Consider the following 368217-nt stretch of genomic DNA (forward strand, 5'->3'; position numbering starts at 1 on the left):
CACGTGTTACTCACCCGTCCGCCGCTAACGTCATAGAAGCAAGCTTCTAATCAGTTCGCTCGACTTGCATGTATTAGGCACGCCGCCAGCGTTCATCCTGAGCCAGGATCAAACTCTCCGAAGAAATGTTTGATTGCTCATATAAAATAAAAAAATTAACGTTGACGTTTACTATTTCGTTCAGTTTTCAAAGAACTCTTGTCTTAAAGCGACTCCTATATAATAACACTTTCTAAGAATCGTTGTCAACACTTTTATATAACTTTTTTTAAAAACTACTAAAAAACTCATATGTGTTTTGCTGACTTTTTATATATTACCAAAATAAAAAAACTATGGCAAGGTTTTTTTATACAAAAAAGCCCCTGTTTTTTCAGGGGCTTTTTTTATTCTTCTGTTTCTTCAGCTTCAATTACTATATCTGCCTCTTCATTTTCATCTAATTCATCTAATACTTCGTCTTCATCTTCTGAAGTCTGTACTTTTGCAACCGTTGAAACAAACTCTTCATCTCCTAAACGAATGACTTTGACACCTTGTGTGTTACGGCCCATTTGTGAAATATCTGAAACAGAAACACGGATAAGAACGCCGCTTACTGTGATAAGCATAATATCTTCTTCTTGAGATACGCATTTCAGTGCGACAACATCACCATTTTTATCAGTGATATTACATGTTCTTAAACCTTTACCGCCTCTTGTTTGTACACGATATTCCTCAATCGGTGTACGTTTTCCGTAACCATTTTTCGTGATGATCAAGATATCCGATTGTTCTTCGAGAATTTCCATACCGATTACTTCATCTTCTGAATCGAGAGTGATACCTTTGACTCCAGTAGCTGTACGTCCCATTGAACGAACATCATTTTCATTAAAACGAATTAACATACCCTTCTTCGTTCCAATAACCATATCGCGCTTACCATCTGTCAATTTAACAGAAATTAATTCATCTTCTTCTCTTAAATTCAAGGCAATAAGTCCGCTATTTCGAATGTTCTCAAAAGAAGATAAAGGCGTACGCTTAGAAATTCCTTGTTTCGTAGTAAAGAATAGATACCAATCGTCTACAAATTCATCGACGCGAATGATGGCATTTACCCACTCACCTTTGTCTACTTCTAACAAGTTAATAATAGGTATCCCTTTAGCCGTTCTTCCGTACTCTGGAATTTCGTATCCTTTTGTCCGGTAGACTTTTCCCTTATTTGTAAAGAAGAGAATCGTATCATGAGTAGATGTTGTTAGAAGATGTTCAACGAAATCATTTTCGTTTGTATTCATTCCTTGAATACCTCTTCCGCCTCTTCGCTGACTCTTATACGTAGAAACAGGCAAACGTTTAATATAGCCGTTGTGCGTTAAACTAATAACAATATCTTGGCGAGGAATCAGATCCTCGTCTTCGATAATTTCAGCTCCTCCACTTACGATTTCCGTTCGACGGCCGTCATTGAATCTTTCTTTTACTTCTATTAGTTCTTCTCTAATAATTTCTAATACTTTTTCTTCATCTGCTAAAATAGCTTTTAATTCAGCAATTAGCGCTAATAAAGATTGATATTCCGCTTCAATCTTCTCTCGCTCTAATCCCGTTAAACGCTGTAGACGCATATCCAAAATAGCTTGCGCTTGTTTTTCAGATAACGAAAACTGCGTCATTAATCCTTCACGTGCAATATCTGTTGTTTGAGAACCTCTAATTAAAGCAATAACAGCATCTAAATTATCGAGAGCAATCTTTAAACCTTCTAAAATATGCGCACGTGCTTCTGCTTTTCGAAGTTCAAATTCAGTACGACGGCGAATAACCACTACTTGGTGGTCTAAGTAGTACTGTAGACATTGCTTCAAGTTCAATACTTTTGGCTGTCCATCTACTAATGCAAGGGTATTAATACCAAAACTTGTTTGAAGAGATGTCTGCTTATATAAGTTGTTCAATAAAACATTTGCATTTGCATCACGTCTTACTTCAATAACAATACGCATACCCGAACGGTCAGACTCATCTCGTAAGTCCGTAATTCCATCAATCTTCTTATCACGAGCTAGCTCGGCAATTTTTTCAATCAGCTTTGCTTTATTTACTTGGTATGGAAGTTCATGAACAATAATGGTTTGTTTACCATTGTTTTGTTCTTCAATTTCTACTTTTGCGCGAACAATAATAGAACCTTTTCCAGTTTCATAAGCTTTGCGAATTCCGCTGCGGCCAAGAATTTGTCCTGCTGTTGGGAAATCCGGTCCTGGAATAATCTCCATTAACTCTGCAATTGTTATATCAGGGTCTTGACTTACAGCTAAAACGCCGTCAATGACTTCTCCTAACTGATGCGGAGGAATATTTGTCGCCATACCTACCGCAATTCCGGCTGAACCGTTTACAAGTAAATTTGGAAATCTAGCAGGCAATACAATTGGTTCACGCTCAGAACCGTCATAGTTGTCTTGGTAATCAATTGTATCTTTATTGATGTCACGTAACAGTTCCATCGAAACTTTTGACATTCTTGCTTCTGTATAACGCATAGCTGCTGCTGCATCTCCATCAACAGATCCAAAGTTTCCATGACCGTCAATTAGCATATAACGATAGCTAAAATCTTGTGCCATACGAACCATTGTTTCATATACAGCTGAGTCACCGTGTGGGTGATACTTACCAATTACTTCTCCTACGATACGAGCTGATTTTTTATATGGCTTATCCGACCCCATACCTAAATCATTCATTGCATATAAAATACGACGGTGCACAGGCTTAAGTCCGTCTCTTACATCTGGTAAAGCACGCGATACAATTACGCTCATTGCATAATCTAAAAAGGAAGCGCGCATTTCTTGACTAATATTTACTTCTCTTATTTGAGAGTTTGGTTTATCTGACATCGATAAGAACCTCCTTCGCGAAGTTCAGTATAGTAATTCATATATATGTAAACGCAGGATAGAACCTATCTCTATCCTGACGTTTATATACCCTTTATAAAAAATATAAAGGGTATTACCGTTCATTTAAATATCAAGATTTTTCACGTACTGAGCATTTTCTTCAATGAAATTACGGCGTGGTTCTACTTTATCGCCCATTAAAATTTCAAACGTCTCATCAGCTTCAATTGCATCTTGCAAATTCACCTGAAGAAGGGTACGGAATTCTGGATCCATTGTTGTTTCCCATAATTGTTCAGGATTCATCTCTCCTAAACCTTTGTAACGTTGAAGGTTTGGTTTTGCGCCTTCAGGGAAAGAAGCTAATACCTCTTCTAATTGACGATCGTTGTACGCGTACTCAACTTTTTTACCTTGTGAAACTTTGTAAAGAGGCGGCTGAGCAATGTACACATATCCATGCTCAATAATCTGTCTCATGTAGCGATAGAAGAACGTTAGAAGAAGCGTACGAATATGAGCGCCATCTACGTCTGCATCTGTCATAATCACAATTTTATGGTAGCGAGCTTTCGAAATATCAAAATCGTCACCAATCCCTGTTCCTAGAGCGGTAATGATTGTACGAATTTCGTTATTAGATAAAATTTTATCTAAACGCGCTTTCTCTACGTTGATAATTTTACCACGTAAAGGCAAAATAGCTTGGAAATGACGGCTTCTTCCCTGCTTAGCTGAACCTCCGGCAGAGTCGCCCTCTACTACATAGAGTTCACTAATAGAAGGATCTTTTGATGAACAATCTGCTAATTTACCCGGTAAGTTTGAAATTTCAAGCGCGCTTTTACGTCTTGTAAGCTCACGAGCTTTTTTAGCTGCCATTCTTGCTCTTGCAGCCATTAAGCCTTTTTCAATTACCTTTTTCGCTACAATAGGGTTCTCTAGCAAGTAAGTTTCTAAATGCTCTGCAAACACAGAGTCAGTAATTGTTCTTGCTTCACTATTTCCCAGCTTTGTTTTCGTTTGCCCTTCGAACTGCGGATCTGGGTGCTTAATAGAGATGATAGCTGTAATTCCTTCACGAACATCTTCACCCGTTAGATTAGCGTCACTGTCTTTGAATACGCTATTTTTACGTGCATAGTCGTTAATTACACGTGTTAATGCTGTTTTAAATCCTGCTTCGTGCGTTCCACCTTCATATGTGTGAATATTGTTTGCAAAAGAATATAAATTGCTTGTATAGCTATCGTTATATTGAATAGCAATTTCTACAGAAATGTTGTCTCGATTACCTTCAATATAGATCGGCTCTTCGTGAATTACTTCTTTCGAACGATTTAAGTGTTCAACGTAAGACTTAATTCCGCCTTCATAGTGATATTCACGTCTTTTATCTTCTTCACGTTTGTCTTCAATCGTAATTTTAATGCCGCGATTTAAGAAAGCTAACTCACGCAGACGATTAGCTAACGTATCAAAATCGTATTCAAGCGTTTCTGTAAAAATTTCACTGTCTGGATGGAATTGAATAACAGTACCTGTTTTATCTGTTTCTCCAACTACTTTTAAGTCAGCGGCCGGTACACCTCGTTCGTATTTTTGATAATGAACTTTACCGTCACGATGTACGTGTACTTCCAAAGAGGTAGAAAGTGCATTAACAACTGAGGCACCTACACCGTGCAACCCACCAGATACTTTATAGCCTCCGCCGCCAAATTTACCTCCGGCATGAAGAACCGTTAAGATAACTTCAACGGCAGGTCTGCCCATTTTTTCTTGAATACCAACCGGAATTCCACGACCGTTATCTTTGACTGTAATACTATTATCCTTTTCGATAATAACATTAATTTCATCGCAATAGCCGGCCAGCGCTTCATCAATACTATTATCTACAATTTCCCATACAAGATGATGTAAACCTTTTGCGCTCGTCGATCCAATATACATCCCCGGACGTTTACGAACAGCTTCTAATCCTTCTAATACTTGTATCTGATCAGCTTCATATGCTTGTACTTCTTTTTGTTCCATCGTCAAATGTATCACCTACACTTTTTTTTAACAGCAAACTGCTGTATTTATCATTTTGTATTATGTTTTTCAAATATTATGTGGAAATAATACGGAGCCTTTAATGTATGTGCAATTTGTTTACTTATGCACAAAATTTTCATAATCGAGGGTACGAGTTGAAATATATAGACTTAAAACTATAATGATATCATATTTCAGTTAGATTGCCTTGCGAAAAGTTTTTAAACAGATCAATTGCTATTTGACCTTTTGAATTTGGCCAGCTTCTACATGATATGTAGCGGCTTTTTCTAAGGTCTCGTGATGAATTCCTTCGATGCTCGTTGTCGTTACAAACGTCTGAACTTTTCCTTGAATGGTATTTAGCAAGTGTGATTGACGAAAATCATCTAATTCAGACAATACGTCATCTAAAAGCAAGATTGGATATTCACCTACTTCTTGATGAATTAACTCAATTTCAGCAAGCTTTAACGATAAAGCAGTCGTCCGCTGTTGCCCTTGTGAACCAAATGTTTGAACGTCTTTTTCATTAACGTAGAAAAGAAGATCATCACGGTGTGGTCCTGCTAAGGTGACACCTCTATCAATTTCTCTACTTTTTATTTTATCAAACTTTTGATGATATGCTTCTAACATTTTCGACAAATCTGCATCTTCTGATACATCAATTGAATTCTTATACTCAATTTTTAATGTTTCTAAGTCTCGACTGATCCCTTTATGAATAGGCTCTGCCCACTGTTGAAGTAACTGTAAAAACTCAAAACGTTTTTTTAAGATTTTCGCCGCCATTTCACTTAACTGTAACGTAAGTACGTCTAAAAGTGAAAGATCCGTTTGTTTTTTTGTCTGCAGCTGCTTCAAATATTGATTTCTTTGCTGCAAAATCTTTTGATACCTGCTTAAATCATGCATGTAAACAGGCGAAACTTGACCAATTTCCATATCGATAAATTTGCGCCTTACTTGCGGACTCCCTTTAACTAGGTTTAAATCCTCCGGAGCAAACATGACAGTATTAATTGATCCTATATATTGACTGAGCTTTTTCTGCTCAATGTGATTATATTTTGCTTTTTTTCCTTTTGTTGAGATGACTAAATCCAGTGTAACAGGACCTCTATTCTTTTCTACAATGCCCGATAGCTTTGCATACTCACATTCCCATTTAATTAATTCTTTATCGTTGGATGTACGATGAGATTTAGCCATAGATAATACGAAGATCGATTCCATCACGTTTGTTTTACCCTGTGCGTTTTCACCCAAAATGACGTTTACTTTATTTTCAAAGGGAATCGTTGTCTTCGTATAGTTCCGGTAATTTGTTAAGGTAATTTCTTTAATATACAAACGTTTCACCAACTTTAAGTAATAACAACAAATGATCCTGCAGCCGGTATATCCACTTCGTCATTTGCATATAATTTACGTCCGCGGCGCTCTTCTAGCTCCCCGTTCACATATACTTCGTGCTCACTTAAAAACCATTTTACCATTCCACCTGTTTGAATGACGTCTGCTAGTTTTAAAAACTGGCCAAGCGTAATGTATTCAGTTGAAATTTTAACCTCTGTTTTCATGCGACTCTCTCACTTTCTAATGATGTATCTCTATTTTACTAAATAATTCTCCTTGAGAAAAGAAAGCTACTAGTACGGCATGCTAGTAGCTTTCTGGGATTTAATATGTTCGCACTGGTAAAATCAGCTGCAACATTGAATCATCCTCTAATGTTCGAATGACAAATGGACGCATCGCACCAGTGAAGTTAATTTTAATATCTGTTCCTTCAAGCGCTTTTAATGCGTCTAACATATATTTTGCGCTAAAAGAAATTTTTAATTCTTCTCCTGAGATAGACTGACTTTGTACCTCTTCAATTACTTTTCCGATTTCAGGAGAGTTAGAAGAAATTTCAACAATTCCTTCATCCAGCGTAGATAGTTTTACCACGTTGTTTCTTCCTTCTCGAGCTAATAAAGAAGCGCGGTCAATCGATTGTAAGAATTCTTTTACGTTCAATATAACATCCGTTTTACTATCAGCCGGGATTAATCTTGATGTATCAGGATAATTTCCGTCCAATAATCTTGAGAAAAATAGTAAATGTTTTGTTTTGAATAATACTTGATTTTCCGTGATAACAATGTCTACCAATTCATGAGAATCATCAAGGATCTTACTGAATTCACTTAAACTTTTACCTGGAATAACCACATTATACGTTGCTTCATTGCCAGTTTCAATGGTCGCTTTTCGCAAAGCTAGACGGTGGCTATCAGTAGCAATACACGTTAATTCCCTGCCATCGACTTTCCAGTTTACACCTGTCAAGATAGGTCGTGTTTCTGAGGTGGACACTGCAAAGACAGTTTGTCGAATCATGTTTTTTAATAAGTCTGTTGGTAATCTAAACATGTTATTTTCTTCAATCTGTGGCAAATGTGGATACTCTTCTGCATCTAAACCATTTAAGTTAAATTCAGCTTTCCCTGAACGAATAATTGTTAAAAAGTGACTTTGGACATCTAATTCTACAATGTCTTTAGGAAGCTTTTTGACGATTTCACTAAAGAAACGAGCTGGGAGAACAACGCTTCCTGGTTTTTGGATATCAACAATCTCTTTTCCTTCTTCTTCGTTTGGAATAAACGATTCAATAGAGATATCTGAATCACTTCCAGTTAAGGTAACACCTTCTTCAGTAGCTACAATTTTAATCCCCGTTAGAATTGGAATCGTCGTTCTAGAAGATACAGCTTTCATAACGTCTTGAACGCTTTGAACTAGATAATCTTTCTGTATGATAAATTTCATAATAATTAATCCTCCTTAAAAGTAGGTTTAAAAGCTTATTATTTATTATATTTTAAGATAGTAGTAGTAATAGGGGCTGTGGAAATGTGGATAACCCCTAAAAACGTGAGAACACAGCCTATCCACATGTGGACAGACTGTGTACAATCCTAACTCACTTATTCACAAAATACAAGTAAAAAAAGCCTATATTTTTAGTGATTCACTTATTTCTTTAATTTGTTTTTGTAGGTCAGTATCTGTTTGAACAAGTTTCGAGATTTTTTCATGAGCATGGATGACTGTAGTATGGTCTCGCCCGCCAAACTCTTCTCCAATTTTAGGCAGCGAAAAATCTGTTAGTTCGCGAGAAAGGTACATGGCAATTTGTCTAGGAAACGCTACTGACTTTGTACGTTTCTTCGCTTTGAAATCATCTAATTTTATATTAAATTCTTGTCCAACAATCTGTTGGATGTCTTGAATTGTAATAACCCTCGGTTTTGAACTAGGAATGATATCTTTTAATGCTTCTGCTGCTAAATCAGCGTTTATATCTTTATTAATTAGTGAAGAATAAGCTACTACACGAATAAGTGCTCCTTCTAATTCTCTGATATTTGAATCAATCTGATTGGCGATGTAAAGCATAACTTCATTTGGAATAACTAAGCCGTCCGCTTTTGCTTTTTTACGCAAAATAGCAATTCGTGTTTCCAAATCTGGTGGTGTGATGTCTGTAATAAGGCCCCATTCAAAGCGAGAGCGAAGTCGATCTTCAAGTGTAGGAATTTCTTTCGGCGGTCGATCACTTGAGATGACAATCTGCTTGCTTTCTTCGTGAAGCGTATTAAACGTATGGAAAAATTCTTCTTGTGTCTGCTCTTTACCTGCTAAGAATTGAATATCATCAATCAGTAAAACATCTACATTGCGGTATTTGTTGCGGAATTCTACTGCTTTATTATCACGAATAGAGTTAATAAACTCATTTGTGAATTTTTCAGATGATAAGTACACCACTTTAGCGGCAGGATTATGATCTAACACATAATGGCCTATTGCGTGCATTAAATGTGTTTTACCTAATCCTACTCCCCCGTAAATAAAAAGCGGATTATACGCTTTAGCTGGCGCTTCTGCTACTGCTAAAGAAGCTGCATGCGCAAACCGATTTCCAGATCCGATAACAAATGTATCAAAGGTATACTTCGAATTTAACATGCTTTGAGGAAATTCTGCTCCTTCGTCTTTATTGACTTTCTTTTTAGGAGTTTGAATATCGAATTCTTCCTCGGCCTGGTTAGGAGGAATAATAAACTTCACATCTAACTCTTCCCCTGTAAGATCGTAAAGTGTTTCGGCAATTAAATTAGAGTACCTAGATTCTAACCAGTCCCGTGCAAAATCATTAGGAGCAGTAATAATAAGCGTGTCTCCTTGTAAAGCATGAGCTTTGGTCGATTTGAGCCAGGTTTCAAAACTAGGTTTGCTTAATTTTTTTTCAATTTGTTCTAAAGCTCTGTTCCATAAATCATGAATGTTTTCCAACGAGCAATCCCTCCTTTTTCTAGCTTTTATGCGCTTTGTACAACTCTTGTACAACATGTACAAAACCTTATGCATAAAAAATTTATATTTATACAATTGCTATTATGTGGGTAAATATATATTATAGAAGAAAGTCGACTATTCGACAGATTCCACATGGTGTGGATAACTTTATACAGTGATAGTGGAAATGATGTCCACAAGTTGTCCACAGTTTGTGGATAAAAACCAACTGTGGAAAAGTAATTAAGAGTGAAAACAAAAATATAATATCAAAGAATTCGGCATGATGCAATGAATTTTCGAAACTTATCCACAATCACTACACCTTGTGGAGAAAAGTTTTCCACAACACAAGATAGTGTGTATGAGTTGTCGATAAGAAATGGAAAAGTAGAAAAATGTCGAAAAAACTTATCCACAAAGGTTTGAGAGAAGAATTTGAATAAAAAAGAGGCTTTTTATAACATTTATTGTTGCAGTTTTGTTCAGTAACCATGCGATCGCAGCTGGTAGAGAAAGAAAAAGAGAAGAAAAGGAAAAATTTTTTCTTTAATAAATCAATGAATTTTATTGATTAGGTATAGACAATTGGGTTATAAAGATATTAGAATGAAGAAGATTGAGTAAAACAGATAATGAAACCAAGAGATTGAAAATTTTATTTTTTAAATAACATTGACATCTTCTTAGTCTTTTCATTATAATTGCAAGGACTGTCTTTTTCAGTTATTCCTCGAGGAGGTGTTTATAGATGAAAAGAACTTACCAACCAAACAAACGTAAGCACAGTAAAGTACACGGTTTCCGCGCTCGTATGAGCTCAGCGAATGGACGTAAAGTTTTAGCTCGTCGTCGTCGTAAAGGAAGAAAAGTATTATCAGCATAATAGACCACTGACGCCAGTGGTCTTTTTTCGCTTTATAAAGCTAAAATCACCTCTGTTCCTGTAGGGACTACATAAAAGCATGACCTGAAAAAGGGCAGGAGTTGTTAAAAATGAAAAAAAGATATCGTATAAAAAAGAATGATGAATTTCAAACAGTTTTTAAAAAGGGCAAGTCCGTGGCCAATCGCCAATTTGTCTTGTATGTTCTAGACAAACCGGATCAAGAACATTTCCGCGTAGGATTCTCCGTTGGCAAAAAGATTGGAAATGCCGTGACTCGTAATCGAGTTAAGCGCCTTGCTAAACAAATTATGTTTGAATTCACACCGTATTTAAAGCAAGACAAAGATTATATTGTAATTGCAAGGCAGCCTGCTGCAACAATGAGCTATGAAGAAATTAAAAGCAGCTTGCAGCATGTCTTTAAGCGAGGCAAATTACTTACACATAGACAAAACGATTAATAAACAATAGAAGAAAAGCCTTTAATAGCTGTTGTTTTTCTACCGCATCCTTATATAATGGATTTTGACGCACTTTCACAATTGAAAGGTGAACATGTAGAAGGAGGAAAAACAGGTGAAGAAGAAGTTGTTTTTAGGGATAACGCTTATCTTTCTATTAACTGTTTTAGCGGGGTGTACGGAAATTAACCAACCTATTACAGATGATAGTAAAGGTTTTTGGAATGAGTATGTTGTGTATCCGCTATCATTAGTCATTACGTATCTGGCGGAGGTATTTAAAAGCTATGGAGTTGCGATCATCGTTGTCACAATCCTGATTCGCTTACTTATTCTACCGCTTATGATTAAACAGATGAGAAACACGAAAGCAATGCAGATGCTTCAGCCCGAAATGCAGAAGTTAAAGGAGAAGTACAGTTCAAAAGATGCCCAGACGCAGCAGCAATTGCAGAAAGAAACGATGGCATTATTCCAAACTTACGGAGTAAATCCTTTAGCTGGGTGCTTCCCAATTCTAATTCAAATGCCCATTCTTATTGGGATTTTCCACGCGATTACACGAACGTCAGAAATCGCAAACAACAGCTTTTTATGGTTTGATTTAGGTGCGCGTGATCCGCTATTCATCTTACCAATTGTCGCAGGCATCACAACGTTTATTCAGCAAAAGATGATGATGGCCGGAAATGCAAATCAAAATCCTCAAATGGCTATGATGCTTTGGGTTATGCCAATCATGATTGTGGTTTTTGCAATCAATTTTCCAGCCGCCTTATCTCTTTATTGGGTAGTGGGAAATCTATTTATGATTATTCAAACCTACTTCATTAAAGGGCCAGACTTAAAACAAGCGAATATTGAAGGGGTTAAAAAATGAACGAAATCACAATTACGGCCCAAACGATTGAAGCTGCTGTTCAAGAAGCATTAGATGCTTTAGAAGTAGAGCGAAATCAAACAAATGTAGAAATAATTGAACCAGGCAAAAAAGGATTTTTAGGAATCTTTAAGGGAAAACCCGCAGTTGTAAAGGTTACAAAAATAGTTGACCCTGTAGAGGAAGCGGTTCATTTTATTACAAATGTTAGCCGTGAAATGGGGATTTCGATTCATACGAACGTCAAAAAAACCTCGAGAAACTGCATAATTGAGATTAGTAGCGATTCAGCGGGAATGTTGATTGGAAAACATGGACAAACCCTAAATGCGCTCCAGCTTCTCACACAATTGGTAGCTAATCGATACAGTCAGCAATTTTTAAATGTTGTATTAAATCCAGAAGGCTACCGAGAAAAACGAAAAGAAATGGTCGAAAAACTGGCATTAAAAATAGCTAATCAGGCGATCAAAACGAATCGATCTGTTCAACTAGAACCAATGCCTTCTCATGAAAGAAAAATGATTCACCAAGCGTTAGCTAAAAATTCTTTAGTTGAGACACAATCCGTTGGCAAAGAACCCAAAAGAAGCATTTTGGTTCAGCCAGTTGCCAAAAAGCACTAGCAAAATAAGCTAGTGCTTTTTTATGTGCTTATTTTATCGATCTAGCGTTCAAAAAAATCAAGATGCATACGTTGTTATTCACATGTGGATAAGTTAAAATAGTACATACTGCCTGTTTTTCTTACTGTGCATAACAGAAGAACGTTAGAGATGTTCCAAATCGGTGAATTGTGGTATTCTATTTATTTGGTTCATACAAATCACGGGCCTTAAAATAGATGTTTTTGTTCGTGTAAAATTGTTAACGATGATAGTATATAACATCGTTTAAAATAAAAGGTTTATAAAATGAAATGAGGTGAAGTTGGTGCTAGATTTTGATACAATTGCGGCCATTTCTACACCAATGGGAGAAGGAGCTATTGCCATCGTCCGCCTGAGTGGTGAAGAAGCAATTACGATTGCAGATCGTATCTTTAAAAGCGTTTCGAATAAACGATTAACAGAAGTAGCTTCTCATACCATTCACTACGGTCATATCGTAGATCCCAAGAAGGAGCAAGTCGTTGAAGAAGTGATGCTTTCCATTATGAAAGGTCCCAAGACATTTACCAGAGAAGACATTATTGAAATTAACTGTCACGGAGGAATTGTATCCGTTAATCGTGTGCTGCAGTTAGTTATTGCAAATGGTGCCCGTTTAGCTGAGCCGGGTGAGTTTACAAAACGAGCATTTTTAAATGGTCGAGTAGACTTATCACAAGCAGAAGCTGTAATGGATTTAATTCGTGCCAAAACAGATAAAGCGATGAATATGGCGATTGGCCAAATGGAAGGGCGTTTGTCCAAGCTAGTACGTCATTTACGGCAGGAAATTCTCGAAACACTTGCCCACGTAGAAGTGAACATTGACTACCCAGAATATGACGATGTAGAGGAAATGACTCACCAAGTGTTAATCGAAAAAGCTTCAAATGTACGCCAGGAAATTGATAAGCTTCTTCAAACCTCTCATCAAGGGAAAATTTTAAGAGAAGGATTAGCTACGGTTATTATTGGACGTCCTAATGTAGGGAAATCTTCTCTTCTAAATAGTTTAGTGCAAGATGCAAAGGCCATTGTCACAGACATTCCTGGAACGACGCGAGATGTAATTGAAGAGTACGTTAATGTGCGAGGAGTTCCTCTACGATTAGTTGATACAGCTGGAATTCGTGAAACAGAAGATATTGTAGAACGAATTGGTGTGGAACGCTCCCGTCAGTATTTGAAAGAAGCAGATTTAATTTTGCTTGTGTTGAATTTCAATGAAGAACTAACGGACGAAGATAAAAAGCTATTTGAAGCTGTAAAAGGCATGGACGTTATCGTGATTGTGAATAAAACAGATCTTGAGCAAAAAATTAATCTAGATGAAGTGCAGCAATTTGCTGGTGATCATCCAGTAGTGACGACTTCGCTTCTTCAAGAACAAGGAGTAGATCAGCTTGAAGAAGCAATCGCAGCTCTTTTCTTTGGAGGAACAATTGAATCTCAAGATTTAACGTATTTATCTAATACGAGACATATTGCGCTTTTAACGCAAGCAAGAGGAGCTATCGATGAGGCCATCACAGGCATTGAAAGTGGTGTTCCAATCGATATTGTCCAAATTGATTTAACAAGAACGTGGGAACTATTAGGTGAAATTATTGGTGATGCTGTTCACGAAAGCTTAATTGATCAGTTGTTCTCTCAATTCTGTTTAGGAAAATAGATTATTAAAGGAGGCTACTATTATGCAATATGAAGGCGGACAATATGATGTTATTGTCATTGGAGCAGGTCATGCAGGTTGTGAAGCGGCACTTGCTTCTGCGCGTATGGGTGCTAAAACGTTAACGTTGACCATCAACTTAGACATGGTTGCGTTTATGCCCTGTAACCCTTCTGTAGGCGGTCCTGCAAAAGGTATTGTCGTGCGTGAAATTGATGCTCTTGGCGGAGAAATGGGTAGAAATATCGATAAAACTCATATTCAAATGAGAATGTTAAATACAGGAAAAGGTCCGGCTGTTCGAGCACTTAGAGCTCAAGCGGATAAATTTGCTTATCAGCATGAAATGAAAAAAACGTTAGAAAATGAAGAAAATCTAACGCTTATGCAAGGCATGGTAGAACAGTTAATCGTAGAAGACGGTGTATGTACGGGCGTTGTCACTCAAACGGGAGCTGTGTATAAAGCAAAAACAGTTGTTATTACGACAGGAACATTCTTACGCGGAGAAATTATTTTAGGTGAACTAAAATATTCAAGCGGTCCTAATAATCAACAACCGGCTATTAAGCTTTCTGAACACTTAGAGGAGTTAGGACTGGACATGGTCCGTTTTAAAACAGGAACTCCACCTCGTGTTAATAGCTCAACTATTGATTACAGCAAAACGGAGATTCAGCCTGGGGATGATGTGCCTCGTGCTTTCTCATATGAAACAACACAGTACATTACAGATCAATTGCCTTGCTGGTTAACATATACAAGTGAACAAACTCATCAAATTATTGATGACAACCTCCACTTATCTCCTATGTATTCTGGGATGATTAAAGGTACTGGACCGCGCTACTGTCCATCTATTGAAGATAAGGTTGTGCGCTTTAATGATAAACCACGCCACCAAATTTTCTTAGAGCCAGAAGGACGAAATACGCAAGAAGTATATGTTCAAGGGCTATCAACAAGTCTTCCTGAGCACGTACAGCGTCAAATGCTTGCGACAATTCCTGGTCTTGAAAAAGTCCAAATGATGCGTGCGGGCTATGCTATTGAATATGATGCGATTGTTCCGACTCAGTTATGGCCAACGCTTGAAACGAAGAAAATTAAAAATCTTTATACGGCTGGACAAATTAACGGAACATCTGGTTATGAAGAAGCTGCAGGCCAAGGTCTTCTTGCTGGAATTAACGCGGGAAGAAGAGCGCTGGAACAAGAAGAAGTCATCTTAGGACGTTCTGATGCTTACATCGGTGTATTGGTGGATGATTTAGTAACAAAAGGAACAAATGAACCGTATCGTCTGCTAACATCCCGTGCAGAATATCGTTTATTGCTTCGTCACGATAACGCTGATTTACGCCTTACTGAAATTGGTCGTGAACTGGGATTAATCAGCGATGAGCGCTATGCTAAATTTGAACAAAAGAAAGCGGAAATCGAGCAAGAGAAGAAACGTCTTTTCTCCTTTATTATTAAGCCGAATGAAGCTGTTCAGCAACTGATTAAAGAAGCTGGCGGCAGCGAATTAAAAGATGGCATTCGTGCGACAGATTTACTTCGTCGTCCTGAAATGACGTATACTCATATTCATCAATTAGCACCAGCTGATGAGACGGTAGATCCTGAAGTAGCTGAACAAGTAGAAATTCAGGTGAAATACGAAGGGTATATTCAGAAATCACTTCAACAAGTTGAACGCTTGAAGAAGTTAGAAAACAAAAAGATTCCTGATTATATCGATTATGATGCAATTAATGGTTTAGCTACAGAAGCACGACAAAAATTAAACCAAGTGCGTCCGCTAACGGTAGCGCAAGCTTCACGTATTTCTGGAGTCAACCCAGCTGATATTTCAATCTTACTTGTTTATATTGAACAAGGACGCATCGCTAAAGTATCAAATGATTAAAATTCTTAGGCGCGAAGAAAGGGAAACTCAATGAATATTCAACAGTTTCAACAGCTATTAGAAGAAAAGGGAATTTCTCTTTCTTCTAAACAGCTGAATCAATTTGAAAAGTATTATCAAGTTTTAGTGGAATGGAACGAAAAAATGAATTTAACTGCTATCACTGATCACGGTGAAGTGTATGAAAAGCATTTTTACGATTCTATTTCAGCTGCTTTTTTTCAAGACTTTACAGAAATTGAATCCATGTGTGATGTAGGTGCAGGAGCGGGATTCCCAAGTATTCCGATCAAAATTTGCTTCCCGCATTTGCATGTAACAATCGTTGATTCGTTACAAAAGCGTATTACGTTTTTAACGCACCTTGTAAATGAGCTTGAACTAGACAATGTCACATTATGTCACGATCGAGCTGAAACATTTGGTAAAAAAGAAACCATTCGTGAATCATTTGATCTTGTAACGGCAAGAGCTGTGGCACGTATCTCGGTTCTTAATGAATTCTGTTTACCGCTTGTTAAAGAACAAGGACGCTTTTTAGCAATGAAAGGCGCTTCTGCCCCTGAGGAATTAAAAAATGGAGAAAAATCATTTCAAGTATTAGGTGGAAAAGTGAAGTCGATTGAACATTTCCAATTGCCTTTGGAGCAAAGTGAACGTTACATTATTTTAATAGACAAAATAAAGAAAACGCCTAAAAAATATCCTAGAAAACCTGGTACCCCAGTTAAGCTTCCATTAGAGTAGGCGGTAAATAGATAGAGAAGAAAATGTTTCATATGAAACATTTTCTTCTCTATATTTTCTGTTTAGAAAGCAGGATATGATTAAAAAACATCGAATTAGTTTAAGGCGGGATTTTCCTGAAGGTGGTGTGGGACTATGAAATCTGCTTTTTCACGTTTTTTTAATTTAAAAGAAAAAGATGAGGATGTTCATGTAGAGATTGAAACTGTCCAAGATGAAAATGTCGAAAAAGTTTTAAGAGATGAAGTAAAACAAATTAGGGTTTCAAGTATTATTCCGAATCGTTATCAGCCGCGTACTGTGTTTAATGAAGCAAAAATTGAAGAGCTAGCTCTTACTATTCATACACACGGTATTATTCAACCTATTGTGGTTCGACCGACTGAGGGTGAAGAATATGAATTGATTGCTGGAGAACGTCGATGGAGAGCTGTACAAAGCTTAGGATGGGATACGGTTCCTGCAATTGTGAAATATTTTAACGATACAGAAACGGCCTCTGTGGCTTTAATAGAAAACTTACAACGTGAAGAGCTAACGGCTGTCGAAGAAGCACTAGCCTACGCAAAGTTAATTGAGTTACATAATCTTACCCAAGAGGCATTAGCTCAACGTTTAGGAAAAGGCCAATCCACAATTGCAAACAAGCTTCGTTTGTTAAAGCTTCCTGTTGAAATACAAGAAGCAATCAAACAAAAATTGATTACAGAGCGACATGCTAGAGCGCTCATTCCCCTCAAAAATCAAGAAAAACAACTTCAAGTATTAGCTGAGATTATTGAAAAACAATTAAATGTAAAACAAACGGAAGATCGAGTAGTTAAATTGTTAGAAACGCAGGTTAAAAAGCCAAAAGCACAAAGAAAAGCGTTTAGTAAAGATACGCGTATCGCAATGAATACAATTCGTCAATCGTTAACAATGGTTAGTGACAGCGGTATTTCATTAAACACGGAAGAAGAAGAGTTTGATGAATATTTTCAGTTTACTATTAAGATTCCGAAAAAATAAAGAAATAGCCCTCATCTTTTTTTGATGAGGCTTTTTTATCAAAGTTTTTCGTCAGAAAATTCAATGAACAATCAAACTGTCTGGACAAATGGGATGGAAATGAAAGTAGGTGACAACATGGGGAAAATTGTGGCAGTTGCGAATCAGAAAGGCGGAGTTGGAAAAACAACAACCGCTGTCAATTTAGGAGCTTGTTTAGCTGAACAAGGAAAAAAGGTTCTACTTGTAGACGGAGATCCACAGGGTAACGCTACCAGTGGAGTTGGCATAGATAAAGCAGATGTAGATGAATGTATTTATAATGTAGTAGTGGAAGATATGGAAGCCAAAAACGTTGTGCGTTCAACGGCGGTTGAAAATTTATCAATCATTCCCGCGACCATTCAATTAGCTGGTGCAGAAATTGAATTAGTGTCGACTATTTCACGTGAAGTTCGACTTAAGAGAGCTTTAGAAACGGTGAAAGATCACTTTGATTATGTTATTATTGATTGTCCCCCTTCTCTTGGTTTACTTACATTAAATGCGTTAACTGCGGCTGATTCTGTTTTAATACCTGTACAGTGTGAATATTACGCGCTTGAAGGATTAAGTCAATTGCTAAATACCGTTAGATTAGTCCAAAAACATTTGAATAATCAACTGCGTATCGAAGGTGTATTACTGACTATGCTCGACGCACGCACAAATTTAGGACTGCAGGTCACAGCAGAAGTGAAGAAATACTTTCAGGATCGCGTTTATCAAACGATTATTCCTCGAAATGTTCGTTTGAGCGAAGCGCCTAGTCATGGTGAACCAATTATCTTATATGATGCAAGATCTAGAGGGGCCGCAGTTTATACGGAACTTGCAAAGGAAGTGATTTATAATGGCGAAAGGATTAGGGAAAGGAATTAATGCCTTATTTTCAGGCTTAGATGCACAGGCTGATGATTCAATTCAGGAAGTTGCTATTCACGAACTCAGACCCAACCCCTATCAACCACGTAAAACGTTTAATAAGGAAGCAATTAATGAGTTAAAGCAATCCATTTTACATCATGGCATCTTACAGCCTATTGTAGCTCGCAAAAGCATTAAAGGCTATGAAATCTTAGCGGGTGAAAGACGATTTAGAGCTGCTAAAGAAGCCGACCTTGCTACTGTTCCTGTCATTATAAAAGACTTTTCAGAAAAGCAAATGATGGAACTAGCTTTGTTGGAGAATTTACAGCGTGAAGACTTGACGCCAATTGAAGAAGCAACCGCTTATCAATTGCTTATGGATAAGCTCGATATGACACAGGAGCAACTTGCTACACGACTAGGAAAAAGCCGACCTCATATTGCTAACTATGTTCGCCTCTTGCAACTGCCTGAGGAAATTCAAGCCCTCATTTCTACTAATGAATTGTCTATGGGACATGGGCGTACACTAGTCGGTTTAAAAAATAAAGCTCTTCTACCTAAAGTAGTCGAAAAAATACGCAAGGAACAATTGAATGTCAGACAGCTAGAGGCTTATATTGCCCACTTAAATAAAGCCGTTCCACGTGAAACATCAAAAACTAAAAAAGATAAAGATTTATTTATAAAACAAAGTGAAACACAGCTCCGTGAGCGTTTTGGTACCTCCGTTCACATTACACAAAGCAAGAAAAAAGGAAAAATTGAAATCGAGTTTTTCTCTAAAGAAGATTTAAACCGTCTTCTTGAATTATTTAATGATCTTTCTCAGACCAATAAATCTTCTGTATAAAAAAAGGTTGTCCTAGTTTTAGGACAGCCTTTTTTATTGTTTATAGTGTCTTACAGTTTGGTAAACCGGAGAAGCATTAAACGCTTTCTCTCGTTCGTTGTGCGCAGTCTCAATGCTTTGCGCAATTAAATCGGCAATGCACATAACGAGATGAAGCCTCGTATTTTGCAAGACGAAAAACTCCATAAATCCGCTCACGTTGACAACCCCTGTTATATGAATATCCCCGACTGGCGGCAATTCCTTATTAACTCCTGCTCCTGGTTTAACGGGTCCTATTCCAAGTGATGCAGAGCCTACGCTTTTCATCCGACCCAAACAAGCATCAATTCCAATAATAAAAGGATTCGGGAAAAGCTTTTGGATATGTTTTAACGTTTCTTTCAAATTAACAGCATGAACAGGCTCTTCTAACGTTCCAAAAATATGAAAAGATGAAATCTTTTTTTCATTCAGTTTCGTTCCGACTAATGGACCCAATGAGTCCCCAGTTGAACGGTCCGTTCCAATACATACAAAAACAATTGGTCTGTCTTTCTGCGTTGGAAGTAAAGATAGTAACTGTGTACTCAGCTTCTTTGTAGCAGATTCTTCATCATGAAATACGCGGGTTGAATGTTGTGTCTTCTCAAAGAAGGGAGATTTTAAATTCATAGGGTCCACTCCTTATACATAATAGTAACAGTATACGAAGATTTTGAAGATTCTATACATATATTTCATGGATTGGGGGAAAATCGATGTGGAGAGCAGGATGTAAATGGATATTCTTAATTATGGGAACCATGATAGGCGCTGGATATGCTTCAGGGAGAGAGCTATGGCAGTTTTTTGGCGAAGAAAGCGGACTTGCTATTTTTCTATTTTCTATTATTTTTGCGATTTCTTGCAATGTGATTATGCAAATCAGCTATCGCTACCGAACCAATCAATTTTACCCAGTGCTAATTGAATTAATAGGAAAGAAATGGGCTGCAGCCTATGATGTTTTAATCGTTTTTTATTTGTTTACTACAACGGTGATTATGATCGCGGGCGGTGGGGCGACATTGGAAATGTGGCATGTTCCTTACTGGTGGGGAATTGGCGCTCTTAGTGCATTTATCGTCTTTGTTTTTTCAAGAGGATTAAATGGGCTTCTTTCTATCAATTCCGTCGTTATGCCAATCTTAATGATTGGACTAGCTGGCGTACTTCTTACGTTTGTTTTGCGTCATCCTGGAGTAACTGATTGGCATCTTCAGCATAATTGGCCTGCTGCTTTTACCTTTACGGCATTAAATATTCTTCCTCTTGTCGCGGTATTATCTACAATTGGACAGGAAATTAAAAGCAAAAAAGAGATTTATATTGCAAGTGTTGGCAGTGGCTTTTTATTAGGAGGGCTCTCCTTTATTTATAATGAATCACTTATTCAAGTTTCAGGCCTTCTTTCTTCTTATGAAATTCCATTATTCGCTATTCTTAAAGACTTTCCTTATACGATGCTGTTTTTAATGAGCATTGTTTTGCTCATTGCAATTTATACAACAGCCGTGTCGGGAATCTTAGGACTGACCGCACGTTTTCATACTGAAAAGGTACAATCTCTTTGGAAACTGGCAGCCTGCTGGCTACTTTTAATGATCCCCTTTACAAAGTTAGGTTTTTCTACTTTGATTGCCGTTTTGTATCCAATGTATGGAATCGTCAATTTGTTTTTAGTAACAGCCGTTCTATTGTATCCATTTCGAAATCGCTACAAAAGTTCATAGAAACTTGCTACAATAGATTAAAACTTTCTCGTATGTAGATTATGTTACGATAGGAGCTACATGTAGTATGAATTCGTTGAAGTCAGTTTTTAAGAACGTGTTTGAGCCATTTTTTCAAGAAGAAACGTGGGCACATATTGGAGAAGGATTTATAAAAATTCTGTTGATTCTGCTTATTTCCATGTTTTTAATTCGGATTGGAAAGAAAGCGTTAAATAAATTTGTAGAGGTTCGCACAAATAGTCCTCTGCGTATTTCTGAGCGACGAGAAGCTACGATGGTCCGTTTGCTTCAGAATATTTTTTCTTATGCTATTTATTTCGTTGCGGGAGTTATGATTTTAGAAACATTATCGGTAGATGTTCGTGGATTGCTAGCGGGGGCTGGAATTGTAGGGCTTGCGGTAGGGTTTGGTGCTCAAAACTTAGTGAAAGACATCATCACGGGATTTTTTATTATCTTTGAAGATCAGTTCTCCGTTGGCGATTATGTTCGAGTAGGAACATTTGAGGGAACCGTAGAAGAAATTGGTTTGCGAACCACAAAGATTAAGAGTTGGACAGGCGAAATTAATATTTTGCCCAATGGCAGTATTGTGGAGGTCACTAATTTTTCTTTACATAACAGCGTAGCTTTCGTTGATGTAAGCATTTCTTATGAAGAAAACATACAAAAAGCAGAACAAGTGATTTTAGAACTGTTAGAAGAATTGCCAAGTCGCTATGAAGATATGGTTAAAACTCCTGAATTGCTGGGGGTTCAAAATATCCATGCAACTGAAGTAACAATGAGGATTACAAGCGAAGTAAAACCAATGAGACATTTCCATATTTCTCGTATGATTCGTAAAGAAGTGCGTACAAGGCTAAATGAACATGGCATTGAAGTTCCATTTCCTCGTATGGTTATGTATAATCGTACAGAAGAAGCACAGCATTCGTCGACGTTGAAAGGGAAATAAGGAGGAGAGAGCTGATGACGGAAAAAGAATTTGGTTTAAATGACGTTGTGGAAATGAAAAAACCTCATCCTTGCGGTACAAATGAATGGAAAATCATTCGAATGGGAATGGATATCCGTATTAAATGTGAAGGCTGCGGCCATAGCGTAATGATTCCAAGACGTGATTTTGCACGTAAAATGAAAAAAATTCTTGTAAAGCATGAGGAATAACCTCATGCATTTTCTATGTTTATGCCTTATACTGTAAGGTGGGACAAAATGAAGCACCTTAACGCGATGCGACTAAAGGTTCTTTATCAAACTTGTATTTCAAAAGTTGACTCACTATAATTGTGACAGGTTAACTTGTTTCGGATATATAAAGAGGAGTGAATAAATATATGGCTTTAACAGCTGGAATTGTTGGTCTTCCTAACGTTGGAAAATCAACATTATTTAATGCAATTACACAAGCGGGCGCAGAATCTGCGAACTACCCTTTCTGTACGATTGATCCTAACGTGGGTATTGTAGAAGTGCCCGATCATCGTCTTCAAAAACTTACAGAGCTTGTAAAACCTAAAAAAACAATTCCAACAGCATTTGAATTCACAGATATCGCTGGAATCGTAAAGGGTGCTAGTAAAGGTGAAGGACTGGGAAATAAATTCTTATCTCATATTCGAGAAGTAGATGCAATTTGTCACGTTGTGCGTTGTTTTGAAGATGAGAACATTACGCACGTTTCAGGAAAAGTAGATCCTATTTCAGATATTGAAACAATTAATTTAGAGTTAATTTTAGCAGATTTAGAAACGGTAGAGAAGCGTATTGGCCGTGTTCAAAAAATGGCTAAACAAAAAGATAAAGAAGCAATGTATGAATACGAAATTCTAGAGAAACTAAAGAATGCATTTGAAAGTGACCAGCCAGCTCGTGCTGTTTCATTTACAGAAGAACAAATGAAATTAGTAAAACAATTTCATTTGCTAACGATCAAACCTATTCTTTATGTAGCAAACGTTTCTGAAGATGAAGTAGCCGATGCATCTGCTAACGAATATGTAGCAAAAGTGCGTGAGTATGCGGCAAGTGAAGGTGCAGAAGTAATTGTTGTTTGCGCACGCATTGAATCTGAAATTGCTGAACTTGAAGGAGAAGAAAAAGCAATGTTCCTTGAAGAACTAGGCATTGAACAGTCAGGTCTAGATCAGCTTGTACGTGCAGCGTACGATTTACTTGGATTAGCTACGTACTTTACTGCTGGTGAGCAAGAAGTACGCGCGTGGACGTTTACACAAGGTATGAAAGCTCCTGAGTGTGCAGGTATTATTCATACAGATTTTGAACGTGGATTTATTCGTGCAGAAACGGTATCATACGAGGACTTATTGACTGCTAGAACAATGGGAGCGGCTCGTGAAGCTGGAAAAGTACGTTTAGAAGGAAAAGAATACATCGTAAAAGACGGAGACGTTATGCATTTCCGCTTTAACGTATAAGATTAAAAGCCGAAAGAAGATATTTTCTTTCGGCTTTTTTCTTTGGCGAAAATATGAGCGTATATTTACGAAACAGCCGGCAATGCGTATTGCTTTGCCTATGGTAGTGTGCTATAATTTTAATTCGTGAGTAATATTTTATTGCTCCTTGCCCGTTTCGGGCCGTTAGACCAAAAGGAGGTGACAGTGATGAGAAAGTATGAAGTAATGTACATCATCCGTCCAAGCATTGATGACGAAGCAAAGAAAGCATTAGTTGAGCGCTTCAACGGCGTATTAACTGATAATGGTGCTGAAATCGCAAATGTTAAAGAATGGGGTAAACGTCGTTTAGCATACGAAATCAATGATTTCCGTGACGGTTACTACATGATTCTTGACGTGGCGGCTACTTCAGAAGCAGTTTCTGAATTTGATCGTCTTGCGAAAATCAACGAAGACATTATCCGTCATATCGTTGTTAAACAAGAAGCATAATTAAACGTTTAAATAAATGGGTTTTATTTCCTTAAGGAGTGGTTCTGATGATGAATCGCGTAATTCTCGTAGGACGCTTAACCAAAGATCCTGAATTACGTTATACCCCGAGTGGAGCAGCGGTTGCAACATTCACTTTAGCGGTAAACCGCACATTTACAAATCAGCAAGGTGAACGTGAAGCTGACTTCATCAATTGTGTTGTATGGCGTCGTCAGGCTGAAAATGCAGCGAATTTCCTTAAAAAAGGAAGTTTAGCTGGTGTTGATGGTCGACTACAATCTCGCAGTTACGAAGGACAAGACGGTCGTCGCGTATACGTAACAGAAGTTGTAGCAGAAAGTGTGCAATTTTTAGAGCCGAAAAGTGGCGGTGGGGATACGCAACGCAGTAACTTTGCTAACACTGGAGGATCTGGACAAGGCTCTCCATTTGGAGATAATCAGAACCGTAACTCAGGTAATCAAGGTTATACTCGCGTTGATGATGATCCATTTGCAAATAATGGCGAGACAATTGACATTTCAGATGACGATTTACCGTTTTAATTCGCAGTAGATTATCCGGAGTATAAAATTTTATAGAAACTTTTAAGCGGAAGGAGGCGTATCAAAATGGCAGGTGGACGTAAAGGTGGACGCAACAGACGTCGTAAAGTTTGTTTCTTCACAGCAAACGGCATCACTCACATCGATTACAAAGATGTAGATATGCTTAAAAAATTCGTTTCAGAGCGTGGTAAAATTTTACCTCGTCGTGTAACTGGAACAAGCGCTAAATACCAACGTAAATTAACGATCGCTATCAAACGCGCTCGTCAAATGGCATTATTACCATATGTTTCTGGTGAATAATGAACGGTATAAAAAGAGGCAGTAAGGGAATCCTTACTGCCTCTTTTTACATTACATAGGTGCTCTTTTGCCAAATAGTTGCTTCTTATGAATTGAATCGATAAAATAAATAATAGTCTATATCAACGAGGTGAAGTTGTGAAAGGAATTCGATATATTACAGAAGGAGCAGCTCTTTTAGCGCTGTTTGTGGCGCTGTTGTTAGCGTCTCTCTATATACCTCTTTTGGGAGTGATTTTGGCTTTCGTATTAGGTGTACCCTTTATCGTTTTTACTATGAGACATGGATTTGGAAAAGCTGTTCTCTTTTTTATCGTAGCTGTTTTACTGACTATTTTGTTTGGAACGTTAAAAGCATTACCTATTACCTTTATATTTGGGATAGGGGGAACAATGATAGGTGTGCTTTATGCTAAAAAGCAGTCAAGGTATATTACTTTATTAGGAGGTACCACTGCCTTCGCATTTGGATTTTTATTATGGTTTGTCTTAACTATCTCGTTATTACATATAAATCTATCAGCAGATCAATGGGCCACTACAGTGAATGAGTCTATCGATCGAAGTGTAAAGTTATCGGAAAGCTTAGGTCAGAGTGTAAGTCAGCAGCAAATTGAAAGAACAAAAGACTCTATTTCCATGTTAAAATATATAATTCCTACATTTTTGGTAGTCGTAAGTGCAGTATTTTCACTAATTACTCAGGCTATAGCTGCACCCATATTAAAACGGTTAGGTCATGAAGTAGAAAAATTTCCCCCTATTCGTACATTAAAATTACCTAAAAGTGTTCTTTGGTATTATTTAATTGCATTGGTACTGACTTTTCCTATGTTTAATTTTGAACACGGATCTTTCATGTATATTGTAATTTTAAATATGCTTGCACTGTTACAAATATTAGTAGTTGTTCAAGGGATCTCTTTTATTTTCTATTTCTCACATCAAAAAGGGTATACCAAAGCAATTCCAATTGTTGTAACAATTTTAGCATTAATTATTCCAATTATCCTTCAAATTGTGCGTATCTTAGGTATAATTGATTTAGGATTTAATTTAAGAAAACAATTAGACACAAAAAAGTAGATATTGTGGAACTTAAAAAAGTAGGAGCTGAAATGGATGCCTGTCTTTACAAAAAAGAACGTCATTCGCTATCCATTTTACTCATTGTATAGTATAGCCCTGATTTTAGTAGGTATCGTGACCTATCATAATTGGATCATAGGAATGATAGGCTTTATATTACTACTAGCCTGTCTTTTTCTATACATGAGAATGGAGCGAATGCTGTCCGATGAGTTTGAAACCTATATTTCAATGCTGTCTCATCGGCTGAAAAAAGTAGGCGAAGAGGCATTAATGGAAATGCCGATTGGGATTATGTTATTTAATGATGAATATCAAATTGAATGGACAAATCCTTTTCTAGCATCTTGTCTGGGTGAAGACACACTAGTGGGAAGATCATTATACGATGTAGCCGAAAGTATTATTCCACTGATCAAACAAGAAGTGGAAACAGAAGTTGTTACGTTACATGATCGGAAATTCAAAGTGGTGATTAAACGAGACGAGCGCTTACTGTACTTCTTTGATATTACAGAGCAAATGGAAATCGAAAAATTGTATGAAGAAGAACGAACAAGTTTAGGAATTATCTTTTTAGATAATTATGATGAACTAACGCAAGGAATGGATGATCAAGTTAAAAGTAACTTGAATAGCCACGTAACTTCTATGTTAAATAATTGGGCTCAAGAATACGGTATCTTTATTAAACGTACGTCTTCTGAGAAATTTATTGCGATTATGAATGAACAAATCTTAATTCATTTAGAGCGAAGTAAATTTTCTATCTTAGACCAAGTTCGAGAAGAGACGTCTAAACAAAATATACCGCTTACATTGAGCATTGGTATCGGAGCTGGCGCTGCTGATTTACCTGAACTAGGTACTTTGGCTCAATCTAGCTTGGATTTAGCCTTAGGTCGGGGTGGAGATCAAGTAGCGATTAAACAGCCGAATGGAAAAGTAAAATTCTTTGGGGGCAAGACAAACCCAATGGAAAAACGGACGCGCGTGCGTGCAAGAGTTATTTCTCACGCGTTAAAAGAGCTCATTACAGAGAGTGGAAAAGTGATTATCATGGGTCATAAGTATCCGGATATGGATGCTGTAGGAGCTGCTATTGGGATATTAAAAGTAGCGCAAGTAAATCAGAAAGACGGTTTTATCGTATTAGATCCTGATCATATCGATACAGGTGTTCAGCGAATGCTAGAAGAGATTAAAAAGAAAGAAGGCCTGTGGGAACGATTTATTACGCCTGAAGAAGCCTTAAATCTTGTGAGTGATGATACTCTTTTAGTAGTAGTAGATACGCATAAGCCGTCGCTCGTTATTGAAGAAAGATTATTAAATCGTATTGAAAATGTCGTGGTCATTGATCACCATAGACGAGGAGAAGACTTTATCGAAGATCCTCTTCTTGTCTATATGGAGCCATATGCTTCCTCAACAGCAGAACTCGTTACTGAGCTTCTTGAATACCAGCCAAAACGATTTAAAATTGATATGCTAGAAGCAACAGCACTTTTAGCCGGTATTATTGTCGATACAAAAAGCTTTACATTACGCACGGGATCTCGTACGTTTGATGCAGCGTCCTTTTTACGTTCTCAAGGCGCAGATACGGTTCTTGTTCAAAAGTTTTTAAAAGAAGATATCACGCAATATGTACAGCGAGCGCGCTTTATTGAACATGCAGAGATTTATACAGCAGGTATCGCCATTTCACGAGCCGAACCAAACAAAATGTATGATCAAGTGTTAATTGCGCAAGCTGCGGATACGCTGCTTTCAATCAGCGGAGTGGTTGCTTCGTTTGTTATTTCTAAGCGACGGGATAATCTAATTGGCATTAGTGCTAGATCGCTTGGAGATATCAATGTACAAGTTATTATGGAGAGTCTCCAAGGCGGAGGCCACTTAACGAATGCTGCTACTCAGCTTCAAGACATTAGTTTGGATGAAGCTGAAGAACGGCTTAAACAAGCAATTGATGAGTACTTAGATGGAGGTAAAAAATCATGAAAGTAATTTTCTTAAAAGATGTAAAAGGAAAAGGCAAAAAAGGTGAAGTAAAAAATGTTTCAGACGGTTATGCACATAACTTCTTATTAAAAAATGGTTATGCTGTTGAAGCTACAGGCGGTAATGTAAAAGTATTAGAAGCACAAAAAAATAGAGAGCAAAAAGATGCAGCTGCAGAACTTCAAGCAAACAAAGAGTTAAAAGCAACTCTTGAAGAACTAACAGTTGAATTAAAAGCAAAATCTGGTGAAGGTGGCCGTTTATTCGGTTCTATCACAAGCAAACAAATTGCTGAAGAATTAAAGAAAAAGCACAACATTAAAGTAGATAAGCGTAAAATTGAATTAAACGATGCAATTCGCGCATTAGGCTACACAAATGTACCGGTTAAATTACATCCGGAAGTAACCGCTACTGTAAAGGTACACGTGACTGAACAAAAATAAACGCACGATTGAGAAATAAGTAAATAATATAAAGGGTTGGCGCGGACTTGTATTTGTTCGCGCCAACATTTATGATGAAAGAAAATACTGAAAGAATATAAGAGGGGCATAGAAATATGAGTGATCTTTTTGCTGATCGTCTTCCGCCTCAGAATATTGAAGCAGAGCAAGCGCTATTAGGGGCCATTTTCTTAGAGCCTTCTTCTTTAACCTTAGCATCTGAACTGCTAATACCTGAAGATTTTTATCGGGCATCGCATCAGAAAATCTTTACATGTATGCTGAAACTTTCTGACCAAGGTGAACCGGTTGATTTGGTGACGGTAACGTCTGAATTAGCTGACCAAAAAATCCTAGAAGAAGTTGGCGGCGTATCGTATTTAAGTGATTTAGCTAACTCTGTTCCAACGGCTGCAAACGTAGAGTATTACGGTAAAATCGTAGAAGAAAAGTCGATTTTACGCCGTTTAATTCGTACTGCAACGCATATTGCTTCAGAAGGATATGCAAGGGAAGACGAAGTAGAAGTTTTATTAAATGAAGCGGAAAAAAACATTTTAGAAGTAGCACAGCGTAAAAACAGCGGTGTGTTTCAAAATATCAAAGATGTACTTGTACAAACGTACGATGATATCGAAGTTCTTCACAATCGAAAAGGTGACATTACAGGTATCCCAACCGGGTTTAGTGATTTAGATAGAATGACAGCAGGGTTCCAGCGAAATGATTTAATCATTGTAGCGGCCCGCCCATCGGTAGGTAAAACGGCCTTTGCCTTAAATATTGCGCAAAACGTTGCAACGAAAACGGATGAGAACGTAGCAATCTTCAGTTTAGAGATGGGTGCTCAGCAGCTTGTTATGAGGATGCTGTGTGCCGAAGGAAATATTGATGCACAAAGACTGCGTACAGGCTCGCTTACAGCTGATGACTGGGGAAAGCTCACTATGGCAATGGGGTCTTTGTCCAATGCAGGGATTTATATTGATGATACACCGGGTATTCGAGTAGGTGAAATTCGTTCTAAGTGTCGTCGCTTGAAACAAGAAGGCGGACTTGGGATGATTTTAATTGACTACTTACAGCTTATTCAAGGAAATGGACGAAGCGGAGAAAACCGACAGCAGGAAGTATCTGAAATTTCTCGTGCGTTAAAAGCTTTAGCTCGTGAATTAGAAGTTCCTGTTATCGCCTTATCACAGCTTTCCCGTGGAGTAGAGCAGAGACAAGATAAGCGACCAATGATGTCTGATATCCGTGAATCCGGAAGTATTGAGCAGGATGCCGATATCGTAGCTTTCTTATATCGTGAAGACTATTATGAAAAAGATACAGAAAATCAAAATATTATCGAGATTATTATAGCCAAGCAGCGTAACGGTCCAGTTGGAACCGTACAGCTTGCCTTCGTAAAAGAATACAATAAATTCGTTAATCTCGAGCGGCGCTTTGATGACGCAGGAGTGCCGCCTGGTGCATAAAACCTCTCAATATGAGAGGTTTTATTTTATTGTTATCGCATTCGTTCCGCAAAATACGATATATTTGTAATAACTTTTATTAAATCGTTCGGATTTAATTGACTTTAGCGTGATAAATTGATACACTTATCCATGGTTAAATTATGTCGTAGTGAGCTGTTGCTTACTAAGCGGAGGTGCTTAAGATATGTCTTCAGTCGTTGTAGTAGGAACACAATGGGGAGATGAAGGAAAAGGGAAGATTACAGACTTCCTATCAGAAAATGCAGAAGTGATTGCACGTTACCAAGGTGGGAACAATGCAGGTCACACAATTAAGTTTAATGGTGAAACTTATAAGTTACATTTAATTCCTTCAGGTATTTTTTATAATGACAAAACGTGTGTAATTGGAAACGGTATGGTTGTCGATCCAAAAGCGCTTGTTCAAGAATTAAAATACTTACATGATCGCGGTGTAACAACAGAAAACTTACGTATTAGTAACCGAGCTCATGTGATTCTTCCATATCATTTAAAATTAGATGAAGTTGAAGAAGAACGTAAAGGTGAAAATAAGATTGGTACAACGAAAAAAGGTATTGGACCAGCTTATATGGATAAAGCAGCACGTGTTGGTATTCGAATTGCCGATTTACTAGACCGTGAAGTATTTGAAGCAAAATTAACACAAAACTTAGCTGAAAAGAATCGCCTTCTTGAAAAAATGTATGAAGTAGAAGGCTTTACATTAGAAGAAATTTTAGATGAGTACTATGAGTATGGTCAACAAGTGGCAAAATATGTTGTTGATACATCAGTAGTATTAAATGATGCGTTAGACGAAGGACGTCGTGTACTATTTGAAGGCGCACAAGGTGTTATGTTAGATATCGATCAAGGAACATATCCATTTGTTACATCTTCAAACCCGGTAGCGGGTGGAGTAACAATTGGTTCTGGTGTAGGTCCATCTAAAATCAAACACGTTGTAGGTGTATCAAAAGCGTATACAACTCGTGTTGGTGACGGTCCTTTCCCAACTGAATTAACAAACGAAATTGGTGATCAAATCCGTGAAGTAGGACGTGAATACGGTACAACAACTGGTCGTCCTCGCCGTGTAGGTTGGTTTGACAGTGTAGTTGTACGTCATGCTCGTCGCGTTAGCGGAATCACAGACTTATCTTTAAACTCAATTGATGTATTAACAGGAATTGAGACGTTAAAGATTTGTGTAGCTTACCGTTACAAAGGGGAAATTATGGAAGAATTCCCTGCTAGCTTAAAAACACTTGCAGAATGCGAACCTGTATATGAAGAGCTTCCAGGTTGGACAGAAGATATTACGGGTGTGAAAACATTAGATGAGTTACCTAATAATGCTCGCCACTACTTAGAGCGCGTGTCTCAATTAACAGGTATTCCTTTATCTATTTTCTCTGTAGGTCCAGATCGTACACAAACAAATGTATTACGTGGTGTATATAGCTAAATAAAAAAGGTTAGCTCCTCGTGAGCTAACCTTTTTTTATTTATAATTGGCGCTTTGTTAACAAGATTTTTAAAAAAAGCTCAATAATAAAAAGAAAGTTTTAAAAAAACTATTGCATTTATATAAAACATCATGTTATTATAATAAACGTCGCTAAGAGATATAACATGAGCCATTAGCTCAGTTGGTAGAGCATCTGACTTTTAATCAGAGGGTCGAAGGTTCGAGTCCTTCATGGCTCACTTTTGTTACAACGTGGCCCGTTGGTCAAGCGGTTAAGACACCGCCCTTTCACGGCGGTAACACGGGTTCGAATCCCGTACGGGTCATTTTTAATATTTTTAATACATAGCACATAGACTGAGGTCCCGTGGTGTAGCGGTTAACATGCCTGCCTGTCACGCAGGAGATCGCGGGTTCGATTCCCGTCGGGACCGCCATTTTGGCTCGGTAGCTCAGTTGGTAGAGCAAAGGACTGAAAATCCTTGTGTCGGCGGTTCGATTCCGTCCCGAGCCATCAAAAAGCATGACTTTATTTAAAGTCATGCTTTTTTCTTTTATTTACATTTAAAAGAAAACGTTATTTGCTTTGTATCTCTTTTGTGGTAATATATTACTTTTGTATTTAGAGATGGTTGAAAATCATATATCTTCATGTATAGTAGAGGATGAACTTGTGACGTTTCAAGGGTTATCAAGTATAATAAAACTACGGTATTCAAACAGTATGAATACTATCTTTTATATTTTGCTTCAACTAATAAAGGAGAACGATGATCATGGATAAACGTATTTTAGTCGTAGATGACGAAAAGCCGATTGCAGATATTTTAAAGTTTAATTTGCAAAAAGAAGGTTACGAAGTATTTTGTGCTTACGATGGCGTAGAAGCACTTGAAAAAGTGGAAGAAGTACAGCCTGAAATGATTTTATTAGATATTATGCTTCCTCAGAAAGATGGAATGGAAGTTTGCCGAGAAGTGCGCAAAAAATATGATATGCCAATTATCATGTTAACAGCAAAAGACTCTGAAATTGACAAAGTTTTAGGTCTAGAATTAGGTGCAGATGATTATGTAACTAAGCCGTTCAGTACGCGTGAATTATTAGCACGTGTAAAAGCTAATTTACGTAGACATCAGCAGGTAGCTGTTCCAACAGAAGAAAGCGAAACGAATGAAATTACAATTGGAGCGCTTGTTATTCACCCAGATGCCTATATCGTGTCTAAGCGTGGAGAAACGATTGAACTCACTCATCGTGAATTTGAGCTGCTGCATTATTTAGCGAAGCACATTGGACAAGTCATGACGCGTGAACACTTGCTGCAAACCGTATGGGGTTATGACTATTTTGGTGATGTGCGTACGGTAGATGTAACAGTTCGAAGATTACGTGAAAAAATTGAAGATAATCCGAGCCATCCAATGTGGATTGTAACAAGACGTGGAGTAGGCTATTATTTACGCAGCCCAGAGCAGGAGTAATTTTAGATGAAGAAAGTAAGGCTCCTGCAATCTATTCATTTAAAGTTTGTATTGATTTATGTGCTGCTCATTTTAATTGCGATGCAAATTATTGGGGTCTATTTTGCAAGACAATTAGAAAAAGAATTAGTTAACAACTTTCGAACGTCTCTTCAAGAGCGGACAGACTTGCTGACGTATAATATTGGACAAGAAATGGTGAAAAATCGTGATGATGATTCACCCACTCTTGAGGAAGACTTAAAGACTATTTTACGAGATTTTGCTTCAAGACCCAATTTAGCTTCAAATGATATGAATGACATCTCTGAAGTAAGAGTCATTGATCAAAATAGAAGAATTATTGCTACATCGAACTCAAATCCTCAACAGATCATAGGTAAAAAGACAAATGATTTAGCGATTACAAATGCATTGTTAGCAGGAACGAACTCTGATAATGTATTTGTTGATCAAAGCGGACAGCGAATCAGAGTTATGATACAGCCTATTCGTTTACAGGATAAAGTAGGTGCCAGTCAATCAAATTCAACTAATAAAAATGGAAAAGTTCAGTCTAGCGAAGAAATCTTAGGTGCTATTTACTTAACAGCTTCTATGGAGCCTGTTTATGATCAAATGAGTAATATCAATCAGATCTTTAAGGCAGGTACGGTGATTGCTCTTTTTATTACAGCTATTTTAGGCGTGTTTTTAGCTCAGACGATTACTCGTCCAATGTCTGAAATGAGAAAACAAGCACTTGAGATGGCCAAAGGGAATTTCACGAGAAAAGCTAAGGTATACGGGTATGATGAAATTGGTCAGCTAGCTCTCACATTCAACAACTTAACAAGAAAGCTTCAAGAAGCACAGGCAACTACAGAAGGAGAGCGCCGTAAGCTTAGTTCGGTATTAGCTCATATGACGGACGGCGTTATTGCGACGGATCGAAAGGGAAGAGTAATTTTAATTAATGATCCAGCCGCAGCTATGCTAAATGTTTCACGTGAAACGGTTTTGTCTGATCCAGTTGTTTCCCTATTAGATCTTGAAGAAACGCATACGTTTGAAAGTTTGCTCGCTAATCAAGAGTCATTAATTTTGGACTTTAGTACAAAATCGGATCCCTTTATTTTACGAGCTACCATTTCCGCTATTCAAAAAGAGACAGGCTTTATTAACGGGATTATCATTGTCCTGCATGACATTACAGAGCAGGAGAAAATTGATCAAGATCGCCGAGAATTTGTAGCGAATGTTTCACATGAATTGCGTACGCCGTTAACAACGATGCGCAGTTATTTAGATGCACTTGCAGATGGAGCTTGGCAAGATAAGGACTTAGCTCCGACGTTTTTAAATGTGACACAAACGGAAACAGAACGAATGATTCGTCTCGTTAACGACTTGCTTCAATTATCTAAGCTAGATAGCCAAGACTATCGATTTAGCCGTGACCCAATCAATTTTGTGAAGTTCTATCATTACATCATTGATCGCTTTGAAATGACAATTGAACAAGGTATTTCGTTCGTGCGCGACTTGCCAAATGAAGCAATCTATGTCGCTATCGATCAAGATAAAATTACACAAGTATTAGATAACATTATTTCCAATGCAATAAAATATTCACCTGAAGGCGGAACCATTACATTTTCAATTGCTCAGCATACACATGAAATTGTTGTGAGCATTAAAGACCAAGGTATGGGAATTCCAAAATCAAATTTAGCTAAAATTTTCGAACGCTTCTATCGTGTAGATAAAGCACGAACGCGTAAATTAGGCGGAACAGGATTAGGGCTTGCTATTGCCAAGGAAATTATTGAAGCACACGATGGACGCATTTGGGCAGATAGTCAGGAAGGAAAAGGAACAACGATTTACTTTACTCTTCCGATTGAAAGTGAGAATGATGACGAATGGGAATGAGATATGAACATATCAAAACGGCCATCTTAGTTGTTCTCGTCGCTTCCAGTTTAATTATGACGTATCATATATGGACGTATCAGCCTTCTTATAAGGTCATTTCAAAAAATCAACATTTGCAGGAAGTTGAAGTGAGTTCAAAAAGTAAAATAGAAGATCATATTCTTCCAACAGAAGTCCTCTATCATCGAAACGATAATCACTACATGTCTCACGATGAAGATGATGTAAACAAATGGGTAAATGAAATGAAAAAGTGGAAATTTTCGAATGTGACGGACGTTTCGGATGCTATTTCGCCTGATGGATTTTTAAATTATGTCCATGGAAGTAATTCTATTGAAGTGTTGTATCCAGACGCGCTCCCTTTGAAAACATTTCAACAGCTTTTTTCATTTTCTCAAACGTCTTTGCCTAATCAAACATTTGACCGTGTACTCATTAAAATTAAGCGTACACCTTCCTTTTTCGTGAGCGTATATCTTGTGAATTATGAGCAAAAAAAGATTTATTCGGTTACAGTCAAGAATTTGGCCAAAGATGATATCAAAGAATTAGAAGATAAAATGAAACGTACGTATGCCCCGAGCCTTGTATATAAAGAAAACAAAAACCGATATATCTTCCTTCCGGAAAACAATATTACGATGAATAGTGAAGTCTACTATACGAGCATGAGGCATTTAGATATTGAAAAATATAAAGAAGCGCTTTTTAACAACCCGGACTATGCACGGAAAGAAACGTCTACAAACCGAGATGTCTACACCGAAGGTACAAAAGTGATTAATGTCAATACGAAGACAGATGTGATGGAATATGTGAATCTTGTAAATTCCACGACCGAGGTAATGGAAGATTATAATTTAATAAATCGTAGCTTTAGCTTCGTTAATGACCACGGTGGCTGGACAGAATCTAATTACCGATTCAACAGCTGGAATCGTATTACAAAAGAAATTAGCTATCGTTATTATAAAGATAACTATCCAGTGTACAGCAATCAGGGAATGACTGAAATATATCAGAGATGGGGAAATGCGGAGATTTTAAATTACCGTCGTCCTCTTTATCGTTTTGTAAGAGTACAGGATTCGAGTGTAGAAAAGCTGCAGTCATCTCAAAAGGTTATTCAATTAATTGAAAAACACCAAAACTTTGACCCGAATCTGTTAAAAGATATTTCAATAGGCTATCAGCTAGAAGAAGTGTCACAGCAGCCGAAAACCGGTGAAAAGACGGTTGAGTTTAATTCTAATTCTGTCAAACTCGTTCCTTCCTGGTTCTATTATTATAATAGCAAATGGTATCGAATTGCACCGCCGACCGAAGGAGGCGATAACGATGGATTGGAATAGAACAAAAACCATCTTTATTTTCACTTTCTTGATTCTTAATATTTACTTAGGCTATCAGATATTTAAAACTCATCAAGAAGATCAGTACTCTCTATTTGTAGAGTCGAGTGTTGAAGAACAATTAACGAGTGAAGGCATTGAATATAAACATTTACCTACAGATGTGAAAGAAGCTTCATCGTTAAATGCTAAAAGCAAACTGTTTAAAGATGAAGACTTAAAAAAGCTCAAAGAACAAAAAGCAGCGCTGCTTGAGGAAAAAACAATTCGGAGCGTATTAGACAAACCTTTTTCAGTGCCTGAAAAAAATACAAAAGCAAAGCTAAGTCAATTTCTAAAACGATATGTGCTCTCTGGTGAGGATTATGAGCTATGGAATGTTAATAAAGAGAAAAAAACAGTTACATTCTTTCAACAATATAAGAAGCACAAAATCTATGATAATGAAAACGGCATGATCATTGCTCATTTAAATGATAAAGGCGAAATTGTTTCATATGAACAAACGATGTTAGGTTCTGTGAAAACGTTGGATGATGAGCAGGATGTTTTGTCTCCTTTAAAAGCATTGGAAAATTTGTTTTTGAAGGATGAATTGAAAAAGAAAGATAAAGTGACAGACGTAGAGTTTGGATACTATACGTTTGATCTGCCGCTATTAAATTCTCAAGTTTTAGCACCAACTTGGCACATTGTTGTAAATGGAGATACGAGTTATTTTGTAAATGCCTTTGAAGGGCAGATCATTAAAAAAGGAAATAAATAAGTATTTGGAGTGAGATAAATGAGCCTGCATTTCAGCGTGCTAGCGAGTGGGAGCACAGGAAATGCGATTTTAGTAAGTGATGGAGAACATTCCTTACTAGTTGATGCAGGGCTGAGCGGAAAACAAATGGAAGCTCTCTTTCAACAAGTAAATCGCAATATCCCGGATTTATCAGGAATTTTAGTGACTCACGAACATAGTGACCATATTAAAGGACTAGGTGTTCTGGCACGTAAATATAAGCTCCCTATTTTCGCAAATGAAAAAACGTGGAACGCAATGGATGGCTTGATCGGCAACATTGATACGGAACAGAAGTTTCACTTTGAAATTGGCCAAACGAAATCGTTTGGTCAATTGGAAGTGGAGTCTTTTGGCGTTTCGCATGATGCTGCAGAGCCTATGTTTTATGTCTTTCATCAAGGGTCTAAAAAATTAACCCTTATTACAGATACCGGCTATGTAAGTGACCGCATGAAAGGTACGATTAAAAATAGCGATATGTACGTATTTGAAAGCAATCACGATGTTGAAATGCTGAGAATGGGGCGCTACCCTTGGAGCATTAAAAGACGAATTCTAAGCGACGTGGGACATGTGTCAAATGAAGATGCGGCGCTTGCGATGGCAGATGTGATTGGAGATCAAACCAAACGCATTTACTTAGCGCATTTGAGTCAAGACAATAACATGAAGGAAATTGCCCGTATGTCGGTTGCGCAAGTGTTACAACAAAAAGACATCAATGTAGAAGACAATATTCTTCTATGTGATACAGATCCAAAAAGACCAACTGATATTGTTTATGTATAGTCTCTAGAAAGGAAGCGAAAAATAACTTCATTTAGTACGTGAATGCAGACATTCACGATGATAAATGAAGGGTTCGGTGATAGTGTGGAACATTATGATGAAGGCCAAGAGCCAAATAGTCGGCCGCCTAAACGCCGCAGAGGATATTTCGCTTCTGCTCTGATTGGAGCTATTATAGGTGCACTTATTGTACTGCTTCTTATGCCAGCCTTGGTGAGAAACGGGATTTTGCCAGATGGATGGGTAACTGATGAAAATGGAGATGAACAAACAGGATCTACCATACAAAAGTCAGTATCTCTTGACGTCACTACGGCCGTCACAAAAGCTGTTTCTGAAGCAAACGCAGCAGTTGTAGGAGTTGTAAACATCCAGAACTCCGAAAGCTTTTGGAATGATGAACGAACTGATGTCGGGACGGGCTCAGGTGTTATTTACAAAAAGCAAGGTAATAAAGCTTATATTGTGACAAACTATCATGTCATTAAAGGCGCTAATGAAATTGAAGTGAGCTTCAGTAACGGTACAAGGGTATCAGCTAAAATTCTTGGCAGCGATGATTTAATGGACTTAGCGGTTCTTGAAATTGATGCAGGTCACGTGACAAAAGTGGCTACCTTTGGAAATTCTGATAAGCTTAAAGCTGGTGAACCAGTGATTGCTATTGGAAATCCACTAGGCCTTCAATTTTCTGGATCTGTTACACAAGGAGTTGTCTCAGGTGTTAACCGTGTCATTCCTCAAGATTTAAATGGCGATGGAAATCCTGATTGGCAATCAGAAGTTATTCAAACAGATGCCGCCATTAACCCTGGTAATAGCGGGGGTGCTCTTGTTAATATTGATGGTGAATTAATAGGCATTAATTCCATGAAAATTGCTCAAGAAGCAGTAGAAGGCATTGGTCTTGCAATTCCAATTAATATGGCTAGACCCATTATTAATGACTTAGAGCGATATGGCGAAGTCAGACGTCCGTATCTTGGAGTTAGTACACTATCATTAAGTGAGGTATCAGGGTATCATTTAAAAGAAACCCTTAAGTTACCACATGATGTAGTAAACGGAGTCGCTGTTCTAAAAGTCGAGCCAGGGTCGCCAGCCGCTAAAGCCGGGTTGAAGGAATATGATGTGATTGTTGAGTTAGATCACAGCAAAGTAAGGGATATTGCGACACTTCGCAAACACCTCTATATTGAAAAAGAAATTGGCGATAAAATGAATGTAACGTTCTATCGGGATGGCAAAAAGAAATCCACAGAAGTAAAATTAACGCGACAAATGAAGTAAAAGAAAAGTTATCCACAGGGGATAAACTCCTGTGGTTTTTTAATGAAAAGAATAGAGAAAGGAAGGTAAATACATGAAGATATATTGCTGTTTAGAACACACAGAACTAGCGCTGGATATAATGGTAGATGAGATTGAGCTAGCGCCGGTTTTTGAAAAAATAGAAAATTTCACTGACAAAAAAAGCTGTGAATATTGTGACAATGAAGCTGCATACGTAGTAGGGAACTAACATTCCTATACAAAATGTGGATATAACATGTGGATATGTGGATAATATCTGTGGATAAGAGATAAAGGAGAGGAGAACAGCCTGTGAATATCTCTATTATAACCATTGGGAAGTTAAAAGAAAAATACTTAAAACAAGGCATTGAAGAATATTTAAAGCGTTTATCAAGCTATGCAAAAGTAGAAATTATTGAGCTTGCAGATGAAAAAGCGCCAGAAAACTTAAGTGAATCTGAAATGGAACAAGTGAAACAAAAAGAAGGAGAGCGCATCTTAGCGAAAATCTCAGACGATACTCACGTTATCGCATTAGCTATTAACGGAAAACAAAAATCTTCGGAGGAACTCGCAAAAGAAATTGATTCATTAGCTACCTACGGAAAAAGTAAAGTAGCGTTTATCATTGGTGGATCGCTTGGGTTAAGCAGCCAAGTAATGAAACGTTCAAACGCAGCCCTTTCTTTTTCAAAGATGACGTTTCCTCATCAGCTTATGCGCCTAGTATTGGTAGAACAGATTTACCGAGCTTTTCGTATTATTCGAAATGAACCTTATCATAAATAGAGTGTGTGGATATTTTCCATTAAAAGCTGAGACAGAAGGAAATGTAAAACCTTCTGTCTCAGCTTTTATAATATGTGGATAAATAGCACACGTCTATAAAAAAGAGAGAAAAGAACAAAAGGCTCTTCTCTCCAATAAAATGTTAGAATAATTCGGTTTAAGCAAACCAGCCTTTACTTAAGAAACAGAAAATCCTTCGTCTTCTTTCACTCCAGCTCTGTCTTTAAACTCATCAAGTAACGCACGCACTTCGTCAGTTGTTTCTGTACTCATGAGTAGATTTCTTAATTCACTTGCGCCGCGGAATCCGCGAACGTAAATTTTGAAAAAGCGTCGAAGCGGTTTGAAAGGGCGCGGCTCTAGCTCTTCAGAATACTTGTCATGAAGGTCTAGCTGCAGGCGAAGAAGTTCTAATAGCTCTTCGCTTGTGTGCTCTTTCTTTTCTTTTTCAAAAGCGAACGGATTATGGAAAATTCCGCGTCCAATCATGATTCCATCAACGCCGTACTTCTCAGCAAGCTCAAGACCTTTCTGGCGGTCAGGAATATCACCGTTAATTGTCAGAAGCGTATGAGGTGCTACTTCGTCACGAAGCTTCTTGATCTCTGGAATTAGCTCCCAGTGTGCGTCCACGTCGCTCATTTCTTTTTTCGTACGAAGGTGAATAGAAAGGTTCACGATATCCTGTTCTAGAATGTGCTTCAACCAGTCGTACCATTCGTCAACTTGCGTATAGCCAAGACGAGTCTTTACGCTTACTGGAAGTCCTCCAGCTTTGGCTGCCTGGATGATCTCTGCCGCAGTATCTGGGCGACGGATCAGACCAGAACCTTTTCCGTTTCCTGCAACATTCTGTACAGGACAGCCCATATTAATATCAATGCCACGAAAGCCCATTTCGGCCATGCCAATACTCATTTGACGGAAGTATTCAGGTTTATCTCCCCAAATATGCGCAACGATTGGCTGTTCATCATCTGTAAACGTCAAACGTCCTTTTACGCTATCTTTTCCTTTCGGATGGCAGTAGCTTTCCGTATTCGTAAACTCTGTAAAAAATACGTCAGGTCGTGCTGCTTCAGTCACAACATGGCGAAAAACGACATCCGTCACAGCTTCCATCGGTGCCAAAATAAAAAACGGACGCGGCAACTCATGCCAAAAATTATCTTTCATCTTATATCTAAACCCTTTCTTTTAGGGGAAACATATTCCCAAAATTAAAAAGTGTAATTGCTTCTGTCAGGTTGAAGGCTAGTATAAACTTCAACCAATATATACTTTAATGGTATGGAACGAAAAGTGCAAGGGAACGAGACATTTTGTTTGGCTGGAAATACTTATTGAAACGAATTTTGTATCTAGTATTAGTGGGGCATAGGCAATTAAGGATGAGCCAGAAGGAATGTACCTGACACCTACGAATAGATATGCTAATGCGTTTAGGATTAGGGGCTTTCTTTAAGAATATTATGAATGATTCACCATATTTAAGATTACAGTAAACGGTTTTATAAATAACTTCTGCTATATAAAAACCACGTCTGTCACAGCACGACAGACGTGGTTTCATTAAGTATTAATGCTTTTTATAAGGAGCGCCGTCCTTAGAAGGCAGTCCAGAAATGTATCCGATACCACCTGTTTCTTGAATGCCGATGCTTTTTTTCATCGCATTGATCAGCTCTTCTTTATCAACAGCGGTAATATTTTTGTCGCTGATGTCCTCGCCTGGGTGCTGATAGTTGCTTAGTACATAAAGAGAAGCATTGTATTTGTTAAGCTGTTGTTAAGAACGTTGAACATTTATATGACATGTTTAACTAGAAATTATTCAGCTATCTTTCAGAATTTGTTCAGATAGCATTCAGCTGGGCTTCATAGTGAATTCATGTTCCGCTCTTACAATAAGCACATAGCTAAAGGCGACAAGAAGCACTTTGGCTCGTACAGCAAAAGTGAAAGGTATTTTAGCAGAAAAAACGTTACTCCAATAGCGCTATTTGATAAATGACCGCTGCTAAAACCTTTAGCTTGTGCTGTAAATACATTGGAAATTACGTGGAGGTATAATCATGATTGGAAAAGTATTAGCAGGAAAAGCAGTAGTAGCAAAAGCCGTGGGAGGTGCCACAATTGGAACAGCTATCGCTCTTGGTTCAATGACAAGCGCATTTGCTTCAGACGGCCAGCACATTACTTCAACAAAAGCGTCGGCTCATACCGAAGCGGCAACATATACGCAAGCTCAAGCAAAAACAATTGCCTTAAAGAACTGCGGAGGAACGGTTCAATCGGTTTCTTTTGAAAATAATGCCTATACGTTTTTAATTCACGGACAAGATAATCAAGATCATCACGTAAAAGTAAATGCACACAGCGGAAAAGTGGTAAAGGTTGAAAAACTATCTTTTTCTCGAAGTGAGGCACAAGCAGTAGCGTTGAAAAACTGTGGAGGCACAGTTAAGTCAGTAGGCTTCAATGATGGAGTATATACGTTCTTAATTCATGGAAAAGATAGCCGCGAACATCACGTGAAAGTGAACGCACAAAGTGGAAAAGTAATTCAAATTCAAAGCGCTGCATTTACAAAAACACAGATTCAAACGATCGCATTAAAAAATTGCAGCGGAACGATTCAGTCTAGTTCATATGCAAATGATGTATACACATTTTTAATTCACGGAAAAGATAACAAGGATCACCATGTGAAAATAAATGCTGAAACAGGAAAAGTAATCAAAGTCGAAGCGGTAAAGTTTACGCAAGAACAAGCTAAACAAGCTGCTCTTCAACAGCACAAAGGAACGGTTCAATCTGTTTCATTCAGTGAACAAGCATACACGTTTGTTATCAAAGGAACAGACAATGTAAAGCATACTGTAAAAATCAGCCCTCAAACAGGAAAAGTATGCTGATTTGATAAAAAAGACGATTGCTGTGAAGCAATCGTCTTTTTTAAGTTAATGGCAATACGATTTCAAAAGAGGTCCCTACATTCAATTTGCTTTCTACACGTATTTTTCCCCCATGCAACTCTATAATAGATGCGCTAATGGCCAAGCCTAAGCCCGCTCCTCCATATGCTCGAGAGCGTGAAGCATCAGCTTTGTAAAATCGTTCAAATAAATGAGGAAGGTGCTCTTGAGGAATGCCGTGACCGTTATCTTGTATTGTTAATGAAAGTTCTTTCTCATTTGTTTTTCCTATCACTTGAATAACTCCAGTATGTCGGTTTGTATGCTGTACTGCATTAGAAAATAAGTTTAAAATAACTTGTTTAAATTGATCTTTGTTAATGTCTGACGATAAGCGGCTTGGGAAGTCGAATAAAACTTTTCTGTTCCCAGCCAATAGCATTAATTGAGGTTTCATATCTAAAATTAATTCATCTAGAAAACAGCTTTCTTTTTGAAACGACGGAAGTTGATCAAGCTGAGCAAGAAGCAGAAGATCCTGAATAAGTTTGCGCAGTCTTTTGGACTCCCCATACATGCTTTTTAATGCGTTGTTTAACTGCCCGGGATTACTGCTAGCCCCTCTTAATAAAACTTCTAAAAAGCCATGAATAGATGTAAGCGGCGTTCGCAGTTCATGCGAAGCATCCGCAACAAAACGTCGCATTTGTTCTTTGGCTTCTGTTTCTGCTTTAAATGCTTCTTCAAGACGCTCAAGCATTTCATTAATAGAAAGAGAAAGGCTGTCCATTTCGATTTGTCCTTGATTAACAGGCAAGCGGTCATGTAAGCTTCCGGCATTAATATGCTCTACTTTTTTAGTAATAGTAAACAAAGGGATTAACGTCTGCTTTAAAACAGAAGAAAAAACAAAAAAAGCAATGGTCATTGCAGTAAGTGAAAGCATTAAAAAGATTATCATTTGTCTGATTAACAGGTCTCTTAGTGATTCTGTTGGAGTATCGATTTGAATAACTCCCTGTATTTCTCCATCAAAGACAATGGGTTTTAAAACAATGACTTGCTCTTGATGACCATCGATTTTTTTTATGATGCTCATCGTGTTGTCCGGCTGTTTGATATTTTTTATTACTTGTTTATATGTAGATGCAGAAAGCTTAGGAAAGTAAGAATGATGTGGATCCTTAGCCAACCTTAAAAAGGTAATCTTTTGATTAATAAAGGTGATATTAACACCCGGGAAATAAACCATGGGTCTTGATGATTGTTTTACATTCTGGCTTGTTTCAATATCATGCTTCCACACATCATCAGGAATCAAATGAATTTGATCCTCGATGCTTCTAATTTTATTTGTGTAGATAAATTGCTTCATGAACACGTATTGAAACACGCCTATCAGTATCAGTAAACTCAAAATAACAAGCAAACTTCTGAATAAGAGCTGAAGGCGAAGAGAGTTCAGCGGAAAGAACCCTTTGTGCTTCATGAAATATCAATCCGATACCCTACACCGCGAAGCGTTCGAATAACGGTTCGGCTATGGTCTTGTAATTTTTCTCTCAGTGATCGAATGTATACTTCTACAATGTTTTCTTCTCCTCCAAAATCATATCCCCACACCCGATCTAAAATGGTGGATTTACTTAGTACAAGACCATGATTAATGACCAAGAATTTTAACAATGCATATTCAGTAGGAGATAAATCAAGTATATGATTAAGGTATTTAATTTCTTTTCGGCGGTCATCAATTTTAAATGGACCGATTGATACTTCATCTAATAAATTAGGAAATTGATTGCGCATTCTAGCTTGAATACGTGCAAGAAGTTCTTCAAAACTGAAGGGTTTAACCATATAATCATCCGCTCCAATAGTCAGCCCCTTTACTCGGTCATCTACTTGATCTTTTGCTGTTAGCATGATGACGGCTATATTCCCCATTTTTTTTAACAAACGGCATACTTCAAATCCATCCATTCCGGGAAGCATAACATCCACAATAGCGATATGAGGCTTGAATTCTTTGGCTATATTAATTCCTTCAATCCCGTCTTGTGCAGCTTTAATATCAAATCCTTCATTTGTTAAACCTAAAGATAAAAACTGTAAAATAGTTGGTTCGTCATCTATAAGTAAAACTTTAATTCCTTTTAGTTGTTCCATCATGGTGAAAACTCCTTTGCTCCTCTACTTTCTATTATGCTTTTTTATCTGAAACAGCACTGAATAATAGCTGAAAGCAAGCTGAAAAATAGTAGCTATTCTTATATCTTCAGCTAACTTTAAGCTTCTATTCGTCTTATTCTCAGAAATCTTTTGCATAATGGACGGCGTACTAGATAAAACACCATAAATTAGATAGAAAGTCTAATGGTGAAAGAGGAGGAAATTTAAGGATGATTAAATGGACAAAAATATTGTCTACATCTGCTTTAGGAACTGCAATTGCATTTGGCTCCATTACAACGAGTCACGCTGCAGAAATGAAGACAGCGAAGGCAGGAACAATTGAACATGTGAGTATCTCCCAAGCGCAGGCAAAAGGCATTGCTCTGCAAGATTGCAAAGGGACAGTCACATCTACGGAATTTAAGCAGGAATCAAGCGTTTATGTGATTACAATTGTAACGAATAACCTTGAGCAAAGAATCGTAGAAGTAAGTGCAAGCACTGGAAAAGTAGTGAAGAAACAAGAAGTGAAGTTATGGACACAAAATCAAGTGAAAGAATCCGTTTCTAAGCAGTATAAAGGTGCGATTCAATCTATTACATTTAATAAAGAAACGCGTGAATATAAGATTATTGTAGTAGATGGAAAAGTAGAATATACGTTAACTGTGGATGGACTTACAGGAAAAGTCATTCATGAGAATAAAAAAGAGTTGCAACCAATTTCGGAGCAAAAAATAAAAGAAGCAGCCGCTAAACAATACAGTGGTTACGTATATAGTCTTGAGTTTAAAGAAGCCAATAATCAGTATGTTGCAGTGATTCTTAAAGATAGCACTCAATATACAGTAACGTTAGATGCTTTGACAGGAAAAGTAGTTAATACCTCTAAGCAAGCAGTGAAGCTATTAACGAGACAAGATGCAAAAGATCTTGCATTGGCTACATATGCAGGTAACGTGAGAATGGTAGAATACGACCAAAACGCAGCGATTTTTACAGTAAAAGTAATCAAAGATAATACGGAGTATACAGTCACAATCGATGCTGTTTCGGGTAAAATCACACATATAAAACAAGATAAACTTCAGCCATTAACTGAAAATGCTGTAAAAGCTCTTGCTTTAAAACATCAAGAAGGAAAAGTAGAGCACGTTGAGCTTACAACAGAGAACTCAATAACTGTATACGTAGTAACGGTAATAAACGGAAGCAAGCAGCAGAAGCTTAAGTTCGATGCTTATACGGGACAAGAGTGCTCATAACTTTTCATCTTAAAACATACATTTTATTTTTCATTCATATCAAGCAGAGGATGCTTCAAGGCACCCTCTGCTTTTCTATTTGTAACTAGAAACATTACCGGTTATCTATGTTAAGATAAATGTAGATTATTCTCGTAAAATGGATAGAACTAGAATGAACTAAATTAAATAGATAGGGTGTACACATGAGAAAAGAAGTACAAGTTATAGCCAAAGAAGCTTTTATTAAAAAAGTGAACAAGAGTTATCCACTCATTGAAAAAGATGCGCTTATTGATGGTCATAAACTGCAAGAAGAAGGCGTTATTATTAACTTAGTGACTCCGAAGAATCAATTTTTAGCCAAAGGATATTATGGAAAACAAAATAAAGGCTACGGATGGATTCTTACGAAGAACAAAAGTGAGAAAATTGATGCGGCATTTTTTGCACGAAAAATTCAGCAGGCTATTGCATCTCGTCACGATTTTTATGCGTCTGAAGATACAACTGCTTTTCGCGTATTTAATAGTGAAGGTGACGGAATTGGCGGCTTGATTATTGATTATTATGACGGATATTACGTCACGAGTTGGTATAGTGAAGGAATTTATCAATTCAAAGACTACGTCATTGAAGCCTTAAAATCTGCGCCTAACTTTAAAGGGCTGTACCAAAAAAAACGTTTTAACGTAAAAGGGCAGTATATTGAAGAAGATGATTTTGTAGCAGGAGATAAAGGTGAATTCCCTTTAATTGTTAAAGAAAATGGTATCCGTTTTGCTGTTCACTTAAATGATGGAGCGATGGTTGGGGTCTTTTTAGATCAGCGAGACGTCCGTAAAACGATTCGAGATAAATATGCAAAAGGAAAGAACGTGCTAAATATGTTTTCGTATACGGGCGCATTTTCAGTGGCGGCCGCTCTTGGAGGAGCTACTAAAACAACAAGTGTCGATTTAGCCAATCGTAGCTTGGCAAAAACAATTGAGCAATTTAGTGTAAATGGAATTGATCATGAGGCACAAGACATTATTGTAGAAGATGTTTTCAAGTATTTTAAATATGCAGTCAAGAAGAACATGACGTTCGATCTTGTGGTGTTAGATCCGCCGAGCTTTGCTAAGTCGAAGAAGCATACGTTTAGCGCAGCAAAAGACTACAAAGATTTATTAAAAGAAGCCATTGCCCTTACAAAGCCAAATGGTGTCATTGTGGCATCTACGAACGCAAGTAATTTTGATATGAAAAAATTCCATTCGTTTATTGAAAAAGCTTTTAACGAAAAGGGGGAACGTTACAAAATGATGGAGCAGTTCTCTCTTCCAGCTGATTTTAAAACAATAAAAGAATTTAAGTCAGGTAATTATCTAAAAGTCGTGTTTATTCAAAAAGTAAATCGCTAAATACAAGGCTGCATGATAAACTCATGCAGTTTTATTTATTGTGACTAAAATAACGTTTACAAGCTATTTTGAAGTGAAGAAAATGAAGGTGAAAGATAAATATTGTCAATATGTATGATAAAATGATAAAGGAACTATGCTCAACACTTCACAATTTTACAATATCATCCTTATGAAACGTATTTTTACAATTATTTTATTTTAAATGGGACAAGTATTGTGTACGAAGCGGAAAGAGCATACTACTACTATTATTTAAAAACATGAAAGGAGAAAGATTATGGCTGAAACAACAAAAAAGCCTGCTGGCGAAGTAAAATTTATTCCTTTATTAATTTGTCTGGCAATCGGACTTATTTTATGGTTTATTACACCTCCTTCCGGACTTGATGTGAAGGCTTGGCACTTATTCGCTATTTTTGTGGCTACTATCGTAGGGCTTATCATTAAACCATTGCCATTAGGCAGTGTAGCTATTTTATCTTTAACCATTATTGTATTAACTAATACATTAACACTTGAACAATCGCTCAGCGGTTTTCAAAATACGACGATTTGGTTAATCGTTATTGCATTCTTTATTTCTAGAGGTTTTATTAAGACTGGTCTAGGAACAAGGGTTGCCTATATCTTTGTTCGGTTGTTCGGTAAAAAGACGTTGGGATTATCTTATTCTCTTATCGTAAGCGACTTGCTTTTATCACCTGCAATGCCGTCTAATACAGCACGAGCTGGAGGGATTATTCTTCCAATCATTCGTTCCTTATCTGAAACATATGGCTCAAGAACTGGAGACGGTACGGAGCGTAGAGTTGGTGCTTTCTTAACAAAAGTATCGTTTCAAGGAGATATGATTACATCCGCTATGTTCGTAACGGCAATGGCGGCCAATCCTCTTGCTGTTAAAATGACAGAACAAATTACAGGGAAGACTATTTCATGGGTTGGCTGGGCAGCGGCTGCAATCGTACCTGGAATTATTAGTTTAATTGTTATTCCGCTTGTTATTTATAAGCTGTATCCCCCAGAATTAAAAGAAACACCGGAAGCATCTGAAATTGCAGTAAAAAAACTAAATGAGATGGGTCCACTAAAGAAAGAAGAATGGTATATGATCGGCGTATTTTTACTTCTTCTTGTGCTGTGGATTTTTGGCGCTAATTTAAATATTAATGCAACAACGACTGCTTTTATTGGTCTATGTACGCTGCTTTTAACGCAAGTATTAAGCTGGTCAGACATAAAAAAAGAACAGGGAGCATGGGATACATTAGTCTGGTTTGCTGTTTTGGTTATGATGGCAACCTTCTTAAATGATCTAGGCATGATCCCTTGGTTTAGTGATTTGATGAAAGGCACTGTTAGTCATATGTCTTGGATGACGGCATTGATTGTACTAGCTATTGCGTATTTTTATTCTCACTACTTTTTTGCGAGTAACACGGCTCATGTCAGCGCTATGTACGCAGCATTTTTATCTGTCATCGTGGCCGCTGGTGCGCCTCCGTTACTGTCAGCATTAATTTTAGCGTTCTTTAGCAATTTATTCGGCTGTTTAACTCACTACGGCAGTGGACCGGCACCGGTGTTCTTCGGTAGTGGATATGTAACACAGCAAAAGTGGTGGTCGCTCGGTTTTTTAATTTCAATTATTCATATTATCATTTGGATTGGAATTGGCGGCTTGTGGTGGAAACTGCTAGGTCTATGGTAAAAAAACAGTGGCGCAGGCCACTGTTTTTTTATGCTTCCGCCCAAACGGATACAGAGCCGCCATTTACAGGGAACTGTCCGTAGCCGTCTTCTTCAATCACAACTTGATCTTCTCTATTATTTGTGAAGTCAATCCACGTTTGTCCACTTCGGTGTTCGCCGACGAACATTCTCTTTTCGCCATCTTCGCCGTTTGAAATCACCACAGCACATCCAGACTTCTCAAATTCTTCTACACCATGCCTTACCCATCCAATGGTATTAGGGTGATCAAAATAATCGTCTTGCTGTCCGTATGCTTTGTCATAGCGTACGTGCAAGAGAGCAGAAATATCTTTTTCTTTTCCCTCAATTGGATGCTCTCCGCCTATCCCAAAATAGTCTCCGTAAAACACACAAGGATAGCCATCTTCACGAAGTAAAATTAGAGCGTAAGCACTTTGTTTGAACCAATCTTCTACCCAAGATTCTAAAGATTCATTTGGCTGAGAGTCATGGTTATCTACAAATGTGACAACATTCAAAGGATGAGTCTTGACCAATGTATCATCAAAAATCGTGGTTAAATCAAAATCTCTTCCTTGCTGAGAGGCTTCATGCAGTTTGTAATGCAGCGATACGTCAAACAAATCAATTTGATAATCAATAACGTCTAAAAATTCCTGACAGGCTGTTAACTCTGGATTCCAAAACTCTCCCACAAAATAAAATGGCTTTTCTTGAGAAGAGGACAATTCGTGAGCAAACTCCTTAATAAAATCATGGTTAATATGTTTAATGGCGTCTAATCGGTAACCGTCGCACTGCAGGGTGTCCGCTAACCATTTTCCCCATTTGATCATTTCTTCTCGAACTTCAGGGTGATCGTAATCAATATTCGCAAACATTAAATAATCGTAGTTGCCAAACTCTTGATCGACATTTTCGTTCCAGCTTTTGTTTTCCCCGGCAATACGAAAAACACCTTCTTTTCCGTTTTTATCATCGTAATCAGTGCCATTAAAATGATTAAAGTTCCATTTGAAAGAAGAATATTGATCGCCACGCCCTTCAAATGTAAACTTTGTCCACCCTTCAATTTCAAAGGGTTCAGAAATCTCTTCTGTTCGGTTCATGGGGTCTACTTCAATGACGTGGAACGTTTCCTTTTCATCCGCTGCAGCTTTATGATTCATCACAATATCAACATAGACATTAATTCCGTGATTATGACAGGCATCAATTGCTTCATGCAGCTCTTGCTTGGTTCCATATTTTGTACGAACGGTTCCTTTTTGATCAAACTCGCCAAGATCATATAAGTCGTAAACGCCGTAGCCATTATCCTCTGATGAAACACCTTTTGTAACCGGGGGAATCCACACGGAATCAATTCCTTGTTCTTTTAGTTGAGGAGCGAGCTCTTTGAGGCGTTTCCAATGCTCGCCGTCAGCTGGCACATGCCATTCGAAAAATTGCATAATTGTATGATTCCGTTCCAAGTTAAATCATCCTCCTTTTAAATAAAAAGATATAATCGCTCACGGATAGTTCTTTAGAATCAAATGAGGAATTGATTATATTTTTTCTTTTAACGTTCCTGTTATCCCTATTCCTTAAACCTTTTTCAACATATGAAGCTTAAGAAAATCTTAAGATTTTCCCTTCTTTTTTCTTAAGGAATGCAGTTTACAATAAAACCCATAGACGAAATGACCCATGATATACTTTTGAAAGGAGTGTGAGAAATCAATGAACGAATATGTGGTTTTAGTTGTAGACAGACCAAGTGAAACTAACGTTTAAAAATGTAAGTAAAGATGAGCTGTTTGAACGTTTTAAAAGAGGGGACACCTCAAGAAAAACTGATGGCTCAGGACTTGGGTTAGCTATTGCTAAGTCTATTATTGATCTACATGGAGGAGAATTGAACATTGAAATTGACGGAGATTTATTTAAGGTAACGATCACCCTCTAATGTGAGTGAATATAAACATGTATACCTATTAAAAAAAGAGAAGCAACCTCATTATGCTGTTTGCTTCTCTTTTTTTAGTGTTCTTAATTTTATTCCGCAACCGCAAAGCGTACTGTGCTTTAGTACTTTTATTTCTCTATAACACTGATTACATCTTGTTTCTTGACCAATCATTCCTTCATCCCTTCCTCTTTTTACAAGAATTTAAATAAGTATCCATAAAATACGGATACTTATTTAGTGATAAAATATAAAACTAATTGAGAATAAACAAAAATATATAATGAGAAAAATAACTATATTTTTTCATTTAGAAAACAGATAAATTTATTTTACTTGCTGTGGAACAGACAATCCTAAACCGTCTGCAATGCGTTTTCCATACTCTGGATCCGCTTTGTAGAAGTGTTGAATTTGGCGCAGTTTAATTTCTTCTTTTTCTACAGGCTTCATAGCCTCAACGATGTTTGCAACTAGGCGTGTACGCTCGTCTTTGCTTAGAAGGCGGTATAAATCACCTGCTTGCGTGTAATGGTCGTTATGATCATATGCAACACTATCGGCAACTCCTGAAACAGGGTATGCGGCCTGTTTGTTTTCATGAGATTCTGTCGGGCCGCCAAAGCTGTTTGGCTCGTAGTAAGCAGAGCGGCCGCCGTTATCGTCAAAGCGCATTTGACCATCACGCTGATAGTTATTTACTTCGCTGCGCGGGCGATTAATCGGTAGCGCTTGATGATTAGCACCGACGCGGTAGCGATGTGCGTCGCTGTATGCGAATAGTCGACCTTGCAGCATTTTATCAGATGATACGTCAATTCCCGGCACAAGCGTTCCAGGTGAGAATGTAGCTTGCTCCACTTCTGCAAAATAATTTTCTGGATTGCGGTTCAAGACCATGCGACCTACTTCAATTAGCGGATAGTCTTTTTGTGACCATACCTTTGTTACATCAAACGGATCAAAGCGATACGTATCAGCATCTTCTAATGGCATAATCTGAACGTACAGCTTCCATGAAGGAAAATCACCTTTTTCAATAGCATTAAATAAATCTTCTGTATGATAATCTGGGTTTTCACCAGCTAGCTTTGCGGCTACGTCTGGAGCCAGGTTTTTCACGCCTTGCTCTGTTTTAAAGTGATACTTCACCCAAACGCCATCTCCTTCGGCGTTAACCCACTTAAATGTATGGCTGCCGAATCCATGCATATGACGCAAAGTTGCCGGGATACCGCGGTCAGACATCAAAATAGAAACTTGATGCAAAGATTCAGGAGACAAAGACCAGAAATCCCAAACAGCCGTCGGATTTTTTAAATGCGTACGTGGATCGCGTTTTTGTGTATGAATAAAGTCAGGAAATTTAATCGCATCTCGGATGAAAAATACAGGTGTATTATTTCCCACTAAGTCGTAGTTTCCTTCTTCTGTATAAAATTTAACAGCAAATCCGCGAGGGTCGCGAACAGTATCTGCTGAGCCGTTTTCGCCAGCTACTGTTGAAAAGCGAACAAATAGAGGTGTACGTTTTCCTACTTCAGAAAGGAAAGCTGCTTTTGTATAGGTTGAAACATCGTTTGTCACTTCGAAATACCCGTGGGCGCCGGCGCCTTTTGCGTGTACTACGCGTTCAGGAACACGTTCTCGGTTAAAATGGGCTAATTTCTCTAAAAGGTGAACATCTTGAATTAAAGTAGGGCCGCGTGAACCAGCGGTCATTGAATTTTGATTATCTCCAACCGGAGCTCCCCAACTAGTCGTTAGGTTATTCTTGTTTGTTGTCATCTTAGAACCACCTCTTATTTGAATTTTATTATGTTAGAAACAATAATAACATTTTTAAATAAAAAATCAATACTATTTTATAATTATTATAATTTAACTTGGTGATTTTGAGATGTAGTTAGTGGAGGTATACGCATGTGAAGTGTACGAACTATTTTAAAAATTTTCTGTATAGTATATTTAGTTTAATAATAAAAATGCCTGATGTGCAATTATTTTGACCGGCTATTACTACATCAAAAACACGCTTGCTTATATAAGCAAGCGTGTTAATTTTATATATGTTGTGATAAGTTTGCTTTCGCTGCTAGCTCAGCTTGAGGCGTGCGCCAAAGCTGTGTCCATTTTTGAATCGCAGCAATCATAATAATGAGACCGAGTATAAGCATGATGATAGAAAGAGTCGCATTTAATATGCTGTAACCTGCCGCAGCTTCATTTAAATACACATTCTTAACCATCCAATAACCCGCATAGTTAACCGTTACGTAAAGGTAGGCTAGTGGAATAAGGCAAGTAAGCATATAGGAGCGTTTATCTGCAATTCTAAGAATAACGGTTGCTCCAATAATTAAACCAATGGAGGCCATTAACTGATTCGATACGCCGAACAGCGCCCAAACAGAGCCAATATCTCCTGAAAACAATAAGTACCCCCACATAAAACAGGCTAGGGCACTTGCAAAAATTGACCCGGGAAGCCAGTCTACTCGCTTCAACGGCTTATAAAATTCCCCGAAAAAGTCTTGAATTAAATAGCGGGAAACACGTGTGCCAGCGTCGATAGCAGTTAAAATAAACACTGCTTCAAACATAATGACGAATTGGAAAAAATAAGAAGATAGGTGACTGAACCAAGGAATTTCCGTGAAGATATACGTCATTCCTACAGCCAGTGTAACAGCGCCGCCTGTACGGCCTTCTAAGTTTAGACCAATCTCTTGGCTAAGCTGAGGAAGAGCTGTTACGTTCATGCCAAGCGTTTTGAACACTTCAGGTGTAGAGTTGATTGCAAAATAGTCTCCAGGATGTAAAGCTGTTGCTGCAATTAATGCCATAATTCCTACTAAACATTCGACTAACATGGCGCCGAAGCCTACAACTTTAATGTCACTCCAACGGTCGAGCATCTTAGGTGTTGTTCCTGAACCAACAAATGCATGGAAGCCGGAAATAGCACCGCAGGCGATCGTAATGGAAATGAACGGCCACACAGGTCCTGCTAAAATAGGGCCACCCCCGTGAATAAATTCAGTAACTGCAGGAAATGGAATTGCCGGGTTTACGAAAAACACGCCTACAATCAGCGCGATAAAGACACCAATTTTCATAAAGCTGCTTAAGTAATCTCGAGGTGCTAAAAGCAGCCAAACGGGCAAGGCCGCTGCGAAAAATGCATAAACGGGAAGAATAATTGAAAGTGTTTTAATATCTAGCGTTAAAAAACCTCCTAAAGCTGTTTCTTGAATATAAGGACCGCTAAATACGGCGATTAAAATTAAAATGAAGCCGACGGTAGAAGCCGCTTTTAAATTACCGGTTTTTTTGTGGTAAATACCTACTCCCATTGCGATCGGAATCGTAATTCCAACAGCGAATGTACCCCAAGGATTTTTCTCAAGTGCGTGTAACACGACCATAGATAAACCGGCCATTGTAATGGTAATGATAAAAAGCATAGCTAAACCTGTACAAAAACCAGCGACGGGTCCCAGCTCTTTTTTAGCCACTTCTGAAAGCGACTGGCCCTTTTGGCGCATAGATGCAAATAACACAACTGCATCGTGAACGGCTCCCCCGATTACAGCTCCTATTAAAAGCCAGAGTAGTCCGGGCAAATAGCCAAACTGAGCTGCTAAAATAGGTCCAACAAGCGGACCCGCAGCTGCAATAGCTGCAAAGTGATGACCAAATGTTACCCATCGGTTGGTTGGCACATAATCTTTTCCATCTTCAAGCTCATGTGCTGGCGTTTTTTGCGCATCGTTTAGTTTCAAGACCTTAACAGCCATGAATGTTCCATATAGCCGATATGCAATCATTAAAATACAGATAGATCCAATAACAATCGTAACCGCATTCATTACAAATCCCCCTATTCCTTAGTTGTCTGATGTTTGTACTACTACACAACGTTATGTAATTGTGTATTCCCCTTACAACTTTCATTATAAAAGAAGAAAGCGCTTTTATCACCAGTTTTTCCCTTAATTATTTAAAAAATTAGAAAGTTCAAATTCTATTTGAAAAACTATAAGACTTTTCATATAATCTCTGCTATAATTTTTAAAAAAATTAGTACGCATTTAGGTGTTTTTAGTTAGGGAGATGAAAAGAGTGAACCATCGTCAAGAGTTACAAAATAGCAAGCGTATTGTAGTCAAAGTAGGGACATCAACGTTGACCTATGATAATGGAGATATTAACTTAGCACGCATTGAAAAACTAGCGCGTGTTTTATCTGATTTAATGAATGCAGGAAAAGAAGTTGTGCTTGTTACATCAGGTGCCGTTCAAGTGGGAGTAAAAAAGCTCAAGTTAAAAGAAAAGCCAAATTCTATTCGAGAAAAACAAGCAGCAGCTTCTGTCGGGCAATGTGAGCTTATGCATATCTATAGTAAATTCTTTGGTGAGTACAGTCACATTGTTGGTCAAGTTCTGTTAACGAAAGATGTAATTGAAGATGAACATGTGCGCAATAATGTTGTCAACACGTTTGAAAAATTAATTGAAGACAAAGTCATTCCTATTGTGAATGAGAACGATACGGTTGCAATCGATGAGATTGAAAATATCGTGCGTTTTGGAGATAATGATAATTTATCTGCCATTGTTTCGGTTTTGATTCACGCAGATTTACTCGTTATTCTATCTGATATTGACGGTTTCTTTGATTCAGATCCCACAAAAAACCCTAACTCTAAATTAATGAAAGTAATAGATGGCATTACACCGGAACTTGAGAATTTTGCTGGAGATAGCGGAACTGATGTTGGAACAGGCGGGATGGTCACAAAGCTTACCGCTGCTAAAACAGCTACAAGTGCAGGCGTGAGCTTAATCTTAGCAAATGGTAAAGAGCCAAGTATTCTGCGAGATATTATTGAAGGCCAAGAAATTGGAACGTTATTCTTAAAACAAGCCGAAGGAGTAATGAAATGAGTGAATTGCAGCTTAAAGGAAAGCAGGCAAAAGAAGCCTCTTATTTCTTAGGAAATGTAACGAGCGAACAAAAACAGCAAGCGCTTTATAAAATGGCGGCTGCTTTATTGGATCAACAAGAAGCGATTTTAAAAGCAAATGAATTAGACGTAGAAAAAGCCGTTCAAAAAGGCACATCAAAAGCGATGTTAGATCGCCTATCTTTAAATGAAGAGCGGATTCATGGAATGGCAGACGGCCTGCGCCAAGTAGCTGCGCTTGCGGATCCAGTAGGAGAAGTGCTGTCTATGGCGAAGCGACCAAATGGCTTACAAATTGGACAGCAGCGTGTACCTATTGGTGTCATAGGGATTATTTATGAAGCGCGTCCAAATGTTACATGTGATGCAGCAGGTTTATGCTTAAAAGCAGGAAATGCGGTTATTTTGCGCGGAGGCAGCGAGGCGTTTTATTCGAATCAAGCGATTGTTTCTGTATTATCTCAAGCTGCGGCAAGTGCAGGGTTGCCTGAGCACAGCGTACAGCTTATTGAAGATACGTCGAGAGAAACAGCACTGGAGTTAATGAAACTAAATAAATATATCGATGTATTAATTCCTCGAGGCGGTGCTGGTTTAATTGAAGCAGTGGTAAAAAATGCAACGGTTCCTGTTATTGAGACAGGAACGGGGAACTGCCACATTTATGTTGATGAAGAATATGACCGTGACATGGCGGCCAATATTGTCATTAATGCAAAAACGTCTCGTCCAGCGGTGTGTAACTCAGCCGAAAAGCTGATTATTCATGAACGAGCGGCCCGTGAATTTTTGCCTATTATTGTTCAAGCGCTACGAGAGAAAGATGTAGAAGTACGCGGTGATGAACGTGCGCTAACAATCGTTCCAGATCTTGTTCCAGCAGGGGATGAGGATTGGAAGAAAGAATATTTAGATTTCATCATGGCGGTTAAAATCGTAGATGACATTGATGAAGCGATTTCTCACATTAATGTTCACAGTTCACATCACTCTGAAGCGATTGTAACAACAAATTATGCTCATGCTCAGCGTTTTTTACAGCGCGTTAATTCAGCCGCTGTTTATGTGAATGCTTCGACGAGGTTTACGGACGGAGAAGAGTTTGGTTTCGGGGCAGAAATCGGAATTAGTACACAAAAGCTTCATGCACGTGGACCAATGGGATTAAGGGAATTAACAACATTAAAATATATTATTTACGGAGATGGACAAATTCGATAAAAAAGAAGCCTGAGGCATATGCTCAGGCTTCTTTTATTTCCATATATGTTCAATTTCTTCAAGTGACTTTCCTTTTGTTTCTGGCACCCACTTCCATATAAACAAAAATGAAGCGATACACATAGCCATAAAGGATAAAAATGTGAAAGATCCTCCAGCTTTGTTCCAAAGAATAGGAAAAAACTGAGACACAAACCAATTAGCTATCCACAAGAAAAAGGTGGAAATAGACATTGCATAGCCTCTCGCGTGATTAGGAAAAATTTCAGAAATCACAACCCATACAACGGGTCCCATAGAAATATTAAAAAGAAATAAATAAAAAACAATAAGTAAACTAGTAGTCAAGCCTTCAGTACCCTGTGAATGAAATCCAAAGGAAACGAGAAGCTGCGTAACGGCCATACCAGCTGTGCCAATAAGTAATAAAGCTTTGCGGCCAATCCGGTCGATAAGCCATATGGAACAAAGAACGCCTAAAAAGGCAGCTACACCAATCATAGACGTAACAAGGAGCGATAAATCTCCTCTAGCTCCAGCTGCCTCAAAAACTTGCGGTGCGTAATAAATAATGGCATTGATTCCGACAAGCTGTTGAAATGCTGCAAGTAGAATACCAATAAGCAACGCTTTTCGAAGACTTGTCTCTTTAAAAAGCGAAAGAGAAGCCGGTTGATTTTCTTTTAACGATTGCTCAATATGATACAGCTCTTGGCGTGCAATGTGTGTACCATTGATTTTAATTAAAATGTCCATAGCTTCTAAAGTGCGGTTTGCTTTTACCAGCCACCTCGGACTTTCAGGAACAGGAGAAAGGATAAGAAGAAGTAAAAGAGCAGGAATGCCAGAAGCACCGATAATGTAGCGCCATCCTGTGGAATTCTGCCAAGCGTCTTCTCCAATAGATAAAATGTAGTCATTTACAAAATAGACAGAAACAATCCCAACGGCAACAGCAAATTGATAAAGAGAGCCTAAGCGGCCGCGCATGTGAGGAGGGGCTATTTCAGAAATATAGGTAATAGAAAGAACAGAAGCCATGCCAATGCCTAGTCCTCCAATAATTCGAGAAATAATCACAAAAGAGATGGATGAAGATAGCGCTTGCATAATTGCGGATACGATAAATAAAGAAGCTGCTAAAAGTAAGATGCTTTTTCTGCCGAATCGATCACTCAGTTTTCCTGAGGCAAGTACCCCAACAGCACCACCGAGCAGCAGACTAGATACAACAAAACCTACCATCGTTGGACTAAGCTTAAAATGAACTTCCATCAACCCAATAGCTCCTGAAATGACGGCTGTATCATAGCCATACAGTAACCCTCCAAAAGCAGCTGCACATGAAATGAAAATAACAAAAAATAGATTTCCTTTTTGCTCCTTATACTCGTCAGAAGTTACTTTTACTATCCCCATATAAATTCCTCCTTTGAATCGCAATCACTATTTTAATTAAAAAACGTTACACGTAAAACGTTTTCACAAAAGATGTTTTTATGTTAAACTAAAAATTGTAAATAATCAAACTATTTTTTAACTTTTATATGAATTATGTACGTTCTGTTATCAATCAATAGGGAAGAAAAAATAGGGGGGAAGAGAAATATGGCGTTTATGCAATGTGATTTTTTTTCAGAAGTATTGCAAATCAGTACCTCAATGAACGTTCTAATACCGCAGCAAACAAAATCTCAAATTGGTTTACAAACTAATACAAGAAGTGATAAACACCCTACGCTTTATTTATTACACGGTCTTTCTGATGATCATACGATATGGATGAGAAGAACTTCGATTGAACGCTACGCATCAGAATTAGGACTTGCAGTTGTAATGCCAAATGTAGATCGGAGCTTTTATAGAGATATGGCTTATGGAAAGAAGTATTGGACGTTTGTAACAGAAGAACTCCCTCAATTGGCTAGATCATTCTTTCCGTTATCGGAAAAAAGAGAAGATAATTTTGTAGCTGGTCTTTCTATGGGAGGGTACGGCGCTTTAAAATGGGCGCTTCGCAAACCACATCAATTTTCTGCAGCCGCCAGTTTATCAGGAGTGATGGACGTTGAAGGGCTTGGAGAGCGAGGAGAAGTTCAGTTTTTAGATTATCCTTTGATTTTTGGCATGCCGCCTGTTATTAGACCTGAGGATGATCTTTTCTGGCTGCTTGAAAATCGCCGGCGCTATGGAGAAGTGACTCCGCGTATTTATCAATGCTGTGGAACGGAAGATTTTTTATATGAGGAAAATAAACGTTTTTCCGAGCGATGTAAGCAAGAGCCTATTTGTTTTACATATGAAGAAGGAAAAGGAAGTCACGACTGGGCATATTGGGATCAAAAAATTCAAGATGTGTTAAAGTGGCTGTTTAGTGAAAAGTAGGGAAGGTAGTTTTCGGTGGTTCCGACTTCTAGTAGTATAATAAAGAAAAATGTTTACTTGGTCGATAGACTAAAAGGAAATGGGAGTCGGTACGAATGGGGAGAAAAAAAGTCACGATTACAGAAGTAGCAAAAGAAGCGGGTGTTTCATTAGCTACGGTATCAAGAATCTTCAACAATAAAGACGGTAAAATTAAAATCAGTGAAAAAACAAAACAAAAAGTACTCGAAGCTGCAGCGTATTTAGGGTATCAGACGAATCCATTTGCGGCAGCTCTGCGTGCTCAAAAAACAGGGATTATCGGGATATTAATTAGAGATTTAAAAGATCCGTTTTTAATTGAACTATTAAAAAAGGTACAGCAACAAGTCCAAAGTCGAGGGATGGATGTTCTTATTGGACATACGGATTACCAAGAAACAACGGCTGAGCGTCAATTAAATGTTATGATGAACCATTGGTTTGATGGGGTCATTTTATTAGACTATGTATCGGCTCAGCATCCGTTTGTAGACGTATTAAAACAATATCAAACGCCTTACGTTTCTCTTACAGGAGACGACTCTTCTGCACTTTGGCCGATTGTACATGTAGATGATGCGGTAGGAATGCAATTAGCTGTTGCTCACTTAACGGACCTTGGTCATAAGAATATAGGGTTCGTTGGAAAAGCTGTAAGCGGGGTCGAGCACCGTCTGTCTCTTTTTCATCAGTATGTACCGTCAGCAAACGCAAAGTTTGTAAAAGAAGATATGAATAACTCAGATGAACTATATCAGTTTATAAATGAACTAGCTCATCATTCAGAGCCACCAACTGCGCTTATTTGTGCCACGGATTACATTGCTCTGAAAGTGATCCACTGTGCGTGGCAAAACGGGCTTCACGTTCCAGCAGATTTATCTGTTATAGGGTTTGATGATATTACAGAAGCTAGTGAAGCGCATCCTCCATTAACAACCATTCGTCAACCGATGGAAAAAATGGCTGAAAAAGCAGTAAACCTCTTACTTCAGCAAATTCAGGATCAGCAAGAAATAGATCAGGTACAGTATAAAATGGCACCTGTATTAGTAGAGCGTAAGACCACAAAACGTATGAATTGATAAGGAATGTATATACTATTCCTGAAAGTGTGAGACAAAAAGTCCACACTTTTTTGCATTAACCATTGCGTCTACTTCTCTCTTTCTTATACACTGTATGCTGTAGGGGAAAAAACCAAGCTTTAATATGTTTGGAGCGATTTGATGACACAACAAAAATTAGATAAATATGAAATTATGGACGTTAGCTTACTAGCAGGTAAAATTATGTTAGAAAGCGGAGCAGAAACGTATCGAGTAGAAGACACAATGATGCGGATTGCAGCGTCTTACGGTATAAAAAAATCCCACAGCTATGTGACGCCAACAGGGATTATGTTTTCACTGGAAACGAAAGAACCGACGAAAACGAAGTTAATTCGTATTTCTGAACGAACGACAGATTTAAAAAAAGTAACCATGGTAAATAGCGTCTCAAGAACAATTAGCCAAGGAAACATTTCCCTGGAGGAAGCGTATGAAATGCTACAAGAAATTGAAGCAACGAACGTAGCTTTTCCACTATGGGTTCAACTTGTAGCTGCATCCATTTCTAGCGGATGCTTTTTAATCATGTTTCAAGGTCTATGGACGGACTTTATTCCAGCTATGTTTTCAGGGGGACTAGGATTTTTAACCGTGGTGTATTTCCACCGTCTTATTCCGATTCGCTTTTTTGCTGAGTTTACCGCTTCGTTAGTTATTGGACTTTTATCAGCTCTTTTAGTCGCTTCAGGACTGGGCACACAAATTGATAAAATTATTATTGGATCCGTTATGCCTCTCGTTCCTGGCTTATCCATTACCAATGCAGTGCGAGATTTAATGGCGGGACATTTACTGTCTGGATTATCAAAAGGAGCAGAAGCGTTTCTGACGGCATTCGCTATTGGTGCAGGTATTGCCATTGTATTTACGCTTCTATAGAAGGGAGGCATCATATGCATATCGTAGAGCAGATAATTACAAGTTTTATTGCTTCGGCAGCGTTTGGGATCATTTTTAATGTTCCACGTGAATCATTATTAAAAAGTGGCTTTGTCGGAATGGTTGGCTGGCTCATTTACTATTTGCTGACGTTCTATGGCGTAGATGAAATTCCAAGCACCGTTGTATCGGCCTTCTTTATTGCTATTATTAGTCAAATTTACGCAAAAATTTATCGCACGCCGATCATTATTTTCACCGTAGCAGGTATTATTCCGCTAGTTCCAGGAGGAACAGCATACGATGCCATGCGTAACTTTGTAGAAAATAACTATAATGAAGCGATTAGTCTTGCAGCGAAAGCCTTTATGATTTCAGGTTCAATTGCCATTGGTATTGTATTTTCTGAAGTCATTAACCAAATCATTCGTCAATCTAAATTAAATGCCAAAGCAAAATATCGACCGTAGAGAAGCAAGCTCAAATCAGAGCGTGCTTTTTTTATGAAAAAATAAAGAGGTCCTTCACTTTTTTGTCACAAGAAAGTCACGTTTTAGTCTAAAAACGTTCAAAAAATGTACGTGCACAGCTAAGAAAATAGACTATACTATGTAAATAGAAAGAGAGAAATTACATATATATGTGAAACATTGAGCATATTTCTCGAATTGTTATGCTCAATGTTTCACAATGTAAGTAAAAGATGCTCAGTAATGAGCAAAGTATCTATGGAAATGATGAATGTTCTTATATATGAAAGGGGAAAGAAGATGGATACAGTCATACTATCACGTATTCAATTTGCATCAACGACGCTGTTTCATTTTATCTTTGTACCGCTGTCTATAGGCCTTGTCTTTTTAGTAGCGATCATGGAAACGATGTACGTAGTAAAAAAAGATGAACAGTATAAAAAGATGGCAAAGTTTTGGGGGCACTTATTCCTGATTAACTTTGCTGTCGGAGTCGTAACAGGTATTTTACAAGAATTTCAGTTTGGCATGAACTGGTCAGAGTACTCACGGTTTGTAGGAGATGTATTCGGTGCGCCGCTTGCTATTGAAGCACTGCTAGCGTTTTTTATGGAGTCCACTTTCCTCGGACTGTGGATTTTCGGGTGGGATCGTTTGTCTAAATGGCTGCACTGTCTATGTATTTGGCTTGTTAGTCTAGGTACTATTTTTTCAGCGTTCTTTATTTTAACGGCTAATTCTTTTATGCAGCATCCGGTCGGAATGGAGCTAAATAATGGCCGTTTAGAAATGAATGACTTCTTTAAATTGTTAACAAACGGTCAGCTTTGGGTTGAATTCCCTCATACAATTTTAGGTTCGTTTGCAACAGGCGCCTTTTTTATTACGGGTGTCAGTGCCGTTATGCTCTTAAAGAAAAAACATTTGGCTTTTGCCAAAAAATCATTTCAAGTTGCTATCATTGTAGGGTTAGTTTCAGGTGTAGGAATTGCGCTATCTGGGCATGAACAGGCTGGATACTTAGTTAAAACACAGCCGATGAAAATGGCCGCAAGTGAAGGATTATGGGAAAACAGCGGAAGTCCAGGAGCCTGGACGGTAACAGCAAATATTCAACCTGATGAAAAGAAAAATACAAGTGAAATCAAAATACCTTATTTATTAAGCTTCTTATCATACGGGAAGTTTTCAGGTTCCGTTCCTGGAATGAACGAGCTGCAGGAGCAGTATACGGCGAAATATGGAGAAGGAAATTATATTCCACCCGTTCGGACAACGTTTTGGAGTTTCCGCATTATGGCTGGTCTAGGTGGCGTATTATGTGCATTAGGCATTTGGGGCACGCACTTGCTTTCTCGTAAAAAACTTCAAGAAAGCAAACTATTTTTACGTATTATGACGATTGCCATTGCCTTTCCGTTCCTTGGAAGCTCGGCAGGTTGGATTATGACAGAGATTGGCCGTCAGCCTTGGGTTGTATTTGGCTATATGAAAACCGAAGATGCCGTGTCTCCTGGTGTAACAGCAGGTGAATTGTTGTTCTCTATCGTTTCGTTTTCGTTTTTTTATTTAATTTTAGCTGTGATTATGGTGTTCTTGTTTGTTAAAGAAATTAAAAAAGGTCCAGATCATGATCACGAAGAACATACAAAAGTAGTATCAACTGATCCGTTTACAAAGGAGGGATACAATGTTTTCTCTTAATGAATTCTGGTATTTGCTAGTATCCGTTCTGTTTGTTGGTTTTATCTTCTTAGAAGGCTTTGATTTTGGTATTGGAATGGTGTCTCGTTTTTTAGGAAGAAACGACTTAGAGCGACGAGCTTTTATTAATACAATCGGTCCTTTTTGGGATGCAAATGAAGTTTGGCTAATTTCAGCAATTGGTGCTATGTTTGCCGCTTTTCCAAACTGGTATGCAACGCTATTAAGCGGGTCATATGTTCTTTTTGTTCTTCTTTTGCTTTCGCTTATCGGCCGCGGTGTAGCATTTGAATTTCGAGGAAAAGTTGAAAAACAGGCGTGGAAAAATGCGTGGGATTGGGTTATATTCTTTGGAAGTCTTTTTCCACCGCTCATTTTTGGCATCTTATTTTCAGCGCTAATGAAAGGACTGCCTGTTGAGAGCGACATGCAAATGAATGCCGGATTTTCGGATATTGTTAACCTATATACCATAACAGGCGGCGTGACATTAACAATGCTTTGCTTATGGCACGGCCTCATTTTTGCGACTATCCGTACGATGGACAACATTAGAGATCGTTCACGAAAAGTCGCTATGAAGCTTTTGCCTGTGAATGCCTTGCTGCTTCTTATTTTTTCAGGCCTGACGTTTTTTGAAACAGATTTATTCAGTAATCATAGCCGCTTGATGCTATATACATTTTTTATCGGTATTTTCGTGTATTTACTAGCAGGGTTTTTCCTTACACGTAAAAAAGATGGATGGGCATTTGCTATGTCTGGCTTAATTTTGATTTTATCAATTTCCTCTATATTTGCAGGGTTGTTTCCAACCGTGTTGGTTAGTTCAATCAATGAAAGCTATAGTTTAACCATTCATAATGCAGCATCAGGGAATTATTCCTTAAAAATTATGTCTTATGCAGCTATTGCGTTACTGCCTTTTGTGTTAGGTTATCAAATTTGGAGCTACTACGTTTTTAGAAAACGTGTAGATCATAAGGAGCATATGGAGTACTAATGGGTAGAGGTTTAATGGTTTACAACGGAATAAAAATGGTTCTTGCCATGTTAATAGGGCTTATTACTATTCAAAGTGTAGCCATTATTTTTCAAGCTAAGTGGCTTGCCGAAGTAATTACCGCCCTTTTTCATGGTGAAAGTTTAACTTCGCAGACAAAAACAATCGCATTGTTTTTGTCTACCTTTATTGTTCGTCAGATCATAAGTTTTATAGTGAAAAAAACAGCATATCAATTTGGAGTCAAAACGATTCAGGAACTTCGTTTGACGGTAATGAAAAGCATTTTTGCATTAGGACCGCGCTTTGCCAAAAATGAAGGGACAGGAAACTTAGTGACGCTCATCACAACAGGCCTACAGAAGCTTCGTGCTTATCTCGAGCTGTTTTTACCTAAACTGGCCGCCATTAGCGTTACACCTTGGCTAGTGCTCGCTTTCGTTTGGTATCATGATCGGCTTTCAGGCATTATTTTACTTGTGACCATGCCAATTTTAATTTTATTTATGATTTTGCTTGGACTGGCTGCACAGAAAAAAATAGATAGTCAATGGGAGACATATCATGTGCTGTCCAATCATTTTGTAGATTCGCTTCGAGGGTTAGAAACCTTAACATTTCTCGGGAAAAGTAAGGTACATGCTGAAACGATTGAAAGAGTGAGTGACCGTTATCGAAAAGCGACAATGGGGACGCTCCGAATTGCTTTTTTATCTACGTTTGCTCTTGATTTCTTTACGATGTTATCTGTAGCCATCGTGGCTGTTATGCTTGGTTTGCGGCTGGTGAATGGTTCGATGACATTAGAGCCTGCACTTATGATTTTATTGCTGGCGCCTGAATACTTCCTAGCGATACGAGAAGTCGGAAACGATTACCATGCAACATTGGACGGAAAAGAATCTGGAGATGCATTAATCAATATTGTGAAGCAGGCTGAAAAACCGTCGGCTAAAAAAGAAGATGTTCCTAGTTGGACTGAAAGCAGTGAACTTCAATTACGTCATATCACCGTAAAATATGACGAAAAGCATCCACCTTCTCTTGAAGATGTGTCACTGCATGTTAAAGGAATTAAGAAAATTGGGATCATAGGAAAAAGCGGAGCTGGAAAATCGACGCTTATTGATATACTAAGTGGATTTGTACAATTTACAGAAGGCTCTGCTGAAGTAAACGGCATGCCAATCGATTTACGCTCAGACGCTTGGCAACAGCAGATTACGTATATTCCTCAGCATCCATTTATTTTTAATGGAACAGTGAAAGAAAATATTGAATTTTATCAGGATAGAGGCGGCTCATATGATTATGAAGATGCTTTAACGAAAGCAGGACTTTTATCTACGATTCAACAGATGCCTAATAAGGAAAATGAAATGATAGGGGATGGAGGACGGCAGCTTAGCGGCGGCCAAGCTCAAAGAATTGCCCTAGCTCGAGCATTTCTAAGCGACCGCCCTATTATTATGCTTGATGAACCAACAGCACAAGTGGATATTGAAACGGAGTATGAATTAAAGCAAGATATTTTAACGATGTTCCAAGAGAAGTTATTTATTTTAGCTACGCACCGTCTGCATTGGATGAAAGACATGGACCTAATTGTTGTAATAGAGGACGGAAAGGTTGCAGAAATCGGTAATTATCAAGAACTGATTCAAAAAAAAGGAGCTTACTATCAATTTTTACATGAAGAGGAGGAGGTATGATGAAATATAAAAGTTGGATATGGCCCTACTTTAAAACATATAAATCTCGTATCTTTTCTATCTTAGTACTAAGCTTGTTAACGATTGGTTCTGCTTGCGCGCTAATGTTCACATCAGGTTATTTGATTTCAGCTTCTTCCTTACAGCCAGAAACGATTTTATTGGTGTACGTTCCAATTGTACTTGTGCGTACATTTGGTTTAAGCCGAGCAACCTTTCGTTATGCGGAGCGTCTTGTCAGTCACGATTTTATTCTTCATATTTTAGCTAAAATGCGTACGCGTCTTTATCATTTGATTGAACCGTTAATTGCTACATCTCGCTATCGAACAGGAGATGTTTTAGGAGTTCTGGCTGAAGATATTGAAAGTTTACAAGACTTGTTCTTACGTACCATTCTACCAACAATCTCAGCTGTTATTTTATATGTTATTTCTATTGTAGCTTTAGGATTCTTTAGCCTAAAGTTTGCATGTTTGATTGCCATCTATTTATTTTTATTAGTAATAGTGATGCCGCTTTTTTCCCTTTGGCATATGAAGGCGGCCAATCAGCGATATAAGTCGAGCAAAGCACAGTTATATGCCAAGGTTACAGACGGTTTTTTAGGAGTTGCTGATTGGGTGTTAAGCGGGCAGCAACTGTCATTTTTTCATTCGTATAACAAAACAGAAGATGAGTTAGATGGCATGGATCGCAAGCTTAAATTATGGACGTATTACCGAGAGTTAATTGGCCAAGTTATTGTAGCAGCTTTAATTGTCACAATGATTTGGTTTGGGGCGTCTCTTTTTGTAGATAAAGAGCTTGCAGGTGTGTTTATTGCTGCTTTTATTTTAGTAGTATTTCCTTTATCTGAAGCGCTGCTTCCAGTATCTAATGCAGTAGAAAAGATTCCTCAGTTTGAGGAATCTTTAAATAGAGTGCAGGAAATGGAAAAGAACTGGGCAGATATGAACGAAAAGAAAAAACACACTCTTTCTTTACCGTATAAAGGTTCATGGAGCTCGGTTACCTTAAAAGTCGAACATGTAAGCTTTCGCTATAGTAATCATGAAGGCTCAGTAATTCATGACCTTTCATTTCAAGTCGAACAAGGAAAAAAAATTGCGATTCTTGGCAAGAGTGGAGCTGGAAAATCGACTCTCTTAAAGTTGCTGCAAGGCTCCTTATTGCCTACAGAAGGTACAGTTCAACTAAACGGTCAGTCTGTGGCTGAAGTTCGTGAAGATGTATCAAAACTCATTTCTGTATTAAATCAAAATCCTTATTTATTTAATACAAGCGTAGCAAACAATTTATTACTAGCTAACGAAGAGGCCACAAAAGAAGAGGTAATTGAGGCAATGAAGCAAGTGAATATGCACTACCTTGTGGAAGGTTTGCACCAAGGATATCAAACGTCGATGCTCGAAACAGGTCAGCGCTTCTCGGGAGGAGAACGTCAGCGGATTGCGTTAGCACGTGTTCTGCTTCAGCATACGCCAATTGTCATGCTGGATGAGCCAACTGCAGGGTTGGATACCGTGACTGAAAAGCGTTTGTTATCCACCATCTTTGAAACTCTTCACGACAAAACCTTAATTTGGGTTACGCACCATTTAGTTGGGATGGAAAAGATGGATGAAATCTTATTCTTACAAGATGGAAAGGCAGCAATTCGCGGAACGCATGAAGAATTACTTGCTACGAACAGTCACTATCAAAAGCTATATGAATTGGATCATCCAGCAAAAAGCCTTTAGCAGAAGCTAAAGGCTTTTTATTATTTTATAATAAAGTGAAATTCGACAAACACGAGTAAAATATGTGTCGAACTAAGGAAAACAGTTTGGATTCAAAGAGGGGGGTATGCGTTTAGCTTTTTTGAAAAAGTGGTAAAACAAGGTAGTGTTTGTTTCTTCCTGTATAACATCGGTTTATTTTAGGGAAAATATATACACATTATGCGAACGAGAGAAGGAAGATACAATGGAACCCATGCTTATACATATCACGCTTGTAGTGGGACTAGGAGTTCTATCTCAGTGGCTGGCTTGGAGATTTAAGCTACCAGCAATTGTCGTGATGTCGATTATCGGACTGCTAACAGGCCCTATTTTAGGTTTAATTGATCCTAAAGCACAATTTGCTCAGCTTTTTGATCCTTTTGTATCTATTGCTGTAGCTGTTATTTTATTTGAAGGCAGCTTGAACTTAGACATGAGAGAGGTAAGGGGAATCGAAAAGCCCGTGTTTCGCATTGTGACACTGGGAGCCATGCTAGCTTGGATTTTAGGCTCTTTAGCTGCTCATTATATAGCGGATTTATCATGGGCGGTAGCAATTGTTATCGGAGGGCTTTTTATTGTGACGGGTCCAACCGTGATTTTACCTCTTTTACGACAAGCTAAATTAAAACCAAAACCAGCAGCGATTTTAAAATGGGAAGGTATTATTGTCGATCCATTTGGTGCATTGCTGGCCGTTTTTTCGTTTGAAATTGTTCAATTTTTAGTGCTGAGAGAAGTGACTGGAAAAACAATTCTCTTTTTCTTCGTGGCCTCTATTATTGCTGTTTTAATAGGGTGGATCCTTGGCCGCGGAATAGGGTGGATGTTTCAAAAGGGTCATATTCCAGAGTACTTAAAATCTCCGGTCGTATTTATTATCGTTATTGCCTGCTTTACAGTAGCTGATGAAATTAAGCATGAAACAGGTCTTCTAGCAGTAACAGCGATGGGGATTACGCTTGCTAATATGCATATTTCATCTATTAGTGATATGCGACACTTTAAAGAGAACATTTCGGTTTTATTGACTTCTACTATTTTTATCATGTTAACGGCTGGACTGACGATGAAGACCATTACTGAAATTTTTCATTGGAATATTATTTTGTTTGTTTTACTTATGCTGTTTATTGTCAGACCTGTCTCCATCTTTTTGTCAACAGTAGGGACAGATTTATCTATAAAAGAAAAAATCCTGATTGGCTGGATTGCCCCGCGCGGAATTGTGGCGTTAACGGTCTCTAGCTACTTTGCGAAAGTACTAATTGATGAAGGTTTTAAAGATGCTTCCATCCTAACAACGCTGACATTTGCTTTAGTGTTTGCTACGGTTTGTGCACACGGTTTTTCCCTTTCATGGCTAGCTAAAAAGCTTGATTTATCGATTGGAGAAGAACCTGGTATTTTGCTTGTAGGAAGCAATGATTTTACGGTTGCCTTTGCTTCAAAGTTAAAAAAGCTGGGCTATCCAGTATTAGTTGCTGATTCTTCGTGGGAGCGGTTAAGAGTTGCGCGCAGAGCACAAGTAGATGTTTATCACGGAGAAGTTCTAGCTGAGCAAACGGAATATCATCTAGACTTAACTCCTTATGAATACGTGATTGCTGCAACTGAGTTAGATGCATATAATGCGCTTGTTTGTACTGCTTTTCTTCAAGATATGGGACGGAACAATGTTTTTCAATTGAGCATTCGTCACCAAGAAGATTCAAGAGAAGATGTCGATGAAATTATGCATACAGTAAGAGGACGTCTGCTCTTTAAGAAAGGAATTACGTGGGAGTTTCTGCATCATAAAATGGAGCATGGATATACGATTTACAATACAAAAATTACGGATGAATATACGTATGAAACATATCTTGAGGAGAAAAGCGATGATTCTCTTTTACTAGCAGTGAGTACGCAAGGAAAGGCACTAAGTTTTTTTGCTCATGATCAGGAAATAAACGTTAATGCGGGTGATACGGTGTTAAGCCTTCAGCCATTAAAAAGATAAAAAAACAGGCCTTCAATGGCCTGTTTTTTTACGCTTGTCTTTGTTTAAAATGAATGACGAACAGATAAGCAGCAGCTGCTGCAAAATAGATAGTAACGGCTGGTGCTGTAAAGACATGCCCAGCTACAAAAGCAATTCCAAGAGCTAATACAATTGCTGTACTATACATCATAAAGCTTTCATCAAGAAGCTGTGATGGCTCTTTAAATAATCGAACCAATACGGTTAAACCAACTACTAGAAGTGGAAGAATCCATAGTAAAAATCCGATGATACCTAAAGAGAAAAACAGATCATAAAAATCCATTTCAATCATCTTTGGCGGAAGCTGTTTTGTATAGTCACCAGAAAAGCCCATACCTATCATTTTTCGTGCAATAGGTGCTTTTGCATACTGTTCCTTAATATGAGCTAAAAATTGCTCACGGCTGCTTAGAATCAGATTTTGAACATCTTTGTCATCTAGATTTGATTCCTTTTGTTTTTTCTTTTTCGCCGGCTTTTCTTTTTCTTTCTTTTCCGGCTTTTCTTGTTTTGTTTTCTCTTTTTTAGCCTCTAACATATCGATGTGCGCATATGTGTTTTTATAAGCTGGAGAAATCGGAGTAGTTGCTCCGGTTACAATTAAAAGCAGAATTGAGATCACTAAGTTGGCTTTAATTAAGCTGCGTTTATTCGTAAATAATTTTGCAAATAAGACAACTGTTGCTACAACTAAAGAAAGAATAACGGCACCTAAGCCCACTTTCGTTCCAAGCATGATGGACGAAACGGCTAACAAGATAAAAGGAATCCAGTAATAAGCTTTTGAAAACGAACGTACTTTATCCAAAGCTAAAAGCAGTGTGAGAGGAAGCAAAATAGCAATGGTTGCTCCTAGCTCATTCGCTGCATAAAACCAGGCTTTAAATCCGATTTTATTATACTGATAACTCTCTAGTGCTGTACCTGTTAGCATTGTACCGATAAAAACAATACTGATGATGAGTGAAGCAGTCAATAAGTTTTTACTCAGTATTCTTTTTACATCCACAGATGATCGATAATGTGAAAACATCACAATCATTCCAAGTAATGTAACGTTCATATAAACAACTTTATTGAAAAATTTAATTTCTTGCCCAATATAATAAGGATCTTTCCATTGATGATTTAAGTAGATATTGAGTCCAAGAAAGAGTGCAAAAACAATAAGGTAGATAATCGAATATCTAGCCCATTTTGATTTTTTGGCAAACACTAAAAGTAGGACACCTGCAAAAATCATATATAGAAAGCGAATAACAACCCCAATTGAGAGACCACTATCCATGTTCAAAACCATGTACGTCGTTAGCATATCAATAATTGGCTGAATTGAAATAAAACCAACGAACAGAAAAAATAACCAGTATGTGTTCTTCATATAGTACTCTCCTGTTTTACGTGAATTAACGTTTTCTTTTAACTAAAAGCATAACACCTTCTACTCTGCATAATAGCGTCGACATTAAGTATACTAAACCACCTGCAATACAGACAATACCAAATCGCAAGATAACATGTAATGAATTCAAAAAGGCGATGTCCTTTAAGAAGAACATGACGATAGCAACAGGTACGGAAGCTAAAAGAATTTTTCCTGTTTCTTTCACTAGATATCCGTAGTGGAAGTGATTAATTTGTTTTGCCAGCATAACGAATACGATGGCCGTGTAGAAAAAGGCAACCACTGACATGGAAAGTGCTAATCCTTGGTATCCCATAAATTTAGTGAAAATGATGTTAAAGATGATATTTAACACAATGGATAATAAGCCTGCTCTCATAATAAGATAACCTTTTTGAAGAGAATAAAAGCCCTTTGCAACGACAGCTTGCAGCGAATAGAAAAACACGGAACCTAGGTAATAATAAGATACATCCGTTGTTTTTAACGTTGATTGTGCGTCAAATGCACCGCGCTGGTAAGCAATCATTACAATGTCTTTCATATAAAAGATCATAATAACAATTGTCGGAATCAGCAGCATCAGCATAAACGTGATCCCTTTTTCAATTCCCAATTTAAAGCGTTCTTCATCTTTTTCAGAAATGGCTCTTGCAATCAGCGGATAAATAATGGTTGCGACTGTGACCCCGAATATTGCCTGGGGAATACTTACAAGCCTGAAGGCGTAATTTAAGTATGAAATAACACCTTCACCAAAGGAACCAGCAAAGAAGAAGTTTACAGTTAAATTAATTTGACCGACCATAATTGTCACACCAACAGGGATGAATACTTTGTAAAAAGCCACAACTTCATCACGGTCAATTTTTTGCTTCCATAACAGCAGATGCTGCGGTTTAAAATAGACAACTTTAATTAAGAAAGAAGCAATTGTTCCTACAAAATAGCCAAGGGCAATTGCATAGCCGCCCATAACTGAATGTAATAGAATCGTACTTAAAATTGTAAATAGTACAACAACCGTTTGAGAAAACACGGAGAAAGAATATTGACTTCTTGCATCAAATACACCTTCGTATACAGCGTTCACTCCAACTAGTGAAAGAGATAAAAAATACATAACGCCCGTATAAATTCCTAGTTCAATTGCTGCTTTGGAAAAATTAGAATACGAAGCAGGAAAGTAAAAGAAAGCGGCAATTGATCCGAGAACCGAAATAATGAAACAAATAAGAAAGGTTGATTTAACAATATTAGTTAAATGAACCTTTCCTTTATTTTCTTTTTCATAACGTAAATAACTAGGAATAAACGCATCCTTCATCCCCGTTAGCATAAATAAAATAAAAGCGTTTGGAATAATCATTGCTGCGTTGTATGAATCGACAATATAACTTGTTCCAAAATAGTTAGCAATAACTAAATCACGAATCATACTAGAAAATTTCAAAAATAATGTTGATATGAGCAGTAAAATGCTCGCAAATTTTAAGTTTTTCATGTGAAACTCCTACCTTTTCAAGTTATCTCATCAACTATTAGCAATAAAGAAGCATCCGACAATTAGAAGAATACAGCCGATAACTTGTTTTGTTGTAACTTTTTCTTTAATTAAAAAGTAACCGAATGTTAATGTCCAGATATACGTAATAGACGTGAGCGGAAATACAATAGAATAAGGTAACAGCGTTAAAACATACACATTAAGCAGAGCTGCCGCCCCGTAAAAAAGACCGCCACCCACAAAGCAAATAAGCGCTAGCTTTATCTTTTTTTTATTTAAATACGTAGAAATATACTTGAAAAAGACAGCTCCAACTGAACCTAAAAGGGTCATAATAATTAAAAGTGGAATACTATTCATCTTGGCCACCTACTAGAATTACACCTACGATAATAATAAGAGTACCGACCAGCTTCATAGGGCTAACGGCTTCATTTAATAGAAAGAAACCAAGAGCAATGCTAATTACGTATCCTAGGCTTAAAAATGGATGAAGCAAGGAAACTCTTTCAAATTTAAAAGCGGCAATCATAAAAACCGCTCCTAATCCATAAAGGAAAAAACCAATAATTAAATTTAAGTTAAATGAAGCTTCGGACAACTTCCAAAAAAGTTGTCCAACAGCTGTAAACAGGGAAGCCACGATAATGAGTGTGATTCCTAGCTTTTTGTTGTAATTGCTCTCCATCAGGAGGTCACATCCTTTTCTTTCTGATCAAATCGGATAAAAGGAAGACCAATAAAGAAGAAAGACACAAATACGCTTGCTAATAAATATCGAAAATCTTGAGCCGGCAATGCTGCAAGAACAGAAAGCGTGTTAAGAGCCCAAGGAATGATGATAATAAGTGACGTAATTCCTCTTCGAATCACTAGCATTAATGAAAATAATAAAATGACACAGTGATAAAAAGCTGGTTTCCATAAGAACGTAAAAACAGGATGCTTAAAAATAGCTAAGTAAGCGTTGGCTGTATTTGTGATAAGTGAATTAATTACTTTATTTTCTAATCCCAAATCATTCCCATGATAAATTGTTGTTACATAGGTATCTGTATATCCATCTTTAAAGGGATTGATTTGCCATATTAAAGCCGTTTGTTTGAGAAAACCTTCCGTTGCTAGGTAAGGATTTTTGATGACAATGCTAGCATAGTTCTTAAAGTAAAGACCTAAATCATTAAAAATAAATTCGCGGTCGTAGTATTTCCACGTGAATTTAATTGGATCACTTTTGTATGGATTATATTTTTCTTTCCACAATTCAATAGGGAGCACTTTATTAAAATATTCGCGCTCTTCTTTTGACATATCCCCATCATTTGAAATGATGTTGGCAATTTGTTGAGTTGGAATAGACAAAGCTTCATTTGGATCTGAAGGTTTTACATCAAGCCACGTGAACACAGGGCCTGTAACAATCTTTTGTAAAATAAAGACGACTAAGAAAATCGTGACAAGAGGTTTCCAGTTTTTTCTGAATAAGACGATCATTAAAAGGAAAGTCAAAACAAATACAGGAAAACCATTATGTCTAAAGAAAGCTACTCCAAATGCAGAGAGTAAAAGTAAGAAAAAGCTCGCTTTACTTTTAATCCAAGCACCTTTTGACAAATAGATTTTTGCAATGTTAACCGTAAAAAACAGCAGAAAAGCACTGTATAAAATATCTTTCCAAATAATAATTGAAAAGATTAAAAAGCTTGGAATAATGACAATAATAGCTGTTAAAAGTCCAATCATAACAGGATGTGCTTTGCGTTTAATGAAAAAGTCAAACGTATAGGCGTATATGCTTACTACAACAACAATTTGCGTGAACGCTACAATTCCTGGGTTATCCCATATTTTTGTCAGCAGCATAATCAGCCACGTAATCATAATAGGGTGCCAATCGTTAAATTCTCCGTTATGTGCCTGTCTCCACTGTGCTAATGAATCGGGAGTCATGGCCGCTGGGAAAAAGGCGAACCAGTAATATAGACTAACAGCTAAAATAAGAATCGTAACGATTCCTAGGTAACGCTTTGGGTGTGCAAATGTATAGTGAAAATCCTTTATCTGTTTGATAGCGCTGAGTACAGCGGCCGTCAGCAGCATTGCCAATAAAGTGCGACTGATTGCATACAAAACGAGTAAAAAAATAGTTGAGCTCGTCATATGTAAGTTATCTAAAAGTGAAAACTGTACGATAAACGAAAAAACAATCAGCAATAGCCATTCTATCGTTTTAAATGAAGCATAAGCTCTATTTTTATAAATAAAAATAGAGCTTATGATGGTAAATACAAGTGCAGCAAAAAGGGAAAGATAGTGAACACCGTCTGGATTACCAATACTTAAACCGATAAGAATAATTAAAGCTGTTACTGTAAGCAGCAAAATACTTTTTTTATTCTTCATCATTGTTATTCTCCTACTTGTTCAATCTGTTCAATTTTTTTATTTAGTTCTAATTCATATTGCTTGCGATTTAATGAAGCAATTGTATCTAGAATTAATCCACAGACGAAAGATAAAACACCTAACACCATCAATCCAGTTGCTAAGATAGATGAGGGTACTTTGGTAATAAAGCCTGTATCAAAAAATTCATAAAGTACCGGAGCACCAACAGCTAATCCTGCGACAATAAACAACACTGTCCAAATGGAGAAGAACTGAAGCGGCTTGTACTCTTTAAATAACGTGAAAATCATTCGTAACACTTTAAATCCGTCAGAGAACGTATTAAGTTTCGATTCGCTGCCTTCAGGTCGATCGCGATAATCGATCGCAATTTCTTTTAGGTGGAACCGTTTATCTAACGCGTGAAGACTCATTTCTGTTTCAACTTCAAACCCTGGGCTCATCACAGGAATGGATTTTACAAATAATTTATCGTATGCACGGTAACCTGTCATGATATCTTTAATATTACTTTTGTACAGGCGGTTAATTAAAGAACGTACTAAGTTGTTACCAAAATTATGGAAAGCACGTTTGTTTTCTTCGAAATACGTTCCGTTTGATAAACGATCTCCAATGACCATGTTAGCTTCTCGATTTCTAATAGGCTCAATTAGTTGATGAACAAACTCTGCAGGATACGTATCATCACCATCTACCATGACATAACAATCTGCATCGATTTCTTGAAACATCGAACGTACAACGTTTCCTTTTCCTTGCTTGAATTCTTTCTTGACGATTGCGCCGTGTTCAAGTGCAATTTCACTTGTACGATCTTTTGAATTGTTGTCGTACACATAAATATCTGCACTAGGCAGTTCGCGTTTGAAATCGTCAATTACTTTTCCAATTGTTACTTCCTCGTTATAACAAGGAATTAAAACTGCGACTTTCATTTTTCCACCTCATCAAAAAAAATTGTTGGTAATATATTAGAAACTTTATTCAAATCGTATTCTCTTGCAGTTTCAATAGATGCAAGGGACATACGAATTTTTTCCTCATCACTAAGGTTTATAAATGAACGAATTTGGAAAACAAGCTCGTCAATGTCTCCTTTTTCGAAAAATAACCCATTCTTTCCATGTTGAATGTAATCTTGTAACCCGCCTACTTTACTTCCTATTACAGAAGCACCACATGCCATAGCCTCTAAACCTACCAGTCCTAAACTCTCAGCCTTACTAGGGAAGACAAAGGCATCAATAGCATTATATACATGCACCAGTTCAGGCTGTGGTAAGGCAGGTAAGTGAGTAACTTTAGAGTGAAGATTTAATTTAGCCATCATGGCTTTGAACTTCTCCTCTTCTACACCGCTCCCAACATAAAGATAGTGATAAGAGGTAGGTGTTTCATTTTCTAGTAACGAAATAGCCTGTAAAAAGTATTCCCAACCTTTTCCTGAATCTATTCGACTAACGCAACCAATTACTTTTTGATCCGTGTTTAGGTTAAGTTTCTTTTTTGCTTCCTCTTTATTGTGGTAGGAATAAAAAATTTCAGGGTCAACTCCTCCGCTAGGAAACACATAAATTGAGTTGGTTAGGTTGTACTTGTTCTTGATTAACTCTTTATAAGCTATAGAAGGAGAGATGATTTTATTTGATAGCTGTAATAGTTGTTCGACATTAGATTCGAATTGATTATCATTTGGGTCTTTTGGAACGACGTCTGATCCATGAATATTAGTAATAACTTTAATATTTTTTCTGAATTTCTTTAAAATTAAAATAGGCAGCGCATTATGAGATGCATAATGTACGTAAAGATAGTCGTAGTTTTTTGTTAAGCCCGTCACAATGACATTAGCATAATGAGAAGCATAGCTAAAAAGCTTGCTTAATTTGCTTGTCTTTTTTTGCATGACAATTTTATCAACTTGAATATCATGTTGAACTAAAATTTTTTCAGTGTTTTGAACAAATACACCATAGCTTGGGAATTGTTCAGAAGGATACATATTTGAAATCAACAAAATTTTCATGATTGTTTCACACCTATTTTTCTTTATTAGTTTATGATAATGACAACGGGTGTTCATTTAAATAGAGCCTACATGTATCATCTTACTATTAAGTTGAGCGATTTCATTGATAAACATGCAAAAATGGGTTGCATATCGCCAACATCACAATATTATAGCACACCTACTTTTTAAAATGCGAAAGTTTATCGGACACTTCTAAAACGATAGATAAAGCAGTAAAGAAGATGATTTTCACATAATCATAATCACAAGAAAAAAGCGAACGCTATTCGTTCGCTTTATGTCACTTATTTCACTTCAACGCTTACCCCAAAATGGTCGGAAACAACGGGATAATGTATGCCGTTAAAAACCACAGTCGATGACTGAATATCCTGCGCATGACTCGATAGAATTAAATCAAGGCGCAGCGCACGTTCATTATCATCCCATCCAGCAATGTTACCTTTAACTGTAATACCGCTATCTTTTTTGTTCGATAGAGTATACGTATCATAGAGGCCTTGGCTCAACAGGTAGTCGTAACCTTCATTTCGTCTATGAGCGTCATTATTAAAGTCTCCAAGTAGGAAAAACGGGTTATCTTTGTGTACATGAGCTAGCAGCGTATCAACTTGCTGCTTGAATGGCTCTTCCTCGTCATCCCACCAGCCAAGATGGCAAGAATAAAACGTAAAGAGCTCTTTTTCATATTCGATTGTTGCTCCAACAATTCTTCTCGTTTTCCAATAGTCAATATTTGACGTTTGTGAAACAAAAAATGAATGTTCTTCAATAACCGGGTGTTTTGTTAAAATGGCAATTCCTTCTTCATATACTTCATAGCCTATATGAGATAAATCCCATACCAATTGATAGTCTTCACCTTGTTTACCCAGTTCTTTTGCTAAAAGCCAAGCGTAATTATCGCTACGAATGTAGTCATGTACATAAGGAGCGTCTATTCTTTGGCTTACTTCCTGTAAAGCAATGACATCGTATTTTTCTTTTTTAATTACTTCAGCTAGACAAGATAACTTGTCTAGCTGATTTTCCTCTTGCCAAGAGTGGCAATTTAACGTTAATAGCTTCATTATGTTAAGCTCCTAACAAATCTTGAATGTCGGATTTCAAAACATCCGCTTTAGGTCCATAAATAGCTTGTACCCCTTTATCTTTCAAGATTAAACCAAGGGCCCCGTTTTGTTTCCACTCACTTTCTCCTGCAACGGCATTTATATCTTTTACCGTTACACGTAAGCGAGTCATACAAGCATCAACGTCTTCAATATTGTTTTCTCCGCCAAGCAGTCCAATAATGACAGGGGCAAGCGAATCATTTTTCACCTGCTTGCTGCTTGTTGCAGTTGTTTCTTCATCGATATAGTTTCCGTTACGTCCCGGCGTTGGGAAGTTAAAACGTTTGATTAAGAAGTTTGCCACTCCAAAGTTTAAGCCAAAGAATACAAGGCAGGCGATAACAAAGTTCATTAAGTCAGCCCATAGTCCAGCTTTGATAATCATCGGTGTACGTGTTAATAGTTCAATTACGCCAAATGAGTGTACGCGGACATGAACAATATCAACAATGGCAAAAGCCAGTCCTGTCATAATTGCGTATACGACATATAGAAGAGGCGCAGCGAACATGAACATAAATTCAATTGGTTCTGTTACGCCTGTTAAAAAAACAGCTAGTCCAGCTGAAAAAAACATTGAACGATATTTCGAACGTTTGTCAGGATCTACGTTACGATACATTGCTAAAGCGATTCCAATTAATGACGCACAAGATAAAATCATCTGTCCTACTTTAAATCGTGCAGGTGTAACGTCATGCAATAACTGCTTGTAGCTTTCCATATCTCCTGCAGCGCGGAAGTTATTTAAGTCTGCAATCCAAGCAAGCCACAAAGGATCTTGACCGGCAACAGTGGAGCCTGCTCCAGAACCCGTTAAAATTTTGTAAGTACCACCTAGCTCTGTGTAGTTCATAGGAACTGTCAGCATATGATGAAGACCAAATGGAAGAAGCAAACGCTCTAATGCTCCGAAAATAAATGGTGCTAGAATAGGGGCTGTATCTCTAGATGTTGCAATCCACTGTCCAAAACTGTTTAGCGAACCTTGGATGAACGGCCATACAATGGATAAAAGCAGTGCTGTTACAACTGAACCACCGATGACCACAAATGGCACGAAGCGCTTGCCATTAAAAAACGAAAGAGCTTCAGGCAATTTATCATAGTTGTAATATTTGTTGAATAAATTCGCGCCTAAGAAACCAGCGATAATTCCTACGAACACTCCCATGTTAAGAGCGGGAGATCCTAAAATAGATGTGAAGTAGTCTTTTACAACTAATTCTTGTCCAAACAGTGATTGAACCGTTGCTTTTGAATCTGAGAGCATTTCTGCTTTAACTCCGAAAATGGCTCCTGTAATTCGATTAATAAGAATGAATGCAATAAGTGCAGCAAATGCGCCGCCAGCACGTTCTTTTGCCCAAGACCCCCCGATGGCAACAGCGAACAAGATATGAAGATTTGTAATAATACCCCAGCCTATATCTTCCATCACTCGTGCAATTGTTTGTACAGCAGTGATGTCTCCCCCAGTCATTGCAACTAGTTTTCCAAGTGAAATCATAATACCAGCTGCGGGCATAACCGCTACTACTACTAATAAAGCCTTACCAAACTTCTGCCAAAAATCAAATGAAAAGAACTTTTTCATAGTTTTTCCCCTTCCCTCATGTATGGGTTTTCATTTTATTTTTTGATAAACTATATTTTCAAGCTAGTGCAACCGTTTGCATAACCTTATTGTAATAAAAGGGCTTTCATAATGCAATACTGTAATTTCTCTTTTTTAAAAATTTATTCATGTATTATAAATGATGAAAAAATTTTTATGATAAAGTGAACAATATTAACGGTATTTTAACATGATGGAATGTAATAAAAGCATTCAAGTAATGGCATAAAGACAAGTACAGAGGAGGATAATATGAAAAAAGAAGGGTTACAAGCTATTATTTTTGATTTAGACGGTGTTATTGCAGATACGGTACATTTATATTATAGAGCCAATAAAAAAGTAGCAGATCAACTTAACGTTTCGTTTTCTACAGAACTGAATCAGCAGCTGCAGGGAATCAGCCGAGTGAAAACTGTAGAGCTCATTGCTGCACATGGCAATGTACATCTGACAGTGGAAAAAAAAGAACAGCTTGCTTATGAAAAGAATAAGCATTATCAAGCATTAATAAGGGAAATGACAAAGGATAATTTACTTCCAGGAATTAAATTGTTGTTAGAGGATTGTAAAAAACAAGGCATTAAAATGGGAATTGCTTCTTCAAGTTCAAATGCAAATACTGTAGTAGATGCGCTAGGAATACGCTCTTTTTTTGATTGTATTGTGGATGTGAGAAAAATAAAGAAGGGAAAACCAGCTCCAGAAATATTTTTGACAGCTGCCGATCAATTAAAAGTAAAACCCTATGCATGTGTGGCGATAGAAGATGGAGAGGCCGGTATAAAAGCTATTAATCAAACCGATATGGTTTCTATCGGCGTTGGTGAGCATCTGAAGGAAGGGGATGTAAATTTTCACGTATATTCAACAGCTGATTTGCATTTAAAGACGATCAAAGAGGTTTTCGAAAAAGCAAGAAAAGGAACAGAGTATAACAGCACGTATACAAAAAATTAGTAAATCTTTTACATGCAAGTAGCAAAGCGCAAAAAAAACATATGCTAGAATAAAATAAGAGAGCAAAGATACATAGGAAGGGGTACATCATGATTAAATGTATTGCGATCGATATGGATGGAACGTTAGTAAATAGTGAACAAGTTGTAAGTAAAGAAAATGCCCAAGCGATTAAGACAGCTCAAAAGGCAGGGGTGGAAGTTGTTGTTGCTACGGGACGGTCTTATGAGGAAGCCCGTTATGTTTTAGAAGAAGCAGGACTTCATACATATTTAATTTGTGCAAACGGAGCAGAGCTTCGAAATCCACAAGGAGAAAAACAATATTCAGTAGGCATGACGATGGAATCGATTCGCGAAGTAGAGGATATTTTTAAAAAGTTTCACTTGTACTTTGAAGTCTATACAAGTGAAGGTACGTATTCAAATGACTATGAAAAAGCTTTGTCGGTGTTAATGGATATTTATTTAAGTGCTAGCTTAAAAGATAATTATGAAAAATCGTTAGAAGCGGCAAAAGAGCGTTTTAACAGTGGCAGAGTAAAGCTTATTGACGAGTATGAAGCGTTGTTCCAAGATCCAAACAAGGACATTTATAAGCTGCTTGCTTTCTCTTTTGATGAAGATAAGTTAGAACAGGCAAAAATGGAGCTTGTGAAGTTAGATTCTATTGCAGTCAGTGCATCTGGTAAAGAAAATATTGAAATAAATGATGAAAATGCTCAAAAAGGAATTGCGGTTACATCATTTGTTCAAGAGCGCCATATTTCTTTAGAAGAAACGATGGCCATTGGAGACAATTATAACGATGTATCGATGTTTCAGCGAGTTGGACGTGCTGTAGCGATGGGAAATGCACCTCAAGAAATTAAAGAGTTTGCCCATATAGTAACAGGAACAAATGACGAGCACGGCGTAGCTCAAGCCATCTTAAATGCGCTTGAAACAGTCAAACAATAAGCAAAATAGAAAAGCATGCCTTTAGGCATGCTTTTAATTTGTTACTTTCTCTTTTTTACGACGGTATGCACCGTGGTTTGTTGGTCCAACATATTGATTTAAAGCAAATGAATGACGAATTGCTTCTGTAATAAATTCTTTTGCTGTATAAATAGCTTGTTTGACGTCACTGCCTTTTGCCAATTCAGCAGCAATCGCAGCTGAGTATGTGCATCCAGCACCGTGCGTAAATGTCGTTTCAATACGCTCAGACTCTAAGATCTCAAACGTCTTTCCATCATAAAGCAAATCGATTGCTTTTTCGTGCGCTAATTTACTTCCGCCTTTAATCAATACATATTTGGCACCAAGATCAAAAATTTTGACGGCTGCTTCTTTCATTTTATCCACCGTTTTGATAGGACCAAGTCCGCTTAATTGACTAGCTTCAAATAAGTTAGGCGTTACGACTGTTGCTTTTGGAACTAGTACATCACGCAAGCTGACAGTTGTTTCCGGGTGAAGCGCTTCGTCCTCTCCTTTACATACCATCACAGGATCTACTACAACATTTTTTAAATCATACTCTTCAATTGTTTTTGCGGCTAGTTCAATAATTTCCACTGAGCCAAGCATACCAGTTTTTAGAGCTTGTACGCCTACGCCTTTTACAATTGTTTTCAACTGCTGTTCAACAGTTGAAACTTCTTGTGGAAATACGTTATGAGACCAGCTATTATCGGGATCCATTGTTACAATTGTTGTCAAAGCTGTCATTCCGTAAACGCCAAGTTCTTGGAATGTTTTTAAATCCGCTTGAATGCCAGCTCCGCCGCTGCTATCAGAACCAGCAATGGTTAATGCTTTATTCATTGTCATAAAAAATCCTCCCGTATTTTAAGTTCATAGAGAAAATAGAGTAAAGCTTCCACCGGTCGGGTTTTAGTTGCCCAATGTGTTTTAGATAACTTTCTTCCATTCACTTTTTCTTCTATTTTATCGCTTTTAATGGAGATATTCAATTTCTAAAAACTGTATGAATCCTTAGTGTAATTTAGAATTATCATGACTGACTGTGAAGTATGCGTCAAATGAAAGTTAACGAATGATATGAAATGCAAGGTAGTCTGAACGTTTAACGTACATGAACTTAACGTAACCACCTTCACAAGTAATCGTAAGGTAAAAAGCCTTTTATTAAAAGGCTTTTTACCTTATTGTACAAGCACTCTTTCTTTTAATGAATAAAATAAATAGAAACTCAAGAAAGGGTGATTCACATAAAAAAACATTATAATCATGACAGTTATAAAGATGGTTCGTATTCTTTCGATAAATCACAATTTCATATGAAATCGAATTTAATAAACGATAACTTCAAAACTGTTAAGACAGGTACTTTAAATGTTTGTATAATCGTATTACCAGGAGCTAAAGTTGATAGAAACTCCAAAGATAATCAGTCTACAGTTCCTAATCGTGTAAAAAGAGACATAGCGGCTGCTAATAGGATATGGAAACAATATGAGAAAAATCAATTAATCCAAGGTGTTACATTTACTATTACACGTTCATTTGTTTTTTTGGAAAACATCAGTGGCATTGTTAGTAATGCGGAAAATTTTCCAGTTGGAGGAGCTAGTCATCTTACAATGGTACAAGCAATGCTTAAAACTGGCCGAAAAGTTTGTCAAAACGCTGATGTATATGTATTTTATATGAATGGAAATAGATTCGGGCCTATTAATTTTGACTATTCATCTACTCTTGCTGTCACTTATAACTCTTTTCCGCTTATTATTATGACAAATGCAAGTACAGATGAGTATCTCCTCGCCCATGAATTAGGTCATTTTATGTTTATTACGAATCGGTTTAACGAGACAGATGATCCAGAACCTTTTCATGAACTAGATGGAAATCATAATAGAATGCCTAGTAACCTTATGTTTCCTACTCCTGAATTCTGGCCAATAGTACCAGAGATTACCAGCGAACAGATACACAAAGCTTTAAATAGTCGTGTTTTTTACAGCTAATTGCTGTTCATTCAAAATAAAAACGCCCTTAACAGAGGGTTAAGGGCGTTTTTCACTGTCTATTAGATAGAAGCTAATTCTTTTTCAAGAGCTACGTCTACTGATACATAATCGTAACCTAAATCATGTGCAACTGCTTCGTACGTAATGGCTCCGTTTGCAACGTTCACTCCTAATTTTAACGCTTCGTTTTGAGCGATTGCTTTGTGAACACCTTTAGAAGCAATTTGAAGTGCGTAAGGCACCGTTACATTTGTTAAAGCAATCGTTGATGTGCGAGGAACTGCTCCCGGCATGTTCGCAACTGCATAGTGTACAACACCGTGCTTTTCATAAGTCGGCTGATCATGTGTTGTAATGTGGTCGATTGTTTCAACGATACCACCTTGATCAATTGCTACGTCAACAATAACAGAACCTGGCTTCATTGTTTTAACCATTTCTTCTGTTACTAGTTTTGGAGCTTTTGCACCTGGGATTAATACTGCGCCAATCACTAAATCTGACTCTGCCACTGCATCGGCAATGTTATAAGGATTTGACACTAGCGTATTGATTTGGTTGCCAAAGATATCGTCTAATTGACGTAGGCGTTCAGGACTTAAATCAATAATTGTTACATCAGCACCAAGTCCGATTGCAATTTTCGCAGCATTTGTACCAACACCGCCGCCTCCGATAATCGTTACTTTCCCGCGGCTAACTCCGGGAACACCCGCTAATAAAATTCCTTTTCCACCGTTTGATTTTTGAAGGAATTGTGCACCGATCTGAGCAGCCATACGTCCTGCTACTTCACTCATAGGTGTTAATAGAGGCAATGTACGATTTACTGCTACTGTTTCATAAGCAATGGCTGTTACGCCGCTATCTTTTAAGGCCTTTGCAAGTGCTGGTTCAGCTGCTAAGTGAAGGTAGGTGAATAAGATAAGACCTGGTCTAAAATAGCCGTATTCACTTGCTAATGGTTCTTTTACTTTCATGACCATTTCAGCTTGTGCCCAAACGTCAGCTGCTGTCTCAACAATTTCAGCTCCAGCTTTTACATAATCTTCGTTTGTGAAGTTACTTCCAATACCCGCTTCATTTTCAATTAATACACGATGACCTGTACCAACAAATGATGCTACGCCTGCTGGTGTAATCGCTACTCGGTTTTCGTTGTTTTTGATTTCTTTTGGTACGCCAATAATCATGATTAATTTCCCCCTTGGTCGTTTGTGTACCTTTAGTATAAAGAAAGTTTTGTGAAATTTCTTTGTCTAGAAAGAAGAATTGAAGAAGTGGTTTTTGTTTAAACACACAAATGTAACCGCTTACTTATCGGAATTTTTAATTTTTATGTAAGGTCATCTAACATCATTAAGGGGATAAAAAATAAAAAAAGAGCTATTCGTTTATCGGAAAATAAATGAATAGCTAAATGTTAAAAGATGTGACATTCTTTGTTATTTTTTATGTTTCATTAACTTAATATCAATATAAAGAGTCATTTTTTGATTAACGTCTTTTAAGTTAATATCACCAATCTCTGAAATTCGCTTTAATCGATAGCTAAGTGTATTCATATGCACATTTAATTCTTTTGCTGCTTCGTTGATGTTGTTATCATTATTTAAAAACACTTCGAGAGTCTCCACCAAGTTACTATTATGACGAAGATCGTAATCGGTTAGCTTCTTTAAAGAATGGTTTTCAAATTGATCTTGTACGCGCTTTTCTAAAATAACATCAAGAAATTGATAAATACCTAATTCTTGATAGTTAATAATCTCTTTCGTTTCTTCTGGAAACTTACTTTTCATATCTAACACGTTCAAGGCTTCTTTATAACTTTTTTCGATATGGTCGTGCGATGAATAAATACTGCTGCAGCTGGCTTTAATTTGAGTAACATCAAAGCGTTCATACATATTGCCTCTAAAATAGTCTACAAAATCTCGCTGTTCATTAAGAGGATTTTCAACAGCATCTAAAGAAAGCAGTAAGATTAAATCATTGCAATCAATTGTATAAAGAACGATTTTCAAGCGGTGCATCGTTTTTAACATATACGAGATTTGGCGTTCAGCTTCCGGTGTAATATCTTCTTGGAAGCGGAAGATAGCAATGGAAAATGTTGATGGAGCCGTAATTTGGGCTTCATAAAACGCTTCTGTAATTTCTTGGCGAGATTTAATGTGTCCCGTTAATAGTTTCCAAAAAAATTCCTGTGAACGTTCTTCTCGTTTATATTTTCGAATTTGAAGCTGTAGCAATTTGTTTTTTAATACATTCGCAGCTTTTTTTAATAGTTCTACTTCTTCATCGCCTAAGGCTCTCTCAATTTCAACAGCCCAAATGAATCCTAAAACTTCTTCATTTTTCCAGATGGTAATAGCTATGCGATCTCCGAGCCCGATTTCATGAATATTTTTCACACGCACAGGTTCATTTGTCTCAAGTAGTTTGGGAATAATGCCTTCTTTCCATAAGTTGTTGATGACTTTTTCCGGAACTCTTCTTCCAATAATCGTGGCAATACGCGCTTGGTCCGTTCTTTCGTCATGAGTGCTATAAGCTAATAAGCGATGATTGGCATCCTCAATCGTAATAGGGCAGTGTAATACTTCGCTAATGCGATCAGCGAATTCTTCAAGCGTATCAAAATTTTCTTTGAACGGATCTTTGATAGGTTTCGTCATATATAAAATCCCTCTTCATAAAACAAAATAAGTACTAGTGCAGCTTTTTTAGCTGCAGTGAATATAGTGAAACGGTAACAACCGTGTTGATCATCAATTCATTGAAATGATTAACTGCTTAATATTTTAACAAAAGTAATTGTTTAAGAAAATGTTAAAATGCGTCTAACGGTAGTTAAGAAGGTACGGATGATTAGTAACTGCATTCATTTCACTTATTTTATCGAAATTTTCTTCAAAATAATCAATGTTCGGCGAGCATGATTCTTTTCAAATGTGTATAATAAAACGTATGATTATGGTTATATCAAACTTGAATCTGTAACTTTCTTTATGATATGTTCAGTTACGATTAGGTTGACCAATTCATATTACACATGAAGGGAAGAATTTAACATGGCAAAACAACAAATCGGTGTTATCGGTTTAGCGGTTATGGGGAAAAACTTGGCGCTAAACATTGAGAGCAGAGGCTATTCTGTTTCAGTTTATAACCGCTCTCCTGAAAAGACAGAAGAGTTTCTAAAAACAGAAGCAGAAGGTAAAAATTTTGCAGGTACATACAGTGTGGAAGAGTTTATTAATTCTCTTGAAAAACCGCGTAAAATTTTATTAATGGTTAAAGCTGGTGCTGCTACAGATGCAACAATTGATTCGTTAAAACCATATTTAGAAAAAGGCGACATTTTAATCGATGGCGGAAACACATTCTTCCAGGATACAATTCGTCGTAACAAAGAGCTAGAAGAATTAGGTATCCATTTCATCGGTACAGGCGTATCCGGCGGAGAAGAAGGCGCATTAAAAGGACCTTCAATCATGCCTGGCGGACAAAAAGAAGCATATGAACTTGTAAAACCAATCTTAACAGCTATTTCAGCGAAAGTTGAAGGCGATGATTGCTGCACATACATTGGACCAAATGGTGCAGGTCACTACGTAAAAATGGTTCATAACGGCATCGAGTATGGCGATATGCAATTAATTTGTGAAGCATACTTCATTATGAAAAACGTATTAGGCTTAGAAACAGATGAATTACATGAAGTATTTGCTGAATGGAATAAAGGTGAGCTAGATAGCTATTTGATTGAAATCACTGCTGATATCTTTACGAAAAAAGATGAAGAAACAGGTAAAGCACTTGTAGACGTTATTTTAGATACTGCAGGTCAAAAGGGTACAGGTAAATGGACAAGCCAAAGTGCGCTTGATTTAGGTGTACCACTACCAATCATTACGGAATCTGTATTTGCGCGCTTTATTTCAGCTATGAAAGAAGAACGTGTAAAAGCAAGCAAAGTATTGAGCGGTCCAAATGCAGCTGCATTTGAAGGCGATAAAACCGAATTAGTAGAAGCAATTCGTAAAGCATTGTACATGAGTAAAATTTGTTCATATGCGCAAGGGTTTGCCCAAATGAAAGCAGCTTCTGAAGAATATGACTGGAATTTACAGTACGGTGATATTGCAATGATCTTCCGTGGTGGTTGTATCATCCGTGCACAATTCTTACAAAAAATTAAAGAAGCTTACGATCGCGATGCAGATCTAACAAACTTATTGTTAGACCCATACTTCAAGGATATCGTAGAAGGCTATCAGTCGGCTCTTCGTGAAGTTATCTCGATTGCGGTTAAACAAGGTATTCCTGTACCAAGTTTCTCAAGTGCATTAGCTTACTATGACAGCTACCGTACAGAAACGCTACCAGCGAACCTTTTACAAGCACAACGTGACTACTTCGGAGCTCACACATATCAACGTGTTGATAAAGAGGGCGTATTCCATACTGAGTGGTTAAAATAAAAAACAAGAAAAGCAGCTGTATACTACAGCTGCTTTTTTTATTTACTCTTTAGGTGAGAAGTTGTCTTCTCCGACTGGCCACCAGTGGAAACCGTCTTCAGCAAGCAATGCGTCTGATTCTTTTGGTCCCATTGAACCTGATTCGTAGTTCGGGAAGTTTTGTGCTTTTTTGCTTTCCCATGCTTCTGAAATGGTATCAACAAACTTCCAAGAAAGGGCTACTTCATCCCAGTGAGTAAAGTTCGTTGCATCTCCAAGCATGCAATCATAAATAAGGCGTTCATAAGCTTCCGGTGTATTCATTTTATCTCCACAGTTATTGCAATAGTTCAAGTTAATTGGTGTGGATGATGTTGCACCTGGCGTTTTACGTGCGTTTAAGTGAAGCGTAATGCCTTCTTCCGGTTGGATATGAATGACAAGCAAGTTTGGATGAATTTCTTTGTCTTTATTGAAGTATAGGTTCATTGGTAAGTCTTTGAACTGTACAACAATTGTCGTTGCTTTTTCTTTCATGCGTTTGCCTGTACGGATATAAATCGGTACGCCAGCCCATCTAAAGTTATCAATCATAAGCTTACCAGATACAAATGTAGCGGTATTAGACTCAGGATCAACCGAGTTTCCTTCGCGATAGCCGATAACTTCTTCTCCTTCAAGTACACCTTTGCCGTATTGGCCTCGTACAAAATAATCATCTACTTCATCTACTGATAAAGAGCGAAGGGCACGTAATACTTTTACTTTTTCACTGCGAATTTCTTCCGGTGTTAATTTAATCGGCGGTTCCATTGCAAGCAAGGCAACCATTTGAAGCATATGGTTTTGTACCATATCTCGAAGGGCACCTGAAGATTCATAGTAACGGCCGCGGTCTTCTACACCAAGCGTCTCGCTAGACGTAATTTGGATGTTTGAAATGTATTGGTTGTTCCACATCGGTTCAAACAGAGCATTTGCAAATCGGATAACTTCGATATTTTGCACCATTTCTTTACCGAGGTAGTGATCAATACGATAAATTTGATCTTCCTTAAATGCATGGCGAATTTGTTCATTTAATTCTTTAGCAGAAGGATAATCATGGCCAAACGGCTTTTCAATGACTAAGCGACTCCAACCTTCTGTTTGTGTTAAGCCTTCATTTTTTAAATTCGAAGCAATTGTTCCGAAAAATTCAGGTGCCATTGCTAGATAGAAAATACGATTTCCAGGCACGTTGTATTGCTCATCAAGGCTTTCTGTTAGGCTTTTTAATTCTTGATAAGAAGCGACATCTGTTACGTCAAACGGTTGGTAATAAAAATGTGAAGCAAACTTTTCAATGTCAGCGTCACTGTTTTTGAAACTGCTCACTGATTTTTTTACATTTTCGCGTAATTCGTCATTAGTCCAAGGTCTTCTTGCGACACCAACAACAGCGAAATCTTCCGATAGTTTGTTCGCTTTATATAAGCGGAAAATAGAGGGGAATAACTTACGTTTTGCTAAATCACCTGTAGCGCCAAAAATTACGATAATGGATTTTGGTTGTACATTTGTCATTACTTCTAGGACCTCACTTTGTCGTAGTTACGTTCAATTTTTTTCCGCTTTAACAGACAACACTTAAATGAAATCTGGGGATTCATTGCCCGTTAAACTCGGCCTTTATAAACAAACGAATGATTGCTTGTTTACCCTTTTCCTTTATGTATAGAACTACTAATAAATTGTAACGATTTTAAAGGGTTAACGCAAATAGATTAAAACAATTTGTAGTTATTATTCCATGTTTTTAATAAGTTTAAAAGTATTTTGTTTCGAATACTGAGAAAAAGCTACCGTTATTTTAACAGTAGCTTTTCTCATTTATTTATATTGATACAGGGAACCGATAGATTTTTTTGTTGAAAATGGTAGGTCAGGGCTATCGGCGATGATAAAAATAGGACAGTGCATTAAAAGTGGATGTTTTTCGAAAAAAGAAGCATCAGCGTGATAGATGGACGATAGAATAACAGGGAGCTGTTCTAAAAAGTGAAGGTAGCGTGTAATGGTTTCATCCTTTGATGTATACGCACCGATGTAGTAATACATAGTAAGAGAATAAAAACCTTTATCGAAGACGAAGGATGCTAAATATTCGTTCCGCTCTTTTTGCATATGATCGTAGGCAAATTCAATGCCGATTTGAATGGAAGGAACAGAAGTGTGTTGACCTGGGAAAACAGTGTATTTTCTTGGTATCATCGGTTCAACGGGTGTAACGCCCAGGCTATAGGTTACGTCTATTTGGTGGGGATTGCTGATTATCATATGGAATCCCTCCTTTAATATAAAAATACACTCTTTATAAGTGTATACAAAGTTTCATTGAACATGACAATATTAAATTATGCCCAGGCTCTCAGCCTATTTAAATCAAGCAACGTTTGAGCAGGGGGCAGAGTTTACGATAAAATAACAAAAAAGATTATTATGAGGTGATAAGCAATGTGTATTTTAAAAAACGACTGGGCTCCTTTATTAGAAAAAGAATTTCAAAAAGACTATTACATACAGCTTCGAGAATTTTTAGTGGATGAATATAATCACCACACCATTTACCCTAATAAATATGATATTTTTAACGCTTTACACTATACGGATTATAAAAATGTAAAAGTTGTCATATTGGGACAAGATCCTTATCATGGACCAAATCAAGCACATGGACTGAGCTTCTCTGTTCAACCAGGAGTAAAAACACCGCCTTCTTTAGTGAATATTTACAAAGAGCTGAAAAATGAAATGGATTATCACATTCCGAATAACGGTTATTTAGTCAAATGGGCAGAACAAGGTGTTCTTTTACTTAACACTGTTTTAACGGTTAGAAGAGGAGAAGCGAACTCTCATAAAGGAAAAGGGTGGGAACAGCTGACGGACCGCATTATTGAATTAGTGGCACAAAAAGAGGAACCAGTCGTGTTTTTGCTGTGGGGCAAACATGCACAAGCTAAAAAAGAGCTCATTCATCATTCGCACCATTTAATTTTGGAAAGCCCGCACCCTAGCCCATTTTCAGCTAATCGAGGCTTTTTTGGCAATAATCACTTTCAACGAGCAAATGAGTTTTTGCTTGAACACGGACGTCCATCCATTGATTGGCAAATTGACGATGTATAAAAGTGAGCATTTCATGAAGATTAGCTTCAGACATAGCCTCCTATTTCATCTTTTGATAAAATAGCTGTATAAAGTCATATTGAATGTAAGATGAGGTGTCTACATGGATATAAAAATGGCGCAGCTCCTTGATAAAATTAGTACAGAAGTACAAAAAGCAAAGCACCATTCGAATAGTACGAACGTTCGAGATCAATTGGTTGCAATAAAAGCACTGTGTGAGCTTGCATTAGATCAAAATGAAGAAGTTCCAGTATCGAAACCTGTCTCGGTTTCAAAACCTGTTATAATGTCTACACCTGAAATTGTGCAATCGCCTGAGATTATGCAACAACAGATTATTCAGTCATCCAAACCTAATTTTGAGGGAACGAAATTGAAATCAGATGATGCAAACGGCGATAGTTTGTTTGATTTCTAAAGTGAGGAGAAAAAAATGAAATTATTTTTAATAATTGGTGCAATCAATGCGATGTTAGCGGTTGGTCTTGGTGCTTTTGGAGCACACGGGTTAGAAGGCAAAATCTCTGCGAAGTATTTAGAGGTATGGAAAACGGGAGTGCAGTACCAAATGTTCCATGCGATGGGGCTGTTTGTCATTGCATTTCTATTAAGCAAATTCCCTCAGTCTTCGTTGTTAACAGCTTCAGGTTGGATTATGTTCGCAGGGATTGTGCTGTTTTCGGGCAGTCTCTATGTATTAAGTACATCTGGCATTAAAGTTCTTGGTGCGATTACTCCGCTAGGTGGAGTTGCCTTTATTGTGGCCTGGATTTTAATTGTTGTTGCAGCTATAAAATGGCTATAAAAAAACCCCTTTTCAGGGGTTTTTTTAACGAGGAGAATAATTGCTCAACTGCTGGCCTCCACCGCCAAACGGATAATTATATTTGATGGGACCCTCAAAAGTGACGTAATCGAGATAAACCATAAGCAGTAAATAACGAGTGCCAGTTTGTGGATCACTTAAAATGATATGATCGCGTCCGGCTGCTTCAATTTCCCCTCTAAAGACCTTCGCGTTCCACTGCGTATTATTTTCAAACGTCATATATACAGTCGCTATTTTTCCTCGATTTAAACGTAAAATATTTTCAATATATGATTCTTCAATTGGCAGTTGATTTGGGTCTTGCGGGGCACCGCTGCCTCCAGAAGAGGTAGGGGGTGGCCCTCCTTGGCTTTGCCCTTGAACCTGCTGGCCTCCTTGGCTTTGCCCTTGAACCTGCTGGCCGCCTGGCTGGGGCTGAGGCTGAGGCATATAATAAGGATAGTTTGGACTCATATACGGATTTTGCATATATTGCTGTTGCGGTTGATTAGACTTTGGTTTTTTCATAGGAACCTCCTTCAAACAAAAAGAAATTAGTAAACTCCTGGACAATCAGCTTGAGTTGGTGCAAAGAAACAGTGAGATTTAAATCGTCCTGTGTTATTTTGGTTATACCACTGAGCAGGACAGTTGCCACTGGGCTTGAAAAACCACAGTGAGTTTTCCGCGGGGTTAAAACGTTCCCCTCTTAATACACGGCGTGCAAGTGAAATTTCAGACTGGCGGGCACGCTGATAAAAGTAGCCTTTTTGAGTCGCTTCAAATCCGCCTGGGTTTTGAAACACCATCTGACGAATGGTTCTTATATTTCTAAAATCCAAACAGGGAGCTTTAGCACGATTCACGCCTACATTTCCTACCAGTAACATCCCTTGTTTTCCTTCACTTTCAGCTTCAGCTCGAATGAGTCTGGCTAGGAGCTTAACATCTTCTTCGTTGTGTGCAACGACTGCCATTATCCCACCTCGCTTACTTGTGACACTGTTGTATATATATGGTCCTGTAAGTGCGAATATGCCATGGGAAAATAAAAAACCTGTTTCCACTTGGAAACAGGTTTTTTATAGATAAAGCTCATTGGTATTCATTGTTCTCGATGTTACAAAAGAGATAAACGCTTTCGCGGCTTAGTTTAAACGTGTAAAAAGCGTGCAATAGCTTCCTCTTTTAATAAATTTCCGACAAAGAAGCTACCAAATTCACCGTAACGAGCACTTACTTCGTCAAAACGCATTTCGTACACTAATTTTTTAAATTGAAGTACGTCATCTGCAAAAAGAGTAACGCCCCACTCGTAATCATCAAAACCAACAGAACCCGTAATGATTTGCTTTACTTTTCCAGCGTATTGACGTCCAATCATTCCATGGCTGCGCATTAAGCTGCGTCGTTCTTCCATAGGAAGCATGTACCAATTGTCATTTCCTTGACGGCGTTTATCCATTGGATAAAAGCAAACATGACCAGCCTTTGGTAAAGTTGGATATAGTCTAGCTTGTATTTGAGGATTTTCATAAGGATCCTCACCGGCAGGTAAGTAGTTGCTTAATTCAACTACTGATACGTATGAATAAGTAGGAATGGTAAACTCAGCAAGCTTTGTTTTATTAAATTCTGTCTCAATTTCATTTAGTTCTTCCATAGTAGGACGAACAAGCATTAGCATAAAATCTGCTTTTTGGCCGACAATGGTATATAAAGCATGACTGCCTTGCTGCTCAGCTTCAGTTCCTTTCCATTTCTCAATCAATCCTAAAAATTCATGGATAGCCGCTTGACGATCGTCGCTTGATAACTGCTTCCAAGCGCCCCAATCGATTGAACGGAAATCATGAAGTGCATACCAACCGTCTAATGTTTGTGCTGCTTCTGCCATTTCGTTTCACTCCTATTGTCCCATTATGATAAATTCCAATTCTACTATATCATAGTTTGTCCGAAGACCTGGAATGAAAAACCTGTGATTTTGTGACTAAACTTTAAACAATTGTCACAAAGTAAAAACAGGTTTTATTTTAAGTGTTAGCGGAAAATTAAGAATTAAAAGACTTTTTCGTAATCATGGATTCTTGAAGGACATGCCTTTGATTTTTAAAAAAAGTGGAGTATCCTATTATGAGAAAAGTTTTTTACATATCGAGGAGGATTTACTTTGAGTGATTTATTTACAGGTTTAAAACAAAAAGTATCAGCTAGCGATGTATCAATCGTATTCCCAGAGGGATTAGATGAGCGCGTATTAGGTGCTGTTTCTCGTTTAGCTGCCGACAATATCTTAAAGCCTATCGTTGTTGGAAACAAAGACGCTGTAGCATCAAAAGCAGCAGAACTAAACGTAAAATTAGACGGTGTTGAGGTTTTGGATCCTCAAAGCTACTCTGAATTTGATGAAATGGTTGCAGCATTTGTTGAGCGTCGTAAAGGCAAGGCAACAGAAGAAGATGCTCGCAAAATTTTATTAGATGAAAATTATTTTGGCACAATGCTTGTTCATATGAACAAAGCGGACGGTCTTGTAAGCGGAGCTGCTCATTCTACAGCAGACACAGTACGACCTGCTCTACAAATTATCAAAACAAGACAAGGTGTCAAGAAAACATCTGGCGTCTTTATCATGGTTCGTGGCGATCAGAAATACGTATTTGCTGACTGTGCAATCAATATTTCACCTGACAGCCAAGATTTAGCTGAAATTGCAATTGAAAGTGCTCGTACAGCTGAAATGTTCGATATTGATCCTCGTGTTGCTATGCTAAGCTTCTCAACAAAAGGATCAGCAAAATCTCCGGAAACAGAAAAGGTAGCAAACGCAGTAGAAATTGCAAAAGAATTAGCACCAAGTGTAACATTAGACGGTGAATTCCAATTTGACGCAGCATTTGTTCCTTCTGTAGCTGAAAAGAAAGCACCAGGTTCGGTCATCAAAGGAGATGCAAATGTATTTGTATTCCCAAGCCTTGAAGCAGGTAACATTGGTTACAAAATTGCACAGCGCTTAGGAAACTTCGAAGCAGTAGGTCCAATCTTACAAGGTCTAAACAAACCGGTAAACGATCTATCTCGCGGTTGTAACGAAGAAGATGTGTACAAGCTTGCTTTAATCACAGCAGCTCAAGCACTTTAATAAAAAAACTCCGTCCTAGGGCGGAGTTTTTTATGTGGCTAATGAACCCAATGCTTTTTCGTTGCGGTCATACATGCGCTGCAGCTGCGTCTCAAACAGCTCTTGTTCGGTAGCATTTAAAGGCAAATTTACAAGAGAAGAGCTCATGCTATTCAGTGTTTGCAATAAAAGCAGCATGACATCAGAAACGGTTAAATCAATCTGTAATAGCTCAGATAGAGAGGCCATTGTATGAGGCTCGATATCTGGGTATGAAAATTTAGTTTCCGTGTTTTGGAGACCTTTTTTGTAAAACTCTTGAATGAGAGAAGCACGTTTAGAACCGCTTCCTTTAACGCATAAGTAAATTTGTACAGCCACTCCGCCGCGAACGCGTCGCTGTGAAATGCCTGCAAACTTTTGATTACGAATGCTTAAATCAAAGCTGCCGGGACAATAAGAGCCTACGATTTCCTTCGCTTCAATTGCGGTCCCGTAAGATGCAAACATGGCCTTAATCAAATCAAACATGGCTTCATATCCACGATCAATATCAATTCCTTTTTCTGCATCAGGAAAAATTAAAGAAATGTTTAGAACATCTTGATCAAGTACGACAGCAAGGCCCCCTGAATTGCGGACGATGGTTTTATATCCTTGTTCATGTAAATAAGCTGCACCTTCAGCCAAGTGAGGGAGCTTTGTATCTTGGATGCCTAATACAATCGTATCGTGATGCACCCATGAGCGCATGACAGCTGGAGATTCGCCTCTTCCAACGGTTGTACAAAGCGTGTCATCGATGGCAAAAGAATGACGGGCATCAAAATGAGGACCTAGACTTGATTGATCAATAATACGCCAAGCGGGTTGTGCTAAAAGCTTCAAACTATTCTGCTGCATATCTCAAACCCCTTTATAAACAGTAAACGAACATATTATAGCATAAAGGCGTCGTGTCATTGGCTGTAAAATAGAAAAAGAAGAAAGAAGAGCCAAGTTTGACATCTCTCTTTCTTCGTTCATGTAGCTTATTCAGCCATTTTCTCAAGATTTCCGTTACGATCCATTTTAAACGTAGTAGAAGAACGCTCTTCTTCATCAAATAGAGCTAACTTTCGCGCACGGTTCATGATTTGCATTAATGTTTCATAGTCTTCTTGAATAGTAGTAGCATTCACTTCGAGATGTTTGATTTGTTTTTCCAGCTCTGTGTTTTTCTTAGCTAACTCCGCATTTTCTTGCATCAAGCGTTTGTTTTCGCTTTGCAATGCATGTAAATTGCTCGCTTGATTTGGCATTGTTTGCAAAAAGCGAATAACGTCAGCCATTGAAAGCTCTTCACTGCTGCTTTTTTCTACTTGTGTTTCAGATAAGCTATATGTTGCTGTAGGTGCAGACATCATTTGTTCCACATGCTCTACAGATGCTGGTGGCGTATATAATAATTTCTTTTTGCCTTGTTCTTGTCCAAGTGCACGCATGCGCTGTTTTCGCTGTTTTTTAGCTAGCTGCAGTGCTTTTTCATACTGATGGCGTACCACAGCATTCCATCTGAATCCACATGCTGCTGAAGTGCGATTTAATTCATCTCCAACTTCTTCAAACGCATTCAGCTGCGTACTTCCTTCGCGGACATGGCGCAATACTGTTTCAGCTAATAATAAGTCGTTTTCTTCTGTCCAAGCATCTTGTCTATCTTTCACTTTGTTCACTCCTCTATTTTCCATGACTCATAGTAATCATGTTTTGTAGTATCATCATGTACAAAAAATCCATACTTTATACCATTTCTTCTAGAAGTATGATAGATTTTGCTTCCTTCTTTAACTTGCATCGGACTTCAAATAGGGGTAAAATACCCCTTAGACAAAATGATGAACCAATTTTGAAAGGATTGTGTCAACATGGCAAATGAATTTAGAATTTGTGATGATTGTCAGGCAACAAACGTCAAAACGTTGTTACCTCGACTTAAAAAAATAGATGAACAAGCTGAAGTACAAATCGGTTGCCAGTCTTACTGTGGACCGGGACGTAAAAAGTCATTTGCATTTGTAAATAACCGTCCTGTAGCAGCGCCAACAGAGGATGAATTAATCGAGAAGATTGAGAAAAAAGTAAAAAAATAGATAGTGAAACAATAAATAGCTGCTTTTCTGCTACTTATTTGTCGAACGAGCTTCTTACAAACAGAATCGTTTTGTTTGTTAGGTAAATCACCTTGGTTGCTTGACAAGGTGATTTTTTATTCTGAATAGGAAAATAGGAAGTGAGTGTCGAAAAATTATAGCAACAACAAAGTGAAGATAGAGAGGTATGTAAATGACATATCCTAATGAAAAACTCAATGAAGAAAAAGTATTTAAAGATCCTGTTCACCGCTATATCCATGTAAGAGATCGTGTTATTTGGGAGCTAATTGGTACCGCCGAATTTCAAAGGCTGCGTCGTATTAGACAGCTAGGAACGACATACTTAACGTTTCATGGGGCTGAGCACAGCCGTTTTAGTCATTCCTTAGGTGTTTATGAAATTGTGCGCCGTATTATTGATGACGGTTTTCAAGGACGCCCTGAATGGAATGAAGATGAGCGTCTTCTTTGTCTTTGTGCTGCTTTACTGCACGATTTAGGCCACGGTCCGTTTTCTCATTCGTTTGAGAAGGTCTTCCACTTAGATCATGAAGAATTTACGCAAGCCATTATCGTAGGTGACACGGAGGTAAATCAAGTGTTGACGAAAGTAGGAAAGGATTTTCCTAAAAAAGTGGCCGAAGTAATCGCGAAAACATATGAAAATAAGCTTGTCGTTAGTTTAATTTCCAGTCAAATTGATGCGGATCGCATGGATTATTTGCAGCGTGATGCGTATTACACAGGAGTAAGCTACGGTCACTTTGATATGGAACGAATTCTTCGTGTTATGCGTCCTCGGGAAGACCAAGCTGTGATTAAACACAGCGGTATGCATGCGGTTGAAGATTATATTATGAGCCGCTATCAAATGTACTGGCAAGTGTATTTCCATCCTGTTACGAGAAGTGCTGAAGTTATTTTGACAAAAATTTTACATCGCGCGAAAGAGCTCCATTATCATTACTATGAGTTCAAGCAGGAGCCGACTCATTTTTATTCGATTTTTGAAGAAGAAATATCGCTAAAAGAGTATTTGAAATTAGATGAATCTGTTATTTTATTCTATTTTCAAGCTTGGGAAGAAGAAGAGGATGAAATTTTATCTGATCTATGCCGAAGATTTATGAATCGTCAGCTTTTTAAATACATTGAGTTTAATCCAAATTCACAAATGAAAATGTGGATGGAGCTTACAACACTATTTAAAAAAGCGGGCATTAACCCAGATTATTATTTAGTTGTCGATTCTTCAAGCGACTTACCATACGATTTTTATCGACCGGGTGAAGAAGAAGAGCGCTTGCCGATTCATCTGTTGATGCCAAATAATGAAGTGCGTGAATTATCACGTCAGTCGGAGATTGTTGAAGCAATTTCAGGGAAAAAAAGAACCGATCATAAATTATATTTTCCACAAGATCTCATTGATCAATTGTCGTCTAAGCGAAAAGTTAAAGATCAGATTATAAACTTACTAAAAGGAGATCAGAGTTAAATAGTATAGGAGTTGAAGGGGCTGTGTTAAACGATCACGCAAAGATTGTGAAAGTATTTTCCGCGGCGGGAGAAGTTGTTGGCAGAAAAAAGTTACAAAAGATGATATTTATCGGAAAAAAACTGAAGTTTCCTTTTTATGAAAAGTATAATTTTCATTTTTTTGGACCCTATTCTGAGGAATTAACGCTTCGAATTGAAGAGCTGTGTAACTTGGGCTTTTTAAGTGAAATTAAAGAGAAAAAAGGCGGATACATGCAGTATCGCTACGGATTAACAGAAGCGGGAGAAGGATTTTTAAGTCACTATGACTTAGAGCTTCCTCACTTGCAGGAATGTATGAAGGATATGAACGAACAAAGCTCTAAATTTTTGGAGCTCGTCTCTACGATTTTATATTTTGATAATTTACCTAAAGAAGAAGTAAAAGAAAAAGTTTTTACGCTAAAGCGTAAGCAAAACTATACAGAAAAAGACATTGCAGAAGCATACGAATATATTGAAAAGCTCCAGGCAACGCTGTCTGTACATTAAAAAAATGCCATAGGTCGACTCCGACTCCTATGGCATCTTTTTTATGTAGGCGTTATTGATCGCTCATGCGCTTGCCCGCTACAGCGTAATGGTTTTTAGACATTTCTTCAATGATAATGGATACTTTTTCAGGTGCTGCACCTGTTGTTTCTACAACGGCATCCGTTACTTTTTCAACAAGAGCTCTTTTTTGATCATCTGTACGGCCCTCAAGCATCTTAACAGTCACAACTGGCATAATGTATACACTCCTTTTTGGTCAGTATATGATTAGTGTACCCGTTTTCTGAATAAAATGACAGTATGAGATAGTGATGGAGGACATAATCTGTAGTATACTTTTTATAATAACATCGATGTAGAAAAACACGTGTAGTTAAAGAGAGCCCACATTAGACCTTCAAGGGCATATTCAAGACGCCTTGTATTCTTCTTATCGTAAAAACGATTCATCTAGTAGATGTGATGTGTAGAAATTATTTTAAAATAAAGGAGATAAAGAGTGGAACATTTTTTAGCTTTTTCATTGCAAGACCTTCCTTACGTGGTGATGACGCTTATTGTTGCATTCACACTGCATGAGTTTGCACATGCGTATGTAGCTTATTTATTTGGAGACCACACGGCTAAAAAGCAAGGAAGGCTAACGCTTTCTCCGCTGGCTCATTTAGATCCATTTGGAACGCTTTTGTTAATTATCGCAGGTTTTGGATGGGCGAAGCCGGTTCCTGTTAATCGCTATTTCTTTAAAAAGCCTCGTTTAGCTGGTATTCTAGTATCGATAGCGGGACCGTTTAGCAACTTGGTGTTGGCATTTATCGGCTTGCTTATTTATTATTTGATGAGCAATGCCGCAGTGGACAACGATGCGCTTTATCGTTTTTTTACATTATTTATTCAAATAAACCTAACGCTAGGTGTATTTAACTTGTTGCCTTTTCCGCCTTTAGACGGATACCGCGTGATTGAAGACCTCGTTCCGCCGTCTACGCGAGCCAAAATGACGAAGTATGAATCTTGGGGTATTTTTGTATTTTTGATTCTTGTGATTACACCCCTGGATCGAATTGTGATCTGGCCGCTTCTAAACGGAGCAGCAACGTTTGTTATGAATATCTTTCAGCAGATATTAGCACCACTGATTTAATGAATAGAGGAGGCTTACTATGACTCAGCCAAAAAAGAAAAGTATAGGATTTAATATCATAAAAGACGATTCAACCGACGGCCACGGCGGTTACGGGGTTGGAGCGTTAAGTTTAGAAAACATTTCACCCGTTTTTGTTTGTCCGAGCGATGAAGAAGTATTTGTGGATATCGGTGCGATGCATGCAAGAAGTGTAGTGGAAAAAGGAATTAAGTTCTTACCGAATAAAGACGAGGTGCCAAACGGCAAGTTATATTGGCTTGTGTGGGTAACGATTGATCGCAAGCAAGAAGGATCTTACTACGCAGGTATGACAGCATGTGAAATGACCGTGGATCGTGAAATTCGCCGCGGATATAAGTCACTTCCTGAACATGTGAACAAAATGGATAAATCCTTAAAACGACGCATTATGGTAGAAGAAATGGATAACAAGTCTAAGGCTTTGCTTCGTGAGTTTTTGAAGTCTCATAATGAAGAAATCTGGACGTTATCTAATGATGACTTAAAAGAAGCGCTTCAAACATCGTAATACTAAGAAAAAAAGCTTAAGGCCTTGGCCTTAAGCTTTTTTTAATCAAACCATTTTGGTAACCAATGAAACTTTTTATCTTCTGCTTCATGCTCTTTTTTCTTCGTTTTTGCTGCGTGATCGATGTGGTCGGTACAATATGTTTTTGGCTGTGTTCCAGTTAAATAATAAGCTTTATATTGAACAGGGCATGATTTGGAGGCTAACTTTCCATTTTGAGGATTAATGTTCGCACTAATTAATCCGTTTGGTGCTTTAAATTTTTCTTTTTTCTTCCCTTTTAAAGCATCTTCCATAAATAGTGCCCACATCTTTTTGGCGTATCCTTTTTCAGCTACATCATCCATTGTTCTTCCTTGATCATATCCAACCCAAACCCCTGAAACGAGCTGTGGAGAGTAGCCAACCATCCAGCTGTCCGTGGAGGTTGTGCCGGATTTTCCAGCATAAGGACGAGATACGTATTTAGAAATAGGCTTTCCTGTGACTGTTGTATAGCCATTTAGCTTTTGATTAAACATGCCTGTCATTAGGTGCGTAGTAAGGAAAGCATAGCGCTTATCAATTACTTGTTTCCGTTCAGAAGGAGCTTGATAGACGACTTCTCCGTCATGGGTTTCAATTCGTTTAATAAAAGTTGGACGAATTTCTTTTCCACCATTAGCGAAGATACCATACGCATTAACCATATCAATGACTTTGACAGGCGAAGTTCCAAGAGCTAAAGATGGAACTTTCTTTAAAGGTGACGATATTCCAAGTGTTTTGGACGTTTCGATCAAGCGATTTTCTCCAATGAACAAATGCGTTTTTACTGCATAAATATTGTCCGAAAGCGCGATGGCTTGAGCCATTGTAATAGGAGCTTCTGCATAATAATTGTGATAGTTACTAGGCGTGTATGTCGAAACTCCATCTTCTAATTTGAACGTCGTTTCTTCACTTTTCATTGGAGTTGATTCAGTAAAACCGTCTTTTAATGCCGCATAGTATAAAAATGGCTTCATCGTTGAGCCAGGCTGTCTTATTGCTTGAGTAGCGCGATTAAACGGGCTCTTTTCGTAATCTCTTCCACCAATAAGAGCTTTCACTTGTCCATTTTTAGGATTCATGGCGACAAATGCACTTTGTACATCTGAAGAGCTGCTGATAACATCCTTCATTTTTTCTTCTGCCGTTCGCTGCATCTTTTCGTCCAGCGTTGTATAAACGCGAAGTCCATTTGTATAAATCATGGTTTCATCAATGCCTAAATCTTGCTTTAATTCTGCTAGCGCTGCATCCATAAAGTAAGAAGCGTCTTCTTTGTTAGGATCTTTTTCGGCAGGCTTCGCAAATGCTAGAGGTGTTACAAGCGCTTTTGTTGCTTGTTTCGCTGTAATAATTCCATCCTCTTTCATTAGAGATAAAATGATGTTTTGTCGTTTCTTTGCATTTTCTTGATGAATAAGAGGGGAGTAGTAGCTAGGGCCTTTTGGAATACCTGCTAACATACTTGCTTCACTTAACGTCAAATTTTTGGCGTGCTTATCAAAATACAGCCTCGCTGCCGCTTCGATTCCGTAAGCTCCATGGCCGTAGTAAATCGTATTCATGTAGCCTTCTAGAATTTGGTCTTTGCTATAATTCATTTCTAACCGGATCGTATACAGCGCTTCTTGAAGCTTTCGAGTCCACGTTTTGTCGTGCTCTAGAAACAAGTTGCGTGCGTATTGCTGAGTAATGGTACTCGCACCTTGTACTTTTCCCATAGCTTTTATATCAGCTAAAATTGCTCCGGCAATTCGATGCATATCAAAGCCGTGATGCTCATAGAAGCGCTTATCTTCAACGGCTAAAGTCGCATCTTTTACGTAAGGTGAAATTTGATTAAGTGAAACCCAGTAGCGCTTTTGTCCATTGTGAACTTCATCAAGAACTTTACCGTTTGCTGAGTAGAAAACAGCTGTTTGAGAAACGTTTAGCGGAGGGGGGCCAGCGATTTTGGCGTAGAGAAAGATACTTATGTAGGCAAACAACAATAAAGCCCCCGCTAATATACCAAGGACGAGAAGAATTCGGAAGATGCGTCTTGCCTTTTTTAAATGTTCGGTTAATACCGTTTCCATTTCCATTCACCACCAATATGTGTCACTATGCACCGTACATGTTATTTTCAAAACAACAAAATTCTATTAAAAGAGCGGTGCAAGTAGATTCTAAAGCTTGTATCTATCATCAGTATGAAATAGAAAAGGTAGTTTTAAACCTCCATTGCTAAAAATTTTACTTGCTTTTTTGCTGAATTCATCTATACTTTTTTCATGTTTGTATAAATTATGTTAGGGTAATCTATGCATAGGTTAATTCTCAAAATAGAAGGGAAGAGTTTGAAATGGAATTATGGTTCACAGAAAAGCAAACAAAGAACTTTGGTATTACAGCTAAAATTAATCGCACTTTACATACAGAGCAAACGGAGTTTCAAAAATTAGACATGGTTGAAACAGAAGAGTTTGGTAACATGCTCCTACTTGACGGTATGGTTATGACAACAGAAAAAGATGAGTTCGTTTATCATGAAATGGTTGCGCATGTACCGTTATTTACGCATCCAAATCCAGAAAACGTACTAGTTGTAGGTGGAGGAGACGGAGGCGTAATCCGTGAAATCTTGAAACACCCAAGCGTAAAAAAAGCGACGTTAGTTGATATCGATGGGAAAGTTATTGAGTACTCAAAAAAATTCTTACCTTCAATTGCCGGCAAACTAGAAGATCCTCGTGTTGATGTACAAGTAGACGATGGATTTATGCATATCGCTAAAAGTGAGAACGAATACGACGTCATTTTAGTAGATTCAACAGAGCCGGTAGGTCCAGCTGTAAATTTATTTACAAAAGGATTCTATGCAGGTATCTCCAAAGCACTTAAAGAAGATGGTATCTTTGTTGCTCAATCGGACAACCCTTGGTTCACGCCAGAGCTTATCTCAAATGTTCAGCGTGATGTAAGAGAAATCTTCCCGATTACACGTCTATACGTAGCAAATATTCCAACATACCCAAGCGGTTTATGGACATTTACAATGGGCTCAAAGAAACATGATCCATTAGAAGTAAGCGAAGATCGTTTCTTCGATATTGATACAAAGTATTACACAAAAGAATTGCACAAAGCGGCATTTGCTTTACCTAAATTTGTGCAAGATCTTATTAAATAAGTTATCACATACAAGTGAGATGCCAGAGGTTTAAGGCTGGCATCTTTTCTATGAGTAATGAAGGAGGAACAAAATATGCGTTTTGATGAAGCTTATTCAGGTAATGTATTTATCGGCAGTCACCCTGTTTTTGAAGAAAGTGAAGCGGTTCTTTACGGAATGCCAATGGACTGGACAGTTAGCTATCGTCCAGGTTCACGATTTGGCCCAACTCGTATTCGTGAAGTATCAATTGGATTAGAAGAATACAGCCCTTATTTAGATCGAGAGCTAGAGGAAGTAAAATATTTTGATGCAGGAGATATTCCACTTCCATTTGGGAATCCTCAGCGCAGCTTGAATATGATTGAAGAGTATATTGATCAGCTTTTAGCAGCCGACAAGTTCCCATTAGGTATGGGCGGAGAGCATTTGGTTTCTTGGCCTGTTATGAAAGCTATGTATAAAAAATATCCTGATTTGGCCATTATTCATATGGATGCTCACACAGACCTTCGTGAAGAGTATGAAGGAGAACCACTTTCTCATTCCACTCCAATTCGTAAAGTTGCAGAACTAATAGGACCGGAGAATGTTTATTCATTTGGTATTCGTTCAGGAATGAAAGAAGAATTTCAATGGGCAAAAGAAAACGGCATGCATATTTCAAAGTTCGAAGTTCTAGAGCCGTTAAAAGAGATTCTACCAACACTTGCAGGTCGTCCTGTTTATGTAACAATTGATATCGATGTATTAGATCCAGCGCACGCTCCTGGTACAGGAACAGTAGATGCAGGCGGTATTACATCAAAAGAGCTTTTAGCTTCTATTCATGCAATTGCTAAATCAGATCTTCGCATTGTCGGAGGAGATTTAGTAGAAGTAGCTCCAATTTATGATCCGTCTGAACAAACAGCTAATACAGCAAGCAAGCTTATTCGCGAAATGATCTTAGGCTGGGTGCAAAAGAAATAAATAAAGTGAAAAGGCGGCCGCTTGTGGCCGCCTTTTTTGTTTGAAATATGTGAGTACGTGACACACAGTGAAAAGAGGAATTCTCGGCGTATCTAGCATATTTCCTTTGAAGTATTATTGAATTCTTTCTTTAGAATGTTTATACTATTTAAGTTATAACGTATTCATTCTAATAAGGAAGTGTCTTTTGTGAGTAACGCTTCAGAAGTCAAAAAACCCATTGAAGTTAAAATCGTGACAGATATCCGTGATAGTCACCAAAAAGAGACAACATCGGTAAATGCAAAAGGTATGTATTATGAAAAAGGATCGAAAATTTATCTTACATACACAGAGCACCAAGAGGAAATCGGAGATATTAGAACAATGGTAAAAATTAGCGAAGATGAAGTATCAATTAACCGAACCGGTGCTGTTCAAATGAAGCAATCGTTTCGTAAAAAGGTACAGATCGAAGGAACTTATATAAGCCCTTATGGACGTATGGATTTACTAACATTCGCTCATAACATTGAATATAAACAAATGACTCAAAAGGGTCGATTATTTTTAACGTATGATCTAGAAGTACAGGGTCAGCCTACCGGGAAATATGCGTTAACCATTACATTCAAGGAGGAGAAAAAATGAACATCGTCGAACAAGTGCAGCAAAAATTAAAAGCTGAAATTCAAGATGCTGTGGTCAAAGCAGGACTTGCTGAAAAAGCAGAACTTCCAGAAGTTCTATTAGAAACCCCAAAAGATAAAACACATGGTGATTATTCTACCAATATGGCTATGCAGCTAGCTCGTATTGCCAAAAAAGCACCGCGTGCTATCGCTGAAGAGCTTGTAGCAAACTTCGATAAATCAAAAGCATCTATCGAGAAAATTGACATTGCAGGCCCTGGATTCATCAACTTTTATATGAATAACTCTTATTTAACAGAGCTTATCCCAACGATTGTAAAAGCTGGTGAAGCGTACGGTCAAACAAACGTAGGGAATGGACAAAAAGTACAGGTTGAGTTTGTTTCAGCTAATCCGACAGGGGATTTACATTTAGGACATGCCCGCGGTGCTGCAGTTGGAGACTCATTATGTAATGTTCTTGAAAAAGCAGGTTACGATGTGTCCCGTGAATACTATATCAATGATGCTGGTAACCAAATTAATAACCTGGCTTATTCAGTAGAAGCACGTTACATGCAGGCTCTTGGTTTAGAGAAAGAAATGCCTGCAGACGGCTATCATGGTGCTGACATTATAAACATCGGAAAAGAGCTAGCAAAAGAGCACGGAGACAAGTATGTAAACGCCTCTGAAGAAGAGCGTTTTGAATTCTTCCGTCAATACGGATTAGATTATGAGTTAGCTAAATTAAAGCGTGATCTTGAACAGTTCCGTGTGAAATTTGACGTATGGTATTCTGAAACGTCCCTTTATAAAAATGATAAAATCTCAGTTGCACTTGAAACGTTGAAAAAACAAGGCCACGTATATGAAGAAGAAGGTGCTACGTGGTTCCGTTCTACAACATTTGGTGATGATAAAGACCGTGTGTTAATTAAAAATGACGGTTCATTTACGTACTTAACGCCAGATATTGCTTATCACCAGGACAAAATTCAACGCGGATTTGACAAGCTAATTAATATTTGGGGAGCCGATCACCATGGATATATTCCTCGTATGAAAGCGGCGATTCAAGCGCTTGGTTATGAAAAAGATACGCTTGAAGTAGAAATTATTCAAATGGTTCAACTGTATCAAAATGGCGAAAAAATGAAGATGAGTAAACGTACAGGCAAAGCTGTAACAATGCGTGATCTAGTAGAAGAGGTAGGCCTTGATGCAACTCGTTACTTCTTTGCGATGAGAAGTGCGGATACACATTTAGACTTTGATTTAGATTTAGCTGTTTCTCAATCTAATGAAAATCCTGTATACTATGCACAATATGCTCATGCTCGTATTTGCAGTATTCTTCGTCAAGGTGAAGAGATGGGGATTCAATCAACATCTGGCGCTGACCTTTCATTAATTAGTGCAGAGAAAGAAATGGAACTGCTGAAGAAAATCGGAGAGTTCCCTCAGGCCGTAGCGGAAGCAGCAACAAAACGTATTCCGCACCGCATTACGAACTATGTATTTGATCTCGCTTCTACGTTCCATAGCTTCTATAATGCAGAAAAAGTATTAGACAGCGATAATGTAGAAACAAGTAAAGCGCGTATTGAACTAGTGAAAGCTGTTCAAGTAACGCTTCAAAACTCTTTAAAACTAATTGGTGTTTCAGCACCTGAAAAAATGTAACAAAAAAAGAGCCTCTTGGCTCTTTTTTATTTAAAAACAAGCGTAGCACCTCCCGTGCGCTTCACTCCTCTCATTGATGCTAAATCTTCCACTAATTTTAGCAACGCTTTATCTTTTAACTTTGCTTCAATCATTACGTCAAAATCTTGTCCGATATCCTTAGCAATTTGCAAAAAAGGTGCGATAAAATCAGTTGAAACATAATCAGAGTGGCTTCTAAATTCTTTTTCAGATTTAGGAGAAGAGATATGTACTTTTGGTTTTAACCCGATATGTTTCCACGTGTCAAAGATACGAGGGAGCAATAGCTCAAGAGGTTCTTCTCCTTCATTTGCTTTGTGGTGGTGATAATCAAAGAGGAGAGGGAATTTCTCTTTTTCGCATACAGCTAATGTTTCTTCAGTTGTGTATGTTTTATCGTCGTTTTCAAGAGTCATGCGCTTTTTAATGATAGGCGGCAGCGTTTGAATGTTTTCATGAAATCGACCGATCGCTTTTTCTTTATTGCCATAAGCTCCTCCTACATGAATATTAATAAGAGCTTGATCCGCTACTCCCATCGCTTCAAGCATTCTATAGTGATAATCCATATCTTTTACCGCATTTTCTGTAATGGGTTTTTTATCGCTTGTAAATAACGTGAACTGATTGGGGTGAAAACTCACGCGCAGCTGATGGTTCCGTATCAATTCTCCTATCTCTGACCAGTCGTCTTGGAACGCATCAATGTAATTCCAATCTACTTCAGGATGAGTAGCTAAAGGGACAAGAGAAGATGACAATCGATACAGCATAATTTCATGGGCAATATTAAAATGCAAAGCGCGCTTAGTATGATTCAAATTTTGTTTTGTAACGTGATGAAGCTTATCCAGCCCCTCATTTTTTTTCATTTTTCCCCATCTAGTAAACGTGAGGGTTTTAGCAGGTGAGCAGTCCCAAAGCGACAGGGCATGTGATACATAGCCAAATCTAATTTTCATTATAAATCTTCCTCTTTTCGTTCATTAAAGTAACGGAGAAATAAAGGTTGCAAATCCTTGCTTTAGTTTTTCACTCCATTTTCGGTTTTTGACATCTTCTAAAGACAAAATTGGGCATTCTCCCATACAAGCTTTAAAGCTGTTCTTTACCTCTTCAATATATGTTGCATCATAGATTAAACAGTTGATTTCAGCATTTAAGAACAAGCTTCTTTTATCAAAATTAGCCGTTCCTACATCGCATATAACATTGTCTGCAATTAATACTTTTGCATGGTAAAAACCGTAATAATATTGATAAATCATACAACCTGCTTGAAGTAATGTGGGAAGATAGGCAAATGCAGCATGATGAACAAGCGGTTGATCTGCACGCATTGGAATTAAAATATGAACTTGTACTCCTCGTGCACGAGCTTGCAGTAAAGCATTCATCAAAGGTTCACTTGGAATAAAATAAGGAGTGCCTATGTACAATTCCCTATTGGCTTGGTTGATAATCGATAAAAAGCTTTCTTCAAGTGAAAAACCTTCAGTCGACTGTAGTTGAATGACATAGTCTCCTTCAGAGGTTGGCGGAAAGTATCTTTCCACTTTACGCAGGTCTAAGCCGGTAGCAGCATACCAGTCGCTCAACAGCTGCATGTGAAGATCTTGTATGCCTTCACCTTCCATACGCAGGTGGTAATCTTTCCACACCCCAAGCTTAGCGTCGAGTCCTAAATATTCTCTTCCGATATTAAAACCGCCAATGTAGCCAACTTTCCCATCAATAATGGCCATTTTACGGTGATTGCGTGCGTTGAGTGTATAAAACAAATAAGGCCACCGAAGCGTTCGACTGTAAGCAAAATGAACACCTTGCTTCTTTAAGAATGCAATTTTGTTTTTCTTGATTTTATAGCTTCCTACACGGTCTACCAATAATCTGACTTCAATATTTTGCTGTGCTTTTTGGATTAATAAATCTAAAAATTCTTGGCTAATTTCATCATTTTGTACGATATAAAATGATAAATGGATAAATGAAGAGGCATTTTCTATTTCGTGAAATAAATCTTTATACAAGACATTCCCGTCTGCGAATAAAAAAAGAGAAGCACGGCGCTTTGGAAATGTATTTTCAGCCTGAGAAAATACTTTCTTTCCAACGCCAAGGTCAATTGCAAGCCAAGCAATAAAAATAATAAAAAGTAAAATCACAACCATGCCGCTCATCATGTCACCTCTTTTCCCGATGTAAATACATTTTATGTTGTTCTTAGTGTCACCTTGTTTAAATAGAATATGAACAAAAGAACGAAAAGATATTGACTGAATGCTCATTCATTATATACAATGAAAATAGATATATTATCAGAAAATTTAGTCGTCAGGAGGAAAGAAAGGTAACGAACTATTCAAGGAGGGGACGAGATGACAGGGTTGCTGTGGGTGAATTTTCTCTTTTTTATTATTGTAACCGCTTACGCTGTTTCTTTGTTTGTATATTTAATTCGCACACGCATTGAGTATATTCAATTAGGAAAAAAAGTTGAATTTGATCAGCGGTTAAAAGAAAGGCTGCAAAAAATTTGGGTGAACGTGTTTGGACAAAAGAAACTGTTAAAAGATAAAAAAAGTGGAATTATACACGTCATGTTTTTTTATGGGTTTATTTTAGTTCAGTTCGGCGCGTTAGACTTCATTATAAAAGGTTTGCTTCCAGGTAAACATTTGCCGCTTGGACCTTTATATCCCGGCTTTACATTTTTTCAAGAAATTGTGACGTTTTTGATTTTAGTAGCAGTTGTCTGGGCTTTTCATCGTCGCTATGTAGAAAAGCTTGTGCGTTTAAAAAGAGGGTTTAAATCTGGTTTAGTGCTGATTTTTATTGGAGCACTTATGCTGTCAGTGCTTGTTGGAAACGGCATGTCAATCATCTGGCATAATCATGAACCAGCGTGGACAGAGCCGATTGCGTCATCTATTGCCATCTTGTTTAAGGGAATCAATCATACTGCCGCTATCTCCATTTTTTATGTTTCATGGTGGATTCACTTAGCCGTGTTATTGACGTTTTTAGTATATGTTCCTCAATCAAAACATGCTCATTTACTGGCTGGACCGGCTAATGTATTTTTTAACCGTGTTTCTAAGCCAGGTAAGCTTGAAAAGATTGATTTTGAAGATGAGACGCAGGAGACGTTTGGAGTTGGAAAGATTGAAGAGTTTACACAGCATCAGCTCATTGATTTATATGCCTGTGTGGAATGCGGTCGATGTACGAATATGTGTCCGGCAACGGGTACAGGAAAAATTTTGTCTCCAATGGATTTAATTTTGAAGATGCGCGATCACTTAACAGAAAAAGGAGCGGTTGTGACTTCTAAGGCTCCTTGGGTTCCTACGTATGCATTCTCCAAAACAAAAGGAAATCAGCTGGCGATGATGGCGGCCAGCCAAAGTGGAGCAGAGGCTGCAGCAACAGCGGAATATAATCCCGCTTTAATTGGAGATGTCATTACGGAAGAAGAGATTTGGGCATGTACAACGTGCCGAAACTGTGAAGATCAATGTCCCGTAATGAACGAGCATGTAGATAAAATCATAGATTTACGACGTTTTTTAGTATTAACCGAAGGAAAGATGGACGCGGATGCTCAGCGTGCCATGACTAATATTGAGCGTCAAGGAAACCCTTGGGGGTTAAACCGAAAAGAGCGTGAAGAATGGCGACATGCAAGAGAAGATGTTCACATTCCGACTGTTAAAGAAGTAAGTAAAGCCGGTGAAACGTTTGAGTATTTGTTCTGGGTAGGTTCGATGGGATCTTATGACAACCGTAGCCAAAAGATCGCTCTATCGTTTGCAAAGCTTCTCAATGAAGCGGGTGTTTCATTTGCGATTTTAGGAAATAAAGAAAAAAATTCTGGTGATACGCCGCGCAGATTGGGCAATGAATTTTTATTCCAAGAATTGGCTTCTAAAAACATTGCTGAATTTAAAAAAAATGAAATCAAAAAAATTGTTACGATTGATCCACATGCTTATAACATCTTCAAAAATGAATATCCAGATTTCGGTTTTGAAGGAGAAGTGTATCATCACACAGAATTATTAGCTATGTTAGTAAAAGAGGGTAAGGTGTCTCCAAAACATGCGGTCAACGAAAAAATTACCTTCCATGATTCCTGCTATTTAGGAAGATATAACGAAGTATACAGTCCACCGAGAGAAATTTTGAAAGCGATTCCAGGTGTTAGTTTGATTGAAATGGATCGCAATCGTGAAAATGGTATGTGCTGTGGAGCAGGAGGAGGGTTAATGTGGACGGAAGAAACGACCGGACAGCGTATTAACGTAGCGCGCACGGAACAAGCCTTAGCCGTTAATCCAAGCATTATCAGTTCAGGTTGTCCGTACTGCTTAACCATGCTAAGTGACGGAACAAAAGCAAAAGAAGTAGAAGAAATGGTTCATACGTATGACGTAGCAGAACTGCTTGAAAAGTCAATTTGTGGTGACGTGCAAGAACAGGTTTCATAAAGGAGAAGTAGAGATGGTATTCATCTCTACTTTTTACAGAAAGGAAATTGAGCAAGCGTTCAATCGGCAAGGACAAAGATCAAGAAAAAGAGGAGGAAACACTAGTGGGGAAAACAGTCATTGTGAGTGCAGTTCGAACACCTTTTGGAAAATTAGGAGGCAGTATAAGTGGACTAAAAGCAGCAGAACTAGGCGGGAAAGCGATTCAAGCAGTATCAAAGGGGCGTACAGAAATTGATTCTGTTATTATGGGATGCGTGCTGCAAGGGGGCCAAGGACAACTGCCTTCTAGGCAAGCCATGCATTATGCAGGTTTACCGTGGCAAGTAGAGACAGAAACCATTAATAAAGTTTGTGCATCAGGCATGCGCAGTATTACAACTGCCGATCAGCTGATTCGATTAGGAGAAGCAAAAACAATCATTGCGGGTGGGATGGAGTCAATGAGCAACGCACCGTATCTTCTTCCAAAAGCAAGGTGGGGGTTCCGTATGGGAGATAGTGTTGTGACGGATCTAATGGTTCATGACGGTTTGACATGCAGCTTTACAGGGGTTCAAATGGGTACGTATGGAAACGAAATAGCTTCTGAAATGAATATTTCCCGAGAAAAGCAGGATGAATGGGCACTTCGCAGTCATCAGTTAGCAGTAGAATCAGAAGAGAAAGGGAGATGGGATGCAGAAAGAATTTCAGTTGATATTCCGTCTAAAAAAGGAGCGATAACGGTTCAAAAAGATGAAGGACCAAGAAAAGATACGTCGTTAGAAAAACTCTCTTCTCTTCGGCCTGTATTTGGTCACAGCGGAACCATTACAGCAGGAAATGCACCTAGCGTAAATGACGGAGCAGCTGCGCTCATGCTAATGGATGAAGATGTGGCAAAAGCAAATGGCTATGAGCCGTTGGCTACGATTGTAAATCATACTTCTCTCGCAATGGAGCCAAGGGAATTTCCGAAAACGCCTGGGTTTGCTATTAATAAGCTGCTGCAAAAAACAAATAAGACAGTAGACGATATTGCGCTGTTTGAAATCAATGAAGCTTTTTCAGCAGTAGCGTTGATGAGTATGGAGATTGCAGGGATCCCGGCTGAAAAAGTAAATGTGAACGGCGGGGCCGTGGCACTTGGACATCCGATTGGAGCAAGCGGCGCCCGTATTGTTGTAACGCTCATTCACGAATTAAGACGACGAGGCGGCGGACTGGGCATTGCTTCTATTTGCAGCGGCGGCGGCCAAGGTGATGCCATCATGGTAGAAGTGTGAAAGGGGGATACAAACTTGAATATTGAAACAGTTATGGTTATTGGAGCAGGTCAGATGGGAGCAGGCATTGCGCAAGTATTTGCTGCGAGCGGATATCAAGTTTATTTGTATGACGTTGATCAAAGAAACACACAAAAAGGAATAGAAGGTATTGATAAACGACTGAAAAAGCAGGTGAGAAAAGGTTCTCTCTCAGATAAGCAATATGAAGAAATTATGGAGAGCCTTCACCTGGCGAATGAAATAACAGCAGCACAAAAAGCAGATTTAATCGTCGAAGCGGTTGTGGAAAAGATGGAGGTCAAACAAGCCATTTTTGCTGAGTTGGATTCGTTAGCCCCGAGTCATACTATTTTAGCAACCAACACGTCTTCGCTTCCTATTACTGAGATTGCAGCCGTGACCACTCGACCTGAAAAAGTAATTGGAATGCACTTTATGAATCCTGTTCCAGTGATGAAGCTCGTTGAAATTATTAGAGGGCTAGCTACTACCGATGAAGTGTATCAAGCAGTCTATGAAACAACGAAAAAATTAAATAAAACCCCGGTGGAAGTTCATGATTTTCCAGGGTTTGTTTCAAATCGAATTTTAATGCCAATGATTAACGAAGCTGTGTTTACGCTCTATGAAGGTGTAGCAAACGAAGAGGATATTGATCAAGTGATGAAACTAGGAATGAACCATCCAATGGGACCTTTGACATTAGCAGATTTCATCGGCCTCGATACATGTTTGTTTATTATGGAAACGCTTCATAAAGGGTTTGGTGATGACAAATATCGTCCTTGTCCATTGCTTAGGAAATATGTAAAGGCAGGGTGGCTTGGTCGAAAAACAGGAAAAGGATTTTTTACGTACGAAACATAAAGGAGTGGCGAAATGATCTTTTTTACGTCTGAACAACGCATGATTAAAAAGATGGTAGCTGATTTTAGTGAAAAAGAAGTCGCTGCGGCTGTACCAAACATGGAAAAGGGCGAATTTCCTCGAGGTTTATTAAAGCAGATGGCTGATTTTGGCTTGATGGGCATTCCCGTTCCTCAAACATACGGAGGGGGAGGACTGGACTTTGTTTCGTACATGATTGCAATTCACGAAATATCAAAGGTAAGTCCAGCCCTCGGTGTCATTTTGTCTGTTCATACTTCTGTAGGTACGAATCCTATTGTCGTATTTGGGACGGAAGATCAAAAACAAAAGTATGTAAAAAAACTGGCGACAGGTGAATATTTAGGTGCCTTTTGTTTAACAGAACCTAGTGCAGGGTCTGATGCTGCAAGCTTAAAAACAAAAGCAGAACGAAAAGGAGACCACTATCTTTTAAATGGATCAAAGCTTTTCATTACAAACGGCGGAGAAGCGGATACGTATATTGTATTTGCTAAAACGAATCCCGAACGCGGGTCGAGAGGGATGAGCGCTTTTATCGTTGAAAAGACGATGGAGGGATTTTTAGTAGGAAAGGATGAACATAAGATGGGCCTTCACGGTTCCCGCACGGTTCAACTGCACTTTGAAAATATGCAGGTGCCTGTAGAAAATCGTCTCGGAGAAGAAGGTGAAGGATTTCGAATTGCTATGGCTAATTTAAATGCCGGAAGAATTGGTATTGCTGCTCAGGCGGTAGGAATTGCTGAAGGTGCGTTAACGGCAGCTAAAAACTATGCAAATGAACGATATCAATTTGGAAAACCGATTTTATCTCAGCAGGGAATTGCCTTTAAGCTTGCTGATATGGAAACCGCTGTTGAATCAGCGAAGCTTTTAATGTACAGAGCCGCTTTTTTATATGATCAAAAACTTCCTTGCAAAAAAGAAGCATCAATGGCGAAATTATTTGCTTCCCAGACGGCTATGAATGTAGCGATTGATGGGATTCAAGTTTTAGGGGGATATGGTTATATGAAAGATTATCCAGTTGAGAGGTATTTTCGTGACGCTAAAGTGTGCGAAATTTACGAAGGTACAAGCGAAATTCAGCGCATCGTCATTAGCAGTCAATTATAGGGGGAATAATCATGTTTTTTAAACTTTCAGAAGAACACGAAATGATTCGAAAAATGGTGCGAGACTTTGCCAAAAACGAAGTGGCTCCGACAGCTGCAGAACGAGATGAAGAAGAGCGTTTTGACAGGGGAATCTTTACGCAAATGGCTGATCTAGGATTAACAGGTATTCCATGGCCGGAGCAATACGGAGGAATTGGCAGTGACTATCTAGCTTATTGCATTGCCGTTGAAGAACTGTCTAGAGTATGTGCATCAACAGGCGTTACTTTGTCAGCTCATACTTCTCTTGCCGGCTGGCCAATCTATACATTCGGAACAGAAGAGCAGAAACAAAAATATTTGAAGCCTATGGCAACAGGAGAGAAAATAGGCGCTTATGGGTTAACCGAACCGAGTGCTGGCTCCGACGCAGGAGGAATGAGAACGCTCGCTGTAAAGGACGGAGAAGATTATATTTTAAATGGCTCTAAAATTTTTATTACAAACGGCGGAGAAGCGGATATTTACGTCGTATTTGCACGAATGGACCCCAACGAAAAACGCACGAGCGCTTTTATTATTGAAAAAGACATGCCGGGATTTTCAGTTGGTAAAAAAGAAAAAAAACTGGGCATTCGCTCTTCACCTACAACAGAAATTATTTTTGAAGATTGCCGCGTTCCAAAAGAAAATTTGCTAGGAAATGAAGGAGAAGGATTTAAAGTTGCGATGATGACACTAGATGGCGGCCGAAATGGCATTGCAGCGCAGGCTGTAGGAATTGCTCAAGGGGCGTTAGATGCGGCGGTGGCTTATGCAAAGGAACGTCAGCAATTTGGTAAGCCAATTATTTCTCAGCAAGGAATTGCTTTTAAGTTAGCCGACATGGCCACGAGTATAGAAGCTGCAAGACTGTTAACCTATCAAGCTGCTTGGCTGGAGTCTCAAGGGCTGCCATACGGCAAAGAATCAGCCATGTCAAAATTATATGCTGGGGATACAGCAATGAAAGTAACGACAGAAGCTGTTCAAGTATTTGGAGGGTACGGTTATACAAAAGATTATCCAGTAGAACGTTTTATGAGAGATGCAAAAATCACGCAGATTTATGAAGGAACACAAGAAATTCAGCGTCTCGTCATTTCTAGGTATCTTGCTAAATAAAACACTTGTTGTAAGAGAGGTGAAAAAATGAAAAAGAGAGAAGTTCTCACATCCATTAAAGATGAAAAGCTGATTGTAGAGCGTCGTAATCAAATGATTAAAGGGGCCGTCACGCTGTTTAAGGAAAAAGGTTTTCACCGAACAACAACAAGAGAAATTGCCAAAGCCGCTGGGTTCAGTATCGGTACACTTTACGAATATATTCAATCTAAAGAAGATGTTTTATATCTTGTATGTGACAACATTTACGATGAAGTGAGAGAGCGATTAGAAGAGATGGTAGTGGATCGTTATACAATCGCTGAGCTTCAACAAGCGATTCAGCACTATTTCAAAGTTGTGGATGAACTTCAAGATGAAGTATTAGTCATGTACCAAGAAGCGAAATCGCTGTCTAAAGATGCGCTTCCATATGTATTAAAAAAAGAGCTAGATATGGTTGAAATGTTTAAGGTTATTATCGAAGGCTGCGTAGAAAACAATCAATTTGCACTTACGGATAAAGAAATTTCGCTGTTTGCTCATCATTTATTTGTTCAAGGTCAGATGTGGGCATTTCGCAGATGGTGGCTGCAAAAGCATTATTCACTAGAAGAATATACAAATATGCAGTTAGATTTTTTACTTAAAAATTTTTCATTTCAACAACTGTGTGAGGGGGAAACAGTTTGAATACAAGCAAAAGACCGCTTCGTTTTTTAACCGCTTCTAGTCTGTTTGACGGCCACGATGCGTCCATTAATATTATGAGACGAATTCTTCAAGCCAAGGGAGTAGAAGTCATTCACCTGGGGCATAACCGATCTGTTGAAGAAATTGTTAACGCTTCCATACAAGAGGATGTTCAGGGGATTGCCATTTCTTCTTATCAAGGCGGCCATGTAGAATATTTTAAGTATATGTACGATTTACTCCAAGAACAACAAGCTTCTCATATTAAAATTTATGGAGGCGGAGGAGGGGTAATTATTCCGAGTGAGATTCAAGAGCTCCATGATTACGGCATTTCTAAAATCTTTTCTCCGGAAGATGGACGAAAAATGGGGTTAGAAGGCATGATTCAATTCATGATCGATGATTGTTATTACACAAATCCCCCTGCACTGCCGAAGGATCGAACCTTAACTCCGGCTAATGACCGTTTAATTGCCCAGCTTATTACATGCGCTGAAAATGAGGCCTATGAATACACAAAAGAGCACGCAGCCGCTCTTGAAGAAATCCGAGAAAGTGTAATCGAAAGCGAGACGGATCAAAAAATACCGGTTATTGGAATCACAGGAACAGGAGGAGCGGGGAAAAGTTCGCTTACGGATGAATTAGTAAGAAGGTTTATTGAACATATTCCAGATATTCATGTAGCTGTCTTATCCGTCGATCCAACCAAACAAAAGACAGGAGGAGCGCTTCTTGGGGATCGAATTCGCATGAACATCGCAGCTTCTCCTCGTGTGTATATGAGAAGTTTGGCTACGCGTTCATCTGGACATGAGCTATCGGCGGCCATTCGAGATGGAATTGCCGTCGTGAAAAAAGCGGGTTTCGACCTTATTATTGTCGAAACAAGCGGCATCGGGCAAGCTGATGCTCAAGTTAAAGATATTGCAAACGTCTCTCTTTATGTAATGACAAGCGAATTTGGCGCACCTTCGCAGTTAGAAAAGATTGAAATGATTGATTACGCAGACTTTATTGTAATCAATAAATTTGAAAAAAAAGGTTCCGAAGACGCAAAAAAACAAGTGCAGCGTCAATATCAGCGCAATCATCAGCTGTTTGAAAATAATCTCTCTACTATGCCAATTTACGGAACAATCGCGAGCCAGTTCAACGACGGGGGAACAAATATTTTATTTGAAGATCTTGTAAATCATCTGCATCAAACATGCCGTACGTCTTGGCACGTAGAAAAATCATCAGAACGAGTAAGTGAAAAGAAATATACCATCATTCCTAATGATCAACAGCAATATTTACAGGAGATTGTAAACAGCGTTCGCTCTTATCACCGCAATACGGATGTTCAAGTGCAAACAGCGCGTAAATTTTATCAGCTAGAAGGTGCTCTGGAAGAAGTGGAAACAGAAACAGCCAAGCAAGAGCTCACTCAGCTAAAGGAGAAATATCAAAAACAGCTAACGGCTGAATCGATTGAAAAGCTGGAAAACTGGCCTAAATTAAAAAGTCAGTATCGGCAAGAAGAACTTATTACAAAAATAAGAAATAAAGAAATTAAAACCTCTCTGCAAGTTGATACGCTATCAGGACTACGTATTCCGCGCGTGGCCCTTCCAAAAATTGAAGAATATGGGGAAGTTCTTCGTTTTCTTTATAAAGAAAATGTGCCAGGCGCATTTCCTTATACAGCAGGTGTTTTTCCGTTCAAACGAAAAGGAGAAGATCCTAAGCGTCAATTCGCAGGCGAAGGAACACCAGAACGAACAAATCGCCGCTTTCACTATTTGTCAAAAGATGATGAGGCTAAGCGTTTAAGTACAGCGTTTGATTCTGTAACGCTTTATGGAGAAAATCCGGATCCAAGGCCGGATATCTTCGGAAAAATTGGCGAAAGTGGTGTAAATGTCTGTACGCTTGATGATATGAAACTCTTGTATAAGGGATTTGATCTTTGCCATCCTTCGACTTCCGTTTCGATGACGATTAATGGGCCGGCTCCAATATTACTAGCTATGTTTATGAATACAGCTATCAGTCAGCAGGTGGAAAAGAAGGAAGAGGAATTAAAGCGTCCTTTAACGGAAGAGGAATATGAGGACGTAAAATCGAGTACGTTGAAACAAGTGAGAGGAACCGTTCAAGCGGATATTTTAAAAGAAGATCAAGGGCAAAATACGTGTATTTTTTCCACAGAATTTGCATTAAAAATGATGGGAGATATTCAGCAGTACTTTATTGACGAGAAAGTGCGCAACTATTATTCTGTGTCTATTTCAGGCTATCATATTGCTGAAGCAGGAGCGAATCCAATTTCTCAGCTAGCGTTTACATTAGCCAACGGTTTTACGTACGTGGAATATTACTTGAGCCGAGGTATGCATATTGATGATTTTGCTCCTAATTTATCGTTTTTCTTTAGTAATGGACTTGACCCTGAATACACGGTTATTGGACGTGTAGCGAGAAGAATCTGGGCAATTGTGATGCGTGATAAATACGGCGCAAACGAACGCAGTCAAAAGCTTAAGTATCATATTCAAACATCCGGCCGATCGCTTCATGCACAGGAAATTAATTTTAATGATATACGTACGACGCTGCAAGCCTTAATGGCTCTTCATGACAACTGCAACTCCCTTCATACCAATGCGTATGATGAAGCAATTACAACACCGACGGAAGAATCTGTACGTAGAGCGATGGCCATTCAACTAATCATTACAAAAGAGCATGGATTAACTAAAAATGAAAATCCATTACAGGGCTCTTTTATTATTGATGAACTAACAGACTTGGTAGAAGAAGCGGTATTGGCTGAATTTCAACGCTTAAATGATCGAGGCGGCGTTTTAGGTGCGATGGAAATGCAGTATCAGCGAGGTAAGATTCAAGATGAATCGATGGAATATGAAATGCAAAAACATACGGGAGCTTTACCTATCATAGGAGTAAATACGTATATTAATCCAAATGAAGAGGAAAGTTCCTCTGTTGATGACATGCAATTAGCCCGCGCATCAAAAGAAGAAAAAAATCATCAAATTAATCAGCTTCAGAAGTTTCAACAGCAGCATGAAGAAAAAAGAGAAGATGCGTTAAAAAGGTTAAAGAAAGCTGCAACAGAAGGGGAGAATATTTTCAAAGAGCTAATGGAGACCGTTAAAGTAGCTAGCTTAGGGGAAATTACGCGAGCTTTATACGAATGCGGTGGGCAATATCGTCGAAATATGTAATAATGTATCGTTAGTATATAGTGATATATTAAAAGCCAAGATGACCATTTTTTGGTCATCTTGGCTTTTATATCCCCAACCCTACCGGGGACAGAACAATTGATGGTGAATTCTTCTTAACCAAAGGATGCTGTTGGTGTATTAAGTAGAATGTATTAGAGTGATAAAATGTCTATTTTTTCGTTGTTTTATGCGAAATTCTCGAGAATTTTAGAAACGAGGCTAGCATAAATGTATTGAATTTGTTTATAATGAATGGTATGTATTTATTCGTTTCCATCATTTACACATATGATGAATTGATTTAATAGATTTTCGATATACATAGCCATAGAAAGGATGTGCCAGATTTGAGTTTAGCACAGTACTCAAAAACGGATTTAAAAGAAATGTCGATGATTGAGATTGCTTATGCACTTCTAGAAGAAAAAACAGATCGTCAAGCAATGTCATTCCAAGAAATTATTGCTGAAATTAAAGCAGCAGCTGAAATGTCAGATAAAGAATTAAAAACGAGATTAGCTCAGTTTTATACAGATATTAATATTGATGGTCGCTTTTTAACAGTAGGGGACAACCACTGGGGTCTTCGTGGATGGTATCCTTTTGACCAAGCTGAAGAAGAAGTTATTCCGGTTGCAAAACCTAAAAAGAAAAAAGCGAAAAAAGCTGTTGTTGAAGAAGTGGAAGATTTTGATGATCTAGAAGAAGATTTGGATTATGAAGACGTTGATGATCTAGACGAAGAAGAAGATTTTGAAGACATTGACGAGCTAGAAGAAGATGAAGATGATCTTGCAGAAGATGATTTTGACGATTTAGAAGATGATCTAGACGATGACGAGGAAGACGAAGAAGAAGATTATGAGGACGAAAAAGAAAAATAATCCTTCTTGACTTTTTCAAGCGAAGTAGGTAGAATCTTTTTTGGGCTCTTTAAACAAGCATTTAAAAAGTTTTTATTTAAAATAGACTATTGCTCCCAATCCAGTTTTGGTATTGGGAGCAATTTTTTTATTTTATCTATCAATGTTTTACACCCCGATATGTTCTTATAAATCCTTGATAGAAACTTTCTTTTGGTTCTTGAACGTTTCACATTCATAAGGTTTCTTATAATTTCGCATGCACAATGAATGAATTGTGATTGTTTATGTGAAAACTTTTAATATTGTACATTTCAAATTATTTAGAGGGGGAAGTATAGATGACAAAGTATATTTTCGTAACAGGCGGTGTTGTATCATCTCTAGGAAAAGGGATTACAGCAGCTTCTTTAGGCCGTTTATTAAAAAACCGTGGGTTGAACGTAACGATTCAAAAGTTCGATCCATACATTAACGTAGACCCGGGAACAATGAGTCCATACCAACACGGTGAGGTATTCGTAACGGATGACGGCGCGGAAACAGACTTAGACTTAGGTCACTATGAGCGTTTTATCGATATCAACTTAAATCGCTACAGCAATGTAACAACAGGTAAAGTATATTCAACAGTATTGAAAAAAGAGCGTCGCGGTGATTATTTAGGCGGAACAGTTCAGGTTATTCCGCACATCACAAATGAAATTAAAGAACGCGTTTTCCGTGCAGGTAAAGAAACAAACGCAGATGTTGTTATTACTGAAATCGGCGGAACGGTAGGAGATATTGAATCACTTCCTTTCCTAGAAGCTATCCGTCAAATCAAAAGCGATATTGGCCGTGACAACGTTATGTATATCCACTGTACACTTGTGCCATATTTAAAAGCGGCTGGTGAAATGAAAACAAAACCAACACAGCATAGTGTAAAAGAATTACGCAGCTTAGGTATTCAGCCAAATGTTATCGTTGTTCGTACGGAAATGCCAATTTCTGAAGATATGAAAGACAAGCTAGCTTTATTCTGTGACATTGATCCAAAAGCGGTTATTGAGTGTGCAGACGCTGAAACATTATATGAAATTCCACTATCTCTACAAGAGCAGCACCTAGATCAAATCACATGCGATCACTTGAAATTAGATTGCAAAGAAGCAGAAATGACTGAGTGGAAAGCACTGGTTGAGAAAGTAAAAGGACTTTCAAATACAACAAAAATTGCATTGGTTGGTAAGTATGTAGAGCTTCAAGATGCTTATATTTCTGTCGTAGAAGCAATGAAACATGCTGGATATGCATTCGATGCAGATGTAAACATCAAGTGGGTAAACTCAGAATTTGTAACAAAAGAAAATGCTCAAGATTTACTTGGTGATGTAGATGGTATCTTAGTTCCAGGTGGATTTGGTGATCGTGGAATTGAAGGTAAAATTGTGGCAACACAATATGCACGTGAGCAAAAGGTTCCATTCTTAGGTATTTGCTTAGGTATGCAGCTGGCATCAGTTGAGTTTGCGCGTAATGTATTAGGCTTAGAAGGCGCACATTCAGCAGAAATTGCACCTGAAACAAATTATCCAATTATCGACTTATTACCAGAACAAAAAGACGTAGAAGACCTAGGCGGTACACTACGTTTAGGACTGTACCCTTGTAAATTGTCTGAAGATACGCTTGCATATGAAGCATATCAAGATGAAGTGGTATATGAGCGTCATCGTCACCGTTATGAATTTAATAACGAATACCGTCAACAAATGGAAGAGAAAGGCTTTATCTTCTCTGGTACAAGCCCAGATGGCCGTTTAGTTGAAATTGTAGAGCTAAAAGACCACCCATGGTTCTTGGCTTCACAATTCCACCCAGAGTTCACATCTCGTCCAACAAGACCGCAACCATTGTTCAAAGAATTTATTCGCGCATCAATGGAGTCAAGCCAAAACAAATAAATGAAATAAAAAACACGCTGTCTTTAGACAGCGTGTTTTTTATTCATATTCTTCTACGATTTCTTTTAATGTGAAAATTAAACCGTAGTACGCGTATAAAGCGACCATCATTGCTGGAAAACCAAATCTTGAGCCGTCTTCTTCAGGAATAAGCGGCTTTAACAATTTTGTATCAATATGAGCGTCTGCGAGTGCTGTTAAAGAAGGGTCGGCTATTTCTTTAGGGACAGCAGCAATGCTGACAAATGGAATATCCCGTTCTTTTAAACGTTCAGCTATTTCCACTGCTTTGTTATCTGTTGAAAATCGAGAGACAAGCAGTACGCGATCGACGCTAGTCAGCTGATCTAATTCATTTAAAGGTAAAGCTTTTGTCTGACTTAAAGGTTCTGCACTACTGAGTGCTTCAAGTGTAATGGCGTGCATTTCTTCTACACCATAAATATAAATAAATCCTTCTCCGACAGAGGCCTGTGCTAAAATACGCGCAGCATCTTCAAATTGGAATTCTTCTTGTTCTTCAATTCGTTTAAAAAAACCTGAAAGTTGAGTTGTGAAAATTTTAAGCATAGAATCTCCCTTCGATTTAAGCGGCTAAAGCCGTCTATCTACACATTATAACGAAAAAAGCTATCTGTATTCTATCTTGAAATGAGCTACAATGAAAGTAAAGTGCAATGAAGTTAGATGGACGACAAAAAAAGCTATGTTTTGTAACAATTTCTCTAATTAGCAGGGATTTTTGTTTTAAAGGCGAAATACATATGTTAGTTTTGTCTGTAGAAGAGGAATATAAAAGGTGGGATTATATTGGCAGAGAAAATTTTAATTGTTGATGATCAGTATGGTATACGTATTTTATTAACGGAAGTGCTACAAAAAGAAGGCTATACGACATTTCAAGCGGCGAACGGCTTCCAGGCGATTGATATTACAAAAGAGCAAGCACCGGATCTTGTCTTATTAGATATGAAAATTCCAGGAATGGATGGAATCGAAATTTTAAAAAGGTTAAAGCAGCACGATGAAACGATTAAAGTCATCATTATGACCGCTTATGGTGAATTGGATATGATTCAAGAAGCAAAAGATTTAGGAGCCTTAACACACTTTGCAAAACCATTTGATATTGATGAAATCCGAAAAGTTGTTAGGGAATATATACCAGTAAAGTCGAATTAAGGTTTTGGTAGGGTTTTCATCCTAACAAATTTTGAATATCAGCCTAAAAATGTTGCTGTTTTCATTGTTAGTTGGTATCCTAATTACTGTATTCATAATTCGACAATCTATTATGTAAAGATGCGCGTTGTTTCTACATGAAACACTCAATTCAAGAGCATACTATTTGAGTGTGCCTTTTGGTTAGCATCTAATCTAAGGTTGATTTTAAGGAGGATTTCGATATGCCTTTAGTATCAATGAAAGAAATGCTTATTACAGCAAAAGAACAAGGCTATGCAGTAGGTCAATTTAACTTAAATAACTTAGAGTTTACTCAAGCTATTCTTCAAGCAGCAAAAGAAGAAAACTCTCCAGTTATTCTTGGTGTATCTGAAGGTGCAGCACGCTACATGGGCGGTTTCAAAACTGTTGTAGCAATGGTTGAAGCTCTAATCGAAGATTACGACGTTCAAGTACCAGTTGCAATTCACTTAGACCACGGTTCAAGCTTTGAATCATGTGCAAAAGCAATCCACGCTGGATTCACTTCTGTAATGATCGATGCTTCTCACCACCCATTTGAGGAAAACATTGAAATTACTTCTAAAGTAGTTGAACTAGCTCACTTCCACGGAGTATCTGTAGAAGCAGAACTAGGAACTGTTGGTGGACAAGAAGACGACGTTATTGCTGAGGGCGTTATCTATGCAGATGCTAACGAGTGTGAAGAACTTGTTAACCGCACAGGTATCGATTGCTTAGCTCCAGCATTAGGATCAGTTCACGGACCATACAAAGGTGAACCAAACCTAGGTTTTGCTGAAATGAAAGAAATCGGAGATCGTACAGGTTTACCATTAGTTCTACACGGTGGAACTGGTATCCCAACAAAAGATATCCAAAAAGCAGTTTCTTTAGGTACTGCTAAAATCAACGTAAACACTGAAAACCAAATTGCTTCAGCTAAAACTGTTCGTGAAGTATTAGCTGCGCAACCTGAACAATATGATCCACGTAAATACTTAGGACCTGCTCGCGATGCAATCAAAGAAACGGTTCAAGGTAAAATGCGTGAATTCGGTTCTTCTAACAAAGCATAATTTGAAATCTTCGGATTGCCTGTTTGCAGTTAGTTGAGTCTGAAAAATAAAACCGTCTTATTTTTATTGTAAGGCGGTTTTATTTTTACTATAATTTTCTTATCATTCTGAATACATAACACAGGGGGATGGCATTCATGAAGTTTTTTATTGATACGGCTAATTTAGACGAAATTAAGGAAGCGCATTCATTAGGTTTGTTAGCGGGGGTTACAACAAATCCTAGTTTAGTAGCTAAAGAGAACATCACGTTTGAAGAGCGTCTTCGTGAAATTACAGAGTTTGTCGAAGGATCTGTAAGTGCAGAAGTGATTGCGCTTGATTCAGAAGGCATGATTCGTGAAGGAAAAGAGCTTGCTGCGATTGCGCCGAATATTACAATCAAGGTACCGATGACTCCAGATGGTTTAAAAGCAGTAAAAGAATTTACTAGTTTAGGTATTAAGACAAACGTTACGCTTATTTTCTCAGCTAACCAAGCTTTAATGGCAGCAAGAGCAGGTGCTACTTACGTATCGCCTTTCTTGGGAAGATTGGACGATATTGGTTTTAATGGCCTTGATTTAATCTCAGATATCGCAGATATTTTTGCGATTCATGACATTCCATCAGAAATTATTGCAGCATCTATTCGTCATCCGATGCACGTAACAGAAGCTGCAAAAAATGGAGCACATATTGCGACAATTCCTTACAAAGTTTTAATGCAATTGTTCAAACATCCGTTAACAAATGCAGGAATTGAACAATTTTTGGCAGATTGGGAAAAACGAAATGTCTAAACATGTATAAATTTGTGTGGCATTTACCATCCTGACAGGTGAATGCCATATTTTTCTTTTATCTTGTCGAAACTATACATGATTTTTTCATTTTCGTGTACACTAGTAGGTAATAGGAAAAATAACCATTCTTCTAGGTATTCTTTGTACCAAAATTTTCCTCAATTACTAGGTGAGAAACTTTCTTTCACTAGAAGGGAGCTATAAATGGAAAAGTTAAAAATACAAGGTGGCTTTACCTTAAGTGGATCCGTCCGCGTCAGTGGTGCTAAAAATAGTGCCGTTGCGCTTATTCCAGCAACAATTTTAGCCGAGTCACCTGTTACAATTGAAGGTCTGCCCGATATTTCAGACGTGCAGTTATTAGGGGATTTAGTTGAAGAAATTGGTGGGAAAGTAACCATTGATAACGACGAATTAACAGTAGATCCATCCGGAATGGTTGCAATGCCTTTACCGAACGGGAAAGTAAAAAAATTACGCGCTTCTTATTATTTAATGGGGGCGATGTTGGGACGCTTTAAAAAAGCGGTAGTTGGGCTTCCAGGAGGCTGTTACCTTGGTCCTAGACCAATTGATCAGCACATTAAAGGCTTTGAAGCTCTTGGCGCTAAAGTAACAAATGAGCAAGGAGCTATTTACATTCGAGCTGATGAACTGATTGGTGCTCGAATTTATTTAGACGTTGTTAGTGTAGGAGCAACAATCAATATTATGCTCGCTGCTGTAAGAGCAAAAGGGCGTACTGTTATTGAGAATGCTGCTAAAGAGCCTGAAATTATTGATGTAGCTACGTTACTCACAAGTATGGGTGCCCGTATTAAAGGTGCAGGTACGGACGTTATTCGAATTGATGGAGTAGATCAATTAAAAGGATGCCGTCATTCCATCATTCCAGACCGAATTGAAGCAGGCACATATATGATCATGGGAGCGAGTATGGGAAAAGAAGTTGTTGTTGACAACGTTATCCCTCAGCATCTGGAGTCATTAACGGCTAAAATGCGTGAAATGGGTATTCATATCGAAACAAGCTCAGATCAGATTCTTGTAGCGACTCGTCAGCTGTTGAAGCCCGTAGATATTAAAACCTTAGTATATCCAGGTTTTCCAACCGATTTACAGCAGCCATTTACGACTCTTCTAACAAGAGCGTCTGGTACAAGCGTTGTGACGGATACAATTTACGGTGCAAGGTTTAAGCATATTGACGAGCTGAGACGAATGAATGCATCCGTTAAGGTAGAAGGACGTTCTGCTATTATTAATGGTCCCATTCACTTACAAGGTGCACGTGTAAAAGCGTCGGACTTACGAGCAGGAGCAGCTCTCGTAACCGCTGGCTTAATGGCCAAAGGGATTACAGAAGTAACGGGTTTAGAGCACATTGACCGAGGTTATAGTCATTTAGTAGACAAGCTATCGGATTTAGGGGCAATGATTTGGCGTGAAGAGATGACTCAAGAGGAAATTGAGCAATTTCAAAATTCATAGAGGCAGATCGGCACAACAGTCATGAAAGCAAAGTCTATAATTGAGCCGTTTGATAAGCTACACAGGCGTAGGAACGTTCTTCTATGTCTGTGTAGCTTATATATTTATGAATAGGGTAAATAGATAAAAAGGGGAAGCTAAAAGATAAATTTCACTTCTTATTTTAACGTCCAGTTTATTTCCTTTAATGTGAAATTATGAAAAGGTTTTCCTCGCTTCTCTTAAGCTATTAAATTTCCTTTTTTTTATTCATCTTCTAAAGTAAAAAAAGATTGATTAAAAAGATAGAAAAAGGTTAGAATATAAATTGCTACGTTAAATTTATCAAGATAATATAAATGGTTTTATGTCGGAATTATTCTTCTAAAAGTGTATAGTTAATCAATTGATTCTACTTATTATACTTCAAAGGTTATATTCTCCATTTTCACAGATTTATTCCATCCATATCATCTCTCAATTTTATATTTGAATTTAATATGGGAGGAACGGTTAAAAATTATTCATTATAAAGCGTGGTGTCCTAATGAACTTAACATTATCCAGTTTAGAAAATATGAAATTAAAAGAGCTATATGAACATGCTCGTGAGTATAAAGTTTCGTACTATAGTAAATTAACGAAAAAAGAACTTGTCTTTGCTATTTTAAAGGCTCAAGCTGAACAAGATGGGCTTTTATTTATGGAAGGCGTTCTTGAAATTATTCAGTCAGAAGGATTCGGTTTCTTACGACCAATTAACTATTCACCGAGTTCAGAAGACATTTATATCTCAGCTTCACAAATTCGTCGCTTCGATCTGCGTAATGGAGACAAGGTATCGGGAAAAGTTCGTCCTCCGAAAGAAAATGAGCGCTACTACGGATTATTGCATGTAGAAGCAGTAAACGGAGAAGACCCAGAAACGTCAAAAGATCGCGTGCATTTTCCAGCACTAACGCCGATTTATCCAAATGAGCAAATGCTGCTGGAAACTCAGCCAAGAAGTTTCTCTACGCGTATTATTGACTTGATTTCACCGATTGGATTTGGGCAAAGGGGACTAATTGTTGCGCCGCCAAAAGCAGGTAAAACGATGCTGTTAAAAGAAATTGCGAATAGCATTACAACGAATCATCCTGATGCGGAATTGATTGTCCTTCTTATTGATGAGCGTCCTGAGGAAGTGACGGACATTGAACGTTCGGTTGATGGTGATGTTGTAAGTTCTACATTTGACGAAGTGCCAGAAAACCACATTAAAGTAGCGGAGCTTGTCCTTGAACGTGCGATGAGATTAGTCGAACATAAAAAAGATGTTGTCATTTTGATGGACAGCATCACAAGACTTGCTCGTGCTTATAACTTAGTTATTCCACCGAGCGGTCGTACACTATCAGGGGGTATTGACCCGGCTGCTTTTCACCGTCCAAAACGATTCTTCGGAGCTGCTCGTAACATTGAAGATGGAGGCAGCTTAACCATTCTAGCAACAGCCTTAATTGATACAGGCTCTCGTATGGATGATGTTATTTATGAAGAATTTAAAGGTACAGGTAACATGGAACTGCATCTAGATCGTTCACTAGCTGAAAAACGTATCTTCCCTGCAATTGACATTCGTCGCTCCGGCACACGTAAAGAAGAGCTGTTAATTCCAAAAGAGCATTTAGACCACTTATGGGCAATTCGTAAATCAATGGCAGATGCTCCTGATTTTGCAGAAAAATTCTTAAAACGTTTACGTCAAACAAAGACAAATGAAGAGTTCTTTTCGATGTTAACGGAAGAGAAAAAAACGCTTTTAGCAAATAAACGATAAGTTATAAAACATGTAGTTGCAAAAGCATACAACCCTTGTTATAATTTCATCATGTGTGTTGATAAAGTACACAGTGAAATAGTTATTATTTCATCACTATCTTTATCAATAAACTCTGTTTCAGAATGATTCAGGGCGGAAGGAGATGAAACGAATGAAAACAGGAATTCATCCAAACTATAAAACAGTTATGGTTAAATGTACTTGCGGAAACGAATTTGAAAGTGGTTCTGTAAAAGAAGAGATCCGCGTTGAGACTTGTTCTGAATGTCACCCATTCTACACTGGTCGTCAAAAATTCGCTGAAGCTGGTGGCCGTGTTGATCGCTTCAACAAAAAATACGGTCTTAAATAATCACATTGTCGAAACAAACAGGCAAGTAGCTTAACTTCTTGCCTGTTTTTTTGCTTGTAAAAGTAGAAAAACAGTGTCTGCTTGATAAAAAAGTGGGTACTTTATCATAGGAATAAGATCTACATAGAAGACGTAGATTAAGTTAGTAGCGGTTCGCTCAGAAACGGAACGAGAAGAAGGGAGAGTCCCGCAGTGGTGTACGTAATGAAACAAAGCGGTTGGATAGAAGTAATTTGTGGCAGTATGTTTTCAGGGAAATCAGAAGAGTTGATTCGACGTGTGCGCCGTACGCAGTTTGCTAAACAAAAAGCACAAGTATTCAAGCCTGCAATTGATAATCGATATAGTGAAGAAGCTGTCGTTTCACATAATGGTACATCTGTTATGGCTTACTCAATCTCGGCATCGCGCGATATTTTAAAGCGAGTAAATGAAGAGATAGACGTAGTAGCGATAGACGAAGTACAGTTTTTTGACACAGATATTTTAGAAATTGTTCAATCTTTAGCAGATCAAGGCTTTCGTGTGATTGTAGCAGGGTTAGATCAAGACTTCAAAGGCGAACCATTTGGACAAATGCCGCAGCTGATGGCTATTGCAGAATCGGTAACAAAGCTACAGGCCGTGTGCGCTTCATGTGGCTCTCCTGCGAGCCGTACGCAGCGTTTGATTAATGGTGAGCCTGCTTCTTATGACGACCCTATTATTTTAGTCGGTGCGTCTGAATCGTACGAACCAAGATGTCGTCATTGCCATGTTGTGCAAAAGTCTAAAGGACAAGCTGTGTCTGTGGACTCAAGTGAAATGGTCGAAAAATAAAGCAAGAATTTTATGATGATAAAAACAGAACGCGCAGTTCTGTTTTTTTGTTCATATACGTGTATTAACAAGGTTTTGACTCTATTTTAAAGCTATACTATAATTACAATGTTATGGATAAAGAATGAGGTGAATGACGTGTTTGATCGTTTAGAAGCGGTAGAGGCGCGCTATGAGAAGTTAAACGAACTTCTGAGTGACCCTGAGATCGTAAACAACCCCTCTAAGTTGAGAGAATATTCGAAGGAACAATCAGATATACAACAAACGGTAGCCGCTTATCAGGAATACAAAGATGTAAAAGAGCAGTTATCAGAAGCGAAAACGATGCTTGAAGATAAGCTTGATGCAGATATGCGTGACATGGTAAAAGAAGAAATTGCCGAGTTAGAAACGCAGCAAGAAGAGCTAGTTGAAAAGCTACGTATTTTATTAATTCCAAAAGATCCAAACGATGATAAAAACGTAATCATGGAGGTTCGTGGAGCGGCTGGTGGAGATGAAGCAGCATTATTCGCAGCTAATTTGTACCGCATGTATTCTCGCTTTGCTGAATCACAAGGATGGAAAACAGAAGTAATGGAAGCAACGACTACTGGAGTAGGTGGTTATAAAGAAATTATCTTTATGATTAACGGTAAAGGTGCGTACTCAAAGATGAAATTTGAAAACGGTGCACACCGTGTTCAACGAGTTCCTGAAACAGAATCAGGCGGTCGTATTCATACATCTACAGCAACGGTAGCATGTCTTCCTGAAGCGGAAGAAGTTGAAGTGGACATTCATGAAAAAGACATCCGTGTAGATACATTTGCTTCAAGTGGACCTGGTGGCCAAAGTGTTAATACGACGATGTCAGCAGTTCGTTTAACGCATTTACCAACAAATACAGTGGTATCATGTCAAGATGAAAAGTCTCAAATTAAAAATAAAGAAAAAGCAATGAAAGTATTGCGTGCTCGCGTGTACGACAAGTTCCAGCGAGAAGCACAAGCAGAGTACGATGCAACGCGCAAACAAGCAGTTGGATCAGGAGATCGCTCTGAGCGTATCCGTACGTATAACTTCCCGCAAAATCGCGTAACGGACCACCGTATTGGTCTGACGATTCAAAAGCTAGATCAAATCTTAGAAGGCAAGCTTGATGAAATCATCGATGCATTAGTAATGGAAGACCAAGCACGCCGAATGGAAGATTCGAACTAATGAAAGTATTTGAAGCCCTTAAGTGGGCTTCTTCTTTTTTGAAAGAGGCAAAGCGAGATGAAAACGCGGGAGAACTCTTGCTTCGCCATCACTTACAGATGACGAGAACTCATTTGCTAGGTGCTCTGCAGGAAGAACTAGAAGAAGAAACCTTAAAAAGATTTGAACAAGATGTCCATGCTCATAAAGCAGGGATGCCTGTACAATATCTAATCGGGACAGAAGAATTTTACGGGCGTTCATTTATTGTAAACGAACATGTATTAATTCCGAGACCTGAAACAGAAGAGCTGGTATACGGAATGATTTCTCGAATAAAAAAAGAATTTCAACGCCAGCTTATTGAGCTTGTAGATATTGGAACAGGAAGTGGGGCAATTGCTATCACTTTAGCGTTGGAGCTTGACAGAGTGGGTGTTACAGCAACAGATATAGCTGTAGAATCTTTAAGTGTAGCCAAGGAAAATGCTCAAAACCTGGACGCTGCTGTCAAGTTTATACAGGGAGATCTATTACAACCATTCCTATCATCGAATCAAAAATTTGATGTGATTGTGTCTAATCCGCCTTATATTCCAGCAGATGACGAATTGTCCACAGTAGTAAAAGATCATGAGCCAAACCGAGCTCTTTTTGGCGGAAAAGATGGTCTGGATTTTTATCGACGTTTTATGGAAGAGTTGCCATACGTGACGAAGCCAAATAGTATTATTGGATTTGAAGTCGGGGCGGGACAGACAAAAGATGTAGCCGCGATGCTACAAAAAACGTTTCCAGCAGCTTTTGTAGAATGTGTATATGATATTAATGGAAAAGATCGAATGGTATTTGCACAACTTCGTGAGAACTAAAAGAGTCAGAGGGAATGATTTTCCCTTTGATTTTTGAAAACCATGCATTTTTTACTAAATTACTAGTTTAAGATATCTTGCTTTCGGCCATACTGTTCCTATGAAAGGGCGGTGGCCGAAATGAAGAAATATGCTATCATTTATTTTATTTTATTAATTATTGGAGCAAATGCTCAACTTATATATACACACAACCAAGTGCAGGCAGATCAGCCTGCAGTCATTCCAGACGAGGCAATTCGACTGCGCATTCTAGCAAACAGCGACGGTGAAAAAGATCAGTACGTAAAACGTCTGATTCGTGACCGGGTGAACGAACAAATTACAGAATGGGTAAAAGATTTAACGTCTGTAACTGTAGCTCGAAAAACAATTAAAGAAAATTTGCCGGCGCTTGAGACAATTGCGAAAGAAGTGCTCAAAGAAGAAGGCGTAAATGAATCTGTTCATGTTAAATTCGGAAAAGTAGAGTTTCCTACTAAGTTGTACGGTCAGTTTTTATATCCAGCAGGTGAGTATGAAGCAGTGCTTATTACCCTTGGCAAAGGAGAGGGAGCAAACTGGTGGTGTGTGCTATTTCCTCCTTTATGTTTCTTAGATTTCTCAAACGGTGAAGCGGTAAAGGCACCAGAGCCACCAGAGCCATCTGAAGGAGAACCAAAGGAAGAAAAAGAGAAACCAGCAGCTTCTGAATCAAAACCTGCAGACAAAACAGACGACACATCGGCTGAAAGTAAAGAACCCGCAGTGAAAACAGAAATTCAATCTGCAACTATTACATCGGATTCTATTCAGCAGAAAGCTGAGGAACCTTCTCAACCAACAGTATCTTCTAAAGAAGCAGCTACAAAAGATACAAGCGACACAGTAAAGGAAGAAACAAGCGCTAAGGCTGAAAAAAAGGAAAGTAAGGAAGCTGAAAAGTCTGTTTCATCTAAGAAAAAAGCTGGTTCTAAATCAAAAGAAGATTCTGTAGAAGTTAAGTTTTTTGTAGTAGAATGGGTATCGTCAGTATTTAATTAATAGAATCATTAAAAATAAAATTCAGTTCTACTTTTTTTAACCATCTCATAGATTTGTTACTAGAAAACAAGTTGAGGTGATTAAAATGAGAGAACAATTAAAAATTGCCAGTGAAAATGATTATATTCGAATTCAACAGTTTTTACAAAAAGCGGGCATCAGCACAGCAGGTGTAGAAGAGCATATTCATCAGTTTGTCATAATGGAAAATGAAGAAGGCGAGTTGCTAGCAACAGTTGGGTTTGAAAAAGAAGGTGTGGATGGAATTCTCCGCTCCCTTGTCGTGTCACCTTCTTTAATGCAATCTGATATCCTGCTGCTATTTAAAAGTATCGTCCAGCTGGCTCAAAAGCATGGCGTGAAGCAACTATATTTACTAACAAATAAGGCATCTTCTCTACATTTTTTTCAAATGATGAATTTTCAGCAAACATCTTACAGTGCTCTACCTGATTTGTTAAAAGAACATTCTTATTTAAAACAGTTACCAAACCCTAAGGATGTCTACGTGATGTTTTATGCAGCTAGTTAAAAGAAAATGTGGATAAATCATTTTAATGGGGTATCCACAATGTTATTCACAAAAACATAAGCTTTATCCACATTTTGTGGATAAAGCTTGTTTGTTGATATAATGAATGCATGTATTTTACTATTTTTGATACATATTGTACTTTTAAAGTAAAAAAAACCTAGATATAGAAAGAAAAAGGAGTTGAAGAAGATGGAAACTAAGTTATGGGTTGTGGATAATTTTACGAACGAAAAAGATATTTATCCACAGATAGGAGAAGCAGCAGATTTGCTGCGCAATCACGAAGTGGTTGCTTTTCCTACAGAGACAGTGTATGGATTAGGAGGAGATGCAACATCGGATAAAGCTGTGGATAAAATTTTTGCAGCGAAAGGACGTCCTAGTGATAACCCTCTTATTGTTCATATTGGAGATAAAGAGCAGCTTCATACATTTGTAGAGTCGATTCCTTCAAAAGCAGAGAAAGTTATCGATGCTTTTTGGCCGGGTCCTCTTACAGTAATATTACCTAAAAAAGATCGAGTTTCAGATAAGGTTACGGCTGGCTTAAACAGCATTGCAGTGAGAATGCCATCACATCCGGTGGCTCTCGCATTGTTAAAAAAAGTGGCTTTGCCTATCGCAGCTCCTAGTGCAAATCTTTCCGGCAAGCCAAGTCCCACTCTAGCTCATCATGTGATGAATGATTTAGAAGGGCGTATTAGCGGAGTTGTAGATGGAGGAGCAACAGGAGTAGGAGTAGAGTCGACTGTCCTTGATTGTACTGAAGAGATTCCTATCATTTTACGGCCAGGCGGTATTACTCAGAAAGAGTTGGAAAATGTAATTGGTCCCGTAAAAGTAGATCGAGCGTTAATAAGTGATAAAGAAGCGCCAAAATCTCCAGGTATGAAATATACGCATTACGCACCTGATGCACCGCTTGTCATTGTTGACGGCAGTTCAGATTTTTTCCAATCTACTATTGATCACTATAAAGATCAGGGTAAGCGAGTGGGGGTGTTAACGACATCTGAACATGAAGATGCGTATAAAGCGGATGCGGTTATCACATGTGGATCTCGCTCAAATTTAGAGACTGTTGCTAGCCACTTATACGAGTCTCTTCGTTCATTTAATGAGTGCGATGTAGATATTATCGTTAGTGAAAGTTTTCCTGAAGAAGGAGTCGGTCATGCCGTTATGAATCGATTAATGAAAGCTGCAGGACATCACGTGATTAAGCAATAAAATTCATCTTCTAAACCTTTTCGAATGTGCATATTTTGAAATAGGAGCACGTCCGAGGAGGGTAAAGATGAATGTATCTCAGTTAATTAGTGAAATGATCACGTTAGTCATTATGGCGTTTGCCTTAGGAATGGATGCTTTCTCAGTTGGTTTGGGAATGGGATTAATTCGTTTACGCTTTCGCCAAATTTTCTACATTGGTGTTGTTATCGGTGTATTTCATATTTGGATGCCGCTATTAGGCATGTTTATTGGACGACTTTTATCTGATAAACTTGGAATGTTTGCTACCTATGGCGGTGGAATTTTACTGCTGATTCTTGGAGCGCAGATGATTTATTCCTCCTTTAAGCATGAAGAAACACCGTTTATCAAACCAGTTGGCTTTGGACTGCTATTTTTTGCGCTCAGCGTGAGTCTAGATAGTTTTTCTGTTGGACTTAGCTTAGGTATTTTTGGGGCAAGAACGTTTTTAACCATTATTGTTTTTGGTGTAGTGAGTATGCTCTTAACTTGGTTAGGACTGCTGCTCGGCAGAAGAGTACAAGGCTGGCTTGGTTCATATAGTGAGGCACTGGGCGGGAGCATTTTATTAGCTTTTGGAATCAAATTGTTATTACCTTTTTAACTATATATAAATAGGTAAAGGATCATGACCATGCAGGTTATGGTCTTTTTTTGCTTCTTTTGGATTGTAGCGATAAAAGAAGGAAAGCGAAGTCGTGTTTTCGAGATGGATGAAGGGATAATGGATAAAAAATACCCAGAAAAGCTAACTGGATTTATGCAAGCAATAGAGATACAATAGGGTGGAATATCAACATAGTCGAACATAGTGAAAGCAAGGGAGGATGTATCTTGAAAAACATCTTATTTGTATGTACAGGAAACACGTGCCGCAGCCCTATGGCAGAAGCGTTGCTCAAAGCTAAAGAGATAGATGGAATAAACGTGAAGTCTGCAGGCGTATTCGCTTCAAATGGAAGTGAAGCTTCTGTTCATGCACAAGTTGCCCTTCACCAGAAAGGCATAGCTTGTTCTCATGCTTCGGCAGCATTAACGGAAGAACAATTGATGTGGGCTACTTATATCTTTACGATGACGGAGCAGCATAAAATGCTGATTTTGAACCAAGCTCCATACGTAAGTGATAAATTATTTACGCTAAAAGAATTTGCCGACGAGCAAGGTGAAGTATCTGATCCGTTTGGTGGATCATTACAGACGTACGAACAGACTTTAGAAGAGTTAGAACGTATGATTAACAAAATAGTCGACAAATTATAAAAGGTCCCATAAATTTTTGCTGGCTTAAAATGAACAGAAATTTAATATAAGACGAATGTATGTATGAGGAGGAAACAAAGATGAAAGTAGCTATTGCATCTGACCACGGTGGTATAAATTTACGACAGGAAATTATCTCTTTAATGGAAGAATTAAATATTGAATATGTGGATTTAGGGTGTGAATGCTCAGCGTCTGTAGACTATCCGGATTATGCACTTCCTGTTGCTCAAAAAGTGGCTAGCCAAGAAGTAAGTCGAGGCATTCTTATTTGTGGAACAGGCATCGGTATGAGCATAGCAGCTAATAAAGTAAAGGGAATTCGCTGCGCTCTAGTGCATGATACGTTCAGTGCAAAAGCGACAAGAGAACATAATGATAGCAATATTTTAGCAATGGGTGAACGTGTCATTGGGCCGGGACTTGCACGTGAAATTGCGAAAATTTGGTTAATGACAGAATTTGAAGGCGGGCGACATGAAAATCGCGTGAATAAAATTAAACAGTATGAGCAGCAAAGCGATGCAACAGTAACTGTATAATGTGAACGTATTCAATGAAAGAAAGGAAGAAAAACGTGTCTGAACTTACGAAATGGAAAGAGCAGTTGGAAACAGTTTTATCTGATTTTTTAGCACAAGTGCAGTTGTCTTCAGAACATACACTTGTCATTGGATGCAGTACAAGCGAGGTAATTGGTGAAAAAATAGGAACCGCAGGCGCAATGGAAGTCGCAGAAATGATTTTTGATACACTAGCAGATTTCCGAAAAAAAACGGGTGTCCACTTAGCATTTCAATGCTGTGAACATCTCAATCGAGCACTGGTAGTAGAAAGAGAATTAGCTCGTAAAGATCGTTTAGAAATGGTTAGTGTTGTTCCTATTCATAAAGCAGGTGGAGCGATGGCTACACAGGCCTATGGCCAGCTTAAAGATCCTGTTTTAGTAGAGTTTATTAAAGCTGATGCCGGGATTGATATTGGAGATACATTCATTGGTATGCATTTAAAGCATGTCGCAGTACCGGTTCGTTGTACGTTAAACGCAGTTGGACACGCTCATGTTACTTTAGCAAAGACGCGTCCAAAACTAATTGGTGGAATGAGAGCGTTTTACGAACTTTCGTAATTAAATATATTAAAATAATACACATTTTTTCTTTTTTATTCTAAATAAATCATGTTACAATGTAGTTGAATTAACAAATAACGAACATTGCGAATACGAAATGAGGAGAGGATTTTGATGGAGAAACAACTAATGCAACAAGATCCAGCAGTTTATAATGCGATCAAGGATGAATTACAAAGACAACGTACTAAGATTGAGCTAATTGCTTCAGAAAACTTTGTAACAACAGCGGTAATGGAAGCACAAGGTTCAGTTTTAACAAATAAATATGCTGAAGGCTATCCAGCTAAACGTTACTACGGTGGTTGTGAACACGTGGACGTAGTAGAAGACTTAGCTCGTGATCGTGCAAAAGAAATTTTCGGAGCAGAGCACGTGAACGTTCAACCTCACTCAGGTGCACAAGCAAACATGGCTGTATACTTCACTGTTTTAGAGGCTGGAGACACAGTACTTGGTATGAATTTATCACACGGCGGTCACTTAACGCACGGAAGTCCTGTTAACTTTAGTGGTGTTCAGTACAATTTCATCGAATATGGTGTAGATCGTGAAACACATCGTATTAACTACGATGATGTATTAGAAAAAGCTCGTACACATAAACCAAAATTAATTGTGGCTGGTGCAAGCGCATATCCACGCGCAATCGACTTCAAGCGTTTCCGTGAAATCGCTGATGAAGTAGGCGCTTATTTAATGGTAGACATGGCTCACATTGCTGGTCTAGTAGCTGCAGGACTTCATCAAAATCCTGTGCCACATGCTCATTTCGTTACAACTACAACACATAAAACACTACGTGGACCACGCGGCGGTATGATTTTATGTAAAGAAGAATTTGCGAAAAAGATTGATAAGTCAATCTTCCCTGGTATTCAAGGTGGTCCATTGATGCATGTTATCGCTGCAAAAGCAGTAGCATTTGGTGAAGCATTACAAGATGAATTTAAGCACTATGCTCAAAATATCATCGACAATGCTAATCGTTTAGCAGAAGGGTTAAAGAAAGAAGGATTTGCTCTTGTATCTGAAGGAACAGACAATCACCTTGTGTTAATTGACGTAAGCTCAATGAATTTGACAGGTAAAGTAGCTGAAAAAGCACTTGATGATGTAGGTATTACAACAAACAAAAATACAATTCCTTATGATGAGCAAAGCCCATTTGTAACAAGCGGTATCCGTATTGGTACAGCTGCGGTTACAACTCGCGGATTTGGCTTAGAAGAGATGGATGAAATTGCTTCTATCATCGGATTAACGCTTAAAAATATTGAAGACGAAGAAAAGTTAGCTGAAGCTAAAACACGCGTTGAAGCTTTAACAAGCAAGTTTGAAATGTATAAATCACTTTAAGAGAAACAGGCCTTTGTGCCTGTTTTTTTTATGGAGAAAATGGTAGCGATTAAATCATTTTTTGAATAATGCTTGAACTCAAAAACTTTTTTCTGTAAAATGAATGCAATGTATAAATTTAATTAGCAAGAGATATGTTTTTACTAGTACGTACCATTCAATTCGTTGAATGGTATTTTAATGTGTACATCTTTATATATAAGGAGAGATATCAATGGGCAAAGTATACGTATTTGATCACCCGCTTATTCAACACAAATTAACTTACATACGCGATGTAAAAACGGGAACGAAAGAGTTTCGTGAATTAGTTGATGAAGTGGCAAGCTTAATGGCTTTTGAAGCGACACGTGATTTACCGCTAGAAGATGTTGAAATTGAGACACCGGTTTGCAAAACAAAGTCAAAAGTTATTGCAGGGAAAAAGCTTGGTATCGTTCCAATTCTTCGTGCTGGTATCGGCATGGTAGATGGATTTTTAAAACTAATGCCAGCTGCTAAAGTTGGACACGTTGGCTTATATCGTGATCCAGAAACATTACAGCCTGTTGAATATTATGTAAAGCTACCTAATGATGTAGAAGAGCGTGACTTTATTGTAGTAGATCCTATGCTTGCAACAGGAGGTTCAGCTGTAGAAGCAATCAACTCTCTTAAAAAAAGAGGCGCTAAAAACATTAAATTTATGTGTTTAATTGCTGCTCCTGAAGGCGTGGAAATCGTAAAAGAAGCACACCCTGACGTAGATATTTACATTGCGGCATTAGATGAAAAATTAAATGACCATGGATATATTGTTCCAGGTTTAGGTGATGCAGGAGATCGTTTATTCGGTACAAAATAATTTGTAGATTCGGGTGATGAACATGAAGCAGCCAATTAAAGTAATGACGATATTCGGGACAAGGCCAGAAGCAATTAAAATGGCTCCTCTTGTATTAGAGCTTAAAAAGCGACCAGAGGAGTTCGAAGCGATTGTTACAGTAACGGCTCAGCACCGTGAAATGTTAGACCAAGTATTGAGCATTTTTGACATTCAGCCTGACTATGATCTTAACATTATGAAGGATCGCCAAACCCTTATGGACGTCACGACTAGAGGATTAGAAGGTTTGGACGACATAATGAAAAAAGTAAAGCCGGACATCGTACTTGTACACGGTGATACAACTACGACGTTTATTGCTGGGCTAGCAGCTTTTTATAATCAAATTGAGGTCGGACATGTTGAAGCAGGTTTGCGCACATGGAATAAATATTCTCCATATCCGGAAGAAATGAACCGTCAGCTTACAGGCGTTCTCGCTGATTTGCACTTTGCTCCAACAGATAAGTCTGCAGCTAATTTGCAAGCAGAGAATAAAAAAGAAGAGCGAATCTTTGTGACTGGAAACACAGCTATCGATGCGTTAAAAACAACAGTAAAAGAGACATATGAGCATGAAGTGTTAACGAAATTGGGAGATGATCGTCTTATTTTATTAACGGCGCATCGCCGCGAAAATTTAGGCGAACCAATGAAAAACATGTTCCGTGCTGTTAAACGTATTGTGGATGAACATGAAGATGTGCAAGTTGTGTATCCTGTTCATTTGAATCCGGTAGTTAGAGAAACAGCAAACGATATCTTAGGAAATGACCCGCGCATTCATTTAATTGAACCGTTAGATGTAATTGACTTCCATAACTTCGCTGAGCGCGCTCATATTATTTTGACAGATTCGGGCGGTGTTCAAGAAGAAGCTCCTTCATTAGGCGTACCTGTATTGGTACTTCGCGATACAACAGAGCGACCGGAAGGAATTGAAGCAGGGACGCTCAAACTAGCAGGAACGGAAGAAGAAACGATTTATACGCTAGCAAAAGAGCTGTTAATAGATGAAGACGTATATAAGCAAATGTCACAAGCATCGAATCCTTACGGAGACGGCTTAGCTTCTAAACGCATTTGTGATGCTATTAGCTACTATTTCAACCGCCGTGAAAACAGACCGGAAGCTTTTAATCCGCTTTCGTAAGATTTCTAAACACCTTTCACATGAAAAGTGTCTCTTTGAGACACGATAGTGTGAGAGGTGTTTTTTTATGTGGATTAAATGGTTAATGATTAGCTTTATATTGGGAAGTGGGGGAGGGCAAATGCCGCTCAATCCGACATTTCCTTCTATAAAACAAGAAATGAATCACCAGCAAAAATCAATAATTGTGATGATCGAAAAAGAAAAGTTCACGGAATTTAAAAGTCAGCTGCAAAAAAATTATCCTAATATAAAGATTAAGAGCGAATTTCACACGGTGTTTACAGGACTTTCGTTAAATGGCTCCATCTCGGATTTGGAAAAACTATCTCGGAATCCATCTATTATTAGTTCACATTCTATTAAAAACTATCAGGTTACAGAAGAAAATAGCGTAACGTTCATTGGCTCAGAACAGGTAAGAGGCTTATTTGATACTCATAATCAGCGCTTAACAGGAAAAGGGATCAAAGTAGGCATCATCGATACGGGTGTTGATTATTCTCATCCCGATTTAAAACAAACCTACAGGGGAGGGTATGATGTAATCGATGAAGATTATGAGCCGATGGAAACCACTCGTGAGCAAGGAGAGCCTACTCTGCATGGCACTCATGTAGCTGGTATTATTGCAGCAAATGGAAACATTAAAGGCGTAGCACCTGAAGCAGAAATCTACGCATACCGAGCTCTTGGACCTGGAGGAGCTGGAACGTCTGAAAGTGTTATTCTAGCTATCGAAAAAGCAATTCAAGATGATGTAGATATTATTAATTTATCATTAGGAAATGATGTGAATGGCCCCGATTTACCAACAAGCTTAGCGTTAGATCGGGCTGTTGAAAAAGGAATTGTAACGGTTACATCTAGCGGCAATTCAGGTCCAGGTTTATGGACCGTGGGTTCTCCAGGTACAGCGGGAAAAGCTATTTCCGTTGGCGCTTCTGTTTCCCCGACAACAGTTCAATTTCTAACAATCGGATTTAATAAAGAAAAAATCATGATGGCGCCAGTAGAAGGGTCGCATCCATGGGCGTTTAATCAAACGCTGCGTGTAATAAATGAAGAATACTCCAAAGAGCAAAAGCATGCGTCGGGTAACGTCATTTTGCTAAAAGCAGAGGGAAATGCGGTTGAAAAAAAGATTAAACAAGCTGAACAGGCAGGAGCAAAAGCCGTTATTTTATATAGTCCGACCGAAAAAAGCATAATCGGTAAACTAAAAGAGTCAGTAAATATTCCAGTGATATGGGTAAGTAAAAAAAGCGGTGATATCATTAGTCAACACATTCAGTCTCAACAACCATACTTACGCACTGGCAAGCAAGTAGTGCAAGACTTGCTCACATCTTTCAGTTCAAGAGGGCCTGTAACGACTACTTGGGGAATCAAGCCGGACGTCGTCGCACCTGGTTACTTTATTAATAGTACAGTTCCCGGGGGATATGAACGCATGCATGGCACAAGTATGGCTGCGCCCCATGTAGCTGGAGCGTGCGCGCTTATTTTACAAGCTCACCCGAACTGGTCTCCTGAACAAGTTAAAGCTTCATTGATGAACACAAGTAAAGTGATGCAGCAGCTAAACGGCCAAACGTATCGCGTATATGAACAAGGAGCCGGAAGAATTCAAATAGCAAAAGCTGTCACAGCAGAATCTTTATTTTATCCATCTTCTTTATCTTTCGGTATTTTTACGCGTCCATCAAAGAAAGTCTTATCGTTTAAAATTGATAACCAGTCTGATAAAGCAAAAACGTATCGCTTAAACGTTCCCAAAGGGGATGAAGGAGTAAACTGGGATGTTCCATTGCCCGTCACGGTGCAGCCCCGTCAGACAAAAGAAATAGCTGTCACTTTATCAGTGCAGTCACGTTTTAAAAATAAAGGTATATATGACGGCTATTTGGAAATAAATGATTCACGTGAAACATTTTCGCTTCCTTATATGTACATGGTTAGTATTCCAGATTATCCTCGTGTCATGGGATTGCAAGTAGCAGCGGAAAAAGAGAAAAATACATATAGCTATGAACTGTTTTTGCCTGAAGGAGCAGATCAGTTAGGCGTTGGTCTTTTTGATAAGCAGTCTTTACAGTTTGTATCGTATTTAGATGTTGACGTTGATGTAGAAAGAGGCATGAGAAAACGAAAAATAACGATTGATGAATCGCTTGTACCGGGAGCGTACCAAATATTTGCATTTGTGAAAAAGCATAGACAAGAGCAAGTTGTACACAGTACAATAACGATTGAATGAACCTCTTTAAATGTTTTCATTTGAAGAGGTTTTATGTGTGGCAGAAATGTGAACAATAAGAAGAGATTGTGAAGTTTTTAGCTTAAACACATTGACATTAAATATACGCTATTGTATGCTTACAGGGAATATAAATGATAAGGTTTTCAACCTGTGAAAACCGTTGATATTTCTGCGTATTTTATTAGCTGTTTTTACCTTTTTTAGCAATTTTTTTTGCCTTCCTATCATATATTGAGCTATAAAAACGATAGAGAATTCGGAAAAAAGAAAATTTTGCAAAAGGGGTATGAGCTTATGAAAGATCGCAACCGTCATCCTTTGCAAGCGATGGCATTAGTGTCAATCATTCTATCACAGTTAGCAGGTTCAGTCTTAATTGGCTTATTCTCTGGAAGATGGGCTGATCAATGGCTTGACACCGAACCACTATTTTTGATTTTAGGCCTTCTTTCAGGGCTAGCAGCAGGTGTTTTTATGATGCTGCGGACAGTCCACCATTTTTTTTCAGGAGATTAATAATTCATGCAGGATTTGCAGCACGTTTTTCCAAGACTTCGTTCATACATATTGTATTTGTTAGCATTATACGTTCTCGGCTGGGGATTTACAAGTTATAAGGCTGTTTTTGCAGGTTTAATTTTAGGGACCGCCCTGAGTTTGTATAATTTGTGGAACTTAGTAAGAAAGTTTGAGCAGTTTGGACAGGCGTTGGATGAGGGGAAAAAGCCCCGTTCAATTGGGACTGTTGTAAGATTTGCAACAGCTGCTCTCGCAGTTGTGATTACCATCTCTTATCCAAAAACCTTTCATATTATTAGTGTAGTTGTGGGATTAATGACGTATTATGTTGTCATTATCATAGATTTAGTTGTTCAAAATATGCGTAGAAGATAGAAAGAGAGGTGAACACAGTTGGGTCATGAATCACCAACTATAGAGTTTCTAGGCCTTACTTTTAGTCAAAGTAACTTGCTTATGGTTACCGTAGCTTCTGTTATTGTATTCTTAATTGCAGTTTTATGTACTCGTACTCTTGCTATGAAGCCAAGCGGTGCACAAAACTTTATTGAATGGGTCTTAGATTTTGTTAAAGGACTCGTTAATAGCAATATGGATTGGAAAACAGGTGGCCGCTTTTTGACGCTAGGTGTAACTTTACTTATGTACATTTTTGTGTCAAATATGTTGGGTCTTCCATTTGCCATCGTGATTGACCATAACTTATGGTGGAAATCGCCAACCGCTGATCCAGCAATTACGCTGACGTTAGCCGTTATGGTAGTTGTACTATCACATTATTATGGTATTAAAATGCGAGGTTTCTCTGCATACACGAAAGATTACTTCAAGCCAATGGCATTTTTATTCCCGCTTAAGATTATCGAGGAGTTTGCCAATACGTTAACGCTTGGCCTTCGTCTTTACGGTAATATTTATGCTGGGGAAATTTTGTTAAGCTTGCTAGCTGGTTTAGCAACAACAGGCTTCCTAGGTACAATTGGAGCTGCTATTCCAATGCTTTTATGGCAAGGATTCAGTATTTTTGTAGGCGCAATTCAGGCCTTCATTTTCACAATGTTAACGATGGTTTATTTATCTCACAAAGTGAGTAGCGACCATTAATTTATAAAGCTTTGTTCAAGTAATACCCAATTTGGACAAAACAAAACTTAGTTAAACAAAATCATATATATTAAGGGAGGACTTTATAAAATGGGTTTAATAGCATCTGCAATTGCGATTGGTTTAGCGGCACTAGGTGCTGGTATTGGTAACGGTCTTATCGTTTCTAAGACGATTGAAGGCACAGCTCGCCAACCAGAAGCACGTGGTACATTAACTTCAATGATGTTCGTTGGGGTTGCCTTAGTTGAGGCGCTTCCAATTATCGCCGTAGTTATTGCATTCATGGTACAAGGTAAATAATAATGTGTTACATGTGGCGAAGATCATTCAAAAGAACCTTCGCCATTACTTTATGTCTTTAATAAGTAAATTATATATGTGGAGTCTCTGAAGGGAGTGAACATGGCCGTGTCGAACATGTTTGTGTTAGGAGCAGCAGGCATTAATGGTGGAGATATTCTTTTCCAATTAGTGATGTTCCTTATCCTACTTGCGTTACTTCAAAAATTCGCGTTTGGTCCTGTAATGGGAATCATGAAAAAACGTGAAGAGCATATTGCCGGTGAGATTGATGAAGCAGAAAAGCAAAATGAGGAAGCGAAGAAGCTTGTTGAAGAGCAGCGTGAAATCTTAAAGCAATCTCGTCAAGAAGTGCAAGTAATGATGGAAAACGCTAGAAAGTCTGCAGAAGATAAAAAAGAAGAAATCATTGCGGCAGCACGCGAAGAGTCTGAGCGTCTAAAAGCTGCAGCAAAACAAGAAATCGAACAGCAAAAAGATCAAGCAGTTGCTGCGTTACGTGAGCAAGTTGCTTCATTATCTGTTTTAATTGCGTCGAAAGTTATTGAAAAAGAACTTTCTGAACAAGATCAAGAGAAGTTAATTCATGAGTATATCCAAGAAGTAGGGGATGTACGATGAGTCAACCAGCTGTAGCGAAGCGCTATGCACTAGCTCTTTTTCAATTAGCAACAGAGAAACAGATGATCGATGAAATGCAAGACCAGCTACAAATCGTTGAAGAGGTGTTTGCTAAAACACCTGAATTAATGGATGTATTAACTCATCCAAAAATTACAATTGAGCGAAAAAAACAGTTTGTAAGTGAGGCATTTGCTGAACTTTTACCAACTGTTCAACATACGGTTCTTCTATTATTAGAGCGTCACCGCATTCAAATTGTTAGCCAAATGGTACAAGAGTATCGTTTCCTAGCGAACGAAGTACGGGGCGTGGCAGATGCAACTGTTTATTCTGTCAAACCTTTAAGTGCAGATGAGAAAAGAGCAATCTCACAATCATTTGCTTCAAAAGTTGGAAAACATACGTTAAATATTTCAAATATAGTAGATAAAAGCCTAATCGGCGGCGTGAAGCTTCGCATTGGTAATCGTATCTATGACGGCAGCATTAGCAGCAAATTAGAAACGATCCACCGAGGACTTCTTGCACACAGATCGTAGATAGGGGTGAAATTCATGAGCATCAAAGCTGAAGAAATTAGTGCGCTGATCAAGCAGCAAATTGAAAACTATCAGTCTGAGATTAAAGTGAGTGATGTAGGTACTGTTATCCAAGTTGGGGATGGTATCGCACGTGCTCATGGCCTCGACAATGTCATGGCTGGAGAACTGGTTGAATTTTCAAATGGTGTCATGGGAATGGCACAAAACTTAGAAGAAAACAATGTAGGTATCATTATTTTAGGACCATATACGGAAATTCGTGAAGGTGACGAAGTTCGCCGTACAGGACGCATCATGGAAGTTCCAGTAGGAGAGCAGTTAATCGGTCGTGTTGTTAACTCATTAGGTCAGCCAGTAGACGGTTTAGGCCCAGTAGAAACAACAAAAACACGTCCAATTGAAGGTGCTGCACCGGGCGTTATGGATCGTAAATCAGTACATGAGCCGCTTCAAACAGGTATCAAGGCGATTGACGCACTTGTGCCGATCGGTCGTGGACAGCGTGAGTTAATTATCGGTGACCGTCAAACGGGTAAAACATCGGTAGCAATCGATACAATCTTAAACCAAAAAGATCAAGATATGGTATGTATCTATGTAGCGATTGGCCAAAAAGAATCAACAGTTCGTAACGTAGTAGAGACATTACGTAAACACGGTGCTCTAGATTACACAATCGTTGTAACAGCATCAGCTTCACAACCAGCTCCACTATTATTCTTAGCACCATACGCTGGGGTAACAATGGGTGAAGAGTTTATGTATAACGGTAAGCACGTGCTTGTTATTTATGATGACTTAACAAAACAAGCATCAGCTTATCGTGAACTTTCATTACTATTACGCCGTCCTCCAGGTCGTGAAGCGTATCCAGGGGATGTATTCTACCTGCACTCTCGTTTATTAGAGCGTGCGGCAAAGTTATCGGACGCAAAAGGTGGAGGCTCATTAACAGCTCTTCCATTTATTGAAACGCAAGCAGGAGACGTATCTGCTTATATCCCAACGAACGTAATTTCGATTACAGACGGACAAATTTTCTTACAGTCAGATCTATTCTTCTCAGGCGTACGTCCTGCGATTAATGCTGGTCTGTCTGTATCACGTGTAGGGGGATCTGCACAAATTAAAGCGATGAAAAAGGTAGCAGGTACACTGCGTCTAGACCTTGCATCTTATCGTGAGCTTGAATCATTTGCTCAGTTCGGTTCTGATCTTGACCAAGCAACTCAAGCGAAATTAAATCGAGGAGCGCGTACAGTTGAAATCTTAAAACAAGGTTTACACAAACCGCTTCGCGTAGAAAAACAAGTAGCTGTGCTTTACGCATTAACAAAAGGTTTCTTAGATGATGTTCCAGTATCAGATATTACACGCTTTGAAGACGAGTACTTAACATGGTTAGAATCAAACCGTAAAGAAGTACTTGAATCAATCCGTACAACTGGTGGCCTTCCTGAAGCTGGCGTATTTGAATCAGCACTTGAAGAATTCAAGAAAACATTTATTGCATCTGAATAATATATTGTCAGCATGGTATGTTAAGACAATCTTTCAATAAGGTGAAGGTGAACGTTTGTTCACCTTTCATACCACGTGATCTTCTAAAACAAGGTGGTGAAACCTTTGGCATCATTACGTGATATACAAACTCGAATCACATCGACGAAAAAAACGAGCCAGATTACGAAAGCAATGGAAATGGTTTCAGCTGCAAAGCTGAATAGAGCGGAACAAAATGCAAAATCGTTTGTTCCATACATGGAAAAAATTCAAGAGGTAGTCTCAAGCGTAGCCCTAGGCAGCAGAGGCGCTTCACATCCAATGTTAACTGCGCGCAGCGTGAAGAAGACTGGTTATATCGTAATCACTTCAGATCGTGGTCTAGCAGGAGCATATAACAGTAATATTTTGCGGAAAGTATCTCAAGCCATTCAAGAACGCCATCAATCGCCTGATGAATACGGTGTGATTGCAATTGGACGAGTAGGGAGAGATTTCTTCGTAAAACGCGATATTCCAGTTTTGCTTGAAATCACAGGCTTAGCAGATCAGCCAGCTTTTGCTGATATTCAAGGAATTGCTTCACAAACAGTTCAAATGTTTGCGGACGGTACGTTTGATGAACTTTACTTATACTATAATCACTTTATCAATACGATTTCACAAGAAGTGACAGAGAAGAAGCTATTGCCTCTAACAGATCTTCAACCTTCTGGTAAACTTGTTGGTTATGAATTTGAACCATCTCAAGAAGAGATTTTAGAAGTGTTACTTCCTCAGTATGCAGAGAGTTTAATTTACGGCGGCCTACTTGATGGAAAAGCAAGTGAGCATGCTGCGCGTATGACAGCAATGAAAAGTGCAACAGACAACGCGAAAGATCTTATCAATAATCTTACATTGTCATATAACCGTGCACGTCAAGCCGCAATTACCCAGGAAATTACGGAAATTGTTGGCGGAGCGGCAGCGTTAGAATAGAAAGTTTAATGGAAAAGCAAGTTAGGAGGGAACACGATGACAAAAGGACGCGTTACTCAAATCATGGGTCCAGTTGTAGACGTAAAGTTTGACAACGGACACCTTCCGGCAATTTATAACGCCCTTAAAATTTCACATAAACCGAGCAGTGCGAGTGAAGTTGCAATCGAATTAACATTAGAAGTTGCGATTCACTTAGGTGATAACACAGTTCGTACAGTAGCAATGTCATCCACTGACGGCTTAGTTCGTGGATTAGAAGTAGAAGATACAGGTGCACCAATCTCAGTACCAGTTGGTGACGTTACGTTAGGTCGTGTATTTAACGTATTAGGTGAAAAAATCGACTTAGACGCGCCAATCGATGCAGGTGCACGTCGTGATCCAATCCACCGTCAAGCGCCAAAGTTCGAAAACCTATCTACACAAGCTGAAATTCTTGAAACAGGTATTAAAGTAGTAGACTTATTAGCTCCTTACATTAAAGGTGGGAAAATCGGTCTATTCGGTGGTGCCGGTGTAGGTAAAACAGTATTAATTCAAGAATTAATCAATAACATTGCTCAAGAGCACGGCGGTATTTCGGTATTTGCTGGTGTAGGTGAGCGTACGCGTGAAGGTAATGACTTATACCATGAAATGACAGATTCTGGTGTTATTAAGAAGACGGCTATGGTATTTGGACAAATGAATGAGCCACCTGGTGCACGTCAGCGTGTTGCATTAACAGGATTAACAATGGCAGAATACTTCCGTGACGAACAAGGTCAAGACGTATTATTCTTTATCGACAATATCTTCCGTTTCACACAAGCGGGTTCAGAAGTATCAGCATTACTTGGCCGTATGCCATCAGCAGTAGGTTATCAGCCAACATTAGCGACAGAAATGGGTCAGCTTCAAGAGCGTATCACGTCAACAAGCGTAGGTTCTGTAACATCGATTCAAGCGATTTACGTACCAGCCGATGACTATACGGATCCAGCTCCAGCGACAACATTTGCTCACTTAGATGCAACAACAAACTTAGAGCGTAAATTATCAGAGATGGGTATTTATCCTGCGGTAGATCCATTAGCATCTACATCTCGCGCTTTATCTCCTGAAATTGTTGGAGAAGAGCACTATGCAATTGCGCGTCAAGTTCAACAAACGTTACAGCGTTATAAAGAGTTACAAGATATCATTGCAATCCTAGGTATGGATGAGTTATCTGATGAAGATAAACTTATTGTACAACGTGCTCGTCGCGTTCAATTCTTCTTGTCTCAAAACTTCCACGTAGCAGAACAATTTACAGGCCAAAAAGGTTCTTATGTTCCTGTAAAAGAAACTGTTAAAGGATTTAAAGAGATCTTGGAAGGTAAATACGATCATTTACCTGAAGATGCGTTCCGTTTAGTTGGTCGCATTGAAGAAGTTATTGAAAATGCGAAACGTATGGGAGTAGAAGTTTAATTTAAGGGACATAGGAGGTTTTTTAAATGAAGACAATCCATGTCAGTGTAGTGACTCCTGATGGCCCAGTTTACGAATCAGAAGTGGAAATGGTAAGTACCCGAGCACAGAGCGGTGAGCTTGGTATTTTACATGGCCATATTCCGATGGTTGCTCCTTTACAAATTGGAGCCGTCCGCTTGAAGAAAGCAAGCAGTACAGAACTTGTGGCTGTTAGCGGAGGATTTCTTGAAGTAAGACCTGACAAAGTAACAATTCTTGCACAAGCTGCTGAAACAGCTGAAGAGATTGACGTAGCTCGTGCAGAAGAAGCGAAAAAGCGCGCTGAAATGCGCCTTGATAGCAAACAAGACGACGTTGATGTTAAGCGTGCCGAAATTGCCTTAAAACGGGCAGTCAATCGTTTAGATATTAGTCAGCGTAAGTTCTAAAAAAAGCCCTCTCAAACGAATGAGAGGGCTTTTTTGCTCCATTATATAAAAGAGGAAGAACAAATAGTATTCATCGATTATTATATATCCCATTTAACTAAGCGCATCCCTTTTCGTTATTTTGCTCAATAATGGAAAAAGATCTTAAAATAGGGAATAAAATAAATGTTTTTCATGTTACCGTTTACGAATTTGCATAAGTGTGCTTTAATATGAAAAGAAGAGACGATGATCGTCTCTTCTTTTCATATGGTGTTTAAAAGGAGTGCTTTTATTGTTTGGAGGAATTGAACAGCAAACTTTACTAACCATGATTTCACATTTGATTTTTATTGTGATTACTTGGTATGCTTTGCAAGGCTTTCAAATTGAAAAGCTGATGAAACCTAATCATGTGTTTCAAGCAAAATTAATGCTTATTTTATTGACCATTACGATTTCATCAACAGTAAGTAATTTCTTTTTGGATTATTTATTTTGGTCACAGCGCATTCCCTCATTTTTTCAATGATTGGTAAGCTATGAGTCTATGATAAAATAGGCGTTCATTCATTGAAGATATACGAATTTATACGCTAATGTATGTCGCTATGTCTAAATATGACGACCCTTTTCATGTATGTATCATCGCCTTCTGGAAAGACTGATGAGTACGGAGAGGGAGTGGCGAAATGTTTAAAAAAATTAGTGTCTTTTTGGCTATTTTCATTACTGGCTTATTCGTATATCATGGAAGTTATGTGAGCAATGCCCAAAACAATGAAACTACTATTGAGAAGATTGTTCACACCTTAAATAAGCAACATGTTTCGTTAACTGAAGTATCGTTGTATGCAAGAGAAGAAGTAAAAGCTGTTACTGACCAAAAAAACTTTTATTCGCAAGCTAAAAGTATCAAAAGTAATTTTAGAGGTTTTAAATGGGAAGTGAAGAGGGAAAGAGACCTATGGAAAGCAATAGGTACACGCAAAAGTGAAGATGTGAACGAAGTCATTCTGTTAACTTATGCGATCGATGAACACAGCAATGCGTACATATCGTATCATGTAACGGGACAAGGTTTAAAAGAAAAAAATATGACCCATTTTCAAAATGTATTTCAGACAAATTATGAAAAAATTTTCCTATCAGAACCCATAATTTTCTCTTGTGCAACAGGGGAAATCAATGATAAGATGGAAAGTGTTTTGTCTGTTGAAATTCAAGACCTATTACGAGCTTTCAATGCTAAACCAGTGGAATCTCTAGTGGAAGAGTCATTTACCTCTGTTTCAGCATATACTGGACTGTGGAAAGAAGCTCTTCAAACGAAAAAGCAGGAAATGAACTTACAAATTGCATTACGCAAGACAAGAATGGGCGGTCAAACAACCATAGTTGTTGGCACACCTATCATTACGTCTGAATATTAATATAGAGAAAATGGACGCGGAGGGGAATACCTTGGAAAAAATCATCGTCCGCGGTGGAAATAGATTAAGCGGTACAGTTAAAGTTGAAGGAGCAAAAAACGCCGTTTTACCTATTATCACTGCAACCTTATTAGCTAGTGAAGGAAAAACAATTCTAAATGATGTACCAGCTCTCTCCGATGTATTTACGATTGGCGAAGTTTTAAGACATCTGAATGCAGAAGTAGATTTTGAAACAAATCGTGTAGTTGTAGATGCATCAAGAGAGTTAAAAACAGATGCACCTTTTGAATATGTAAGAAAAATGCGCGCTTCAGTACTTGTAATGGGTCCTTTATTGGCGCGTACAGGTGAGGCTCGTGTAGCTTTACCTGGCGGATGTGCGATTGGATCAAGACCGATTGATCAGCATCTTAAAGGCTTTGAGGCAATGGGTGCTAAAGTTCAAGTAGGAAATGGTTTTATTGATGCAAAAGTTGAAGGAAGACTAAAAGGTGCTAAAATTTATTTAGACTTCCCAAGTGTAGGTGCCACAGAAAATATTATGATGGCAGCAGCATTAGCGGAAGGCACTACAATTATGGAAAATGTAGCAAAAGAACCTGAGATTGTCGACTTAGCAAACTTCTTAAATGCAATGGGCGCTAAAGTTCGCGGTGCAGGAACTGGTACGATCCGTATTGAAGGTGTTAATAAATTATATGGTGCAGAACATGCAATTATTCCAGATCGCATCGAAGCTGGAACATTCATGGTAGCAGCAGCTATTACAGGTGGAAACGTACTTGTACGCGGTGCAGTAGCAGAGCACATCAGTTCACTTGTTGCTAAAATGGAAGAAATGGGTGTTGAAATTACTGAAGAAGGCGACGGCTTACGTGTTGTAGGCCCTGAAAAGCTAAAATCAGTAGATATTAAAACAATGCCTCATCCAGGGTTCCCTACGGATATGCAGTCTCAAATGATGGCATTATTATTAGCAGCAGAAGGCACAAGTATGATTACAGAAACAGTTTTTGAAAACCGCTTTATGCACGTAGAGGAGTTTCGCCGCATGAACGCTGATATTAAAATTGAAGGACGCTCTGTTATTATTAACGGACCTTCTCAACTACAAGGCGCTGAAGTAGCAGCAACAGATCTTCGTGCAGCAGCAGCGTTAACATTAGCAGGACTTGTAGCAGACGGCTATACGCGTGTAACGGAATTAAAACACCTTGATCGTGGTTATGTAAATTTCCACAATAAATTAGCCGCTTTAGGCGCTGATATTGAACGTGTAAATGACGAAACAAAGCAAGTAGAACAAACTCAACAGGCTTCAGACGTCAAGTAAATATGTCATAAAAAAAGCATCTCATGGCGAGATGCTTTTTTTGTCGTTGGACGACCCTTATGGCCGGTTTGCTGTCATAAAAGGTTGTCCACCTCCATACATATGGAATATAAGGATATAGGTGTTCCTTGTCAAAATAATAGATATGGAGGCTAGGCGTTCATGAAACAAGCAAAGCCAATCGTCGTACTAGGAGTCATCTTTTTTTTCGTTGTGTTACTCATCCCAACACTTCTCGTTGTTCCTTTTACTGAAAAGACAGATGGAAAGCTACATGAAAATGTCAAACAGACCCCAAAAACCGAAAAACTACAAAAAGTGACAGCGTCTCCCCTTGACGTCAGTGTTTATCGTACGGAAACGAAAAAAGTAGAAAAACTGCCGCTCGAAGACTATCTTGTAGGGGTAGTAGCAGCTGAAATGCCTGCTACTTTTGAACTTGAAGCACTTAAGGCTCAAAGTTTGGCAGCCAGAACCTATATTGTGCAAACTATGATGAATGGAAATAGTCATCCTCCCCAAGGAGCGGACGTGACTGATACCGTAGAGTACCAAGTATATTTAAATAAAGATGAGCTAAGAAGCAGATGGAACAAAGACTATGATTGGAAAATCAAAAAAATTCAAGAAGCAGTGAAGGATACCCAAGGTCAAATTCTTACGTACAAAAATAAGCCAATTAATGCTACGTTCTTTTCTACCAGCAATGGTTACACTGAAAATTCAGAAGCGTATTGGAAGAATTCCATTCCTTATCTAAAAAGTGTGGCTAGTCCATGGGATAAAAAGTCTCCTGAATTTACAAATCAGAAAGTAATGTCTGTTGCTAGCTTTGAACAGAGGCTTGGAGTGAAATTAACAAACAGTGGATCAGTAGGTGAAATCGTCTCTAGAACGCCCGGGCAACGCGTAGATTACGTAAAGATAAACGGTAAAGAACTGTCGGGAAAAGATGTTCGGGAAAAACTGGGTTTATCGTCAGCCGACTTTCATTGGACAAAAAAAGGTAATGAAATTATCATCAACACAAAAGGATATGGACATGGTATTGGGATGAGTCAGTACGGAGCAAATGGTATGGCACTGGAAGGAAAAACGTATAAAGATATTGTTACTCATTATTATACAGGTGTTGCGATTACTCCTAACGATCAGTTTGTTGCACAATTGACAGCTAAACGCTAATTCAAAGACCCTTATAGCAGGGTCTTTTTTTATGTTTTTCGCTTTTTTTAAATAAAATGTATATTTTAGATTCATCTGTTGAAAAATAATCGAAAAAATTTTTTTATCGCTGTGTATATATTCATTCAATTGTGTTCAGACTGATTGCTGAGGTGATGATATATGAGAGAGGAAGAAAAGAAACGTACTTCTCCAAAATCGAAAGTTCAAAAATTAGTTAGAAAGCGTTGGGTGTTCCCGGCTATCTATTTAGCGAGTGCAGCAATTATTCTTACAGCAGTCCTTTGGTTTCAAGCTAATGGAAATGATATTAGCAAAGAAGACAAAAGCAGCTATAGCCAAGACGGTACAGCTTATCGAGACGACGCTGTAGAGGTAAATGCTTCGCTTGAAAATTTAAAAATGCCAGTTGCTAGTGAAGCATCGGCTATCGTGAAAAAGCCTTTCTACGACGATCAAGCATCTGAAAAACAACAAGAAGAAGCACTAGTTTTCTACAACAATACGTATCATCCAAACACAGGTGTTGACTTAGCTGTTAAGGGAGATAAATCATTTGATGTTGTAGCAGCAGCTAGCGGTACAGTAACAAAAGCAACAAAAGATCCTTTACTAGGTTATGTAGTAGAAATTGATCACAAAGATGGTTTAGTAACACAGTATCAATCTCTTGAGAAAGCTGATGTAGAAGTAGGAGATATTGTTAAACAAGGCCAAACGATCGCAAAAGCTGGAAAAAGCTTATATAATCAAGAAGCAAAAACACATGTGCACTTTGAAGTTCGTAAAGATGGTGTAGCAATTAATCCAAGCAGTTATTTTGGGAAATCTGTTAGTTCTATCAAAGAAGTAAAAGCAGCTGAAGTGACAGAACCAAAAGACGACTCTTCTTCTGAAGAATCAAAGGATAGCGAAAAATCATCTGATGAAAAGACTAAAGAAGATAAAGATTCAAAACAACCTTCAACAGATACGTCTAAACCAAATGCATAAGGCAAGACCATAAATACGAAAAGAAGCTGGGTAAAACCGAGCTTCTTTTTTTATGAATTTTTCTAAAATGAGATGCATTATGTTAAAAAAGTAAATAAAAAACACTAAATTTTCAAAAAAATATAAGAAATCACTTGTCCTTACTGACTTTTCTAGCATATATCTGCACACAAGCTAATAAACTGTTACAAACCTATAAAGAGAATGTTAGAAAAGGGATAATATATACATTCCCTTGGATACTTCTCATATCCAATTTGGGGAGGGCGAGTAGTGTGCACGATTACATCAAAGAGAGAACTATCAAGATTGGAAAGTATATTGTAGAAACAAAGAAAACAGTTCGTGTAATTGCGAAAGAATTTGGCGTTTCGAAAAGTACTGTCCATAAAGATTTAACAGAGCGTCTACCAGAAATAAATCCTGAATTAGCAAATGAAGTAAAAGAAATTCTTGATTACCATAAATCTATTCGGCATTTGCGTGGAGGAGAAGCAACAAAATTAAAGTACAAAAAGGAAGAAGAAACTGTAAAGTAAAAAAATGCCCGATATTGCCTTTTTTATAGAGGTAGTATAGGGCATTTTAATTTTTGGATAAAATAGGTATATAATAAATATTTTTGCTAATAACAACATACATATACAAATTGTGATAAAATAGTAAATTAGGAAAAAAGAATGGTTATCATGCAAAGATATGTAAATAGAAGGAGGATTTAAGGTATGTTAGCAAAAGACATTGGTATCGATTTAGGTACAGCTAACGTCTTAATTCACGTTAAAGGCAAAGGAATTGTGTTAAATGAACCGTCTGTTGTGGCGATTGATAAAAATACAAATAGAGTGCTAGCAGTAGGAGAAGAAGCGAGACGTATGGTAGGAAGAACGCCCAGTAATATTATTGCCATTCGTCCCTTAAAAGATGGTGTTATCGCTGACTTCGAAATTACAGAGTCTATGCTCAAACACTTTATTAATAAATTAAATGTAAAAGGTTTTTTATCCAAACCTCGCATTTTAATTTGTTGTCCAACAAATATTACCTCTGTTGAACAAAAAGCAATTCGCGAAGCTGCTGAAAAGAGCGGTGGAAAAACCATTTATTTGGAAGAAGAACCAAAAGTCGCGGCTATTGGCGCTGGAATGGATATCTTTCAGCCGAGCGGAAATATGGTCGTAGATATTGGTGGAGGCACAACCGATGTGGCTGTCCTTTCAATGGGCGATATCGTAACAGCAGCTTCTATTAAGATGGCTGGTGATCGTTTTGATGCCGAAATTTTGCAGTACATTAAGCAGAAATATAAGCTCTTAATTGGAGAGCGTACAGCAGAAGAAATTAAAGTGAAAATTGGTACGGTGTTTCCTAAAGCTCGTAATGAAGAGCTGGACATTCGAGGGAGAGACATGGTTTCAGGCCTACCTCGCACGGTTACTGTATATTCTGAAGAAGTAGAGGAGGCACTTAGAGAGTCTGTCAGCGTCATTGTACAAGCGTCGAAAAGTGTATTAGAGCGTACACCTCCCGAACTTTCTGCCGATATTATAGATAGAGGCGTTATTTTAACTGGCGGCGGAGCATTGCTTCACGGTATGGATCAGCTGTTAGCGGAAGAATTAAAGGTGCCTGTGCTAATTGCAGAAAATCCGATGGATTGTGTAGCTGTTGGAACAGGTATTATGCTCGATAATATTGATAAACTATCTCGTCGCAGTATTGTTTAAATAAATGAAGACTCCTCTATTGGCTCGTTTCATACAGAGGAGTCTCTTCTTTTATCTATACTCTGTTAGCCGGCTATAACGAACAACGTTTACTTGTAAGGAGGATGAAGTATGTTTAAAGGGTTTTACACGGCAGCAGCAGGTATGCTGTCTCAGCAGCGTCAAACTGACTTATTAACGAATAACATAGCAAATGCTAATACGCCAGGATTTAAAGCAGATCAAGGTACGTTAAAGGCATTTCCTGATATGTTACTGCAACGAATGGAGTCTGAAGATTTACCCACTGACCGTAACATCTCTGTTCAGAACAAAAAGGACATAGGTACGATTAATACGGGTGTGTATATGCAAGAAACAGTTCCAAATTTTACACAAGGTGATCTTCAGCAAACATCTCAATCAACTGATATTGCATTGATGGAGCAAAATATGCCTACAAAAGAGGGCGGACTATTTTTTGTGGTACAAAGCCCTGACAATACGCCTCAATATACAAGAAACAGTAATTTTACATTAGATCAAGAAGGGTTTTTAACTACGTCTACCGGAGCTTATGTATTAAGTACAAATAATCAACCAATTCAACTGAAAAGTGAAAACTTTACAGTAGATTCACAAGGTAACGTAACGGAAAATAATCAGCAGATTGCACAAATCGATATTGCTTATGCTAGTGATTTACAAACTATTAAAAAGGCAGGGAATGGATTGTATGAAACGCTGAACAATCAGCCCTTGCCTTCAGCACAGAATAATCCAGGAATTTCTTATCAGTTAAATCAAGGATTTGTTGAACGTTCCAATGTAGATGCTACTCAAAGTATGACTGATTTACTAACGGCTTACAGAGCTTTTGAAGCAAATCAAAAAATAATGCAAGCTTACGATAGAAGTATGGATAAAGCGGCAAATGAAATTGGGCGTGTGCGCTAAAAGCAACAAGGGAGATGAGAAGGATGAACCGTACAATGATAACAGCGGCCAATACGATGGGACAGCTGCAGCAGCAGCTTGATGTAATTAGTCATAATCTATCTAATACAAATACGACAGGATATAAATCGAGAGATGCTTCATTTAATGATATGCTGTATCAACAAGTAAACAATCAAGGAGATAAGGGAACAGAAAAGCGGCTTACGCCAGCCGGAATTCGGCAAGGCACAGGCGCTTATTTAGATCAAACGAGCTTGAATATGACGCAAGGTGCTTTTCAGAATACAGATAAACTATTAGATGTAGCTTCATCAAATCCAAACGTTTATTTTCAAGTTGCAGTAAACGATTCCAAACAGCCTGTACAATATACGCGAGATGGTTCTTTTCACCTTAGCCCTGAAGGCCCGAACAATGTTAAGTTAGTAAACGGGTCTGGTCAGGATGTACTAGGAGACAATGGCCAATCTATTATTTTTAGTAAAGCGTTCAAAGATATACAAATTAATGGAAGTGGAACGATAACGGTTACTACAAACACGGGTGTTAACCAGTTTACGCTTGGGTTAACAAATGTCCAAAAGCCGCAGATGCTAGAAGCTAAAGGAGAAAATTTATTTGCCTTCCCAGCAGGGATGAATCAACCGAATATGTTTACAGATTTAACTGGAAAAGCTCGAAACACAGCAGGCATAGAGCAAGGGAAATTGGAACAGTCAAATGTAGATTTGAGTAAAGAGCTCACCGATATGTCCATTGCTCAACGTGCGTATCAGTTTAATTCCCGCTCTATTTCAATTGCAGACCAAATGATGGGCTTGGTGAATGGAATCAGAGCTTAAGCAAGTAGTTGCTTCTCAATTGAGCATTCTGTATATTGATAATAGTATCGTATGTTACATGCGGTTTGAAAGGAGACTTATTTATGCTTGATATTGAACAAATTAAAGAAATTATTCCACACCGATATCCATTTTTATTGGTCGATCGTATTTTAGAAGTGGAAGAGGGAAAAAAAGCAGTTGGTTTAAAAAACGTATCTGCCAATGAAGAATTTTTTAATGGGCATTTCCCTGACTATCCTGTGATGCCAGGGGTTTTAATTGTAGAAGCTTTGGCTCAGGTAGGAGCAGTAGCCATGCTAAAAAAAGAAGAAAACCAAGGACGTTTAGCATTTTTTGCAGGCATTGACAACTGCCGTTTTAAAAAGCAAGTAAGACCTGGCGATCAACTGCGTTTAGAGGTGGAAATTGTACGTGCGCGTGGATCTATTGGCAAAGGAAAAGGTATCGCAACTGTAGATGGAGAGTTAGTCTGCGAAACAGATATTATGTTTGCTTTAGGCGATAAAAAAGAATAGTACATAAGAGCTGCTGATGCAGCTTTTTTTATTGGCGCTGCAAAGCAGAAAAAAGTTTCTTTAATAAAGGTATAATATCCGTTAGCAACTCTTTCTGAAGGGGTGGTGACAGAGATGAAAATTGTAAGAGCAAATTTTTCAATGAGGGCTGTTTATCTATGAGTTTTAAAATTGCATCGTCGTGTGAATCAGATTCACGTTTTCTTGTTAAGTAAAGAAGTTGGAAATCATGTAAATGATCTTGTTTATAAGAGGAAGGCTCAATAAGTTGGTCTAGCGTAACTTGAAAACAATTACATAGAGATAGAAAGTCAAAAATGGAAGGCGTTTGTTTCGAACATTCCCATTTCGAAATAGTTGTACGAGAAACATTTAATTGATTTGCTAATTCTTCTTGTGAAAGTCCTCCTTTTAGCCTGAAATGCTTAATTCTTTCTCCAAAACCCTTCATATACATCACCTGATTTCGTAAAGATAAGTATATATCTTATTGTTCGAATGTAGTTCATATTCTTTCTAATATGCTAAATTCGCACAATATGAAACATATATACTTTACTTTCTTCAATAAAGGGAATAAAACCTGTTTTTATTTCTTTTTTTTCTCTAAAAAGATTCATTTTTCTGCATGGATATAAAAAAAAGAACAAAAATAGAGGTTTTTATAGTAAAAAAATCCTATTTTTTGTTCGGTATATTGAAAAAAATGGTTGAATAACGGGGAAAAATGCATTAATATACGAATTACAAAGAAAAAGGAGTGAAAAAAATGACAAATTTTTATTTGAAAAGGCAAGGTGCTCGCATAAGAGATAATCGTTTAAAACATTCTAGTCGTGCTCATTTATTTTTAGGAAAAAAAGAAAAGTACTTCTCCAGTGAATTATCTTTTCTTTATCCTTCTCATGGACCAAAGAAAAAGACCGCAAAACAATAATCCTCTCTTTTAAATCCAGACACCTTGAGATGACTTGACTTATTTTTTAGATGTACTTTTTATCGTTCTATTTCGAAGCTGCAGTTTGAACTGTTGAAGTAAATCTTGACCTGACAACCCTTGGTTAATTAAATCCTCTAAGAGCATTTCAGCATAATGAAGTCTCCGTTCTTTTAAAACACCTTTCATTAACAAACTAATACGATTTTCACCAATTGAAGTAATGGAAGCCACGGTAGCTATAAAAGTAGCCGGATCATTTGTTTCTTTCGTAATTTTAGCTTCTACCGTCACTTTTTGTTTATCTTTCAACAAAAAATGAAATTCATCGTACCATTTCTTATCGATAACTGCTTCTAAAATCCAGTTATTTTCGCCGTCTTCTCTATTAATAATAAGGCCATTAGTTAGTGAGACAGACTGACGCTTTTCTTGATCATCAACCAATTGAAATGACACAAGTTTAAATGTTTTCATTGATGTTTCCTCCTTTACGTAAAGAGTAGGTTATCCATATTATAACATGAATGAGCTTAAAGATTCCCATTATTCAATCAGTTGGAGTGGTAGACTATGATTAACCATATTGTTCTTGTAGGAAGACTGACAAAAAAACCGGAGCTTCGATATACCCATGAAGGGATTGCAGTATCTACCATTACTTTAGCAATTAATCGAACGTTTCGAAATGTTGAAGGTGAATATGATGCTGATTTTGTCAACATTACTCTGTGGAGAAAAAATGCAGAAAATACAGCTGCTTACTGTGATAAAGGAGCGGTTGTAGGTGTGGTAGGGCATGTACAAACGCGCGCATTTGAAAATAATCTTCAGCAACGAGTATATATGACCGACGTTGTGGCTGACGCTGTTAAATTTTTAAGTGGAAAGCCATCCGGTTCTTCTTCATTTAGTTCAAATCAACAAGAAGAATAAAGTTATCTAGTATGAAAGGGGGTGATTAGTTCAGCTAAGGTTTTAATTCCCCCTTATCTATCATAATAGAAGATAGATCCTCTTTAAGAGCAAGGCTCTTTCTATGTTCTCAAGAGAGAAAATTAAAGTATTCACTATCCCCGAACTATTCCTCTATTTCAGCCGTTAAATCATTTAACGGTTTTTTTGCTGTATATAAAAAGGTCTCAAAAGAGACCTTTTTATTAATTATTTAGCAAAACGTTTTGCGCCTAAGTAGCGTTGGCTCCAGTAACTATTATCTAAGCTCGCGATGGTTACACCTGTAGAAGATCCAGCATGAATAAATTGACGATTACCAAGGTAAATGCCCATATGTGTAGGACCGCTAGAGTATGTATTAAAAAACACTAAGTCTCCAGGCTGTGGATTACTTACGGATGTTGATACACTCCAATAACCAGCCGTCGTATAGCGCGTTGTAGAAATTTGTTGTTTCATTACGTAATAAATGAATCCGCTGCAGTCAAAGCCAGAAGGAGTTGTCCCCCCCCACTTGTAAGGAACGCCTATATAACGTTTTGCATCTGAAATCATTTGCGATACATTTAATGTTCCGTTAGAAGTTGAAGGTGTGGATGTACTTGGTTTTGTTGTTGTTGGCTTGGTTGTTTGGCTGCTTTTTGATACCTTTAATTGTTGATTTACATAAATCGTATTAGACGTTAATCCGTTTATTTGTTTTAATTCGCTGACGCTCATGTGAAATGCCGAAGCAATTTTAGACAGGCTATCTCCATGCTGAACCTTGTAAGTTCCGTTTGCATCCTTAGAAGGAGTTTCTGCTGGTTTACTCGTAGTTGGAGTCGATGCGCTGTTGCTTCCATTTACTTTTAACGTTTGGTTAATATAAATGATGTTGGAAGAAAGAGCGTTCAAACGTTTTAATTCTTCTACGCTCATATTAAAACGAGTAGCAACTTTCCAAAGGGTATCGCCGCTTTGAACTTTATAGGTTGAACCATTAGCAGGAGCTGAAGGCTTTTCTTCCTTATTAGATGGTTGAGAGGTTGAAGCAGAAGGAATCGATAACTTTTGTCCTATGCGAATTGTATTTGAAGATAACTTATTTATGCTTTTTAAAGCTTCTACCGTTGTATGATATTTGGTAGATAATGACCAAAGGGTATCTCCAGCTTTCACTTGAACAGTTGAAGCAGATGCTTCAGCTGAAGCTTGATATAAGAATGTTCCGCCAACAATGGTGCCTAGAGATAAAGCGAGCTGCCTTTTTTTCATTAATAAATCCCCCTAATTATGTAAATGTTTCGTATTTATTTTTCCAATATATCTATTAAATTACAAAAGTATATATGTATAAATATGCTGGAATTTAAAGAGAAAGTAAAGGGTCTTTTTCGTTATAAAAATACCTTTTTATTCAAAAAACGATATTTATTGCGTTTTTTTGTATCTTTATCAGTGGCTACAGAATGATTTGAACTTATTTTTTTGTGTCGAATGATCTAATAAAAAAAGAGGACAAGTAAAAAAGTCCTCTTTTTAGTAAAGGTGTAACACATTTTATAATTTTTCTTATTCATTTCTGTAAGCAAGAAGCTCTTGTAGTTCTTTATTAGAAAGTTCTGTTACCCATTGATCTCCTTGGATGAGTTCATTGTTTAGATGTTGTTTTTGATTGATAACTTCATCAATTTTTTCTTCAATTGTTCCTCTTGTAATAAACTTATGAACATGAACAAATTTATTCTGCCCAATTCGATGGGCGCGATCGGTTGCTTGGTTTTCAACAGCGGGGTTCCACCATCGGTCAAAATGAATAACGTGATTTGCAGCTGTTAAATTCAATCCAGTTCCACCTGCGCGAAGAGAGAGAATAAAGATGGCTTTTTTCCTTGCTTGAAATTGAGCAACCATTTCATCTCTTTGTTCTTTTGACAAACTTCCGTGAAGGAATAAAACCGGCTCGTTGATTTCTTTTTCTAAGGTTCTTTGTAGCATGAGTCCTGTTTCAATATACTGAGTGAAGATTAAACAGCTTTCTTGCTGTGTGCAAATGCTCTCTACGAGTTCAATAATTTTTTCACTTTTATGAGATCGCCGTACCGTTTGTTTAGCTGCACTTTCCTTTAAGTACAGAGCTGGATGATTGCATAATAATTTTAGCTTATTTAGTGTTTGCAAAATCAGGCCTTTTCGTTCAAATCCCGTTTTTTCCTCTGTTTCTTGAAGCATTTCTTGAACTAGCTCCTGGTAAAGTGAAGCCTGTTCCGCTGTCAGCGGGATATATTCTTTTTGTTCTTGTTTATCAGGCAGTGAGCGGGCGATGTTTTTATCTTGTTTTGTTCTTCTCAATAAGAAAGGCTGAATGAGTGCTTTAAGCTCAACAGTTCGTTCAGGTTTCTCGCCTTTTTCAATGCCAGCTACAAATCGGTTTTTAAATGAATTGATTGTTCCTAAGTAACCAGGATTGATGAATTCAAATAATGACCATAGTTCCAGCAGACGGTTTTCAATTGGGGTTCCAGTTAGCGCAATTTTGTGTCTTCCTTGCAGCTGTCGGATGGCTCTCGCCTGTTTAGTCTGCGAGTTTTTAACATGTTGCGCTTCGTCTAAGGAAATGCTGTTCCACATAAATCCTTTCAACAATTCGACATCCAAAAGGGCAACTTGATACGTCGTAATCACAACGTCGGTGCTTTCACATATCTTCTCAAATGCGTCTCCGCTGGCTCTTTTTGTTCCGTAATGAACATGAACACGAAGAGAAGGGGCGAACTTCTGGAATTCTTTTTCCCAGTTTCCGATTAAAGAAGTTGGACAGATGATAAGAGAAGGAAAGCTATGTGACTGATGGATGTTTGTTAAATAACTAATTAATTGAATGGTTTTACCCAGCCCCATATCATCTGCTAGACATCCTCCTAAGTTAAACTTTCTCAGAAACATGAGCCAATTTAAACCTTGCTGCTGATAAGGTCTTAATGTACCTTTAAATGCAGAAGGAGGCAGCACTTTCGGCAGCCGTTCTAAATTCGTTAGGGATGTAATAAATGATTGAAAGGAAGCGGGGAGTTGGAACTCAACTCTTACCTCTTCTTCTTCAGTTTTACTGTCTGCCATGTAGGTTAGCTTCGTTTTTAAAATTTCATGAATAGAGACACCTTTTTTACTAGCTTCTTTAACAATTTTCTGCGCTTGTTTAATTAATCTAGAATCCAATCGAATCCACTGTCCATTAATAGATAATAATCGGCGTTTTTGTTCGACCAATTTCCGAAACTCTTCTTCTGAGAAGGTTTGATCGCCAATAGAAAATGACCAGCGGAAGCTGCTGATAGCTTGTTTACCAAATAATGTAGATGAAGTACTTTCGATGGCGCCAGATACTTTTATAGTGGCTTTTTTTAATGATTCCCACCAGCTTGGCAAATGGATAGAGACACCTTGTTTAATTAATGCTGCACTATCTTGAGTTAGAAATTCCCATACTTCCTCATCTGTTAGAACAGACTGGATAAACGCTCCTTTTTGGTATAAAGTAGGAGCCAATGCTTTCCATCGTTCGTGTTCGTAAGCGATATATGATTCGTAGTGATTCCACTCTTTAGGAAGTGTTCTTCCCAGTGTAAAAGGTTCTATGGCTTCATCATGGGGAATCACGAATGTTTCAGCCGTCCATACATCTCCATCGGTCGTTGGCTCTACAATACGCAGCGAAAGATCAAAGGGAGGATTATAGCTCTCGCCTTCTATGCTTATTAAAAAGTCTTTTCCTTCTTTTTTTAATAAGCTATCTTTAATTTGTGCTCTCCACTCCTGTTCAGCAGCCTGTGAAAGCGATCCAGTCATTTGCTTTTTAAAAGGAAGAGAATGAAATTTCCCTTGGATAATCCCTTTTGTCATATCGACTGCAATTTGCTGATAAGCTTCTGCTGGAGCGGATAAAGTGGGTTTCAACACATGCTGTTGAATAGGTGATTGTATGAAAGTGAACATTTGCCATGCAGAAAGAAGAATTCCTTTTTTTCCGTTAATCTCAACCTGTGTAACTTCGCTTCCGTAATAGGTCTGTTCATGCCATAGAAACAACGCATCTTTCCATGTATCAGGGAGCAAAATTTGGCCGCTAGGCGATACACAGTAGAGAAAAAAGTCATCGTGTACAGGTTCCACTTCAAGTGTTAAATGAAACAAATCAAACATTCAGTAAATCTCCTTTTTCTAATAGTTGTTGAAATGCGCGCTGTTTCTTCGTTTTTATCGTTAATTCTTCTATATAATGTTCCCACAGTAGAGACCGATTCATTTGTAGATAAAGTCTCTTCAATTCTTGTAGGTAGATATAGGCTTCTTGATAACTGCTTTTCTTTTTTTCATAAATCAGCTTTGAAATCATTTGATGATAAAGAGGGATAACCAGCTTTTCATCTTTTTGTTTTAAGGCTTCTATCGTTTGCTCGTCATATTTGATGCTGTCATATTGAAGAAGCACCTGTAATTCAACCCACTCTTTCAATTGGTCAGAAGCATATAAAAAATCACTATATTCAATAAAACTATAGGGAAGTAACGTTTGCAATGATTCAGTATACAAAGTTTGCTCGTTCGTTAAGTCTTTATAGTGCTGAAATAAATTTACAATCATGGAGACCATGTTTCGGCTTCCTTGATAAGTAGTCGGAACGGTGCGGACGTAATCTCCTATATAGGCCATTATATAAGATCCCCACTGAGCAAAGCGGTCAGTTTCTTTTTCGTGCAATAAATCATTTAACCAAGGGATAAGATAGGGAATCATTTGTAATGTTTCATCGCTCAAATATTCTTTTGCTTCTCTATCTTTTTCTTGAAGGAATAAAAGATAGGAAAGAGCTGTATTATTTATAAAAGAACCATGCTTGGCTTTTAATTCGCGTTCCTCATTTTTCCGCCATCTTTCTAACGTGAAGACTTTTTGCCAAATAACGCGATAAATCTCAATACGTTCATATTGTAAAGGCATATCTTTATGCAATAATTCTCGGATGTATGGAATACTGTCCTCTATAATCGATAATACATCCCCATCGTATTTCGTTTTCTTTAATGAATCAGCGGTAGCATAAATTTCATTTGTTATTTTGTATACGTGGCTATATACGAAAGATTCTTCGATGTTGGTAGAAAGCTGCTGAGTCTGTAATTGAGCTGATAATTTATAGAATGTATGAACCGCTCCATACATACAAAATAAAGCATAAAATAATGGATGCTCAGGAGCCTTTTTCACTAAAGCACGGTAATAGTATTGGTAATATTCATGATAAATGGAACGGTCGTTTTCATTTCGCCCCTGCATAAAAAGCGTATACTGCTCCTCAAAAGTTTGTCTCCACTCTTGAAAAGTTGCCTTCGGCTTTTTTAACACTTGTTTGGCAGATAGCATAGTCAAAGCTGTTTTGTCATGGTTTCGCCATTCTTTGAATAGGGGCGCAAGTGGTTCTATTAATGAATACATATAAAAAAACGCTGCAAAGCAGTGTTCACAAAATCCGTTATGCTGACAAGAACAGGTACTTTCAGGGAGCAGTTGCTTGTTTAGTTCAACATAAAACGAATCGATTTTAACGTTTAATATCTGTTCATCATTGTTCAAAATGAAGAATGAATGGGTGCGGTAAAGGTCTAGTCCTGATTGGGCATTTGCACGATAGCGTGCATCACTGTACGGGAAATGATGTATAAATTGATGCTGTAAGTGCTCTGAAAACGAACTCATAATTCCATTCCTTTCTATACATAAGTGGAGAATAAATTATATTTATAAGTGATTAATTTTCTTTTCATTATAAATGATAAAAATAGAATTATACAAAATCTTTTGTTATGATAAAGCAGAATCCAACATGACTCTTTACAAAAAGAAATAGATTCAACATAACTTTGTGTACATACTCAATCGAAGACTTACGATACTATAACCAATAAGCACGATTGACATTGACAGGAGGAAAAGTAAGTGAAAATTCGTAAAGCTATTATTCCAGCAGCTGGATTAGGGACACGCTTTTTGCCAGCTACAAAAGCACAGCCTAAAGAAATGCTGCCAATTGTAGATAAACCAACGATTCAATACATTGTGGAAGAAGCAGTAGCATCAGGTATTGAAGATATTTTAATTGTAAGCGGTCGCGGAAAACGAGCAATCGAGGACCATTTTGATAAATCATATGAGTTAGAAGAAACATTAGCGGCAAAGGAAAAGTGGGACATGCTTGAAGAAGTGCAGGGGATTTCGAATTTGGCTAATGTTCATTACGTTCGTCAAAAGGAGCCTAAAGGATTAGGGCATGCCATCCACTGTGCAAGAAGTTTTATCGGAGATGAACCTTTTGCTGTTATGCTAGGTGATGATGTGGTTCAATCAGAAACACCTTGTTTGAAACAGTTAATGGACGTATACGAAAAATATGAATGCGCTGTAGTTGGTGTACAGGAGGTGCCTAGGAAAGAAACCTCAAAATACGGAATTGTAGGTCCAAAAGGAGAGCCTCTTGAAAAAGGATTATTAGACGTAGAAACACTCGTTGAAAAACCTAATCCAGAAGATGCACCTTCAGGCTATGCAATTATGGGGCGCTATATTTTAACACCGGAAATTTTTGATATCTTAAGCAGAGAAGAGATTGGTGCAGGAGGAGAAATTCAATTAACAGATGCTATTTTACGTCTGAATGAATTTCAACGTGTTCTTGCTTATTATTTCGAAGGAAAGCGTTATGATGTTGGAGATAAATTTGGATTCATTAAAGCAACAATTGATTTAGCTCTGCAAAGAGAACCGCTACGAGAAGAGTTAGTGAGCTATTTTAGAGAAATTGTTGAAAAAGAAGGGCATATGTAAAAATATATTTACTAGGGGAACTATTGGGAATCATGGAGATTTTCAATAGTTCTTTTGGGTTAGAGCTAGCTGTACAAAAGATGGTTATATCGTTTATTGATGAATTCTCATAAAATGTTACATAATAATAAGTAAAAGAAATTATTTCATGTTTTTATATAAATGCTATCATGAGATGACATTTTTCGATATAATATCAGATAGGTTTTATTTATTAAGCATGTCATATAAAGGAGATTTTCTGCAATGACAAAGAAATTGTGTGTAGTTGGTTTGGGATATATTGGTTTACCGACAGCTGTTATGTTTGCCAATCACGGCTTATATGTACATGGTGTCGACGTAAATGAAAAAGCAGTAGAATTAATTAAAAATAAGCAACTTCATATAGAAGAAAACGGCTTACAAGAACGTTTAGAATCAGCAGTTGACAACGGCTACTTTACGGTAGGCACAACAGCTGAAGAGGCGGATATTTTTATTATTGCTGTACCATCACCAATTAATGAAGATAAAACGGCAAACTTGAACTATGTTCGAGAAGCGACAAAATCGATTGTTCCTTACGTTCGTAAAGGAAATTTAGTTATTTTAGAATCCACAGTTCCTCCCCGTACAGTAGAAGACGTTATGCTACCTGTGCTAAAAGAAACTGGTTTAGAATTAGGCAGTGAGTTATTTGTTTCTCACTCACCTGAACGCGTTATTCCAGGAAAAGTATTTGAGGAACTAGTAAATAATGACCGTATTGTCGGTGGTATTAACGAAGAGTCTAGTCGTTTGACTGTTGAGCTTTATAAAACATTTGTAAAAGGAAATATTCACGTAACGGATGCTACAACAGCTGAAATGGTGAAAGTAATCGAAAACACATATCGTGATGTGAACATTGCGTTTGCAAATGAGCTGGCAAAAATTAGTGAAAAGATTGGTGTAAATGCGTGGGAAGCGATTAAGTTAGCGAACTATCATCCGCGTGTAAACATCCACTTACCAGGTCCTGGTGTAGGCGGCCACTGTATTGCTGTTGACCCTTGGTTCTTAACGGAGCTTCAGCCAGAACTGGCAAAAATTATTTCTCTTTCTCGTCATACAAATGATTCAATGCCTGAATATACAGCATTGAAAACGAAAAGCCTACTAGATGAAAAGGGCATTCAACATGGACGTGTAGCTGTTTTAGGTTTAGCTTTTAAAGGAAATATTGACGATATGCGTGAAAGTCCATCAACAGATGTACTTCATCATTTAGAAAAGCTGGGCGTTGATTACACAGCATTTGATCCTCATATCAAAGAGAATAAAATTGAACGTCAGACGCAAAGTTTGGATGAAGCTGTTGCACATGCGGATGTGATTCTTATTTTAACAGATCATAATGAGTTCAAAGAGCTTCTTCCATCATCTGTTGAAAGTCATATGCGTACAAAGGTTATTTTTGATACGAAAAATTGCATTCAGCGTGATCAATGGAAAGCAGCAGGCTTTGACGTAGTGTTACTTGGTGATTCAAAAGTTTCTACTTTATAAAAAGACGGGCTGAACAGCCTGTCTTTCGTTTGTAAAAAACTAAAAAATCAACATACGGGTGATTTAATGAAGGAAAATATCTTAGGAATAGACGTTTGTAGCGACACGTACGATGAGCTAACGGTAAAGTTACTTCAGGATATAGATAAAGGCCGAAAATCATTTATTGTAGCAATCAACCCTGAAAAAATTATGAAAGCACAAGAAGACAGGGAATTAAAGTCACTATTAAACCAGGCGACTTATCAAATTCCAGATGGAATCGGTGTGATTTTAGCTTCAAAGCTCAAAAAGGGACGTATTCGTGAGCGTGTAACGGGTATTGATATGATGCTGAAGCTGTGTAAAGAAGCAACGAATAACGGTAAAAGAATTTTTTTATACGGAGCAAAGCCTGGAATTGCAGATGAAGCCAAAGCTAAGTTGGAAGAGATGTTTCCAGGGATTTTAATTGTTGGAACATTAAATGGCTATGAAAAAAATGAAGAAGTCATTGAACGTACGATTAATGATTCAGGAGCAGAAATTGTGTTTGTGGCTTTAGGTAGTCCAGCCCAAGAAAATTGGATTATTGCTCATAAAGAGAAACTCAATCCTTCTGTTTATCAAGGCGTAGGGGGCTCGTTCGATGTTATTTCAGGACGCTTGAACCGAGCACCTGCTGTTTTTCAAAAGTTTGGTTTAGAGTGGCTTTATCGACTGTTAAAAGAACCATGGAGATGGAAGCGTCAGTTAGAATTACCTAGGTTTCTTCTTCGAGTGTTAAGAGGTTAAAAAAGCATGCGGATATGATCCGCATGCTTTTTATTTTTAGATATCTTCTTTCTTGTTTTGTTGCTTGATTTCATCCGTTAGTTCGTGTAAGCTTTGTCGCACATTTCCTTTCCCAGAAAAGTTCTCAATCAATTCCTTCACATCTATACCTGAGGATGCTTTCAGCGATTCTTGAAGAGAGGACATTAAGTTTGTTGCATAGCCAGTCACTTTATTAGCTCCGCTGTTTTCACCGTTGCTCCCTGTATCCACAACCGTAATTTTGTCGATATTTGCTAAAGGACTTGCAACTTGTTTTGCATATTCAGGAAGCATCTTGATAATCATATCTAAAATAGCCGCTTGACCGAACTGCTCGAATGCTTCAGCTACTTTTTGTTTAGCCTCTGCTTCAGCTAAACCTTTTAAGCGGATAATCTCAGCTTCAGATTCACCTTGGGCACGCTGAGCTTCAGCTTTTGCTAAACCATCAATTCGAACGCGCTCAGCTTCAGCCTTAGCCATTGCTTCAATTCGATATTTGTTGGCGTCTGCTTCAGCAAGCTGTTTTGCTTTTTCTGCTTCAGCGGATTGTTCTACAGAGTAACGATCTGCATCTGCTTTCTTTTTCACTTCAGAATCGTATTGACGCTCACGACGAAGAATTTCTTTTTCTTCTAATTCAATTTGTTTCTGACGTTCAATAATGCGGATTTGCATTTCTTGTTCTGTTACATCTTGTTTTGCACGAGCAGTTTCTAAATCATATGCTTGGTCTGCACGAGCTTTGGCAATATCTTGCTCGCGACGATACTCAGCAGTTTTTAACTGATTCATTTTTTCAGCTTCTGCGATTTCTGTATTTCGCTCAAGCTCCGCTTTTTGAGCATCTTTATGGGCCTCGGCACGCTTGATTCTTGTTTCTTTTTCAGCTTCAGCTGTCGCAATATCAGCATCTCGCTTAACTTGAGCAATACGCGGTTTCCCTAGAGAATCTAAATAGCCGTTCTTATCTCGAACGTCTTTAATTGTAAACGATACAATAATTAAACCCATTTTAGCTAAATCTTGTGAAGCTACGCGCTGTACTTCTTGAGAGAATTTTTCACGGTTTTTATAAATTTCTTCTACCGTCATAGAACCAAGAATCGAGCGAAGGTGACCTTCTAAGACTTCTCTAGCTTCGGTTTCACGATCTTCTTTTGCTTTGCCTAAAAACTGCTCAGCGGCTGTTGCAATTTCTGAAATAGAACCTCCAATTTTGATAATTGATACACCATCAGCCATAACAGGAACACCTTGTTCTGTATATACTTCAGGTGTAGATACTTCTAGTTTGCTTGACAGCAAGCTCAGAGGCTCAGCCTGCTGAAAAACTGGCAGCACAAACGTACCGCCGCCGCGAACAATTTTAATGCGGTTTCCGGATTCATCCACGTGCACGTTTTTATTTCCCAGATAGCTTCCTGTTACAATTAACGCTTCATCTGGACCTGCTGTACGGTATTTTGTGATAAATACGGCAATTAGCGCAATTAATAAAAAAACAACAATTCCAACGACAACTAATATAGGTGTTGAAAACATAAAATTCCCCCTAATACTATTTATAATGAGTGATTGGTCATAACTTCTTCATAAATCACAACGAGTGCGTTGCCCCTTTGTATATCTACAACAAGTACTTTGCTTCCTAAAGGTATAGCAGTGTTTTTAAAGCTGACAGCAGGTTTGGAGATGGTGCCGCTAACCCCTTCGATAAATACTTCTCCATAACCATCTGCAGGGATGGAAGTAATAATGGTGCCAAGTCTTCCCTTTAACGAATCTTCAGTAAAAGCAAGAGATTCTTCAGCCGATGATAAAGGAATCAATACGAAAACGTTGAGCAAAATAACGAGGAGAAGGGCAATGATAGCAGAAATCGAAATAATCCAATAATTTTGCAATGACGTATAGGTGAACAAATATCCACTGGCACTAAAGAATGTCAAAAAAGAAAAAAGAAGAGTGGGGTTAAAAAAAGGTATCGCTTCAGATAATCCATCTAACAAATCGTTAAATAAAATGTATAAGAAGGTTAGACTTCCGCAGATAATTAATCCATACAAATACACTGTTTGAACAGATAGGCCGAACATAGTTCATCCAACACCCCCTTTATGTAAGATGATTGATGCTGTTTCTACTATGTATTACGAACCGTATCAAAAAAAGTTTCATTTTTTTGATAAAATTCCTTTTTTTGTTTAATTTTATCTGTATCCATTTCACTATATTTTAACTTTTAAATGATATAAGATAAGGACAACGATTCAGTGGATGTTGTTTGAAGTATTGGACATGCATAGGACCAAAGTTTGTTCATATAATGAGTGGGGCCATGTAGAATAAAAATACAGGTTTAAATATGTTTAATAAAAAGGAAAAAGAGTTAAAGATGACGAATAAATTAAACGAAAAGGGGGGAGTTCGCTTATATTTTAATAAAGTATAGTAAAGAAAATGTTCTACATAAAGTAACCACATAAAAATAAAGTAAATCAGCTGTTTATACACCAGAAAATACAGTTTTTTTCTATTGATAGTTTGTAAATGTGCTAATTTTTGAGAATAAATTTCTATTTAAGTAGTAGAATCATTGTGATATAATCCATTTTGGGAATAAGTAAGTAATTATTGTCATACGCAATTTGAAATACTATCCAATTATATAAAGTTGGATACATTTTTTATGGTTTTGGTTAACATAAACCTGAGGAGGGTCTCCATGCTATATTTGACCTTGTTTATTTGTTTTATTACATCTATTCTGATCACTCCGCTGGTTAAGAAGCTGGCGTTTAAAATAGGTGCAACGGATAAACCAAATCAACGAAAAGTTCATCAAAAAATTATGCCTCGCCTTGGAGGCTTGGCGATATTTTTTAGTTTTCTTATTGGATACCTCGTTTTACAGCCTGACAGTAAATATGCGCTGCCGATTTTAATCGGAAGCATCATTATCATCATTACCGGTGTTTTAGATGATATGATTGAGCTATCCGCTAAAATCAAATTAGGCGGTCAGCTAGTAGCGACATTAATTGTTGTTGTATACGGTGGAGTCCAAATTGACTTCATTAACTTGCCATTTGGCGGAAAATTAGAATTCGGAATGTTAAGTATTCCAATTACGGTATTATGGATTGTAGGAATTACCAATGCTATTAATTTAATTGATGGATTGGATGGATTAGCTGCCGGTGTTTCCTCTATTGTATTGATTACCATTTCGGGTATGGCTATTATGATGGGCAATGTGTTTGTGACAAGCATGGGTTTCATCGTATTGGGAAGTACGCTCGGATTTTTGTTTTACAACTTTCACCCCGCTAAGATTTTCATGGGCGATACAGGAGCACTATTTTTGGGCTATATGATTTCTGTATTGTCTCTGTTAGGATTTAAAAATGTAGCGGTTATTTCCTTCATTGTTCCGGTTATTATTTTAGGGGTACCAATTTCAGATACGTTCTTTGCTATTATTCGCCGAATCGTAAAAAATCAACCGCTATCGGCTCCTGATAAATCTCATTTGCATCATTGCTTGTTGCGCTTAGGGTACAGCCATAGACAAACAGTTTTAATTATTTATGGAATGAGTGCGATATTTGGTTTAGCGGCAGTTATCTTCTCAAAGGTACAAACAATGTGGGGTTCTTTTCTTGTACTAGCTATCCTCCTTGTAGCGATTGAAATTATCGTTGAAAAGATAGGGCTAGTTGATAAGACATATAGGCCAATTCTCAACATGGTTCGTGGGCTACGTTTAAAAAATTAATCAAAAAGACCTCTTGGATATCCAAGAGGTCTTTTTGATTATTCTGTTGTATCTGAAGTTGATTCAATGCCTAAATGCTTGCGGAGCTTTTCACTTACTTTTTCCACTGAATCATTGTCTAGTTTGAAGTAGTAAACGCCGTTAATTTTTTCATCGCTACCGTCTAAGTTAATGGTTTCGATGTCTACTTTTTTCGAAGCATAATCGTAAAACGAAAGCATTTCACCGAACATTAAATTCGTTTTCATATTATCACCAACAGCTTCGATAAGATTCCCATATTTATTTAGTGATCCAATGGATGCAGCTTTTTTAATCATGGCTTCAATCAACTGCTGTTGTCTTTTTCCTCGCTCAATATCGTTGTCTTGTTTTCGTGTTCGAGCAACAGCTAATGCTTCTTCGCCATTTAAATGTTGTTTTCCTGGTTTTAAGACAATAGCATTATGACGATCTTTTGAGTCTTTTTCATTCATCGCATAAGGTACATCAAAATCGATTCCCCCAAGTGAGTCTACAATGTCTGTGAAAGCTTTAAAATTCACTTTAACATAGTAATCAACAGGAACATTAAACAGCTGTTCTACCGTTTCTACAGTTGCTTTTGGACCTCCGTACGCATGCGCATGCGTAATTTTATCTTTTTTGTTCACTTCAGGTATATAAACCCGCGAATCTCGAGGTATGCTTACAAGCTTTACGGTTTTATTTGTTTCGTTAAAGGTTGCCAAAATTAAAGCATCTGTACGGGCTGATTTTCCGAATTTCCTGGTTTCACTATCATCCACGCCCATAAATAAAATGGATATATCATCTTTTTTGGGATCGATTTTACGATCACGCATAGGAGAATTATCGCGATCTCCGAGTCCTTCATAAGAATCAGAAGCTACTGTTTTAGCTTTAACAAATAAATAAGAGCCATAAGCGGTTGCAGAAAGCCCTAAAATAAGGATAGGTAACAGAAAAAATGTAAAAAGTCTTCGTTTTCTTTTCCGTTTGTTTACTCTTTTTTGAAAACGTCTATATTGAGCCATACGGTTTCTCCTTTTATTCGTATATTCGAACACTTATTGTGACACTTAGTATGTGTTATAAATTGGAATGTATGAATCAAACTCGTCAAAGCTATGCATTTGCACGAGGTTTTTACTCATTGACAAGTAGCGCAACCATCAGAATAGTTGCGCTATTTATCAATTGTACAATGTTTTTTAATAAGAGTAAATAATTCATTCTACATCCTCTTCTAAATAGGTCGTCTCACCTGCCCGAATATCTGTTTGTCCGTTTGTTAGCTCGGTCATCCATTCAGTAAATGCTTCTGTTTGAGCTTCCTCTACAAATGTTTCAATCTCTACCATATCTGCGTAATGAATTTCTTTTAATAGATAAACGGAACTTCGAAGCTCATTTTCTAATTTTCCAAGCCATGTATAGTTGACGTTTGTATGCATAACCGTCATGAGAGTTCTTTTGACTGTACCTAATTCATTTAACGCTTCTGAAACGGATTTCCCATACGCGCGCACCAAGCCACCTGCGCCCAATTTAATACCTCCGAAATAGCGCGTAACGACGACCACCGTATCTTTTAAGCCTCTCTTTTTGAGCACTTCTAACATTGGTACGCCTGCTGTTCCACTTGGTTCTCCATCATCGTTTGCTTTTTGAAATTGATCTCGTTCTCCAATTAGGTAAGCTGAACAGTTATGAGTAGCATTCCAGTGCTGTTTTTTAATGTCTTGAATAAATTGCTGAGCTTCTTCCTCAGTTGTTACACGTTTCATATGACAAATGAATCTAGATTTTTGAATAGTGATTTCATGTGAACCTTCTTGTTTTACGGTATAATATTGTGATAACAATCAAAAAATCCTCCTTAGCGTTATAAATAGAAGAAAAACGGGTATTTACGTACTTTTACTTGCTATTAGTATAAAATGTTTATGAAAAGACATCAATTAATCAAATTCAAAATCACTTAAACAAGCTATACAGAATATACGTTATAATAAAATAGTGTGCAGGCTTGTATAGCTAGATAATGAAATGGTTTAAACAGGCAGTTAGTCACTGTTGAAGAGTGAGCGTAAATGGTAATCTATTCAAATAACGCGAGTCAAACGTCGATTGATGTCGAGTTTGAGGGTACTAAAAACAACCGTTACTTTTTGGATATAAAAAGTCAGATAGGGAGAAAATATGGATCTTATCCTCACAATTCAGATAGGTCATACGAATACTATATAGCATGAACGTATAGGCATTTCTCCGAATGTGAGTATAGTTTGGGGTGAGTAAATGTCGAAACATAAATTAACAAGCAAGGCACTTGATGAAATTTTTGAGAAGATTATTGGCACAGTAGGAGATAGTAAAAATGAAGTCTATCGCCTTTCTGAAGATGCCAGACAAGAATATCAGCAAATTAAAGAAGAGTTAGAAGTGTTAAAAGGAAAAGTTCTTGAGACGATAGAGCAAGGCGATAAATTGGAAACTCAGGCAAGGTTGGCTCGAAAGCGTTTGTCTGATGTGAGCCGACATTTTCAAATTTATTCAGAGCCTGAAGTAAAAGACGCTTATGAAAAAGCACACGAATTACAAACCAAGCTGCTCATGAATCAGCAAAGCGAATATCAGCTGCGTAATCGTCGAGATGAACTAGAAAGACGCTTGCTTACATTGGAAGAAACGATTAAACGTGCAGATCATCTGGTAGGTCAAATTTCCGTTGTGTTAAATTATTTAACAAGTGATTTAAAACAAGTAGGGGAAATAGTAGAAGATGCTATTCAAAAAGAGTATTTTGGTTTTCGGATTATTGAAGCTCAGGAAGAGGAAAGGAAACGTTTATCAAGAGAGATTCATGACGGGCCAGCTCAAATGCTTGCAAATGTTATGATGAGATCGGAATTAATTGACCGAATTTACCGGGAACGTAGTGCAAAAGAAGCAATGGAAGAAATTCGAGATTTACGAAAAATGGTTCGTTCTGCCCTATACGAAGTGCGTCGGATTATATATGATTTAAGACCGATGGCACTTGACGACTTAGGTCTAATTCCGACGCTGCGTAAATATCTTGATACAATCGAAGATTATAACGAAGGCAAGCCTCGGATTACGTTTATTTCCATTGGACAAGAGAAGCGAACTGCTTCAAAATTAGAAGTAGCACTGTTTCGTCTAGTGCAAGAAGCTGTAACGAACGCATTAAAACATGCAGACGCGACAGAAATTCAAGTGAAGATAGAGTTCAACAATGAACACGCTATTTTGCTTGTCAAAGATGACGGCTGCGGTTTTAATCAAGAAGAGAAAAAAGAGAATTCGTTCGGCTTAATAGGAATGAAAGAGCGTGTTGATTTGTTAGATGGGACTATTTCCGTTCATTCGAAAATTAACCAAGGCACGCTTGTTATGATTAAAGTACCGATTATAGCCGCTTAAAAAGGCAGAGATATGTATATAAATAGGGGTCAATATAGAGTAAAACATTTGTTGTTCGATTTGGGGAGGAATCAAACATGCAGACAAGAATTATCATAATCGACGATCACCAATTATTCCGTGAAGGAGTAAAAAGAATTTTAGATTTCGAAAAAGATTTTGAAGTAGTTGCAGAAGGTGACGACGGTAGCGAAGTTATTGACCTTGTAGAAGAACATCAACCTGATGTTGTAATCATGGATATTAACATGCCGGCTGTAAATGGTGTAGAAGCTACGAAAAAGCTTGTAGAAGTAAATCCGGACGCTAAAGTTATTATCTTATCTATCCATGATGATGAGACGTATGTAACTCATGCCTTACAAACAGGTGCACGAGGCTATCTGCTAAAAGAAATGGATGCCGATGCGTTAATTGAGGCGGTGAAAGTAGTTGCAGAAGGTGGTTCATATTTACACCCGAAAGTAACGCATAGTTTAGTAAAAGAGTACCGCCGACTGGCAGCTCAAGGACAATCGTCTTCTTATCCGCACGAACCAATTGAAATTCGCCGTCCACTACATTTGTTGACGCGTCGTGAGTGCGAAGTGTTACAACTGTTAGCCGATGGTAAAAGTAACCGAGGAATCGGAGAAGCATTATATATTAGTGAAAAAACCGTTAAAAACCATGTGAGTAATATTTTGCAAAAAATGAATGTAAATGATCGTACTCAAGCTGTTGTTGTTGCAATCAAAAATGGCTGGGTAGAAGTAAGATAAGTTCAAAAGTCTGATATACCACTAGGTATATCAGACTTTTTTTTTCTTTTTATAACTTTTTTTGAAATTGTGGGTAAAAAGTCATGTTTAATGAGAGGGGAAAACAACCGATAAGTTAAGGGAAGAAAATACCTTTAATGATAGGAAGGCGAAGGATGATACCTTTGCGAATTCACTCGTCCTTCAACGTCGCTTAAGCATGAAGGAAATCTTAAGGATCCTACAACTTTCGACGAAAGCATCCATACCTCAAAACAATGTTCATCAATTTGATGCAAGCTCTTGTAAAGAAAGGTCTTCAATAAATTCAGATACATATGAGGTGCTAGAAGAATTTATTCGAACCTCAACTGGTTCCCTTTAAAACTTTAAGAGTTAGCTTTTAGTGAAACAAATAGAAAACTGATTTAAAGAAGACAAGAAGGTGATGAAGCTGAATTTTATAACGGAAGAATTAATCTATCAAAAATCTCCGCAAGAGCTAACAGCTATGCTGTATGAAAAATTTATTCATAATATTGATGAAGCTGTTATAGCAATTCAACACAACGATTATTTTACAGCGAATGAAAAAATTAAACAGTGCAACGATATTTTATATCGTCTAGGAATTGGCTTAACATATCAAGCAGGGATCATTGCAGAGCAGTTAGATACCCTTTATAACTATATGTATGAGAGATTAATTATGGCTAATTTAAAAAAAGATACGTTTATTTTATGTGAAGTTCAACAAATGATGAAGAAGCTTTCTAACGCTTGGAATGAAGTGTTAAAAGCGACGCCTAAAGTTATCTCTTCGCCCCGAAAAAACAAGCTGTCTTCTTATGAACAGCATATAAGTATCACTCTTAGCTAAAGGATAATCATCATATCCAAGCATCAAATGCCTATCGAAACCTTTCAGCTAATCAAGCTAGCACATATAAAAGTCTAGATTGAATGGAGTGTATACTAACAGAGAAAGGAGAGATACATAGTGGAGGTACAGCGAATTAAAGGTCTTTCTTCTTCCGTGAATACGATTAGAGAAAAAGAAATAACGGGTTCGGTTTCATTTACAGGAGTAATGGTAAAGAAACAAAAAGAACTGACCTATGAACATTTAACTCAAGTGATAAATAAAATTGAAGAACAAGGAAAGCAGTTAGTAAAAAGTCAAACTATTGATTCTTTGCGAAAATACAAGACGCTTGTGAAGCAGTTTATGAACGAAGTCGTTAAAAATGGTTTTGAACTGCATGAAGAAAGAGGATTTAATCATAGAGGAACGACTAAAGTATATAAGTTAGTGAAAGAAGTGGATACAAAACTAGTTGATTTGACAAATGATATCCTCCAAAAAGAAAAAGGCAGTTTGAATTTACTCAAGCGGGTTGGAGAAATTCAAGGTTTGTTAATTAATATGTATACGTAAGTAAGCTTTTACTAATAGGTAAACCTCTCGTTACATGCATTTTAATCCTAAATGTTGTAGAATAGAGTGAAATTATTTTATAAAACAAAGGATGGATCCCTATCTTATGAAAACAGCAATTATTACAGATAGTACCGCCTATATATCAGAGGAAATTCGATCAAACTATCATATACATATGGTACCGTTAAGCGTTATTTTTGGTGAAGAAACATATCGTGAAGAAGTGGATATGACTGCAGATCAATATTTTAAAAAAATTAAAGAAGCAAAAAATCTTCCAACCACTTCTCAGCCTGCTATTGGAGAATTTGTAGAGTTGTTTGAACAGTTAAAACGAGATCAATTCGATTCAGCTATCGTTATTACGTTATCTAGTGGAATTAGCGGAACGTATCAGGGTGCTTTGACGGCAGGTAGCATGGTAGAAGACTTTGACGTGCACGTATTTGATTCAGAAATCAGCTGTATGGTTCAAGGCTTTTATGCAATTGAAGGAGCCGAGATGGTCCGATTAAATAAACACCCTGAAGAAATCATTGCGCGTTTTGAAGAGATGAAACTATCAATGCGTGCGTATTTTATGGTAGATGATCTATCGCACTTACAGCGTGGAGGTCGCCTAAATGCTGCTCAGGCTATTATTGGCAGTCTTCTTCAAGTAAAGCCTGTGCTGCATTTTGAATCTAAAAAAATTGTTCCATTTGAAAAAATTCGTACGCGTAAGCGAGCATTAAAACGAATCACCGAGCTTCTTCATGAGGATGCAAAAGAAAACGTACCTATGAAAGCTGTAGTTATTCATGCTAATCGTGAGGATGAAGCAAAAGAAATTCAACGAGACTTAGAACAAGAATACCCTCATATTGAATGGAGCCTTTCTTATTTTGGTGCTGTCATTGGCACGCATTTAGGTGAAGGTGCCATCGGTATAGGCTGGTATAAAAAGTAATCGAAAACCAAATCATTTGATTTGGTTTTTTTGCAGGAAAAAACACCTTTCTTTGCGTATATAGATGTGTACGATAAACATAGAAAGGAATGAAGATATGCTTTTTACTGTTAAACAAGAATTGCTAGATCCGGTTCAAGTGCCTAGCCCCTATGCTTTTCCCCTCTCGCAAATCGATACGTGGAGAACTCCACCTTTAAATCCTTCATACCCGTACTCTCTAGATCTTCATCGCTCTTTAAGCGGAAAGCAGCTTCTACTCACTCAGACTCCCTATCCTTTACCTCTCATTCATGAGCATTATCTAAATGGATATGTTTCCTATCAAAAAGCACTTACCCAGAAAGAAAACGGATATAAATGCAACCGGTGTGGAAGTGATAGCCCCTTCTATTTCGCTTCATTTCCATGCAGTAGATGTCACCAGGAGTGCTACTATTGCCGAGCATGTATTGTAATGGGCAAAGTAAGTGAGTGCACACCCTTTATAAACTGGGAAGGACCAGCAAGCAATGTACCGCCAAAAAGCAGCGTGATGAATTGGAAAGGAACGCTGTCTAAGGCCCAAGAACGTGCTTCAAATGAACTCATTCAAGCTATAAAAAAGAATGAAGAGCTGTTAATTTGGGCTGTATGCGGAGCAGGAAAAACGGAAATTTTATTTAAAGGTATTGAATCAGCGTTGAACAGCGGAAAGAAAGTCTGTATTGCTACTCCAAGAACAGATGTGGTTATTGAGCTAAAGCCAAGAATTCAATCGGCATTTCCAGATATGTCTGTGCTGGCTATGTATGGAGGTAGCGAAGACCGTTTTCATGAATCCTCTCTTATTATTTCCACCACTCATCAACTTCTGCATTATTATCAAGCATTCGATGTGCTGATTATTGACGAAGTAGATGCATTCCCTTATTCAACAGAGCCGATGCTGCACTATGCTGTTGCAAAAGCAGCTAAACCTGTTGCATCAAAAATTTATTTAACAGCGACTCCAAGTGAATCATTAAAAAAAGACGTTGAGCAAGGAGAAAAACAAGTAGTTAAAATTCCAGCCCGCTATCACCGAGCGCTTATTCCTGTTCCTCGATTTGAATGGTGTGGCAATTGGAAGAAAAAAATGAAAACAAATACCCTGCCTGCTAATGTTGAGAAATGGCTGAAAAAAAGAATAGAAGAAGGAAAACAATGCTTTGTCTTCGTTCCGCAAATTAAGTGGATTGTCCCCATCACAGACATGATTCGAAAGCTGACCGAAAAGGTAGAAGGTGTTCATGCTGAAGATTCCCAGCGAAAAGAAAAAGTAATGAAGTTTAGAGAAGGGCAGCTAGTTATTTTAGTAACGACAACAATTTTAGAGCGAGGCGTAACGGTCCCCAACATAGATGTTGCAGTATTGGGAGCAGAAGAAGCGATTTTTACTGAAAGTGCTCTTGTTCAGATTTCAGGAAGAGTAGGGAGGAGTGCTCAATTTCCAACAGGAGACGTGGTCTTTTTTCATTATGGACAATCTCTGTCTATGCGAAAAGCAAAAGAACATATTGAATATATGAATGCTCTAGCTTATAAGGAAGGGCTGATTGATCGATGACAATATGTCTGATTTGTTTTGAACCTCTTGTCTCTTCTTTCGATTGGAGGTCATTGTTAAAACCTTCTTCAACGGACAGGATTTGTACTGTTTGCTTGCAAAGATGCCCCATCATTAGCAGTAGCATCTGCAGGGGGTGTGGCCGTTCTCTGGCAGACCTGGCTCCTTCTCATTATGAGCTAGACACATGTATGGACTGCCAGAAATGGAACGATGCTTCTTTTTTTAACCGTTCTCTTTATACATACAGTGATTTTATGCAAAGCATAATAGAACGTTTTAAGTTTCAAGGAGACTATGAAATTATCCAAGCATGCAAGGAGCAGTGGTATAAGTTCTATAAAAAAGAATGTAATCCAAAAGCTATATTAGTTCCTATACCTTTAACGGAAGAGAGATTATATGAAAGAGGGTTTAATCAATCTTTAGCACTAGCTAAGCTTCTCAGTGACAATATAGAAATGCCTCTTATTCGGTGTTCAGGAACAAAGCAATCAAAGAAAGATAGGCGAAGTCGGCTGACAGAAAAGCTAGAATTTAAAGTAGTCGATTCCTCAATGGTTACGAATCAAGAATTTCTCTTGATTGATGACATTTATACAACAGGAGCAACCGTGCGCCAAGCGGCAAAGTGTTTGCAGGAAGCTGGGGCACGTTCAGTTCATTCGCTCACTTTAATTCGTGCATGAAGATGTATAATTTAAAACTTTGACCGATAGTAAAATAAAAAACAAATGAGGAGTTTCGAATATGGGAACGTTAGATAATTGCAGTGAATGCGGTCATTTATTTGTAAAAAGTGGATCAATAAACATATGTAAGTCATGTTTTGACAAAGAAGAAGCTCTATTTCAACGTGTTTCATCATTCTTAAAGAAAAGAGTAAATCGTACAGCAACGACTGACGACGTGGTGAAGGAAACGGGCGTTTCAGAGTCGTTAATTCATCAATTTATTCGACAAGGTCGCTTAGTGCTAACTAACTTTCCAAATATAAGCTATCCATGCATGCAATGCAACGCTCAGATTCGAGAAGGGAAACTTTGCAATTCATGTTCTCAAGAAATTAAACATGGGTTAGAAAAGCATAATCGTGAGATGATTCGTTCAAATGAAGAGCCAACGCGTCCAACCTATCGTTTTCACGAAAGGAAGAAAGAATAAAAGTATGCTGAGACTGAGTGTTTACGAATTCTCTATCTATAGACCTATGTTTAAAGTGGACTGTGAAAATGGTCTCAACTTCCTTGGCGATGCTAAAGGTTTAGATGGAAATTCCGATATAATGAATAGAGATAACGGATACAAATATAAAGAGAGGTGAGAGAGATGAAGATTAACCCATCAAACTTATTTGGAATAAATCCGTACAAAAACCAATCAGAAAAAGCAGAACAGGTCTCTAAAAAAAATCCACAAGATCAGATTCATATTTCATCTGAAGCAAAAAAGCTTCAGGGAAATGAACCATCTCCAGAAAGACTTGAAAAATTGGAAAAACTAAAACAGCAAATTAACAGCGGAACATACGAAATTAACGGGAAAGAAATTGCTAAAAGTATTGTAGATTTCTATAAAAAATAAAAGGACTGACATTGATTGGACGTGCAAGAAATTCAAACGATACTAGAAAAACAAGTAACACTTCACAAAAGTTTGTCTGTCATTGTTAAAGGGAAGACGAATTTTATTATTAAACAAGATGTAAAGGCATTGACGGCTTCTTTGCAAAAAGAGCAATCTCATATAGCTGCTATTTCTGCACTTGAATCAAAACGTATAGCAGCAATGGAAAAAAGCGGACATACTGCTCGCTCCATCGAAGAAATAGCAGGTTCATTCCCTGAGTACTCTATCTTGATACCCTTTCAAAAACAGCTAATAGATATAATTCAAGATATAAAGTATGCAAATGACTTGAACAATCAGCTGCTCACACAGTCTTTGCAGCTGATTTATACCGAACTAGATCTTCTTGTTCCAGCGAAACGAGAGGATTCGTTCAATTACACAAAAACAAAGAATAGTTCGTTTCAGTCCAACTCTATTTTTAATTCGAAGGTATAAAGAACGGAGGAAAAGCAGAATGAGTTCAACGTTTCATGGTTTGCAGGTGGCTAAACGAGGAATGGATGCCCAACAAGCAGCTCTTTACACGATTGGCCATAACGTATCTAATGCAAATACGCCGGGCTATACGCGTCAGCGAGTAAGTTTAGAAACGTTCCCAGCTTATCCAGCCCCAGGGATGAATCAGGCTGGAACTGCGGGTCAAATAGGGATGGGAGTAGAAGCCAGCACGGTAGAGCGAATACGTGATACATTTTTAGATACCCAGTATCGAGATGAAACCATCAAAGTGGGGTATTGGGATGCACGCGCCGGTGCTCTTGAAAAAATGGAGGAAATTATGAATGAACCTACTGAAGATGGACTTTCAGCTGTTTTTAATCAATTTTTTGAGTCCATTCAAGATGTAGCTTCACACCCTTCAGAAGCAGGATCTAGGTCTGTTATGATTGAACGAGCTGAAGCAGTAGGCAATACTTTCTCTTATTTATCCACTTCTTTAAAAACGATTCAAGGTGATTTACAAAAAGAACGTGATGTAGCCGTAACACAAGTGAATTCTTTGCTAGAGCAAATGAATAATGTGAACCAACAAATTCAAAACGTAGAACCCAATGGCTATCTGCCTAACGATTTGTACGACGAAAGAGACAGGTTACTAGATGAACTTTCCAAATTTATACCAGTTTCTGTAGAATATACAAAAAGTGGTGAGAATGCTTCCGCACCGTCAGAAGGAGTCGTGACGGTTCAGCTTCAAACGTCTCGAGGCCCTATTACTCTTTTAGATGGGCAAAATCATCAAGTAAATGCTATCAGTCTTAAAACTAATCAAGATTCCTACGTGACGGAAATTCATATAGGTGGTCAGAGCCGGAATCCTGAATTATTTCCTCAAGGGAAACTTAAAGGGTTAATTGAAGCTTCTGGCTACATAGACAGTAGTGGGGATAAAACAGGTGTTTACGCTTCAATGATTGATCATTTAGATGAAATGGCGTATGAATTCGTAAACTGGTTTAATGATAAACACCAACAAGGTGTCACGTTAGAGGGTAATAAGGGTATTTCCTTTTTTAATGATGTTTCTCAAAAAGAAGGAGCAGCAACTGGAATTGTCATTGCCGATAAAATTAAACAAAACACGAACAATATTGCTGCCGCCTCTGGTGCTGCTGGAACTGACCGCCAAGGAGATGGACAAAATGCTCAGCTATTGTCTCAATTTCGTCAAAACGTGCTTATTAATTCGGGGAACCAAGATGTTTCCCTAGATGGTTTTTATCAATCTATTATTGGCCAAATGTCAGTAGATGCCCAACAAGCCAACCGCTTAAAAAGTAATTCAGAAACCCTTCAAGGAGCTGTAGAGCAAAGGCGCCAGTCTACAAGTGCAGTTTCATTAGACGAAGAAATGACCAATATGATTCAGTTTCAGCATGCGTATAACGCAAGTGCTCGTATGATAACTATGATTGATGAAATGCTTGATAAAATTGTAAACGGTCTTGGAACTGGAGGAAGGTAGGGGAAAAGATGCGTGTCACACAAGGAATGTTAGCGGCTAATTCGTTAAAACAAATTAGCAATAGCTACAATAAGTTGGAAACACTTCAAAACCAATTATCAACGGGAAAGAAAATTACTCGTCCCTCGGATGACCCGGTAGTGGCTACTAAAGGAATGGCGTATCGTTCTAATCTTTCAGAAGTGAATCAATATAAACGTAATTTAACAGAAGCGCAGTCTTGGTTTGATAATTCAGAGTCAGGACTTGAACAAGTCAATTCCATTCTTCAGCGCACTAAAGAGCTGGTCGTGCAAGGGTTAAACGGTACGAATGGAAGTGATGACCGCCAAGCGATTGCACGTGAAATTGAACAGTTAAAGATGGATTATATGCAAGTAGGTAATACGCAAGTGGCAGGAAATTATATTTTTAACGGTGTAAATGTAGGAGCACCGCCTATTAGTGAGAACACAAGCGGTATGATAGAATCGAATATTAATCTAGACCCTTTTTCGATTGAGGTATCAAAAGGTATTCAGCTGAGAGTCAATATTCACGCTGAAAACATCTTTGGACAAGGTTCATTCGACTTAATGAACAACATTCAAACAGCTTTTGAACAAAACGATGTAAGCTCACTAAAAGATCTCTCTACCCAGTTAGATACTCAGATATCGACGTTATTAGCGGAGCGATCTGAACTGGGAGCAAGGAGCAATCGACTTGAGCTGATTGGAAACCGCCTTGATTCACAAGAAATTACGGCTACTAAGATGCTTTCAGATAATGAAGATGCAGAAATTGAAAAAGTTATTACGGATTTAACCGTACAAGAAAGCTTGCATCGTGCTGCTTTAGGGGTAGGGGCTCAAATTATTCAGCCTACGCTGCTAGATTTCTTGCGTTAAAAAGTTCCTTCTAAACAGAAGGAGCTTTTTTATAATGAAAAAAGATAACAAGAAAAAATCAATTAGCAAAGGTGTGATGAGATGAAAATTTCAACAAGCTATCATGGAGATATAGAGATAGACAATCAGCAAACACTGACATTTAATCAAGGGATTCCAGGTTTTTTGGAAGAAACTAAATTTGTTATTTTACCACTTCCGGGAGCCGAAGCTTTCCAAGTGCTGCAGTCTATTCAAACCAAAGAATTAGCTTTTATTATCACGGATCCATTTCAGTTTTTTTTAGATTATGATTTTCAACTAGAACCTCAGGAAATCGAAAAGCTTCAATTACAACAAGCGGAAGATGCAGCTGTTTACGTATTGCTTACGATGTCAGATTCTGTTGAAAAGATAACGGCTAATTTGCAGGCTCCTGTTATTATTAATACAAAACAACAGCTTGCTAAGCAAGTGATTTTAATGAATACAGCTTACGAAACGAAGCACAGGTTATTTGAGTAAGAGGAATAGATAAGGAGTGAGTCCATGCTTGTTTTAACACGAAAGTTAAATGAAACAATCAAAATAGGTGATGAAATTGAAGTGACCGTCCTTGCAGTTAATGGTGATCAAGTAAAGTTAGGAATTCAAGCTCCAAAGTCTGTGGATATTCATAGACAAGAAATTTATGAAGAAATACGTAATGAAAATAAAAGTGCTTCTCAAATTACGTTACATGCTATTAATATGCTGAAACAATTATCGAAAAAGAAATAAAACGATCAATTTGAAAATAATCAAAAATATATGGTATAAATGATATCTAAATCGGGAAAGATAAACATATAGTATTCCCCACTATGTCTTAAGCCTTTCTCTTTAAGAGAAGGCTTCTTTTTTATCAAAAAATTGAACTGAATTTCTGTTTTTTTCCTTTTTATCGTGTATCATTAAATTTATTAAGTATAATTCAAATGAATTTAACAAAAGAGGAGAAGAGTAAATGAGTGATGTTCAAGCGTATCATGATTTATTAAAAGAAGCAGAAGATGTGGTTGTCAGCGCTTTAGCTGATACGATGGATTTATATGGTGTCACACCTTCAGTAGGAAGGCTGTATGGTATGCTTTATTTTATGGATGAACCTGTTACATTAGATCAAATGAGTGAAGAACTGGGTATGAGTAAACCAACGATGAGTACATCCATTCGTTCACTGCAAAATATTGATATGGTCCACAAAGTGTGGAAAAAAGGTGTTCGGAAAGACTTATATGAAGCAGAAAAAGATTTTTCTAAGTCCTTTTTTTCATTTTTCTGTAAGAAGTGGCAAAGAGAAATTTCGGTTAATTTAGAGGCAATCGAAGAAGCGGAAAACAAGCTGCAGATTCTTTTAAATGATGAGGATGTACCTGAGGAGATCGCAGTAAAAGCAAAGCGTAATTTAGCGCAGATTATAGAGTCAAAACATTATTATCATTTCTTGAAAAAAGTAGTGAAAGTTTTTGACGATCGAAGAATCATCGATATTTTAAATGAAGAATTAGCGAAAGAGTAACATAAAAAAGGCTGTTGAAAAATCAACAGCCTTTTTATCATTTTTATACGGTTAATGGTGTAGCTTCAAAACAGCGGTTATAAATCCATTCGTAACTTTTTACAGTTAAATCACGAGGATTACCAACTGTTTGTGGATCATTAAATGCTTCTTGAGCTAAGCGAGAAACTGCTTCTTTTGGAACACCTTGTTCTTCTAAAGAAGGGATTTGTACATCTTTAACTAGTTGATATACTTCACGAACAGCTGCTTGAGCTGCTTCTTCAAGCGTTAATTCATGTGTGTTAACCCCTAGAGCTTGAGCTATGCGCGCAAATTTTTCAGGCTCACCCATCCAGTTATATTCCATTACAGGACCTAGCATTGCTGCTACGCAAGGGCCATGAGCAATTGGATAAATGCCTCCTAATGTTTGAGCCATCGCGTGAGCTGCTCCTGCAGATTCACTTCCATATGAAAGGCCAGCAAGCATAGCTGCATGCGCCATTCCATAGCGTGCTTCGATATCCTGCCCATTTGCAACTGCACGTCGTAAGTATTTTCCAACGTACTCAATGGCCAATAAAGCAACAGAGTCCGTCATTGGTTGTGCAAAATGACATGTATAACATTCAATTGCATGAGCTAATGCGTCAATTCCTGTACCGGCCGTAATATGTGAAGGCATAGATACGTGCAGTTCTGGATCAATAATTGTTAAGTGGGCAGCAATTAAAGGTCCACCTGTATTAAATTTAAACTCACGAACAGGATCCGTAATGACAGCCCATTGTGTTACTTCACTTCCTGTACCGGCAGTTGTAGGAATTGTTGTTAAAGGAGGGATACGTTTTGTTAAAGGTTTTTTCCCTTCAGCTGCTTCATAATCTAAGACGGGAGCATTATGGGCTGCTTCTACACCAATAGCTTTTGCCGTATCCATTGAACTTCCGCCCCCAACAGCTACTAGTCCGTTGCATCCATTTTCTTTGTACATTTTTGTTCCGTCCGCTACTACGTGAATAGAAGGGTTGGCTTCTACTTGGTCAAATAGAATAACATCTACGTCTGCTTCTTTTAAACTAGCGATTACAGGGTCTGCTAAACCTACTTTCTTTACACCTGGATCTGTTACTAATAAAACTTTAGATACACCTAGGTTTTTTACTTCCTCTCCAGTATGTTTTACAGCACCAATTCCATGTTTTACAACCGTTGGCATCTCAAAACTTTTTAAACGTTCCATTCTTTCAAATCGCATAAACATCTTTAAATTCCCCCTTAATTTTTATTGAAACCAGCGCATTGGCTGTGGATTTGTATTCGTGTAAATATGTTTAATTTCCGTATATTCTTCTAGCCCGATATGGCTAAGCTCTCTTCCAATCCCAGATTGCTTATAACCTCCCCAAGGAGCCTGCGGGAAGTAGGGATGATAATCGTTAATCCAAGTTGTTCCCATACGGAGTGCTTTCACTACACGTTCAGCTCGATTCATATCACTTGTCCAAACAGCTCCAGCTAATCCATAGATTGTATCGTTAGCAAGTGACACCGCTTCTTCTTCAGTGCTGAAGCGCTCAATTGTCATAATCGGACCGAATGACTCTTCTTGGACAACTTTCATATCTCCATGACAGTTTGTAAAAATAGTTGGTTCGATAAATAAGCCTTTTTGTAAAGATTCTTGAGTTGGACGCTTGCCGCCTAAAACAAGAGAAGCACCTTCTTGTTTGCCAAGCTCAATGTAATGTTCCACTTTAGCTAGGTGTTCTTTTGAGATAACGGGTCCCATTTGAGTGGCTTCATCCATGCCGTCCCCTAGCTTAATTTTTTTGGCTTGTTCAATAACTGCTGAAACAAATTTATCGTGAATATCATCTTGAACCAGTAATCTCGCTCCAGCTGAACAAACTTGGCCGGCATGAAAGAAAACCGCATTTAATGCATAGTCAACCGCAGTGTCAAAGTCAGCGTCAGCAAAGACGATATTCGGATTTTTCCCTCCGAGTTCAAGGGCAATTTTTTTAAAGTTGCCTGCCGCAGCCTGCATGACTTTACGTCCAGATACACCGCCACCTGTAAAGGAAACTAAATCTACTAAGTGACTTTCTGCCATTTCTTGTCCAACGGTCGCACCGGGGCCAAGTACAATGTTAATGACGCCTGCTGGGAAGCCAACTCTTTCAAAAATTTTTATCATATGAATAGTTGTTAAAGGGGTGATTTCACTTGGTTTAATAACAATTGTGTTCCCAGCAGCAAGTGCGGGAGCCAATTTCCAAGAGGCTTGCAATAAAGGGTAATTCCAAGGAGTAATTTGGCTGCACACGCCTACAGGTTCGCGGACAACGCGGCTAACAGAATCGGGATTAGGTGACTCAATCATCTGTCCACCATCTTTATCTGCTAATCCAGCATAATATTGAAAGACATTAGCAATTCCATCCATGTCTGCTAGGCTTTCAACGAGGGTTTTTCCGGTATTTAAGGTTTCAAGTTTTGCTAGTTCCTCTCGATCATTGCGAATTTCTTCCGCTACTTTAAATAGCAAAGAACCTCTTTCGGCCGCTGTAAATTTAGACCATTCACCTGCATCAAAAGCTTTTCTAGCTGCTTCAATGGCTTCTACAGCATCAGCACGATTTCCTTCTGTAACGACAGCGATAACCTCTTGATTAAAAGGATTTATAATCTCTCTTTTTTCGCCGCTGCGTGCTTCAACCCATTCGCCGTTTATGTGCATTTTTTCAAGCGTAAGTGTTTGTTCCAATAGCATCGACCTCCAAATAATAGAATTTGTTAAATTCATATTTAACGTTCTTAACAATTCGAATTATAGCATCGGTTATTTAATTAAGTCAAATCAAAAAACTTAAAATGTTCTGAATTTAATAGATGCTCTTCTCTATAAGGAGCTAATTATTCGGATATTAAGAAAAAATTTAACAAAAAGTGATAAAAAAATAATGATTGCTATGTCCCTTGATACAAAAGGTTTTTTTTATGTATGAGCTATGAGAATATTATTCTTTTTTTATATAAAAGAACTCAAACTTTTTTGACAATATCCTAAACATTCAGATATATTAACCGTAGTACTATATCTGCTTGCATACAAACCTTGAGAAACAAAGGATTTTGAATGTGGAAATTAAGAAAGGAGTTTAGATAGAAGATGAAAACAATTATGAGTTCTTAGCGAAATATTAAAATAAGGAAATTTAAATTATTTTAGTATAACTATATAAACGTAATTCCTCCCCTTGATATTGGTATTTATAATCCAACTATTTATATTTTATTCTAAAAAAGTATATTTTTAGGTTTAATTGTATGCTGGTAGGAAAAAGGAATAGAGGACAACTATGTCTTTAGATTTCTTTATCAATTTAAAGGATGTGAGACGATGCAAAATGCTAAAAAGCCATTTCGTTCAGACACACAACAAGCCAGGCCTGAAAAGTCGAATGAGACTTCTGACTTTTCAGGGAAATCAAACAGGAACAACCGTCTACTAACCCCCTTATGGACAACTATTATAGGGTTTTCAATCTTTATGGTTGTTGCATTTATCTATTCTCTCTATAATCCAGATCTCTATTGGCCAGGCCTCATTTTAATGTTCATTATGTATGGTGTTATTTATTTTATTGGTGCTCGAGCCGCTGCAAGTAAAAAAGGAAAATCAGACGATATGCTTGTTGCAGGAAGATCTATGCCGCTATGGATTTCAATGTTCACAATGACCGCCACTTGGGTCGGTGGAGGATATATTGCTGGAACGGCCGAAACCGTTTATTCCTCCGGGTTGACATGGACTCAAGCACCATGGTGTTATTCAATCAGCTTAATTTTAGGCGGTATCTTTTTTGCTAGAAAGATGAGAAGGTTTGAGTTTATGACAATGCTTGATCCTTTAGAATCTCGTTTCGGTAAGAAAATGGCTACGGTTCTTTATTTTCCAGCTATACTGGGAGAGCTGTTTTGGAGCGCAGCTATCTTAACTGCTTTAGGAACAACATTCGGTGTGATTTTAGGCCTCAGTTTTTCAATTTCCATCATTCTTTCCGCACTTATTGCCATTGCATACACCGTGATTGGCGGCTTGTGGGCAGTAGCACATACCGATATCTTACAGCTTTCTATTATGTTTTTAGGACTATTTCTGGTTCTTCCCTTTGCATTTTCGAATACGGGAGGAGTGGGAGCCGTTTTTTCTACTTATTCAGAAGGCATGGCTGGTTCTCTTCATTTATTTCCTCCATTAAAAGGCTGGGAAGATCCGAAATGGGGAAATACATATTGGCAATGGTGGGATAGCACATTTTTACTTATTTTTGGTGGTATTCCATGGCAAATTTATTTTCAGCGCGTGTTATCTGCTAAAAATGAAAAAGCAGCAATGTGGCTATCTATTACAGCTGGTATCTTTTGCGCGTTAGCGGCCTTGCCTCCAACTTTAATAGGAATGATCGGTTATAGTGCAGACTGGTCTTCATTTGGAGTGTCAAGCCCTGAGAGCGCGTCAATGATTTTAACGTATGTGTTTAAATATCTAACGCCTGATTTAGTAGGAGCAATTGCTCTTGGCGGACTAGCTGCTGCCGTTATGGCTGCAGTAGCAGCTTCGTTACTTTCAGCTTCGGGGATGGCAGCCTGGAACGTGTATCGCCCGATTGTAAAGCCAAATGCGACACAGGCGCAGTTAGATAAAGTTATTAAACGTTCTATCATTATCATTGGAACGGGAGCAACTCTAATTGCTTTAAACTCTGAGAGTGTCTACTCTTTATGGTATTTATCAGGGGACCTAGTGTATTGTATTCTTTTTCCCCAGTTGGTTTGTGCTTTGTTCTTTAAAGGAGCTAACTGGTACGGATCTTTGGCTGGATTCATTGTATCTCTTGTCCTTCGAATCGGTGGAGGAGAACCACTGCTTCATTTAAAAGCGCTGCTTCCGTATCCGATGATTGAAGACGGGGTGGTCATGTTTCCGTTTCGCACATTTGCGATGGTAGGCGGATTGTTAACTATTTTTATTGTTTCTTACGCGACGCGACGTATTTGCCCTCCTCAGCCGCTTCGAAATCTTCATCGTGACATATCAGTTGAAAAATAATCAAAAGTCCTCACTTAGTGAGGGTCTTGTGTTACAAAAAAGCAAAATAAAAAAGCCGCATCTGCGGCTTTTTTATTTTGCAATATTTTCTGACTCAGAAAATTGATCGTCAGGTCGCTTGTTGTTTGTTTTTTTGATGAACGAATATGAAAGAAGAACCACAGCGGTTAATCCAAGAGTTAAGAAAAACTGTGAGCGCATCGAATCAATAAATGCCATTGATAAGAAGATCACGGTAATAACAGCAATTGTTGCGTATGTTAAATACGGGAACAGCCACATTTTCATTCCTTTAATTGGCTGGTTGGCTTGAATCATTTTCTTGCGCAGGCGTAAATGAGAAATAGCGATAGCTAAATACACAATAAGAGCAATGGCTCCTGATGCATTAACTAAGAATAAAAAGAGTTTATCCGGCGAAACGAAGCTAAAGATAGCACACACATATGCGGCAGCTGTGCTAATCCATACAGCTCTTGCTGGTACGCCTGATTTGCTTACCTTTGCTAAAGCGCGAGGAGCTTGTCCTTTTTGAGCCAATGATAAAATCATTCGTGAGTTCGTATACAAAGCAGAGTTTAAGCAAGACAAAACGGATACTAATACGACTAAATTCATAATTTGTGCAGCTGCTGGAATATTGACCATTTCTAACATTGTTACATATGGACTTTTTAGTAAATCAGCTGAGTTCCAAGGTAAAAGAGTTACTAAAATAGCAACTGAACCAATATAGAAAATTAAAATTCGCCATACGACACTGCGAATAGCAGTTGTGATAGCTTTTGCTGGATTTTCTGATTCACTAGCTGCAATAGCCGCAATTTCAGCTCCAAAATAAGAGAAAATAACGGTAATAACCCCTAAAAAGATAGAGTTCGTGCCTTTTGGCATAAAGCCTCCGTGGCCTGTTAAATTAGCTAAACCAGGTGAAGATGTGCCTGGGATTAATCCGAAAATAATAGCTAAACCGATTCCCATAAAGGCAACGATTGCCACAATTTTAATCATAGCAAACCAATATTCAAATTCTCCAAATGATTTGACAGAGAACAAGTTCGTTAAGGTTAATGCAAAGGTTAAGATTAAGCTTAAAAGCCAAATTGGTACGGAAGGGAGCCATTCATGAACAATTGCTCCTCCAGCAGTAGCTTCAATCGCAATTACAATTAGCCAGAAAAACCAGTAAAGCCATCCAATAGCATAACCTGCCCAAGCGCCAATTCCTTGCTGAGCATACGTTGCGAATGAGCCTTTATCTGGGTTTACCATGGCCATTTCACCGAGCATACGCATCAATAGAACGACTAGCAGTCCGGCTGCTGCATATGAAACTACTGCTGCTGGGCCTGTTGCGTTAATAACGGATCCGCTTCCTACAAACAAGCCGGCTCCGATAATACCTGCAATGGAAATCATGGAAACGTGACGTTGCTTTAACTTTCCGTGTGATTCTGTTTTGTTTCCCATCGTATTCACTCCTTTAAAATTATCGTAAGAATATTAGAAAATAAAGTAAATTCTGAAAATATAAATAGAAATTCCTCCCCTTACCTTTATAATAAGCAAGAAGTGTGCCAATTATCAAATTACTATTAAAATCGCCTTTAAGTTACTAAATTTAAAATGTTTTGAGTCAAAAAAGACTTAATATATTCATTGTAGACTTGTTTTTTATTCGGAATTTCTGCTATATACGTACATTCTCTACAAGTTTTCGACACACATCTTATTTATCTTGTATGATAAAAGATAAATCGTTATTATATTCCAAGAAGAATGTTTGAGAGGGTGCGTGTGTTTGAGAAAATTTATAGTTGTTGTTTTTCTATTTATTATCCTTTTATTTGGGTTGTATTTTTTCGTTAGTCCAGTCAGAAATGTCGAAAAGCTTGATCAGACTGCTTCATTACCTTCACTGGCACAAGAAAAGTCCGCTCATGCGACGTCACTAGAACTGAATGGCGGGTCTCCTATTTTAGGATACCGATTAAGCGAGAGCGATGTTAATGATTACTTGCGCAGCTATCTTTATGAAAATGATGAAACGATTGAAGGAGCAGAAGCCGAGTTGCTTCCGGAACATATAAAATTTTATATTAATAAACATGTAGTATCTTTTATGGAATCACAGTTTGTAGTTGATATAACACCAAATGCCGAAAATGGAAAGCTTGTTTTAAAGGTGAACAGCGTGCATTTAGGAAGAATGCCTATTCCTATGTCTCTTGTATGGGATCGTTTAAATATTAATGGGTCATCTGATGTCACGGTCGATAAAGAAATGAATGAAATTACTTTACTCAATAATTTGCCAGAGTCAATTTCATTTGAACAAGCAGATACAACGGATGAATATATAAATTTATCTGCCTCTGTTACCATTGATTCGTTACGAGATATTATAAATCTAGCACCATACCTTATTCCTAAAGATATTCAAAGAAATTTGTCCCAAAAACTGAACTTGTTTAGCCAATAATAAAAAGCTCACTTATTGTAGAAAAATAAGTGAGCTTTTTCTATCTTGCATCATTTGACCTATGAAAAAAATGTTTGTTTTACCGATACAAAATAGAGAAGTGGTGAACCTATGAACTAATAGGGAGCTTCGAAAAAATACACTCATATTTTATGGCCAACAATTGATGAATAGATGAATAAAAAAACGGTGGTGATGGTAAGTGGTAAGAGTAAGTGGGTTAGCAAGCGGAATGGATATTGATCAAATCGTCAGTGATTTAATGAAGGCTGAACGAATGCCTATTGATAAAATGAAAAAACAAAAGCAAACGTTAGAGTGGCAGCGAGATGATTATCGCTCAATGAACTTGCTGTTATCAGAATTTAATAATCTCGCTTTTAATATGACCTTGCAGTCTTCTTATTCGTCCAAAACGGTATCTTCAGCAGATGAAACGAAAGTAAAAGCAGCAGCTACTTCCTCAGCAGGAAACGCGTCTTATACACTTTCAAACGTGACAATGGCAACTGCTGCGCAGAGCATTAGCTCTGATAGTATTGCTTCTAGTATTGATCCGACGAAAAGTTTGTGGTCTCAACGGGATTTGATGGGAGCAGGTGTGTGGACTAAAAAAACGGTTGATCAAGCCGCTATAGCGTTAAGTGCTGATACTAGTACAGTAAAACTAGCTAAAGGATCTCTTTCTGAGGTGAATACTCTAGAGTCTATCTCTGTTACCACTGGAGGTACGAGTAAAGATTATAGCGTGAGAATAGGAACAGCGGCGGGGGCAGTAGATCCTAATGAAGTATTCATTAACGCAGACACAGGTGAAATGACGTTTGGTACAACATTAACAAGCGGTAGCACAATTGAAGCGTTTTCGTATCAGCAAAATGTGTTGAACTTTTCTATTACAACGTATGATAGTACAGGTAAAGCAACAGGAAATAGTGAAGATGGCGGAAGTACGCCATTTGAATTTGACGGTTCATCATCACTAAATACGGTTTTGACACAAATCAGCAATTCAAAAGTAGGCGTTTCAGCTTTTTTCGATGAAGGAACGAATAAAGTTGTCTTTACTCGCAAAGATACGGGTGATTTATCTTCTGCAGATAGTAATGATGGTTCAAAGGGTTCAAACATGGTTTTTTCAGGCGCATTTTTGACGGACTTTTTGAAGCTCGACGGTGATGCCAAAGGAACAGATGCAAAGCTTACACTAAACGGTCTAGAAACAACCCGTAAATCCAATACGTTTACCACTGGAGGCGTTACCTATACCCTTCAAAATAATTTTACAGGGGATGTACGCGTCAACGTAAGCAATGATACGCAGAAAGTATTTGATACAATTAAAGACTTTGTGACCAAATACAATGAACTGATTGAGAAGATTAATGGAAAGATTACGGAAGAAAGAGACCGGAACTATCAGCCTTTGACTGATGAAGAAAGAGAAAAGCTAACGGATAAACAAGCCGAGCAATGGGATGATAAGGCGAAAAGCGGTTTGTTAAAAGGAGACTCAATTTTATCAAGTGGGCTGAATCAAATGCGTTCTAACTGGTATGGCTCTATATCAGGAGTGAGCGGAGCATTTTCGCAGCTAACCGACATCGGTATTTCAACTAGCGCAAACTATAGCGATCGAGGCAAGCTAGTCATAGAAGGTGACGGAACTAAATTAAAAGAAGCAATTGAAAAAGACCCGCAGTCCGTCATGGATTTATTTATGAAAAGTGGAAGTACAACAAGTGAAAAAGGGATTGTACGACGTTTACGTGATACGATTACTCAAACCGTATCCAAAGTCGAGCAGCGCGCTGGCCGTTCAACATGGACAAGCGAACAATTTTTGCTTGGGCGTAATTTAAAAAGCGTAAATAGCCAAATCACTAGTTTTGAAAGCAGGCTCACACAAATAGAGGACCGGTATTATCGTCAGTTTACAGCAATGGAAAAAGCCATTCAAAATGCAAATGCTCAAAGCGCGCAGCTATCGCAATATTTTAGTTAAGAAGGAGTGAACGTTTATGGCAGCAAATAATCCGTATCAAGCGTATCAGCAAGGAGCTGTTCAGACTGCTTCTCCAGGAGAGTTAACGCTTATGCTGTATAACGGGTGTTTAAAATTTATCAAGCTTGCACGAGCAGGCATACAGGAAAAAAATATTGAGCTAAAAAATACGAATCTGTTAAAAGCGCAAAATATTATTCAAGAATTAATGATTACCCTTGATACAAACGTGCAAGTTGCTAAGTCTATGATGGCCATGTATGACTACATTAACCAGTGTTTAATTGAAGCTAACACAAAAAATGATATAGCAAGCTTGGACGAAGCTGAACAATATGTAACAGAATTCCGCGATACATGGAAGCAAGTTGTGCAGCTTCATCGCCAGCAAGTCCATGGAAGCGGCGGTCAAGCATAAATATGATAAATGAACTGTATCAGCTAACTGATGAGATTTATCGGCTTACTCAAACATTTTCCGACAAAAATCGAGAAGAAGACATTCAAAAATTAGAGTATCTTCTATTAAAAAGACGTGACATCATAGAGAAGCTGCCGCCAAAAAGTAGGGATAATGAATCGATGGGTAAGAAAATTGTCGAAATGAATAAGGCAATTGATCAAAAGCTGATCTTAATTCGGCATCAAATTATGGTGGATCTCCGTTTGCTAAAAGCGAAGAAAAAGCATAATAACAGCTATGTAAACCCTTACGAAACGAAAATGTTTGATGGGATGTTTTACGATAAAAAAAATTAATTCTGCTTAAAAAAATACAACCCTTCTTCTTATGAAGAAGGTCTATTTTTTTGGTTTTTTCATAAACTTTTCTCAGGTTCCAAAATTTTTCACTAAATTTTCGAAAAATTTTAATAGTTTAGGAAGGGGTTGTGTCGGGTATTGTAGAATTGTAGAGGTATAGCAATGGATTAAAGGAGGAGTTCGAACATGATGTATAACATTCGCGGTGAAAACATTGAGGTGACTCCAGCAATTAGGGAATACGTAGAGAAAAAGCTTGGTAAGTTAGAGCGTTATTTCGACGAAACACCAACTGCTGACGTAAATGTAAACTTAAAAGTCTACAATAACGATCAAAAAATAGAAGTCACAATTCCAATGAATGATCTCGTATTGAGAGCCGAAGAGACACACAGTGATTTATACGCAGCTGTCGATCTTGTCCTAGATAAATTAGAGCGTCAAATTCGTAAACATAAAACAAAAGTGAATCGAAAAATGCGTGAAAAAGGTGCTGAGAAGTATCTATTTGCAGCATTAGAAAGCGAAGCGAACGTAGCTGTTGCAACTGAAGAAGATGAATTAGAGCTAGTTCGTACAAAACGATTTAATTTAAAACCAATGGATAGCGAAGAGGCTATTTTACAAATGAATATGTTAGGACATAGTTTCTTTGTATTTACAAACGCTGAGACAAACATTACAAACGTTGTGTACCGAAGAAAAGATGGACGATATGGATTGATTGAACCAAACTAACGGTTACAGGCTCTCTTAAATAAGAGCAGTAAAATAAAAGCAGCGTGCTTCCGCACGCTGCTTTTTTAGCTGTTTAAAAAAATAGTTCCATGACTACATAGCTTGTAGAAGATTTGGTGAATACACGCGTGGTTTCTTTCATTTTGAATGCCTTATAAAGAGAGACCTTATTTTCTCGTGCGTTACACCAGACCCTTCGTATCCCAAGGTTCTTGACCTTGAGCAAAACCTCTTTTAGCAAATGACTGCCGTACCCTTTTCCTTGTTCTTCTTTAAGAGTAGCAAATTTCCTGAATTGAGCTTCATCAGCTGTTATAAATAAGGAAACAACTGATTTTAACTCTCCTTTTTCAAACAGTCCATAGTGCATTCCTGATGGATCATCTTTCAGCTGAATATAACTGAAATCTTTATCAGGCTACATGACGATATGTCGGACTTTCCAAGCTTGTTCTTTTGTAATAGATTGAACGTTCATTCTACATTCCCCTTTTTTATTGTAAGAGTGAGGCAGGGGAAATCACAATAAAAAATAGCTCGTTAATAGATTAGTACTAGTAAAGAGACAGACGAAAAAGGGTACAAGTTGCTACTTGCTTAGCTGCAATGTTACAATTTTACTCAGAATGTTTTATAATGAAAGATACAGATATGAATGAGAATAGTATGAAATGTACTGATTATAAATAGAGGAGCGTTTTAATATGCTTGGATTATTTAAAAAAGTGTTTGACGGCAATCAGCGCCAAATCGGCCGTTTAGAAAAAATGGCGGACCAAATTGATGCGTTAGGTCCTGAAATAGCGTCTTTAACGGACGATCAGCTTCGTGAAAAAACAGCTGAATTTCAACAACGCTACCAAAATGGCGAATCGCTCGATAACCTATTAGATGAAGCTTTTGCGGTTGTACGTGAAGCAGCGAAACGTGTGTTAGGCATGTATCCGTACAAAGTTCAGCTAATGGGGGGTATTTCTCTGCATGAAGGGAATATCTCGGAAATGAAAACGGGTGAAGGTAAAACGTTGACAGCTACTATGCCTGTATACTTAAATGCCATTACAGGAAAAGGCGTACACGTAGTAACAGTCAATGAATACTTAGCGAGCCGTGATGCTAGTGAAATGGGTCGTTTATATGAATTCCTAGGCTTGAAAGTAGGGTTAAATTTAAACCATTTAACGCGTGAAGAAAAGCAAGAAGCATATGCAGCGGATATTACGTATAGTACAAATAATGAACTAGGATTTGACTATTTACGTGATAACATGGTGCTTTACAAAGAACAAATGGTTCAACGTCCGCTTCATTTTGCCGTAATCGATGAAGTTGACTCTATCTTAATTGATGAAGCACGTACGCCGCTTATTATATCTGGCAGCGCGCAGAAATCAACTGCGCTTTATATTCAAGCTAATGCATTCGTTCGCACGCTTGATAAAGAAACCGATTTTACTTTTGATATCAAAACAAAAAGTGTTCAGTTAACTGAAGAAGGTATGTCAAAAGCCGAGCGGGCATTTGGCATTGAAAACTTATTTGATATTTCACACGTAGCACTAAACCACCACATCAATCAAGCGCTTAAAGCACATGTAACGATGCAAAACGATGTGGATTATGTAATTGATGAAGATCAAGTTGTGATCGTTGACCAGTTTACGGGTCGTTTAATGAAAGGAAGACGTTTTAGCGACGGCTTGCATCAAGCTATCGAAGCTAAAGAGAATGTTGAGATTCAAAATGAAAGCATGACGTTAGCTACCATCACATTCCAAAACTACTTCCGTATGTATGAAAAATTATCAGGTATGACGGGTACAGCTAAAACGGAAGAAGAAGAATTCCGTAATATTTACAATATGCACGTTGTTGTTATTCCAACAAATAAGCCAATTTCACGTGATGATAAAGCGGATTTAATTTATAAGTCAATGGAAGGCAAGTTTAATGCGGTAGTAGAAGATATTGCCGAGCGCCACGCAAAAGGACAGCCTGTTCTTGTTGGTACAGTTGCGATTGAAACATCTGAAATTTTATCAGCTTTATTAAAGAAAAAAGGCATTCGCCATCATGTTTTAAATGCGAAACAGCATGAGCGTGAAGCGGATATTATTGAAAATGCGGGGCATAAAGGTGCGGTAACAATCGCAACAAATATGGCTGGCCGTGGTACGGATATCAAACTAGGTGAAGGTGTCGTTGAAGCTGGAGGTCTTGCTGTACTTGGTACAGAGCGTCATGAATCACGCCGTATTGATAATCAGCTCCGCGGACGTGCAGGACGTCAAGGGGACCCAGGGGTATCTCAATTCTATCTATCCATGGAAGATGAATTAATGCGCCGGTTTGGTTCAGATAATATGATGGCAATGATGGATCGCCTTGGTATGGATGACTCACAGCCAATTCAAAGTAAAATTGTAACAAGAGCTGTTGAGTCCGCTCAAAAACGCGTTGAAGGTAATAACTTCGATGCACGTAAACAATTACTTCAATATGATGACGTTCTTCGTCAACAGCGTGAAGTTATTTACAAACAGCGCTTTGAAGTGCTTGATTCAGACAACCTACGTGCGATTGTAGAACGTATGATTGAATCAACGTTACAGCGTGTGGTTGAAGTAAACACACCGCGTGAAGAATTAGAAGAAGAATGGAATTTACAAGCGATTATTGATTACGTAAATGCTAATGTTCTTGAGGAAGGTAAAGTCACAGAAGAAGATCTTCGCCGTAAAGAGCCTGAAGAAATGGTAGAACTGCTGGTAGATCATGCAAAAGCTCGTTATAATGAAAAAGAAGCTCAGCTCCCTGAAGAACAAATGCGTGAATTTGAAAAAGTTGTTGTTCTTAGAGCAGTTGATTCTAAATGGATGGATCATATTGATACGATGGATCAGCTTCGCCAAGGTATCCACCTTCGTGCGTACGGCCAAACAGATCCTCTTCGCGAATATCAAATGGAAGGTTTTGCGATGTTTGAAAATATGATTGCAACCATTGAAGAAGAAGTGACGAAGTATATCATGAAAGCAGAAATTAATAATAACCTTGAGCGTCAAGAAGTAGCACAAGGTCAGGCGGCTGTTCATCCAAAAGAAGGAGACGCGCCGGCTAAGAAGAAGCCAAAAGTAAATGCGATAGAAGTTGGCCGAAATGATCCTTGTATCTGCGGAAGTGGCAAAAAGTATAAAAACTGCTGCGGTAAAGAATCATAAAATAAGAGTCAATTAGTATAGAATGAACTAGTACAGGAAGGAAATGAGTCTTCTCATTTCCTTCCTGTGCGTCAAAAATAAAATAGAGGTGTTTAACTCATGGATTTAGTAGAAATTAAGCAAGAACTTGACAAAACAGCTAAGCGATTAGCGGACTTTAGGGGGTCTCTTTGACCTCGATACAAAACAAGCTCGTATCGATGAATTAGATGAGACCATGGCTGATCCAAATTTTTGGAATGACCAGCAGGCAGCTCAGACTGTTATTAATGAAGCGAATGGTTTGAAAGATGCAGTAAATCAATTTAACCACTTGGATGAAACATACGAAAATTTACAAGTATCTTATGAACTTGTAAAAGAAGAATACGATGAAGATTTAGCAGAAGAACTAGTTGGTGAATTAAAAGAGCTTATTTCAGGTATGAACGACTTTGAATTACAGCTGCTTTTAAGCGAGCCGTATGATAAAAATAATGCGATTTTAGAACTGCATCCAGGTGCTGGTGGAACAGAGTCACAGGATTGGGGTTCAATGTTACTACGTATGTATACGCGCTGGGCTGAGAAAAAAGGTTTTAAAGTAGAAACGCTTGATTACTTGCCTGGAGATGAAGCTGGTATTAAAAGTGTAACGCTTTTAATTAAAGGGCATAATGCGTACGGGTATTTAAAAGCTGAAAAAGGCGTTCATCGTCTCGTTCGTATTTCTCCGTTTGATTCATCAGGTCGTCGTCATACGTCATTTGTATCGTGCGACATTATGCCGGAATTTAACGATGAAATTTCAATTGATATTCGTACGGAAGATTTGAAGGTTGATACGTATCGTGCAAGTGGTGCCGGAGGTCAGCATATCAATACAACAGATTCAGCTGTTCGTATTACTCACCTTCCAACTAATGTAGTCGTATCTTGTCAGACGGAACGTTCACAAATTAAAAACCGTGAGCAGGCAATGAAGATGTTAAAATCTAAGTTGTATCAATTAGAAATTGAAAAGCAGCAAGAACAGCTAGCTGAAATTCGCGGAGAACAAAAGGATATTGGATGGGGAAGTCAAATTCGTTCTTACGTATTCCATCCGTATTCATTGGTAAAAGATCACCGCACCAATACGGAAGTCGGAAACACACAAAGTGTAATGGATGGAGATCTAGATCCGTTTATCGATGCGTATTTACGTTCTCACATTTAATCAAAAGGCAGCATACCTCGGTATGCTGCCTTTTTTAGTTGTTAGAACTTTGTAAAAGTTGGATGAAGAAAAATGAGTGTAAAGAACTACCTATAAATAGAGAATTAAGAAAATGCAGAAATTTAAAAGGTACTATCGTAAGGTCTCTTATTTTGTCAATGAAATAAAATGGTTAAAAATACCTGTTTTACAGTGGATTCCTCTTTACAATCCTTTATACTCCTTTTACAAATAGCTTTTATAATTTGAGCTAAACCAAGAGGAAGGGGCATGTGCCGTGGAAAATAAATCGTTAAACGAATTAATAGAGCAAGTAAAACAGAATAGTTTTTCTTCGAGTAAGGGGTTTGATAGACGACGTTTTTTACAAGGAGCTGGAAAAGTAGCTGGAGTATCACTTGGATTAACGATTGCTCAGTCTATCGGTTTAAATGCAGTAGAGGTTTCAGCTGCAGCGCCTAAACTTTCAAGTTACCCGTTCACTCTAGGCGTCGCATCAGGAGATCCTTTAGCAGATAGCATTGTCCTTTGGACAAGATTAGCACCAGACCCGTTGAATGGCGGGGGAATGCCTAATCAACCCGTTCCAGTAAAATGGGAGCTTGCTGCAGATGAAGATTTTCATCGAATTGTCAAACGAGGAACAGAAATGGCTAGACCTGAACTTGCTCATTCTGTTCACGTTGATGTAAAAGGATTAAAGCCAAGTCATATTTATTATTATCGATTTAAAAGCGGTCATGATTTAAGCCCGGTTGGAAAAACAAAAACCCTTCCTTCAGCAAATGTAGAAGTAGCCAGCATGACGTTTGCGTTCGCTTCGTGTCAACAGTATGAACATGGTTACTTCACAGCCTATGAACATATGGTTAAGGAACAATTGGATTTTGTAGTTCATTTGGGTGATTACATCTATGAATATGGACCAAACGAGTATGTGGCTGCAAGCGGAAACGTTCGTACTCACAGCAGTGCAGAAATTCAAACGCTTCAAGACTATCGAAACAGGCATGCTCAGTACAGGTCAGATGCTAATTTGAAGTCTGCTCATGCTGCTTTTCCATGGATTGTGACGTGGGATGATCATGAAGTAGAAAACAATTATGCAAATGTAATTCCTGAAAAAGGCCAATCAGTAGAAGCATTTATTCAACGCCGCGCGGCAGCTTATCAAGCTTATTACGAACATATGCCTTTGCGTAAAACATCCTTGCCCCACGGAACGGATATGAGATTATATCGTGACTTTTCATATGGGAAACTAGCTTCCTTTCAAGTGTTGGATACGCGTCAATACAGAGATGATCAAGCAAACGGAGACGGAACAAAGCCGCAAACGCCAGAATCTCTTGATCCCAAACGTACGCTATTGGGGAGTGAACAAGAAAAATGGCTTTTTACTAATCTTGAAAAGTCAGCGTGTCACTGGAACGTACTAGCTCAACAAATTTTCTTTGCGCCAAGAAAATTTGGAACGGCGGCTAAGCCTACATACAGCATGGATGCATGGGATGGGTATACGGCGAATCGTCAGCGTGTCATTGATTTTATTGAAAAGAAAAAGTTGGACAACGTCATTGTACTAACTGGAGATGTACACGCTAACTGGGCTTCTAATTTACACACGGATTTTGCCAATCTTAATTCAAGAATTATTGGTGCAGAGTTCGTCGGCACCTCCATCACTTCTGGAGGGAACGGAGCAGATAAACGAGCTGATACAGATAAAATTTTAAGTCAAAATCCACACCTCACATTCTTTAATGATTACAGAGGATATGTAAGGTGTACGGTAACTCCTGATATATGGCAAGCTGATTATCGCGTTGTACCTTTTGTAACAGAGCCTGGTGCGGAAATTTCAACTCGAGCTTCCTTTCAATATAAAAAAGATGGCAAAGGTATGACGGAAGTCGAAGTAAATAACGTACCGCGTGGACTGAAGATTTCTAAGGAAGTAGAGGAAGATCGTATGCGGGCACACGGGAAAGCACATGAAAAACAAGAGTTGAAAAAGAAGGGAAAAGTAAAGCAGTAGAGATCTAAGTAAGAGAAAGGAGGTCAAGTATGTTTTCCAATATTGGAATTCCTGGTTTGGTTATTATTTTAGTCATTGCGTTAATTATTTTTGGACCGTCTAAGCTGCCGGAAGTTGGACGAGCTTTTGGACGAACGCTAACGGAATTTAAAGGAGCTGCAAAAGGGCTCGTATCAGATGATGAAAGTGTCAAAGAAAAGCAGGCAGCAACCGTTTCCGAACAAAAAGAGAATAAATCAACACTGTAAGTAAAGAAATAGACGAGGAAACTCGTCTATTTCTACTTGTCAGAAAGGAGAAGAATACGATGGGAGAAATGAGTTTGATGGAGCACCTTGAGGAATTGCGGATTTGTATTATTAAAACGCTTTGCGCATTTATAGTTTTACTTATTTTTAGCTTTATATTTGTACAAGATATTTATCAGTGGCTGGTGAAAGATTTGGACGGCAAGCTTGCTGTACTTGGACCAAGTGAAATCGTATGGATTTATATGGTGATTGCATTTGTTTTTGCGCTTGCTTTTACGCTTCCAGTAGCTGCGTATCAAGTATTTCGCTTTGTTTCACCGGGATTAAAAAAGGAAGAATATAAGGTTATGATTACCTTCATTCCACTCTTTTTTCTCTTGTTTGTAAGCGGATTGGGCTTCGGTTATTTTGTTTTATTTCCAATGGTTTTAGCGTTTTTAACAGGCCTGTCGAATGATCAGTTTTCCCTGATGTTTACGGCTGAGCATTATTTTCGTTTTATGCTTAATTTGTGTTTGCCATTTGGTTTTTTATTTGAAATGCCTTTAGTTGTCTTATTTTTAACGCGCTTAGGGGTTCTGAATCCATTAAGATTAGCTAAAGCAAGGAAGCTATCTTATTTTGCTTTAATTGTGATATCCGTACTTATTACTCCTCCTGACTTTATTTCGGATATTTTAGTAATTGTCCCGCTTCTTCTTTTGTACGAGCTTAGTGTGACAATTTCACGGGTAGTATACAAAAAACGTTTAGGAAACGAATCGATTGCTTAATAGTACCTATAAATGTGATGAGAGAATTCATGAAATTGAAACAAAGTCCTTGTAAACAGAGTGTTTTAAACATTCTGGAGTAGGTTATAATAGAGTGAAAACTCTACAACAAGGGGGAGAAGGCTTGAAAAAAGTATTACTGACGTTAACAATCGGTCTAGCGCTTGTTTTGTCCGCATGCGGAGGAGAAACTTCTAGAAATGAATCTGCTGGTGGTGAATCTTCAGCGAGTGCAGAAGATATTGTGAAGAAAAATTGTACAGGCTGTCACGGAGTAGATTTAGGAGGAGCGAATGGACCGAGCTTGCAAAAGGTAGGTAGCGAACACTCAGAAGCTGAAATTGAAAACATTATTAATAATGGTCAAGGCGGTATGCCAAAAGGACTAATTAATGAAGAAGATGCTAAAAAAGTTGCCGCTTGGTTGGCAAAGAAAAAATAAGACGGATATCCGTCTTATTTTTGTGTTAAAGCTGTTTTAATTCTTGGTTTAAGATAATGGCTTGCTGTTGAGCATGGGTATCTTTAGCTATGTCGCCAGGTGCATTTGCTTCTCCAATAAGGATAAATTCTCATCCTTTACTAAAAATATCCTACTTATGTCATATTTGAAATAAAAATGTAATATTTTTGGGGCTTATTTTCACAAAGAGTGATGTTATAATGAGAAAGCGCGTGAGAAGAGTCGAATTTTTGGTTTGAATTGTAGAGTTTTGTCGTATTTTGACAAGTTTTACATAGTATTAAAATAACACACTTGATTAGGTGATTACTTATGATTGAAATGCAAAATGTATATAAAACGTATCCGAACGGTGTAAAAGCAATCAATGGCATTAGCATCAAGATTAATCAAGGTGAGTTTGCTTATATCGTAGGACCAAGTGGAGCAGGAAAATCCACTTTTATTAAAATGATGTACCGTGAAGAAAAGCCTTCTTCAGGAAATATCATTGTAAACGGTGCAAATGTAGCAAAAATAAAAGATAGCAAAGTTCCTATCTTTAGACGTCATATCGGTGTAGTCTTTCAAGATTTTAAGCTACTTCCAAAATTAACGGTCTATGAAAATATTGCTTTTGCACTAGAAGTAATTGAGCAAAGTCCCGAAGAAATTAAAAAGCGAGTGCTAGAGGTACTAGAGCTTGTTAAGTTAAAGGGGAAAATGGATTCTTTCCCTGATGAACTATCGGGAGGAGAGCAACAGCGTGTTTCCATTGCACGTTCGATTGTGAATAATCCTAAGGTTGTCATCGCCGACGAACCGACAGGCAATCTTGATCCTGAAACTTCATGGGAAATCATGGATATCTTTGAGGAAATTAATAAACGCGGCACGACTATTTTAATGGCAACGCATAACCGTGAAATTGTAAATGCAATTCGAAAGCGCGTAATTGCGATTGAAAATGGAAATGTTGTACGCGATGAAGTAAGAGGTGAATACGGATATGAAGGCTAGAACATTCGGTCGCCACTTACGTGAAGGATCTAAAAGTTTAGGAAGAAACGGTTGGATGACATTCGCATCTGCAAGTGCGGTTACTGTGACGCTCTTGCTTGTAGGGGTATTTTTTATGTTAATGATGAATTTAAACCACATTGCTAAATTGATTGAAAATGATGTGGAAATTCGCGTTCACGTTGATGCTGCAGCGACAGCAGATGACCGAAAAGCAATGAAAGAAAAGCTAGATGCAATTAAGCAAGTTGATACGGTGACGTTTTCTTCTAAAGATAAAGAATTAAAAGATTTAATTAATAGTATGGGTGATGAAGGACAAGCTTTTGAACCGTTTGAGCAGCAAAATCCATTAAATGATGTATTTGTTGTTAAAACAAAAGAGCCAACCGATGTCGCAAAAGTAGCTGAACAAATTGAAAAATATCCGTATGCAGCAAAAGTTCAATACGGACAAGATCAAGTTGAAAAGTTATTTAAAGTGCTGAAAGTAGCTCGTAATATCGGGATAGTACTGATTTTAGGGCTTCTATTTACAGCGATGTTCCTCATTTCAAATACAATTAAAATTACGATTGTAGCTCGCCGTGAAGAGATTGAAATTATGCGCTTAGTGGGAGCCACAAACTCCTTTATTCGCTGGCCGTTCTTTATTGAAGGTCTGTTTTTAGGGGTGCTTGGTTCTATTGTGCCAATTGCAGTTATTATCGGCGTGTACAGCGTTTTATATAATGAAGTTCAACCTAAATTTGATGGATTCTTTGAACTTTTACCTGCATTTCCATTCGTGCTTCAAGTGTCGCTATTGTTACTAGTAATCGGTGGTCTAATTGGGATGTGGGGAAGTACATTATCCATCCGTAAATTCTTACGAAAATAAGAATAGATTTTTAACATAATAGATTATAACAACCTCACATTTGATGTTTATCAAATGTGAGGTTGTTGTGTAATTACACATAAAAATAGAAAAAAGTGCTAATGGGGATCTTGCTAATGCCCGTTTATACGGGGAAATATGTGCAAATGGGGAGAAACAAATGACACGTAAGACATTAGTGATGACAGCAGCAGTTTTAGTTGGACTAAGTGCAGCTTGGGTAGGCAATGAAAAAATTGTTTATGCAGAAAGTGCTAGTACTACTAAACTCAGTGATTTAGAGAAAAAAAGTGATGATGTGAACCAAGATGTTAATCAAAATAAAGAGAAATTAAAAAAGGTTCAAGAAAAACAAAAAAACGAAGAAGCTGAGATTGCGCGCTTGGATTCGGAAGTCGGACAAACGAATGCAGACATCCGCATTCGCGAAGCTGAAGTAGAAAAAGCAAAGCAAGACATTGAAAAGCTGAAAAACGAAATTGACGTTGTAAAAAAAAGAATCGAAAAAAGAAATGAGTTATTAAAAAAGCGTGCTCGTGCTTTACAAGAAAACGGTGGGTCTGTGGATTACATAGATGTACTGCTAGGCTCTGAAAGCTTCGGAGACTTTATTAGCAGAGTGAGTGCGGTGTCGACAATTGTAGGGGCTGACCGTGACTTGTTAATGCAGCATGAAGCGGATAAAAAGGCAAAAGAAGTGAAAGAAACAAAAGTTCAAAATAAGCTAACAGAAGTAAATCAAGCGCTTGAAGAGCTTAAAAACCTTCGTGCACAGCTGCAAAAGCAAGTAGACGAAAAGAATCAGCTCATGCAAACACTCAAAGATCAGGAAAAAGAATTTAATGAAGAAGCCGTTGGATTAGAAGAGCAAGCTTCTATTTTAGCTGATCAAAAAAATGCAGCGCAAGCTCAACAGCAAGAAGTTGAAAAAGCCAGGGCAATAGAGGAGGCATCTGCTGTCACAAGCGGTTCGTTTATGAGACCGGCAAAAGGCCCGGTAACGTCTCATTTTGGATATCGAGAAACGTTTGGAAGGGGACACTACGGTATTGATATTGGAAAGCGAGGAGAAAGTGTTCCAGTTGTAGCCGCAGCAAGCGGAAAAGTAATTAGAGCATATCATTCTTCTTCTTTTGGTAATGCCGTATTTATTCGTCACAATGTAGATGGTCAGACTTGGGTTACAGTTTATGCTCATTTAGAGAGCTACAGCGTCTCGAGTGGTCAATCTATTAACAAAGGTCAACAATTAGGTTATATAGGAAATACAGGGCGTTCGTTTGGCGCTCACCTGCATTTTGAATTGCATAAAGGCGATTGGAAAGGCAAAAATTCCGCTGTAAATCCTGAAAGTTATATTAAATTTTAAGTTCCTAGCATACGTGGTACAAGCTCAACATATAGTTTAACAAAAAGGCATCGCACTTGATTTGTGTGGTGCCTTTTGCTACAAATAACACATGCATCCTTTTTATTACATAGTTTTGGTTGTATCTATTATAATAAGAAGAGATGGCTTAAGGTTGAGGAGGATGAAAGAACTTGAATCGGAAAATCGTTGCACTATTAATGGCACTCTCCTTAGTTGTTGGAGCAGCAGGTACATATTTTGGCATTCAGTATGCAAATGCTGGAACGGTCAGTACGCCCCTTACAACTTCTTCAAATGATAGTAAAGTGGAAAAGGAAGAGCTAGACAAAATCAAGCAAGCTTATGAACTGATATCTTCAAAATATTACAAAGATGTAGATGACAAAAAGTTATTAGATGGTGCAATCCAAGGAATGGTACAAACCTTAGGAGACCCTCACTCATCTTACATGGATAAGAAAACGGCACAGCAATTCACGCAGTCTCTTGATTCATCGTTCGAGGGAATTGGCGCTGAAGTGAGCATGGTAGATGGAAAAGTAACAATTGTAGCTCCATTTAAACAATCTCCTGCGGAAAAAGCAGGCTTAAAACCAAATGATCAGATTTTAAAGATTGACGGTAAAAGTATCGCAGGTCTTGAATTGAATGAAGCTGTATTAAAAATTCGCGGTAAAAAAGGCTCTACCGTGACATTGGATGTTCAACGACCAGGCGTGAAAGAAACGATGAAAGTGAAAGTTGTAAGAGATGAGATTCCAATTGAAACCGTCTATTCTTCTGTTAAAAATGTAAACAATAAAAAAATTGGTTACATGGAAATTACGTCATTCTCTGAATCAACGGGAGACGAATTTACGAAACAGTTGAAGAAACTTGAAAATAAAAATATTGATGGATTAGTTCTAGACGTTCGTGGAAATCCTGGTGGCTATTTAACGAGCGTTGAAAAAATGCTCGACAAATTAGTAACGGATAAAAAACCATATATTCAAATTGAAGATCGTAACGGAGAACGTCAAAAAGTGGTTTCTTCAATGAAAAAGCAAAAAGATTATCCAATTGTGGCCTTGATTGATGGAGGAAGTGCATCGGCTTCTGAAATTCTTGCCGGGGCATTAAAAGAAGCAGGAGGATACAAGCTAGTAGGTGAAAAATCATATGGAAAAGGAACGGTTCAACAAGCTGTTCCAATGGAAGACGGCAGTAATTTAAAATTGACTTTTTATAAATGGCTAACGCCTGATGGAAACTGGATTAACGAAAAAGGTATAAAACCAACGGTGGAAGTCAAGCAGCCGGATTATTATTATGCAAATCCAATTCAAGTTGATAAAAAGCCATTAACACGTGATACGACAGGTGACCAAGTGAAAAATGCTCAAGTTATGCTAAAAGGCCTTGGCTTTGAACCTGGACGTACAGACGGATATTTTAGTAAAGAGACAGAAACAGCTGTAACAGCATTCCAAAAAGCCAATAAGCAAAAAGCTACAGGTGAAATCGATGAAGATACAGCAGCGCTTTTACAAACAAAACTGTTAGAAAAAATCAAATCAAAAGATGAAGATCGTCAGCTTCAAACAGCTTTAAAGCTAGCTAGTCAATAAGAAGCAGAAAAAGTTCCGTGCTTTTCCAAAGCACGGAACTTTTTTAGTAAAAACAACATTGTCGGTTAGTGATTCATTTTGATAAAATAAAGAAGCCTATGATACATAACAATCAATCGTAAATGTTGTAATAAAAATGTGAAAAATACAGGTGGTGAAAAAATGGATTTTGCATTAGAGCTCTTAAAAGGTATCGGGCGTTTGTTTTTACATCCGTTAACTTATTTATTTCTGCTCGTTTCGTTTTTTGTAGGTCTTTCTCGCGTCAAGAGAGAGCGTCAGAATTTTCATGTTCGCGTGTTTGATTTTATTTTAGAAGCAAAATATTTATTTTTTCCAGGTATCATTATTGGATTGATTTTATCCGTTGTTACCGTGTTGCTAGGTGTCTATGTATCTATAGGAATGATTGTACTTGTAGCTGTTTTAACTTTTATCATAAGCGGCCCTTGGACGTTTAAATGGCTTTCTCCTTCTTATACGATAGGACTAGCTGTTCTTGCAACCTTGCTTATTCCTGCATCTGGTTTCGGTGAAGGATTTATTCAAACTTGGTCTGTGCAAGCTCATAACGCAGAGTTGCCTTCGCTTACTATTTTAATGTCTCTGCTTGTATTAGCAGAAGGATATTTAATTTGGAAATTTGGAGCAAAAGGTACCTCTCCAGCCATTGTGAAAAGTAAAAGAGGGCAGGAAATTGGGGCTCATTACTCTCAAAAATTATGGGTAGTCCCGCTTTTTGTCTTAATTCCAGGCAGCGCCATTACGTCTGTGTTTCCATGGTGGCCTGTGTTATCTATTGACGGGACATCATTTAGCCTGTTTTTTGTTCCTTTTGCTATCGGTTTTTATCAGCGAATTCAAAGTATGGTGCCGTTTAAATCTATTGAATTTACCGGTAAGCGTGTATTAGCATTAGGCGTGGGATTAACGATCATTACGATTGCTGCCGTTTTTTATCCCCCAGCCGCTGTAGCTGTTGTTATTGTGGCGATTATAGGGAGAGAGTGGATTCGTTTGCAGCAGCGTCGAAGCGATGAAAAAGCGCCCGCGCTGTTTACTAAACGTACACAAGGTTTGGTTGTATTAGGAGTCATCCCTCATTCTCCGGCAGAGAAAATGGGTTTGAAAGTAGGAGAAGTGATTATTAAGGTAAATGGAATCGCTATATCTGAAGTGCATAAATTTTATGAAGCATTACAAGTTAATAACCGTGCTTTCTGTAAGCTAGAAGTTATTGACGAAAATGGAGAAGTTCGCTTTACTCAGCGAGCATTGTATGACAACGAACATCATGAACTAGGTATTTTGTTTGTACACAATTATACAAAACGTGATTCACAAGCTGGTTAAAAGACGGATGAAAAGGAGAAATGTTTGTGGAAGTCAAAACGATTGCCGCGATTTTTCTACCCGCCATATTACTTGTTCTGTTTACTAGAGTAACATATAACCTATATGTTGCAACAGCACTGACGCTTTTGTTGATAGCTGTTTCTGTATATAAAGGGTACGCAGATTATCCGCTTATTATTTTAATAGATTTACTTTCAGCAGCCATTGGTTTTATATATGCAAAAGGCATGCTAGCAGCTGGAAAATAAAGATTGTTGCTTTGATGATAAGTTAATCGCTTATTATTAAAATGTATACAAAAGCTCTCTACACAACGTGGAGAGCTTTTGTATGTTAAAAAATGAGTTAGAACTTATAACAATATTGTTTCGGTTCATTTAATGAACGAGTATAATCAAGTTGATTACACAAATATGTTTATATATAAGATAATTTAAACACTTATGTATAAATTTATTTAAATAAGTGTACAAAAATGTGAGAAGGGTATAGAAAAATAAAAGTAGTAATCTGAAAATTTTGTCTATTATCTAATTTAAAAAAATAAAAGGAGGTTTAGTATTGATGGAAGTATTAATGAGAACGATGTTTCAGTCGCTTGGCAAAAATCATTCAATGAATAAATTAGCTAAAAAGTATGGATTGCGGATGGGGGCAGCTCGTTTTGTTGCTGGAGACTCAATCGAATCAGCAATTCAAACATCCAAGGAGCTTAACAATAGTGGAAAAGTTGTTACACTCGATCATTTAGGAGAATTTGTTTTTACAGAAGAGGAAGCCAGGTTATCTACTGCCATGTGCATTCAGACACTAGAAGCCATTGCAGAATCGGGCGTTCAATCAAATTTATCATTAAAGATGACTTCTTTAGGATTGGATATTAGCAAAGAACTTTGTATGGAAAATATGCGCAGAATTCTACACACGGCCAGGGTGAATGATATTTTTGTTCGAATTGATATGGAAGACTACTTGCACTGCCAAATCTCCCTTGATATGTATAAAGAATTACGCAAAGAATTCGATAATGTTGGAATTGTGATTCAAGCGTATCTTTATCGTACAGAACAAGATATGAATGACTTACATCAATATCAAGCCAATTTACGTCTAGTAAAAGGAGCTTATAAAGAATCACCAGAAGTATCATTTCCGGAAAAGAAAGACGTAGATGAAAACTATAAAAAAATCATTAAAATGCATTTATTGAATGGACACTATACAGCTGTAGCAAGTCATGATGAAGAAATGATTCAGTACACAAAACGATTAGTAAGAGAAAATGGTATTTCAAATGATCAATTTGAGTTCCAAATGCTTTATGGAATTTGCGTAGAACTGCAGGATCGTCTGGTAAGAGAAGGATATAAAGTCAGAGTTTATGTTCCTTACGGCATTGATTGGTTTGGGTATTTCATGAGACGCCTAGCCGAGCGTCCCGCCAACGTATGGTTCGTGCTGAAAAACTTCGTGAAATAAATTTCTAATTAAAGGGGACTAATTGAAATGACAGTAAGTACAAAAATCTCAGTTTTTAAAAATGAACCGTTTACTGATTTTTCGTTAGAAGAGAATAAACAAGCGATGCAAGCGGCGTTAGTGAAAGTGAAAAAAGAACTGGGACAAACATATCCTCTCACGATTGGAAAAGATAAAATCTCAACAGAAGAAGTGATTGTATCTACGAACCCGGGAAAGGTAGATGAAGTGATTGGTAGAGTAAGCCGTGGCACTAAAGCTTATGCTGAGCAGGCGATGCAAGAAGCGTCAGCAGCATTTCAATCATGGAAGAACGTCCCGCCTGCTGAACGTGCTGATTATTTATTCAAAGCAGCAAGTCTGATGAGAGAAAGAAAGTATGAATTTTCTGCCATGCTCGTTTATGAAGTGGGGAAAAACTGGGCAGAAGCTGATGCGGATACAGCGGAGGCCATTGACTTTATGGAATTTTATGCGCGAGAAATGATTCGTTTAAGTGAAACGAATGAGCATCAGCCTTTAACGCCGGTAGAAGGTGAAACAACAGAGATGACGTATATTCCTTTAGGAGTAGGAGTAGTCATTTCACCTTTTAATTTTCCGCTTGCCATCATGGCTGGAACCACTGTAGCTGGAATTGTATCTGGAAATGCAGTTATTTTAAAGCCAGCTGATTCTGCGCCGGTTATTGCTGCGAAATTTGTTCAATTAATGGAGGAAGTTGGTCTTCCGTCTGGTGTTCTGAATTTTATTCCTGGAGATGCTATAGAAGTTGGAGAATATTTAGTCGAACATCCTCAAACTCGTTTTATTTCTTTTACGGGATCAAGAGAAGTAGGATGTCGCATTTACGAACGTGCTTCAAAAGTACAATCTGGACAAATTTGGCTGAAACGCGTCATTGCTGAAATGGGAGGAAAAGATGGCATTGTGGTAGACGAAACAGCAGATTTAGACGCGGCAGCACAAGCGATCGTAGCATCTGCGTTTGGATTTCAAGGTCAAAAGTGTTCCGCTGGCTCTCGAGCGATTATTGTAGAATCTGTTTATGAAGAGGTTGCTGAAAAGGTAGCCGCATTAACGAAAGAATTAACCGTCGGACTGCCTGAAGACAATCCTTCTATGGGGCCTGTTATTGATCAAAAAGCGTATGAAAAAGTATTAGCCTACATTGAAATCGGCAAAGAGGAAGGAAAGCTTATTGCCGGGGGAGCTAAAGCTCCCGGAAATGGCTACTATATAGAGCCTACAGTATTCAAAGATGTGGATTCAAAAGCACGAATTATGCAAGAAGAGATTTTTGGACCGGTCCTTGCGTTGACAAAAGCAGCTAACTGGGAAGAAGCCATTGAGATTTACAATGAAACTGACTACGGTTTGACGGGAGCTTTTTTCTCTGAAAACGAAGAGAGAATCGAGAGGGCGTTAGCTACTATGCACTGCGGTAACTTATATATTAACAAAAAATGTACAGGAGCATTAGTTGGCGTTCATCCTTTTGGAGGTTTTAATATGTCCGGAACGGATTCGAAAGCCGGAGGGTATGATTATCTTCTATTATTTACACAAGGGAAGATGACAGCGAGAAAACAGAAATAAGTTCAGTCTAAGGAAAATCAAAAAATTCGACACGAAGCTAAAGATGCTTATGTCGAATTTTTTGATTAGTTTAATCCGTATTCTTTGATTTTGTTATAAAGGGTGCCGCGTGAAATGCCAAGTAAATCTGCTGCTGCACTTTTGTTTCCATAGGTTTTTTGAAGAGTCTCTTCTATTAGCCTAGCTTCTTGGAGAGAATCTTCTTCTTTTTGAACTTCTGTGAAAGAACTTGCATCCTTCAGATTGTCAGGAAGGTGCGTAAGGGTAATCAACGACTGATCACTTAGAAAAATCATTCTTTCAATCGTATTTCTCAGCTCGCGAATATTGCCTGGCCAATCGTATTGCATAAAGGCTTCGAGAACTTCAGAGCTGATGAAAGGAGCTTTCTTTTTATACTTTTTACTAAATTCCTGTACAAATTGCTGAGTCAATGCTTCGATGTCTTCTTTATGGTCTCGAAGCGGCGGAATAATAATGTTAATGACGGTCAGCAAATAGTAAAGATTTTCATGAAATTCACCGGCCTTTAGCAACTCTTCCAAAGGTGTAGTGGTAGAGGCTACAATTCGGGTTTGGACTTGAATTTCTTCAGTTCCTCCAACGTGATAAAAGGATCGTTCTTCCAAGTAACGGAGAAACGTAACTTGAATTTCAAGAGGCATTTTATCAATTTCTTCAATAAATAACGTTCCGTTATGAGCCTGCTCCAGTTTTCCCGCAATGGTCGTTGGATCTTCTGAAAAGACATCTTTTTGATGACCAAAGAGCTCAATTTCCAGGAGTCCAGATGGAATAGTGGCGCAATTTAAAGATAAAAAAGGTTCTTTATGTTTGGATCCCCCGTAATGAATGGCTTGAGCCAGCATTTCTTTCCCCGAACCAGGTTCTCCTGTTAATAAAATAGGCATATCTGTAGATGCCACTTTTTTGGCAATGTCAACGGCTTGCTTAATTTCAGGACTGATACCCGCAAAAGAAGAAAATGGATTATCTTTCGGAATGAGAAGAGACACATCAATTTCTTCATTTAATCTTACAATATTGGTAATGTCATGTTCGGTTGCAACTCCACCTATGACTCGATTGTTTCTTATAATAGGAGATGCATTGATGAGCACGTGAGTTTGTTCATTAGGACGATGATACGTTCCGCGCACAGGGCGCCCTTCATTTAGAATCGTATGTAGAATGATGGATTCATCTTTGAAATGCTCTCCGATTTTTCTACCAATAATATCATCTCTCTGAATCTTATACGTATGTTCCGCAGCAGTATTCCACAAGATTACATTTCCTTCATTATCGACCGCTGTCACTGCATCATTAATGGTTTCTGCCAATGTATCAAAATAGGAAGCTAATATCTCATTTTGGCTATGCAAATGTGTAATCCACTGTGAAGGTGTTACAAGTCCTATTGTAGTTTCTTGGTTTTCTGCTTGAATGAGGACTGGTCTATTCCAGTTTGTGTTGGCTTGTAAATTGGCTAACGTAGAAGTAGAAGATGAAGGCCAATTTGTATCCGCTATTACTTTTTTAATGGACGATGCCCCGTCATGACCTGTTAAAAGGTATCGTTCATCTTTTTGTATTACATAAAAGGTACTTGCTGTGACTACAACGAAATCATAGTTTGAAAGTTCAGATTTCACTTTAGCTAAAGAAGTTGATTCTTCAACTGTTGTAAAGGAGTTATTTATAAGAACTTGATCAACGCTTGCCATACTAAACCCCTCTCAGTACATATTTTTTATACTGTATCATAATTTAGAAATTGGCGCAAAAGCCTATCCTTTTCAAACAATTAAGCAGCTTACTCTCTTTTATTGTTTTCATCCAAAGAGTTGTATTCCCTTCGAGAAGGGTAGCATAAGAATTTAGTGGGTAATAAAGTAACAGGGTAAAAAATAAAAACAAACAAACACTATATAAGATTAATACTCATTAGTTTCATTTATGAGTATAAAGTGATAAAATACGAATATCAGTTCGTGTTTTCGGTTTTTACATATCGTAATAAAAATAGATAAAACAAGAAAATAGAAACGGAGGCCTTCATTTGAAAGATCAGTTTGAATTAGTATCCCCCTATCAACCGCAAGGTGATCAGCCAAAGGCAATTGAAAAGATTGTGAAAGGAATTAAAGAAGGTAAGCAGCATCAAGTTTTGTTAGGTGCTACAGGAACGGGAAAAACCTTTACCATGTCTAATGTTATTAAGGAAATAAATAAGCCGACATTAATTATGGCTCATAACAAAACGCTTGCTGGTCAATTGTACAGTGAGTTTAAAGAGTTTTTTCCTAATAATGCAGTCGAATACTTTGTCAGTTACTATGATTACTATCAGCCTGAAGCTTATGTACCTCAAACAGATACATTTATTGAAAAAGATGCAAGCATTAATGATGAGATTGATAAACTTCGTCACTCGGCAACTTCTGCTCTTTTTGAACGAAAAGATGTCATTATTATTGCCAGCGTGTCCTGTATTTATGGATTAGGGTCTCCGGAAGAATACAAAGAAATGGTCGTATCTCTTCGAGTAGGAATGGAAAAAGAGCGCAATCAGCTGCTTCGTACGCTAGTGGATGTCCAGTACGAAAGAAACGATATTGACTTCAAGCGTGGAACGTTTCGCGTTCGCGGTGATGTTGTTGAGATTTTTCCTGTCTCTCGAGATGAACACTGTATTCGCGTTGAGTTTTTCGGCGATGAAATTGATCGCATCCGTGAAGTCGACGCCTTAACAGGAGAAATTATTGGAGATCGTGAACACGTGGCTATCTTCCCAGCATCTCACTTCGTCACGAGGGAAGAAAAAATGCGTGTTGCCATTCAAAATATTGAAAAAGAACTAGAAGAACAGCTAGAGAAGTTAAAAGAAGCAGGAAAGCTTTTAGAAGCGCAGCGCTTGGAGCAGCGCACGCGCTATGACCTAGAAATGATGAGAGAAATGGGATTTTGTTCGGGAATCGAGAATTACTCTCGTCATTTAACTCTTCGTCCGGCTGGTTCTACACCTTATACACTGCTGGATTTCTTCCCGGAAGATTTCCTTCTTGTTGTGGATGAATCCCACGTTACAATTCCTCAAGTTAGAGGAATGTATAATGGAGACCAAGCGCGTAAACAAGTGTTGGTGAATCATGGTTTCCGCTTGCCGTCTGCATTAGATAACCGTCCTCTTAAATTTGATGAATTTGAACAGCATATTAAACAAATTGTTCATGTTTCAGCAACACCAGGTCCTTACGAACTTGAGAAGGCACCTGATGTAATTGAACAAATTATTCGCCCAACGGGATTATTAGATCCAAATATTGAAGTTCGACCAATTGAAGGACAGATTGATGATTTAATTGGAGAAATTCACGACCGGATTAAGCGAAATGAACGAGTACTAGTTACGACGTTAACAAAGAAAATGTCTGAGGATTTAACGAACTACTTAAAAGAAATCGGCATCAAAGTTCAATATCTTCACTCTGAAGTGAAAACGCTCGAGCGTATTGAAATTATCCGAGAGCTGCGGCTTGGAAAATACGATGTGCTTATAGGAATTAACTTACTGCGTGAAGGTTTAGATATTCCAGAAGTTTCGCTAGTAACTATATTAGACGCGGATAAAGAAGGATTCTTGCGTTCAGAACGATCGCTTATTCAAACCATTGGACGTGCTGCGCGAAACGCTAATGGACATGTCATTATGTACGCAGATCGCATTACAAACTCTATGGATATTGCGATCAATGAGACCAAGCGTCGTAGAAGTATTCAAGAAGCTTACAATGAAGAGCACGGTATTACGCCGACAACGATTCAAAAAGAAGTTCGAGGCTCAATTCGGGCAACAGTGGTAGCAGAAGATACAGAAACGTACGAAGAAGCACCGGCATTTGATAAGCTCAACAAAAAAGAAAAAGCAAAGCTCATAGAAGAAATGGAACAAGAAATGAAAGAAGCAGCCAAAGCGCTTAACTTTGAACGCGCTGCTGAACTTCGTGACTTGATTCTAGAATTAAAAGCAGAAGGGTGATAAAACATGGCGATGGAAAAAATCGTGGTAAAAGGTGCACGAGCCCACAATTTGAAAAATATTGATATTGAAATCCCGCGGGACAAATTAGTGGTGTTAACAGGGTTATCAGGTTCTGGTAAATCTTCTTTGGCTTTCGATACCATCTATGCAGAAGGACAAAGACGTTATGTTGAATCGCTTTCGGCATACGCAAGACAGTTTTTAGGTCAAATGGATAAGCCGGATGTAGATTCGATCGAAGGGTTGTCGCCTGCTATTTCAATCGATCAAAAAACAACGAGCCGAAACCCTCGTTCAACCGTCGGAACTGTGACCGAAATCTATGATTATTTGCGCCTTTTGTTTGCTCGTGTAGGAAAGCCGATTTGTCCTAATCATGGGATTGAAATTACGTCTCAAACTATTGAGCAAATGGTAGATAGAATTTTAGAGTACCCTGAACGCACAAAACTTCAAGTACTGGCCCCTGTGGTATCCGGCCGAAAAGGCACCCACGTGAAAGTATTAGAAGATATTAAAAAGGAAGGGTACGTTCGAATTCGAGTAGACGGGGAAATGCGTGAAATAACAGAAGAAATTGAACTTGAAAAAAACAAAAAGCACTCAATTGAAGTAGTGATTGATCGCGTTGTTGTAAAAGAAGGTGTAGCCGCTCGTTTGTCGGACTCTTTGGAATCAGCTCTTCGCCTTGGAGATGGGAAAGTAATTATTGACGTAATAGGTGAAGAAGAACTGCTTTTTAGTGAGCATCATGCTTGTCCAAAATGTGGCTTCTCCATTGGAGAACTTGAGCCCCGCATGTTTTCATTTAATAGTCCGTACGGGGCGTGTCCAACGTGTGACGGATTAGGAACGAAATTGGAAGTGGATAAAGATTTAGTTATTCCTAACTATGACTTAACACTTCGTCAGCACGCAATTGCACCTTGGGAGCCAACAAGTTCTCAATACTATCCGCAGCTGCTTGAAGCCGTATGTACACATTACGGCATTGATATGGATGTGCCGGTTCGAGATATCCCGGAACATTTATTTGATAAAGTATTATATGGCAGCGGTAAAGAAAAAATTTACTTTCGCTATGAAAATGATTTTGGCCAAGTAAGAGAAAATCATATCGAATTTGAAGGCGTGCTTCGGAACGTAGAGCGTCGTTATCATGAAACAAGTTCGGATTATATCCGTGAGCAAATGGAAAAATACATGGCTCAGCAAGCATGTCCAAAATGTAAAGGAAATCGCTTGAAACGCGAAAGCTTAGCGGTGCTTATTGACGAAAAGCATATAGGAGATACAACGCGCTTTTCAGTAAAAGAAGCATATGACTTTTTTGAAAGTCTCAGTCTATCTGAAAAAGACATGAAGATTGCGGATATGGTACTACGTGAAATTCGGGAGCGTCTAAGCTTTCTCATTAACGTGGGGCTAGATTATTTAACATTAAACCGCTCTGCTGGAACTCTTTCAGGAGGAGAAGCACAGCGGATTCGTTTGGCTACTCAAATTGGTTCTCGTTTGACGGGGGTTCTTTATATTTTAGATGAACCTTCTATCGGTCTTCATCAACGTGACAATGATCGCTTAATTCGCACGATGCAAGATATGCGCGATATTGGAAATACGTTGATTGTTGTAGAACATGACGAAGATACGATGATGGCAGCTGATTATTTAATTGATATCGGACCAGGAGCCGGCGTACACGGGGGTGCCGTTGTTTCTCAAGGTACGCCTCAGGAAGTGATGGATGATGCAAACTCTTTAACGGGTCAATATCTATCAGGAGAGAAGTTTATTCCTCTTCCAGCCGAAAGACGGTCGATAGATAAAGATCGGATGATTGAAATTATAGGAGCAAAAGAAAACAATTTAAAAAATGTAAAAGCAAAGCTTCCGTTAGGTATGTTCATGGCTGTTACAGGTGTATCTGGATCAGGTAAGAGTACGCTTGTAAATGATATCCTTCACAAATCATTGGCGCAAAAGCTGCATAAAGCAAAAAGCAAAGCAGGAGAACATAAAGAAATCAAAGGCATTGAACACTTAGATAAAGTCATTGATATTGATCAGTCTCCGATAGGCCGTACGCCTCGTTCGAACCCTGCAACCTATACAGGTGTATTCGATGACATTCGAGATGTATTTGCGCAAACAAACGAAGCAAAAGTTCGCGGATATAAAAAAGGCCGTTTTAGCTTTAACGTGAAAGGCGGCCGCTGTGAAGCTTGTCGAGGAGACGGTATTATTAAAATCGAAATGCATTTCTTGCCAGATGTATACGTCCCTTGTGAAGTCTGCCACGGCAAACGATATAACCGTGAAACTTTAGAAGTAAAATACAAAGATCAAAATATTTCAGATGTGTTGGATATGACGGTCGAAGACGCGCTTCACTTCTTTGAAAACATTCCAAAGATTAAGCGGAAGCTGCAGACAATTTACGATGTAGGACTTGGCTATATTACACTTGGCCAGCCGGCTACTACTCTATCCGGTGGAGAGGCGCAGCGTGTAAAGCTAGCTTCAGAGCTTCACCGTCGTTCAACAGGAAGAACGCTGTACATTTTAGACGAACCGACTACCGGTCTTCATGTCGATGATATCGCACGGTTATTAAAAGTGCTTCAGCGTTTAGTTGAAAATGGAGATACGGTTCTGGTGATCGAACATAATTTAGACGTGATCAAAGCAGCTGATTACCTACTTGATTTAGGGCCTGAAGGTGGAGATAAAGGCGGACAAATTGTGGCTACGGGTACGCCAGAAGAAGTGGCAAAAGTAAAAGAATCCTATACGGGTCATTATCTGAAGCCAATTTTAGAACGTGACCGTAAGCGTATGGAGAAAAAAGTTGAAAAAGCAGAGGCATTAACTCGTTAAAAGACATCAGCATTGGTGTCTTTTTTTATAAAGAATGAAACTTTTTAACTCATTAAACCGTAATACATGATATAAGGAGTTGATCATCATGGAAGGAAATCGCGTACTATCTTCCTTAAATTATTTTAGCGTTTTCTTTGCACCATTTTTATTACCTATTATTATTTATTTTGTTGTTCATAACATAGAAGTAAAGAAACATGCAAAAACTGCATTTCTGTCACATTTATTACCTATTGCTACAGCGATCTTGTTCTTATTCTTCTTGCTTCCTGCTCTTACTGGCTCTAGTGGAACGGTATTTATCCTTTTAATTGTAGCTTTAGTTATTGTTTCTTTAGTTAATGTTGTTGTGTTTGTATGGAACATTGTAAAAGGAATACAAATATTAAGTAGATAAAAGTTAAATGACTAAAACATAAAGAGGAGATGGAACGTATGAGTGAAAAGCGCAAACAAATTTTACAGATGGTAGAAGAGGGAAAACTTAGTGTAGACGAGGCATTAACTTTGCTAAACTCACTGGAAAAAGACTCAGCTAATGATTCTTCCTATGCTACGTCTGATAAAGCTGAGCTATCCCCTTATGTAGGAGAAAAACAGAAAAAAACGTACGCTTCTAAGTCATCTCAAAGCTCTTTAAAAGAAAAATTATTTACATTTGTGGATCAAACGGTAAAAAAAGTAAAAGAAGGAGATTTAGATTTTAACTTTGGACCTTCGATTGACGTTCAGCACATCTTTCAACAATCAGAAGCATATATTCAAGAGATTGATGTAGATTTAGCAAATGGAAGCGTCCAGCTCCGGCCTTGGGGAAGTACAGAAGTACGAATAGAGTGTGAAGCTGCTATCTACAAAGTAGAGAATTCAGATGAAGCGCGCCGCACTTTCTTGCAGCATACTGCATTTTCCATTGAAAATGGCAAACTGCGCTTTGCTATTCAGCAAAAACAAATGAAGGTGAAAGCGATTATTTATATTCCAGAAATGGAATATGAACGCGTTAAACTCCGTATGTTTAATGGTTCAATCGATGGGGAAAGACTAAGCGTACGAGACCTAAAAGCCAAAACAGCTAATGGTACCATCCGCTTTTACGATGTGAATAGCCATTCTCTTGAAATGGAGACATCAAACGGGCATATGGAACTTTCTCGAATTTTTGCTTCGAAATGTGAGCTTGAAACAATCAATGGAACCGTTAAATTTGATGGGGATACAAAGAAAATTGACGTGCAAACATTTAACGGAGATATTGATACGTATTTAAAAGGAGAGCGCATTGAAAAAGCATTTTTCAAAACGACTACGGGAAGCATTACGCTCTATACGCCGCCCCACCTCTCCGTTGATGGAGATTTGAAATCTAACTTTGGGAATTTTACATGTACACTTCCTGAGATGGAAATAGTAGATGAGAAAAAAGAAACGGTGATGAAACAGCTTCGTTTCAAAGCCAATGTCGCTTCGCCTAAAGGCTATAAATTGTTAGCTGAATCCAAAACGGGTTCAATTGTTATAAAATAGAAAACGCTTGTTTTAGTCAAAAAGCAAAGGAGATGATTAACGTGCGAAAGTTGTATCGTTCGCGAACAAATCGCAAGCTTGCGGGTGTTATCGGCGGTATTTCTCAGTATATCGGAATAGATGCTTCACTACTGCGCGTATTGTTTATCATCAGTTTATTTTTTACAGTGGGTACCCCGGTCATTTTATATATGATTTTTGTGTTTTTAGTTCCAAATGAAGAAGGAGATTTCTAAAGATGTTATTGCGTGGAATCATTAGTATTTTAATCAATGCCCTCGTATTAATAGTAATCGCAGGTTATATTGACACCTTTCACCTGGAATCAGTCAGTGCAGCTATTATCGCCAGCTTGATTCTATCGATTTTGAATGTGTTTGTTAAGCCGATTTTAATTTTACTTACCCTGCCGGTGACATTTCTTACGCTTGGCCTATTTTTATTCGTCATTAATGCCATTACGCTGATGATTACACAAAGTGTTATGGGAGACTCTTTTAATATTGACGGGTTTGGTACAGCGCTTTTAGCCTCAGTAATCATGTCGCTTCTAAATGCGCTTATTCAACGAGTGATTGTTGAACCCCTTCAAAATAGAAGGTAACTTTCTTACAATATTTAATTTTCTAAAAAAGATGGTAAGGCGATGCGGCCTATGCCATCTTTTTTTTCTTTTCTTTCCGTATTAATGATAAAATAAAGTGGCTAGTAGAACCAAACGCGACATAAAAGCGAGAGTTGGATATACTGTAGACATGAACAGGCATATGGCTGTACATAAAAGGAGGATGCACGGTGGTTAAAGTACGTACAAAAGACATCATTGAGAAATTTAAATTAGAGCTTATTAGCGGAGAAGAAGGAATCGACCGTCCTATTTCAACGAGTGATATTTCACGTCCAGGTATTGAAATGGCAGGTTATTTTACATATTACCCAGCAGAACGTATCCAGCTGTTAGGTAAAACAGAACTATCGTTTTTTAAACAGTTAGATGATGAACAAAAAAAAGTTCGAATGGAAAAAATGTGTACAGATATCACGCCGGCTATCATTGTTTCGCGTGAAATGGATGTACCGAAAGAACTTATCGAAGCTTCAGAGCGTGAATCAGTTCCTGTGCTGCGTTCAAACTTTAAAACAACGCGACTTTCCAGCCATTTAACGAATTTTCTTGAAAGCCGGCTAGCACCTACTACTGCCCTACACGGCGTATTAGTTGATATATACGGAATTGGTGTATTAATCATGGGAAAAAGCGGCGTTGGTAAAAGTGAAACAGCTCTAGAGCTTGTTAAGCGAGGACATCGCCTTGTAGCCGATGACTGTGTGGAAATCCGTCAAGAAGATCAAGACACGCTTGTAGGAAATGCGCCTGGTTTAATCGAGCATTTGCTTGAAATTCGCGGACTAGGGATCATCAATGTGATGACGCTATTCGGCGCAGGAGCTGTACGGAGCTATAAGCGAATTTCGCTTGTTATTCAGTTAGAGACATGGGATCAGCAGAAACATTATGATCGCCTTGGTTTAGAAGAAGATAAAATGAAAATTATTGATACAGACGTTACAAAAATTACATTGCCAGTACGCCCAGGACGAAACTTAGCTGTTATCATTGAAGTGGCAGCAATGAACTTCCGCTTAAAGCGTATGGGTATTAACGCAGCAGAACAATTTTCTGCACGTCTAACAGATGTAATTGAAGAAGGAGATCGTGAAGATTTATAAGAAAGGGTGTTAACTTGTGGAAGCAACTATTCAGCCGTTAGATCGTGTTTTCCTTGAAATTGGCCCTCTAACGGTCTACTGGTACGGCGTAATTATCGGTGCAGGTGTTCTGTTAGGTCTTTATATTGCGACAAGAGAAAGCGTAAGAAGAGGCTTATCAAAAGATACATTTGTTGATCTTATCTTATTTGCTGTGCCAATAGCCATTATTTGTGCACGAATTTATTATGTCTCGTTTGAATGGGGATACTATTCGAAGCATTTAAATGAAATACCTCAAATTTGGCAAGGTGGGATTGCCATTCATGGTGGTTTAATCGGAGGCGTGTTAACTGCCATTGTGTATTCGAAAGTGAAAAAGATTTCATTTTGGAAGTTGGCTGATATTGCTGCGCCTAGTTTAATCCTTGGCCAAGCCATTGGGCGCTGGGGCAACTTTATGAATCAAGAGGCACATGGGGGGCCGGTTACCCGTGCTTTTTTAGAAGGTTTACACCTTCCAAATTTTATTATTAATCAAATGTATATTAACGGTACGTATTATCATCCTACGTTTTTATACGAATCATTATGGGATTTTGCCGGATTTATCCTGTTGATGGTACTTCGCCGCACCAGTCTGCGAAAAGGAGAAATTTTCTTATCTTATTTAATCTGGTACTCAGTTGGACGCTTCTTTGTAGAAGGGCTTCGCACGGATAGCTTAATGCTGACGCATACACTCAGAATCGCTCAAGTTGTTTCACTTGCACTGATTGTAATAGCCATTATCTTAATTATCATCCGCCGCGTGACGGGAATGAGTAAACAGAAATATTTAGAGAATGAAGAAGCACAATCTAAGGCGTAAATGAAGAAAAGCTATAAGGTTTATACAAACTTGATCTGACGCAAGGGAAGGAAATGAATAATGACGATTAATACGGTTTTGTTTGATTTAGACGGTACGTTAATTGATACAAATGAATTAATTATTGCCTCGTTTACTCATACGCTCAATCACTATTATCCTGAACAATATACTCGTGAAGATATTTTACAGTTTATGGGACCTCCTTTATACGACACGTTTGTAGAAATGGATAAAACGAGAGTAAACGAAATGATTGAGATGTATCGCACGCATAATCTAGCCAATCATGATTTGCTTGTTAAAGAATTTGAAGGCGTACTTGAAACAGTTAAATGGCTGCACGAGCAGAATTATAAATTAGGTATTGTCACAACAAAGCAAAGGAATACGGTCATGATGGGGCTTAAGTTGACAAAGTTAGATCAGTTCTTTGATACGATTGTCGCAATTGAAGACGTAACAAATGCAAAGCCGCATCCTGAGCCAGTAGAAAAAGCACTGAAGCTGCTTGATGCTAAACCTGAAGAAGCGATGATGGTGGGAGATAACCATCACGACATCGTTTCCGGCCAAAGAGCTTACACGAAAACAGCTGGAGTTGCTTGGAGTGCAAAAGGAAGAGATCATATCGCTTCTTATAATCCTGATATTATTTTAGAAAATATGACGGATTTAATTGATATATTAAAAGGAGAACGTCAGTGAGAAAAACGACGCGCCATCCGGTTAAAGGAGCTAACTCCCTTTGGCATGTCTATAAGACCGTGCCTTTTTGGAAGGTAGTGCGCAACTTCCTAATCATTCAATGCGCTCGTTATACGCCTTTTCTTTCGATGAAAAACTGGCTGTATAAAGCGTGCTTAGGGATGAAAGTAGGACCTCAAACATCCTTTGCCCTTATGGTGATGCTCGATATTATGTTTCCTGAAAAAATACAAGTAGGACGCAATACGGTCATTGGATACAATACAACTATTCTCGCTCATGAATATCTGATAACGGAATATCGTCTTGGAGATGTCATCATTGGGGATGAAGTGATGATTGGAGCAAATAGCACCATCCTTCCAGGTGTAACAATCGGCAACGAAGCGGTTGTAGCGGCTGGAACGGTGGTTCATAAAGATGTAGCACCCGGTTTCTTTGTTGGAGGTAACCCTATGCGTGTCATCTATACAAAAGAAGAAATGGAAAAGCGCAGGGAAGCAGAACCTAAAGCCACAACTTAGCAAGAACTAAGCTGTGGTTTTTTTTGTGAATTTGAACAGCTGGCGGTTGACGGCGGACTTTATCGGGTGTAAACTATCAATAACTTTAATTTGTTATTTCGCTAATACATTAGTGTGATAAAGTAAAATCAACCTATCAATGGTTCCTTAATAGATAAAATCAAGCTTAAAGGACGTGTCGGAATGTCAAAGTTATTTATGTTTGAAAAACCCCTTGGAATGAGAGATACCCTGCCAGCTCTTTTTGAAAGAAAAAAACAAGTTCGCAATCAGCTAGCAGATGAAATCAGCAGCTGGGGCTATCAATATATGGCAACGCCTACTGTGGAATACTACGAAACGGTAGGAAGCGCATCAGCTATTTTAGATCAACAATTGTTTAAACTTTTAGATAAAGAAGGGCATACGCTTGTGCTGCGACCGGATGTAACAACGCCATTTGCACGTGTGGCCGCTTCAAAACTTTTAAATAATTCTCCTTTGCGCTTAGCTTATGAAGCAAATGTATTCCGAGCTCAGCAGCGTGAGGGTGGCCGCCCGGCGGAGTTTGAACAAATAGGCGTTGAGCTAATTGGAGACGCTACGATGAGCAGCGATGCTGAAGTCATTGCCCTCATGATCGGCGCATTAAAGAGAGCGGGACTTAAATCATTTAAAGTGGCAATTGGTCACATCGGGTTTGTTAATTCGCTTTTTTTAGAGATTGTCGGAAATGAAGAACGTGCTAACGTGCTTCGCCGCTTTTTATATGAGAAAAACTACGTGGGCTATCGTAATCATGTAAAAGATTTGAATCTATCTTCTATTGATAAACAGCGTCTTCTTCAACTGCTTAACCTGCGCGGAGATGAAAAGAAGATTGAAGAAGCGGTTGAACTAGTTGAAAACGAAGCTGGTAAAAAAGCAGCCGGTGATTTGAAAAAGCTATGGAATATGCTTGATGCGTATGGTGTAACAGACGAGATTAAAATTGATTTTAACTTAGTCAGCCATATGAGCTATTACACAGGTATTTTATTTGAAGTATTTGCTGAAAACGTTGGTTTCCATATCGGTAATGGAGGACGTTATGACCAACTTCTTGAAAAATTTGCGTCTAAAACACCAGCTACAGGATTTGGAATTCAGCTCGATCGCTTAATTGAAGCGCTGGGCGAAGAAGTGTATGAGCCTTCAGCGGTATACGGCATTTTATATAGTCAAGAGCGTTTAGATGAGGCGTTAGCTTTAGCTGCTGAACAGCGCAAGCAAGGATACCGGGTAGTGACTCAGGAAATTGCAGGCGTTGATGATGTTGATGTATTTACTGCACAGTTTGAAGAGGTCACGTTTCTAATTGGAAAACGAGGCAAGGGGGGACAATAATGAGTGAACTATTAACAATTGCAATGCCAAAAGGACGTATTTTTGAAGAAGCAGCTGAACTTTTGCGTCAAGCAGATTTTCAACTGCCGCCAGAATTTGACGATTCGCGCAAGCTGATTGTAGACATTCCTGAAGAGAACATGCGCTTTATTTTAGCGAAGCCAATGGACGTTACCACTTATGTAGAATACGGAGTAGCGGATCTTGGTATTGCAGGTAAAGACGTGATGTTAGAAGAAGAGCGAGATGTCTATGAGCTATTGGATTTGAATATTAGTAAATGTCATCTGGCCGTTGCAGGTTTGCCTAATGCTAAAAAATCAGAAATTGCTCAAAAAGTAGCAACCAAATATCCAAATGTAGCATCTACTTATTTCCGAGAGCAAGGGGAGCAAGTAGAAATTATAAAATTGAATGGTTCGATTGAATTAGCGCCTTTAATCGGCCTTGCTGACCGGATTGTTGATATTGTATCAACGGGACAAACACTAAAAGAGAACGGACTTGTCGAATTAGAGCACATTGAAGATATTACATCGCGTTTGATTGTGAATCCTGTGAGCTATCGTTTAAAAGACGAACGAATTGATGATTTAGTGAATCGTTTAGCCCAAGTGGTTCAACCTGTATAAAAGAGGTGACATACATTGAAAATTACACGTGTAACAGAACAAGTGAGCTTAAAGCGTACGATTGATCAAGGGACGAGTGCTCAAAGAGAAATTGTCGTAAATATTTTAAAGCAAGTGCAAGAGCAAAAAGACGAAGCTTTAAAAGGTTATACAGCCCAATTTGATGGCGTCGAGCTTTCTTCTTTGCTTGTGACAGAACAAGAAAAGAAGCGTGCTTATGAGCTGGTTGATTCAGATATGCTGTCAATTATTCGTGAAGCTGCTGACAACATTCGGGATTACCATGAAAGAATGATCGAGCAGTCTTGGATGACAACAAAAGAAGACGGCACAATTTTAGGGCAGAAAGTAACGCCTTTAGATGCAGTAGGTGTTTATGTACCGGGAGGCCTTGCGGCGTATCCTTCCTCCGTTTTAATGAATGTCATTCCTGCTCAAGTGGCAGGGGTAAAACGTATTGTGATGGTTTCACCTCCAGGAAAAGACGGCGTGCTGCCTGCTGGAGTAGTTGTAGCAGCGAGTGAGCTTGGGGTCGAAGAGATTTATAAAGTAGGGGGAGCTCAAGCAGTAGGAGCACTTGCCTATGGAACAGAAACAATTAAACCCGTCGATAAAATTGTAGGGCCTGGTAATATCTTTGTTGCATTAGCGAAGAGAGAAGTATATGGCTTAGTAGACATTGACTCAATTGCTGGACCTAGTGAAATTGTCGTACTAGCAGACGATACGGCTAAGCCGAATGAAGTGGCGGCGGATTTATTGTCTCAAGCAGAACATGACAAATTAGCTTCAAGTATTTTAGTTACGTCTTCTATGAAATTAGCCGAAGCTGTTAATGAAGAAGTGGAAAGACAAGTAGAATCTTTACCTCGTAAAGAAATTGCAAAACCTTCTATTGATAACCATGGCGCTATTTATGTGACCGGGTCATTAGAAGAAGCGATTGAAGCTGTTAACCAATTAGCTCCTGAGCATTTAGAAATTATGACTGAAAGTCCGCTTGAACTTTTAGGTTCCATTCGTCATGCCGGTGCTATTTTTCTAGGAAGATACAGCTCAGAACCTGTTGGCGATTATTTCGCCGGGCCAAATCATGTTCTTCCAACGAATGGGACAGCAAAATTCTCAAGTCCTTTATCAGTTGATTCATTTGTGAAGAAGTCTAGTATCATTTCATACAGCCAACAAGCCCTGCAGAAAAATGTCTCGAAAATCGCAGCGTTTGCTCGTTTAGAAGGGCTAGAAGCGCATGCAAGGGCGGTTGAAGAACGTTTTAAAAAATAAGGTGGAGATTAAAAGGAAAGAGTAGAAATGTTCTTTTCTTTACCTATTACATGCATAGTTGAAAGGAGTTTCACAATGAGAGAGTCAAGTATTAAACGTACAACGAACGAAACGGATATTGCATTAGCGATTGGAATCGATGGAGAAGGAAAAGCGAACATTGACACAGGCGTTCCTTTTTTAAATCATATGCTCGATTTATTTACAAAACACGGACAGTTTAACCTTGATGTAAAAGCAGATGGAGACACGGAGATTGATGATCACCATACAACAGAAGACATCGGTATTTGTCTTGGTCAAACGTTCAAAGAAGCGCTCGGTGATAAAAAAGGAATTAAACGCTATGGAAATGCTTTTGTACCAATGGATGACGCTTTGGCTCAAGTCGTAGTAGATTTAAGTAATCGTCCTCACTTTGAATTTAAAGGTGACATTCCCGCATCGCGCGTCGGTACATTTGATACAGAGCTTGTTTATGAATTTTTATGGAAATTCGCATTAGAATCTCGTATGAATGTACATGTAATCGTACACTACGGTAAAAATACACACCATATTATTGAAGCGGTATTTAAGGCATTAGCACGTGCTTTGGACGAAGCGACAACGATTGATCCGCGTGTCAAAGGTGTGCCTTCGACGAAAGGGATGTTGTAAATGATTGGAATTATCGACTATGGGATGGGAAACTTATACAGCGTAAGTAAAGCTCTTGAACGATTAAACTATGACTATATTATCTCCGCAGATCCTGCAGAACTAAGAAAGGCAAAAGGGCTGATTCTTCCTGGAGTTGGAGCATTCAAAGATGCGATGGAACAGCTGAATCAAACAAAGCTGACGGACTTTATTAAAGAAGAAGTAGCAAAAGGAATGCCTTTGCTTGGAATTTGTTTAGGTATGCAGCTGTTATTTGAAGAAAGCGATGAGAACGGCGTAACGAAAGGGCTGGAACTGTTAAAAGGGAGAGTCGAGCGTATTCCCGGCATTACTGCCGAAGGACAGACTTATAAAGTCCCGCATATGGGCTGGAACTCTTTAGATTTTCATCAGCAGTCTGCCCTGCTTGATGGAATTAGCGAAGGTCACGTTTACTTTGTTCACTCTTATTACGTAAAAACAAGTGACCAAGACGTGCTTCTAGCAACAAGTCCTTATGATGTTGAAGTTCCAGCGGTTGTTGGAAAAGACCACGTATTTGGTACTCAATTTCACCCTGAAAAAAGCAGTGCAATCGGAATGCAAATGCTGCAAAATTATGCAAACTTCGTAGAGAAAAGGAGCCCATCGTATGAGCAAATTTGAAATATATCCAGCCATTGATATGCGCGGAGGAAAGTGTGTCCGTTTGCTTCAAGGAGATTACACAAAAGAAACGGTATACGGAGATTCTCCGATAGATATGGCCACACAATTCGCAAATGAAGGCGCTCAGTGGATTCACATGGTTGATTTGGACGGTGCAAAAGCAGCTAAGCGCGTGAATGATGAATTTGTGCTAGGCGTGAAAAAGAAATTAAATGTACGTGTTCAAATTGGAGGAGGCATTCGCTCAGAAGCTGATGTTGCTTACTATCTAGAAAACGGAATTGACCGCGTTATTTTAGGAAGTGCAGCTATTTCTAATCCTGAATTTGTGAAAAAAATGCTGAAAGAGTATGGTGCGCGTATTGCTATCGGGATTGATGCGCGCGATGGCTATGTTGCCACGGAAGGTTGGGTGGAAACATCTACAATCAAAGCGACAGAACTAGGAAAAGAATTGGCTAATGCTGGTGCGGAAACATTTATTTTTACGGATATCTCTACAGATGGTATGCTGTCTGGCCCTAATGTTGAAGGGATTGTTGAGATGGCTAAGGCTACTGGAAAAGGTGTGATTGCATCAGGCGGGGTTAGTAAGCTTGCTGATTTAGATGCATTAAAGAAACATGAAGCTGATGGGGTTATTGGCGCGATTGTAGGGAAAGCACTTTATACAAATAAGTTTACAGTAGCTGAAGCACTTCAAGAGGTGAAAGCGTAATGATTACAAAACGAATCATTCCTTGTTTAGATGTAAAGGACGGCCGTGTTGTAAAAGGAGTTCAGTTTGTGGAACTTCGAGATGCAGGAGATCCTGTAGAGTTGGCGAAATTTTACGATGAAGAAGGCGCAGACGAATTAGTGTTTTTAGATATTTCTGCTTCTCATGAAGGACGCAAAACGATGGTACATGTTGTAGAAGAAGTAGCATCTCAGCTAGCGATTCCTTTTACTGTGGGCGGAGGAATTAATGCACTGGAAGATATGAAGAGAATGCTTCGTGCGGGTGCAGACAAAGTGTCATTAAATACAGCTGCCGTACTCAACCCAGCACTGATTACAGAAGGGTCTGACTTTTTTGGTGCTCAGTGTATTGTGGTAGCAATCGATGCTAAGTACGATGAAAGCTTACAATCATGGCGAGTTTATACACACGGAGGCCGCAACGCAACGGACTGGGAAGTAATCGATTGGGCAAGAGAAGCAGTGAAGCGCGGTGCAGGTGAAATCTTGTTAACGAGCATGGATAAAGACGGCGAAAAGTCAGGGTTTGATTTAGCATTAACCAAAGCAGTCAGCCAAGCGGTGAGCGTTCCTGTTATTGCTTCTGGCGGCGCTGGAAACGGTCAAGATTTTGTCGATGCGTTTGAAAAAGGAGAAGCTGACGCGGCTTTGGCAGCTTCAATCTTTCACTATAAAGAAACATCTGTAAAAGAAATTAAAAGCTATGCAAAACAACAAGGAGTGAGCATTCGATGACGATTGAAAATATTAAATTCAACAGTGATGGACTTGTACCAGCTATTGTACAGGATGCTGTGAGCAAAGAAGTTTTAACATTGGCTTATATGAACGAAGAATCACTTCAAAAATCAATTGATACACGTGAAACATGGTTCTACAGCCGTTCTCGACAAGAATTGTGGCACAAAGGCGCAACCTCTGGAAATACACAAAAAATTGTGAGTATGGCATATGACTGTGATGCTGACTCTCTTGTTGTAAAAGTAGAGCCTCAAGGTCCTGCTTGTCATACGGGTGCTTACAGCTGTTTTAATGAAACAATTCTTGGCGAAAACAAACAAAACGATAATCGCTTTGCCATTATTAATGAGCTAGAAGAAGTAATCGCTAAGCGTGAAGCTGAAATGCCAGAAGGAGCTTATACGACGTACTTATTTGATAAAGGCGTAGATAAAATCCTCAAAAAAGTAGGAGAAGAAGCTGGTGAAGTGATTATTGCAGCAAAAAATCGTGACCATGATGAGCTGAAGTGGGAAGTGGCAGATTTATTGTATCACGTACTTGTTTTACTTCGTGAGCAAAAGCTGCCTTTAGATGATGTCCTATCAGTATTAAGGGAGCGTCACTCTAGCTAATAGCTACATAGTGAAAGTAGGGAAGGGATTGTCTCATTTTAGATAAAAGAGGCAAACTCTTCTCTTATTTGTGTCAAGAAACAACTGCTTGCAGGCTCCTTTTTTGAATAGAGGTATTAAACTTCTTGGCAAATGTGATATACTACGAACGTCGAAATTATCAACTTATTTGGAGGGCTTAATGGAAAAACACTCAAAAGTAATTCAAAAAATGGCACAAGTAATTCCATTTTCGCAAACGGGTGACTTCTATTTTGAAAAAGCGCTGCAGGCGTTTGAAGAAGAGGAGTCAGATAAAGCGCTCAAGTATTTAACGCGTGCAAACAAAGAAAATGCCCGTAATCCACAGCTTCTTACAAACGTTGGAGTAGCTTTAACGGAGCGGGGAGATTATCAAGATGCCAACGAGCTTTTTCTCCATGTGATTCATCATATGGATGATACATTAGGAAGCTGTTACTACTATATAGCCAACAGCTATGCGCATCTTGGACTGTTTGAAGAATCAAAAAAATACGCGATGTATTACATTGAGCATTTTCCAAATGGTGACCTCTTTCGATCGGCTACAGATCTGTTAGATTTACTATCAATTGATGTGGATGAAGAAGATGAAGAGCCTAAAAATCAGCTAGGCGACATGCTGATTATAAAACAAGAACAAGCAAAAAAACTGCTTGAAGAAACGAATTTTGAAGAAGCAGTGGATTTGTTAACTGAAATAATTGATGAGTATCCAGAATTCTGGTCTGCATATAATAATTTAGCGTTAGCTTATTTTTATTTAAATAAAATTGATAAAGCAATGGATTTGCTGAATGAAGTATTGGAGAAAAACCCTGGAAATCTTCATGCATTATGCAACCAGCTTATTTTCTATTATTATTGCCATAAGCATAAAGAAGTTGAGGAGCTTACAGACGGGCTTAGCCGCGTTTATCCGATGTCATTTGAACACCGCTATAAGCTTGGAGCAACATTTGCATTGATTGGTCAATACAGACTATCTTATAAATGGTTGAAAAAGCTTTATACACAAGGATTTCAAGGAGACAACTCATTTCATTATTGGCTCTCATATGCTTCTTACTATACCGGACGTGAAGCGTTCGCTAAAGAAATGTGGAAGCTGGCATTGGAAGACGTTCCTGATAAAGAAGGAGAGGAGCCTTGGCGCATCAATCAGAAAGCTGCGAAGGTTTTTCAATCGAAAGTGGATTTTACAGCGAAAAAGAAGTGTGCAACAAAAAATGTTCATGATCAGCTTTACAGCTTGTATATGGCGAAGAAGCTTCCTGAACAACAGCGTCTGCTTCTTTTGGAAGAAATCAAGTCGTCCATACATATGAGTACACTTTTAGATGAAGTATATACTTATGTATGGCAGGATAAACACCATGTGATTTTTGAGGTGGCAGATGTTATTGAACTGGAGATGGAATCGCAGACTGAAAGTGATACCCAGGATCTTTTAAGCTTTTGGTTCTATGTATATGTACAGGTATATAAACAATCCTATGATTTTCAGCATGTGAACGTAAATGCATGGGCCGCAGCCGTCACATATATATGGGTGAAAGAAAAAAGGCAGGCTATTACTCAAGCCGATGTGGCAAAACAATATTCCATTTCCGCTGCAACAGTTAGAAAGTACAGTAAAATTGTGAATGCGTTATTAAATTGAGCAAAAAAATAGACGATAATAGGAAGAACATATTAGGATAGTGATAACGAAAGAATTATCCATAAATTTGGAATCAACTACGAAGGAATTTCCTAAAAGGAGTGTAAAGCAATGACAGAAGAAAAAATTTATGATGTCATTATTATTGGGGCAGGTCCAGCAGGTATGACTGCTGCTGTATATACATCTCGTGCAGATCTATCAACACTAATGATTGAACGCGGAATTCCAGGCGGTCAAATGGCTAATACGGAAGATGTAGAAAACTATCCAGGGTATGATCATATACTTGGTCCGGACCTTTCAAACAAAATGTTTGAGCATGCAAAAAAATTCGGTGCTGAATATGCGTACGGTGATATTAAAGAAATCATCGACGGAGAAGAATACAAGACAGTTCGTGCAGGCAGCAAAGAATATAAAACACGTTCAGTAATCGTTGCTACGGGTGCTGAATATAAAAAATTAGGCGCGCCAGGAGAAAAAGAACTAGGCGGCCGGGGCGTATCTTATTGCGCTGTATGTGACGGCGCATTCTTTAAAGGCAAAGAGCTAGTCGTTGTAGGCGGTGGAGACTCTGCGGTTGAAGAAGGCGTATATTTAACACGCTTTGCAACAAAAGTAACAATTATTCACCGACGCGATGAGCTTCGCGCGCAGAAAATCCTACAACAGCGTGCATTTGACAACGAAAAAGTTGATTTCATTTGGAATACAACGGTCAAAGAAGTAAATGAAAAAGACGGTAAAGTAGGTAGCGTAACGTTAGTAGACACAAAAACAGGTGAAGAGCGTGAATTCGGTGCGGAAGGCGTATTCATTTATGTTGGAATGGTTCCACTAACAAAACCATTCGAAAGCCTAAACATTACGAATAAAGAAGGGTATATTGAAACGAACGAGCAAATGGAAACAAAAGTACCAGGTGTGTTCGCAGCTGGAGATGTTCGTGAAAAAGCTCTTCGTCAAATTGTAACAGCTACAGGTGATGGAAGTATTGCTGCTCAAGCGGCTCAGCACTATGTAGAAGAGTTAAAAGAAAAGTTAAAAGCTATTCAGCAATAAAGCTGAAATCAATCTTTTACAAAACGTAATTCGGTTTTAACTGTTCTGTAACGCCTGTGAAACATTGATGGGGTACTATATAGATAGTAATTGACCCCCTTTTATAAAATATATGTATGTCGGGCATAGGACGTGTTCCTATGCCTCTTTTTTTTGACTATAACAGATTGAATTTACGTATATAACAGCAAGGGATTATTTTCAGAAAATTTAGTAATAGTTAGTTCATCTCCGTTGTGAGAGAAGTTTGTTTCGTAGTATAATAAAAGAAAATGTCAGTATACATACAATGAGGTGGAAAACATGCAAAGGGTCACAAATTGTGTATTAATGAAAGACGATAAAGTATTGTTGCTTCAAAAGCCACGAAGAAACTGGTGGGTGGCCCCTGGTGGGAAAATGGAGCAAGGAGAATCTGTAAAAGACTCTGTTGTAAGAGAATTTCGTGAAGAAACAGGAATTTATTTGAAAAATCCCACTGTAAAAGGTATCTTTACTTTTACGATGAAAGAAAACGATCAAATTTCATCTGAGTGGATGATGTTTACTTTTTTTGCTACAGATTTTGATGGGACAAATGTGCTAGAATCAGAAGAAGGCAAACTCGGTTGGCATAATTTGAGTGAAGTAAATGAATTGCCGATGGCACCGGGAGATCATCACATTATCGATTATGTAGCAAAAGGATCGGGTGTTATTTATGGCAACTTTACGTATACAACGGATTTTGAGTTATTATCTTATCGAATTGATCCTTGTTAATGACAAATAGACATGTATGTATAGATTGAGGGGGATGGAAAATGAGTACTGGGTCTGTAAGCGATATTCAATTAGTGATTATTACTGGAATGTCAGGTGCAGGAAAAACAGTAGCAATTCAGAGTTTTGAAGATTTAGGGTTCTTTTGTGTAGATAATTTACCCCCTACATTGCTACCGAAATTTTTAGAACTCATGAAAGAGTCAGGGAATAAAATGAATAAAGTTGCTCTTGTTATGGATTTACGAGGCAGAGAATTTTTTGAAAGCCTATTTGAAGCATTGGATAACATGAGTGAAACAACGTGGGTCACGCCACAAATTTTATTTTTAGATGCAAAAGATTCTGTATTGGTGACGCGCTACAAAGAAACGAGACGTTCACATCCGCTAGCTCCTTCAGGTTTACCGCTAGAAGGGATTGGTATAGAAAGAGAGTTGCTTGAGGAGTTAAAAGGAAGAGCTCAGCTTATTTATGAGACGTCAGAGTTAAAGCCAAGAGAGCTTAGAGAAAAGATTTTGACTCAGTTTTCTTCACACGCTTCACAAGTTTTTACTGTTAATGTGATGTCGTTTGGTTTTAAATACGGGGTGCCTATTGACGCTGATTTAGTCTTTGATGTGCGCTTTTTGCCAAACCCTCACTACATTGACCATATGCGTCCTAAAACAGGGCTGGAAGAAGAGGTTTCTTCTTACGTATTAAAATGGACGGAAACTCAAAAGTTCATTGAAAAAGTAGTAGACTTACTTTCGTTTATGCTTCCACAGTACAAGCGAGAAGGTAAGAGCCAGCTGGTCATTGCTATAGGGTGCACAGGCGGACAGCATCGCTCCGTTACATTAGCTGAATATTTAGGTCACCATTTCCAGAATGAATACAAAACCCATATTTCTCATCGTGACATTGAGAGGAGAAAGGAAAATCATAGATGAGCAGTGAACAGCTTCCAAAAGTTGTCGTCATTGGGGGAGGAACGGGTTTACCAGTGCTGTTAAGAGGGTTGAAGGAATACCCTCTTGATCTTACAGCCATCGTAACCGTAGCAGACGACGGGGGAAGTTCTGGCCGATTGCGCGATGAACTTGAAATCCCTGCTCCTGGTGATATTCGAAATGTGCTAGTTGCTTTATCTGATGTAGAGCCGCTAGTTGAAGAGCTTTTTCAGCATCGATTTGATACAGGGAATGAGCTTACAGGCCATTCTCTGGGCAATTTGTTGCTTGCAGCTATGACGTCTATTACTGGCGATTTTGTGCATGCTATACGAGAAATGAGCAAAGTACTAAACGTCAGAGGGAAAGTGCTTCCGGCAGCTAATCAAAGTGTTGTGCTGCATGCGGAGATGCAAGATGGATCCATCGTAACAGGTGAATCTAAAATTCCAGAAGTCAATAAAAAAATTAATAAAGTATTTTTATCGCCTGCCGATGTGAAACCGCTTGTCGAGACAATAAAAGCTATTCGACGCGCTGATTTAATTGTATTGGGACCTGGAAGCCTTTATACAAGTATTTTGCCAAATTTACTGGTGCAAGATATTTGTAACGAGCTTTGTTCGACAAAAGCAAAGAAAGTGTACGTATGCAACGTGATGACGCAGCCGGGTGAGACATTAGGGTTTAAAGCAAGTGATCATATTAAAGCGCTTTACAATCATATGCCGTGTGCGTTTTTAGATGCGATTATCGTCAATAATGCACCTATTCCAGCACCCTTGAAAAAGAAATATCAAGTAGAGCAGGCTCAGCCTGTAGAATATGATCGTGAAGTATTGATAAAATTAGGGTTAGAAGTGATTGAAGATCAAATTATTCAGTATGACGGCAGCGTAATTAGGCATGATACAAAAAAAGTAGCAAAGCTTGTGTATTCTATGCTGACATCGCTGCAAGGTAAAGCGAATACGGGTGTTTAACACTATTTCCGTATGTAGATTGGAGGTGAAGTTATGTCATTTGCATCAGAAACAAAAAAAGAGTTAACGAATTTAGAAGTCAAAGATTGCTGTGCAAAAGCAGAGCTCTCTGCATTAATTCGAATGAATGGTTCACTTTCTTTTTCGAATAAAAAATTCACAGTTGATGTTCAAACAGAAAACGCAGCGATTGCTAGACGCATTTATGTCTTGCTTAAGAAAAATTATGATGTGTCAGTAGAACTGCTTGTGCGTAAGAAAATGCGGTTGAAGAAAAACAATGTGTATATTGTTCGATTAGTAGAGAAAACGAGAATGCTTTTGGAAGACTTAAGAATTGTAGAAGAAGGATTCACGTTTACACATCGTATTTCACCAGAGCTAGTACAAAAGAAATGCTGTAAGCGATCCTACTTAAGAGGCGCATTTTTAGCCGGCGGCTCTATTAATAACCCGGAGACATCATCGTACCATCTTGAAATCTTTTCATTGTATGAAGAGCATAACGAAGCTTTATGCAATTTAATGAACGAATTTCAATTGAATAGTAAAACATTAGAGCGGAAAAAAGGCTATATTAACTATTTGAAAGAAGCTGAAAAAATTACGGAGTTTCTAAATATCATTGGAGCCCATAACGCCCTTTTGCGGTTTGAGGATGTAAGAATCGTCCGAGATATGCGAAATTCCGTTAATCGCTTAGTTAATTGTGAAACAGCTAACTTAAATAAAACGATCGGAGCAGCTATTCGTCAAGTGGAAAACATTCGTTATATTGATGAAACAGCTGGATTAGACATCTTACCAGAAAAGCTAAGAGAAATTGCTCGTTTGCGTGTGGAATATCAAGACGTTACGTTAAAGGAGCTTGGTGAGATGGTAGCTGGAGGTCAAATTAGCAAATCGGGCATTAACCATCGTTTGCGTAAAATTGACCAAATAGCAGACAAGCTTCGCGCCGGTCAGCCAGTCACATAAGGGGAATTGCAAGGGGGAGGATTTTATCATGGAAAAACAAGTAGAAGTAAAATTAAAAACGGGATTACAAGCTCGTGTTGCGGCACTATTTGTGCAAGAAGCAACTCGCTTTACATCTGATGTGTACTTGAAGAAAGATGAGAAAGTAGTCAACGCTAAAAGTATCATGGGGTTAATGAGCTTAGCGATTAATAATGGTTCTCTTATTACGCTCATTGTTGAAGGGGTAGATGAAAAAGAAGCAATGGATGCGTTAGCAGCTTACGTAGAGAACGATGCATAAAAAAGCCTTTCCCACAATGGGAAAGGCTTTTTTCTTATTTAGAGTCGTTTTCTAATACTTTGTCAATTAGGCCGTATTCTAAAGCGCGTTCAGCAGTCATGAAATTATCACGATCTGTATCACGTTGTAGCACTTCTAACGGTTGACCTGTACGCTCAGCTAAAATTGAATTTAGTTTTTCGCGTAAGAATAGAATACGTTTTGCCGCAATTTCGATTTCAGTAGCTTGTCCTTGAGCACCACCAAGAGGTTGATGAATCATTACTTCGCTGTTTGGAAGAGCAAAACGTTTGCCCTTTTCACCAGCAGCCAGTAAGAAAGCACCCATTGATGCAGCCATACCGATACAAATTGTAGAGACTTTTGGCTTAATGAATTGCATCGTATCGTAGATAGCCATTCCAGCTGTAATAGAGCCACCTGGACTGTTGATATAAAGTGAGATATCTTTTTCTGGGTCTTCAGCAGCTAAGAATAGAAGCTGAGAAACGATTGAGTTAGCTACATTATCGTCAATAGCACTACCTAAAATAATAATGCGGTCTTTTAATAAACGTGAATAAATGTCATAAGCACGTTCACCACGGTTTGTTTGTTCAATAACTGTAGGAATTAAGTTCATATTAAATTCCTCCTTAACAAGAATAATTTGTTATGTACCTATAATACACGTATGGTCAATAAAGGTCAAACAAAAGAACCTCTACTACACATATTCGCTTAAAAGACTATGTATTCCTCTTTGACATTATTAAAATTTTTCCCCCTTCTAAAAAAAATAAACGTAGTATTCTATTGAAAAGAGAAGTTTTCTCTCCTATAATGGAAGTTGTGACAAATATGCCCTCGTAGTGTAGTGGATAGCACAAGAGATTCCGGTTCTCTTAGGGTGGGTTCGAATCCTGTCGAGGGCGTCTTAAAACGTTGCGGATTACGCAACGTTTTTTATTTTGAGTAAAAAGGCTCATCTTCTAAAAGAATAATATTTATTTTTCTCCTGTACCCCTTTATACGCGCAAGAAAGAAAGAAATTAATTCCATTGTACCGGTTGCGGAATTTGTCAGAATACTATAAAACAGTATATAAGGAAAAGAAACACGGAGGAGGAATAAATATGAAATATATAAACAAACTTTTCATTGTCAGTGCATCGGTAGCGCTATTGCTATCTGCATGCGGGACGAACGAAGATGTTGCTCAGCCGAAGTCTAATGATCAAGCAGAAAATGTTCAGCAGGATACGGCTTCTAAATCTGATCAAGCATCAGGCGCTGCAAAAGAAGAGACGAAAAAAGATGCTGATTCTTCCGAGGCCTCGACTAAACCTTCAGGAAGTCAGTCATCAACTAGCGAAACAGCGGAAGATGGACAGTCAACGCCTTCTTCAGAAACAGAACCAACAAAAAGCCCAGAACAAGACTATTCTATCCAAGTAATGGACGGCTATGAACTAACGGGTGAAGAACCAGGAAAAGATGCATTAGTATTAACTTCAGATGATTCTCAATTTATGCGTATTGAAATGCTTTCACCAGAAACATCGATGGACGACGCTGCTCAATCTGTTAAACAAACGGCAACAGCAGTTAATAAAAATGCATCAGAGAAAAAAATTCTTGAAGAGGATGGAATCTTCAAAGATTCTGTTTGGTATGAAGCCACATCTGGCGATCATACGGTAAACTCTGTGTTAGTTAAAGGAAAGAAACCAATGAAGCTAACCATTTTTACGAAAAATGACGAAGAAAACTTAGACAAGTTTATGCAAATGGCACAAACCATTCAATAAGCAATTCTTCTATTATTATTATACAAATGCAGAAAATTCGACATGACTAAGAAAAAGTCATGTCGGATTATTACTCGTATCATGTAGTTGGTGCGAATTATAATGAAAAGTTATAAAGGTGTATAGCTCTATTACTTTTTTGATGGTTAGTAATTAAAAATAGGATGAACCGCTTCGTTAACAAAGGTTGACGGAGATTTTTTGATGAAAAAATTACATATAAAAAATAGTTACATGCTCTTTGAAAGCGTTTTTATAGTAAAATAGATGAAGGGGAGGGGAGAAATAATGGAGATTGGATTATTTCAGCAGCAGTCGTTAAAGTTGACGATGTCAAAAGAATTATCACAAGCTATTTCTCTTTTACAATATTCATCGATGGATATTGTAGCGTTTTTACATGAGCAGGCGCTTCAAAATCCGCTTATAGATTTTTCAGAGCTGCCCGTCTATACATCTCACAATCAAAAAAATCATGCAACTTCTGATTCAACAGATTATATGAGTAGTATACCAGCTCCTAAAGAAACGCTGCACGAACATTTAATAAATCAAGCCGCATTATTAAAATTAGATGAATGTGAGCAGGCAGCCGTTGAGTTTGTTATTCATAGTCTGGACGATGCTGGCTATTTGCACGATGAGTTAATCATACTTGCTAACCAGCTTGGTCAAGGTCAAGAGCAGGTTGAAAAGGCTCTTCAACTTGTGCAGCAGATGGACCCTGCAGGAGTAGGGGCGAGAAGTTTACAAGAGTGTTTAATGCTTCAATTAAAAAGAAGTAATCAATGGACGGAAAAAATAGAGCAAATTTTGACACATCACTTTGAAGAATTTGCCTATAAAAAATGGATGAAAATTTCAAAGTTATGTCAAATCTCACTTGAAGCTCTTCAACAATTACATGAACAGATTAAGAAATTAAATCCTCGTCCTGGATCATTTTATATGAAGTCCAATGAACGATTCATTGTACCGGATTTTATTGTGAAAATTGAAGATGGAAATGTCGTTGCTTATGCAAATGAGGATTTGGAACCTCGTCTTTCAGTGAATGAACAATACAAACTACAGCTGAAAAATAGGCAGAACCAAGAGATGTTCTCTTATTTGCAAGAGAAATACCGTGAGTTTCAATGGATTATGAAAAGTTTACACACACGCAAAGACACATTAAACGCATTAATGAATACCTTACTCGTTGAACAAGAAGCATTTTTTAAAAAGGGTCCTTCGTATTTGAAGCCGTTAACAATGAAGGAAGTAGCAGAACAAACGTCTGTGCATGAATCAACGATTAGCCGTGCTACTCGGCACAAATATATCCAAACGCCCTTTGGCACCTTTTCAATGAAATCTTTTTTCTCAACTAGTATTCAACTCGGCAACAACGAAGCGACCTCTACAACTCACGTAAAAGAACTGCTTAAAAAGCTAGTATCAGAAGAAAACAAACAGCGCCCGCTTTCAGATCAGCAGTTAGCTAACGTCTTGCAAAGCAATTACAACGTTAATATTTCAAGACGAACGGTAGCCAAATATCGAGATCAATTAAACGTTCTGCCATCCAGTCAACGAAAACTTTTTGTCACGCAGTAAAGGAGTGGGGATGTGGAAGTCGTACTATATACCAAAAATGGTTGTCACTTATGCGATGATGCAAAGGAGCTGCTTGTAGATATACAGTCTGAGTTTTCCTTTCAGCTTATTGAACGAGATATTTACAAAAACGATGAGTGGTTGGAAAAGTATCACCTTGCGATTCCTGTAGTAGAAATGGATGGAGAAGAAGTGGAATATGGAAAAATAACCGGTATTCCATTAAGAAAACGCTTACTTTTAAAAATAGGCAACACATGAGTTGAATAAAGGATTCACTCCTGTTAGAATAGATTTTGTAGCAGGGTGAATTTTTTTTGCGCAAGGTGGGACATAATATGTCTATATGGGACAAAACGTGTCCAGCAAGTTTATGCCTTAAGGGGATTTTAACATGCGTTCTTTAATAGAAGTACAACGAAAATTATTACCTGAACTTCTCTCAGTTATGCAAAAGCGTTATCAAATCTTGCAATACATACGTTTAATGCAGCCGATTGGTCGCAGAAACTTAGCTGTAAGCCTTGGGCTAACAGAGCGTGTGTTACGAAGCGAAGTAACATTCTTAAAAGAACAAGATTTGATTGACATTTACCCTAGTGGGATGACGCTTACAAATGAGGGAGAACTACTTCTGGCTGAATTAGAAGAAGTAATGAAGGAAGTTTCAGGACTTCGATTATTGGAAACAACATTAAAAGAGGCGTTTTCTTTATCAGAAGTTGTTGTTGTATCTGGAGATAGTGATCAGTCTCCTTGGGTCAAAAATGAAATGGGTCGAGCATCTGTTTCATGTATCAAGGAGCGCCTTGTTGGTAAAAAAAATACCGTTGCTGTTACAGGTGGTACAACGCTTGCCGCCGTTGCCGAAATGATGACACCTGATTCAAAACACCCTGATGTACTTTTTGTACCTGCTCGCGGAGGGCTAGGTGAAAATGTACAAAACCAAGCAAATACGATTTGTGCTAAGATGGCTGAAAAGTCCATGAGTCACTATCGCTTGCTTCATGTTCCAGATCAGCTTAGTGATGAAGCATACCGATCCATTATCGGTGAACCATCTATTAAAGACATGCTTCATTTAATTAAGTCCGCTGGTATGGTTGTTCACGGAATAGGAGACGCTATGACAATGGCAGAACGCCGTAAAACACCACAAGCTGACTTAGAAAAAGTGAAAAATGGACATGCTGTAGGTGAGGCATTTGGATACTATTTTAATCATCAAGGCGAAGTTGTTCATAAAGTTAAAACAGTTGGCATACAACTCGATGATTTAAAGAACAATAAATGTGTTATTGCTGTTGCAGGAGGTTCATCAAAAGCAAAGGCAATTAAAGCGTTTATGCAACAAGCGCATGATTCGATTCTCATTACAGATGAAGGCGCCGCAAAAGAGTTAGTAAGGGATTTTAATTAATCCCTCATATAAAAAAATACTTTTTACATTCAAGGAGGAAATACCCATGGCAGTAAAAATTGGTATTAACGGATTTGGTCGTATCGGCCGTAACGTATTCCGTGCAGCTTTAAAAAATGATAACGTTGAAGTAGTAGCAATTAACGACTTAACAGATGCTAACATGCTTGCTCACCTTTTAAAATATGATTCTGTACACGGAAAATTAGATGCAGAAGTAGTAGTAGATGGTAGCAACTTAGTAGTAAACGGTAAAACAATCGAAATCTCTGCTGAACGTGACCCAGCTCAATTATCTTGGGGCAAACAAGGCGTAGAAATCGTTGTTGAATCTACTGGATTCTTCACAAAACGCGCTGACGCTGCAAAACACTTAGAAGCAGGAGCTAAAAAAGTAATCATCTCTGCTCCAGCATCTGACGAAGATATCACAATCGTAATGGGTGTTAACGAAGACAAATACGATGCGGCTAACCACAACGTAATTTCAAACGCTTCTTGTACAACTAACTGCTTAGCGCCATTTGCTAAAGTGTTAAACGACAAGTTCGGTCTTAAACGCGGAATGATGACAACAGTTCACTCTTACACAAACGACCAACAAATCTTAGACTTACCACACAAAGATTACCGTCGTGCTCGTGCAGCTGCTGAAAACATCATCCCAACTTCAACTGGTGCTGCTAAAGCTGTATCTCTAGTATTACCTGAATTAAAAGGTAAATTAAACGGTGGAGCTATGCGTGTTCCAACTCCAAACGTTTCTTTAGTAGACTTAGTTGCTGAACTTGACAAAGAAGTAACTGTTGAAGATGTAAACAATGCTCTTAAAGAAGCTGCTGAAGGCGATCTTAAAGGTATCCTTGGTTACAGCGAAGAGCCACTAGTATCTGGTGACTACAACGGTAACATCAACTCTTCTACAATCGATGCATTATCTACAATGGTAATGGAAGGTAACATGGTTAAAGTTATCTCTTGGTACGACAACGAGAGCGGATATTCTAACCGTGTAGTAGACCTTGCTCAATACATCGCTGCTAAAGGACTATAAGAATAACTTAAAATTCGCTTCTATATTTATTCAATAAGACAGAAATCGTCTAGACTTTCCTTTTTTATTGGATATCTGAAAATAGAACGACTATAATAAGACTTGCTAAGGAAGAGAGGGGCATACCCCCTCTTCCTTGATTTATGTATTGGCTTCTACATGAAAAAGTGTCATAAGCAGCTAACTGGAGTTTCACTTTATATAGAAAGGCGCCAATATATAAAATGAAATGTACATTGGTTTGTGGATTGATGATTACATAGAAGCCTACTTGCTTAGTACCATAAATACTTAAGGAGGCCTTTTAACGATGAACAAAAAAACGTTGAAAGACATCGATGTAAAAGGAAAGCGAGTATTTTGTCGCGTAGACTTTAACGTACCAATGAAAGACGGAAAAGTAACAGACGAAACTCGTATTCGTGCAGCTATTCCTACTATTCAATATTTAGTAGAACAAGGTGCAAAAGTAATTTTAGCTAGCCATCTTGGACGTCCAAAAGGCGAAGTTGTTGAAGAGTTACGTCTAAATGCTGTTGCAGAACGTTTACAAGCTCTTCTTGGTAAAGACGTTGCAAAAGCTGACGAAGCTTTTGGTGAAGAAGTAAAGAAAACAATCGACGGCATGAGCGAAGGCGATGTTTTAGTACTTGAAAACGTACGTTTTTACCCAGGTGAAGAGAAAAACGATCCTGAATTAGCAAAAGCATTTGCTGAATTAGCAGATGTGTATGTAAACGATGCATTCGGTGCAGCTCACCGTGCGCATGCTTCAACAGAAGGAATTGCTCAACATATTCCAGCAGTAGCAGGTTTCTTAATGGAAAAAGAGCTTGATGTGCTTTCAAAAGCATTATCAAACCCAGAACGTCCATTTACTGCAATCGTTGGTGGAGCAAAAGTTAAAGACAAAATCGGTGTAATTGACCACTTACTTGATAAAGTAGATAACTTAATCATCGGTGGAGGACTTTCTTACACATTTATTAAGGCACTAGGCCATGAAGTAGGTAAATCACTTCTTGAAGAAGACAAGATTGAACTTGCAAAATCTTTCATGGAAAAAGCTAAGAAAAACGGAGTAAACTTCTACGTGCCAGTGGACGTGGTAGTAGCAGATGACTTCTCAAATGATGCTAATACTCAAATTGTATCAATTGAAGACATTCCAAGCGATTGGGAAGGCTTAGACGCAGGACCGAAAACGCGTGAAATCTATGCTGACGTAATCAAAAACTCTAAGTTAGTTATTTGGAACGGACCAATGGGTGTATTTGAATTAGACGCATTTGCTAACGGAACAAAAGCAGTAGCAGAAGCTTTAGCAGAAGCAACTGACACATATTCAGTAATCGGCGGAGGAGACTCTGCAGCAGCTGTTGAAAAATTCAACTTAGCTGATAAAATGAGCCATATTTCTACAGGTGGCGGTGCGTCACTAGAGTTTATGGAAGGTAAAGAACTTCCAGGCGTAGTTGCATTAAACGATAAGTAAGTTTATGTTTCAGTAAGACGGAGGACCGACCTGACGACTGATAATATAAAAAATTATCAAGCAGCGAAGAAGGATGACCAAGAGATAAAAGGGACCGAATCACTTTTAACAGCACCCTCTTGGACATCTAACGCGTGAAGGGAAAACCCACAATAAACAAAGGACGGTGTTATACATGCGTAAACCAATTATTGCAGGAAACTGGAAAATGAACAAAGTACTTTCTGAAGCAACTAGCTTTGTTGAAGAAGTAAAAGGAGCAGTACCATCTCCTGAAAGCGTAGATTCAGTAGTATGTGCACCTGCACTATTTTTAGATCGTTTAGTAGAAGCGACTAAAGGCACAGACTTAAAAATTGGTGCACAAAACATGCACTTTGAAGAAAACGGTGCGTTCACTGGAGAAGTGAGCCCTGTTGCTTTAGCAGACTTAGGTGTGAACTATGTAATTTTAGGACACTCTGAGCGTCGTGAAATGTTTGCTGAAACGGACGAAACAGTAAACCAAAAAACAATTGCTGCATTCAAACACGGTTTAACACCAATCGTTTGCTGCGGTGAAACAAATGAAGAGTACGAACAAGATCAAACAAAAACAGTTGTAGCTAATCAAGTACAAAAAGCATTAGCTGGTCTAACTGATGAGCAAGTAAAGCAAACTGTTATCGCATATGAGCCAATCTGGGCAATCGGTACAGGTAAATCTTCAACTGCTGAAGGTGCAAACGAAGTTTGTGCATACATCCGTAGCGTTGTTGCAGAACAATTCTCTCAAGATGTTGCAGATGCTGTACGTATTCAATACGGCGGTAGCGTAAAACCTGCTAATATTAAAGAATATATGTCTCAATCAGACATTGACGGAGCTTTAGTAGGTGGAGCAAGCTTAGAAGCAGATTCTTTCTTACAGCTTTTGGAGGCTGGTAAGTAATGAGTAAAAAGCCAGTAGCATTAATCATCTTAGATGGTTTTGCATTACGCGATGAAGATAAAGGTAATGCGGTAACACATGCAAAAAAACCAAACTTCGACCGTTTCTGGAACGAGTATCCTCACGCTACACTTCAGGCGTCTGGAGAAGCTGTAGGCTTACCGGAAGGCCAAATGGGTAACTCTGAAGTAGGTCACTTAAACATCGGCGCAGGCCGAATTGTGTACCAAAGCTTGACTCGTGTAAACGTAGCAATTCGTGAAGGCGAGTTTGAACAAAACGAAACGCTTGTAGCAGCTGTAAAGCACGCAAAAGAAAAGGGTACAAACCTTCATCTTTTCGGGCTTTTATCTGATGGCGGTGTACACAGTCACATCGAACACCTATATGCATTATTGCGTCTAGCTAAGAGTGAAGGCTTAGAAAAAGTCTACATTCATGGCTTCTTAGATGGTCGTGACGTAGCACCTCAATCTGCGGAAACGTATTTAAAAGAACTTAATGAAAAAATTGAAGAGTACGGCGTTGGTGAAATTGCAACACTTTCAGGACGTTACTACTCAATGGACCGCGACAAACGCTGGGAGCGCGTAGAGAAATCATACCGCGCAATGGTGTACGGCGAAGGTCCATCATATACAAGCGCTGAAGAGTGCGTAAAAGATTCATATGAAAATGGAATCTATGACGAATTCGTTTTACCTTCTGTTATTACAAAAGAAGACGGATCGCCAGTTGCGACAATTCAAGACGAAGATGCAGTGATTTTCTACAACTTCCGTCCGGATCGCGCAATTCAAATTTCAAATACGTTCGCAAACGAAGATTTCCGCTCATTTGATCGCGGTGAAAAACATCCGAAAAACTTACATTTTGTATGTCTAACTCACTTCAGCGAAACAGTTGACGGATATGTAGCCTTTAAGCCAATTAACTTAGATAACACGCTTGGTGAAGTATTATCTCAAAATAACTTAAAGCAGCTTCGTATTGCCGAAACAGAAAAATATCCTCACGTAACGTTCTTTATGAGCGGTGGACGTGAAGCAGAGTTTCCTGGTGAAACACGTATCTTAATCGATTCACCAAAAGTAGCAACATATGACTTGAAACCTGAGATGAGTGCTTATGAAGTGACGGACGCGTTGCTTGCAGAAATCGAAGGCGATAAGCAAGACGCTATTTTATTAAACTTTGCAAATCCTGATATGGTAGGTCATTCAGGTATGTTAGAACCAACGGTAAAAGCGATTGAAACAGTAGATGAGTGCTTAGGCAAAATTGTAGATGCAATTTTAGCTAAAGGCGGTACAGCAATCATCACAGCAGACCATGGTAATGCTGATGAAGTGATTACGCTTGAAGGTAATCCAATGACGGCTCATACAACGAATCCTGTTCCAGTAATCGTAACAAAACAAGGCTTAGAGCTTCGTGAAGACGGTATTCTAGGAGATTTAGCTCCTACAATGCTAACCCTTCTAGATGTAGCACAGCCAAAAGAAATGACAGGTAAAACATTAATTAAATAATGAATTATAAAGGAGAGTTTTAAAATGCCAGCAATTCTTGACATTTATGCACGCGAAGTATTAGATTCTCGCGGTAACCCAACAGTTGAAGTTGAAGTATATACTGAATCAGGCGCTTTCGGACGCGCTTTAGTACCAAGTGGTGCTTCTACTGGTGAATACGAAGCAGTAGAATTACGCGACGGTGACAAATCTCGCTACCTAGGTAAAGGTGTATTAAAAGCAGTAGAAAACGTAAACGAAATTATCGCTCCTGAATTAGTAGGTATGGACGTAACTGATCAAATCGGTATCGACCGCCTTATGATTGAATTAGACGGAACTGAAAACAAAGGTAAATTAGGTGCTAACGCTATTCTTGGTGTATCTATGGCAGTAGCTCACGCAGCAGCTGACTTTGTAGGTCTTCCATTATACCGTTACCTTGGTGGATTCAACGCGAAGCAATTACCAACTCCAATGATGAACATCATCAACGGTGGTTCTCATGCTGATAACAACGTTGACTTCCAAGAATTCATGATCTTACCTGTAGGAGCTCCTACATTCAAAGAAGCAATCCGTATGGGTGCTGAAGTATTCCACGCGTTAAAATCTGTTTTAGCTGCTAAAGGCTTAAACACAGCTGTAGGCGACGAAGGTGGTTTCGCTCCTAACTTAGGTTCTAACCGTGAAGCATTAGAAGTAATCGTAGAAGCAATCACAAAAGCTGGTTACGAAGCTGGTAAAGACATCCAATTAGGTATGGACGTAGCTTCTTCTGAGTTCTTCAACAAAGAAACTGGTAAATATGACTTAGCAGGCGAAGGCCGTACAGGCGTAACTTCTGCTGAAATGGTAGATTTCTATGAGCAGTTAGTTAACGAATTCCCAATCGTTTCAATCGAAGACGGTTTAGACGAAAATGACTGGGATGGCCATAAGCTATTAACTGAGCGCATCGGCGGCAAAGTACAGCTTGTTGGTGACGATCTATTTGTAACAAACACGAAAAAACTTGCTCAAGGTATCGAACAAGGTGTAGGCAACTCTATCCTTATCAAAGTTAACCAAATCGGTACATTAACTGAAACGTTCGAAGCTATCGAAATGGCTAAACGTGCTGGTTACACAGCAGTAGTTTCTCACCGTTCTGGTGAAACTGAAGATGCAACAATCGCTGATATCGCTGTTGCAACAAACGCTGGTCAAATCAAAACTGGTTCTATGAGCCGTACAGATCGTATTGCGAAATACAACCAATTACTACGCATCGAAGACGAGCTAGGTGTTCTAGCTGTATACGATGGCGCTAAATCTTTCTACAACTTAAAAAAATAAGTTGAAATTATAAAAAACGGATGACGATTGTCATCCGTTTTTTTATGTTAAAATCAGGTGTATTTCGCTGTCGTTACTTGTACGAGAGGGTTTTTTATGATAAATTAACCTTAGCGTAGTGCGCGTACTTTATCCCCGGTAATGCCAATCAGAAGGGATGAAGAAACCCCGCTGATTGATTATTACTTGGTGTAGGAGGTGTGTCTTAGTGCATACATTGCTGATTACTTTGCTAGTGATTGTTTCAATTGCATTGATTGTTGTGGTCGTTTTACAATCAAGTAAAACTACTGGATTATCTGGAGCTATTTCCGGTGGAGCTGAAACGTTATTTGGAAAACAAAAAGCACGTGGAATTGACTTAGTTTTACACCGTTTGACAGTAGTGTTATCTATCTTGTTCTTTGCGTTAACACTTGCTGTATCTTATTTCAAACTTTAATATGTTACTGGATAGACTGCCACCTAATGCATATGTACTTGGTGTATACCAACTTATGTATTAGGTGGTTTTTTAATGGGCGTGTTGAATACTTTAATTTCATTTTTAAGTAATGATATAATATAGCTTTAGAAAAAAGTACTAAATATAGTATAAAAGTGTAAAAGTTGATGGCCACATCTCTTGTTATTTGATGACCGTCACATAAATACATGTTTTTTTCTATTATGACTGCAGATATTATAACTAAAAGGAGTTAAATGATATATGAAAATTGCACAACCAAAGCCATTTACATTTGAAGGCGGCGAAAAAGCTGTTTTATTACTTCATGGTTTTACCGGAAATTCTGCTGATGTTCGTATGTTAGGTCGTTTTTTAGAGAAGAAAGGATACACATGCCACGCACCTCATTACAAAGGACACGGTGTAGCGCCTGAAGAACTTGTTCATACTGGTCCGGAAGATTGGTGGAAAGATGTCATGGACGGCTATGAGTTTTTGAAAAGCAAAGGTCATGAAAGTATTGCCGCTGTAGGTCTTTCACTAGGTGGCGTATTTTCACTGAAATTAGGTTACACTGTACCTATAAAGGGTATTGTGCCTATGTGCGCGCCTATGTATATAAAGAGTGAAGAAGTCATGTATGAAGGTGTTTTAGCGTATGCACGCGAATATAAAAAGCGTGAAGGTAAATCGTCTGAACAGATTGAACAAGAAATGGAAGAGTTCAAACAAACACCAATGAACACATTAAAGTCTTTACAGGAATTAATCGCTGAAGTGCGAAATTCAGTTGATATGATTTATGCACCGACATTTGTTGTACAAGGTCGTCATGATCATATGATTAATACAGACAGCGCCAATATTATTTATAATACCGTCGAGTCTCCTACAAAAGATATAAAATGGTACGAAGAATCTGGTCATACCATTACCTTTGATAAAGAGCGTGATCAGCTTCACGAGGATGTATATGCATTTTTGGAATCACTTGATTGGTAATAGAGATAATACGAATAAAGAAAAAGGAGGGACATGATGTGAAAGAAGAAAATCAGCCCTATATGAATGAAATATTGGATTTTATGAAAAGGGATAATTATAAACCTTTGACTGTCCAAGAGCTTGCAAAAGAATTTAATACTGAGGATGCAGAGTCATTCAAAGAGTTTGTGAAGGCACTTGTTATTATGGAAGAGAAGGGTTTAATTATCCGAGCAAGAAATGACCGCTACGGGCTGCCGGAACAAATGAATTTTGTCAAAGGGAAAGTAAGCGGACATGCAAAAGGCTTTGCGTTCGTAGTTCCTGAAGAAAAAGACGCGGGAGATGTATTTATTCCGCCTACTGAAACAAACAATGCTATGCATGGGGATATTGTGCTTGCAAGAGTGTTATCAGAATCATCAGGTGCTCGTCGTGAAGGAACAATTGTAAAAATCTTAGAACGAGGTACCCAGCAAATTGTAGGTACGTATACGCAAAGTAAAAATTTCGGCTTTGTAATTGCGGATGACAAAAAAATTGCAGGTGATATCTTTATTCCCAAAGCAGCAAGAAACGGTGCAGTTGAAGGTCATAAAGTAGTAGTAGAGCTGACAATCTATCCGGAAGGCCGCATGAATGCAGAAGGAAAAGTTGTTCAAATTCTTGGACATAAAAACGATCCAGGCATTGATATCATTTCTGTTATCCATAAGCACGGTCTTCCTCAAGAATTTCCTGCTGATGCGTTAACACAAGCAATTGATACACCTGAGACGATTGATGAAAAAGATATCGGCACCCGCCGCGATCTTCGTGATCAAGTTATTGTCACCATTGACGGAGCAGATGCAAAAGATTTGGATGATGCCGTAACGGTTACAGAGCTTGAAAACGGAAACTACAAATTAGGCGTCCATATTGCAGATGTAAGTCACTACGTTAAAGAAGGTTCTCCGATTGATGTAGAAGCAGCAGAGCGCGGAACAAGCGTCTATTTAGTAGACCGAGTTATTCCGATGATTCCTCACCGTTTATCTAATGGAATTTGCTCATTAAATCCAAAAGTTAACCGTTTTACGCTTTCTTGTGAGATGGAAATCGATCCACAAGGTGAAGTAGTCAAACATGAGATTTTTGAAAGTGTCATCAAAACGACAGAACGAATGACGTATTCAGACGTTAACAAAATCTTGGTGGATAAAGATGAAGAAGTTCTAGAACGCTACGAGCCAATCGTTCCGATGTTTGAGCGTATGGAAAAGCTGGCGGCTATTCTTCGTAAAAAGAGAATGGATCGCGGTGCCATTGATTTTGATTTCAAAGAAGCAAAAGTATTAGTAGACGATGATGGCCATCCGCACGATGTTATTTTGCGTGAACGCTCAGTTGCTGAAAAGCTAATCGAAGAATTTATGCTGGCGGCCAATGAAACAGTAGCGGAACATTTTCACTGGATGAACGTACCGTTCATTTATCGTATCCATGAAGATCCAGATGCAGAGAAGCTTACTCGTTTCTTAGAGTTTATTACAAACTTTGGTTACACGGTGAAAGGAACAGGAAACGATATTCATCCGCGGGCGCTGCAGGATATTTTAGAAGAAGTAAAAGGTACGCCTGAAGAGATGGTTATTTCAACTGTTATGCTTCGTTCGATGAAACAAGCGAAATATGAAGCAGAAAGTTTAGGCCACTTTGGTTTATCAGCTGAGTTCTATACGCATTTTACGTCTCCAATCCGTCGTTATCCTGATTTAATCGTTCATCGTCTAATTCGCACGTATTTAATTGAAGGAAAAACAGATCAGCAAACGCAAGAAAAATGGCGCGAGCTTCTGCCTGATGTTGCTGAGCATTCTTCTAATATGGAACGTCGTTCAGTTGACGCTGAGCGGGAAACGGACGATATGAAAAAAGCTGAGTTTATGGCTGATAAAGTTGGGGAAGTATTTAATGGTATTATTAGCTCTGTTACTAACTTTGGAATGTTCGTGGAGCTAGAAAATACGATTGAAGGGTTAGTTCACGTTAGTGACTTAACAGATGATTATTATCGTTACGACGAACGTCATTATGCGATGATTGGAGAAAAAACGGGCAATGTCTTCCGAATTGGAGACGAAATTGAAGTGAAAGTTGCCGATGTGAATAAAGACGAGCGTTCAGTAGACTTTATTATTGTAGGAATGAAAGAAAGTCGCAAACGCTTATCTAAAGACCGTCCTAAAGTGATTAAGGCAAAACAAAAGTCACGCAAAGATGACAAAGGAAAAGGTCGCGAGGGCAGCCGAAGCAAAAACGAAGAGTGGTCTACTCAAAAGCCAAAGAAGAAAAAGAAAAAGAGATTCTTCGAAGGTGCCCCAAACGTTAAGCGCAAAAAGAAAAAGCGTAAATAATCGACAGCAGTGAAGCAGAAGGATAGTCCTTCTGCTTCAAAACAGCTTGATTAAACGTTTTAGTTGTTGTTTAGATTTCCATACAGTAAAATGATACATAATATCATACATATACGTAAGTACGGCTGAAGGGAAGGAACGTTTTATGCCAAAAGGTGAAGGGAAATTAATTGCACAAAACAAAAAAGCCCGCCACGACTTTTTTATTGAAGAAACATATGAGACGGGTATTGTTCTACAAGGAACGGAAATCAAATCAATTCGTAATGGGCGTGTGAATTTAAAGGACTCTTTTGCTCGTGTGCAAAACGGAGAAGTATTTTTACACAATATGCACGTTAGTCCTTACGAACAAGGAAATCGATACAATCATGAGCCATTGCGTACACGAAAGCTATTGCTGCATAAGCGTGAAATCAGCAAGCTAATTGGCTATTCAAAAGAAACGGGTTATTCACTAGTTCCTTTAAAAGTGTATTTGAAAAATGGATACGCAAAGGTTTTACTGGGACTTGGTAAGGGTAAAAAGAAATATGACAAGCGTGAAGACTTAAAGCGGAAAGAAGCGAAGCGCGATATCGAACGAGCATTTCGTGATCGTCAAAAGATGTGACATTACAAAATCTTACAATTGCAAAATGCTCATTTTGTGATATAATAAGTATTGTTATCAGTTAGATTTCATTTTGCACACTGAAGTCGCTATCTGATGTAAGATTTTTTCTTACACATTCCGACTCCCTTTTATATGGGGACGTTACGGATTCGACAGGGGTAGTTCGAGCTTAGGTTGCGAGTCGAGGAGATGGCCTCGTTAAAACATCAACGCCAATAATAACTGGCAAATCTAACAATAACTTCGCTTTAGCTGCATAATAGTAGCTTAGCGGTTCCTCCCTCCATCGCCCATGTGGTAGGGTAAGGGACTCACTTTAAGTGGGCTACGCCGGAGTTCGCCGTCTGAGGACGAAGGAAGAGAATAATCAGACTAGCGACTGGGACGCCTGTTGGTAGGCAGAACAGCTCGCGAATCATCAATATGCCAACTACACTCGTAGACGCTTAAGTGGCGATATTTCTGGACGTGGGTTCGACTCCCACCGTCTCCACCAATACATATTTGTATGGTGGCTTACCTTACTTATAACAGGAGCTAATCAAATGCAGATCATACATTTGATTAGCTCCTTTTTAATTTATAATTTATGTAAAATTGAAAGCAGGACAGAAGTAAAAGGATGCCTCTTACACAAAGAGGCATCCTTTTACTTTTGTTTAAGCTGAACAAAAAGCAGCATAAGAAAGGAAAGAAAGACGATTGAAATAACCCATAGCCAAGCCAGATTCATGTTTCCAGAGTCAATCGCGATGTAGATAGCGGTAGGCACAGTTTGAGTTTCACCTGGAATATTGCCAGCAAACATCAAAGTGGCTCCAAATTCTCCGAGTGCTCTTGCCAGACTTAACACCCCTCCTGTTACGATGGCTTTAGAAGCTAAAGGGATGGAAATAAGGAAAAAGACTTTCCATTCGCTTGCACCATCTACTCGAGCTGCGTCTTCAATTTCGTAATCTACGCCTTGAAAGCCTGTTTTGGCAGATTGATACATAAGCGGAAACGCAACGACAACGGATGCAATAACAGCTGCCCACCATGTGAAAATAACGGGTTGTTGAAAGACCCATTCAATTGCCCGGCCGAGTAGGCTGTGTTTTCCGAAGATAACAATCAATAAAAATCCAACAACGGACGGAGGGAGAACCAAGGGGAGCATTAACGCCGTTTCAATCATCACTTTTCCCTTAAAATGTTTCCTGGATAACAGTTTTCCTATAACAGTGCCTAAAATAATAACGACAAATCCTGCTACTAATGCGATTTTAAGCGATAGCTGAAGAGGAGATAAAAATTCTTGAATCATAGCGGCCTCAATTTGCAGTGAAACCGTATTTCTTTAAAGTGTTAAGAGCGGTCTTACTTTGTAAAAATTGATAAAAAGCCTTTGCTTCTTGTGGATGTTTCGAATCTTTAATAACGCCTACAGGATATACAATTGGTTTGTGAGTGCTATTATCTGCAGTAGCTACAATCTTCACTTTTTTTGAAATCAAGGCATCGGTTTTATAAACCACCCCAGCTTCAACGTTTCCTGTCTCCACATAGGAAAGAACCTGGCGTACGTCTTTAGCATAGACGGTTTTTGGCTCAATGTTTTTCCAGAGATTCATGTGTTCAAAAGTCTGCTTCGCATACTGTCCGGCAGGAACGGATTCCGGGATGCCAAGCGCAATTTTTTGAACAGTCGGCTTTGATAGATCTTCAAAATTTTTGATAGCAGACGTATTATTCTTTGGCACGATAAGCACGAGGTCATTGCCAACCAAGTCAGTACCATTTTCCTTGGAGATAGCTCCTGCTTTTACTAGTGCATCAAACTTGTCTTCCGCTGCTGAAAAAAATAAATCAGCAGGTGCCCCGTTTGCAATTTGCTGTTGCAGCGAACCTGAAGCTCCAAAATTAAATTTTAAGTCTATATTCGGATGTTTTTTTTTATATTGCTTTTGCATATCAGTGAGCGCATCTTTTAAGCTGGCCGCAGCGGATATCGTTAAGCTGATGTTTTTGTGCTGAGCTGCTGATTGACTTGTATTTGTTCCGTTCGAACAAGCAGCAGTAAACATAATTAAAAATAATAGTGCGAATAAGGGTTTAAAGTATTGTTGCATCGTGTCACCTCAATTAGTTGTAGTAGAGTAATTTAGTATAACTATATCACGTTCGTTTAGAATTTGACTTCCTAAAAAGAAAACAGCGACTTGAAAGGGGAAAAACTTTCAAGTCGCTGCTTCATTTATTCTTCCAACGCTTTGCCCATTCCTTTTAAAAAGTGAAGTCCAAATCCGATTGCACGATTGACATCTGGATCGTTTAGCGCTTTTATAAGAGCTAATGCACTTACTTTTTTTCCTGTTTTTACATATTCATTAGCTTCGTTCATACCAGCTGTTGCGCTGTTCACAACTTTAGCGGTTACCTCTGGGTCTGCCTTCATCAAACCGCTGCTTGCACCCATAAGGGTATTAATTAAATTGGTTACCGGTTCTCTAGAAATTTGATGAAGCGCAATTTTTGAGATTTTTTCTTTCGCTTGAATCATTGAATCAGCAGCTTCAAGAACACCCATATCGTTAAGTTCACCAACAATACCGAGAATACGGTTCAATGCTTCTTCATTATCTGCCAGCAGAGAAGTTAAGTCTTCTAATTTTTGTTGTTTTTCTTCTTCCTCGCTTAGAAGAGGTTTCTTAATTTCTGTAATAGGTTGTGCCATCTTTTCTCCTCCTATTTACTTGTTAAATGGACGTAGCCCGGACGGTTCCATTTACGCTGAACCTCGACCCCATTTTGAGGATGACGTTTTTTGTTACGCGGATTTGTAGACGGTAAAGGCGTTTCTCCACCTTTGCTTAATACTTCCATCCGTACTTTTGTTTGTTTGTAAGCCGGCGTATTTGTTCGTCGGTCGACTGCAGGTCCCGTCAAGAAGTTAATAGCCGAATCTTTATGAACAGAGTGCATTGGAAGATACAGCTCATTTGCTTTTACTCGCTCTGTAATTAATGCCTGTACTTTTACTGCTCCAAACGGTGAGATTAATCTGACAAGCGAACCTTCTTCAATTTCACGCTCCTTGGCAAGCTGAGGTGAAATTTCTACAAATACTTCCGGTACTTTTGATTGAATACCACTCGATTTATTGGTCATATTCCCTTCATGAAAATGTTCTAACATTCTTCCATTATTAATGTGTAGATCATATTCTTCTGGGAATTCGGCAGGAAGCACCCAATCTGATAAAGCAAAGCGCGCTTTTTTATCTGGGAAATTAAACCCATCGACGTAAAGCAAAGGTGTGCTTTTTCCCTCTAAGCTCCCCCATAAAAAGCTATCCCAGCCTTCAAGGCTTTCGTAGCTGGCTTGGCTGAACAGAGGTGATAGACTAGCCATTTCTGCAAAGATATCACCAGGATGTGTATACGACCAGTTCGCACCTAAGCGGTTTGCAATCTCTTGAACAATCCACCAATCCGGCTTTGAATCACCAAGCGTTGGTAATGCTTGATACAATCTTTGTACACGTCGCTCTGTATTGGTAAACGTTCCGTCTTTTTCAAGAGAAGGAACAGCAGGGAGTACAACATCAGCATATTGAGCCGTTCTCGAAAGGAAAATGTCTTGGACGACAAAAAAATCTAGATTTGATAATATTTCGTGTACGTGGTTAGCATTTGAATCGACAAGAGCCATATCTTCTCCTACAAGGTACATGGCTTTCATTTTTCCTTCATCAATTGAATGAAGCATTTGAATATTATCAAGCCCTGGCTTGTCCTTAATTTTTACACCGTATGCTTTTTCAAATTTTTCTCGGGCGACTGAGTCTGTGACGTGCTGATAGCCTGGAAGCCAAGCAGGAAGAGTTCCCATATCACATGCTCCTTGCACGTTATTGTGGCCTCGGAGTGGATAAGCGCCTGCTCCAGGGCGTCGATAGTTTCCAGTAGCAAGCAGCAGGTTTGAGATAGCCGCTGAAGTATCAGAGCCTCCTGTATTTTGCGTTACGCCCATGCCCCAAAGCACACAGGTTCCGTCGGCGTCTCGAATCATTTCAGCTATTTGAATGAGTGTTACTGCTGGAATACCCGTAATTTGTTCAGCATATTCAAGCGTGTACTTTTCAAGCAAAGAGTTAAAGTCTTCAAAATAGTTGACGTTTTCTTGAATAAATTTTTCATTGTGCCATCCTTGATCAATCATGTATTTTGTTACAGCCATTAGCCATATTTGGTCCGTACCTTGTTTTGGACTGATAAAAATGTCAGAGCGTTCAGCCATTTCGTTTTTGCGCAAATCTGCAACAATTAGTTTTTGATCATGAAGCTTATGCGCGCGTTTGATGCGAGTTGCTAATACAGGGTGACCTTCAGCAGGGTTAGCTCCCACGATGATAACTAGTCCAGCTTTTGCGATGTCTTTTATCGTGCCGGCATCGCCTCCCATTCCCACTGTTCGAAATAATCCATCGGTTGCAGGAGACTGACAGTAGCGAGAACAGTTGTCTACGTCATTTGTTTCAAACATTTGGCGGGCCAGCTTTTGAATAACATAGTTTTCTTCGTTTGTAATCTTAGAAGAAGAGATAAAACCAACTGATCCATGTCCATACTGCTGATTGATAGAGCTTAACCTGCTTGCTACTAAATCGAGGGCTTCTTCCCATGACGATTCTACAAATGCGCCATTCTTTCGGATTAAAGGCTTAGTAATACGTTTTTCAGAGTTTACAAAATCCCAGCCGAATTTTCCTTTCACACAGGTTGAAATAGCATTTGCAGGAGCATCTGAGCTAGGCTGAACTTTAAGGATTTCACGGCCTTTTGTCCATACTTCAAATGAACACCCAACCCCGCAAAATGTACAGACAGTTTTTGTTTTTTTCGTGCGTGTTTCGCGCATAGCTGCTTCCACTTCTGAAACAGCAAAAATTCCGCTGTATCCGGGTTCTACTTCTTTAACTAAATCAATCATTGGATTCAGAACGTCTTTTGGAAGTCCAGTCATGAATCCAGCTTCTCCAAGCATGGATTTTTCCATTAAGGCATTACAAGGGCATACTGTTACACACTGACCGCAGCTCACACAAGAAGATTCATTGATTGCTACACCGTCATCCCAAAGAACGCGGGGACGTTTCGCTTCCCAGTCGATAGAGAGTGTTTCATTTACTTGAAGATTTTGACAAACTTCTACACATTGTCCACAAGCAATGCATTGATTAGGGTCATAACGGTAGAACGGATGAGACATATCAACTTCATTTTCCGAGGCCTTTGGCTTATAGGGATATTTTTGATGTTCAATCTCCATCATTTCGGCTGTGTTATGTAATTTACAGTTTCCGTTGTTATTATCGCAGACGGTGCAGTATAGCAAATGATTTTCTAATAAACGATCCATTGCTTCCGTCTGCGCGGCTTTTGCAGGTGCTGATTGTAATTCAATCTTCATGCCGTCTTCAGCCCTTGTGGAACAAGAACGAACTAACTCGCCATTCATTTCAACAATACATGTGTCACAAGTTTGAATAGGATCTACTTCAGGCACATAACAAATCTGTGGATGCTCAATGCTTTGTTGGTTAATAATTTCGAGTATGGTAGAGTCTGAAGCTGCCTTGTATTCGTTGCCATTTATATGAACAGTGATGGTTTCACGACTCATTTGTTTTCCTCCTTTATATAAAAACAAAAAACCACCATGAATACACACGCCTAATTAAATAAGGAAAGTGCAATCATGGTGGAATAGTTTACTAGCAGGTCTTACTAATATGCCAATCCGGCCCATTTATATCGTTAAGAAAAAGTGATAGAGTAATAACAATTCATTATTATTATTCCATCTCGGTTATTTATAATTATATCGCTACGTTTTTAAATGCACAACTCTCTTCAAAAGTTTTGCTGCAAAGATTTTAGGCTTTTATTTTTTGAAGTGTTGATTTATGATAAAAAAACTGTAGGAATAAAATGAAAAATTTAATTTTAATCGGTGGGAGAGTGTTGATTATGTCAAAAACCATTCATGAATTTAATGATATTATTCGGAAGCTTCGAAAAGATTTATTTGGAAAAGGACCGGAAAGAATACATACGGTTTTTGTTGAAAATATGGCTGTCTCAACACTGTATGGAAATTTAACTCCGACAGAAACATTTATTGCAAGCACTTCTGAAGGATGTGACATGGTTCATCTAGCTCGAACAAAAATGATCCAAGATGTATATGCATCTAATCCGCCGGAAGGGCTAGAAGAATTGGTAGGAGCAAAGCTGGTGAATTTATTTTCAGATATGAAAATAAAAGAAAATATAGCGGTTTCCGTATTCGTCTTTGATAAAAACATTATCTAAAAAAGGAGACATCACATGAACTCGACCGTTAAGAAGCGTACAGTTCTTAAATTTAAAAATGGTCAAATGGAAAGCCTGGAAGATAAAATTGTAACGGAGTTTCCTGTGACTGTGAAAATTAATGAAGAAGAGTTTGTCACGATGGTATGTAGCCCGCAATACATCGAAGATATGGTAATTGGCTATTTAGCATCTGAAGGGGTTATTCGAGAATACAAAGACATTAAAAACATATGGGTTCAAGAAAAAGAAGGGTATGTTCATGTTACAATAGATAAATTAAACCCTTATTTTCAAAACCTTCAAAATAAACGATATATCACGTCTTGCTGCGGGGCGAGCAGACAAGGGTTTGTATTTATAAATGATGCGCTGACTGCTAAAAAAATGAATAATATATCGGTAGAACTTTCAATTAAGGATTGTTTTCACTTGATGAATAAGCTGCAGCAATCTGCTGCTACGTTTCAAGAAACGGGTGGCGTTCATAACGCTGCCATTTGTGATAAAAACGGTTTTATGCTTAGCAGAATGGACATTGGTAGGCATAATGCTTTAGATAAACTATACGGGTATTGCTTAAAACACCATATTTCAATTAGGGATAAAGTGGTCGTTTTCAGCGGCCGTATTTCTTCAGAAGTTTTGTTGAAAGTAGCGAAGATTGGGTGTGAAGTGGTTCTTTCAAAATCCGCTCCGACTGAACTTGCTTTAAATCTAGCAGAAGAATTGGGAATTACAACGGTAGGGTTTATTCGAAATGATTCGTTGAATATTTATACATGCCCAGAAAGAATTTTAAGAGAGAGTTAATCTGCTGTGGAGAAGCTGACAGCTATAGAGAGGAGAGATGAGGCAGATGTCATACGCTATAGTTGATACTTTAAAGCGTCCTTTACGAGACTTGCGTTTGTCAGTAACAGATCGCTGTAACTTTCGATGTCGATATTGTATGCCTGAAGAAATTTTTGGGGCAGACTATCCATTTTTACCTGCCGAAAACATTCTTTCGTTTGATGAATTAGAGAGGCTCACTAGATTATTCGCATCACTAGGAGTAAAAAAAGTACGTATAACCGGAGGCGAGCCACTGCTAAGAAAAGACTTGCCAGATCTAATTAATCGTCTGAAGCAAATTGAGGGTATAGATGATATTGCCATAACAACAAATGGCTCACTGTTAAAGAAGCATGCAGAAGCCTTATCAAAAGCGGGATTATCAAGAGTAACCGTTAGTTTAGACTCACTTGATGAAGTGAGATTTCAAGAGCTAAATGGAAATCGAGGAAGCGTCAAACGAGTATTAGAAGGAATAGAGGCAGCAGCTCTTGTGGGGATTTCAGTCAAAATAAACATGGTTGTCCAAAAAGGCAAGAATGAGCAGGATATCCTTCCGATGACCAGATATTTTAAAGGCAAAAAACATACGCTGCGCTTTATTGAATATATGGATGTTGGAAATTCAAACGGATGGAAAATGGATGAGGTTATAACAAAGAAACAAATTCTTGATATAGTTGGACAAGAAATGCCTCTTGAAGAAATTCCATCTCATTACACGGGAGAAGTAGCCACCAGGTATCGGTATGTTGGGACAGAAGAGGAAATTGGTATCATTTCATCCGTGACGGATTCATTCTGTTCGACTTGTTCACGCGCAAGAGTATCGGCTGAAGGAAAGCTCTATACCTGTTTGTTTGCGTCAAAAGGATACGACCTCCGAAAACTGATACGATCAGAAGCATCTGATCGTACCGTTTGTGACACCATTTCTGATATCTGGAACCAACGCAAAGATCGTTACTCAGATGAACGAGCTAACGGAAGGCGAGTCCAAGGCGCTGAGAAAGTGGAAATGTCTCATATTGGTGGATAATTCAAAAAAGCTTTATAAATGCCAATCACTGCGATGATTCACATTTATAAAAGTGGGATCTTCTGCTGAAAAAGGCACGCGAAGGACGTTTGTCTGATTCAACAATCGTGTAAGCCTTCTTTCACCTTGTATAACGAGTTGTTCAATAAGAGGAAGCGTTCTACGGTGGTAGAGTGCTAGAAGCGGGTGAATGTGATCAGGCTGAACAGGAAGAACAATATCAGGTGAGTTCGTTTGAGTCAGTGTAATCATGTGATGAACAAACTCAGCATTAATAAAAGGAATATCGCAAGAAAGAATAAAGAACCATTCAGCACGGCAATCGATCGCAGTTAAAGCGTGATGAATTGCATACAAAGGTCCTTGATACGGACGTTTTTCAACTGCAAATGCAACATCTTTTCTTTGAAAATAAGGGAGTAAATCTTGATTGGTAGACACGAGTATAGGTGTGACGTGATTTTCTTTTAATGCATCTATACTATATTCGTAAAATGATTTCTTGTTATAGGTTTCAAACATTTTTGGTTGGCCGTAGCGAGAAGATTTTCCTCCTGCTAATATAATGCCGGCAATGGACATTTATTAAATACCTCCATCAAAATATATTTGTATATTTATGCACTTAAGCGTCCGTAAAGTAGCTTAGTGTTATGTGTATAATAGCATGTTTTTAAAGAAATATCTTTGATGAAGGAATAGATAGTGAAGTCAGAGATTGAACGAGAAAGGGAGAGAAAAGAGTGACAGAACGTTATTCACGTCAGCAGCTTTTCCAGCCCATTGGAAACAAAGGGCAGCAGCAGATTAGAAGTAAGCATGTTTTAGTTGTAGGTGCAGGGGCTCTAGGCAGCGCTAGCGCAGAAGCTCTCGTGCGTGCTGGAATTGGAAAATTGACTCTTGTAGATCGCGATTATGTAGAATGGAGTAATCTACAGCGTCAGCAGCTTTATACAGAACAAGATGCGCAAAACAAACTACCTAAAGCTGTAGCAGCAAAAAATCGTTTGCGTCAAATAAATGCAGAAGTGAAGATCGAAGCGTTGGTGATGGATGCTCAGCCTGCTAATTTAGAAAATATCGTCAAAACAGCTGATGCTATCATCGATGCGACAGACAATTTCGACATCCGTTTTATTTTAAATGATTTGTCACATAAGCATGAGGTTCCTTGGATATACGGCTCATGTGTAGGGAGTTACGGCACCACTTATACTATTATCCCAAATGTAACGCCTTGCCTGCACTGCATATTGAAAAAAGTGCCTGTCGGAGGAGCAACGTGTGAGACAGTTGGAATTATCAGTCCAGCCGTTCAAATTGTTGCAGCCTATCAAATAAACGAAGCATTAAAAATTTTAGTCGGAGATGTTGAAGCCTTGCGCCACACATTTCTAACCTTTGACACCTGGAATAATCAGCACGTTGAATTTAAGACGGGTAAAATGAAAAGTCATGAATGTTCTTCTTGCGGATCGGTTCGAACATATCCGTACTTAGCGTATGAAAATCAGCTTAAAACAGAAGTTCTTTGCGGCAGAGAGACGGTTCAAATCAGACCTTCGCAGCATCATTTGCACAACTTCGATGAATTGGAAAGACGGTTAAAAAAACAGGGGAAAGTAGACCGTAACCCATATCTTCTGTCATGTCAGCTTCCAGAGCAGCGCTTTGTTATTTTTCAAGATGGCCGTGTATTTATTCATGGAACGAATGATATTCAATTTGCGAGAAGTTTATATTATCGTTTACTAGGATGAGTAAAGGAGTGAAAAGAATGAGAGAAAAGCGAACTCCTATCCCTGTCGGAGAATGCGTTCAGCGAGTGATGCAGTATGCAAAAAACAGAAAGCAAGAAATCATTGCGCTTGAAGAAGCTCACGGCAGATTTTTAGCTGAAGATTTAATGGCAGATCATGATATTCCTGCTTTTAATCGTTCTCCATATGATGGTTTTGCCGTGCGGTCACAAGATACGAAAGAAGCATCATCACTTCATCCAGTAGAACTGGTTGTTCGAGGAGAAATAGGAGCGGGTTCTGTTTTTGAACATACAGTCAACGCGATGCAGGCTGTGCGTATTATGACAGGAGCCCCTATTCCAAAAGGCTGTGATGCGGTTGCAATGCTTGAAGTAACAAAAGAATATATGAGAGGCAATCAGCCAATCGTTCAAATCAAGCGTTCGTTTAACAGCGGGGATAACATTTCTTTTCAAGGAGAAGAAACAACAAAAGGGACTGTGTTAGCTTCAAAAGGAACGTATATCACTCCAGGAGTGGCTGCTCTTCTAGCCACATTTGGCTATAGTAACGTAGCTGTCTTCAAAAAGCCTGTAGTTGGATTACTTGCAACGGGAAGTGAACTAGTGGAAGTAAGTGATCCTGTTCAGCGGGGGAAAATTCGTAATAGCAATGCTCATATGCTTCGTGCGCAAATTGAAAAAGCTGGAGGCGAAGTGAACTATTTTGGTATTATGCCCGATGATTTAAGTCAGTGCTACAGTGCGGTAAAAGCTGCGCTATCAGAAGTGGACATGCTGATTACAACGGGCGGCGTTTCAGTAGGAGACTATGATTATCTACCAGATGTGTATAAACAATTACAAGCCGAAGTTCTTTTTAATAAAATAGCGATGAGACCAGGCAGTGTAACAACAGTTGCTCGTATGGAAGACAAGCTTTTATTTGGTCTATCGGGAAATCCAACAGCGTGCTATGTCGGTTTTGAACTTCTGGCTCGTCCGGTAATCAGTGCATATGCGGGTAAAAGAACCCCTCATCTTCGGAAAGAAAAAGCTTTGTTAGGAAAGGATTTCTTAAAGCCAAACCCTTTTATGCGATTTGTATCTGGCAGGCTTTCATACAGGGAAGGACAGCTGATTGCTTCTCCATTAAGCTTTACAAAATCTAGTGCTGTTTCGTCCTTAGCTCATGCGGATACGTTAATTATATTTCCTGGAGGGACGAGAGGATACAAAGAAGGAATGCTGGTTGACGTCTTATTGCTAGATGACGTACTAGGAAGTGAATGGCCTTGGTAGCTCGTTGCACCGTTTTACAAGTAGTCGGATTTCAAAACAGCGGTAAAACCACTTTAGTGGAAAAGTTAATTAAAAAAGCGAAACACTTCGATATACATGTAGGTTCTATCAAGCATCATGGACACGGCGGACCTCCAGATAGCAGCAGTCAGCTAAAAGACAGTCATCGTCACCAACAAGCAGGTGCCGATGTGGCAGGTGTAGAGGGAGATGGAATCCTTCAGCTTACGGCAGATATTAAAGACTGGAGCCTAAAAAAACTGATTGATTTTTATCAATTTTTCTCGCCAGATGTCATTTTTGTTGAAGGATATAAAAAGGAATCCTATCCAAAAGTAGTCTTGATTCGAAGTGAAGAAGATCTTGTTCTGCTTTCCTCTCTAACCAATATTATATGCGTGATTAGTCACGTTCCGCTTAAAAAAGAAGTGCGGCGAGCATATCCAATGTTTCATTTACAAGAAGACGAGCTTTATCTTAATTTTTTATTGAAAGAAGTGGGGGAAAGAAGATGAACCAGCACTTATTTGAAGTAGTAAATCAACCAATTGTGGTAGATGAAATAATTAAAAAAGTTTCTAGAAGAGACGCGGGAGCTATTACGACATTTATTGGAACGGTGAGAGAATTTACAAAAGGCAAGAAGACGCTCTCTCTTGAATATCAAGCCTATGTGCCAATGGCAGTGAAAATGCTTAGCCAAATTGGTGACGAAATTCAGGAAAAGTGGCCCGATGCTTTGACAGCTATTACTCATCGAATCGGGAAGCTTGATATAACAGAAGTTGCAGTAGTTATTGCCGTTTCTTCTCCGCATCGCAAAGCAGCCTATGAAGCGAACGAGTATGCCATTGAACGTATTAAGCAAATTGTGCCAATTTGGAAAAAGGAATTTTGGGAAGACGGAACAAAATGGATTGGAGATCAGTTAGAAACGAAAGAATATCCTGAAGGAAAGCCATTGAAGGAGATGTAAAAATGATTAACGTATTATTTTTCGCTGCTATACGGGAAGAGGCTGGAATAGAGCAGGTAACAATTGATAAGCAAGGTATAACAGTGAAGGAATTAAAGGAATATGTGCAAAAAACATATAAGCTGTCCTCTCTGAATCAAACGATGACAGCAGTCAACGAAGAGTTTGTAACAGATGAAGAAATCATTGGAACGGGAGATACCGTTGCATTCATTCCGCCCGTTAGTGGAGGATAAAAAAAGGTGCTGAATACACAGCACCTTTTTTATTATCTAAATTCAGCTACTTTTTCGATTGGTAAACGTACAGACGGGTAACCGCTATTTGCTGCTTTGCCGATTGAAAGTAACATAACCGGTGCATAGCGCTCTTTGTCTAAACCGAATGCCTCGGCAATTTGATCTTTTTCATAACCGCCGATAGCGTTTGTATCATAACCATGAGCACGTGCAGCAAGCATTAACTGCATGGATACTAAACCGCCGTCAATTAATACGGTTTCTTTATTTAATTCTTCAGAAGCAGCTGCGTAGTGCGCTTTGATTTTAGGAATTTGCATATCTCTAATTTCTTGTGGCATATAGCCTAGTTCAACAGCTTTATCGTAAATTTCATCTAAATTTTCTTCACTTTTTAAATCGCCGAATATCGCGATAACAGCTGCTGATGTTTCTACTTGTGATTGATTAAATTTAGCAAGCGGAGCTAATGTTGCTTTTCCTTCAGGGCTATCAATTACTAGAAAGCGCCAAGGCTGTGCATTAACAGAAGATGGAGCTAGCGTCGCTTCTGTTAAAATTTCTTTCATTTCTTCACGGCTGATTTTGACAGATGGATCGTAATAACGAATAGATCTGCGCCCTGTAATAATATCTTGGAAATCATTGTTTAGTGTTTGTGTTTGTGTCATGATGAACTCTCCTTTATGTTAAAAATGTTATGACCGTTTAATGGCCGAAATGTTTACTTTTAAACGCTCAAGCATTTTGAAAAGCAGCAGCTGTTCTTCTTCGCTGAAATCTTTAAATGCTTCATCAATAAAGCGAGCTTTTTCGTTTCGAAATGCACCGATTTTTTCATGTCCGCTTTTCGTAAGCTTTACAAATGTTACGCGGTTGTCATCAGGATTTTTACGGCGTGATACAACATCTCTTTCTTCCAGCTGCTTTAAATGTCTTGTAATTGCAGCATTGTCAATGTTTACTTGCTGTTGAAGCTCCTTTTGACTCATTTCACCTGTTTCATAAAGCTGATGTAAAATATCAAGACGTGATTGGCTAACACCGGTACAATGCTCAAACTTTTGATTAATTTGTTTATTAACTTCTTGCAGAGCATACAGAACATTTGCTTTTTCAGAACATGAATGTGACAAGAAAGTCGCTCCCTTTTTCTATGATATTTATTGATGGATTAATATTTGATACATCAATATTTGATACATCAACTAATATAAAATAAATAAAAATGAAAGTCAAGAAAGTGAACGCTCTTTTTTTTATAAATAACAAAAAAGCGCCTTAAAAGGCGCTTTTTAAGCTGAATGATTTTTTTTGCTAATTTGTTCGTGCGTATAGGGAGATAGAAACGGAATACGCTTGATAATCACATCGTGAATCCAGAATAATCGCTGAATAAGAGGAGCTGTTTTAGCTGAAACATATATAATAAAGCATCCGACAGCTCCCGCGATCACCATGCCTCCAAGTACATCTGCTGGATAGTGAACGCCTACGTAAATACGTGAAAGGCCTGAAATGACAGCCCATATAAAAATGACGCTTCTCCATTTGTTTTTTCGTAACCACATGATCCAAGCAGCAGAAAAGACTAAAATCGAATGGTCACTGACAAAAGATGAATTAGCCGGGTGTGGAATCAGCTTATGAACATGATGAGTCACAAACGGACGCGGGTGGTAATACACCAAGTGAATGACTTCATTGATACATAGAGAAAGTACGATTGTAAACAACATGTATAAAGCCGTATAACGGTGATAAATCGTTCTTTCTGTTTTTCCGCTGAACCAAAGCAAAAGCAAACAAGCCATTATAAAATAAGGAACGCTATTCGTGATCATAATCATTACAGAATCCATTGCGCTGGATTTACCAGCAAATGAGTTAATCCATTGAAATACTTCGTAATTGCTGTTCATTCGTTTTCTCCTTATGCAGTACTTTTCACCCTTAGTTTAGAGTGTCACTCTAAAAAAACGATGAATTTCACATTAAAAATCAATTAAAATCCAAAATTCATGGGCATTTAATGATATAAAAAAAGAGAGGAAGAAACTGCTTTTAGAATAGGAGATGAAACAGTTGAAAAAGGTTTTATTTTTACCTCTTCTAAAAATGCCTTCTGGCCATCATCAAGTGGCAGAGGCGTTAATGGATATATTGGAAAGAAGAACAACAAATATTTGTTATAAAAAAATAGATTTATTAAGTTATACAAACGAGCTATTAGAAAAAGTGGTCACAGGCACGTATTTGAAATGGATTCGTTATGCGCCAGAGACGTACAATATGGCATACAAACATCTCTTTTACGAACCGCCTGTTCATTCATTCAAATGGTATCATCATGTTTTTGCAAAAAAGATGGAGCAATTAGTTAAAGAAGAAAACCCGGATTTAATTATATGCACACACGGATTTCCTTCTTATTTGCTCAGCCAATTAAAAGCAAAGGGCAAGTGCAATGTTCCTATTATAAATGTCTACACGGATTTCTTTATTAATAATTTATGGGGAAAAGAAGAGATTGACTTTCACTTTCTCCCTAGTGAAGAAGTAAAAAAAGGGCTTCGTGCTCAAAGTGAAATTCCACTTCAAAATATGATGGTCACAGGGATACCGGTACATGAAGAAATAACAAAAACAAGAACTTTTAAGCATCCTGGTAACCGAAATATTTTAATTGCTGGAGGCAGCAGCGGCTTAGGCAATATTATGGATTTCTATAATGATTTAAAAGATGCTCGCCATTTTCATTACTTTGTCTTATGCGGCAAAAATCAAAAGTTATATGAAGAAATCAAGGGGTGGGAATTACAACACGTTACACCAATTCCGTACATTTCATCACGCACAGAAATGAATGAACTGTATGAACAAGTGGATGCTATTGTAACAAAACCAGGTGGTATCACGGTCAGTGAAGCTCTTCGCAAGAATTTACCGATTTTTGTTCATTCTGCTTTACCAGGTCAAGAAGAAGTGAATTTACGCTATTTAACAGAACGAAACTTAGTTCAAGAACTAAAGGCGGATCAATCGTTAGAAAGTCAACTGCAAGCAGTGTTGCAAGATGCTGATAAAATGAACACATTATATAACGCGATTACTGCTTATCATAAAGAAATCGAAGCACAAACGCCTGAAGAACTTTTAGCAGTAGTCAATTGGATTTTAGGTGAAAAGCAAACCATTGGCCTTCATGCGTAAAACATTCATGTTTACAAACAATAAGGATAAGCTAAAAGACAAGTATGTTGAAAAAGTAGGGTTTAGATAAAAAAACAAACATCTTTTGAAAAAGGTGTTGTTTTTTATCTAAAGAAGCTATTCTTTCACTTAAGACACGTGGTGAGAGGTGTATAACATGAAAGAGAAAATTTTAATTGTGGAAGATGAAGCGCAAATTGCGAAAGTGTTAAAAATTGAATTAGAATTTGAAGATTATGAAGTAGACGTTGAATACGATGGAAAAGCGGGGTTAGAGGCGGCAATATCCACTCCATATGACCTCGTTTTGCTCGACGTGATGCTTCCAAGCCTGAGCGGTATTGAGGTGTTAAGGAGACTTCGGAAAGCGGAAGTATTTACGCCCGTCATTTTATTAACTGCCCGAAATACGACGCTAGATAAGGTAATGGGCTTAGACCAAGGGGCTAATGATTATGTTACAAAACCATTTGAAATTGAAGAACTGTTAGCACGAGTTCGTTCTTGTATTCGCTATCGTTCACTCGTAGGAGCATCAGGAACGAAAGAAGCTGAAGCGGAGCGCTTAACGATCAGTGATTTGACCATTAATCTCGAAACAAGGGAAGTCCTAAGAAACAATGAATCCATTACGTTGACACCGAAAGAGTATGATTTAGTTGTGTATTTGCTTACGAATAAAAATAAAATTGTCACGAGAGAAGGAATTCTCACAAACGTTTGGGGCTATGAATATGAAGGAGAAACGAACGTAATTGACGTGTATATTCGCCACTTAAGAAAAAAAATAGATGAAGGTTTTTCTACTTCTCTCATTCATACGGTGCGGGGCGTAGGATATATGATGAAAGAGGAGAATCATGAAGATCACGACGAAGATTAATTTGCTGACAACAGCATGGCTAGTTGTTATTTTATTAATCATGAACATCGTTGTTTTTTTCTCCTTTACTAAATCTACGGTGAATATGGAACAGGACATTTTATTCGAAAAAGCACACGAGATTATTCAAAAAGGTCAACAAGATCATTCCGTTGAGCTCTCGCCGGATTTATTAAAATTTTATTTGACCAATCATTCATTTATCCGAACAGTCTCAGAAAACTCTACAGTCATTAATCAAGTATCAAATGATCCTCATCTTGTGAAAATTAAGCCCGAATTTTCAAAGAAAAAAAAGGTGAAGCTTCGAAAAATTAGAGAAAAGCAAGTATTGGTCATTCGCATGCCTGTCAAAGTCGATAATCAAGTCGTCGAAACGCTTGAAATTGGTGAACTCCTGACCGGTTTTGAAACCCGTAAAGATATCTTGCTGTCGATTTTGATTTTTTGTTCGCTTGTGTCCATTTTACTTTCTCTTTTAGGAGGAAGATGGTTATCACGCGTCATTATGCATCCTATTAAAAATATGGTCACAACGATGAAAGAGATCGAAGAGAGCGGTGTTCCTAAAAAAGTCCTCATTCAAACGGAGACGAGAGATGAACTGCAGGGTATGACCGTTACCTTCAATCATATGATTGACCGCTTGCGAGAAAATATTGAAAAACAAAATCAGTTTGTTTCCGATGCTTCTCATGAATTAAAAACCCCTTTAACCGTTATTCGCAGTTATTCTAATTTATTAAGAAGAAGAGGGATTAAAAATGAAGAAATTACGCTGGATGCGATCGACACCATCTATGCGGAAGCAACTAAAATGCAAAAAATGATTGAAACGCTGCTTGATCTGGCAAGTGTGGAAAAAGAACAAACGCTTGATATGAAGCAAACAGATCTTGTTCTTATTTTTGAACAAATCGTTAAGCAGCTGCAGCAAGTATACAAAAGAGAGTTAGTTCTTCATTATGATCAAACGCCAATTATGGTTGAAGTGGATGAATTAAAAATGAAGCAAGTGTTAATTATTTTGCTTGATAATGCGATTAAATATAGTACGGATAAAATTGAAGTGACCGTTACAAAAAAGCAGGAAGATGTCATTATCAAAGTAAAAGACTATGGAATCGGCATTCCAAAAGAAGACCTTGCACATATTTTTGAACGCTTCTATCGAGTCGATAAGGCTAGAAGCAGAGCCACGGGAGGAACGGGGCTTGGACTATCGATTGCACAAACTATTGTCCGTCAGCACAAAGGCGAGATTTTTATTAAAAGTGAAGAAGAACAAGGAACGGAAGTTGTGATTCATTTTCCTGTTTCATCTATAAACTGAGAAAGCCGCCGTTAACAGGCGGCTTTTGTGTGATTATGACGCTGATTTTTCTCAGACTAAAGTATGAAGGTATTTCATTATAAAGTCGTTCGAAATGTATGGAAAAAGCGAATAAGATAAGAGTATCAATAATCAGTGGGGGTTTTAGTATGAGTTATACTCTTTTTATAAAAGCAAATGACAGATCGGCAAGTGAAGCGGTCAGCGTAAAATTATATGATGCGTTTTTAGAAAGCTATAAACAATCGCACCAAGGTGAAGAAATAATAGAGCTAAATTTGTTCAAAGAAGAACTTCCTTATTTAGGTGCCGACATGATAAACGGTCAGTTTAAATTAGCAAGAGGGTTAGAAATGACAGCAGCGGAAAATAAAGCAGCAGAAATTGCTAATCATTACTTAGAACAATTTGTGAAAGCTGATAAAATTGTGATTGCCTTTCCGCTTTGGAATTTTACTGTGCCGGCCGTGCTTCATACGTACTTTGATTATTTGAATCAAGCAGGCAAAACGTTTAAGTATACGCCAGAAGGTCCTGTGGGATTACTAGGCCATAAAAAAGTGATGTTATTAAACGCACGAGGCGGAGTATATTCAGAAGGTCCATCAGCCGCTGTCGAAATGGCCGTTAAATATGTCAGCAGCGTACTTCAATTTTTCGGGGTCCCGGATGTGAACTCTGTTGTTATTGAAGGGCACAATCAGTTTCCAGATCGTGCTCAAGAAATTATTGAAAGTGGCCTAGAACAAGCAGAACAAGCAGCCAAAACATTTTAAATAACAGTAGTAAAAGAGGCTGGGGCAAAAGTATTTTAGTTGAAGGAAGATCCGAACGAGTTTGATTCTTGATTGAGAATCAACTTTGTTCGGATTTTTTCATTAGTATGGTGAATGTAGGTTTCATGTATGTAGTTACTTCTAGCGGTTGATTGGAGGGCAAGGCGAAGACTCCTGCGGGAAAAGCGGAATAGGTGAGACCCCGCAGGAGCGTAAGTGACGAGGAGGCTCATCGGCCGCCCGCGGAAAGCGAAGTCTTGCACGGAAATCAACCGCCGTGTAACAAGTGATCTATACTAGCTCCTTTATCCAATTTGTTCGTCTTTAGATTGAATTATGTCTCCATCTCTTCTTCATATTTTTGCTGTATATCTTAAAACATAATAGGTAAAATGAATAAATAAGGTAAAAGGTATTCGCTTTATCTATAGGAGGAGCAGAGATGGATATTCGTCAGCTTAATTATTTTTTAGAAGTGGCTAAATTAAGGAGTTTTACTAAAGCATCTCAAAGTCTTCATATTTCACAACCGACCTTGAGCAAAATGGTGAAAAACTTAGAAGAAGAATTGGAAGTAGAGTTAATTGATCGGTCCGCAAGACAGATTGATTTAACGGATGCCGGGGAAGTTGTATATGTGCAAGGACAAAAAGTCATGGCATCAATTGATGAGCTTTCGACTTATTTATATGATGTGATGAATCTGAAAAAAGGGATGATTAAAATTGGAATTCCTCCATTGATTGGAGTGCTGTTCTTTCCAAAGATTATTAAAGGGTTTCAGCAGCTCTATCCCGATATCACAATTAAACTTATTGAATACGGGGCCAATCGTGTTCAAAAAGCGGTAGAAAAAGGAGAGTTAGACCTAGGTGTAGCGGTGCTTCCAGTAAATGAACATCTTTTTGATGTTAATCCTTTTATCTCTGAAAAAATGCTTTTATATGTTCATCATTCTCATCCTTTGGCCTCTAAAACTCATGTGGAAATTAATGAACTAGTCCAAGAGAAGTTTATTTTATTTAATGAAGATTTTACGCTTCACGACCGGCTTATTCAGGAGTGTCAACAAGTGGGGTTTGAACCTAACATAGCCTATGAAAGCTCTCAATGGGATTTTATTGGTGAAATGATTGCGGAAAACTTAGGTGTATCTATCTTTCCACAATCCATTGCAGCAAAAGTGGATTCTGCTATCGTAAAAGCAGTTCCTATTACTAACCCTTCAATTTCATGGGATTTAGGATTGATTTTAAAAAAAGATAAATATATTTCATATGCCTCTAAACAATTCCTCCACTATATTAATGAACAGCATTCTGCTTTATATAGATAAAATGCATATATTGTATTGAATATATGTATTTTACGAAAGAAAGAATGTGCGTTAAAGTAAATAGTGTAGAAAACATATACGAAAACAAACATTGATTCCGCGCGGTGTCAGTAAAAAATACGGAGGCTGATTTTACATGGCACAAGATAGTTATCAAAAAGGTTTAGATAAATTAATGGAATATACATTAACGAGTAACGATGATATTTCGACTCATTTAAAAATTACAGAAGACTTAAAAAACCTAGCTCCTGATGTTGGGAAATATATTATTGAATTTGCCTATGGAGACATTTATTCACGACCAGGTTTAACGAATAAGCAACGAGCATTAGTTACCATTTCATCATTGGTCACTCAGGGTACAGAGCCTCAGCTTGAGCTGCATTTAAACACAGGTTTAACAGCTGGACTAGAGCCGAATGAAATTGTGGAGAGCATCATTCAATTAATTCCATACACAGGTTTCCCTCGCGTGTTAAATGCTTTAAGCGTAGCCAAGAAAGTATTCGCTCAGCGTGACGTGGAAGTAGAGACAGATGAAAAAGAGCTAGTAGAAAATAAATAATAAGCACAAAAAAGACACTCTAAAAGAGCGTCTTTTTTTATGCGAGCTGTTTTTGTTTGGTTTCTTTTCCTAGAAAAACAACCGAACCGACACCGATTAAAATAGCTGCACAAAAGATTGAGAACGTAACGGTTAAAGACGCACCTTGCGTTGACATATACCCAACTAACAGCGGCCCTAAGATTCCTCCGATTCGTCCAAAAGAAGCGGCCATTCCAGCTCCTGTGCCTCGAATAGATGTCGGGTATTGCTCAGGTGTATACGCGTATAAAGCTCCCCAAGCGCCTAAGTTGAAGAAAGACAACAGCATACCTGCTGTTAGCAGCAGCCAAAGTGACTCCGCATTTCCAAAGATATATGCACTGGCAGCCGTACCTAACAAATATGTGACCAATACGAATTTTCGGCCCATGCGTTCAATAAACCAAGCAGCCGTATAATAGCCAGGAAGTTGAGCTAATGTCATAATCAATACATATTCAAAGCTTTTGATTAAGCTAAATCCTTTAATGACCATGACGCTAGGTAGCCATAAAAACATGCCGTAATATGAAAATACAACGCAAAACCACAGAACCCACAGCATAATGGTAGATTGACGATAAGGCTTAGACCACACGCTTCTTACATTGTCCGCAATCGACGGTTTCTTTTCCTTTGTCGCTTCCACAAATTGAGGAGAATCGGGCAGTTTAATGCGCAAATAAACGGCATAAAACGCTGGAATAGCGGTTAGGATAAGCGCTAACTGCCACCCGTAAGCTGGAATCACAAAGTAAGAAATAAGCGCTGCCAGTAGCCAGCCAAACGCCCAAAAACTTTCTAACAGCACGACTACTTTACCGCGTTTTTCCGGCGCTACGGTCTCAGAAACAAGTGTAGAAGCAACTGGAAGCTCTCCTCCTAAACCCATTCCAATTAAAAATCGAAATACTAAAAAAGCAGCAAGGGTAGTAGTAAGAGCTGAAAGACCGCTTGCCACTGAAAAAAGAACAAGAGTCACAATAAAAACGGTTTTTCGTCCAATTCGATCAGCGAGTAATCCAAACACCAAAGCTCCAACGGCCATTCCAATCGAGTTGACGCTGCCTATCCAACTCATTTCAGTAGGGGAAAGCCCCCATTCAGCGTGAAGAGCTGCAATGATAAAAGACAAAATGCCAACATCCATTGCATCGAAGAGCCATCCTAGTCCTGCGATGCCAAGAAGCTGACGTTCTGATAATTGTTTTGTTTTCATGTCTTCCTCCTAGAAGCAAAGAATTTTGCTTTAAGTTTACACCTGTCTTGACATAATGTCACGTCTATTTTAAAGAAAAACTCAAACGGAAAAGCTCTATACCTAATGGTATAGAGCTAATTTTATTTTCACATTTTATCGTAAAGCATTTTTCCAGGCCATGTATAAGCCATATGACCGCCGTCTACAGTAATGCAATCACCTGTTACATACGAGCTGTCATCGGATGCTAAAAATAATACAGCACCGGCTACTTCTTCCGGTTTGCCTAGACGGCCCATCGGATCGACCCATTCATATGCTTTTCTGAATTTTTTTCCTTCTTCAGAGCCTGATAAATCATCAAGAAGAGGTGTTTCGATTGTTCCAGGAGCAATTGAGTTAACGCGAATACCTTCACGAGCGTAGTCAATTGCCATGCTTCTTGTTAAGTTAGTAATAGCACCTTTGGCCGCATTATAGCCAGAACGGTCTAAGTCTGCTGCTAATCCGGATACGGATGAATTATTAATAATCGATCCGCCATTTTCTAACATCAGCGGAATAACGTATTTGCTTACAAGAAATGTTCCGCGTAAATCTACCGACATTAAGCGATCCCAAAGTTCTACTGGATATTCGTGAAGCTTGCCGCCTTCTGTGTCTGTCCCCGCATTATTAAAAAGAATGTCCACTTTTCCAAATTTCTTTTCAATTTCCGCTGTGAACTCTTTTACTTTCTCTTCTTCAGCTACATCGATATAGTAGGCGTATGCTTCACCGCCAGCGTCTTTAATTTCTTGTGCTACTTTTTTTACACCGTCTAAATTAATATCGGCACAAATAACAACCGCGCCTTCTTTCGCAAAGCGTTCAGCAGTTGCTTTTCCTATGCCAGAGCTTGACCCTGTAATAACAGCAATTTTTGTTTCTAGACGTCCCAATTGTATCCCTCCGCAAAAATAGGTATATAAGTATGTATGTTCATGTACCCATCTATTATTTTGATAAAACGTCGCTAGTTTATACGTATGTGAATAAGAATAAAAAGGCGCAGCGAAAACAAATCCATTGTATAATGAACAGCAGTATGTCAGAAAAGATGAGGTGTTTGCATGAAAGCAATCATAAAAAGTTTTATTAATGGACTCTTAACGATTGTCCCTATTATCCTTGTTATTTATATTTTGGTAAGAGTGTTTAATTTTTTAGACAGCATTTTAGGGAACGTATTGAAGCCCTATATGAAGCAAGATTATATACCTGGGATCGGAATCTTGGCGACTCTTGTCTTAATTACCTTCTTAGGATGGTTATCTACTCGTTTTTTCGCGGGGAAAATTATTAACTTAATTGATCGATTGTTAGAAAAAATACCGCTTGTTAAAACGCTATATAGTGTCATTAAAGATACATTTCAATCTTTTCTTGGAGAGAAAAAATCCTTTTCAAAAGTAGCTTTAGTGACGATGCCAGGCACGTCAATGAAAGTCATAGGGTTTGTGACGTCTGAAGAGGTAGAAGAGGTTATTCACTCATTAAAAGACCATGTAGCCGTCTATGTCCCCCAAACTTTTCAAGTAGCCGGTTTTACTTTTTTGGTTCCAAAAGAAGAAATTGAGTGGTTAGATATTAAGCCGGAAGAAGCAATGAAGTTCGTGTTATCTGGGGGAGTATCTAGTTCGAAAACAGAAAAATAACAGAAGGCTTGTTGAAGCCTTCTGTTATTTTTGTTGGAGTAGGACTGTTAAAAGATTAAGTGGTTCTTCTAATGTCTTAAGCTCTGTTAAATTTCTAATCATGCCTTTTACAATAGCGGCGGTAGGCTTATCTTTTTTTAGCTCCGTTTTTAAAATGTGAAAGCTGTCTGCATGCTCTTCAGAAATATGATCGCTGGTGTCTAACAGCTGTTTAATTTCCTCGATAGCTTGTTTTAATTGCTCATTTTTACTTAGAAAAGTCATTCGTTCCTTTCCGTATATGTCTTCACCAAAAGAAGCAGGAATAAGGGGACGAGGTTGTTTAGTTAATAAATCTTCTACTAATACATCAACTCGGTCCATTATGTACTGCGCGACTTCTTTAAAGGTAAGTTCATATTGATTGAAGATAATAATTTCTAAAAAAGACTGATGAATACCTTCAATCATTTTTGTTAAATCCGAGATATAAGGCGTTACTTCTTCTCCGTATACGCTAACGAGACTTTTGCAGTGAAAGTAAAACGTTTCTCGCTGCATTTTATGAACAAAGTTCTCCACGTCTTTATTGAATGGAATAGACTTTTCACGGATTTGCATGATAATAAAATCTCTGTGCTCCGTAATAAATTCATAGAAATAGATGAGCTGATTCATATAGCGGCTGCGAGCATCGTTTACTGCCTCGTCGAGAGCATAAACAGAGCTAAAAAGCTTTTCATAGTAAAAGTTTAGAATCGATAATAAAAGTGCATCCTTAGATTTAAAGTGCAGGTAAAACGCGCCTTTAGAAATATTGCATTCATCTACAATTTCTTGCACAGAGGTAGCATTAAATCCTTTTTTTGCAAAAAGCTTAATCGCTGCTTCAATTATTCTTTTTTCTTTTTCTTTCAAGTATTCTACCTCCTTTATTGAACAATTTGGCCATTCATTTCGTTAGATAATAGTATCATACACTAAAAAAGATAAAGAGATATATCAAAGTTAAGACCGAGAGTCAGTTCCTTTAAAAAACGATTTATCGTAAATATGTCTTTATTATGAACATGTCAGGAGAGAGCCTGCTTAGGGTTGACACTGACTAGTTAGTCATTTATATTTTAAGTTGTTGTGACCGATCAGTCAATTTTATTAGTATACATATATTTGAAGGAGGATATGCATTGGGGAAGTTTATTAAATTTTCATTGAAAAATAAATTTGCAGTATGGCTGTTAACACTCTTTGTCATTATTGCAGGGCTGTATTCAGGATTTAATATGAAGCTAGAGACCATTCCTGATATTTCAACGCCTGTTGTAACAGTCAGTGCAACTTATCCGGGAGCCACTCCGGAACAAGTGGCAGACAAGGTGAGTAAGCCCATTGAACAAAAGCTTCAGGGACTAAGCGGTGTTGACACAGTTAGCTCGTCTTCTTATGAAAATATGGCTACCATTCAAGTTGAATATGGTTTTAGTAAAAATATGGAGAAGGCAGAAGACGAAGTTAGACGAGCTCTTTCAAACGTCGATCTGCCAAATGATGTAGAGGAACCAAATGTTTCAAGACAAAGCATTAGTGATTTTCCGATTATTTCATTAAGTGTTTCAGATGATAAAAAATCATTAGAAGAATTAACGAAGTATGTAAAAAATACCGTTGTTCCACAAGTTGAAAAAGTGCAAGGGATTTCTTCGGTCAGCGTGTCAGGAGAACAAGTTGAAGAAGCGGAACTTGTATTCAAACAAGACAAGCTCAAGCAGCTGGGACTCGATGAAGATACGGTGAAAAAGCTTATCCAAGCATCTGATGCAAAAGTGCCGGCGGGTACTTATACGATGGATGGATCTCAGAAATCTGTTGTGGTAGACGGAAAGATGACAACAGAAAAAGATTTGGAAAACTTAGAGATTCCAGCTGTGCCTAGTCAAGGAGCTGCTCAAGGTCAGCAACAAGGAATGAGCCAACAGCAGGCACCTTCCGCAGCTTCTATTCCAACTGTGAAATTAAAAGAAATTGCGGATATTAAAGTGACGGGGAAAGCAGAATCCATTTCTCGCACGAACGGCAAACCTTCAATTGCTGTGCAAGTTGTTAAAGCAACAGATGCTAACACAGTAAACGTGGTAAATGATATTAAAGAAAAAATGAATAGCCTAGAAAAGAAAAATAAAGACCTTCACGTTGACAATATTTTTGATCAAGGTAAACCGATTGAAGATTCTGTTCATACGATGCTAAATAAAGCCATTATTGGTGCGGTCTTTGCGGTTATTATCATTCTTTTATTTTTACGTGATATTCGTTCAACGGTTATTGCCGTTATTTCGATTCCGCTTTCGCTATTAATCGCCATTTTAGCGCTCAAATCAATGGATATCTCTTTAAATATTATGACGCTTGGGGCGATGACTGTAGCCATCGGAAGGGTTGTAGATGATTCCATTGTCGTTATTGAAAATATCTACCGCCGCATGGCTTATCAGGAAGAAAAGCTTAAAGGAAAAGATTTAATTGTCGCTGCGACGAAAGAAATGTTTGTTCCGATTTTCTCTTCTACAGTCGTAACCGTGGCCGTATTTTTACCGTTAGGTCTAGTAGAAGGGCCAGTAGGAGAGCTATTCTTACCGTTTGCGTTAACGGTTGTTTTTGCACTGTTAGCCTCACTGCTAGTAGCAGTAACACTCGTGCCAATGCTTGCTCATTCGTTATTTAAAACAAATGTAAAAGTAAAAGAAGAAAAGCCAAGCAAGCTAGCGCATGGATACAAGCGAATCTTGAACTGGACGTTAAACCATAAGCTTATTTCCTTTGGGTTAGCCTTATTACTATTAGTAGGAAGCTTATTCTTAGTTCCTTCTATTGGCGTGAGCTTCTTGTCATCCGATCAAGAAAAAACGCTGACGCTTACGTATACACCGAAAGCTGGACAGTCTCAAAGCGATGTAGAAAAAGCAGCGAATCGTGCAGAAGCGTACTTGATGAAACGCGATGGCGTCAAAACGGTTCAGTATTCGTTCGGTGAAGGTAACTCTTTTAATCCGGGAAGCAAAAATAATGTTTTAACATTTGTGCAATATGACGAGGATACAAAAAACTTTGATAAAGAGCAGGATAAAGTATTAAAAGCTCTTAATAAACAAGCGAACCAAGGTGAATGGGGCTCAATGAATACGGCGTCTAGCGGCAGCAATAATTCATTAAACGTCCTTATTTACGGAGATAGCTTAGATGAAATTAAACCTTATGCTGATAAAGTTCAGCGCGTTTTAGAAAAACATAAAGAACTAAAAAATGTCGATTCTACGCTTTCAGATACGTTTGATGAATATACGTTAGTACCGAACCAAAAGAAAGCAGCTGAACTTGGCTTGTCTGCTAGTCAAATCGGCATGCAAATTTCGAATCTTGGACAGCGTGAAGTATTAACGACCATTCGAAAAGACGGAAACGAAATTAACGTATATCTTCCAAAAGAAAAAGAGGATTTCTCTACTTTTGCGGAACTTTCAAGCACAAAAGTGACCTCTCAAACTGGACAGGAAGTTACATTAAATGAAGTTGTAGATATTAAAAAAGGGAAAACATCGAATACGGTAACTCGCCGTGATAATAAAATTTATGCAGAGGTAAGTGCTGATATTAAGAGTGACGATGTAGGTGGCGTTTCTTCTAACGTCCAAAAAGAAGTGAAAAAAATTGATTTGCCAAGTGATATGGATATTAACTTTGGCGGAGCATCAGAGCAAATTAATGACTCATTTAGTCAATTAGGAATTGCCATGCTTGCAGCCATTGGTATCGTGTATTTCGTACTTGTACTAACATTTGGTGGAGGTTTAGCGCCATTTGCTATCTTATTCTCACTTCCATTTACGCTGATTGGTGCGCTAGTGGCGCTTTTAATCTCTGGGGAAACGATTAGTATTTCTTCGATGATTGGAGCTCTTATGCTCATTGGGATTGTTGTAACAAATGCGATTGTCCTGATTGACCGCGTGATTCATAAAGAGCAAGAAGGTCTTTCAACGCGTGAAGCTTTACTAGAAGCTGGAATGACACGTCTTCGTCCAATCTTAATGACAGCTATTGCAACGATTGGTGCACTGCTTCCATTAGCTTTTGGATTTGAAGGTGGAGGCCTTATTTCAAAAGGGCTAGGGGTTACGGTAATTGGAGGACTAACAAGTTCTACACTACTCACGCTCATTATCGTGCCAATTGTCTATGAATTTTTTATGAAATTTAAGCGCAAAAAAGTAAAAGAGTAGAAGCAAAACAAATTTCCGCTTTTGAGGTGAATAGTGATGAAGTCAATTGATAAACTAATGAAACAGCTGATTCAACAAGGAATTAAAGCAAAGAAAGTGACGATTGATAAATCAAAGCGCCAGCAGTGGATGTCCATGTCATTGCCTAAAACGGCATGGCAGCATTCAAAATAAAAAAGAGCTGACATAGAGTCAGCTCTTTTTTATTAACGATCTGTATCTTCAAATGATCCTTCTTGATAGGCGTCACTTACTTGCTCATGTGTTTCTGCTAGGCCTTGTGAGAGTGCATCTTGTCGGTTATAATCTTCCGTTTCGAACTGGCGGTCAGCCATTTCAGTTGTATTAGGTTGCTTTTTAGGCTGTTTTTTTGAATTCATTTTCACCACTCCTTTTTAATAAAGTGAGACCACAGTTAGTGTGCGATGAAAAGAAATACTTTATACATGTAAAAAGAGCTTCGATTCATCGAAGCTCTTTTTGCATATTATTGCTCTTTTTTATCTAAGAAGATTTTTTCAATGTCATCAAGTACGATATTAGCTGCTAATATACCGCCTGCTGTGTTCCAAGTAGCATCATCTACTTTATGAACATGGTCTTCTTGAGCTACTTTTAACTTTTTAAAGAGCGGATCGTTTATCCATTCTTTTTCAAGCTTTGTTGCTTCACCGTCTCCCGTTTCATAAGAGAAGTAGAATAACTGATCACCGTCCATTGCCGGAATGCGCTCTTTTGTTGCATTCATTTCAGCTAAATCATTCTTTTGCTGAGACTCAGGGCGAGCAAATCCAAGCTGATCTAAAATAACGCCTGAGAATGAGTCTTTATGATAGATACGAACGTCTCCAGCTGTAAAGCGTACAACTGAGATTTTTTGTTTTAACTGATCACCAAGACGTTTCTTTAAATCTGCTACGCGGTTGTCGTAGTCAGCTAATACTTCTTTACCTTTTTCTTCTTTATTTACAGCTTTTGCATATAGTTTAAAGTTTGATTGCCAATCTCCGCGCAGCTCTTCAGAAAATACAGTCGGAGCAATTTGATTCAGCTGGTCGTATACTTTTTCTTGGCGCATTTTATTTCCGATAATTAAGTCAGGTTTTAAAGCAGCGATTGCTTCTAAACTTGGTTCGCTTTCTGTACCTACACTTTTAACGCCTTTCATTTGACCTTTAATGTGATCATACCACGGATTTCCTAACCAGGATTGAACAGCACCAACAGGCTTTACACCCATTGCAAGAAGAGCTTCAGTACCTTCGTTTGTTAAAACGACAACTCGTTTAGGTGTTCCTTTAATATCTGTTTTACCCATCGCGTGTTTAATTGTATAGGTTTCGCCAGAACCTTCAGTTTTTTCTTTTTTATCGCTGTCAGCACTGTTTGAATTACCGCAAGCCGCCAGCACAAGCAAAGTCATAATTGTAAGAATCGATAACAAATATGACAGCTTACTTTTACGATATGTATTCACGTTTTTTCCCCCTCATAAGTGATAATGATTTTCATTAACAATTAAGATAATATTCTAACTTTTAAGCGGTGTCAATTAAAAAATGAAAATGATTCTCAAAATCATTGACACTTTTTTCAATGTTTCCTAAACTAAAGGTTAGATATATATAGGAATCATCTTAGAGGAGAGCAATGAAAATGATGCTACGCAGTGTTCAAATGAAAGTAATGGGGCTCATCATTGGAATCATGCTGCTTTTAATCTGTATTGGATTAAGTATCGTACTCGGATACACAGATACAAGTATCAAAACAGCATTTGAAGCTTTTCAAGCGTTTAACGGTTCGAATGAGCACATAGTTATTCAAAATATTCGATTGCCGCGCGCTATAATCGGTGCTGTGGTAGGTATTTGTTTAGGAATTGCAGGAGCAATGATGCAGGCGTTAACGAAAAACCCACTTGCTTCACCAGATATTATTGGTGTGAACGCTGGGGCCAGCTTTTTTATTGTTGTTGCAGTGATGATTTTTTCGGTCAATTCACTTCAAGCTTTTACATGGATTGCATTTGTAGGAGCAGCCTTAACCGTGGTGGTGGTCTATTTTCTTGGATCCATCGGAAAAGAAGGACTAACGCCTATTAAATTGACGCTCGCAGGAGCGGCTATTGCAGCCTTTTTCTCTTCTTTAACACAAGGGCTGTTGGCCGTAGATGAATCTTCGCTTGACCAAGTTCTCTTTTGGCTGGCTGGGTCTGTTCAAGGCCGCAAGGTAGAAATGCTGTATGGCATACTACCTTATGTAGTGCCGGCGGTCATTGTTACTTTTTTTATCGCTTCAAAAATTAATATTTTAACGATTGGTGAAGATGTAGCCAAAGGATTAGGTCAAAGAACGGCGCTTGTCAAAATTATAAGCGGCATCATTATTGCCATCTTAGCTGGTGGAGCCGTTGCAGTAGCCGGTCCAATTAGCTTTGTCGGAATCATTGTTCCACACGTTGTAAGAGCAATTGTAGGACAAGATTATCGGTGGGTATTTCCTTATAGTGCGGTTGCCGGCGGAATTTTAATTTTATTAGCTGATGTTGCGGCCAGGTATGTCATTATGCCTCAAGAAATCCCTGTTGGAGTCATGACTGCCGTTATTGGTACACCTTTCTTTATCTATATGGCAAGGAAAGGGGCGAAAGTGTCATGAAAACATACTTATCTCTTCGCTTAAAGCGGATTTCATTTTTAGTTAACATAAAAGCAGCTCTGATTATTACAGGATTTTCAGCTGCACTCGTGGCACTCTTTTTATTAAGTGCAGGTACGGGTGACTTATTCATCAATCCTTTTCGTGTGATTAACATTTTAGCAGGGCATGGATTGGAGTTTGAACGGTTAGTTGTTACATCTTTTAGACTGCCGCGCATTATCGTTGCCATTTGTGCCGGTATTTGTTTAGCCATTGCGGGTGCTATCTTGCAGGGACTTGTGAGAAATCCGCTTGCTTCACCAGATTTAATCGGATTAACAGGAGGAGCTTCAGTCGGTGTGGTGTTATTTTTGACACTATTTAGTGATAAAAGCAACTCATTAACCGTAAGTATTAATTGGATGCCTGTTAGCGCATTTTTAGGTGCAGTGGCAGTGGCGCTTTTACTTTATGTGTTTGCCTGGAAAAATGGCGTCTCTCCTATTACACTAGTATTAATAGGAATTGGATTAACAGCGTTAACGAAAGCTATGACCACGTTGTTTATGATCATGGGTCCTATCTACCGCGCCAGCCAAGCAAATATTTGGATTACGGGAACGGTTTATGGTTCAAATTGGGCCAGTGTTTCCATACTAGTTCCTGTTACAGCAGGGCTGGTTATGATCACGATTTTAATGATTCGAAATTTAAATGTTCAAGAGTTAGGTGAAGAAATTGCGACTAACGTTGGAAGTCGCGTTCAAAAAAATCGATTGGCACTATTGCTGATGAGCACAGCTTTAACAGGAAGCGCCGTTGCATTTGCCGGCGGAATTAGCTTTGTAGGATTACTTGCTCCACATATTGCCCGAAAGCTTGTAGGTTCATCATTCGGAGCTTTAATACCACTATCGGCACTAATCGGAGCGATTTTAATCACAGGAGCAGATTTAATTGGCCGAACATTCTTCTTGCCAATCGAAGTGCCAGCAGGTGTATTTACAGCTGCAATTGGCGCACCGTACTTCATTTATTTACTATACAAACAAAGAAACGTATAGCATTCTTTGTAGAAGGAGCGATTCGCATGCATTCGTTAGAAACAAAATCGCTAACATTATCATATGGAGAAGCGATGATTATAGATGAGCTTGACGTTACCATCCCAAAGGGTGAGATTACGGTCTTTATCGGCAGTAATGGATGCGGAAAATCTACGCTGCTGCGTTCACTAGCAAGATTATTAAAGCCACATGCCGGCTCTATTTTACTAGAAGGCTCTAAAATTTCCTCTCTTCCTACAAAGGAAATTGCAAAGCAGCTAGCAATCCTTCCGCAAGGTCCTGTTGCACCTGAAGGCTTGACAGTGCTTCAACTTGTTAAACAAGGGCGCTATCCGTATCAAAATTGGTTTCGTCAGTGGTCTCAAGAAGATGAAGAAAAAGTACAAAATGCACTCGAATCAACAGGGTTAGCAGACTTGGCTGATCGTCAAGTTGACTCGCTTTCTGGAGGACAGCGTCAGCGCGCATGGATCGCCATGACATTAGCGCAAGATACGGATATTATTTTACTTGATGAACCGACAACGTATTTAGATATGACGCATCAAATTGAGATCTTGGACTTGTTGTTTGAACTGAATGAAAAAGAAAATCGTACCATCGTGATGGTGCTGCATGATTTAAACTTAGCCTGCCGCTATGCTCATCATATTGTGGCGCTTCAAGATAAAAAAATCTATGCACAGGGAAGACCAGAAGAAGTCATTAACTGCGATTTAGTACAGCGAGTCTTTAATATGAACTGTGAAGTGACGGTGGATCCGTTATTTGGAACACCTCTTTGTATTCCTCATGGGCGCGGGCGATGTATTGTGAATAAGCTGCGAGTTGAAACGCAGCATGCTCAATAAGAAAGAGCAAAGCGAGTTAGCAGAAAAATTCCGCTGTACGTTTAAAGATAACTCGCTGTACAGGTTGTCTCCCTCCAGCTGCATGGATGAAAGCACGCTGAGGGTGCAATTGCTATGGATTCAACAGACGATGGAGGCCGCTAACTTGAGAGCAGCTGCTTCAATGTTAGCGAAGCGATATAGTTTTGTTGTGGTTGCAGCTTTGTATTCATTTATTGTGTTTCAAAAAAAGATAAACGCATCGACTAAAAATGTTTCTTTGCATACAGAAGAAGTTAAAACGATGTGGCTTCCAAAAGTGTTTATCTCAGAAATTGAAACGACAGAAGTAACAGAGGAGAATCACGAAATTCTTCTTGATGAACTTCTTGATGAATTGTTTGCTTATCAACTTGAGCCGATATGGTCAGCACTGCGTAAAGTGACAAAAATTTCAAAGCTGACGCTGTGGGAAAACGTAGCTGTTTATATCCACTGGCTTTATGATTTGCTTTTAGCAAACGAAGAAATAGATAACATGCAAGTGCAAAAAGATTTACGATACGTGTTAGAAGAAGCTGAGGGTCATCACTTTGGTTCATATCATAACAATCCGCTTGTTCGGTACAGTTCACCTCCTCAATATGTAGAGAAACAAAAGCAGGAGATAAGAGTTCGGCAAACGTGCTGTTTGTCTTACCAAACAGGAGCTAAAGAGACTTATTGTCGAACATGTCCGGTTATTTGTAAATCAAAGAAAGGAGTGAGTGTGCATGACTAAAACCTTTCAAGAGCAATTCGACGGTTTGATTGAAAAGTATACGGAACTAATGGTTGGTGAAAGTGACGAACAGCTGCAAGGAAAAGTAAAAATGTGGGCACTTTACAATCATATCTCAAAATCTATGCCGCCTTTAACAAAGCATTGGAATCAATTATATCCAGAAGCAAAAGCTGAAATGGTCGAGATTGTGAAGGAAATAAAAGAGCTGAATGAAGCGCATCGAGCGTCGCAGCGAAAACCAGAATAAAAACATTCATCACGAAGCTGATGGATGTTTTTTTATCAAAAAGCTCCCGGTCGCTTTTTGATTTTGTGTGCATATGTTAATAAAGGGTGCCTATCTATCTAGTTGAAAAAATGGTAAAATTAATGATAATTATATAAAATTTGTGAATTGTATGACAAGTGAAGGCGGGGGGTTGCTTTGGAACAAACGATAAGAAACTTTTTTTTATTGTTATCAAAAAGCAAAAAGTTAACAAAGCTAGCTAAGCGCTATGGCTTACGTTTTGGAGCAACACGGTTTGTTGCAGGGGAAACCATCGATGAAGCTGTTAGTGTAATAAAAAAGCTAAATGAACAAGGATTAAAAGTAACGATTGATTATCTCGGAGAGTTTGTGGAAAGTGAAGCTGAAGTCAATAATGCTGCCGCTCAATGCATAAAGGCCATTCACCTTATACACAAAGAAAGATTAGATTCAGAAATTTCTTTAAAATTAACGTCTATGGGACTGGATATTTCCGAAGATTTGGCGCTTCATAATATGCGGCGTATTCTGAGTGAAGCGGAAAAGTATAGCGTGTTTGTGACGATTGATATGGAGGACTATAAGCGATGCAGGAAGACGATTAAACTATTTAAACAATTAAAAAATGAGTATGAACACGTAGGGACGGTGCTTCAAGCGTACTTATATCGCACAGAAAGTGACGTTCGTGAATTAGATACTTATGCTCCTAAATTAAGGTTAGTGAAAGGAGCGTACAAAGAAGCGGCGGACGTGGCGTTTCCTGATAAAGAAGATGTAGACGAAAACTTCAAAAACATCATTGGGCTCCACTTATTAAACGGTCACTACACAGCAGTCGCTACTCACGATGAACGAATCATTCAGTATACAAAAGAGTTCGTTAAGAGGCATGGAATCTCAGTCGATCAGTTTGAGTTTCAGATGCTGTACGGCATTCGATCAGAAAGGCAGGTTCAGCTCGTAGCAGAACAATATAAAATGAGAGTGTACGTTCCTTATGGAACGGACTGGTACGGGTACTTTATGAGGCGCCTTGCAGAAAGACCTGCAAATGTCGCATTTGTCTTAAAAGGAATCGTAAAAAAATAATAATGAAATGGTCGTGATGACAAAGTAAGAAATAATCAAAAATCGAACATGATTCGATTACTCATGTTCGATTTTGAGGTTAATGTCCTTGTGTATTATGCTTTGTGTACTGTTGGTTTTGAGATGTCTTTTTGCCGCGTCCGTGCGGTTCATTGACTGGTCCTGCATTTCCCTTAACGCTTGCTGCGCTTACGCCTGCTGACGATGGATCCTTCTTTAATTTGCTCACAAAATCACCTCCTGTGTATTAAGATAACCAAACGCATTAAAAATAGTTAGAGATAATATTGTGAATATATTGCGAAAATTTAAAAAATGTTTTATAGTAAAATCAGAGATTAACAGTGACTCTCTTTTTTTACGCATAAAATGAATGACTGTTCATTCAATATATTAAAGGGGATGTGGGGATAATTATGAACATAAAAAAAGCCGCCGTTTTAGGTTCAGGAGTTATGGGCTCTGGAATTGCAGCTCATTTAGCGAATGTAGGAATTCCAACGCTTTTGCTAGACGTGCTTCCAAATTCATTAACGCCAGACGAGGAAAAAAAACAGCTAACGCTTGAAGATAGGCAAGTGAGAAATCGGTTGAGCACAACTGCTCTAGCTAAATTAACGAAGCAAAAACCGGCGCCTTTAACGTCGAAGTCATCGCTATCTTTAATTACGCCAGGAAATCTTGAAGATCATTTACAGCAGTTAAGCGACTGCGATTGGATTATTGAAGTAGTGGTCGAACGCCTCGATATCAAACAGCAGTTATTCGAAAAGATTGACATTGTACGAAAAAAAGGAAGTATTGTAAGTTCAAACACTTCGGGAATATCCATCCACGAAATGGCTAAAGGACGCTCAGAAGATTTTAAAGCGCATTTCCTAGGAACGCACTTTTTTAATCCACCGCGTTATTTAAAGTTATTAGAAATCATTCCAACTCATGATACAAAATTAGAAATTGTTGAATATATGAAAACGTTTGGTGAAGATGTATTAGGTAAAGGAGTAGTTATTGCAAAAGATACGCCTAACTTTATCGCCAACCGCATCGGTACGTACGGTTTACTTGTGACTGTTCAAGAAATGTTAAAAGGTAATTACAGCGTGGGAGAAGTAGACTCTGTGACGGGTCCCTTAATTGGAAGACCAAAAAGCGCAACGTTTCGAACGTTAGACGTAGTGGGACTAGACACATTTATTCACGTGGCCAACAATGTATTTGACAAAGTAGAAGGCAAAGAAAAAGAAGTGTTTGATGTACCTCTATTTATGAAACAAATGCAGGAAAATGGCTGGCTGGGAAGCAAGTCGGGGCAAGGCTTCTTTTTGAAGAAAGGAAAGGAAATTTTGGAACTCGATCCTGGTACACTTCAATACGTCGAGAGAAAGAAGTTAAAGACAGCTTCTACCGAGTTAAGTAAGCAGGCAAAAGGACTACAAAATAAAATGAAAGCGCTTATATATTCTGATGATCGTGCTGGACAGCTTCTTTGGAATGTTATCAGTCCCGTTCTTGTATATGCAGCCGAGTTAAAAAATGAAATCGCTGACGATATCGTGGCAATTGATCAAGCTATGAAGTGGGGATTTGGCTGGAAAATGGGTCCGTTTGAGACGTGGGATGCCATTGGTTTAGAAAAGTCAATTGAGAAGATGGAGCAGTCTGGCTTAGCAATTCCGCAGTGGATAAAACAAATGCAGGAAAATGGATTTACAAGCTTCTATAAAGAAATGGAAGGTCAAACGCTTTACTACGAAGATGATGAGTATAAAGTGGTAAAAGAAAATAAAAAGGTGATTCACCTGTCATCTTTACGCTCTCAAAATAATGTCATTTTAGAAAACAGCGGAGCGAGTTTAATTGATTTAGGAGATGATGTGGCGTGCCTACAGTTTACTTCTCCTAACAATGCAATCGGGCTAGATATTATTAGCTTATTAAATCAGTCTCTTGAAGAAGTGAATAAGAACTATAAGGGGCTCGTCATAGGAAACCAAGGGAAAAATTTCTGCGTTGGCGCTAACTTAGCTATGATTTTAATGGAAGCACAAGATGATAATTATGTTGAAATTGAGTTTGTTATTAAACAATTTCAGCAGGCAATGATGAAGGTGAAATACAATGAAAAGCCGGTTGTTGCCGCTCCGTTTGCGATGGCTCTTGGAGGAGGAGCAGAAATTTGCTTACCGTCAGCTAAAATCCAAGCCTCTGCTGAAACTTATATGGGCCTTGTAGAAGTAGGAGTCGGGCTAATTCCTGGTGGAGGAGGTAATAAGGAGCTTTATATTAAACAGCTAAATGGTTTACCTAACGGTATAACGCTCGATCTTCAGCAGATTGCCAATAAAACATTTGAAACAATTGCTACTGCAAAAGTTTCCACCTCTGCTGCAGAAGCTAGACAGCTAAACTTTTTAAATCGCCACGATGGCATCAGTGTAAACGGAGATCACTTGCTGAATGATGCGAAGAACTCAGTCCTTGCTTTACATGACACAGGCTATAAACCGCCTGTAAGAAGTAAGGTTCCTGTTGTTGGAGAAACGGGATACGCAACGTTGCTGCTAGGAGCTCAATCCATGAAGTATTCAGGATATATATCGGAACATGACTATAAAATTGCTAGTAAGTTAGCATTTGTGTTAGCTGGAGGACGTGTAGCGTTTGGTTCCGAAGTTGATGAAGAGTATTTGCTGGATTTAGAGAGAGAAGCATTTTTAAGCCTTGTTGGAGAAGCGAAGTCTCAAGAACGTATGCAACACATGTTAGTTAAAGGAAAACCACTGCGCAATTAAGGGGGAGAAAAGATGAGAGAAGCAGTTATTGTAGCAGGTGCTAGGACACCGGTCGGAAAAGCAAAAAAAGGTTCACTGGCAAGTGTTAGACCTGATGATTTGGGAGCCATTGCGGTTAAAGAAACTCTTCGCCGAGCAGGCGGATACGAAGGGCCAATTGATGATTTAATTATCGGTTGTGCGATGCCTGAAGCAGAACAAGGTTTGAATATGGCTCGAAATATTGGCGCTCTTGCAGGTTTGCCTTATACGGTGCCAGCAATAACGATTAATCGTTATTGTTCATCAGGTTTACAAAGTATCGCCTACGGTGCAGAAAGAATTATGCTAGGGCAAGCCAAAGCAGTGTTAGCTGGAGGGGCAGAATCAATGAGTTTTGTTCCAATGTTCGGAAACGTAGCGCGTCCGAATGTGCAGCTGGTTGAAAATGCGCCGGAGTATTATATGGGCATGGGACATACGGCAGAACAAGTGGCGATGAAATACGGTATTTCACGTGAAGACCAGGATGCATTTGCTGTACGCAGCCATCAAAAAGCAGCAAAAGCACTTCAAGAAGGGAAGTTTAACGACGAAATTGTTCCAGTGGAAGTGACGCTTCGAAAAGTTGATGAAGACAATAAGCTCCGTGAACAAAAGCTGATGTTCTCTCAAGATGAAGGAGTTCGTCCTGGCACAACTGCGGACGTATTAGGAAAACTTCGTCCAGCCTTTTCGATTAAAGGATCCGTAACAGCAGGAAATTCTTCGCAGACAAGTGACGGAGCTGCAGCAGTTTTTCTAATGGATAAAGAACAAGCTGAAGCAGAAGGCTTAAAGCCTTTGCTTAAGTTTCGCTCATTTGCAGTTGGAGGAGTTCCGCCTGAAGTAATGGGTATTGGCCCGGTAGCAGCCATCCCTAAAGCTCTTAAACTAGCAGGGCTGGAGCTTTCTGATATAGGATTGTTTGAATTAAATGAAGCATTTGCTTCTCAAGCACTTGGCGTTATTCGTGAATTAAATATTAATGAAGATAAAGTAAATGTAAACGGAGGCGCTATTGCTTTAGGTCATCCATTAGGCTGTACTGGAGCTAAGCTGACTCTTAGCTTAATGCACGAAATGCAACGTCGAAATGAGCAGTTTGGTATTGTCACAATGTGTATTGGCGGAGGAATGGGAGCTGCTGGTGTATTTGAATTGTTAGCATAATCATTTCAAAGGGGGATATGAACATGTCAAATAAAACAAAACAAATGATTAAAGGTGGAAGCTTTTTAATTGAAGAAGGCGATGCAAGCCGCGTCTACACGCCGGAGGATTATACGTCTGAACAAAAGATGATTGCCAAGACGACAGATGAATTTGTAGAAAATGAAGTGCTTCCACAAGTGGAATATTTAGAAAAGCATGAGTTTGATCGTTCTGTAAAGTTATTAAAACAAGCTGGTGAATTAGGTTTACTTGGTGCAGATGTACCGGAAGAATATGGTGGGCTCGGTTTAGATAAGATTACGTCGGCTTTAATTGCTGAAAAAATGTCTCGAGCAGGCGGATTTTCCATCACTCATGGTGCTCACGTAGGAATTGGGTCATTGCCAATCGTCTTATTTGGAACAGAAGAACAAAAACAAGCGTATTTACCTGCTTTAGCGGTAGGGGAAAAAATAGCAGCTTATGCGTTAACTGAACCTGGTTCTGGTTCCGATGCCCTCGGTGCTCGAACAACAGCTCGCCTTAACGCAGAAGGCACACATTATGTGTTAAATGGAGAAAAGCAGTGGATTACGAATGCCGGATTTGCTGATGTGTTCGTGGTGTATGCGAAAATCGATGGCGATAAATTTTCTGCTTTTATCGTGGAGCGCGAATTCCCAGGCGTTTCGGTTGGACCGGAAGAGAAGAAAATGGGAATCAAGAGTTCATCAACAAGAACGTTGATCCTTGAAGATGCGCTTGTTCCAAAAGAGAACGTATTGGGTGAAATTGGAAAAGGTCATGTTATTGCGTTTAACATTTTAAATATTGGGCGCTATAAGCTTGGAGTTGGAGCAGTTGGAGCAGGGAAACGTGCGTTAGAAATTACGTCTCAATATGTTAACCAGCGTCAGCAGTTTAAAACGCCAATCGCTAAATTCTCATTAACACAAGAAAAGTTAGCAACAATGGCTTCTAAATTGTATGCAACTGAAAGCTCCGTCTATCGTACGGTAGGACTTTTTGAAGACCATATGGGCCAGCTTTCAGAAGAACAGCAAAAAGACGGAAAACAAATTGCGGCTTCCATTGCTGAATATGCCATTGAATGCTCATTAAATAAAGTGTTTGCAACGGAATCTCTTGACTACATCGTAGATGAAGGCGTCCAGCTTCACGGAGGCTATGGTTTTATGAGTGAGTATGAAATCGAGCGCCTGTATCGTGATTCCCGCATTAACCGTATTTTTGAAGGAACAAATGAAATTAATCGTCTCTTAGTACCAGGCACATATTTACGCAAAGCGCTAAAAGGAGAGCTTCCACTGCTTCAAAAAGCACAAATGCTGCAAGAAGAATTGATGATGCTTATGCCGCAGGAAGTAGGAAATGAGCTGTTAGATCAAGAAAAAATGCTTGTGCAAAATGGGAAGAAAATTGCGCTCTTGCTTTTAGGTCTAGCTGCACAGAAGTATGGCAAAGAATTAGAAAAAGAACAAGAAATTCTTGTTAATATTTCCGATATGATCAGTAACGTATATGCAATGGAATCCACTGTTTTACGTACTGAAAAAGCCATTTCCAAAACAGGAGCAGATCAAAACAGTTTAAAAGTAAAATATACGCAAGTATTTTGCCAAGAAGCATTTAATCGAATCGAAGCAGATGCAAAAGAAACGTTAATTGGCGTTGAACAAGGTGATACGCTTAGAGTCATGCTTTCGTCTCTTCGCAAGTTAACGCGCTATACACCAATCAATGTGATTAGCGTAAAGCGCGAGATTGCGAAAACGCTTCTAAAAGTAGAGAAATTTACAGTTTAAACAAAAAGGAGCTCGTTTCGCGAGCTCCTTTTTGTTTAAGAAGCCTCTATCTAGGTAAATGATAAAGGATGTGTTAAAATACGAAAAAAGCTTAAAATAAAGGGTGGTTGACGAAATGTCATTATTTTTTTATTCATATCCAAAGTGTGGTACGTGTCGAAAAGCAAAGAAGTGGCTGGATGATAACGGAGTAGCGTATGAGGAAATTCATATTGTAGAAAACCAGCCAACAAAAGAGCAGCTGCAATCTTATTATCAGAACAGCGGCTTAGAATTAAAAAAATTCTTTAATACAAGCGGTAAAAAATATCGCGAATTAGGGCTTAAAGATAAAGTAAGTAGTGCGAGTGAAGACGAACTTCTGTCTATTCTTGCGTCAGATGGCATGTTAATTAAGCGTCCGCTGCTAACAGATGGACAAAAAGTAACGCTTGGTTTCAAAGAAGAGCAGTTTGAGAACGTGTGGAAGTAAGTTTTCAAATAGAAAATTTTTACCTTTTACGTTACACTGTTAATAGGAAGTTATTTTAGGTTGTAGAAAGTGTTCTCCACGTTGAAGGCGCTTTTTATATAAACAAATTACGATACATATTTTGGAGGGATTAAGATGAGTACACCAAAAGATTTGCGTTATTCTGAAGAGCATGAATGGGTAAAAACAGAAGGAGACGTTGTCCGCGTAGGTATTACACATTTCGCTCAAGCTGAGCTTGGAGACATCGTATTCGTGGAACTGCCAGAAGTAGGAGCAACAGTAGAAGCTGACGAGCCGTTTGGTAGCGTTGAATCAGTAAAAACAGTTTCTGAACTTTACGCACCAATTAGCGGCGAAGTTGTAGCAGTAAACGACAACTTAAGCGATAGCCCTGAACTTGTTAATGAATCTCCATACGAAGAAGCATGGATGATTACAATCAAACCATCTGATGCTTCTCAAGTAGACAAGCTAATGACAGCAGAACAATACGAAGAAATGACAAACGAAGGATAATATTCCTCCATAAATTGTCTTTATGAAAAGTTTTTGACTGGACACTCTATTAGTAAACAAGCTAAAGGAGTGTCTTTTTATGTTTGAACGACAAAAAATGGACGTTACAGATCGCGTTACAGCTAAATTTCATGACGGCGGTATGAAATTATATGTTGATAAGCAGCCAATTGGTGAAGTTAGTTACGGAACAAGCGGCAATGAATACCGTTTTGAAGAAGGATATTCGCAAGAAAATAATAAGTTCTATCAATATGCAGACGTACAAAAGCAAGGTGAAGCGCAAAAATATACAGACTGCGACGAAGAAGCAGGATGGTGCTAAACAGTGGCAACTGCCGCTGTTTTTCTTGTTTTATGGAAACAATATGGCCTAAGCTGCTTTTTAAAACAGTTCTTTCTTGCAAATTTCTTTTAAAAAACAGGTGAACTGTGATACATTAACGAATATTGTATAGCATAAAGAAATGATGTTACTATACAACTGATGATTATGGGTGATGAAAATGGGGCTAATTGAAATTGAAAAAGTAATTATTGTCGAAGGAAAATCAGATAAAAAACGTATTCAAGATATCATTCGAGAACCAATCGAAATTATCTGTACAAACGGTACGATTAGTTTATCAAAGCTGGATGAAATTATTGACTGTACGTTTAACAAAGAGGTATACATACTCGTTGACTCTGATGATTCAGGGAATAAGCTGAGAAAACAATTTAAACGAGAGCTTCCGGAAGCAGAGCATCTATATATTGATAAAATGTACCGAGAAGTTGCTGCCGCCCCTAGACATCACATAGCAACAGTATTACTGAGTGCCAATATCGATGTTAATGCAGAATTTTTAACATAAAAGGAATGAGCAACATGCAAGAATGGAGCGAAAAACAGCTTGATGATCAGTTAAAAGAAGGAGAAAGAGCGTTTATCTTTTTCCATACGCCTTTTTGCGGAACATGTCAGCTGGCAAAAAAAATGTTAACCGTAGCAGAAGTTATGCTTCCAGATATAACCATAGGAATGAGCAATTTAAATTATATGCCTTCAAAAGCAGAAGTATTTTCAATTGAAAGTGTACCCTGCTTGATTGAAGTGAAAAATGGCTCAATGGTAAAAAAACTCTATGCGTTTCATTCCATTGAGCACGTGCTTGAAGAGCTTCGGTAATCAAACGTTTGTTTAAAATGAAGAAATTGAAAGAGGGCGAACCGTTGGGGCTGTTGAAATCTTGGGATATTATCCCAAAGACAAAATCTGTTGACAGCCTATCTGACACATGCTAAAATCACACTCATGAATGTTCATAAATGAATGAATATTTCCCAAAAACAAAATAATTGTTGCGAACTCTTATCAAGAGAGGTGGAGGGACTGAGCCCTGTGAAACCCGGCAACCGTCAGACTAACTGAAATGGTGCCAATTCCTGCAAAGCTATGCGCTTTGAAAGATGAGAGAAAGGATTAAATATCGAGCCTTTCTGTCATGCGCAGAGAGGCTTTTTTAATGGGGAAAATTGTTTTACGGCTTTTTCATTCTATAGGGCAACCTAATATAATTAAGTTTTTACTAAAGAAGGTGAAGAAATATGATTACATTAACAGACGTTACAAAAATTTATCAGGCCAAAAGCGGTCAAGTAACAGCTGTTGATAATGTGAATCTAACCGTTAACCAAGGTGAAATTTACGGAATTATTGGTTATAGCGGAGCGGGGAAAAGCTCTTTAATTCGCTTGCTAAACGGATTAGAAACACCAACAACAGGAACGGTCGAAGTAGCAGGTAATGATATTGGAAAAATTAAAGGCGGAAAACTCAGAAAAGCTAGACAAGAAATCAGTATGGTATTTCAGCACTTTAATATCTTGTGGTCGCGTACGGTACGAGAAAATATTGCCTTTCCGTTAGAAATAGCAGGGATTTCAAAAGAGAAAAGACTGAAACGAGTAGATGAGCTCATCAAGCTAGTTGGACTTGAGGGTCGTGAAAATGCTTATCCATCACAGCTTAGCGGTGGACAAAAACAGCGTGTTGGTATTGCTCGAGCGCTAGCGAATAATCCAAAAGTATTGCTGTGTGATGAAGCAACATCAGCGCTTGATCCACAAACGACAGATTCCATTTTAGATCTGTTAGTAGATATTAATGAGAAGCTAGGGTTAACAATTGTATTGATTACACATGAAATGCACGTCATTCGTAAAATTTGTCATCGAGTAGCTGTTATGGAAAATGGCGCAGTGGTAGAAGAAGGACAAGTGCTAGAAGTATTCAGAAAACCTAAGCAGCCGATTACAAAACGATTTGTTCAACAGATTTCTGAACCAGAAGAAACGTTTGAAACGATTGAACAAGTACAAGAGTTATATCCAAGCGGTCAAATTATTCAGCTGACATTTGTTGGCGGAAAAGCAGAGCAACCGCTAATTACAGCGATTTTAAAACAGTTTGACGTAACGATTAATATTTTGCAAGGAAAGATTTCTCATACACAAACAGGTTCATATGGAACGTTGTTTGTTCATTTAGACGGGGAATTAACAGAAGTTGAAAAAGTCATTGCATACATTAATGAGCAGCAGGTAGAAGTGGAGGTAATGACAAATGCTTGAGAAACTATTTCCAAACGTTATTTTAGATGATTTTATTCAAGCGACAAATGAAACACTATATATGACGGCTATTTCAGTTGTAGCAACATTTGTTCTAGGTATTTTATTGGGCTTGCTTTTATTTTTAACGTCCAAAGGACAGCTTTGGCAAAACAAACCTTTATATGCCATTGTGTCAGCAGTGGTAAATATCTTTCGTTCCATTCCATTCATTATTTTAATTGTTTTACTGATTCCATTTACCAAAGCGTTGGTAGGAAGTATTTTAGGTGCTAATGCAGCGTTACCTGCTTTAATTGTTGGAGCAGCACCATTTTATGCGCGTCTTGTAGAAATTGGTCTGCGCGAAATTGATAAAGGTGTTATTGAAGCTGCTAAATCAATGGGAGCAACAACAAGCACCATTATCTTTAAAGTGCTGCTACCTGAATCGCTGCCAGCTTTAATTTCTGGTTTGACGGTAACAACTATTGCATTAGTTGGCTATACGGCAATGGCGGGTGTGATTGGAGCTGGAGGTCTTGGGAACCTTGCATATTTAGAAGGATTCCAGCGCAGTCATAATGACGTAACGCTAGCTGCTACGATCTTAATTTTGATTATTGTATTTATTATCCAACTTATCGGAGATGCGATTACTGCAAAAATTGATAAAAGATAAAGGGAGGATTATTTATTATGAAAAAATGGCTTTCGGCTTTAGCATTAACATCCGCATTAGTAGTAGGATTAGCTGCGTGTGGATCTAACAATGGATCAAAAGATGAAAAGAAAATTGTCGTGGGTGCATCTAATACGCCTCATGCTGAAATTTTAGAACAAGCAAAACCAATTTTGGAAAAACAAGGAATTGACTTAGAAATTAAAAAGTTCCAAGATTACATCTTACCAAACACAGCTCTTGCAAACAATGAAATTGATGCAAACTACTTCCAGCACGTTCCTTATATGAATTCAGTGCTAAAAGATCACAAGGGTGAAAAAGGTTATGATTTCGTAAGTGCCGGTGCCATTCACATCGAACCAATCGGTATCTACTCTAAAAAATACAAAAGCTTAAAAGACCTTCCGAAAAACGGCACGGTTATTATGCGTGATGCAGTAGCAGAGCAAGGGCGTATTTTATCAATCTTTGAAAAAGCCGGCGTGATTAAATTAAAGCCAGGCGTGAAGAAAATCGATGCCCAAATTAAAGATATCGTAGAAAACCCTAAAAATTTAAAGTTTAAAGCCGATGTTGAAGGCGGATTGTTACCTCAAATGTACAAAAACAATGAAGGTGACGCTGTTGTTATCAATGCCAACTATGCTATCGATGCGGGTTTAGATCCAGTAAAAGATCCAATCGCAGTGGAAAGCAAAGAAAATAACCCATATGCAAACATCATTACGGTTCACAAAGGTGACGAAAACAAAGATACAGTGAAAGCTTTAGTGAAAGTTCTTCACTCTAAAGAAATTCAAGACTACATTAAAGAAAAATACAAAGGCGGAGTCCTGCCTGTAAATAAATAATAGAAGAAAAGCGCTTGCCCACTGTGGGTAAGTGCTTTTTTTGTATGCGGGAAAACGAATAACTCTTATTTTTCTCACGTATACTAACCGTGAAAACTTTACTGATGATGGGAGCTGACGTTATGCAGCAAGAAGCACGTCATTCAACTGAGCAAGCACTTCATGATTATAAAATGGGTGTTGGGAAATTTAGCGAAAAATTGCCGGAAGTAACAAAAACGTTTAATGCGTTTACTGAAGCATGTTTTGGAGAAGGTTCTCTTTCTAAAAAAGAAAAGCAGTTAATTGCGCTAGGAATCAGCGTAGTAGCTCAAGACGAGTACTGTATGATCTATCATACAAAAGGCTGCATTGATCAAGGTGCAACTGAGCAAGAAATTTTAGAAGCATGCGGAGTGTCAGCAGCATTTGGCGGAGGCGCAGCGATGAGTCAGTCCGTTACGCTTGTCCAAGAGTGCATTTCTGAACTGACTAGCCACACGCACTAAGTAAATAAAGCGGGTGAAAAAAGCTTGTCTTAGAAGGCTCCACAGGGTCTTTTAAGGCAACTTTTTTATGATTGGATTTAGTCTTAAAAAACGTACATAATGGTTTAAAACCTTTTGGGTCAAAAGGTTGCTATAAATTTTCATTTGTTATAAGATTGTAATGAGAATAAAATGAGAATAATTAAAAAGATATAGGTATATCGTTTTTTACTATATACGTCTATAACTGGAGGTTTTAATATGGCAGGGTCAACTTTAACAATTAAAGATCTTCATGTTGCAATTGAAGGTAAAGAAATTTTAAAAGGTGTTAATTTAGAAGTTAAGGGCGGCGAAATCCATGCAATCATGGGACCAAACGGTACTGGTAAATCAACATTATCTTCAGCAATCATGGGACATCCTAAATACGAGGTTACACAAGGAAGCATCACGCTAGACGGCGAAGATGTACTTGAGATGGAAGTAGATGAGCGCGCTCGTGCAGGTCTATTCCTAGCGATGCAATACCCAAGTGAAATCAGCGGTGTAACAAATGCAGACTTCTTACGTTCAGCAATTAATGCTCGTCGTGAAGAAGGCGAAGAAATTTCACTAATGAAATTCATCCGTCAATTAGATAAAAACATGGATTTCTTAGAAATGGATCAAGACATGGCACAGCGTTACCTAAACGAAGGTTTCTCTGGCGGTGAGAAGAAGCGTAACGAAATTCTTCAATTAATGATGCTTCAACCAGGAATTGCAATTTTAGATGAAATTGACTCTGGTTTAGATATTGATGCGTTAAAAGTTGTATCAAAAGGCATTAATGAACTGCGCGGCAGCGAGTTCGGTTGCTTAATGATTACTCACTACCAACGTTTATTAAACTATATTACACCAGATAAAGTTCACGTTATGATGCAAGGTCGCGTTGTAAAATCAGGCGGACCAGAATTAGCACAGCGTCTAGAGGCAGAAGGTTATGACTGGATCAAACAAGAATTAGGTATTGAAGACGAAACTGTAGAGCAAGAAGCTTAAGAGTTAGGAGGATCTCTATGACTATTGATACGAAATTACCATTTGATCAAGAGTACATCAGTAGCTTTTCAAAAGAAGCTAATGAACCAAGTTGGCTGCTAGATCTTCGCTTACAAGCTCTTGCGAAAGCAGAAGATCTTGCACTTCCAAAGCCAGATAAAACAAAGATTTCGAAATGGAACTTTACTGCTTTTGACAAGCACGTTTCACAGGCAAGCACAATCTCATCTGTAGACGAGCTTCCAGAAGTGGTTAAAGCATTGATTGATACAGAAGCTGTTAAAAATTTATATGTTCAGCGTGACCAAACAGCTGCATATTCAACGTTAACAGAAGAGCTAAAGTCTCAAGGCGTTATCTTTACAGATATTCAAACAGCTGCTAAAGAGCATAGCGACCTTGTTGAGAAGTACTTCATGAAAGACGGAGTTAAAGTAGATGAGCACCGTTTAACTGCATTGAACGCAGCGTTATTAAACGGCGGTGTATTCGTGTACGTTCCTAAAAATGTAGAAGTACAAGAGCCGCTTCAAGCTGTATTTGTCCGTGAAGATGAAGAAGCAGCTTTATTCAACCATGTCATTGTTGTAGCTGAAGATAACAGCTCAGTAACATATGTAGAAAACTACATTGCTACTGCTGAAGAGTCAAACGGTGTTGTCAATATTGTGACGGAAGTATTCGCTAACAGCAATGCAAAAGTAACGTTTGGGGCTGTTGACTACTTAGCTAAAGGCACAACTACTTATGTGAACCGCCGCGGCGTAGCGGGCAAAGATGGCCGCATTGAGTGGGCTTTAGGCTTAATGAGTGAAGGAAATACAGTTTCAGAAAATACAACGTATCTAATGGGCGACGGTTCATATGGAGATACAAAAACGGTAACAGTTGGGCGTGGAGAGCAGTCTCAAAACTTAACAACAAGTATTGTACACTTCGGAAAACATTCTGAAGGTTATATCTTAAAACACGGCGTTATGAAAGAAAGCGCATCTTCAATCTTTAATGGTATCGGTAAAATTGAACACGGGGCATCTAAATCAAACGCTGAGCAAGAATCTCGTGTTTTAATGTTAAGTGAAAAAGCACGTGGAGATGCAAACCCAATTCTTCTAATTGATGAAGACGATGTAACAGCAGGACACGCTGCATCTGTTGGACGCGTAGATCCAATTCAGCTTTACTACTTAATGAGCCGCGGTATTCCACAAACAGAAGCCGAACGTCTAGTTATTCACGGGTTCTTAGCACCAGTTGTAAACGAGTTGCCAATCGAAACGGTTAAAAAGCAATTAACGGATTTAATTGAAAGGAAAGTTCGATAATGAATATCTCTGATATTCGTAAACAATTTCCTATTTTAGACCAAGAGGTAAATGGCAGCCCACTCGTTTATTTAGACAGTGCAGCAACTTCACAAAAGCCGCTTGCTGTAATTGAAGCAATTGAGAAGTATTATAAAGAATATAACTCAAACGTACACCGAGGTGTTCACACGCTTGGTACAAGAGCAACAGACGGATACGAAGGCGCTCGTGAAAAGGTTCGTAAGTTTATTAATGCAAAATCAACGGAAGAGATTATCTTTACGCGCGGTACAACGACAGCTCTTAATACAGTAGCTGCAAGCTATGGCCGTGCTAATCTCAAACCTGGCGATGAAATTGTGATTACTTATATGGAACATCACAGCAACATCATTCCTTGGCAGCAAGTTGCCAAGGAAACAGGTGCAACGTTAAAATATATTTCATTAACAGAAGATCATGCACTTTCACTAGAAGAGGTAAAAAGCACGATTACATCCAACACAAAAATTGTATCGATTATGCAAGTATCTAACGTATTGGGCACAATTAACCCAGTAAAAGAGATTGCAGAAATTGCACACGCCAACGGTGCAGTAATGGTTGTGGATGGTGCGCAAAGTACGCCTCATATGAAGGTGGATGTACAAGATTTAGATTGTGATTTCTTTGCTTTCTCTGGACATAAAATGGGCGGACCGACTGGAATCGGCGCTCTTTATGGAAAGAAAGAGCTTCTTGAAAAAATGGAACCAATCGAGTTTGGCGGCGAAATGATTGACTTCGTAAACCTATACGAATCAACATGGAAAGAGCTTCCTTGGAAATTTGAAGGAGGTACGCCAATCATTGCAGGTGCAATTGGTTTAGGTGCAGCGATTGATTTCTTAGAAGAAGTTGGTTTAGATAATATTCAAGCACATGAGCACAAGTTAGCGCAATATGCACTGGATCGCTTATCGCAAGTAGATGGAATTACGATCTACGGACCAAAAGAGCGAGCGGGTGTTGTGACGTTTAATATTGAAGATGTTCATCCGCACGACGTTGCAACAGTAGTAGATGCTGATGGAATTGCGATTCGTGCAGGTCATCACTGTGCGCAGCCGCTGATGAAATATTTAAACGTATCTTCTACTGCACGTGCAAGCTTCTATCTGTATAACACAGAAGAAGAAGTAGATAAATTGGTGTCATCATTAATAAAAACGAAGGAGTATTTTACAAATGGCTTTTAATAATTTAGATACTCTCTATCGTCAAGTAATTATGGACCATTATAAAAACCCGCGTAATCGTGGAACTTTGAATGAAGATACTGTGAACATTCATATGAATAACCCGACGTGCGGAGACCGCATTGAACTTTCTTTAAAAGTAGAGGACGGCAAAGTGGTGGATGCAAAGTTCGAAGGTGAAGGATGTTCAATTTCAATGTCATCAGCTTCAATGATGACACAAGCAATTAAAGGTCAAGAAGTAGACAAAGCGTTTAAAATGGCCCATATCTTCTCTGACATGATGCAAGGTAAAGAGTATGATGATAGTATAGATTTAGGAGATATTGAAGCACTTCAAGGTGTGGCAAAATTTCCTGCTCGTATTAAATGTGCAACACTAGCGTGGAAAGCGATGGAAAAAGGTCTTAACGAACAAAAATAAGACCTTCATTCATTCCCAATCCTATCAAGTAGGGGGTAATAAAAGATGGCTAAAAAAATGCCAGAGATCGGCGATTATAAATATGGATTTTCCGATAAAGACGTATCAATTTTCCGCTCTAAACGCGGTTTAACAAAAGAAATCGTAGAAGAAATTTCTCGTATGAAAGAGGAACCACAATGGATGCTTGACTTCCGTTTGAAGTCTTTAGAGCACTTCTACAACATGCCAATGCCACAGTGGGGCGGAGACATGGCGAGCTTAGACTTTGATGAAATTACGTACTACGTAAAACCATCTGAGAAGTCTGAACGCTCTTGGGATGAAGTTCCTGAAGAAATTAAACAAACGTTTGATAAACTTGGTATTCCTGAAGCAGAGCAAAAATATCTTGCGGGTGTATCAGCTCAGTACGAATCTGAAGTTGTTTATCACAACATGAAAGAAGATCTTGAAGCACAAGGTATTGTATTTAAAGATACAGATACGGCGCTAAAAGAAAACGAAGATATTTTCCGCGAGCATTTTGGAAAAGTTATCCCGCCAACGGATAACAAATTCTCTGCTCTTAACTCGGCGGTTTGGTCTGGTGGATCATTCATTTACGTACCAAAAGGCGTAAAAGTAGATACGCCATTACAAGCTTATTTCCGTATTAACTCTGAAAATATGGGACAGTTTGAGCGTACGTTAATTATTGCTGATGAAGGCTCACACGTTCACTATGTAGAGGGCTGTACAGCACCTGTTTATACAACAAACTCTCTTCACAGTGCCGTTGTAGAAATCATTATCAAAAAAGACGCGTATTGCCGCTATACAACAATTCAAAACTGGGCGAACAACGTATACAACCTTGTAACAAAACGCGCAGTTTGTGAAGCAAACGCAACAATGGAATGGATTGATGGAAACATCGGTTCTAAGTTAACAATGAAATATCCAGCTGTTATCTTAAAAGGCGAAGGTGCACGTGGTATGACATTATCCATTGCCCTTGCTGGTAAAGGACAGCACCAAGATGCTGGTGCAAAAATGATTCATTTAGCACCAAACACATCTTCAACAATCGTATCAAAATCAATTTCAAAACAAGGCGGTAAAGTAACATACCGCGGTATCGTACACTTCGGCCGTAAAGCAGAAGGCGCACGTGCGAACATTGAGTGTGATACGCTAATTATGGATAATCAATCAACTTCTGATACAATTCCGTACAATGAGATTTTAAATGATAACATCTCACTTGAGCATGAAGCGAAAGTATCGAAAGTATCTGAAGAACAATTATTCTACCTAATGAGCCGCGGTATTTCTGAAGAAGAAGCAACAGAAATGATTGTAATGGGCTTTATTGAGCCATTTACAAAAGAGCTTCCAATGGAATATGCAGTAGAAATGAACCGTCTAATCAAATTTGAAATGGAAGGTTCAATCGGTTAATAATAGATAAAAACTCGTTTGCTGTTTATGCAAACGAGTTTTTTTGTATAGTTTGTATTAAAATAAAGAAAAGCGATGCTAAGAAAATAGAGGAGGAATGGCATGATTTATATTGGAGTCACAGGCTGGGGAGATCATGATTCATTATATGAAGCGGGTGTTTCATCAAGAGACAAGCTTGCCGTATACGCAGGCCATTTTCCAATTGTTGAAGTCGATTCATCTTTTTACGCAATTCAACCCAAATCAAATGTAGAAAAGTGGGTGAATGATACACCCGAATCTTTTCGTTTTGTGGTAAAAGCCTATCAAGGCATGACAGGGCATATGAGAGAAGGAAATCCGTTTGATAGCAAGGAAGAAATGTTTAATGCATTTTTAGATTCAGTGAAGCCGTACGTAACCTCGAATAAGCTGGCTATGATTTTATTTCAAATGCCACCTTGGTTTGACTGTACCAAAGAAAACGTAGCATATTTGAGATATAGCCGTGAGAAGTTTGGAGATTTGCCAGTAGCTCTTGAGTTTCGAAATCAAACTTGGTTTAAGCCATTTTTCTATGATAAAACGCTAACGTTTATGGAACAAGAGAAGTGGATTCATGGTATTTGTGATGAACCGCAGGCAGGAGAAGGATCTATTCCAATTGTGATTCATGCTACAGATAAACAGAAAACACTCATACGTTTTCATGGACGAAACGTGCACGGCTGGAACAAGCCTGCAGAAGGCAATTGGCGAGCGGTAAGGTTTTTGTATCGTTACAATGAAAAAGAGCTCCTAGAGTGGAAAAAACGCCTTGAAAAGCTGCAAAAGCAAACGAAGGACATTTACCTGTTATTTAATAATAACTCCGGCGGAGATGCTGTACATAATGCCAAACAGCTCATGAGTATATTAAATATTGAATATGAGAATTTAGCTCCTAAACAATTAGATTTTTTTAACGAATTTTAGCACTGAGTCCTATAAAAGTTTATATAAATAAGGAAGAAGGAATATAAACGTCAAATAGGTAGAAAAGTATATGTAAAACCTCACTTTTTTCTTTAAATATCATAAATTGATTAAAGAAAGGAGTGAGTTACTATGATTACCTTAGCGCCTATCGTAATTGAAGGTCATACGTTTAATGCAGTTACCGTATTGCTGCCAAAAACAACTCTGTTAACAATCTCATCAGATAAAGGGTACATTATGTGCGGAGCACTAGACGTAGGTCTATTAAATGATAAATTAGCTGATCGTCAAATAATAGCAGGAAGAGCCGTAGGAGTACGTACAATTGAGCAGCTTCTTGAAGCACCGCTTGAATCTGTAACGCTTGAAGCTGAAAAAAGAGGGATTTTTAAAGGAACAATTGGTAAAGATGCGTTATTAAAAATGCTTTAATATAGTGGAGAATTTAAGATAAAACTTTTTAAAAGAAGCGTGAACCTCCTTATACATGCATACATATAGCTTGTAAGGAGGGATTTTTTTTGGTTAAACTTCGTCGGAAATTAACAAGAAAAGGCCCGCTTCCTTTTCGCTACGTTCTGTTGCTCACCTTTCTTTTTTTTATGCTTTCCACGGGTGTAGGATTATGGCTAATTAATAGAGGGATTGAACCGACGTTAATGAAATATGCTGAAGCACAAACAAAAGAGATTGCAACTTTAGTTATTAATAAAGCGGTGAATAAACAGGTACTTGATCAATTAGACGTAGATGTCATTAAAGTGGAATCTACACCTAACGGTCAAGTAGCCAAAATCGATACAGCGCTTGTAAATCGGGTTAGAGCTCAGACTACGTCATTTGTCCAGGCTAACTTGAAAGAAGCAGAGAAAGGGAATTTAGATGCACTTGAACTTCCAACAGATATTCGTATTGAAAAAAGTGCAAAGTTGCGTAATCAAGGAATTGTATACCAAGTTCCGCTTGGGCAAGCTACTAATAATGCGCTGCTTGGAAATTTAGGTCCGTTGATTCCGGTTAAGTTTCATGCTATTGGTGACGTTCAAACAGACGTAGTGCGGAAAATCGAGGAGTATGGAATAAATAATGCGTTTCTTGAAGTATCTATCAAAGTAAAAGTAAACATGCAAATCATTATCCCGTTTGCAACTAGAAAAACAACCGTTACGGCTACAATTCCGGTAGGAGGGACCGTTATCCCTGGAAATGTTCCTGACTATTTTAACGGTGGAAACTCGTCTTCTCCGGCCATTGAACTTCCGAAGAAAAATTAACAATATTATATTAACGTGATAAAGTATTATTGTAAAAGCAGGTGCGGAAGTTCAAAAAGACTTTCATACCTGCTTTTATTCATTGGATGATTTATCTGAATTTTCTATAATACGAATCGGATCATGGTGGAAAATATGTTTAGGAGTAGTTACACCACTTGTACTTGGGTATATGATGTTTGATAACTTCCGAAAAAATATTTCGGAAAATTACGAACAGTATGCAACGGCTTTTGTAGGTCCTTTTGGTTGGGGTGTGGCAGCTCTGGCTGTTATTTTAGGGATTACTTTCTCTTTTGCACGATGGAAAGATGGGACGATCCGTTTGTCAGTTAAAGAGAAAGGGATTTCTAAATAATGGATGGAAGTTCAATTACAATGATGGTTGTAGGGATGGTCATCATATGGGGCGGCTTGGCCGCGAGTATTGCTCATGCTGTGAAAAAAGCAAAAGAAAGTAAAGCATCAGGATAAAAAACAAGAAGCATTTGCTTCCTGTTTTTTATTTTTTCTTTAGCTCTAAACGATCATTTCTTTCCCACGTTCTTAACTGAGGATATGGGTCAAACGACCACTCATTTCTGCCGTTATCTTTATACATTCCATAATGCAAGTGAGGAGGGAATTTCCCAGAAGTTCCAGGAGGTCCATAACCGGAACTTCCTACTCCGCCAATGAGTGTTCCTGGTTCTACAATTTGTCCTACTTTTAAATTTTTTGCAAATCCGCTTAAATGAGCTAAATAGTGATAGTTATTATGAAGGTCCCGAATACCGATTCGCCAGCCTCCATATTTATTCCATCCTTTAAGTTCAATAATGCCATAGCAAGGGGATTTTACTGGAACTCCATAATCTGCAAAAATGTCTGTTCCTTCATGAATTCGTTTTCCACCCCAGCCGCGCGCATCTCCCCATGTACTGCGATAACTGTAGTTCGCACGGAGAGGCACAGGAAATGAAGAACCTTTTAAATCAATACGACCGTAATGGCGAAAAATTTTAGCATTCCCTAAAATAATATCAACCGCTTTAGCCCGGTGATAATAGTTCCAAAGCGCAATTTTAATATAGTCTTCGGACACCCCGAACGTCCGAATATAATCTGCCATTGTAAAAAGCATATCTTCATCATTAAATTGGTCTGCTTTTTTGTCTCCGTTCCCATCTTTGCCCATTCCCCCGAGGAGAGAAATAGTAAGTGGGTTTGTATCTTCCAAATTTGGATTTAAAGAACCTGACCATTTTTCTGGAGGATAATAAATGGCGATCGCACCTTTTTCTCTTGGAATATCTTTATGAGAGCGTCGAATATTTCTTTCATACTGGTCAATCCCAGCAAAGTAATACCAAGGAATCGTAGTAGCGGCTTCCATTTGTTTATACAGCTCTAATCTCTTTTGAATAAGCAGTTTTTCTTGATCCGCTGAAGATTCAGCTGTTACGTGGTGCCATCCTGTGAATATAGACATGAACATAAAAAGTAAGATAATCGTTTTGCGCATCGTGTTTCCCCCTTTCTAAAAATAGTGTGTAACACTAGTTTGCAGCGAGAAAAAAGATTTCATAAATATTAATTAATGGAAATTGCTTCAAAACTTTTTTAAAGAATTTTATTCAGAAGATAAATGGAAATTATATGGAGGATGAAAACGCACACATTGGCATGGAAAATAGAAGAAAACTGAGGGAAATAAAGAGCAGACAACTTGTCGAATCTCACTTTTTTATGATAAAGTGACATATAGTTATGTTTTTAATATGTAGTTAAAATTAAGCATATAGGTTATAGACATTTTCTAGATTGGTGGAGTTGATAATATGGCAACAAAAGAAGAGCATGTCCGCAAACCCGAGTGGTTGAAGATTAAGCTAAACACAAACGAAAATTACACAGGCTTAAAGAAAATGATGCGTGAGAAAAACCTTCATACAGTTTGTGAAGAAGCAAGATGTCCGAATATTCATGAGTGTTGGGCTGTTCGTCGTACGGCAACTTTTATGATTTTAGGAGAAGTATGTACACGTGCCTGTCGTTTTTGCGCGGTTAAGACAGGTTTACCAACAGAATTAGATTTAGAAGAGCCAGAACGCGTAGCGGATTCTGTTCAGCTAATGAACTTAAAACATGCGGTTATTACAGTAGTAGCTCGCGATGATTTGAAAGACGGAGGAGCAAGCGTATTAGCTGAAACAATTCGTGCGATTCGTCGTAAAAATCCATTCACAACAATTGAAGTATTGCCTTCTGATATGGGCGGTGTGGAAGAGAACTTACGTATTGTAATGGACGCACGTCCTGATATTTTAAATCATAATATTGAAACAGTACGTAGCCTTACGCCTCGTGTTCGTGCTCGTGCTAAATATGAGCGTTCTCTTGAGTTCCTTCGCCGTGCAAAAGAAATGCAGCCGGATATCCCTACAAAATCAAGTATCATGCTTGGTCTAGGAGAAACAAAAGAAGAAATTATTGAAACGATGGATGATTTGCGTGCGAACAATGTAGATATTATGACGCTAGGCCAATATCTACAGCCAACTAAAAAGCACATAAAAGTTCAAAAATATTACCATCCAAATGAGTTTGAAGAGCTAAAAGAAATTGCATTATCAAAAGGATTCAGCCATGTTGAAGCAGGTCCTCTTGTACGTTCTTCTTACCATGCAGATGAGCAAGTTAACGCTGCTGCAAAAAACAAAGCACAAGAAAGCAAATAAGGTAAAAAAGGTGATGATACGCTCATCACCTTTTTTGTTTATTCCACCATATCTTTGTCCGTCATCGATTCATTCAATTCATTTTTCTCTCTTCCATTTGCATCTTCTCCGCTGTTCATTTTACGCCCTTGGGGAGATTTTAGCATTTGTTGAATAACTCCATCGATTCGTTTTCTAGCATCGGCCGTTTGCGTATTCATTTCACTGATATTTTCGATTTGGTCCATATGTTTCGGATTATCTGAGACGTATACATGATAATAACGAGGAACTACAGACATGGCTGTACGTTTTACCTGATCGGCTGCGTTGTTCCTATTTTTAGGATCTGTTTTATAAGCAACAAGCACATCTTTATCGGTTACTAGCGTAGCGGCTTGCTTAATATTTGGAATAGCGGTGCTCAGTTTACTAATATTATCGGCTGCTTCTTCTCGATTAAATGTTCCTACTTGGTTCATATTGGAACTTTGTTCATTTGTGTTTTTAGTGTATCGGACATATCCATAATTTGTGCCGCTATTATTATTTGGATTATAATAATGATTAGGCTCGTTTACATTAATGGCATCTGGGTTGTTTGGTGATAAATTTTCATTTTCAGCTGTGTTTTTATTTTGACAGCCAATGGTTAAAATACTTGTTATCAAAGCGATTCCAAGAATAGATTTCTTCATCATTTCCACCTCCTGTAGTTAAATATCGTACGCCAGGTAAACCGGCAAACCTTCATGTAGAGCATAAAAGATCAGTAGGTATATCGATAAAACTCCTACAGGATTAGAGTGCTGCTTATACGTGAAAAATTTCATGTTAATTGATGGTTTCATCATCATAATTATGGTATGGTAAATTTTAAGAGAAGAGGTGTGAGCAATGGTCTGTATCAATAATATTTGTTATGAAGTATTAAAAGATGAGCGCGAGGCATTTAATGAAGAGGCGTTTAGAGGTCGCTTTATCGACGTGCTGAGCCGCTATGACTATATTGTGGGGGATTGGGGATACAATCAGCTTCGATTGCGAGGCTTTTTTGATGATCGTAACCAAAAGGCAACGTATGATACGAAGATTAGTACGCTTCAAGACTATTTACATGAATATTGTAATTTTGGCTGTGCGTATTTTGTCTTAAAAAAAGTCCATAAGTAAAAAAAGGCAAGCCGAAGACACTAATTGTCCTTCACGCTGCCTTTTTTTTTAGATGATTTCATATAAAAATTCGCGAAGTTCCTGACCATCTTCGCTGTTTAGTTTAAATACTTCTTCAAGATAGTGGGGTTCTTCAAGGTCATCTTGTCCAATAATGGCAAAGCGTCCTCCTTGAATATCAAGAACAACTTGTTTGCCATAATAACGGTCGGTTTGGATGATTGCTAAATCAAACCGTTGATTTTCGCCCATAAAGCTGACAAACCGGGTCTTTGTAGATACGACATCGTCATATAGATAAAAGCGTTCGCTCATAGGTATACTCCTTTCATAGGTTGTATTTGTATCATATCAAATAAGGCCAAAAACAAAAATGAATTTATCAAATGGATAATGGGTCATGATAAAATAGAACAGGAAGCCCGTTTGCTTATGAAAGAAGATTTATAGAGAGCTGACAACTAGGGAGGAAATAATATGTACTTTGTAGATCGTGAAAAAATAGAAGCCACGCTTGTTTTTTTTGATGAACATGTTCGTTTGTTTGCTGAGCATTCGAGCTGGAATACAGAAATAGAGAAAAAGGCATTAGAGAGAATTGTACATCTTTTAATTGAAAACGTTTTAGATGTAGGAAATGCAATGATCGATGGATTTATTATGAGAGATCCAGGAAGTTACGACGATATCATTGACATTTTAGTTGATGAGAAAGTGGTTAAAAAAGAAGAAGAAACGCCATTAAAAGAGATCATTCAATTGCGTAAAAGCCTTGTTCAAGAATATGTGGATGTTAATCATCAGGATATTTATCAAAAAGTGATGCAGCATAAAGACGTAGTGGCAGCATTTTCAGAGCGCGTAAGGATATACCTAGAAACAGAATTAGGACCTGTGTCTGCTTTTCGTAACTAAAAACAAGCAAGTTGTAGTAGTATAAAAAATAAGCTATGATTTCAAGTATGACACTTGAAAGGAGATCACACAACATGAAGGAATATAAAGGGTATTTGATTGATTTAGACGGAACAATGTACAAAGGAACAGAGCTAATTGCCGAGGCGCGTGATTTTGTTATTAAATTAAAGGAAAAAGGAATTCCTTATTTATTTGTAACAAACAACTCAACAAAAACGCCTGATAAAGTAGCTGAAAAGCTAGAGGCATTTGGCATTCCTGCAACAGAAGAGCAAGTTTTTACAACAAGTCAGGCAACAGCTAATTATTTGCATGAACGCAAAGCAAACGCTTCAGCTTATGTAATTGGTGGAGAAGGAATCCGACATGCTTTGCTTGAAAAAGGATTTACCATTGAAGAGGAAGATACAGATTTTGTAGTTGTTGGTTTGGATCAAGAAATTACATATGAAAAATTAGCAAAAGCATGTTTGAACGTTCGAAACGGCGCCTTTTTTGTTTCAACAAACGGAGATATTGCGATTCCTACTGAAAGAGGCTTACTGCCTGGTAATGGATCTATCACGTCCGTTATTACGGTTTCTACTCAAACAAATCCAGTATTTATTGGCAAGCCAGAAAGTATTATTATGGAACAAGCCCTTGAAGTCATCGGTACGCCAAAAGAAGAAACGATCATGATTGGTGATTACTACGATACAGATATTTTAGCAGGGATGAATGCGGGCTTAGATACATTATTAGTCCATACAGGGGTAACGACAAGAGAGTTACTAGAAGGATATGAAAAAAAGCCAACTTATACGGTAGATTCACTAAAAGAGTGGATGGAGCGAATTTAAAAAGCTGTCAATTGACAGCTTTTTTTGTTTTTTAAAACCTTGCTATTCTTGGCTAGCAGCCCGATGCGCTAATCGACTAGAAGCAGCGGCGGCAATTGCGCCTACTAAATCATCTAAGAAAGTATGGCACTCTCCAGTAGATTTATCGTTTAATCTTTCTAGAATACCTGGCTTTTGTTTATCGATATACCCGTAATTGGTAAAGCCGATTGATCCGTAAACATTTACAATCGATAATGCTAAAATCTCATCGATACCGTATAAACCTTCGTCTTTCTCAAGAATATCTAAAAGAGGCGGCTCAATAATTTTTTTTTCTGTAAGGACATCTAGTTGAATACCCGTTAAAATAGCATTTTGAACTTCTCGTTTAGAAATGACGCGCTCGACGTTATATAAACAGTCTTCGATTGTTAAGTTTGGGTGATACTTTTTTTGCAAGTAATAGACCAGTTCAGCAATGTCTGTAAGAGCCACGCCGCGTTCTATTAACCATTCTCTTGCTTTTTTTTCTAACTCACTTTGTGTATGTTTTTTCTCCAAGTATCATCACCTGTTTTCTATATATTTTTAAGTCTAAAGTTGTTTCATACTACTAACCCGGAGTAAATAACTATAAATGGTGTATTTCTAATCTATTCATTCCTCCGTAAATATTATGACAAGTAATGTTGTTTTCCATCATATAATTTCTTGAATGAATGAAGAGAGGGATTAAAATGATACAAACCATTTATGAGCATTACGGATTACGTCCAAACGAATTTATGCCCGTTGGTAAATTTGAAGGTTTTCAGTATCGAGATATTTTATATACGATCATTAATGTAAAGCAAATGGAACAAGACGAGTTAAATGAACTATATCAAATGAGTCAATTTCTGATGGGGCAAGGTGATCGCCATGTGGCAACATTTATGCCTAATTTGAATGGTGAAATGATTACAGAAACTGAAACTGAAAAATTTATCATTTGCCGCTGTCTTGCGGAAGAGAAAAACCCCAATTTTTCACCTGGGCACGAGCTAGCTGTTTTTCATCAAAAAGGGAGGCTGTTTCCTTATGAAGTGGAAAAAGCAAACCGGCTAGGGCAATGGAAGTCCATGTGGGAGAAGCGTCTCGACCAGATGGAGCAATTTTGGTATGGAAGATTACGTGCTTTGCCTAATCAAGAGATGGAAAAACGTTTTTTAGAAACTTTTCCTTATTACCTAGGATTAACGGAAAATGCTATTCAATACCTAGTAGACACGGAAATTGATGATTTGCCTCGGTCAGTTGACGCTGCGACGATTTGTCATCATCGGTTCGGGCAAAAAACATGGGGGGAAGACTACGTTTACAAGCTCCCAGCAGATTGGGTCTTTGATCATCCTAGCAGAGATATAGCTGAATATATAAGGGAACAATATTTATTAACATACGCTGTCGATGAAAGGCACATGCATCAGTTTTTAAGTGAATATGAAAAGGTAAATCCACTTTCTTCTTTTTCATGGAGACTGTTATATGCTAGACTTCTTTTTCCTGTTCATTATTTTGAGGTCATTGAAGGGTACTACAGTGTACAAGATGAGCAGCAAAAACAAAAGTATTATGAGAAGCTAGAAGGGGTATTAGCTCATTCTTCTCACTACGAAGCTTTTCTGAAGCGCTTTTACCAGTCGATGGGCATTTCAACGTCTCGTTATCACATTCCTGAATTAACATGGATTCATTAAAAAGCGATTACTATAGAATATGATAAAATAGAAAAATAGGTGTTGGATAATCCAAACCCGTTTTTCTATTTTGTTTTTATGCATGCAGTTTAAAAAGGATAAAGAGGTGGCGTACATATGGACAAGCCGTTTGTATTTATTACGAGAAAAATACCGAATGAGTCAATTGAACCTTTAAAGGCAGTAGCGAATGTGGAAATGTGGGATAAAGAAGATGAGGCAGTCCCTCATGAGCTGCTTTGTGAAAAAGCTAAGCACGCACATGCTCTATTAACAATGCTTTCAGATCGTATTGATAGTGAATTACTTACGCAAGCTCCTCACTTAAAGCTTGTAGCTAACTTGGCGGTCGGATTCGATAATATTGACGTAGAAGCAGCAACTAAACGAGGAGTTATCGTTTCTAATACGCCTGCTGTTTTATCTGATACAACAGCAGATTTAACGTTTGGTTTGTTAATGAGTGTAGCTAGACGTTTAGTAGAAGCTGCTGAATATGTGAAAGAAAATCAGTGGAAAAGCTGGAGCCCATTTTTGTTAGCGGGTAGAGATGTTCATCATAAAACACTAGGTATTGTTGGAATGGGGAAAATTGGAGAGACGCTTGCGAAACGTGCTACAGGTTTTGATATGGAAATCCTTTACCACAATCGAAGCCGCAACCTTCAAGCAGAACAAAAGCTTGATGCAATTTACTGTGAGTTAAATGAGCTGCTTGAACGATCTGATTTTGTTGTTTGTTTGACACCGTTAACGGAGGAAACCAAACATTTATTTAATGCTGAAGCATTTGAACAGATGAAAAAAACTGCGATTTTTATTAATGCTTCAAGAGGAGCAGTGGTTGATGAGCAAGCGTTGTTACATGCAATTCAATCCGGTGAAATTGCTGGAGCAGGCTTGGATGTATTCGATCAAGAGCCCGTTTCTACTGCTCACCCTCTTCTTCAGTTACCTAATGTTGTAGCTCTTCCTCATATCGGCAGTGCCAGTATCGAAACGCGCACGGAAATGATTTCTTTATGTGTAAAAAACATTAAAGCAGTACTTACAAACGGGTCTCCTATTACAATTGTAAATAAAGAAGCGTTTGCGAAAAAATCATAATAGAAAAAGGCAATTTCATTTCGATGAAATTGTCTTTTTTTTATTAAAAAACAGTGGTAGCCATGTTATGATAATAAAATGAAATATTTTAAAAATTTACATTTATCTTTATATACCGATTTTTTTAACGTTTTTATGAGAAAAGATGGCAAGTAAACCTTGTAAAAAAGAAAAATAAGGTCTATAATGTCCTCTATAAGAGAACAAATGTATACGTAGAAAGAACACAGAGGTGAGGAATATGACAAAAAGTATTTCAGTAGGATTATTAGGGTTAGGAACGGTAGGAAGTGGAGTAGTCAAAATTATTGAAAATCATCAGGATAAATTAAGTCATCAAGTCGGGTGTCCTGTAGAAGTTAAAAAAGTAGTAGTTAAAGATATTGATAAGAAACGTGGCGTAGAAATCAGTGAAGATAAATTAACAACGAATGTTGAAGACGTTTTACATAACGCGGAGATTGACGTTGTCATTGAAGTAATGGGTGGCGTTGAAGAAACAAGAGATTATATCTTAACAGCCCTTCGTAATAAAAAGCATGTTGTAACGGCAAACAAAGATTTAATGGCAGTTTACGGCTCAGAATTGTTAACAGTAGCTTCTGAAAACAACTGTGATTTATTTTATGAAGCAAGTGTAGCTGGCGGTATTCCAATCCTTCGTGGATTAGCAGATGGATTAGCTTCTGATCGTATTACCAAAATGATGGGAATTGTAAATGGGACAACAAACTTCATTTTAACGAAAATGACAAAAGAAGGAAGCGCTTATGATGAAGTGTTAAAAGAAGCGCAGGATTTAGGATATGCTGAAGCGGATCCAACTTCTGATGTAGGTGGTTTAGATGCTGCTCGTAAAATGGCAATCTTGGCTACACTAGGATTTTCAATGAAAATTGACTTGGATGATGTTCGTGTTCAAGGTATTACAGAAGTAACGGAAGAAGACTTGCAATATAGTAAACAACTAGGCTATACGATGAAACTGATTGGATATGCACATCGTGACGGTGACAATGTAGAAGTTAGTGTTCAACCAACTCTTTTAGCAGATACACATCCTCTTGCTTCAGTAAGCGATGAGTATAACGCTGTATATGTATACGGAGAAGCTGTTGGAGAGACTATGTTCTATGGACCGGGGGCAGGAAGTCTACCAACTGCCACTGCTGTCGTATCGGATTTAGTAGGTGTTATGAAAAACATGCGTTTAGGTGTGAATGGTAAAAGTGCGGTAACACCTCAGTATCCAAAACAGTTAAAAGCAGAAGATGAAATGTTTTCAAAGCATTTCTTACGTATTCATGTTAAAGATCAAGTTGGAGCATTTGCAAAATTAACAACACTATTCTCAGAGCGTGGCGTGAGCTTCGAAAAAATTATCCAACTTCCTGTGAAAGGAAGCGAATTAGCCGAGATTGTTGTTGTTACACATAAAACATCTCAAAAAGATTATGAGGAAATCCTTCAGCAGCTTCGGGATTTACCAATTGTAGAAAATGTAAAAAGCAGTTACCGCGTAGAGGGAGTTGGCACAGTATGATGTGGAAAGGTCTATTAGCTCAATATAAAGAATTTTTACCTGTAACAGAGAAAACACCTATGCTTACACTACATGAAGGAAATACGCCTTTAATTCATCTTGCTCATTTATCCAAAGAGCTAGGCATTGATTTACATGTAAAAGTAGAAGGGTTAAATCCAACGGGGTCATTTAAAGACCGCGGAATGGTAATGGCTGTAGCAAAAGCAAAAGAAGAAGGAAGCAATACGGTTATTTGTGCATCTACTGGTAACACATCCGCAGCTGCAGCAGCTTATGCATCACGCGCTGGTATGCGCTGTATCGTTGTTATTCCAAATGGGAAAATTGCGATGGGGAAATTAGCTCAAGCTGTTATGTATGGTGCAGAAATTGTAGCAATTGAAGGAAACTTTGACCAAGCGCTTTCTATGGTTCGTAAGCTAAGTGAAACATCACCGGTGGCACTTGTAAACTCTGTGAACCCATACCGTATTGAAGGGCAAAAAACAGCTTCTTTCGAGATTTGTGAACAGCTTGGAAAAGCACCTGACGTTTTAGCTATCCCAGTGGGGAATGCAGGGAATATTACAGCTTACTGGAAAGGATTCAAAGAATACAGTGAGCGTCACCAAACATCTCTTCCTCACATGCACGGTTTTGAAGCAGAGGGTGCAGCGGCGATCGTGCGTAATGAAGTTATCGAAAATCCAGAAACAATTGCAACGGCTATTCGAATCGGAAATCCAGCAAGCTGGGATTATGCTGTAAACGCAGCAAAAGAATCAAACGGAAAAATTGATGAAGTGACAGATGAACAAATCTTAGAAGCATATCGTACAATTGCACGCAAAGAAGGCGTATTTGCAGAGCCAGGTTCTTGCGCTTCAATTGCTGGTGTATTCAAAGATGTAGCTTCTGGTAAAATTGAAAAAGGTTCAACGGTTGTAGCTGTACTAACAGGTAACGGATTAAAAGATCCAAACGTAGCAATCGATGCTCATAACGTAAAGCCAGTGGTTTTACCAAATGATGAAGAAAAGGTATTTGAGTATATCCAAGGTGTCGTTGCTTCATGCTAGAAAATGAGCGTTTTGTCATTACGGTCCCAGCTAGCTCTGCTAATTTAGGGCCAGGATTTGATTCCATTGGAGTGGCTTTATCTCGCTATTTAAGATTAACAGTAGAGCGTCATGACGAATGGATTTTTATCCCTGAAACAAAAGAAGTGCAAAGCATTCCCACAGGTACAGATAACTTAATGTATGAAGTGGCACAGGACGTGGCTCGTCAATTTAACATTGACCTTCCAAGTGCGAAGGTATCTGTTTGGAGCAACATTCCATTAGCAAGGGGACTTGGAAGCAGCGCATCGGCTATCGTAGCCGGAATCGAACTGGCAAATGTATTGTGTGACTTGCGTTTATCTAAAAGAGAAAAGCTTCGCATCAGCAGCTTAATGGAAGGACATCCCGATAACGTCAGCCCTTCTATTTATGGAGGAATTGTTGTTGGTTACCATCATGAAAATGAAACATATATTGCTCAAATACCTGAATTTGATGTCGATATCGTGATGGCTATTCCAGAATATGAATTAAAAACAACAGATGCCCGTGATGTGCTGCCTTCCGATATTAATTATCGCCATGCAGTAGAAGCTGGAGCAATCGGCAACATGCTAGTAGCAGCTCTGTTAAATAAAGATTTACCTCTGGTAGGCGAATTTATGGAGAAAGATTTATATCACGAACCTTATCGTATGAGGCTCGTGCCAGAGCTTTCTCTTGTGCGAAAAGAAGCAAAAGCTCTCGGCGCATACGGTGTGTCACTAAGCGGAGCCGGTCCGAGTGTGTTATGTTTAGCGCCAAAAGGAAAAGGAAAAGCGATTGCTGAACATATGTATGCTTTACTGCCGAACTGCGAAATAGATGTTTTACAAATTGATCGCAAAGGTGTATTTGTAGAAGCTGAAGTCACAACGAGCTAATAAAAAATCCTCATTCATTTGAATGAGGATTTTTTATTAGCAAGCCCCAATGAAATGGGAAATTGCTTTTATAATAAAATCAAAGAGATTAGAATACTTGTTCTACTTCAACTACACCAGGTACTTCTTCTAAAAGGGCACGTTCGATACCAGCTTTTAGCGTAATTGTTGAACTTGGGCAGCTTCCGCAAGCGCCTAAAAGACGTAACTTTACAATACCATCCTCTACGTCTACTAGCTCACAGTCTCCACCGTCGCGAAGTAAAAACGGACGAAGTTTTTCTAATACTTCTTGAACTTGCTCGTGCATTTCCGACATAACTATCGACTCCTTTCTTCTACTCTTATTATAAACGGTCTTTCATGAAAAATCTATCGGAGTATACATGGTAATGTTACCTTAAAAGAAAAAGATGTGCAATGAATCAGTTTTGTGTAAAATAGTATTCAAATGAAGTAAAAGTGTTAATAATCGTACAGTTTGTATGTAAAGATTCAAGGGGGATGTGTTATGCAATCAACTGAGGTAGAAGTGTGCATTTATGGAGCTGAAATTGTTTGTGCAAGCTGTGTTAACCTACCGTCTTCAAAAGACACCTATGATTGGCTAGAGGCAGCTATTTCTCGTAAATATCCGAATCAACCGTTTGTTATCACATATGTAGATATAAATGAGCCGCCTGCGGATCCGAAGAAAGAAGCCTTTGCCAAGCGTGTGATTGAGGAAAATTTATTCTATCCTGTAGTGGCCATTAATGGAGAAATTGTTGGTGAAGGAAATCCGAAATTAAAGCGCGTATTTGAGGAAATGGAGAAGTATGGTTTCCGCGCATCATAACGAAAAAAGCCGTTAGATTGTCAGTCATCTAACGGCTTTTTTTTATCCACTGTGGTGTTTATACATCCAAAGAATACCTGATTTTAATAATCGAGCTACGCGCCCTGTAATCGGACGTTCGGCAACTAAGCCAAACCCATGCTTTTTGCCTAATGAACCAAGTATGCCTTTTAATTTAATGGTTGGCAATTCATCAGGAAGCGCTTCGCCTTTCCAGCGGTGAAGAAGTACTTGGACAATTTGTTCAGCCTGACCTTCTGCAAGCTGAGCACTTGGTGCATGCGGTAAGCTTGCGCAGTCACCTAAAATGTAGACATTTTCATCGTCAGGCAAGTTATGGTATTTTGTTAATACGACTCGTCCTTGAGGATCCTTTTCTACGTCTAAATCGCGTACCACTTTATTTGGCTGAATGCCTGCTGTCCACACAATTGCATCGCTTTGAATGGGCTCATCATGATTATAAAGAATGTTAGGTTCTACTTTTGTAATATTAGCACTATTTACAATTTCGACACCGTTTGAAGTAAACCAAGTTTGAACGTAATTGCTTAAACGTTCTGGGAAAGCAGATAGAATTAATTTACCGCGGTCAAATAAGATAATTCTTAAATCAGGTCGGCTTTCTCTGAGCTCACTTGCTAGTTCTACTCCGCTTAATCCAGCTCCTACAATTGAAACAGTCGCGTGGGCTGGCAAGTTGTTTAATGTCTGATAAGTTGCTCGTGAAGCATCAATGGATTGAATGCTGTATGTATGCTCAAGAGCACCGGGAACCCCATGATATTTATCTTCGCATCCGAGTCCTACAATCAGGTCATCGTAAGCAATCATTTGATTATCGACATAGACACATTTCTCTTTCAGGTCTATGCGTTTTACACAGCCGTAGCGAATTTTTAAGCGAGGGTGTTCAGGAAAAGCAACACGGACATGCTGATCAGAGATTGTTCCAGCTGCAAGTGCATAGAATTCAGTTTTTAGTGAGTGATAAGGTGCTTTATCAATAAGCGTTACTTCTACATCGTTAGGCAAGTGATTCGGAAAAAGGCGCTGCAAAACGCGCATACCACCGTATCCGCCGCCCAGTATGACAAGGTTCTTCATGTGAATTTCCCCTTTAGCTTCATGCATTTTTGTTTTCTCTCTATTATTCTTGCTTTTAAGAATAGAGGGTACAAATTACCGTTAATAAGGATGGTTGCCAAAAAGTTATGAAAGGCTATATAAGATAACATATTTTACTTAAATAATAATTTAATATAACCTCGTTTGGTTTTCTATACATAAAAGTATAACTAAATTAATAAAAAACCACAATATGTTTCAACATAATTTCAAGCCACCCCCGTAATAAAGCTTTACTTGTGCATTTTTTGAAAAAAGTCTTTAGTGCTAAAAAGCGTGTGCAAAATGAACGTGAATTTCTAAAGTTGACGTTGAAAATGAAAGGAGATAGGATAAACTAATAGTAGAGAGGTGAAAAACGTGATACAGCCAATTATTGAATTTTGCGTTAGCAATTTAGCCAGCGGTTCTCAAACAGCTTTAGAAAAGCTTGAAAAAGATCCAAATCTAGATATTATTGAATACGGATGTTTAGGTTATTGCGGAAAATGTTCACAATCTTTATTTGCCTTAGTAAACGGAGAGATTGTTACGGCGGAAACACCTGAGCAGCTAGTAGATAATATCTACATTCATTTAGAAGAAAACCCAATGTTTTAAACTATCCCCGCTGTCGTATCCCTTTTTATCAGGAGATGGACAAGAGGCTAATAGAATAGATGATGTAAGCACGGCTAGTTTTACCGTGCTTTTTATGCATTTTTGAGCAAATATCTGCGCTTTAACCATCCTCTTTGCAATCATAATGCTTATTTTGTTTTTTAATACTCCAAAGGAGGACAAAATAAAAAACCCCTTAATCTTTATGATTAAGGAGCTAAAAAACGGGGGATGATATTATTGTGTACAAAAGAGAATCACTTTATACTAGAGCTACATAAAAAAATAATGGGTGATAAAATGAAAAATTTTCAGTTTACAAAAATGCATGCGCTTGGCAACAACTATATCTACGTAAATATGTTTGAAGAACATATAGAAGAGCAAGAGTTAGCGCCGCTTGCTGTAAAAGTCTCAAATGTTTATACGGGAATCGGATCGGATGGAATGATTCTTATTTGTCCATCTGAACGTGCAGATGTGAAAATGCGCGTATTTAATAATGACGGCTCTGAAGCAAAAAACTGCGGAAACGGTTTAAGATGTGTAGCTAAATATTCATATGAACATAATTTAGTAACAAGCGAAAGATTTTTTATCGAAACGCTTTCTGGAATTGTAGAAGCAACGGTGCATCCACAAGGTAATGAAGTTCCAGAAGTAACAATCGATATGGGAGAGCCTATTTTAGCTAGAGAACAAATTCCAATGACGGGAGCAAGCCAACACCAAGTTGTTGATGAAGAGATGGAGTTTGGAAAAGAACGGTTAAAAGGGACGGCTGTATCAATGGGAAATCCTCACGTCGTCTTTTACGTAAATGATATTGAACAAGCGCCCCTTACTACATTAGGTCCTGTGGTTGAAAAAGATTCGCGTTTCCCAGAAGGAGTGAACGTTGAATTTGTCGAGGTAGTGAACGAAAGCGAGCTGAACTTTCGTGTATGGGAAAGAGGTTCGGGTATCACTCAAGCATGTGGGACAGGAGCATGCGCTGCCGTTGTTTCTTCTGTGTTAAATGAGAAGACGAAAAAAGATGTTCCTACTGTCGTACACCTCGCTGGAGGAGATTTAACGATTGTTTGGCAAAATAAAGGCAATGTGCTAATGACAGGTCCAGCCAATGTGATTTGTGACGGCACATATTATTATTAAAAAATGAAGAAGCAGACGATTTGTCGTCACAGACATTTCGTCGTATACTAAACAAAAAAGGAGGTCTGTTTAAAAATGAGTCAAGATATCCTAACAATTACAGAAGCTGCAAGCTTTCAAATAAAAGATATGATGAAAGAACATGAAGAAGAAAATGCTTATTTACGTGTTAATGTAAATGGAGGAGGCTGTTCAGGTCTTTCTTACGGCATGGGTTTTGCTCACGAAGTAAATGAAAACGATACGCTGTTTGAACAACATGGCATTAAGATTCTTGTAGATAGCGAAAGTGCTCCAATTTTAAAAGATGTAAAAATTGATTACAAGCAATCTATGCTAGGCGGAGGGTTTACAATTGATAATCCGAACGCCATTGCAGCATGCGGCTGTGGCTCTTCTTTCCGTACAGCGAGCAACGCAGGTGCTCCCGAAGAGTGCTAAGTATATTTTTAAAGAAAAGCTTTTTTCACCTCATCTGGTGAAGAAAGCTTTTTTAGTGAGAAATTTTTGCATGTAACATCATCTACCAAAGTCGTTGACTGAATAATCAGTCTTTTTTATACTCAATAAAAAAGAGGAGATGAACGGATTTGGTAGATGCGACTCGTTACGACGTGGAACAAGTAGGAGGGTACGGAAGTTTTCGTAAAAAAAACACCTTGCCTATTCTATGGAAGGGTTTTATAAATTGGTTAAAACTTGAAAATAGGAAAATGGAGTTTAAGGATGCAAAAAGTATTCACTTCAGTGAATCACATTTATTTGTTCAACATTTGCCTTTCTCCTCAGGTGAAGTCTGTCATCAAAACTCGTCCTCTACGCCCCTTAACCATTCTGAACCTTACATTCGCTATTATGAGAATGCTAGCGCATCTTTGGCCGCAAGCTACGGAGCAGTTGAAGGGGAGCATATTCTACTTATTGAACGTATTTTCGGTCAATCAGAGGTAGTAAAATATTTAAGCAAGCTCGAAGGCTTGAAGGCCTACAGAATGAGCGTAACTAGTCAAAAAGGGAACCATTCATTTTATGAAATCTGTTTAATAAGCAGTGATGCAGAAATGATGAGTGAAATCATTCACCGAATGGTTACACCAATCGAGCAATAAAAAAAGCAGGCGAGAGCCTGCTTTTTTTATGAGAACATTGACGTACTGTGCATAGGCTGTAAGCGAGCCTTTGGATCAATATATGCTTTAGCGTTATTAACGGCAGTCGGACCTTCGCCAAATCCTGCCACGATGAGTTTTACTTTTCCATCATATGTGCAGACATCACCTGCTGCATAAATGCCAGGAATATTTGTTTCTTGTTTTGAGTTAACAACAATTGCATTTTTCTCTAAATCTAAGTCCCATTCTTTAATCGGACCTAGAGAAGAAACAAATCCAAAGTTTACAATAACATCATCTACGTCTACGACTGTTTTTTCTTCACCTTTTGTATTTTCTAAAACAACTTGTGTGATGCGGTCATCTCCAATAAATTCAACCGGTACATATGGTGTTTTAATGTCAACTGAAGAATTAAGTAAGTTTTCTACGCTATGTTCATGAGCTCGGAATTTGTCTCGGCGGTGCGTTAACGTTACTTTTTCTGCAATAGGCTCTAACATAAGAGACCAGTCTACAGCAGAGTCCCCGCCTCCGCATACTAATACTTTGCGGCCTTTGAATTTATTCATATCATCCACAAAATAATGAAGGTTCGCTTGCTCGAACTGTTCTGCATTTTCTAGTTCAATTTTACGGGGCTTGAATGCACCGTTTCCAGCTGTAATAATAATTGTTTTTGAATAGTGGACTTCAGAATTAGTGGTTAATCGAAATACGCCGTCCGCTTGTTTTTCTACCTTTTCTACTGCTTGCTCTAGCGCAACTGCAGGTTTAAATTGATCCATTTGCTCTTTTAGGTTATTGACTAATTCTTGAGCGCGTACTTTTGGAAAACCAGCTACATCATAAATATATTTTTCAGGATATAAAGCAGAAAGCTGTCCACCAAGCTGTGGTAAGCTTTCGATAATTTTTACGCTTGCTTGACGCATACCGCCATAAAATGCTGTAAATAAGCCTGTAGGGCCGCCTCCGATGATGGTAATATCATATACTTGTTTATCTTCTTTCATTTATAATCACCTCTAGATTGTTCTGTGCCAATGCATATTCTACTTTATGATAGCATAGTAAATTATAAAATATCATTAAAACACGCTGGAATGTTTGAGAAACTTTCTCAACTTAAAGATCAGTATTTGCAATCATTAACATAACCACACGTTTTGGTCAAATATAAAACTGGGCATACAGGAAAGTAATTGAAAATTTAAAAGCTTGTAAATACAAAGTGAAGGGTTGAAAAACCGATTAAAAAAGCATAAGATGTTTGTGTAAATCAAGCTAGGACTTATGCTTACATTTTTTTGAAAAAGAAAAAATGTATTTTTTTAAAAAAGAACGTGAAGTGATTCACATTATTTTTCTTATATGAATAATAAATGGATAACGATGATCGTTCTTGCTCAAACTAACATAAAAAAGCAAACCAAATAAAATTGCTCTTATCATTATATTTGTAAGACATACTTGTGACTATAACTAAAAAAGGTGGATGACATTCCTATGAAAAAGCCTAAAATCGTCATTTTGGGTGCCGGGTATGGCGGCATTATGACAATTGTTAACTTACAAAAGAAACTGGGTGCTAGCGATGCGGAAATTGTTTTAGTAAATAAAAACGATTACCATTACGAAACGACATGGCTTCATGAAGTATCAGCAGGTACAATTCATCAAGATCGCTCTCGTGTTCCTGTTAAAAATTTAATTAACACAAATAAGGTTACATTTATTAAAGACACGGTCGTAGATATTAAGTTAGATGAAAAGCGTGTTCTTCTTGAAAACAGTGAGCTAACGTACGATTATTTAGTAGTTGCCTTAGGATATGAAGCAGAAACTTTCGGAATTAAAGGTTTAAAAGAACATGCATTTACCATTACGAGCATTAATGCAGCACGTCAAATTCGTGAGCATATTGATTATGTGTTTGCGACATACAACAATGAAGTGGAAAAAAGAGACGAACTTCTGACAATTATTGTTGGAGGTGCTGGCTTTACCGGCATTGAATTTGTGGGAGAATTAGCAAATCGAGTCCCTCAGCTTTGCAAAGAATTTGATATTCCGCGTGAAAAAGTACGCGTTATTTGTGTAGAAGCAGCGCCTACGGCTTTACCTGGTTTTGATCCAGAACTTGTAGAATATGCGGTAACACAACTAGAGCGAAAAGGAATCGAGTTCAAGATCGGAACAGCGATTAAAGAGTGTACAGAAGAAGGAATTATTGTATCAAAAGATGACCAAGTAGAAGAAATTAAATCAGCAACAGTTGTATGGGCTGCAGGTGTTCGAGGCAGTCATTTGATTGAAAAAGCTGGGTTTGAAAACATGCGCGGACGTGTAAAAGTAAGCAACAGCTTGCTGGCACCAGGACATGAAGATGTGTTTGTTATTGGAGATTGTTCACTAATGATTAACCCGGAAACAGAACGTCCTTACCCACCTACAGCTCAAATTGCTATGCAGCAAGGCGGTACATGCGCTGAAAATATTAGCCTTTTGATGAAAGGTCAAAAAGAATTAAGTGAGTTCAAACCAGATATTAAAGGAACGGTATGTTCGTTAGGGCATGATGACGCAATTGGCGTTGTATACGGTCGAAAACTATTTGGTTCAAGCGCATCTTTTATGAAAAAAGTTGTTGATAATCGCTCGCTTTTCCTTCAAGGCGGAGCAGGTCTTGTATTGAAAAAGGGAAAATTTAATTTCTTTTAAAACAAAAAGCAAAAGGTCTTTAAACCTTTTGCTTTTTTTGGTATTAACTTACTTTTCTGTGATTGACGCCTTCATTACTCTTAAGTAAACTGAAAGTATAAAGAGTAACGGAGGCGAAAAGCAATGGAAATGAGTGTGCCTGTACTAATTATCTCCATCTTGCTGTTTTTTGTTTTGTTTTTTGGAATCGGTTTCTTATTAAATATGCTGCTTCGCATGTCTTGGATTATGGCCATTATTTATCCCGTGATTTTTATTTTTATTATTGATGATGTACGGGCAGTTGATTACATTCAACATCCCGCTCAATCCTTTCAGCAGCTAGGGGAAAAAGTGCTATCTTTAGCTACAGCTGACATCGCGATTTTAATGGCAGGGTTTGTAGGTGCACTAGCTTCCGGCATTACCATTAAATCTTTACGAACAAGAGGGTACCAAATGTTTTAAATGTAAATTCTTCTCGCAAACGAATAATTTGTTTTTATGTTGGAAACAAATAGATTCGTGAGAGGAGTTGTGGAAATCACAATGATTGGAAAAATAGCAAAGCGATTCATTATGTGCCTATTACTGGTCGGAGCGCTGTTTACCACATATGAAGCAATTACTGGCGTCCCAATAACCACAGTCATCAAATATATGCCTTTTATAAACCGTACAGGGCATCCTCTAATGAATGAAAGGCTCTTGCCATCATTTCTAAAACCACTAAGAGCTGAAGCAGCTAGCAATGACAAAGAGCGTCTGACGATTGAAGAAGCATTTGATTGGTCGCGTTATCCATCTAAGAATGTATTGGCTACGGGCTACACAGCTGGCTACGAGTCAACTGGGAAAAATCCCAGTCATCCAGGGTATGGTATTACATATTCAGGCGTTAAAGTAAAACGTGACTTGTATTCAACCATCGCTGCTGATTTAACCATATTTCCAATCGGCACGATCTTGTTTATTCCGGGCTATGGCTACGGAGTGGTAGCAGATAAAGGTGGGGCTATTAAAGGCAATCATCTTGATTTATATTTTGAAACTGTTTCCGATGTGTATAACATATGGGGTAAGAAAGAATTAAACGTCTATGTAGTGAAATCAGGAGACGGCCGTTTAACTGAAGAAGAGTTAACAATGCTGAATGAAAAGAAATCGATGCAAGTTTTTCGTCAGCAGGTGAAATAAACGAGAAACACATGAAGAATTCTTCATGTGTTTTCTTATGTTTTATGGCCATACATAATACATCACAAAAGCAACCGCTATTCCTGTTAAGGCTCCAAAGAATACTTCAATGGGCTTATGCCCAAGCAGCTCTTTTAGTTTCACTTGTTTTTCTTCCTCTTCATTGGTCGTCCACAGCTTTGCTTCTTTTACTGCGCGCTGAAAGTCTTCAACTAAACGGTTTAAGACCGTTGCTTGCTCTCCTGCGTGTCTTCTTACTCCTTTAGCATCGAACATGACAATGATGGCAAAAATAGTGGAGAGAGCAAAAATAGGGGATTTAAGACCTTCTGCTAGCCCAATGGCAGTTGCTAAGGAAGTTACGGCTGCCGAGTGAGAGCTTGGCATGCCTCCTGTACTAAAAAATAAGCTTCCGTCTATTTTTTTAGTAGCTACAAAAGAAAGGGGAATCTTAATAAATTGAGCAAAGAAAATAGCGATTAATGAACTCCAAAGTGGAAAATTTGAGAATAACTCCATTGAGACGTCCTCCCTCAACTTAAAATGTCTGAAAGCTAAACCCGTATGATGAAAAAAAGTGGTAGATGAAAGTATATGTGTGAAACTAAGGTTTTTGAACTGTGATTAAAAATTGTATTTCTGCTATCATATGTATATAGATGAAAACAGTGGTGAATATGATATATATTCCACTTGCTGAATAGATTAAACAAAGCAGATGATAAATAAAAATAAAATATCTATACGTAAAAGGGAGGAATTTTATGTTTTCGCACGTAGAAACATATGGTGTTGATCGCCAAACAGAAGCGCTCGTAATCGGTTTATTTAATCAAAACCAACAGTTTGACGGCCTTCTAAAAGAAATTGATGATGCTTTGGGTGGACAGCTCATTCATTTGATTAAGGAAGGAGATATTCGTGTACAAGAAAAACGTATATCAACAATCCATACACTAGGAAAATTAGGAGCAAAACGTCTTTATTTTGTAGGACTCGGACGAAAACAAGCGTTAACTAAAAATGGGCTCAAAGAGAGCTTTGGACTTTTATTTAAAAAGTTAAAAGAAGCGAAGATTTCAAACGCATCGGTCGCCCTTCCTACATTTGATACGGGAGAGTGGTCAGAGCAAGAAACCGCAGCTTTACTAGGGGAAGCTCAACAGCTTGCTATGTATGAGTTTGAAAACTACAAAAAGAAATCAAATGAACCTGACAAGCAGCTTGAGAAAATTGAACTGTTTTCTTTACATAAAGACGTTGTACAATCTGCGTTGGTTGGATATACGTACGGAAGAGCAACAAATTCAGCGCGCACCCTCGTTAACTTACCAAGCAATATGCTAACAGCTACAGATTTAGCTAATTATGCAGTAGAAATGGCACATACATACGATTTTGAATATGAAATTTTAGAAAAAGAAGAGATGGAAACATTAGGAATGGGCGCACTGTTAGCAGTCAATCAAGGTTCCGCAGAGCCTCCTAAAATGATTGTGCTGAAATATCAAGGAAAAGAAAAATGGGAAGACGTTATTGGGTTGGTAGGAAAAGGGATTACCTTTGACACAGGTGGTTACTCTATTAAATCTAAAGACGGGATTGTAGGCATGAAAACAGATATGGGTGGAGCTGCATCTGTGCTTGGCGCAATGGAAGCGATTGGGGAATTAAAACCTCATCAAAACGTAGTAGCCGTCATTCCATCAACTGACAACGTTATTAGTGCACGTGCTTTTAAGCCAGATGATGTTATTACAGCAATGAATGGAAAGACAATAGAAGTGCTGAACACAGATGCTGAAGGGCGTTTAGCGTTAGCTGATGGTATTTCATATGCCAAACATCATGGAGCAAATTATTTAGTAGACGTGGCGACATTAACGGGTGGTGTAATTGTAGCTCTTGGTACACATACAACTGGGGCAATGACGAATGATTCTGCTTTTTTACAGCACATAGCGAAAGCGAGCATTGAGACAGGCGAACCGATTTGGGAGCTGCCTATTACAGAACGAGACAAAAAGCGTGTTCGGGGAAGTAAGGTAGCAGATTTAAACAACTCTCCTGGACGGGAGGGGCACGCAATTATGGCAGGAACCTTTATTGGTGAGTTTGCAGAGCAAACACCATGGGTTCATTTAGATATTGCTGGAACTGCAACGTCCGCTGCTTCTCATGAATTAGGACCTTCAGGTGCAACAGGCGTGATGGTGCGAACACTAGCTGCAATGGTTTGTTCATTTGAAGCCAAGTAATGAAAAGAATATAGCAGTGATATAAAGGAACGTAAAATAAAAAGAAGCATCGTGGATGCTTCTTTTTTAATATGTTTGCATAATGTTTTTTCTTTTTAGTGAGAAAAGATTATTTAGAAAAATCCTTATATTGTTAAGGCTGGAGAGAATTTAAACAAACGTTTATTTAGTAAGGTGATTGACTTTTTTTTATACCTAATATAATGAACATGTTGTTTATCTCTTTAATGTTTTAGTGCGATAAAGTTAAAAAGGGAATGGAGGTTTCAAAATGAATGCAGTATTAATAGCTGTGCTCGTGATGCTGATTTTGAGCTTATTGCGTATCAACGTTGTCTTTTCTTTAGCAGTCGGAGCGCTAATTGGGGGATTTGTTGGCGGTATCAGCCTCACAGATACAGTAAGTATATACACAGATGGTCTTGGAAACAGTGCCTCTGTTGCATTAAGCTATGCTTTGTTTGGAGGATTTGCAATGGCCGTTTCGCGGACAGGGCTGCCTGATGCCGTTGTTCAGCTAGCGTTAAAAATAGTAGGAAAAGAAGGAGAAACGAAAAAGAAGTCACTCTCAAAAGTACTAATTTTATTGATCATCCTTATTATTTCGTGTTTTTCTCAAAACGTTATTCCGGTTCACATTGCATTTATTCCGCTTTTAATTCCACCTCTATTAAAAGTATTTAATCAGTTGAAAATAGATCGCCGATTAGTCGCAACAGTTATTACATTTGGATTGGTTACATCTTATATGTATTTGCCGGCAGGATTCGGTAAGATTTATCACGACATTTTATTTACTAACATCAAAGAAAGTGGATTAACAATTGATAAAGGAGATATTACCACGGCGATGGCTCTTCCAGCTTTAGGAATGGTAGTGGGCTTATTGTTTGCTATTTTTATTTCGTATCGCAAACCGCGCAGTTATGAAGACATTGATATTGATCAAGGCACAGAGGAGCGTACAGGTTACACAAAAAGAGGAATTATAGTAGCTTTACTTGCGATTGTAGCGGCTTTAACTGTGCAGCTCTTAGTAGATTCTATGATTTTCGGAGCGCTTGCAGGGATTGTTGTCGTTTATTTCAGCGGGGCTTTGAAGTGGAGCGAAGCAGATCCAGTATTAACGAACGGAATGAGAATGATGGCTTTCATCGGATTTGTTATGCTGTCAGCCTCTGGTTTTGCAAAAGTTCTTCAAGAAACTGGAGATGTAGAAGCGTGTAAAAGACTCTGTTGCTCTTATTGATGGAAACCAAATGCTCGGTGCATTTCTTATGCTTGTCATCGGGCTTTTAGTCACAATGGGCATTGGTTCTTCTTTCTCTACCATTCCAATTATCGCGACGATTTTTGTTCCTCTTTGCTTAGAGCTTGGTATGAGTCCAATGGCAACGATTTGTATTGTTGGTACAGCTGGAGCGCTTGGAGACGCTGGTTCACCAGCTTCAGACAGTACGCTTGGACCAACATCTGGGTTAGCAGTCGATCGTCAACATGATCATATTTGGGATACGTGTGTACCAACTTTTCTTCACTATAACATTCCACTCATTATTTTTGGATGGATTGCCTCGGTTATCTTGTAAATAGAGAGCCGATAATTAAAAAAAGCAGCCGATCAAAACCGGCTGCTTTTTTTCATGCTTGAGAAAGAGTAGAAGCAGTGCTGTCACAAGCTCCTAATGCTTGCTCTACAGCGTGAAGAGATTGTTCAATGCGTTCACGATTTGAATCTTTCTCTACTGTTTGAAGAGCTTGTGCAAGGCTTGCCTTTGCCTGATTTAATGATGTACAAGAATCCTGTACGTAACCTCTAGCGTTTTTAGACATTCTTCTTCCTCCTAACCAAAAATGAGAATCAATAAGTAGTATGAGTAATTTGCAGGGAATTATGAGGGGGAATAATAAAAAAGGATTAACTCTTATGAAAGGAGTTAATCCTGTCAGCCTAACTGTTTAAATTGGTTGGAATGTAGAAGTTCAAGCACTTTCTTATCAAGCTCCTTAATTTTCTTTACAGCCAAATTATATTCCATTTCACGGTAATGGTGTTTGCCGCCTGGCTCTTCATCTGCTTCATCAGCTAATTTGACTACTTTTTGAAGAGGGTGTTGGTGAATGGTTCCTTCAGGCAAATACGAGTCTGTGTGTAGTAAAATAGCTAAAGCAATTTCTTTTGCTGCCTGGGGTTCCTCACCTAAACGAATGAGTAATTTATGTGCACGTTCAGCACCTTTAATAGCGTGAATATCATTTTGACGATACTTCTCATAATCCCACTGACCATTTGTGTACCATTCGTAGTGGCCAATATCATGAAGCAGCGCTGCTTTTGTAGCTAAATCGGGGTTTACATTATGCTGTACGGATAGACGAAACGCATGATAGGCGACGGATACAGCATGCGCAATGCCAGATCGAGTTAAATATTTTTGAGCGATAGGATGCGTGAAAATTTCTACTAGCGTAACATGTCTCATCATGTCATCCCTCCTAAAGAAAAAATATATTTCCAAATACAATATCATATTTATATCCTAAATACAATTATCGTGTAATTTGTTTTTACATCCAAAAAAGGAATATATTATAATATTCAAAATAAAACAACATGTACATCTTTTTTTAAAGAAAATAAGACTTTTTTTCTTGTATTTACCATCTAATATTTAACGAAACGTGACAGCAGTCAAATTGGTTATCGGGATGAATAAACGTAATTTTAATATAGTCTGGGGTATAAAAAACATCGATTTTTGTCTTAACACCAGTTGAAAGAATGAGTCTTTTTACTTCACTCATTTTGGATTCTTGAGCAGCAGCTTTTATTTTTTTTATTAAAGTTGGTGAAGTATTAGCTCTTTGAATAAATATAGTAGCGCTTTGCATGGTAGAGGGAATAACTTTAAGAGATTGCTGAAATGTCGCTATGTCCGCCTCAGGTAAGTTAGGTACCCTGTATGTATAAGGGTGAGGCATGTAATACGATGGCCAATAGTAAGACAAGGGAGCAAATGATTTCATATAAGAATCCTCCTAAAAAACGGATTTTTATTATGTATATGTAGAGGGTTCGTATATGTTGTAGCAAAACCGTTATTGTATACTAGATACAAAGGGAGGTAAGTATATGGAAACAAAAGATACGCTGTTAGAAGCATTAGGAATTGAGATTATTAGTGCGAGTGAACAAAGAGTGGAAGCGACGATGCGTGTTGATGAGCGAACGCGTCAGCCATTCGGGCTTTTACACGGAGGAGCATCGGTGGCGTTAGCTGAAACTGTGGCTAGTCTAGGTGCTATTAAAAGTGTAGATATCGAAAAGGAAATCTGCGTAGGTTTAGAAATTAATGCCAATCATATCAAAGGGAAAAAAGACGGAATAGTCACAGCTATAGGCGTTCCTTTACATAAAGGAAAAAAAACAGCGGTTTGGGAAGTGAAAATTCAAGATGAAGAAGAGAATTTAATCTGCATATCCAGATGCACGCTTGCCATTCTGCCTAAAGCCTAAACATAAGAATGCTTAGTCTAGAAGGTGTGAGGTATGCTTTTGGAGTCAGGAGGAGCCACCTCACACACTCGTGTTAGAGTTTAAAGAGAATTTGGAAGAGCGAATACATAAAAAAGTGAAAAAATAGGTAAAAAAAGAAGCGAAATTATGTCTATTCGTGACAGTTACCCTGCGCATAGAGACATGCTCTAGAATATAGTAGTAGTAAAGTATTCTTTTTATTCAGCAACTAGAATATTCATAATATTAAAAATAAGAACAGAAAATAGACCTTCCGATTGTTCAATCGTGCTATAATAGCATTAATATAGTAGGGCGGTTTATTTTACAAAGGGGTGATAATATTGGATAAGAACTCTCAGTATTTATTCATTGATTTTGAATTTACAATGCCAGAGTATAAGGGTTTTCCAAAAGGCTTTTTTCCGGAAATCATTGAAGTTGGTTTGGTGTTTGTTAAAAATCAAGAAATCATTGATCGTTTCTCCTCTTACGTACAGCCTACACACTTTACAAAATTAACTGAGCGCTGTAAATCATTTCTCCATATCGAACAAAATCAAGTAAATGAAGGCATTACGCTAGAGCAACTTGTACAGCGACTGGGCATGTATAAAAACAGCACGATTATTACATGGGGGAACATGGATATGAAAGTATTGAGGCAGTGCTGTCAAAAAAATAAGGTGCCATTTCCTTTTACAGGTAAAGAAATTGATCTTTCAATGGAGTATAAGCGCTTTTTTGGAGATCAAAATCAAACTGGCCTTTGGAAAGCTGTGCAAGAGTATGGTAAAGAAGGAACTGGAAAGCACCACTGCGCGCTTGATGATGCGATGACGACACTCAACATCTTTAAGCTTGTAGAAAAAGATAAGCGATACCTTCAAAAACCGGAGCCAACGACCATAGGAGATCGAATCGATTTTTCAAAAGTATTAAATAAATTCGCATTATAAAAGCCAAATCACTTCTATGTGAATTTGGCTTTTTGCTTAATAAATACCGTATTCTTTTTTTAACTCTTCTAAACAGGCAATACTTGCTTGAGCAAAAGGGCTATCTTTGGCTTGTTGTTCAGCTATCTTTAATTCAAGTGCTTTTTTTAGTGAATTCTTATAATCAGGAACGCTGTCTTCATAGAGATGAACCATTTTTTGAGGAATATTGGCCTGCTCTCGAAATGCAAGTGCTTTTCGCTCGTGAAAAAAAGGTACGTCCACTTGTCCAGGGTTATGTAAGTCACCTTGTTCAGGATGCTTTAACACAGCTTGAATCCGCACAACATAATGTAAATCTCGAACTTGTGTAATTTCACCGATGTATTTCCCAGTTTTATAAAGTGCCGTAACGGTTTGACCAATTTTGAATGTCATATTGCCAGATCTCCTTTAAGTAAAGTGTTTGTTATCAACAGTATAAATCAAAACCCCCTACCGTTTCTATGAAAGGATGTTGTACATGATGTATTTAATGTTTTTGCTTTATTTTCCGGAAGATAAAACAGAGTATATTCCTGCTTTTGCTACAATGGCGATTTTTGTACTAGCAGCAGTTGCAGTTTGGCGTTTAATCATTAAGGTTTCTAAAAAAGAAGAAGAAAAAACGAAGGAATTAGAAGCAAAGCTGAAAGAACAAGAAAATAAGAAATCACTGTAATGAAATGCAAATAAAATGTAAGCGTTTAAAATGATATGTTGCTGGACAATCTATGGAAAGACATCTAAAACTTTCGCTAGTGCATATGCGATTGGAGGGCAACATGAAAAAACTACTACTCATTGGAACCGTGCCTTTTTTCTTGTTAACGGGGTGTATGGAAAAAGAAATATCCAATAAAGAAGTCAAAGTCTATAACGCAGATGGAGATAGCATCGGTACAGTCAAGTTGAAAGAGCAGGCCGATGGAATTGAGTTTACGTACAACTTAAGCGGACTTCCACCTGGCGAACATGGCGTACATATTCATGAAATGGGAATTTGCAAAGCTCCTAACTTTAAAAGTGCGGGAAATCACCTTGATCCTGATAAAAAGAAACACGGACTGTTAAATCCAAAAGGACCGCATTTAGGCGATATGAAAAATATTGTGGTAGAAGACGATCAGACGTATACAGGAACAGATATGGTTCCTCAAGTCACGTTAAAAGAAGGAAAGACATCTCTCGTTAAGCGTATGGATGGTTCATCCCTTGTTATTACAGAACAAGGTGATGATGGAATGACAGAGCCATCAGGTAATTCTGGCAAGCGAATCGCCTGCGGAGTTATTTCAAAAAAACATTAAAAAACAGCGTTCTTTCTCACGAAAGAACGCTGTTTTTTACGTTAAAGCTACTTTTAAGCGATTTAATCCTTCTTGAAGTTGTTCATGTGAACAACCAATGTTCAAACGGATAAAACCTTTTCCATATGTGGAACTGTATTTTTCGCCTTTTTCTACAGCGATTTTACCTTTTTCTAATAAGCGTTCATGTAATTCTTCTTCTGATAAATGTAGCTTGTTGCAGTCAATCCATAGTAAATAAGTTCCTTCTGGCTGAATGACTCGCAGTTCAGGCAAGTTCTCACTTATAAACAGCGTCACGAGATCTACATTTTTCTTCAGATACACAAGCAGTGCTTCTAGCCACTCTTCACCTTCTCTATAAGCTGCCTCTAATCCAATTATTCCGAATGTGTTTAAATTAGAGAACCCTTGTTTTTGCTGCTGCTGAACATACTGTGTGCGCAGTTTCTCATTTGGAATAATAATAGCTGAAGCCTGAAGTCCCGGTATATTAAATGTTTTGCTAGGGGCCATACACGTAATGGTTCGATTGGCTGCATCTTCACTCACCATGCTGATGGGAACGTGTTTATAAGGCTGGTAAATTAGATCAGAATGGATTTCATCTGAAACAATTAACACATTGTATTTTTGACAAATATTAGCAATGTTCTTCAGTTCTTCTTTTGTCCACACGCGTCCTACTGGATTATGAGGATTGCAAAGAATCATTAATTTTACGCCTTCTGCAAATTTGTTCTCTAAATCTGCAAAGTCAATTTCGTATTTATCGCCTGCAAGTTTTAACGGATTTTCAACAATTTCTCGATCATTTACCTTTATCATGTTAAAAAATGGAGTATAGACTGGAGGTTGAATTAAAATTGAATCTCCGGGTTCCGTAAACGCTTGAATAGCCATACTCAGGGCAAATACAACCCCTGGACTGTATGTAATCCATTCATGATCAATGGTCCACTGATGTTTTTTTTCTACCCAAGAGGATAAAGCATTTGCCGTAGATTCAGTAGGGGAAGTGTAGCCGAAAATACCGTGTTTGACACGCTCATTAATGGTTTGAAGAACATTGGGCGGCGCTTGGAAATCCATATCAGCTACCCAAAAAGGCAGAACATCTTTTGCCCCAAAAACGATATCAGTCTTGTCCCACTTTACGGACTGCGTACCTGTACGATTAATTAATTGATCAAAAGAATAAGTAGACAATAAAAGTACCCCCTTTTTTAATATAATAGTTTGATTATTTTTAATGCGTTTGTCAACGAAGTTAACTTGAGAAGGAAATAAAGAAAGTGAAAAAATTTCTGAAGCACCAATAACAAACTTTTTATTAAAATTAGCGCCTCGTGTGAAATATAAGAACCCGCCCCGTCATTATTGAGACAGGGCTTTTTCACCGTACAAGAAATTGACCATATGTGACTGCACAATGTCCGGACACTCTTCTGGTAAAAGATGTCCAATTTCCTTTAAAGATATAAAGGTAGAGTCTTTTAAATCATCTCTTAACTTACGTCCGAGATGTAGAGGAACCACTCGGTCTTCTTCTCCCCAAATGAGTAAACTCGGTTTTTTTATGTGCTGCAAATCCTTTGATGGTAGGTCTCCTTCTCGATCACGAATCATTCTTGTTAAAGCCATAAATGTACGGTCATCCAAAAACGGTTCAGTATAGCCATCAATCATTTCTTCGTCGATTAACTTATGATCAAATACGACATTTTGCAAGTTACCTAGTACACCTTTGCGAGACAGCCACGTTTTTACCCACAGATAAAAGAAGGGAACATAAGAAGACATGACCAACCCATAATGTGAGGGGCCTAAATAAGCTGAGCTGCACAGGAGAACTAGTTTTGATACGCAAGAAGGCTTTAATTTTGCTACATTTAAACAAACCTGCCCTCCCATTGAGTGTCCCGATAGTACAACATCTTTCAACTTTAAATACTCAATTAACTCGATGACAATTCTGGCTAAATTTTCATATGAATATTGAAAGGTCAACGATTTTTCACTTCGTCCAAATGGTGGAAGATCCAGCGTAATGATAGAAAACGTATCTTCAAATAAAGGAATTAAACGCCGAAAGCTAAAACTGGATGATAAAAAGCCGTGAATAAATACAATAGCTGGTTTATCAGGGTGGTAGTTATGGCATTCGTAGTAAACATTGACTCCATTAAAAGTACGTTGGTGGCAAGTAATTTTAGATTCAGTCAATTTGTTTCACTCCATCTTTTTCTTTCTAGTCTGTCCTAATTTCCAGCAATCTATAAAATGAAACTCAATTACCGGTATAGATTTCACATTAAAGATGTGTTTAAATTTGATATAATGGAAAAAGTGAAAAAATTTAATCGTTGTAGGAGGGGAACGCGGTGTTCTTAGAAGAAAAAGAGTTAGAAATTTTAGAAATTCTAGAAAAAAATAGCCGTATTTCAATAGATAGTATTTCAAAAATGGTGGATTTAACGTTTGAAGAAACCTCTAATATTGTTAAAAAGCTAGAGAGAGAAAAGGTAATTGTGCAATATTCAGCTGATATTAACTGGAGACGAGTAGATGGACATGAGGGCGTCACGGCTATGATAGATGTAAAAGTTGCGCCAAAGCGAGGAGTAGGCTTTGACGAGATTGCAGAGCGCATCTATCGTTTTCAAGAAGTGAAATCCGTGTACCTAATGTCAGGAGCATATGATTTGTCTGTTATTATTGAAGAAAAATCAATGTCTGAAGTAGCATTTTTTGTTTCCGAAAAGCTTTCTACACTAGACTCTGTTTTATCTACAACGACTCACTTTATTATGAAAAAATACAAGCACGATGGTACCATCTACGACCAAGGCGATGAAGATCGCAGAATCGTGGTGTCTCCGTAATGAAAGAGCGTTTGTCAACAACTGTACAACAGCTGAAACCTTCAGGTATTCGCCGTTTTTTTGATTTAGCAGCAAGTATGGATAACGTCATCTCTCTTGGAGTAGGTGAACCTGATTTTGTCACATCTTGGGCTGTTCGAGAAGCGAGTATTTTATCGTTGGAAAGAGGATATACCTCTTATACAGCAAATGCGGGGCTTTTAGAGCTCCGCTTTGAAATTATGAAGTATATGAAAAGGAATTTTAACGTCTCGTATGATTATAAAGATGATATTATTGTGACCGTTGGAGGAAGTCAGGCTTTAGACATTACAATGCGAGCTTTGATTAACCCTGAAGATGAGATTATTGTCGTGGAGCCAAACTTTGTGTCTTACAGCCCGTTAATTTCTCTAGCAGGAGGAGTTCCTGTGGCAATTGAAACAACGGAAGAAACAGAGTTTAAGCTACAGCCTAGACAGATTGAAGAAGTCATTACAAGCAACACGAAAGCCCTTCTTTTATGCTCTCCTAATAATCCAACAGGAAGCTCACTATCTAAAGAAGAGCTGCAGGCTATTGCGGATATTGTAATAAAGCATGACTTGCTTGTTATCACGGATGAAATATATGCAGAATTAACATATGATGAAGAATTTACATCTATTGCTTCTTTAGAAGGAATGAAAGAACGAACTATTATTATTTCTGGCTTTTCTAAAGGGTTTGCCATGACTGGATGGCGTCTTGGGTACATATGTGCACCAACTGAGATTGCTAAAGCAATGCTGAAAATTCATCAGTATACAATGATGTGTGCGCCTACCATGGCACAATATGGAGCAATTGAAGCACTACAAAATGGGCAGCATGACGTAGAAGAGATGAGAAAAAGCTATCGCAGAAGACGGAACTTTATGGTGAAGTCATTAAATCAAATTGGTCTGGAATGCCATTCTCCCGGAGGAGCGTTCTATGTGTTCCCGTCTATCAAGAAAACTGGATTGTCATCAGAAGAATTTGCTGAGCAGCTTTTGCTTGAAGAGCGAGTAGCCGTGGTACCAGGCAATGTATTTGGAAAAGGCGGAGAGGGACATATTCGCTGTTCATACGCCTCTTCAATGGAATCATTAGAAGAATCCATAAAACGGATTAGCCGTTTTGTTGAAAATAAGTTATAATAAAAATAAGATATTATGTCATATCGTATAGACGGTTTGATATAATATCTTTTTTGCTATGATGAAATGTAGTGTTAGTTTATATTTGTGACGAAATTGGTAAATAATAAATATAGTATAACTACTTTTTGATTCAATCTATGAACTGTGCTATAATTTTAAATTGGCTATAATGGTGAAAATAATAAGGTATCTAGGAGTGTTTATATGTCAAAATTTGAAATCGGTACTGTTACAAAAGGTAAAGTAACAGGAATTCAACCATACGGTGCATTCGTTGCATTAAATGAAGAAACTCAAGGATTAGTTCATATCTCAGAAGTAAAACATGGCTTCGTTAAAGATATTAACGAACATTTATCAGTAGGAGACGAAGTAAACGTTAAAGTTTTATCTGTTGATGAGTCAACTGGTAAAATTGGTTTATCTATTCGTGCAACTGAGCCAGCTCCAGAAAAAACTGAAGCTTCTGCACCTAAAAAACCTGCTAAAAAGCGTCAAGGTCAAGCAACAGTTCATACTGAATCTACTCAAGGATTCAACACATTAAAAGAAAAATTAGAAGAGTGGATTGAGCAATCAAACCGCGAAGATCTAATTAAGAAATAAGAAAAAAAGAAGGATAGCTTAGCTATCCTTCTTTTTTTAATGTTCCGTTCTAGGTTCTGTACGCTCTACTTCAGCAGAAGGTTTAAATAATAGACCTAGGTTAATCAGTCCTGCGATTCCAACCAATCCATAAATAATGCGTGAGAAAGCAGATGTTTGACCGCCGAAGATTGCTGCTACTAAATCAAATTGAAAAAAGCCAATAAGTCCCCAGTTAATTGCTCCAATAATCGTTAATACGAGCGCAATACGTTGAATACCACTCATGATGAACCCTCCTTATTTTTTAGTTCACTTATTAGCCTGCTTTTTTTTAGAGGGAAATATGCATATTTACTTTTGGAAGATACAGACAAATAAACGTTCATTTGGGTGGGGTGAGCGTCTAGTCAACAGGGAATAATCTCTAGGAAGTCAATTTTCTTTACAATCAAAAAGTTGTTCTTCATAATGATGCATGTAATAAGGCTCGTAAGGAGGAGTTTATAGTGAAGAATTTTACATTTTATAATCCTACAAAATTAATTTTTGGTAAAGGTCAATTAGAGCAATTAAAAACAGAAGCAAGTCGCTTTGGTAAAAAGATATTATTAGTATACGGTGGAGGAAGCGTAAAACGCAGCGGTTTATACGACCAAGTAATGGATGTACTGAACGATATGAATGCAGAAGTACATGAGTTAGCCGGAGTAGAGCCGAATCCTCGTCTAACAACTGTTCGCAAAGGAATCGATATTTGTAAAGAAAACGATATTGAATTTTTACTTGCAGTAGGTGGAGGAAGCGTAATTGATTGTACAAAAGCAATCGCAGCAGGCGCAAAATATGATGGAGACGTATGGGACATCATTAACCGCGACGTATTCGCAGCTGAAGCTCTTCCATTTGGAACAGTGCTAACGTTAGCAGCAACAGGTTCAGAAATGAATGCTGGTTCTGTTATTACAAATTGGGAAACACAAGAAAAATACGGTTGGGGCAGTCCGGCAACATTCCCTCAATTCTCTATTTTAGATCCAGTTAATACATTTACTGTACCAAAAAATCAAACAGTTTATGGTATGGTGGACATGATGAGCCACGTATTTGAACAATATTTCCATGATACAACAAATACGCCGCTTCAAGATCGCATGTGTGAAGGAGTACTGCAAACGGTTATTGAAACGGGACCAAAATTATTAAATGACTTAGAGAACTACGAGTTACGTGAAACGATTTTATACAACGGTACAATCGCATTAAACGGTATGTTACAAATGGGACACCAAGGCGATTGGGCCACTCACAATATTGAGCATGCGGTATCAGCTGTATATGACATTCCGCATGCAGGTGGATTGGCAATTTTATTCCCGAACTGGATGAAACACGTAATGGATGAGAACGTAGATCGCTTCAAGCAAGTAGCTGTACGCGTATTTAACGTAGACACGGAAGGCAAGACAGATAAAGAAGTAGCACTTGAAGGTGTTGATAAGCTTCGTGAGTTCTGGTCAAGCCTAGGTGCACCAACTCGCTTAGCTGATTATGATATTGGTGAAGACAAATTAGATCTTATGGCTGATCGTGCGATGGCTAAAGGTGAATTTGGTAAATTTAAAAAATTAAACAAAGAAGATGTACTAGCAATCCTACGCGCTTCTTTATAATGTTCTCGATAAAAAATGCCGTGCAAACCGCACGGCGTTTTTTTTATTCATGATGGGTAAGCTTTTTCTGCTGTTTTGTTTTCAAATCATCCCGAACGGTCTTATCAGAAAGAGGAACTCCGCTGTAATAAGCCGCTCTTCCTAGTAAATGTCCAGCAATAGGAGAGGTGATAAACACAAATACAATCGCTAAAATTAACCGTGCACTAATGTGGCCAGTGTCAATCCAAAAGTAGAGTAAGCAGCCCACTAATATAAATAGGACGCCTAAGGTAGCACTTTTAGATGCAGCGTGGCTTCTTGTGTACGTATCAGGCAAGCGAATAAGCCCAATCATGGTCACAACTGTTAGAAGAGCCCCTATTAGTACCAAAGCTCCTACAACGATTTCACTGATCACGTTCATATTCAATCACTTCTCCTTTCTCTAAAAACTTAGAAAAAGCAACGGTACCTACAAAGGCTATGATGCCTAGCAGTAAAATTACTTCGAAAAAAGCCTGGGTTCGAAAAATAATCGAGATGATAGCCGTGATGGCAATGATGTTAATACCAATAGCATCAAGGGCCATTGCTCGATCAGCAGTTGACGGACCTTTTACAACTCGATAAACAAACCCAATAGTTGAAGCAGAAATGAGAAGGAGCGAAACGTTTAGAAAAATATCGAGCATTTAACGACTCACCTCCATAATAGCTTTTTCGAATGTTTGCTGAATATCTGTAATAATGTCATCAATATCGTCTGTATTGATTGCATGAATATAAATAGTAGAATTATCATCTGACACATCCATCACCAGTGTGCCCGGCGTTAGCGTAATTAAAAGAGAAAGAATGGTAATTTCCCATTCGCTCTCCAGTCGGGTTGGCATTGCAAAGATGGCTGGCTGAATATTTAATTTAGGACGTAATACGTCTTTAGTAACTGCAATATTGGCTTTGAATAATTCTCGTATGAAAATAAACAGTAGCTTAATAATCGCATACACTTTATGCAAGTAAAAACGTCTGTGAAAAAAACGGCGGAAAACAAACAGCAGTACCGCTCCCCAGAAAAATCCTATAATAAAAGAAGGTAGTGTCCAAATCCCTCTCAAAAACATCCATGTGAATGCAATGATCACGTTTAATAATAGTTGAAATGACATGCAGATCTACTCCTTTAACACCGATTGGATATAAATTGAAGGATCCATAAGCGTTTGAGCGGCTGTTGACACATAAGGAATAACAGCTTCTGCACCTAGTCCTAAAAAGACAGAAACAGCAAGTAAGATAGCCGATGGGTATAGTATGCATTTAAGGGATACTTTTTCCTGCTCAGAAGAAAGCTTAGGTTCACCCCAGAAGCAGCTCATGAAAATCTTAATGGCAGAATATAAAACGAGCAGGCTTGAAACTAGTAAAACCGCTACAAACGTGTAGCTCTCTGATTCTAAGCCGCCTTGAACTAAAAGGAATTTTCCAATAAAGCCGCTTAGGGGAGGTATTCCTGCCAACGAAATAGTAGCGATAAAAAACATCCAGCCAAGCAGCGGATAATCTTTAATTAACCCACCCATTTTCTTTAATTTTGTTGTTCCAGTTATTCGAATGATGCTTCCAGCAAGAAGGAATAGAGTTGCTTTAATAATCATGTCGTGAATTAAATAATAAATGGCTCCTTCAAAACCCGCTTTTGTTGTTAAAGTCACACCGTAGACAATTACTCCTACAGCAATAATAATGTTATAAATTAAAATTTTATTAACATCCGAATAAGCAATGGCGCCTACTGCCCCAACAACGATAGTCAAAAGCGCAACGTAACCGATAATTTGATGAGTGAATTCAGGATGGTGATAAAACATTAAAGTGAAAGTCCTGAAAATAGAATAAACTCCTACTTTTGTTAGCAAAGCACCAAACAATCCGATAATAACGGGTGGAGGCGCACTGTACGAACCTGGAAGCCAAAAATACATTGGAAATAAAGCTGCTTTTAATGCAAATACAATAAATAAAAGCATCCCAATGGTTGTTAAAATTCCTGGCTGGTTAGCCTCTGCAATTCGTTGTGAAAGGTCTGCCATGTTGAGAGTTCCTGTTACGGCGTACAAATAAGCAACAGCAATTACAAACAAAGCGGATGAAATTACATTGACTAAAATATACTTAAGAGACTCTCGAAGCTGTGCTTTTGTACCGCCAATTACAATAAGAGCGTACGAAGACATAAGCATGACTTCAAAAAAGACAAATAAGTTAAAGATATCACCTGTTAAGAAGGCGCCAAATACGCCTACTAATAAAAACTGCACAAACGAATAAAAGTAAAAACGTTCACGTCTTTCGCCAATTGTATGAAAAGCAAAAAGAACGCAGCATAGTGTTACGATACTAGCAGCAAGTACGAGAAGGGAAGCAAACATGTCCGCTACTAGAATAATTCCAAAAGGAGGTTTCCAGTTCCCAAGCTCGTGAGTTAAAACACCTTTTGATTGAACCAACTGTACTAAATATGCAGCAAAAACGGTGGTGGTGATTAATGATAAAACACTGACTATCCTTTGAAGTTTAATATTGTCTTTGAAAAAAATGAGCACAACACCTACAACAAACGGGATAAGCAGTGGGATGATTACAAGATTACTCGTCATGTTCATTTCCCCCTTAACTTGTCCATATCGTCTGTTCCGAGTTCTTGATAAGCCCTGTAAGCTAGTACAAGAAAAAAAGAAGTGACGCCAAAGCTTATGACAATGGCAGTTAAAATTAGTGCTTGAGGTAAAGGATCTGTATAAGAAGAAGCCTTTTCTCCTAGAAGGGGAACGCTTCCCCCTTTTAATCCGCCCATCGTTAAAATCAATAGGTGAACACCGTGGCTTAATAAGCCTGTTCCAATAATAATTCGCAGTAAACTGCGGGATAACATGAGATATACAGCGGCAGTGAATAGAATTCCCGCCACTATGGACATTAATATTTCCACTATTCACTCTCTCCAATCGTTTGAATAATGGTCATTGTAACACCAACAACTACTAGATATACGCCTAAATCAAATAGTACCACTGTAGCTAAAGATGTTTTCCCGAGAAGAGGAAGGTTAAAATAGCTGTACGTGTGAGTTAGAAATGGAACTTTGAAAATAAATGACCCCAGCCCCGTTAAAATCGCTAGCAGCAATCCGGAAGCCGCAACTTTCTTATAATCAAGTGGGATGACTTTCGATACGGTTTTTATATCGAAAGCCAGCAGTAGTAATACAAGGGCAGCTGAGGTAGTAAGTCCCCCAACAAACCCTCCTCCAGGTGTATAATGACCTGCAAAGAAGAGATGAATGGCAAAAATGATAATAATGAACGTGACTACTTTCGTTGTTGTTTGTAAAATCAAATCATTTTTTTTCACTCTTCTTCCTCCTTTGTTAACCGAAGACGAATCATACCATAGATAGCAAGAGCTGCTATACAAAGTACGGTAATTTCAAATAATGTATCAAATCCGCGGAAGTCAACAAGGATAACGTTCACCATGTTTTCGCCGCCTGCTTTTTCATAACTGTTTTCAATAAAGTAATGTGAAATGGATTCAAACAGTTTCGTACTGTTTGCTGATATGCCAAGCAATGTAACGGTCGTTCCTACAAGAAGAGCAACCAATAAGTTTGGCAGTTGAAACTTCACCCTTACTTTTCGTTTCCGAAACTCCGGCAAGTAGTAGAAACATAGTAAAAACAGTGATACTGATACAGTTTCAATAACTAATTGAGTCAAAGCTAAGTCAGGAGCACGGAATAATACGAAAAATAAAGAAAGCGTATACCCAACAACTCCCAGCGAAATAATTGCTGTGAGGCGTGATTTTGCCAATAAAGTTGTAATAGTAGCCGCAACCATTACAACTGCTAGTATGGCTTCATAAACGCCGATAGAAACAGTATCTTTTAGATCAATAGCAAAGGCATTCTGAGAAAAGAGCGTCACGAGAATTAAAATGCCTATAAAAGTAAAAATGATTAAAAGATAGTCCCTAATAAATCCTGTCATTAATGTTTTCATTATACGTGTTGAGCCTTTTTCCATCCCTTTAATTCCATAATTATATCCGTTATTAAGCGTTAAAGAAGAAGGAAATCGTGTATAAATTTTTGACCACTTTTGAAGCGTCATAAATAACAAAATACCAAATGTGATGACCCCTAGCGTCATAAATAATTCTGGCGTAAATCCGTGCCAAAATTTAATATGCACTTGATATTCTTTACCTTCAGCTAGCAGGCTAGGTGCGATAGACGCCATTGTTGGCTCAATAAGGATTGATTCTAATAAATTAGGAGCAAAGCCAAAAATAACAACCAGTGATGCTAAAATAACAGGTGAAATAAGCATGCCTACTGGTGCTTCATGCGGCTTCTTCTCCAACTTTTCGGGCTGGTATTTGCCTGTAAAGGTTTTAAAGACAAGAATCATACTATAGACGAAAGTGAAAATACTTCCCACCCAAGCGGTGATAGGCAGCAAAATTCCCCACGTCTGCATGCTATACATATCCATTTTTGTCACGTTTACCATGCCTGTAAAAAACATCTCTTTACTTAAAAATCCGTTAAAGGGAGGAAGACCTGCCATTGAAAATCCGCCGATGATAGCCATGGTAAATGTTACAGGCATGAAGCTCATTAACCCGCCTAACTTTCTAATGTCACGCGTGCCTGTTTCATGATCGACGATGCCTACTACCATAAACAAACTGCCTTTGAAGGTAGCGTGGTTAATCAAATGGAAAACCGCTGCAGTAAGAGCCACTAAGTAGATATTATCGTCTAAAAAATCATAGTGAATAGCTGCGCTACCTACTCCTATAAGTGACATAATCATCCCAAGCTGACTAATTGTTGAAAAAGCTAAAATCCCTTTCAAGTCTTGTTGTTTTACTGCTGAAAACGAGCCCCAAAACAGTGTAATTAGTCCTACGATTGAAATAACAAAAAACCAAGTGGCGCTTATAGCAAAAACAGGGCTGAGTCTTGCTAAAAGATAAATTCCCGCTTTTACCATTGTAGCTGAATGAAGGTATGCACTGACTGGGGTTGGAGCTTCCATTGCATCTGGCAGCCAAATATGAAAAGGAAACTGAGCAGATTTTGTAAAGGCCCCTAATAAAATGAGGACTAGAGCTGGAATGAATAGATGACTTGATGTGACTACATCTACGTTTGAGATAATTTCGCGTATGCTGAAAGTACCTGTCATAACGTATAAAAGCACAATTCCTGCTAATAGGGAAAGTCCTCCGAATACGGTAATGAGCATAGATTTTAAGGCTCCGTATTGAGATTTCTCTCGTTTGTACCAATAACCAATCAATAAAAAAGATGAAAGGCTTGTTAATTCCCAAAAGCTGTAAAGGTTCATTAAATTGTCTGATAATACAACTCCTAGCATAGAACCCATAAAAAGAAGCAAATAGACATAAAACGAATGCAGTGCTTCTTTTGTCTTAGAAAGATAATAAATGGAGTAAAGAATAACAAGTGTCCCAATTCCGGTGATTAATAGAGAAAATAGAAGACCAAGTCCATCCACATAAGCATCAAAGTTAATGCCAAGACTAGGTATCCATTTCATCGAATGTAGATATGTTTCCCCCTTAGAAACACCACTAATATATTGTGTGAAATAAATGAACAACACAAGCGGAAGAGGTAGAACGAACCACCCTGTATGAATACGCTGGAATTTCCTATACAGAAGCGGGACAACAAAGGCTAATAAAAAAGGCGATAAAATCACCAAGTGCAACCAGGACAAAAGACAAACCTCCTTGTGATATTCAATTCTGTAACCGATTATATAATAATTTAATTATGCATGCATCCATGCTATTTCTTAGTATCAGCGGATTTTTCAAACCTTATTAAATAAATAGAAACTCGTCACAAAATCCATAAAAAAAACATAAAAAAATTTTTTTAGGCGTATAAAAATCATTCAAAATTGTCACTCTAAGAGTGAGGTGATGGAAATGTATAGAAAACAAATAGCCATCAGTTTTCTCATTTTTACCGCATTATGTATGAGCGGATTTGTGCTGAATAATCACTTGGAAATGAAAGAAGAAAACAGGATGCTAATCACTTCTAAAAACCAAGCTGAAAATTCCATATCAATAGACTCTTCTCTGTTAAAAGCCTCTTATAAACCGAGACAATATGTAAAGATAGGTGAAATGAACTATATTGCACCACCCGATAAGCAAATAAAAAACGATTGAAGACCACTCTTTAGTCGTTTTTTATTTGCTTATTATTTGCGTAATGGTGCATGCATTACGTTCTGTAATCAAAGAACATTAGTTGACTTCATAACTGAATTTATCGTTAAATAAAAGGGTACATACAATGATTGCAGTTTCAACAAACTATAATGATTGTGTCAAATTGTAAGTGGATTCACTTGAATTCAGCTAACAGTTTCGATAAAGTGAAAAATAAAGATATTTTAATGGAGGAACAGACTATGACACATGTTCGTTTTGATTATTCAAACGCGTTATCATTTTTTGGTGAACATGAACTTACATACTTACGTGATGCCGTGAAAGTAGCTCACCATTCAATTCATGAGAAAACAGGTGCTGGGAACGACTTTTTAGGATGGGTAGACCTTCCTACGGAGTATGACAAAGAAGAATTTGCACGCATTCAAAAAAGTGCAGAAAAAATTAAATCTGACTCAGATGTATTAATTGTTATCGGTATTGGAGGATCTTACTTAGGTGCTCGTGCTGCTATTGAAATGCTTCAGCATTCATTCTATAACACATTATCAAAAGAACAGCGTAAAACTCCGCAAGTTATTTTTGCTGGTAACAACATCAGCTCAACATACATGAAAGACTTAATGGATGTTTTACAAGATAAAGATTTCTCTATTAATGTTATTTCAAAATCTGGTACAACAACAGAACCGGCGATTGCTTTCCGTATCTTCCGTAAATTATTAGAAGAGAAATACGGCAAAGAAGAAGCACGCAAGCGTATTTATGCAACAACAGATAAAGCACGCGGCGCATTAAAAACATTAGCGGACGAAGAAGGCTATGAAACATTTGTTATTCCAGATGATGTAGGCGGCCGTTATTCAGTATTAACAGCGGTTGGCTTATTACCAATTGCTGCTGCAGGTCTTGATATCGAACAAATGATGAAAGGGGCAGCTGATGCTCAAGAAGCATTCTCATCATCAGAGCTAGAAGAGAACCCAGCTTATCAATATGCTGTAGCTCGTAATGTTCTTTATAATAAAGGAAAAACAATTGAAATGCTGATTAACTATGAGCCAGCTCTTCAATATTTTGCTGAGTGGTGGAAACAGTTATTTGGTGAAAGTGAAGGAAAAGACCAAAAAGGTATTTATCCTTCATCTGCTAACTTCTCAACGGATCTTCATTCTTTAGGTCAATATGTACAAGAAGGTCGTCGCGATATTTTTGAAACAATTGTACAAGTTCAAGATTCTCGTCATGAGCTAACAATTGAAGAAGATGCAGCGGACTTAGATGGATTAAATTACTTAGCTGGTGAAACAGTTGACTTTGTAAATAAAAAAGCGTTCCAAGGTACAATGCTAGCGCACACAGATGGAGGCGTTCCAAACTTAGTTGTGAACATTCCTGCGTTAGATGAGTATACATTCGGATATGTTGTATATTTCTTCGAAAAAGCATGCGCAATCAGCGGCTATTTATTAGGAGTAAATCCATTCGATCAGCCTGGAGTAGAAGCATATAAAGTAAATATGTTTGCTCTTCTTGGGAAACCTGGTTTTGAAGAGAAAAAAGCAGAATTAGAAAAGCGTTTGAAATAAATAAAAAGTTCACCTTCTTGTTAGAAGGTGAACTTTTTTGCTTTTGAGATAAAGGATAAAATGCTGGAAAAAGGACATGTTAAAACAGAGGAGGAATAACATGATTGAATTATCTTCAAGATTAGACGGGACATTATTCAAACTTTATGAATTAGAAAAAACGCTTAAGCCGCTTGGGTATAACGTCGGAGGAAATTGGGATTATGACCATGGTTCATTCGACTATAAGATGGATGATGAAGTCGGCTATCAGTTTTTACGTATCCCGTTTACAGCTACGAATGGGGAACTGGATTCTAAAGGAACAACCGTACAGATTGGTACGCCATTTTTACTTTCACATAAATATCAAATTGGCCTAGATGACAATGTTCACAATGGAAATGTGAGTGCTTCATTTAATCAATTTGCAGAACCCCAAGACGCAGACGGTTCATTTCGAGAAAAGTATATCAGTTTAGGAGAAGAGCTGATCAGAGAGGCAGAAGAGGCGCTGCTTCAGTAATTGAAGGAACTATTCTTTTTTTAAACTCTCTAATTTCTTCACAAAAATATGTTCATACATGACCTGACTGATTAACTCGTTTGTTTTAATCATTTCATTTACACCCAAATTTTGCGCATTTTGAATATGCTTTTTTGTTAACAATTCAACGATGCTGTAAATAGAAGGGTTCACTCCTTGCAGAGCGACTAGCGTAACAATAGTGTTCATATCTGCATATTCTTCTGCCTTATGCTGATCCGCTGTAATCAGCACTTTTTTTGCGTACCGAGCGTTGGCAAGCTCTAATACTTCATAGTGAGAAGGACTTCCTTTAATAAAATGAACGCGATCACAAATCATGGGGTTTTTAGTCAGAGATTCGTCAATAAGAACAATTTCTTCTTTATGAAATGCGTCGCGATAAGATTCTAATACTAGCTTGGCGCGCTCGTTCCACCCGACAACGATGAAGTGGTCTTTTCCATAGAATTTTAAATTTCCTTCTAAATAAGCGCTCTCAGTGGAAACAGCAATTTTAGAAAGCGTGACAAAATAAGTAGTAATGAAGCCCGTTCCGATCAGGACTAAAATAATTGCAGCTAATCTTCCAATCGTAGTGGTTGGAGCGAAATCACCGTACCCTATAGTAGAGATTGTAATAATAACCCACCAAATTCCTTCAAACACATTTCCAAACGTTTGCGGCTCTAGGAAATGTATAAGCGTGCCAAAAAGTAGAACAAGGCAGCCGATAATAAAAAGAAGCCGCACTAAAATAGAACGACGAAAAAGTCGAAATAATAGCCATTCCATCATAAAAAACCTCCAGTGATTAGTCATAGCCACAGTATGACCATTTTTCATTGAAGGTATAAGATATCTTTATCTTTTTACTTCGTAATATTCAATCCATTCTTTGTCTGGACCATAGAAAAATAAGTATCTTGCTCCATTTGGCAAAGTTACAATGTTTTCTTCCACAAATGAAACGCCTGCTGATTTTAAACGCTCAAACTCCTCTTCAATTCCGTCTACTGCCAGCGCAAAATGATGAACTTTACCTTCGTTAGGTAAGCTTGAGTTATACCCTTGAATTAACTCTACGATTACATTGCCTTCTAAACCTAGAAAAGCTAGTTTCAAAGACGGATCGGTATGTGGTAGTGTTTCGATGAGCTCTAATCCCACTTTTTGTGTATAAAACTCAATAGATTCTTCTATATCCTTTACTTGAACGCCTACATGTTCAAATTTTAAAATTGCCATATGCATCACCCGTATCTATAGTATGTAAAAACTATGAAATATATTAAAGAGAAAGGATATAGAAGTCAAGATAGGGCTGCTTATCAGGAAAGGGCTCTTAAATCATATTTTTGCTGGAGTGAATAGGGTAGAGGCTTCCATCAAGAGCAAACGAAATTTTACCTGTTTCTTCAGATACAACTAAAATTAATGCATCCGATTTTTCCGACATTCCAATGGCTGCACGGTGACGTGTTCCTAATTTTTTGTTCCTTGAAATAATAGACGAGAGAGGTAAAACATTAGCAGCTGAAATAAGCTGATTGTTTCTAATTAGGACGGCTCCGTCATGTAAGGGTGTCCCTGGATAGAACAGCGTCTCAACTAGCGTAGCGCTGACAGGAGCTTGAATAGGCATTCCTTTTTGAATAAGAGGGTCTACATTTTGTTCCCGTTCAATGACAATTAAAGCGCCGTGACGTTTCTCAGAAAGGTTATGAATAGCTAAGGACAGAGCAGCATATTCAAATGTATAAGGCGATAAGTAATGACGCAAGTAATAAGAGGCGGCCGTAGCTTGAACATCTTGAAATAACCTTCTCATCTCCTCAAAATCACATAGGATACAATGATCACTCGTGTCTAAATGTTTAATTAAATTAGAGGCTTCAGTTGAAATCTGCTGTAAATATGTTCGCACGTTATTTTTAATTGTATCGTCTAATTGAAAGGGTGGTCTCTCCATCTTATACAGCTCCTATCTGTCAGTGTTATCTGTAATGTGTGCTAATGGGGGTGAATTATCCGTAAAGCTTACAAATCCCTTATTAATTTTATAGAGAGATTTATTTTGTGTTTTATTTAGCAAGAGAATATAAAAAGTTGGAGAAAAAAGAAAGCGTTTCATAAACTGATATGTTCACATTTGGGTTAAATTTACATATGTTGTTTTAAATAAAAGTATAGATATTTCTGTGAATTTAAAGTATAGTTTTCTTATCGGATATATGATTTTTAATGTTGACAAATATTCTAAATATGCTAAAATTTTTAAAAAATGCTTATCAAGAGTGGTGGAGGGATCTGGCCCGCTGAACCCCGGCAACCTGCTTAGCAAGGTGCTAATTCCAGCAAAGTGTGTATCATTTTGAAAGATAAGGTGAAAATTTATTGCCTACCCAGTCTTTCAATATGGAAGACTTTTTATTTTGATATAGCGCAAGCAATAATTTAAGGAGGGACACCAATGACTGTAACCCCGACTTAAAACAAATCTTTGAACACGTCGAAGCAAAGTAAGAATTAAATAGTTTCGCTGACTAGACACACTAGAGGCGGTTTTATCCAATTCTAGTGGGTAAAACCGTCTTTTTTTATTGGATAACGCGGATAACTAAGAATTGGAGTGAAGAAAATGGCAGATTTATATACGTACGAAAACTGGAGCGATACATTTCCAGAGTTCGACAGTGAAGATGAAACAAAAGGAGCCCTTTCAGCATTGCAGTGGGCGTATGATACCTACGGAGATTCAATTATCTATGCATCAAGCTTTGGGATCGAAGGAATCGTGTTAATTGATTTAATTTCAAAAGTGAAAAAAGATGCTGAAATTGTCTTTTTAGATACAGGCGTTCATTTTAAAGAAACATATGAAGTGATTGATGCAATTAAAGAACGCTTCCCTGATTTACGTATTCATATGAAAAAACCGGATTTAACTCTTGCAGAACAAGCTGAAAAACATGGAGATGAGCTTTGGAAGAGTCAGCCTAACCTATGCTGTCAAATTCGAAAAATCATCCCATTAAGAGAATCTCTTGCTCCTTATGATGCGTGGATTTCTGGTTTGAGACGCGAGCAGTCTGAGTCTCGTGCCAACACGAATTATTTTAATAAAGATGAGAAATTCAAGAAAGTTAAAGTTTGTCCGTTAATTCATTGGTCTTGGAAGGAAATTTGGCGCTATGTGTATAAGCATGATTTGCCATATAACAAACTTCATGATCAAGGCTACCCAAGTATCGGCTGTGAGCCTTGTACCGCACCTGCCTACAATGTAGACGATTTACGTTCAGGAAGATGGGCAGGTACGCAAAAAGTTGAGTGCGGATTACACGAATCTTAAATACGAAAGAGCTGAATAAATGATGCTTTTATATGTTGCCTTTATCATTGCACTTTTTTTTGCAATGAATATTGGGGCAAGCGGTGCAGCAGCTGCTATGGGCGTTTCATACGGCTCCGGTGCGATTAAAAAGCGAAGAGTGGCCCTGTTCATCTGTGCTATAGGTATTGTGCTTGGAGCCATTACCGGAGGCGGTGAGGTGGTGAAAACCATCAGTTCAGGTATCATACCTGAAAAATTACTGTCAGTAGAGTTAGTTATTATCATTCTGGCTGCTGCAACGCTGTCACTCTTTTTCGCGAATTTGATTGGTATCCCTCTATCAACAAGTGAAGTAACAGTTGGCTCAGTTGTTGGAGTAGGAGTAGCTTATCAATCTTTGTATGTGGAAAAACTTTTAGTTGTCATGTCTTTTTGGATTATTGTTCCGCTAGTTTCATTTGTGATTGCTTTTTTGATTGGAAAAGTGATAAAGCGCAGAGCGCATAAAAAAGAAGCAGAGGGAAAGTGGAAAAGAGTTTTAACGATTTTAGTTATAGTGACGGGATTCTTTGAAGCTTTCTCAGCTGGAATGAACAACGTGGCAAATGCTGTCGGTCCTCTAGTAGGAGCTGGATTAATGGATGCTAAAACGGGTGTTGTATCAGGAGGGTTGGCGGTCGCGCTCGGAGCTCTTTTACTAGGCGGCCGAGTTATTGAAACAAACGGAAAAAAAATTACTCGCTATTCTGTAGGAGAAGGGTGTATTATCTCAGGTACTGGTGCTTCTCTTGTCACAGTCGCTTCATTGTTTGGTTTACCAGTACCTCTTACACAGGTTACTACGTCTTCTATTATTGGAATAGGCGCAGCGAAAACGGGATTTACGAAAGAACAGCGCGAAGTGGTTATTCAAATGTTGAAGGTTTGGGTGGTATCGCCTGTATTTTCACTCGTAATCTCATATGTTCTTGTGAAATTAGTACTTGAAAGCGACTTATATTCATTTATGGTGCTAGCTAGCGGATGTATTGCCACAGCAGGTATTCTAAGCTTAGCTAGAACGACTAGAAGAAAAAGAGCAAGCTTGCAGTCGGAAAAAGAAAAAATGACTGCTTAATTCAAGTGCTTTTTATTATATTGTGTTAATTATTTAAGGAGGATTTTACAAAATGACAACAATTCAAGCACACGGTGGAGAATTAATTAATTTATATCAACCAACATATGACTACACTTCACTAACAAAAGAAATCGAAGTAGATAACATGGCTCTAAGTGACTTAGAACTAATTGGAATTGGTGCTTACAGCCCAATTACAGGGTTTTTAGGAGAAAAAGATTATCAATCAGTTGTTGAAAATATGCGTCTAGCAGATGGAACAGTATGGAGTATTCCTATCACTCTTCCTGTAACAGAAGAGCAAGCTAAAGAATTAAACATTGGCGACAAAGTAAAACTTGTTCAAAACGGCGTAACGTATGGTGTTTTAGAAGTTTCTGAAGTATATACGCCAAATAAAGAAAAGGAAGCAGAAAACGTGTACCGCACAGCAGAACTTGCTCATCCTGGCGTGAAAAAAATGATGGAACGCCCAAATGTATACGTAGCAGGTCCAATCGTACTTGTAGAACGTACACCTAAAACGCGTTTTGAAAAGTATTACCTAGATCCAACTGAAACAAGAGCAGCATTTGAAGAACGCGGTTGGAAAACGGTTGTTGGATTCCAAACTCGTAATCCTGTTCACCGTGCGCACGAATATATTCAAAAAACGGCATTAGAAATTGTAGACGGCCTGTTCTTAAATCCTCTTGTAGGAGAAACAAAGTCAGACGACATCCCAGCAGATATCCGTATGGAAAGTTATGAAGTACTTTTAGAGAACTATTATCCTAGCGATCGTGTAGCTTTAGCAGTTTTCCCTGCTGCGATGCGCTATGCTGGACCTAGAGAAGCTATTTTCCATGCAATGGTTCGAAAAAACTTTGGATGCACGCATTTCATTGTAGGCCGTGACCACGCTGGTGTTGGTGACTACTATGGAACATATGATGCACAAAAAATCTTCAGTAACTTTACAGCAGATGAATTAGGAATTACACCTTTATTCTTTGAACACAGCTTCTACTGCAAGAAGTGTGAAGCGATGGCATCAACGAAAACATGCCCTCACAGCAAGGAAGATCATATGATTCTATCTGGAACAAAGGTACGTGAAATGCTTCGTAACGGAGAAGTGCCACCAAGCACATTCAGTCGTAAAGAAGTAATTGAAGTGTTAATTAAAGGATTAGCAAAACAAAAAGTATCTTCAAAATAAGGAGCGGTTGAAGTGAGCAAATCAACAAACATTACGTGGCATGATGCTGGAATTACAAAAGAGGAAAGACGCGAGCAAAATAATCATCACAGTTTTGTATTATGGTTTACAGGTCTTTCGGGTTCAGGTAAATCTACCGTAGCAAACGCAGTGGCAAAAGCGCTTTTTGATAAAAATATTCGCAACTATGTATTAGATGGTGACAATGTTCGTTTCGGCTTAAATAAGAATCTAGGGTTTTCTGCTGAAGATCGTACAGAAAATATTCGCCGTATCGGTGAGGTTTCTAAGCTATTTGTAGACAGCGGTCAAGTGGTACTAACAGCATTTATTTCTCCATTCCAAGAGGATCGCGCTCAAGTGCGTGAGATCTTAGAGGGGAATGAATTTTTGGAAGTATACGTGGAGTGTCCGTTAGAAGAATGTGAAAAAAGAGATCCAAAAGGCCTTTACAAAAAAGCAAGAAGTGGAGAAATCCGTGATTTTACAGGAATTGATTCTCCGTATGAGTCACCGGCTAACCCTGAATTAACAATTAATACAAGCACACAGTCTGTAGAAGAATGTGTACAAACTGTTATTGAATATTTAGCTAACCGAAAATTTATCTAAATGACAGCGGACTTTGTCCGCTGTTCTAATTCAAATTAAAATGTGGGAGCACTGCGGAGACGTGGAAATGATGGAAGGGTGAAAGGCATTCATGGGGAAAGTATATCTAGTCGGTGCAGGACCAGGAGATCCAGATTTAATTACATTAAAAGGGTTGAAAGCAATTCAGCAAGCAGATGTTATCTTATATGATCGTTTAGTGAATAAGGACCTGCTGGAGTATGCTAAAAGTGATGCAGATATCATTTACTGCGGAAAGCTTCCGAACTACCATACTCTCAAGCAAGAAACAATCAACAACTTTTTAGTGAAATTCGCTAAAAAAGGAAAAATTGTAACGCGCTTAAAAGGCGGAGATCCATTTGTATTCGGACGCGGAGGGGAAGAAGCAGAAGCTCTCGTGCAACAGGGCATTTCATTTGAAATTGTTCCAGGAATTACATCAGGTATCGCAGCCGCTGCTTATGCAGGAATCCCTGTCACTCACCGGGAATACAGCGCAAGCTTTGCTTTTGTAGCAGGCCATCGTAAAGACAGTGAGCATGATGCAATCAAATGGGATAGCCTAGCCAAAGGTGTAGATACTCTTGCAATTTATATGGGGGTGCGGAACTTACCGTACATTTGCCAACAGTTAATGAAACATGGAAAAACTTCAGCTACGCCAATTGCATTGATTCACTGGGGAACATGTGCGGACCAGCGCACTGTAACTGGAACTCTTGGTACAATTGTTGATATTGTTAAAGAAAAACAAATTGAAAATCCAAGTATGATTATCGTTGGTGAAGTTGTAAATTTTCATGACCGATTAAATTGGTTTGAGAAGACTGGACAGCATTACTATTCGTATGCACAAGAAGCTTACTAAAGAGGTTGATTATATGGATGCAGTTTTATATGTTTGCCATGGCAGCCGCGTAAAAGAAGGCGCTGATCAGGCAGTTGCTTTTATTGAAAGATGTAAAAAAAATCTAGATGTACCGATTCAAGAAGTTTGTTTCCTAGAACTAGCTTCCCCTACTATTGAACAAGGATTTGAAGCATGTATTGAACAAGGTGCTACTCGTATTGCAATTGTGCCTCTTCTGTTATTAACAGCTGCGCATGCAAAGCATGATATACCCGAAGAAATACACCAAGTGTATGAACGTTATCCACAGGTAGAAGTGCTGTACGGAGAACCGTTCGGCGTGGACGAACGAATTGTTGATATCTTGGTAGAGAGAATCAATGAAACCAATGTGGATAAGCAAGAAGATTCGATGGTATTGTTGGTCGGCAGAGGAAGCAGTGATCCTGCTGTAAAAAAAGATTTTAACGAAATAGCTCAACTGCTAAAAGGTAAAGGAGCTTTTAAAGAAGTGAGCACATGCTATTTAGCTGCCGCTGCACCTAATTTAAAAGAAGGCCTACACCTTGCTAAACGAACTTCGTATAAGCAAGTATTCGTTCTTCCTTACCTTTTGTTTACCGGTATTTTAATGAACGAAATTAAGGAAGAATTGGAGCAGTTATCAACAGATGACCAGCAGTTTATCTTAGCCAACTACCTAGGTTATCATGATGGACTTGCACACATTTTAAGTCATCAAGTAAAAACGTTATTATTGAGTAAAGGAAATCAATACGATGTATACCGTTATGCTTGATTTAAAGGATCGTTCGGTCTTAGTAGTTGGAGGCGGAACAATCGCAACTCGTAGAATTAAAGGTTTTTTACAAGAAGGAGCAGCCATTACAGTGGTTGCTCCAACTGTTTCAGCTGAAATAAATGAGTGGGAAGCTAAAGATCAGCTACGTGTAAAAAGAAAAAAAGTAGAGGAAGAAGACTTACTGAATGTTTTTTTTATTGTTGTAGCTACAAATGATAAAGCTGTGAATAAGTTTGTTAAGCGGCATATTAAAAATGATCAGTTGGTTAATATGGCCAGCAGTTTTTCTGATGGAAATATTCAAATTCCTGCACAGTTTTCTAGAGGGAGATTATCGCTAGCAATATCCACAGATGGCGCTAGTCCTTTGTTGACAAAACGAATTAAAGAAGACTTATCTTCAAATTATGATGAGAGTTACACACAGTATACACAGTTTTTGTATGAATGCAGAGTTCTTATCCACAGATTGAATGTGTCAAAGAGCCGTAAACATGAGTTATTAACAGAAATTATCGATGATCAATACCGGCTGTCTCTAGTAAAACAGAGGGAATTTTTACAACAGATTGAAATGTATAAATAAAAAACGGCCAATTGGCCGTTTTTTATTTATACATTTTCAACTTCAATGCTACGAATACCGCTGATTTTTTGAATCTCGTAATACACTTCTGTAGTAGGGCGCTGGTTATTAACTGACACTTTCATACGTATATATAATTCATTGGTGTCTAAATCTTTGATTCGAATATTTTTTATCGTAATATTCTTTTCCCTAATGCTGTTAGTTGTATCAAAGATATTGTGCTTATCAGCCAGCTTGAGTTGAAGAATAAGCTCTTTCTCACGCAGTTGCCTAGGCCCTAGAATAGTAATAAGGAAGGGGAGAAGTTCAACGCTGATGATGAGCAGTACAACTCCGGTAATAGCTTCAGGATAAAACCCTGCGCCTACAGCAATGCCTATACCTGCTGCCCCCCAGATAATAGCCGCTGTTGTAAGCCCGGAGATGCTGTCATTTTCTTTTCGTAAAATGACACCCGCTCCTAAAAAACCAATTCCAGAAACAATTTGAGCAGCCAGACGAAGCGGGTCCATTGTGATATGATCACCTTTATTAAAAATTTGAGAAGACTCAATCGAAACAATCGTGAGTAAACAGCTAATAATGGAAATTACGAGAGATGTTTTTAAACCAACAGGCTTTCGTTTTAGTTCCCTTTCAATTCCAATAATAAGACCAAGTACAGCGGAAATACCTAATTTGAGCAACATTTCATTTTCCATTATTTTCACCTATTTCAATAGACATTGTTGTTTATATCTGTATGAAAGAAGAAAAACAGATATGTATCAGTATAGTAAACTTTTCTTCATAATGACAGGTGAAATTCAAAAAAATCTGATTATTTATAAAGCGCTACGATCTCTTCTTTTAATTTATATTTTTGAATCTTACCGGATGCCGTCATTGGAAAGTCGTCTATAAAATAAATATGTTCGGGAATTTTGAAATGAGCAAGCTTACCTTTGCAAAAGTCTTTGATTTCTTGAGCGGTAAGAAAAGAATTTTGCTTGAGTTTAATGCATGCAGCAACTCGTTCTCCATACTTTGGATCAGGAATACCGACAATTTGCACATCTTCTACCTCGGGTATTCTATATAAAAACTCTTCAATTTCTCTTGGGTAAATATTTTCTCCGCCTCTAATAATCATATCTTTTAGGCGTCCTGAAATTTTTACATAGCCATCTTTATCGATGGTAGCTAAATCTCCTGTATGTAGCCAGCCTTCTACAATTGTTTTTTCTGTTTCTTCCGGCATTTTATAATACCCTTTCATTGTTAAATATCCTTTTGCACAAAGTTCTCCTTGTTCTCCAAAAGAAGCTTGTTTACCTGTAACTGGATTAATAATTTGAATCTGTACATGATTATGAACTTTGCCAACCGTTTGTACTCGCCGCTCGATAGAATCTGTTGGAGTTGTTTGGGTGATTACAGGAGATGTTTCGGTTTGACCATAGGCGATGGTAATTTCGGTAATGCCCATTTCATTTATAACTCGCTTCATTACTTCCGCTGGACAATTAGAACCAGCCATGATTCCTGTGCGAAGAGTAGATAAATCATATTGTTTAAAATCAAGTGCATTTAATTCCGAAATAAACATAGTTGGTACACCGTGAAGAGCTGTACATTTTTCTTTCTCTACGGTGCGTAAAACAGAGGCAGGCTGAAATTCAATAATCGGTAGCATAGTAGCACCTACAGATACGCATGCTAGAACACCCAGCACACATCCAAAACAATGAAAGAAAGGAACTGGGATGCATAAACGGTCTTCGTTAGTCAGTTTCATAGACTGAGCAACTAAAAAGCCGTTATTTACTATATTATGGTGACTTAGCATAACTCCTTTTGGAAAACCTGTTGTTCCGGAAGTATATTGCATATTGATAACTTCATGGGTATGTAGGGATTGTTCATGCTTATCGAGAACCTCATTTGATACCATTAAGCTACTCATTAAAAACTCGTTCCAAGATGTATGTTCGCTTGATCCACTTAAGTTTATAAGATGTTTTAGTTTGGGAAGATTATGTTCAATACCGGTGATAATAGACGTATAAGAAGTGCTTTTAAATTCATCAATGAAAAATAGCGCTGTTGTATCAGAATGACTCAATACATACTCTAACTCAGAGGATTGATAACTTGTATTAAGGGTAACCAAAACAGCGCCTATTCTAGCCGCTGCGAATTGAAGAAGCAACCATTCCGGCACATTGGTAGCCCAGATAGCGATATGGTCGCCTTTTTTGAGACCGGTGGCTAGAAGTGCCTTTGCAACTCGAGAGGTTTCTTTATAAAACTCTGCGTACGTATAGCGAATATTTTGTTCAGAGTAGATAACCGCTTCTTGATGCCCAAACTTTTTTGTACTTTCTTTTAAAAGTTCTCCAACCGTTAATTCAAGCAATGGTTTCATTTGGTTTCCTCCTTGAATAATGTTAAAGTACATATGAAAGCGTTTTCTAAAAGTAGTTTATCAAATTTAAAGAAAGTGTTCTAAAAAATCATTCGACAAATTCCTTCACTTTCTACTGTAAATATGAAGAAGGGGAGTAACTGAGTTTATCGTATTGATTTCAATAAGTAAGTATACCGAATGCGAATATTGTAATAAAATAAAGAAATGTCTCCTTTTTATAAGAAGACAACGTAACATCATGTTAATAAAGAATTGTATAAAAATATGAGGTAAACAAACAAAAAATCATGCTGAATGCTGAAAGTGAAATAAATGAAACGCCGTTGACTTTGCCTTCTTTATTAGACATTTGAATTGATTCCCAATAAGCAAGTGAAATTAAGAGAATAGACATACAAAAAGACAAATAAAGTGCAGCTGCAATTAAGGTATCCAAGTGAACGCCTCCTTGGCGGATGATGATTTAATAGACATTATGCTAGTGTGGATCTAGATATGCTAGTATCTATTAATTGGCTAACGTTTCATTTGCAAGAAAATAGTTTTTGAAAATATATTAAAAAACTATTGCACAATAAAAGAAGGTGTGATATATTATTAAATGTCGCTAAGATGAACTGCTAAAGCAAATATCGAAGTGATAAACAAATAAAAAAACTTGTTGACAACTAGGTTGCAACTTGTTATGATAGTAAAGTCGCTTAAGGGCGGCGGTTGAACTTTGAAAACTGAACAAAGCGACAAACGTCAACGTTAATTTTTATTTTTTTAAATTGAGCAAGTCAAATATTTCTTCGGAGAGTTTGATCCTGGCTCAGGATGAACGCTGGCGGCGTGCCTAATACATGCAAGTCGAGCGAACTGATTAGAAGCTTGCTTCTATGACGTTAGCGGCGGACGGGTGAGTAACACGTG

General features: G+C 38.2%; 366 protein-coding genes, 5 tRNA genes, 2 rRNA genes, 1 other RNA gene, 2 pseudogenes and 2 riboswitches. Of the genes and pseudogenes, 280 read left to right on the top strand and 96 right to left on the bottom strand.

Going from position 1 to position 368217, the window contains the following annotated elements; all coding sequences use genetic code 11:
- From M3225_RS21020 to dnaA, 7 genes are all read right to left on the bottom strand, one after another.
- Nucleotides 1–124, bottom strand: a 16S ribosomal RNA gene (locus M3225_RS21020); the annotation flags it as partial.
- Between the two features lie 262 nt (nt 125–386).
- Nucleotides 387–2897, bottom strand: coding sequence for a DNA gyrase subunit A (gene gyrA / locus M3225_RS21025; protein WP_251396913.1), 2511 nt, complete (start codon nt 2895–2897; stop codon nt 387–389).
- A gap of 126 nt (nt 2898–3023) precedes the next feature.
- The gene (gene gyrB / locus M3225_RS21030; protein ID WP_251396916.1) at nt 3024–4940 is read right to left on the bottom strand and encodes a DNA topoisomerase (ATP-hydrolyzing) subunit B; all 1917 of its coding nucleotides are present in this window, start codon (nt 4938–4940) and stop codon (nt 3024–3026) included.
- A gap of 240 nt (nt 4941–5180) precedes the next feature.
- Nucleotides 5181–6299 carry a DNA replication/repair protein RecF gene (gene recF / locus M3225_RS21035; protein WP_251396919.1) on the bottom strand — a complete coding sequence of 373 codons (1119 nt, stop codon included), beginning with the start codon at nt 6297–6299 and terminating at the stop codon, nt 5181–5183.
- A 14-nt stretch (nt 6300–6313) separates the two neighbouring features.
- Nucleotides 6314–6529 carry a S4 domain-containing protein YaaA gene (yaaA, locus tag M3225_RS21040; RefSeq protein ID WP_013054822.1) on the bottom strand — a complete coding sequence of 72 codons (216 nt, stop codon included), beginning with the start codon at nt 6527–6529 and terminating at the stop codon, nt 6314–6316.
- Nucleotides 6530–6629: 100 nt separating this feature from the next.
- A complete protein-coding gene (dnaN, locus tag M3225_RS21045; protein WP_251396922.1) occupies nt 6630–7766 on the bottom strand; it encodes a DNA polymerase III subunit beta in 1137 nt (378 codons plus the stop codon).
- 186 nt (nt 7767–7952) lie between these two features.
- Nucleotides 7953–9296, bottom strand: a complete 1344-nt coding sequence (gene dnaA, locus M3225_RS21050; protein ID WP_251396925.1) for a chromosomal replication initiator protein DnaA — start codon at nt 9294–9296, stop codon at nt 7953–7955.
- Nucleotides 9297–10050: 754 nt separating this feature from the next.
- Here dnaA and rpmH point away from each other — a divergent pair.
- The 10 genes from rpmH (at nt 10051) to M3225_RS21100 (ending at nt 19262) form a co-directional block, all read left to right on the top strand.
- The gene (gene rpmH / locus M3225_RS21055; protein ID WP_013059930.1) at nt 10051–10185 is read left to right on the top strand and encodes a 50S ribosomal protein L34; all 135 of its coding nucleotides are present in this window, start codon (nt 10051–10053) and stop codon (nt 10183–10185) included.
- A gap of 110 nt (nt 10186–10295) precedes the next feature.
- Complete coding sequence (gene rnpA, locus M3225_RS21060) at nt 10296–10649, top strand: ribonuclease P protein component (protein WP_013059929.1); 354 nt, start codon at nt 10296–10298, stop codon at nt 10647–10649.
- A 115-nt stretch (nt 10650–10764) separates the two neighbouring features.
- Nucleotides 10765–11529, top strand: coding sequence for a YidC family membrane integrase SpoIIIJ (gene spoIIIJ / locus M3225_RS21065; RefSeq protein ID WP_014457668.1), 765 nt, complete (start codon nt 10765–10767; stop codon nt 11527–11529).
- Nucleotides 11526–12155, top strand: a complete 630-nt coding sequence (jag, locus tag M3225_RS21070) for an RNA-binding cell elongation regulator Jag/EloR (RefSeq protein ID WP_074681904.1) — start codon at nt 11526–11528, stop codon at nt 12153–12155. The genes spoIIIJ and jag overlap by 4 nt, the downstream gene beginning before the upstream one ends.
- A 307-nt stretch (nt 12156–12462) precedes the next feature.
- Complete coding sequence (gene mnmE / locus M3225_RS21075) at nt 12463–13851, top strand: tRNA uridine-5-carboxymethylaminomethyl(34) synthesis GTPase MnmE (protein WP_308215763.1); 1389 nt, start codon at nt 12463–12465, stop codon at nt 13849–13851.
- A 22-nt stretch (nt 13852–13873) separates the two neighbouring features.
- Nucleotides 13874–15763: a tRNA uridine-5-carboxymethylaminomethyl(34) synthesis enzyme MnmG gene (mnmG, locus tag M3225_RS21080; protein ID WP_013059925.1), complete on the top strand. Its 1890-nt coding sequence runs from the start codon at nt 13874–13876 to the stop codon at nt 15761–15763.
- Between the two features lie 30 nt (nt 15764–15793).
- On the top strand, nt 15794–16510 hold the full coding sequence (gene rsmG, locus M3225_RS21085) for a 16S rRNA (guanine(527)-N(7))-methyltransferase RsmG (protein WP_013085565.1): 717 nt from the start codon (nt 15794–15796) through the stop codon (nt 16508–16510).
- 135 nt (nt 16511–16645) lie between these two features.
- Nucleotides 16646–17521: a nucleoid occlusion protein gene (gene noc / locus M3225_RS21090; protein WP_251396928.1), complete on the top strand. Its 876-nt coding sequence runs from the start codon at nt 16646–16648 to the stop codon at nt 17519–17521.
- 117 nt (nt 17522–17638) lie between these two features.
- Entirely contained in the window at nt 17639–18421 is a 783-nt protein-coding gene (locus M3225_RS21095; RefSeq protein ID WP_013059922.1) for a ParA family protein, read from the top strand.
- Nucleotides 18393–19262 carry a ParB/RepB/Spo0J family partition protein gene (locus M3225_RS21100; RefSeq protein ID WP_251396931.1) on the top strand — a complete coding sequence of 290 codons (870 nt, stop codon included), beginning with the start codon at nt 18393–18395 and terminating at the stop codon, nt 19260–19262. Before M3225_RS21095 ends, M3225_RS21100 begins: the two co-directional genes overlap by 29 nt.
- Nucleotides 19263–19295: 33 nt before the next feature.
- Here M3225_RS21100 and yyaC read toward each other — a convergent pair whose 3' ends face one another.
- Entirely contained in the window at nt 19296–19916 is a 621-nt protein-coding gene (yyaC, locus tag M3225_RS21105) for a spore protease YyaC (RefSeq protein WP_251396934.1), read from the bottom strand.
- Between the two features lie 86 nt (nt 19917–20002).
- On the opposite strand from yyaC, the gene M3225_RS21110 reads away from it, so the two are divergent.
- From M3225_RS21110 to rlmH, 24 genes are all read left to right on the top strand, one after another.
- Nucleotides 20003–21016, top strand: coding sequence for a YkvI family membrane protein (locus tag M3225_RS21110; RefSeq protein WP_251396937.1), 1014 nt, complete (start codon nt 20003–20005; stop codon nt 21014–21016).
- A 67-nt stretch (nt 21017–21083) separates the two neighbouring features.
- Nucleotides 21084–21977 (top strand): mechanosensitive ion channel family protein, encoded by an 894-nt coding sequence (locus tag M3225_RS21115; RefSeq protein ID WP_251396940.1) that lies wholly within the window; start codon nt 21084–21086, stop codon nt 21975–21977.
- A 14-nt stretch (nt 21978–21991) separates the two neighbouring features.
- On the top strand, nt 21992–22189 hold the full coding sequence (locus tag M3225_RS21120; RefSeq protein ID WP_013059917.1) for a DUF951 domain-containing protein: 198 nt from the start codon (nt 21992–21994) through the stop codon (nt 22187–22189).
- Nucleotides 22190–22359: 170 nt separating this feature from the next.
- Nucleotides 22360–23460 (top strand): redox-regulated ATPase YchF, encoded by a 1101-nt coding sequence (gene ychF, locus M3225_RS21125; RefSeq protein ID WP_251396943.1) that lies wholly within the window; start codon nt 22360–22362, stop codon nt 23458–23460.
- 189 nt (nt 23461–23649) lie between these two features.
- Nucleotides 23650–23937 carry a 30S ribosomal protein S6 gene (rpsF, locus tag M3225_RS21130; RefSeq protein WP_013059915.1) on the top strand — a complete coding sequence of 96 codons (288 nt, stop codon included), beginning with the start codon at nt 23650–23652 and terminating at the stop codon, nt 23935–23937.
- 47 nt (nt 23938–23984) lie between these two features.
- A complete protein-coding gene (gene ssb, locus M3225_RS21135; protein WP_013059914.1) occupies nt 23985–24485 on the top strand; it encodes a single-stranded DNA-binding protein in 501 nt (166 codons plus the stop codon).
- A gap of 66 nt (nt 24486–24551) precedes the next feature.
- Nucleotides 24552–24791, top strand: coding sequence for a 30S ribosomal protein S18 (gene rpsR, locus M3225_RS21140; RefSeq protein ID WP_013059913.1), 240 nt, complete (start codon nt 24552–24554; stop codon nt 24789–24791).
- 138 nt (nt 24792–24929) lie between these two features.
- A complete protein-coding gene (locus M3225_RS21145) occupies nt 24930–25877 on the top strand; it encodes a YybS family protein (RefSeq protein WP_251396946.1) in 948 nt (315 codons plus the stop codon).
- 36 nt (nt 25878–25913) lie between these two features.
- Entirely contained in the window at nt 25914–27887 is a 1974-nt protein-coding gene (locus M3225_RS21150) for a DHH family phosphoesterase (RefSeq protein ID WP_251396949.1), read from the top strand.
- The gene (gene rplI, locus M3225_RS21155; protein ID WP_013085555.1) at nt 27884–28333 is read left to right on the top strand and encodes a 50S ribosomal protein L9; all 450 of its coding nucleotides are present in this window, start codon (nt 27884–27886) and stop codon (nt 28331–28333) included. Before M3225_RS21150 ends, rplI begins: the two co-directional genes overlap by 4 nt.
- Before the next feature lie 116 nt (nt 28334–28449).
- Nucleotides 28450–29814, top strand: a complete 1365-nt coding sequence (gene dnaB, locus M3225_RS21160; RefSeq protein WP_013059909.1) for a replicative DNA helicase — start codon at nt 28450–28452, stop codon at nt 29812–29814.
- A gap of 187 nt (nt 29815–30001) precedes the next feature.
- Entirely contained in the window at nt 30002–31288 is a 1287-nt protein-coding gene (locus M3225_RS21165) for an adenylosuccinate synthase (RefSeq protein WP_251396952.1), read from the top strand.
- Between the two features lie 169 nt (nt 31289–31457).
- Nucleotides 31458–31530 (top strand) — tRNA-Lys (locus M3225_RS21170).
- A gap of 15 nt (nt 31531–31545) precedes the next feature.
- Nucleotides 31546–31617 (top strand) — tRNA-Glu (locus M3225_RS21175).
- Nucleotides 31618–31652: 35 nt separating this feature from the next.
- A tRNA-Asp gene (locus M3225_RS21180) sits at nt 31653–31728 on the top strand.
- A gap of 4 nt (nt 31729–31732) precedes the next feature.
- Nucleotides 31733–31805: transfer RNA gene (locus tag M3225_RS21185), tRNA-Phe, on the top strand.
- Nucleotides 31806–32067: 262 nt separating this feature from the next.
- Complete coding sequence (gene yycF / locus M3225_RS21190; RefSeq protein WP_013085552.1) at nt 32068–32775, top strand: response regulator YycF; 708 nt, start codon at nt 32068–32070, stop codon at nt 32773–32775.
- A gap of 6 nt (nt 32776–32781) precedes the next feature.
- A complete protein-coding gene (gene walK, locus M3225_RS21195) occupies nt 32782–34689 on the top strand; it encodes a cell wall metabolism sensor histidine kinase WalK (protein WP_014457685.1) in 1908 nt (635 codons plus the stop codon).
- A complete protein-coding gene (locus M3225_RS21200; protein ID WP_028411920.1) occupies nt 34680–36047 on the top strand; it encodes a YycH family regulatory protein in 1368 nt (455 codons plus the stop codon). The genes walK and M3225_RS21200 overlap by 10 nt, the downstream gene beginning before the upstream one ends.
- Nucleotides 36034–36813 carry a two-component system regulatory protein YycI gene (locus M3225_RS21205; RefSeq protein ID WP_116074943.1) on the top strand — a complete coding sequence of 260 codons (780 nt, stop codon included), beginning with the start codon at nt 36034–36036 and terminating at the stop codon, nt 36811–36813. Before M3225_RS21200 ends, M3225_RS21205 begins: the two co-directional genes overlap by 14 nt.
- A gap of 18 nt (nt 36814–36831) precedes the next feature.
- On the top strand, nt 36832–37626 hold the full coding sequence (locus M3225_RS21210; protein WP_014457688.1) for an MBL fold metallo-hydrolase: 795 nt from the start codon (nt 36832–36834) through the stop codon (nt 37624–37626).
- Nucleotides 37627–37683: 57 nt separating this feature from the next.
- Nucleotides 37684–38916 carry a S1C family serine protease gene (locus M3225_RS21215; protein WP_251396955.1) on the top strand — a complete coding sequence of 411 codons (1233 nt, stop codon included), beginning with the start codon at nt 37684–37686 and terminating at the stop codon, nt 38914–38916.
- Between the two features lie 73 nt (nt 38917–38989).
- Nucleotides 38990–39148: a CxxH/CxxC protein gene (locus M3225_RS21220; protein ID WP_251396958.1), complete on the top strand. Its 159-nt coding sequence runs from the start codon at nt 38990–38992 to the stop codon at nt 39146–39148.
- A gap of 83 nt (nt 39149–39231) precedes the next feature.
- Nucleotides 39232–39711 (top strand): 23S rRNA (pseudouridine(1915)-N(3))-methyltransferase RlmH, encoded by a 480-nt coding sequence (rlmH, locus tag M3225_RS21225; protein WP_251396961.1) that lies wholly within the window; start codon nt 39232–39234, stop codon nt 39709–39711.
- 177 nt (nt 39712–39888) lie between these two features.
- On the opposite strand, the gene M3225_RS21230 is transcribed toward rlmH, so the two are convergent.
- Nucleotides 39889–40887: a tRNA dihydrouridine synthase gene (locus tag M3225_RS21230; protein ID WP_251396964.1), complete on the bottom strand. Its 999-nt coding sequence runs from the start codon at nt 40885–40887 to the stop codon at nt 39889–39891.
- 899 nt (nt 40888–41786) lie between these two features.
- Here M3225_RS21230 and M3225_RS21235 point away from each other — a divergent pair.
- On the top strand, nt 41787–42629 hold the full coding sequence (locus tag M3225_RS21235) for a PepSY domain-containing protein (protein ID WP_251396967.1): 843 nt from the start codon (nt 41787–41789) through the stop codon (nt 42627–42629).
- A gap of 40 nt (nt 42630–42669) precedes the next feature.
- Here M3225_RS21235 and M3225_RS21240 read toward each other — a convergent pair whose 3' ends face one another.
- Together M3225_RS21240 and M3225_RS21245 are read right to left on the bottom strand one after the other, a co-directional pair.
- Nucleotides 42670–44118 (bottom strand): sensor histidine kinase, encoded by a 1449-nt coding sequence (locus M3225_RS21240; RefSeq protein WP_251396971.1) that lies wholly within the window; start codon nt 44116–44118, stop codon nt 42670–42672.
- On the bottom strand, nt 44115–44798 hold the full coding sequence (locus M3225_RS21245; protein WP_251397795.1) for a response regulator transcription factor: 684 nt from the start codon (nt 44796–44798) through the stop codon (nt 44115–44117). Before M3225_RS21245 ends, M3225_RS21240 begins: the two co-directional genes overlap by 4 nt.
- Nucleotides 44799–45031: 233 nt before the next feature.
- Between M3225_RS21245 and M3225_RS21250 the strand changes: the two genes are divergently transcribed.
- The 3 genes from M3225_RS21250 (at nt 45032) to M3225_RS21260 (ending at nt 49168) form a co-directional block, all read left to right on the top strand.
- A complete protein-coding gene (locus M3225_RS21250) occupies nt 45032–46069 on the top strand; it encodes a PepSY domain-containing protein (protein WP_251396974.1) in 1038 nt (345 codons plus the stop codon).
- A 185-nt stretch (nt 46070–46254) separates the two neighbouring features.
- On the top strand, nt 46255–47454 hold the full coding sequence (locus M3225_RS21255; protein WP_251396977.1) for a class I SAM-dependent rRNA methyltransferase: 1200 nt from the start codon (nt 46255–46257) through the stop codon (nt 47452–47454).
- 280 nt (nt 47455–47734) lie between these two features.
- Nucleotides 47735–49168 (top strand): anion permease, encoded by a 1434-nt coding sequence (locus M3225_RS21260; RefSeq protein WP_057244750.1) that lies wholly within the window; start codon nt 47735–47737, stop codon nt 49166–49168.
- Nucleotides 49169–49196: 28 nt separating this feature from the next.
- On the opposite strand, the gene M3225_RS21265 is transcribed toward M3225_RS21260, so the two are convergent.
- The gene (locus M3225_RS21265; protein WP_251396980.1) at nt 49197–50648 is read right to left on the bottom strand and encodes an alpha-amylase; all 1452 of its coding nucleotides are present in this window, start codon (nt 50646–50648) and stop codon (nt 49197–49199) included.
- 281 nt (nt 50649–50929) lie between these two features.
- Between M3225_RS21265 and M3225_RS21270 the strand changes: the two are divergent.
- A pseudogene (locus M3225_RS21270) lies at nt 50930–51124 on the top strand (ATP-binding protein); the annotation flags it as partial.
- A gap of 327 nt (nt 51125–51451) precedes the next feature.
- Here the strand turns inward: M3225_RS21270 and katA are convergent.
- Entirely contained in the window at nt 51452–52912 is a 1461-nt protein-coding gene (katA, locus tag M3225_RS21275) for a catalase KatA (RefSeq protein ID WP_251396983.1), read from the bottom strand.
- 275 nt (nt 52913–53187) lie between these two features.
- Entirely contained in the window at nt 53188–54996 is a 1809-nt protein-coding gene (gene cstA / locus M3225_RS21280) for a carbon starvation protein CstA (protein WP_251396986.1), read from the bottom strand.
- A gap of 244 nt (nt 54997–55240) precedes the next feature.
- Between cstA and proB the strand changes: the two genes are divergently transcribed.
- Both proB and M3225_RS21290 read left to right on the top strand, forming a co-directional pair.
- Nucleotides 55241–56074: a glutamate 5-kinase gene (gene proB, locus M3225_RS21285; RefSeq protein ID WP_251396990.1), complete on the top strand. Its 834-nt coding sequence runs from the start codon at nt 55241–55243 to the stop codon at nt 56072–56074.
- Nucleotides 56071–57315: a glutamate-5-semialdehyde dehydrogenase gene (locus M3225_RS21290; RefSeq protein WP_251396993.1), complete on the top strand. Its 1245-nt coding sequence runs from the start codon at nt 56071–56073 to the stop codon at nt 57313–57315. The genes proB and M3225_RS21290 overlap by 4 nt, the downstream gene beginning before the upstream one ends.
- Nucleotides 57316–57348: 33 nt before the next feature.
- Here M3225_RS21290 and M3225_RS21295 read toward each other — a convergent pair whose 3' ends face one another.
- Complete coding sequence (locus M3225_RS21295) at nt 57349–58734, bottom strand: sugar porter family MFS transporter (protein ID WP_251396996.1); 1386 nt, start codon at nt 58732–58734, stop codon at nt 57349–57351.
- A 189-nt stretch (nt 58735–58923) separates the two neighbouring features.
- Between M3225_RS21295 and M3225_RS21300 the strand changes: the two genes are divergently transcribed.
- The 9 genes from M3225_RS21300 to M3225_RS21340 all read left to right on the top strand — a co-directional run bounded on the left by M3225_RS21300 (nt 58924) and on the right by M3225_RS21340 (nt 70375).
- A complete protein-coding gene (locus M3225_RS21300; protein WP_251396999.1) occupies nt 58924–59700 on the top strand; it encodes an alpha/beta hydrolase in 777 nt (258 codons plus the stop codon).
- Nucleotides 59701–59795: 95 nt separating this feature from the next.
- Nucleotides 59796–60806 carry a LacI family DNA-binding transcriptional regulator gene (locus tag M3225_RS21305; RefSeq protein ID WP_251397002.1) on the top strand — a complete coding sequence of 337 codons (1011 nt, stop codon included), beginning with the start codon at nt 59796–59798 and terminating at the stop codon, nt 60804–60806.
- Nucleotides 60807–60950: 144 nt separating this feature from the next.
- The gene (locus M3225_RS21310) at nt 60951–61712 is read left to right on the top strand and encodes a threonine/serine exporter family protein (RefSeq protein ID WP_251397004.1); all 762 of its coding nucleotides are present in this window, start codon (nt 60951–60953) and stop codon (nt 61710–61712) included.
- Nucleotides 61713–61726: 14 nt separating this feature from the next.
- Nucleotides 61727–62182 (top strand): threonine/serine exporter family protein, encoded by a 456-nt coding sequence (locus M3225_RS21315; RefSeq protein ID WP_251397006.1) that lies wholly within the window; start codon nt 61727–61729, stop codon nt 62180–62182.
- A 300-nt stretch (nt 62183–62482) separates the two neighbouring features.
- Nucleotides 62483–63889 carry a cytochrome ubiquinol oxidase subunit I gene (locus M3225_RS21320; RefSeq protein ID WP_251397007.1) on the top strand — a complete coding sequence of 469 codons (1407 nt, stop codon included), beginning with the start codon at nt 62483–62485 and terminating at the stop codon, nt 63887–63889.
- A complete protein-coding gene (gene cydB, locus M3225_RS21325) occupies nt 63876–64892 on the top strand; it encodes a cytochrome d ubiquinol oxidase subunit II (protein WP_251397009.1) in 1017 nt (338 codons plus the stop codon). Before M3225_RS21320 ends, cydB begins: the two co-directional genes overlap by 14 nt.
- On the top strand, nt 64892–66604 hold the full coding sequence (gene cydD / locus M3225_RS21330; protein WP_251397011.1) for a thiol reductant ABC exporter subunit CydD: 1713 nt from the start codon (nt 64892–64894) through the stop codon (nt 66602–66604). The genes cydB and cydD overlap by 1 nt, the downstream gene beginning before the upstream one ends.
- Nucleotides 66604–68349, top strand: coding sequence for a thiol reductant ABC exporter subunit CydC (cydC, locus tag M3225_RS21335; protein WP_251397013.1), 1746 nt, complete (start codon nt 66604–66606; stop codon nt 68347–68349). Before cydD ends, cydC begins: the two co-directional genes overlap by 1 nt.
- A gap of 226 nt (nt 68350–68575) precedes the next feature.
- The gene (locus tag M3225_RS21340) at nt 68576–70375 is read left to right on the top strand and encodes a cation:proton antiporter (protein WP_251397017.1); all 1800 of its coding nucleotides are present in this window, start codon (nt 68576–68578) and stop codon (nt 70373–70375) included.
- 28 nt (nt 70376–70403) lie between these two features.
- Here M3225_RS21340 and M3225_RS21345 read toward each other — a convergent pair whose 3' ends face one another.
- From M3225_RS21345 to M3225_RS21385, 9 genes are all read right to left on the bottom strand, one after another.
- Nucleotides 70404–71780: an O-antigen ligase family protein gene (locus M3225_RS21345; protein ID WP_251397021.1), complete on the bottom strand. Its 1377-nt coding sequence runs from the start codon at nt 71778–71780 to the stop codon at nt 70404–70406.
- A 25-nt stretch (nt 71781–71805) separates the two neighbouring features.
- Entirely contained in the window at nt 71806–73308 is a 1503-nt protein-coding gene (murJ, locus tag M3225_RS21350; RefSeq protein WP_251397024.1) for a murein biosynthesis integral membrane protein MurJ, read from the bottom strand.
- Nucleotides 73309–73338: 30 nt separating this feature from the next.
- Nucleotides 73339–73671, bottom strand: coding sequence for an EamA family transporter (locus tag M3225_RS21355; protein WP_193426609.1), 333 nt, complete (start codon nt 73669–73671; stop codon nt 73339–73341).
- Nucleotides 73664–73999, bottom strand: coding sequence for an EamA family transporter (locus M3225_RS21360; RefSeq protein ID WP_251397027.1), 336 nt, complete (start codon nt 73997–73999; stop codon nt 73664–73666). The genes M3225_RS21355 and M3225_RS21360 overlap by 8 nt, the downstream gene beginning before the upstream one ends.
- The gene (locus M3225_RS21365) at nt 73999–75717 is read right to left on the bottom strand and encodes a DUF6020 family protein (RefSeq protein WP_251397030.1); all 1719 of its coding nucleotides are present in this window, start codon (nt 75715–75717) and stop codon (nt 73999–74001) included. Before M3225_RS21365 ends, M3225_RS21360 begins: the two co-directional genes overlap by 1 nt.
- A gap of 2 nt (nt 75718–75719) precedes the next feature.
- Nucleotides 75720–76658, bottom strand: coding sequence for a glycosyltransferase family 2 protein (locus M3225_RS21370; RefSeq protein ID WP_251397033.1), 939 nt, complete (start codon nt 76656–76658; stop codon nt 75720–75722).
- On the bottom strand, nt 76655–77749 hold the full coding sequence (locus tag M3225_RS21375) for a glycosyltransferase (RefSeq protein ID WP_251397036.1): 1095 nt from the start codon (nt 77747–77749) through the stop codon (nt 76655–76657). The genes M3225_RS21370 and M3225_RS21375 overlap by 4 nt, the downstream gene beginning before the upstream one ends.
- A 290-nt stretch (nt 77750–78039) precedes the next feature.
- Nucleotides 78040–78825 carry an endonuclease/exonuclease/phosphatase family protein gene (locus M3225_RS21380; protein ID WP_251397039.1) on the bottom strand — a complete coding sequence of 262 codons (786 nt, stop codon included), beginning with the start codon at nt 78823–78825 and terminating at the stop codon, nt 78040–78042.
- 4 nt (nt 78826–78829) lie between these two features.
- Entirely contained in the window at nt 78830–80467 is a 1638-nt protein-coding gene (locus M3225_RS21385; RefSeq protein WP_251397041.1) for a PTS transporter subunit IIBC, read from the bottom strand.
- 273 nt (nt 80468–80740) lie between these two features.
- Between M3225_RS21385 and pgmB the strand changes: the two genes are divergently transcribed.
- Both pgmB and M3225_RS21395 read left to right on the top strand, forming a co-directional pair.
- On the top strand, nt 80741–81448 hold the full coding sequence (gene pgmB, locus M3225_RS21390) for a beta-phosphoglucomutase (protein ID WP_251397043.1): 708 nt from the start codon (nt 80741–80743) through the stop codon (nt 81446–81448).
- Between the two features lie 89 nt (nt 81449–81537).
- Entirely contained in the window at nt 81538–82407 is an 870-nt protein-coding gene (locus M3225_RS21395) for a Cof-type HAD-IIB family hydrolase (protein ID WP_251397045.1), read from the top strand.
- Between the two features lie 33 nt (nt 82408–82440).
- On the opposite strand, the gene pdxK is transcribed toward M3225_RS21395, so the two are convergent.
- Nucleotides 82441–83265 (bottom strand): pyridoxine/pyridoxal/pyridoxamine kinase, encoded by an 825-nt coding sequence (gene pdxK / locus M3225_RS21400; RefSeq protein WP_251397047.1) that lies wholly within the window; start codon nt 83263–83265, stop codon nt 82441–82443.
- A gap of 392 nt (nt 83266–83657) precedes the next feature.
- Between pdxK and M3225_RS21405 the strand changes: the two genes are divergently transcribed.
- Nucleotides 83658–84425, top strand: a complete 768-nt coding sequence (locus M3225_RS21405) for a hypothetical protein (RefSeq protein WP_251397049.1) — start codon at nt 83658–83660, stop codon at nt 84423–84425.
- A 62-nt stretch (nt 84426–84487) separates the two neighbouring features.
- Here the strand turns inward: M3225_RS21405 and ald are convergent, their stop codons facing one another.
- The gene (gene ald, locus M3225_RS21410) at nt 84488–85621 is read right to left on the bottom strand and encodes an alanine dehydrogenase (protein WP_013059863.1); all 1134 of its coding nucleotides are present in this window, start codon (nt 85619–85621) and stop codon (nt 84488–84490) included.
- A gap of 252 nt (nt 85622–85873) precedes the next feature.
- Nucleotides 85874–87109 carry a PucR family transcriptional regulator gene (locus M3225_RS21415; protein ID WP_251397051.1) on the bottom strand — a complete coding sequence of 412 codons (1236 nt, stop codon included), beginning with the start codon at nt 87107–87109 and terminating at the stop codon, nt 85874–85876.
- Nucleotides 87110–87505: 396 nt separating this feature from the next.
- On the opposite strand from M3225_RS21415, the gene gndA reads away from it, so the two are divergent.
- Nucleotides 87506–88918 carry an NADP-dependent phosphogluconate dehydrogenase gene (gndA, locus tag M3225_RS21420; protein ID WP_013059861.1) on the top strand — a complete coding sequence of 471 codons (1413 nt, stop codon included), beginning with the start codon at nt 87506–87508 and terminating at the stop codon, nt 88916–88918.
- A 42-nt stretch (nt 88919–88960) separates the two neighbouring features.
- Here the strand turns inward: gndA and zwf are convergent, their stop codons facing one another.
- Both zwf and M3225_RS21430 read right to left on the bottom strand, forming a co-directional pair.
- Entirely contained in the window at nt 88961–90463 is a 1503-nt protein-coding gene (gene zwf, locus M3225_RS21425) for a glucose-6-phosphate dehydrogenase (RefSeq protein WP_209150792.1), read from the bottom strand.
- A gap of 306 nt (nt 90464–90769) precedes the next feature.
- Complete coding sequence (locus tag M3225_RS21430) at nt 90770–91216, bottom strand: staygreen family protein (RefSeq protein ID WP_251397054.1); 447 nt, start codon at nt 91214–91216, stop codon at nt 90770–90772.
- A 177-nt stretch (nt 91217–91393) separates the two neighbouring features.
- Here M3225_RS21430 and M3225_RS21435 point away from each other — a divergent pair, with 177 nt between their 5' ends.
- The 3 genes from M3225_RS21435 (at nt 91394) to M3225_RS21445 (ending at nt 92876) form a co-directional block, all read left to right on the top strand.
- A complete protein-coding gene (locus tag M3225_RS21435; protein ID WP_251397056.1) occupies nt 91394–92068 on the top strand; it encodes a uracil-DNA glycosylase in 675 nt (224 codons plus the stop codon).
- Between the two features lie 115 nt (nt 92069–92183).
- Nucleotides 92184–92489, top strand: coding sequence for a YwdI family protein (locus tag M3225_RS21440; protein ID WP_251397059.1), 306 nt, complete (start codon nt 92184–92186; stop codon nt 92487–92489).
- A 15-nt stretch (nt 92490–92504) separates the two neighbouring features.
- Entirely contained in the window at nt 92505–92876 is a 372-nt protein-coding gene (locus M3225_RS21445) for a DUF423 domain-containing protein (RefSeq protein WP_251397063.1), read from the top strand.
- 24 nt (nt 92877–92900) lie between these two features.
- On the opposite strand, the gene gerQ is transcribed toward M3225_RS21445, so the two are convergent.
- The 3 genes from gerQ to hemQ form a co-directional block, all read right to left on the bottom strand.
- A complete protein-coding gene (gene gerQ, locus M3225_RS21450) occupies nt 92901–93407 on the bottom strand; it encodes a spore coat protein GerQ (RefSeq protein ID WP_251397066.1) in 507 nt (168 codons plus the stop codon).
- 26 nt (nt 93408–93433) lie between these two features.
- Nucleotides 93434–93856: a cell wall hydrolase gene (locus tag M3225_RS21455; protein ID WP_251397069.1), complete on the bottom strand. Its 423-nt coding sequence runs from the start codon at nt 93854–93856 to the stop codon at nt 93434–93436.
- A gap of 176 nt (nt 93857–94032) precedes the next feature.
- Nucleotides 94033–94776, bottom strand: a complete 744-nt coding sequence (gene hemQ, locus M3225_RS21460; RefSeq protein ID WP_045293877.1) for a hydrogen peroxide-dependent heme synthase — start codon at nt 94774–94776, stop codon at nt 94033–94035.
- A 276-nt stretch (nt 94777–95052) separates the two neighbouring features.
- Between hemQ and pta the strand changes: the two genes are divergently transcribed.
- Complete coding sequence (pta, locus tag M3225_RS21465; protein WP_013059853.1) at nt 95053–96024, top strand: phosphate acetyltransferase; 972 nt, start codon at nt 95053–95055, stop codon at nt 96022–96024.
- Between the two features lie 30 nt (nt 96025–96054).
- On the opposite strand, the gene M3225_RS21470 is transcribed toward pta, so the two are convergent.
- Nucleotides 96055–96906 carry a lipoate--protein ligase family protein gene (locus M3225_RS21470; RefSeq protein WP_251397071.1) on the bottom strand — a complete coding sequence of 284 codons (852 nt, stop codon included), beginning with the start codon at nt 96904–96906 and terminating at the stop codon, nt 96055–96057.
- A gap of 128 nt (nt 96907–97034) precedes the next feature.
- Nucleotides 97035–97709 (bottom strand): RsfA family transcriptional regulator, encoded by a 675-nt coding sequence (locus tag M3225_RS21475; protein ID WP_308215764.1) that lies wholly within the window; start codon nt 97707–97709, stop codon nt 97035–97037.
- A gap of 201 nt (nt 97710–97910) precedes the next feature.
- Between M3225_RS21475 and M3225_RS21480 the strand changes: the two genes are divergently transcribed.
- From M3225_RS21480 to M3225_RS21490, 3 genes are all read left to right on the top strand, one after another.
- A complete protein-coding gene (locus M3225_RS21480; protein WP_013059850.1) occupies nt 97911–98135 on the top strand; it encodes a DUF1450 domain-containing protein in 225 nt (74 codons plus the stop codon).
- A 193-nt stretch (nt 98136–98328) separates the two neighbouring features.
- On the top strand, nt 98329–99636 hold the full coding sequence (locus tag M3225_RS21485; protein ID WP_251397077.1) for an HD domain-containing protein: 1308 nt from the start codon (nt 98329–98331) through the stop codon (nt 99634–99636).
- 23 nt (nt 99637–99659) lie between these two features.
- Nucleotides 99660–100169 carry a YwgA family protein gene (locus M3225_RS21490; protein ID WP_251397080.1) on the top strand — a complete coding sequence of 170 codons (510 nt, stop codon included), beginning with the start codon at nt 99660–99662 and terminating at the stop codon, nt 100167–100169.
- Between the two features lie 52 nt (nt 100170–100221).
- On the opposite strand, the gene M3225_RS21495 is transcribed toward M3225_RS21490, so the two are convergent.
- Complete coding sequence (locus tag M3225_RS21495; RefSeq protein WP_013059847.1) at nt 100222–100407, bottom strand: 2-hydroxymuconate tautomerase; 186 nt, start codon at nt 100405–100407, stop codon at nt 100222–100224.
- A 264-nt stretch (nt 100408–100671) separates the two neighbouring features.
- On the opposite strand from M3225_RS21495, the gene M3225_RS21500 reads away from it, so the two are divergent.
- Both M3225_RS21500 and M3225_RS21505 read left to right on the top strand, forming a co-directional pair.
- The gene (locus M3225_RS21500; RefSeq protein WP_251397083.1) at nt 100672–101316 is read left to right on the top strand and encodes a site-2 protease family protein; all 645 of its coding nucleotides are present in this window, start codon (nt 100672–100674) and stop codon (nt 101314–101316) included.
- Nucleotides 101317–101335: 19 nt separating this feature from the next.
- Nucleotides 101336–101848, top strand: a complete 513-nt coding sequence (locus tag M3225_RS21505; RefSeq protein ID WP_074681860.1) for a YwhD family protein — start codon at nt 101336–101338, stop codon at nt 101846–101848.
- A gap of 41 nt (nt 101849–101889) precedes the next feature.
- Here M3225_RS21505 and M3225_RS21510 read toward each other — a convergent pair whose 3' ends face one another.
- Complete coding sequence (locus M3225_RS21510) at nt 101890–103956, bottom strand: transglycosylase domain-containing protein (protein ID WP_251397086.1); 2067 nt, start codon at nt 103954–103956, stop codon at nt 101890–101892.
- Between the two features lie 266 nt (nt 103957–104222).
- Here M3225_RS21510 and speE point away from each other — a divergent pair, with 266 nt between their 5' ends.
- The 4 genes from speE to argS all read left to right on the top strand — a co-directional run bounded on the left by speE (nt 104223) and on the right by argS (nt 108301).
- Nucleotides 104223–105050, top strand: coding sequence for a spermidine synthase (speE, locus tag M3225_RS21515; protein ID WP_013059843.1), 828 nt, complete (start codon nt 104223–104225; stop codon nt 105048–105050).
- 75 nt (nt 105051–105125) lie between these two features.
- On the top strand, nt 105126–106004 hold the full coding sequence (gene speB, locus M3225_RS21520) for an agmatinase (RefSeq protein ID WP_013059842.1): 879 nt from the start codon (nt 105126–105128) through the stop codon (nt 106002–106004).
- Between the two features lie 189 nt (nt 106005–106193).
- Nucleotides 106194–106634, top strand: coding sequence for a DUF1934 domain-containing protein (locus M3225_RS21525; protein WP_251397089.1), 441 nt, complete (start codon nt 106194–106196; stop codon nt 106632–106634).
- Nucleotides 106631–108301 carry an arginine--tRNA ligase gene (gene argS, locus M3225_RS21530; RefSeq protein WP_045293806.1) on the top strand — a complete coding sequence of 557 codons (1671 nt, stop codon included), beginning with the start codon at nt 106631–106633 and terminating at the stop codon, nt 108299–108301. The genes M3225_RS21525 and argS overlap by 4 nt, the downstream gene beginning before the upstream one ends.
- 26 nt (nt 108302–108327) lie before the next feature.
- On the opposite strand, the gene uvsE is transcribed toward argS, so the two are convergent.
- Entirely contained in the window at nt 108328–109284 is a 957-nt protein-coding gene (gene uvsE / locus M3225_RS21535) for a UV DNA damage repair endonuclease UvsE (protein ID WP_251397092.1), read from the bottom strand.
- A gap of 24 nt (nt 109285–109308) precedes the next feature.
- A complete protein-coding gene (cls, locus tag M3225_RS21540) occupies nt 109309–110502 on the bottom strand; it encodes a cardiolipin synthase (RefSeq protein WP_251397095.1) in 1194 nt (397 codons plus the stop codon).
- A 198-nt stretch (nt 110503–110700) separates the two neighbouring features.
- Between cls and M3225_RS21545 the strand changes: the two genes are divergently transcribed.
- The 9 genes from M3225_RS21545 to M3225_RS21585 all read left to right on the top strand — a co-directional run bounded on the left by M3225_RS21545 (nt 110701) and on the right by M3225_RS21585 (nt 123961).
- A complete protein-coding gene (locus tag M3225_RS21545) occupies nt 110701–112812 on the top strand; it encodes a heterodisulfide reductase-related iron-sulfur binding cluster (protein ID WP_251397098.1) in 2112 nt (703 codons plus the stop codon).
- 104 nt (nt 112813–112916) lie between these two features.
- The gene (locus tag M3225_RS21550; RefSeq protein WP_251397101.1) at nt 112917–114080 is read left to right on the top strand and encodes an acetyl-CoA C-acetyltransferase; all 1164 of its coding nucleotides are present in this window, start codon (nt 112917–112919) and stop codon (nt 114078–114080) included.
- A 15-nt stretch (nt 114081–114095) separates the two neighbouring features.
- On the top strand, nt 114096–114950 hold the full coding sequence (locus M3225_RS21555) for a 3-hydroxybutyryl-CoA dehydrogenase (RefSeq protein WP_251397104.1): 855 nt from the start codon (nt 114096–114098) through the stop codon (nt 114948–114950).
- A gap of 12 nt (nt 114951–114962) precedes the next feature.
- The gene (locus M3225_RS21560) at nt 114963–116090 is read left to right on the top strand and encodes an acyl-CoA dehydrogenase (RefSeq protein WP_251397107.1); all 1128 of its coding nucleotides are present in this window, start codon (nt 114963–114965) and stop codon (nt 116088–116090) included.
- A gap of 11 nt (nt 116091–116101) precedes the next feature.
- Nucleotides 116102–117235, top strand: a complete 1134-nt coding sequence (locus tag M3225_RS21565) for an acyl-CoA dehydrogenase (RefSeq protein WP_114897026.1) — start codon at nt 116102–116104, stop codon at nt 117233–117235.
- A 27-nt stretch (nt 117236–117262) separates the two neighbouring features.
- Nucleotides 117263–117907 carry a TetR/AcrR family transcriptional regulator gene (locus tag M3225_RS21570; protein ID WP_014457745.1) on the top strand — a complete coding sequence of 215 codons (645 nt, stop codon included), beginning with the start codon at nt 117263–117265 and terminating at the stop codon, nt 117905–117907.
- On the top strand, nt 117904–121146 hold the full coding sequence (icmF, locus tag M3225_RS21575) for a fused isobutyryl-CoA mutase/GTPase IcmF (RefSeq protein ID WP_251397110.1): 3243 nt from the start codon (nt 117904–117906) through the stop codon (nt 121144–121146). Before M3225_RS21570 ends, icmF begins: the two co-directional genes overlap by 4 nt.
- A 350-nt stretch (nt 121147–121496) precedes the next feature.
- Entirely contained in the window at nt 121497–122033 is a 537-nt protein-coding gene (gene rpoE / locus M3225_RS21580; protein ID WP_251397113.1) for a DNA-directed RNA polymerase subunit delta, read from the top strand.
- 320 nt (nt 122034–122353) lie between these two features.
- The gene (locus tag M3225_RS21585; protein ID WP_251397116.1) at nt 122354–123961 is read left to right on the top strand and encodes a CTP synthase; all 1608 of its coding nucleotides are present in this window, start codon (nt 122354–122356) and stop codon (nt 123959–123961) included.
- A 39-nt stretch (nt 123962–124000) separates the two neighbouring features.
- On the opposite strand, the gene M3225_RS21590 is transcribed toward M3225_RS21585, so the two are convergent.
- Nucleotides 124001–124531 carry a DUF2529 family protein gene (locus M3225_RS21590; RefSeq protein ID WP_251397119.1) on the bottom strand — a complete coding sequence of 177 codons (531 nt, stop codon included), beginning with the start codon at nt 124529–124531 and terminating at the stop codon, nt 124001–124003.
- 237 nt (nt 124532–124768) lie between these two features.
- On the opposite strand from M3225_RS21590, the gene M3225_RS21595 reads away from it, so the two are divergent.
- The 40 genes from M3225_RS21595 to fabZ all read left to right on the top strand — a co-directional run bounded on the left by M3225_RS21595 (nt 124769) and on the right by fabZ (nt 160797).
- The gene (locus M3225_RS21595; RefSeq protein ID WP_087944205.1) at nt 124769–125143 is read left to right on the top strand and encodes a response regulator; all 375 of its coding nucleotides are present in this window, start codon (nt 124769–124771) and stop codon (nt 125141–125143) included.
- A gap of 224 nt (nt 125144–125367) precedes the next feature.
- Complete coding sequence (locus tag M3225_RS21600; protein ID WP_195781557.1) at nt 125368–126225, top strand: class II fructose-bisphosphate aldolase; 858 nt, start codon at nt 125368–125370, stop codon at nt 126223–126225.
- Nucleotides 126226–126362: 137 nt separating this feature from the next.
- The gene (gene fsa, locus M3225_RS21605) at nt 126363–127007 is read left to right on the top strand and encodes a fructose-6-phosphate aldolase (RefSeq protein WP_251397123.1); all 645 of its coding nucleotides are present in this window, start codon (nt 126363–126365) and stop codon (nt 127005–127007) included.
- Nucleotides 127008–127214: 207 nt separating this feature from the next.
- Nucleotides 127215–128501: a UDP-N-acetylglucosamine 1-carboxyvinyltransferase gene (locus tag M3225_RS21610; RefSeq protein WP_028411974.1), complete on the top strand. Its 1287-nt coding sequence runs from the start codon at nt 127215–127217 to the stop codon at nt 128499–128501.
- A gap of 526 nt (nt 128502–129027) precedes the next feature.
- A complete protein-coding gene (gene rho / locus M3225_RS21615) occupies nt 129028–130302 on the top strand; it encodes a transcription termination factor Rho (RefSeq protein WP_013059823.1) in 1275 nt (424 codons plus the stop codon).
- A 154-nt stretch (nt 130303–130456) separates the two neighbouring features.
- A complete protein-coding gene (gene rpmE, locus M3225_RS21620) occupies nt 130457–130657 on the top strand; it encodes a 50S ribosomal protein L31 (RefSeq protein ID WP_013085477.1) in 201 nt (66 codons plus the stop codon).
- Between the two features lie 204 nt (nt 130658–130861).
- Nucleotides 130862–131476 carry a thymidine kinase gene (locus M3225_RS21625; protein WP_285885921.1) on the top strand — a complete coding sequence of 205 codons (615 nt, stop codon included), beginning with the start codon at nt 130862–130864 and terminating at the stop codon, nt 131474–131476.
- Nucleotides 131477–131614: 138 nt separating this feature from the next.
- The gene (prfA, locus tag M3225_RS21630; protein ID WP_013059820.1) at nt 131615–132682 is read left to right on the top strand and encodes a peptide chain release factor 1; all 1068 of its coding nucleotides are present in this window, start codon (nt 131615–131617) and stop codon (nt 132680–132682) included.
- Nucleotides 132682–133533, top strand: a complete 852-nt coding sequence (gene prmC / locus M3225_RS21635; protein ID WP_251397126.1) for a peptide chain release factor N(5)-glutamine methyltransferase — start codon at nt 132682–132684, stop codon at nt 133531–133533. The genes prfA and prmC overlap by 1 nt, the downstream gene beginning before the upstream one ends.
- A 120-nt stretch (nt 133534–133653) precedes the next feature.
- On the top strand, nt 133654–134556 hold the full coding sequence (gene spoIIR, locus M3225_RS21640) for a stage II sporulation protein R (protein WP_251397129.1): 903 nt from the start codon (nt 133654–133656) through the stop codon (nt 134554–134556).
- A gap of 85 nt (nt 134557–134641) precedes the next feature.
- The gene (locus tag M3225_RS21645; RefSeq protein ID WP_251397133.1) at nt 134642–135088 is read left to right on the top strand and encodes a GNAT family N-acetyltransferase; all 447 of its coding nucleotides are present in this window, start codon (nt 134642–134644) and stop codon (nt 135086–135088) included.
- A 192-nt stretch (nt 135089–135280) separates the two neighbouring features.
- A complete protein-coding gene (locus M3225_RS21650) occupies nt 135281–136321 on the top strand; it encodes an L-threonylcarbamoyladenylate synthase (RefSeq protein ID WP_251397135.1) in 1041 nt (346 codons plus the stop codon).
- 67 nt (nt 136322–136388) lie between these two features.
- Nucleotides 136389–136949, top strand: coding sequence for a manganese efflux pump MntP (locus M3225_RS21655; protein ID WP_251397137.1), 561 nt, complete (start codon nt 136389–136391; stop codon nt 136947–136949).
- Between the two features lie 230 nt (nt 136950–137179).
- A complete protein-coding gene (locus M3225_RS21660; protein ID WP_025752493.1) occupies nt 137180–137608 on the top strand; it encodes a low molecular weight protein arginine phosphatase in 429 nt (142 codons plus the stop codon).
- A gap of 80 nt (nt 137609–137688) precedes the next feature.
- A complete protein-coding gene (gene rpiB / locus M3225_RS21665) occupies nt 137689–138150 on the top strand; it encodes a ribose 5-phosphate isomerase B (RefSeq protein ID WP_153252777.1) in 462 nt (153 codons plus the stop codon).
- Between the two features lie 35 nt (nt 138151–138185).
- The gene (locus M3225_RS21670) at nt 138186–138737 is read left to right on the top strand and encodes a TIGR01440 family protein (RefSeq protein ID WP_374109847.1); all 552 of its coding nucleotides are present in this window, start codon (nt 138186–138188) and stop codon (nt 138735–138737) included.
- A 117-nt stretch (nt 138738–138854) separates the two neighbouring features.
- Nucleotides 138855–140099 (top strand): serine hydroxymethyltransferase, encoded by a 1245-nt coding sequence (glyA, locus tag M3225_RS21675; protein WP_013059811.1) that lies wholly within the window; start codon nt 138855–138857, stop codon nt 140097–140099.
- Between the two features lie 214 nt (nt 140100–140313).
- Entirely contained in the window at nt 140314–140943 is a 630-nt protein-coding gene (upp, locus tag M3225_RS21680; RefSeq protein ID WP_013059810.1) for a uracil phosphoribosyltransferase, read from the top strand.
- 22 nt (nt 140944–140965) lie between these two features.
- Entirely contained in the window at nt 140966–142117 is a 1152-nt protein-coding gene (gene wecB / locus M3225_RS21685) for a non-hydrolyzing UDP-N-acetylglucosamine 2-epimerase (protein WP_251397142.1), read from the top strand.
- 67 nt (nt 142118–142184) lie between these two features.
- Nucleotides 142185–144377, top strand: coding sequence for a S8 family serine peptidase (locus M3225_RS21690; RefSeq protein WP_251397146.1), 2193 nt, complete (start codon nt 142185–142187; stop codon nt 144375–144377).
- 297 nt (nt 144378–144674) lie between these two features.
- On the top strand, nt 144675–144896 hold the full coding sequence (locus tag M3225_RS21695) for an AtpZ/AtpI family protein (RefSeq protein WP_013085464.1): 222 nt from the start codon (nt 144675–144677) through the stop codon (nt 144894–144896).
- Nucleotides 144897–144902: 6 nt separating this feature from the next.
- The gene (locus tag M3225_RS21700) at nt 144903–145274 is read left to right on the top strand and encodes an ATP synthase subunit I (protein ID WP_013059806.1); all 372 of its coding nucleotides are present in this window, start codon (nt 144903–144905) and stop codon (nt 145272–145274) included.
- An 18-nt stretch (nt 145275–145292) separates the two neighbouring features.
- On the top strand, nt 145293–146003 hold the full coding sequence (gene atpB, locus M3225_RS21705) for a F0F1 ATP synthase subunit A (RefSeq protein ID WP_013059805.1): 711 nt from the start codon (nt 145293–145295) through the stop codon (nt 146001–146003).
- A gap of 90 nt (nt 146004–146093) precedes the next feature.
- A complete protein-coding gene (gene atpE / locus M3225_RS21710; RefSeq protein ID WP_013059804.1) occupies nt 146094–146306 on the top strand; it encodes a F0F1 ATP synthase subunit C in 213 nt (70 codons plus the stop codon).
- A 102-nt stretch (nt 146307–146408) separates the two neighbouring features.
- A complete protein-coding gene (locus tag M3225_RS21715; protein ID WP_013085463.1) occupies nt 146409–146927 on the top strand; it encodes a F0F1 ATP synthase subunit B in 519 nt (172 codons plus the stop codon).
- A complete protein-coding gene (locus M3225_RS21720) occupies nt 146924–147469 on the top strand; it encodes a F0F1 ATP synthase subunit delta (protein ID WP_251397149.1) in 546 nt (181 codons plus the stop codon). The genes M3225_RS21715 and M3225_RS21720 overlap by 4 nt, the downstream gene beginning before the upstream one ends.
- Before the next feature lie 15 nt (nt 147470–147484).
- Complete coding sequence (atpA, locus tag M3225_RS21725; RefSeq protein WP_013085461.1) at nt 147485–148993, top strand: F0F1 ATP synthase subunit alpha; 1509 nt, start codon at nt 147485–147487, stop codon at nt 148991–148993.
- 105 nt (nt 148994–149098) lie between these two features.
- Nucleotides 149099–149956, top strand: coding sequence for a F0F1 ATP synthase subunit gamma (locus M3225_RS21730; RefSeq protein WP_251397152.1), 858 nt, complete (start codon nt 149099–149101; stop codon nt 149954–149956).
- 36 nt (nt 149957–149992) lie between these two features.
- Nucleotides 149993–151414 carry a F0F1 ATP synthase subunit beta gene (atpD, locus tag M3225_RS21735; protein WP_251397155.1) on the top strand — a complete coding sequence of 474 codons (1422 nt, stop codon included), beginning with the start codon at nt 149993–149995 and terminating at the stop codon, nt 151412–151414.
- A gap of 26 nt (nt 151415–151440) precedes the next feature.
- Nucleotides 151441–151845, top strand: a complete 405-nt coding sequence (locus M3225_RS21740; RefSeq protein ID WP_013059798.1) for a F0F1 ATP synthase subunit epsilon — start codon at nt 151441–151443, stop codon at nt 151843–151845.
- A gap of 274 nt (nt 151846–152119) precedes the next feature.
- Nucleotides 152120–152356, top strand: coding sequence for a DUF1146 family protein (locus M3225_RS21745; RefSeq protein WP_013059797.1), 237 nt, complete (start codon nt 152120–152122; stop codon nt 152354–152356).
- A gap of 160 nt (nt 152357–152516) precedes the next feature.
- A complete protein-coding gene (locus M3225_RS21750) occupies nt 152517–153257 on the top strand; it encodes a YwmB family TATA-box binding protein (protein WP_251397158.1) in 741 nt (246 codons plus the stop codon).
- Nucleotides 153258–153288: 31 nt separating this feature from the next.
- Nucleotides 153289–154593: a UDP-N-acetylglucosamine 1-carboxyvinyltransferase gene (murA, locus tag M3225_RS21755; RefSeq protein WP_013059795.1), complete on the top strand. Its 1305-nt coding sequence runs from the start codon at nt 153289–153291 to the stop codon at nt 154591–154593.
- A 162-nt stretch (nt 154594–154755) separates the two neighbouring features.
- On the top strand, nt 154756–155778 hold the full coding sequence (gene spoIID, locus M3225_RS21760) for a stage II sporulation protein D (protein WP_251397161.1): 1023 nt from the start codon (nt 154756–154758) through the stop codon (nt 155776–155778).
- A gap of 162 nt (nt 155779–155940) precedes the next feature.
- A complete protein-coding gene (locus tag M3225_RS21765; RefSeq protein ID WP_251397164.1) occupies nt 155941–156771 on the top strand; it encodes a M23 family metallopeptidase in 831 nt (276 codons plus the stop codon).
- Nucleotides 156772–157046: 275 nt separating this feature from the next.
- The gene (gene spoIIID, locus M3225_RS21770) at nt 157047–157310 is read left to right on the top strand and encodes a sporulation transcriptional regulator SpoIIID (RefSeq protein WP_013059792.1); all 264 of its coding nucleotides are present in this window, start codon (nt 157047–157049) and stop codon (nt 157308–157310) included.
- 186 nt (nt 157311–157496) lie between these two features.
- Complete coding sequence (locus tag M3225_RS21775; protein ID WP_251397167.1) at nt 157497–158498, top strand: rod shape-determining protein; 1002 nt, start codon at nt 157497–157499, stop codon at nt 158496–158498.
- Nucleotides 158499–158609: 111 nt separating this feature from the next.
- On the top strand, nt 158610–159434 hold the full coding sequence (locus tag M3225_RS21780; protein ID WP_251397170.1) for a flagellar hook-basal body protein: 825 nt from the start codon (nt 158610–158612) through the stop codon (nt 159432–159434).
- 23 nt (nt 159435–159457) lie between these two features.
- Nucleotides 159458–160279 (top strand): flagellar hook-basal body protein, encoded by an 822-nt coding sequence (locus M3225_RS21785; RefSeq protein ID WP_251397174.1) that lies wholly within the window; start codon nt 159458–159460, stop codon nt 160277–160279.
- Between the two features lie 83 nt (nt 160280–160362).
- Nucleotides 160363–160797, top strand: a complete 435-nt coding sequence (gene fabZ, locus M3225_RS21790; RefSeq protein WP_013059788.1) for a 3-hydroxyacyl-ACP dehydratase FabZ — start codon at nt 160363–160365, stop codon at nt 160795–160797.
- Between the two features lie 28 nt (nt 160798–160825).
- On the opposite strand, the gene M3225_RS21795 is transcribed toward fabZ, so the two are convergent.
- The gene (locus M3225_RS21795; RefSeq protein WP_251397177.1) at nt 160826–161248 is read right to left on the bottom strand and encodes a helix-turn-helix domain-containing protein; all 423 of its coding nucleotides are present in this window, start codon (nt 161246–161248) and stop codon (nt 160826–160828) included.
- 318 nt (nt 161249–161566) lie between these two features.
- On the opposite strand from M3225_RS21795, the gene M3225_RS21800 reads away from it, so the two are divergent.
- Complete coding sequence (locus tag M3225_RS21800; RefSeq protein WP_251397180.1) at nt 161567–161734, top strand: hypothetical protein; 168 nt, start codon at nt 161567–161569, stop codon at nt 161732–161734.
- Nucleotides 161735–161773: 39 nt separating this feature from the next.
- Here M3225_RS21800 and M3225_RS21805 read toward each other — a convergent pair whose 3' ends face one another.
- Nucleotides 161774–162211 (bottom strand): YwpF-like family protein, encoded by a 438-nt coding sequence (locus M3225_RS21805; protein ID WP_251397183.1) that lies wholly within the window; start codon nt 162209–162211, stop codon nt 161774–161776.
- A gap of 96 nt (nt 162212–162307) precedes the next feature.
- Between M3225_RS21805 and ssb (M3225_RS21810) the strand changes: the two genes are divergently transcribed.
- Entirely contained in the window at nt 162308–162670 is a 363-nt protein-coding gene (ssb, locus tag M3225_RS21810) for a single-stranded DNA-binding protein (protein WP_251397186.1), read from the top strand.
- A gap of 228 nt (nt 162671–162898) precedes the next feature.
- On the opposite strand, the gene M3225_RS21815 is transcribed toward ssb (M3225_RS21810), so the two are convergent.
- The 3 genes from M3225_RS21815 to M3225_RS21825 form a co-directional block, all read right to left on the bottom strand.
- Complete coding sequence (locus tag M3225_RS21815) at nt 162899–163948, bottom strand: C40 family peptidase (protein WP_251397189.1); 1050 nt, start codon at nt 163946–163948, stop codon at nt 162899–162901.
- A gap of 297 nt (nt 163949–164245) precedes the next feature.
- Complete coding sequence (locus M3225_RS21820; protein WP_251397192.1) at nt 164246–166876, bottom strand: DEAD/DEAH box helicase; 2631 nt, start codon at nt 166874–166876, stop codon at nt 164246–164248.
- The gene (locus M3225_RS21825; RefSeq protein ID WP_251397195.1) at nt 166869–168431 is read right to left on the bottom strand and encodes a replication initiation protein; all 1563 of its coding nucleotides are present in this window, start codon (nt 168429–168431) and stop codon (nt 166869–166871) included. The genes M3225_RS21820 and M3225_RS21825 overlap by 8 nt, the downstream gene beginning before the upstream one ends.
- Nucleotides 168432–168671: 240 nt before the next feature.
- Here M3225_RS21825 and galU point away from each other — a divergent pair, with 240 nt between their 5' ends.
- The 3 genes from galU (at nt 168672) to M3225_RS21840 (ending at nt 171860) form a co-directional block, all read left to right on the top strand.
- Nucleotides 168672–169556 (top strand): UTP--glucose-1-phosphate uridylyltransferase GalU, encoded by an 885-nt coding sequence (gene galU, locus M3225_RS21830; RefSeq protein WP_251397198.1) that lies wholly within the window; start codon nt 168672–168674, stop codon nt 169554–169556.
- A gap of 246 nt (nt 169557–169802) precedes the next feature.
- The gene (locus M3225_RS21835; protein WP_251397200.1) at nt 169803–171086 is read left to right on the top strand and encodes a nucleotide sugar dehydrogenase; all 1284 of its coding nucleotides are present in this window, start codon (nt 169803–169805) and stop codon (nt 171084–171086) included.
- Nucleotides 171087–171152: 66 nt separating this feature from the next.
- Nucleotides 171153–171860, top strand: a complete 708-nt coding sequence (locus tag M3225_RS21840) for a WecB/TagA/CpsF family glycosyltransferase (RefSeq protein ID WP_251397203.1) — start codon at nt 171153–171155, stop codon at nt 171858–171860.
- Nucleotides 171861–171896: 36 nt separating this feature from the next.
- On the opposite strand, the gene M3225_RS21845 is transcribed toward M3225_RS21840, so the two are convergent.
- Together M3225_RS21845 and M3225_RS21850 are read right to left on the bottom strand one after the other, a co-directional pair.
- Nucleotides 171897–173426 carry a flotillin family protein gene (locus M3225_RS21845; protein ID WP_251397206.1) on the bottom strand — a complete coding sequence of 510 codons (1530 nt, stop codon included), beginning with the start codon at nt 173424–173426 and terminating at the stop codon, nt 171897–171899.
- A 20-nt stretch (nt 173427–173446) separates the two neighbouring features.
- The gene (locus tag M3225_RS21850) at nt 173447–173980 is read right to left on the bottom strand and encodes a hypothetical protein (RefSeq protein WP_251397209.1); all 534 of its coding nucleotides are present in this window, start codon (nt 173978–173980) and stop codon (nt 173447–173449) included.
- Nucleotides 173981–174609: 629 nt separating this feature from the next.
- Between M3225_RS21850 and M3225_RS21855 the strand changes: the two genes are divergently transcribed.
- The gene (locus M3225_RS21855) at nt 174610–175662 is read left to right on the top strand and encodes a glycosyltransferase family 4 protein (RefSeq protein WP_013059776.1); all 1053 of its coding nucleotides are present in this window, start codon (nt 174610–174612) and stop codon (nt 175660–175662) included.
- A gap of 38 nt (nt 175663–175700) precedes the next feature.
- Here the strand turns inward: M3225_RS21855 and M3225_RS21860 are convergent, their stop codons facing one another.
- Together M3225_RS21860 and M3225_RS21865 are read right to left on the bottom strand one after the other, a co-directional pair.
- Nucleotides 175701–176699 (bottom strand): LCP family protein, encoded by a 999-nt coding sequence (locus tag M3225_RS21860; RefSeq protein ID WP_251397212.1) that lies wholly within the window; start codon nt 176697–176699, stop codon nt 175701–175703.
- A 195-nt stretch (nt 176700–176894) separates the two neighbouring features.
- Entirely contained in the window at nt 176895–177530 is a 636-nt protein-coding gene (locus M3225_RS21865) for a YigZ family protein (RefSeq protein ID WP_251397215.1), read from the bottom strand.
- 436 nt (nt 177531–177966) lie between these two features.
- Here M3225_RS21865 and M3225_RS21870 point away from each other — a divergent pair, with 436 nt between their 5' ends.
- The 15 genes from M3225_RS21870 to cudC all read left to right on the top strand — a co-directional run bounded on the left by M3225_RS21870 (nt 177967) and on the right by cudC (nt 189861).
- A complete protein-coding gene (locus M3225_RS21870) occupies nt 177967–179115 on the top strand; it encodes a sensor histidine kinase (RefSeq protein WP_013059773.1) in 1149 nt (382 codons plus the stop codon).
- A gap of 77 nt (nt 179116–179192) precedes the next feature.
- On the top strand, nt 179193–179876 hold the full coding sequence (locus M3225_RS21875; RefSeq protein ID WP_013059772.1) for a response regulator: 684 nt from the start codon (nt 179193–179195) through the stop codon (nt 179874–179876).
- 427 nt (nt 179877–180303) lie between these two features.
- Nucleotides 180304–180735, top strand: coding sequence for a flagellar export chaperone FliS (gene fliS / locus M3225_RS21880; RefSeq protein WP_251397812.1), 432 nt, complete (start codon nt 180304–180306; stop codon nt 180733–180735).
- Between the two features lie 120 nt (nt 180736–180855).
- Nucleotides 180856–181293: a YaaR family protein gene (locus M3225_RS21885; RefSeq protein ID WP_251397219.1), complete on the top strand. Its 438-nt coding sequence runs from the start codon at nt 180856–180858 to the stop codon at nt 181291–181293.
- A 106-nt stretch (nt 181294–181399) separates the two neighbouring features.
- A complete protein-coding gene (locus tag M3225_RS21890) occupies nt 181400–182245 on the top strand; it encodes a DegV family protein (protein ID WP_251397222.1) in 846 nt (281 codons plus the stop codon).
- Nucleotides 182246–182342: 97 nt separating this feature from the next.
- Nucleotides 182343–183833: a DEAD/DEAH box helicase gene (locus tag M3225_RS21895; protein ID WP_251397225.1), complete on the top strand. Its 1491-nt coding sequence runs from the start codon at nt 182343–182345 to the stop codon at nt 183831–183833.
- Nucleotides 183834–184024: 191 nt separating this feature from the next.
- A complete protein-coding gene (locus M3225_RS21900) occupies nt 184025–184522 on the top strand; it encodes a ComF family protein (RefSeq protein ID WP_251397228.1) in 498 nt (165 codons plus the stop codon).
- A 61-nt stretch (nt 184523–184583) separates the two neighbouring features.
- A complete protein-coding gene (locus M3225_RS21905) occupies nt 184584–184997 on the top strand; it encodes a TIGR03826 family flagellar region protein (protein WP_251397231.1) in 414 nt (137 codons plus the stop codon).
- A gap of 165 nt (nt 184998–185162) precedes the next feature.
- Nucleotides 185163–185417: a flagellar biosynthesis anti-sigma factor FlgM gene (flgM, locus tag M3225_RS21910; protein WP_251397234.1), complete on the top strand. Its 255-nt coding sequence runs from the start codon at nt 185163–185165 to the stop codon at nt 185415–185417.
- A 21-nt stretch (nt 185418–185438) separates the two neighbouring features.
- Nucleotides 185439–185900, top strand: a complete 462-nt coding sequence (locus tag M3225_RS21915) for a flagellar protein FlgN (RefSeq protein WP_251397815.1) — start codon at nt 185439–185441, stop codon at nt 185898–185900.
- Nucleotides 185901–185919: 19 nt separating this feature from the next.
- Nucleotides 185920–187431: a flagellar hook-associated protein FlgK gene (gene flgK / locus M3225_RS21920; protein ID WP_251397237.1), complete on the top strand. Its 1512-nt coding sequence runs from the start codon at nt 185920–185922 to the stop codon at nt 187429–187431.
- An 8-nt stretch (nt 187432–187439) separates the two neighbouring features.
- A complete protein-coding gene (gene flgL, locus M3225_RS21925) occupies nt 187440–188321 on the top strand; it encodes a flagellar hook-associated protein FlgL (RefSeq protein WP_251397240.1) in 882 nt (293 codons plus the stop codon).
- Between the two features lie 81 nt (nt 188322–188402).
- Entirely contained in the window at nt 188403–188825 is a 423-nt protein-coding gene (gene fliW, locus M3225_RS21930; RefSeq protein WP_251397243.1) for a flagellar assembly protein FliW, read from the top strand.
- A 24-nt stretch (nt 188826–188849) separates the two neighbouring features.
- Nucleotides 188850–189080, top strand: coding sequence for a carbon storage regulator CsrA (csrA, locus tag M3225_RS21935; protein WP_251397247.1), 231 nt, complete (start codon nt 188850–188852; stop codon nt 189078–189080).
- A 226-nt stretch (nt 189081–189306) separates the two neighbouring features.
- The gene (gene cudC / locus M3225_RS21940; RefSeq protein ID WP_251397250.1) at nt 189307–189861 is read left to right on the top strand and encodes a choline uptake/conversion transcriptional regulator CudC; all 555 of its coding nucleotides are present in this window, start codon (nt 189307–189309) and stop codon (nt 189859–189861) included.
- Nucleotides 189862–189904: 43 nt separating this feature from the next.
- On the opposite strand, the gene M3225_RS21945 is transcribed toward cudC, so the two are convergent.
- Nucleotides 189905–191107 carry an iron-containing alcohol dehydrogenase gene (locus tag M3225_RS21945; RefSeq protein WP_251397253.1) on the bottom strand — a complete coding sequence of 401 codons (1203 nt, stop codon included), beginning with the start codon at nt 191105–191107 and terminating at the stop codon, nt 189905–189907.
- Nucleotides 191108–191128: 21 nt separating this feature from the next.
- Nucleotides 191129–192619 carry a betaine-aldehyde dehydrogenase gene (gene betB / locus M3225_RS21950; protein ID WP_251397256.1) on the bottom strand — a complete coding sequence of 497 codons (1491 nt, stop codon included), beginning with the start codon at nt 192617–192619 and terminating at the stop codon, nt 191129–191131.
- A 630-nt stretch (nt 192620–193249) separates the two neighbouring features.
- Here betB and M3225_RS21955 point away from each other — a divergent pair.
- Nucleotides 193250–194962: a sodium:solute symporter family protein gene (locus tag M3225_RS21955; RefSeq protein WP_251397259.1), complete on the top strand. Its 1713-nt coding sequence runs from the start codon at nt 193250–193252 to the stop codon at nt 194960–194962.
- Between the two features lie 72 nt (nt 194963–195034).
- Here M3225_RS21955 and M3225_RS21960 read toward each other — a convergent pair whose 3' ends face one another.
- Nucleotides 195035–196432, bottom strand: a complete 1398-nt coding sequence (locus M3225_RS21960) for an amino acid permease (RefSeq protein ID WP_251397262.1) — start codon at nt 196430–196432, stop codon at nt 195035–195037.
- A 325-nt stretch (nt 196433–196757) separates the two neighbouring features.
- On the opposite strand from M3225_RS21960, the gene M3225_RS21965 reads away from it, so the two are divergent.
- The 5 genes from M3225_RS21965 to hpf all read left to right on the top strand — a co-directional run bounded on the left by M3225_RS21965 (nt 196758) and on the right by hpf (nt 200949).
- On the top strand, nt 196758–197444 hold the full coding sequence (locus M3225_RS21965; protein ID WP_251397265.1) for a YpmS family protein: 687 nt from the start codon (nt 196758–196760) through the stop codon (nt 197442–197444).
- A gap of 202 nt (nt 197445–197646) precedes the next feature.
- The gene (gene fliD, locus M3225_RS21970; protein WP_251397268.1) at nt 197647–199449 is read left to right on the top strand and encodes a flagellar filament capping protein FliD; all 1803 of its coding nucleotides are present in this window, start codon (nt 197647–197649) and stop codon (nt 199447–199449) included.
- 16 nt (nt 199450–199465) lie between these two features.
- Entirely contained in the window at nt 199466–199867 is a 402-nt protein-coding gene (gene fliS, locus M3225_RS21975; protein ID WP_251397271.1) for a flagellar export chaperone FliS, read from the top strand.
- A gap of 2 nt (nt 199868–199869) precedes the next feature.
- Nucleotides 199870–200208, top strand: coding sequence for a flagellar assembly protein FliT (locus M3225_RS21980; protein ID WP_251397274.1), 339 nt, complete (start codon nt 199870–199872; stop codon nt 200206–200208).
- A gap of 189 nt (nt 200209–200397) precedes the next feature.
- Nucleotides 200398–200949 (top strand): ribosome hibernation-promoting factor, HPF/YfiA family, encoded by a 552-nt coding sequence (gene hpf, locus M3225_RS21985; protein WP_013059750.1) that lies wholly within the window; start codon nt 200398–200400, stop codon nt 200947–200949.
- Between the two features lie 73 nt (nt 200950–201022).
- On the opposite strand, the gene M3225_RS21990 is transcribed toward hpf, so the two are convergent.
- The gene (locus tag M3225_RS21990) at nt 201023–201346 is read right to left on the bottom strand and encodes a GNAT family N-acetyltransferase (RefSeq protein WP_308215765.1); all 324 of its coding nucleotides are present in this window, start codon (nt 201344–201346) and stop codon (nt 201023–201025) included.
- Nucleotides 201347–201653: 307 nt separating this feature from the next.
- Between M3225_RS21990 and secA the strand changes: the two genes are divergently transcribed.
- From secA to pruA, 14 genes are all read left to right on the top strand, one after another.
- The gene (secA, locus tag M3225_RS21995) at nt 201654–204170 is read left to right on the top strand and encodes a preprotein translocase subunit SecA (protein WP_251397280.1); all 2517 of its coding nucleotides are present in this window, start codon (nt 201654–201656) and stop codon (nt 204168–204170) included.
- 99 nt (nt 204171–204269) lie between these two features.
- A protein-coding gene (gene prfB, locus M3225_RS22000) for a peptide chain release factor 2 (RefSeq protein ID WP_195781601.1) occupies nt 204270–205368 on the top strand; the annotation gives its coding sequence in 2 pieces (ribosomal slippage) (nt 204270–204332 and nt 204334–205368; 1098 coding nt in all).
- 304 nt (nt 205369–205672) lie between these two features.
- Nucleotides 205673–207406 carry an alkaline phosphatase D family protein gene (locus tag M3225_RS22005; RefSeq protein ID WP_374109848.1) on the top strand — a complete coding sequence of 578 codons (1734 nt, stop codon included), beginning with the start codon at nt 205673–205675 and terminating at the stop codon, nt 207404–207406.
- 29 nt (nt 207407–207435) lie between these two features.
- Nucleotides 207436–207654 carry a twin-arginine translocase TatA/TatE family subunit gene (locus tag M3225_RS22010; protein WP_221778369.1) on the top strand — a complete coding sequence of 73 codons (219 nt, stop codon included), beginning with the start codon at nt 207436–207438 and terminating at the stop codon, nt 207652–207654.
- A 59-nt stretch (nt 207655–207713) separates the two neighbouring features.
- On the top strand, nt 207714–208430 hold the full coding sequence (gene tatC, locus M3225_RS22015) for a twin-arginine translocase subunit TatC (RefSeq protein WP_251397286.1): 717 nt from the start codon (nt 207714–207716) through the stop codon (nt 208428–208430).
- Nucleotides 208431–208554: 124 nt separating this feature from the next.
- Nucleotides 208555–208872, top strand: coding sequence for a cytochrome c551 (cccB, locus tag M3225_RS22020; protein ID WP_251397289.1), 318 nt, complete (start codon nt 208555–208557; stop codon nt 208870–208872).
- Between the two features lie 333 nt (nt 208873–209205).
- Complete coding sequence (ftsE, locus tag M3225_RS22025) at nt 209206–209892, top strand: cell division ATP-binding protein FtsE (protein ID WP_251397292.1); 687 nt, start codon at nt 209206–209208, stop codon at nt 209890–209892.
- Entirely contained in the window at nt 209882–210772 is an 891-nt protein-coding gene (gene ftsX / locus M3225_RS22030; protein WP_251397295.1) for a permease-like cell division protein FtsX, read from the top strand. Before ftsE ends, ftsX begins: the two co-directional genes overlap by 11 nt.
- Before the next feature lie 160 nt (nt 210773–210932).
- Complete coding sequence (locus M3225_RS22035; protein ID WP_251397298.1) at nt 210933–212141, top strand: murein hydrolase activator EnvC family protein; 1209 nt, start codon at nt 210933–210935, stop codon at nt 212139–212141.
- A gap of 173 nt (nt 212142–212314) precedes the next feature.
- Complete coding sequence (locus M3225_RS22040; RefSeq protein WP_251397301.1) at nt 212315–213754, top strand: S41 family peptidase; 1440 nt, start codon at nt 212315–212317, stop codon at nt 213752–213754.
- A gap of 162 nt (nt 213755–213916) precedes the next feature.
- Nucleotides 213917–215107, top strand: coding sequence for a PDZ domain-containing protein (locus M3225_RS22045; protein ID WP_251397304.1), 1191 nt, complete (start codon nt 213917–213919; stop codon nt 215105–215107).
- Nucleotides 215108–215133: 26 nt separating this feature from the next.
- Complete coding sequence (locus M3225_RS22050) at nt 215134–215358, top strand: DUF2198 family protein (RefSeq protein WP_251397307.1); 225 nt, start codon at nt 215134–215136, stop codon at nt 215356–215358.
- Between the two features lie 316 nt (nt 215359–215674).
- Nucleotides 215675–216589: a proline dehydrogenase family protein gene (locus M3225_RS22055; protein ID WP_251397819.1), complete on the top strand. Its 915-nt coding sequence runs from the start codon at nt 215675–215677 to the stop codon at nt 216587–216589.
- Between the two features lie 27 nt (nt 216590–216616).
- Complete coding sequence (pruA, locus tag M3225_RS22060) at nt 216617–218188, top strand: L-glutamate gamma-semialdehyde dehydrogenase (protein WP_251397310.1); 1572 nt, start codon at nt 216617–216619, stop codon at nt 218186–218188.
- A gap of 65 nt (nt 218189–218253) precedes the next feature.
- Here pruA and M3225_RS22065 read toward each other — a convergent pair whose 3' ends face one another.
- On the bottom strand, nt 218254–219915 hold the full coding sequence (locus M3225_RS22065) for a sigma-54 interaction domain-containing protein (protein ID WP_251397313.1): 1662 nt from the start codon (nt 219913–219915) through the stop codon (nt 218254–218256).
- A gap of 335 nt (nt 219916–220250) precedes the next feature.
- On the opposite strand from M3225_RS22065, the gene uvrB reads away from it, so the two are divergent.
- The 25 genes from uvrB to M3225_RS22190 all read left to right on the top strand — a co-directional run bounded on the left by uvrB (nt 220251) and on the right by M3225_RS22190 (nt 243834).
- Entirely contained in the window at nt 220251–222230 is a 1980-nt protein-coding gene (gene uvrB, locus M3225_RS22070; RefSeq protein ID WP_251397316.1) for an excinuclease ABC subunit UvrB, read from the top strand.
- Nucleotides 222231–222236: 6 nt separating this feature from the next.
- Nucleotides 222237–225113 carry an excinuclease ABC subunit UvrA gene (gene uvrA, locus M3225_RS22075; protein WP_251397319.1) on the top strand — a complete coding sequence of 959 codons (2877 nt, stop codon included), beginning with the start codon at nt 222237–222239 and terminating at the stop codon, nt 225111–225113.
- Between the two features lie 88 nt (nt 225114–225201).
- Nucleotides 225202–225513, top strand: a complete 312-nt coding sequence (locus tag M3225_RS22080) for a hypothetical protein (RefSeq protein WP_251397322.1) — start codon at nt 225202–225204, stop codon at nt 225511–225513.
- A 38-nt stretch (nt 225514–225551) separates the two neighbouring features.
- Entirely contained in the window at nt 225552–226643 is a 1092-nt protein-coding gene (locus tag M3225_RS22085; protein ID WP_251397325.1) for a DUF4097 family beta strand repeat-containing protein, read from the top strand.
- Nucleotides 226644–226684: 41 nt separating this feature from the next.
- The gene (locus M3225_RS22090) at nt 226685–226879 is read left to right on the top strand and encodes a PspC domain-containing protein (protein ID WP_013059728.1); all 195 of its coding nucleotides are present in this window, start codon (nt 226685–226687) and stop codon (nt 226877–226879) included.
- Nucleotides 226880–226881: 2 nt separating this feature from the next.
- Nucleotides 226882–227247, top strand: a complete 366-nt coding sequence (locus tag M3225_RS22095; protein ID WP_013059727.1) for a phage holin family protein — start codon at nt 226882–226884, stop codon at nt 227245–227247.
- Between the two features lie 191 nt (nt 227248–227438).
- Nucleotides 227439–228374, top strand: coding sequence for an HPr(Ser) kinase/phosphatase (gene hprK, locus M3225_RS22100; RefSeq protein WP_042991820.1), 936 nt, complete (start codon nt 227439–227441; stop codon nt 228372–228374).
- A 16-nt stretch (nt 228375–228390) separates the two neighbouring features.
- A complete protein-coding gene (lgt, locus tag M3225_RS22105) occupies nt 228391–229224 on the top strand; it encodes a prolipoprotein diacylglyceryl transferase (RefSeq protein WP_028412041.1) in 834 nt (277 codons plus the stop codon).
- A gap of 60 nt (nt 229225–229284) precedes the next feature.
- Complete coding sequence (ppaX, locus tag M3225_RS22110; RefSeq protein ID WP_251397328.1) at nt 229285–229932, top strand: pyrophosphatase PpaX; 648 nt, start codon at nt 229285–229287, stop codon at nt 229930–229932.
- Nucleotides 229929–230456 carry an acyltransferase gene (locus tag M3225_RS22115; RefSeq protein WP_251397331.1) on the top strand — a complete coding sequence of 176 codons (528 nt, stop codon included), beginning with the start codon at nt 229929–229931 and terminating at the stop codon, nt 230454–230456. The genes ppaX and M3225_RS22115 overlap by 4 nt, the downstream gene beginning before the upstream one ends.
- Nucleotides 230457–230639: 183 nt before the next feature.
- Nucleotides 230640–231821 carry an ATP phosphoribosyltransferase regulatory subunit gene (locus M3225_RS22120; RefSeq protein WP_043977360.1) on the top strand — a complete coding sequence of 394 codons (1182 nt, stop codon included), beginning with the start codon at nt 230640–230642 and terminating at the stop codon, nt 231819–231821.
- On the top strand, nt 231821–232453 hold the full coding sequence (gene hisG, locus M3225_RS22125) for an ATP phosphoribosyltransferase (RefSeq protein WP_013059721.1): 633 nt from the start codon (nt 231821–231823) through the stop codon (nt 232451–232453). The genes M3225_RS22120 and hisG overlap by 1 nt, the downstream gene beginning before the upstream one ends.
- 15 nt (nt 232454–232468) lie before the next feature.
- Complete coding sequence (gene hisD / locus M3225_RS22130) at nt 232469–233737, top strand: histidinol dehydrogenase (protein WP_251397333.1); 1269 nt, start codon at nt 232469–232471, stop codon at nt 233735–233737.
- 75 nt (nt 233738–233812) lie between these two features.
- A complete protein-coding gene (gene hisB / locus M3225_RS22135) occupies nt 233813–234397 on the top strand; it encodes an imidazoleglycerol-phosphate dehydratase HisB (RefSeq protein ID WP_013059719.1) in 585 nt (194 codons plus the stop codon).
- Nucleotides 234398–235045, top strand: coding sequence for an imidazole glycerol phosphate synthase subunit HisH (gene hisH / locus M3225_RS22140; RefSeq protein ID WP_251397335.1), 648 nt, complete (start codon nt 234398–234400; stop codon nt 235043–235045).
- Nucleotides 235032–235766 carry a 1-(5-phosphoribosyl)-5-[(5-phosphoribosylamino)methylideneamino]imidazole-4-carboxamide isomerase gene (gene hisA, locus M3225_RS22145; RefSeq protein WP_251397337.1) on the top strand — a complete coding sequence of 245 codons (735 nt, stop codon included), beginning with the start codon at nt 235032–235034 and terminating at the stop codon, nt 235764–235766. Before hisH ends, hisA begins: the two co-directional genes overlap by 14 nt.
- A complete protein-coding gene (gene hisF, locus M3225_RS22150; RefSeq protein ID WP_025752585.1) occupies nt 235766–236524 on the top strand; it encodes an imidazole glycerol phosphate synthase subunit HisF in 759 nt (252 codons plus the stop codon). Before hisA ends, hisF begins: the two co-directional genes overlap by 1 nt.
- Nucleotides 236521–237144 carry a bifunctional phosphoribosyl-AMP cyclohydrolase/phosphoribosyl-ATP diphosphatase HisIE gene (gene hisIE / locus M3225_RS22155; RefSeq protein WP_251397339.1) on the top strand — a complete coding sequence of 208 codons (624 nt, stop codon included), beginning with the start codon at nt 236521–236523 and terminating at the stop codon, nt 237142–237144. Before hisF ends, hisIE begins: the two co-directional genes overlap by 4 nt.
- 181 nt (nt 237145–237325) lie before the next feature.
- On the top strand, nt 237326–238828 hold the full coding sequence (locus M3225_RS22160; RefSeq protein WP_251397342.1) for a tetratricopeptide repeat protein: 1503 nt from the start codon (nt 237326–237328) through the stop codon (nt 238826–238828).
- Nucleotides 238829–238939: 111 nt separating this feature from the next.
- Entirely contained in the window at nt 238940–239893 is a 954-nt protein-coding gene (gene trxB, locus M3225_RS22165) for a thioredoxin-disulfide reductase (RefSeq protein ID WP_029319313.1), read from the top strand.
- Between the two features lie 303 nt (nt 239894–240196).
- Nucleotides 240197–240655, top strand: a complete 459-nt coding sequence (locus tag M3225_RS22170; protein WP_251397344.1) for an 8-oxo-dGTP diphosphatase — start codon at nt 240197–240199, stop codon at nt 240653–240655.
- A gap of 41 nt (nt 240656–240696) precedes the next feature.
- Nucleotides 240697–241590, top strand: coding sequence for an RNase adapter RapZ (rapZ, locus tag M3225_RS22175; RefSeq protein WP_074896323.1), 894 nt, complete (start codon nt 240697–240699; stop codon nt 241588–241590).
- Complete coding sequence (locus tag M3225_RS22180) at nt 241587–242573, top strand: gluconeogenesis factor YvcK family protein (RefSeq protein WP_251397346.1); 987 nt, start codon at nt 241587–241589, stop codon at nt 242571–242573. The genes rapZ and M3225_RS22180 overlap by 4 nt, the downstream gene beginning before the upstream one ends.
- A 33-nt stretch (nt 242574–242606) precedes the next feature.
- On the top strand, nt 242607–243551 hold the full coding sequence (gene whiA, locus M3225_RS22185) for a DNA-binding protein WhiA (protein WP_251397348.1): 945 nt from the start codon (nt 242607–242609) through the stop codon (nt 243549–243551).
- Between the two features lie 25 nt (nt 243552–243576).
- Nucleotides 243577–243834: an HPr family phosphocarrier protein gene (locus tag M3225_RS22190; RefSeq protein ID WP_215054923.1), complete on the top strand. Its 258-nt coding sequence runs from the start codon at nt 243577–243579 to the stop codon at nt 243832–243834.
- Nucleotides 243835–243868: 34 nt separating this feature from the next.
- Here the strand turns inward: M3225_RS22190 and clpP are convergent, their stop codons facing one another.
- On the bottom strand, nt 243869–244456 hold the full coding sequence (gene clpP / locus M3225_RS22195; protein WP_215054806.1) for an ATP-dependent Clp endopeptidase proteolytic subunit ClpP: 588 nt from the start codon (nt 244454–244456) through the stop codon (nt 243869–243871).
- A gap of 220 nt (nt 244457–244676) precedes the next feature.
- On the opposite strand from clpP, the gene M3225_RS22200 reads away from it, so the two are divergent.
- The 15 genes from M3225_RS22200 (at nt 244677) to ssrA (ending at nt 259921) form a co-directional block, all read left to right on the top strand.
- Nucleotides 244677–244748: transfer RNA gene (locus M3225_RS22200), tRNA-Arg, on the top strand.
- Between the two features lie 201 nt (nt 244749–244949).
- A complete protein-coding gene (locus tag M3225_RS22205; protein WP_251397351.1) occupies nt 244950–245624 on the top strand; it encodes a hypothetical protein in 675 nt (224 codons plus the stop codon).
- Nucleotides 245625–245912: 288 nt separating this feature from the next.
- Entirely contained in the window at nt 245913–247223 is a 1311-nt protein-coding gene (gene rpoN, locus M3225_RS22210) for an RNA polymerase factor sigma-54 (RefSeq protein ID WP_251397354.1), read from the top strand.
- Between the two features lie 12 nt (nt 247224–247235).
- Complete coding sequence (locus tag M3225_RS22215) at nt 247236–247484, top strand: glutaredoxin family protein (RefSeq protein WP_251397358.1); 249 nt, start codon at nt 247236–247238, stop codon at nt 247482–247484.
- 133 nt (nt 247485–247617) lie between these two features.
- Nucleotides 247618–248646 carry a sugar-binding transcriptional regulator gene (locus M3225_RS22220; RefSeq protein WP_251397361.1) on the top strand — a complete coding sequence of 343 codons (1029 nt, stop codon included), beginning with the start codon at nt 247618–247620 and terminating at the stop codon, nt 248644–248646.
- Nucleotides 248647–248692: 46 nt separating this feature from the next.
- Nucleotides 248693–249700, top strand: a complete 1008-nt coding sequence (gap, locus tag M3225_RS22225) for a type I glyceraldehyde-3-phosphate dehydrogenase (protein ID WP_013059702.1) — start codon at nt 248693–248695, stop codon at nt 249698–249700.
- Between the two features lie 310 nt (nt 249701–250010).
- On the top strand, nt 250011–251195 hold the full coding sequence (locus M3225_RS22230) for a phosphoglycerate kinase (protein WP_251397364.1): 1185 nt from the start codon (nt 250011–250013) through the stop codon (nt 251193–251195).
- 175 nt (nt 251196–251370) lie between these two features.
- Nucleotides 251371–252126, top strand: coding sequence for a triose-phosphate isomerase (gene tpiA / locus M3225_RS22235; RefSeq protein WP_013085385.1), 756 nt, complete (start codon nt 251371–251373; stop codon nt 252124–252126).
- On the top strand, nt 252126–253658 hold the full coding sequence (gpmI, locus tag M3225_RS22240) for a 2,3-bisphosphoglycerate-independent phosphoglycerate mutase (protein WP_028412054.1): 1533 nt from the start codon (nt 252126–252128) through the stop codon (nt 253656–253658). Before tpiA ends, gpmI begins: the two co-directional genes overlap by 1 nt.
- A 24-nt stretch (nt 253659–253682) precedes the next feature.
- Nucleotides 253683–254978 (top strand): phosphopyruvate hydratase, encoded by a 1296-nt coding sequence (gene eno / locus M3225_RS22245; protein WP_195695730.1) that lies wholly within the window; start codon nt 253683–253685, stop codon nt 254976–254978.
- 208 nt (nt 254979–255186) lie between these two features.
- The gene (gene secG / locus M3225_RS22250) at nt 255187–255420 is read left to right on the top strand and encodes a preprotein translocase subunit SecG (protein WP_014457843.1); all 234 of its coding nucleotides are present in this window, start codon (nt 255187–255189) and stop codon (nt 255418–255420) included.
- Between the two features lie 267 nt (nt 255421–255687).
- Nucleotides 255688–256428: an alpha/beta hydrolase gene (locus M3225_RS22255; protein WP_251397367.1), complete on the top strand. Its 741-nt coding sequence runs from the start codon at nt 255688–255690 to the stop codon at nt 256426–256428.
- A 38-nt stretch (nt 256429–256466) separates the two neighbouring features.
- Entirely contained in the window at nt 256467–258809 is a 2343-nt protein-coding gene (gene rnr, locus M3225_RS22260; RefSeq protein WP_251397369.1) for a ribonuclease R, read from the top strand.
- Between the two features lie 145 nt (nt 258810–258954).
- A complete protein-coding gene (gene smpB / locus M3225_RS22265; RefSeq protein WP_013059694.1) occupies nt 258955–259422 on the top strand; it encodes an SsrA-binding protein SmpB in 468 nt (155 codons plus the stop codon).
- A 137-nt stretch (nt 259423–259559) separates the two neighbouring features.
- Nucleotides 259560–259921: a transfer-messenger RNA gene (gene ssrA / locus M3225_RS22270) on the top strand.
- Nucleotides 259922–260074: 153 nt separating this feature from the next.
- On the opposite strand, the gene modB is transcribed toward ssrA, so the two are convergent.
- The 4 genes from modB to fdhF form a co-directional block, all read right to left on the bottom strand.
- A complete protein-coding gene (modB, locus tag M3225_RS22275) occupies nt 260075–260731 on the bottom strand; it encodes a molybdate ABC transporter permease subunit (RefSeq protein WP_251397372.1) in 657 nt (218 codons plus the stop codon).
- Nucleotides 260732–260738: 7 nt separating this feature from the next.
- The gene (gene modA / locus M3225_RS22280; protein ID WP_251397375.1) at nt 260739–261536 is read right to left on the bottom strand and encodes a molybdate ABC transporter substrate-binding protein; all 798 of its coding nucleotides are present in this window, start codon (nt 261534–261536) and stop codon (nt 260739–260741) included.
- A 125-nt stretch (nt 261537–261661) separates the two neighbouring features.
- Nucleotides 261662–262141, bottom strand: coding sequence for a DUF1641 domain-containing protein (locus M3225_RS22285; protein ID WP_251397378.1), 480 nt, complete (start codon nt 262139–262141; stop codon nt 261662–261664).
- 11 nt (nt 262142–262152) lie between these two features.
- Nucleotides 262153–265092, bottom strand: a complete 2940-nt coding sequence (gene fdhF / locus M3225_RS22290) for a formate dehydrogenase subunit alpha (protein WP_251397382.1) — start codon at nt 265090–265092, stop codon at nt 262153–262155.
- Between the two features lie 347 nt (nt 265093–265439).
- Between fdhF and M3225_RS22295 the strand changes: the two genes are divergently transcribed.
- The 3 genes from M3225_RS22295 to moaA all read left to right on the top strand — a co-directional run bounded on the left by M3225_RS22295 (nt 265440) and on the right by moaA (nt 267660).
- Nucleotides 265440–265784, top strand: a complete 345-nt coding sequence (locus tag M3225_RS22295; RefSeq protein WP_013059689.1) for a DUF2294 domain-containing protein — start codon at nt 265440–265442, stop codon at nt 265782–265784.
- 66 nt (nt 265785–265850) lie between these two features.
- Nucleotides 265851–266597, top strand: coding sequence for a formate dehydrogenase accessory sulfurtransferase FdhD (fdhD, locus tag M3225_RS22300; RefSeq protein WP_374109849.1), 747 nt, complete (start codon nt 265851–265853; stop codon nt 266595–266597).
- A 46-nt stretch (nt 266598–266643) separates the two neighbouring features.
- Nucleotides 266644–267660, top strand: coding sequence for a GTP 3',8-cyclase MoaA (gene moaA, locus M3225_RS22305; RefSeq protein ID WP_251397388.1), 1017 nt, complete (start codon nt 266644–266646; stop codon nt 267658–267660).
- 12 nt (nt 267661–267672) lie between these two features.
- On the opposite strand, the gene mobA is transcribed toward moaA, so the two are convergent.
- On the bottom strand, nt 267673–268242 hold the full coding sequence (gene mobA, locus M3225_RS22310) for a molybdenum cofactor guanylyltransferase (protein ID WP_251397390.1): 570 nt from the start codon (nt 268240–268242) through the stop codon (nt 267673–267675).
- A 161-nt stretch (nt 268243–268403) separates the two neighbouring features.
- On the opposite strand from mobA, the gene M3225_RS22315 reads away from it, so the two are divergent.
- From M3225_RS22315 to moaD, 5 genes are read left to right on the top strand one after another with little or no spacing between them, the layout of a single operon-like run.
- The gene (locus M3225_RS22315; protein WP_251397393.1) at nt 268404–269420 is read left to right on the top strand and encodes a molybdopterin-synthase adenylyltransferase MoeB; all 1017 of its coding nucleotides are present in this window, start codon (nt 268404–268406) and stop codon (nt 269418–269420) included.
- A 17-nt stretch (nt 269421–269437) separates the two neighbouring features.
- Nucleotides 269438–270703, top strand: a complete 1266-nt coding sequence (locus M3225_RS22320) for a molybdopterin molybdotransferase MoeA (RefSeq protein ID WP_251397397.1) — start codon at nt 269438–269440, stop codon at nt 270701–270703.
- On the top strand, nt 270691–271218 hold the full coding sequence (gene mobB, locus M3225_RS22325) for a molybdopterin-guanine dinucleotide biosynthesis protein B (protein WP_251397398.1): 528 nt from the start codon (nt 270691–270693) through the stop codon (nt 271216–271218). The genes M3225_RS22320 and mobB overlap by 13 nt, the downstream gene beginning before the upstream one ends.
- Nucleotides 271215–271679, top strand: a complete 465-nt coding sequence (locus tag M3225_RS22330; RefSeq protein ID WP_251397401.1) for a molybdenum cofactor biosynthesis protein MoaE — start codon at nt 271215–271217, stop codon at nt 271677–271679. The genes mobB and M3225_RS22330 overlap by 4 nt, the downstream gene beginning before the upstream one ends.
- 2 nt (nt 271680–271681) lie before the next feature.
- Complete coding sequence (gene moaD, locus M3225_RS22335; protein WP_251397404.1) at nt 271682–271915, top strand: molybdopterin converting factor subunit 1; 234 nt, start codon at nt 271682–271684, stop codon at nt 271913–271915.
- Nucleotides 271916–271947: 32 nt separating this feature from the next.
- On the opposite strand, the gene M3225_RS22340 is transcribed toward moaD, so the two are convergent.
- From M3225_RS22340 to M3225_RS22350, 3 genes are all read right to left on the bottom strand, one after another.
- Complete coding sequence (locus M3225_RS22340) at nt 271948–272589, bottom strand: nitroreductase family protein (protein WP_251397407.1); 642 nt, start codon at nt 272587–272589, stop codon at nt 271948–271950.
- A 27-nt stretch (nt 272590–272616) separates the two neighbouring features.
- Nucleotides 272617–273054: a MarR family winged helix-turn-helix transcriptional regulator gene (locus M3225_RS22345; protein WP_251397410.1), complete on the bottom strand. Its 438-nt coding sequence runs from the start codon at nt 273052–273054 to the stop codon at nt 272617–272619.
- A 159-nt stretch (nt 273055–273213) separates the two neighbouring features.
- Nucleotides 273214–273840: an undecaprenyl-diphosphatase gene (locus tag M3225_RS22350; RefSeq protein WP_251397413.1), complete on the bottom strand. Its 627-nt coding sequence runs from the start codon at nt 273838–273840 to the stop codon at nt 273214–273216.
- A 154-nt stretch (nt 273841–273994) separates the two neighbouring features.
- Between M3225_RS22350 and M3225_RS22355 the strand changes: the two genes are divergently transcribed.
- The 6 genes from M3225_RS22355 to M3225_RS22380 all read left to right on the top strand — a co-directional run bounded on the left by M3225_RS22355 (nt 273995) and on the right by M3225_RS22380 (nt 280027).
- Nucleotides 273995–275131: an MGDG synthase family glycosyltransferase gene (locus M3225_RS22355; protein ID WP_251397416.1), complete on the top strand. Its 1137-nt coding sequence runs from the start codon at nt 273995–273997 to the stop codon at nt 275129–275131.
- Nucleotides 275132–275288: 157 nt separating this feature from the next.
- On the top strand, nt 275289–276014 hold the full coding sequence (locus M3225_RS22360) for a response regulator transcription factor (RefSeq protein ID WP_251397418.1): 726 nt from the start codon (nt 275289–275291) through the stop codon (nt 276012–276014).
- The gene (locus M3225_RS22365) at nt 275992–277347 is read left to right on the top strand and encodes a sensor histidine kinase (protein ID WP_251397420.1); all 1356 of its coding nucleotides are present in this window, start codon (nt 275992–275994) and stop codon (nt 277345–277347) included. Before M3225_RS22360 ends, M3225_RS22365 begins: the two co-directional genes overlap by 23 nt.
- Before the next feature lie 149 nt (nt 277348–277496).
- Entirely contained in the window at nt 277497–278123 is a 627-nt protein-coding gene (locus M3225_RS22370; protein ID WP_251397422.1) for an FMN-dependent NADH-azoreductase, read from the top strand.
- A gap of 442 nt (nt 278124–278565) precedes the next feature.
- A complete protein-coding gene (locus M3225_RS22375; RefSeq protein ID WP_251397424.1) occupies nt 278566–279459 on the top strand; it encodes a LysR family transcriptional regulator in 894 nt (297 codons plus the stop codon).
- A 136-nt stretch (nt 279460–279595) separates the two neighbouring features.
- Complete coding sequence (locus M3225_RS22380; protein WP_251397426.1) at nt 279596–280027, top strand: carboxymuconolactone decarboxylase family protein; 432 nt, start codon at nt 279596–279598, stop codon at nt 280025–280027.
- Nucleotides 280028–280064: 37 nt separating this feature from the next.
- On the opposite strand, the gene M3225_RS22385 is transcribed toward M3225_RS22380, so the two are convergent.
- The gene (locus M3225_RS22385; RefSeq protein ID WP_251397428.1) at nt 280065–281267 is read right to left on the bottom strand and encodes an MFS transporter; all 1203 of its coding nucleotides are present in this window, start codon (nt 281265–281267) and stop codon (nt 280065–280067) included.
- A 128-nt stretch (nt 281268–281395) separates the two neighbouring features.
- Nucleotides 281396–282190: an SDR family oxidoreductase gene (locus M3225_RS22390; RefSeq protein WP_251397430.1), complete on the bottom strand. Its 795-nt coding sequence runs from the start codon at nt 282188–282190 to the stop codon at nt 281396–281398.
- 171 nt (nt 282191–282361) lie between these two features.
- Between M3225_RS22390 and M3225_RS22395 the strand changes: the two genes are divergently transcribed.
- Nucleotides 282362–282946, top strand: coding sequence for a DUF502 domain-containing protein (locus tag M3225_RS22395; protein ID WP_251397433.1), 585 nt, complete (start codon nt 282362–282364; stop codon nt 282944–282946).
- Nucleotides 282947–282970: 24 nt separating this feature from the next.
- Here M3225_RS22395 and M3225_RS22400 read toward each other — a convergent pair whose 3' ends face one another.
- A complete protein-coding gene (locus M3225_RS22400) occupies nt 282971–283843 on the bottom strand; it encodes a TetR/AcrR family transcriptional regulator (RefSeq protein WP_251397436.1) in 873 nt (290 codons plus the stop codon).
- Nucleotides 283844–284112: 269 nt separating this feature from the next.
- Between M3225_RS22400 and M3225_RS22405 the strand changes: the two genes are divergently transcribed.
- Both M3225_RS22405 and M3225_RS22410 read left to right on the top strand, forming a co-directional pair.
- A complete protein-coding gene (locus M3225_RS22405; RefSeq protein ID WP_251397439.1) occupies nt 284113–287202 on the top strand; it encodes an efflux RND transporter permease subunit in 3090 nt (1029 codons plus the stop codon).
- Between the two features lie 36 nt (nt 287203–287238).
- Nucleotides 287239–287376: a hypothetical protein gene (locus tag M3225_RS22410; protein WP_014457868.1), complete on the top strand. Its 138-nt coding sequence runs from the start codon at nt 287239–287241 to the stop codon at nt 287374–287376.
- A 32-nt stretch (nt 287377–287408) separates the two neighbouring features.
- Here M3225_RS22410 and M3225_RS22415 read toward each other — a convergent pair whose 3' ends face one another.
- Both M3225_RS22415 and M3225_RS22420 read right to left on the bottom strand, forming a co-directional pair.
- Nucleotides 287409–287582, bottom strand: a complete 174-nt coding sequence (locus tag M3225_RS22415; protein WP_251397442.1) for a YozQ family protein — start codon at nt 287580–287582, stop codon at nt 287409–287411.
- A gap of 107 nt (nt 287583–287689) precedes the next feature.
- Nucleotides 287690–288679, bottom strand: a complete 990-nt coding sequence (locus M3225_RS22420; protein WP_251397445.1) for an ABC transporter substrate-binding protein — start codon at nt 288677–288679, stop codon at nt 287690–287692.
- A gap of 179 nt (nt 288680–288858) precedes the next feature.
- Here M3225_RS22420 and M3225_RS22425 point away from each other — a divergent pair, with 179 nt between their 5' ends.
- The 6 genes from M3225_RS22425 (at nt 288859) to M3225_RS22450 (ending at nt 293868) form a co-directional block, all read left to right on the top strand.
- Nucleotides 288859–289863, top strand: coding sequence for a FecCD family ABC transporter permease (locus M3225_RS22425; protein ID WP_251397448.1), 1005 nt, complete (start codon nt 288859–288861; stop codon nt 289861–289863).
- On the top strand, nt 289860–290909 hold the full coding sequence (locus tag M3225_RS22430) for a FecCD family ABC transporter permease (RefSeq protein WP_251397451.1): 1050 nt from the start codon (nt 289860–289862) through the stop codon (nt 290907–290909). The genes M3225_RS22425 and M3225_RS22430 overlap by 4 nt, the downstream gene beginning before the upstream one ends.
- 26 nt (nt 290910–290935) lie before the next feature.
- A complete protein-coding gene (locus M3225_RS22435; RefSeq protein WP_285885909.1) occupies nt 290936–291763 on the top strand; it encodes an ABC transporter ATP-binding protein in 828 nt (275 codons plus the stop codon).
- Nucleotides 291753–292523, top strand: coding sequence for an IucA/IucC family C-terminal-domain containing protein (locus M3225_RS22440; protein WP_251397454.1), 771 nt, complete (start codon nt 291753–291755; stop codon nt 292521–292523). Before M3225_RS22435 ends, M3225_RS22440 begins: the two co-directional genes overlap by 11 nt.
- Nucleotides 292516–292773 carry a YusU family protein gene (locus M3225_RS22445; RefSeq protein ID WP_251397457.1) on the top strand — a complete coding sequence of 86 codons (258 nt, stop codon included), beginning with the start codon at nt 292516–292518 and terminating at the stop codon, nt 292771–292773. The genes M3225_RS22440 and M3225_RS22445 overlap by 8 nt, the downstream gene beginning before the upstream one ends.
- A gap of 177 nt (nt 292774–292950) precedes the next feature.
- Complete coding sequence (locus tag M3225_RS22450) at nt 292951–293868, top strand: proline dehydrogenase family protein (protein WP_251397460.1); 918 nt, start codon at nt 292951–292953, stop codon at nt 293866–293868.
- Nucleotides 293869–293947: 79 nt separating this feature from the next.
- Here M3225_RS22450 and M3225_RS22455 read toward each other — a convergent pair whose 3' ends face one another.
- Nucleotides 293948–294097: a YuzL family protein gene (locus M3225_RS22455; protein WP_013059660.1), complete on the bottom strand. Its 150-nt coding sequence runs from the start codon at nt 294095–294097 to the stop codon at nt 293948–293950.
- Between the two features lie 184 nt (nt 294098–294281).
- Between M3225_RS22455 and M3225_RS22460 the strand changes: the two genes are divergently transcribed.
- From M3225_RS22460 to M3225_RS22565, 22 genes are all read left to right on the top strand, one after another.
- On the top strand, nt 294282–296663 hold the full coding sequence (locus tag M3225_RS22460; RefSeq protein WP_251397840.1) for a 3-hydroxyacyl-CoA dehydrogenase/enoyl-CoA hydratase family protein: 2382 nt from the start codon (nt 294282–294284) through the stop codon (nt 296661–296663).
- A 12-nt stretch (nt 296664–296675) separates the two neighbouring features.
- On the top strand, nt 296676–297854 hold the full coding sequence (locus tag M3225_RS22465) for an acetyl-CoA C-acetyltransferase (protein WP_251397463.1): 1179 nt from the start codon (nt 296676–296678) through the stop codon (nt 297852–297854).
- 23 nt (nt 297855–297877) lie between these two features.
- The gene (locus tag M3225_RS22470; protein WP_251397465.1) at nt 297878–299662 is read left to right on the top strand and encodes an acyl-CoA dehydrogenase family protein; all 1785 of its coding nucleotides are present in this window, start codon (nt 297878–297880) and stop codon (nt 299660–299662) included.
- 115 nt (nt 299663–299777) lie between these two features.
- Complete coding sequence (locus M3225_RS22475) at nt 299778–300134, top strand: arsenate reductase family protein (RefSeq protein WP_251397468.1); 357 nt, start codon at nt 299778–299780, stop codon at nt 300132–300134.
- 135 nt (nt 300135–300269) lie between these two features.
- Nucleotides 300270–300653 (top strand): glycine cleavage system protein GcvH, encoded by a 384-nt coding sequence (gcvH, locus tag M3225_RS22480; protein ID WP_013059655.1) that lies wholly within the window; start codon nt 300270–300272, stop codon nt 300651–300653.
- A 79-nt stretch (nt 300654–300732) separates the two neighbouring features.
- On the top strand, nt 300733–300978 hold the full coding sequence (locus M3225_RS22485; protein ID WP_251397471.1) for a YusG family protein: 246 nt from the start codon (nt 300733–300735) through the stop codon (nt 300976–300978).
- 181 nt (nt 300979–301159) lie between these two features.
- A complete protein-coding gene (locus M3225_RS22490; RefSeq protein ID WP_025752660.1) occupies nt 301160–301510 on the top strand; it encodes a toprim domain-containing protein in 351 nt (116 codons plus the stop codon).
- 14 nt (nt 301511–301524) lie between these two features.
- Nucleotides 301525–301824 (top strand): thioredoxin family protein, encoded by a 300-nt coding sequence (locus M3225_RS22495; RefSeq protein ID WP_251397474.1) that lies wholly within the window; start codon nt 301525–301527, stop codon nt 301822–301824.
- A 180-nt stretch (nt 301825–302004) separates the two neighbouring features.
- Nucleotides 302005–302112, top strand: a riboswitch (SAM riboswitch).
- A gap of 131 nt (nt 302113–302243) precedes the next feature.
- Nucleotides 302244–303269 carry a methionine ABC transporter ATP-binding protein gene (locus M3225_RS22500; RefSeq protein WP_251397477.1) on the top strand — a complete coding sequence of 342 codons (1026 nt, stop codon included), beginning with the start codon at nt 302244–302246 and terminating at the stop codon, nt 303267–303269.
- Nucleotides 303262–303930: a methionine ABC transporter permease gene (locus tag M3225_RS22505; protein ID WP_016765829.1), complete on the top strand. Its 669-nt coding sequence runs from the start codon at nt 303262–303264 to the stop codon at nt 303928–303930. Before M3225_RS22500 ends, M3225_RS22505 begins: the two co-directional genes overlap by 8 nt.
- Before the next feature lie 17 nt (nt 303931–303947).
- A complete protein-coding gene (locus tag M3225_RS22510) occupies nt 303948–304784 on the top strand; it encodes a MetQ/NlpA family ABC transporter substrate-binding protein (RefSeq protein WP_013059649.1) in 837 nt (278 codons plus the stop codon).
- Nucleotides 304785–304906: 122 nt separating this feature from the next.
- On the top strand, nt 304907–305272 hold the full coding sequence (locus tag M3225_RS22515) for a carboxymuconolactone decarboxylase family protein (protein ID WP_013059648.1): 366 nt from the start codon (nt 304907–304909) through the stop codon (nt 305270–305272).
- A gap of 240 nt (nt 305273–305512) precedes the next feature.
- Complete coding sequence (gene sufC, locus M3225_RS22520; protein ID WP_013059647.1) at nt 305513–306298, top strand: Fe-S cluster assembly ATPase SufC; 786 nt, start codon at nt 305513–305515, stop codon at nt 306296–306298.
- A gap of 17 nt (nt 306299–306315) precedes the next feature.
- On the top strand, nt 306316–307623 hold the full coding sequence (gene sufD, locus M3225_RS22525; RefSeq protein ID WP_251397481.1) for a Fe-S cluster assembly protein SufD: 1308 nt from the start codon (nt 306316–306318) through the stop codon (nt 307621–307623).
- Nucleotides 307623–308843 (top strand): cysteine desulfurase, encoded by a 1221-nt coding sequence (locus M3225_RS22530; protein ID WP_013059645.1) that lies wholly within the window; start codon nt 307623–307625, stop codon nt 308841–308843. Before sufD ends, M3225_RS22530 begins: the two co-directional genes overlap by 1 nt.
- Nucleotides 308833–309267: a Fe-S cluster assembly sulfur transfer protein SufU gene (gene sufU / locus M3225_RS22535; RefSeq protein ID WP_013085338.1), complete on the top strand. Its 435-nt coding sequence runs from the start codon at nt 308833–308835 to the stop codon at nt 309265–309267. Before M3225_RS22530 ends, sufU begins: the two co-directional genes overlap by 11 nt.
- Nucleotides 309268–309312: 45 nt before the next feature.
- Nucleotides 309313–310710: a Fe-S cluster assembly protein SufB gene (gene sufB / locus M3225_RS22540; protein ID WP_013059643.1), complete on the top strand. Its 1398-nt coding sequence runs from the start codon at nt 309313–309315 to the stop codon at nt 310708–310710.
- A gap of 102 nt (nt 310711–310812) precedes the next feature.
- Entirely contained in the window at nt 310813–311667 is an 855-nt protein-coding gene (locus M3225_RS22545; protein WP_251397484.1) for a DUF72 domain-containing protein, read from the top strand.
- A 132-nt stretch (nt 311668–311799) separates the two neighbouring features.
- Nucleotides 311800–312102 carry a YunC family protein gene (locus M3225_RS22550; RefSeq protein WP_013059641.1) on the top strand — a complete coding sequence of 101 codons (303 nt, stop codon included), beginning with the start codon at nt 311800–311802 and terminating at the stop codon, nt 312100–312102.
- Between the two features lie 89 nt (nt 312103–312191).
- On the top strand, nt 312192–312944 hold the full coding sequence (yunB, locus tag M3225_RS22555; protein WP_251397486.1) for a sporulation protein YunB: 753 nt from the start codon (nt 312192–312194) through the stop codon (nt 312942–312944).
- Between the two features lie 82 nt (nt 312945–313026).
- Nucleotides 313027–313302 carry a hypothetical protein gene (locus M3225_RS22560; RefSeq protein ID WP_251397488.1) on the top strand — a complete coding sequence of 92 codons (276 nt, stop codon included), beginning with the start codon at nt 313027–313029 and terminating at the stop codon, nt 313300–313302.
- A complete protein-coding gene (locus M3225_RS22565) occupies nt 313302–313418 on the top strand; it encodes a methionine/alanine import family NSS transporter small subunit (protein WP_016765823.1) in 117 nt (38 codons plus the stop codon). The genes M3225_RS22560 and M3225_RS22565 overlap by 1 nt, the downstream gene beginning before the upstream one ends.
- Before the next feature lie 28 nt (nt 313419–313446).
- Here the strand turns inward: M3225_RS22565 and M3225_RS22570 are convergent, their stop codons facing one another.
- Nucleotides 313447–314448 (bottom strand): M23 family metallopeptidase, encoded by a 1002-nt coding sequence (locus M3225_RS22570; protein ID WP_285885912.1) that lies wholly within the window; start codon nt 314446–314448, stop codon nt 313447–313449.
- Between the two features lie 316 nt (nt 314449–314764).
- Between M3225_RS22570 and lipA the strand changes: the two genes are divergently transcribed.
- Complete coding sequence (gene lipA, locus M3225_RS22575; protein ID WP_013059637.1) at nt 314765–315664, top strand: lipoyl synthase; 900 nt, start codon at nt 314765–314767, stop codon at nt 315662–315664.
- Between the two features lie 38 nt (nt 315665–315702).
- Here lipA and M3225_RS22580 read toward each other — a convergent pair whose 3' ends face one another.
- On the bottom strand, nt 315703–316341 hold the full coding sequence (locus M3225_RS22580; protein ID WP_251397490.1) for a YhcN/YlaJ family sporulation lipoprotein: 639 nt from the start codon (nt 316339–316341) through the stop codon (nt 315703–315705).
- 199 nt (nt 316342–316540) lie between these two features.
- Here M3225_RS22580 and M3225_RS22585 point away from each other — a divergent pair, with 199 nt between their 5' ends.
- Nucleotides 316541–316816 (top strand): YutD family protein, encoded by a 276-nt coding sequence (locus tag M3225_RS22585; protein ID WP_013059635.1) that lies wholly within the window; start codon nt 316541–316543, stop codon nt 316814–316816.
- Nucleotides 316817–316864: 48 nt separating this feature from the next.
- On the opposite strand, the gene M3225_RS22590 is transcribed toward M3225_RS22585, so the two are convergent.
- Nucleotides 316865–317131 (bottom strand): DUF3055 domain-containing protein, encoded by a 267-nt coding sequence (locus M3225_RS22590; RefSeq protein WP_033580450.1) that lies wholly within the window; start codon nt 317129–317131, stop codon nt 316865–316867.
- A gap of 162 nt (nt 317132–317293) precedes the next feature.
- Between M3225_RS22590 and M3225_RS22595 the strand changes: the two genes are divergently transcribed.
- Together M3225_RS22595 and M3225_RS22600 are read left to right on the top strand one after the other, a co-directional pair.
- Nucleotides 317294–317731 carry a DUF86 domain-containing protein gene (locus M3225_RS22595; RefSeq protein WP_251397492.1) on the top strand — a complete coding sequence of 146 codons (438 nt, stop codon included), beginning with the start codon at nt 317294–317296 and terminating at the stop codon, nt 317729–317731.
- A 74-nt stretch (nt 317732–317805) separates the two neighbouring features.
- A complete protein-coding gene (locus M3225_RS22600) occupies nt 317806–318576 on the top strand; it encodes a TIGR01457 family HAD-type hydrolase (protein WP_013059632.1) in 771 nt (256 codons plus the stop codon).
- A gap of 42 nt (nt 318577–318618) precedes the next feature.
- Here M3225_RS22600 and M3225_RS22605 read toward each other — a convergent pair whose 3' ends face one another.
- Entirely contained in the window at nt 318619–319119 is a 501-nt protein-coding gene (locus M3225_RS22605; protein WP_251397494.1) for a phosphatidylglycerophosphatase A family protein, read from the bottom strand.
- Between the two features lie 176 nt (nt 319120–319295).
- On the opposite strand from M3225_RS22605, the gene yutH reads away from it, so the two are divergent.
- From yutH to thrB, 5 genes are all read left to right on the top strand, one after another.
- Nucleotides 319296–320297: a spore coat putative kinase YutH gene (gene yutH / locus M3225_RS22610; RefSeq protein ID WP_251397496.1), complete on the top strand. Its 1002-nt coding sequence runs from the start codon at nt 319296–319298 to the stop codon at nt 320295–320297.
- Between the two features lie 117 nt (nt 320298–320414).
- A complete protein-coding gene (locus M3225_RS22615) occupies nt 320415–321404 on the top strand; it encodes a 2-hydroxyacid dehydrogenase (protein WP_251397499.1) in 990 nt (329 codons plus the stop codon).
- A gap of 241 nt (nt 321405–321645) precedes the next feature.
- Nucleotides 321646–322947, top strand: coding sequence for a homoserine dehydrogenase (locus M3225_RS22620; RefSeq protein WP_251397502.1), 1302 nt, complete (start codon nt 321646–321648; stop codon nt 322945–322947).
- Nucleotides 322947–324008, top strand: a complete 1062-nt coding sequence (gene thrC, locus M3225_RS22625) for a threonine synthase (RefSeq protein WP_251397859.1) — start codon at nt 322947–322949, stop codon at nt 324006–324008. The genes M3225_RS22620 and thrC overlap by 1 nt, the downstream gene beginning before the upstream one ends.
- Complete coding sequence (gene thrB, locus M3225_RS22630) at nt 324002–324916, top strand: homoserine kinase (RefSeq protein ID WP_057239789.1); 915 nt, start codon at nt 324002–324004, stop codon at nt 324914–324916. The genes thrC and thrB overlap by 7 nt, the downstream gene beginning before the upstream one ends.
- An 88-nt stretch (nt 324917–325004) precedes the next feature.
- On the opposite strand, the gene M3225_RS22635 is transcribed toward thrB, so the two are convergent.
- A complete protein-coding gene (locus tag M3225_RS22635; protein WP_013059625.1) occupies nt 325005–325235 on the bottom strand; it encodes a NifU family protein in 231 nt (76 codons plus the stop codon).
- Between the two features lie 192 nt (nt 325236–325427).
- Between M3225_RS22635 and M3225_RS22640 the strand changes: the two genes are divergently transcribed.
- The gene (locus M3225_RS22640) at nt 325428–325754 is read left to right on the top strand and encodes a YuzD family protein (RefSeq protein WP_251397506.1); all 327 of its coding nucleotides are present in this window, start codon (nt 325428–325430) and stop codon (nt 325752–325754) included.
- A gap of 42 nt (nt 325755–325796) precedes the next feature.
- On the opposite strand, the gene M3225_RS22645 is transcribed toward M3225_RS22640, so the two are convergent.
- Nucleotides 325797–326861 (bottom strand): NAD(P)/FAD-dependent oxidoreductase, encoded by a 1065-nt coding sequence (locus M3225_RS22645; protein ID WP_251397509.1) that lies wholly within the window; start codon nt 326859–326861, stop codon nt 325797–325799.
- Nucleotides 326862–327242: 381 nt separating this feature from the next.
- Between M3225_RS22645 and M3225_RS22650 the strand changes: the two genes are divergently transcribed.
- The 4 genes from M3225_RS22650 (at nt 327243) to M3225_RS22665 (ending at nt 329746) form a co-directional block, all read left to right on the top strand.
- Nucleotides 327243–327482 carry a YuzB family protein gene (locus tag M3225_RS22650; protein ID WP_013059622.1) on the top strand — a complete coding sequence of 80 codons (240 nt, stop codon included), beginning with the start codon at nt 327243–327245 and terminating at the stop codon, nt 327480–327482.
- 300 nt (nt 327483–327782) lie between these two features.
- On the top strand, nt 327783–328637 hold the full coding sequence (dapF, locus tag M3225_RS22655) for a diaminopimelate epimerase (protein ID WP_251397512.1): 855 nt from the start codon (nt 327783–327785) through the stop codon (nt 328635–328637).
- 75 nt (nt 328638–328712) lie between these two features.
- Entirely contained in the window at nt 328713–329078 is a 366-nt protein-coding gene (locus M3225_RS22660) for a HesB/IscA family protein (protein WP_013059620.1), read from the top strand.
- Between the two features lie 149 nt (nt 329079–329227).
- Nucleotides 329228–329746 (top strand): hypothetical protein, encoded by a 519-nt coding sequence (locus M3225_RS22665; protein WP_251397515.1) that lies wholly within the window; start codon nt 329228–329230, stop codon nt 329744–329746.
- A gap of 26 nt (nt 329747–329772) precedes the next feature.
- Here the strand turns inward: M3225_RS22665 and M3225_RS22670 are convergent, their stop codons facing one another.
- Entirely contained in the window at nt 329773–330765 is a 993-nt protein-coding gene (locus M3225_RS22670; RefSeq protein ID WP_251397518.1) for an NAD(P)/FAD-dependent oxidoreductase, read from the bottom strand.
- A gap of 493 nt (nt 330766–331258) precedes the next feature.
- On the opposite strand from M3225_RS22670, the gene M3225_RS22675 reads away from it, so the two are divergent.
- The 3 genes from M3225_RS22675 (at nt 331259) to M3225_RS22685 (ending at nt 333649) form a co-directional block, all read left to right on the top strand.
- Nucleotides 331259–332473, top strand: coding sequence for an NAD(P)/FAD-dependent oxidoreductase (locus M3225_RS22675; RefSeq protein ID WP_251397521.1), 1215 nt, complete (start codon nt 331259–331261; stop codon nt 332471–332473).
- 123 nt (nt 332474–332596) lie between these two features.
- Nucleotides 332597–332920 carry a YuiB family protein gene (locus M3225_RS22680; RefSeq protein ID WP_251397524.1) on the top strand — a complete coding sequence of 108 codons (324 nt, stop codon included), beginning with the start codon at nt 332597–332599 and terminating at the stop codon, nt 332918–332920.
- Between the two features lie 81 nt (nt 332921–333001).
- Nucleotides 333002–333649 carry a 3D domain-containing protein gene (locus M3225_RS22685; RefSeq protein WP_251397527.1) on the top strand — a complete coding sequence of 216 codons (648 nt, stop codon included), beginning with the start codon at nt 333002–333004 and terminating at the stop codon, nt 333647–333649.
- A 42-nt stretch (nt 333650–333691) separates the two neighbouring features.
- On the opposite strand, the gene M3225_RS22690 is transcribed toward M3225_RS22685, so the two are convergent.
- A complete protein-coding gene (locus tag M3225_RS22690; protein ID WP_251397531.1) occupies nt 333692–334168 on the bottom strand; it encodes a divergent PAP2 family protein in 477 nt (158 codons plus the stop codon).
- Nucleotides 334169–334413: 245 nt separating this feature from the next.
- On the opposite strand from M3225_RS22690, the gene M3225_RS22695 reads away from it, so the two are divergent.
- Together M3225_RS22695 and M3225_RS22700 are read left to right on the top strand one after the other, a co-directional pair.
- Entirely contained in the window at nt 334414–335907 is a 1494-nt protein-coding gene (locus M3225_RS22695; RefSeq protein ID WP_251397534.1) for a leucyl aminopeptidase, read from the top strand.
- 271 nt (nt 335908–336178) lie between these two features.
- Nucleotides 336179–337496: pseudogene (locus tag M3225_RS22700) on the top strand (Na+/H+ antiporter family protein).
- A 52-nt stretch (nt 337497–337548) separates the two neighbouring features.
- On the opposite strand, the gene M3225_RS22705 reads toward M3225_RS22700, so the two are convergent.
- The 3 genes from M3225_RS22705 to M3225_RS22715 form a co-directional block, all read right to left on the bottom strand.
- Entirely contained in the window at nt 337549–337740 is a 192-nt protein-coding gene (locus M3225_RS22705; RefSeq protein ID WP_251397537.1) for a hypothetical protein, read from the bottom strand.
- 113 nt (nt 337741–337853) lie between these two features.
- Nucleotides 337854–338390: an HD domain-containing protein gene (locus M3225_RS22710; protein WP_251397862.1), complete on the bottom strand. Its 537-nt coding sequence runs from the start codon at nt 338388–338390 to the stop codon at nt 337854–337856.
- A gap of 175 nt (nt 338391–338565) precedes the next feature.
- Nucleotides 338566–338934, bottom strand: a complete 369-nt coding sequence (locus tag M3225_RS22715) for a hypothetical protein (RefSeq protein WP_251397540.1) — start codon at nt 338932–338934, stop codon at nt 338566–338568.
- 106 nt (nt 338935–339040) lie between these two features.
- Between M3225_RS22715 and M3225_RS22720 the strand changes: the two genes are divergently transcribed.
- Both M3225_RS22720 and kapD read left to right on the top strand, forming a co-directional pair.
- Nucleotides 339041–339424 carry a hotdog fold thioesterase gene (locus M3225_RS22720; RefSeq protein ID WP_251397543.1) on the top strand — a complete coding sequence of 128 codons (384 nt, stop codon included), beginning with the start codon at nt 339041–339043 and terminating at the stop codon, nt 339422–339424.
- 344 nt (nt 339425–339768) lie between these two features.
- Entirely contained in the window at nt 339769–340383 is a 615-nt protein-coding gene (gene kapD / locus M3225_RS22725) for a 3'-5' exonuclease KapD (protein ID WP_013085312.1), read from the top strand.
- A gap of 36 nt (nt 340384–340419) precedes the next feature.
- Here the strand turns inward: kapD and M3225_RS22730 are convergent, their stop codons facing one another.
- Entirely contained in the window at nt 340420–340800 is a 381-nt protein-coding gene (locus tag M3225_RS22730) for a kinase-associated lipoprotein B (protein ID WP_251397546.1), read from the bottom strand.
- A gap of 85 nt (nt 340801–340885) precedes the next feature.
- Here M3225_RS22730 and M3225_RS22735 point away from each other — a divergent pair, with 85 nt between their 5' ends.
- Together M3225_RS22735 and M3225_RS22740 are read left to right on the top strand one after the other, a co-directional pair.
- Nucleotides 340886–341083 (top strand): hypothetical protein, encoded by a 198-nt coding sequence (locus M3225_RS22735; RefSeq protein WP_251397549.1) that lies wholly within the window; start codon nt 340886–340888, stop codon nt 341081–341083.
- A 103-nt stretch (nt 341084–341186) separates the two neighbouring features.
- Nucleotides 341187–341711, top strand: coding sequence for a superoxide dismutase family protein (locus M3225_RS22740; RefSeq protein WP_013059604.1), 525 nt, complete (start codon nt 341187–341189; stop codon nt 341709–341711).
- A gap of 36 nt (nt 341712–341747) precedes the next feature.
- Here the strand turns inward: M3225_RS22740 and M3225_RS22745 are convergent, their stop codons facing one another.
- Nucleotides 341748–342920, bottom strand: coding sequence for a MalY/PatB family protein (locus M3225_RS22745; protein WP_251397552.1), 1173 nt, complete (start codon nt 342918–342920; stop codon nt 341748–341750).
- Between the two features lie 168 nt (nt 342921–343088).
- Nucleotides 343089–343937, bottom strand: a complete 849-nt coding sequence (locus M3225_RS22750) for an alpha/beta fold hydrolase (RefSeq protein WP_251397555.1) — start codon at nt 343935–343937, stop codon at nt 343089–343091.
- A 158-nt stretch (nt 343938–344095) separates the two neighbouring features.
- On the opposite strand from M3225_RS22750, the gene M3225_RS22755 reads away from it, so the two are divergent.
- The 3 genes from M3225_RS22755 to yugI all read left to right on the top strand — a co-directional run bounded on the left by M3225_RS22755 (nt 344096) and on the right by yugI (nt 346365).
- Nucleotides 344096–344596: an Lrp/AsnC family transcriptional regulator gene (locus M3225_RS22755; protein WP_013059601.1), complete on the top strand. Its 501-nt coding sequence runs from the start codon at nt 344096–344098 to the stop codon at nt 344594–344596.
- Nucleotides 344596–345756 carry an aminotransferase gene (locus tag M3225_RS22760; RefSeq protein ID WP_251397597.1) on the top strand — a complete coding sequence of 387 codons (1161 nt, stop codon included), beginning with the start codon at nt 344596–344598 and terminating at the stop codon, nt 345754–345756. Before M3225_RS22755 ends, M3225_RS22760 begins: the two co-directional genes overlap by 1 nt.
- Before the next feature lie 207 nt (nt 345757–345963).
- Entirely contained in the window at nt 345964–346365 is a 402-nt protein-coding gene (gene yugI, locus M3225_RS22765) for a S1 domain-containing post-transcriptional regulator GSP13 (protein ID WP_013059599.1), read from the top strand.
- 36 nt (nt 346366–346401) lie between these two features.
- Here the strand turns inward: yugI and M3225_RS22770 are convergent, their stop codons facing one another.
- The gene (locus tag M3225_RS22770) at nt 346402–346632 is read right to left on the bottom strand and encodes a DUF378 domain-containing protein (RefSeq protein WP_013059598.1); all 231 of its coding nucleotides are present in this window, start codon (nt 346630–346632) and stop codon (nt 346402–346404) included.
- Nucleotides 346633–346853: 221 nt separating this feature from the next.
- Here M3225_RS22770 and M3225_RS22775 point away from each other — a divergent pair, with 221 nt between their 5' ends.
- Nucleotides 346854–348017: an iron-containing alcohol dehydrogenase gene (locus tag M3225_RS22775; protein WP_251397613.1), complete on the top strand. Its 1164-nt coding sequence runs from the start codon at nt 346854–346856 to the stop codon at nt 348015–348017.
- A gap of 43 nt (nt 348018–348060) precedes the next feature.
- Here the strand turns inward: M3225_RS22775 and mnhG are convergent, their stop codons facing one another.
- From mnhG to M3225_RS22810, 7 genes are read right to left on the bottom strand one after another with little or no spacing between them, the layout of a single operon-like run.
- Nucleotides 348061–348423, bottom strand: coding sequence for a monovalent cation/H(+) antiporter subunit G (mnhG, locus tag M3225_RS22780; protein ID WP_251397877.1), 363 nt, complete (start codon nt 348421–348423; stop codon nt 348061–348063).
- Entirely contained in the window at nt 348407–348691 is a 285-nt protein-coding gene (locus M3225_RS22785; RefSeq protein WP_251397630.1) for a Na(+)/H(+) antiporter subunit F1, read from the bottom strand. The genes mnhG and M3225_RS22785 overlap by 17 nt, the downstream gene beginning before the upstream one ends.
- Entirely contained in the window at nt 348692–349168 is a 477-nt protein-coding gene (locus tag M3225_RS22790; RefSeq protein WP_013059594.1) for a Na+/H+ antiporter subunit E, read from the bottom strand.
- Between the two features lie 6 nt (nt 349169–349174).
- Nucleotides 349175–350659 (bottom strand): Na+/H+ antiporter subunit D, encoded by a 1485-nt coding sequence (locus tag M3225_RS22795; protein ID WP_251397640.1) that lies wholly within the window; start codon nt 350657–350659, stop codon nt 349175–349177.
- Nucleotides 350660–350661: 2 nt separating this feature from the next.
- Nucleotides 350662–350991 (bottom strand): Na(+)/H(+) antiporter subunit C, encoded by a 330-nt coding sequence (locus tag M3225_RS22800; protein ID WP_251397653.1) that lies wholly within the window; start codon nt 350989–350991, stop codon nt 350662–350664.
- Nucleotides 350991–351413: a Na(+)/H(+) antiporter subunit B gene (locus M3225_RS22805; RefSeq protein WP_251397656.1), complete on the bottom strand. Its 423-nt coding sequence runs from the start codon at nt 351411–351413 to the stop codon at nt 350991–350993. The genes M3225_RS22800 and M3225_RS22805 overlap by 1 nt, the downstream gene beginning before the upstream one ends.
- Nucleotides 351410–353815, bottom strand: a complete 2406-nt coding sequence (locus M3225_RS22810; protein WP_251397683.1) for a Na+/H+ antiporter subunit A — start codon at nt 353813–353815, stop codon at nt 351410–351412. Before M3225_RS22810 ends, M3225_RS22805 begins: the two co-directional genes overlap by 4 nt.
- Nucleotides 353816–354029: 214 nt before the next feature.
- Between M3225_RS22810 and M3225_RS22815 the strand changes: the two genes are divergently transcribed.
- From M3225_RS22815 to M3225_RS22825, 3 genes are all read left to right on the top strand, one after another.
- Entirely contained in the window at nt 354030–354278 is a 249-nt protein-coding gene (locus M3225_RS22815; protein WP_251397686.1) for a hypothetical protein, read from the top strand.
- Between the two features lie 245 nt (nt 354279–354523).
- Complete coding sequence (locus tag M3225_RS22820) at nt 354524–355873, top strand: glucose-6-phosphate isomerase (RefSeq protein WP_013059589.1); 1350 nt, start codon at nt 354524–354526, stop codon at nt 355871–355873.
- A gap of 100 nt (nt 355874–355973) precedes the next feature.
- Nucleotides 355974–356378 carry a YugN-like family protein gene (locus tag M3225_RS22825; RefSeq protein WP_251397700.1) on the top strand — a complete coding sequence of 135 codons (405 nt, stop codon included), beginning with the start codon at nt 355974–355976 and terminating at the stop codon, nt 356376–356378.
- Nucleotides 356379–356387: 9 nt separating this feature from the next.
- Here M3225_RS22825 and M3225_RS22830 read toward each other — a convergent pair whose 3' ends face one another.
- The 3 genes from M3225_RS22830 to cdaS all read right to left on the bottom strand — a co-directional run bounded on the left by M3225_RS22830 (nt 356388) and on the right by cdaS (nt 358350).
- Nucleotides 356388–357176, bottom strand: a complete 789-nt coding sequence (locus M3225_RS22830) for a potassium channel family protein (protein ID WP_251397714.1) — start codon at nt 357174–357176, stop codon at nt 356388–356390.
- A 66-nt stretch (nt 357177–357242) separates the two neighbouring features.
- Complete coding sequence (locus M3225_RS22835) at nt 357243–357626, bottom strand: VOC family protein (RefSeq protein ID WP_060745800.1); 384 nt, start codon at nt 357624–357626, stop codon at nt 357243–357245.
- Nucleotides 357627–357723: 97 nt separating this feature from the next.
- Nucleotides 357724–358350 (bottom strand): sporulation-specific diadenylate cyclase CdaS, encoded by a 627-nt coding sequence (cdaS, locus tag M3225_RS22840; protein ID WP_251397728.1) that lies wholly within the window; start codon nt 358348–358350, stop codon nt 357724–357726.
- 313 nt (nt 358351–358663) lie between these two features.
- Nucleotides 358664–358766, top strand: a riboswitch (SAM riboswitch).
- Nucleotides 358767–359019: 253 nt separating this feature from the next.
- Here cdaS and M3225_RS22845 point away from each other — a divergent pair.
- The 7 genes from M3225_RS22845 (at nt 359020) to M3225_RS22875 (ending at nt 364889) form a co-directional block, all read left to right on the top strand.
- Complete coding sequence (locus tag M3225_RS22845; RefSeq protein WP_251397745.1) at nt 359020–359733, top strand: phosphoadenylyl-sulfate reductase; 714 nt, start codon at nt 359020–359022, stop codon at nt 359731–359733.
- A 19-nt stretch (nt 359734–359752) separates the two neighbouring features.
- Nucleotides 359753–360832 (top strand): inorganic phosphate transporter, encoded by a 1080-nt coding sequence (locus tag M3225_RS22850; protein WP_251397748.1) that lies wholly within the window; start codon nt 359753–359755, stop codon nt 360830–360832.
- Nucleotides 360833–360884: 52 nt separating this feature from the next.
- Nucleotides 360885–362036, top strand: a complete 1152-nt coding sequence (sat, locus tag M3225_RS22855; RefSeq protein ID WP_013059582.1) for a sulfate adenylyltransferase — start codon at nt 360885–360887, stop codon at nt 362034–362036.
- 12 nt (nt 362037–362048) lie between these two features.
- Nucleotides 362049–362648, top strand: coding sequence for an adenylyl-sulfate kinase (gene cysC, locus M3225_RS22860; protein ID WP_014457932.1), 600 nt, complete (start codon nt 362049–362051; stop codon nt 362646–362648).
- A 91-nt stretch (nt 362649–362739) separates the two neighbouring features.
- The gene (cobA, locus tag M3225_RS22865) at nt 362740–363519 is read left to right on the top strand and encodes a uroporphyrinogen-III C-methyltransferase (protein WP_251397765.1); all 780 of its coding nucleotides are present in this window, start codon (nt 362740–362742) and stop codon (nt 363517–363519) included.
- A gap of 13 nt (nt 363520–363532) precedes the next feature.
- Nucleotides 363533–364300 carry a sirohydrochlorin chelatase gene (locus M3225_RS22870; RefSeq protein ID WP_251397768.1) on the top strand — a complete coding sequence of 256 codons (768 nt, stop codon included), beginning with the start codon at nt 363533–363535 and terminating at the stop codon, nt 364298–364300.
- Nucleotides 364281–364889, top strand: a complete 609-nt coding sequence (locus tag M3225_RS22875) for an NAD(P)-binding protein (protein WP_251397771.1) — start codon at nt 364281–364283, stop codon at nt 364887–364889. The genes M3225_RS22870 and M3225_RS22875 overlap by 20 nt, the downstream gene beginning before the upstream one ends.
- Nucleotides 364890–364915: 26 nt before the next feature.
- On the opposite strand, the gene M3225_RS22880 is transcribed toward M3225_RS22875, so the two are convergent.
- From M3225_RS22880 to M3225_RS22890, 3 genes are all read right to left on the bottom strand, one after another.
- Entirely contained in the window at nt 364916–365593 is a 678-nt protein-coding gene (locus M3225_RS22880) for an MgtC/SapB family protein (protein ID WP_013059577.1), read from the bottom strand.
- 119 nt (nt 365594–365712) lie between these two features.
- Nucleotides 365713–367299, bottom strand: coding sequence for an AMP-binding protein (locus tag M3225_RS22885; RefSeq protein ID WP_251397774.1), 1587 nt, complete (start codon nt 367297–367299; stop codon nt 365713–365715).
- A 244-nt stretch (nt 367300–367543) separates the two neighbouring features.
- Nucleotides 367544–367738, bottom strand: coding sequence for a hypothetical protein (locus M3225_RS22890; RefSeq protein WP_251397777.1), 195 nt, complete (start codon nt 367736–367738; stop codon nt 367544–367546).
- A gap of 355 nt (nt 367739–368093) precedes the next feature.
- Between M3225_RS22890 and M3225_RS22895 the strand changes: the two genes are divergently transcribed.
- Nucleotides 368094–368217: ribosomal RNA gene (locus tag M3225_RS22895) — 16S ribosomal RNA — on the top strand; the annotation flags it as partial.

It is taken from the genome of Priestia aryabhattai (assembly GCF_023715685.1).
In the GTDB taxonomy this organism is placed as follows: domain Bacteria; phylum Bacillota; class Bacilli; order Bacillales; family Bacillaceae_H; genus Priestia; species Priestia aryabhattai_B.

Coding starts and splice junctions, on each gene's coding strand:
- gyrA (WP_251396913.1), bottom strand. CDS start 2,897: ATGTCAGATAAACCAAACTCTCAAATAAGAGAAGTAAATATTAGTCAA.
- gyrB (WP_251396916.1), bottom strand. CDS start 4,940: ATGGAACAAAAAGAAGTACAAGCATATGAAGCTGATCAGATACAAGTA.
- yaaA (WP_013054822.1), bottom strand. CDS start 6,529: ATGAAAACAGAGGTTAAAATTTCAACTGAATACATTACGCTTGGCCAG.
- dnaN (WP_251396922.1), bottom strand. CDS start 7,766: ATGAAATTTATCATACAGAAAGATTATCTAGTTCAAAGCGTTCAAGAC.
- rpmH (WP_013059930.1), top strand. CDS start 10,051: ATGAAAAGAACTTACCAACCAAACAAACGTAAGCACAGTAAAGTACAC.
- rnpA (WP_013059929.1), top strand. CDS start 10,296: ATGAAAAAAAGATATCGTATAAAAAAGAATGATGAATTTCAAACAGTT.
- jag (WP_074681904.1), top strand. CDS start 11,526: ATGAACGAAATCACAATTACGGCCCAAACGATTGAAGCTGCTGTTCAA.
- mnmG (WP_013059925.1), top strand. CDS start 13,874: ATGCAATATGAAGGCGGACAATATGATGTTATTGTCATTGGAGCAGGT.
- rsmG (WP_013085565.1), top strand. CDS start 15,794: ATGAATATTCAACAGTTTCAACAGCTATTAGAAGAAAAGGGAATTTCT.
- noc (WP_251396928.1), top strand. CDS start 16,646: ATGAAATCTGCTTTTTCACGTTTTTTTAATTTAAAAGAAAAAGATGAG.
- M3225_RS21095 (WP_013059922.1), top strand. CDS start 17,639: ATGGGGAAAATTGTGGCAGTTGCGAATCAGAAAGGCGGAGTTGGAAAA.
- M3225_RS21100 (WP_251396931.1), top strand. CDS start 18,393: ATGGCGAAAGGATTAGGGAAAGGAATTAATGCCTTATTTTCAGGCTTA.
- yyaC (WP_251396934.1), bottom strand. CDS start 19,916: ATGAATTTAAAATCTCCCTTCTTTGAGAAGACACAACATTCAACCCGC.
- M3225_RS21110 (WP_251396937.1), top strand. CDS start 20,003: ATGTGGAGAGCAGGATGTAAATGGATATTCTTAATTATGGGAACCATG.
- M3225_RS21115 (WP_251396940.1), top strand. CDS start 21,084: ATGAATTCGTTGAAGTCAGTTTTTAAGAACGTGTTTGAGCCATTTTTT.
- M3225_RS21120 (WP_013059917.1), top strand. CDS start 21,992: ATGACGGAAAAAGAATTTGGTTTAAATGACGTTGTGGAAATGAAAAAA.
- ychF (WP_251396943.1), top strand. CDS start 22,360: ATGGCTTTAACAGCTGGAATTGTTGGTCTTCCTAACGTTGGAAAATCA.
- rpsF (WP_013059915.1), top strand. CDS start 23,650: ATGAGAAAGTATGAAGTAATGTACATCATCCGTCCAAGCATTGATGAC.
- ssb (WP_013059914.1), top strand. CDS start 23,985: ATGATGAATCGCGTAATTCTCGTAGGACGCTTAACCAAAGATCCTGAA.
- rpsR (WP_013059913.1), top strand. CDS start 24,552: ATGGCAGGTGGACGTAAAGGTGGACGCAACAGACGTCGTAAAGTTTGT.
- M3225_RS21150 (WP_251396949.1), top strand. CDS start 25,914: ATGCCTGTCTTTACAAAAAAGAACGTCATTCGCTATCCATTTTACTCA.
- rplI (WP_013085555.1), top strand. CDS start 27,884: ATGAAAGTAATTTTCTTAAAAGATGTAAAAGGAAAAGGCAAAAAAGGT.
- dnaB (WP_013059909.1), top strand. CDS start 28,450: ATGAGTGATCTTTTTGCTGATCGTCTTCCGCCTCAGAATATTGAAGCA.
- M3225_RS21165 (WP_251396952.1), top strand. CDS start 30,002: ATGTCTTCAGTCGTTGTAGTAGGAACACAATGGGGAGATGAAGGAAAA.
- yycF (WP_013085552.1), top strand. CDS start 32,068: ATGGATAAACGTATTTTAGTCGTAGATGACGAAAAGCCGATTGCAGAT.
- walK (WP_014457685.1), top strand. CDS start 32,782: ATGAAGAAAGTAAGGCTCCTGCAATCTATTCATTTAAAGTTTGTATTG.
- M3225_RS21200 (WP_028411920.1), top strand. CDS start 34,680: ATGGGAATGAGATATGAACATATCAAAACGGCCATCTTAGTTGTTCTC.
- M3225_RS21205 (WP_116074943.1), top strand. CDS start 36,034: ATGGATTGGAATAGAACAAAAACCATCTTTATTTTCACTTTCTTGATT.
- M3225_RS21210 (WP_014457688.1), top strand. CDS start 36,832: ATGAGCCTGCATTTCAGCGTGCTAGCGAGTGGGAGCACAGGAAATGCG.
- M3225_RS21215 (WP_251396955.1), top strand. CDS start 37,684: ATGATAAATGAAGGGTTCGGTGATAGTGTGGAACATTATGATGAAGGC.
- M3225_RS21220 (WP_251396958.1), top strand. CDS start 38,990: ATGAAGATATATTGCTGTTTAGAACACACAGAACTAGCGCTGGATATA.
- M3225_RS21230 (WP_251396964.1), bottom strand. CDS start 40,887: ATGAAAGATAATTTTTGGCATGAGTTGCCGCGTCCGTTTTTTATTTTG.
- M3225_RS21235 (WP_251396967.1), top strand. CDS start 41,787: ATGATTGGAAAAGTATTAGCAGGAAAAGCAGTAGTAGCAAAAGCCGTG.
- M3225_RS21240 (WP_251396971.1), bottom strand. CDS start 44,118: ATGAAGCACAAAGGGTTCTTTCCGCTGAACTCTCTTCGCCTTCAGCTC.
- M3225_RS21245 (WP_251397795.1), bottom strand. CDS start 44,798: ATGGAACAACTAAAAGGAATTAAAGTTTTACTTATAGATGACGAACCA.
- M3225_RS21250 (WP_251396974.1), top strand. CDS start 45,032: ATGATTAAATGGACAAAAATATTGTCTACATCTGCTTTAGGAACTGCA.
- M3225_RS21255 (WP_251396977.1), top strand. CDS start 46,255: ATGAGAAAAGAAGTACAAGTTATAGCCAAAGAAGCTTTTATTAAAAAA.
- M3225_RS21260 (WP_057244750.1), top strand. CDS start 47,735: ATGGCTGAAACAACAAAAAAGCCTGCTGGCGAAGTAAAATTTATTCCT.
- katA (WP_251396983.1), bottom strand. CDS start 52,912: ATGACAACAAACAAGAATAACCTAACGACTAGTTGGGGAGCTCCGGTT.
- cstA (WP_251396986.1), bottom strand. CDS start 54,996: ATGAATGCGGTTACGATTGTTATTGGATCTATCTGTATTTTAATGATT.
- proB (WP_251396990.1), top strand. CDS start 55,241: ATGAAAAGAGTGAACCATCGTCAAGAGTTACAAAATAGCAAGCGTATT.
- M3225_RS21290 (WP_251396993.1), top strand. CDS start 56,071: ATGAGTGAATTGCAGCTTAAAGGAAAGCAGGCAAAAGAAGCCTCTTAT.
- M3225_RS21295 (WP_251396996.1), bottom strand. CDS start 58,734: ATGGGGATAGTAAAAGTAACTTCTGACGAGTATAAGGAGCAAAAAGGA.
- M3225_RS21300 (WP_251396999.1), top strand. CDS start 58,924: ATGGCGTTTATGCAATGTGATTTTTTTTCAGAAGTATTGCAAATCAGT.
- M3225_RS21305 (WP_251397002.1), top strand. CDS start 59,796: ATGGGGAGAAAAAAAGTCACGATTACAGAAGTAGCAAAAGAAGCGGGT.
- M3225_RS21310 (WP_251397004.1), top strand. CDS start 60,951: ATGACACAACAAAAATTAGATAAATATGAAATTATGGACGTTAGCTTA.
- M3225_RS21315 (WP_251397006.1), top strand. CDS start 61,727: ATGCATATCGTAGAGCAGATAATTACAAGTTTTATTGCTTCGGCAGCG.
- M3225_RS21320 (WP_251397007.1), top strand. CDS start 62,483: ATGGATACAGTCATACTATCACGTATTCAATTTGCATCAACGACGCTG.
- cydB (WP_251397009.1), top strand. CDS start 63,876: ATGTTTTCTCTTAATGAATTCTGGTATTTGCTAGTATCCGTTCTGTTT.
- cydD (WP_251397011.1), top strand. CDS start 64,892: ATGGGTAGAGGTTTAATGGTTTACAACGGAATAAAAATGGTTCTTGCC.
- cydC (WP_251397013.1), top strand. CDS start 66,604: ATGAAATATAAAAGTTGGATATGGCCCTACTTTAAAACATATAAATCT.
- M3225_RS21340 (WP_251397017.1), top strand. CDS start 68,576: ATGGAACCCATGCTTATACATATCACGCTTGTAGTGGGACTAGGAGTT.
- M3225_RS21345 (WP_251397021.1), bottom strand. CDS start 71,780: ATGAAGAACACATACTGGTTATTTTTTCTGTTCGTTGGTTTTATTTCA.
- murJ (WP_251397024.1), bottom strand. CDS start 73,308: ATGAAAAACTTAAAATTTGCGAGCATTTTACTGCTCATATCAACATTA.
- M3225_RS21355 (WP_193426609.1), bottom strand. CDS start 73,671: ATGAATAGTATTCCACTTTTAATTATTATGACCCTTTTAGGTTCAGTT.
- M3225_RS21360 (WP_251397027.1), bottom strand. CDS start 73,999: ATGGAGAGCAATTACAACAAAAAGCTAGGAATCACACTCATTATCGTG.
- M3225_RS21365 (WP_251397030.1), bottom strand. CDS start 75,717: ATGATGAAGAATAAAAAAAGTATTTTGCTGCTTACAGTAACAGCTTTA.
- M3225_RS21370 (WP_251397033.1), bottom strand. CDS start 76,658: ATGAAAGTCGCAGTTTTAATTCCTTGTTATAACGAGGAAGTAACAATT.
- M3225_RS21375 (WP_251397036.1), bottom strand. CDS start 77,749: ATGAAAATTTTGTTGATTTCAAATATGTATCCTTCTGAACAATTCCCA.
- M3225_RS21380 (WP_251397039.1), bottom strand. CDS start 78,825: ATGAAGCTATTAACGTTAAATTGCCACTCTTGGCAAGAGGAAAATCAG.
- M3225_RS21385 (WP_251397041.1), bottom strand. CDS start 80,467: ATGAAAAAGTTCTTTTCATTTGATTTTTGGCAGAAGTTTGGTAAGGCT.
- pgmB (WP_251397043.1), top strand. CDS start 80,741: ATGAAAAAAGAAGGGTTACAAGCTATTATTTTTGATTTAGACGGTGTT.
- M3225_RS21395 (WP_251397045.1), top strand. CDS start 81,538: ATGATTAAATGTATTGCGATCGATATGGATGGAACGTTAGTAAATAGT.
- pdxK (WP_251397047.1), bottom strand. CDS start 83,265: ATGACAATGAATAAAGCATTAACCATTGCTGGTTCTGATAGCAGCGGC.
- ald (WP_013059863.1), bottom strand. CDS start 85,621: ATGATTATTGGCGTACCAAAAGAAATCAAAAACAACGAAAACCGAGTA.
- M3225_RS21415 (WP_251397051.1), bottom strand. CDS start 87,109: ATGACGAAACCTATCAAAGATCCGTTCAAAGAAAATTTTGATACGCTT.
- gndA (WP_013059861.1), top strand. CDS start 87,506: ATGGCAAAACAACAAATCGGTGTTATCGGTTTAGCGGTTATGGGGAAA.
- zwf (WP_209150792.1), bottom strand. CDS start 90,463: ATGACAAATGTACAACCAAAATCCATTATCGTAATTTTTGGCGCTACA.
- M3225_RS21430 (WP_251397054.1), bottom strand. CDS start 91,216: ATGATAATCAGCAATCCCCACCAAATAGACGTAACCTATAGCCTGGGC.
- M3225_RS21435 (WP_251397056.1), top strand. CDS start 91,394: ATGTGTATTTTAAAAAACGACTGGGCTCCTTTATTAGAAAAAGAATTT.
- M3225_RS21440 (WP_251397059.1), top strand. CDS start 92,184: ATGGCGCAGCTCCTTGATAAAATTAGTACAGAAGTACAAAAAGCAAAG.
- M3225_RS21445 (WP_251397063.1), top strand. CDS start 92,505: ATGAAATTATTTTTAATAATTGGTGCAATCAATGCGATGTTAGCGGTT.
- gerQ (WP_251397066.1), bottom strand. CDS start 93,407: ATGAAAAAACCAAAGTCTAATCAACCGCAACAGCAATATATGCAAAAT.
- M3225_RS21455 (WP_251397069.1), bottom strand. CDS start 93,856: ATGGCAGTCGTTGCACACAACGAAGAAGATGTTAAGCTCCTAGCCAGA.
- hemQ (WP_045293877.1), bottom strand. CDS start 94,776: ATGGCAGAAGCAGCACAAACATTAGACGGTTGGTATGCACTTCATGAT.
- M3225_RS21470 (WP_251397071.1), bottom strand. CDS start 96,906: ATGCAGCAGAATAGTTTGAAGCTTTTAGCACAACCCGCTTGGCGTATT.
- M3225_RS21480 (WP_013059850.1), top strand. CDS start 97,911: ATGGCAAATGAATTTAGAATTTGTGATGATTGTCAGGCAACAAACGTC.
- M3225_RS21485 (WP_251397077.1), top strand. CDS start 98,329: ATGACATATCCTAATGAAAAACTCAATGAAGAAAAAGTATTTAAAGAT.
- M3225_RS21495 (WP_013059847.1), bottom strand. CDS start 100,407: ATGCCAGTTGTGACTGTTAAGATGCTTGAGGGCCGTACAGATGATCAA.
- M3225_RS21505 (WP_074681860.1), top strand. CDS start 101,336: ATGACTCAGCCAAAAAAGAAAAGTATAGGATTTAATATCATAAAAGAC.
- M3225_RS21510 (WP_251397086.1), bottom strand. CDS start 103,956: ATGGAAACGGTATTAACCGAACATTTAAAAAAGGCAAGACGCATCTTC.
- speE (WP_013059843.1), top strand. CDS start 104,223: ATGGAATTATGGTTCACAGAAAAGCAAACAAAGAACTTTGGTATTACA.
- speB (WP_013059842.1), top strand. CDS start 105,126: ATGCGTTTTGATGAAGCTTATTCAGGTAATGTATTTATCGGCAGTCAC.
- argS (WP_045293806.1), top strand. CDS start 106,631: ATGAACATCGTCGAACAAGTGCAGCAAAAATTAAAAGCTGAAATTCAA.
- uvsE (WP_251397092.1), bottom strand. CDS start 109,284: ATGAAAATTAGATTTGGCTATGTATCACATGCCCTGTCGCTTTGGGAC.
- cls (WP_251397095.1), bottom strand. CDS start 110,502: ATGAGCGGCATGGTTGTGATTTTACTTTTTATTATTTTTATTGCTTGG.
- M3225_RS21545 (WP_251397098.1), top strand. CDS start 110,701: ATGACAGGGTTGCTGTGGGTGAATTTTCTCTTTTTTATTATTGTAACC.
- M3225_RS21560 (WP_251397107.1), top strand. CDS start 114,963: ATGATCTTTTTTACGTCTGAACAACGCATGATTAAAAAGATGGTAGCT.
- M3225_RS21565 (WP_114897026.1), top strand. CDS start 116,102: ATGTTTTTTAAACTTTCAGAAGAACACGAAATGATTCGAAAAATGGTG.
- M3225_RS21570 (WP_014457745.1), top strand. CDS start 117,263: ATGAAAAAGAGAGAAGTTCTCACATCCATTAAAGATGAAAAGCTGATT.
- M3225_RS21585 (WP_251397116.1), top strand. CDS start 122,354: ATGACAAAGTATATTTTCGTAACAGGCGGTGTTGTATCATCTCTAGGA.
- M3225_RS21590 (WP_251397119.1), bottom strand. CDS start 124,531: ATGCTTAAAATTTTCACAACTCAACTTTCAGGTTTTTTTAAACGAATT.
- M3225_RS21600 (WP_195781557.1), top strand. CDS start 125,368: ATGCCTTTAGTATCAATGAAAGAAATGCTTATTACAGCAAAAGAACAA.
- fsa (WP_251397123.1), top strand. CDS start 126,363: ATGAAGTTTTTTATTGATACGGCTAATTTAGACGAAATTAAGGAAGCG.
- M3225_RS21610 (WP_028411974.1), top strand. CDS start 127,215: ATGGAAAAGTTAAAAATACAAGGTGGCTTTACCTTAAGTGGATCCGTC.
- rho (WP_013059823.1), top strand. CDS start 129,028: ATGAACTTAACATTATCCAGTTTAGAAAATATGAAATTAAAAGAGCTA.
- rpmE (WP_013085477.1), top strand. CDS start 130,457: ATGAAAACAGGAATTCATCCAAACTATAAAACAGTTATGGTTAAATGT.
- M3225_RS21625 (WP_285885921.1), top strand. CDS start 130,862: ATGAAACAAAGCGGTTGGATAGAAGTAATTTGTGGCAGTATGTTTTCA.
- prmC (WP_251397126.1), top strand. CDS start 132,682: ATGAAAGTATTTGAAGCCCTTAAGTGGGCTTCTTCTTTTTTGAAAGAG.
- spoIIR (WP_251397129.1), top strand. CDS start 133,654: ATGAAGAAATATGCTATCATTTATTTTATTTTATTAATTATTGGAGCA.
- M3225_RS21645 (WP_251397133.1), top strand. CDS start 134,642: ATGAGAGAACAATTAAAAATTGCCAGTGAAAATGATTATATTCGAATT.
- M3225_RS21650 (WP_251397135.1), top strand. CDS start 135,281: ATGGAAACTAAGTTATGGGTTGTGGATAATTTTACGAACGAAAAAGAT.
- M3225_RS21655 (WP_251397137.1), top strand. CDS start 136,389: ATGAATGTATCTCAGTTAATTAGTGAAATGATCACGTTAGTCATTATG.
- rpiB (WP_153252777.1), top strand. CDS start 137,689: ATGAAAGTAGCTATTGCATCTGACCACGGTGGTATAAATTTACGACAG.
- glyA (WP_013059811.1), top strand. CDS start 138,855: ATGGAGAAACAACTAATGCAACAAGATCCAGCAGTTTATAATGCGATC.
- upp (WP_013059810.1), top strand. CDS start 140,314: ATGGGCAAAGTATACGTATTTGATCACCCGCTTATTCAACACAAATTA.
- wecB (WP_251397142.1), top strand. CDS start 140,966: ATGAAGCAGCCAATTAAAGTAATGACGATATTCGGGACAAGGCCAGAA.
- M3225_RS21690 (WP_251397146.1), top strand. CDS start 142,185: ATGTGGATTAAATGGTTAATGATTAGCTTTATATTGGGAAGTGGGGGA.
- M3225_RS21695 (WP_013085464.1), top strand. CDS start 144,675: ATGAAAGATCGCAACCGTCATCCTTTGCAAGCGATGGCATTAGTGTCA.
- M3225_RS21700 (WP_013059806.1), top strand. CDS start 144,903: ATGCAGGATTTGCAGCACGTTTTTCCAAGACTTCGTTCATACATATTG.
- atpE (WP_013059804.1), top strand. CDS start 146,094: ATGGGTTTAATAGCATCTGCAATTGCGATTGGTTTAGCGGCACTAGGT.
- M3225_RS21715 (WP_013085463.1), top strand. CDS start 146,409: ATGGCCGTGTCGAACATGTTTGTGTTAGGAGCAGCAGGCATTAATGGT.
- M3225_RS21720 (WP_251397149.1), top strand. CDS start 146,924: ATGAGTCAACCAGCTGTAGCGAAGCGCTATGCACTAGCTCTTTTTCAA.
- atpA (WP_013085461.1), top strand. CDS start 147,485: ATGAGCATCAAAGCTGAAGAAATTAGTGCGCTGATCAAGCAGCAAATT.
- atpD (WP_251397155.1), top strand. CDS start 149,993: ATGACAAAAGGACGCGTTACTCAAATCATGGGTCCAGTTGTAGACGTA.
- M3225_RS21740 (WP_013059798.1), top strand. CDS start 151,441: ATGAAGACAATCCATGTCAGTGTAGTGACTCCTGATGGCCCAGTTTAC.
- M3225_RS21750 (WP_251397158.1), top strand. CDS start 152,517: ATGTTTAAAAAAATTAGTGTCTTTTTGGCTATTTTCATTACTGGCTTA.
- spoIID (WP_251397161.1), top strand. CDS start 154,756: ATGAAACAAGCAAAGCCAATCGTCGTACTAGGAGTCATCTTTTTTTTC.
- M3225_RS21765 (WP_251397164.1), top strand. CDS start 155,941: ATGAGAGAGGAAGAAAAGAAACGTACTTCTCCAAAATCGAAAGTTCAA.
- M3225_RS21775 (WP_251397167.1), top strand. CDS start 157,497: ATGTTAGCAAAAGACATTGGTATCGATTTAGGTACAGCTAACGTCTTA.
- M3225_RS21780 (WP_251397170.1), top strand. CDS start 158,610: ATGTTTAAAGGGTTTTACACGGCAGCAGCAGGTATGCTGTCTCAGCAG.
- M3225_RS21785 (WP_251397174.1), top strand. CDS start 159,458: ATGAACCGTACAATGATAACAGCGGCCAATACGATGGGACAGCTGCAG.
- fabZ (WP_013059788.1), top strand. CDS start 160,363: ATGCTTGATATTGAACAAATTAAAGAAATTATTCCACACCGATATCCA.
- M3225_RS21795 (WP_251397177.1), bottom strand. CDS start 161,248: ATGAAGGGTTTTGGAGAAAGAATTAAGCATTTCAGGCTAAAAGGAGGA.
- M3225_RS21800 (WP_251397180.1), top strand. CDS start 161,567: ATGACAAATTTTTATTTGAAAAGGCAAGGTGCTCGCATAAGAGATAAT.
- M3225_RS21805 (WP_251397183.1), bottom strand. CDS start 162,211: ATGAAAACATTTAAACTTGTGTCATTTCAATTGGTTGATGATCAAGAA.
- ssb (WP_251397186.1), top strand. CDS start 162,308: ATGATTAACCATATTGTTCTTGTAGGAAGACTGACAAAAAAACCGGAG.
- M3225_RS21815 (WP_251397189.1), bottom strand. CDS start 163,948: ATGAAAAAAAGGCAGCTCGCTTTATCTCTAGGCACCATTGTTGGCGGA.
- M3225_RS21820 (WP_251397192.1), bottom strand. CDS start 166,876: ATGTTTGATTTGTTTCATTTAACACTTGAAGTGGAACCTGTACACGAT.
- M3225_RS21825 (WP_251397195.1), bottom strand. CDS start 168,431: ATGAGTTCGTTTTCAGAGCACTTACAGCATCAATTTATACATCATTTC.
- M3225_RS21835 (WP_251397200.1), top strand. CDS start 169,803: ATGACAAAGAAATTGTGTGTAGTTGGTTTGGGATATATTGGTTTACCG.
- M3225_RS21840 (WP_251397203.1), top strand. CDS start 171,153: ATGAAGGAAAATATCTTAGGAATAGACGTTTGTAGCGACACGTACGAT.
- M3225_RS21845 (WP_251397206.1), bottom strand. CDS start 173,426: ATGTTTTCAACACCTATATTAGTTGTCGTTGGAATTGTTGTTTTTTTA.
- M3225_RS21850 (WP_251397209.1), bottom strand. CDS start 173,980: ATGTTCGGCCTATCTGTTCAAACAGTGTATTTGTATGGATTAATTATC.
- M3225_RS21855 (WP_013059776.1), top strand. CDS start 174,610: ATGCTATATTTGACCTTGTTTATTTGTTTTATTACATCTATTCTGATC.
- M3225_RS21860 (WP_251397212.1), bottom strand. CDS start 176,699: ATGGCTCAATATAGACGTTTTCAAAAAAGAGTAAACAAACGGAAAAGA.
- M3225_RS21870 (WP_013059773.1), top strand. CDS start 177,967: ATGTCGAAACATAAATTAACAAGCAAGGCACTTGATGAAATTTTTGAG.
- M3225_RS21875 (WP_013059772.1), top strand. CDS start 179,193: ATGCAGACAAGAATTATCATAATCGACGATCACCAATTATTCCGTGAA.
- fliS (WP_251397812.1), top strand. CDS start 180,304: ATGAAGCTGAATTTTATAACGGAAGAATTAATCTATCAAAAATCTCCG.
- M3225_RS21890 (WP_251397222.1), top strand. CDS start 181,400: ATGAAAACAGCAATTATTACAGATAGTACCGCCTATATATCAGAGGAA.
- M3225_RS21895 (WP_251397225.1), top strand. CDS start 182,343: ATGCTTTTTACTGTTAAACAAGAATTGCTAGATCCGGTTCAAGTGCCT.
- M3225_RS21900 (WP_251397228.1), top strand. CDS start 184,025: ATGGACTGCCAGAAATGGAACGATGCTTCTTTTTTTAACCGTTCTCTT.
- M3225_RS21905 (WP_251397231.1), top strand. CDS start 184,584: ATGGGAACGTTAGATAATTGCAGTGAATGCGGTCATTTATTTGTAAAA.
- flgM (WP_251397234.1), top strand. CDS start 185,163: ATGAAGATTAACCCATCAAACTTATTTGGAATAAATCCGTACAAAAAC.
- flgK (WP_251397237.1), top strand. CDS start 185,920: ATGAGTTCAACGTTTCATGGTTTGCAGGTGGCTAAACGAGGAATGGAT.
- flgL (WP_251397240.1), top strand. CDS start 187,440: ATGCGTGTCACACAAGGAATGTTAGCGGCTAATTCGTTAAAACAAATT.
- fliW (WP_251397243.1), top strand. CDS start 188,403: ATGAAAATTTCAACAAGCTATCATGGAGATATAGAGATAGACAATCAG.
- csrA (WP_251397247.1), top strand. CDS start 188,850: ATGCTTGTTTTAACACGAAAGTTAAATGAAACAATCAAAATAGGTGAT.
- cudC (WP_251397250.1), top strand. CDS start 189,307: ATGAGTGATGTTCAAGCGTATCATGATTTATTAAAAGAAGCAGAAGAT.
- M3225_RS21945 (WP_251397253.1), bottom strand. CDS start 191,107: ATGTTTATGCGATTTGAAAGAATGGAACGTTTAAAAAGTTTTGAGATG.
- betB (WP_251397256.1), bottom strand. CDS start 192,619: ATGCTATTGGAACAAACACTTACGCTTGAAAAAATGCACATAAACGGC.
- M3225_RS21955 (WP_251397259.1), top strand. CDS start 193,250: ATGCAAAATGCTAAAAAGCCATTTCGTTCAGACACACAACAAGCCAGG.
- M3225_RS21960 (WP_251397262.1), bottom strand. CDS start 196,432: ATGGGAAACAAAACAGAATCACACGGAAAGTTAAAGCAACGTCACGTT.
- fliS (WP_251397271.1), top strand. CDS start 199,466: ATGGCAGCAAATAATCCGTATCAAGCGTATCAGCAAGGAGCTGTTCAG.
- M3225_RS21980 (WP_251397274.1), top strand. CDS start 199,870: ATGATAAATGAACTGTATCAGCTAACTGATGAGATTTATCGGCTTACT.
- hpf (WP_013059750.1), top strand. CDS start 200,398: ATGATGTATAACATTCGCGGTGAAAACATTGAGGTGACTCCAGCAATT.
- secA (WP_251397280.1), top strand. CDS start 201,654: ATGCTTGGATTATTTAAAAAAGTGTTTGACGGCAATCAGCGCCAAATC.
- M3225_RS22010 (WP_221778369.1), top strand. CDS start 207,436: ATGTTTTCCAATATTGGAATTCCTGGTTTGGTTATTATTTTAGTCATT.
- tatC (WP_251397286.1), top strand. CDS start 207,714: ATGGGAGAAATGAGTTTGATGGAGCACCTTGAGGAATTGCGGATTTGT.
- ftsE (WP_251397292.1), top strand. CDS start 209,206: ATGATTGAAATGCAAAATGTATATAAAACGTATCCGAACGGTGTAAAA.
- ftsX (WP_251397295.1), top strand. CDS start 209,882: ATGAAGGCTAGAACATTCGGTCGCCACTTACGTGAAGGATCTAAAAGT.
- M3225_RS22035 (WP_251397298.1), top strand. CDS start 210,933: ATGACACGTAAGACATTAGTGATGACAGCAGCAGTTTTAGTTGGACTA.
- M3225_RS22045 (WP_251397304.1), top strand. CDS start 213,917: ATGGATTTTGCATTAGAGCTCTTAAAAGGTATCGGGCGTTTGTTTTTA.
- M3225_RS22055 (WP_251397819.1), top strand. CDS start 215,675: ATGGAAGTATTAATGAGAACGATGTTTCAGTCGCTTGGCAAAAATCAT.
- pruA (WP_251397310.1), top strand. CDS start 216,617: ATGACAGTAAGTACAAAAATCTCAGTTTTTAAAAATGAACCGTTTACT.
- M3225_RS22065 (WP_251397313.1), bottom strand. CDS start 219,915: ATGGCAAGCGTTGATCAAGTTCTTATAAATAACTCCTTTACAACAGTT.
- uvrA (WP_251397319.1), top strand. CDS start 222,237: ATGGCGATGGAAAAAATCGTGGTAAAAGGTGCACGAGCCCACAATTTG.
- M3225_RS22080 (WP_251397322.1), top strand. CDS start 225,202: ATGGAAGGAAATCGCGTACTATCTTCCTTAAATTATTTTAGCGTTTTC.
- M3225_RS22085 (WP_251397325.1), top strand. CDS start 225,552: ATGAGTGAAAAGCGCAAACAAATTTTACAGATGGTAGAAGAGGGAAAA.
- M3225_RS22095 (WP_013059727.1), top strand. CDS start 226,882: ATGTTATTGCGTGGAATCATTAGTATTTTAATCAATGCCCTCGTATTA.
- ppaX (WP_251397328.1), top strand. CDS start 229,285: ATGACGATTAATACGGTTTTGTTTGATTTAGACGGTACGTTAATTGAT.
- M3225_RS22120 (WP_043977360.1), top strand. CDS start 230,640: ATGTCAAAGTTATTTATGTTTGAAAAACCCCTTGGAATGAGAGATACC.
- hisG (WP_013059721.1), top strand. CDS start 231,821: ATGAGTGAACTATTAACAATTGCAATGCCAAAAGGACGTATTTTTGAA.
- hisB (WP_013059719.1), top strand. CDS start 233,813: ATGAGAGAGTCAAGTATTAAACGTACAACGAACGAAACGGATATTGCA.
- hisH (WP_251397335.1), top strand. CDS start 234,398: ATGATTGGAATTATCGACTATGGGATGGGAAACTTATACAGCGTAAGT.
- hisA (WP_251397337.1), top strand. CDS start 235,032: ATGAGCAAATTTGAAATATATCCAGCCATTGATATGCGCGGAGGAAAG.
- hisF (WP_025752585.1), top strand. CDS start 235,766: ATGATTACAAAACGAATCATTCCTTGTTTAGATGTAAAGGACGGCCGT.
- hisIE (WP_251397339.1), top strand. CDS start 236,521: ATGACGATTGAAAATATTAAATTCAACAGTGATGGACTTGTACCAGCT.
- M3225_RS22160 (WP_251397342.1), top strand. CDS start 237,326: ATGGAAAAACACTCAAAAGTAATTCAAAAAATGGCACAAGTAATTCCA.
- trxB (WP_029319313.1), top strand. CDS start 238,940: ATGACAGAAGAAAAAATTTATGATGTCATTATTATTGGGGCAGGTCCA.
- M3225_RS22170 (WP_251397344.1), top strand. CDS start 240,197: ATGCAAAGGGTCACAAATTGTGTATTAATGAAAGACGATAAAGTATTG.
- rapZ (WP_074896323.1), top strand. CDS start 240,697: ATGAGTACTGGGTCTGTAAGCGATATTCAATTAGTGATTATTACTGGA.
- M3225_RS22180 (WP_251397346.1), top strand. CDS start 241,587: ATGAGCAGTGAACAGCTTCCAAAAGTTGTCGTCATTGGGGGAGGAACG.
- whiA (WP_251397348.1), top strand. CDS start 242,607: ATGTCATTTGCATCAGAAACAAAAAAAGAGTTAACGAATTTAGAAGTC.
- clpP (WP_215054806.1), bottom strand. CDS start 244,456: ATGAACTTAATTCCTACAGTTATTGAACAAACAAACCGTGGTGAACGT.
- M3225_RS22205 (WP_251397351.1), top strand. CDS start 244,950: ATGAAATATATAAACAAACTTTTCATTGTCAGTGCATCGGTAGCGCTA.
- rpoN (WP_251397354.1), top strand. CDS start 245,913: ATGGAGATTGGATTATTTCAGCAGCAGTCGTTAAAGTTGACGATGTCA.
- M3225_RS22220 (WP_251397361.1), top strand. CDS start 247,618: ATGCGTTCTTTAATAGAAGTACAACGAAAATTATTACCTGAACTTCTC.
- gap (WP_013059702.1), top strand. CDS start 248,693: ATGGCAGTAAAAATTGGTATTAACGGATTTGGTCGTATCGGCCGTAAC.
- M3225_RS22230 (WP_251397364.1), top strand. CDS start 250,011: ATGAACAAAAAAACGTTGAAAGACATCGATGTAAAAGGAAAGCGAGTA.
- tpiA (WP_013085385.1), top strand. CDS start 251,371: ATGCGTAAACCAATTATTGCAGGAAACTGGAAAATGAACAAAGTACTT.
- gpmI (WP_028412054.1), top strand. CDS start 252,126: ATGAGTAAAAAGCCAGTAGCATTAATCATCTTAGATGGTTTTGCATTA.
- eno (WP_195695730.1), top strand. CDS start 253,683: ATGCCAGCAATTCTTGACATTTATGCACGCGAAGTATTAGATTCTCGC.
- M3225_RS22255 (WP_251397367.1), top strand. CDS start 255,688: ATGAAAATTGCACAACCAAAGCCATTTACATTTGAAGGCGGCGAAAAA.
- smpB (WP_013059694.1), top strand. CDS start 258,955: ATGCCAAAAGGTGAAGGGAAATTAATTGCACAAAACAAAAAAGCCCGC.
- modB (WP_251397372.1), bottom strand. CDS start 260,731: ATGATTCAAGAATTTTTATCTCCTCTTCAGCTATCGCTTAAAATCGCA.
- modA (WP_251397375.1), bottom strand. CDS start 261,536: ATGCAACAATACTTTAAACCCTTATTCGCACTATTATTTTTAATTATG.
- M3225_RS22285 (WP_251397378.1), bottom strand. CDS start 262,141: ATGGCACAACCTATTACAGAAATTAAGAAACCTCTTCTAAGCGAGGAA.
- fdhF (WP_251397382.1), bottom strand. CDS start 265,092: ATGAGTCGTGAAACCATCACTGTTCATATAAATGGCAACGAATACAAG.
- M3225_RS22295 (WP_013059689.1), top strand. CDS start 265,440: ATGTCAAAAACCATTCATGAATTTAATGATATTATTCGGAAGCTTCGA.
- fdhD (WP_374109849.1), top strand. CDS start 265,851: ATGGAAAGCCTGGAAGATAAAATTGTAACGGAGTTTCCTGTGACTGTG.
- moaA (WP_251397388.1), top strand. CDS start 266,644: ATGTCATACGCTATAGTTGATACTTTAAAGCGTCCTTTACGAGACTTG.
- mobA (WP_251397390.1), bottom strand. CDS start 268,242: ATGTCCATTGCCGGCATTATATTAGCAGGAGGAAAATCTTCTCGCTAC.
- M3225_RS22320 (WP_251397397.1), top strand. CDS start 269,438: ATGAGAGAAAAGCGAACTCCTATCCCTGTCGGAGAATGCGTTCAGCGA.
- mobB (WP_251397398.1), top strand. CDS start 270,691: ATGGCCTTGGTAGCTCGTTGCACCGTTTTACAAGTAGTCGGATTTCAA.
- M3225_RS22330 (WP_251397401.1), top strand. CDS start 271,215: ATGAACCAGCACTTATTTGAAGTAGTAAATCAACCAATTGTGGTAGAT.
- moaD (WP_251397404.1), top strand. CDS start 271,682: ATGATTAACGTATTATTTTTCGCTGCTATACGGGAAGAGGCTGGAATA.
- M3225_RS22340 (WP_251397407.1), bottom strand. CDS start 272,589: ATGACACAAACACAAACACTAAACAATGATTTCCAAGATATTATTACA.
- M3225_RS22350 (WP_251397413.1), bottom strand. CDS start 273,840: ATGAACAGCAATTACGAAGTATTTCAATGGATTAACTCATTTGCTGGT.
- M3225_RS22355 (WP_251397416.1), top strand. CDS start 273,995: ATGAAACAGTTGAAAAAGGTTTTATTTTTACCTCTTCTAAAAATGCCT.
- M3225_RS22360 (WP_251397418.1), top strand. CDS start 275,289: ATGAAAGAGAAAATTTTAATTGTGGAAGATGAAGCGCAAATTGCGAAA.
- M3225_RS22365 (WP_251397420.1), top strand. CDS start 275,992: ATGAAGATCACGACGAAGATTAATTTGCTGACAACAGCATGGCTAGTT.
- M3225_RS22370 (WP_251397422.1), top strand. CDS start 277,497: ATGAGTTATACTCTTTTTATAAAAGCAAATGACAGATCGGCAAGTGAA.
- M3225_RS22375 (WP_251397424.1), top strand. CDS start 278,566: ATGGATATTCGTCAGCTTAATTATTTTTTAGAAGTGGCTAAATTAAGG.
- M3225_RS22380 (WP_251397426.1), top strand. CDS start 279,596: ATGGCACAAGATAGTTATCAAAAAGGTTTAGATAAATTAATGGAATAT.
- M3225_RS22385 (WP_251397428.1), bottom strand. CDS start 281,267: ATGAAAACAAAACAATTATCAGAACGTCAGCTTCTTGGCATCGCAGGA.
- M3225_RS22395 (WP_251397433.1), top strand. CDS start 282,362: ATGAAAGCAATCATAAAAAGTTTTATTAATGGACTCTTAACGATTGTC.
- M3225_RS22410 (WP_014457868.1), top strand. CDS start 287,239: ATGAAGTCAATTGATAAACTAATGAAACAGCTGATTCAACAAGGAATT.
- M3225_RS22415 (WP_251397442.1), bottom strand. CDS start 287,582: ATGAATTCAAAAAAACAGCCTAAAAAGCAACCTAATACAACTGAAATG.
- M3225_RS22425 (WP_251397448.1), top strand. CDS start 288,859: ATGATGCTACGCAGTGTTCAAATGAAAGTAATGGGGCTCATCATTGGA.
- M3225_RS22430 (WP_251397451.1), top strand. CDS start 289,860: ATGAAAACATACTTATCTCTTCGCTTAAAGCGGATTTCATTTTTAGTT.
- M3225_RS22435 (WP_285885909.1), top strand. CDS start 290,936: ATGCATTCGTTAGAAACAAAATCGCTAACATTATCATATGGAGAAGCG.
- M3225_RS22440 (WP_251397454.1), top strand. CDS start 291,753: ATGCTCAATAAGAAAGAGCAAAGCGAGTTAGCAGAAAAATTCCGCTGT.
- M3225_RS22445 (WP_251397457.1), top strand. CDS start 292,516: ATGACTAAAACCTTTCAAGAGCAATTCGACGGTTTGATTGAAAAGTAT.
- M3225_RS22465 (WP_251397463.1), top strand. CDS start 296,676: ATGAGAGAAGCAGTTATTGTAGCAGGTGCTAGGACACCGGTCGGAAAA.
- M3225_RS22470 (WP_251397465.1), top strand. CDS start 297,878: ATGTCAAATAAAACAAAACAAATGATTAAAGGTGGAAGCTTTTTAATT.
- M3225_RS22475 (WP_251397468.1), top strand. CDS start 299,778: ATGTCATTATTTTTTTATTCATATCCAAAGTGTGGTACGTGTCGAAAA.
- gcvH (WP_013059655.1), top strand. CDS start 300,270: ATGAGTACACCAAAAGATTTGCGTTATTCTGAAGAGCATGAATGGGTA.
- M3225_RS22485 (WP_251397471.1), top strand. CDS start 300,733: ATGTTTGAACGACAAAAAATGGACGTTACAGATCGCGTTACAGCTAAA.
- M3225_RS22490 (WP_025752660.1), top strand. CDS start 301,160: ATGGGGCTAATTGAAATTGAAAAAGTAATTATTGTCGAAGGAAAATCA.
- M3225_RS22495 (WP_251397474.1), top strand. CDS start 301,525: ATGCAAGAATGGAGCGAAAAACAGCTTGATGATCAGTTAAAAGAAGGA.
- M3225_RS22500 (WP_251397477.1), top strand. CDS start 302,244: ATGATTACATTAACAGACGTTACAAAAATTTATCAGGCCAAAAGCGGT.
- M3225_RS22505 (WP_016765829.1), top strand. CDS start 303,262: ATGCTTGAGAAACTATTTCCAAACGTTATTTTAGATGATTTTATTCAA.
- M3225_RS22510 (WP_013059649.1), top strand. CDS start 303,948: ATGAAAAAATGGCTTTCGGCTTTAGCATTAACATCCGCATTAGTAGTA.
- M3225_RS22515 (WP_013059648.1), top strand. CDS start 304,907: ATGCAGCAAGAAGCACGTCATTCAACTGAGCAAGCACTTCATGATTAT.
- sufC (WP_013059647.1), top strand. CDS start 305,513: ATGGCAGGGTCAACTTTAACAATTAAAGATCTTCATGTTGCAATTGAA.
- sufD (WP_251397481.1), top strand. CDS start 306,316: ATGACTATTGATACGAAATTACCATTTGATCAAGAGTACATCAGTAGC.
- M3225_RS22530 (WP_013059645.1), top strand. CDS start 307,623: ATGAATATCTCTGATATTCGTAAACAATTTCCTATTTTAGACCAAGAG.
- sufU (WP_013085338.1), top strand. CDS start 308,833: ATGGCTTTTAATAATTTAGATACTCTCTATCGTCAAGTAATTATGGAC.
- sufB (WP_013059643.1), top strand. CDS start 309,313: ATGGCTAAAAAAATGCCAGAGATCGGCGATTATAAATATGGATTTTCC.
- M3225_RS22545 (WP_251397484.1), top strand. CDS start 310,813: ATGATTTATATTGGAGTCACAGGCTGGGGAGATCATGATTCATTATAT.
- M3225_RS22550 (WP_013059641.1), top strand. CDS start 311,800: ATGATTACCTTAGCGCCTATCGTAATTGAAGGTCATACGTTTAATGCA.
- M3225_RS22565 (WP_016765823.1), top strand. CDS start 313,302: ATGGATGGAAGTTCAATTACAATGATGGTTGTAGGGATGGTCATCATA.
- M3225_RS22570 (WP_285885912.1), bottom strand. CDS start 314,448: ATGCGCAAAACGATTATCTTACTTTTTATGTTCATGTCTATATTCACA.
- lipA (WP_013059637.1), top strand. CDS start 314,765: ATGGCAACAAAAGAAGAGCATGTCCGCAAACCCGAGTGGTTGAAGATT.
- M3225_RS22580 (WP_251397490.1), bottom strand. CDS start 316,341: ATGAAGAAATCTATTCTTGGAATCGCTTTGATAACAAGTATTTTAACC.
- M3225_RS22585 (WP_013059635.1), top strand. CDS start 316,541: ATGGTCTGTATCAATAATATTTGTTATGAAGTATTAAAAGATGAGCGC.
- M3225_RS22590 (WP_033580450.1), bottom strand. CDS start 317,131: ATGAGCGAACGCTTTTATCTATATGACGATGTCGTATCTACAAAGACC.
- M3225_RS22595 (WP_251397492.1), top strand. CDS start 317,294: ATGTACTTTGTAGATCGTGAAAAAATAGAAGCCACGCTTGTTTTTTTT.
- M3225_RS22600 (WP_013059632.1), top strand. CDS start 317,806: ATGAAGGAATATAAAGGGTATTTGATTGATTTAGACGGAACAATGTAC.
- yutH (WP_251397496.1), top strand. CDS start 319,296: ATGATACAAACCATTTATGAGCATTACGGATTACGTCCAAACGAATTT.
- M3225_RS22615 (WP_251397499.1), top strand. CDS start 320,415: ATGGACAAGCCGTTTGTATTTATTACGAGAAAAATACCGAATGAGTCA.
- M3225_RS22620 (WP_251397502.1), top strand. CDS start 321,646: ATGACAAAAAGTATTTCAGTAGGATTATTAGGGTTAGGAACGGTAGGA.
- thrC (WP_251397859.1), top strand. CDS start 322,947: ATGTGGAAAGGTCTATTAGCTCAATATAAAGAATTTTTACCTGTAACA.
- thrB (WP_057239789.1), top strand. CDS start 324,002: ATGCTAGAAAATGAGCGTTTTGTCATTACGGTCCCAGCTAGCTCTGCT.
- M3225_RS22635 (WP_013059625.1), bottom strand. CDS start 325,235: ATGTCGGAAATGCACGAGCAAGTTCAAGAAGTATTAGAAAAACTTCGT.
- M3225_RS22640 (WP_251397506.1), top strand. CDS start 325,428: ATGCAATCAACTGAGGTAGAAGTGTGCATTTATGGAGCTGAAATTGTT.
- M3225_RS22645 (WP_251397509.1), bottom strand. CDS start 326,861: ATGAAGAACCTTGTCATACTGGGCGGCGGATACGGTGGTATGCGCGTT.
- dapF (WP_251397512.1), top strand. CDS start 327,783: ATGAAAAATTTTCAGTTTACAAAAATGCATGCGCTTGGCAACAACTAT.
- M3225_RS22660 (WP_013059620.1), top strand. CDS start 328,713: ATGAGTCAAGATATCCTAACAATTACAGAAGCTGCAAGCTTTCAAATA.
- M3225_RS22670 (WP_251397518.1), bottom strand. CDS start 330,765: ATGAAAGAAGATAAACAAGTATATGATATTACCATCATCGGAGGCGGC.
- M3225_RS22675 (WP_251397521.1), top strand. CDS start 331,259: ATGAAAAAGCCTAAAATCGTCATTTTGGGTGCCGGGTATGGCGGCATT.
- M3225_RS22680 (WP_251397524.1), top strand. CDS start 332,597: ATGGAAATGAGTGTGCCTGTACTAATTATCTCCATCTTGCTGTTTTTT.
- M3225_RS22685 (WP_251397527.1), top strand. CDS start 333,002: ATGATTGGAAAAATAGCAAAGCGATTCATTATGTGCCTATTACTGGTC.
- M3225_RS22690 (WP_251397531.1), bottom strand. CDS start 334,168: ATGGAGTTATTCTCAAATTTTCCACTTTGGAGTTCATTAATCGCTATT.
- M3225_RS22695 (WP_251397534.1), top strand. CDS start 334,414: ATGTTTTCGCACGTAGAAACATATGGTGTTGATCGCCAAACAGAAGCG.
- M3225_RS22705 (WP_251397537.1), bottom strand. CDS start 337,740: ATGTCTAAAAACGCTAGAGGTTACGTACAGGATTCTTGTACATCATTA.
- M3225_RS22710 (WP_251397862.1), bottom strand. CDS start 338,390: ATGAGACATGTTACGCTAGTAGAAATTTTCACGCATCCTATCGCTCAA.
- M3225_RS22715 (WP_251397540.1), bottom strand. CDS start 338,934: ATGAAATCATTTGCTCCCTTGTCTTACTATTGGCCATCGTATTACATG.
- M3225_RS22720 (WP_251397543.1), top strand. CDS start 339,041: ATGGAAACAAAAGATACGCTGTTAGAAGCATTAGGAATTGAGATTATT.
- M3225_RS22730 (WP_251397546.1), bottom strand. CDS start 340,800: ATGACATTCAAAATTGGTCAAACCGTTACGGCACTTTATAAAACTGGG.
- M3225_RS22735 (WP_251397549.1), top strand. CDS start 340,886: ATGATGTATTTAATGTTTTTGCTTTATTTTCCGGAAGATAAAACAGAG.
- M3225_RS22740 (WP_013059604.1), top strand. CDS start 341,187: ATGAAAAAACTACTACTCATTGGAACCGTGCCTTTTTTCTTGTTAACG.
- M3225_RS22760 (WP_251397597.1), top strand. CDS start 344,596: ATGAAAGAGCGTTTGTCAACAACTGTACAACAGCTGAAACCTTCAGGT.
- yugI (WP_013059599.1), top strand. CDS start 345,964: ATGTCAAAATTTGAAATCGGTACTGTTACAAAAGGTAAAGTAACAGGA.
- M3225_RS22770 (WP_013059598.1), bottom strand. CDS start 346,632: ATGAGTGGTATTCAACGTATTGCGCTCGTATTAACGATTATTGGAGCA.
- mnhG (WP_251397877.1), bottom strand. CDS start 348,423: ATGAACGTGATCAGTGAAATCGTTGTAGGAGCTTTGGTACTAATAGGG.
- M3225_RS22785 (WP_251397630.1), bottom strand. CDS start 348,691: ATGCTCGATATTTTTCTAAACGTTTCGCTCCTTCTCATTTCTGCTTCA.
- M3225_RS22790 (WP_013059594.1), bottom strand. CDS start 349,168: ATGTCATTTCAACTATTATTAAACGTGATCATTGCATTCACATGGATG.
- M3225_RS22795 (WP_251397640.1), bottom strand. CDS start 350,659: ATGACGAGTAATCTTGTAATCATCCCACTGCTTATCCCGTTTGTTGTA.
- M3225_RS22815 (WP_251397686.1), top strand. CDS start 354,030: ATGTATAGAAAACAAATAGCCATCAGTTTTCTCATTTTTACCGCATTA.
- M3225_RS22820 (WP_013059589.1), top strand. CDS start 354,524: ATGACACATGTTCGTTTTGATTATTCAAACGCGTTATCATTTTTTGGT.
- M3225_RS22825 (WP_251397700.1), top strand. CDS start 355,974: ATGATTGAATTATCTTCAAGATTAGACGGGACATTATTCAAACTTTAT.
- M3225_RS22830 (WP_251397714.1), bottom strand. CDS start 357,176: ATGATGGAATGGCTATTATTTCGACTTTTTCGTCGTTCTATTTTAGTG.
- M3225_RS22835 (WP_060745800.1), bottom strand. CDS start 357,626: ATGGCAATTTTAAAATTTGAACATGTAGGCGTTCAAGTAAAGGATATA.
- cdaS (WP_251397728.1), bottom strand. CDS start 358,350: ATGGAGAGACCACCCTTTCAATTAGACGATACAATTAAAAATAACGTG.
- M3225_RS22845 (WP_251397745.1), top strand. CDS start 359,020: ATGGCAGATTTATATACGTACGAAAACTGGAGCGATACATTTCCAGAG.
- M3225_RS22850 (WP_251397748.1), top strand. CDS start 359,753: ATGATGCTTTTATATGTTGCCTTTATCATTGCACTTTTTTTTGCAATG.
- sat (WP_013059582.1), top strand. CDS start 360,885: ATGACAACAATTCAAGCACACGGTGGAGAATTAATTAATTTATATCAA.
- cobA (WP_251397765.1), top strand. CDS start 362,740: ATGGGGAAAGTATATCTAGTCGGTGCAGGACCAGGAGATCCAGATTTA.
- M3225_RS22870 (WP_251397768.1), top strand. CDS start 363,533: ATGGATGCAGTTTTATATGTTTGCCATGGCAGCCGCGTAAAAGAAGGC.
- M3225_RS22875 (WP_251397771.1), top strand. CDS start 364,281: ATGTATACCGTTATGCTTGATTTAAAGGATCGTTCGGTCTTAGTAGTT.
- M3225_RS22880 (WP_013059577.1), bottom strand. CDS start 365,593: ATGGAAAATGAAATGTTGCTCAAATTAGGTATTTCCGCTGTACTTGGT.
- M3225_RS22885 (WP_251397774.1), bottom strand. CDS start 367,299: ATGAAACCATTGCTTGAATTAACGGTTGGAGAACTTTTAAAAGAAAGT.